We start from the raw sequence: 461373 nt of genomic DNA, 5'->3' as shown, positions 1-461373 counted from the left end.
CCTTGAGGTAGTCCATCTCGTAGAGGTGCTCGCGCCAGCGGCGGTCGAGCACCTGCAGCACGACACGGCGCTCGAGCTCGCGCAGCGCCTGCTCGCCGAGGGCCTTCTCGCGGTTCTCGTACGCGATACGGGCGTCGGAGATGATCTCGCGCTTCAGGCCCTCGGGCGTGATGCGGCCCTTGTTGCCCCCGGCCTCGGCCACGACCTCGTCGATCGTGACGCTTACGGGGTACATGGTCTTCAGCTCGGTCCACAGGGCGTCGAAGTCCCACGACTCGGTGTGGCCCGAACCGGTGTGGTCGTCGATGACGGCGGTGATCGCGTCCTCGATGAAGTGCTGGACGCGGTCGGCGATGTCGTCGCCCTGCAGCATGTGCCGACGGTCGGCGTAGATCGCCTCGCGCTGACGGTTCAGCACGTCGTCGTACTTCAGGACGTTCTTGCGCATCTCGGCGTTGCGCGACTCGACCTGCGACTGCGCGCTCTTGATCGCGCGCGAGACCAGGCCGGACTCGATCGCGACGTCGTCGGGGAAGTTCGTGCGCGCGAGGATCGCCTCGGCGGCGCCCGACTGGAACAGACGCATCAGGTCGTCGGTCAGCGACAGGTAGAAGCGACTCTCACCGGGGTCGCCCTGACGGCCCGAACGACCGCGCAGCTGGTTGTCGATGCGGCGCGACTCGTGGCGCTCGGTACCCAGCACATACAGCCCGCCGGCCTCGACGACCTTCGCGGCCTCTTCGGCCACGGTGTCGCGCATGCTCTGGTAGACGGTGTCCCACTCCGACTCGTAGGCCTCGGGGGTATCGACGGGATCGAGGTTCTTCGCCTTCATCTCCTGCACGGCGAGGAACTCGGCGTTACCGCCGAGCATGATGTCGGTACCGCGGCCGGCCATGTTGGTGGCGACGGTGACGGCACCCAGACGACCCGCGCGCGCGACGATCTCCGCCTCGCGAGCGTGGTTCTTGGCGTTGAGAACCTCGTGGCGCACGCCCTTCTTGGCCAGCAGGCGCGAGAGGTACTCGCTCTTCTCGACGCTCGTGGTGCCGACGAGGACCGGCTGGCCCTTCTCGTGGCGCTCGACGATGTCTTCGACGACCTGCGCGAACTTCGCCGTCTCGTTCTTGTAGACGAGGTCGGACTGATCCTTGCGGATCATCGGCTTGTTGGTCGGGATCGGCACCACGCCGAGCTTGTAGGTCGACATGAACTCGGCCGCCTCGGTCTCGGCGGTACCGGTCATACCGGCGAGCTTGTCGTAGAGGCGGAAGTAGTTCTGCAGCGTGACGGTGGCGAGCGTCTGGTTCTCGGCCTTGACCGGGACGCCCTCCTTGGCCTCGATCGCCTGGTGGATGCCCTCGTTGTAGCGGCGACCCACGAGGATGCGACCGGTGTGCTCGTCGACGATCATGACCTCGTCGTTCATGACGACGTAGTCGGTGTCGCGCTTGAACAGCGCGATCGCCTTGATCGAGTTGTTGAGGAACGAGATCAGCGGGGTGTTAGCCGACTCGTACAGGTTGTCGATGCCGAGGTAGTCCTCGACCTTCTCGATACCGGGCTCGAGCACGCCGATCGTGCGCTTCTTCTCGTCGACCTCGTAGTCGACGCCCGCTTCGAGGGTACGGGCGAGCTTGGCGAACTCGGCGAACCAGCGGTTGGCTTCACCGGATGCCGGGCCCGAGATGATCAGCGGGGTGCGGGCCTCGTCGATGAGGATCGAGTCGACCTCGTCGACGATCGCGTAGAAGTGACCGCGCTGCACGAGGTCTTCCTTGCGCCACGCCATGTTGTCGCGGAGGTAGTCGAAGCCGAACTCGTTGTTCGTGCCGTAGCTGATGTCTGCCTCATACTGCTCACGCCGCACCTCGGGGGTCTGACCTGCGACGACCGTTCCCGTCGTCATGCCCAGGGCGCGGTAGACGCGACCCATGAGCTCGGACTGATAGCTCGCGAGGAAGTCGTTGACCGTGATGACGTGGACGCCCTGGCCCGCGATGGCGTTGAGGTAGGCCGGGAGAGCGGCGGTCAGGGTCTTGCCCTCACCGGTCTTCATCTCGGCGATGTTGCCCAGGTGAAGGGCCGCGCCGCCCATGATCTGCACGTCGTAGGGGCGCTGTCCGAGCGTGCGCTTGGCGGCCTCTCGGACGGCCGCGAACGCCTCGGGCATGAGCTGGTCGAGCGTCTCACCGGCTTCGTAGCGGGCGCGCAGTTCGACCGTCTCGTTGCGCAGCTCGTCGTCGGTGAGCTGCTCGTAGTCCTCTTCAAGCGCTCCGGTCGCTTTCACGACCCCCTGCAGTCGGCGCAGGATGCGGCCCTCGCCGGCGCGCAGCAGTTTCTCGAGCGGATTGGCCACGAAGCATCTCCATCTGTCGGGTGCGGCGCCCGCGTGGACGCCGGCCTGCGAACAGGCATACATCGCCCATGCTATCCGTGTTACCCGTTCGTGACCTGCGAGCGAGCCACAATCCGATCGCGCGGCAGCGCGCCCGCAGCGAACACACGGCGACGGCGGGGAGGGCGACGCCTAGGATCGAGCCATGGCCGGTTTCTGGGGCAAGAGGAAGCGCGAAGAACAGGACGCGGCGGATGCCGATCTGGCACGCCGAGCGGAGCTTGCGATCGTCGCGGCCGACGAGCGTGTCCGCCTGACCTCGGACGAGCTCGACTTCGCCCGCGCCGAGCTCGGCGACAAGGCGACGGAAGACCTCGCGGCGGCTCTCGATTCCGTGCGAACCCACCTCGCCGAGGCGTTCCAGCTGCATCAGCTCAACCACGACGAGATCCCCGACACGAAAGAAGAGCTGCGCACGCGCAATGCGCGCATCGTCCAGCTCTCGCAATGGGCCGAGGACCTGCTCGAGGAGCGCACCCAGGTTCTGCAGCCCAAGATCGACGCCGTGCGCCGCGCCCCCGAGACGCTGGCTCGCGTGCGAGCCGACCGTGAGCGGCTGGCGCAGCGCATCCCCAACGCCCGGGAGGTCGTCGACAGGCTCTCCCGCCGGTACAGCGACTCCGCCCTGGCGCAGATCGGCGGCAACCCCGAAGAGATCGAGCAGCTCCTCGACTTCGCCGTGCACACCGCCGCCGTATCGGAACGTCGACGCGAGGCGGGCCAGCGCGAGCAGGCCTCCGTCGCCCTCGAGGCCGCCACCGAGGCCGCTCGTCGAGCCGAATCGCTCCTGGATGCCGTGGACACCTTCGAGATCGAGGCCCTCCGCGCCGAGTCCACCCTCGCCGCCGTGGTCGACGACTCGCGCAACGACCTCATCGAGGCGCGTCTGGGAGCGCAGACCCCCGCCGTCACCCAGGCGATGGCCGCGCTTCAGCAGGCGCTCACGGCCCTCCCCGCCTCGGGAACCCGCAGCGACCCCTTCCAGGCTCTGTCGTCGCTGCGGCAGGCCAACGCGGATCTCGACCTCGCCCGCGAGCGGGCGGCCCGCCCCGTCCCCTCCCAGGATCAGGTGGAGCACGCCATCGACGATGCCGACCGCCAGATCGCCGTCGCGCGCGGCCTCATCACCGGGCATCGGGGCTGGATCGGAGCCGATGCTCGCACGCGCTTCGTCGAGGCCGAGCGGCTGCGCGCGGGTCTGCCGCTGGGCCCCGTGCCCGAGGACCAGCGTGAGACGGCGCTCGCCACCGCACGACGCGCCGGGGCACTGGCATCCGAGGCCCTGCAGATCGCCCAGCGCGACATCGAGCAATCCCGCCCGAACGACTGGGGCAATGACGGCCGGGGAGGCGGTTACGGTCGGGGAGGCGGCATGGGCGGCGGCAACATGGTCGGCGGCATGCTCGGCGGTCTCGTCATCGGCTCTCTGCTCGGCGACATCTTCGACGGCTGAGCGCGGGCGTCTGCGCCCGCGGCATCGCCCGCACGACAAAGCCCCCGGTCCGAGGACCGGGGGCTTCGTGGCGTTCTCAGGTCAGGATGCGACCTCGACGGCGGGTGCCGCCTGGGTCGCGAGGGCGATCACACCGTAGTCCCAGCCCTTGCGTCGGTAGACGACACTCGGGTGGTCGGTGCGGGCGTCGATGAAGAGGAAGAAGTCGTGGCCGACGAGCTCCATGCGGTCGACGGCGTCTTCGACCGTCATCCACTCGGGACCGAACTCCTTCTGGCGGATGACGACGGGCGAGTAGTCCTCTTCTTCGGCCCCGGCCTCTTGCACGGGGATCGAACCGGTCGCGACGGCGCGCAGCACCTCGACGGAGGCGGGCTCGACGTCGATACCCGAGAGCTCGCCGGTGCCCTTCTCGAACTTCGCACCGCGGGGGTGGTTGCGGGCGTCGATGCGCTTGTCCTTGGCGCGACGCACCTGTTCGGAGATCTTGTCGACCGCGAGATCGAGGGCCGCGAACTTGTCGGTGTCGGTCGCCTCCGCACGAACGACCGGGCCCTTGCCGTCGAGCGTGAGCTCGACCGTGTCGTCCTCCAGACGACCGTTGCGATAGGAGCGATGAGTCACCTTGACCTCGAGCGCCTGAGCGCGAGGCGCGAGGTGCTCGATGCGGCTGACCTTCTCTTCGACGACCGAGCGAAAACGGTCGGTGATACCGACTCCCACTCCGACGATGTTGGTGTCCATCAGTGACCTCCTTGTTCCGGGTTCCGCCCGGTCTAAGGGCGGAACATCCGTCGCCTTCAGTCATCCCCACGCTAGTAGTCCGACACCGCCGTGTCACGTCTCAATCACCCGGGATTCACCTTCGAAGCTCCTTCGACGCGGCGTGTCCGCCAGCGCCAGGGCGACGACCTCGTCGGCTCCCGCGGCACGGAGGGCGCGCGCCGCCTCGGCCAAGGTCGCCCCCGTGGTGACGACGTCGTCGAGGACCACGACCGTGCCGCCCGCGATCGGTCGGCTCACGAACGCTCCCCCGACGTTCTCTCGTCGCGCGCGGCGTCCGAGACCCCTCTGGTCGTCGGTGGCACGGGCCACCCGCAGCAGCCGCTCGTGCCTCCACCCCGCGCGGCGCATCAGCACGTCGAGCGGTCGGAACCCGCGACGGCGGAATGCCGCGCGCGTGCCCGGGACGGTGGTGAGGACGGCACCGGCGGACACCGAGAGGCGCAGCAGCTCATCGAGCGCCGGGGCGAGGTCGCGGGCGAGAGAGGTGCGGCCCTCCTCCTTGATCGCGCGGATGACGCGGGCCGCCACGCCCTCGAAGACGAGGACGCTCGTCACGGACAGGCCCGGCTGAATGGGGCGCCGGATCCGCCTGGCGTTCAGGGCGTCACGGCATCCGCGACACAGGTCCGAATCGACGACGCCGCAGCCCGCGCAGGAGACGGGCAACCAGAACGTCAGGGCATCGCGGAAGGAGCGGGTGAGCGCAGCGTGAAGCGACATGCGCCCAGGGTGCCCGGGGCCCGCCGCCGCGCGCACGCGCCGAAGCCCTACTCGGGGAGAACGCCCCGCAGACCCCGGGTGGGGAGGAGCCCTAGGAGGTGGTGCCCTGCTGGGCGGCGAGCACGCGGATGTCGGTGGCCACCAGCGTCCACGAGCTTCCGCGCCGGCTGTACAGGCGACCGGCGTTGTCGAGCACGCGCACGCTCGTGCTCCCCGCGGCGAGGGTGGTGGCGCCGTCGGGAGCCGCGGCCTCGGTTCCTCGCCCGCCGACGTTGAGCTCGCGCAGGCGGCCGGCGCCGTCGACGTCGGCGAGGACTCCCACCGTGGTGTCGTCGAGCCAGGCCAGCTCGAAAGCGCCCTGCTGAGAGAACGACAGCACGTGCGGGACGCCGAGGTCGACCGCGCCGCCCTCGCGCTCGATGCCGGCGACCCACACCTCGCGCGTACCCGAGACCGTGACGATCGCCGCCACCCGCGTCCCGTCGCGCGAGATCTGCATCGCGCTGATCTCGGAGGCGTCGGGCCAGGCGTTGCCGACGTTGCGCGGAACGCCCTCGGCGGAGATGGCACGCAGCTGCGTCGGCGCGGAGCTGGGCACGCTCCAGATCGCACCCTCGGCGTCGATCGTGGGGGCGATCAACCCGGGGCGGTCGTCCAGCAGGAACGTGCGTCCGTCGGCCAGCGCACTCGCCACGCTCCCCTGCTGCGTCCGGACGGCCGCGAGGCTCCGGTCGGCCTCGAGCTCGACCGAGGCCGGCGCGAGCGACTCGATCGCATCGGACAGCCCGCCGAGGGTTTCGACCGTGTCTCCGGCGAGCGCACCGAACACGCCGGCGGTGGTGAGCACCGCGGGAGAAGGATCGACCCGGGTGACGCGCACCGACACCTCGGAGGCGGGTACCGGGGTACCCTCCACCGTCATCTGGACCTCGCTGATACCGGCCGTGACCAGACTCTTGGACAATTGCGTCTGCATCCGGTCGAGCGTCGTGCGATCCAGACTCAGCGCGGTGCGCGGCAACTGCACCTGGGCGACGCCGCTCGAGGACAGCGTCACCGAACGGCCCACGAGGGAGAGCTCGTCGGGGAACGCCGTCTTGACCGCACCGGCGAGCCACGCGCTGGGCTGGCCGTCGACGAGGGCCGTCGCCACGCGGCTGGCCACGAGCGCCCGGGGGAACCAGCGGACGTCGGGCACGATGAAGCTCCACGTGGGATCGAAGTACGCGATGGATGCCGACTGGTAGACGGTCGGGAACACCTCCTCGTACAGTACGACCCCGTCGGGAGCCGAGGTGATGCGCCACTGGTCGTCGATGCGCGCGAGGGTGAACGACAGCGACTCCGCGGTGCCCGAGGCCGTCGGGGCGTAGGCGCCGTCGGCATCCACTCCCGCCACCGTGGTGAGCGAGACGGTGACGCCGGTGCCGACGGCGTTCGCGACGGCGCGGCGATCGGCGAGGCGGTCGATGGTGACGCGGGCGCGGGGGTCCCACTGCGTCCCGGACGCCAGGAAGAGCTTCGCCGTGGCCCAGTCGTCGGCGGGGCCGGAACCGGCGCGCAGGAACCCCTCCACGATCTCAGCGGGAGAGGCGTCGTCCTGCGGTCCGTCGGGGACGAAGGCGAAGGCCTGGGTGTCGTCGACCTGCGGGCCGCGCCCGGGATTGACGTAGCCGGAGGTCGGCAGACCCGTGCACGCGGTCAGCGCGAGCACCAGGGCGAGGCTGACGAGGGCGAGGGCGCGTCTCATGTCGTCTTCCTCACTCCGGGCCGGGTCGAGATGGGCTGCGTCAGGCCCAGGGCTTCGAGGGCTCCGCCCTGTTCGTCGTCGGGCACGAGGGGCAGGGGCGAACTGCTGACCGGCTGACCGGCTCGCGGCAGCGTGAGCACGAAGTTCGAGCCGCGTCCGGGCTCGGACCACACCGACAGGGTACCGCCGTGCAGCTTGGCGTCGCCGAGGGCGATCGACAGACCGAGGCCGGTACCGCCGATGGTGCGCACTCGCGAGGGGTCGGCGCGCCAGAAGCGGTCGAAGACGCGCTCCACGTCGTCGGGCAGCATGCCCAGGCCGAAGTCGCGGACGCCGAGGGCAACGGCATCCCGATCACTGTCGACCGACACCACGATCGGGCGCCCCTCGCCGTGCTCGATCGCATTGCCGAGAAGGTTGCGGACGATCCGGCGGACGCGTCGGGCGTCCATGTCGACCGGCGTGTAGCCGCCCGGGGCGACGAGGCGCACGTCGGAGCCGTGCCCCTCTGCGAGCTGCTGCATCGAGAGGATGACGTCTTCGGCCAGATGGGCCAGACTCGTCGCCTCGAGCTCGAGCTGGACGGAGCCGGCGTCGTAGCGGCTGATCTCGAGCAGGTCGGTGAGGAGCACCTCGAATCGCTGCACCTGCGCGTGCAGCAGCTCCGCGGCGCGACCGGTCGCGGGATCGAACTCCTCGCGCTGGTCGTTGATCATGTCGGCGGCGAGCTTGATCGTCGTGAGGGGTGTGCGCAGCTCGTGCGACACGTCGGAGACGAAGCGCTGCTGCACGAGCGAGAGGTCGGCGAGTTCTTTGATCTGCGACTCGATGCTGTCGGCCATCGCGTTGAACGAGCGGTTCAGGGTGGCGAGCTCGTCCTCGCCGCGCACCGGGAGCCGTACGCCGAGATCGCCCGCCGCGAACTTGGCGCTGGTCTCGGCGGCATCCGCGATCGGTGTGGTCACGGATCTCAGGACGAACCACGCGATCGCACCGATCAGCAGCACGAGCACGAGGCCCACCACCCACAGCAGCACCTGCACGAAGGCGAGAGTCTGCGAGGCGCTCGTGAGGTCGTACCCCATGTAGAGCTCGTACGAGTCGACCCCGTCCTCCGCGGGGAAGCGCAGTTGATGACCGACCAGGATGCCGGGCACCTCGCGGCCGTCGTCGGCGGGGAGCGCCACGGACTGCCACCACTGCAGATCGGGGCTCGACTGCACCTGGGTGCGCAGGGCGTCGGTGACCATGCCGGACTCGAAAGCCGGGGAGATGAACGGCTGCGGAGCCAGCGGGGAGGGCGGTCCGATGCGGTAGAGGGCGATGAGATCGCTCGAGGACTGCTGCGACAGACGCGTCGCGATGCCGTTCATGAGGGTCTGCGCCGCGGCCGGATCGGTCGAGTCGACGGCGGCGTCGAGGGTCGCCTGGGCTGCGGCGGTGGCGCGCTGGGCCTCGAGCAGCACCTGATCCTTGCGGGCCGTGAACAACTCGTTCTGGATCACGAGCGCCATGGCGACGCAGGTGACGAGGATGGTCACGGCGGTGAGCGTCACCGTCAGCACGATCGTGCGGAAGCGGAGCGAGCGACGCCACAGCGTCGCCAGACGATCGCGCACCACGCGCCAATCGCGCCATCCCCGTACCCGCTGCCGCGGGAGGGTGCGCACCGCGCCCGTCATGAGGGGCTCAGGCCACCGCGCCGGCGCGGTAGCCCACGCCGCGCACGGTTGTCACGATGCGCGGGTTGTCGGGATCGGCTTCGATCTTCGCGCGCAGACGCTGGACGTGCACGTTCACCAGGCGGGTGTCGGCCTTGTAGTGGTAGCCCCATACCTGCTCGAGGAGCATCTCTCGGGAGAAGACCTGCTGGGGCTTCTCGGCGAGGGCGACGAGGAGCTCGAATTCGAGAGGGGTCAGGGCGATGGGGGCATCGCCGCGGCGGACCTCGTGCGCGGCGACGTCGACGACGAGGTCGCCGATGCGCAGCGTCTCATCGACCGGAGCCTGCACGGGGCGCAGGCGCGTGCGGATGCGGGCGACGAGCTCCTTCGGGTTGAAGGGCTTCATGATGTAGTCGTCGGCGCCCGACTCGAGCCCCTTGACCACATCGGCCGTGTCGGTGCGCGCAGTGAGCATGATGATCGGCACGCCGGACTCCGCGCGAACGCGCGTGCAGATCTCGATGCCGTCGACGCCCGGGAGCATGAGGTCGAGCAGGATGAGGTCGGGGCGCTCGGTGCGCCAGGCGTCCACCGCTTGCGCACCGTCGGCGCAGAACACCGTGTCGAATCCTTCGGTGCGCAGCACGATGCCGATCATCTCGGCCAGCGCGGTGTCGTCATCGACAACCAGGATCCGTGAAGTCATTCGGGTGTACGTCTTCCGTCTCGAAACCCGCTCGGGGACGGGCACTACGCCCCGGGTAGGGGCACGTCCCATCGAGAGTAGTCGACCTGCCTGCACGACAGGCGTGCGTGTCGGGGGTGTGTGACACGATGAGGTCACCGCCATGTGACCAGGAGGGGCCCCACATGACCGCGTACCCGGCTTGGACTCCGGCATCACGCCCGGGGATCGTTCCGCTGCACCCCTTCGGGTTCGGCACGATCCTGGGCCGATCGTTCGTCGCTCTCCGGCACAATCCGAAGGTGCTGCTGGGCTTCGCCCTCGCGGTGCAAGCCGTGGCGTACATCATCGTGACAGCGGCGATCGCCGGGGTGGCCATCGCCAGCTTCTCCCGGCTCGACACCGTTGCATACGGCAGCGACGACTACGACGCGATCCTCGCGGGCTCGGTCGCCCTCACCGCCGTCGCGGCTCTCGTGCTCGGCATCCTCTCCGGGGTGCTGGGGGTCGTCGTGCAGGGCATCGTCGTCGCCGAGGTCGCGCACGCGGTGGTCGCCGAGAAGCCGTCCCTTCGGGCCGTCTGGGCGCGGGTGCGCCCGGTGTTCTGGCGCCTGGTCGGCTACAGCGCACTCACGGTCGGCGCGGTGGTGATCCTCGTCGGGGTGCTCGCGGGGATCGTGGCGTTGCTGGTCATCGCCGCGACCTGGGTCGGCGCCCTCGTCGGCGTGCTGTTCTTCCTCGCGCTCATCCCGCTCTATCTCTGGTTGACGCCCAAGCTGTTCCTCGTCCCCTCCGTCATCATCCTCGAGCGGGCACCCGTCTTCCGCTCGATCGCACGGTCGTGGCAGTTGACCCGTGGGCGCTTCTGGTCGACGCTCGGCGTCGTCGTGGTCATCTCCTTCGCCTTCGGCGTCGTCGCTCAGATCATCTCGCTTCCCCTCAGCCTCCTCGCCGGCTTCGTGCCGTCGATCGTCGCCCCCACCGGCGAGAGCGGCGCCGGCGCCGTCGTCGGCGTCATCGTCCTGCAGGTCGTCGGGCAGTTCGGCATCCTGCTCGTGCAGTGCGTCGCTCTCGTGGTGCAGTCCACGTCCGCCGTGCTCGTCTACGTCGACGCCCGCATGCGCGTCGAGGGCCTCGACCACGACCTCCAGTCGTACGTCGAGGCGCGCGATTCCGGCACCACCGAGCTGAGCGACCCGTATCTCGTGGGCGTCGGCCGCATCGTCGAGCGCCCTGCCCCGGTGCCCTACGGGGCTCCCCCGGCGTTCGCGGGCTACGGGCCGCCGTCGGGGAACCCCGGGTACGTCGCACCGGCGGGGTACGGCGCCCCCGCGGCGGGAGGGTACGGTGCGGTGCCGCAGGGCTCCGTGACCCCCCAGCAGCAGCCCGCGCCGGGCTACGGCCCCCCGCCCCCCGCGGCCGCATCGGCGACCCCGCCGTATGCCGCGCCCACCGCCGCCCCCGCCCCGCACACGTTCCCCGCCCCCACGGCACCCGCGGTGTCGCAGGAGTCCCCCGCGGCACCGCCCGCGCCTCCCGCTCCGGACCGGGCGCAGACGACGTGGGCCGCCCCCGGCTCGAACGGCGACGCGTGATCCTCACGGCCATGGCAGCGGTCGCGCCGCTGCTTCCCGACCCCGACCAGGCCCGGGAGTGGGCCGAGCAGGAGCTCAGCGACCCCACCTATCAGGCCGCCGAGCCGAACCTGGTCGACCGTATCTCCCAGGCCGTCGGCAAGTTCCTCGAAGATCTGCTGCGCGTCCCCGAGAACGGCGGGTGGGGCCCGTCGGCTCTCGTCGTACTGGGCATCATCGTGGTCGCGCTGATCGTCGTCGCCCTGTTGATCTGGGGCCGACCGCGCCTGTCGACACGCGCCTCGGAACCGGCTCGCGCGCTGTTCGACCACGACGACGGCCGATCCGCCGAGGAACTCCGCACCGATGCGGCGGCCGCGGCCGACCGCGGGGCCTGGGACGACGCGATCGTGCTGCGGTTCCGCGCCTTCGCACGCGGCCTCACCCAACGCGGGCTCGTCGACCCGCCTCCCGGCGCCACGGCCCGCGCGTTCGCCCGCGAGACGGCGACAGCGCTGCCCGGGCTCATCCCGCTGCTCGATCCGGCCACGACGACGTTCGACGACATCCGATACCTGCGCCGCCCCGGCACCGAAGAGCGCTACCGGCTGGTCGCCGATCTCGACGCCGCCGCCGTTCGCGCGCGCGCTGTACCGGTGGCTCCCCGATGAGCGCCGAGACGGCCTCGGCGGCCCCGGTCCGCTCCCGCCGGAAGTCCGCCCTCGGGTGGGTCGCTCTCGCCGGGGGCCTCCTGCTCGCCGCGCTGGTGGGCGGCACCCTCGTCTACGGCGGGTACACGCAGCGAGCGATCCTCGATCCCGAGTCGGCCGGTTCGGACGGCACCCGCGCGGTCGTGCGCGTCCTCGAGCAGCACGGTGTCTCGGTCACGATCGCTCGAGACCGGGCCGCCGCCGAACGCGCACTCACGGGCGGTGACGCCACCCTCGTCCTGCGCGACGCGCCGATGCTGTCGGACGACGCCCTGCGCGATCTCACCGGCCGCGCGCGCCATGTCGTCCTCGTCGAGCCGCGATCCCGAGCGCTCGACGTGCTCCTCGACGGTTCCTCGCTCGGCGGATTCTCCCCCGACCTGTCCGCGAGCCCCGAGTGCGGTGTCCCCGCGGCCGCGAACGCCGGAGCGGCTCATGTGGGAGAACTCCTCCGCCCCGCGGACGGGGTCGAGGGGTGCTACCCCGTCGACGGCGAGTTCGGACTCCTGCAGTCCGAGGGTGTCGATGGACGAACGGTCACCGCCCTCGACGGGCTCTCGGTTCTCACCAATTCGTCCCTCCCCGTCGACGGCAACGCCGCTCTCGCCCTCGGCGTGCTCGGCCAGACCGACACCCTCGTCTGGTACGTTCCCTCGCTCTCCGACGCCGATCAGGGAACGGCCGCCCCCACCCTCGGCGATCTCACCCCCGCGTGGGTGACGCCGGCCATGCTGCTTCTTCTGACCGCGGCTCTCACCGCCGCGATCTGGCGCGGTCGCCGGTTCGGGCCGCTCGTCGCCGAGCGCCTGCCGGTCACGGTCCGCGCCGCCGAGACCACCGAGGGCCGTGCGCGCCTGTACGCCTCATCGAAAGACGCCGCACACGCCCTCGACGAGCTCCGTCGCGCCGCCCGCTCGCGTGTGGGGCGTCTGCTGGGGCTCACCGCCCGCACCTCACCGCACGACATCGCCGACGCCGTCGCACAGCGACTGGACGCGGACCGCGCGCGCGTGCGCGGCATCCTCGTCGACGACATCCCCCGCACCGACCGCGAACTCGTCGCGGCGGCCGACCGCCTCCGCGATCTCGAAGAGAGCGTGCGCGCCGCCGTCCGAACCGAAGGGACCACACGATGACCGACAGCCCCGAGACCACCGCAGCCGCGGCCTCCGTCGCGCCGAGCGACGACCACGCGCAGCTGCGCGATGCGATGCACCGCGTGCGCCTCGAGGTCGGCAAAGCCGTCGTCGGCCAGGACGGCACGATCACCGGCCTGCTCATCGCGCTGCTCTCCCGCGGCCATGTGCTGCTCGAGGGCGTCCCCGGCGTCGCCAAGACGCTGCTGGTGAGGTCGTTCAGTCGCGCGCTCGGACTCGACACCCGGCGCGTGCAGTTCACCCCCGATCTCATGCCCGGAGACGTCACCGGCTCCCTCGTCTACGACGCCCGCGCCGGCAACTTCGAGTTCCGCGCCGGTCCCGTGTTCACCCACGTGCTCCTGGCCGACGAGATCAACCGCACGCCCCCGAAGACCCAGGCGGCGCTGCTCGAGGCCATGGAGGAGCGCCAGGTCTCGTCCGACGGCGAGAGCCGCGCGCTGCCCGATCCCTTCCTCGTCGCCGCGACGCAGAACCCCATCGAGCACGAGGGCACGTACACGCTGCCCGAGGCGCAGCTCGACCGCTTCCTCCTGAAGCTCGTCGTCGACCTGCCCGGTCGCGACGCCGAGGTCGACGTGCTGCGTCGTCACGCCTCGGGCTTCGATCCCCGTCGCCTCGACGACGCCGGTGTCGCGGCGGTCGTCACGGCACCGCAGATCCTCGCGGCGCAGCGCGCAGCGGCATCGGTCTCGGTCGACGACGACCTGCTCGGCTACGTCGTCGACCTCGCGCGCGCGACCCGGCAGAGTCCCTCGGTGCTGGTCGGGGTCAGCCCACGCGCCTCCACGGGCCTGCTGGCCGCGGCCAAGGCGTGGGCCTGGCTGAGCGGCTACCCCGCCATCACCCCCGACCACGTGCAGACCATGCTCGTCCCGGTGTGGCGCCACCGCATTCGCCTCCGTCCCGAAGCCGAGATCGAGGGCGTCTCGGTGGATTCCATCCTCAGCTCCGTCCTGCAGCAGACCCGCGTTCCCATCTGATGTTCGTCACCGGCCGTCTCGCCCTGCTCGTCACGCTCGGCGTCGTCCCCCTCGTGCTCCTGAGCACGGCGGGGCTCTCGGCGTGGGCGGTCGCCGGCGGGTGGGTGCTGCTGTGCCTCATGCTGGCGATCGTCGACACGGTGCTCGCCGCCGACCCTCGACGGGTCGAGATCACCCGCACGCACCCCGAGCGGGCACTGCGCGACGAACCCGTATCCGGTGAGCTACGCGTGCGGAACCTCGGCACCCGTCTGCTCCGTGCCCGCGTCCGCGACGCGTGGCAGCCCACGGCCGGAGCGCCCGCGGAACGTCTGCGGCTCGTGGTCCCGCCCGGCGAGCGGCACGCCGCGCCTCTCCCCCTACGCCCCCGCCGCCGCGGCGAACTGCGCAGCGCCTTCGTCGTCGTTCGCGCGGCGGGCCCGCTGGGACTGGCCGGGCGCCAGGGCGTCGTGGACGCTCCCGGCCGGATCCGCGTACTCCCCCCGTTCACCTCGCGACGGCACCTCCCCTCGCGCCTGGCCCGGCTCCGCGAGCTCGACGGCAACACGAGCCTGCAGGTGCGCGGCCAGGGCACCGAGTTCGACAGCCTCCGCGAATACGTGCGCGGAGACGACGTGCGCTCGATCGACTGGCGCGCCACCGCCCGCGCGGGAACGACGATGCTGCGCACCTGGCGCCCGGAGCGCGACCGCCACGTCGTCGTCGTGATCGACACCGGGCGCACGGCCGCCGCTCGCGTGGGCGACGGCGTGCGCCTCGACGCGGCGATGGAGGCGGCGTTGCTGCTGTCGGTGCTGGCGACGCGCGCGGGCGACCACGTGCACCTGCTGATGTTCGACCGTCTGCCCCGAGCTCGCGTCACCCGCGTCGACGGCACCTCGCTCCTGCCCGCCCTGGTGGATGCCATGGCGCCCGTCGATCCGCAGTTGATCGACACCGACTGGGATGCCGCTTTCGCGCACGTGCGCGGCTTCGCGGTGCGTCCGGCTCTCGTCGTGCTGCTCACGGCGGCCGACGACCCCGAGGCCGCCCGCGCGTTCCTCGCCTCGCTTCCCGCGGTCGCCTCCCGCTCGCGCCTTCTGGTGGCCACCGCCACCGACGGACCCGGCGACACCCCCGTCCACCGGGACGCGTCCGACGTGTACGCCGCCGCCGCCGTCGAGCGCGCCCGGCACGACGCCGAGCGGGTTGCCGCGGCGATCGTGCGCGCGGGAGGCGATGCGGTGTCGGCGTCGGCCGACGATCTGCCCCCGCTCGTGGCCGACCGCTACCTCGCCCTGAAAGCGGCCGGTCGGCTCTAGCACACCCACCCCTCATGCAGCCTGCGACATATCTCGCGGCTTATCCTGGGGGGTACCCTTCCAGCCGTCGATGCGTCCCCTCCGCGCCCGGCTGCGCCGTCTACGCACAGGATGCGGGAGATCTCTTGCCAGGTAACGCCACCACGCACTTCGACGATGTGGCCCTCGTTTCGGTGGCGAGCGTCTTGCCCAGCCGCGTCACGACGTCCGACGACATCGAGGAGCGCCTCGCCCCGGCCCTGCAGCGCCTCAAGCTCAAGCCGGGCCTGCTCCGCCGCGTCGCGGGCGTCAACGAGCGCCGCAACTGGGCCGAGGGCGAGTCCTCCGACGAAGCCACGATCGCCGCGGGCAAGCAGGCACTCGCCGAGGCAGGCGTCGACCCGAGCGAGATCGGGCTCATCATCAACACGTCGGTGACGCGAAAGCATCTCGAACCCTCGGTCGCCGTGCGGCTGCACCACGGTCTGGGCCTGCCGAGCTCCGCGATCAACTTCGACGTCGCCAACGCCTGCCTCGGCTTCATCAACGGCATGAGCCTGGCCGCCGGCATGATCCAGTCGGGCCAGGTCAAGTACGCCCTGATCGTCAACGGCGAGGATGCCGACGAGATCCAGGTCAACACCATCAACCGCCTCGTGCGCGAGGACCTCGACCGCGATGCCTTCATGCAGGAGTTCGCCTCCCTCACCCTGGGCTCGGGAGCCGCCGCCGCCGTCCTCGGCCGGGCGAGCGATCACCCCGAGGGCCACCGCATCGTGGGTGGCGTCACGCGCGCCGCGACCCAGTTCTACGACCTCTGCGTCGGCAGCGTCGACGGCATGTTCACCGACGCCAAGGCGCTGCTCAAAGGCGGCCTCGACCTCGTCGTGTCGGCGTGGAAAGAGGCGAAGGGCGAGTTCTCCTGGACGGGCATGGATCGCTACATCACGCACCAGGTCTCGTCGGTCCACACCTCGGCGATCGTCCGCGCCGCCAAGCTCGACCGCGACCGCGTGCCGGTGACCTACCCGAGCCTGGGCAATGTCGGTCCTGCCTCCATCCCGATCACCCTCGCCGCCGAGCAGAAGACGCTGCGCCGAGGTGATCGCGTCCTGCTGATGGGAGTGGGCTCCGGCCTGAACACCGGAATGCTGGAGCTGGCCTGGTGAGCTTCCCGCGCGTCACGGGACCGCAGGCCACTCTTCCCCCCGCGGGCCTGCCCGGGCTCGACCCGGCCCTGTCGCGCCTCGTGAGCGTCGACGGCGTCCTCGCCGACGCCGGCGCCACGCGCCTGTGGCACGTGCTCGACACCGGCGACGCCCTCGTCGAGCGCGGCCTCGAGCCGATCGGCACGATCGTCGCCGTGCACGGCAATCCCACGTGGTCGTACCTCTGGCGCGCCCTCGTGAACGCCTCTCTCGCGCGGGCCGACGCCGGAGCGGCCGTCTGGCGCGTGATGGCCGTCGACCAGCTCGAAATGGGTTTCTCCGAGCGCTCCTCGCTGCGGCGCACCCTGGCCCAGCGCATCGCCGACCTCGACGCTCTCGTCGAGGGCCTCGGCATCCGAGGTCCCATCGTGACCATCGGCCATGACTGGGGCGGGCCCGTCTCGCTCGGCTGGGCCGTCGAGCACCGCGACCGCCTCGCGGCCGTCATCGCCCTCAACACCGCCGTGCACCACCCCGACGGCGCCTCTCTTCCCTTCGCCCTCCGCGTCGCCACGGCTCGCGGCATGCTCGCGGCCGCCACCACGGGCACCACGGCGTTCCTCGACACCACCCTCGCGCTGGCCGAGCTCGACCCGGCCGTGAAGGCCGCGTTCCGCGCGCCGTACGCGACCGTCGCGCGCCGCCGAGGGATCGGCGGCTTCGTCGCAGACATCCCCGCGACCCCCGAGCACGAGAGCACTCCGGCCCTGCACCGCATGTCGTCGGGGCTGCGTGAGCTCGCCGTGCCCGCCCTGCTGCTGCGGGGCCCCAAGGACCCGGTCTTCGGCGAGGACCACCTCGACGACCTCACCGATCGTCTCCCGCACGCCGACGTGCACCGCTTCGAGGGCGCCGGGCACCTCATCGCCGAGGAGCGCCCCTACGCCGACGTCGTTCTCGACTGGCTCGACGAGAAGGTCGTGGATGCCGTCACGCCCGCGACCCGTTCGCGTCGCTCGGCCGCCGCGAAGCGCGCAGCCGCCGCGCCCGCGCCCGCCCCTTCCGACTCGCCGGAGGCCCCGTCGGGTCACCTGTGGGACGCCCTCGATGCCCGCCGCGACGACGACGGCACCGCCGTCATCGACATGACCACCGCCCGCGACGGGGAGCCGCTCCGCGTGAGCTGGCGCCAGCTGTCCGCCCGCGTCGACGAGCTCGCCGCGGGGCTCGACGCCTTCGGCGTGCGCGCGGGCGACCGCGTCTCGCTCCTCGTGCAGCCAGGCCCCACCCTGACCGCCGCCCTGTACGCCTGCCTGCGCATCGGCGCCGTCGTCGTCGTGGCCGATCGGGGTCTCGGCATCCGGGGTCTCTCCCGCGCCGTACGCGGGGCGGTCCCCGACGTCGTGATCGGTGAGGTCGCGGGGCTCGCGGCCGCGCGCGCGCTCGCCTGGCCCGGTCGCCGCATCTCGGCCGCGTCTCTTCCGGCGGTCACCTCCCGCGCGCTCGGCGTCGAGGCGAGCTTGTCCGACCTCGCTCGGGCCGGGCGCGGTCGTGCCGTTCCCCCTCCCCCCGCCCCCGAGGCCGAGGCTGCGGTGCTGTTCACCTCCGGCTCGACGGGACCGGCCAAGGGCGTCGTCTACACGCACGCCCAGCTCACCGCGCTGCGCGACACCCTCGCGGCGCACTTCGGCGTGACCGCCGAGACGGGTCTCGTCACCGGCTTCGCCCCCTTCGCGCTCCTCGGCCCGGCGCTGGGCACGCGCTCCGCGACGCCCGACATGGACGTCTCGGCTCCGCGCACCCTGACGGCGGCCGCCGTCGCCGCGGCCGTCCACGCCTCGGACGCGCGGATCGTGTTCCTGTCTCCCGCGGCGGTGTCGAACGTCGTCGCGACCGCGTCGGCCCTCACCGCCGACGACCGCGCCGCTCTCGAGGGTGTCGAGACGTTCCTGTCGACCGGAGCCCCCGTGGGCGTCGATCTTCTCCGCCGCGCGCAGGCGCTCATGCCGAACGCGACGGCCCACACCCCCTACGGCATGACCGAGTGCCTGCTCGTCGCCGACATCACTCTGCCCGAGATCGAACAGGCGCGAGGCGACCGCGGCGTGTGCGTCGGTCGCCCGCTCGGAAGCGGCCAGGTGCGCATCTCGGCGATCGACGCCGACGGCCGCGCCTCCGGCGCACCGTCGACGCAGCCGCGGGTCACCGGCGAGGTCGTCATCTCGGCGCCCCACCTCAAGCGCGGATACTTCCGCCTGTACCTCACCGACCGCGAAGCGCAGCGTGGACTCCCCGAGCGCTGGCACCGCACCGGAGACGTCGGACACCTCGACGCCGAGGGCAGGCTCTGGATCGAGGGGCGATTGCCCCACGTCATCACCACCGCCGACGGCCCCGTCACTCCCGTGGGAATCGAGCAGGACGTCGAGACGGTGCCCGCCGTCGAACGCGCCGCTGCCGTCGGCGTGGGCCCGGTGGGCGGCCAGGTCGTCGTCGCGGTGGTCGAGGCGGGCGCCCGTCGCCCGGGGTTGGCATCCCCCGATCTGACCGATCAGGTGCGTGCGGCCACCGCCCAGCGCCTCGCCGCCGTGCTCGTGGTCCCCACGCTTCCGACCGACATCCGCCACAACTCCAAGATCGACCGCGCGCGCGTGGCCCGCTGGGCGGAGCGCGTGCTGGCCGGAGAGAAGCCGACGGCGCCGTGAGGGTCCTCGCCACCGGGTCGTCCGGCTTCCTCGGCCGGGCCGTCGTGCGCTCTCTGCAGGAGGCGGGGCACGAGGTGCGCACCCTGCAGCGTCGCCGGTCGGGCGTCGACGGCGCCGACGACCGGCTCGGGTCGGTCACGGATCCGGATGCCGTGGCGTCCGCCCTCGAGGGGGTCGACGGGATCGTTCATCTCGCGGCGAAGGTCTCTCTCGCCGGCGACCCGGCGCAGTTCCACGCCGTCAACGTCGAGGGCACCCGCATTCTGCTCGATGCCGCCGAGGCGGCCGGCGTGACGCGCGTCGTGCACGTCTCGTCGCCGTCGGTCGCGCACGCCGGCCACGCCCTCGCGGGTGTGGGGGCCGAGCCCGCCGATCCGGATGCCGCGCGCGGCGAATACGCCCGCACGAAAGCCGAGGCCGAAGTGCTCGCGCTCTCCCGCGCCGGCGGCGACACCGCTCTGGTCGCGATCCGCCCCCACATCGTGTGGGGCCCGGGCGACACCCAGCTCATCGAGCGCGTCGTCGCCCGCGCGCGTCGGGGCACCCTGCCCCTGCTGGACGGCGGGACGGCTCTCATCGACTCCACGTTCGTCGACAACGCGGCATCCGGGATCGTGGCCGCCCTGCACCGCGTCGACGAGGTCAGCGGGCGCGCGTACGTGTTGACGAACGGCGAACCGCGGCCGGTCGGCGACCTGCTCGCCGGGATCTGCCGGGCGTCGGGCGTCACCCCGCCGCGCTTCAGCGTGCCCGCGGGGGTGGCGAAGGCCGCGGGATCGCTGATCGAGCGGGTGTGGGCCGTGCGCCCGGGCCAGGACGAGCCGCCCATGACGCGTTTCCTCGCCGAGCAGCTCTCCACCGCGCATTGGTTCGATCAGACCGCGATCCGCCGCGACCTGCGCTGGGCGCCGTCGGTGTCGATCGACGAGGGTCTGCGCCGCCTGTCTCGCGCCTGAGCCGCGCCGCCCCCGCGCGTGTCCGCCTCCGTGCGGGGAAACGCGCCGGAGCCTGCGCCAAGTGGGACACGGGTCTTCTACGTCGCTCGCCCCGAAGGTGCGTGAGTCGGAGCTCGGTCCGGCACGGGGTGGGACACGGCGCACGGGACACGGCGCGCGACGCGGGCGGGCACGAGAGAACCGCCCAGGACGCAACGAGCGACGGAAGGCCCGCCCCACGAGGGGACGGGCCTTCCGGTTGCCGCGGGTTACCGAGCCGCAGCGTTCGCCGAACTCAGACCAGGTCGAACCGGTCGAGCTCGGTGACCTTGCGCCACGCGGCGACGAAGTCGCGCACGAACTTCTCCTTGGCGTCGTCCGAGGCGTAGACCTCGGCGAGCGCGCGCAGCTCGGAGTTCGACGAGAACACGAGGTCGACGCGCGTGCCGATCCCGACCTTCTCACCCGATCCGTCCTTCGTGCCCTCGAAGGCGTGCTTGCCGCTGTCGAGCGGCTTCCACGTCGTGCCGAGGTCGAGAAGGTTCGCGAACACGTCGTTCGTCAGGGCACCGGGGGTGTCGGTGAACACGCCCCAGTCGCTGCCGTCCCAGTTCGCGCCGATCGCGCGGAGGCCGCCGACGAGCACGGTCATCTCGGGAGCCGTCAGCGTGAGCAGGTTCGCCTTGTCCAGCAGCAGGAACTCCGCGGGAAGCCGCGCCTCGCGCGAGGCGTAGTTGCGGAAGCCGTCGGCGATCGGCTCGAGCCAGCGGAACGACTCGATCTCGGTCTGCTCCTGCGTGGCGTCGGTGCGGCCGGGGGTGAAGGGCACCTCGACCTCGACGCCGCCGGCGAGGGCGGCCTGCTCGACACCGGCGTTGCCCGCGAGCACGAGCAGATCGGCGATCGAGACCTTCTTGTCGCCCTGCGCGTCGAAGGCGCCCTTGATCTTCTCGAGCACGTCGAGCACGGATGCCAGCTGCTCGGGGTTGTTGACCGTCCAGCTCTTCTGCGGCTCGAGGCGGATGCGCGCCCCGTTCACGCCGCCGCGCTTGTCGCTGCCCCGGAAAGTCGAGGCGGCGGCCCACGTCGTGGTGACGAGCTGCTGCACCGACAGGCCGCTGTCGAGGATCTGCTTCTTCAGCGCTGCGGCGTCGGCGGCGTCGATCAGAGGGTGATCGACGGCGGGCACGGGGTCCTGCCACACGAGCACCTCGGAGGGGACCTCGGAGCCGAGGTAGCGCTCACGCGGGCCCATGTCGCGGTGGGTCAGCTTGAACCACGCGCGGGCGAAGGCGTCCTGGAACGCGGCCGGGTCCTCGGCGAAACGGCGCGAGATCTTCTCGTACGCCGGGTCGACGCGAAGCGCCAGGTCGCTGGTGAGCATGCGGGGCTCGCGGCGACCGTCGGAGTGCGCCTCGGGGACGAGGCCTTCGCCTCCGCCGTTGACCGGACGCCACTGGTGCGCGCCCGCGGGGCTCTGGAACAGCTCCCACTCGTAGGCGAACAGGATGTGGAAGAACTCGTTGTCCCAGCGGGTGGGGTGATACGTCCACGTGACCTCGAGGCCGCTGGTGATGGTGTCGTCACCCTTGCCCGTGCCGTGGCTGTTCTTCCAGCCCAGGCCCTGGTCGTTGATGTCGGCGGCCTCGGGGTTCACGCCCACGTGCGAGTCGCTCGCGGCACCGTGCGTCTTGCCGAAGGTGTGACCACCGGCGATGAGCGCGACGGTCTCCTCGTCGTTCATGGCCATGCGCCCGAACGTCTCGCGGATGTCGTTGGCCGACAGCTGCGGGTCGGGGTTGCCGTTGGGTCCCTCGGGGTTGACGTAGATCAGACCCATCTGGACCGCGGCCAGGGGCTTCTCGAGCTCGCGGTTGCCCGTGTAACGCTCGTCGCCGAGCCACGTGGTCTCGGGGCCCCAGTACACGTCGTCGTCGGGCTCCCACACGTCGGTGCGGCCACCGGCGAAGCCGAAGGTCGGGAACCCCATGTCCTCGAGCGCGACGTTGCCGGCGAGGATCATCAGGTCGGCCCACGAGATGGACTGGCCGTACTTCTTCTTCACGGGCCAGAGCAGTCGGCGGGCCTTGTCGAGGTTGACGTTGTCGGGCCAGCTGTTCAGCGGGGCGAAGCGCTGCATGCCCGCGCCCGAGCCGCCGCGACCGTCGGTCACGCGGTAGGTGCCGGCGCTGTGCCAGGCCATGCGGATCATGAGCGGGCCGTAGTGGCCGAAGTCGGCGGGCCACCAGTCCTGCGAGGTCGTCATGACCGCTTTGAGGTCCTGCTTGACGGCGTCGAGGTCGAGCGCCTCGAACGCCGCGCGATAGTCGAAGCCCTCGTCCAGCGGGTCGCGCAGCGCGTTGTTCTTCGCGAGGATCTTGACGTTCAGGGTCTCGGGCCACCACACGCGGTTGGCGGATCCCTGGGTGGGGTGGGGCAGGGCGCCGGCGGGCTCGCTGTCGGCGGGGGCTTCGCCCACGGGCAGTCGGTTGTCGTCGGGGGCGGCTCCATCGTGGAAGACGGGGCACCCGTTCAGAGCGTCGCTCATCGGGATCCTCTCGGTTTTTCGGCTTCGGACTTCGCTCGGCAATCGGAGCACACGCCCCAGAACGTCACTTCAGCGGTCTCTATGAGAAAGCCGCTGCCCTCCGGCATGTGCAAGCACGGCGCCGCGCCGACGACGCAGTCCACGTCGTCGATCCGGCCGCACCCGGTGCACACCACGTGGTGGTGGTTGTCGCCCACGCGCAACTCGAACGTGCCGGCGTGGCCGGCGGGTTCGATGCGACGCGCGAGACCCGCGTCGGCGAAATCGCCGAGCGCGTTGTACACCGATTGCTTGCTCGTTCCGGGGAGCGTGCCGACGATGCCGTCGTAGACGGCGTCGGCGGTGGCGTGCGGCCGGGCGCGAAGGGCTTCGAGGACGGCGACCCGCGTCGCCGTCACCCGCAGACCCGCTCCGCGGATGAGGGCATCCGCGGGGGCTTCCGGTCGATTGTCGAGCATGCGTTCATCGTACCTAGTTTTGAGTGAATCAAAAATGACACGCCGGGGAACGATCGGGAACGCTCACCTCCCGGGCCGAACGACACGGCATCCGGATGCCGTCATCCCGCCGTCAGCGTGGGGGTCCCGGCCTCGTACTCGGTGAGGTCGCCCGTCTCGCCCGCGCGGACCGCGCGTCGACCGACCCAGAGCATGTAGAAGAGGAAGACGCCGAGGGCGAGAGCGCCGATCGCGATCTTGATCTGCCACGGCCACTCGCGCGGGGTGACGAACCCCTCGACGAGACCGGACAGGGCCAGGGCGAAGACGAGCCCCACGGCGACGGTGGCCAGCGACCGACCCGCTGCGGCGAGCGCCGCCGCCCGCGAACGCCGCCCGGGGGCGACCCAGGCCCAGAAGATCTGCAGGCCCGCCGCGCCCGCGACGAAGATCGCGGTGAGCTCGAGCAGGCCGTGGGGAAGGATGAACTGGAAGAACAGGTCGCCGCGGTCGAACGAGAACATGATCGCCGCCGAGGTCCCCACCCCGACGGCGTTCTGCATCATGACCGCGAGGGGCCAGAGTCCGGTGACGCCGAACAGCACGCACTGCGCCGCGATCCAGGCGTTGTTCGTCCAGACGGACCCTGCGAAGATCGCATTCGGGTTCTCGCGGTAGTAGTTCACGAACTGCTCGTCGGCGTAGTTCTGCAGCTGGCTCTTCTCCCCCAGGGCCGCGACGGCGGCCGGGTCGCTCGAGATCCACAGGGCGACGAGGCTCGAGACCACGAGGAAGCCGACGGTGACAGCCAGGGTGCTCCAGCGCACGCGATACAACGCCGCCGGAAGCTGCAGGACGAAGAAGCGCGGCAGCTGCTTCAGCACGTTGTCGCGGACGCCGGTGAGGCGCAGGCGCGTGCGCGCGAGCAGGATCGAGACGTAGTCGCCTTCGGGCGTGCGTCCGGCGGAGGTCTTGATGTCGGCCAGGTCGGCCGACGCCGCACGATAGCGGGTCACCAGCTCGTCCACGTCGGGACCGCTGAGGCGCTTGCGACGACCCAGCTCGTCGAGCCGCGCCCACTCCTCGCGCCGGGCGGCCGTGAGGGCATCGAGGTCCATGTGGTCAACTGTACGCATGGCTTCGTCGACGACCCCCTCTCCCGCGGTCGCCCTCGTGCACACGGGTGCGGACGAGACGCTCACCGGAGAGGCCGTCGCCCTCGACGTCCAACCCGTCGGCTTCTTCCTGCGGGCGCTCGGAACGCTCATCGACTTCCTCATCGGGGCGGTACTGCTGATCGGCGGAGCGCTGCTGCTGACGACGATGGTCGCGGCGGGAACCCTTCCGGAGGCCGCCGTCCGCATCGGCGTGATCTCGCTGCTCGTGCTCGTGACCGTCGTGATCCCCACCACGGTGGAGACGCTCTCTCGCGGCAGGAGCCTCGGTCGCCTCGCCGTGGGAGCCCGGATCGTACGCACCGACGGCGGGGCCGCCGGCTTCCGTCAGGCCCTCATCCGATCCCTGACCGGTGTTCTCGAGCTGTGGTTCACCCTCGGCGCGATCGCCGCGGTCGTCGGGATGTTCACCCCGCGCGCTCAGCGACTGGGCGACCTGCTCGCCGGCACGGCGAGCGAGCGCACCCGCACGCGCCGCCTCCCTCCCCCCGCGCCGGGCCTGCCGCCGGGCTGGGAGTCCTGGGCCGAGATCGCCGACGTCTCGCGGCTTCCCGACCGCCTCGCCGCCCGCGTGGCGCAGTTCGTGCGCGGCGCCGACGCCCTCGAGCCCGCCGCTCGCACCCGGGTCGCAGCGTCCCTCGCCGAAGCCGTGCGCCCCTTCGTCTCGCCGATTCCCCCGTCGGATGCCGAAGGGCTCGTCCGCGCCGTGTCGTCGGTGCGACGGGACCGCGAGTACCGCGCGCTGCTGCGTGAGAACGAGCGCGCCGCCGCCCTGACCGAGCGCGCGTGACTCCCTCGGGCGAGAGCGCCGCGCCTCAGGTGCGAAGCGTCTCGTGCCGCACGACCACCCAGCCCTTAGGAACCGACAGCCGATCGGCGTGGATCGCGCAGAGGTCGTGCGCGTGAGGGTCGCCCGCGGGACCGAGGGGGCCGAGGGCCGCCATCTGGTCGCCGTAATCGTAGGTGAGAGTGCTCATCGCCTCGCGGGCGCATCCCACTTTCGAGCAGAGTCTGTCGCGCATCGCGGATCAGCCTAGCCAGCCCCTCCGACACGGCCCCGACGCCGCGCCGGGGTCCCGGATGCCGGCCCCCCGGCGCGACCGGAGCCTCGAGCGCAGTCGCGCCGGGCACGGGCGCGAGCGGGCCGCTGCCTCGAACGTAGGATGGGCCCATGATGCGTCGTCGATCCCGGGAAGCGCGGCCGGTGGCCCGCCCCTCGCGACACGGTCGTCACGGCCGCGAGAACCGCAGCCCCGTCGTCCGACCGCCGCTGCCCCCCATCGACACCCGCGTCGAGCGCTTCGACATCGCGGTCGGTGCGGCCGCGGAGTTCCTCCGTTCGGCATGGACCGATCTGCGCGAAGTCTCGTTCGAGATTGGGATCATGCCGCCCGCCGCCGCCGACGGCATCCCTCGATGGACGGTCCTGCGCGAAGAGAAGCGCATCGTCCTGTACCGAGTGCCCATCGAGCGCCTGGGACACCCCCACCACGACGACGACCTGCACCGCCGCATGATGATCGAGGGCGCGGTCTTCCGCGCCGCCGCCGAGTACCTCGATCGCGACCCGTGGGACCTGGGCCCCGAGCGGTTCCGCTTCTTCTGACCCGCCCCCGGCGTCGGGACCGCTAGGGCAGGATCGTGAGCGCCGAAGCCGCGGCATCCGCCGGCCACAGCGGGTACGAGGCCAGCGCTCCCGCCCCGGCGTACGACACCGCCGCGCGCACGGGAGAATCGGCCTCGAGCCGGTAGACGCCCGCGGCGACCGGCACGGCCACGCTGGCTCCGGCGGCGACGGTCGTGGTGACGGGCGCGCCTGCGCCTGCGGGGGTGAGCGTGACGGTCGTGTCGCTCGCGGCGCCGGCGATCACCAGGTTCGCGCCCACGCCCGCGGCGACCGCGATCGTGCTGGGGGCCGAGATCTCGGGAGCGGGGACGTACCAGGCGAAGTCCGCTCCCTCGCCGAAGCCGGTCGTCGACCAGGTGGCGCCCACGATGGGAGCCGTGGCCGTCACGTCCACCGTGTAGGAACCGGCGGCGAGCCCCGACAGGTTCAGCGAGGTCGGAAGGCCCGACGTGAGGGGGACGTCGGTGGGCGCGGGTGCGCTGACCGCGGGGTCGTTCGGCACCACTGTCACCGTCGCGGTGGCGTCGGATCCCGGCGACAGCAGACGCAGCACCGTGCCCGCCTGACTGGCGTCGGTGGCGAGCACCTGCACCCCCGGCATGACCAGATGCGCGTCCGCCTGAGCGAGCGGCGCGACCTGGTCGGCGCCGCCGGGAAGGAGCAGGCGCGTCAGCGTGGCCTGGAGCGAGGCGTGAACCGGTGCACCCGACGAGACGACGCGCACGACCGGACTCTCCTCCCCGAGGAGGAGTCCCGCGAGAGGGACCACGCGGCGTCCGCCCGCGGGAACCACGAGATTCTGACCGCTCGGCGGGCTCGACACGCCCTGCGCCCCGTAGACCGACAGCTGGACGGTCGCGGGGACGTCGCCGGGATTCGCCAGCACGACGAGGTCGTTCGCCCCCGTGGTGGAGGCACCCCCGACCAGCCACGACTCCGCGAGAGGGGGTCGGCAGGCGGATGCCGCGAACCCAATCAGGTCGCTCGCGGCGGCCGTGGCGGACCCGGCGGCGGCCAACGGCGTCTGAAGGCGATCGCGAGGCGCGGCACGCAGGGCCTCGGCGTCGCCGGAGGAGTCGGCCGTCGCCCCGTTCAGGGCTGTCGTGGTCGCGTCCGCGTCGGCGGGGCCGCTGACGACCTGCTGGGCGGCCGCCGCGCTCAGGGAGCCCGCGGAGTCGGCGCTGCGCCCGAGTGCCAGTAGAGGACCGTCGCACGCGAGGAGGGTGTCTCCGGGGGTCGGGGTGGCCTGCACACGCACCGGCGTTGCGGAGTACTGCGGCCAGGGAGCCGCGATTCCCACGACCGTGCCGATGACGGCGGCGGTGGCCACGGCCGCACCGGCGATGACGCGGGCGCTCGTGGCGGCGACACGGAGCAGACGACGCTCGCTCATCGGGCTCCTCCCGGGTTCGGGCCCACGATGCGGGGCGTGCGGCGTGCGACCCGTCGGGACGCTGCGGTCGGCACGGCGAGCAGGAGGGCGATCAGGACGACGGCGAGGGAGCCGAAGGCCACCAGACGCTGCAGGGTGAGGCGGTGCTCGTCGAGCGGCGGGCGCGGGGTGACGGCGGTGTTCACGCGCCAGAGGTCGCCGCGCGAGGTCGCTCCCACCGGGTCGAGCAGGTCGCGCTGGTCGAGGGAGGTGGCCGCTCCCAGTCGCGTTCCGCGGATCACGTCGTCCTCGCCGGCCGGAGCCGATTCGAGCAGCACGAACGAGATGCCGCGCTCCGCGAGGCGCGAGACGACGTCGTCGGCCGAGGGGGTCACGAGGTCCGCCGCGAGGGCGGCGAGCTCGACGTCCTGGTCGTCGACCGTCGTGCGCGTGGCCTCGACGGTGCTCTGACCCGAGAGGGTGGCGCTACCGCCCCACACGACCTGCACACGCAGACCGTCGGCACGGGGGTCGAGGACGATCGTGCCGATGTCGAGCGACCCGCGCCCCTCGGCGGCGACGAACGCCGGGAGGGTCGAGACGGGCCCGTTCGTGAGCACCGAGCGCCCGCTGTCGGTCCCGGCCGTCTGGGCGGTGAGAGCGGGGGCGACCGAGACGGTGAGGGCCGCGAGCGCGAGCAGGGCACCGACCGGCCGGAGGACGTGCACGCGAGCGGGGATCCCGGCGTCGAGGGTGATGACGGCCGCACCGACCAGACCGATCCACGCGAGGCTCAAGCCCGCCCCCGGCCACAGGGGCACGGCAACCGAGTGATCGAACGACACGGCGATGCCGACGGCGGCGAAAGCGGTGGCGAGCCCCACCACGGTGAGGACGATGAGGGCGGATGCCGTGATCCACCGCGGGGTGAGGACCGCGAGAACGGCCAGAGCCGCGAGGGGCGCGACGAGCAGGCCGACCCACCACACCGGTCCCCCGGTCAGGCTCGCCCACCCGCCCGGGTCGGAGGTGGGGAAGCCCGCCGCGAGCAGTGCGCGACCGAGCGGCGTGGCGGAGGCCTCGGCTCCCGCATAGGCGATGCCGGGGTCGGCGAGCAGGCCCCAGGGGTTGCCCGCGCGCACCTGCGTCCACACGAGCGGGGCGAACACGACGATCGAGGGGACGAGCAGCCAGACGACCCGAGCGATGCCGCGACCGGCCACGAGGGCGACGACCACGAGCGCCGCCGACCACAGCACCACGACGGCCGGAGCCAGCGAGGGCGCCGACGCGAGGACGGCGACGAGCAGGAGGGATGCCGCTCCCGCCGGGGCCCACGACCGGTGGGCGACGCTCGCGGCGTAGAAGAGCCAGGGCAGCAGCAGGTGCACGAGCACGCCGGCCGGCCGGCCCTCGACGAGAGCGGCGAGGAAGGTCGGGGCCAGGGCCCAGGCGAATCCGGCGACGATGCGCAGCATCGACGACTCCGTCACCCGGGTCGCCGCGAACCACCCGCCGAGGACGGCGAGGGGCGGGGCGAGCACCCACAGCACGACGAAGGCGCGCGACGGCTCCCCCGGCGAGAGCGAGCCGATGACCGCGACGAGGGCCGAGAACGGATCCGCCGGCCCGATGGCATCGAGCCCGAGGGGGCGCGCCCCCCAGGCGGCGTCCTGCCAGAGCTGGGCGACGTTCTGTCGCAGCGGCGCCAGAGCGCCCCCGCCCAGGACGGGCCACGCGAGCAGCGGGGCGAACAAGGCGGCCGAGACCGCGAGGGCACCGAGAACCGCCCAGGCACCCCCGCCGACGAAGAAGCGCAGTTCCGAGCGCACCGGGGCATCGGGGTCGGCGACATCGCTCTCCCATCGCAGGCGCATCTCGGCGCGCGTGACGCGCAGGGGCGCGAGCCGCGACCACCCCACCTTCCGCGAAGAGCGGATGCGGCCCCGGGCGCGGGCGACGGCGGCGGGCCGGACCATGACGAGCAGCGTCGCCCCCCACTCGGGCAGGACTCGGTAGGGGACTTTCGTCACCAGGTGCAGGATCGTGCGCCACAGGGCGAGCGGCAGCAGCGAGAGCCAGTGCAGGGCGACCGCGGGGGCGGGGGCGTAGACGAGTCGGCGGTGCAGCTGGGCCGTGCGCGTCGCGAAGGCGCGGCGGCGAGCGCGACGTCGACCGCGGGCCATGGCGGCCACCCCGTCTCCTGCGACGGCGACGCGGGCGGAGGGCACGAGCGAGACGAGATGACCGGCGAGGCGGGCGCGCACGCCGAGATCGAGTCCCTCGTCGGCACCGCCGAGGGCGGGGTCGAGACCGCCGAGCACCGTCCAGGCGTCTCGTCGCACGAGCAGCCCCCGCACGTCGGCGCCGAGCACGTCGGCATCCCCGTCGCGTTGTCCCTGGTCGAGCTCGCCGGCGGCGAGTTCGACGGTGCCGCCGTAGCGGTTCATGCTCACGCCCAGCGAGAGGATCGCGTCGCGGTCGTCCCACGCCACGAGCTTGGGGGCCGCGACCACGAGGGGCGGGGAGAGTTCGAGGGCGCCCGCGAGACGTACGAGCGCGTCGGGGTCGGGAGCGGTGTCCTGCGCGAGCAGCCAGACGGCGTCGCCGGTCAGGCGGGGCGTGGCAAGCGCCGTGGCCGCGGCGAACGAGGTGCCGGCCGGGGCCGTGATGACGCCCTCCGCGCCGGAGGATGCGGCGAGATCGCGCAGTGCGGCGTCGGCGCCGCACAAGACGATGGTGAGCGCATCGACGGGGCGGGTCTGCGCGGCGAGAGCCGCCAGAGTGCGCTCCAGATGGTTCGCTGCAGGAGTGCGTCCTTCGGGACGCACGACGAGGATGGCGTGAACACGGTCGGGCATGACGCGGATCAGCCTAGGTGCGCGCTCCCGCGATCACGAACGCCGCGCCGTCGGCTGCCGGATCACTCAGGGAGTGGACCGTGGAAGACGGGGTCAGGCGCGCCGCTTGAGCTTGCGGCGCTCGCGCTCGCTGAGGCCACCCCAGATACCGAAGCGCTCGTCGTTCTGGAGCGCGTACTCGAGGCATTCGGACTTCACGTCGCAGGAGGTGCAGATGCGCTTGGCATCGCGCGTCGAACCGCCCTTTTCGGGGAAGAAGGCCTCGGGGTCGGTCTGCGAGCAAAGAGCATCGGTCTGCCAGGCGAGAGTGTTCTCTTCGGTGGAGTCGATGTCGCGACGGACTCCGGGGACACCGAGGTCCACCGGGTCGACGAACCAGTTCTCCGGGACACCGGACCGGTACTGCGATGTCGCCATATCGTCCTCCGCCTCGCTCACGCCCCCATGACGCGATTCCGCGCAGTCATAATTACACCCGTGTCATTCCGCTGAGTCAAGTCGCGGATCGTAAACCCTCAAGGGCGAGATGAACCTTCACCGGCAGCCCCGGCGTGTCGCGGACGTCAGGCGCCCGGCATGGCCACGAAGACCTCGCCGCCGCCGTCCGATGCGAGAGGAGACTCGTCGGGGGTGATGAGCGCGGCCTCGCCGGGACGCACGGTGATGTTCTCTCCCGAGGCTCCGGTGAGCACGGTCTCCCCCGCCACGCCGAGCGCGATCGCGATGCCACGCAGCTCCAGGCTGCCCGCACCGCCCGCCTCGAGGTGACCGAGCGCGAAGTCGGCGATCCCCGGCGCAAAGATCTCGGCGTCCTCCCCCGACGCGGTCGGACGGAGCAACGGAGGCTCGGCCGGACGGAAGTCGACGAGACCGAGCAGTTCCTCGACATCGATGTGCTTGGGGGTCAGCCCCCCGCGCAGCACGTTGTCGCTCGCGGCCATGATCTCGACGCCGAGACCGGCGACGTAGGCGTGCAGCACGCCGGCCGGTACGAAGATCGCTTCGCCGCGTCGCAGCTCGACAAGATTCATCATCAGGGCGACCACGATGCCGGGGTCGGCGGGGTAGGCGGAGTGCAGCGACCGCGTCAGGGCCAGTTCGGCGGCGAACCCGGGCGCCTCGACAGAGGCCGCGGCATCCACGATCTCTTCGATCTCGGCTCGCTCGGCTCCCCCGAGCAGCCAGCCGATCGCCGAGCGCAGAGCGTCGTCACCCGCGAGGTGGGCGCGCAAGGCCCGCACCGCGGGAGCGTCGCCGAGGGCATCCACGAGCGAACGCGTGCGCTCCAGATCGCGCAGCCCCGCCAGGGCGGTGAAGGTGTCGCTGAGGGCGACGATCACCTCGGGCTTGTGGTTGTCGTCCTTGTAGTTGCGCTCGCCCGCGTCGCGCGGGACGCCGGCCTCCTCTTCGCGAGCGAAACCCCGGGCCGCCTGCTCTTTCGAGGGGTGCACCTGGATCGACAGCGGCGCGCCGGCCGCGAGCAGCTTGAGCAGGTAGGGCAGCTTCCCGGGTACGCCCCGCTCGGACGCGGCGGCGGGCAGCCACTCGTCGAGCGTGCGACCCGAGCCGTCGCGCACCTCGGCCGGTGAGCCCGGGTGGTCGCCGAACCACACCTCGGCCTCGGGCGCCCCGGTGGGGTCGCGGCCCTCGAGGTCGGCGATGAGGGTCGGGCTGCCCCAGGCGTAGTCGCGGGGGGTGTTCGAGATGGCGATCAGCACGGCGTCAGCATAATGCGCCCACCCGACGACGACGGATGCCGACCGCTACCCTGAACACACCATGGCAATGCACACGAGTCACCCGGTGTCGGCGCTGCCGTCGGCGCCCGCGCGCGAGACGACGGGGCATCTGCTGCTGCGGGCGTGGTGCGTGTTCCTCCTCGTCCTCGCCCTGGGCGGCGTGGGTCTCGTGAACGCCGTGGGCCCGGTCGCCACCGCCGTCGTCGTCGCGGCGACCGCCGTCGTGTCCGTCGTCGTCTGGGTCGTCGTGCGCCCGCCCCTCGCCGTCCGGCGTCTGCCGTGGATCGCGGCGGGCTACCTCGTCTGGTCGACGGCGTCGGTGCTGTGGAGCGCCTGGCCCGCGGCATCGGTGCTGACACTGCTTCTGTTGTGGGTCACGACTCTCCACGCGCTGTTCGTGGGGGCTGTGCTCACCTGGAGAGACGTCGTGCGCGCGATCGCGTCGGCGGCGAAGTGGGTCGTCGGGCTCTCGGCGCTGTTCGAGCTCGCGGTGTCGGTGATCGTGCGGGGTCCACTGCTGCCGGGGTTCGTCGTTGCGACCGAGCCCGTGGTCGCCCCCTGGTCTCGCGGCGCCCTGCTCACGGGCGGCCGGATCCAGGGCATCTTCGGCGACGCCGACCTGCTGGCCGCGGTGATGCTCGTCGCGGTCATCGTCTTTGGCGTGCGACTGGCCGTCGGTGCGCCGCGCCGCGCACTGCTGGTGGTGTGGATCGTCGTCGCCGGCTTCCTCTTCGTACGCGCGCAGTCGATCACGGGGGTCATCGCCGCGGCCTTCGTCGCGCTCGTGCTCGGCACGGTGCTGGTCATGCGCACCGCGCGCCGCCCCGGCGAGCGCACGCGCTGGTACCTCCTGTACGCGGCGATCGGCCTCGGCGGCGGCGCGACGCTGTGGTTCGGGCGCGACACGATCTTCGGCGTGCTGGGCCGCGGTGCCGACCTCATCGGCCGCGAGGGGATCTGGGCCGACGTGCTGGCCCGGGCGGATCGGCATCCGCTCATCGGGTGGGGTTTCTCCACGCCGTGGGTCACCTCGGAACCGCTCCTCGGCGGGTGGATCGTCGACCGCGGGCAGCCGGTCACCCAGGCGCACGGCATGTGGCTCGACACCTACCTGCAACTCGGCGCCGTGGGGGTGGCGCTGCTGGCGCTCGTGTACCTCGCGTACCTGTGGCGCTCGTGGTTCTTCGCGGTCGACCGGCCGCGCTGGGATCTGCGGGACGATCGTCCGCACTCCCCTCTCACCCTGTTGCCGACCCTCGTCGGCGCGCTGCTCGTCGTGCAGGGGCTCACCGACTCCGGCCCCCTGCTGCTCTGGGGCTGGATGTTCGTGATCCTCTTCGGCGCGAAGATCAAGCAGACCCCGCTCGTGGGCGTCGGCCCGAGCGAGCAGAGCATCTCGATCGAGCGCGGCGAGCTGCAACGACCGATGCCCTGAGCCGCGCGGCGGGGGCGTCGAACGCTCAGGGTGACGGGACCCGGGCCCGGTAGACTGCCCGCTGGCCGTCCGCGGCCGCGGCTCCTCGACCGAAAGATCTCTTCGTGACGTACACCCTGCAGAACGCCGTGCTGCCGCTCGACCGCGACCCCGACCTCCTCCCGTTGTACGTCGACCCCGAGACGTGGTCGACCATCGACGAAGAGCCGGTACGGGTCACCAACGTCGCCCAGCTCAGCAACATCCTCGACCGCCACCGCGCCCGCATCGTCGCGGGCCGTCGCGTCTCGTTCGGCACCTACTTCAACGCCTTCCCCGCCTCGTACTGGCAGCACTGGACGGGCGTCCGCCAGGTACGCCTGACCGTGCGCACCTCGGGGGATGCCACGGTGCTCGTGTACCGCTCGAACGGCGGCGGCACGAAGCAGCGCATCGAGACGCGCGAGGTGCGCGGCGACGCCGTCGCGACCTCGTTCGACCTCGTGCTCGATCAGTACAGCGACGGTGGCTGGATCTGGTTCGACGTCGCCGCCGACCGCGCGGACGTGATGTTCGAGGGTGCCGACTGGACCACCGAGCAAGAGCCCGTCCGCGCCGGCAAGGCGAGCATCGGCGTCACGACCTACAACAAGCCCGACTACTGCGTCGAGACGCTCAACGCCCTCGCCGACGCCCCCGACGTGCTCGACGTCGTCGACCGGGTGTTCATCATCGACCAGGGCACCGACCTGGTCGAAGCGCAAGACGGCTACCCGGCGGTCGCCGCCCGCCTCGGCGACACCCTCCAGGTGCTGCGCCAGCCCAACCTCGGCGGCTCCGGCGGCTTCGCCCGCGCCATGGTCGAGACCCTCGCCCGAGAAGGCAGCGATTTCGTGCAGCTGCTCGACGACGACGTGCGCATCGAGCCGGAGTCGATCCGCCGCTCGGTGGTGTTCGGTCGATACGCCTCGGTGCCGACGATCGTCGGCGCCCACATGTTCGACCTGCTCGACCGTCCCAAGCTCCACGCCTGGGCAGAGGTCGTCGACGACGCCCCCTTCATGTGGCGCGCCCTGTTCCAGGAGCGCCTCCCCCACGACTTCAGCGTCGCCAACCTGCGCCAGAGCCCCCTGCTGCACATGCGCCTCGACGCCGACTACAACGGCTGGTGGATGTGCCTCATCCCCACCAGCATCCTGCGTGAGATCGGCCTGTCGCTGCCCGCCTTCATCAAGTGGGACGACGCCGAGTTCTGCGTCCGGGCTCGGGATGCCGGCTATCCCACGGTCTCCATGCCCGGTGTCGCGCTCTGGCACGTCTCGTGGCTGGGCAAGGACGACTCGATCGACTGGCAGGCGTACTTCCACGCCCGCAATCGCATCGTCGCCGCGCTCCTGCACTCGCGCTCAGCGCAGGGCGGGACCCTCATCCGGCACAGTCGACGCGTCGACCTCAAGCACCTCATGATGATGCAGTACTACCCGGTCGAGTTGCGTCACCGCGCCCTGCGCGACGTGCTCTCCGGCCCTGACCACATGCGTGCGAATCTCGCCACGGCCATGCCCGACGCCCGCACGGTGGCGAAGAAGCACCCCGAGACCGTCGTGCACAAGGATTCCGGCGTGCCCCTGCGCTCGCGCCGCGGACGCCAGGTGTTCAAGCGCCTGAAGAAGCACGAGTTCGACAGCCCGACGGGTCTGGACCTGCGCACCTTCACCGCGCGCACGCTCGTGTCGCACTGGTTCCACACCCCCAAGCCCGAGAACGTCAGCCAGCCCGAGGTCGAGTTCGGCAAGGGCGATGCGCACTGGTGGCGCGTCCCGCTCTACGACAGTGCCCTCGTGAGCGCCGCAGACGGCTCCGGCAAGAACATCTACACGCGCGATCGCGCCCTGTTCCGTCGGATGCTCGTCGACAGTTGGAAGCTGCACCGCCGCCTCCAGCGCGAGTGGCCCCGCCTGTCCCGTCAGTACCGCAGCGCCCTGCCCGACCTCGTCTCCGAGGCCAATTGGCGCGCGACCTTCGAGGAGCGTCCGTGACCACGGCCCCGTTCGACCCGAAGACCGCGACCATCGTCGTCGTCACCTACAACCGCACGCACCTGCTGACGCGGCTCCTCGAGAGCATCGAACGCATGGACCCGGCGCCCGGTCACCTCGTCGTGATCGACAACGCCTCGACGGACGACACCACCGCGGTGGTCGAGTCGTTCCGCGATCGCCTGCCCACCGAGCTGGTCTACCGGCGGCTCGAGACCAACACCGGCGGCTCGGGCGGGTTCAGCGAGGGGATGCGCACGGCCTACGAGCTCGGATCCGAATGGATCTGGCTCATGGACGACGATGTCGAGGTGGTCACCGACGGGCTCGCTCGCATGGGGCACTGGACGCCCCGTTTTCGCAGCATCCAGGGCCGGCGCTACGACTACGACGGCAGCGAGTTCTACTGGCAGTACCGCGTGGCCGAGTCGATGGCGATCCCGATCCCCTTCGCCCCCGCCGCCTTCGACGACTCCGGGTTCAAGCCGATGAACTCGGGCTGCTTCGAGGGCATGTTCATCCACCGCGACATCGTGGCGAAGATCGGCTTGCCCGATCCGCGCTTCTTCATCTACTGGGACGACCAGTTGTACGGCTGGCTGGCCTCGCGCCAGACGCCCTCGGTGATCGTCAACGAGTTCGTGCTGCGTCGCACCCGCGAGATCAAGCAGTGGGACATGGGTATCCGGCACATGAACGCGTCGAGCGACGCGTACCGGTACTACATCATGCGCAATCGCGCCTACCTGCAGAAGTACTACCGCGCGCTCGGCGTCTACCGCACCCTGCCCTTCACGCTCGGGACGACGCTCACTTTCGTGAAGGAACTCATCCGCCTCGTCGTGGTCGAACGCAAGATCACCGGCACGAGCCACCTGTTCCGTGGGCTCCGCGACGGCCGACGCATCCTGCGTGACTCTTCGTGGAAGCCGATGCCGCCGCTGGAGCCCGCTCTCACGAACTGAGGCGCCACGCTGCCGGGCGCGGGGTATGCCCCGCGCCCGCGGCGTACGCCGGGAAGATGGCGGCGGCCTCGCTCGTTCCCGCTATGGAGCGGGGTTTAGGCGGCGAGTTCGTCTTCGAGGGGTTCGACGATGCGGGCGATCTTGGCGGCGCGGCTCTTCTTGGGGGCGTAGACCACGAGGGCGTGGAATACGAAGCGCACGATGAACGCGGCGATCAGGGTGAGCGCGGCGGCGAGGACGCTCTGGATGTGCGCTTGGCTGACGAGTACCCAGATGACGGGGATGCGCACGATGGCTTCGATGCCGTTGAACGTGAACGACTTGATGAAGCGGTGGCGCATGAGACCGGACTCGGCGCGCATGTCGGCGAACACGAGGTATTCCAGTGCGAGGAAGTTCGCCACGATCGTCACGAGGCTCGCGATGACGGCGGCGACGAGGTACTGCACGCCGACCATCTGCAGTGCCCACATGATGGCGAGGTTCGCGAGCGCGCCGATACCGCCGACCACCGCGAACGCGGACATGCGTCCGAAGCGGAGCATGGTGAGCTGGGTGAGGAACCGCATGCCCTGGCTGAAAGAGGCCTTCGACTCGCCCGCGAAGCGGGCAGCGAACGAGAACGGCACCTCGGCGACACGCATCTGTTTGCGGGCGAGGATCTCGAGCAGGATCTTGAACCCGCGCGGGTGCAGCGTCTCGATATCGAGCGATCGGCGATCGACGAGGAAGAACCCGGTCATCGGGTCGGAGCAGTTACTCAGCTTGCGGGGGAACATCGCCTTGGTCAACAGCGTCGACGCGCGCGACACGGTCGTGCGGACCGCGTTAGCGAGACCGTCGGAGGTGCCACCGGCGATGTAGCGGGAGGCGACCACGACATCGACGTCGCCGACCTCGGCGCGGGCGAGGAGTTCGGCGACGACCTCCGGCGGGTGCTGCAAGTCACCGTCCATCACGACGCAGCGATCGGATGCCGCCGCGCGAATGCCTTCGACCACGGCACCACCCAGACCGCCCTTCGGGTCGTCACGGTGGATGAGCCGCACCGGGATCTCGGATGCCGCAGCGACCGCGCGGATGATGTCAGGGGTGTCGTCGGTGGAGTCGTCGACGAAGATGACCTCCACGGCGCGATCCTGCAGCGCGTGCGTCGTTCGTCGGACGAGCTCTGCGACGTTCGGACCCTCGTTGAAGGTCGGAACAATGACGGAAAGGTCCATTGAGTACTCGCGATCTGGAGGCGTTTTCCGTTTCATCGTAGGGGACGGCAGCTGAGAGAACCGTGCCCGCTCAGCACGCGCCGCGGAAAGCAGTCTCAACCGCTCGTTCGACGGGGCACGCGACGGAACCTCGAAACACGCTCACCCCAGGGCTGGTTCGAGCTGCTCCGCAAGGGACGGCCCGAGCGTTCGCGCGTACAGACCCGTGAGGTGGTTGTCGTCGCGGAACACCGCGACGTTGCCGATCACTCCGACGCACAGGTCGTCGGGGCAGATCCATGGCGTCAGATCCACCAGATGCATACCCGGCGCGTCGAGCTCGACCGCGGGGTTGCTGTCCGCGAGGGAGTCAGAGCGCGGCACCGCGCAGGTGACCGGGTCCTCGGACTCGATGACACAGCTGTACATGTCGAAGGCGAACCGCGGGTTATCGCGCACCCCGACGACGGGGATGCCGGCTTCGCCCATGCGATCGAGGAATCGCTCGATGCCTGGACGCAGTCTCTCGTCATCCTCCCCTGCCTCGGAGCGGGTGATCACGGTCAGGACCGTGTCGGGGGCGACGCGTTCGACCAGGCCGATGGCCGCCTCACGCCAGTCGTCGCACTGGTCATCCATGCCGGGCTCGTCCAATCCCATCGAGCAGCCGCCCTTGATGAGCGCCACGACGCCCCAGCCGTTCTCCTTCGCGACCGGAAGCAGGGCACCGGTGATCTGCTGAGCGTGCGAATCGCCGATCACCGCGATCGTTCGCTCCGCCCGCGCCACGCGGGGCGTCTCGAAGCACGTGCCGACGAGGATGTCCGCATCCGGCGTCCACTCCCGCTCGCACGCCGCGTCGAGGTGGACCCATTCGTCTTCGATCATGGTCGGCAGCGGCAAGAGCTGTGCGTCCGGGTGCGGCACGGCGAGAGCCGGGTCGCGCAGCACCGCGGCTCCGGGATTGAGCAGGGCCGCTCGAGCATCGCTAGCCCGCTGCTCGGCCCAGGTCGACACCTGCCACGCCCCCAACGGCATCGTCACGAGTGTGGCAGAGCCCGCGAGCACCGCGACGGGGATGAGGTGCGACGCCTCGCCGCGCCGCCAGGCGCGGACGGGACGGTCGACGGCCCAGGTCAGCCCGCGCGCGAGAACGAGGGACACCGCGATGACCCCGGCCCCGCCCACCGCACCCGCGTCGGTCCGGCCGCTCACGACGAGGAACGTGACGAGGACAGGCCAGTGCACGAGGTAGAGCGCATAAGCATCCCTGCCGATGGCCCGGAGCGGGCGGGATGCGAGCAGACGCGCGGGTCCGGCGCCGGCGACGTCGCCCGATCCCGACACGATGATCGCCGCCGCGCACAGAACGGGCCACAGGGCGAGGAAGCCCGGGAATCCCCCCTGCACATCGAGCACGGCGCCGAGCACGAGCAAACCCACGAGCCCAGCCCAGCCCGCGACCGCACGCGCGACCACACCGAGCCGGACGTACGGGAGCCCGACGACCAGCAGGGAACCGGCGGCGAACTCCCACAGCCGCGCGCCGGTGTCGAAGTATGCCAGCTGCTGCTCGGTGGCGGTGCGCACGACGGAGTACGCCAACGAGGCCGCGAAGACCGCGCCGAAGAGCACCGCGACGACCCGATCGGGCGAGAACCCGCACCGCCGCACGATGACCTGACACAGCGCCAGCAGCGCGATCCACAGGACGAACGCCTGCCCCTGGACCGACATCGACCAGAAGTGCTGCAAGGGGCTGGGAACACCGGTGCGGGCGTAATAGTCGACGGCATCCCTCGCCAGGACCACGTTCTGCACGTAAGCCAACGATGCCCACGTCTGCTCCCACACCGATCGCCACGCCGTCGACGGATACAACATCCGCACCAGGATCAGGATGCCGACCAGGGTCACGGCCGCGGCCGGCAGCAGTCGACGGAACATCCCCAGCAGGTGCGCGACGGGTCGTACGGGGGTGGGCCCCGTCATCCGTCGGACGAAAACGCGCGTGAGAAAGAACGCGGACAGCATCAGGAAGACATCGACGCCACCGGAGACCCGGCCGAACCACACGTGGTATGTCACGACCAGCAGGATGGCGATCGCGCGCAGCCCGTCGATGTCCGGCCGGTACGCCCATCGCGCGCGCTCGCTCCCGTCCGGGCGCGCCGAGAGCGAGGGCGACCCGAGGGTCAGAGTCACAGCGGGGTCACGCGAGCTGGTTGTTCCACATCGACAGTGCGGAGCCGATGGCCATGTGCATGTCGAGGTACTGGTACGTGCCGAGACGACCGCCGAAGTACACGTCGGCTTCGCCCTTAGCGAGCTCACGGTACGCGAGGAGACCCGAGCGGTCGTCGGCGGTGTTGACCGGGTAGTACGGCTCGTCGGCGCGCGTGGCGAAACGCGAGTACTCCCGCACCACGACCGTCTTGTCGGTCGGGTAGCGGTCGGCGCGCTCGGGGTGGAAGTGCTTGAACTCGTGGATGCGCGTGTACGGCACGTCCGCATCGGCGTAGTTCATCACGCTGGTGCCCTGGAAGTCGCCGATCGGCAGCACCTCCTGCTCGAAGTCGAGCGTGCGCCACGACAGCTCGCCCTCGGCGTAGTCGAAGTAGCGGTCCACGGGCCCGGTGTAGACCACGGGCACCTGGCCGACGGTCGCCTTCTTGTTCAGCGGCTGCGACTCGTCGAAGTAGTCCGTCGAGAGCTTCACCTCGATGTTCGGGTGATCGGCCATGCGCTCCAGCCACGCGGTGTAGCCGTCGACGGGCAGACCCTCCCACGTGTCGTTGAAGTACCGGTTGTCGTACGTGTACCGCACGGGCAGACGCGAGATCACCTCGGCCGGCAGGTCCTTCGGATCGGTCTGCCACTGCTTCGCGGTGTAGTCACGGATGAAGGCCTCGTACAGCGGGCGACCGATGAGCCCGATCCCGCGCTCCTCGAGGTTCGTGGCATCCTTCGGGTCGAACTCCCCCGCGAGCTCGTGCACGAGAGCACGCGCCTGATCCGGCGTATAGGCGGCCTGGAAGAACTGGTTGATCGTGCCGAGGTTGATCGGCAGCGGGAAGACGACGTTCTTATGCGTCGTGTACACGCGGTGCACGTAGCTGGTGAAGTTGGTGAAGCGGTTGACGTACTCCCACACCGTGGGGTTCGACGTGTGGAAGAGGTGGGCGCCGTAGCGGTGCACCTCGATGCCCGTCTCGGGCTCGTCCTCCGAGTACGCATTGCCGCCGATGTGGTGACGACGGTCGATGACGGTCACCTTGCGACCCGCGGCGGCCGCGCGCTCCGCGATGGTGAGACCGAAGAAGCCCGAGCCGACGATGAGGAGATCCATGAAGTGAAGCGTCTTTCGTGTCGACGGATGCACGAGGGTCTGGCTCGTGCCGTCCCAGTCTAAGCGGGCACCCCGCCGCCGCCTTCAGGGGCGGGTCAGCAAGCGTCGGTTAGCATGACTGACTGTCGTCGAGCGAGAAATGGGAGTGCATGAGCGATTCCTGGTCGGTGATCGTGGTGCCGTTGATCGTCTCGATCCTCGCTCTCAGCGTCCCCGGATTCCTCGTTCTCGCGGCCGGATGGGGCGTCCGCCGACTGCCGATCCTGGCCCTCTCCCCCGTCGTCTCGATCGCGATCCTCGCCGTCTCGGCGACGGTCGCGCCGATCGTCGGACTCCGCTGGTCACCGATCCCCGTCGTGATCCTCGCCCTCGTTGCCGCGGTCGCGGCTTTCGCCCTGCGCAAGTGGGTCGGGGCGGAGCCCGACCAGCCGACGCCGCCGCGGACCTTCCTCTGGGGCGGGCTCTCTCTCGGGCTCGCCGCGATCGTGATCGCCCTGCAGCTGGCGTGGGTCTTCGGGGGGCCGTCGCACATCTCGCAGACGTTCGACGCGATCGTCCACCTCAACACCGTCGCTTTCGCCGTCGACAGCGGCAACGCCTCGGCCTTCCACATCGGACTGACCTCCGACATCGGCTTCTACCCGAACGGGTGGCACACCGTCTCGGCCCTCGCGGCCGAAGTGACGGGCGCAGCGATCCCGGTCGCCGTGAACGCCGCGAACATCGCCCTGGCCGCGGTCGCGTGGCCGCTCTCCGTCGTGGCGCTCACGACCGCGCTGCTGTCGGATCGCGCAGCCGTGGTGGTCAGCTCCGCCGCACTGTCGACCGGGTTCGGCGCCTTCCCGTTGCTGCTGATGTTCTTCGGCGTGCTCTACCCCAACGCCATGGGGTACGCGGTGCTCCCGGGCGGTGTCGCGATCATCGTGCTCCTTCTCCGCTCTAGCGGCATCGCGGACGGCGTGCGCACCGCCGTCCTCCTCCTCGTCGCCTCCGCCGGCGTGGGGCTGGCCCATCCCAACGCCTTCCTCGGGATGGTGGCGATCGGGGCGGCGATCGCGGTGGTCGAACTCCTCACCCGGGCGGTGCGGCATCCCTCCCGTCGTCGGTGGATCTCGACCGCGGCGACCCTGCTCGCGATCCTGCTGGTTCTGGCCGTGCTCTGGCGCGTCATGCGCACGAACGCCGAGATGTCGGTCTGGGCACCATGGCAAGGCACGGCACAGGCGCTCGGCGAGGCGTTGTTGCTCTCTCCGCACGGCTACACGATCACCCTCACGATCTCGGTCCTGGTCGCCGTCGGCCTCCTCTCCGTCATCCGCCGCCCCCGCCTGCTCGTGGTCGCCGCCCCGATGGCCGTCGGCGTCGTGCTGTTCGTCGTCGTCTCCGGCACCGCGGCCGGCAACGCGCTGCGCGATTTCCTGACCAACCCCTGGTACAACGACTCCTACCGGCTCGCGGCGCTCCTCCCCGCCGTCGGCATCCCCGTCGCCGTGCTCGGCGCGGTCACGATCGTCGACGCGATCGCGCGCTTCCTCAACCGCGCCCGTGCCGCACGGGCGCTGCGCATCGCGTTCGCCGCCGTCGGCGTCCTCGCGATCTTCTCGGTCGGAGTCAGCCCCAACATCCTGCGCACCGCCGCGGATGCGCGCGGCGCCTACGCCCTCAACACCACCTCGCCCCTCTTGACGTCCGACGAGGAGGAGCTGCTCGAGCGACTGCCCGAGACGACTCCGGCCGACGCGCTGATCGCCGGCAGCCCCTGGACGGGTGCGTCCCTCGCCTACGCCATCGGTGATCGCCAGGTACTCCGCAAGCACGCCTTCGGAAACATCGGCCCCGACGAGGCCTACCTCGGCAACCGCTTGAAGATGATCGATACCGATCCCCTCGTATGCCAGGCGGTTGATCGTCTCGGCGTCGATTACGTCCTCGATTTCGGGGCGCAGAACGTCTGGAACAACCCCGGCGTGGGCCTGGATCGGCAGGGCCTGTACAATCTGACGCCCTCCGCGCACCTCGTGCTGGTCGATTCGCAGGGCCCGAGCGCCCGTCTGTTCCGCATCGAGGGATGCTGACATGCCGCGCGCCACGACGGTCGCCGTCGCCTACGACTGCCTGTTCCCGTACTCGACCGGGGGCGGCGAGCGCCAGTACCGCGCCTTCGCCGACGAGCTGGGCCGCGCGGGCCTCGATGTCGATTACCTCACCGCCGTGCAGTGGGACGGACCGACCCCGGCGGAGGATCGCTTCCGGATCGTCCCGGTGACCGGTCGCCTCTCGCTGTACTCGCCGGACGGGGTCCGTCGCATCCCGGCGGCCCTCCGGTACGCGGCGGGACTGCTCGGCGCGCTCGTTCGTCGCCGGAAACAGTACGCGGCGGTCATCGTCAGCGGCCTCCCGATCTTCAACGTCTTCGCCGCGCGGCTCGCGCTGCTGGGCTCGGGGACGCGGATCGTCGTGGACTACCTCGAGGTCTGGCACCGGCGCCAGTGGGTCGAGTACTCGGGTCTCGTCACCGGCACGATCGCCTGGGTCCTGCAGCGGGCGGCGATCGCCCTCACCCCGCTCGCCACGTGCCACTCGCAGCTGTCCGCCACACGACTGCGCCGGGAAGGCCTGCGACGACCACCGCTGGTCAGCCCCGGTCTCATCGACGGCGCCGCCGACGTCTCGTCCCCCTCCCCCGCCGCGACCCCGCCCTACGTCCTGTACGTCGGCCGTCACATCCCCGACAAGCGCGTCGAGGTGCTCCCGGCGGCCGTGGCCGTCGCACGCGAGAGCATTCCCGACCTCCGTCTCGTCGTTCTCGGCACCGGACCGAGCTCCGACGCGGTCCGCGCCGAGGTACGCCGCGTCGGGGGCGAGAACTGGACCGACTTCCCCGGCTTCGTCTCGGATGCCGAGCTCGACACGCTCCTGCATGGAGCGCTGGCCCTGGCCAACCCGTCGCGCCGCGAGGGATACGGCCTCGTCGTCGTGGAGGCCAATGCGCACGGCACGCCCGTCGTTCTCGTCGCCGATGAGGGGAACGCCGCCACCGAACTGATCGACGCCGGCGTCAACGGCGTCGTCTCGCCCAGCACCCGCCCGACCGACCTCGCCCGCGCGTTCCGCGACATCGCCGACGGCGGTGAGACCCTGCGCCGTTCCGCCCGCGCCTGGTACGACGCGGCCCTGACTACTCGCACCATCCGCCGAACCGTGGAAGGGATCGCTGCTGCTCTGCAGCTGCCGGTCCCCAGCCCGGTGAAGACGAAAGAAGACTCGCCGTGACCACTCCCGCTCCGACCGACGTCGAGCTGACCATCCTCATGCCGTGCCTCAACGAGGCCGAGACACTCGAGGTCTGCATCCGCAAGGCGCAAGGCTTCCTCCAGCGCAGCGGCATCAGCGGCGAGGTCCTCATCTCCGACAACGGCAGCACCGACGGGTCGCAGGCGATCGCCGAGCGCCTGGGCGCTCGCGTCTCGCACGCACCGCGCCGCGGATATGGCGCCGCACTCATCAACGGCATCGACACTGCGCGCGGTCGCTACGTGATCATGGCGGATGCCGACGACAGCTACGACTTCGAGAACCTCGAGCCCTTCGTCGAGCGCCTGCGCGCCGGCGCAGATCTCGTCATGGGCAACCGCTTCCGCGGCGGGATCGCCCCGGGTGCCATGCCGCCGCTGCACAAGTACCTGGGCAACCCGGTCCTCTCGTTCATCGGGGAGCTGTTCTTCCGTCCCGGCATCCGGGACTTCCACTGCGGCCTCCGCGGCTTCAACCGCGCCCGTATCCGCGCCCTCGACCTGCAGACGACGGGTATGGAGTTCGCCTCCGAGATGGTCGTGCGAGCATCGCTGGCGCGCTACCGCATCGAGGAGGTGCCGACCACCCTGAAGAAGGACGGCCGCTCCCGCCCGCCGCACCTGCGCAGCTGGCACGACGGCTGGCGCCACCTGCGGTTCCTGCTGCTGTTCGCCCCCCGCTGGCTCTTCGTGTACCCGGGGCTCGTGGCGTTCTTCCTCGGCGCGGTCGCGGTCGGCGTCCTCGCTTTCGGCGGCATCACCATCGCCGGGGTCGGATTCGACGTCACGACGATGGTCTACGCCAGCGCGCTGTGCGTCATCGGGTTCCAATCGCTGCTGTTCTTCTGGCTCACGAAGCTTTATGCGACCCAAGAGGGCTTCCTGCCCACGAGCGAGAGGTACCGGCGCATCGTGGCGAAGTGGTCGGCCGAGCGCGGGCTGCTGATCGGTGTGGGACTGTTCGTCCTCGGCATCGTCATCGGCATCGTGCAAGTCGCGCTGTGGGGCAACCTCGACTTCGGCCAGCAGAACGCCGCCCAGGCCGTGCGCATCGCGGTGCCGAGCGCGCTGCTGATCATCCTGGGCTTCCAGACCGCGATGATGAGCTTCTTCTCCGGCGTGCTCACCACGCCGCGGCGTGAGCAGCGCCCCGAAGCCGTCATCGAGAGCTAGGACGCGTCATCGCCGCCTCCGCGCCCGACGGCCGGGCCACGCGTCGGCGGTTGCTGGGCTTCACCGTCCTGCCCGCCCTCGCCGCCGTCTCGCCCCTCGTCGTCCTTCCCTTCCTCGCTCGCACCACCGGGCCGGAGGGATGGGCGAGTGCTCTGGCCGGTGAGGCGGTGGGCACCTTCGCGGCGATCGCGCTGGCTTTCGGGTGGACGACCGTCGGCCCGGCGATGGTCTCCGTGGCATCCGATGTCCGACGCGGCGAGCTGTATCGCGAGGCGCTCACCGTCCGGTCTCTGACCGCCCTCATCGCGCTTCCGATCATGGCGGTGGTCTGCGCTCTCGTCGCCTCCGACGGACACGCGCTGCTCGCCGTCCTGATGGGTCTGCAGGGCGCGCTCATCGCGATGTCGTACACGTGGTTCGCGGTGGGTCTCGGCGACCCGTGGTCGATCGCCCTGTACGACGCGGTTCCCCGCGTGGTCGCGGCCATCCTCGTGGCCGGTGCCATCGGTTTCCTCGGCGCCCCGGTCGAGCTGTACCCCCTCTCCGGCATCGCGGTCACGGTGATCGGCACGGCGCTGTACACCGTGCGGATCCTGCGGCGCTTCCCGGCGGCCTGGCCGTCACGTCGCGGCATCCCGGCCCTGTTCCGCCTCACGGGGCACGTCGCCGTGAACGAGGGCGCTCTCGGCCTGTACTCGTCGGTGCCCGTCCCCCTCGTCACAGCCGTCACCCCGGAGGACGCCGCGGGCTACGCCTCGGGCGACAAGATGGTCAAGCTCGGCCAGTTCCTCCCCATCACCCTCGCCAATGCCCTGCAGTACTGGACCGCGGAGGTCACCGGAGAGGCGCGCGCGCATCGCCTGCGCCGCGCACTCGGACTCCACATCGGGATGGGGCTGCTCGGCTGGGTCGCCCTGGGGTCGCTGGGGTCGTTCGTCAGCCTGCTGCTCTTCGGCGAACAGGCCGCCGCCCCCCTCGGCATCGTCATCGTGCTCGGCTTCTCGTTCGCCTGCTACTCGACCCGCACGTCGATGATCCGCCACTTCCTCTTCCCCGCGAACGCCACGTCCACCGTCATGGTCGCGACGCTCGTCGCCAGCGCCGTCGGTCTCCCCGTGATGATCGCCCTGACCTTCGTCGTCGGTCCACTCGGTACCGCCATCGGGTACGCGCTGACCGAGGCGATCTCCACCGCGTGGATGATCCGTCGCACGCGGCGCTCCTACGTGGAGCTCGTCGCCGCCCCGGCGGCCCACGCCGCCACCCCGGGCGTCGACGACCCCGACGATAGGATCGTTCCGTGACCCGCGTGCTCGTCGATCTGCTGTTCTTCACCGGCAAGCAGGGCGGCACCGAGACCGTGGCGCGCCAGATCTACTCGCGTCTCGCGAATCGTCCCGGCTGGGAATTCGTCGGCTACGCCAGCAGCGAGCTGGCGGCCGCCGGCGCCGACTGGTTCCCGGGCCGGCTCATCGATTCGGGGCTGCAGTGCGACAAGCGCCCGCAATGGGCCTGGGGCGAGCTCTTCGGCGTGTCCCGCGCGGCTCGATCGGTGGATGCCGACCTCATCCATGCGCCCGCAAACTTCGGGCCGCGGCGTCCCTCCGCACCGATGGTGCTGACGCTCCACGACGTCTTGGCCTTCAAGCGCCCGGAGTTCCTCCCCAGCAAGCTCGGCGTCATCCCCACCAAGCTCCTCATCGGCGGCGCCGCGCGCGCGGCATCCCACATCGTCACAGTGTCAGAAGCCGCCCGCGCCGACATCCTCGAGGTGACCGGACGCTCTGCCGCCGACGTCACCGTCGTGCACCCCGGTGGGTCGGGTGTTCGCGACGACGTGAGCACGCAGCCCCGGTCGGGCCTGTTCAGCCTCGGCAACCGGATGCCGCACAAGAACTTCCCGCGCCTGCTCGAGGCGCTCGCACTCATCCCCGAGGCGTCGCGGCCCGTCCTGACCATCTCCGGCAGCCACGGCGACGATCCGCTCCGAGCGGTGGCCGCCGACCTCGGCATCGAGAAGTGGGTCGACCTGCGCGGGTGGCTGACAAACGACGAGGTCGAGAACCTCTACCGCTCGTCGGCGGCCGTCGTCTTCCCCACGCTGTTCGAGGGCTTCGGCCTGCCGGTGCTCGAAGGCATGGAGCGCGGCTGCCCCGTCATCTGCTCCGACATCCCCGTCCTGCGCGAGGTCGGCGCGGACGCGGTCCGCTACTTCGATCCCACCGACCCGGCGGCGATCGCCGCGCAGATCGAACGGACCCTCGCCGACCCGGCCGCCCTCGAAGAGATGAGCGCGGACGGGCTCGAGCGTGCTCAGAAGTTCACGTGGGATGCCGCGGCGGAGGGTCTGCTCGAAGTGTTCGAGCGGACCGCGCGCTGACCGGAGGGCCGCAACGCAGAAAACTCCAGGCCTGCCATGGCAGGATGATTCCGTGAAAGGCATCATCCTCGCCGGCGGTTCTGGGACTCGGCTCTACCCCATCACCCGCGGAATCTCCAAGCAGCTGATCCCCGTCTACGACAAGCCGATGGTCTACTACCCGCTGACCACGCTGATGCTCGCCGGTATCCGAGAGATCCTCGTGATCACCACTCCGCACGACGCAGAGCAGTTCGAGCGGCTGCTGGGCGACGGCTCCCAGTGGGGCGTGACCATCTCCTTCGCGCAGCAGCCCGAGCCCGCGGGCCTCGCACAGGCCTTCACGATCGGTGCCGACTTCATCGGCAACGACAAAGTGGCACTGGTTCTGGGAGACAACCTGCTCTACGGCCCAGGCCTCGGCTCCCAGCTCAAGCGATTCGCCGATGTCGACGGCGGTGCGGTGTTCGCCTATTGGGTCGCCGACCCCACGTCCTACGGTGTGGTGGAGTTCGACGCCGACGGCAAGGCTGTCTCGCTCGAAGAGAAGCCGTCCTCCCCGCGCAGCAACTATGCCGTGCCGGGGCTGTACTTCTTCGACAACGACGTCGTCGAGATCGCGCGCCACCTCGAGCCGAGTCCTCGCGGCGAGTACGAGATCACCGACATCAACCGTGAGTACCTTTCGCAGGGTCGTCTATCTGTAGAAGTGCTGCCCCGCGGAACCGCCTGGCTCGACACAGGGACGTTCGACCAGATGACAGACGCGGCGGACTTCGTGCGAACCATGGAGCGCCGTACCGGCTTGCGCATCGGAATGCCCGAAGAGGTCGCCTGGCGCGAGGGCTTCATCGATGACGCAAGCCTGCGCGAGCGGGCAGCCGGGCTGATGAAGTCAGGTTATGGCGCCTACCTCCTCGAGATCCTCGGGCGGGGACGTTGATGTCACACCTTCTTGTCACCGGCGGCGCCGGGTTCATCGGTTCGAATTTCGTGCACCACGTGGTCGCAACGACCGACCACCGGGTCACCGTCCTGGACGCACTCACCTATGCCGGTAACCGTGCCTCCCTGGCCGGGCTCCCTGAAGACCGGGTGCGCCTTGTGCACGGCGACATCACAGACGCACCTCTCGTGGACGAACTCTTCGCCGAGGTCGACGCGGTCGTGCATTACGCGGCCGAGTCGCACAACGACAACAGCCTCCACGACCCGCGGCCGTTCCTCGACACCAACATCATCGGCACGTATACCCTGCTGGAAGCTGCTCGCAAGCACACCCGCCGCTTCCACCACATCTCCACTGACGAGGTGTACGGCGATCTCGAATTGGACGACCCGGCGCGCTTCACAGAATCGACTCCCTACAATCCGTCGTCGCCGTACTCCTCGACGAAGGCGGGCAGCGACCTGCTCGTCCGTGCATGGGTCCGGTCCTTCGGTGTCCAGGCGACGATCTCGAACTGCTCGAACAACTACGGCCCCTTCCAGCACGTCGAGAAGTTCATCCCACGGCAGATCACGAATGTCATCCGCGGCATCCGTCCGAAGCTCTACGGAGCGGGAGAGAACGTCCGAGACTGGATCCACGCCGACGACCACTCCTCCGCCGTGCTGACCATTCTCGAGCGTGGCACCATCGGCGAGACGTACCTGATCGGTGCAGACGGCGAACGGAACAACAAAGAGGTAGTGGAGCTCATTCTTGAGCTCATGGGTCAGGAGCGGGACGCGTATGATCACGTCACCGATCGCGCCGGCCACGACCTGCGATACGCCATCGACTCGACGAAGTTGCGTTCGGAGCTCGGCTGGTCACCGTCCTACGGTGATTTCGAATCCGGCCTTCGCGCCACCATCGGCTGGTACGTGGAAAACGAGAATTGGTGGGCGGCCGCGAAGGATAAGACTGAGGCGTTCTACGCTGCCAAGGGTCAGTAACCTCGCCCGCTAAACCCGAGTCCTCGTGCCCGCGAGGAGCGTTCAGCGACGCTCACCTCATCGTCATCCCCGCATCGACCGAGCGAGAGAGCAGCGGGCTGATCGTCGAGCCGACGCTCGCGGTCGGCTCCGGGCGCACGTTCTGGTGGTCGCGAACGGCAGCCCCGAGCGCACTGGTGACCGATCGGATGAATCGTCACGACGAGAGTGCGCACGTCCTCCATCGAACCGGGAGGAACGGTGCTGGGGCCGCCCACTCACCCGGTTTCGACGCACCCAGCGTCTGCGACCCCTCAGCGGAGTGGGGGGACATCTCCCTCGATCACGGCGAGAAGACAGGTCACCCCGAGGCGCTGGTCGTGGAGGGTCGCTCGCCGAGCATCCGTCGATACGCGCGACGGAACACGGGTTTCTCGCTGGTGCTGGTGCTGGTGCTCCCTGACATCAGCGTCTTCCGACCGACAGAGACGTCCGCACGAAGGAACGCGAAGAAGAAGTAGGCGAGCATTCCTGCGCGCAGGAGGACGCCGATGCTCAATAGCGTCTCAAGCCCTATCCACTGGGAGCTGTCCGGCATGAGGGCGAGTCGTCGGAAGTAGCCGAAGAAGAGCGCGAGGTCGGCAGCGAAATACACGAGAACCCATCGCACGGGAACGCGCAGCAAGACGAAGAAGGGGATGAGCCAGAGGATGTATTGGGGAGAGTTGACCTTGTTCAGCAGCATGTACGCCGCGAGCATCGCCCCCGACACCTGAAGCCAGGGGAACACCCCGAAGCGACGAGCGCTGCGCCATCCGAGCGTGACGGCCGCCGCGAGGCCGATGGCCGTCGCCACTGCAGCGATCGTCGTCGTCGTGGAGGTGCGGTCAGCCACGTCGAACCCGAGGAGATGCGGAACCCACCACCAGATAGCCATCGTGTTGTCGTCGAGACGTCGGGCACTCTGGAACTGGAAGGATGCGAGCCACCCCTCCGTCTGCCAGATCGCGAAGGGAAGGTTGGCGAGCAGCAAAACTCCTCCGGCCGTGGCCAGAACTCCGATCGAGTGCCACCATCGTGCGCGCAGTCGCCCCTCCGCATGAAGCGCGAATCCGAGCCACAGAGCGAGAGGCAAGGCGAACATCAGGGGGTAGAGCTTGAGTCCCGCGCCCACGCCCAGGGCGATCGCGCCCAGATATGCGCGCACGACCGGGGCGATACGACTTCCGGGCCACAAGACGATCGCGATGGCAACCACAGTGGCGAGGGACGGCAGCATGTCGACGTTGTAGGCGCTGTAGACGAGCACGGCCGGCGCGAACGACCACAGCCAGACTCGGTGTCCGCTAAGGCGGTGAAGGAGGAAGGCGATGATTCCGGCCGCTACCGCCAGCGTGACCCCTGCGCTCAGCACGAACCCGCGGTCAGTGCTTGCGGGCAAACCGACCGCCCACAGGAAAAGTCCCGAGAGGGTCGGGTACTCCACCACTCCCCCGGTCAGTCCACCGTCGGGAGTGAACGTCCCCTGGTAGGGGAAGACATGAGCCCCGAGATTGCGCGCGGCCCATAGCGCTCGCTGGTCGCTGTAGCAGAGCAGAGTGCCGTAACGAGAGAACTCCAGTTCCGTCGCCCCTCCAGCGCCGAAAGTGGGGCCGGTGCACAAGCTCTTCCACAGCGCACTCAGCAGACCGGACGCCGTGGCGACAAGAGTGGCAGCGACGGCTCCGAGAGAGAGCACACGTCGCCGTGCGACATCGTTCCTGATCGGCGAGCTAGAAGTCACAGGGATCCGTTCGTGGTCACGTGGGGGTTTCGTCGAGACTATCGGCGCGCCGACTCCGAGCCGTTCCGCCCCAGAGCGGCGACCCGCGCGCGAGCCAGAGCCCGCCGCTGGGGTCTCCTCACCGTCTCTGCAGTGAGAGGACCTGCGCACAGGTCAGGTCGACCGATCTGTTCGGCGCGACAGGCAGGGTAACCGTGTCGTCTGGATCGCGTGTCGCGCAGCCTTCCGCGGCGGCAATGACAGCCGGCGACCATCTTTCGACCTGGTTGCGGATGGAGATCGCCGTGGTGGACCCCTGAGCCAGGACCACGAGCACTGCGACGCAGGCCGCCCACACCAGCGCCCGCACGACGAGATACCGCCCCCACCGCTTGTGCAAGACCGCTAGCGCGATTACGACGACTGCTACCAGCATCATGCCCGAAGCGACGCCGTACCGGATGTTGATGGCTAGCCGGATACCGAGATCAGCGAGCGGCTCAGCCGCATAGTCGAACCAGAAACCGCTATTCGCCCACGCGCTCCCGGTGTACGTCGCCGCGGAGCCGAGCAGCAGGGTGACGGCGAGCAGTCGTTGTTCCCCCGTCCCGAAGGCGAGGACGACCACCGTCGCCACGGCCACAGGCACGAGAATCATCACCGCTGCCGTCATGCCCGAATCGATCGCCCACTGTCTGATGGTCTGGGGATCGCCGGTGACGATCGGCATGACGGTGTTGATCATCCATCCCATCACCGTCGAAGGGATGCTGAGCGGGCCCTCGCCGGTCGTTCGCTGGACGAAAACCGACGTGAGGAGCTGCGCGCTGGAAGCGATGAGGAACGCAGCGAAGATCGGCAACTTGCGCCTGTCGGCTTTCCGGAAGCCGAACAGGAGAAGAAACACGAAGAAAACAGATTGGATCTCCGTGAGCACGGCGACCAGAGTGACGACCGCCCACCCGACGCTCGTGCTCCACCGACGCGGCCGGTAGAGAAGAAGCCAGGGCGTGAGCCACATGGCATAAGTGTGGATGTCAGCGAGATTCCCGATGGTCTCCTGGGTTGCGAGCGGCAGCAGTACGGTGATGCCGGCGAGACCGATCCGCGCGGGGAGCCAGGGAACGAGATCTCTCGCGAGCCAATACACCGCGGCCGCGACGGCACCCGTGAGCACCGAGCAGATTGCGAAGATCAGAACGGGGTAGGCCGCGAGATCGAAGAACGGGAAGATGAGAGCGACGACGGCCCGCGGAACGAAGTGTTGGTATCCCGCGTAGCCCTCGAAGAGCACACTCCAGGGTCCACGTTCAATCGCTTGAATGAGGAAGATGTTGGCGTCTTCGGCCCACACTCGGTCGCGGTGGTCTGCGGGCACGCGAACCCAGGTGACGATTGCTCCCGCGACCAGAAGGCCGAGCGCCAGCGCGTACTCGTATCGAGCAACCATCGGGCGACGCTCATCGGCTGCCTGAATGTCGGGGGCTTCCTTCGACACGGCGGTCATGAGACGTCCCGGCGACGTAGGTCCTCCAGCATGGGGTGCTGTTTATCCTTCTCGGACAGCTCGGCTTCGTCGAGAGGTACGGGCCAGTCGATCGCCACCTCGGGGTCCGCGAGGTTCAGGAAGACGTACTCGTCCACCGCAGCGGCGCTCCAGTGCGCGTTCACCAAGTAGGTATAGGCGGTATTCGGCTCAAGCGTCTGATAGGAGTTCCCCACCCCGCTCGGTACGAAGATCGCCGTGGACGCGTTGAGTTCAGCCGTGACGACACGACCGAATGATTCGCCGGGCCTTAGGTCTACCCAGGCACCGAAGACGGAGCCGAACGCGACCGAGATGAACTTGTCCCAGGGCTCGGCGTGGATGCCCCGCGTCGTGCCGACCGTGTCGTTGAACGACACGTTGTTCTGAACCGGACCGAAATCGGGCACGCCGATCGCCGACATCTTCTCCCGCTGCCAGTTCTCTTTGAACCACCCGCGGTTGTCTCCGTGGACGGGAAGGTCGACGAGGAGGAGGCCGGGAATGCTGGTCTCGCGCGCCGCGAGGGTCTTGCCGTATTCGAGGGACACGCCAGTCACTTTATCCGAGCGATCGCGCCGTTTCCGGTGGGTGCGACTGCATGATGGACTGGATCCGCCGGGCGTCTCCCCATACACCCGGAGAGTCATAAGGCCGGTCCGGGAAGGCACCGTACTCGAGCCGGATATCGAGGTCGTGGTCGCTGATGAAGGCTTCCACCTGCTCTGCGAGGCTGATGGGTCGACCTGTGGCGCAGTTGATGATCCCGACCTCGCCGGGGGTGATCGCGGCCGCGGCGATCTGCCGGGCCAACTCATCGACGTGGATGAAGTCGAAGAGGTTGCGACCGCTCGTGAACGGGAAGGTCGCGCTCCCCTCGTCTGCAGCGGTCAGAAGGCGACCGAAGATGGAATTGCTCCGCCGGTCGTCCCCGTAGATGTAGAAGCAACGCAGCCACGCGAACTCCACCCTGTCCGTGAGGGTGAGCAGGGCGGAGCGACGCAGCGCGTCTTTCGCGATGCCGTAGAGGCTGCGAGGCGCCGAAGGAGTGTCCTCCTCGATCGGACCTTCCCAGTAGCCGATCTCGTGCATGGTTCCCAGCGCGACCACGCGGGGCACGCCCGCCTGGGCTGCGGCCGTCAACACATCAAGGTGACGACCGACGTATCGCAGGTGGGAGGGTGCATTGTGCACGAACCCGTCCTGCCAGGCGAGGTGGATGAAGGCGACGGTGTCCGCGGCGACGGTCGCCGAGATGTCCGTCCCTTCGACCAGGAGGTCGGCCTCCACGATGCGGGCTCGCGGGTCGAGGTCGGCGGTTCCGCTTTTGCCCGGTCGCACGACGGCCACTGGCTCGTACCCGAGATCAGCCACGGCGGAAACGACGTGGCGACCGATGTAACCGCCGGCCCCGGTGATTGTCACGGTGCCGCGCGTACGGAGATCTCCCATAGTGCGGCAAGTATATTCGTAGGGTGCACCCCCTCCGACCCCATCAGGCGCGCCCTCTGTGAGCGCGCAGGAACGCTTCGAGCGACTCGCAACCCTCCCCATGCGCTCGTTCACCCCCGAACGGCGCGGCGTGACGTCGATGTGGAAACAGGTTTCCGAGGTCATCGACCATCGGCAACTTCTCTGGCTCCTCACGCGGCGTGATCTTCAGGTCCGCTACCGAGGGAGCGTCCTGGGGTTCCTGTGGACCTTGATCAAGCCGCTCATCCTGCTCGCCACGTATTACGTCATCCTCGGACAGGTGCTGGGGGCCGCGCGAGGAATAGAGAACTTCGGAATCTACGTGTTCTCTGGCCTCACCATCTACATGTTGTTCTCGGAGAGCCTCGGGGCCGCAGCCGGCTCGATCGTCGGCAACGGAGGACTGGTCAAAAAGATCTACTTGCCGCGGGAGATCTTTCCCTTGGCAGCTATCGGCGGCGCCATCTTCATGTTCTCGATGCAGCTCCTCGTGCTCGTGGGGGCGGTCGTCATCGGAGGCGAGTGGCCTCCCGCGCAGGGGTTGCTCTACTTCTTCCCGTCGGTGCTGCTCATCCTCGTATACGTAACGGGCATCGGACTCCTGCTGTCCGCCCTCAACGTCTACCTGCGCGACGTGCAGTACATCACCGAGATCCTTCTCACGCTCATGATGTGGGGCTCGCCCATCGTCTACTCGTGGCAGATGGTGCGCGGAGTCCTGGACCGTTTCCAGCTGCCTGCCTGGCTCCTCGAGGTCTATACGAACAACCCGCTCACTCTGGCGGTTCTCGGCTTCCACCGGTCCCTATGGTCGGGTGGCACGGAAGCTGACTACCCCACCGACCTGGCGCTGCGCATGGGAATCGCCGGCGTCATCGGCGTGATCTTCCTCCTCTGTGCGCACTGGGCCTTCCAACGCATGCAGAGTAATTTGGCGCAGGAGCTGTAATGACACACACGGTTGAGCCTCCCGAGGTGGTCCGCGTAGAGGACGTTCACAAAACCTTCGTCGTTCGCAAGGACAACTCGCTGAAGGACCGAGCTGTCGCGTTCGGCAAGCACCGGCAGCACCGTCAGAACTTCACAGCCATCAATGGCGTCTCTCTGAGCATCTACGCTGGTACCACGGTCGGGCTCCTCGGGGCGAACGGCTCAGGGAAGAGCACTCTGCTGAAGATGATCGGTGGAATCCTGTCCCCGGATGACGGAACAGTGGCCACCCGCGGTCGACTCGCCGCCTTGCTCGAGCTCGGCGCGGGGTTCCACCCGGAACTGAGCGGTCGCGAGAACGTCTACCTCAATGCGGCCATTCTGGGTCTCACCCGCGCTGAGACGGACGAGCGCTACGACGAGATCGTGCGGTTCTCGGGCATCGGGGAATTCATCGACAACGAGGTCAAGTTCTACTCTTCGGGCATGTACATGCGCCTCGCCTTCGCGGTCGCGGTCCACACCGATCCTGACATCCTCCTCGTCGACGAGGTCCTCGCCGTCGGTGATGAGGCGTTCCAGCGCAAGTGCATGGATAAGATCCGCTCGTTCCAGCGAGAAGGACGCACGATCATCCTCGTGAGTCACTCCGCCGGTCAAATTGCCGAGCTGTGCGACACGACTTTCGTCCTGCACAACGGCGAGGTCGTCCACGAGGGCGACGTCCGAGAGGGGCTCGCGGTCATGCGGGACATCATGGAAGGACGCCGCATCGGCGAGTCGGTCGAGGAGGAGCGCGCGCAACGTTCGCAGGCTCCCGCCGAGCGCGCTCTCACGGTGACTCGTATCGAGACACTCACGACCGATGGACGCGCGTCCGCCGCGTTCTTCCCAGGCGAGCCGATGATCCTGCGTATCCACGTCAGGGCGAGTGCACCGCTCGCCGAGTGGACGACGGGCTTCAGCATCGACAACTCGACGGGGCAAATGGTCCTTGCCTCGAACACGGACCGCCTCGACGCAGTGCTGCCCCCGATCGAGCCGGGCGAGCACTTCATGGATTACCGCATCGATGCCCTTCACTTGGGGCCCGGTGAATTTTTCATCAATGCCAACACATCTCCGACCATCGATGTCGACACCCATGTTCTGTGGCAGGGCGCCCGCTTCCGCATGAAGGGCGGCGAGGGGAACCTCGGCGTCGTCGATGCCCAGATCGGTGTCGCCGCCCCGCGCGTCTGACAAGAGAAGGAGGGCGCCCCCGGTCAGTACCGAGGGCGCCCTCCTTTTCGATTTACCGGGTCAACGCGGCAGGAAGGAAACGTTGCCTGCGCGATCCGATCGCGCGACCCCGCGCTGGAACTGCTGAATGCACCCGTCGGCCGTGCACGATTGGCTTGCACTCGGCCACCCCAGCCAGGTGTTCTCGGCCCCGTAGTGGTACCACATGTTGAGGATCGGACCGTATGCCGTGTAGATCGACGAGCCGGTGCGCTGCTGAGTGATGACGCCCGTCTGATAGTGCTGCACCCAGCCGCCACCGCTGGTATCGGTGTACCGCAGATCATTCAGGGCGACTCCGTACCCATTGAGGCCGCCGGCCGCAGACCACGCCCCACCCAATCCGCCGAAAATGGAGTGCGTCCCCCACGTCTCCGACGTCGTCAGCGTCGCTCCCGCGAAATCCTGCCCGCATCCAGAGGCAACGCAACGCTGCTGCGACTTCGGCCAGCCGAGCCATCCCTTCTCCTGAGAGGAGGCGTTCCATATGGTGAGCTGCGGGCCGGTCGGCACCAGCATCATCCCGTAGGAACTCTGGGCCAGGATGCCGCCCGTGTATGCCTGCACCCATCCGCCGCCCGCGATGTTCGACGTGCGCAGATCCGTTGTGGCGGGGCCCATCTTGGAGAGTCCGCCCCGAGCGTCCCACTCGGAGATGAAGCCGCCGAGGATGACCTTCGCCCCGGTCGCGTTGCTCCAGGTGATGACGCCCCCGGCGAAGCGTTGAGCGCAACCGGAATTCGAGCACTGATACCCCGACGTCGGCCATCCGAGCCAATTCTCGCCACCGCCGTTTGCCTGCCACGCCTCGAGGACGGGACCGTACGGAACCACGAAGATACCGGCGGGGTTCTGGACGAGGACACCCGCCTCGAAGTTCTGAATCCAAGCGGGCTGGCTGCCGGCCGTCCGATACGCGACATCGTTCAATGCCGCTCCGAGAGGACTGGTCAGGCCACCCTGCGACTTCCAGTAGTCATTCAACCCACCCCAGATGACGTGACCACCCCAGGCTGTAGTCGAGGTGATCGTGGCGCCCACAAACGACTGCACGCACCGGCTGGCGGGAGAACACGTCGACTCGGCATTCGGCCAGCTGACCCCGCTGGCTGGACCTCCGTTGCGCAGGTACTCATCCAGGATCGGCCCGTTGAATACGAAGGCGGTCCCGCCGTAGTAGCTGCCGTAGACGACACCCTTCTCAAAACGCTGGTACCACCCCTGACCGTTCGCATCCACGAAGACGGGGTACGAGGTCGGCTTGCCCATCTCGCCGCCAGCTCCGCCACGAGAGTTCCAGTAATCGACGAAACCCGGGTGAGGCGCATAAGAACGTGTGTCGCCGAACCAGTCCGTATAGATACGCCAGAAGTTGCGGTTGCCGTAAGCCGAGCACGCGTCGCCCGTCCCGTAGAGGTTGTTCAGAGCTGCCGCGTTCGGGGTGTAGGGCGTGTATATGTACAGTCCGGCGGTTGCCTGGTTGTTGATGAAAACACTGCGAGTGCCGCAGGATGAGTCGGGGTTATAGAGGATGTTGTTCCACCGCTCAGCCCGGTAGCCGAAACTGTCGGGGTTGAGACGGTAGACCTCGAACTGTCGAGCCGAGTAGTAGACCTGATAGAAGAACCCACGGGTGCCCGGGTCGCAGGGCGCGGTGTCGGGGCAACCCTGCCCCATTGCCGCAGAGTACTGATAGCTGGACGGAGCGGTCGAGGTGACCAGCGACTGCTCCTTCTCGAGCAGGACGAGCAGCGCGCGCTGGTTGATTCCGCACGATCGAGCGACCTTATCGATGATCTGCGCGGCGGTCTCAGATGCCGACCCCGAGTAGCCATTGCAGTACCGGTCGCTGGGCCGATTATCCGTCGACTGGGAATAGTCCTTCAGACAGGTATACCCCGAGCGGCACGACCGTACCTTCCCATTCAGGAAGTTCTGCACGTCGGACGCATTCATGTCATTCGACGAGTAGAAGATCGAGTCGTCGATGATGTAGCCGGGGTCCCAGTCCGAGGCGTCGGCAGCCTGAGCTTGCGGCGCGACGACCGGAGCCAACGCGGGAGCGAGGACGACGAGCAGACCTGCGACCAGCGAGACAACGACGAGAAGCGCCGCGGGTCGCCGAGAGATATGGGTCACGGGACGCTCACCGTCGAGGCGGGCGACGCGCCCGAATGGGCGGCCGACGAATACGTCAGGACGGCAGTCCAGTCTCCCGGGGCCAGCTCACTCGTCGGAACGGTGAGAAGGCTGCAGAAAGTGCTTTCACGGCCAGTGGCCGTGTCGCCCTCCACAGTGCGCGTGACCGACCCGCGCGTGAGGGTCAACGTGCACGACCCCCCCTCCTCCACGACCTCGGGAAGCATCCCCGAAGCCTCGATCTTGTCGCCGACCACGTCAAGGGTGATGAACACGACGCTCGTGCCCGTCCCGCCGTCCGTGCCGATGGACGCCGACGGCTCGGGAACCGGAGTCGCGGAGTCCGTCGGCTCGGCTGTCGGTCCAGTGGTGGGCGAGACGCTCGACGTCTCGGAGGGTTCCGGGCTGGGCGAACCTGTGCTGACCGCACCGGGCACGGCCGTCGCACACCCCGCCAGGACAACTGCGGCGAGCATCACTCCACTGTATGAGGCGATGTTGCGGGTGAGGACGGACGATCTCGACATGACATCAGGCTAATATCCCGCTCCCTGCGCGGGCGTATTGATCAGATGACGCTCCGCGAGTTGCACGATGACGACATCAGGATGATATTGCTCGACGTACTGACGGTAGGACTCCGGGTCGTCGAAGCCCGCGCGGTATCTGTGCCACATCTGCCACGTCGGAGAGTAACTCTGCTGCCAGAGAGGCGAAAGCCCGCCGCCCATCGAGTCTCGGAAAATTAGAGCGGACTTGCCTGTCCACGGTGCGGGCACCGTGGTCTTGATGGGGAGCGTGCCGGCATCCGTGGTACTCGAACCGGGGACCACCTGGGCAACCCCGTCAGCGCCCGTCCTGGTGACGTCCTGAAGCGGTTCAGCGTAGATCGGTGCGGACCAGTCCGCGCCGGGGCTGACCACCCCATACGACGCCCATTCGTTGAAGTCACCGATGACCTCCGACCCTTGGATCGATGGCGTGCGCAGGGGCGGGCCGTCGGGGTAGGCGGTATTCACGCACGTAGCGATCCTGTCCCAGCTGGAGTATGCACCGAAGTCTGTCCAGTGACTGTTGTCCCAGCTGAACAGGTGAACGTCCGGCGTCTTCTGCGCGATGAGATCTGCTCGTAGGTCGATCAGAGGCAGATCGCCCGCTCCGGCCACCACTTGGTCGAGAGCGGTCGCCCCACGTATCTGCTGCATCCATTCCGGCAGTTCCTCCGGGTAGACGCTCGACGTGGATGGCGTAACGATGACGTAGAACTCAACGCCGTCCTTTGCGAGGCCGTCGCGCACCGCACGGAAGTGCGCGATCCAACGGTCGACCTCGGGCTGCGTCAGGTAAGTGCGTCCCACGGCCTGAGAAGCGTATTGGTCCACCTGGTCGCTCCAGAACGTCCAGCCATCGGGGCCGGTGAGATAAGGCTGCGCGACGTCGGTCGCGTGATCCATCCACACGGACTCACGGGCTGCGGCGTCCTCCCCACCAAGGGGACCGGTCGTACGCGGGCATCGCGGGGCGACACGCACCCGCAATCGGATCATCGTCGCCCGCCGTGGGGCTGACGGCTGCCGGCTGGTTGACCCGCCGCTCGATGTCGGCCTTGGTGACCGCGCCGATAACGAGCGCCGCCGCCGAAAGGAGGACGAGGAGCACGAAAGGGAGATATGTGAGACGACGCCACCAGCGTGGTCCGGGGGACAATGCCTGCCCCGGGGGGAGCCGCGTCGTGCCCGAGGTCACCGGGCGGGCCTCTCGGTGATCACCGCGTGCGCGCGCAGACGGGAAACCGCGCGGCGGATGCGATCCGCTCCGCGCCCCTCCCGCCAACGCACGTACCACCGGGGCGTCCAGTTCTTCAACGACATCGCAGGTTTCTCAATCAGGTGCCAGCTCAGCACGGCGTACAGATGCACACCGATGATGACGACCACGTGGTAGATCACGAGGCCGTGCTTTTGGAGCCCGAAGTACGTGGCGAACACCATCAGCGGCCAGCCAATGATGTAGATCCCATATGAGAAATCGCCATATCGATCCCACCGAGTGATCGGCACGCGCACCGCGAACCACATGATGAAATACGCGAACGCGTACTGCCCGAGAACGAGCCATCCGCCCTTCGCGTACGTCGCGAAGGCGATCGCAAGGCAAGCGACGGCCATCCGGTCGTCAATAGGAATGCGATCCATCCAGAGACAGAAGATGATGCCCCACGCGAACGGCGCGAGCAGGAGCAGGGCCCGGAAGTCGGACAGGATGGGCAGAGCGGTGGGGAGATTGCCGAGGCCCAGTCCAAGCCATTGCAGCATCGCAAGAGCGATGATGCCGGATGCCACCAGGGTACCGACCAATCGGTTCGCCAAAGCGCCAAACACCCCGAGCGCTCCCACCAGCAGGTAGGCACCGAACTCGAACGCAAGCGTCCATGCCGAGCCGTTCCAGTCGCTGATCCCGTGCGCATACTGCGGAATGGACTTACCCATGCCCGCGATGTTCAGCTGGTGGAGAATCAGCGTGAAGTTGTTCACGAAGTAGGTCAGGGGGGAATCTGAGGTTGCGTTCCAGAAGCCGTCCCATGTCCCCTTCTCGCGGTACCACGCGATGGGCGCCAGCACGAAGGCAGTGGTCAGCAGGGCGAGGAACCATCCCGGATATATGCGCAAGATGCGGTGCCAGAAGAACCGCGGCGTCGTGGAGCGCCCCATCTTGCTCCGGGTGATGAGGAACCCGGAGAGGAAGAAGAAGCCGCATACGGCGACCCCGCCAAGCGACTGTTCATCGCTCCACTGGGTTCCGAGATCCTTCCCACCATAGAAGCCCGCGATAGGACCGGCATGGGAGAAGATGACCGCGAATGCGAGGAACCACCGCAGGAAACCGATCGAATTCCTGCGCGGGTCGAAGGCCGCCGCGAGCGTCGTCACAGCAGTTCCATGTCGTCGACGGCGGCCTCGACGGGCTCGTCGACGACTCGACGGCGGGGGCGCCACCAGGTGCGCGGGTGCATCAGACGCCACGCAAGCCGATAGACGCCGCGGACGGGACGGTACATCGTGCGCAGGGAGGGAATGGCCCGCGGGTGGCTCAGGCGGGTGTACGCCTTGACGTAACCCACGGGGCCGCCGCCGAGGAAGTCCCCCGCGGCGTCCAGGAGACCCACCTGGTCGATGGGGTAGCCGGGGACGAATTTGCTCATACGGTCGATCTTGTATTCGAGCGACGTGTGGCTGATCGCCGCGTACCTCGTCGTCGCGACCGTCTTCGTGTGGAAGCCGAGTTCCGCGGCCGCGTAAGTGAACATGCGCTCCTGAACGTGTCCGATGCTGCCGTCGAAGTGCGCCTTGGGGTGCGGGTAGTCCTTGTACGTCCACTCGACGTCGGAGAGGATCGACAGCGCCTCCGGACGGAACGCGAACATGCACCCGTAGGGCGCGAGCGGGGACGGGTCGTCGAAGGGAACCCGGATGCCGAGTTTCTTCGCCAGCTCGGCGGCGGGCTCCTTGTTCGCGAACCACCCGCGCCCGAGGGTGGGATATCCGATGTGGATGGTCGGTGCGTACACGATTCCGAGTCCCGGCTCTTTTTGAAAGAGGGCGACGAGATTAGCGGCGTACCCGGGAGAGTTCAAAAGATTCATTAGCTGGTGCCGGCGGAAGAAGTTTCCGGCATTGAGATTCTCCTGAACCGTCTTCTTCGAGTGCACCTTGAACAGCAGATCGTAATCTCGCGAGACCAAGACGTCACGGCATCCGACGAAGAAGGCACCCATATCGCGTCCGCGATTAGATGGCAGCACACGGATGTCGACATTCCCGATTCGGGGGTCACCCTCCGCTTCCACGATGTCCCGGATCACCCGGGCGTTCTCCTCGCTCGTGGTCGTGATGAACAGGTCGTAGGCGCTCGGCAGATTCGATGCGTAGCCGAGCAGCTCGCGCGTGAGATCCGTGTAGAACACGTGCATGATCACCGCGATACGCAGCGGTCGCTCGGTGTCGTAGGAAATGTCGACGTCGGGCATGATCTCGAGCATCGAAGCGTTGGTGTTGAGCACCTTCGGTTGTGAGCTGCGGGACATGTTGTTCCAGATCATGCTCACCGGATAGCCGAGCTGTTCCGCGCGCTCGACATAGCGACGCGCGAGGATGGCGTGGCGATCGAGCAGGAGCGGATCATGGAAGAAGGGTCGGCGTTTCAGAGCCGGACATCCATCGTCGAGCAAAGCCTCGGCATCGAAGAAGGCAGGATGCCAGGTGGAGTAGTTCCGCTGTGGAAAGGCCACCTCGTAGCGGAATCCGAGCTGGGCGAAGTGATGGGTGAAGCGAGACTCATGGTGCAGGATCGAATCGGTGTAGGACACGATCGGGGGCATCGTCCGCCAGTACTCGCGCCACTCGTCGCTGAGGAACATGCTGCGACGCACAGCGATCCAATGTGACTGGATGTGCGAATGCAGAACGTCCTTCTGCGTGAACGGATTGGGACGAAGCTTGCCATGCTCGGTCATGCCCCAGTAATCCAGCTCAAGAGCGTTCATGCGTTCGAAGACCGGCTCGAACGGGTTGACGGGTCCGAACCAGGTGTAGTTCATGAGGATGAGTTCGTCGTACGCGGCGAGCTTGTCCTCGCCGAACTCCGCGAGAGCCTCTTTATAGCCCCAGACATCGAAGCCGACGTTCTCCCGCTGCCAGATCGTGTCGGCGACGCCCTCGAGCCGCTCCCGTCCCCCGTCGGTGAGCTTGCCGTTGACGACGACGAAGATGTGCTCCGCGTGGCGTCGAAGCCGTTCGAGCTTGTAGAGCACGTAATCGTCGACGAGACCGCGGGCATCCCACAGCAAATAGAAGATGATGCGTCGCCCCTCGGGCGGGAAAGACGTGCGCTCTCGATGTGTCACTGCGTCGATACTCCGTTCTGGCGTTTGTCCCGGTCAGGCCCGGACAAACGCCCGATGAAGTCTACCCGGCTCTATGACGCAGACCTGGCTCGTCCGCCGAGAGGACGCTGCGGGCTGCTTCGTCCAGCACCGCTGCACGAGCATCGAACGAATGGTCCCGTCGTATGCGCTCGCTCGCACGAGCGAGCGCATCTGCATCCGCGAAGATCGTGTCGGGATCCGCTTGCAGCAGGCTTACCAGATGCTCCGCGTCGCGGTATGTCACCACGGCCCCCTCGAAGACGGCGTCGATGCCCTCGACCTCTTCGGAGATCACCCGTCCTCCCACCGCAACCACGTCGAAAGGCCGCATAGCGATGAAGCCGTGCCGGCGCATCTCAGGCCACTGATCGTTGAGCACGATTGACGCGGACTCGTATCTTTCGGCGAGTTGCTCGTGCGGAAGAGACCGCGCGACAATCGCTGACTGCGAGATGAATGGACGCCAGTCAGGTCCGTAGACACGGACGGGGATACCCGCCGCGAGCGGTACGACCACGCTCGGGCGGGCGATGCCGCGCGCCGTGCCGACGAACACGATCTCATCGGTGCGGCGCACCCCCCGCGGATGGAAAAGATCGGTGTCGGTGCATTCGAGGAGCGACTCGACGGCAACCCCCCACCGGGCAGTCGACGCGCGCGACCAGCTTTCGGAAGCGGCGAACACACGATCGAAGGCGACGACCTCGTTTCGCGTCACGGCATCGGGGTGGCTGATGATCCAGAGCAGGTTCACCCCGGCCCTCGCCCGCGATCGGGGCGGGTCGATTCGATAGGGGCCGCGCACGACGACATTGACGTCGTCGAGGTAACTCGTCGGACGATCACGCGCGTCGAAAGCGTCCACTACGACCATGTGACCGCGCCGGCGCAGGGCGGCCGCCAGGCCGCGCGCGAAGTGAGCGTCGCCCCAGACTGCCCCTTGTCGACCGGCTGGCGCGCAGATTTTGATAGCCCACCGCTGTGCCTCAGCATGCGGAGCGCGCCAGCGGAGCCGAGGTGCGTCGCGAGTCTTCCCCCCGTCGGGCCACGACTCCACGTCGAAACCCGCGGCATCGATGATCGGCTCCACCAGCGCACGGTGTATGGCCGGGTGTGTGAGCCCCACCTGGTCGCGGCGGTAGGCGAGCTGAGGTTCCTCCAGCAGAGGACGGAGACGTGTCAACACTCGGCGAGGGGTGCGAGGAGGGAGCCGCCGGGACAGCTCCGTGGCTGAGATCGTGGGATACGTCAACGCCACCGCGAGCGCATCCAGCGGACAAGCGAGCGTTCTGCCGTGGAGGAGGGGAACCTCGAGGACGTCATCCAGCGTGTCGATGTCGTCGACAGGATGCGCCTCCAGAACTCCCCATGGCCGTCGACCACCGACGTCAGCCGCGCCGAGACCCGCGACCGTTCCGTCCTGAGCACGATGGGCGGGGATGACGGCCGCCCCCTCTCGAGCGGCGGCCTCAAGGTCTCGAATGTCGGCGATCGAAAACTCCGCACGTGCATCCAGGACTACCGCAACACCGGACGTCCTCCCTTCAACCGCGTCGGAGATCACGGCGCCCCATACAGCCCGGCAACGGTGGCCGCGAAGTGTCAACTCAGGGAAAATTCCCGCGAGCAGATGCGCGCTGATCCATTGAGACGCGTCCACACCGACGAGAGGAACGACGATCTCCGCCGTGTCGGCGAGGTCGAGAAGTTGCACGAGCTTGCGCGCATATCGCCGGTCGTGCGCTTGCAGGGGCCGCACGATGACGGTCGACGACATTGCGCCTTTCCCTGCTCTCGCTCGCGTCCGGGGCCTGCGCCACGTGCGCGCGGCGACGATGGCGCGCCGACGAAATTCTGAAACGGTCATGGTGACTGAGCGCCCGGCCACGGTGACTTCGACGTCAGCACCCATGTCAGACCACAGGTGCTCTAGTCCCGGGGAACCCACGCGGCGGCTGAGGTCCACCGCGTCCCACCATGGGTGGACCTGAACGGTGTGCCGCTCGCTGACCAGGTAGGCGTAAAGGGCAGGAACGCGGAGGACTTCGGGAAGATCGGCCCCCGCAATGAGGTCGTCAAAAAGCGGGTTCAGACTCATTCCACGTCGAAATCCCCGAATGACGTAGTGGGCGATCGCAATTCCCCGTGGGAGACGTGCCAAACCCAATTGCGCCCCGTAGAACTCCGAGTCGACGAGCGCGGACCCATGGATCGCCCGACCCCACCACAGACGATCGGCTGCACGAACCACCGGTCCCAAGATCCGAGAGCCGCGCAGCGCGCGAACGATCACTCTCAACCGGTCCGGCATGAATCGATTCTATGCAACGGCATCAAGCGCGCAGAAACGAGCGACGTAGGCGCCGAAGCCGCGATAGCAACGGCTGATGCCCGTCGATCTCCCGCCGCACGTCGTCGCGGATCTCGTCGCGCAGACGCTCGTTCGCCTCGGTCAGGCGTCGATCGATGTGCGCGATGAGCTCCGCCTGCAGCGAGGCGAGGTACAGCGGCAGACCGTCGCCTTCGCGCCGCACCCACTCGGTGAGTGCGCGATCGCGCACACGGGCGTCGTCGACGGCGTGCTCGGCCGTCAGCGCGAACATGCTGTTGGCGTCGAGGCCGGTGGCATCCGGTCTCTGCGTCCAAAAGGCGAGCGCCTCCCCCGGGAGGAACCCGATGTCGCCGCGGCGGAGGAAGCGCAGGTACAGGTCCCAGTCCTCGACGGCGTCGAGCGTCTCGTCGTACCAGCCGACCTCGGCGTGCACCGCGCGCCGGTACAGCACCGAGATGGGCACGGCGCGGTTGACGCTCAGCATGTCGGTGAGCGAGATCCGCTGCATCCCGGCCCAGAAGGGGGCTCGACCGACCTCGATCCACGAGGCGCCCCGCTGTTCCTCGTACACGATCTCCGTGGGCACGGCGACGGCCAGGGCCTCCGGGTTCTCGTGGAGCCACGCGGAGGTGCGGGCGAGGAACTCCGGATGCCAGCGGTCGTCGTCGTCATGCAGCACGACGTACTCAGTGTCCAGGGCACGGACCCCGACGTTCGCGGCGACGCAGCGGCCGCCCTCGCCCGCAGCGATATGCCGCACGCGCACGTCGGCCAGACCGGCTTCCGCCACGATGCCGTCGACCTCCGCCGGGTCTCCCCCGTCGTTGACGATCACGACGCCGTACTCGACGAACGTCTGCGCCGCGATGTCGGCGAGAGCCCGACGCAGGAAACCGGGCCGGTGCCGGGTACGGACGACGATCCCGACGCGCGCGCTCATGCTGTCGAGCATAGGGGCGCCCGCCTCACAGCTCCGCGTGCAGCGCCCACACCCGCTCGGCCGACGCTCTCCACGCGAAGCCCTTGGCGCGGTCGCCGGCCAGGACCCGCAGTCGCTCGGCGTCCTCGCCCAGGGCACGCTCGAGGGCGGCACCGAGCTGGTCGGAGGTCGCGAACGCGGCGGCGTCGGCGAGCACTTCGTGCAGCACCGGGGTGTCGACGGCGGCGATGGGGACACCCACCGCGAGGGCGTCGACCGCCCGCCACGGCCAGTCGACCCGGGGGCTCGCGGCGACGAAGGCCGCGGCGTGCGAGAGGACCGCTGCGCGATCCCAGCGGTCGAGGGAGCCGCGGGCGTGGATCCGCGTCTCGGCGAGGCCCGCGGCCGAGGCGATGTCGATGACGGCCGGCTCCTCCCCCTCGGGGACGTCGAGGACGACGACGTCGCCCTCCCAGCCGGACGCGACCACGGCCGCGAAAGCCGCGCCGAGGCCGTCGGAGGCCGCGCTCCCTCCGGCGGCGGCGACGAAGGTCTGAGGCAGATCGAGGGCGCGGAGCCGCCCCACCGCATCCGACGGGACGCGCAGCCCCGCTGCCGGAGCCCCGTTGATCACACGGACTTTCTTCACCAGCTTGGCCTTCGCGACCTCTGCGAGGCGCTCGGCCATGGCGTGCGTGGGGACGATCACCGCGTCGGCGTGCTTTCCCACTCGCGACAGCAACGCTCGAGCGGCGAGGACCTCGGCCTTGGGCAGCTCCTCGGGGGTCTCCCACGCCCGCAGGTCCCACACCGTCACCACGATCTGGTGCGTCTCGTTGACGCGGTCGTGACGCACGAGCGGCGCCAGCGGGGTCGGCGAGTGGATGAGTCCCTTGCCGATGCCCGGAGCCACCCCCAGCTGCCAGGATGCCGCGAGCTCGCGCCGACGCATCGACAGACGCGTCTCGGAGCTGAGACCGGCGATGGCATCGTCTTCGGGGATGCCCGGCGACGGGACGATGGCCCCGACATCGCAGCCGCGCGGGGCGGTGGCGATGAGGGCCTCGGTCAGTGAGGCCGAGGCTTCGGCGAGGTCGCGGGAGGTCGGGGCGACGAGCTGATCCAGCACGACGCGCAGGGTCACGGTCACGAGGAGGGCGCCTCCGTCTCGGTCGGCGGGTGCAGCTTGTCGTGCACCATCTGCTGCACCTGGGCGTAGTCGGGGTCGAACTCGTCGACGCCGCCCGCCGGGGTGAGCTCGAGGGTGCCGACCGGCTGGTCTTTGGCCTTGCGCGCCAGGTTCACCAGGGTCGGGGCGATGAGGCCCTGCGGCAGGTCGGTCTCGACGATGTTGGTGCCCGCGGTGGCGACGTCTTGGAAGTGCGTGAGCACGTTCTGCGGCGTGGTCTGCGCGAGGATCGCCTCCTGCAGCTCGCGCTGACGACGCATGCGGTCGAAGTCGCTCGTCGTGTAGCGCGAGCGAGCGTACCACTGCGCGGTGTCGCCGTCCATGTGCTGCTGACCGGGCTCTACCCAGCCGAAGGCCCAGTCGTCGACGGGCTGGCCGTCGTAGGCGGGGCCACCCTTCGGCAGGCGCTCCTTGACGTCGATGTCGACGCCGCCGAGCGCGTCGACCAGGTCGGCGAAGCCCTTCATGTCGATGAGCACGTAGTACGGGATCTGGATGCCCATGATCCCCTCGGCGGCATCCTTCGTCGCTTCGATGCCGGGCTCGGATCCCTGAGAAACGGCGTTCGGGTAGAGCGTGTTGCCGTCCTGGCACACCTCGACCTCGGTGCGGAGCTGATTGATGCCGCTCCCCCAGCCGCAGGTCGCGTTGGCATAGCCGGTGTGGCCGTTCGGGTACTTGTCCTGCATCGGTCCCGGCGCGAAGGGGAAGTGCGGCATGTCGCGCGGGATGCCGGTGATGGTGGTCGCTCCGGTGTCGGCGTTGATCGAGACGACCGAGATGCTGTCGAAGCGCATCGAGTCCCGCCCCTCACCGGAGTCGGCGCCGAGAAGGAGGATGTTGTAGTACCCGTCCGACGGCGGCACGACGGGGGCGGACTGCGCGAACAACTCCGAGAAGGTGTCTCGGGTCGTGCCCGCGGTCTGCGCGGCCCACGCCGCGCCCGAGCCCGAGAGCACGAGGAGCGCGACGGAGACGAACGCCACGCCCACGCGCGAGAACGCGCGCAGACGGACCAGTCGGACCAGTCGGAGGGTGTCGATCGTGAGCACGACCCACAGCACGATGTAGGCGACGAGGACGATCTGCACGAGTGTCAGTGGGAGGGGGCGGAACCACGACAGGAAGTCGGGGATGAACGATCCGGTTGCCAGGGCGAACAGTCCGCTGGGCATGAGCAGCGCACCGAGTCCCGCGAGCACGAGGATGGTCCACATCAGCAGGGTCGCTGCGAGGCCGAACCGCCCCAGCCGCCTGTTGCCGGCGAGCACCTGGGCGGAGCCCGGGAGCAGGAAGTTCAACGCGACGAGCCACCAGCCGCGGCGCGTCATGACGGCCGTCGAGGTGGCGTCGGGGTTGCGCAGGGGACGCTGCTCGACGACGTGCGCCTGGGATCGTGGACGAGCGGCCGCGAGCGTCATAGGGAGTCCTTCAGACGTCGGTTCTTCTCTTCGACCTGCGCTTCGAGGTCGCGCGCGTAGGCCTCGACGCGCTCGGCGAGGGCGGCGTCGGCGCTGCCGAGGATCCGCGCGGCGAGGAGACCGGCGTTCTTGGCCCCGTTGATCGAGACGGTCGCCACGGGAATGCCCGCGGGCATCTGCACGATCGACAGCAGCGAGTCGAGGCCGTCGAGCGTCGCCAGCTGCACGGGGACGCCGACGACGGGGAGGGCGGTGACGGATGCCAGCATGCCCGGCAGGTGCGCGGCTCCCCCGGCCCCCGCGATGATGGCGCGCAGCCCGCGCCCCCGCGCCTCGCGGCCGTAGCGGATGAGCTTGTCGGGTGTGCGGTGCGCCGAGACCACCTCGACCTCGTGCGGGATGCCGAACTCGGTCAGCACTTCGCTGGCGGCGTTCATCACGCGCCAGTCGGAGTCGGAGCCCATGACGACGCCGACCACGGGCGTCTCGGAAGAATGCAGCGGCCGGGTCACCGGTCCAGGGTAGGTGGACTCGCTGGAAGATCTCGGAACGGCGCGCTCAGTCGAAGAACGCGGCGGCCGCGCGACCCTCGTAGACGACGTCGTCGAGGTCCTCGCCGATGACGTTGACGTGACCGACCTTGCGGCCCGGACGCGGGGCTTTGCCGTAGGTGTGGATCTTCGCGGCGGGGTGCGCGGCCATCGCCGCGGAGAACCGCTCGTCGAGGGTGCCTTCGGCAGGCCCACCCAGGACGTTGATCATCACCGACCAGGGTGCCACGGCATCCGTCGATCCGAGGGGCAGATCGAGGACCGCGCGCAGGTGCTGCTCGAACTGGCTCGTGACCGCTCCGTCCTGCGTCCAGTGACCGCTGTTGTGGGGGCGCATGGCGAGTTCGTTGATGAGGATGCGCTCGTCGCTCGTCTCGAAGAGCTCGACGGCGAGCATGCCCGTGACACCGAGCCCCTCGGCGACGGCGACGCCGATCTCGGCGGCCACGCGCTGCACGCGGGCGTCGGCGCGAGGAGCCGGGGCGACGACCTCGGCGCACACGCCGTCGCGCTGCACGGTCTCGACCACGGGGTAGGCGCGCACCTCGCCCGAGGGACGACGTGCCACCTGCTGGGCGAGTTCGCGCGTGAAATCGACGAGCTCCTCGACCAGGAGCGAGCCGCCGTTGCCGTCCTCGGCGAGGGCGGCGAACCAGTCGTCGGCTTCGGTCGCGGCCGACACGACCCGCACGCCCTTGCCGTCGTATCCGCCCCGCGGCGTCTTCACGACGGCGCGGCCGCCGTGGGCGTCGAGGAAGTCCTGCAGCTCGGATGCCGCGGACACCGCCGCCCAGTCGGGCTGCGGGAGCCCCAGCTCGGCCATCTTGGCGCGCATGACCAGCTTGTCCTGCGCGACCCCGAGGGGTGCCGGCCCCGGGTGGACGCTGACACCGGCGTCGACGAGGGCGGCGAGCACATCTTGCGGCACGTGCTCGTGGTCGAAGGTGATCACGTCGACGTCGCGGGCGAAAGCCAGCACGGTGTCGGCGTCGCGGTAGTCGCCGACCGCTGTCGCGGCGAGCGCGGCCGACATGCCCTCGCTCTCGGCGAGGACGCGGATCTCGGCCCCGAGCTCCACAGCGGGCGCGATCATCATCCGCGCCAGCTGTCCGCCACCGACCACTCCGACTCGCAGCGCCATGCCGCTCCTTCCGTCGGCATCCATTCTGTCTGGCCGCCCGCGGGGACGCGAGCCGGACGGATGCCGACACGGCTCCCGCGACGAAACTGCCTGCCGGCGACGGTTGGGGCTCTGAGGGGCGAGGCTCGGCTCAGACGCCGCCGACGGCCCCCGAGCCGAAGGTCTGCGCGTCGCGGTGGGCGAGGATCTGGTTGACCTCGACCTGGTCGACCAGCGTCTCGTGCACCAGAGCCGCGTGCGGGATGTTCTTCAGCCGCAGCACCGGCTCGACGCCGTTCGAGAGCGAGAGGGTCCCGGCTCCCCACATCCGTTGCAGGATGCCGCGGCGCATCTGGATCGCGTATCCGCGTACGTGTGAGATCTCGCGACGGTTCGCTCCGAACGGTCCCGAGCGCTCGATCACGCGGCGCGTCGTGATGGTCCACGTGTGCGACAGCCACACGAGGTACGGAATCACGGTGAGCAGCAGCACGAGCAGGCCCGCCGCCGTCAGCAGCATCCAGTTCTCGTAGGGGGCGGGAAGGTTGTCGTAGTAGTAGGCCGTGGCCCCGGCGACCCCGATCAGCACGAGGGCCGACCAGAACAGCCGCCGCGCGTGCGAGCGCAGGCGCGCGATGCGCAACTCGGGCGCAGCCGTGCCCGGCGCCGGCGTGCGCGGGCGCCCGATCGAGTTCGACGGCTGGGTCACGGTCTCATTCTGCGAGACGGAGGCGCCCGTGTGCCGCCGCCACGCGGAGTGCCGCGCCGTCAGCGCACGTGGACGACGTCGCCGGCCGAGACGACGGTCTCGATGGTGCCGGCTTCGACGACGAGCCGTCCGTCGCGGTCCAGACGCGCGGCGGTGCCCTGGAGCGTCGACCCGTCGGGCAGGGCGACGGTGACCTCTCGTCCAACGGTGGCGCAGAGCTTCTCGATCTCGTGGTGGACGCGCTCGACGTCGTCGTGCACGAGACGGGCCAGGGTCTTGCCGAGATCCTCGAGGTAGTCGGCGAGCAGTCGGTCGTCGTCGCACTCCGCACCGATCGCGGCGAACGAGGTCGCGGTCGTCACCGGAAGATCGGTCCGGCCCATCCGGGTGTTGACGCCCGCCCCCACCACGACGGTGTCGGGTGCCCCGGGGACGACCTCGGCCAGGATGCCGCAGATCTTGCCCCCGTCGACGAGCACGTCGTTGGGCCACTTCAACTCGGCCGTCCCCCCGTGGCCGGTGAGCTGGGCGCGAACGGCGCGGGTCATGGCCGCACCGGCCGCGAGCGGGATCCACCCGCGCTGCTCCGCCGGGATCATCGTCGCATCGACGACGACCGAGACGGCGAGGGCGGTTCCGGCCGGGGCCGTCCAGGTTCGGTCGAGGCGCCCGCGCCCGGCGCGCTGGTCGTCGGTGACGAGGAGCGACAGGTGCGGCCAGCCGCCGGGGTCGGCCGCGACCGCGGCGATCACGTCGGCGTTCGTGGAGTCGGTCGTCTCGACGACCTGCACGCGGGGGCTGTGGGCGGCGGCTTGCGGGTATCCAGCGGCGGGGATCGGCATGAGCACACCCTAGGGAACGGCCGGGTTCCCGGCATCCGCTTGCGTTCTCCTTCGCGGCGCGACAGGGCGGGGCATAGGCGGATGCCACAGCACCCCGCGCATTCGCTTGTGCGCACCCTCCAACGCGGGCGGCGATGCGGTCGCTAGGGTGGAAAGCGTGACCGACCAGCCCGATCTCTTCACCACCGCCGGCAAGATCGCGGACCTCCGCAGCAGGTTCCAGGAGGCGGTCGTCGATGCCGAAGCCGCCGCTCGAGACAAGCAGCACGCGAAGGGCAAGCTCACCGCCCGCGAGCGCCTCGAGATGCTGGTCGACCCCGGCTCCTTCGTCGAGCTCGACGAGTACGTGCGCCACCGCACCACCGCCTTCGGCATGGACAAGTCCCGCCCCTACGGCGACTCCGTCGTCACCGGCACGGGCACGATCCACGGTCGGACGGTCGCGGTCTACGCGCAGGACTTCTCCACCTTCGGCGGCTCTCTCGGCGAGGTCGCCGGCGACAAGATCATCAAGGTGATGGAGCTGGCCCTGCGAAGCGGCATCCCCATCATCGGCATCCTGGACTCGGGCGGCGCCCGCATCCAAGAGGGCGTCGTGGCGCTCGGCAAGTACGGCGAGATCTTCCGGCTGAACACCGCGGCCTCCGGCGTCATCCCGCAGATCTCGATCATCATGGGCCCGGCCGCCGGTGGCGCGGTCTACTCCCCCGCCCTCACCGACTTCGTCATCATGGTCGACAAGACCAGCCAGATGTTCGTCACCGGCCCCGACGTGATCAAGACCGTCACCGGCGAAGACGTCGGCATGGAAGAACTCGGCGGCGCCCACACCCACAACACCCGCTCGGGCGTCGCGCATTACCTGGCCGACGACGAGGACGACGCGATCGACTACGCCCGCGGCCTCATCAGCTACCTCCCCGACAACAACCTCGCCGAGATCCCGGTCTACGACACCCCGTTCGAGTTCGAGACGACGGATGCCGATCGCTCGCTGAACACGGTCATCCCCGACTCCCCGAACCAGCCGTACGACATCCACACCGTCATCGACGGCATCGTGGATGCCGCCGAATTCCTCGAGGTGCAGCCGCTGTTCGCGCCGAACATCGTGATCGGCTTCGGTCGCATCGAGGGGCGCACGGTCGGCATCATCGCCAACCAGCCCTCGCAGATGGCCGGCACGTTGAACATCGACGCGGGCGAGAAGGCCAGCCGCTTCGTGCGTTTCTGCGACGCGTTCTCGGTGCCCATCGTGACCCTCGTCGACGTGCCCGGCTATCTCCCGGGCACCGATCAGGAGTGGACCGGCGTCATCCGCCGCGGCGCCAAGCTGCTGTACGCCTACGCCGAGGCCACCGTGCCCCTGGTCACCGTGATCCTGCGCAAGGCCTACGGCGGCGCGTACATCGTCATGGGCTCGAAGCAGCTCGGTGCCGACATCAACCTCGCGTGGCCGACCGCCGAGATCGCCGTCATGGGCGGCCAGGGCGCGGTGAACATCCTCTACCGCGGCGAGATCAAGCGCGCAGAGGAGGCCGGCGAAGACGTCGCCGCCGTGCGCACGCGCCTCGCGAACGAGTACACCTACAACGTGGCATCCCCGTTCCTGGCCGCCGAGCGCGGCGAGCTCGACGGGATCATCGAGCCGGCGCAGACGCGCGTGTCGATCGCCAAGGCGCTTCGGGCCCTGCGCAACAAGCGCGCGAGCCTGCCCGCGAAGAAGCACGGGAACATCCCGCTGTGAGCGACGCCCCCCGTACCGACGACCCCCGCCCGTTCGTGGCGGAGGTCGTGCGCGGCACGCCCACCGAGGAGGAGCTGGCCGCGGCGATCGTCGTGGTCAGCGACGCGTACGTCCGCGAGGTGGCCGACGCCACCGTCCCCGACGACACTCCGCGCTCGCGCTGGGAGTTGTCGGCGCGGGGCCTGCGCGCCCCGCTGAACCGCACCGCGGGATGGCACGGTTTCACCGGCTGACACCTGTTCGAACTGTCCCCCGAAATACCTACAGACGGGCGGGAGACACTGCCGAATACTGGAGGAGCTGGAACGCATCACGCGTTCGGTCGGACCGCTCACTCGAGCCGGATTCGGCCGTGCGGACGGTTTTCGGGTAACCGTTCGCCCGGGTGAGGGGCTGGCGCATTCGCCGCCCCTCACCCTCATCCTCTTCCCCCGCGGAGGGCATGGCGGCGCCGACGGACCCCCCTCACGTCGCCGCCGCCGGCCGCGCGCGGTGCGAGTTCGACGTGTGCGGCGCGGGGTCTTCTCGGATCAGCGAACGGCACCCCTCGGGTCGCCGTCAGCGCGGGCGACGGATCTCTCGCCAGAGGTCGACCTGATCGTCGTCTCCCCCGGCGCTGTCGCCGGCGGAGCGCCCCACGATCGTCACGGCGATCTCGTGGTGCGGCGACGTGCGGATGATCACCCGCTCCGACGACGCCTCGCGGAGGATCTCGGCCAGCTCGGCACGGATGCCGTTCAGGGCGCCGACACCGAGCCCCTCCAGACCCCCCTCGTCGAAGAGGCTGACCGCGGAGCCGCGGCGCCTCGCGGCGTCGATCTCGGCGCGGACGCCGTCGTCGAGGAGCCGGTTTCCGCGCAGTTCATCGCGCAGGCTCGCCTCGGCGTGCCGGGCCGCCTGTTTGTCCGCGGCACGCAGATTGCCGCCGTTCTCGATGGTGCGGGCGAGGATCGGACCCGCCGCCTGCAGGGCCCGCTGCACGTGCAGCCGACGCTCGCGCTGACGACCGCTCTGCGAAGCCTGCCAGGCGGATGCCGCCTGCTGGAGCTCCGCGAGGTGCTCGGCGTCGCGGGCCGCGCGATCGAGGGCGATGGTCACGAGCTGCGCCGCCGTGACCCAGACGATCGAGCCCACGAGGCCCAGGCTGAGCGCCTGGAGCGGCCCGAGCCAGAAGGACGTCGAGACGGTCAGGACCAGCGTGCCGACCCAGGCGACGATCGGACGGCGCCGCACCATGACGATGGTCATGAGCGCACCGACGCCGCCGATCACCCAGGTGACGAACGGCTGCGTGCGACCGGCCTCGGTGACGGCGAGGAACGGCGCGTTCGAGACGATCACCGCGACGAAGAGGGCGAGGGTGACGCCCCACGCGGGGAGCCGCGCCCGCGTCGCCGACGACGACTGCCCCCGCCTGTCGCGGGCACCGATCGCGAAGATCCACAACCACGTCACGGGGAGGTAGATCACCAGCGCCGCAACGATCAGCCATCCGCGCACGACGGTCTCGGGCGAGGTCCAGATGAGGCCGCGCGCGGCGAGATAGGCGGTGAAGGCCAGGCCGATGACCGAGAGGATGGAGCGGACGGTCACCAGCGGTCACCGCTCTCCCACTCGAGGGTCACGGTCGTTCCGCCTGCGTGGGAGTCGATCTCGCTGCGACCGCCGACGGCGGCGAGCCGCGCGTCGATCGAGCCGCGGATGCCGAGCCGATCGGCCGGGATCGAAGCGATGTCGAAACCGGGTCCGGTATCGCGCACCCGCACCGAGACGCTCCCCGGCGAGGCATAGCCGGTCAATTGCACGGTGAGGCCCTGCGCGTCGGCGTGCTGTACCGCGTTCGCGACCGCCTGCATCGCCGCGAGGACGAGCGCGCGCGCGATGCGGCCCGGCACGTACGGCGTGCCCTCGTCGACGTGACGGACCACGGTCAGATCGACCCCGAGGTCCCGAGCGGACGCCTCGATGTCCTCGGCCAGACGCAGCGCGGAGACGGGCTCGTCGCTGCCCTCCAGAGAGTCCTTCTCGGCGTTGGCCAGTCGCGTCAGCGCCTCGCGGGCCATGCTGACCGCCAGCGTGCGCTCACGGGGGGTGGTCGCGCGGTCGGCCGCCAGCAGGGCCCCCAGCACGCTGTCGTGCATGAGGGCGGCCACGGCGACGCGCTCGTGCTCCGTCGCGGCGGTGGCGGCCGCTGCGGCGTAGCTGGTCACCGCCGAGGCGCGAGCCTGATCCACGTTCGCGGCGATGGAGCGGTACATCCAGCCGAGCGTCACCAGGACGCTGCCCAGGATGAGCGCGAACGAGACGTCCAGGGCGATCGGGACGAAGAACTCGCTGCGTCCGCCGGCCTGCAGCAGGCGGACCACGCCGAACAGAAGCGGCGCCGCGACCGTCCATACGACCTGCAACGACAGGGGGAAAGCGACCACGGTCGCGACGGTGGCGACGTTGACCAGGTAGAAGATCCACGGGTTCTCGGTGGGGACGGGCGTGGGTCCCCCGGCCGTGGCAACCGGCCAGAGCGTCAGCGCGAGCATGAAGACGACCGCGAACACGCCCGAGAACACCCGCGCGAAGCGCCCCACGGTGCACGCGGCGATCATGGCCACCAGCGGGACGAAGACCGAGAGCACGAGCGGAATGTGCCACCCGGCGGCCTCGTCTCCGGGCCCGAACGCCGCGACGAAGGCCTGGAGCCCCAGCACGAGCGAGCCCGGCCCCACGATGAGGGTGATGACGCGCTCGATGCGCGTCTGCGTGAACGCCCCCTGCTCCGCCTGCCCCTCGCGCGTGTGCGGGATGCGTCCCCACGCCTCGTCGAGCACGGACCGATGGTTCTCAGCCATGGAGTGGAGCGTCATCGGGTGCGTCCTGCAGGATGCCGTCTTCCATGGCCCGTCGCAGCAGATCGACCTTGGTCGGTGCCGGACGCCCCACCTCGACGTACTTCACGCGGACGCGGGTGATGTTCTCCTTGGCGGTGGAGTACGCAACGCCCAGTCGATCGGCGACCGCCTTCAGCGGCAAACCGGCGGCGTACAGACGCAGGACCTCTCGCTCGCGGGTCGAGAGCTGCGCGTCGGCGAACTCGCGATCGCCCTCGACGGCGCTGGCCCACTCGACGTTGTCGAGCACCTCTCCGCGGGCCACGGTGCTGATGGCGCCGAGCACCTCGTGCGTCGGCGACGACTTGCTGACGATCCCTGCGGCTCCGGCGGCGAGCGCCTCGCGCACCGCCGCAGCGCGGTCGGCGACGCTGTGGATGATGACGCTCGAGCCGTCGCGGACGACACGGTCGACGTTCTCCGAGACGGTCGTGCCGTCTCCGAGCGTCAGATCGAGCACGACGACGTCGGCGGGGGTGGCCGCGGCGGCCTGCCTCCACGAGAGGTACGAGGCGACGTTCGCGCCCGAGAAGACGACCTCGGTGGCTTCGGTGCGCGCGAGAGCGGCCTCCAGCCCGAGTCGGACCGATTCGTGGTCATCGATCAAGGCGACGCGCGTCATCCCCACATCGTATCGGCGCGGGGGCAGGCGGGGCGGGAGCGTTCTCGCGGTCCGGCGCGTCAGCGGCGCAGGACCGTGACAGCTTCGACGTGATGCGAGTTCGGGAACAGGTCCACACCCCGGATGCCACGCTCCGCCCGATAACCGAGCTCCGCGAACAGCGCCAGATCACGGGCGAGGGCGACGGGATCGCACGCGACGTAGACGACCGCCGAGGGAGAGAGCGCGGCGATGCCCTCCACCGCCGCGCGGCCGGCACCCGCACGCGGCGGATCCAGCAGCACGACGCCGCGCTCCAGGCGCGCGCGCTCGCGCTCCGACGCACCGGCGGCGAGGGTCTTCACGTAGCGGTCGACCCGCGCGGTCTCGGCGCGCGCGCCGACCCACTCGGCGAGGTTCTCTCCGGCGTGCTCCGTCGCACGGGGGTCGGACTCCACGCTGACCACGCGCGTGGACGCCCCGCCCAGCTCGGCGAGGGATGCGGCGAAGAGCCCGACCCCGCCGTAGAGGTCGAGGTGCATCGCCTCGGGGTCGAGCTCGCCCACCGAGGCGTGCAGTTCCGTCTTCACGAGAGAGGTCAGGGTGTGCGCGGCGAGGCGGTGCACCTGCCAGAAACCCCCGGCATCGACCCGGAAGACGCGCTCGCCCACGATCTCTTCGACGACCTCGGGTGCGGCGCTCGAGCGCTCGCCGTCGGGACGGGGAAGCACGCGGACGCGTCCGTCGGTCGGCTGGACGAGGTCGATGCGCCCGGGCCGTGCTCCCGCGCGGACCTCGGCGGCCGCGCGGGCGATCGCCTCGGTCGCGAGGGGGAGGTCGGGGGTCTCGACGACGTGGTGCGAGCGTGCGGCGTACGCGCCGACGCGACCTTCGTCGTCGACGTGGAGGCTCACGCGCGTGCGCCATCCGGTTCCATCGGCGGTCTCGGGGCGATCCGCATCTCCGGCGGGACGCAGATCGATCGGCAGCTCGAGGCGGCCGACGCGCTCCATCGCCTCGCGCACGACGCGCTCCTTCAGCACGCGCTGATGCGACAGGTCGATGTGGCCGAACTCGGCACCGCCCACGCGCTCCGCGGGATCGACGTCGATGCCGGCCGAACGCCACACGTGCGGACGACGCTCGGCAGCGGCATCCACGACTTCGACGGCCTCGGCGCGCCAGAACGCCTTCTTGCGCGTGTCGGTGAGCCGCGCGCGGACGCGCTCGCCCGGCAGCGTGTCGGATACGAAGACGACGCGCCCCTCGTGCCGCCCGACGAACACACCGCCGTGGGCGATACCGGTGATGTCGAGTTCGATGAGGTCGCCGTCGTGCATGCTCCGAGCCTGTCACATGCGGCCGGGAGAGCACCCGGCGGTCGGGCGAGACAGCGCGCCGAGGCCGCCGAAAAGGGCTCGCGCCCGCGCCGACGGGGTCGCGAGCCGGCGCGAACCGCCGACGCCGAGCGCGCTCGTGGGTAGCGTTGTCGTATGCGCGTGTGCCTGGCATCCACCTCTCCCGCCCGCCTGATGCTGCTGCGGCAGGCGGGGATCGAGCCCGAAGCGCGCGCACCGCAGGTCGACGAGGAGGCCGTGGTCGCCGAGGTCGAGGCCGCCGAGGGGCGACGTCTTCCCGCGACGGAGCACGTCCTGCTGCTCGCGCGCCGCAAGGCCGAGGACGTCGCCCGGCGACTGCACGCCGAGGAGCCCGACTTCGACGGGTTCGTCATCGGCGGCGACTCCATGTTCGCGCTCGGCGACGAGATCCTCGGCAAGCCCTACACTCCCGAGGCGGCGACCGCACGCTGGCTCGACATGCGCGGGCGCACCGGCGTGCTGCACTCCGGCCACAGCGTGTTCCGCCTCTCCCCCGGCAGCGAGCCGCGTGAGGCACACGCCGTGGCGGAGGCGTCGGTGACCTTCGCCGACGACGTCGACGAGGACGAGATCGCCGCCTACGTCGCCAGCGGCGAGCCTCTGCTCGTGGCGGGGGCCTTCACGGTCGACAGCCTCGGCGGCGCCTTCATCGAGCGCGTCGAGGGCGACCCCTCCACGGTGGTCGGGATGTCGCTGTCAACCATTCGTCGTCTCGTGCGGGAACTCGGCGGTTCGTGGACCGCGCTGTGGAACCGTTCGTAGACTCCCCCACACGTTTTTCGGCGTTTCTTGTCGAGGAGGGTCAAAAAGCAGGGGTGCCCCCTCGCTAGGCTGGGAGGATGCCGAAGATCGCCAAGGTCCTTGTCGCCAACCGCGGCGAGATCGCCGTCCGAGTCATCCGCGCCGCCCGTGATTCGGGGAAGGCCTCCGTCGCCGTCTACGCCGATCAGGACCGTGACGCTCTGCACACCCGCCTCGCCGACGAGGCGTACGCCCTGGACGGGGCGACGAGTGCCGACACCTACCTGTCGATCGAGAAGATCCTCTCGGTCGCCCGCCGCTCCGGCGCCGACGCCGTCCACCCCGGCTACGGCTTCCTCGCCGAGAACGCCGACTTCGCCCGCGCCGTGATCGGCGCCGGCCTCGTGTGGATCGGCCCCTCCCCCGATGCCATCGAGGCCCTCGGCGACAAGGTCACGGCGCGTCACGTCGCCGAGAAGGTCGGCGCACCGCTGGCCCCCGGAACCCCCGGCCCCGTCTCGGGTGCCGACGAGGTCATCGCCTTCGCCGAGCAGGTGGGCCTGCCCATCGCCATCAAGGCCGCATACGGCGGCGGCGGCCGCGGGCTCAAGGTCGCCCGCGAGCTCGACGAGGTCGCCGAGATGTTCGAGTCGGCCACGCGCGAGGCGGTCGCCGCCTTCGGTCGCGGCGAGTGCTTCGTTGAGAAGTACCTCGACAAGCCGCGGCACGTCGAGACCCAGTGCCTCGCGGATGCCGCCGGCAACGTCGTCGTCGTCTCGACCCGCGACTGCTCGCTACAGCGCCGTCACCAGAAGCTGGTGGAGGAGGCCCCGGCCCCCTTCCTCAGCGACGAGCAGAACGCGGTGCTGTACTCGGCATCCAAGGCCATCCTGAAAGAGGTCGGCTACGTCGGCGCGGGCACCTGCGAGTTCCTCATCGGCGCGGACGGCACCATCTCGTTCCTCGAGGTCAACACGCGCCTGCAGGTCGAGCACCCCGTGTCCGAGGAGGTCACCGGGATCGATCTGGTGCGCGAGCAGTTCCGCATCGCCGAGGGCGAGGAGCTCGGCTACGACGACCCCGCGCCGACCGGCCACTCGATCGAGTTCCGCATCAACGGCGAGGACCCGGGCCGCGGGTTCCTGCCTCAGCCCGGCCCCATCCACGTCTTCAAGACGTTCGGCGGTCCCGGCATCCGTCTCGACTCCGGCGTGACCGCCGGCGACAGCGTCTCGGGCGCCTTCGACTCTCTGCTGGCGAAGATCATCGTCACCGGTCGCGACCGCGCCGAGGCCCTCGAGCGCGCCCGCCGCGCCCTCGACGAGTTCGAGGTCGCCGGCATGCCGACCGTGATCCCCTTCCACCGCAAGGTCGTTCGCGACCCCGCCTTCACCGCTGAGGACGGCGAGTTCGGCGTCTTTACGCGCTGGATCGAGACCGAGTTCGTCAACGACATTCCCGCGTGGGACGGCGAGCTCGAAGCTCCCGCCGCCGCACCCGGCCGCCACACCGTGGTCGTCGAGGTCGGTGGCAAGCGCCTCGAGGTGAGCCTGCCCGACCGCATCACCGCTGCCGCTCCCCAGGTGGGCCGCCCGGCCGTCGCTCCCCCCACGCGCCGCTCGCACGGGGCGTCGCCCACCGCCGGAGCCACCGGAGACGCGGTCAAGTCGCCCATGCAGGCCACGATCGTCAAGGTCGCCGTCGAGGAGGGCCAGCAGGTCGTCAAGGGCGACCTGGTCGTCGTGCTCGAGGCGATGAAGATGGAGCAGCCGATCCAGGCCCACAAGGACGGCACGGTCGCGGGCATCGACGCCGCCCCCGGCACCACCGTCTCGGCCGGTCACCAGTTGCTGCTGATCAGCTGACGTCGCGCTCCGATCGACCGGCGCCGCGCTCCCTCGGGGGCGCGGCGCCGTCGTTCGTCTCCGGCGTCGTCCCCCGTCGCCCCACCTCACGCAGAAACGCTCTCCGCGCGCAGAAACACGAGCACAACACGTTTCCGTGCCCAGAAAGCGTTTATGCGTCAGCCAAACCCCTCGGGACGGCCACCGGGCGACGGATGCCGCAAGCCCACAGCCTCCGCGCTCAGTCGTCGCCGGGGCCTCTCCCCCACGCATAAACGCGATCCCCACGCAGAAACACGAGCACAACGCGTTTCCGTGCGCAGGAAGCGTTTATGCGTCGCCCCCCCGGGACGACCACCCGGCGACGGATACCGCTAGCCCACAGCCTCCGCGCTCAGTCGTCGCCGGGGCCTCTCCCTCACGCAGAAACGCTTTCCCCACGCAGAAACACGAGCACAACCCGTTTCCGCACGCAGGAAGCGTTTATGCGTCGCCCAGAACCCGCGGGACGACCACCCGACGACGGATGCCGCTAGCCCACAGCATCCGCGCTCAGTCGTCGCCGGGGCCTCTCCCCCACGCAGAAACGCGATCCCCACGCAGAAACACGAGCACAATGCGTTTCCGTGCGCAGGAAGCGTTTATGCGTCAGCCAGAGCCCGCGGGACGACCACCCGACGACGGATGCCGTAAGCCCACGGCATCCGCACCGCTCAGTCCTCGCCGGGGTCGTCGCGGTCGACGATGTGCATGGCGCGGGCGGCGTCGGTGATGCTCGACGTGAGCGAGGGGTACACGGCGAACACGCGCGCGACCTGGTCCACGGTCAGGCGGCGCTCGACGGCGATCGCGATCGGGTAGATGAGCTCCGACGCCTTGGGGCCGACGATCACGCCGCCCATCACGGTGCCGCTGCCCTCGCGGGCGATGAGCTTGACGAAGCCGTCGGTGATGCCCTGCATCTTGGCGCGGGGGTTCGCCGAGAGCGGGAGCTTGCGTACCTTGCCGGCGATGCGCCCCTCGATGACGTCCTGCTCGCTGAAGCCGACCGTGGCGATCTCGGGCGCGGTGAAGATGTTCGCGGTGATGCGGCGGGTCTCGAGCGGGATGACGACATCGCCCAGCGCGTGGAAGATGGCCTGACGGCCCTGCATCGAGGCGACGGATGCCAGGGGGTAGAAGTTCGTGCAGTCGCCGGCGGCGTAGATGTTGGGCACCGAGGTGCGGGCGACGCGGTTGACGCGGATGTGCCCCGACGGGGTCATCTGCACGCCCGCCTGCTCGAGACCGAGGCCGGCGGTGTTGGGGATCGAGCCGACCGCCATGAGACAGTGGCTGCCCTCGATCGTGCGTCCGTCGGCGAGGGTGACGACCACCCCGTCGCCGGTGTTCACGACCGAATCGGCCCGCGCCTTCGACAGCAGCGTCATGCCGCCGCGCTGGAAGACGCGTTCGAGGACGGCCGCGGCATCCTGATCCTCACCGGGGAGCACCTGGTCGCGGCTCGAGACGAGCGTGACCTTCGCGCCGAGGTTCATGTAGGCCGAGGCGAACTCCGCACCCGTCACGCCCGAGCCGACCACGATCAGGTGGGAGGGCACCGACTTCATGTTGTACAGCTGCGTCCACGTGAGGATGCGCTCGCCGTCGGGCTGGGCCGAGGGGAGCTCCCGGGGCGAGGCACCGACCGAGACGACGAGGGTCTCGGCCTCGATGCGATCGAAGTCCGTGCCGCCGGCCTCGGTCGAGACGACCACGGCGCCGTTGCCGTCGAGCCGGCCGTGGCCGGAGATGATGCGCACGCCCGCCTCGAGGAGCGAGGAGCGCATGTCGTCGGACTGCTGACGGGCGAGGGACAGCAGACGCTGGTTGACGGCGGCGAGGTTGATCGCGACCTCGGGGGTCAGGGGCTTGCCCCGGTCGTCCTTGGCGAACAGCTGCACGCCGAGGCTGCTGGCGTTGCGGATGGCGACGGCCGCATCGGCGGTGGCGATGAGGGTCTTGGAGGGCACGACGTCGGTGATGACGGCCGAGCCGCCCACGCCGGCGCGCTCGACGAGGGTGACGTCGGCACCGAGCTGGGCCGCCGACAGAGCGGCCTCGTACCCGCCGGGGCCGCCGCCCACGATCGCGACGGACTGCTTGCGCTCGAAGCTCTGCACCATGGCATCCATTCTGTCAGCGCCGGGTGGGTGCCGATGCGCCACTCGGCCCGCCCGGCCCGCCCGCCCGGCCCGCCCGACACGATCGACACGGTTGCCTGCCGTCTGGCCCGCGGGCCCCGCAGTTTCTAGAGTGGGGGAATGTCCAACAGCACTTCTCACCCGCTCGATGACCCGGCGGTCGACCCGTTCGAGGTCGCCACGGCCGCAGCGGCCGACATCGCCCGTCTCTCGGGCGTCGAGCACCACGACATCGCCGTGACCCTCGGGTCGGGCTGGGGCCGCGCCGCCGAACTCATCGGCGAAGAGACGGCGTCGTTCCCGGCCACCGAGGTCACCGGCTTCAGCAAGCCCGCTCTCGAGGGGCACGTCGGCACGCTCCGCAGCGTCCGCACCCCGGGCGGTAAGAACGTGCTCGTCATCGGCGCGCGCACGCACTACTACGAGGGCCACGGCGTCCGACGGGTCGTGCACAGCGTGCGCACGGCCGCGGCGACGGGCGCGACCACGATGATCCTCACCAACGGGGCCGGCGGCATCCGCGAGACGTGGAAGCCCGGTCAACCCGTGCTCATCAGCGACCACATCAACCTCACCGCCGACTCGCCGCTCGAGGGCGCGACCTTCGTCGACCTCACCGACCTGTACTCCAAGCGCCTGCGCGCGATCGCGCGCGAGATCGACCCCACGCTCGACGAGGGCGTCTACACGCAGTTCCGAGGGCCCCACTACGAGACCCCCGCCGAGGTGCAGATGGCCAAGGCCATCGGCGGCCACATCGTCGGGATGTCCACGGCCCTCGAGGCCATCGCGGCACGCCAGGCGGGCATGGAGATCCTCGGCTTCTCGCTCATCACGAACCTGGCCGCCGGCATCCAGCAGACCCCGCTCAGCCACGCCGAGGTGCTCGAAGCCGGCCGCGAGGCCGAGCCGGTCATCTCGGCGCTGCTGGCCCGCGTGATCGGCTCGCTGTGAGCGAGTACCTGTCCGCCGCCCGCGCCTGGCTCGCGCAGGACCCGGATGCCGTGACCCGTGACGAGCTGACACAGCTCATCGCACGCGTCGAGGGCGGGGATGCCGAGGCGACCGCCGACCTCGAGGACCGCTTCGCGACCCGTCTGGCCTTCGGCACCGCCGGGCTGCGCGGCACTCTCGGGGCGGGATCGAACCGCATGAACCGTGTGCTCGTGGCCCAGGCCGCCGCGGGCTTCGCCGCGTACCTGAACGAGCGCTCGTCCGGCGAGGCGCCGACCGTCGTGGTCGGCTACGACGGTCGGCGCAACTCCGACGTGTTCGCGCGCGACTCGGTCGAGATCTTCGCCGGGGCGGGCCTGAATGCGATCCTGCTGCCCCGACTGCTGCCCACTCCCGTACTCGCCTTCGCGGTGCGGCACCTGGGCGCCGATGCCGGCGTGATGGTCACCGCCAGCCATAACCCGCCGGACGACAACGGGTACAAGGTCTACCTCGGCGGCGACGACCAGGGCGCTCAGATCGTGTCGCCGGCCGACGCCGAGATCGCCGCCCACATCCAGCGCATCGCCGACGCCGGTGACGTCACGGTGCTACCGCGCTCGGTCGGGTACGCCAACGCCCCCGAGTCCGTCGTCGAGGCGTACATCGCGTCCACCGCCGAGGTGGCCCCGGCGCCCGCGGGAGCCTCGGGACTGCGCTGGGCGTACACCGCGATGCACGGCGTGGGATGGGAGACCTTCTCGCGCGTGCTGACGCAGGCCGGATACCCCGCGCCGGTGCTCGTCGAGGCGCAGATCCACCCCGACGGACGCTTCCCGACGGTGGCCTTCCCCAATCCCGAGGAACCCGGCGCGATGGACCTCGCGTTCGAGACGGCGCGGGTGTCCGACGCCGAGCTGGTCATCGCGAACGATCCGGATGCCGACCGCCTCGCCGTCGCGATCCCGGATGCCGAGACCGAGGGCGGATGGCGCCGGTTGAGCGGCAACGAGATCGGTCTGCTGTTGGGCTGGCGTGCGGCGCGCGCCGCGGCCTCGGCCGGAACGGGCGGCACTCTGGCCTGCTCTCTCGTCTCGTCGCCCGGTCTGCAGGCGGTGGCCGAGCACTACGGTCTCGACTTCCGCGCGACGCTCACCGGGTTCAAGTGGATCTCGCGTGCACCGGGGATCGTCTTCGGCTTCGAGGAGGCGCTGGGCTACCTCGTGAACCCCGACGTCGTCCGCGACAAGGACGGGATCTCCGCCGCGATCGCACTGCTGGGCATGGCCGCCGACGCCCGAGCCCAGGGCCGGACCGTCGCGGACCTGCTCCGTGAGTTCCGGGAGACGTTCGAGGCCTTTGCGAGCGACCAGATCTCGATCCGGGTCACCGATGTGAGCGAGATCGCCGGGATCATGGCATCCCTGCGTGCTCATCCGCCCGTCGCGGTCGGCGAGGTCGGCGTGAGCCGCATCGACGATCTGCTCCTCGGGGTGGACGGGCTGCCGCCCGGCGACGTGCTGCGCCTGTGGCTCGAGGACGGCTCGCGCCTGATCGTTCGCCCCAGCGGCACCGAGCCGAAGCTCAAGCTGTACCTCGATGTACACGCGGGTTCGGCCAAGAAGGCCAATCGTCGTCTGACGGCGCTGCGCGCCGGCGCCGAGGAGTTGCTCGTCGCCGCACGTAGCTGACGAGCGTCGTCCCGCGTCCGGATCACGGACGCGGGACGACGACGTCGGTCGGCGTGCGCCCCGTAGGCGCCGTCGACTCAGCGGCTGCCGGCCGCCAGTGAGGCGGGCACGGACGAGAACCTCTCGTAACGCCCCATCCCCAGTCGTGTTCGCGCGTGGTGCAGGTGGGATTCAACGGTTCGGACCGACAGACTCAGGCGAGCGGCGATCTCGGCGTTCGAGAACCCCGACGCGGCGAACTGGACGACCTCCCTCTCGCGCGCGGTCAACACTTCCAAGCGCGCCACGTCGCGTCCGGTCATCGTTCGCAACTCGTCCACGAAGGCGTGCAGCGAGGCGATGTCGAGCTGCTGGGTGAGGAGCTCGGCACGCTCGAGAACCTCCTCGGCCGGGACTCCGCTCTGCAACTGGAAGCGCAGGAGCACGGGCACGAGGATCGGCATCGTCCGCTGGGCTTGTTCGAGCACCCGTTCCGCTCGCGCAGCGGCCGCGAGCGGCCGACGACTCGCGGCGTCGAACAGCGCGCACACGGTGTCGCGAACGGCACCGAACCCCCCACGACCCCAGTCCTCGGAGACGGCGTCGATACGCTCGATGGCGGCGGCGGCGTGCACGAGATCGCCGTTGACGACGAGCGCCGCCGCGCGGACGACCTCGCACCAGATGCGTACCGGCTCCGTGGGGCTCCCGTCGATGAGTCCCAGGCTCAGCAGGGCGTCCGCAGGTCGACCCCGGATGACCTGGATCGACGCGTCCGTGAGAGCGAGCAGCGCCACATCGTCTTGCCGGTCCTCCCACCGTGCGACCAGCAGGCGACGCCGCGTGGCCCTCTGGACCAGGTCCAGATCCTCTCCGAGCATCATCAGGGCGAAGGCGTGCAGCCGGAAGACCGTGAAGTTGGACTCCACATCCATCCCGTGCGTCTGATGCCGTCGGTGCAGGAGCTCGTGCACTCTCGCGCTGTCGCCGCGCGAGGCCTCGAAGGCCGCCTGACACGCCTCGGTCAGACTGACCGTCTCCTCGTCCGCGTGGGGGTCCAGCATGGTCAGGTCGTCCGGAAGATCGGGGGCCGACCCGCTGGACAACGACAGGGCGTTGACCGAGCACTCCAGCCGAAGCCGCCATGCCTCGTCGTCAGGGGCCCAGTCGGCCAAGGTCCGCAGCCGCTCCAGGGCCGCGTCGATCCCCGTGCAGGTGGCGAACAGGACGCTCACGTGCACGTGGAGAGCCCCCTCGCGCTCCTCCTTCGTCGTGGGAACGGGGTAGTGATCCAGCAGACGTTCGGCCTCGGAGTACTCCCCGAGAGCGACGCGGGCGAGGATGAGCGCGGAGAACGCGGTCGCATCGGGCTTCGCCTCGAGCACTCTTTCCGCGACGGGCAGGGCCTCACAGGGCGAACTCGACCGCGCGAGCGCAAGCGCTGCCCGCGGAAGAATCCGGGCGAGGGCCTTCTCGAGCGACGCGTCGCCCGCGGCGTCGGCCCACCGCGCGCAGAACTTCTCCTCCCCCGGCGTCAGACGCGACGAGTGCCGGGAGAGAAGGAGCAATTCTCGCGCCAGCGCTCGCCGCTCGTCGTCGAAATTGCCGAGATCGCTCGAATCGGTCACCATCCGCGCGATCACACCGCTCACGGCGGAGGTACTGGGATCCGCCCCCGCCGACAGCAGGCCGCCGTCGTGCAGCCGCGCAAGGACGTCAGAGGCAACGATCGACCCGAGATGCCCGTTGGGCACGGGCCCGAGCTCGGCCAGGGCCGCGAGGATCCGTCGCTCACGAGCGTCCAGGGGAGCAAGCATCTTCATCGCGGATGCCACGACCGCCCCCGGGAGAGCGTCAGTCTGGGGATCGATCGGGAGAAGCGCATGAAGACGCCCGCGGGCCGCCGCCGCCTCGACGATCTCGCGCACGAGGGCCGGGCTCCCCCCGCTGAGGTGGTGCAGCGCCATGTGCCAGGCGTCGTCCGCGCGATCGGCCCCGTAGCGGGCCGTGCGCAAGGCATCGCCGAGATCCGCCGTCTCGCGCAGAGACAGCGGCGGCAAGGGTATGGCGAGGGCCTCGGACTGATCGAACATCGGGCGCAGTGTCTCCCATCGCTCCGCACTCGCCGACGCCACGACATGACGAGGCGACATGGCGGCCAGGAAGACGGTCGGCGTCGTGCGGAAGGCGTCGATGAGCGGGGCCAGCACCGGGTACGGGAGCAGGTCCAGGTCGTCGACGACGAGAGGGATGTCGTGGGCGAGCGCGTCGATCAGAGCGGCGACATCGTCCTCCCCCGTCACCGGATGCCGGTCCGTCGTGCGGGGACCGCACCGTGTCACGCCGTTCGGACGACGTTCCAGGAAAACCGTGGGCCGGGCCAGATCCCTCACGACCGACGTCAGGAGCGTTGAGCGCCCGCTCCGGCTGGGGCCTGTCACGAACACGCTCCGATTCCGGCTGAAGGCGGCTACCGCCAGGGCTCGTTCCACCGAGCGCCCTACGAATGTTCGAGCACCACTCATTGTTTGCAACCCCCTTGTACTAGGGGTACGCGAGGCGGCACCCCCCTCCGTTCCTACACCGAATTCCGCGCGTCTCCCTGGTCACTGAGAGGCATCAGTGTTTGCGCAGCCATACCGAGCACCACGCTGAGAGCCCCCTCCGGAACGTTACGTGTGCCACACCGATGTGCCGATCTCTGCGAGCCCCTAGCGTCACCACGACCCGCATGACCCGACCCGATCGCGGGCTCCACGGCGCGCGGATTGACCAGGAAGAAGACACCATGACCACCGGATCATCAACGTCCTACGGCCGGGTGCGGCGCACGACGCGGACCGCAGGTGCGGTCGCCATCGCCGCCGCTCTGCTCATCCCGGCGACCAGCGCCCAAGCTGCAGCCGTCGTCTCACAGGGCACCGGGCGGCTCGTCGAGACGTCCCTGCTCGGGACGAACGTGCTCGACAACGCCCTCGCCTTGAGGGGAGCGCAGGCGGTCAACCCCGATGCCAGCGGCGACGTCACCACCGACCAGCCGCTCGACGCCTCGGCGATCGCGGGCCTCGTCGGCCTGTCGGCGGGATCGACGAACCTCTTCGGCGACAACGGGATCATCCAGCTCGGCGCTGTCGGCCAGTACGCCCAGGCGCGCGACGACGGCAGTTCTTCCGCGTTCTCCGGTGCCGTCTCGGCTGCCCCCAGCCTCATCGGCGCGGGCACGGTCACGCCCTCGAACGTCGGCTCGCCGTCCGCGAACCAGTCGGCGACCTTCCGGCTGGGATCGTCGTCGGCGCCCGTCGGGCTGAAAGTCGATCTGGGTGTACTGGCCGCCTCCGCCCAGCAAGCCGCCGACGGCACGCAGACCGGTCAGTACGTCCTCTCCGACGCCGGTTTCGTGGTCGACGGCACGATCGTCTCCGGTGTGCTCGGCATCATCAACCCGGCGCTGAACACGCTGATCGCGCTCGCGAACACCAGCGGTGCGGGACTGACGAATCCGTTCTCGTCGGGCACGGTCCAGCTGACGCTCGACGACCTGACCTCGGCCGCCGGTGTCTCCAGCGTCAACGCTCTGCCGCCGGGCACCGACCTGCTCTCGTACGTCCCGCAGGCCGTGGCGAACAAGATCGTCAGCCAGGTCGACGGTGTGCTGAACGCGGCGAGCGCCCTCGCCACGAACCTGCGGTCGAACATCTTCACCGCGGCTGCGGGCATCGCCCTGCAAGCGGCCGTCGACACCGCGAAGGCGACGATCGTGCCGGCGCTGAACGGGATCAGCAGCACCGTCGTCACCCCGCTCAGCAATGCGCTGACGCAACTGGCACAGATGCAGGTCAACGTGCAGTCGACCGGTTCGGACGGTTCGTTCACGCAGACCGCGCTGCGTCTGGGCCTCGGTCCCTCCGGGTCGGTGGCCAGCGTGAACCTCGCGAACGCGACGGTCGGTCCCAACGCCGGACAGCTCGCCGTTCCGGTCGCCGGGCCCGAGTCGTCAGCCCTGGCCGGCGGGTTCATCGGCGTCGGTGCGATCGTTCTGGCCGGGATCGCGTTGCGTCGTCGTGCCCGTGCGGCATCCATCCGGGGCTGACGCGATGTACCGCAACGGCGCGATGGGCGGAGGGGCCGCGATCCTTGCGGTCACCGGCTCGACGGCCCCGACGGCGACGCTCGTCGTCGTCGGGGCCGGCGCGGCCCTGCTCGGCGCACTCCTGGCGTGGCGCTCGGCGTGGCTGCGCGGTCACGGCGACGAGGCGGCGGCATCCGGAGAGGCCCGACGAAACTCGTGAACCCTCTCGACATCCTCTTCTCGCTCTCGTTCGTGTTCCTGGTGATGTTCCTGACCTACACGACGCTCATCGTCGTCCCGTTCGCTCGTCGGAGGCGCGCTCGCGGCGGCGACCGTCGGGAGTTCGAGTGGCACGCCTTCATCCCCTGCCGGGATGAGGCGACCGTGATCGCGGAGACGCTGACGAGGATGCGGGAGCGGTTCCCCGACGTGCACGTGTGGATCATCGATGACGCGAGCACGGACGGCACCGGGGACATCGTCTCGACCGTCGCCGCCGGCGACTGCTTCGTGCACGCGGTGATCCGCCGCCTCCCCGACGCTCGCACCGGCAAAGGGGCGGCCCTCAACGCCGCCTACGCGCAGCTGATGCACTGGCGGGCGTCCCGGGGCGAGGGCGGTGTCGAAGACGATCGCACCATCGTGATCGTCCTCGACGCCGATGGATCCCTCGCCCCGAACGCCCTCCGTCAGGCGTCGGGCCCCACCGCCTTCGGCTCAGCCGACGTCGGTGCCGTGCAGGTCGCGGTGCGGATGAGCAACAGAGACGACCCCGCACCCCTGGGGGGACGGGGTCGTCTCGCTCAGGCGTGGGCTCGCTACCTCGTGAGGATGCAGGACATCGAGTTCCGCACCACGATCGCGGCGATGCAGGTCCTGCGGATGCGCACGGTCTCGGTCGGTCTCGGCGGAAACGGGCAGTTCACCCGTCTGAGTGCCCTCCGTGCGGCCTCGTCGGCGAAGGGGGAACCGTGGGGCGATGCGCTGCTCGAGGACTACGAGGTGGGGCTGCGGATCATGCTCGCCGGATATCGGACGGTGTACGTCCACGACACGTGGGTCTCACAGGAAGCACTCCCCTCGGCGCGTCGACTGCTCACGCAGCGCACGCGATGGTGCCAGGGCGGACTGCAGTGCGCACGGTACCTCCCGCGCATCTTCTCGTCACGTCATTTCACCAATGCCGGCGCCCTCGAGGCGGCGTACTTCCTCGCGATCCCCTATATCCAGCTCGCCGGATCGGTGCTGTGGCCCAGCGTGGCCGTGGCGATGCTCGTTTCGGGGGCCCTCGCGCCCGGTGGCATCCTCAGCTGGGTCTCGTCGTCCACGTGGATCCTGCCGCTGTGGGTGCTCACCGGCATCCTGCCGTTCTCGCTCTGGCCGCTCGTGTACGTGCTGCGCGAGGAGCGACACCCGCTCTGGCGTGCGGCGGTGTGGGGGCTGGGCTACTGGCTGTACATGTACCAGAGCTACGTCTGCGTGATCCGCGCGTTCGGCCGCATGCTGACGGGGCGGCGCGGGTGGACGAAGACACGCCGCAACGCCGAGGCCGGACGCCTTCTGCTGGCGGTCGAGTCGTGAGCGTCGCCGCGGCCGTCTCCCTCCCCCGCGCGGGTCGGGCCCATCGCACGCTACTGGTGGCGCTTCTGCTCGCGATCGCGGCACTGTTGGTCATCGCGGAAGCCGACACGCGTCGGGCCGAGGCACAGCTCGCGCGCGCCGTCGTCGCCGCGCTCACCCCCGGTCGCGCGGTCGCGTCGGGCTCGATCGTGTACTTCGGCATCGGCACCCCCGAGGTCGCGGGACTCTCGATCACGGCTCTGTGCTCGACGACCGTCCTCGTCGTTCCGTTGGTCCTCCTGGCCGCCGCCGTGCTGGGGGTGACGCGCGCACGCTCCGCGCGGGTCGTTCTGGGTCTCGCCGTCGGCGTGGCCGTCGCCGTGGCCAGCAACATGATCCGTTTCGGCTCCGCCGCGTGGGCGTACAGCGGATACGGGCGCGAGGGCTTCGACCTCGTGCATCGCTACCTCGGCTCGCTCTTCGTCATCGCCGGCTTCATCGCCGCGATCCTTCTCGTATTGCGCATCGCCCTGCGCGAGTCCCCGCGGCGAGGCGTTGCGGATCCCGACGTCGGACGACGAGGTCGCGCACGCGCCGGGGGCGCCTCGCACCCCGTCCGACGAGACGGCTCCACGACCACGTCGACGGCCAGAAGTGCCACGCCCCCCGCCGATCACCCCGATGTTGCGGCACCCCTTCGCCGCGACCGACGCCGCACCGGTACCGGACCGGGCAGAAAGAACCGCCGATGAGTCGTCCCTGGATCGATGTCGTGTACGGCACCCGCCCGGAGGCGGTGAAGTGCGCGCCGCTGGTCGCGGAACTCCGGCGACGCAGTTCCGCGCGCACGACCGTGACCGTCACCGGTCAGCACCGGCAGATGGCCGACGAGGTCAACGCGTCGTTCGGTATCGCGCCCGACGTCGACCTCGATGTCTTTCGGAGCGGGGCATCGCTCGCCGAGACATCGTCCGCGATCTTCGCCGCCCTCGCGCACCGCTGGGCGGAGGCGGCCCCGGATGCCGTCGTCGTGCAGGGAGACACCGCCAGTGCCGCGCTCGCCGCCGTCGCGGCGTACTACGCGGGGTCGCGCGTGATCCACCTGGAGGCCGGGCTGCGATCGGGCGATCTGCGCTCGCCCTTCCCCGAGGAAGGCAACCGCCGGCTGATCGCGCCACTGGCCTCGCTTCATCTCGCACCGACCGACAGCGCGGCCGCCAACCTCCGCGCCGAGGGGGTCGCCCCCGACGACATCGTGGTCACGGGCAACACCGGTATCGATGCCCTCCGCTGGCAGAGGACGCATCCGCAGCGTTTCGACGATCCCGCGATGGAGGAGATCGCGAACGGGTGGGAAAGGATCGTGCTCGTCACGGTCCACCGGCGCGAGTCGTGGGACGGCCCGCTCGCGCGCGTCGTGGCCGCGGTGGCCGAGACGGTCACCGCCCGCTCCGGCGTCGTGGCCATCCTGCCGATGCACCCGAACCCGCGCGTACGCCGCGAGGTCCTCTCGGCTGTGGGCGACACCGATCGCGTGATCCTGTGCGAACCTCTGCCCTACGCCCAGTTCGGTCGCCTGCTCGCCCGCGCTCATTGCGTGGTCACGGACTCGGGCGGGGTGCAGGAGGAGGCTCCCGCGCTCGGCGTGCCCGCCCTGGTCGTGCGGGACACCACCGAGCGCGGAGAGGGGGTCGAGGCCGGAGCCGCGCGGCTCATCGGCACACGCCGGGAGGTGGTCGCCGCCCAACTTGCCACCCTGCTCGACGACCCCGCCGCACACGCCCGTATGTCTCGTGCCCGGGAGCTCTACGGCGATGGCCGGGCAGCCCCGCGCGCGGCCGACGCGATCGAGCGCCTGCTCGGTGTCGCACGCTCCGATGCCCTGGCGGGTTGACGCTCGCGGGAGCGCCCCGCGATCGCGGACGAGCTCTCCCCGCCCGCGAGCGCATCGCGTCCGCCGACCGGCGGAGTCCGAGCCCCGGCCGGCCGCGCGGGGTCAGCCGTCGATCACGGCGACCAGTTCGTCCAGGAACGCCGCGAAGTCCGTGCCGCGGCGAACGATGCGCTGCACGCTGTCGCGCTCGCTGAAGACCTCGACGAACTGCTCGAACACCGTCTGGAACGCCTCGCGGTCGGTCTCGCTGAAAGCCACGAGCGCCACCACCTGCACGCGGCCCTCGCCCCAGGCGATCGAGGGGTCGGCGATGCCGATCGCGATGCGGGTCTGGGTCGCGGTCATGCCCATCGCGTGCGGAACGGCGAGAGCGTCGGTGAACGCCGTGGACGAGATCGCCTCGCGCTCCACCGCCCGGGCCACGTACGCGTCGTCGATCACGTTCTGCTCGACCAGCATGCCGCCGAGACGCCGGATGACGCCCGCCTCGCCCTCGGCGGCATCCACCCCCCGCACGAAAGCCTCGGGCGCGAAGTACCGTTCGAGCTCGGCCCGGAGACGGGCGAGGCGGCGACCGCGGCGGATACGCCCGGCCGCGGCCTGCACCCGCTCGACGTCGGCGTCGGTGAGGAACGGCTGGATACGTACGAACCGGTCCCCCGGCCGTGGCGGATCGATGGTCGTGAGCACGAGGTCGGTCTCGATCGAGTCCCACGCCGGGTCGATGCGGGTCTCGACGCCGACGACCTCGATGGCCTGACCGAGCGAGCGGTCGACGCTCGAACGCAGCAGCTCGTGCAGTTCGTAGTACCCCGGGCACACGATCGTCGCCGTCAGCAGCTGATCGGCCCGACGACTGCGCTCCAGTCGCCCGCCGACGTGCATCGCGATGTAGGCGATCTCGTCGTCGAGGATCGGGATGCCGAGACCGTCCTGCAGCCCCTTCGCGATGTACACCGCGACCTCGAAGATCATCGGGTACGTCGACTTCAGCGACCGCGTCAGCGGGTTGCGCGACCACGCCTGCTCACGCGATCGGTGCAGCAGGTTCTGCACGTGCAGCGCCAGGCGCAGGATGAAGTCGTCGTGCGCGATGTCGACGAGGAACTCGGATGCCGCATTCTCGACGACCCGCCGCACGGCCGTCTCCACCGAGGGATCCAGACGAGCACGCACGCCGTCACCGCCCGAGGATCCCGGGGCGACGATGCGCGTCAGCACCAGGGTCGCGAGATGCCGCAGATCGCCCGAGCCGAGCTGGACGCCGATGTGCTTCAGGGTGAGCCGGTCGAGCACGTCGACCACGGCGGCCGCCGCGTCCGAGGAGTCGCCGCCCGGCGAGCCGAGGGCGCGGTCGCGAGTGGTGCGGTCGGCGGCGATCGCGATATGCATCACGACGTCGCCGATGCCGATCTCGTTGACGTAGTAGCCCAGCGCCCCGAGTTCCGCGACGAGCTCGGCTTTGAACGGCCCGAAGGCGCGCGCCCCGACCGACTGCTCGCCGAGCGTGCGGCGCAGGGCGTCGAGGTCGAAGAGCCCGGCGTCCATCTCGTCGTGGGCGAGCTTCGACAGCAGGCGGCGCTGGGCGACCTCGGTTCCGCGCAGGCGAGCGGTGGATGCCGAGCGCTCGAGGGTGAGCTCGGTTCCGCCGAGCAGTCCCCGGACCCGGGACAGGTCGGCCTCGAGGGTCGCCGCGCTGACGTGCAGGGCGTCCGCCGTGTCGTAGACGTCGATCCCCTCGGCGGAATCCAGCAATCGGCGCACGAGGGTGTGGAGGCGGTCGCGGGGGGTGCCGGCATCCGTTCCGGTGAGGGCACGAAGGGCAGCGGCCGCCGCCGTCCCCGCGCGATAGCCCAGCGGACCGGACTCGATCGCCGCGCCGCCCGGGACGCGTGCGTTGATCGCCGTGACGTAGGAGCGGATGCTGCGCGGGGTCACCCCGAGCGCGTCGGCGAGCGATGCCGCGGTTGACCATTCCCCGTCCCGCAGCAACAGGGCCAGCAGGCGGTCTTGGCGAGCTTTCGTCGTCACGATCCGTCCTCCGCGCCGCACCGGTGAGCGGCGATTCATCCATCCTTTCACGCCCTCCCGCACCGGGCGCAGGAGCGCGCACGCTCGAAGCGGAAAGGTCACGGCATCCGCGTTCCGGGGGGTGGGAAACGAACCTGGTTGTCCGCTGTGAGCGGGGTGCGGACAATCGAGAGGAAGAAAGGCCGGTCGATGAAGATCCTCGTGGTGTGTGGAGCGGGTGCGTCGAGCACGTTCGTCGCGCAACGCGTCCGTCGCGCTGCCCACGAGAAGGGCCTGGACTACTCCGCGTCGGCGGGGACCTCGCAGTCGCTGCCGATCGACCTGGACGCGGCCGACATCGTGCTGGTGGGTCCGCACCTGGCCCTCGAGCTCGAGGCCATCCGCCTCCAGGCCGCGCCCCGCGGCGTGAGCGTGGTGCTGCTTCCCGACGATGTCTTCACCGACCACAGCGGCACCCGAACCCTCGCCCTGGTCGAGGACGCCCTGCGATCCCGCCAGCCCGCGGACACGATCTGAAAAACGACGGAGAGGACACCATGCCCCACTTGACCCGCACCGTCCGCATCGGATCGTCGCACGGCCTGCACGCGCGCCCCGCGAAGCTCTTCGCCCAGGCGGCGAAGGACTCCGGTATCCCCGTGACCCTCGCCAAAGACGCCGGCAAGCCCATCAACGCCGCGAGCATCCTCGGGATCATCGCGCTCGGGCTCGAGCAGGGCGACTACGTGACCCTCACCGCCGACGGCGACACCGCCGAAGCGACGTTGGAGCGCCTCGCGGAGCTTCTGACCACCGACCACGACGCCGAGTAAAGGAAACACAGCACCATGACGGAACTCCGTGGAGTCGGAATCGGACTGGGCGTCGCCCAGGGACCCATCGCGCGCATGGCAGAGCCCCTGCCCGCCCCGAAGGACGCGAAGAGCGAGCTCTCGGTCGAGAAGACGAGACCGCGCGCGTGCGCGAGGCCATCGGCGCCGTCGCCCGTGAGCTCGAAGCCCGCGGCGCCCAGGCCGGGGGAGCTGCGCGCGACGTGCTCGAGGCGCAGGCGATGATCGCCGAAGACCCCACGCTCGAGGCCGAGGTCGACAGCCGTCTGGCGGCCGGGAAGACCGGCGAGTTCGCCGTGCACGATGCCTTCGCCTCCTTCCGCGAGCAGCTCGTGGCCCTCGGCGGCTATCTGGGTGAGCGTGCCGCCGACCTCGACGACGTCGCCCAGCGGGTCATCGCGCGTCTGCGCGGGGTCGCAGCTCCCGGCATCCCGGATCCGGGCCACCCCTTCGTGCTGGTCGCCAAGGATCTGGCGCCCGCCGACACCGCCCTGCTCGATCTCGAGAAGGTGCTCGCCCTGATCACGACCGAGGGCGGTCCCACCTCGCACACGGCGATCCTGGCCCGAGAGAAGTCGATCGTCGCCGTCGTCGGCGCGGCCGGCGCGAAAGACCTCGTCGACGGGCAGTCCGTCATCGTGGACGCCGCCGCAGGCGTCGTCACCGTCGATCCCACCGACGACGACCTCGCCCGCGCGCAGAACCGCGCCGACGCCCGCAGGACCGCGGCATCCGCCCCCATCACCGACGGCGCCCTCTCCGACGGCACGAAGGTCCCCCTGCTCGCGAACCTCGGCAAGCCCGGCGGCGCGGCCGAGGCCGTCGAGCTCGGCGCCGAGGGCGTGGGTCTGTTCCGCACCGAGTTCCTCTTCCTCAGCTCGAGCTCCGCGCCCACCGTCGAGGAGCAGCGCGCCGCCTACATCGAACTGCTCAGCGCTTTCCCCGGCAAGAAGGTCGTCGTGCGTGTGCTCGACGCTGGCGCCGACAAGCCGCTGCCCTTCCTCAACGACGCGCACGAAGAGAACCCGGCGCTGGGCCTGCGGGGCCTGCGCGCCCTCCGCGCGAGCGAGGACATCCTGCGCGAGCAGCTCACCGCCCTGGCGGAAGCGGATGCCGCGACCCGGGCTTCCGAGGCGGGCCCGGCCGACCTCTGGGTCATGGCGCCGATGGTCTCGACCGTCGAGGAGACCCGTTACTTCACCGCACTGGCGAAGGACTACGGCCTGAAGACCACCGGTGTGATGGTCGAGGTGCCCTCGTCGGCGCTGCTGGCCGACCGGATCCTGCAGATCGCGGATTTCGCCTCGATCGGCACCAACGACCTGACGCAGTACACGCTCGCCGCGGACCGCCTGCTCGGCTCGGTCGCGTCGTTCCAGGACCCGTGGCACCCGGCCGTGCTGCGCCTCATCCGCGAGGTCGGGGCCGCCGGTCGCGCTCACGACAAGCCCGTCGGCATCTGCGGCGAGGCGGCGGCCGACCCGCTGCTCGCTGTCGTGCTGGTCGGTCTCGGCGCCACCACGCTGTCGATGGCTCCCACGGCCCTCGCCGACGTGCGCGCCACCTTGCTCACCCACTCTCTCGACGATGCCCGTCGCATCGCCGAGGCCGCCCTGGCCGCGGATGACGCGGCCTCTGCCCGAGAGGCCGCCCAGGCAGCCTCCGCCCACTCGGCGGCGTAAGCCGCCCCCCACCGCGGCTCCCGCCGTGCAGCCAGTCAAGGAGACACAGCAATGACGACGACGTCACCCACCAAGAAGCCGGGAGGGGCTCGGATCGCGGTTCAGCGATTCGGCACGTTCCTCTCCGGCATGATCATGCCGAACATCGCGGCATTCATCGCATGGGGTTTCATCACCATGCTCTTCATCCCCGCCGGCTTCTTCGGTGCCAAGAGCCCCTTCGGCTGGCACTGGGCTCCGGTCGCCGAGATCCTCGGCGGCGGCGGCGACGCCGCGACCATCAACTGGCCGGGCGCCATGACCGCGCTGACCGCGAACGCGGACGGCGGCACCTACCAGGGCTACGTCGGCCTGGTCAGCGTCATGATCACGTACCTGCTGCCGCTGCTCATCGCCAACACCGGTGGGCGCATCGTCTACGGCGCGCGCGGTGGCGTGGTCGCCACGATCGCGGTGATGGGCGTCATCGTCGGCACCAACATCCCGATGTTCCTCGGCGCGATGATCATGGGCCCGCTCGCGGCCTGGGTCACCAAGCAGATGGACAAGCTGTGGGACGGCAAGATCCGCCCCGGCTTCGAGATGCTCGTGAACAACTTCTCCGCCGGCATCCTCGGCATGATCCTCGCGATCGTCGGCTTCTTCGCCTTCGGCCCGGTCTTCCTCGGCATCAGCGCGGTCCTCGGCAGCATCGTCGCGTTCCTCGTGCAGTTCAACCTGCTCCCGGTGCTGTCGATCATCGTCGAGCCGGCCAAGGTGCTGTTCCTCAACAACGCGATCAACCACGGTGTCTTCACCCCTCTCGGCATCGAGCAGGCGGCGGAGTCGGGCAAGTCGATCCTGTTCCTCATCGAGGCGAACCCCGGCCCCGGCCTGGGTCTGCTGCTCGCCTTCACCTTCTTCGGTGTCGGCGCGGCGAAGGCGTCGGCCCCCGGCGCGATCATCATCCAGTTCCTCGGCGGCATCCACGAGATCTATTTCCCGTACGCCCTCGCGAAGCCCATGACGATCCTCGCGCTGATCGCCGGTGGCGCCTCGGGTGTCGCGACGAACATGATCTTCCAGGGCGGCCTGGCCTTCCCTGCCGCTCCCGGCAGCATCATCGCCGTCACCGTCGCCGCCATCGGCGCCGGTCCCGCCAACCTCCTCGTGGTCTACCTGTCGGTCGTCGTGGCCGCCGCGGTGACCTTCCTGGTGGCCGGCGTCATCCTCCGCGCCTCGCGCAAGCGCGACCAGGAGGCCGAGGGCGACAGCTTCGCCGCCGCGATCGACCAGACCGCGGCCAACAAGGGCAAGGAGTCCTCGGCCCTCGGCGCCCTCCGCACCCGTGCCGCCGGCACGACCGGCTCGGGCACGACCGAGGCGGCCGACCGCGATGTCGACGCCGCCCTCGGCGGCGCCGCGGGAACTGTGGCGACCAAGCAGCTGAACAACATCGTGTTCGCCTGCGACGCCGGCATGGGCTCCTCGGCCATGGGCGCCAGCGTCCTGCGCAACAAGATCAAGAAGGCCGGCATCGACGGCGTCACGGTCACCAACCAGGCGATCGCGAACCTCGACGGCTCCGCCGACCTGGTCATCACGCAGAACCAGCTCACCGACCGCGCCAAGGCGCAGTCGCCCGACTCGCTCCACGTGTCGGTCGACAACTTCATGAACTCGCCGAAGTACGACGAGGTCGTGGAGATGGTGCGCGCTCAGCACGAGGCCAAGTAATCCCCTAGCACGCCAGGGGTCGGTGCGTCAGCCCGACCCCTGGCGTCTTCCCGTCCGGCCCGCGTTTTGCGAGGCTGGACAGCACGACGAGAAAGGCGAGAACCATGTCAGACGTCCTCCGCAGTGAATCCGTCCGCATCCACCCCGGCAGCGCCACCCGCGAGGAGGCGATGAAGGAAGCCGCCGACCTGCTCCAGGCCACCGGTGCCGTCACCGCCGAGTACTTCGACGCCATGCAGCAGCGCGAGGTGACCGTGTCGACGTACATGGGCAACGAGCTCGCGATCCCCCACGGCACCAACGAGACCAAGCAGGCCATCCTCACCTCGGGCCTGTCGGTCGTCCGCTACGACGGCGGCGTGGACTGGGGCGGAGAGCCCGTCACGTTCGTGATCGGCATCGCCGGCAAGGGCGACGAGCACCTCGAGATCCTGTCGCAGATCGCCATCCTCTTCTCCGAGGAGGACGACGTCGCGCGTCTGAAGGCCGCCTCTTCCCCCGAGGAGCTCTTCGAGGCCCTCTCCGGATCCGTCAACGCATGAAGGCCGTCCACTTCGGCGCCGGCAACATCGGCCGCGGCTTCGTCGGCCTGCTCCTACACGAGGGCGGCTACGAGCTGGTCTTCTCGGATGTGTCGGCCGCTCTGGTCGAGGCCATCAACTCGGCGTCGTCGTACACCGTCCACGAGGTGGGCGAGGGCGGCGTCGACAAAGAGGTGACGGGCTTCCGCGCGATCGACAGTTCCGTGGACGCCGAGGCGCTCGTCGACGAGATCGCGACCGCCGACGTGGTGACCACCGCCGTCGGCCCCACCATCTTGAAGTTCGTGGCCCCGCACATCGTGGCGGGTCTCGCCCTGCGCGATCCGGCGCTCCCCCCGCTGCAGATCATGGCGTGCGAGAACGCGATCGGCGCGACCGATCAGCTGCGCGAGCACGTGGTCGAGCTCGCGGGCGAGTCGTGGGATGCCTTGGCATCCCGCGCCGTCTTCGCCAACACCGCGGTCGACCGGATCGTCCCGGCGCAGTCCGGTGGCGGTGTCGATGTCACCGTCGAGCCGTTCTACGAGTGGGCGATCGAGCGTCTGCCGTTCGGCGACACTCCGCCGAGCATCCCCGGCGCGCACTTCGTCGACGACCTCGAGCCCTACATCGAGCGCAAGCTCTTCACGGTCAACACCGGGCACGCCACCACGGCGTACTTCGGCGCGCAGGCCGGGATCGACCGCATCTCGGACGCTCTGTCGAACCCCGAGATCGCGGCCAAGGTCGAGGCGGCCCTCGAGGAGACCAGCGCTCTGCTCGTCGAGAAGCACGAGCTCGACGCCGACGTGCAGGGTGAGTACCGCGCGACCATCCTGCGCCGGTTCCGCAACGCCGCCCTCCCCGACACCGTGTGGCGGGTGGGCCGCCAGCCCCTGCGCAAACTCTCGCGACACGAGCGCTTCGTGGGCCCGGCGGCCGAAGCCGTCGACCGGGGTCTTCCCGTCGACGCGCTGGTGGCCGCGATGGCCGCGGCTCTCGAGTTCTCGGATGCCGAGGACGCCCAGGCCGTCGACCTGCAGCGGATGCTGCGCGAGCTCGACGCCGAGGCGTTCACCGCCGAGGTCACCGGCCTCGACGTCGAGCACCCGTTGTACGCGCGCATCGTCGAGATCGTGTCGGCCCGCAAGGCTGCCCTTCCCGCCTGACACCCGCTACGCTCCGAACCTCCGCCGATGTGACGCCCCGCGCGCCACATCGGCGGAGGCGTTTCGGCGGGGGGGGTCCCGCGCCCTCGACGCCGACCGGCGAGGATACGCTCGAGAGGTGACCCCCAGCGAGACCCCCGCCGATCCCCCTCCCGCGCGCGCTCCTCGCCGTCGCCGGCGATGGCTGCGGTGGACTCTCGGCGGGTTGGGCGCTCTCGTCGTGCTGCTGGTCGTCGGCATCCTGGTCTACACCCAGGTGGGAGTGATGGGCGCCGAACCCGGCCCGCTCGCCGAGGCCCGGGCGAACCCGGCTCTGACGATCACCGATGACGGTGCGGGCATCGTCCTCTCCCCCGCGACGGGGGCGACCGGGCAGGGGCTGGTCTTCATCCCGGGCGCGAAGGTCGAGGCGGAGGGGTACATCGCCACCTTCGCGGACACGGTCGTCGACGACGGTGTGACCGTGGTGATCACGCGCCCCTGGCTCAACCTGGCCTTCTTCGATCCCCGTCCCCTGTCGACGTTCACCGACCTCGCGCCGGACGTGTCGACCTGGGCTGTCGGCGGTCATTCCCTCGGCGGCGTCCGCGCCTGCCAGCTCGCCGGCGACGTCGACGCTCTCGTGCTCTTCGCCTCGTACTGCGCGAACGACCTCTCGGCATCCGGCCTTCCCGTCCTCAGCCTCTCGGGATCCGAAGACGGCCTGTCCACCCCGCAGAAGATCGCGGATGCCAAGGGCGAGCTGCCCGCGACCGCCACCTTCGTCGAGATCCCCGGCGCCTCGCACGCCTCGTTCGGCTCCTACGGTCCGCAACCCGGCGATGGCACCCCCACGGCCGACCCCGCCGAGGTCGACCGGGTGATCGCCGAGCAGCTCGCGGGCTTCCTGCCGCGGCCCTGACGCCGCCCGCGGTCGCGCGGACGGCCACGCGAGCGAAACTCCTGAGAACCTCGCCGCTCAGGCACCATCGCCGCCGAGGCACGGCGCGTGCAGCGCGGAAGGTCAGGAGTTCGGCACGGGCGAGCTCGGTGCCGCCCGTTCCTCCCCGGCACCCGTCATCCACAGCTCGGGCGCTCGCCAAACGAAGACGGCGATCAGATCGGCCAGGGTGTCCGGGTGACGTCCCTCGTTCCCCTTTCCGAAGAGAACCAGGAGACGGTGTGGACGACGCGCGAACTCCTGGCCGCCGGATGGTCGCGGCGCGCTCTCGCTCGCGCTGTCGCAGACGGCAGCCTTGCGCGTGTGCGGCAGGGGCGGTTCGTCGCGGCCGGAACGCACGGCGACATCGTCGCGGCTGCGCGTCTGGGCGGGCGGCTGGACTGCATCAGCCTGTTGGCCATGCGCGGGGTGTTCGTCCATCATCATTCGCACCGCCACGTGCAGCAGGACCCGTTGGCGAGCCGTCGACCTCCGGCACCCCGCGACGTCGTCTACCACTGGCGTGCATCGTCGGCACCACGCGATCGTGCCGCAGTCGATGTCGTCGAGGCGCTCGCCCAGGCGATCCGATGCCAACCGCCGCGGTCCGCTGTCGCCACCCTCGACAACGCCTGGCACCTCGGGCTTGTCGATGAAGCAGACATCGCCGAAGTCTTCGCGCGCGTCCCCCATCGCTTCCGGGCCCTGCGTCCACTGCTGGATTCGCGTGCGGAAGCGGGGACCGAGTCGCTGGTTCGTCTGCTTCTGCGTCAGCTGGGCTGCCGCGTCGAGCTGCAGGTCCGTATCGATGGCGTGGGCCGTGTCGACCTGCTCGTCGACGGATGGCTCATCGTCGAGTGCGACAGCGAGCAGTTCCACGGCTCCTGGCCAGTCCATAAGAAGGACCGGCGCCGCGACATGGCCGCTCTGGAACGCGGCTACGCCACGCTGCGACTGCTAGCCGAAGACATCCTGTATCACCCGGACCGTGTCCGCGCCGCTCTCGAGCGCATCTTGCTGCACGGCGCTCCGGGCCGCACTCCTGAGTCTTCGACCCCACAGCGCCGCGACCGGCCCACGTGACGGCGTGCGGGCGCACAAGTCCAGGAGTTTCGCACGCCACACGCCCGGGCACGCCGTCCCTCCGTCTCACGCTCGGCTCCCCCGCCCGCAGCGCGGACGGCGACCCCGACCGCACCGAACTCCTGAGAAACGGTGCGATCGCGCCTGGGCAGGGCACTGCGCCGCCGCGTCATGCGCACATCTCAGGAGTTTCGCACGCCGCGCGCCCCTCCCCGCCGCTCCCGGAAACGACGACGGCGCCCACCGAAACCGGTGAGCGCCGCCCGCACCGCGTCAGCGGTGGAACCCCTCCGAGATGATCTCGATGAGCTCCTCGCGTTCCTCGACCGGCAGGAAGGCCCCCGCCGCCGCGTTCAGCTGGAACGCCTCGAGGTCGTCGAGGTCGTACTCGAACGCCTGCGCGAGCAGACCCAGCTCGCGCGTGAGCGTGGTGGCGCTCATGAGGCGGTTGTCGACGTTCACCGTGACCGAGAAGTCGAGCTGGTACAGCAGGTCGAACGGGTGGGCGTCCATCGTGTCGCCCCAGGCCGTGACGGCCCCGCTCTGCAGGTTCGACGTGGGCGACAGCTCGAGCGTGATCTCGCGATCGCGTACCCAGCGGGCGAGGTCACCGAAAGTGACCTGCACCTCTTCGCCCTCGCGCGAGACGACATCGAGGTCGTTGGCGATGCGCACGCCGTGACCGAGACGCAGCGCCCGTCCGTCGAGGAGAGCGGAGCGGATCGATGCCAGTCCCGCCCCCTCTCCCGCGTGCACGGTGGTGGGGAAGAACTGCTCGGCCAGGTAGTCGAACGCCTCGCGATGCCGCTGCGGCAGGAACCCGTCCTCCGGTCCGGCGAGGTCGAAGCCGACCACACCGCGCCCGCGCCACGAGACCGCGAGCTCGGCGATGTCGCGCGCGTTGTCGTTGTGCCGGAGGGCCGTCAGCAGCTGTCCGACGCGGATGTCGCGGCCGCGTGCGTCGGCGGCATCTTCGCCCTGCTCGATGCCTTCCTGCACGGCGTCCACGACGTCGTCGAGGCTGAGACCGCGGGTGAGGTGCTGCTCGGGGGCCCACCGCACCTCGCCGTAGACGACGCCGTCGGCCGCGAGGTCTTCGACGAACTCCTTGGCCGTGCGTACGAGGCCCTCACGGGTCTGCATGACGCCGACGGTCACCGAGAACTTCTCGAGGTAATCCTCCAGCGAGCCTCCGTCGAGGTGGTCCGAGAACCACCCTTCGAGGCCCTTCGCGTCGTCGGCGGGCAGGTCGAGCCCGATCTCGTCAGCCAGCTCGAGCACCGTCTGCGGGCGCAGCCCGCCGTCGAGGTGGTCGTGCAGCGAGACCTTCGGCAGATCGGCGATCTTCGTCCGGCCGATGCGGAATTCTTCGGATGCCACGGTTTCCCTCTTTCCGGATGCCATCACGCGGTGATGCGCTCGCGAACGATGGGCGATGCCGCGGGGGCGGTGTCGCCGATCTCGAGGGCGCCCTCGACGGCGCCGAGCGCACGCTCGAAGCGCGACTCGTCGTCCGCGGACAGGGTGAACAGCGGCTGACCGGCGGTCACGGACTGCCCGACGGTGACGTGCAGGTCGATTCCCGCGGCGTGCACGACGGCGTCCTCGGCCCGTGCGCGACCCGCGCCCAGGCGCCAGGCGCCGATGCCGAACGGCAGAGCCTCGACGCGCGTGACGACGCCCGCACGCTCGGCCACGACCGTGTGCGTCTCACGCGGCTCGGGGAGAGCGGCATCCGGATCTCCGTCCTGCGCGCGGATCATGCGGTTCCAGACGTCCATCGCACGGCCGTCCTTCAGCGCTTCCTCGACGTCGGCGTCGGGCCTGCCCGCCAGCGTGAGCATCTCACGGGCCAGTGCCACCGTCAGCTCGACGACGTCGGCGGGTCCTCCCCCGGCGAGCACCTCCACCGACTCGCGCACCTCGTTGGCATTGCCGATGGCCAGGCCCAACGGGGTGTTCATGTCGGTCAGCAGGGCGGTGGTGTTCACTCCCGAGTCGGTGCCGAGCGCGACCATCGTCTCGGCGAGCTCGCGCGCGCGGTCGATGTCCTGCATGAAGGCGCCGGAGCCGAACTTCACGTCGAGAACGAGTGAGTCGGTGCCCTCGGCGATCTTCTTCGACATGATGCTCGAGGCGATCAGCGGGATCGCCTCGACGGTACCGGTGACGTCGCGGAGCGCGTAGAGCTTCTTGTCGGCGGGGGCCAGGCCCGTGCCGGCGGCGCAGATGACCGCGCCCACGTCGCGCAGCTGCGCCATGATCTCGTCGTTCGACAGCGCTGCACGCCAGCCGGGGATGGACTCGAGCTTGTCGAGCGTCCCGCCGGTGTGGCCGAGTCCACGGCCCGAGAGCTGCGGTACCGCGACGCCGAAGGCGGCGACCAGCGGGGCGAGCGGAAGGGTGATCTTGTCGCCTACGCCGCCGGTCGAGTGCTTGTCGACGGTGACCTTGCCGAGCGAGCCGAAGTCCATGCGCTCACCCGAGGCGATCATCGCGTCGGTGAGCACGCGGATCTGGTCGCGACCGAGGCCGTTCAACAGCACCGCCATGGTGAACGCCGACATCTGCGCGTCCATGACGTAGCCGCGCGTGTACGCGTCGACCAGCCAGCGGATCTCGCCCTCGGTGATGGCGCGTCCGTCGCGCTGCGCACGGATGATGTCGACGGCGTCGTACTGCTCGGCGCTCATCGTGCCGCCTCCTCGAGGTCGCGGGGCCCGAAGGCGTCGGGGAGCACCTCGTCGATGGTCCGGATGCCGCTGACGGTCTCGAGCAGCATGCCCGGGATCGCGTGCTCGAACAGCAGCTGTCGGCAGCGTCCGCACGGCATGAGCGTGCGGCCCTCACCGTCGACGCAGACGAAGGCCACGAGCTGGCCGCCCCCGCTCATGTGCAGGTCGGATACGAGTCCGCACTCGGCGCACAACGTCACGCCGTACGAGGCGTTCTCGACGTTGCACCCCGAGACGATGCGCCCGTCGGCGACGAGCGCCGCGGCGCCCACCTTGAAGCGCGAGTAGGGCGCGTAGGCGCGGTGCATGGCATCCGTGGCGGCCGAACGAAGTTCGTCCCAGTCGATGTCGGTCATCGTGGAGTGGTGGATCCTCTCGTGAAGGGAAGGGGGTCAGCCCTTGATGTAGGGCTTTCCGGCGGCTGCGGGCCCCCGGATCTGGCCGGCGAAACCCGCCACCGCGATGATCGTCACGATGTAGGGCAGCATGAGCATGAACTCGCTGGGGATGGGCGTGCGCAGCACCGTGAGCAGGTTCTGCAGGTTCGTCGCGAAGCCGAACAGCAGTGCCGCGAGCGTCGCGCGGATCGGGTCCCAGCGACCGAAGATGACGGCGGCGAGGGCGATGAAGCCCAGGCCCGCGGTCATCTCCTTGGTGAACTGACCCACCGACACGAGGGTGAAGTACGCGCCGCCGATACCGGCGATCGCACCGGCGAGCGAGACGTTCCAGAAGCGGCTCGAGTTGACCTTGATTCCGACGGTGTCGGCGGCCTGGGGGTGCTCGCCCACGGCACGCAGGCGAAGACCCCAGCGGGTGCGGTACAGGCCCCACGCGACCACGGCGACGACGGCGTACATCAGGTAGACGATGAAGGTCTGGTTGAACAGCACCGGTCCGATGATCGGGATGTCGCCCAGCAGGGGGATCTCGATGCGGGGGAAGCGCTCCGGGCGGTTCAGCACGTCCTCGTTCGGCACGAGCAGCGCGCCGTAGAGGAAGCCCGTGAGACCGGTGACGAGCACGTTGAGCACGACACCGACGATCACCTGGTCGACGAGGTACTTGATCGAGAACGCCGCGAGCACGAAGGCCACGAGGACGCCGCCGATCATGGCCGCGACGAGCCCCAGGAAGGGGTTGCGGGTGAGGGATGCCACCAGAGCCGCGCTGAACGCGCCGAAGAGGAACTGTCCCTCGATGGCGACGTTCACGACGCCGACCCGCTCGCCGATCACGCCGCCCAGCGCGCCGAAGATCAGCGGGACGGAGAGCGAGAGCGCTCCGAACAGCAGGCCGGTGACCGGCACGAGGCCGTCGGCCGCGGCCCACACGAGGAAGGCGAAGACGGCCAGGGCGCCGAAGGCGATCGGCAGCCACAGCGGGGTGCGGCGGTAGCTCACGGCATCCCAGACCGACCAGGCGGTCAGGAGCACGAGCAGCACGAGCACGCCCCAGCTCGTGGCCGCGGTGGGCACCGCGACGCTGCCGAGGTCGATGTCGGAGGCCGGGTCGCCCAGGCGGAAGGTGCTCTGCCCGTCGCGCGGGACGAGGGCGAACAGCAGAGCGAGCAGCACCGTCACGACCGTCAGGCTCACCGCCAGCTTGATGTGGCGCACGCGCACCGTGGTCAGCTGGATCGCGTCATCCGCGAGATGCGTCGCGGTCATGCCGCCACCGCCTTCTTGGCCGCCTTGGCCCGGTCTTTGGCCGCGCGCTCGGCCTCGCTCTTGGGGAGGAAGAAGATTGTGCGCACCAGCGGCGGGGCCGCGATGAACAGCACGATGAGGGCCTGCACGACCAGCACGATGTCGACGGGGATGCCCTGCGAGGCCTGCATCGTGAACGAGCCCGACTTGAGGGCGCCGAACAGGATGCCGGCCGCGAACACGCCCCACGGGCGGCTGCGGCCGAGGAGGGCCACGGTGATGGCGTCGAAACCGATGCCGGAGTCGATGAGACCGTCGAAGCCCGTGGTCACCGCCCCCTGGATCTGGTTCATACCCGCGAGACCCGCCAGGCCTCCGGCGAACAGCATCGCGTAGACGTACATGCGGGGTACCGAGATTCCGGCCGCGCGGGCCGCGTGCGGGTTCTCGCCCACGGCGCGCAGGCGGAAGCCGAGGCTCGAGCGCTCCATGAGCCACCAGACGAAGACCGTCGCCGCGATCACGAAGACGAAGCCGAGGTCGAGCAGCGGGAACTGCGGACCGAACAGTTCGGGGAACTGGGCGTTCGCGGGAGTCGCCGACGAGATCGGCTGGTCGCCCGCGGGGCGCTGCAGCAGACCGGGGGTGCGCACCATCCACGTCACCAGGTAGTAGGCGACGTAGTTGAGCATGATCGTGAGGATCACCTCGTGCGCGCCGGTGCGCGCCTTGAGCAGACCGACGATGCCGCCCCAGAGCGCTCCGCCCGCGATACCCACGATGAGCGTCAGCGGCAGCTGGATGATCATCGGCAGGTCGAGGTTGAAGGTGACGAGACCGGCGAAGGCGCAGGCGATGAGGATCTGGCCGCGTCCGCCGATGTTGAACAGACCCACGCGGAAGGCGAGAGCGACGCCCAGACCGGCCGCGATCAGCGGAGCCGCGAACCCGAGGGTGTTCGTGAGCGGGCGGATCTGCGCACCGAAGTCGGAGACGCGGGAGTTGAACACCGCGCCGCGGAACAGCGCCTCGTAGCCGCCGTAGACGGAGTTCCAGATCGCACCCAGCATGTCGCCGGGACGCGCGAAGAAGTAGCCCGAGGTTTCGCGCACCTGGTCGTTGGTGGCCGCCATCAGGATGCCGCCGACGATCATCGCCGCGACGACGGCGAGGAGCGTGGTGATCCACGACGAGCGCAGCAACTCGGTGAGGAACTGGTTCGTGCGCGGCGGCGCGGGCGTCTCGGCGGGGGTGTGGCCGGTCAGCGGCCCCGATGCGGTCGGCAGCTGCTCGGGCGGCAGACCTGCGTCTCCGGTCGGGCCCGTGCTCGGGATGTGGCCGCTCACGCTGTCTCCTCCGCGGGCTGCTCGCCCGCCATCATGAGCCCGAGGATCTCGCGCGGGGTGTTCCCCGGCACGATGCCCACGATGCCGCCGCGGTACATCACCGCGATGCGGTCGCCGAGGGCGGCGATCTCGTCGAGCTCCGTCGACACGACGATCACGGGCACGCCCGCATCGCGCGCGGCGACGATCTGCTTGTGGATGAATTCGATCGAGCCGACGTCGACGCCGCGGGTGGGCTGAGCGGCGACGAACAGCTTCAGCGGGCGGCTCATCTCGCGGGCGATGACCACCTTCTGCTGGTTGCCGCCCGACAGCGTGCCGACCGGGGTGGATGCCGACTGGGTGCGGATGTCGTACTCGGCGATGCGCTCGCGGGCGAAAGCGGTGAGCGCGGCGCGCTTGATCGTGCCGCCGGAGACGAAGGCGGAGTCGGATGAACGGTCGAGGATGAGGTTCTCGGCGACGGAGAAGCCTCCGACCAGGCCGTCCTCTTTTCGGTCCTCGGGGACGAAGCCGACGCCCGCGTCGAGGATGGCGCGCACGCTCTTTCCGACCAATTCGGTGCCGTCGAGGTCGACGGTGCCGGTCACCCCCTCGGCGAGCCCCACGATGGCCTCGACGAGCTCCGTCTGACCGTTGCCCTGCACACCCGCGATCGCGACGATCTCGCCGGGACGCACGTCGAGATCGACGTCGTCGACGACCACCGCTCCCTCGGGCGTGACCACGCGCAGGTTGCGGATGGACAGGCCCCCGGATGCCGCGGCCTTCGGGGCGTCCTTGACCACGGTGAGCTCGACCGCGCGGCCGACCATGAGCGAGGCGAGCTCGCCGTTGCTGGCAGTGGGTTCGGCTTCGCCGACGATCTTGCCCAGGCGAACGACGGTGATGCGGTCGGCGACCTCGCGCACCTCGCGGAGCTTGTGGGTGATGAAGACGATCGAGGTTCCCTCGTCGCGCAGCTGCCGCATGATGCCCATGAGCTCATCGGTCTCCTGCGGGGTGAGCACGGCCGTGGGCTCGTCGAACACGAGCACCTTGGCATCCCGAGACAGAGCCTTGATGATCTCTACGCGCTGCTGCACGCCGACGGGCAGGTCGCCGACCAGAGCGTCGGGGTCGACCTCGAAGCCGAAGCGCTGCGCGACGTCGCGCACGTGCTTGCGGGCGGCGTTCAGATCGAGCGCGCCCAGGGCCTTGGTGCTCTCGTGGCCGAGCATGACGTTCTCGGCGACGGTGAAGACGGGGATGAGCATGAAGTGCTGGTGCACCATGCCGATTCCCGCGGCCATGGCATCGCCGGGGCCGCGGAAGCGCTGGACGACGTCGTCCAGCAGGATCTCGCCCTCGTCGGCCTGATACAGGCCGTAGAGGACGTTCATGAGTGTGGATTTACCGGCACCGTTCTCTCCGAGGAGAGCGTGGATCTCGCCAGGCTGGACGACCAGATCGATGTGGTCGTTCGCAACCAGGGACCCGAACCGCTTGGTGATGCCGCGGAGCTCGAGCTTCATGCTGTGCACCCTATTCGAAGACGTTAAGAAGACGGAAAGAAACCGCGGTCGCTCGGACTCCTGGTCCGAGTGACCGCGGTTGGTTCTCTGGGGCTCACGGCCGCGGCCGCTCGAACTCCTGGTCCGAGCGACCGCGGCGCGAGAGGTGGTGCTTACGGGGAGCTGGGCGAGGTGACCTTCAGCGAGCCGGAGACGATCTGCTCGCGCAGAGCGGACAGCTCATCGGCCAGACCGGCCGGCAGGGTGAACTTCGAGTTGAAGTCCGCCAGGCCGACGCCGTCGTTCTCGAGCGTGCCGACGTAAGGGGTCGCGTCGAAGTCGCCCTTCGCAGCCTGCGTCACCGAGTCGTACACGGCGGTGTCGATGCGCTTGAGGATCGAGGTCAGCACCAGATCCGACACGTTCGGGTCGGCCTTGGCGAGGTCGGAGTCGACGCCGAGCATGACGCTCTTCGAGCCGCTGTCGCGGATCGCGTCGGCAGCGCTGCTGTAGATCGGGCCACCCACGGGCAGGAGCACGTCGACGCCCTGGTCGAGCAGACCCTGCGCGGCCTGCTTGGCTGCGTCGTTGGCCGCGAAGCCGCCGGTGAACGAGCCGTTCTGCGCGGCGACGTCCCACCCGAAGGTCTGGACGCTGGCGCCCTTGTCCTCGTCGTACTTCTTCACGCCGTCGACGAAGCCGTCCATGAAGATGGTGACGGGCGGGATCGGGATGCCACCGACGGTGCCGACCTTGTTGACGCCGTTCTCCGCGGAGTACGCGGCGGCGGCGTATCCACCGAGGTAGGCGGCCTGGACGGTGTCGAACAGCAGAGGCTTGATGTTCGGGGCGTCGGTCTTGCCGTCGTTGTCGGTGTCGGCGCGGTCGTCGATGATCGCGTACTGGAGGTTGGGGTTCGCCTTGGCCGAGGCCACGGTGTCGGCGCTGAGCTTGAAGCCCACCGCGACGATGAACGTGCAGCCCTCGGCCACGAGGTTCTCGAGGTTCGGGGCGTAGTCGTTCGCCGAGCTGGACTCGACCTCGATGGCCTTGACGCCGAGCTCGCTCGCGGCCTTGTCGATGCCTTCCTTGGCCGACTGGTTGAACGAACGGTCGTTCCAGCCGCCGTCATCCGAGATGATGCAGGGGGTGAAGCCCTCGACGAGGTCTCCCCCGGCGGCAGCGGTCGAGCCGTTGCTCTCGGGCGCGGCGCCGCAACCGGCGAGCAGCACGGCGGCGCCGATCATGGCGAGGCCGCTGACGACGGCCTTCTTCGTGGTCTTCACGAATGGTCCTCCAAGACGGATGCCCCCAACGGGTTTGAGGGACGATCCCGTCACGTTACCCACTGTGTCGCCGCGCTTGCGCACCGGGAGCCCCCGCGCGCGGCAATGGTTACAAAGACGCAATCTCGCGTCATCCCCCCGCCACACGACCCGCGAAAAAGAGAGACCGGATACCACGAGGCGTGGCATCCGGTCTCAGAATGTTGCGGGTACGCGGTGCTAGAGGACGTCGCCCCGGCCCGTCAGCTTCAGCGCGTCGACGACGCCCTTCACGCGCTGGGCGTTCTCGCTGGTGGTCACGAGCAGGGCGTCGGGGGTGTCGACCACGACGATGTCGCGCACGCCGATGAGGCTGATCACGCGCTTCGTCTGCGAGACGACGATGCCACTGGAGGCATCGGAGAGGACGCGCGCGTCTTCGCCGAGGATGGCGAGTTCGTTCCGACCGCCCGACGAGTTGAGCTTGGACAGGCTCGCGAAATCGCCCACGTCGTCCCAGTCGAAGTGCCCGGGGATGACCGCAAGGCGGCCCTTCTCCGCGGCGGGCTCGGCGACGGAATAGTCGATGGCGATCTTCTTCAGCCCCGGCCAGATGCGGTCGACGGCGGGGCCGCGACGATCGCGGTCGTCCCACGCCTCGGCGAGCTCGAGCAGACCCGCGTGGAGTTCGGGCTCGTTGACGGCGAGCTCGGCGAGCAGGACGTCGGCGCGGGTGATGAACATGCCCGCGTTCCAGAGGTAGGCCCGGTCGGCGAAGTACTCCTTCGCCGTGTCGAGGTCGGGCTTCTCGACGAAGCGCTCGACCAGGTAGGCCTCGGGGGCGCCGTCGACGATGAGCTCGCCGGCCTGCTTGATGTAGCCGAATCCGACGGACGGCTCGGCGGGCTGGATGCCGATCGTGCAGATGTATCCCTCGCGCGCGACCGCGACGGCCTGGCGCACGGCGAACTCGAACTGGCGGGTCTGCCGGATGACGTGATCGGCCGCGAACGAGCCGATGATGACGTCGGGCTCACGACGGACGAGGATGGCCGCGGCGAGGCCGATCGCGGCCGAGGAGTCGCGCGGCTCGGACTCGAGGAAGACGTTGTGGTCGGGCACACCCGGAAGCTCGCGCTCGACGGCGGCACGGTGGGCACGGCCGGTGACGACCGCGATGCGACCCTCGCCCGAGAGCGGGGCGAGCCGGTCCCAGGTGTCGCGCAGCAGCGTCTGCCCCGACCCGGTCAGGTCGTGCAGGAACTTGGGCGCGTCGGCGCGCGAGAGGGGCCAGAGGCGGCTGCCGATCCCTCCGGCGGGGATCACGGCGTAGAAGTCGTCGATAGCGGGGTCTGCCATGGCTCCGACCCTAGCGGTCGCACCTGCGAGCGCACGGAGGCTCCGCACGGGCCGGCGCCGACGCGAGCGGCATCCGCAGATATCTCGATATCGAGAGAGTCTTAGGCGGCCCTAATCCCCGCCGTTCATAGGCCGGACGTAGTATTCAGTGGCGCCCGTGTGACGCTGGGAGCCCGTGCGGGCCCCACACCGTGTTCGATCAGGGAGGACGACCGTGTCAGCACCAGCACGTGCCACGCCGTCGGTGAAAGAGACCACCTCGAAGAGGCCCCGCGGCACTCTCTACCGGGGCCGCGAAGGCATGTGGTCGTGGGTTCTGCACCGCATCACCGGTGTCGCCATCTTCTTCTTCCTCCTGGTGCACATCCTCGACACGGCGCTCATCCGGGTCTCCCCCGAGGCCTACGACGCTGTCATCGGAACCTACAAGAACCCGATCATGGGTCTCGGCGAGGTGGCCCTGGTCGGCGCGATCGCTTACCACGCGTTCAACGGCCTGCGCATCATCCTCGTCGACTTCTGGCCCTGGGCCACGCGCCACCAGCGCCAGCTGTGGTGGGGCGTGCTCGGCCTCTGGGTCGTCACCATGCTCGGCTTCACGCCGCGCCACCTCATCAACGTCTTCAGCGCCGTCACCGGGAGCCACTGATGTCCGTCGCCCAAGAAGCCGCCACGATCCCCGCGCCCCGCACGCCCAGCGTGCGGAAGAAGGGCTCCAACCTCGAGAAGTGGGGCTGGATCTACATGCGCGCCTCCGGCGTGCTGCTGATCGTCCTGATCTTCGGCCACCTCTTCGTCAACCTCATGACCGGCGAGGGCATCCATCAGATCGACTTCGCCTTCGTCGCGGGCAAGCTCGCTTCGCCGTTCTGGCAGTGGTGGGACGTCCTCATGCTGTGGCTGGCCCTCATCCACGGCGCCAACGGCATGCGCACGATCGTCAACGACTACGTCGGCAACGCCACCGTCCGCAAGATCCTCATCGGGTCGCTGTGGACGTCGGCCGGGTTCCTCATCCTGCTCGGCACGCTCGTCGTCTTCACCTTCGACCCCTGCCTCGGTGTGACCGAGAGCAGCTCCCTGTGGGACGTGTGCCAGTCGGCCTGAGCCGGCGGCATCCCTTCTTCCCCTGACAGCAGAGGTATTGCACACGTGAGCACTCAGACCGCTTCGGACTCGATCGTCAAGGACGGCGTCCACTACCACCAGTTCGACGTCGTGATCGTCGGCGCCGGCGGCGCCGGCATGCGCGCGGCCATCGAGGCCGGCCCGGGGGCGAAGACAGCCGTCATCTCGAAGCTGTACCCCACCCGCTCGCACACCGGCGCGGCGCAGGGCGGCATGGCCGCGGCGCTCGCCAACGTCGAAGAGGACTCGTGGGAGTGGCACACCTTCGACACCATCAAGGGCGGCGACTACCTCGTCGACCAAGACGCCGCGGAGATCCTCGCCAAAGAGGCCATCGACGCCGTCATCGACCTCGAGAACATGGGCCTGCCCTTCAACCGCACCCCCGAGGGCAAGATCGACCAGCGTCGCTTCGGCGGTCACACGGCCGATCACGGCAAGACCCCCGTGCGCCGCGCGTGCTACGCCGCCGACCGCACGGGCCACATGATCCTGCAGACGCTGTTCCAGAACTGCGTCAAGCTCGGCATCAACTTCTTCAACGAGTTCTACGTGCTCGACCTCGTCACGGTGAAAGATGCCGCGGGCAAGACGCAGGTCGCCGGCGTCGTGGCCTACGACCTGGCCACCGGTGAGCTGCACGTCTTCCAGTCCAAGGCCGTGATCTTCGCGACCGGCGGCTTCGGAAAGATCTTCAAGACCACCTCCAACGCCCACACCCTCACCGGTGACGGCGTGGGCATCGTGTGGCGCAAGGGCCTGCCACTCGAGGACATGGAGTTCTTCCAGTTCCACCCGACCGGCCTCGCCGGTCTCGGCATCCTGCTGACCGAAGGTGCCCGCGGCGAAGGCGCGATCCTGCGCAACGCGAGCGGTGAGCGCTTCATGGAGCGCTACGCCCCGACCATCAAGGACCTCGCGCCGCGTGACATCGTCGCCCGCTGCATGGTGCAGGAAGTGGCCGAGGGCCGCGGCGCCGGCCCCCACCGCGACTACGTGCTGCTGGACTGCACGCACCTGGGTGCCGAGGTCCTCGAGACCAAGCTCCCCGACATCACCGAGTTCGCCCGCACCTACCTGGGTGTCGACCCGGTCGTCGAGCCGGTCCCGGTCATGCCGACCGCGCACTACGCGATGGGCGGCATCCCCACCAACATCAAGGCAGAGGTGCTGGCCGACAACGACACCGTCGTCCCCGGCCTCTACGCCGCCGGCGAGTGCGCGTGCGTCTCGGTGCACGGCTCGAACCGTCTCGGCACCAACTCGCTGCTCGACATCAACGTCTTCGGCAAGCGCGCCGGCCGCAACGCGGTCGAGTACGTCAAGACCGCCGATTTCGTGCCGCTCCCCGAAGACCCGGCCGCCGAGGTGCGCGGCCTGATCGAGGGCCTGCGAAGCAACTCGGGCACAGAGCGCATCGCCGTGCTCCGCAAGACGCTGCAGGACGAGATGGACAAGGGTGCGCAGGTCTTCCGCACGCACGAGTCCCTCGCGCACGTGATGGACGTCATCGCCGACCTGCGCGAGCGCTACAAGAACATCCACGTCGACGACAAGGGCAAGCGCTTCAACACCGACCTGCTCGAGGCCGTCGAGCTCGGCTTCCTGCTCGACCTCGCCGAGGTCGTCGTGTACTCGGCGCAGAACCGCGAAGAGAGCCGCGGCGGTCACATGCGCGACGACTTCCCGACGCGCGACGACGAGAACTACATGCAGCACACCATGGCGTACCTGTCGGGCGACCCCCACTCGTCGCACCCGGCCGATCACATCGAACTCGGTTGGAAGCCCGTGGTGTTCACCAAGAACGAGGCCGGGGAGCTGCGCTACCCGCCCCTGGAGAGGAAGTACTGAGATGGCATCCACCGTCATCGAGCAGGTCGACACCTCGGACGAGGTCGCCGAGACCCCCGAAGACACGGGGATCCAGTCGTTCCTCGTCACCTTCAACATCCGCCGCTTCGACCCCGAGGTCGACGACGAGCCCCGCTGGGTCGACTACGACGTGGAGCTGTACTCCACCGACCGCGTGCTCGACGCGCTGCACAAGATCAAGTGGGAGGTCGACGGCTCGCTGTCGTTCCGCCGCTCGTGCGCGCACGGCATCTGCGGCTCCGACGCGATGCGCATCAACGGTCGCAACCGCCTCGCCTGCAAGACGCTGATCAAGGATCTCGACATCTCGCAGCCGATCTACGTCGAGGCGATCAAGGGCCTGCCCCTCGAGAAGGACCTCATCGTCGACATGGAGCCGTTCTTCGCCTCCTACCGCGAGGTGCAGCCCTTCCTGATCTCGAACTCGAAGCCCGAGCCCGGCAAGGAGCGCGTGCAGTCGATCGTCGACCGTGAGGTCTTCGACGACACCACCAAGTGCATCCTGTGCGCCGCGTGCACCTCGTCGTGCCCCGTGTTCTGGACGGACGGCCAGTACTTCGGCCCCGCCGCGATCGTCAACGCGCACCGCTTCATCTTCGACTCGCGCGACGACGCCGGAGATGTGCGCCTCGACATCCTCAACGACAAAGAGGGCGTGTGGCGTTGCCGCACGACCTTCAACTGCACCGAGGCCTGCCCCCGCGGCATCGAGGTCACCAAGGCCATCGCCGAGGTCAAGCAGGCCGTCCTCCGCGGCGGTCGCTGACTCTCATTCCCTCGAACGGCGGGTGCGCTCCGGCGCCCCGCCGTTCGGCGTTCTCGGGGCCGCACACGGATCGCGGATGCCGTGGCCTGTCCGCGGAGCGGGAGTCGCGGCATCCATTCATTAGGCTTTCACAGTGACCGAGAACCGCCACGACCCGCGGCCGCTGCCCGCGGTGCGCGACGACGACGCCTCGCTGCGCGAGCGGCTCGAGGCGGCGCAGACCGCCGTTCGGGAACGCCTCGACGAGCCCATCGCCCGTGCGGCGAAGATCGCGCAGTGGTTCCCGATCCGGGTGTGGCGGCACTTCTTGCAGCACAACGGATTCCTGCTCGCGGCGGGCATGAGCTACCAGGGCCTGTTCGCCGTGTTCTCGGCCCTGTACCTGGCGTTCGCGGGTGTCGGGATCTGGCTGGGCGGAAGCAAGACCGCGATCGACGGTCTCATCCACATCGTCAACAGCTACATCCCCGGGATCATCAGCAAGAACGGTCTCGTCGATCGCGAGCAGGTGGAGGCCGTCGCGCAGGAGAGCGGGCGGCTTCTGACCATCACCGGCATCGTGGCCGTCGTCGTGGTCGTGTGGACGGCGATCGGCTTCGTGACCTTCACCCGACGCGCGGTACGCGACACCTTCGGACTCCCCTTCGACCTGCGCAACTACGTGCTGTTGAAGGCCCGTGATCTCGTCGCCTCGCTCCTGTTCGGGATCGCCCTGCTGGTGGGGGCTCTGCTGGGTTCGATCACCACCGGCGCCGTCGACCTGGTGTTCGGTCTCATCGGGTGGGACCGCGAGACCCTCGGCTGGTCGGCGGGCGCGCGGATCGTCTCGCTCGTGGTGGCTTTCGGCGTCAACACCGTGGCCCTCGCTTCGCTCTTCCGCTTCCTCACGGGCACCACGCTGACCTGGCGTCGCACGTGGCCGGGCGCGATCGTCGGTGCCACGGGCATGGTCGTGCTGCAGGTCGCCGCGGGCTTCCTCTTCGTCTACACGCCGTCGAACCCCTTGCTGGCCACCTTCGCCGTGCTCATCGGGTTCCTGTTGTGGTTCCGCTTCATCGGGATCGTGATCCTCGTCTCGGCCGCCTGGATCGCCGTCGCCGCGAGCGACCGCGACGTTCCCCTGCGCTCCCCCGAGGACCGGCTCGCGATGGAACAGGCGGCTCTCGTCATCGCCGCCCAGGTCGGGGTGCGCGAGGCCGAGAAGGACCTCGCGCTGTCGCGCTGGCCGTGGCGCTGGAGCGCGAGGCGAAAGCTCGACGCAGCGGAGAAGCAGCTGGCACGCGCACGGGCCGACGTCCCCGCGCCGCGCCGCGTGTCGCTCATCCCCGACTGAGCGGGGCTCGCGTCCTCCCCCGCGCGATCTCGATGTCGGAGGCCTTCGTTAGGCTCGGAGGGTGGCCCGTTCCGTACGTATCGTCTCCGTCAACGTCAATGGCATCCGTGCCGCCGTCCGCAAGGGCATGACCGAGTGGCTCGACGCCTCGGGCGCCGACATCGTGGCTCTGCAAGAGGTGCGCGCGACCGCCGATCAGCTGGCCGAGGCCCTGCCCGGGTGGGAGATCGTCAACGACGAGGCCCTGCAGAAGGGCCGCGCGGGCGTCGCCATCATCAGCCGCCTGCCCGGCGTCGAGACCCGAACGCACCTCGGTCCCGAGCCGCTCGATGCCTCCGGCCGGTGGATCGAGACCGACTTCGACATCGACGGCGAGACCGTCACGATCGTCAGCGCCTACGTGCACAGCGGCGAGGTCGACACCCCCAAGCAGGACGCCAAGTGGTTGTTCCTCGATGCGATGGAGCGCCGCCTCCCCGAGCTCAAGGCCGAGCGAGAGCTGGCCCTGGTGGTGGGCGACCTCAACGTCGGTCATCGCGAGCTCGACATCAAGAACTGGCGGGGCAACCGCAAGAACGCCGGCTTCCTCCCCCGCGAGCGCGCGTACCTCGACCGCTTCTTCGGGCCCGAGGGCGAGACGGTCGAGGGCGTCGACGGCTCGACCGGCACGGGCCTGGGCTGGATCGATGTGGGCCGCGGCGCGGTCGGCGAAGTCGACGGGCCCTACACGTTCTGGTCGATGCGCGGCAAAGCATTCGACACCGACAGCGGCTGGCGCATCGACTACCACGTCGCCACGCCATCCCTCGCCGCGCGGGTGACGTCGTACACGGTCGAGCGTGCCCCCTCGTACGACACCCGGTGGAGCGACCACGCACCGGTGATCGTGGACTACACGCTCGGGGGCTGACGGCAGCTCGCGGACGCCGGGGGGGGCCGGCATCCGCTCGCCTGCCCGTCCTCTTGCCGTCGGCCCACCGGGGCGGATCGACCGGGGGCGGAGGGGCTGCCGCCTCGGCACCTAGGATCGAGGGGTGACCCAGCAGCGCCTCTACTCCGGAATGCAGCCCTCCCGCCGACAGCCTCCAGATCGGCAACTACATCGGGGCCCTGCTGCAGTGGCGCGACCTCCAAGACGAGTACGACGCCTTCTTCTCGGTCGTCGACCTGCACGCCCTGACGCAGCCCGGCGATCCCGCCGAACGCCGCGAGAAGACCCGTCGCACCGCCGCCCAGTACATTGCCGCCGGTATCGAGCCCTCTCGCTCGACCCTGTACGTGCAGTCGCACGTGCCGGCGCACGCCGAACTGCAGTGGGTGCTGTCGACCCTCACCGGTTTCGGCGAGGCCGGGCGGATGACGCAGTTCAAGGACAAGTCGGCGCGCTACGGCACGGATGCCACCAACGTCGGCCTCTTCACCTATCCGGTGCTGATGGCCGCCGACATCCTGCTGTACCAGACCGACGTCGTGCCCGTCGGCGACGACCAGAAGCAGCACATCGAGCTCACGCGCGACCTCGCCGAGCGCTTCAACCAGCGCTTCGGCGAGACCTTCACGGTTCCGAAGCCCGTCATCCGGCGCGAGACCGCCCGCATCTACGACCTGCAGAACCCGACGTCGAAGATGTCGAAATCGGCCGAGTCCGACGCGGGCGTGCTGTGGCTGCTCGACGACCCCAAGGTCAGCGCGAAGAAGATCATGCGCGCGGTCACCGACTCCGAGGGCGCGGTGCGCTTCGACCGCGACGAGAAGCCGGGCGTCTCGAACCTGCTGGTGATCTACTCGGCCCTGACGGGTCGCGACGTCACCTCGATCGAGGACGAGTACGCCGGGCGCGGGTACGGCGATTTCAAGAAGGGCCTGGCCGAGGTCGTCGTGAACGAGTTCGAGCCCGTGCGCACCCGAGCCCTCGAGCTCCTCGACGACCCCGCCGAGCTCGACCGCGTGCTGGCCGTGAACGCCGGCAAGGCCGCCTCGGTCGCCGAGAAGACCCTCACGGATGTGTACGACCGGATCGGTCTGCTGCGCCGCGGCTGACCCATCCCCTCCGACGCCCGCACGCCCTCCCGGGTCGTGCGGGCGTCGTCGTTCCCGTGTCCGGGTCCCTTGGCGTGTGGCAGGGGAATCGGATCGGTGCACCAGAATCGGACCCCGGGCTCGTCGGCATCCGGTTCTGGCGCGCCGATCCGGTCCTGCGAGGCGCAGGCTCCACGCCCGCCGGTAGCGTGGCCGAATGGAACCGGAGACCCTGCGCACGTCCCGCCTCGAGCTGTCCACGCCCCGCGCCGGCGATGTCGCCGCCATTCACGAAGAGTGCCAGGATGCCGCGATCCAGCGCTTCACGACCGTTCCGTCTCCCTATTTGCTCGCCGATGCCGAAGCGTTCGTCGAGCTCGCCCACCGGTGGTGGGCCGAGGGTTCGGAGGCGACCTGGGCGATCCGGCTCGACGAACGCCTGGTCGGGATGGTGGGCCTGGCCAAGCTGCCGAGCGGCGCCCCGGAGATCGGGTACTGGGTGTCGTCGAGCGTGCGCGGGCGCGGCGTCGCAACAGAGGCGGCACGAGCGGTGATCGATTGGGCCTTCTCCCCCGCGCGTCCGGCACTGGCGCGCGTCGAGTGGCGCGCGGCCGTCGGCAACCTCGGATCGGCGCGCGTCGCGCGGTCTCTCGGCTTCCGCTACGAGGGGCTGCTGCGCCAGGCGCACGTCAATTCGCTCGGTCGCTCGGACCTGTGGGTGGCCGGCCTGCTGCGCGACGACGACCGCCGACCCGTGAGCTGGCCGGTGGGCTGAGCCCCTTCCGGGACACCGGCGCAAGGCCCGACCCGATCTCGGAGGGCGGTGGCACCATGTATTCATGCCGGAGATGCCAGAGGTCGAAGGGCTCGTCGAGTTCCTACGGGGGCGACTCGCGGGGCTGCGTTTCGAGAGAGCGACCGTGTCGGCGATCAACGCCCTCAAGACGTACGACCCGCCCCTGACCGATCTGGTCGGCGCCCAGGTGACGGCCGTCGAGCGGCACGGCAAGTACGTCGACGTGGCGACCGACGGCGGCATCCACCTCGTCTTCCATCTCGCCAAGGCGGGCTGGCTGCGGTGGTACGACGCACTGCCGACGACCCTCATCAAACCCGGCAAGACTCCGATCGCGCTGCGCGTCGGCTTCGACGACGGATCGGGCTTCGACCTCACCGAGGCGGGGACGAAGAAGTCGCTGGCGGTCTACGCCGTGACCGATCCGGCCGAGGTACCGGGCATCGCCCGTCTCGGCCCCGACCCGCTCGACGACGATTTCGGTCGCGCCGAGTTCGGCGCGCTGCTCACGGGGCGCCGCACGCAGATCAAGGGAGTGCTGCGCGACCAGTCGATCATCGCGGGGGTCGGAAACGCCTACTCCGACGAGATCCTGCATGCCGCCAAGATGTCGCCGTACGCGTTGGCAGCGAATCTCACCGACGACGAGGTCGATCGCCTGTTCGAGGCAATGACGACCACTCTCGCCGAGGCGATCACCGCGGCCACCGGCAAGCCGCCCGCCGAGCTGAAAGACGCGAAGCGCCGCGGCATGCGCGTGCACGGCCGCCGAGGTGAGGCGTGCCCGGTGTGCGGCGACGAGGTGCGCAGCGTGTTCTTCGCCGACAACTCCCTCGAGTACTGCTCCACCTGTCAGACCGGCGGCAAGCTCTTGGCCGACCGGCGCTTGTCGCGGTTGCTCAAGTAGCTAGGGGCATTGACCGTCGACTGCTCGAAACGTCGCCGTATGACCGGGAATGAAACCGCCGAGGGCACGTTGAGTAGGATCAGAAGTGCAAAAACGTGCTCCGGGGTCGGTGAGAATCCGAACCGGCGGTGACAGTCCGCGAACCCTGCCGCTCACGCGGGAGGGCCGATCCGGTGGAATTCCGGGACCGACGGTGATGCGAGGGTCAGCTCTCGCTAGTCCGGATAGGAGGCAGCACGGATGGCGCGACGCGCCTTCCCGCTGGCCCTGCCCCGATTCCGCGGGAAGGACAAGGAAATGGCATCCGCCGTCGAGATCGACGCCATGCGGCGAGCGCTGCAGCTCGCCCGGCGCGGGCCGCGCGGGCTGAATCCCCAGGTGGGTGCCGTGATCCTCTCCCCCGCCGGAGAGATCCTCGCCGAGGGTTACCACCGAGGAGCCGGCACCGCGCACGCCGAGGTCGACGCCCTCTCGCGGTTGTCGCCGGATGCCGCGCGCGGCGCCACCGCCGTCGTCACCCTCGAGCCCTGCAATCACACCGGTCGCACCGGACCCTGTGCACTCGCGCTCATCGAGGCCGGCATCGGCCGCGTCGTCTACGCCCTGGACGACCCGACCGACGCCGCGTCGGGTGGGGCAGACCGACTGCGCGCAGCCGGGGTCGACGTCGAGAGCGGGGCGGAGCGCGAGGCGGCCGAAGCGCTCGTGCACGACTGGGCCGTCCTCAAGCGCACCGGTCGCCCGCACGTCACCGTCAAGTGGGCGCAAAGCCTCGACGGTCGCGCCGCCGCCGACGACGGCTCGAGCCAGTGGATCACCGGTCCCGCCGCGCGTCGCGACGTGCACGCCCGACGCGCCCGGGCCGATGCGATCGTCGCCGGTACGGGAACCGTGCGAGCCGACGATCCGGCACTGACCGCGCGCGCCGATGACGGCTCCCTGCTCGAGACCCAGCCCGTGCCCGTGGTCGTCGGTCGCAGCGAGACGGCCCCGGATGCCGCCGTCCGCCGCCACCCGCGCACGCCCCTGTTCTACGACTCGCACGACCTGGCCGCCGTGCTCGCCGACCTGGGCGAGAAGGGGATCCAGCGGGTGTTCGTGGAAGGCGGGCCGACGCTTGCAAGCGCCGTCGTCCGCGCCGGTCTCGCCGACGAACTGCTGGTCTACCTCGCCCCCGTGCTGTTGGGCGGCTCGCGCCTCGCCCTCGGCGACGTGGGGGTGCCCACCATCGCTGACGCCCGTCGGCTGGCCGTGGCATCCGTCCAGAACCTCGGCGACGATCTGCTGATCGTCGCCCACCCCAGCTCGGATCGAGAGGGAGAATCCTGATGTTCACCGGAATCGTGGAAGAGATCGGTGCCGTCACCGCCGTCGAACCCTCGGGAGACGGCGTGCGGCTGACGTTGCGCGCCCCCCTCTCGGTATCGGATGCCGGCCACGGCGATTCGATCTCGGTCAGCGGCGTGTGCCTCACGGTCGTCGAACAGGGCGAGGACTGGTTCACCGCCGACGTCATGAAGCAGACCCTCGACATGTCGACCCTCGCCGATGTCGCTCCAGGGCGCCCGGTGAATCTCGAGCGGGCCACCGCGGCCCACGGTCGCCTGGGCGGTCACATCGTGCAGGGGCACATCGACGGCACCGGCGTGGTGCGCGACGTGCGGCCCGGAGCCCAGTGGAGCGTCGTGCGGGTCGGCATCCCGGCCCACCTCGCTCCCCTCGTAGTCGACAAGGGGTCCATCGCGATCGACGGTGTCTCGCTCACGGTGAGCGCCGTCAGCGAGGCCGACGAGGTCGAGCCCTGGCTCGAGGTGTCTCTCATTCCCGAGACCCTCGAGGCGACGACGCTCGGCCGCGCCGAGGCCGGCACCCCCGTCAACCTCGAGACCGACATCCTCGCGCGCCACGTCCAGCGCATGCTCGCCTTCCGTACGACAGAGAATCCCGCGGCGACCGCCGCACAGACCGAGAGGGGCTCCCGATGAGCCTGTCCACCATCCCCGAGGCCCTCGAGGCCCTTCGTCAGGGTCGCCCGATCCTGGTCGCCGACGACGAGAACCGCGAGAACGAGGGAGACGTCATCCTCTCTGCGCAGCTGGCCACCCCCGAGGCCCTCGCCTGGACCGTGCGGTGGTCGAGCGGGTACGTGTGCGCGCCCATGCCGGCCGAGTGGGCCGACCGTCTCGACCTGCCGCCCATGGTCGAGGTCAACCAGGATGCCCGCGGCACCGCGTACACGGTGAGCGTCGACGCCGCGACCGGTGTGACCACCGGCATCAGCGCTGCCGACCGCGCACGCACACTGAACGTGCTGGCCGACCCCGAATCGGTCCCGACGAGCGTCATCCGCCCGGGTCACGTCCTGCCGCTGCGCGCCGTCGACGGCGGCGTCCGCGAACGCGCCGGTCACACCGAGGCCGCGGTCGACCTCATGCGCCTCGCGGGCCTGGAGCCCGTCGGCGCGATCGCCGAGGTCGTGGCCGAGGACGGCAGCATGATGCGCCTGCCCGGGCTCTTCGAGCTCGGCGAGCGCGACGGCATCCCGGTCATCACGATCGAGCAGCTCATCGGTTACCTGAACGACACCGATCCGCTGCCGGCGACCGCCCCCGCGCGACGCCGCGTGAGCCTGCGCGCCGAGTCGAACGTCCCCACCTCGCACGGCACGTTCCGCTTCCTCGCCTACAAGGACCGCATCACCGGCACCGACCACCTCGCGGTGGTCTCGGGCGACCTCACCGAGAAGGCTCCACTGGTGCGCGTGCACTCGGAGTGCCTCACGGGCGAGGCGTTCGGCTCGCTCAAGTGCGAGTGCGGTCCCCAGCTCGAGGCGGCGCTCGACACGATCGACCGCGACGGCGGCATCGTCATCTACATGCGCGGTCACGAGGGTCGCGGCATCGGCCTCATCAACAAGCTGCGCGCGTACAACCTGCAGGAGCGCGGCCTCGACACCGTCGACGCCAACCTCGCTCTGGGCCTGCCCGCCGATGCGCGCGACTATGCCGCGGCCGCTGGCATCCTGTCGGACCTCGGGGTCGACAAGGTGCGCCTGCTGACCAACAACACCGACAAGGTCGCGCAGCTGCGCGGCTTCGGTCTGGACGTCGTCGAGCAGGTTCCGCTGCTCGTGGGCGTGGGACCCAACAACCACCAGTACCTCGAGACGAAGCGCGACCGCATGGGCCACGTCATCGCCGAGGACGACCTGCGCGACGCCCTCGCGCACATGAAGGAAGAGAGCGCCTGATGGCTGGCAGTGGAGCACCCGAGACCGGCGGCATCGATGCGTCGGGCCTGAACGTCGTCGTGATCGCCGGCACCTGGCACGAGGTCATCACCGACGGGCTGATCGCCGGAGCGAAGCGGGTGCTGGATGCCACGGGCGCGATGTACCGCGTCGTGCGGGTGCCCGGTTCGTTCGAGCTGCCCGTGGCCGCTCGCGCGGCCTTCGAGGGCGGGGCGGATGCCGTGGTCGCCCTCGGCGTGATCATCCGGGGCGGAACGCCGCACTTCGAGTTCGTCTCGTCTGCGGCGACCGACGGCCTCACGCGCGTGGCGATCGACGCGGGCAAGCCCGTCGGCTTCGGGGTGCTGACCCTCGACGACGAGCAGCAGGGTCTCGACCGCGCGGGCCTGGCCGGCTCGAAGGAGGACAAGGGCGAGGAGGCGGCCGACGCCGCCGTCCGCACCGCCCTCGTGCTGCGCGACCTGCGCGGCTGACGCGCGGCGGCGGCGGCCGCCCCTTGTTTCATTCACCGATGTTTTGCCTTTTTGTTTTCTGGACGCCGTTCAAAAAACGAGGCATGCGTCTTAACTTCTCCTCGTCAGTGTTCGCCGGCGACCCGAGCACGACCCGGGCACCGACGGACTCATCGCCCACGAAGGAGAAGAAACCATGGTGGAACTGAGTCGACGCGGTCTGATCCTGGGGGGCGCAGCGAGCATCGCCGGCGCTGCTGCCCTCCCGCTCTTCGGACCGCCTCTCGCGGCCAACGCCGCCGCGGAATACCTGGAATGCACGTTCTCGGGATTGCCGGGCGGCGACACCCTCACCTTCACCAACTACGGCGTCGACCGGGTCATGGCGACCTGGACCCGCGACGGCCAGATCCTCGAGCAGAACCGTCTCGATTGGAAAGGCGACGGCACCGACCTCCGGTGGTGGAACCGCGATCCGCACCAGGGGCGCGTCCTGCCGTCGTACCCGATCGACCCGCAGACCGGGATCTTCAGCGAGGCCCGCGGCGACGAGCAGTACCGGATCAACGTCAACGGCTTCGGCATCATCGTCATGCGGGGCGCCGGACAGATCGTGCGCTTCCAGGTCGTCGGCAACAACGGACGCCACCACTACGGCGAGGCTCCCCGCAACGGCTCGCCCGCCGCGGTCTCACGCCTGCTCGACACATTCATCGATCAGACCCACACGCTGAACAACCAGTTCACCGCCTACCAGACCGCCGTGCGCCAATACGTGGGGATCGGCATGGCGTCGCTGGCGACCGGCATCGCACTGCTGGTGGTCAACGGCGCGAACCCGGTCGCGGCGATCGCCTTCGTCGCCACCGTGACCGCGGTCGGCATCAACGGCATCGCCAACATCCGCAACGCCCAGAACGCCTACATGGGCACGTACAACAACATGATCACGACGTTCAACCGGATCACCGAGGCGCTCGGGTTCGGGGCCGTCGACATCCCCTACTTCAACATCGGCGCCGTCACCTGGAACAACGCCGCGCAGCAGCGCCGGCCGTCGCCCAGCTACGTGCTCTTCCCCGCTTCGGGGTCGAACGGCTGAGACGCTTCGGCGCGTCGATGGCGCGTCGCCTCGGCGGCGCGCCATCGCGCCGCGCGGACGGGGCGGGAACCACGGCCGCAGCCCCCGGATGCCATGGCGCTGAGGGCGGCCTTGCTGGCGACGGCACCGCGGTTTCTCTAGCGTGACGGACATGGAGATCCTGCGCAGCGTCGTCGTCCTCGTCCACCTCGTCGGCTTCGCCATCCTCTTCGGTGCCTGGGTCGTCGAGGCCGTGGCCCGCCGCGTACGCGTGACGCCGGTGATGAACTACGCGCTCGTCATCTCCCTGGTCACCGGTCTCGCCCTCTCCGCGCCGTGGGGCCTCGACCATGACCTCAACTACGCCAAGATCGGCATCAAGCTGGTCGTGCTGATCGTGATCGGCGCACTGCTGGGCATCGGATCGGCCCGTCGGAAGCGCACGGGCACGCTTTCCCCCGCGATCTTCTGGCCCATCGGCATCCTGACGCTGCTCAACGCCGGTCTCGCGGTCGTCTGGCACTGACGAGACCGGCGTCCGGCGTCCGCTCAGCGCGCGCATAGACTGGAGGGTCTAGACGCCCCTCACTCGGGGACGTTCCCGGTGCTCCTTCGCGCACCCGCTCACACACACCCCCGTGATCGCGGCGCGCCACCGCTGCGCCCCATCCCGGACGCGATTGATCGACCTTCTCGTCAGGCAGTCATGACCACCTCCTCCCCCTCCACCCGATCGGCCTCAGCACCCGCGAACCCCCGTTCGCGCGTCATCACCGCGAGCCTCATCGGCACCACGATCGAGTTCTACGACTTCTACGCGTACGCCACCGCCGCGGTCCTCGTCTTCCCGATCCTCTTCTTCCCGACCGGCAACGAGACCACCTCGCTGCTGCTGTCGTTCAGCGTCTTCGGCGCCGCCATGGTCGCGCGCCCCCTCGGCGCGATCGTCTTCGGTCACTTCGGAGACCGCTTCGGCCGCAAGGCCACCCTCGTGGCCTCTCTGCTCACGATGGGTGTCGCCACCTTCCTGATCGGCTGCCTGCCCACCTTCAACGAGATCGGCGTGTGGGCCGCCGTGCTGCTGCTGATCATGCGTCTCGCGCAGGGCTTCGCGCTCGGCGGCGAATGGTCGGGCGCGGCCCTCGTCGCGACCGAGAACGCCCCGAAGGGCAAGCGCGCCCTGTTCGGCACGTTCCCCCAGCTGGGCGCCCCGATCGGCTTCATCATCGCCAACACGGTGTTCCTCGTCATCAACTTCGCGCTGCCGCACCCCGACGGCACGGCGCAGCGGTCGGTGGAGTTCCTCACCTGGGGCTGGCGCGTGCCGTTCCTGTTCTCGGCCGTGATGGTCATCGTGGGCCTCTACGTGCGCCTCAAGCTCGTCGAGAGCGAGTCGTTCGCCAAGGCCGAGAAGAGCGGCGCGATCCGCAAGTTCCCGCTCGGCGAGGTCATCCGCCGCAATTGGAAGCAGCTGATCCTCGGCACCTTCATCATGCTGGCCACCTACGTGCTCTTCTACCTGATGACGAGCTTCACCCTGTCGTACGGCACCAAGCCCACCGCCGAGGGGCGCGGCCGCCGCGGCTGAGAAGGCCGGCACCGCGTTCAACGCCGCCACATACGTTCCCGGCCTCGGCTTCGGCTACACCGATTTCGTCATCATGCAGATCATCGGTGTCGTGTTCTTCGGTGTCTTCACGATGCTCTCCGGCCCGGTGGCCGACGCGATCGGTCGCAAGCGACTGCTGATCGGCGTGACGATCGGCATCATCGTGTTCGGTCTGCTGTTCTCGGTGTTCCTCCTGCCCGCCGCCGATGCGAAGTTCACCGGCGCCCTCGTGCAGGCGTTCCTCGTGTTCGGCTTCCTGCTCATGGGTGCGACGTTCGGCCCGATGGGCGCGGTCCTGCCGGAGCTGTTCCCGACCAACACCCGTTACACCGGCTCGGCCATCTCGTACAACGTCTCGTCGATCCTCGGCGCGGCCCTCGCGCCGATCGTCGCCGTGGCGCTGTGGGCGGCCGGAGACGGCAACCCGTGGCTGGTGGGCCTGTACCTCTCGGCCATGGGCGTGCTGACCCTGGTCGCGCTCGTGCTCTCGCCCGAGACGAAGGACGTCGACTACGACGACAACATCGCCGCCGGAGCGACCGCGCCGTAACGCGTCCGCCCTCGACACACCGGATGCCACGGGGCCTGTGCCTCGTGGCATCCGGCGTTCTGCTCATCGCCGAGAAAGGCGACCGACGGGGTCGGTGGCGCGAGGTACGGTCGAAGCAACCCCATTTTCTTCCCGAGGTGAGCATGTCCGTTCCCGCTCCCGCGCGCGGTCGGCGCGGTCGCCGTGTGCCCGAGGGCCCGCGCGCGTCGTTCCGTCAGCTGCTGCCCTTCCTTCTCGAGCACAAGCGCACGCTCGCCGTCGTCGGGGTGCTCAGCGTCCTCGGCGCCGCCGCCACCCTCGCGCAGCCCCTGCTCGTGGGCCAGGTCATCTCCCGCGTGCAGAACGCCGTCCCGCTCGGAGCCCTCGTGTGGCTGCTGGTCGTGTTCGTCGTGCTCTCGTCGGTCATCTCGGGCTTCCAGCACTATCTGCTGCAGCGCACGGGCACCGCGGTCGTCTTCTCGAGCCGGCGCCGGCTCATCGGACGCATCCTGCGCCTGCCCATCAGCGAGTTCGACGCCCGTCGGACGGGCGACCTCGTCTCGCGGGTCGGAACCGACACGACCCTTCTGTACGCGGTGCTCACGCAGGGATTCGCGGATGCCGTGGGCAACGCCCTCATCCTCGTCGGCGCGGTCATCGCGATGGCGTTCATCGACCCGCTGCTTCTTGTGCTCATCGTGGTGGTCGTGGGCGCCTCGCTCGCGGTGGTCGTGCTGCTGAGCACACGCATCCGCGCGGCCTCCGCCGTCCAGCAGGCCAAGGTCGGCGAGCTGTCGTCGGGAGTCGAGCGGGCGGTGGGCTCGATCCGCACCATCCGCGCGTCGGGAGCCACCGATCGCGAGATCGCCGCCGTCACCGAGGACGCCACCGCCGCCTATGCGGCGGGGGTGCGCATCGCGCGCGTCTCGGCGCTGATCGTGCCGATCGCCTTCGTCGCCCTGCAGGTGTCGCTGTTGGTCGTGCTCGGCGTCGGCGGGTACCGCGTGGCATCCGGGGCCATCGACGTCGCCTCTCTCGTCACGTTCGTGATCTTCCTGTTCCTGCTCGTGCAGCCGCTCGCCTCGGCGATCGGTGCGATCACCTCGGTGAACCAGGCTCTCGGCGCGCTCGGTCGTATCCAGGAGGTGCTCGACCTCCCCCTCGAAGACGACGACGACCGGCCCTCGACGGCCACCCCGGTGCCGCATGCCGCCGCCCTCGAGTTCCGCGACGTGCACTTCCGCTACCCCGATCACGTCGTGAAGGCGCGAGAGGCCGCCGCGCAGGAAGCGCGCTCGGTGCTCGCCGAGGTGCACCTGGATGCGGGCGATGCGGAGCCGGAGAGCGACCACGAGGTGCTGCGCGGGGTGTCGTTCACCGTCCCGCCAGGGGCGCGCGTGGCGCTCGTCGGCCCCTCGGGCGCGGGGAAGAGCACGATCCTCTCCCTCGTCGAGCGCTTCTACGACCCGACGAGCGGGGCGATCCTCGTCGACGGGACCGACGCCCGCGATCTCGCGCGCGCAGACCTGCGCGCCCGCTTCGGCTACGTCGAGCAGGACGCCCCGACCCTCGCCGGCACGATTGCCGACAACCTCCGCCTCGCCTCGCCCGACGCCACGGATGCCGAGTGCGAGCGGGTCCTTCGCGCGGTGAACCTGGGCGACGTGCTCGAGCGCAACACCCTCGGCATCGACGCCCCCGTGGGCGAGGACGGCGTCATGCTCTCCGGTGGAGAGCGTCAGCGCCTCGCAATCGCGCGCGCCCTGCTGGCCGCTCCCCCGGTGCTCCTGCTCGACGAGTCGACCTCGTCGCTCGACGGCGTCAACGAGCAGCGCATGCGCGAGGCGATCGACGCGGTCGCGACCGACCGCACGCTGCTCGTCATCGCGCACCGTCTGTCGACCGTCGTCGACAGCGATCTCATCGTCGTGCTCGAGAACGGCCGGGTGGTGGGCCAGGGCACGCACAGCGAGCTGGTGGCATCCACTCCGCTGTATCGCAACCTCGCGAAGCATCAGCTGCTGGTCTGAACGACGGCTCAGTCGCGCACGACCTGATTGAGAGCGGCCCAGCCGAGCGCCGGCGACGACGGGGCGACGCTCTCCGGAGCGCTGAACATCGTCGACGCCCAGTCGTGCGCGACGCTGTAGGCGGCCTCGGCGATCGCCGAGCCCGCGCTGACGCGACTTGCTCCGGCACGGGCAAGCTCGCCGATCGACAACGTCCCGGGCCCGAACGCGACGTTGACCGGCAGCGTCGTCGCCCCCACGAGGGCACGGACGGTCGCTGCCGACAACGCGCCGAGGACGAAGATGCCGCTCGCCCCCGCGTTCGCGTAGACGGCCGCACGCGACAGCGTCTCCGCCATCCAGTCGTCGCCTCCGGGCTCTCCCAGGCGGTGTGTGTCGATGCGGGCGTTGATGAAGAGCGGTATTCCGGCGTTCTCCGCAGCGGCGCGGGCCGCGCTGATGCGTTGCTCCTGCTGCGCCGTCGGCATAAGAGAATCCTCGATGTTCACGCCCGAGACGCCCATCTCAAGGACGGAGGAGATGGTGGCGGCGACGTCGCTCGCCGTCTCACCGTAGCCACGCTCGATGTCGACGCTGACCGGGACGTTCACCGCTGCCACGATCCGCCTTAGGGAGTCGATCGCCCCGTCGCCGGTCAGCTCGTTCCCGTCTCGTTGGCCCCGCGACCACGCGACACCGGCGCTGGTCGTGGCGATCGCCCGCGCCCCGGCAGCGAGGACCACTCGTGCCGATGCAGCATCCCAGACGTTGGGCAAGACGATCGGCACGCCGGGCACGTGCATCGCGTGGAATTCCTGGGTGCGCTCGAGGTGCGTGGTCATCTCACAATCTCAGCACACCCCTTCATCACTCCTCGGACGATCGAATCCGCGCACGAATCCCGGTCTGTCATCCAGCCGAGCGGTGATCTGAGAGAGGGGATCGACATTCGATGCGTCCCCTCCACCATCGAAGCCGGTGTCCCCCATCGAGAACGGGGGGCGTCGATACGAGGGCTCGCCCCGTCCGCACGAAACGGGCGGGGCGAGCGAGCCGGTCTCAGGACCGCTGCAGGCGGTACCGCAGGGCGGCGAGCTCGGCGCGCAGGGCGGCCGGCAGGTGCGCACCGAAGGTGTCGTAGAACTGTTCCGTCAGGTCGGCCTCGGCGAGCCACGAGGCGCGGTCGATCGAGAACAGCTCTTCGAGATCCGCAGCGGGAAGGTCCAGACCCGACAGCTCGAGGTCCTCGATCTTCGGGAGGCGTCCGATCGGGCTGTCGACGGCGTCGACCTGGCCGTCGACGCGACGGATGATCCAGTCGATCACGCGGGCGTTGTCGCCGAATCCGGGCCAGAGGAAGCGTCCGTCGTCGCCCTTGCGGAACCAGTTGACCTGGAAGATGCGCGGTGCGCGGTCGAAGCGCAGCTTCTGGCCGACCTTCAGCCAGTGGCCGAAGTAGTCGCCCATGTTGTACCCGCAGAAGGGCAGCATCGCGAACGGGTCGCGGCGGAGCTCGCCGACCGTGCCCTCCTGCGCCGCCGTCTTCTCGCTCGACACGGTCGAGCCGATGAACACGCCGTGCGACCAGTCGGTGGCCTCGACCACCAACGGCACGTTGGTGGCGCGGCGACCGCCGAACAGGATCACATCGAGCGGTACACCCTCGGGGGCCTCCCAGTCCTCGGCGATCTGCGGGCACTGCGCAGCCCCCACGGTGAAGCGCGAGTTGGGGTGCGCGGCGGGACGGCCCGACGCGGGGGTCCAGGGCTTTCCCTCCCAGTCGATGAGGTGCGGGGGTGCCTCGTCGGTCAGGCCCTCCCACCAGACGTCGCCGTCGGGGCGGAGAGCGACGTTCGTGAAGATCGTGTTGCCCCAGAGCGTCTCGATCGCGGTGACGTTGGTCGACTCGCCGGTGCCGGGCGCGACGCCGAAGAAGCCGGCCTCAGGGTTGATGGCCCACAGGCGCCCGTCCTCGCCGGGGCGGATCCACGTGATGTCGTCGCCGAGGGTCTCGACGCGCCAGCCGGGAATCGTCGGCCGCAGCATCGCGAGGTTCGTCTTGCCGCAGGCCGAGGGGAACGCGGCGGCCACGTGGTACGCCTTGCCGGCCGGGTCGATCACGCGGATGAGCAGCATGTGCTCGGCGAGCCAGCCCTCGTCGCGGCCGATGACCGAGGCGATGCGCAGGGCGAAGCACTTCTTCGCGAGGATCGCGTTGCCGCCGTAACCCGAGCCGAACGACCAGACTTCGAGGGTGTCGGGGAAGTGCACGATGTACTTCTCGTCGTTGCAGGGCCAGGCGACGTCGTCCTCGCCGGGGGCGAGCGGCGCCCCGACCGAGTGCACGGTCTTGACCCAGGGCGCTCCGTTCGCGATCTGCTGGGTGACCGAGGTGCCGACGCGGGTCATGACACCGATGGATGCCACCGCGTAGGCGCTGTCGGTGATCTGCACGCCGATGTGGCTGAGGGGCCCGCCCACCGCGCCCATCGAGAAGGGGACGACGTACATCGTGCGCCCGCGCATCGAGCCCTCGAAGACGCCGTCGAGGGTCTCGCGGATCTCGGCGGGTGCGATCCAGTTGTTCGTGGGACCGGCGTCTTCCTCGCTATTCGAGGCGATGTAGGTGCGCGACTCGAGACGGGCGACGTCGCCGGGGTGCGAGCGGGCGAGGTACGAGCCGGGGCGCCATTCGGGGTTCAGCTTGATGAGCTTGCCCTCGTCGACCATCTCGCGAAGGAGCGCATCGTTCTCGGCCGCCGAGCCGTCGACCCAGTGGATACGGTCGGGCTGGGTGAGGGCGGCCACCTGGTCGACCCAGGCGATGAGGGCGGCCAGACCGGGGCCCTCGACGGCGGGGCGAGCGCCATGGCCGGCGCGGTGCGCGTGGTCGACGCGTGCGGTGGGCGCTGCGGTGCGCGGGGTGGAGTGGAAGATGTCGGCGAGTGCCATGTCGTTCTCCTCGATTGAGAGCGAAATCGGTGGTCTTCCTCCATGTTGGGCGCCTGCTTCGGTTCTTTCCGAGAAAATGCATGTTAAGAATCGCATATTTTTCGATATGGTCAAGGAATGGCATCGTCGTTCGAGCTCACGACCCTCGGTCACCGCATCCGGCACCACCGTCTCGCCCGCGGCTACACCCTCGACGAGCTCGGCGCGCTGGTCGGGGTCGCCGGCAGCCAGCTGAGCCTCATCGAGAACGGCAAGCGCGAGCCCAAGCTGTCACTCCTGCAGGAGATCGCCCGCGCCACCGAGACCGAGGTCACCGACCTGCTCTCGCGCGAACCCCCGAATCGCCGTGCCGCTCTCGAGATCGAGCTCGAACGCGCCCAGACCAGTCCGTTCTTCCGGCAGCTCGGCATCCCTCCCGTCAAGGTCACCAAGGGAACGAGCGACGACACGATCGAAGCCGTGCTGGGTCTGCACCGCGAGCTCCAGCGGCGCGAGCGCGAGACGATCGCGAGCCCCGAAGAAGCCCGCCGCGCCAACACCGAGCTGCGCCTGCGCATGCGCGAGATGTCGAACCACCTGCCCGAGATCGAACGACTCGCGGAGAAGCAGCTCAAAGCCGCCGGGCACTCGACGGGCGCCCTCACCCACCGCACGGTCAGCATCATGGCGGAACAGCTCGGCTTCGAGCTCATCTACGTCAGCGACCTGCCGCACTCGGCCCGCTCGGTCACCGACCTCGAGAACGGGCGCATCTATCTGCCGCCGGCCTCGATCCCCGGGGGACACGGACTGCGCTCGATGGCGCTGCAGGCGATGGCGCACCGACTGCTCGGACACCGCCCGCCCACCGACTACGCCGACTTCCTCCAGCAGCGGCTCGAGATCAACTACTACGCCGCGTGCTGCCTCATGCCCGAGACGAGCGCGGTCGCCTTCCTCACCCAGGCGAAGAAGGATCGCAACCTCGCCGTCGAGGACTTCCGCGACGCGTTCGGGGTGACCCACGAAGCCGCGGCCATGCGCATGACGAACCTGATGACGGTGCACCTCGGCATCCGCCTGCACTTCATGCGCGTGGACGGCGACGGCGCCATCTCGCGCGCGTACGAGAACGACGACCTGCCGCTTCCGACGGACGTCACCGGTTCGGTCGAAGGCCAGATCGTCTGCAAGAAGTTCTCGGCGCGGTCGGCGTTCGACGAGCACAACCGCACCACCGAGCACTACCAGTACACCGACACCCCCGCCGGAACCTACTGGTGCTCGACCCAGACGGGCAGCACCTCGAGCGGCGACTTCTCGATCACCGTGGGCGTGCCGTTCGACGACGCCCGGTGGTTCCGTGGACGGGAGACCCCCACACGCGGGGTCTCCCGCTGCCCCGACGAGTCGTGCTGCCGCCGCCCCGACACCGAGGCCGCGGAGCGCTGGTCGGGCAAGGCGTGGCCGAGTGCCCGCGTGCACCAATACATGTTCTCGCCGCTCCCCCGCGGCATGTTCCCGGGCGTCGACGACGCCGAGGTGTTCGCTTTCCTGGATCGGCACGCGAACGGCTGATTACCGTTCGGGGGTCCGGCTGAGCCAAACTCCTGACGAACAGGGCTGGACCGCCGCAGATCACCCCACACCGCACTCCACTCCCCGGAGACTCAGGAGTCTCGGGCGGTCGAGGGGACGAGAACGACGGATGCCGCGACCCCAGCCCTCGCGGGGCGCCGGGATCGCGGCATCCGGTGTCGTCAGGCGTAGGGGTTCGCCGTCAGCGTGTACTTCGTCTGCAGGTACTCGTGGATGCCCTCGTCGCCGCCCTCGCGACCGAGGCCGGACTGCTTCCAGCCGCCGAAGGGGGCGGCGGCGTTGGAGACGACGCCGACGTTGAGGCCCATCATCCCCGTCTCGAGCTTGTCGATCATGCGCTGGCCGCGAGCAAGCGACTCGGTGAAGACGTACGAGACCAGGCCGTACTCGGTGTCGTTGGCGAGGCGCACGGCGTCGTCCTCGTCGTCGAAGGGGACGATCGCGAGGACCGGTCCGAAGATCTCCTCACGCAGGATGTCGCTGCCGGGCTGCACGTCCGCCACGACGGTCGGCTCGAAGAAGGTGCCGGGGCCGTCGACGGGCGCGCCGCCGGTGGTGACGGTGGCTCCGCGCTCGACGGCATCCCCCACGAGGGTCTTGGCCTTGTCGACGGCGCGGTCGTCGATGAGGGGGCCGATCTGCACGCCCTCCTCGGTGCCGCGGCCGATCCTCATCGCCCGCACGCGCTCGGTGACCCGCGCGGTGAACTCCTCGACGATCGAGCGCTGCACGATGAAGCGGTTTGCGGCGGTGCACGCCTGGCCGATGTTGCGGAACTTCGCGAGCATCGCGCCCTCGACCGCCTTGTCGAGGTCGGCGTCGTCGAACACGACGAAGGGCGCGTTGCCGCCGAGCTCCATCGAGGTGCGCAGCACACCGGGTGCGGCCTGCTGCAGCAGCTTCACGCCGACCGGGGTCGAGCCGGTGAACGACAGCTTGCGCAGCCGCGGGTCGGAGATGATGCGCTCGGAGACGGGGCCGGTGTTCGTGGTCGTGACCACGTTGACGACACCGGCGGGCAGCCCCGCGTCTTGCAGGATCTGCGCGAAGAACAGCGTCGTGAGCGGGGTGAGGGTGGCCGGCTTGATGACGACCGTGCACCCGGCGGCGAGCGCGGGCGCGATCTTGCGGGTGGCCATCGCGAGGGGGAAGTTCCACGGGGTGATCAGGTAGCAGGGCCCCACGGGGTGCTGCGTCACGATCATGCGACCGGTGCCCTCGGGGTTCGCGCCGTAGCGACCCTGGGTGTGCGCGGTGACCTCGCTGAACCAGCGGAGGAACTCCCCTCCGTAGCCGACCTCGCCGCGCGCCTCGGCGAGGGGCTTGCCCATCTCGAGCGTCATCAGCAGCGCGACGTCTTCCTTGCGCTCCTGCAGCAGGTCGAAGGCGCGGCGCAGGATCTCGGCACGCTCACGAGCCGGGGTCGCCGCCCACGACGGGAACGCCTCGGCCGCGGCATCCATCGCGGCGACACCGTCGTCGACGCTCGCGTCGGCGATCTCGCGGATGACCTCGCCGGTGGCGGGGTCGTTGACCGCGACGGTCTTGCCCCCTTCGGCTGCGCGCCACTCGCCGTTGATCAGCAGACCGGTGGGCACGGATGCCAGCAGCTCGCTCTCGCGCGAATCAGTCATGAATCCTCCTGGATCGGGGCGGGGGTATACCGCCCATTCTTCTCAGCCCGCGGGTGCGTGCCGATATACCTGGCGTACAAGGGGGTGGTCGCGGTCGCCGTCACGGCGAGTCCGTGCGCTGTATGGATGTTCGTTTCGTGGGCGCACGGCCGGCGGGCCGGCGTTACACGCACGCATAAACGCTTCGCGCACGCGGAAACGCGAGGTGCACGCGTTTCTGCGCGGGGATCGCGTTTCCGCGTGCGGTGGGGCGGATGTCTCACGACGCCGGGCTCCGGCATCCGGGCGGCTTCGGCATCCGGGCGCCGCGGCATTCGGGCTCCGGCATCCGGGCGGCTTCGGCATCCGGGCGACGCGGCATTCGGGCTCCGGCATCCGAGCGGCTTCGGCATCCGGGCACCGCCGGGGTCACGCAGAAACGCTTCCCGCACGCGGAAACGCGAGGTGCTCGCGTTTCTGCGCGGGGATCGCGTTTCTGCGTGGGTGGGGCGGATGCCTCACGACGCCGGGCTGCGGCATCCGGGCGACTCCGGCATCCGCGCTCCGGCATCCGAGCGCTTCGGCATCCGCGCACCGCCGGGGCCACGCAAAAACGCTTCCCGCACACGGAAACGCGACGTGCTCGCGTTTCTGCGCGGGGATCGCGTTTCTGCGTGGGGCGGGGCGGATGCCGGGCCGGGGCGTCAGCGCGATGCCGCGGCCATCGGCGCCGCCATCGCGCCCGCCAGGAAGCGCTCCAGCCCCGCCGCATCGTCCAGCGCGAGCACCTGCGCGACGTACTGGTCGGGGCGCACGAGCACCACGGCCCCCGCAGCGCCGATGCCCCGCTCGGCGAAGACGTCGCTGGTCGTCCAGGCCGAGGGCGCGGCGGCGAAGACCTTCTCGAGGTCGGTGAGACCCAGCGGCCCCGACCGGGGGCGAAACAGCGAGGGGACCTCGACCACGTCCTCCCAACGCCCCGGGAACACGACCTTGACGTCGAAGACCGCGTCGGGGTCGGCCCCTCCGGGGGTGAATCGCTCGACCACGGCCCGCGCGGCCTCGGCCCACTCCCGCAGCGCCGAGCCCTCGGCATCCGCGAAGGCATACAGACGCCACCGCCCGTCGGCTTTCGCGTGGTGGCCCAGGTGCACGGCGTTGCCGTCGCACACCCGCACGACCTCGACGCTGTGGAAGCGCTTTCCGACGGGGAATCCGGATGCCAGCTCCTGGGCCGCGTCGGCGGCGACGATCCGCGACGAGGCGTAGTGCGTACCGAAGCCCGAGGGGAACTCCGCGGTGGCGAGGTAGTAGGTCGCGAGCTCGTCGGGGTCGGTGATCTCGCCGGGCTTGCGGGCCATGAGCGAGGACCACTCGCGGTCGAAGTCGATGAGCTGCTGAGCGACGGGGCGGCGCTCGGCGTCGTAGGTGCGCAGCAACTCGGTGGGGGCGAGACCGGTGAGAACGTGACCCAGCTTCCAGCCGAGGTTGAAGCCGTCCTGCATCGAGACGTTCATGCCCTGGCCGGCCTTCGCGCTGTGTGTGTGGCAGGCGTCGCCCGTCAGGAAAACCCGCGGGTTCTGCAGGTCGTCGACGAACTGGTCGGTCACCCGGTGGCCCACCTCGTAGACGCTGCTCCACGCGACCTGCTTCACATCGATCGAGTACGGGTGCAGGATCTCGTTCGCCCGCCGGATGACCTCGTCGATCGGCGTCTGGCGCACGCGGTGGTCGTCGTCCTCGGCGACCTCGCCGAGGTCGATGTACATGCGGCTGAGGTAGCCGCCCTCGCGCGGGATGTGCAGAATGTTGCCGGCCGCGGCGTTGATCGCGCACTTGATGCGCCAGTCGGGGAAGTCGGTCTCGACGAGGACGTCCATCACGCCCCAGGCGTGGCGGGAGGCCGCGCCGACGTGCGTGCGGCCGATCGCCTGACGGACGCCGCTGCGCGCGCCGTCGCACCCGGCGACGTACTTCGCCCGAACCGTGCGCTCCCCCTCGTCCGTGCGCACGCGCACCTCGACGTGGTCGCCCTGCACCTCGAGGCCGAGGAACTCCACGCCGTAGTCGGGAACGATGCGCGCGGGGCCCTGAGCCGCCGCCTCGGCGAAGTAGTCGAGCACGCGCGCCTGGTTGACGATGAGGTGCGGGAACTCGCTGATCTTGTAGCCGTAGTCCTCGGTGCGACTGGTGCGGACGATGCGCTCGGGATTCTCGGGGTCGGGCGCCCAGAAGTTCATCCAGCCGATGTTGTAGGCCTCGGCGGTGATGCGGTCGGCGAACCCGAACGCCTGGAAGGTCTCGACGCTGCGCGGCTGGATGCCGTCGGCCTGGCCGAGAGCCAGTCGCCCCTCGCGCTTCTCGATCAGGCGGGTCGTGAGCTGCGGGAACTGCGACATCTGGGCCGCGAGCAGCATTCCGGCGGGACCGGAGCCCACGATGAGCACGTCGACCTCGTCGGGGAGGCGGTCGGGCCGATCGATGCCGGTCCCGGCGGCATTCTGCACGCGCGGGTCACCCGAGACGTAACCGTGGTGGTGGAACTGCACTGTTTCTCCTGACGTCGATGTCGGGGTTGCTCACGGAACCGTCGTGTTCTATATTCGAACGCGACGTTCCGGTATCGAACGAGAGGTTAGTCGAGCCATGTCATCGCGGCAAGACGCAACGCCCGCTTCGCAGACGCTCAGCCGCGGCATCCGCCTGCTCGAAGAACTCGCCGACGCCCGCACCCCGCTGACGATCGACGACCTGGCCACCCGCGTCGGGCTTCACCGCTCCGTGGCCTATCGACTCCTGCGCACGCTCGAAGCCCATGGACTCGTGACGAGGGATGCCGCGGGCGCGGTGCGCCTGGGAACGGGCCTGGCGGCTCTCGCCGCGGGGGTCGCCGCCGACCTGCAGGCCGAGGCCCTGCCCGAGCTCACGGCCGCGGCGAACGAGCTGGGCATGACGTGCTTCCTCGTCGTGCTCGACCACGACGAGTGCGTGACCCTCACGAGCGTCGAACCACGTCACGCGACGACGACCGTCGCGCAGCGGCCGGGGACGCGGCATCCGGTCACCCGAGGGGCCCCGGGGCGGGCGATCCTCGCGCTGCTGCCTCCGCGCCGCTGGCCCGACGCCGTCGACGCCCGACTGGCGGCCGAGGTCGCCGATGCCGCCGAGCGCGGCTGGGCGACCAGCCACGACGAGGTGATCCCGACCCTGCGTGCCGTCGCCGTGCCCCTCAGCGTGCAGGGCCGCGAGCCCGCCGCCGTCGCCGCGGTGCACGTGGCGACAGACCGCGACGACGGGGAGATCGCCGCGCGACTGCAGGCGGCGGCCGAGGCCATCCGCCGCGCGCTCTGAGACATCAGCCCGTCAGGCCGGTCCCGCACGAGGAACAGAAGCGCGCACCCGCGGGATTCTCGGAGCCGCACCCACCGCACGACGCGACCACCGCGAGCGGCGAGCCGCACTCACCGCAGAACTTGCCGCCGTGGGACTGGGCGCCGCACGCACCGCAGCGCGGGCGGGCCTGCGTCTTGAGATCGGCACCACCGAGCAGGTCGACGGTTTCGAGCCGCTCCTGCACCTGGCGGCGTCGCGCCTCGGCCTGCAGCTGAGCGAGCTCTTCCGTGGCGTTCGGCGAGCAGCGCACGCACTGGCCCACCCCGTCGTTCCAGCAGCCGTCGCCGCAGACCCAGTCGCTGCAGCCCCGACACTGGTGGAACCGCGGCGCGATCTCCGCCGTCGCGGCGCGGAGAGCCTCGTCCTTCGCCGGCGAGTTGGTGCCGCGGTCGAGGAACCGGTCGGCCATCGACGCGAACTGCGACACCGGGCCACCGAAGAGGTTTCCGATACCGCGGGCGAGCTTCTGTCCCGCGGCCCGCGGGTCGGGTCGGAACGCCGAGCGATAGCCGTTGCCGCAGCGTTCGCAGCGGAACTCGAACTGGAACCCGTCCATGTTGGACAGGTCGGTGAAGTTGTCGGTGAACGGGACGAGGTCGCTCATGTCACTCCTGGTCGAGGCGAGGGGCGCCATCGGCGCCGTGGGGGGATTCGGGCCGCGGCCCGAAGACGAGGTCGACGAGAGGTCCGAAGTCGTATCGATCGCCGAAGTCGGGAGCCTGCATGAGGAGCAGGTTGTTTATCAGCATTCCGCGGCCCATGAAGGCCCACAGATCGAGGTCGGAGGCGCCGGCCTCGCGCAGCGTGCGATAGACCTCGTCGAACTGTCGACGCGACTCGACACCGATCTCGGGCTCCGCCGTCGCGGCCGAGAACGCGTGCGCCCAGACGAGAACCGCGTCCGGTCGCGACAGGACGAGCGAGCGGTACGCACCGCCCAAGCGGTCCGGGTCGAAGCCCTCGCCCGTCGCTTCGCGGAAGACACGCGTGATCTCCGCTCCGGCGTGCGCGTGCGTGCGCACGAACAGCTCGAGCTTCGACCCGAAGGTGCGGATGACGTAGGGCTGCGACACCCCCATCTCGCTCGCGACCTGAGCGGTCGAGGTGCCGAAGTACCCGCGAGCGGCGAAGGCCCGGACGGATGCCGTGAGCAGCTCGTCGTCGCGCGCGGTACGGCGGCGGGGGCTCGGCATCCGTTCTCCTTCCGGGAGGTTATCGCTTGATAATACTGGGGGACGCCGCCCGCGCCAGCGGATCCTTCCGCGGTGACGGGAGCGGTCGCCCCGCGCCCCTATACTCGATCCCGTCAGGCGCACGGGGCCGTGCGTCGCTGCTCGAAAAAAGGGCACGTAGCGGAGGACCCGCGAGACACATACGGCAACCATCCGTCCCGTCTCGAAAGGCTTCCTCTGCCATGCCCACCGTCTCCGCGCACGTCGCGCACACCCTCGCCCGCCACATCGACACCGTCTTCGGCGTCATGGGCAACGGCAACGCCTACTTCCTCGATGCTCTCGGGCGCGAGACCTCGTCGCGCTTCGTCGCCGTGCGCCATGAGGCCGCGGGAGTCGTCGCCGCCGACGCGCATTACCGCGCGTGCGGGCGCCTGGCCGCCGCCACGGCCACGTACGGCGCGGGCTTCACCAACACGCTCACGGCGTTGGCCGAGGCCGTGCAGGCGCGCACCCCTCTCGTGCTGATCGTCGGCGACGAGCCGACCTCGGGCCCGCGCCCCTGGGGCGTCGACCAGATCGCCCTCGCCGCCGCCGTCGGCGCGCGCACCTATACGGTCGGTCACCGCGACGCCGCGGCCACGATCGTCATCGCGATCGAGCACGCCCTGACCTATCGCCTGCCCGTCGTGCTCGGCATCCCCTACGACGTCGCGACCCGCGAGGCGGGACCGGTCCCGGATGCCGACGCCCCCGGCGCCGCGCCCCAGGTCACTCCCGAGCACCCCCCGCTCGGCGCCTACGCCGACGCGGTCATCGATCAGATCGTCGACGCGTTGGCATCGGCCGAGCGCCCCCTGCTGCTCGGCGGTCGCGGGGCGTGGCTCGCCGGCGCGGGAGCGGCCCTCGACGGCCTGGCCGAGACCGCCGGGGCGCTGACCACCACGAGCGCCCTGGGCCGCGGCCTGTTCTCGGACCCCGAGCGCGACCTCGGTGTCGCCGGCGGCTTCGGCGCCCCCGGTGCGATGGAGCTCGTGCGCGAGGCCGACGTCGCCGTCGTCCTCGGCGCGGGCCTGAACCAGTTCACGATGCGCTTCGGTGAGCTCTTCGCCCCCGGCACGCGCGTCTTCCAGGTCGATCTCGCGCCGACCGCGACGCACGCGAACATCGGCGGATACGTGCGGGGGGATGCCGCCGACGTGGCGACCGAGATCACGCGACGCCTGCACCAGCGCGGTGCGACCGGCTCGACCTGGGGCCGGGGCCTCGACCTCGCCGCGGCCCGCCGACAGCCCGAGGGCCAGGGCACGGGCCCCGACGGACGCCTCGACCCGCGCACCGCCGCCGCCCGCATCGCGGAACTCCTGCCCGAGGACCGGGTGATCGTCTCGGACGGCGGGCACTTCCTCGGCTGGTCGAACATGTACTGGCCGGTGGCCTCGCCCGACCGCATGATCATGGTCGGAACGGCGTATCAGTCGATCGGCCTGGGCTTCCCGAGCGTCCCCGGCGCCGCGGTCGCCCGCCCCGACTCGACGATCGTGCTCACCACCGGCGACGGCGGCGGGCTCATGGCCCTCGCCGATCTCGAGACCGCGGTCCGGGTCGCGGGCGGCCGCGGCATCGCGGTGGTCTGGAACGACGCGCAGTACGGCGCCGAGGTCCTCAACTACGGGGTGAAGGGCCTGCATCCCGACCCCATGCTGATCCCCCAGGTCGACTTCGCCGCGGTCGCGCGCGGGTTCGGCGCCGAGGGTGTGGTCGTCGAGTCGGTCGGCGACCTCGAGGCCCTGGCATCCTGGGTCGCTCGCCCGGCCTCCGAGCGGGGCTTCCTGCTGCTGGACCTCCGCGTGAGCGCGGCGGTCGTGGCGCCGTACTGGGAAGAGATCGCGGCGCGCTGAGCGCGCGGGTACGGGCCTCCGGACAATCCGGCGCGTCCGGGGACTACCGGACCGCGAGAAGCCGGGGCGGGCACCCGCCCCGACGCGTACCCAACTCCTGAACATCTCGGGCTGCGAGGTCCGGAGAACGGCTGCCTGAGCCGCGGCGGCCCGGATCTCAGGAGTTCGGTACGCCCGCAGAACCCGGGAGCCGGGCACCTCCCCCATGCCGAAGGCCCCGCCGCACCGGAGCGCGACGGGGCCGAACCGGACGGACTCAGACCTTCGAGAGCCCCCGCACCGGACTGACCGCCTGCTCGGCCTCGTGGTCGGGGCCCAGCGGGATGCCGCTGCGATCGCGGAGCACCAGCGTGGCGATCGCGCCGAGCACCACCATGCCCGCGAGGTACCAGGTCACCGACGCGGTCGACCCCGTCTCGCGCACCAGCGCCTCGGCGATCGTCGGGGCGAACGCACCGCCCAGGATCGCGCCGAGCGCGTACGAGATCGACACCCCCGAGAAGCGGATGGATGCCGGGAACAGCTCGGCGTAGAGCGCCGCCTGGGGCCCGTAGGTGAGGCCGAGGCCCACGGTCAGCACCACGAGCCCCAGGGTCAGCAGGCCGATGCTCGCGGTGTTGACCAGGGGGAACAGCAGGAAGACACCGACCAACAGCGCCGCCCACCCGATGAGGTAGGTGGTGCGACGACCGATGACGTCACCGATCCATCCGCCGATCCAGGTGAAGACGAGCCACGACACGGCCGAGATGGTGACGGCTCCCAGCACGTCGGCCGTCGCCAGGCCCACGGGCCCGTCGGGGTTCGTGGCGTAGCGCTGGATGTAGCCGCCCGTGGTCATGTACCCCACGGCGTTGTTGCCTGCGAAGACGAGCGCGGCGATCAGCACGAGCAGCGCGTGCTTGCGGAACAGCTGCACGATCGGCATCCGCGTCTTCTCTTTGCGCTCGGCCAGCTCGAGGAAGACCGGGCTCTCCTCGACCTTCCGGCGCACGTAGTACCCGATGAGGATCAGCACGAACGACAGCAGGAACGGCACGCGCCAGCCCCACGCGAAGAAGGCGTCGCCGGGGGCGATGACCGCCATGAGTGCGAGCATGCCGCTCGCCAGCAGCAAACCCAGGGGAACGCCGAGCTGTGGAGCGGCGCCGAAGAGGCTGCGCTTGGCCTTGGGGGCGTGCTCGACGGCCATGAGCACCGCGCCGCCCCACTCGCCTCCGGCCGAGACGCCCTGCAGCACACGCAGCAGGATCAGCAGCACGGGGGCCGCGACGCCGATGACGTCGAAGGTCGGAAGCACTCCGATCAGGGTCGTCGAGGCGCCCATGAGGATCAGCGTGATCATCAGCACCACCCGACGGCCGTACTTGTCGCCGAGGTGGCCGGCGAGGAACGCGCCGAGGGGGCGGAAGAGGAAGCTCAGCCCCACGGTGAGGAACGACAGGATCTGTGCGACCCCGGGTCCGGCCGGGGCGAAGAAGAGCTGGCCGAAGACCAGACCCGCCGCCGAGGCGTAGAGGAAGAAGTCGTACCACTCGACGGTGGTTCCGACGACGGTGGCGAAGACCACGCGGCGGCGATCGCCGGAGGTCGAGATGGTGCCGGTCGGCGTGAAACCGTCCGAGGGGCGAGGAGATGCGGTGGACATGGGTGGGCTCCTTTGACGTCATCGTCGAGACCGCGACGTCGCTGTCGAGAGGGGGGCGGGGCCGTGCTTGCCCCCGCCTTTCGGATCATATACGATTTCGAATACGACGCAAGGGAGCATCCATGACCGACAGCACCGACCCCCGGTTCACCGCCCTCGGCGGTCGCCCGGGCAAGATCGTGGCCGTCCACCTCTCGTACGCCTCGCGCGCCGATCAGCGCGGCCGTCGCCCGGCCGCCCCGTCGTACTTCTTCAAGCCGTCGAGCTCGCTCGCTCCCTCCGGGGCCGAGATCGTGCGCCCCGCGGGCACCGAGCTCTTGGCGTTCGAGGGAGAGATCGCGCTCGTCATCGGCGAGCCCGCACGGTGGGTGACTCCGGATGCCGCGTGGTCGCGCGTGGCATCCGTCACCGCCGCCAACGACTTCGGTCTCTACGACCTCCGCGCGAACGACAAGGGGTCGAACGTGCGCTCGAAGGGCGGCGACGGCTACACGCCGCTCGGCCCCGCGCTCATCGATGCCCGCGACGTCGACCCCGAGAACCTGCGGTTGCGCACCTGGGTCGACGGAGAGCTCGTTCAAGACGACTCGACCGCGGGCCTCATCTTCCCCCTCGCCCGGATCGTCGCCGACCTCTCGCAGCACTTCACGCTCGAGACCGGAGACGTCGTCCTCACCGGCACCCCCGCGGGATCCTCGGTCGTCACGCCGGGCCAGGTCGTCGAGGTGCAGGTCGATGCCGGAGCCCTCTCGACAGGAAAGCTCCGCACCACGGTGGTCCAGGGCGACCGGGCCTTCGACGCCGCGATCGGCTCGCTGCCCGCGGCGGACGACACCCAGCGCACCGAGGCGTGGGGGTCGCCGGAGGCCGCGGCCGCAGCGAGATCAGGCGATGCCGGCGAAACAGGCGGCGAGGCGGCGGACGAGCCCGTTTCCGTGGCGTCCCCCGTCCTCGCGACCGGATCCGGCCCTCTCTCCCCCGCCCTGCGCGACAAGCTCTCGCGCGTCCCCGTCGCCGCCCTCAGCGGGCAGCTGCGCAAGCGCGGCCTGAACGACGTGACCATCGACGGGGTGCACCCGCTGGCCCCGGGCAGCCGCTTCGTGGGCACGGCCCGGACCCTGCGGTTCGTCCCGCACCGCGAAGACCTCTTCGCGGCCCACGGCGGCGGCCAGAACGCGCAGAAGCGCGCCTTCGACGCGGTCGAGGCGGGCGAGGTCATCGTCATCGAGGCGCGCGGTGAGACCGGATCCGGGACGCTCGGAGACATCCTCGCCCTCCGCGCGCACGCCCGCGGCGCCGCAGCGATCGTCACCGACGGGGGCGTCCGCGACGCCGAGGCCGTGGCCGCCGTCGGAATCCCCGTCTTCGCCGCGGGCCCCCACCCCGCCGTTCTCGGAAGGCGCCACGTGCCGTGGGAGACCGACGTGGCCGTCGGCTGCGGCGGCACCACCGTCGAGCCCGGCGACATCCTCGTGGGCGACGGCGACGGGGTCATCGTCATCCCGCCCGCCCTGGCCGACGAGGTGGCCGACGCCGCCCTCGCACAGGAAGAGGAAGATGCCTGGATCGCCCGCCAGGTGGCATCCGGTCATCCCGTCGAGGGCCTCTTCCCGATGAACGCCTCCTGGCGCGCCCGCTTCGACAGCGAGAAGAACGCCTGATGGATGCCAGCACCTCGGCTCGCACGCAGAGCAAGTCGCAGCAGGCGTACCGGTGGATCAAAGACCGCATCGCCTCTCAGGAGTTCACCCCCGGCTACCGGCTCGTCCTGGGCTCGATCGCCGGAGAACTCGACATGAGCGTCGTGCCGGTGCGCGAAGCGATCCGTCAGCTCGAGGCCGAGGGGCTCGTCATGTTCGAGCGCAACGTCGGCGCCCGCGTCTCGATGGTCGACGACACCGCCTACCGCTTCAGCATGCAGGCGCTCAGCCTGCTCGAGGGCGCGGCGACCGCGCTGTCGGCCCGCGCGCTGACCACCGACGACGTGCGACGCGCACGCCAGGTCAACGAGCTCATGGTCGAGACGCTCGAGCACTTCGATCCGCGGTCCTTCACCGCGCTGAACCAGGAGTTCCACGCGATCCTGTTCACCAAGTGCGCCAACCCGCGCATGCTCGAGCTCGTGCAGGCCGAGTGGGCGCGCCTCGGCCACCTGCGCGACTCCACCTTCAGCTTCGTGCCCGGTCGCGCCGCCGAGTCCGTGCGCGAGCACGAGAACATCCTCGTGCTGATCGAGAACGGCGCCCCGCTCGCCGAGATCGAGAAGGTCTCGCGACGCCATCGCTCGGCGACTCTCGACGCCTACATGATCCACGAGCACCCCGACCAGGTGCTCGGCCTGCCCGCTTTCTGATTCCGGATGCCATCGCCATCCGCCCCCTCCGAAGAAGGAGCATCAATGACCCGCCGTATCCCCGCCGAGCTGCCCGAGCGCATCCAGCACTACATCGGCGGCCGGTTCGTCGACTCCGTCGACGGCGACACGTTCGACGTGCTCGACCCGGTGACCAACCAGACCTACGTCTCGGCCGCCGCCGGCAAGAAAGCCGACATCGACCTCGCGGTCGCCGCCGCCCGCACGGCCTTCGCCGAGGGCCCCTGGCCGCGCATGCTCCCCCGCGAGCGTTCGCGCGTGCTGCATCGCATCGCCGACCTCGTCGAATCGCGCGACGAGCGTCTCGCGGAGCTCGAGTCGTTCGACTCGGGGCTCCCGATCACGCAGGCGCTCGGCCAGGCCCGCCGCGCGGCCGAGAACTTCCGCTTCTTCGCCGACCTGATCGTGGCGCAGACCGACGACGCCTTCAAGGTGCCCGGACGCCAGCTCAACTACGTCAATCGCAAGCCGATCGGCGTCGCCGGCCTCATCACGCCGTGGAACACCCCCTTCATGCTCGAGTCGTGGAAGCTCGGTCCCGCCCTGGCCACCGGCAACACCGTGGTGCTCAAGCCCGCGGAGTTCACGCCCCTGTCGGCGTCGCTGTGGGCGGGCATCTTCGAGGAGGCGGGGCTTCCCGAGGGCGTGTTCAACCTCGTCAACGGCCTCGGCGAAGACGCCGGCGATGCCCTGGTGAAGCACCCCGACGTGCCGCTCATCTCGTTCACGGGCGAGAGCAGCACGGGCCAGCTGATCTTCGCCAACGCCGCCCCGTTCCTCAAGGGTCTGTCGATGGAGCTCGGGGGCAAGAGCCCGGCGATCGTCTTCGCGGATGCCGACCTGGATGCCGCGATCGACGCGACCATCTTCGGCGTGTTCTCGCTCAACGGCGAGCGCTGCACCGCGGGGAGCCGCATCCTCGTCGAGCGCTCGGTGTACGACGTCTTCGTCGAGCGCTACGCCGCGCAGGCCGACCGCGTGAAGGTCGGTTATCCCGACGACCCCGCGACCGAGGTCGGGGCGCTCGTGCACCCCGAGCACTACGAGAAGGTCATGTCGTACGTCGAGCTCGGCAAGAGCGAGGGACGTCTCGTCGCCGGCGGCGGCCGGCCGCAGGAGTTCGCGGAGGGCAACTTCGTGCGGCCCACGGTGTTCGCCGACGTCGCGCCCGACGCGCGCATCTTCCAGGAGGAGATTTTCGGCCCCGTCGTCGCGATCACGCCCTTCGACACCGACGAAGAAGCCCTCGCTCTGGCGAATAACACGAAGTACGGCCTGGCCGCCTACGTCTGGACCAACGACCTGAAGCGCGCGCACCTGTTCGCCCAGAACGTCGAGGCGGGCATGGTGTGGCTGAACTCCAACAACGTCCGCGACCTGCGCACCCCGTTCGGCGGGGTGAAGGCCTCGGGCCTCGGACACGAGGGCGGCTACCGCTCGATCGACTTCTACACCGACCAGCAGGCGGTGCACATCACCCTCGGGCCCGCCCACAACCCCACCTTCGGCAAGGCTCCGAGCCCGGCCCACTGAGCGAGACCCCGACCCGCGCACGCAGACGCAGACACACACGCAAGGACGCGACCCCATGACGAAGCACACCGAAGAAGAGAAGACCTCCTCCGGGTTCTGGGTGACCCAGGAGGCCCCGATCGCCTCGGACGATCCCATCCCCACCCCCACGTCTCCCGCACCCGACATCCTGCGCTGCGCGTACATGGAGCTCGTGGTCACCGATCTCGCGGCATCCCGGGTCTTCTACGTCGACGTGCTGGGACTGCACGTCACCGCAGAGGACGATGAGGCGATCTACCTCCGCTCCACCGAGGAGTTCATCCACCACAACCTCGTGCTGCGTCAGGGCGACGTGGCCGCGGTCGCCGCGTTCTCGTATCGCGTGCGGTCGGCGGAAGATCTCGACAAGGCGGTGGCGTTCTACGAGGAGCTCGGCTGCGACGTCCGCCGCGAGCCGGGCGGGTTCACCGAGGGCATCGGCGATTCGGTGCGCGTGGTCGACCCCCTCGGATTCCCCTACGAGTTCTTCTTCGACACCGAGCACCAGGAGCGCCTCTCGTGGCGCTACGACCTGCACTCCCCCGGTGAGCTCGTCCGCCTCGACCACTTCAACCAGATCACGCCCGACGTCCCCCGCGCGGTGAACTTCATGCAGTCGCTGGGCTTCCGCGTGACCGAGGACATCCAAGACGAGGAGGGCACGGTCTACGCCGCATGGATGCGCCGCAAGCCCACCGTGCACGACACCGCCATGACCGGCGGCGACGGCCCCCGCATGCACCACGTCTGCTTCGCGACGCACGAGAAGCACAACATCCTCGCCATCTGCGACAAGCTCGGCGCGCTCCGCCGCTCGGATGCCATCGAGCGCGGTCCCGGCCGCCACGGCGTCTCGAACGCGTTCTACCTGTACCTGCGCGACCCCGACGGGCACCGCGTCGAGATCTACACGCAGGACTACTACACCGGCGACCCCGACAACCCGGTCATCACGTGGGACGTGCACGACAATCAGCGCCGCGACTGGTGGGGCAACCCGGTGGTCCCCAGCTGGTACACCGACGGCTCGCTCGTGCTCGACCTCGACGGCAACCCCCAGCCGGTCCGCGCGCGCGAACACTCCAGCGAGATGGCCGTCACCATCGGCGCCGACGGTTTCAGCTACACCCGCGCGCCGGAGGAATCGGCATCCGCCCCCTCCGCCGAGTTCAAGCTCGGCAACCAGCTCTGACATGCTCACCGACGCACAGATCGACGCCATCGCGGCCGAGCTCGCCGAGGCCGACCGCACGCACGCGGTCATTCCGCGCATCACGGCGAGGTACCCGGATGCCACCGTCGACGACTCGTACCGGATCCAGGGCCGCTGGCGCGATACGCAGCTCGCCGCGGGTCGCACCCTCGTGGGGCGCAAAATCGGGCTGACGTCGAAGGCCATGCAGCAGGCGACCGGCATCACCGAGCCCGACTACGGCGTGATGTTCGACGACACCGTGTACCGCTCGGGGGCCGAGATCCCCGTGGATCACTTCTCGAACGTGCGTATCGAGGTCGAACTCGCCTTCGTGCTGAAGAAGCCGCTCGAGGGCCCCGACTGCACACTCGACGACGCACTGGCCGCGATCGACTACGCCGTGCCGGCCCTCGAGGTGCTCAACTCGCACATCGAGCTCGAGGGCCGCACGATCGTCGACACCATCAGTGACAACGCGGCCTACGGCGCCATGGTGCTCGGCGAGGTGCACAGGCGCCCCGACGAGATCGACCTGCGGTGGGTGCCGGGCGTGCTCAGCCGCAACGGCGAGATCGAGCAGACCGGGGTCGCGGCCGGCGTCCTCGGCCATCCCGCTACCGGCGTCGCCTGGCTCGCGAACAAGTTCGCCCAGCACGGCGCGCGCCTGGAGGCGGGCGAGATCATCCTGGCAGGATCGTTCACGCGCCCGATGTGGGTGTCGCGGGGCGACGACGTCCTCTGCGACTACGGACCGATGGGAACGATCTCGTGCCGCTTCGTCTGACCCCGACGTTCCGCGCCGCGCTCGCGGCGTCCGATCGACCTCTCGCGGGGATGTGGGTGTGCTCGGGCAGCACCGTCAGCGCCGAGATCGCCGCGGGCTCGGGCCTGGACTGGCTGCTGATCGACATGGAGCACTCCGCGACCTCGCTCGAAACCGTGCTCGCGCTGTTGCAGGTGAGCGCCGCGTACCCGGTGACCCCCGTCGTCCGCGTGCCGTGGAACGACCCGGTCGTCATCAAACAGGTGCTCGACCTCGGCGCGCAGAGCCTCATCGTCCCGATGGTGTCCTCGGCCGACGAGGCCCGCGCCGCGGTCGCCGCCACTCGCTATCCGCCCGCCGGGGTTCGCGGGGTCGGGAGCGCCTTGGCCCGCAGCGCGCGCTGGAACCGGATCGACGGATACCTCGCCGACGCCGCCGAGCACGTCTCGCTCACCGTGCAGATCGAGACGACCGACGGCGTCGCCGCCGCGGCAGATATCGCCGCCGTCGAGGGGGTGGATGCCGTCTTCGTCGGCCCCTCCGACCTCTCGGCATCCATGGGTCTTCTCGGACAGCAGACGCACCCCGACGTGGTCGCCGCCGTGCACGCCGTGTTCGCCGCGGCCCGGGATGCCGGAACCCCGGTCGGCGTGAACGCGTTCGACCCCGCGGTGGCCGAGGCCTACCTCGACGCGGGCGCCGACTTCGTCGCCGTCGGGGCGGACGTCGCCCTGCTCGCGCGGGCTTCCGAGGCGCTCGCTACGCGGTTCGTCACCGCGCGGGCGGCCTCGGGCGAGCGCGACAGTTACTGACGGCTCCCCCGCGCGAGGCTAGGGAACGCGAGACGCACCCAGCGCCACGAGTTCCGCCCGGGTCGCGACCCCGGCTTTGCGCAGCAGGTTGGACACGTGGAACTTCACGGTGTTCTCGCTGATCCCCAACTGCGTCGCGATGGCGCGGTTGCGCGAGCCGACGATGACGAGCGTGAGCACTTCTCGCTCTCGCGGGCTCAGATCCACCGCGTCGTCGAGGAACTCGGGGCGCGCCGGCGGGTCGAGAGGAAGCCGCACCGACACCTCCGAGCCCCACCCGGGCGTCGAGGCGACGTCGAAGGCCCCGTTCAGCGCGCTCACCCGTTCGACGATCGGGCGCAGCGAATCGTCGTGCGCGGTCAGCCGCCCCTCGCCGTCGTCGCGGATACCGATCAGCAGGTTCAGGCCGTCGCAATCCCACTGGATGCGCACGCGGTGCGGCGCTCCACGGTCGAGCAGGGCCAGTACCGCGCTGCGGACGATCGCGCGCGCTTCGTGCGCGACCTCACCGGGAAGGGCGCGCCCGGTGGTCGGCGGCTCGACGAACTGCACGTCGAGGTCGCCGTGGCGCACGAGCGGACGCAGGTCGCTGCGTAGGCGCGCGAAGGCACCGGTGACCGGCTCGAGCAGAACGCCGTGCTGCTGGTCGGTCGAGGTGCGCAGCACCACCAGAGCCGCGGCCGCGGTCTCGGTGGCGAGGGTCCGGGCCGCGCGGTCGTCGAGGCGCGATGAGCGCAGGACCGCGAGCACGGACTCGAGCGTGACCGCGTGCCGATCGGCCTGTTCGGCGACGATGCGTTCGTGCTCGGTGACGAGCGCGCGGGATGCCGGGGAGGCGAGGGCGGGTACGGACGTCACGTGCTCAACCTAGACCACGGCGTGCACCTACCCATTCGGGTAGGTGGCCCCCTGCGGTCGACCGGCCCGTGCGGCGTCCGCACCGGCGCAGCATGGGGTCATGATGTCCCGCGACGACGCCACCGTCGAGTCCTCCCTCTCGCGCATCGCCGGGGAGCTGGCATCCGTCGTCGACCGCCTCGTCTCGGAGCCCGGCGACCTCGACGACGTGCTCGACGTGCTCACCGAGGTCGATCGTGTCTTCGTCCTCGGCGCGGGGCGCTCGGGCCTCGCGCTGCGCATGACGGCGATGCGCCTGATGCACCTCGGCCTCGAGGTGCACGTCGTCGGCGAGACCACGACACCCGCGATCGGCGCGAAGGACGCCCTGCTGACCGCCAGCGGCTCGGGCACCACCGGAGGCATCGTCCGCGCGGCAGAGACCGCGGCCGATGTCGGCGCCCGCGTCGTCGCGATCACCACCGCGCCCGACTCGCCGCTGGGGCGCGCCGCCGACGCCCTCGTCACCGTTCCCGCCGCCGCCAAGCTCGACCGCTCCGAGGCCGCCTCGACCCAGTACGCGGGCAGCCTCTTCGAGCAGGCCGTCGTGCTCGTGGGAGACGCGATCTTCGACGCCCTCTGGCACCGCTCGGGCCTCTCGGCCGATGAGATCTGGCCGCGCCACGCCAACCTCGAATGACCCACCCCGCAGAGAAGAAGGACCCCCTCATGAAACTGCAGTTCGCCATGGACACCCTGTCCACCGAAGCCGCCCTCGACCTCGCCGCCGCCGCGGCGCCGCACGTCGACATCCTCGAGCTCGGCACCCCGCTCATCAAGAGCGAGGGCCTCTCCGCCATCACCGCGATCAAGCGCGCGCACCCCGACAAGATCGTCTTCGCCGACCTCAAGACGATGGATGCCGGCGAGCTCGAGGCCGACATCGCCTTCAGCGCCGGTGCCGACCTCGTCACCGTCCTCGGCTCGGCCGGCGACAGCACGATCGCCGGCGCCGTCAAGGCCGCCAAGAAGCACGGCAAGGGCGTGGTCGTCGATCTGATCGGCGTCGCCGACAAGCCCGCCCGCGCCAAGGAGGTCGTGGCCCTCGGCGCCGAGTTCGTCGAGATGCACGCCGGCCTCGACGAGCAGGCCGAGGAAGGCTTCACCTTCAGCACGCTGCTGCGCGACGGCGAGGCGGCCGGTGTGCCGTTCTCCGTCGCCGGAGGCGTCAACACCTCGAGCATCGCCGACGTGCAGAAGTCGGGCGCCCAGGTCGCCGTCGCCGGGAGCGCGATCTACAGCGCCCCCGACGTGGGTGCCGCGGCGGCCGCGCTGCGCGCCGCGATCGTCTGATCGCAGGGCCTCAACGAGAGAGGGACCGGGCCGAAACGGCCCGGTCCCTCTCTGACGTGGAGAGGATCACTCCTCGTCGTCGTCCTCGTCGTCGTCACCGATGATCTCGATGTCCTCGACCTCGAGCTCGGGGGTGAGCTGCACGTGCACGAGGGCGTCGGGGAACGAGGTCTGCCCGGCGAACACGACGATGATCGCGTCGGCGAAGACGCCCACGCCGATCGCCTCGAGGTCGGTGCGCAGGTCCACATCGGTGTCGAGCTCGTCGTCGTCGAGGGCGTCCTCGATGTCGCTCGAGATCTCCTCGACGATCGCGCGCCAGCGCTCCTCGCCGACCGAGAGCACGTCCTTCAGGTTGCTCATGATCGCGTCGAGATCGGGCTCTTCGTCTTCGTCGAGCTCGGGGTCGAGGTCGACCTCCACCTCGACGCCGGCGGCATCCAGGTGTCCGGAACCGATGACGCTGTCTTCGTCGATCTGGGCGTCTTCGAGCAGGCCGCTCTCGGTGACGCGGCGGAGGAGGTCGTTCAGCACAGACTCAGTCATGAGAAAACCTTGCCACGTCGGTCGCGCTCGCGCCTCCCCATTGCGTGCGACGCTCCGTCTGTTCAACCGGCGGCATGCCGCGGTTCACCATCAGACGGCGGTGGCGCGCTCCGCGGCCTCGACGACGTTGGTCATCAGCAGGGCGACCGTCATGGGGCCGACTCCGCCCGGGTTGGGCGAGACGAAGCCGGCGACCTCGGCGACGTCGGGGTGCACGTCGCCGTACACGCGCGACTTGCCGGTCTCGGGGTCGGTCTCGCGCGTGACGCCCACGTCGAGCACCGCGGCGCCGGGTTTGACGTCGGCGGCGCGCACGATGTGCTTCACGCCCGCGGCGGCGACGATGACGTCGGCCTCGCGCAGGTGCTTGGCGAGGTCGGCGGTGCCGGTGTGGGTCAGGGTTACGGTGGCGTTGATCTCACGGCGCGTGAGCAGCAGGCCGATCGAGCGACCGATGGTGACACCTCGACCCACGACGACGACCTCTTTGCCCTTCAGGTCGTAGTCGTTGCGCAGCAACAGCTCGATGACCCCGCGCGGCGTGCACGGAAGCGGCGTGAGGATCGGCGCGTTGACGTTGAGCACGAGACGCCCGAGGTTGGTGGGGTGCAGGCCGTCGGCATCCTTCGCCGGGTCGATCCGCTCCAGAATCGCGTCGGTGTCGAGGTGCTTCGGCAGCGGCAGCTGCACGATGTAGCCGTGGCAGGCGGGATCGGCGTTGAGGCGGTCGATGACGGCCTCGACCTCTCGCTGCGTCGCCTCGGCGGGCAGCTCCACCTGGATCGAGTTCATGCCGATCGCCTCGGACTGCTTGTGCTTCATGCCGACGTACAGCTGCGAGGCGGGATCCGCGCCCACGAGCACGGTGGCGATGCCGGGCACGATGCCTCGCTCGCGCAGAGCGGCGACACGCTCGGCCAGCTCCGCCTTGATCGCCGCCGACGCGGCCTTTCCGTCGAGAATCGTCGCCGTCATGGCATCCCTCTTCCTGGTTATCGATCGGGGTCGTGCGGGTGAGGTGCCGCACGCATAAACGCTGTCTGGTCGCAGAAACGCGCTCTCCTCGCGTTTATGTGCGCGAATCGCGTTTCTGCGTGGGGTGGGGCGGGCGGGCGGGCAGCGATCCGGCGCCGCAGGGACGCCGCGGCGGGTGCCCGGACCGGGGCCATCCGCTGTCACGCATAAACGCTATCCAGTCGCAGAAACGCGTTCTCCCCGCGTTTTCGTGCGCGGATCGCGTTTATGCGTGGAGTGCACGGGCCGGGCTCGGCGCCCCGGGGCGACCGGACGGGGCGGATGCCGAGACCCGGCGCGGACGCGGGGACCGGGCACCGAGACCCCGCGCGGGCGCGGGGGCCGGGCACCGAGACCCGGCGCGGACGCGGGTACCGGGCACCGAGACCCCGCGCGGACGCGGGGACCGGGTACCGGGACGGGGCCGCACGCGCGACGCCCGCCCCGGCCGGGCTCACTGCTGCAGGTCGGGGTAGAGCGGGAAGGCGTCGGCCAGCTTCGCGACGCGTGCGCGCAGGGCCTCGACGTCGGCGCCGGGGATCAACGCGAGCGCGATGATGTCGGCCACCTCGGTGAACTCGGCGTCGCCGAAGCCGCGGGTCGCGAGCGCCGGGGTCCCGATGCGCAGGCCCGACGTCACCATCGGCGGGCGCGGGTCGTTCGGCACGGCGTTGCGGTTCACGGTGATGTGGATGTCGTGCAGCAGGTCTTCGGCCTGCTTGCCGTCGATCTCGGCTTCGCGCAGGTCCACGAGCACGAGGTGCACGTCGGTGCCGCCCGAGCGCACGGCGATGCCGGCGTTCTTGACGTCGTCCTGGGTGAGGCGGTCGGCGAGGATCGAGGCACCGCGCAGGGTGCGCTCCTGGCGCTCCTTGAACTCCGGCGTGAGAGCCAGCTTGAACGCCGTCGCCTTGGCGGCGATGACGTGCATGAGCGGGCCGCCCTGCTGGCCCGGGAAGACCGCGGTGTTGATCTTCTTCGCGAGGGCCTCGTCGTTGGTGAGGATGAGGCCCGAACGGGGGCCGCCGATCGTCTTGTGCACGGTGGTCGAGACGACGTGCGCGTGCGGGATCGGCGAGGGGTGCACGCCCGCGGCGACGAGACCGGCGAAGTGCGCCATGTCGACCCACAGCAGCGCGCCCACCTCGTCGGCGATCGCGCGGAAGGCGGCGAAGTCGAGCTGACGGGGGTATGCCGACCAGCCGGCGATGATGACCTTCGGCTTGTGCTCGACGGCGAGGCGGCGCACCTCGTCCATGTCGATGATCGAGGTCTCGGGGTCGACGCCGTAGGCGACGATGTCGTACAGACGACCCGAGAAGTTGATCTTCATGCCGTGGGTCAGGTGACCGCCCTGGTCGAGGGCGAGACCGAGCAGCGTGTCGCCGGGGCGGGCGATCGCGTGCAGCACGGCGGCATTGGCCGACGCACCGGAGTGCGGCTGGACGTTGGCGAACTCGGCGCCGAACAGGGTCTTCGCCCGCTCGATCGCGAGCGACTCGGCGACGTCGACCTCTTCGCAACCGCCGTAGTACCGGCGACCGGGGTAGCCCTCGGCGTACTTGTTGGTCAGCACCGAGCCCTGCGACTGCAGCACCGAGACGGGAACGAAGTTCTCGGACGCGATCATCTCGAGGAAGCCGCGCTGGCGGTTGAGCTCGCGCTCGAGGACCTCGGCGATCTCGGGGTCGACCTCCGAGAGAGGGGCGTTGAAGTACGGATCGGTCATGCGATCTCCTTGACGATGGTTCCGGATGCCGCGGGCTCGGCGAGCCCGCGTAGATACCGCACCGACCCAGGCGTGCGGTCGAATACCGTCAAGCGGTCGCTCCCCGGTGGTTCCCCACCTCAACGCCAGTCGCGACGGTGCCACTTTAGCGGGTAAACCCGCCGCCGCCCCACGCATCTCGGCATCCACCGTTCCTCCACAGGGGGATCTCGGAGCGCGCGGTCCACTCGACGCCGAGGCATCGCGGATGCCGGGCTCCGAGGCCCGCGTAAAATGGCGGAGTGACCGACTCCAGCAACGTCCGCGCCCAGGCGCCTCTCGCTCCCGGCATGCGCCCCCGGCCGTCGGCGTTGGAGATCGGCAGTGTCATCTGCGGCCTGTTCGCCTTCGTGACCCTCGCCATCTGGGGCTTTCTGGCGTGGCCGTTCCCGTGGAACATCGTCGCCGGCATCGGCGCCCCGGCTCTGGCGATCCTGGTGTGGGCGCTGTTCGTCTCACCGCGGGCCGTGCTCGCCGTGCACCCCTTCGTGCGCGCGCTCGTCGAGCTGTTCGTCTACGCCGCCGCCACCGTCGCCTGGTGGAGCATGGGTCAAGCCTGGATCGGCCTGGTCTTCGCGATCGTCGCCGTCGTCCTCGGCGCGCTGAACGGGCGACGGCGCCTGGCATGACCGCCGAGGTCGTCGCGCTGCTCCGGGCCGAGCTCGGCGCGCGCGTCGACACGGACCCCGCCGCCCTCGAGGCGGCCCGCGCCGACAAGTCGGGCCACGCCGCCGAGGGCCTGCCCCTCGCCGTCGTGCACGCGGCATCCGTCGCCGATGTCCAGGCGGTGATGCGGATCGCCACCGCCACCCGCACCCCCGTCGTCCCCCGCGGGGCCGGCACGGGTCTCGCCGGCGGAGCGAACACCGGCGGTGGCGAGATCAGCCTCTCGGTGCGCGGTATGGACCGTGTGCTCGAGGTCCGCCCCGACGACCTCCTGGCCGTGGTCGAACCCGGCATCCTGAACGCCGAGCTCAACACGCGACTGGAACCGCACGGCGTGTGGTGGGCACCCGATCCGGCGAGCCGCGAGATCTCGACCGTCGGCGGCAACATCGCCACCGGCGCCGGCGGACTCCTGTGCGCGAAGTACGGCGTCGTGCGCGATGCGGTGCTCGGCGTCGACGTCGTCCTCGCCGACGGACGCCTCATGCGTTTCGGTCACCGCAGCGTCAAGGGCGTGACCGGCCTCGACCTCACCTCGCTCGTCATCGGCTCGGAGGGGACCCTCGGGGTCGTCGTGGGCGCCACCCTCAAGCTCCGCCGCCTCGTCGAGGGCGAACGCGTCACTCTCACCGCGCTGTTCGACGGTGTCCGCGCCGCCGCCGTCGCGTCCGCCGCGGTCACGGCCTCGGGAGTGCAGCCCGCGATCATGGAGTTGATGGATGCCACCAGCCTCGCCGCCGCGCATCGCCTGCTGTCCCTGCCCGCTCCTCCCGAGGGCGCCGCGCAGCTGACCATCCAGACCGACGGCCCGGTCGCCGCCGACGAGGCGGCCGAGATCGCCGAGGTTCTCCGCGAAGCGGGCGGCGCCGTCGCCGTGGCGGCGGACGCCGCCGAGGGCGAGGCGCTCCTGGCCGTCCGCCGCGCCATGCACCCCGCGATGGAGACGCTCGGCACCACCCTCATCGAAGACGTCTCGGTGCCGCGCAGCGCTCTGCCCGACATGTTCGACGAGATCGCGCGGATCGAACGGCAGTTCGGTCTGGTCATTCCCACGGTCGCGCACGCCGGCGACGGTAACCTGCACCCGAACTTCGTGTTCGAGGGTCCCGAGGTGCCGCCGGTGGTGTGGGAGGCGGCCGAGGAACTGTTCCGCGCCGCACTCGCGCTCGGCGGAACCCTCACCGGCGAGCATGGGATCGGCGTGCTGAAGCGCCGCTGGTTGATCGACGAGCTCGGCGACGACCAGTGGGCCCTGCAGCGCGACATCGCGCGAGTGTTCGACCCGCTCGGCATCCTGAACCCGGGGAAGGTCTTCAGCGTCTGACCTCCGCCTGGTGCGCAGGCGACGTGATCAGACCGTGATATTGCTCAAGGCGTATCCGCAAGATCCGCTCGTAGCATAAGAAGACTGACTATCGGGGGGTTTGACTCATGACCGACGGCGCACCTGGCACCGACGGCGCAACCTACGCCTGGGCACCGCCCGAGCCGACGAAGCGCAAGAACCGTTCCGGCCTGTGGATCGGCATCCCCGCCGGTGCGACGGCCGTGGCTCTCATCGCCGCCTCCCTCGTGCTGATCGCGCCGGGTGCCTCGGTCGCGGGTGTGCAGATCGGTGGTCTCACCGCCGGTGCCGCGGCCCAGGCCATCTCGAACCGCCTCGCCGAGACCACGGTCACCGTCGACTCCCCCGCCGGCGCCGTCACCGTCACCGGTGCCGACCTCGGCGCGACCGTCGACGCGGCGGCCCTCGCCGACAAGGCCTTCTCCGACAACCCGATGTGGAAGCCCGCTTCGTGGTTCCCCGAGGGCACCGGGGTGCAGGTGCAGGTGAATGCCGACCAAGCCGCGACCGCACTGAAGAACCGCGCGCCCGGCACCTACCGCGCCCCCGTCGACGCGACCATCGCGTACGACGCCGGCTCGCAGGCGTACGTGACCACTCCCGCCGAAGCGGGAGAGGGCATCGACGTCGCCGCCGTGATCTCGGCGCTGCAGTCGGCTTTCGACGCCGGCCAGCCCGCCACCACCGTCGACGCCACCCTCGTCCCCGTCGATGCCCCCGTATCGACCGACGAAGCGAACGCCGCCGTGGCCACGCTCAACGGCATCCTCGACTCGGCCGGCTTCTACGTCGGCGAAGAGCGCACCGTCCCCGTCGACCGCGCGACCGCCGCATCGTGGCTCACCGTCACCCCCGACGGCAAGGGCGACTTCGCCATCTCGGCCGACGCCGCCGCGATCCAGTCCGCCGTCGCCGGCCTGCCCGGTGCGGTCGACCGCGCCCCCGTCAACGCCGACGTCATCGTCGACACCGGCGGAGAGGTCATCAAGGCGCTCACCGAGGGCCAGACCGGTCGCACGCTCGGCGACACCAGCGGTGTGGCCGCGGCCTTCGCGAAACAGCTCGCCGAGGGCAACGGGCGTTACGCCCTCCCCGTCACCGAGACGCCCTTCGACACCACCAAGACCGAGCGCCGGATCGACGTCAACCTGAGCACGCAGACCACTACGCTCTGGCAGAACGGCCAGGTGTACCGTACGTACACGATCTCGTCGGGCGCGGGCGACCACGCCACCCACACCGGAAACTTCCGCATCGGCTGGAAGACCGCGATGCAGGACATGGGCTGCGTTCCCGGCTACGACTACTGCACCAAGGACGTCCCCTGGGTGGCGTACTTCAACGGTGACGAGGGCTTCCACGGCACCTACTGGCACAACAACTTCGGGACACCGATGAGCCACGGCTGCATCAACATGACGATCCCGCAGGCCAAGGAGCTGTACGACTGGGCCTACCGCGGTACCGAGGTCTCGGTCCACTACTGAGCCCGGGTCTTCGAGGGGGTGGATGCCATCGGCATCCGCCCCCTCTTCCGTTTCCGTGGCCCTTGCCGGCGTCTCGCGGAGCGTGGGCAGCCGTGAAGTGCTGTTCGGGCTCTCGTCCGGTCTCCTCCGTAAACGCGAAAGGGGCGGATGCCATCGGCATCCGCCCCTTTCGCGTTCCGGCTCAGCGCAGGGCGTCGACCACCGCGTTCAGCGTGGCCGAGGGGCGCATGACCTTCTCGACGAGCTCCGTGTTCGGGCGGTAGTACCCGCCGATCTCGGCGTGGTGTCCCTGGACGGCCTTCAGCTCGGCGACGATCGTCTGCTCCGAGGCTTCCAGCTTCTCGGCGACCGGGGCGAAGACCTCGGCGAGGGCGGCGTCCGTCGACTGCTTCGCCAGCTCCTGCGCCCAGTACAGGGCGAGGTAGAAGTGGCTTCCGCGGTTGTCGATCGTGCCGAGGGCACGGCCGGGCGACTTGTCGTTCTCGAGGAACGTGCCGGTCGCCGCGTCCAGCGTCTGCGCGAGCACGCGCGCGCGCTCGTTGCCCGTCGTGTCGGCGAGGTGTTCGAGCGAGGCCGCGAGTGCGAAGAACTCGCCCAGCGAGTCCCAGCGGAGGTAGTCCTCTTGCACGAGCTGCTGCACGTGCTTCGGGGCCGAACCGCCCGCACCGGTCTCGAACAGGCCGCCGCCCGCGAGCAGCGGGACGATCGAGAGCATCTTGGCGCTCGTGCCCACCTCGAGGATCGGGAACAGGTCGGTCAGGTAGTCGCGCAGCACGTTGCCGGTGACCGAGATCGTGTCCTCGCCGCGGCGGATGCGCTCGAGCGAGTACGTCGTGGCCGCAGCGGGGGCGAGGATCTCGATCGTGAGGCCCTCGGTGTCGTGGTCGGCGAGGTACTCGTTGACCTTGGCGATGAGGTTGCGGTCGTGCGCGCGGGTCTCGTCGAGCCAGAACACGGCCGGAACCCCGGTCGCGCGCGCGCGGGTGACGGCGAGCTTCACCCAGTCGCGGACGGCGACGTCTTTGGTCTGGGTCGCGCGCCAGATGTCACCGGTGTTCACCTCGTGCTCGAGCAGCACGTCGCCGTTCGAGGCGACGACCTGCACGCGACCGGGCGCGGGGATCTCGAACGTCTTGTCGTGGCTGCCGTACTCCTCGGCCGCCTGGGCCATGAGGCCGACGTTCGGAACCGACCCGATGGTGGCCGGATCCAGCGGGCCGTTGGCGATGACGTCCTCGATCGTCGCCTGGTACACCCCGGCGTACGAGGAGTCGGGGATGACGGCGAGGGTGTCGTCCTCTCCCCCGTCGGCGCCCCACAGCTTGCCGCCGTTGCGGATCAGCGCCGGCATGGAGGCGTCGACGATCACGTCGCTCGGCACGTGCAGGTTGGTGATGCCCTTGTCGCTGTTGACGTACGACAGGCGGGGGCCGGATGCCAGCGCATCGCGGATCTCGGAGGCGATGGCGTCGCCGCCCTCGACGTTCGACAGACCCGAGAGGATCGAGCCGAGACCGTCATTGGGGGTGAGGCCCGCGGCGGCGAGAGCATCGCCGTGGCGGTCGAACACGTCGGCGAAGAACGCCTTGACGACGTGACCGAAGATGATCGGGTCGCTGACCTTCATCATCGTGGCCTTGAGGTGCACGGAGTAGAGCACGTCGTCGGACTTCGCTTCGGCCAACGTGTCGGCGAGGAAAGCGTCGAGGGCCGCGGCCGAGAGGAAGGTGGCATCCACGATCTCGCCCTGGAGGACCTTCAGGCCCTCTTTGAGCGTCTTGGTGGCGCCGTCGGCCGCCACGTGCTGGATCGTGAGCACGTCATCGTCAGCCAGGACGACCGACTTCTCGTTCGAGCGGAAGTCGTCGTGACCGAGGGTCGCGACGCGCGTCTTCGAACCCTCACCGAACGCCTTGTTGCGGTGCGGGTGCTTCTTCGCGTAGTTCTTCACCGCGAGGGGGGCGCGGCGGTCGCTGTTGCCCTCGCGCAGCACGGGGTTCACGGCCGAACCCTTGATGCGGTCGTAACGGGCCCGCACGTCCTTGTCTTCGACGCTCGAGGCCTCGTCCGGGTAGTCCGGGATGTCGTAGCCCTGGGACTGGAGCTCGGCGATCGCGGCCTTGAGCTGAGGAATGGATGCCGAGATGTTCGGCAGCTTGATGATGTTCGCCTCGGGGAGCGTGGCGAGTCCGCCGAGCTCGGCGAGAGCGTCGCCGACCTGCTGCTCGGGGGTCAGACGCTGCGGGAAGGCCGCGAGGATGCGGCCGGCGAGCGAGATGTCGCGGGTCTCGACGTCGACACCCGCCTGCTTCGTGACGGCCTGCACGATGGGCAGGAACGACGCGGTGGCAAGTGCCGGCGCCTCGTCGGTGTACGTGTAGATGATGGTGGAATCGGGCACGTCAGATCTCTCCGTAGAGGCGGCCAGGGTTGTGTTTCAGCCTATCGCACGTGGGCAAAGTCTCTTGATATCGAGATAGTTCACGGATGATCCCCACCCCGCGGGAAGCCGCATCTCAGGCGCGGATGCCGTGTTCTCGAGCGGTCTTCGGGTGCGCCAGGGTGTCACGGGTGAGATCCGCAACGCGCATCCATCCGGGCCCGTCGACGCGGATACCGCCGGCGACGAGGGCGTCGATCGCGGCGTCCACTTCCCGCGGGCGCAGCGAGGGGGCAGGAGGCTCCCTCGACGCATGCGGGGGCATGAGCTCTTGGGGGCGCGGTGGCGGCGCGCTAGCCTGGGCCCATGGCTGACCTGCGTCTCGTCGAACTGTCCGCCGCCACGATCGTGGCGGTGAACACCCTCTCGCTCAAGCCCGGGCAGGAGCAGTTCCTCGCTCCGGTCAGCTACGGCATCGCCGCGACCGTCAGCAACCCGCAGACCTCGTGGCAGCGCGTCGTGCTCGACGCCGACGAGGTCGTGGGCTTCGTCAGCGCCAACTTCGACCCCGAAGCACCCGAGGAGCACTTCCGCTCCGTGCTGTGGCGCATCAACGTCGACGCCGACGAGCAGGGCCGCGGCGTCGGCAGCTTCGCCATCGCCGCCGTGCTCGAAGAGGCCCGCGGTCGCGGAATGGGTCACGTCGACGTCATCTACGAGCCCGGTGTCGGCGGACCCGAGGCTTTCTTCCAGCGCGTGGGCTTCGAGCCCGTCGGCGAGACGGAGTACGGCGAGATCGTCGCCCGCGTGAACGTCTGACGGCGGTCGCACCCGCTTTTGTGCGCGGCGCCACCCTTGCCGCGCGAGCGACCCCGGTGGTGGCACGCAGAACCGGAGAATCGCACCGCGATCGGATCGGCGGGGACGCGGCATCGGATGTCGGCGCGGTTCTCCGCTCACGGTCAGCACGTCTGAATCGCCGGCTCAGCCGACGGAACAGACGGCAGAAGCACCGGATGCCACGCCCCCGAGGGAACGTGGCATCCGGTGTGCGGAGTCAGACCAGAGACTCCCGCCATGCCGCGTGAAGCTGGGCGAACTTGCCCGTGCCGGCGATGAGGGCGTTGGGAGTGTCGTCCTCGATGATGCGGCCGTGCTCCATGACCAGGACGCGGTCGGCGATCGCCACCGTGGACAGGCGATGAGCGATGATGATGGCCGTGCGGTCAGCGAGAAGCGTCTGCAGGGCGTTCTGGATCTGACGCTCGCTGGGGATGTCGAGCGAGGCGGTGGCCTCGTCGAGGATCAGCACGGCCGGGTCGGCGAGGAACGCGCGCGCGAACGAGATCAGCTGACGCTGACCCGCCGAGACGCGGCCACCGCGCTTGTTCACGTCGGTGTCATAACCGTCGGGCAGCTTCGAGATGAAGGCGTCGGCGCCCACAGCGCGGGCGGCGGCGCGGATCTCGTCCATCGTGGCGTCGGGCTTGCCGAGCGCGATGTTGTCAGCGACCGTCCCGCTGAACAGGTACGCCTCCTGTGTGACCATCACGATCGCTCGGCGGAGATCCTTCGGGTGCAGGCGACGCAGGTCGACGTCATCGAGGGTCACCGAACCCTTCGTCGGGTCGTAGAAGCGCGAGATGAGCTTGGCGAGCGTCGTCTTGCCGGCGCCGGTGGTCCCGACCAGGGCGATCGTCTGCCCCGCGGGGATGTCGAGCGTGAACTCCGGCAGGATGACGCGGCCCTCGGTGTAACCGAAGGTGACCTCGTCGAAGCGGACGTGCCCGCGGGCACTCCACAGGTCTACGGGGTCGATCGGGTCGGGAACCGTCGGCTCCTCCTCGAGTACGCCCGACACCTTCTCGAGCGCCGCCGTGGCGGACTGATAGGAGTTCAGGAAGAACGCGACCTCCTGCAGCGGCGAGAAGAAGTTGCGCACGTAGAGGACCGCCGCCGTGAGCACACCGATCTCGAGCGGCCCCGCGATCACTCGTCCACCGCCCCACAGCAGCACGACCGCCACCGAGACCGCCGCCACCGCCATGATGCCCGGCTCGAACGTTCCGAAGAGTCTGATGGAGCGCATGTTGACGTCGCGATAGTCGGCCGCGAGCTTGCCGAACTCCTGGTCGTTACGGGGTTCTTTTCGGAACGCCTTGACGGCGCGGATGCCGGTCATGGACTCGACGAACTTCACGATCACCTGCGCGCTGATGACGCGCGACTCACGGTAGATGACCTGCGAGCGCGAGTAGAACCACCGCATGAGCAGGTACATCGGGATGCCCATGACGGTCAGGATCAGGCCCGACTGCCAGTCGATGAGGAACAGAGCGCCGAGGGTGAAAAGTCCGTAGAGGACACCCGAGACCAGCTCGTTCAGACCGCCGTCGAGCAGCTCGCGGATGGTGTCGAGATCACTCGTCTGACGCGAGATGATGCGGCCCGACGTGTACGACTCGTGGAACTCGAGGCTGAGCTTCTGCGTGTGCAGGAAGATGCGCTTGCGGAGGTCGAGCATGACGGCCTGCGTCAGACGCGCAGCGACGACGACGTACCACCCGATCAGGACGGCGCCGCCGATCCCCGCGAGCAGGTACACGCCGACGACGCCGATGGTCGGCATCCAATCCGATCGCTCGATGACGGCCGGCAGGGCGTTGTCGATGCCGAACGCGATGAGGGCGGGACCGGCGACGCGGAGCGCCGTCGATACGACGAGCACGGCGCCGGCGAGGACGAGCTGCCAGCGCAGGGGCGAGACGAGCGAACCGAGAAGGCGCAGCGAACGCTGGCGGATGGAGCGGCTCTCGTCGCGCGTGTAGTCGGAGCGGTCCTCGCCGCTGGTCCCGGAGACGGTGGCGGTGCTCATCGGGTCGCCTCCTTTCCGGCGAAGGAATCATCGTCGATGACGGGGATCGCCCCCGTTCGCGCTTCGCGCTCAGCCTCTTCGAGGCTCGAGATCACGTAGCGGTAGTGATCGCTCTGCCGGAGCAGGTCGGAGTGCGTGCCGACTGCGGTGATACGCCCCTCCTCCAGAAGGGCGACGCGGTCGGCGAGGGTGACCGTCGAGGGCCGGTGGGCCACGATCAGGGCGGTCGTCTCGCTGAGCACCTCGCGAAGGGCATCCTCGACGAGCGCCTCGGTGTCGACGTCGAGCGCCGAGAGAGGGTCGTCGAGAACGAGCACGGCCGGGCGGGCGGCGACGGCACGCGCAAGGGCGAGACGCTGACGCTGGCCACCGGAGAGGCTGAGCCCTTCCTCCCCGATGACGGTGTCGAGGCCGTCGGGCAGGTCGTACACGAAGTGGGCCTGGGCCACCTGCAGCGCCTCGCGCAGGATCTCTTCGGCCTCGTCGGACCCAGACGTGAGGTCCTCCCTACCAAGCAGCACGTTGTCGCGCACGGTCTGCGAGAACAGCGTGGCGTCTTCGAATGCCATGCCCACGTGCCGGCGCAGCTCCGCGAGGGTGAGATCGCGCACATCGACACCGTCGATCAGCACGCGACCGCCGGTGACGTCGTAGAGGCGGCCGGGAAGCGTCGTGAGCGTGGTCTTGCCCGAGCCGGTCAGACCGACGAGGGCCATGGTCTCGCCCGGGTGCAGCACCAGGTCGACGCCGTCGAGCAGGTCGCGCTCCGTGTCCGCGGCATCCTGGTAACGGAAGTGGGCGCTCTCGAACGCCAGCTCTCCGCGAGGCTGCGCGATGGTGCGCGGGTTCTCAGGGTCGACGATCGTGTTCTGCTCGTCGAACACCTCGAAGATGCGATCGGTCGCCGTCCGCGCGTCGAGCAGGAAAGAGAAGAGAAAGCCGATCGATTCCATCGGCCAGCGCAGCACGGTCGCCATAGCGAAGAACGCGACGAGTTCGGGCACCTGCAGCTGCCCCAGCTGGGTCAGCACGATTCCGGCGCCCAGGCAGACCGCGAAGGCGATGTCGGGAAGCAGCACAAGCCAGAACCAGATCCACCCGACCGCGCGGGCCTTGTCGATCTCGGTCTCGCGCAGCGACTCTGCCTGACGGGTGAACTTCTTCAGGGCATGTGCGCCGCGGCCGAAGGCCTTGAGGACGCGGATGCCGTGAACGCTCTCTTCCACGGAGGTGGCGAGGTCGCCCGCCTGGTCCTGGCTCTGCCGCGTGAGCGCGCCATAGCGCTTCTCGAACCGGAACCCGACGTAGATCACCGGGGCGGAGGTGACGAGGAAGAGCGCGCCGAGCACCCAGTGCCAGCGGAACAGCAGTACGGCGCCGATGGCGATCGTGAGCATGTTGACGACGAGCAGGATGACGCCGAAGGCCAGCCAACGACGGAGCATGCTGATGTCCTGCATCATGCGCGAGAGCAGCTGGCCGGACTGCCACCGGTCGTGGAAGGCGACCGGCAGGCGCTGCAGGCGCGAGTAGAACGACTGGCGCAGGTCGTACTCGACCTTGGTTGCGGGCGCGAGGACGAACCAGCGCCGCAGCCACACCATCGCGGCTTCGGCGAGGCCGAGACCGAGCACGGCGAGGGAACCCCACACCAGGGCGGTGGGGTCGAGGGAGGCGATGGGGCCGGCGACGATCTGCTCGAGCACCAGGGGGATGGCGAGCGCCAGAAGGCTGGCGATGAGCGCGGTGACGGCACCGGCGATGAGGCGCGGGAGTACCGGGCGCGCGATGGGCAGAAGCCGCGCGAGCGCGCGCGGCGTCGAAAGACGGGGCGGATGAGCGGAGGGAGTCATGATCCTCGTGGGGTCGAAGCGGGCGCCGGGATCGGGCGCAGAAAGGGGTGCCGGAGGCGCGACGAAAATCGTCAGTCGGGGCGAAGCGGTGCGTCGAAACGCGAACGCGGAGCCCTAGAGGCGTCGGCCGGGTCGTGAGACGGCGGAGGGCGCGACGACGGCCGGGGCGACGAAGGCGTCGGTCTGGTCCATGGCATCCTCCTTGTTCGATGAAGCTTCCGCGGGGGGACGGCAGCCCTCCAGAATATGTCTGAGAGAACGCTGGAAGCAAGAGTCTCTTCCCCAATTCCCGCCGGTCAGGTCGCCGATTCGCGCGACAGCAGACTCTGCTTCACTCGCGTTCCCCATGCGAAACCCCCCATGGATCCATCCGCGCGCAGGACGCGATGACAGGGAACGAAGAGCGCTACCGCGTTCCGCGCGCAGATGGACGCGGCCGCCCGCACAGCCGTCGGAGACCCGAGCGCTGTGGCGAAGCCCGTGTAGGTGAGGGGCGTCCCGGGGGTGATGGCGCGCAGCGCCTCCCACCCGGCCAGTTGCAGGCGCGTCCCCCGCTGAGAGACGACGACGGAGTCGATCGCACCGATATCGCCCGCGTAGTACGCACGAACAGCATCAGCGGCCGTCGTCGTGCCCCGACGGACGTCGGCTGGACGCTGATCCGGTCGGAGCCGCGCGAGAACGGCGTCGGTGTCATCGGTCCACCCCGACACGATCACCCGGTCGGCCTCATCGGCAAGGATCGCGAACGCACCGTCGGGGGTATCGACGAACTGGAGGGTGGCGGCGGTCATGCGGGGTTCTCGCTCTCTGTGACGGAATCGGGTGAGGGGGTCAGGACGACGTCGGCGCGCATGCCCGAGGCTCGCCGACGGGTGGGGGACGCCGCGACTGCGGCCGCCGTCTCGGCCGGTGCGCGCCAGGACTGGGTCACCGGAGCGGCATACCAGTAGTGCGCCATCGCGTAGCTGCGCCAGGGCGCAGATCGCTCCGACCACGCGGTGAAGCCCGCCGGATCGGAGGGGAGCCCGAGGGCTGCCGCACCGGCGCGGGCCGCGACGTCGCCGGGAAGCAGGACATCGGGATCGCCAAGCACGCGCATGCGCACGTAATCGGCTGTCCACGGGCCGATCCCTCGCATCGCCAGCAGCCGCTCGCGCTGCTCCGCGCCGTCGTCGCCGGCGCCGAGCTCGAGGCGGCCGTCGGCCAGCGCTGCCGCCGCCTCGACGATGGCCCGCATGCGCGCCGCGGGCCCGCGAAGGACCTCGAGCCCGTGCCCGGCGATCACCGCCGGCGTGGGGAAGAGAGCGAGCGGCCTCGGGCCGATGGCGGTGGGTTCGCCGAGTTCGGCCGTCAGCCGGCCCTGCATGGTCCGGGCCGACGCCACGCTGATCTGCTGCCCGATCATGGCCCGCAACAGCATCTCGTGGGCGTCGACCGCACCGGGAACCCGCACACCGGGGATCGCCGCCACGGCGGGGGCGAGCTCGGGATGCCGGGCGAGAGCCTCGTCGATCGCGAGGGGATCGGCGTCGAGATCGAACAGTCGGCGAACGCGGGCGATGAGCGTGCCGAGGTCGGCCAAGGCCGACAACCGCGCGCGCAATCGGAGCCGACCGTCGTCGGCGAGGCGCACCTCGAACCACGCCGGGCCGCCCGGGAGGCGAGCGACACGCGCGAACGAGCGGTCGCCGCCCTCCTCGACGCCCGGAATCGCATGAGCCCTCATCCACCCGAAAAGGCCGACGGTGTCGATCGGCCCTCGCACCGGCAGGGCGAGGTCGATCTCGCCCGCCGCGGCTTCAACCCCCGAGGTGTGGGAGCGTCGCGCACGGAGATCGCGCGGCGGCATCCCGAACACCTCGCCGATGGTCTCGGTGAACTGACGGATGCTCGAGAACCCGGAGGAGAACGCCACGTCGGCCGAGGGGAGGTCGGTCCCCACCAGCAACGCCCGTGCGGTGTGCGCGCGCTGCGCGCGGGCGAGCGCGAGAGGCCCGGCCCCGAGCTCGGCGGTGAGGAGCCGGGTGAGGTGCCGCGACGAATAGCCGAGGCGCCGCGCGAGCCCCGGAACCCCCTCGCGGTCGACGACGCCGTCGGCGATGAGGCGCATGGCCCGCGCGGCCACGTCTTGGCGGACGTCCCACAGGGGAGAGCCGGGAGCGGCCTCGGGCAGACACCTCTTGCAGGCGCGATAGCCCGCCTCGTGCGCCGCGGCGGAGGTGGCGTAGAAGGTGACGTTCTCTTCCTTCGGCGTGCGCGCAGGGCAACTCGGACGGCAATAGATGCGCGTCGAACGCACCGCCGTGACGAACTGCCCGTCGAAGCGGCGGTCGCGCGACTGGATCACGCGATAGCGCTCGGCGAAGCCCGCGGGCTCGGAGACGGAAGTGGTCATGGCATCCACCCTGCCATCGACCTCCGACATCGACTGGCGGAAATCGGACACGGCCGTACGGGCCGGCTCGACCGTCCCCTCCCGGTCGTCGGGCCTGGGCGCAACCCCCGTGCGATGTCGGAGGTCGTGGGTAGCGTGAGGAACATGAGCGAACGCGAATACGACCTCATCGTCATCGGCGCCGGCCCCGTCGGCGAGAACGTGGCCGACCGCGCCGTGCAGGCCGGTCTCACCGCCGCCATCGTCGAATCCGAGCTCGTCGGCGGCGAGTGCTCGTACTGGGCGTGCATGCCCTCGAAGGCTCTCCTGCGCAGCGCCGCAGCCCTGCGCGCCGCCCGCGACGTCGACGGCGCGAAGCAGGCCGTCACCGGCGACCTCGATGTCGACGCGGTGCTCCGCCGTCGCGACACCATGACCAGCGACTACAACGACTCCGGTCAGGTCGAGTGGCTGCAGGGCGCGGGCATCGACCTCGTGCGCGGCCACGGCCGCCTGACCGGCGAGAAGCGCGTACGCGTCACCGCCAAAGACGGCGCGACGACCGACCTCCTCGCCCGGCATGCGGTCGCCGTCTGCACCGGCTCCGCTGCACTCCTCCCCGATATCCCGGGTCTCGCCGACATCGCGCCGTGGACCAGCCGCGAGGCCACCGCCGTGCAGCGAGTCCCCGGTTCTCTCGCGATCATCGGCGGCGGCGTCGTGGGCGCCGAAATGGCAACCGCGTTCCAGAGCCTCGGCACCACCGTCACCCTCATCGCCCGCTCGGGCCTTCTCGGGGGCAACGAGCCGTTCGCCGGCGAGCTCGTCGCATCCTCGCTCCGCGACCGCGGCGTCACGATCAAAGAGGGAGCGGATGCCACGTCCGCCCGCCGCGACGACGACGGGCGCGCGGTGCTCGAGCTGTCCGACGGCACCACCGTCACCGCCGACGAGGTTCTCGTCGCCGTCGGTCGTACTCCGCGCACCGGCGATCTCGGTCTGGATGCCGTGGGCCTCGACGCCGACACCTGGCTCGACGTCGACGACACCCTCCTCGTCCGCGGTTTCGACTGGCTCTACGCCGTAGGCGACGTCAACCACCGCGCCCTGCTCACCCATCAGGGCAAGTACCAGGCCCGGGCTGCGGGCGACGTGATCGCCGCTCGGGCGAAAGGCGACGAGGTCGACGACGCTCCCTGGGGCGCGCACGTCGCCACCGCCGACCACGACGCGGTCCCCCAGGTGACGTTCACCGACCCCGAGGTGGCATCCGTCGGTCTCACCGCACAGAAAGCGGAGCAGAAGGGCCTGAACGTGAAGGTGCTCGACTACGACCTCGCAAGCATCGCCGGGTCGAGCGAGCAGTCCGACGCCTACGTCGGCAAGGCCCGTGCGATCGTCGATCTCGACCGGGGTGTTCTCATCGGCGCCACCTTCGTCGGGCCCGATATCGCCGAACTGCTGCACTCCGCCACGGTTGCGATCGTCGGCGAGGTGCCGGTGAAGCGTCTGTGGCACGCGGTTCCCTCGTACCCGACCGTCAGCGAGGTCTGGTTGCGCCTGCTCGAGACGCTCGGGCGCGACTCCGCCTGAGACCGGGGCCCGCGCGAGCGCCGAGAAACGCTCGGCCCCGCCCCCGCTCGAAGCGAGACTCCACCGTGCGCCGAGAAGCGCGCGAACGAAACGGGCTCGCTGCGTCACGGTGTCCCACTCGGCGCGGTGTTGTTGGCGGCGGTTTCGTCCTCCACGCCCGCGCCCGCACGGCGTAAGGTCGCCTCATGCCCCGCATCGTCGCCCTCCTTCGCGGCGTCGGCGGACCGACGGCACTGAAGATGCCCGCGCTGCGTGAGGTGTTGGCATCCGAGGGTCTGGGTGAGGTCGAAACGCTGCAAGTCGCCGGCAACATCGTGCTCGACGACGGCGGGCGCTCCCCCGGCGAGATTGCGGGCGTGATCCGCGGTGCCGTGCGCACGGCGTTCGGCTTCGACCTCCCGGTCATCGCGCGCACCCACGCCGAACTCGCGGATGCGCACGCCCGGAATCCGTTCGCCGGCGCGGCCGAAGGTCGGTGGGTTCAGACCGTGTTCCTCGCGGAACCTCCGGCCCCGGAGAAAAAGATCGTCGTCCCGGCGGATTACCCCGAAGAGGCGTTGCTGGATGGTCGCGAGGTGTTCGTGCGGTATCCCGAAGGAATCGGCGGCTCGAAGCTGCAGGCAGCCTGGTTCGAGAAACGCCTCGGTGTGACGGGCACCGCGCGCAACGCGAACACGGTGGCCAAGCTCGTCGCACTGAGCGCCTGACCGCGGCCGCGCACCCGACCGCAGGCGCGAGCCCCGCTCGGGGCGCACTCCGCCGTTCGGGGCGCACTCCGCCGTTCGGCGAATGACGTCCACCACCGCCGCGAAACGCGCCCCACAGCGCACACCGCGCAACCTCGACCACGCATAAACGCCATGCGCACGCAGAAACACGAGCACCACACGTTTCTGCGCGCGCACCGCGTTTCTACCCCGCACACGCACCGACACCCGCCCCGCCCCCCGCACACGCGACGACGCCGCCGCAGCCGAAGCTGCGACGGCGTCGAACGCACCAAGCGGTCTCAGTGGAAGAAGTGGCGCTCCCCGGTGAAGAACATGGTTACACCGGCGGCGCGCGCGGCGTCGATGACCTCGGCATCCCGAACCGAACCGCCGGGCTGGATGATGGCCGAGATGCCCGCGTCGATCAGCACCTGGGGGCCGTCGGCGAAGGGGAAGAACGCATCGGATGCCGCGATGGAGCCGCGCGCACGGTCACCGGCGCGCTCCACCGCGAGGCGGCACGAGTCGACGCGGTTGACCTGGCCCATGCCGATGCCGACGGTGGCCGACCCCTGGGCGAGCACGATCGCGTTCGACTTCACCGCGCGGCACGACTTCCAGGCGAAGATGAGGCTCTCCATGTCTTCGTCCGCGGGACGCTCACCCGAGACGAGCTCCCAGTCCTTCGCGACCGACTCGATGTCGTCGGGGAAGCGGTCCGCGTCCTGCAGGAGAAGTCCGCCCGAGACGAGGCGCACGTCCATGCGCTCCTGCTGCCAGTCGGCGGGCAGGCGCAGCACGCGCAGGTTCTTCTTGAGCTTGAACACCTCGAGCGCCTCGGGCTCGAAATCGGGGGCGATGACGACCTCGGTGAAGATGTCGCGCAGGTTCTCTGCCATCTTGAGCGTGACCGTGCGGTTCGCGGCGATCACGCCGCCGAACGCCGACACGGGGTCGCACTCGTGCGCGCGCAGGTGCGCCGAGGCGATCGGGTCGAGGGCGTTGGGGGCCGCGACCGCGATGCCGCAGGGGTTCGCGTGCTTGATGATCGCCACGGCCGGCTTGACCATGTCGAAAGCGGCGCGCAGCGCCGCGTCGGCGTCGACGTAGTTGTTGTACGACATCTCTTTGCCCTGCAGCTGCGTGGCCTGGGCGATGCCGTGGCCGCCGACGCGCGTGTAGATCGCGGCGCGCTGGTGCGAGTTCTCGCCGTAGCGCAACGTCGACAGACGCTCGGCCTGGATCGTCAGGTGCGCGGGCAGATCGATGTCGTCGGCGAGGGTGCCCTCGGCGAACCACGTCGACACGGCGGTGTCGTAGGCGGCGGTGTGCGAGAACGCGCGGGCCGCGAGCTCGCGGCGCTGCGCGAGGGTCGTGCCACCCTCACCCTGCAGCGCGTCGATGATGGCGGGGTACGACTCGGGCGAGACGACGATGGCGACGTTCGCGTGGTTCTTCGCCGACGCGCGCACCATGGCGGGGCCGCCGATGTCGATCTGCTCCACCACGTCGTCGCCCTGGGCACCGGATGCCACGGTCTCGACGAACGGGTAGAGGTTGACGACCACGAGCTCGAAGGGGCGGATCTCCAGCTCCTCGAGCTGCGCCTCGTGCGAGGCCAGGCGCAGGTCGGCGAGCAGTCCCGCGTGCACGCTCGGGTGCAGGGTCTTCACGCGCCCGTCGAGCGACTCGGGGAAGCCCGTGACGGCCGCGACGTCGGTGACGTCGTACCCGGCGTCGCGCAGCAGAGTCGCCGAGCCCCCGGTCGAGACGATCTCGACACCGGCGGCGGCGAGCGCTGCGCCGAGGTCGAGCAGACCGGTCTTGTCGCTCACCGACACCAGCGCGCGGCGGATCGGGACGACGTCGCGGGGGCGGTAGTCAGCGGGGTCGTGGCGGGGTCCGGCCATGGCGTTCGGCTCCTGTGTCTCGAGTCGGGTTCGGATGCACGACGGGCCGACGCCCGTCGGGCGGGTCAGGCGGTTCGGGATGCCGTGGCGGCGAGGTCGAGCTCGCCCTCGGCGATACGGCGCACGACGTCGATGAGCAGACGTCGTTCGACGGGTTTGATGCGTTCGTGCAGGGAGTCCTCGTCGTCGCCCGGCAGCACCGGGATGCGCTCCTGCGCGAGGATCGGGCCGGTGTCGACGCCGGAGTCGACGACGATCACGCTCGCTCCGGTCTGCTCGACGCCCGCGGCGAGCGCGTCGCGCACCCCGTGTGCGCCGGGGAACTCGGGCAGGTACGCGGGGTGGGTGTTGATGATGCGGGGCTCCCACGCGGCGACGAGGTCGGCGGGCAGCAGGCGCATCATGCCGCTGAGCACGACGAGGTCGGGGTTCCACACGGCGAGCTGCGCCCCGAGTTCGGCGCCCCACTCCTCTCGCGACGCGAATGCGCTGAAGGGGACGAGGAAGGTCGGGATGCCGAAGTGCTCGGCGTGGGCGAAGCCGTCGGCCTCGCGATCGGCACCGACCGCGATCACGCGCGCCGGAAAGCCGGGGGCCGAGGCCGCCTCGAGCAGGGCGCGGAGGTTCGAGCCGGTGCCGGAGATGAGGACGGCGACCGTGAGCACGCGCTCAGTCTACGCAGGTGCGTCCGCGCGCGCGGGCCCTCGAGAGCAGCCGGGGACCGCCGGCTCGAAGCCGGCCGTACCGGCCGAGCGGGTCGGGCCCGGGCCGAACGCCCCGGGTCGGCCGGCCCGATCGCGTGACGGTCAGCGCCTGTCGTCGGGCTCGCCGCCGTGCTCCGACCAGGCGGCGCGGATGCGCGCACGCACCTCGTCGTCGCTGAGTTCGTCGGGTGCGCCCCCGCTCGCGCCCGCCACGGGGCTCTCGGAGACGGGCGGCGAAGAGACGGGCGGCGAAGACAAGGGCGACGCTGAAGAAGGGGATGATCCCCGAGCGCTCCCCCGTACCCCCAGCGCGGTGTCGGTCGCCACGGCATCCGGATCGCGGTACGAGCTCGGCCAGACGTCGTGCGAGATGCCCGCGCCGGCGGGCGAGCCGGTCGGGGTCGGGCCGGTCCAGTACTCGTCGCGGTCGAAGGGCGTGTGCTCGCGCGCGGAGAACGAGAAGCCCCGGTCGTCGCGCTCCTCGTACCGGTCGTCGCTCTCGTACCCGCCGAAGCGCGGGCTGAGCAGCAGGATCGCGAGCCCCACCAGCACCTCGAGGCCGAGCGTCAGGGCGAGCGGGCCCGGCTGCGGGCCCGTATCGGCGAGGCGGCCGGGACCGATCGACCCCGACGAGACCACGGCGGCGAGCGCACCCATACCGCCGGTGAGTGCCGCTACCGCGACGGCCAGGACCAGCCGGGGTCCCAGCGGCTCGGGGCCGGTGGTCGATGGCATCCGGGATCGCAGGATCCACCCCGTCAACGCGCCCACGGCGATCGGCAGCAGCACGAGCAGCAGCAGCCACGACGAGGTCGAATCGGGCACCGCGCCCAGCACCGGGATGCCGGGGAGCGCACCGACCTGCGTCGCGGCCGGGGTGACCGCGGTGTCGGCACCGAGGGCGAAGCCCGGCCCGGCGGCGAACGACGTGGCCCAGAGCACGAGCGTGGGGAGGTAGAAGAGCTGACCGAGGGCGATGACGGTCGCGCCGATACCGTCGGCGTTACTGGCCTGGTACAGCCCGATCACCTGCGAAGCGCGGGCGATGAGACCCGCCAGCACGACCACCGCGCCCACCGAGACGAGTCCCAGAGTGGTGATCGCCAGTCCCCGCAGCGCGAGCGCGGGAACGGGCGCCCAGGCGCTCGGCATCCGCTCGATCCATCCGCGCACGGCATCGACCGGCCCGTCGTCGCCCACGCGCCAGGCGCCCACGACGGCGCCGATGAGCGAGGGCACGAGGAAGATCAGCGTCGGCAGCAGGATGGAGAGCCAGGTTTCGGATGCCACGAGCGAAGCCTGTGAGGTGAGCGCGATGCCCGCCGAGAGAGCCGCGAAGACCAACGAGCCCGAGAGCCACCCGGTGAGACCGGCGCCCGCCTCTGCGGCGCGAGAGCCGGAACGAGCGGCGAAGAGGCCGGTGAAGGCCGCGAAGGCCAGGGGGGCGAGAGACAGCGTGAAAGTCGCGAACGTCGGGTCGATGCCGGTCGCGGCGAGGTAGGCGTCGGGCAGGGTGATGGTCACCGGCACGAGGTGGCCGAGGTGCCAAATCGCGGCCGACGCGGGCCACAGAGCGCTCCAGTCGGGGTTGCCGACGCCGAACACCCACAGCAGCGTGAGCGGTGCGAGCACGACGGCGATGCCACCGGCGGTCGCCAGGACGGCGTCGAGGGCGGCGAGGAGAGCGATGAGGAGGCGATGCATGGGCGAGAGGAACCCTACCCGCGCCGCCTCAGCCCGCCCCTCAGGCGCGGCGGCGAGCGCCCGAGACGAGCCTGCGCAACGCGGTGAGCCAGGCGCGCGAGGCCGTGTCGGGCTCGGCGGGCGCGTCCGCCGGCGCGTCCGAGGAGCGCGGATCTGCCCCGGCGGCCCCGGCGACCGGGGCGACGCGCGCACCGCGCCATCGCTCCCACACCACCGCCGCCAGGCGCGGGTCCGCACCGATCGGGGCGGTGGTCAGGTCGGCCTGCGCCTTCTCGATCACGCGCGAGAAGTGCCCCGGTGCGAGGACGTAGCTCGCGGCGACGGTGCGTCGGCCGTCCGCGCGTGCTGCGGCCACGGCATCCGGGATGCGGGGATCGGATGCCGCGGCGTAGGCCGTCACGACGGGGCCGGTGACACCGGCATCCGCCATCAGCTCCGCCATGCGTTCGACGTCCATCACGGCGCCCGGGCGGGTGGAGCCGGCCGCGGCGAGCACGACGGTGTCGTCGGGACCCGCCCCGGCGGCGCGGACGCGGTCGGCGAGGATCTCGGCCAGCACCGGGTGGGGCCCGAGAGCGGGGGCGACGGGCAGTCCGTCGGCGGCCTCCACCAGGTCGACCTCGGTGTGGTAGCCGGTCGACAGCAACAGGGGCACGATCACGATGTCGTCCGTGCGCTCGCGAGCTTCGGCCACGACGTCGGTGACGGAGGGACCGTGCACGTCGACGTACGCCTCGAGCACGTCGACGCCGGCGGGAGCGGTGGCGCGCAGCACCTCGAGCAGTTCGCGCACGACGACGCGGCCCTCTTCGAACCTCGTGCCGTGGGCGCAGGCGATCAGTACGGCGGTCATGCGTCCTCCTCGTCGATCACGTCGAGCCGGTATCCGCGTTTGTAGACGGTGCGGATCAGGTCGAGCCCGCCGAGCGCGTCGCGGGTGCGGGCCACGGCGACCTCGACGGCGTGCCCGCTCGCCTCCGAGCTCGACAGCGCGGCGATCAGATCGGCGCGCGAGACCACCGCCCCCGGCGCGCGCCCGAGCGCGCGCAGGATCTCGACGCCGGTGCGCGGCAGGGGTGTGAACTCCCCGTCGAGCACGATCCCCGATGAGCGGATGCCGAGGCGCCCGACCGTCGTGGGGATCAGCGCCGCGTCGGCTCCGCCGTAGTGCGTCACCACGGCGCGCACGAGCGCCCCGAGCCGCCCGCGGTCGGGGATGAGCGGGGTGATGCCCGCCTCGACGAGGGGACCGGCCGTGATCGGCCCGACGGCCGCGACGAGGACGTGCCCGCGGGCGGCTCGGGAGGCCACTCCGTCGAGCGCCTCGGCCCGTTCGGCCGCGAGGATCCACTCGCGCGCAGCGGGAGCGGAGGTGAAGAGCACCGCGTCGATCTCTCCGCGTGCGACCTGCTGGGTAGACGCGGCGACGACCTCGGGATCGGGCGGCGGCCCCCAGCGGTAGATCGTGAGGCTGGTCACGCGGGCTCCGGCCGCTTCGAACGCCTCGTCGAGGCCATCGGCCCCCGAGCCGTGGTGCTGCACCGCGATGTGCAGTCCGTCGATCCCCTCGGCCACGAGGAAGTCGCGCAGCTCGGCGGCCGTCTCGCTCTCGGCGACCCAGTCGGCCTCGAAACCGGCCTGCTGGATCGCGCCGCGCGCCTTCGGGCCACGGGCGACGATCCGTGCGCCGTCGAGCACGGGAGCGAGCGCATCGTGCAGGCCCGCCTCGTCGGCTGTCTCCATCCACGCGCGGAACCCCACACCCGTCGTCGCCACGACGACGTCGGGCGGGTCGGCGACGAGCGAGCGCGTCTGCGCGATCAGCTCGTCGTCGTCGACATGCGGGATGATCGTGAGCGCCGGCGCGACGCGCACGCGCGCCCCGTGTCGCTCGAGCGCGGCCGACAGCTCCCCCGACCGTCGGTCGACGGGGAGCAGCACGGTGCACCCCTGGAGCACCGTGCTGATCGTCCGCGCGGGTGTCGTCACCCGATGCCCTCCGGGTGCGCCGCGACCCGGACCGGAGCGTGAGCGGGCTGGAGCGATACCGCAGCCGCTGCGGGCGACGCGGCCGGCAGCAGAAGATCGGCCCGGGCGACCTCGCCGAACACCAGCACCGCGGGATTCGCGAGGCGGTGGGTCTCGGCATCCTGGATCGCCGTACCGAGCGTGGTGCGGATCGTGCGCTGAGCGGGTGTGTGGCCGTTCTCGACGAACGCGACGGGGCGCGTCTCGGGAGCGCCGGCGGCGCGGGCCGCGGCCACGAACCGCGGCAGGGCGCTCACGCCCATCAGCGCGACGACCGTGGCGCTGTCGTCGCGCAGGGCGGCGAGGGTCGCATCGCTCGGGGTTTCCTGACCGTTCACGACATGCAGGGTACCGGCGACGCCGCGGTGCGTCACGGGCACTCCCGCGGCCGAGGGCACGGCGATCGCGCTCGAGATGCCGGGAACGACCTCGACCGCGATGCCGGCCTCGCGGCACGCGATGACCTCCTCACCGCCGCGGCCGTACACGAACGGATCGCCGCCCTTGAGTCGCACGACCCGCAGGCCCTTCGCCGCTCGATCGACGAGGAGGGCGTTGATCTCGTGCTGCGGCACCGGGTGATGCTGCGGGCGCTTGCCGACGTCGATCAGCTCGACGTCGTCGCCGAGCTCGGCGAGCACGCCGGTGGGTCCGAGCCGGTCGTGCACGACGACGTCGGCCTCGGCCAGCAGAGCGCGGGCGCGCACCGTCAGCAGGTCGACCGGGCCGGGACCGCCGCCGACGAGCGCCACGCTCCCCACGAGCGGGCGGCGTCGGCGGCGGAGCGGAAGGGCGCCTTCGGCGAGGCGCTGCGCGATCGCGTCGCGCACGGCGACGCTGCGGCGAGGGTCGGCACCGGCGGTGGAGACCACGCCCACCATGACGTCGCCGCTCGTGGTCTCGGCGGCCAGGCGCGCGGTGCCCTTGCCGCCGTGACCCGCGTTGACGCACCAGACGCGGCGGGCTTCGGCCGCCGCGACGACGGCGGTGTCGACGGATGCCGCCCCCGTGGCCGTGTGGCACAACCAGGCCTCGTCGAGATCGGTGTCGGCGAATCCTCTGTCGATCCACTCGATCTCACCCGCGGCGGCGAGCGCGGCGAGCCCCGGCGTCGCGACGGGGGCGATCACCCGTACCCGGGCGCCGGCGGCGCGCAGCCGCGCGATGCGCTTCTCGGCGACGGAGCCGCCGCCCACGCACACGACGAGCTTGTCGGTGAGGTCGAGGCCTGCGAGAGCGATCATCGGGGGTCCCCTTCGAGCTTCACGAATACATCCCCTTCGGCGACCGCGACCGGGTGCACGGCCACCGCCAGCGGGTCCTTGCCCTGCGTGTCGAGACAGGTTCCCGTGCGCAGGTCGAACACCTGCTTGTACATGGGCGAGGCGACGGTGGGCACTCCCCCGCGGTCGCCGACGATCCCGCGCGAGAGCACCGCCGCCCCGCTGAACGGATCGATCTGGTCGGTCGCGAAGATCCTGCCGTCGAACGTCCGGAACAGCGCGACCTGCCGGTCACCGAGAAGCGCCGCGGCCCCGCGCTCCACGAGCAGATCGTCGACGCGGCAGACACGGATCCACCCGTTGCCCGGCGCCGACGCCGAGCCCGTCGTCGCGGCCGGGGTCCCGGCGTCCGGAGTCGTCTCCATCAGAGTCATGACCGCACCGCCAGCGTCGTTCCGCCGATGAGCACCGCGCCCGACGCGCGTTCTTCGGCCGTGGCGGGTCGGGCCTGACCGCGCTCGGCGACGTAGGCAAGAGAGGGGTCGACCTTGTCGGGAGCATTGACGAAGCTCTGGAAGCGCTTGAGCTTCTCGGGGTCGGCGAGGGTGGCGGCCCACTCGTCTTCGTAGGCGTCGATGTGGGATGCCATGGCCCGGTCGAGGTCGTCGGCGATGCCGAGGGTGTCGTCGAACACGACGCCCTTCAGCGCCTCGAGACCGCCCTCGTACTCCGCCGCCCACGGGGCCGTGCGCTGCAGCCGGTCGGCGGTGCGGATGTAGAACATGAGGAATCGGTCGATCGCCCGCAGCAGCCCGTCGTCGTCGAGCCCCTCGGCGAAGAGCACCGCGTGACGCGGGGTGAACCCGCCGTTGCCGCCGACGTACATGTTCCAGCCGGCCTCGGTCGCGATCACCCCGATGTCCTTGCCGCGCGCCTCGGCGCACTCGCGGGCGCAGCCCGACACCCCGAACTTGATCTTGTGCGGCGAGCGCAGCCCGCGGTAGCGCAGCTCGAGCTGCACGGCCATGCCCACCGAGTCCTGCACGCCGTAGCGGCACCAGGTCGACCCGACGCACGACTTCACCGTGCGCAGCGACTTGCCGTACGCGTGGCCCGACTCGAACCCGGCGTCGACGAGGCGCTTCCAGATGTCGGGAAGCTGGTCGAGGCGAGCGCCGAACATGTCGATGCGCTGCCCGCCGGTGATCTTCGTGTAGAGCCCGAAGTCGCGGGCGACCTCGCCGATCACGACCAGGCCTTCGGGCGTGATCTCGCCGCCCGGAATGCGCGGGACGACGCTGTAACTGCCGTCGCGCTGGATGTTGGCCATCACGTGGTCGTTGGTGTCCTGCATCGTCGCCAGCTCGCCGTCGAGCACGTGCCCCGAGTACAGGCTCGCGAGGATGCTCGCCAGAGCCGGCTTGCAGATGTCGCAGCCGCGCCCGGTGCCGAAACGCTCGACGATCGAGGTGAAGGTGCGCAGCCCCGAGATCCGGACCGCATCGAACAGCTGCGCCCGGGTGAACGAGAAGTGCTCGCACAGCCCGTTCGAGACTTCCTTTCCGGATGCCGCCAGCTCAGTCGCCACGAGCTTCTTCACGAGCGTGAAGCACGAGCCGCACGCCGCCCCGGCCTTGGTGCACGCCTTGACCTCGGCGGCATCCGCGCACTGGTGCTCGGTGACGGCCTCGCGCACGGTTCCGGCGGTGACGCCGTTGCACGAGCACACGATCGCGTCGGCGGGCAGGTCGCCCTGCGGAGCCGGGGCGAGGCCTTCGGGCATGAGGTAGGCCGCCGGATCGCCGCCGAGCGCTCGACCGACGAGCGGGCGCAGCGCGGTGTACGCCGAGGCGTCGCCGACCAGGATGCCGCCGAGCAGCGTCTGCGCGTCGTCGCTCAGCACGAGCTTCTTGTAGACGCCCGACACCGGGTCGGCGTAGGTGACGTCGAGCGCGTTCGGCGTCTCGGCGAATGCGTCGCCGAAGCTCGCGACCTCGACGCCCGAGAGCTTGAGCTTGGCCGAGGTGTCGAAGCCGGGGAAGGCGGCCGCGCCGCCCAGCAGGCGGGTCGCGGCGACCTCGGCCATCGCGTGCTACCCGGGGGCGACCAGACCGATGCACTGCCCGTCGAAGCTCGCGACCTCGCCGATCGCCATGATCGCGGGGTCCGAGGTGTCGCAGCCCTCGTCGATCACGACCCCGCCGCGGGCGTCGACGCGCAGCTCGGCCGCACGGGCGAGCTCGTCGCGGGGCCGCACGCCGACCGTGAAGACCACGATGTCGACGCCCTCCCACGTGCCGTCGCGCAGCTCGAGGCCGCATACGGCGCCGGTCTTGTCGGCATCCACCCGGGTCGTCACCGAGCTCGTGCGCACCTCGATGCCGCGCGCTTCGATGAGCCGCTGCAGGGTGCGCGCCCCGCCCAGGTCGAGCTGGGCAGACATCAGGCGCTCGTTCGACTGCAGCACGAACGGCGAGACGCCCTCGGCCTGCAGCGCCCCCGCGGCCTCGAGCCCGAGGAGACCGCCGCCGACGACCGCGCCGCGCAGGGGCCGTCCGAGCTGGGCCGAGCGCTTCGCGACCCAGGCGCGCATGCCGGCGACGTCGTCGAGCGTGCGGTAGACGAAGCACCCCTGGTGGTCGAAGCCGTCCAGGGCCAGGCGGGCGGCGAACGAGCCGGTCGCCAGCACGAGACGGTCGTACGCGTGCGTCGAGCCGCCCGCCGTGGTGACGGTGCGTGCCGCGCGGTCGATCTTCGTGACGCGCGCGTCGGTCTTCACCCGCACCCGCTCGTGATCGAGAACCGCGGGGTCGAGGGCGAGGTCGTCGGGGGTCTTTCCGCTGAAGATGCCGGTGAGACCGACGCGGTCGTACGGCCCGCGGGCTTCATCGCCCAGCACCATGACGGACCAGCGGCCCTCTGTGTCACGGCTGGTGAGGCTCTCGACGAAGCGGTGGGCCACCATTCCCGCACCCACGACCACGACGGACCCGGATGGGGCGGGGTGGAGCATGCCGTCACAGTACGCGGCGGAGTTTGCCGCGGCGTCAGCGGCGTGTTTCGTTCCGGTTGCGGGGTTCGAGCGGGCCATGCCCCGACGCTAGGCAGCCGAGGTTTCCCCCGCCCTCGCGCCCGCGTTACCCCCGGCGAACGTTTCTCTCACGCGGGCGCGGGGGTGGTGTGAGCTTTCGCCCGCGGCATCCGTCTCCGACTCTCCCGCGCCCGTGCGGCGAGCGTCGTTCCGCTCCCCCGCTGAATGTCCAAAACACCCGGACGAATTTTCGCGACGTCCGGGTGTTTTGGACACTCGATGCCGGTCGACCGGGTGGCGACGGGCGCCACGGACCGGTGTCAGTCGACCGGCTCGAGCACGAACAGCTCGATACGCCGGTCGGTCTTCTTCTGGTACTCGTCGTAGTCGGGCCAGACCTCGGTCGCGTAGCCCCACCACTCCTCGCGCTCGGCGCCCTCGGCCTGGTGCGCCTCGTACTCCTTCTTCACGTCGCCGTCCTGCAGGGCCACGCGGGGGTTCTTCACCAGGTTGTAGAACCACGCGGGGTGCTCGGGAGCCCCACCCTTGGATGCCACGACCGCGTACTTTCCGTCGTGCTCGACGCGCATGAGGGCGGTCTTGCGCAGCCCGCCGGTTTTGGCCCCGACGGTGGTGAGGACGATGATGGGTACGCCCCGCATGTCGGCGGACTCCTTGCCCCCCGTGGCTTCGAAGGTTTCCGCCTGCTGACGGGCCCATTCGCTGGTGCTGGGTAGATACTCGCCTGAGAGTGACATAGCTCACACGATACGTCGGCGTCTTCCCCTCCGGTCTAGCCCCCCCCCCTTTTTCCTGGAGCCTTCATGAGCGCTTCCGCTCCCGAGACCACGGCCGTCCCCGAACCGAAGAACGGCCTCGACCGCTTCTTCGAGATCACCGCCCGCGGCTCGACCGTCGGCGGAGAGATCCGCGGCGGCGTCGTCACCTTCGTCACGATGGCGTACATCGTCATCCTGAACCCGATCATCCTCTCGGGCACCCCCGACGTCGCCGGCAACGCTCTCGGCTTCTCGCAGGTCGCCGCCGTCACGGCGCTCACCGCGGGTGTCATGACGATGTTGTTCGGTCTGGTCACGCGCCTGCCGTTCGCGTTCGCCGCGGGCCTCGGGATCAACTCGTTCCTCGCGGTCGGCATCGTCGGGCAGGTCACGTGGCCCGAGGCGATGGGCCTCGTCGTCATCAACGGCCTCATCATCGTGCTGCTGGCCGTCACGGGCCTTCGCCGCATGATCTTCGACGCCGTGCCCCTCGCCTTGAAGACCGCGATCACGGTCGGTATCGGCCTGTTCATCGCCTTCATCGGCTTCGTCGACAGTGGCCTGGTCACCTCGACCGGGCTCAGCTCGCCCCCGGTCGGCCTCGGTGTCGGCGGCTCGATCACGACGATCCCCACCGCGCTGTTCGTGCTGACCCTCGTCATCACCGCCGTGCTGCTGGTGCGCAAGGTCAAAGCCGCGCTGCTGATCGGTCTGCTCTCGGGCACGGTGATCGCGGTCATCGTCCAGGCCGTCACGGGCCTCGGCGCCAAGGCCGATGGCAACCCCGGCGGCTGGGGCCTGAGCGTTCCGACGCTCCCCGCGCAGTGGGTGAGCCTCCCCGACCTGTCGCTGGTCGGCCAAGTCGACCTGGTCGGCTCTTTCGGTCGCATCGGCGTGCTCGCGGCCCTCATGCTCGTCTTCACCCTCGTCTTCACGAATTTCTTCGACGCGATGGGCACGATGACCGGCCTCTCCCGCGAGGCGGGCCTCGCCGCCCCCGACGGCACCTTCCCGCGACTGCGCTCGGCGCTGGTGATCGAGGGCATCGGCGCGGTGGCGGGCGGCGCGACCTCGTCGTCGTCGAACACCGTGTTCATCGAGTCGGGCTCCGGCATCGGCGAGGGCGCCCGCACCGGGCTCGCCAACGTCGTCACCGGCGCGCTGTTCCTGCTCGCGATGTTCTTCACCCCGCTGACGAGCATCGTCCCCACCGAGATCGCCGCCGCGGCCCTGGTCATCGTCGGTGCGCTGATGATGGCGCAGATCCGCCACGTCGACCTCAGCGGACATGTCGGTGCTCATCCCCGTCTTCCTCACCGTCACCGTGATGCCCCTGACGTACTCGATCGCCAACGGCATCGGCGCGGGCTTCGTCAGCTGGGTGCTGATCCAGTCACTGTCGGGTCGCGCGCGTCGCATCAGCCCGCTGCTGTGGATCGTCGCCGCCGGCTTCGTGGTCTTCTTCGCCCGCGGTCCGGTCGAGGCCCTGCTCGGCTGACGCCTGTGCGATCGAGGGGCCCGGATGCCACGGCATCCGGGCCCCTTCTCTGTCGCGGTGCTCGACACGGCGCGCAACTTCTCTGTCGCGGTGCTCCGCACGGCGCGCAATGCGGCCCTGGCGGCGCCGCCCGGCTGTCAGATCACGTGACCTCGCGCGGCAAGCCCAGGCCCGGCCGCCGAGATCACGTGACCTCGCGCGGCAAGCCCAGGCCCGGCCGACGAGATCACGTGATCGGGGCGAGCGCACACGCCGGGGCGTGTGTTCTCGGCGGAGTCACGTGATCTCGCGCCCCGTCGTCGCGCGCACGCAACCCAGCCGCGCGCGAGGCCAGCCGCACCCCGCAGCCGCACCCCGCCCCCGCCGGACATGCGAAAGGGCCCGGATGCCATGGCATCCGGGCCCCGAAGAGAGTGCTGCTTACAGGCTCTCGATGATCTCGCGCATCAGGGCGGCGGCCTCGGACGGCGTCTTGCCGACCTTGACTCCGGCGGCCTCGAGGGCCTCCTTCTTCGCCTGGGCGGTACCGGCGGAGCCGGAGACGATGGCGCCGGCGTGGCCCATGGTCTTGCCCTCGGGAGCGGTGAAGCCCGCGACGTAGCCGACGACCGGCTTGGTGACGTTCGCCTTGATGAAGTCGGCGGCGCGCTCTTCGGCGTCTCCACCGATCTCACCGATCATGACGATGGCCTTGGTCTCGGGGTCGGCCTCGAACGCCGCGAGGGCGTCGATGTGCGTGGTGCCGATGACGGGGTCGCCACCGATGCCGATGGCGGTCGAGAAGCCGAGGTCGCGCAGCTCGAACATCATCTGGTACGTCAGGGTGCCCGACTTCGACACGAGGCCGATGGGGCCCTTGCCGGTGATGTTCGCGGGCGTGATGCCCACGAGCGCCTCGCCGGGCGTGATGATGCCGGGGCAGTTCGGGCCGATGATGCGGGTCTTCTCGCCCTTGGCCTTCGAGTACGCCCACGCCTCGGCGGTGTCGCCGACGGGCACACCCTCGGTGATCACGACGAGGAGGGGGATCTCGGCGTCGATGGCCTCGACCATCGCGTCCTTCGTGAAGGCCGGGGGCACGAACGCGATCGACACGTCGGCGCCGGTCTCGCGGATGGCCTCTTCGACCGAGGCGAAGACGGGGAGCTCGACGTCGTTGCCGGACGCGTCCTTGTGCGAGACCGTGGTGCCGGCCTTGCGGGCGTTCACGCCACCGACGACCTGGGTGCCGGCCTTGAGCATGAGGGCGGTGTGCTTGGTGCCCTCACCGCCGGTGATGCCCTGGACGATGACCTTGGAGTCCTTGTTGAGGTAGATCGACATGTTTCTGTCCCTATCCCTTACGCGTTGGCCAGTTCGGCGGCCTTGTCGGCGCCCTCGTCCATACCGGCGGCGAGGGTGACGAGCGGGTGGTTGGCGGCGGCGAGGATCTGACGACCCTCTTCGACCTGGTTGCCGTCGAGGCGGACGACGAGCGGCTTGGTCGCGGCGTCGCCGAGGATCTCGAGCGCCTTGACGATGCCCTCGGCCACGGCGACGCACGAGGTGATGCCGCCGAAGACGTTGACGAAGACGCTCTTGACCTGCTCGTCGCCGAGGATGACGTCGAGGCCGGCGGCCATGACCGTCGCCGAGGCGCCGCCGCCGATGTCGAGGAAGTTGGCGGGCTTGACGCCGTTGTGCTTCTCACCGGCGTAGGCGACGACGTCGAGGGTCGACATGACCAGACCCGCCCCGTTGCCGATGATGCCGACCTGGCCGTCGAGCTTGACGTAGTTGAGGTCGTGCTGCTTGGCCTTGGCCTCGAGCGGGTCGGCCGCGTCCTTGTCTTCCAGCGCCTCGTGGTCGGGGTGGCGGAAGCCGGCGTTCTCGTCGAGCGAGACCTTGCCGTCGAGGGCGATGATGTCGCCGTCTTCGCTCTGGATGAGCGGGTTCACCTCGACGAGGGTGGCGTCCTCGCCCTTGTAGACGTTGAAGAGCTTGACGAAGACGTCGGCGACCTTGGGGGCCAGCTCGTCGTCGAACTTCGCGGCCTTGGCGATCTCGAGGGCCTTCTCGGGCGTGATGCCCTCGATCGGGTCGACCTCGATGCGCGCGAGCGCCTCGGGACGCTCGACGGCGAGCTCTTCGATCTCCATGCCGCCCTCGACGCTCGAGAGCGAGAGGTAGGAGCGGTTGGCACGGTCGAGCAGCACCGAGAAGTAGAACTCCTTGGCGATGCGGGCGCCCGCTGCGACCATGACGCGCTTGACGACGTGGCCCTTGATGTCGAGGCCGAGGATGGCCTGGGCCGCCTCGAACGCCTCGTCGGGGGTCTTCGCGACCTTCACGCCGCCGGCCTTGCCGCGGCCTCCGGTCTTGACCTGAGCCTTGACGACGACAACGCCACCGAGCTTCTCAGCGGCCGCCTTCGCCTCCTCAGGGGTGTCGGCGATGATGCCGGCGAGTACCGGCACCTCGTACTTTTCGAACAGGTCACGTGCCTGGTACTCGTAGAGATCCACGGACAATCCTTCGCTGGGCGATCGGTGGTGGGAGGAGGCGAACTCTCTCGATATCAAGAGATCTTCGCCAGTCGACAACCCTACTAGACGGGGCTGAAGACCCCCGACCGGCGAAGAGAGGCATGCGCCTAGTCTGGCGATGACCCCCGACATTCGCCTCGCCGTCAGGAGCCCCCATGCCCTCTGCCGTCACCCTCATCCGCGCCGCCGCCCTGTCGGACGCCGCCGAGTACGCCTACGCCGCCACCGCTCCGGCCGACGCCCGCCTGATCTTCCTCGCCGGCTCGTGCCCGTTGGACGCCGACGGCTCGACCGCCGGCGTCGGCGACTACGCCGCGCAGGCCGCGAGCTGCATCGAGAACATGACGGTCGCGCTGCGCGCAGCCGGCGCGGAGCTCACCGACGTGATCAGCACCCGCGTGCTGGCGGCATCCACCCGTCAGGCCGATCTCGTCACCGCGTGGGAGGTCGTGCGCGACGCCTTCGGCGACCACGACGTGCCGAGCACGCTGATGGGCGTCACCGTCCTCGGCTACGACGATCAGCTGGTCGAGATCGAGGCGGTCGCCGCGGTCGTCGACTGACCGCGAGGCTCACCCCACGACCGCGAACCGCTCCAACACCACCGACGTGTCGTCGTCGACGACGAAGGCACTCCCGAGCTCTTCACGCATGGCATCCGAGGTCCAGAACCGCACGTGACCGCGGCGCCAATCCGAGACGGACGCGTACCCCTCGCCCTCGTCGAGCGCATGGGCGAGCGAGACGTCCCGCAGAGCGACGATCTCTACCCCGGTCGTCTCGATGACGCACACCGGCTCACCGGCCGAGTCGACCACGGCGCCCCGATCCCCGACCGCCGGCAACGGCTCCCCCGCGACGAGATACTCCCGCACGAGCGAGCTGGTCGCCGTCTTCTCCCCCGCGCGGATCGCCGCGACGATCCGGTCGCGTCCCGCCCCGGGGAACATGAACTCGATCGGGGGCAGGTCGCCGGTCATACCGGCATCCGCTTCTCGAACCGGAACATGCGGTCGGGGCCGGGGTGATCCCCCTCGCTCCCGGCCTGGGGGCGGTGCCCCGGGTGGAAGAACTCCACGATCTGGAAGCCGCAGCGGTTGACGTAGAAGTGGATGTTGCGCTGGTCGAAGTACGGCGTCTCGGTCTCCCACACCTCGGTATCGGCGTAGCGCGCCTCGATCGCCCGCCACGCGGACGCACCGATCCCGCCACCGTGGTGACCGGCGTCGATGAAGAAGAGTTCGAGGCTGCGGCGCCCGTCATCCGGTGCGGTCACGGCGGCCCCGCCGATGACCAGGTCGTCGCGCACGATCTGAAGGGTCTCGGTGCCGGGTGCGTCCAGCACCCTGTCCATCTCGTCCGCCTGGGGAATCGGCTGCTCCCCCGGCTTCAGCCCGGCATCGCGCAAGCCCGCCGCGAAGGCTGTCTCCATCCGCGTCAGCCACGCGGGGCGATCGGCCGCCTCGAGCTCCACCAAGCGAACCTCGCCCATCAGATCCATCCTCTCTCGCGCGAGTGCGTCGTCGCACGGCTCCGCCCCGCGCGTCCACGCTGTCGACCACCGACGATACGGGGTCGCATGCCGCTGCCGTCACGGCGCGGCTGCCCCTTCGGCTCTGCGCCGGAAGGTCACGCCCCACCCATCCATCGTGTCGGAAGCGCGTTCTGCTGGCCCGCCGAGCCGACGCTGCGCCCGCGCGAAGACGAGGCAGAAGCCATCGTCGCCTCCGCGCGAAACCCGCGCTGGTTCGACGGTCGTCGACTAGATCCAGCCCCGCTCGCGCGCATGGATCGTCGCCTGCTGCCGGCTCGCCAGCCCGAGCTTGCCCAGCACCGACGAAACGTGGTTGCGCACCGTCCCCGCCGACAGATGGAGGGATGCCGCGATCTCGGCCACCGTCTGCCCTCGCGCTCCCGCGCGCAGCACGTCGAGCTCCCGGTCGGTGAGCGGACTCCGCTCGTCGCTCAGCGCGTCGGCCGCGACCTCGGGGTCGACGTACCGGCGCCCCGCCGCGACCTCGCGGATCACCGCCGCCACGTCATCCGCCGGCCGCGACTTCGGCAAGAAGCCGCTGACTCCCGCACCCAGGGCCCGTCGGAGCACCCCCGGGCGCGCGTGCCGCGTGACGATCACGCAGCGCGAGGGCACGCTCCGCAGGATCTTCGCGGCCGTGTCGACGCCGTCGAGCACGGGCATCTCGAGGTCGAGCAGGCAGACGTCCGGCCTCAGCCGCTGCGCCTCGGTCACGGCGCTCTCGCCGTCGCGGCATTCGGCGACGACCTCGAGGTCGTCCTCCAACCGCAAGAGAGCTGCGAGCGCGGTACGGATCATGTCTTCGTCGTCGGCGATGAGTACGCGGATCACGCCGTCACCTCCTCGGGCACGCGAACGGTGATGCGGAATCGGTCGCCGAGGCGGGTGGCATCCATCGTCCCTCCCACCGGGCCCACGCGCTCGGCGATCCCCGACAGTCCCGCCCCATCGCCGACCGGAAACGCGGTACCCCGCAAGTCGTTCTCGACGACCAGCACCCACGATCCCTCGTGACGGGAAAGGGAGAGGGATGCCGAGACCCCGCCGCCGTGTTTCAGCACATTCGTCGTGGTCTCGCGGACCACCGGCCCGAGCACGTCGGCGGGCGCGCGTCCGGCCTCGGTATCCACCAGCAGGTCGACGGTCAGGCCCGCGGCGCGCAGCAGATCGGCGGCGTTGGCGAGTTCGTCGGGCAGGGGCACGCCGCGGAATCGCGAGGCCAGATCGCGCGTGCCGCGCCGCGCCTCGTCGACGCTCACGCGAGCCGCGCGGACCTGTTCGGCAGCGGCATCCGGATCCCGCCCCATCATCTTCTCGGCGAGTTCGAGTTGCAGCGCGATGACCTGCAGGTGGTGGCCCTGCAGATCGTGAAGGTCGCCAGCGAGACGTAAGCGCTCTTGCGCTGCGGCAAGGCGCCCCTCGGCGCGGCGGGCGCGGTCGAGCTCGCGCACGATGTCCCACCACCAGAGCGAGGTTGCCGTCAGCGGCGCGAGCATCGTGACGAACAGCGGCAGTGCGAAGGTCAGCGAGACGTAGCCCTCGGGGTTGAGGCGCGTCGCCTCGATCACCCACGAAGCGACCACCACGACGAGCATGAGAGCGACGAGCCGCCCCCGGATGCCGCCCCGCCACCTCACCGTGCACAGCGCCTGCGCGACGAGAGCCACGGCGACGAGCAGCGACCCGGCCCCGACACCGAACAGCACCGCCGACGCGATCCCCAGAAGCACGGGCGTCCAGACCAGCCGCTTTGCGGAGTCGTCTGCGTCGTCGAACGGCTCGCGCCGGTAGTGGATGAGAAGGAGGACTCCGGATGCCACGGAGCCTGCCGTCCCGACCAGGGCGAGGACGACGTCGAGCGGCGTCCCCCGCATCACCACGACGAACGCCCAGAGGAAGACCGCGATGACATGCAGGAACATCACCGACGCGGCCGTGTACCACCAGGTGACGCGGACGTCGCGGGCGTACGTGGCCGCGGGGCTACGGACAGGTGCGGGAGCGCTCACCCCCGCCACAGTACGGGCATGACATTCGTCACGGGCGGGGCCGGGATTCGTCCCCCGGTGCGCGCCCGCGCGCGTCAGCGGTAACTGTCGGGGAGCTCCGGCGGCACGCGATCGCGGTTCTGAGCCGTCTCGATCGAGGACGACTCCTGCTTCAGGTGCATCGAGGTCGAGGGCGTCCAGCCGTAGAACGCCGACTCGACCGCGCCCGCATCGATGACGGGGCGAATCGCCTGGCGCACCGCGTCCTTCCGCCGACCCGAGCGGCGCCGACCGAGCGCGACGCCGAGACGCACGAGCAGTCCCACCGCGATGACCGCCCAGAAGAGGTATTCGATCCAGACCAGGCCATAGGGCATGGGTCCTCCTTCGGATCGGCCGCGGCCTTCCGCGGGGCTTGAGACGATACGCGACGCGCGCGGCGCCGGAAACCCTGACATTCATCACGGGTGGGCCGTTGCATCCTCACGCTCGGTCGTGACACCACGACACTGCCGAGAGAACTCGCACGCCGATGGGATGGAACCACCGCGGTAGACGCCGCGCCCTCATCACCTAGGAGTCCCCGTGTCGAACCCCGTCTCCGACCTCGTCCTCGGCTTCCAGGGTCTCGTCGCCGACGTGCCCGACCTCGTCCAACCGCTCATCGTCGCCCTCGCCGGGGCCGTGCCGTTCATCGAGGGCGAGGGTGCTGCGGCGATCGGCATCCTGGGTGGCATTCATCCGGTCGTCGCCGCATGTGCCGCCGCGATCGGCAACTTCCTCTGCGTGGCCGTCGTGGTGCTCGCGTCGTCGCGCGTGCGCACCGCCGTGACCGGCCGCCGCGGGGCGGTCGTGAAGCCCCCGACGGCCCGGCGCGAGAAGTTCGAGAAGGCGTACCACCGCTACGGGACCCCCGGGGTGAGCCTGCTCGGTCCCCTGCTGTTGCCGACGCAGTTCACCGCCGCCGCGCTGACGTCGACCGGTGTGCCTCCGCTGCGCGTGATCGCCTGGCAGGCCGCCGCGATCGTGCTGTGGACGACGGTGGTGACGCTGATCATCACGGGGGTGATCCGAGCGGTGGCGTGAGGAGTGCACCGGACCGGGATGCCGCGGCTGGACGCCAGAACTTCGTTCTTCACCCGGTCAGCGAGGTCATAGCGAAGACCTCGGCCCGCGCAACCTTCGTCCGGGGCCCGCATGCCTGGATAGAGGAGACCCCGCCCGCATGTGAGAGGACACCATCCCGATGCCAGAGCAGACCGTCACCCTGACCCTCGGACAGCCGATCTACGCGCAAGCCCTCTACTACACGGCCATGTTCTCGCAGAAGCCGTTCCGCGAAGCACTGCTGGTCTACCGCCACGGTGGGACGTACACAATCCTCTCCCCCGGCGAAGATCATCACGGCTGTTGGGTGTCGGCCACGGCCCCACTCGATCCGCCACGTTACGTGGCGTTCATGTCGTGGCCGTCGGCCGACTGGAACCACGACATCGCCGCGCACACCCTGACGTTCGCGCCCGATACGGGGGCATTCACGCAGGAGTTGCGGCTGCCCGGCGAGGCGGTTCCGCGGGCTCAGCACGGGTTCGCCGTCGCGGTTCCCTCTGCCGACTCGATCGACCCGAGTGCCGGGTGGGAGGCCCTCCGGGAGCAGCACGAGGCGAGCTTCCGTGCCCTGCACGATCTCGCTGGCGTGCAGCGGTCCGGCAGCCGACACGACCGCACCTGACGCGGAGCTGGGCGGTCGGCGCCCGTCTCGTCGTCCTCGACCTCACACGCTGACCGCGCCGTTCTGATCGCCGCAAGAAGGCGCATGAGAGCAGACGTCGCGCGAGGCCCGGACAGCTAGTCTCGACACATGACCTGCGCCGCTCGTCCCACCTACACCGAGATCCACGAGTGGGTCACCGAGTACGAGAAGCACGACCGTGTCGCGCACGCCACCGTGCACGTCCTCCGTCAGGACGACCCCGAGCACCTCGAATCCGGCATGGTCGCGATCCACCTCAACCACGGGCCCGCGTCGATCTCGCTGAACGTCGACTGCGAGCGGAAGTGGACGGCATCCCTCTCCGAACGCTCCGGCGAGTTCCCGCTCTCGGGCAGCCACCTCATCGCCCTCGGCGAAGAACTCTTCACGACCGGCAAGCTCTGCGAGTACCTCCAGTCGCGCACCGACGGCGCGGTCAGCACGGCTCCTGCCGAATTGTCGTGAAGACCGATGGCAGCGAGCCGGTCGATATCGAACCCGGCATCTACGAGCACTTCAAGGGCCAGCGCTACGAGGTGTTCGGTACCGCGAAGCATTCGGAGACCGAGGAGGTTTTCGTCTCCTACCGCACGCTCTATGGCGATCACTCGTACTGGGTGCGCCCGATCGAGATGTTCACCGAGCACGTGGAACGCGACGACTACTCGGGCCCGCGGTTCCGGCGGGTCGGCCCGTCGAGCTGACGCGACGCGAACCCGCCATCGATCACGGCGGAGCGTTTATTCAAGGCTCCCTCGGCCGAACCACTCCCGTGCGAGAGTGACGGCGTGAAACTGTATTCCGACTTCGCCGTGCAGCGCGCGCGTCAGGTGACCGCCGACATCATCGCGCTCGCGCTCATCGCGCTGAGCGTCGTCACGGGGATCGCCGTCTTCTCGGCCGTCGACCAGCTCGCGCAGTTCGGCCGCCAGCTGCAGACCACCGGCGTGGATTTCCGCACGTCGATGACCGACGCCGGCACCCGCCTCGGAGGAGTCCCCTTCATCGGCGAGGGCATCAGCAGCCCGTTCACCACGGCGAGCTCCGCGGGCGACACTCTCGCGGCCGTCGGGCAGACGCAGCAAGATCTTGTCCGGCAGGCGGCCATCGCCCTCGGTGTGGGAGTAGCGGCCCTGCCGATCCTCATCGTTCTGCTGGTCTGGCTCGTCCCGCGCCTGCGCTTCGTCTCGCGCGCGACGCGCACCCGCGCTCTGATGCGCGCAGGGCTCACGACCGACCTTCTGGCACTCCGGGCACTCACCCATCAGAAAGTGGGCGCGGTGACCAAGGTCGATCCCGACGCGGTGAGCGCCTGGCGCCGAGGCGACCCCGTCGTCATGCAACGCCTCGCCGGGCTGGAGCTGAAGTCGGTCGGCATCCGGGCGCGTTGACGTCAGGGGGAGAGTGGCCGAGAAATCCCGCCAGACGCCATGCTTACTTCTCCATCGCTAATAGGACGTGAAACCCGTCCGGGTCGGCGAAGGCGAGAGCATTCGTCCGCCAGTAGGGGTTCGACGGCGACACCTCTCGTCCCGCGAGACGAGCCGCGATCCGCTGGCGTTCGAGGTCATCGTCGAAATACAGAACGAGTATCGTCTCGGCATCCGGCATCGGCGCCGAATGACCGCCGCCGGTGGTGAACTCCAGATGCGCGCCCGTTCCGGGAAGGTCGAGAAACACCCCGTCGTATCCCGCGTGATCGCGAAAGCCGCCGAGTACGCGGAGCCCGACCCCGTCGCGATAGAACCGGACGATTTCCTCGAGTCGGTCAGTATGACGCGCGAAACGAACCTTCATTCGAACCATGTTCGCAGCAGAGACGCATCGACGCGCCACCGCATTCTCGCCGACATGATCAACTCGCCCAGAGCCCTGTCGCACGGCGACCTGTCGCGCGTACCATCGCCGGTACGCCGGAGTCCCTCCGCGGCATCCGGTCCCTTCGTCACAACGAGCACTCGGGAGTAGCAATGGACACGATGGCCATGATGAAGTCGATGGACATGGGCGAGATGACCATGGACATGGATGCCATGCAGGAATGCATGCAGTCCCTGAACGCGTGCGCGATGGCCGCGGCGATGTGCGCCGGCAGCGACATGATGCACGGCGCCGAGATGGCCACGTGCTGCGCCATGTGCTCGAACATGGTCGAGATGGCTCAGGCGACGATGCACATGATGATGCGTCCGGCCGGAATGAACATGGACGTGATGAGCGCCATGATGACCGCCTGCATGACCATGGGCAAGGCCTGCGCCGCCGAGTGCCGCGCGCACGGCGACATGGACGAGATGTGCCGCTACTGCGCGATGGCCTGCGACGACATGGTCATGAAGTGCGAGGCCATGATGGCCTCGATGACCGCCTGAGTTCTCCTCTCGAACTACTCGGCGCGCGCGGTCGTGACGACCGTCGCCGCGCTGAGCAGTTCTGCGACCGGGTGGTACGCCACCGGCTCCCCCGACGTGATGTCGACCGCCGGACCGATGACACGAAGCCGTACCGTCGCGCCGCTCAGCAGTGCAACGGTCACGGTCGCGCCGTCGACGCCGGCCACGAGGCCGTCCGACCAGGCGGCGGGGTTCGAGGCTGCCATGCAGCGCTGGATCGGGTGGACTGTCGACGAGATCGTGCGGGACATGGCTTCACCTGCCTTCGAGGGGTTTCGGTGAGACGAAGCTACGGGATGCCGGCAGTCCAGGAGCGGGGAGCGTAGCGGGGCGTAACACCTCGCCGTGCGGTTCGTCGCGAGACAGCGAGAAGACGGGCCGCACATCCTCGAGGCGGTGCTCGACGGTGTTACGCCTCAACCCTCGACGCGGGGAGCGGCCGCCGCCATCTGATGCCTCAGCCCGTCGAGGACGGCGCGGACATTGACGCCGTCGCGGCGCGCAGAACGCACGGTCGCAGCGATCTCACGAAAGGCGGTCTCGTCGACGAGGCGCACCGCGACGGTGCCGGCAGGAAGGCTCCCCCGCCCGAGGCGCGGGAGAGCGGCGATGGCCAGCCCCTGCTCGACGAAAGCGAGGAGGGACTGAAACTCCGCTGCCTCGTAGACGGTCCCGGAGCCTCGGTCGAGTCCCGTTGTCGAGTCGAGCCACCGTCGGTAGGGATCGTCGTCGGGGGTCACCGCCCAGTTCTCATCGACGAGGTCGAGCCATCTCAGGCTGGTGCGGCCGGCGAGCGGGTGGTCACGCGCGAGGATGATGTCGACGGCATCGTGTCCGAGGACGATCCGGTCCAGGCCAGGGTCGGTGCGACTGGCCGATGCGTCGCCCCACGACTTCACGATGGCCACATCAGCGAGACCGAGACGCACGTGCCGGAGCCCCTCCGCGGGCTCGCACTCGACCGGCTCGATGCGAAGAGCAGGGTGAGCGTCACGCAGAGCGGAGATGAGGGGCAAGACCAGCCCCCTCAGCGCCGTCGGGAAAGCCGCGATGCGCAGCAGCCCGGAAGGGCGAGCGGATGCCGCGACCTCGGCCAGATCGTCCAGTCGCAGCACGGCGGGTCGACCCTCGTCGACGAGCCGGCGAGCGAGCTCGGTGAGGACGACGCCGCGCCCCACCCTCTCCAGCAGCGGCGCGCCGACGGAGTGCTCCAGGCGTTGCACGCGCTGGGTCACGTTCGACGGGGTGTAGTGCAGGAGCCCGGCCGCTGCGGTCACCGACCCGGCGTCCGCCACCGCGATCAGGGCGCGAAGCCCCTGCACATCGATCATTCACCGATCCTAAATCCTGGGCACGACGAATACTCGATTGTGCTTCAGGGTCATCGCCGCGAGCATCGAGGGGTGACCCAGACGACGCTCCTCGCCACCGGCATCCCCTCGCCCCGCAACCCGCGCACACGCGCGAGTGTGCTGTTGGCGCTCGCGATGGCCGGGTGGGGAACGATCGGGCTTTTCAGCATTCAGGCGGGCACCGACGCGATCACGACCACCGCGTGGCGCTGCGTGTTCGCGGCGGCAACACTGCTGGTGCTGTCGCTCGCGACGCGGTCGTTCCGCACGTCCGTGTGGACGCGGCGCGCGGTCGCGTTGACCGTTCTCGGTGGTCTCGCACTGGTGGCGAACTGGGCGTTCCTCTTCTTCTCGTTCAGCCAGACGACGATCACCATCACCACAGTCGCGTATCACCTGGAGCCGTTCTTCCTCGTCGCACTCGGCGCCCTCGCCGCCCGCAAAGCCCCACGGCGTCGCGACATGGCGTGGCTTCTCGTGGCCTTCTGCGGACTCCTGCTCGCGACGCAGTTCGTCGGGCTCGACGGCATCCAACCGCTCGACACGGCCCAGCTGCTCGGCGTCGGCGCCGCGCTCGCAGCCGGAGCCCTCTACGCCGTCGCCACCTTCGCCGCACAGCACACCCGCGGCATCCGCCCCTACCCGATGACGCTCATCCAGTGCGTGGTGGGGGCCGCGATCCTGCTGCCGTTCGCGCGAGCGCTGGACTGGAGCGACCCCTCGTGGGGGTGGATCGCGGTGATGGGCATCGTGCACACCGGCCTGCTGTACTCGATCCTCTACAGCACCGCCCGCGTGCTCTCGACCATCACTATCGCGGCCCTGTCGTTCGTGAACCCGGCGGTGGCCGTGCTCGTCGACGTGATGGTCTACGGGCACCTGCCCGATGCCCTGCAACTGCTCGGCATCGCGATCATCACCGGCGCGACGTTGGCGATGACGGTCCGCAATCGCTGATGGGCCGGCCCTCAGCGGGACGCCGGAGGAGGGTCGTCACCGTGGCGGAGTCCCCCCTCTATGCGGGCGAGCAGGGCAGCCGCCGCCTGCACTCCGGCTTCATCGCCGCCGAGCGCCTCTCGCAGGCGGTCGGCCCAATACGCATGAAGCTTCTGCACGCTTTTCTCCGCGAGAGCGGTGGGATGCAGACGCGTCACTCGAGCGTCATCCGGGGCGGTCTGACGCTCGATCAGGCCCTTCGCAACCAGCGAGCGCAGCGCGACGCTGCAGTTGCTGCGCTGCAACGCCGTCGCTTTGGCGACGGCGCTCGGGGAGGCGCCGGGATTGTGGTGCACCCATCTCATGACCAGGGCTTCCGTGCCGGTGAGCGGCACGATGTCGGGCGCCTGAGGCCCCTTCGGATCGATCTCGCGCGCGACGCGCATCACGACGTCGGCGAACTCGGCGAGAGCACCGTCAGAGACCGAGGGGGGCACGGCTCGACTGTAACAGCGCGCCATTCAGTTATGCTTTCATAACTATGACGATCGACACCGGTTCCCTCCGTACTCCGGCTGCGCCCTCTTCCCCTCACCCAAAGGGCATCACGACGCCGCTTCTGCTGGTGCTCGGGCTCCTGAGCGCCGTCGCCCCTTTCGCCACCGACCTCTACCTGCCGGCGTTCCCGCAGATGACCGTCGAGCTGGCGACTTCGGCCACGACCGTGCAACTCACACTGACGGCGTTCCTCATCGGCGTGACCGCCGGGCAGCTCGTCTTCGGCCCGCTCTCCGACCGCTTCGGCCGCGTCCCGCCCCTCGTCGTCGGTGCCGCTCTCTGCGTGCTCGCGAGCGCCGTCGCGGTATTCGCCCCCAACGTCGCCGTCCTCGTCGCCGCGCGTCTGTTCCAGGGCCTCGGCGGGGCCGCGGGAATGGTCATCGGTCGCGCAGTCATCTCCGACCTGGCGACCGGCAAGGCCGCCGCGCGCGCCTTCTCGCTCATGATGATCGTCGGCGGCGTCGCCCCGGTCGTGGCCCCGCTCCTCGGGGGCCTGCTCACCGGACCGATCGGCTGGCGCGGCCTGCTGGCGATCGTTCTGGGACTATCGGTGGCCATGCTCGTCGCCGTGCTCGCGGTGGTGCGCGAGACGCATCTGCGCGCCCGCCGCGACATGCTGCGCGCCGAGCGGGTGGCATCCGGGTCTCCCCTTCGCGCATTGCGGTCGCGGACCTTCATCGGCTACACGGCGGTGTTCGCCTTCGGTTTCGCGGTGATGATGGCGTACATCTCGGCGTCACCGTTCCTGTACCAGAACATGCTCGGGCTCGACACGGTCGGATACGGAGTGATGTTCGGCCTGAACGCGCTCGCGCTGGTGTTCGTGAGCGCGCTGTCACCGAAGCTCACCGCCACCCGCTCGGTGGAGAGCGTCCTGACCCTCGGCATCGCGAGCGTGACCGCGTCGACCATCGCCTTTGCCCTTCTCGTCTTCTCCGGAGCGCCGGCGTTCTGGCTCGCGGTGCCGCTCTTCACCGCCGTCGGGTCGCTGGGCCTGGTGTTCGGCAACGCGACCGCGCTGGCGCTCGGCGCCGTGCCCCGCATCGCCGGCAGCGCCTCAGCGGTGCTGGGAGCCGCGCAGTTCGGGCTGGCTGCGGTGGTCTCGCCGCTGGTCAGCCTGGGCGGCGAGGGCACCGCCGCTCCTCTGGCGGTCGTCATGCTCGCGTCTGCGGCCATCGCCATCGTCGTTCTCGCGGTCACGCGCCGCGCGGAGGGCACGGCGAGGACGCACACCACCGAGGATCACTGACACCGCGCGGCCGCGGCGGTCGGAGGAAGCCGTCCCGCGATCCGCGACTTGACTGTGAGCGCACTCGAACTTCTACGCTGACCGGGTGGGCAGCGATGACGTCGGCCTGACGGTCGCGCAGATGGCCCGGACCACCGGAGTGAGCGCGCACACCCTGCGCTACTACGAACGTGTGGGGCTTCTGCGGCCCGTGGTCCGGACCGCAGGGAAGCAACGTCGGTATCGCGACTCCGACGTGGAGTGGGTGGCGTTCCTGCTCCGCCTGCGGCAGACCGGGATGCCGATCGCGCAGATGCGCGAGTACGCCGACCTGCGTCATCGGGGAGACGCCACCAAGCGGAGTCGCCTCGACCTGCTCGAGGCGCATCAGCTGGCCCTGCGTGACCGCATCGCCGAGCTCCGCGCGCACGAGCGCGCCCTGAGCGACAAGATCAGCGTCTACCGCCAAGCCCTCCCCGTGCTCGACCAAGACGAAGAAGAACGGCAGGAGCCATGACCGAGAAGACAGCCCGCCAGCAGCAGTTCGCCCACGGCAAGGATGTTCTGGATGCCGTCGACGGTGAGGCCGGCGCGAAGGTCATCGAGGCGCTCGAAGATGTGTCTCCGGAACTGGCCCACCAGGTCGTCGCGTGGGCCTTCGGCGAGATGTACGCGCGCCCCGAACTGCCGCCGCGCGATCGACAGCTCGTCACCCTCAGCATCCTGACCGCCCTCGGCGGATGCGAGCCGCAGCTCGACGTGCACGTGAACGCGGCGCTCAACGTCGGACTCACGCCGACCGAGATCACCGAGGCGATGCTCCACGCGGCCGTGTACTGCGGTTTCCCCCGCGCACTCAACGCCACATTCGCGGCGAAGAAGGTGTTCGCGGAGCGCGGCCTGCTGCCCGTGGCCTGAAGCGGGGCGTACCACCGCGCGCATGAACGAACGGCTCGCCTATTCGCGGCCGTGCGGGCGGATGCCGGCGGTCGCAGCCGCCCGCTTCCGCGCGAACTGCGGCCGGACGCTCGGCGGCATCCATCACGAGCCCGCCTCGGCGTCGTACGCGCTCCTCGCCTCGAGGACGGTCTGCATGTTCTGCTCCGCCCAGATCTTGAGCCCCCTGACGACGGCGAAGAACGAGTGCCCCGTGGGGCTGAGGGAGTACCGGACGGTGACGGGAACCGTGGGCTCCACGTCTCGGTCGATCAGACCGTCGCGTTCGAGGGTGCGCAGGGTCTGCGTGAGCATCTTCTGACTCACTCCGGCGATGTGTCGCCGCAGCTCCGAGTAGCGCGCAGGGCCCTCGGCGAGAGCCGAGAGCACGAGCACCACCCACTTGTCCCCGAGCGTCGACAGCAAGTGCCGACTCGGGCACGTGGCGAGATACGCGTCGTACTCGATACGGGCGTGCGTGCGCTTCTCGGCCGCGGTCAGTGTCGCCAAGAGTCCTCCCTGGGGTACCTACGCACTCTTGGGTGCCTTCTTTCTGAAAGAGAGCATACGCGCCCACAATGACGGTCGGTCCGATCGCGTCGATCGGACGTCAGACCGCTCGGAAGGAAACAGCAATGCGCACAGCGATCGTCACCACCCCGGGATCCGCCGAGGCCATCGGGATCGTCTACCGACCCGACCCCATCCCCGAGCCGAGCGAGGTCGTGATCGCGGTCGGGGCGGCCACGGTGAACCCCGTCGACCTTCAGACCCGCGCAGGCGTCTACCACTCGCTCGGGTGGGTCTCTCGTGCGGAGGTCGGACTGGGGTGGGATGCCGTGGGCACCGTCATCGAGAAGGGAGGCGAGGTCGACGGCATCCGCGTCGGCGACCGTGTGGCCGTTATCATCGGGGGCGTCGATCGCGGCTTCGGTGCGCACGCGGAGCGCGTGTCGGTCCCGGCGCGAGACGTCGCCCGAGTGCCCGCCGACCTGAGCTCGGCGCACGCCGCGACCGTTCCCTTGAATGCGACCACGGCATCCGCGGGTCTCGACCTTCTGGGCGAGGCGCAGGGTCGCTCACTGCTGGTGACGGGCGCCGCGGGCGCCGTCGGCGGCTTCGCGCTCGAACTCGCCCGCGAACGCGGCTTCTCGGTCACCGGACTCGCCCGGGCCGACGATGCCGGGTTCGTGACCGCGACCGGTGCTGACTTCGTCGCCGATCTTGCCGACGCGGCCGCCTTTGACGCGGCCTTCGATGCCGCGGCGATCGGCGATGCGGTCGTGGCGAGCGTGCGAGACCGGGGCGCCTACGTCGGCGTGATCCCGGTCGCGGTGCCCGCGTCCGATCGCGGCATCTCCGTTCAGGCCGTCATGGCAGGACCAGACGGAGCCCTCCTCGGACGGCTGCTCTCGGCGGCGGCGAAGGGCACGATCACCCCGCGCGTGCACGCGATGCTCCCCCTCGAACGTGCCGCGGACGCGCATCAACAGTTCGGAAGCGGCGGAGTCCGCGGACGGATCGTGCTGCCCCCCTGAGCACGGGCGGGACGGGGGCGTGAGGCGCGTCGCCCGTCCCGCGCGTGCCTCACGTGATCCGCGTCATAGGTCTCCGCGCTCACCCTCATCGACGACGCAGGATCCGTGCCCACCGTCGAGCGCTCGACTCTGGACGGGCGAGGTCATTCCGGTGCCGACCCGTGCTTGCTCAGCGGCCGGCGCCGTCACTCTGCGGGCGACGGAAGTCGGCGGGGAGGTCACGCGGTCTCTGCTCGACATCCTCACCCGTCTGCGCAGACCCGTGGGCGGCCGGCAGGTCCAGCGATGACGTGGGCGTCCAGCCGTAGATCGACGATTGCACCGCCGCGGCGTCCATAGGCTCCCAAATGCAACTGACGCTCGGTAGTGAGCGGCCTCTATCGGCGGTACTCCTGTGGCTCGGCCTGGTCGAGGATCGCAGAGGTGAGATCCTGGACCGCGGCCTGCCACGCCGCAACTGCGAGCACGATGACCGTTCGATGCAGGGAAACCTCTTGGATTCGTCGCCCGCGTCCTCCGCATCCGTGCGTTTAATGGATGGCGATGAGGTTGTCGCAGTGCGTCATCGCGCGACCGTAATTGTCTACCGCTTGCTGCAGGCGCATGGACCTCGATCTGATGCTGAGCAGATCCTGCTCGCGACGACGAGCGCCTGCACGGCAGTCGGCTAGTTCTCACATACGTTGGTGATAGTCAACTTCAAGGGAGAGACTGCGTGCCCGGAATCCACGAGATCCTCAACGAGCTTCGTTCTGTCGCGTATGACGAGCGCGACAAAGGCGGTCGCTTCGAGAAGCTGATGCAGGCGTATCTGAAGACGGAGCCGCAGTACTACGAGCTGTACGACGAGGTGTGGCTCTGGAGCGAGTACCCGCACCGGAACGGTCGCACCGACACGGGTATCGACCTGGTGGCGCGTGCGCGCGCCACGGGGGAGCACACGGCTATTCAGTGCAAGTTCTTCGATCCGTCCACGCATGTCACCAAGCCGATGCTCGACTCGTTCCTCTCGGCGTCGGGAAAGTTCACTGTGGACTACGTCCCCGAGTTCACGTCGCGACTTGTGATCTCCACCTCGGACTCGTGGGGGAGGAACGCGGAAGAGGCGGTAGAGAACCAGAACCCGCCCGTCTCACGCCTCCGTGTGCAGGACCTCGACGACTCGTCGATCGACTGGTCGCAGTTCTCGCTGCAGCGCCCCGGTGAGCTGACGAAGAAGCCGCAGAAGAAGCCCTTCCCCCATCAGGAGAAGGCGATCACAAACGTAACCAACGGGTTCGAGACCGCTGATCGCGGCAAGCTGATCATGGCCTGCGGCACGGGCAAGACGTACACCTCGCTCAACATCGTAGAGCGGATGGTGCCTGCCGGGGGAACGATCCTCTTCCTGGTGCCGTCCATCGCGCTGCTCTCGCAGACGCTGAAGGAGTGGACCATGGAGGCATCGCGCCCGCTGCGCTCCTTCGCGGTGTGCTCGGACGTGTCGGTCGGCAAGCGCAAGGATGAAGAAGACACCCCCGTTGTGGACCTGGCGTACCCCGCGACGACGAAGCCGGAGCGGCTGGTGGCGAAGTACAACGTCGCCCCCGACGACCCTGCCACGGTGACTGTGGTGTTCTCGACCTACCAGAGCATCGATGTGGTCGCGCAGGCCCAGCGAGACGGGCTCCCCGAGTTCGATGTCATCGTCTGCGACGAGGCCCACCGCACCACCGGTGTGACCCTCGCAGGCGCAGAAGAATCGACATTCGTCCGCGTCCACAACCAGGACTACATTCGGGGCAAGAAGCGGCTCTACATGACCGCCACCCCGAAGATCTACGCCGACTCCTCACGTAGCAAGGCCGAAGAGGCGGGCGCGGTCCTCACCGACATGAACGACGCCTCGCTCTTCGGTGAGGAGTTCCATCGTCTTGGCTTCGGTGAGGCCGTCAATATCGGCAGACTCACCGACTACAAGGTTCTCGTGCTCGCTGTGGACGAGAGTTACGTCTCCAAGAGATTCCAGCGGCTGCTTGCCGACGAAGACAACGAGCTGACCCTCGACGACGCCGCGAAGATCGTGGGCTGCTGGAACGGTCTGTCCAAGCGTGCCCTCACTCAGGACGAGTTCAAGCTCGACCCTGAACCTATGAAGCGCGCCGTCGCGTTCGCGCGGAACATCGTGGAGTCAAAGAAGATTTCGCAGCTGTTCGAGCAGGTCGTCTCTCGCGAGATCGAGCTGATCGATTCGGAAGAAAAGGACTCTCAGAACCTTGTTGCCGTCGAGGCTGAACACGTCGATGGCACCTACAACGTCCTGCTTCGCAACGAGAAGCTCGACTGGCTGAAGGAGGATCCAGGCGACGGCAACGCCCGTCTCCTGACGAATGCACGCTGCCTCTCCGAGGGCGTCGATGTCCCCTCGCTCGACGCCGTGATGTTCCTTAACCCCCGCGACTCCGTCGTGGACGTGATCCAGTCCGTCGGCCGTGTGATGCGGAAGCTGGATGGGAAGAAGTACGGCTACGTGATCCTTCCAATCGGTGTGCCCGCCGACGTGGACCCCGCGACGGCACTTTCCGACAACAAGAAGTACCGGGTGGTCTGGCAGGTGCTGCAGGCGCTCCGGGCGCACGACGAGCGTTTTGATGCCGAGATCAACAAGATCGATCTCACAAAGAAGACCGACAAGCTTCGAGTCGGCGTCATTGGCAAGAAGGGCACCTCGAAGGCGCGTGAAGATGCCACGACGGGCACCGATCACGGCGCTGTCATGCTCGACTTTCCAGAGCTGGACCAGTGGCGTGAAGCCATTTTGGCCAAGATCGTGGAACGCGTCGGGGAGAAGCGCTACTGGGAGACCTGGGCGAAGGATGTCGTCGGCATCGCCGAGGACCACATCGCCCGCATTACGGCCCTCGTGGAGGGGTCGGACGCCACGCTCCGCGTCGAGTTCCAGCGGTTCATGAAGGGTCTACAAGACAACCTCAATCCGTTCATCGGTGAGCGGGACGCCATCGAGATGCTCTCGCAGCACCTCATCACCAAACCCGTCTTCGACGCCCTCTTCGAGGGCTACTCCTTCTCCGACCACAACCCGGTCTCGCTCGTCATGCAGAGCATGATCGACGCCCTTGAAGGCCAGAATCTGGAGAAGGAGACCGAACGTCTGTCGAAATTCTACGACTCGGTACGCACCCGCGCGGAAGGGATAACAGACGCCTCGGCCAAGCAGACCATCGTCAAGGAGCTGTACGAGAAGTTCTTCCGCACTGCTTTCAGCGGCACCAGCGACAGACTCGGTATCGTCTACACGCCCAACGAGATCGTGGACTTCATCATCCACTCAGTGGACGACGCGCTGAAGGCCGAGTTCGGCGCGTCGATATCTGACGAGGGTGTTCACGTCCTCGACCCGTTTACAGGAACGGGAACGTTTATCGTACGGCTCCTGCAGTCCGGTCTGATCAAGCCGGAGGATCTTGCCCGGAAGTATCGCTATGAACTACATGCAAACGAGATAGTCCTGCTCGCGTATTACGTCGCAGCCATCAACATCGAGGAGACGTACCACGACCTCCTGGGCGGCGGCTACGAGCCGTTCAAAGGCATCGTCCTCACCGACACGTTCCAGCTGAACGAAGCCGATGACCAGATGGACGGCCACGGCGTCTTCCCCGAGAACAACGAACGAGTCGAAGCACAGAAGGCCCTTGACATCCGAGTTATCTTGGGTAACCCTCCCTATTCATCTGGTCAAGACTCAGCCAACGACGACAATGCAAACCTCGCGTACCCGACTTTGGACTCCAGGATCTCCGCGACCTATGCAGCACGCTCCACGGCGAAGCTCACGCGCGCGCTATATGACTCGTACATCCGAGCGATCCGCTGGGCGTCTGACCGTGTCGGCGACAACGGGATTGTGGCCTTCGTCTCAAATGGCGGATTCATCGACGCAAACTCGGCGGACGGGCTTCGCAAGACTCTTGTAGATGAATTCAGCAGCATCTACATCTTCAACCTGCGCGGTAACCAGCGCACTGCAGGCGAACAGTCGCGGAGGGAAGGCGGCAAGGTCTTCGGCAGTGGCAGCCGCGCAACCGTCGCTATCTACCTCCTGATCAAGAACCCGTCCGCGCCCACCCTGGGTAAGGTCTTCTATCGCGACATAGGCGACTACCTCAGCAGAGAGGAGAAGCTCGCTATCGTGCAGAATGCTCGGTCGCACTCCTCAGTTGAGTGGGAGGAGATCCTCCCAAATGATGCGGGCGACTGGCTCAACCAGCGAAGTGAGGCGTTTGAAGCGCTGCCCGCCATCGGAGCGCGGTCAGGCTCAGATGTGACCTTCTTCGCAAGGTACTCGCGTGGACTCGCAACTGGGCGCGATCCCTGGGTTTATGGCTACTCACGCCATGCCGTTGAGACTCAGGTGAAGGCTCTAGTGCAGATGTATCAGAGTCAACTCCGGGAAAAGACCGATGCCGAGCGCGCAGGTCGACCATGGCAGCGGAACAACAATCCGCGCCAGATGAACTGGGGAGGCGATACCGTCCAACATCTGGAGCGCGGACGGAAGTACGAGTTCCGTGCCTCGAAGATTGCACGGGCGATCTATCGGCCCTTCAACGTCGAGTACGCGTATTTCGACTCCGACCTGAACCATCGCACCTACCAGTTGCCTGAAATGTTTGGGAACGGGATCGATAACATCGGCATCTTCGTGACAGCGCCGGGTGAAGCTGGCCCGTTTTCTTGCGTCGCAGTAAGTGCAGTCCCGGACCTTCATGTAATCGCCACTGGCCAGGTGTTCCCCAGGTATACCTACGAGGAGCGCGTGGCCGACGACAGTCTCTTCGCTGCGCTTGACGACAGCGATGGCCCGGTCCGCCGCATCGACAACGTCACTAACGAGATCCTCGCTGACTACCAGAAGTCTTTCGGACCAGAGGTGACGAAGGACGACATCTTCTTCTACGTCTACGGTGTCCTGCACAGCCCCGATTACCGGGATCAGTTCGCCGCAGACCTCAAGAAGATGCTTCCCCGTATCCCAAAGTCGAGCGCCTTCGCCGAGTTCACCGACGCGGGTAGGAGGCTGGCCGAGTTGCACCTGAATTACGAGACCGTGGAGCCGTACCCGCTCGCCGAGGCGATGACCCCCGGCGCGAGCCTGCGCGTGGAAAAGATGCGCTACCTGAAGCGTGGTCGCGAAGCCGACAAGACGACCATCGTCTACAACTCCGGCATCACCGTCTCGGGCATCCCCGAGCAGGCACAAGAGTATATGCTCGGTTCACGGTCGGCGCTGGACTGGATCATGGAGCGCTACCAGATTAAGACGGACAAGTCGTCTGGCATTGTGAACGACCCCAACGACTGGGCCGCGGAGCAGGGCAACCCTCGCTACATCCTCGACCTCATCGCGAGGATCGTCACCGTGAGTGTGGAAACCGTCAAACTCGTGAACGCACTGCCTGCGCTCGACATCATCGAGTAGGTGAGTCAGGGATGCTCCGAGCGATATCACTCGATTCCGCATTCAGGGCGCTGGCGACCCAGCCCTTCGCAGGCGCAAATCCAACGTGTGTTCTGGGTAAGAGGACGGTGATCTACGGCCGGAACGGCAGCGGGAAGACCACCTTCTCTGAGGTTCTGAGGCTAGCCGCGCATGACGGTGAGGCCGAGGGTTCGGTCGTGACCGCCGCGATCCGTATGGACGGTGCGAACTCTTCTGTTCGGCTTGACGGACCCAACTTCCCATGGCGTGTGTTCGTGTACAACCGACATTATGTCCAGGACTCCCTCGCGTTATTCCTTGATGGCTCCGGTGAGTCGCCTACGATTTTGAAGATCGGCGCGGCGAACGTCGAGGCTGCCGCAGAACTTTCCGCTACGAGATCACATCTCGATGTACTCCGAAGGCGTGGGGAGGCTCTAAGCGCAACTCGAAGAACTCTGGAGCGCGAACGTGCCGCGCTGGAACGTCAGGTCAAGGGCGACATCATCGCAGCGCTGAGCGCGAGCGACCTCGCCCGATATAACACGACCACTTTCCAAGTCACCAGAGCACGGACGCTACTCGCAGATGCGTCCCTCTTGGCGCTGACAGACGAATATCTGGCGCGGGAAGTGGCTGCCGCATCCGCCGCCATCCTGTCTCCAGTCGATAAGCTCCGGCCCTGGCCCGCGTTGGCCAGCGATCTGAAGCGAACGATCAATGACGAATTGCTGGGCCTGCCAGTTGAATCAGAAGTGCTTCCTCACCTTAACGAGGACCGTCTCCTATCGACCTGGGCGGAGTCAGGCCTTCAACTCCACCAGGCCGGAGACACATGCAAGTTCTGCAACGCGGGGACGGTCACGGCTGAAGTCCTCGAGTCGTACCATCGCCATTTCAGTGAGGCTCTGAACAACCTCCGCACCCGCCTTCAGAAGGCGGTGGAGTACTTGGACGAGAGATCGAGCAAGATAACCCAGTGGAAGGCGGCGCTACCGGAATCACTCGCATTTGTCAGCGACGTCCGTGCACGCTATGACCTGGCGAAGGAGGCTGCACTCCAGACAAGCGACGAGATTCTCTCCCAGATGAAGCTCGCAAGGGAACGCATCGGCGCGCGGCTCGCTGACCCACTTGTCCCGCTCCCGGTGGAACAGCGACTCCACGATGATTTCACAGCCCTCGATACCGTGGAGCTTGATCTAGCCATCCAGGAGAATCGTGATGCCTGCGGCGAGCAGAGCGACCGCAAGGCACTGGCTCAGAAGGCTGTCGAAGAGCATTACTCAGCTGCGGAAGGGCCGACGTATCGCCGCATACTCGACCGTCTGAGGCGCATAGATAGAGCTGAGGCGGCTATCGAGCGCCGACGATCTGCACTCAGGTTCTCGGTTACACGGTTAGAGCAGTCGCAGGACGATACCTCCCGGATGGCGATCGAGATTGATGCCGACGTTCGTAACCACTTTGGACATAAGCATCTGCGGATTGAAGTCTCAGACGACGGCAAGGGATACGTGGTGCTTCGAGACTCAACGCCCGCAACCAGGCTCAGCGAAGGTGAGCGGAATGCCATCGCATTCGCCTATTTCCTACGGACATTGGACGCTGACGGCGTTGACCCAACGAAGTCCATCGTCGTGATTGACGATCCCGTAACGAGCATGGATAAGGAGTCGCTGTTCGCTGGTTTCGCACTCGCCGAAGAACGCACGAAGAACTTCGCCCAAGTGATTGTTCTCACCCATGACTACGAGTACTTCCGCTTGCAGCTCCGTCAGCGCAAGAATGCGCGCAACACCTCGACCCAGCGGATTCGCGAGGGCAACGCGAACGAAATCGCCTTCCCTGGCGTCGCTGTCTTGGAGATGGTAGCCACGCTTAGCCGCACCAGCGGGCAGCGCACGAGTAGCCTCCGCCCAATGCCCGGCAGCCTCATCCGGCACCCAAGCGAATATCACTACCTCTTCTTCACAATCGGGCAGTCAGTCCTATCAAATGCTCGTGACACGCTTCCACTGATGGGGAATGCGGCGCGCCGACTACTTGAAGGTTTCATTTCCTTTCGGGCACCGAACTTTGATGACTTTCAGCAGAAGGTCGATGCGATCCAGAGAGCGGAGAACCTGGACCCGGTACTTACACGCCGCATCGTGAAGTTCTTGCACGGTATGTCGCACCGCGAGGAACCGCGTCCAACCTCGGCGCTCGATTTTCCGTCCATCGAGCAGGAACTTTGCGCGTCGCTCGAATTCATGTATCTAGCGGATCATAAGCACTTCAAAGACATGTGCAAGGCGGTGGAAATAGATTATCTGAGCTTGGTCGAAGCGCTCCAATCCGTGAGCGACTCGGAGTAGCCTTCTCGTCCGACGGGTAGTGGCCCTAGGATGCTGCTAGGTAGCGCCAGTCGCCAGCCGTCCTTGTGCGGACTGATGCTGCCGGAACGATTTCCTCTTGTCTTCGCCATGTTGCTCTCCCGAGTGTCATACGGAGAGGCGGTGCCTGCGAGCAGGGTGAACCCACTGGCCATCTGTTGGCCACGGCGCGTCACGCCTCCTTGGGAGGCAGATGACCCGTGAGACAAGAGACCAGTCGGGAGTATGGAACTCGGCGTGGAGGGGATGACGGGAATTGAAACCGCGTAATCAGTTTGGAAGACTGACGCACGGCCACCCAGACCTTCTCGCGCATGTAACGCCCACGTAAACTCCCCCTCTCCCCCACCCCCACCGCGGGTGAGACAACCGTTACCTCCCCGCCCCTCCCGACGCGGTCGCGGGTAACGCCCCCTCCCTACGCTGGCGGCACGCCCCACCCATGCGGGGCGCTGCACCTCCCCACATCGCCCAACGGAGGACCCCCGTGACCGTCACCGACCCGCGCCCCGAAACCACCACGGCGCCACCCGCAGCAGCCGAAGCAGAGCTCAAACACCGCCCCGGCCGCTGGATCGACAACTGGAACCCCGAGAACGCCGCGCAGTGGGCCAAGGAGGGCAAGGCCATCGCCTCCCGCAACCTGCGGTGGTCGATTTTCGCCGAGTTCCTCGGCTTCGTCGTCTGGCAGCTGTGGTCGGTCGTCGTCGTTTCGCTGCCCGCCGCGGGCTTCCAGCTGTCGACGGGTGAGATCTTCTGGCTCATCTCCATGCCGAGCCTCGTCGGCGCGACGCTGCGCATCCCCTACACGTTCATGGTTCCGCGCTTCGGCGGCCGCAACTGGACGATCGTCTCGGCCGGCCTCCTGCTCATCCCGAGCATCGGCCTCGCCATCGCGGTCAGCAACCCCGCGACCCCGTTCGGCCTGCTGCTCCTCATCGCCGCGTTCGCCGGCTTCGGTGGCGGCAACTTCGCAAGCTCCATGGCGAACATCACGTTCTTCTACCCGGCCGCGCAGAAGGGCTACGCGCTCGGGCTCAACGCCGCCGGCGGCAACCTCGGCGCCTCGGTCGCACAGTTCGTCGTCCCCATCGTCATCACGGTCGGTGCCGCCGCCACCCTCAATCTGCCGCTCGCGGGTCTCATCTGGGTGCCGCTCATCATCGTCGCCATGGTCGGCGCCTACCTCCGCATGGACAACCTCTCCAGCGCGAAGGCCGACATCACGGCATCCCTCGCCGCTCTGAAAGAGCCGCACCTGTGGATCATGGCCGTGCTCTACATCGGCACGTTCGGCTCGTTCATCGGCTTCGCCGGTGTCTTCCCGAAGCTGCTCGCCGACACATTCCCCGACTTCAAGGGCTTCGCGATCGGCACGGCCACCGTCACACTCGCGTTCCTGGGTGCGCTCGTCGGCTCGCTCGCCCGACCCTACGGCGGCAAGCTCGCCGACCGCTTCGGCGGCACCGTCATCACGATGGGCGCATTCACGGTGATGGGTCTCGGCATCCTGGGCGTCATCCTCACCCTGCCGATGCAGAACTTCGCGATCTTCCTGCTGTGCTTCCTGGTGCTGTTCGCCGCCGCCGGCATGGGCAACGGCTCGACCTACCGCATGATCCCGACCATCTTCGCCCTGCGCTCCAACAGCGGCATCGGCGCGCAGCGCAAGGCCGCCGCGGCCCTTGGCCTCATCTCGGCGATCGGCGCGTACGGCGGGTTCTTCATTCCGCAGCTGCTCGGCTTCTCGAAGACCACGTTCGGCTCGTACACCCCGGCCCTCGGCTGGTTCGCCCTCGCGTACGTCGCCTTCCTCGCCCTCACCGCGGGCGTGTACCTGCGCATGTCGAAGAAGAGCGGAACCCGCATCTGATGTCCCTGAGCTCCGCCGACACCCACTGCCCCTACTGCGCGCTGCAGTGCGCCATGACCGTGACCCACGAGGGGTCCACCACGGTCGCCGGCCGCGACTTCCCCACGAACCGGGGCGGGCTCTGCGCGAAGGGCTGGACGTCGGCGGAGCTTCTGGCATCCCCCCACAGACTCCGGATGCCGCTGCTCCGGCAACCCGACGGCACCCTCGCCCAGACCACCTGGGATGAAGCTCTGGACGCCGTCGCAGCAGCATTCCGCGACACGAAGGCCACCCACGGACCCGACGCCAACGCCATCTTCGGCGGCGGCGGACTCACCAACGAGAAGGCGTACCAGCTCGGCAAGTTCGCCCGCGTCGCGCTCGGCACCTCGCGCATCGATTACAACGGCCGGTTCTGCATGTCGTCGGCGGCAGCGGCATCCAATCGCGCGTTCGGCATGGACCGGGGGCTGCCCTTCCCCGTCACCGACCTCGACGACGCCTCGACGATCCTGCTGCTCGGCTCGAACGTCGCCGCGACCATGCCGCCTTTCCTCGCGCACCTCGCCGGGGCCCGCGCCGTGGGAGGCCTGATCGTCGTCGACCCGCGCCGCTCGGCCACCGCGCTCCTCACCCAAGACGGCGCCGGCACCCACCTGCAGCCCGCACCCGGAACCGACCTGCCCCTGCTGCTCGGCCTCACGCACATCGCCTTCGCCGAGGGTCTCGCCGACCGTGCCTATGGTGAGGAGCGCACGACAGGCTTCGACGCGGTGCGGCGATCCGTCTCCGCGTGGTGGCCGGAGCGAACGGCATCCACCACCGGGGTTCCCGTCGCCGAGCTGCGGGCCACCGTGCGGCGCCTCGCCGCGGGACGCGCATACATCCTCACCGGACGCGGAGTCGAGCAGCACGTCGACGGCACCGCCACCGCGACCGCCGCGATCAACCTCGCGCTCGTGCTGGGCCTGGTCGGCCGCGAGGGCTCGGGCTACGGCACCCTCACCGGCCAGGGCAACGGCCAGGGCGGACGCGAGCACGGCCAGAAGGCCGACCAGCTGCCCGGTTACCGCTCCATCCGCGACCCCGAGGCGCGCCGGCACGTCGCCGAAGTGTGGGGCATCGAGCCGGACGAGATCCCGGATGCCGGCATCCCCGCCACCGCCCTGCTCGCCGAACTCGGTGGGCCGGTGAAGACGCTGCTGGTCGCGGGCTCGAACGTCGTCGTCTCGGCGCCCGACGTCGACGCGCTGCGGGAGCGGCTCCAGGCCCTCGACACCCTCATCGTGTGCGATTTCTTCCTCAGCGAGACCGCGGAGCTCGCCGACATCGTGCTGCCCGCGCTGCAGTGGGCCGAGGAGGAGGGCACGATGACCTCGCTCGAGGGCCGGGTCATCCGCCGTCGTCAGGCCCTGCCCGGCCCCGAGGGGGCCCGCAGCGAGCTGTGGATCATGTCGGAGCTCGCGCGGCGCCTGGGCGCGGCATCCACCTGGTCGATCGACCCGGCCGGGGTGTTCGACGAGCTTGCCCGCGCGTCGGAGGGTGGGGTCGCCGACTACTCCGGCCTCTCGCACGCCCTGCTCGACACGGGGATCGAGGCGTACTGGCCGTACCGCACCGAGAGCACGCCGCGGCCCTTCACGCAGCGCTTCGCCCACGCCGACGGTCGGGCTCGTCTCGTGCCGGTGGATGCCACTCCCCCGGCGCCGACCGACCGCGGCGGCGAGCTGACCCTCACCACCGGCCGCTACCTGCAGCAGTACCAGTCGGGCACCCAGACCCGCCGCGTCGCCGAGCTGAACGGCGCCCGCCCCGAGGCGCGGCTCGAGATCCACCCCGCGACGGCGTCGCGCCTCGGCATCCGCGAGGGCGCGCTGGTCGCCGTGTCGAACGAGCGGGGCGAGGTACGGGCACGGGCGACGGTGACCACCGACATCCGCCACGACACCGTCTTCCTGCCGTTCCACTACGCCGGCGACGAGTGCGCCAACCGCCTCACCGAAGCCGTCGTCGACCCGACCTCGGCCATGCCCGAGTTCAAGCGCACGCGGGTGCGGGTGCAGGCGATCCCGGATGCCACGCCCCCTCACGCCACGGCCTCGCCGGTCGTCGTGGCGGAGCACCCGGGTGTGGGGCCCGCGCTCGTCGGGGTCGCGAGAGGTGCGGCGCCGAGCACTACGCCGTCGGGCGCCCCGTCGCTGAGCACAGCGTCGTCACGCACACCGTCGTCGCGCACAGCGTCGTCGCGCACACCGACGTCACGCACACCGTCGTCGCGCACACCGTCGTCGCGCACCGAGGAGGAGACCCGTGTCTGAGCGTGTGGTGCTGGTGGGCTACGGCCCCGTCGGGGCGCGGCTGGTCGAGGGGCTCCTGCCCGCGGTGCGAGAGGGGCGGATCGACCTGACCGTCGTCGGCGCCGAGCCGCACGACGTGTACAACCGCGTGCTGCTCGCCGAGTACGCTGTCGGCCGCACCGACCGCGACGGGCTCGACATGGGCGACCGCCGCGTCGCTGAAGAAGCGGGAGTGCGCTTCGCGCTCGGGACGACGGTGGTCGGCGTCGACCGCGACCTCGGGGTGGTGCGCCTGCATGACGGCATCCGTGTTCCCTACGACCGGCTCGTGCTCGCCACCGGGGCCCGGGCGAACGTGCCGACGCTCGCCGGGCTCGAGCGGACGCAGCGGCACCGATCCGCGCGGCCGGCCGACCCTTCTGCTCTCGATCAGGGCACTGCGCCGCTCCCCCGCGGTGTCGTGGCCCTGCGCGACCTCGCCGACGCCGAGCACGTGCGCGCGGCGGTCTCGGCCGGTCAGCGCATCGTCGTGCTCGGCGCGGGAGTGCTCGGCATGGAACTCGCCCTCGCCGCCGCCGAAGCGGGGGCCGAGGTGGTCGTGGCGTACCACTCCGCCGCGCCGATGAACCGGACGCTGGATGAGAACGGCGGACGCGTGCTCGCCGCCGCGGCGAGCGCCGTGGGCGTCGAGATGATGCACCACGCGCGCGCCGAGAGCATCGTGCAGCGCTACGACGACCACGGTCAGGCCTGGTTCGACGGACTCGTGTGCGCCGACGGCAAGGTGCTCGCGGGCGACCTGCTGGTGTTGTCGTGCGGCGTCGGGGCACGGGCGGAGCTCGCATCACTCTGCGGTCTCGCCACCTCGGCCGGCGTGCTCGTCGACGCGGCGTCGCGCTCGTGGACCGACCCGAACGTCTTCGCCATCGGCGACTGCGCGCACGTCGCCGACCCCGCCGGAGCCGGTGCCGACGGCCGCGTGCCGGGCGGTCCGAGCGGACTCGTCGGACCCGGCTGGCGGCAGGCCGACAGGCTCGCGGCGTTGCTGTCTTCCGGAGTCGAGGGACCTGTCGCCGTCGAACGCCCCGGCGTCGTCATGCTCAAGGCCGAGGGAATCGACGTCGTCGCCGGCGGCGCGGTCGACGCCGACCCCTTCGCACACGCTCCCGGATGCCACGGCTCCCAGGTCACGCTCTGGGCCGACCCCGCGCGCGGCGCGTACGTGAAGCTCGTCACCGTCGAGGGCGTGCTGATCGGCTTCGTCGCGGTCGGGATGCCGCGGACCGGGGCCGAGCTGACCCTGCTGTTCGAGCGGGGCTCGGAGCTGCCCGCCGACCGCTCGTCGCTCCTGCGCCTCGACGCACCGGACGCCAGGATGGCAGTGGTGGCCGACCCCTTCGCCGCCGACGCAACGGTGTGCTGGTGCAACGGCGTGAGCGCCGGGGCGATCCGCGAGGCGGCCGCGGCGGGCGAACCCACGGTCGCGTGCGTGAAGTCCGCGACCCGCGCCGGCACCGGCTGCGGCGGCTGCGTGGGGCGGATCACCGAGCTGCTGGCCCGCGAGTCCGTGCCGGCGTGAGGCCGCGGCCACCACGTCCGGCGGCCTCGGCGGCGGCGGGTCACGGCGGCGGCCGGGCCGAACTCCTGAGAAACCGCGTGACCACCCCCTCTGAACGCGTCCGCGGCCACCGGCATCCTGAATCTCAGGAGTTCGGCCCGCCGCGACGCGCGCACCACCTCCCCAGACGCGGGTAGGAATTCTGGCCTCGGCGCGCCGCCCCGCCGCCTGCCGACACCGGACCCGGCTGAGGCGAGGCGAAGCCGCCGGGCCAAACTCCTGAGAAACCGGGCGATCACCCCGCCCTGCGCGCGTTCACGGCCACCGGCATCCCGAATTTCAGGAGTTTCGCCCGCTGCCACGCGCGATACCGTCCCGAAACGCGACGGCAGTACAGTCCACGCATGCCTCCGATCGAGAACCTCGTGGCCTTCGTCGCCGCATCGGTCGTCATCATCGTCATCCCGGGTCCGAGCGTGCTCTTCGTGATCGGACGATCCATCGCGCTCGGCCGCCGCGCGGGGGTGCTCAGTGTCGTCGGAAACGCGCTGGGCACCGTGCCCGCCGTCATCGCGGTGGCCTTCGGCGTCGGGGCGATCGTCGCGTCGTCGATCGTCGCGTTCACGGTGCTCAAGATCGTCGGGGCGATCTACCTCGTGTGGCTCGGCATCCAGGCCATCCGTCATCGCCACGCTCACGTCGCCGGGGCGAGCCGCGCGCCGTCGTCGTCGTGGACCCTGCTGCGTCAGGGTTTCGTCGTCGGTCTGACCAACCCCAAGACGATCGCGTTCTTCGTCGCGGTGCTGCCGCAGTTCGTCGACCCGCACGCGGGGGCGGTGTGGCTGCAACTGCTCGTTCTCGGCCTGATGTTCCAGATCATGGCGCTCACCTGCGACAGCGTGTGGGCCCTGGCCGCCGGCACCGCCCGCGAGTGGTTTGCCCGTTCACCCAAGCGCATCTCGACCCTGTCGGGCACGGGCGGTGTCATGATGATCGGCCTCGGCGGCGCGCTCGCGCTGTCGGGCGCGAAGAGTTGACCGGCCCGAAGAGCTGACTCGGGCGGTCGTCCAGGTGGCGGCCGTCGACGTGGCGGCCGTCGAGACGGCAACTCGCTGACAACTCCGCGTCAGCCTGCAACCGGTTTGTCAGCGAGATGTAGTCTCGGCGCGGCCGCCGAGCCGAGCCCCGCCAGGCCCGACGACCTCAGCGCACGCCCAGATCCGCGGATGCCGCGCCCTCGAGCCGCGTGCCGTCCGAGGCGTAGCGCGAGCCGTCGACGGGGCTGTCCCACGAGCGCTCCGCGTCGTTCCAGGTGAGCGGGGCCGGGGCCACCACCGCGCGCGTCTGTCCCTCGATCGTCGACACCGCCGCGGTCCGCAGCCCCTGCCGCGACACCACCCCGGCTCCCTCGGCCGGTCGCTTGACCGGTGCGGGCGCCGCCGCGGCGAAGGCGCCCGCTGCCACGCCCACCCGACGTGCGGCTTCGCCGACGCCCCGGCCGAGGTCGGCGGGAACCGTCATGCGCGTGCCGATCGTGCGCATCCACTGCGGCCGGTCGCTGCGCGAGACGCCGCGGATCTCGTCGGTCAACCGCATCGCGGCGGCGGGGGCGTTGGTCAGGCCCCACCCGGCGTATCCGGTGGCGAAGCGGAGGCGTCCGAGGCCCCTCGGCATCCCTCCGACGAAGGGCACGAGGTTGTGCGACTGGTAGTCCTGGCCCGACCAGCGGGCGATCTCCGCGCCCACCGGGAGCGTGCGGCGTGCCCAGGCGGCGAGCCCCTCGGCGAGCGCGACCTCCGAGGGCGCCGAGCCGACCGGATGCCGTGCCCCGGTCACCAGCAGAACGCCGCGCCCGAACGACGACGGTGCCGCCACGATGCTGCGCCCGTCGGCGCCGACCTCGCTCCACATGCCGCCGGGGGCCTCGGCATCCCCCGCCATCTCGAAGGCGATCGCCCAAGAACGCAGCGCCCGGGTCTTCAGGTCGTACAGACCGCGGCGGGCGATGGGCGTACCGGTGGCGAGAACGACGGTGTCGCCGAAGATCGTGCCGTGATCGGTGTCGGCGCGACCGGCGGGCAGAGCGTGCACGTCGGTCACGCGGACGCCCGTGTGCAGCGTCGCCCCGGCCGCCAGGGCCGCCTCGGCGAGGGAGCGCAAGAGTGCGACGGGGTCGAGGGCGAGCTGGTCGTCGAGGGCCAGGGCACGCACAGCGGTGCGGCCGCCGAGGTCTGCGGGGCCGTCTTCGCGGATGGGCAGCCCGGCCTCGCGCGCCGCATCGCGTACCGCGTCGAGAGCGGTATCGCTGGCAAGACCCCGCCCGAAGGTGAAGGCGGTGCGCCGATCGGCAGCGGCGCCGGCGCGCTCGGCGAGCCACTCCTGCCCCGCGCGGTTCGCGTCGACATACGCCTTCACGAGTCCGGCCGGATGGTGGGCGCGGAGCGCCGCGAGGGTCGTCCCCTGCAGAACGGATGCCATACCCACCGACGCCCCGGTCGCCCCCTGCCCCACGCGGCCTGCGTCGACCACCGCGACATCGACCCCCGCCTCGGCGAGCATCACGGCGGTCGAGAGGCCGGTGATCCCGGCGCCGACGATGACCACGTCGTGCCGGGTGTCGGGTTCGAACGGCGTCCCGTCGACGGGCGTCTGGTCGCGGTGCCACAGGGAGGAGGTCATGCGTTCATCCCATCGCGGGCGCGAGGGTCTCGGTATGCGGTTGCCACCGTCGCCCCGATCATCTACGCGACGCCCGCGTAACCCGACGCCGCACGCGGGCGGCCCGCGGATAGGCTCGGGGCGTGACCGACAGCGCCGCCCCCTCGAGCCGCACCGCCGTCGTGTCCGCGGCTATCGACCTCTTCGTCGAGCACGGCTACGACCAGACCTCGGTCGAGCAAATCGCGCAGGCGGCCGGGGTGTCGCGATCGACGTTCTTCCGGCAGTTCGGCGGCAAAGAAGACGTCGTGTTCGCCGACCACGAGGTGCTTCTCGCCGAGACGCGCGCGTATCTCGCCCAGGCGCACGACGATCCGTGGGCGGCCGTGTGCGAGGCGTCGGTGCGCGTGTTCCGGCACTTCGCCGCCGACCCCGAGGTCGCCCGACGCCGCTACGCCATCGTGCGGCAGATCCCGGGCCTTCGCGACCGCGAGATCGTCACGGTGTTCCGCTACGAACGCCTCTTCGACGAGTACCTGCGCGAAGCGCTCCCCGGTCTCGACCCCCTGGATGCCGTCGGCTTCGCGGCCTCGGTCACGGCGGTGCACAATCACGTGCTGCGCCGATTGATGCGGGGGGCTCGGGTGCCGGCATCCATTCTCCGTCGCGCTCTCGACGACGTGCTGCGCCGCTACGGCGTGCACCCCGACGGCGATGACGCGGCCGGCGACGACCTGATCGTCGCGGCGTTCCCCCGTCGCATGCCCGCCGCGGAAGTCACGCGGCGCCTGCGCGGGGCGCTGGGCGACTGACGCGCGGGCTTCGCGGGGGCCGTCCCTCGCGTGCCCGCCCGCCCGCCCGCCCCACCCGTTGAGTGTCCAAAACACCCGGACGTTGCGAAAAATCGTCTGGGTGTCGTGGACACTCAATGTCCAATCACGCACCGCCATCGCGGGGCGAGGCCCCTGCGTTGAGTGTCCAAAACACCCGGACATTCTGAAAAACCTTCCGGGTGTCGTGGGCACTCAACGTCCAATCACGCACCGCCATCGCGGGGCTCGACGTCGAATGACGCACCGCCATCGCGGGGCGAGGCCCCTGCGTTGAGTGTCCAAAACACCCGGACATTTTGAAAAATCGTCCGGGTGTCGTGGACACTCGACGTCGAAGCGGGCCCGGTCATCGCGGGGCGCGCGACACGGCGCCGCGCGCACCCGGGCGCGCATCCGAGCATCCGCCCGAGCGTTCGCCGCGAGTCTCTCCCGGCGCGTGACACCCAGTATCAACATGCGCGATACTGGGACCCATGACCATCGACGCCGATGCCCGCGCGCTCCCCGGAGAGCGCGTCGCCCGCTACGACCTGCTGGGCCGCCGCGACACCGACTACTACGCGGTGTTCGCCGACATCCCCGACGCCGATCGCGCGATCTGGGACACCGCCAAGGCTTTCGCCGACGAGGTCGGCACGCGCATGCAGGGCGAATGGGATGCCGCGAGCTACCCGATCGACCTCGTCCGGCGCATGGGCGAGCTCCAGCTGTTCACCGACGGCATCGAGCACGACGAGCTGCCCTACACCTCGCCGCTGGCCGCGGGCCTGGTCAACATGGAGATCTCGCGCCACGACGGCTCGCTCGCCACGGCCCTCGCCGTGCAGGGCGGACTCGCGCTGCGGACGCTCGCGCTCTACGGCTCGCCCGAGCAGCAGCAGCGCTGGCTGAAGCCCCTCGCCGACGGCACCGTGCTCGGCGCCTTCGCCCTGACCGAGCCCGACCACGGCTCCGACTCCGTCTCTCTCGAGACCACCGCCACCCGTACCGACGAGGGCTGGTCGCTCAGCGGAACGAAGAAGTGGATCGGCAACGGCGCCTCCGGCGGCATCACCTTCGTCTGGGCGCGCGTCGAGAACGAGGGCGGCGACGACCACGGCAACGTGCGCTGCTTCCTCGTCGAGCAGGACACCCCGGGCTACACGGGCACCGTCATCACCGGAAAGGTGTCGCTGCGCGGCATCCACCAGGCTCACATCGCGATGGACGAGGTGCGTCTTCCCGCGGATGCCGTGCTGCCCGGCACACGCACCTTCAAAGACGCATCGGTGGTTCTGTTCGCCACGCGATCGGGCGTCGCCTGGTCGGCGCTCGGCCACGCGACCGCCTGCTACGAGATCGCCCGGACATATGCCACCGAACGCATGCAGTTCGGCAAGCCCCTCGCCAAGTTCCAGATGGTGCAGGAGCGGCTCGCGCAGATGCTCGACGAACTCACCGCGATGCAGCTCTACTGCCGCCGCCTGGCCGACCTCGAGTCCAGCGGAGGCCTGCGTCCCACCCAGGCGTCGCTCGCGAAGTATCACAACACCCGGGCGGCCCGCCGGGTCGCCGCGATCGCTCGCGACCTGCTGGGCGGCAACGGCATCCTGCTCGAGAACGGCGTCATGCAGCACATGGCCGACATCGAGGCCATCCACACGTACGAGGGCACCGAGAGCGTCCAGGCCCTCCTGCTCGGCCGCGACATCACCGGAATGAGCGCGTTCGTCTGAGCCCGGATGCCGGCACCCCGGCGCCCGCGCGTCGAGGGGGCTAGGCGGACTCCACCGCCTCTGCGGCGGGAACCGGGCTCGTGACGGAGCGCGTCGGCAACACCACCGTCACCGTCGTCCCCAGCCCGGGGGCGCTCTCTATCGCGATCTCACCGCCGTGGGCGTCGACGATCTTCTTCACGATGGACATGCCGACGCCGATTCCCTGGATGGCGTCGTCTCGCACGACCTGAGCCCGATAGAAGCGGTCGAACACGCGCCGCCGGACGTCGGCGGTCATCCCGATCCCGGTATCGGCCACCGAGATCGACAGTTCCTCGTCGCTTCGCCGCCGCGCGCTGACCGTGACAAGTCCCCCGCGCCCGGTGAACTTCGTCGCGTTGCCCACGAGATTCTCGACCACCTGCGCCAAACGGGTCGGATCCGCCTCGATGAGAAGATCGGCGGACACGTCGGTCCGCAACTCGATACCGGCGCGCCCGGCCAACACGGTGAACGGTTCGACCGCACGCCCGATGATGGATGCGACGTCGACCTCCCGGACGTCGAGCTGCACCTGCGAATCGGCGACCGTCAGCAATTCGCTGACACGATCGAGCAAGGTGTCGGTGCTGCGCAGGATCGTCGCCAGCCACGAGTCGATCCCGAGCCTCTTCGCGTCTTCCCCGAGGACGTCGACGATCTCTTCCGTGTAGCCGATGATCGATGTGAGCGGAGTACGCAGCTCATGCGACACCGTCGTCAAGAACTCCTCGCGCACCTCGATCGCCTCTACCAGCTCGGTCACGTCGTATGCGGCGATCACCGTGCCGAGGAGGGTGCCGTCTTCTCGGTGCACGCGGCGCGACGATGCCATGATGGCGATCTGGCTGCCCGGGCGGCCGAGCCATTCGATGTGATTCGCGATGATCTCGCCCCGCAGGGCACGCGGAATGATTTGGCGCTCGAGCGGAATCCTCGTCTTCCTGTCGGCCATCAATGCGTCGGGTCCTGCATACGGGGGAACGTCGAGACGGAATCCGACGACATCGACCATCTTCGCGGCGGTCGCATTGGCGAGCACGAGCTCGTTTCGCGCGTTGTAGTACGCCACGGCTCCGCTGACGGTGTCGAACACAGAACGCAGGAGCAATTCCGCCTCGTGCGACTGCTCCAAAGCGGTGCGAAGCCTCGCCGTCGCTTCCTCCGACATTCGACGCCGCATTTCGAAGTTCCGCGAACCCAGATGGATCGCGACCGATAACCCGGTCGCGATGAAGGGGAGGGTCAGAACATTCACGAGCGCGAGGAGAGTCGTCACGGGTCGTCCGCCGAGAAGAAAGGGAAGACCGGCGATGACGATGCCGGACACGAGGATCAGCGCGAGTCCGGGCCACCCGAACCGGTACGCGATCCACGCGAAGGGGACGAGGGACAGCAGTCCCACGGACGGCAGGTACGGCAGGAGGGCGGTGCGCACGAAGGCGATGCTGACGATGTCGAGCACGGGGATGACGACGATCCACCCCGTGTGCATCCACGTCTGCCGAGGCGAGAGGAACAGGGCCGAGGCAACCGCCACCACCACCAAGCCCAGCCACAACTCCGCCGATCGTTCGAGTTCGGGAACGGCGATGAGCATTGCGACCGAGAGCAGCGTGACCCCGAGCAAGAAGGGCAATTGCAGACGCACGAACAACTGACGAGGAAGAAGGGGCGTCCAAATTGATCGATCGGGCATGCCGCCCCCTTCCGCGCGCCACAGGACGGCGCTACCTCGTGCGATTTTGCCAGCATCTGGGATGAGGTTCTTTGCGCCCGACCATCACGGTACTTTCCGGGCAAGATATCTCATATGGGAGCTTCGGTTGTGGTTGTGGACGACGACGATGACATCGCCGATCTGTTGCTGATGGGTCTCGACCGAGCAGATATCTCAGCCGTTCGGGCGAGCAACGGGGAGGAAGGCGTCGACGCCGTGCTGCGCGAACGGCCGCGCGTCGTTCTTCTCGATTGGATGATGCCCGTCATGGACGGCATCCGAGCGTGCGAGAAGATCCGGGCGACGTGCGGTATCGAGCAGCCCCGCATCCTCATGCTCACCGCCCGCGCGCAGTCGGAAGATCAGTGCCGAGCGCGCGAGTCGGGCGTCGACGCGGTCATCTCGAAACCTTTCCGACCGCGGGCGGTCGTCGCCCAGGTTCGGGAGATCCTCGAGGGTTGACCGGGGACTCCGGCGGAGCCGCGTCGCCGCGCCCTAATCCGCCTCGACACCCGGCGCAAGACACACCGGCCATGTCGGAGGTCCCCACTACCGTGTGAGCATGGGCCTGTTCTCCCGCCACCCCGCGCCGCACGACACCGTCCGTTCCGTCCCCCCGGCGGCACAGACGCCATCGAAGAGCCTGTGGTCCGACGGCTTCGGGCGTCTCGCCATCCGCGCCGTGCAGATCATCATCGTCGTGGTGCTGGTGACCGGGCTCATCTGGGGCATTCGTCAGGTCACGCTGGTGATCATCCCGCTGGTCCTCGCCCTCATCTTCGCGTCGGCTTTCGGGCCGGTCACGATGTGGATGAGGCGAAAGGGCGTGCCCGCCATCTTGGCGACGCTGCTGACGCTGCTCGCGGTCGTCGTCGTTCTCGGAGCGCTCGGCTGGCTGGTGGCGAACGCCGTCATCAATCAGTGGGACTACCTCAGCTCGCAGGCCACGCAGGGCTTCGAGCAGGCACAGGACTGGTATCACACGCTCCCCTTCGCCATCTCGCCCGACCAGGTGAATCAGGCGCTGCAGGGGGTCCAGAGCTTCGTCACGAGCTCGGAGTTCGGCACCGGAGCCCTCGCCGGGGTCAGCGCTGTCGCATCGTTCGTCACCGGCTTCGTGCTCATGGTCGTCATCCTGTTCTTCTTCCTCAAGGACGGCCCCCGCATGTGGGAGTTCGTGCTGCGCCCCTTCCGCGGCAGCGACTACGAGCGCGCACGCCGGATCGGAGACAAGACCGTCACCGTCCTGGGCTCGTACGTCCGCGGCACGGCCTCCGTCGCCGCCGTCGACGCGATCGGTATCGGCATCGGGCTGGCGATCCTGCAGGTGCCCCTCGCCCTCCCCCTGGCGGTCCTTGTCTTCCTTCTCGCTTTCATCCCGATCGTCGGCGCCGTCACCGCCGGCATCTTGGCCGCTCTCGTCGCCCTGGTCACCAACGGGCCGATCGTCGCCCTGATCGTGGTCGGCATCGTGGTGCTGGTCAACCAGCTCGAGGGCAATTTCCTGCAGCCGGTTCTCATGGGTCGCTCGATGAAGCTGCACTCCTTCGTCGTCCTGGTGGTGCTCGCCGGTGGCACCGCGATCGGCGGCATCCTGGGCACGCTCCTGGCCGTCCCGCTGACCGCCGTGGTCTGGGGCGTGATCAGCGTCTGGAACGGCGATGACAAGCCGGCCGAGTGGGCGCGCCGCAAGAAGCGTCGCAACCCCGTTCCGCTCGCCGGGGGCGAGAGCGAGGACTGACGCCGTGGGCTATGACATCCCCGCACCGATGCTGGCGAAGTCGGTGCCCCAGGTGCCCGAGCACGCCAAGGTCGCGGGCGGGTTCAGCTACGAGCCCAAGTGGGACGGCTTCCGCGCGCTGGTGTCGTGGGACGGCACCGACGTCGAGATCGGCAGTCGCGGGGCGAAGCCCCTCACCCGGTACTTCCCCGAGCTGGTCGCGGCGTTCGCCGAGATCCTGCCCGAGCCGTGCCTCATCGACGGAGAGGTTGTGGTCGCCCGCGGCGAGGCCGGCGCGCAACGCCTCGACTGGGAGGCCCTGTCGCAGCGCATCCACCCCGCGGCCTCGCGCGTGGCCCTGCTGTCCGAAGAGACGCCGGCGATGTTCATCGCGTTCGACCTGCTCGCCCGCGGCGACCGCGACCTGCAGAACGAGCCGTTCTCGGAGCGCCGCGCGCAGCTCGAAGACCTGTTGGGCACCGTGCCGCACCCCGTTCACGTCACCCGCACGACCGACGACCCCGACCTCGCGCGCCGGTGGCTCGCCGAGTTCGAGGGCGCGGGCCTCGACGGCGTGATCGCCAAGCCGCTCGCCCAGCCCTACGCCCCGAACAAGCGCACGATGTTCAAGATCAAGCACGCCCGCACGGCAGACGTCGTGGCCCTCGGCTACCGCATCCACAAGTCGGGCGAGGGCGTGGGTTCGCTCCTCGTCGGTCTGTACGACGACGAGGGTCGCCTGCACGGCGTCGGCGGTGTCTCGGCATGGACCGACAAGAAACGTCGCGAGCTCATCGACGAACTCGCCCCGCTCGTCGAGCGAGATGCCGATGGCGCCGCCGTCGTCGGCGAGACCGACCGCTCACGCTTCTCGGCGTCGAAAGACGTGTCGTTCGTCCGGCTGCGCCCCGAGCTCGTGCTCGAGGTGCGTTACGACCAGCTCGAGGGCATGCGCTTCCGCCACACCGTGCAGTTCGACCGCTGGCGTCCCGACCGCGACGCCCGCTCCTGCACGTTCACGCAGCTCGAGACGGTGTCGTCGTACGACCTGGGCGACGTGCTGGACTGAGTCCGGCGACTCCCGCACTGTCGCTCAGTCGGTGGGAGCGGCATCCCTTTCCCGCTCGGCCCGCCGTGCGATCACGACGACCCCCGCAGCCGCAGCGGCGAACATCGCCGCGAGAATGGCCCACCCGCCCGTGCCGAGATCGATCGCCGTGAGCGTCACCACGGCGGGGGCGATCATCGCGCCGACCGCGTATCCGGTGCCGTAGACGCCCTGGTAGCTGCCCATACGCTCCTGCGGGGCGAGGTCGAAGCTGAGGCTCCATCCTGCGGCGCTCGAGGTGATCTCGGCAAGGGAGTGCACGACGGCCGCGGCCAGCAGCACCACGATCACCGCTGCCACCGGGCCCCACCCCTCGCCGCCGATCCAGCCGGCGCCCGCCCAGAGCGCGCACGCCGCGACCATGAGCCACCCTGACCTGCTCATCGCGCGTCCGGCCCCGGCGAAGGTGCCGGTCCCGCGACTCATCCGCACCTGCAGCAGCACCACGACGACCGTGTTGACGAGCAGCAGTGGGCTGACGACCACGTCGGGGGCGATCGTGTGCGCGACGACCCACAGCGGCACACCGATCTCGAACACACCGAACTGGATGCCGAACACTCCCATGAGAGCGGTGAGCCACAGGAACCGCGGGTCCCGATAGGGACTCCGGCCTGCCTCGACGGGGGCGTCCGGCGCGGGTTCGGCGGTGGAGACGTCGATGCGAGCCGGGTCGAGTCCGGCCACGAGCAGCGCGGACAGCAGGAAGAACGATCCCGAGACGGTCATCGTCACGTGGAAGGCGAACGGCGTGCCGAGGGCGAGCGGGATCGCCGCGACCGCGGTGCCGATCCCGATCCCGACGTTGGTCACGGTCCGCATGGCGGCACGGATGCGCACGCGGTCGTCTCCGCGGAACGCCCGCCCGACCACGGACGAGCGCACGCTCCCACCGCCCTGCTGTGCGAGCAGCACGAGCGAGGCGACGATCACGAGCGAAGCAAGATCCCTCACGAAGAGGTAGCCGATGAGCGCCGCGCCCTGAACGACGTGCAGCACGATCAGCATCATCCGTGCGCTGAAGCGGTCCGAGAGGTGACCGAAGGCGAGCGAGCTGGCCACGCCGACCGCCCCGGCGATGGTCAAGCCGATACCGACCGTCACGGGCTCGAGTCCCACGATGAGCGTGAGATACAGCGTCGTCAGAGTGAAGAACGCGCCGCGTCCGAGGGTGTCGACCAGCGTGATCGTGAGCAGGCGGCGCAGGGTCTTGTCCGTCTGCACGAGAACTTTCAGGGGGGCGGCGGGGATCGTGCTGGTCACCCCTCCATTGATCCAGTCGGCGGAGAGGCGTTCAATCGATGTAGCGTGGGGCTTCATGATCCGGTACGAGCTGGAGGCCGCCGACATCTCGGCAATCCGTTTCGGTATCTCGCCGCTGTCGGAGCTGGGCCTCGGACTCCGCGCCCTGTCGCAGCCGGAGGGGTACCCGCTGCAGGCTCCGTGGCTCCGGCAGATCGCAGACGTGCGCCCGCTCCTGGATCTCGAGGTGCTGCTCGCGCTGATTAATGACCGCAAGTGGACGGCCGACTTCGTCAACCCGCGGCCCGCCTCCCCTCTTACGTCGTTCGACGACGAACTGGCGGAGCTCGGCCGCATCTCGCGGGCGCGCTTGCACACCGATCTCGAGCGGGTGCACGGGGAGGTGCCGACGGTTTTCCGCGGGCGCCACGATCTCGTCGTCGCTCGTCTGCAGCGAGCGCTCGCGACCACGTGGGACCTCTGCTTCGCGCCGCACTGGGCGCGCATGAGCGCGGTCCTGCGCTCCGACATCGCCTACCGTGGGCGCGTCGCCGCGCAATCCGGCATGGGTACGGTCCTCAACGGCCTGTCGGATGCCGCGCGCTACGACGGACGACACCTCGACGTGCGGTTGTGGAACCCCGAGGTTCGCCGCCGACCGGTCCTCGGCGAAGGCCTCACCCTCGTCCCGTCGATCTTCACCGTCCGGGTGTCCACGCCGATCGACGACGACCTCCCTCCCACGGTGATGTACCCCGCGCGCGGGCAGGGGGCGATGTGGTCCACCAGCGCGCAGCCCGCACCCGACGCCGTCGTCGACCTGCTCGGTCGCACGCGCGCGACACTTCTCGTGGCGCTGGGTGAGCCGGCATCCTCCACCGATCTCGCCCTGCAGCTCGGTGTCTCGACCTCCGCGATCAACCAGCACCTGCGCGTGATGGAACGCGCGGGGCTCTTGAACCGCACGCGATACGGACGCGCCGTGCTCTACTACCGCAGCGCCGCGGGCGACGCGCTGAACCCCTAAGCGTCTGGGGCCTTCGCCCGCGAGGGCTGCACGCGCGGCGGCTCACCCGGCATCTTCGGGAACTCGGGCGGGAACGGCAGCTCGCCCAGCCCGGCGTCGAGGTCGCGCTGCCACCATTCCAGCAGCGTGTCGATGCGTCCGGGCTTCTCGCTGAACCCCGCCCACGGATCCCCGACCGTGTCCAACCGCTCGGGAATCGAGCGCACGGTGAACGCGAGCGGGTCGAGGCCGTCGAGCTCGTCCCACGACACCGGAGTCGACACGGTCGCGGTGGGCAGAGCCCGGGGCGAGTACGCCCCCGCCATCGTCCGGTCGCGGTTGGCCTGGTTGAAGTCGACGAAGATGCGCTGACCCCGCTCTTCCTTCCACCAGCTCGTGGTCACGGCATCCGGCATCCGTCGCTCCAGTTCGCGCGCGGCGGCGATGACCCCGTGCCGGACGTCGAGGAACTCGTGCGTCGGCTCGATCGGGCAGAACACGTGCAGGCCGCGGTTGCCGCTGGTCTTGATCCAGGCCTCGAGGCCCGCTTCGCGAAGGACCGTACGCAGTTCGTGCGCCGCGCTGACCGCCTCGGCGATACCCGTTCCCGGCTGCGGATCGAGGTCGATACGCAACTCGACGGGGTGGTCGGCGTCGCTCGCGAGAGAGGCCCAGGGGTGGAACACGATCGTGTTCATCTGCGCGGCCCACACCGCCGACGCGATCTCGCCGAGGAAGAGCTGCGGATGCCGGCGCCCGCTGTTGTACGTCACAGTGACGGCCTCGACGAAGTCGGGCGCCCCCTTCGGCGGGTTCTTCGAGAAGAAGGCCTCGCCTCCCACCCCGTCGGGAAAACGCTCGAGCGACACCGGCCGATGCCCGTTCGCCGCGATGAAGGGGTCGGCGACGGCGATGAGGTACTCCGCCAACTCGCGCTTGGTGATCCCCACCTCGGGCCACAGCACGCGATCGGGGTTCGAAATGCCCACCTCCCGATCGCCGTCGGGGCCCGGCACGGTCAGCGTGATGCGGGGGGATGCCATGTCCCGACGCTAGTGCGCGGGCGACGGTCGTGTCTGCCGGGTTGCGCGAGAGGGCGGAAGCCGTGGTACCCCGGAGACGTCTTCGAGCAGAGCGGGCGCCGCCTCGCTGTCCAGCCCGAGTCTTGGCATCCGGCAGCCGTTTACGCTCGGACCATGACCTCCGCAGCCGCCCGGACCGCCCTCGACATCGCCGACTGGCGCCGACGCGTCTTCGCGCTGTACGACGCGGTGCGCGAAGCCGACGACCCCGAAGACGCCCACGAGCTGTGGCGCATCGAGCGCGACGCGCTGTTCGCCGATCATCCGGCCACGCCGTTGCTCCCCGAGCAGCGCGACGGCTTCGTCGGTCTGCCGCTCGCGCCCTACGACGCCGCGTGGCGCTTCGAGGTTCCCCTGCTCGACGCCGACGAGGCCTCGTTCGTGGCCACGACCGGCACCGACGGCGAGGTCGGCTTCGAACGCATCGGTCGTGTCGAACTGCCCGAGACCGGATCCCTCGACGTGTGGCGGCTGACGTCGTACGGCGGCGGGCTGTTCGTGCCGGTTCGGGATGCCGCGGCCGGCCGCCCCGGGGGCACCTACGGCGGCGGGCGTTATCTGCTCGACACCATCAAGGGCGCCGATCTCGGCCGGGGCGCCGCGCCCGACACCCTCGTCATCGACTTCAACTTCGCATACAACCCCTCGTGCGCGTACGACCCGATGTGGGCCTGCCCGCTGGCCCCGGCCGGCAACGTGCTCCCGGTGGCGGTGCCGGTCGGCGAGCTGTACGGGGTCTGACACGAACGACGGCGGGCCGCCCCGAGAGGGAGCGGCCCGCCGTCTTGTCGTCGAGTCAGGCGGTGGGCTCGGAGCCCTCTTCCGCCAGAGCGATCACCGGAGCGAGCTCGTCGCGGTCGATGCGGATCCACGGGCCGGCAGGATCGATCAGGATGCCGGTCAGTGCGGCGTCGCCGGCCAGAGCCTTCGCGAGCTGTGTGCGCTGGATGGGCAGCGGCTGGTCACCGCGGCCGAGGGCGAGAAGTTCGAGCGGGTGCGTGAAGACCTCGAGGAAACGTTCGCCCGTGGCTGACCGCGACTCGGCGACGCCGATCGGACCGCCCTCCTCGGAGCGGTTCACGCCGATCCACAGGGGAGCCTCGGCGACGATCGCGTCGACGATCTTCGACGCGGTGGAGTCATCGCGCGTCTCGCACAGGGCAGTCTTGATGCGCAGTTCGGGGTCGACCTCGGCGACCATGCGCTCGAGGAGAGCCTTGGGCAGCACGGCGCGGTTCGGCTGGGAGGCGGGGTCGAGGATGATGCCCGCGTAGGGACCGGCGAGCACGTGACGCAGCAGCGCCATGACGGGCTGGCCCATCGCAGACGTATCGCGGTCGCCGTCGGCATCGACGCTGGCACGCAGGGCGAGTCCGCCGCTGTAGGCGAGGACGAGCTGCTCGTCACCGTTGTTCGCGACGGCGAGCGGGAGGTCCTTGCCCTCGGCGAGGAGCGCTCGGGCGTCGCCCTTCACGCGGAGGAAGACGTGCCCCTGCAGCAACTGCCGCGCGATGTTGAGCAGCTGAGCGGGCTCGGGCTGCCCGTCGACCTCGGCGAGGGCATTGCCGAGCAGGACGTTGTCGCGAAGGCCCGGCACCGTCTCGGGTGCCTCGGGGGCCTCCATCGCGCCGGGCTGGCGTGCCGAGGGACGAGCTGCCACGGGCGGAGCCGACGAGGGCTCGGGAGTGTCGGGGCCGGCGCCCACCCCGCGGAACGACGACATCGAGATGCCCACGGTCGGGGCGGCTTCGGCCGGAACCTCCGCGGCCGGAGCGGCATCGCTCGGGCCCGCGGGATCGACGGGCTGTTCGCCCGGCTCGATCGCGGTGTCGGGCCGGTCGGCCGATACGTCGTCGGAGTCGGACTTCTTGCGGCGCGAGAAGAGAGCCATTGCGCAAGCCTATCCGGGCGGTCCGCGGGCCGGGCCCGGCGGGGTGCCGCGAACGGCGTCCGCGCCCCGGTCGAGGCCGCGACCGCATGGCGTTCCTGCGCGGGACGGCGCCTGCGGGCACCGATAAACACGATCAGCGCCGATAAACGCGAGGAGCACGCGTTTCCGCGCGTGGATCGCGTTTCTGCGTGGGATGGATTAGCGCGAGCGCCACGCCGCCGCGCTCGCGCTGGCACCCCCACCCGCGCACGCGCACGGCACGCGCACGCGCCGCCGTACTCACGCCCGCCGCACCCGCGCCCGCGCCTCCGCGCACCCACGCACGCCGCACCCGCGAACGCGCACGGCACGCGCCCGGCTTACACCCGCGGCCCCCCGCCCGCGCACGCGCACACGCCCGTGGCACCACACGCCGGGCACGGCACGCCGGCTGCCCGGGCCAGGAGCCCGCGAACCGCCTCGCGACGCGTTCTACAGCTTGGTGATGGGCGCGATCTTGACGAGCAGCTTCTTCGGCCCGACCGTGTCGAAGCGCACGTGCGCCACGCGCTTGGCGCCTTCGCCGGTCACGGCGTCTACACGGCCCTCGCCGAAGTCGTCGTGACGGATGCGGTCGCCCGACGCGAGCTGCATGTCGCCGTTGTCACGGACCTTCGCCGGGATGCGGTTGGGGAACTTGCTCGGGTCGGCCGGCGCGCGCTTGGGCAGCGGCACGAGGTCGTCGCCGTAGCGGTTACCCGCGCTCCCGGCCTGGCCGGGCCGTCGTCCGCGGGCGTTGAGCGCACGCGACTGCGAGCCCCCGCGGCCGTTGACGTCGCCGGGCGACTGCCGCCAGTCGATGAGGTCGGCGGGGATCTCCTGTAGGAACCGGCTGGGCATCGCGACCGTGACCTCGCCGAACTGCGCGCGGGTCATCGCGAGCGAGAGGTGCAGACGCTTGCGGGCGCGGGTGATGCCGACGTAGAACAGCCGGCGTTCCTCCTGCGGCCCGCCCGGCTCGTTCGCCGAGATGCGGTGCGGGAGCAGGTCTTCTTCGACGCCGGTGAGGAACACCGCGTCGTACTCGAGGCCCTTCGCCGTGTGCAAGGTCATGAGCGACACCGAGCCTGACGCGTCGTCGAGGTCGTCGGCATCGGCCACGAGGGTGACCTCGGTGAGAAAGTCGATGATCGTGCCCTCGGGGTTGTTGCGCGCGAACTCCCGCGTCACCGCGACGAGCTCGTCGAGGTTCTCGAGACGCGCCTCGTCCTGCGGGTCTTTGCTCGCGCGCAGGGCATCGAAGTACCCGCTCTTGTTCAGCAGCAGCGTGAGACCCTCGGTGACCGAGGTGGAGGGAGCGAGCTCTCCGGATGCCGGGAGCATGACCGCCGTGGCCTCGGTCAGCACCGCGTCGAGCTGGTCGATGGCCTTCTGCAGCTTGGGGCCGACGCCGATCTGGGCCGAGTTGGCCAGGGCATCGCGGAAGGTGATCCCGTGCTCTGCGGCGTAGCGGGCGATGGCCGTCTCGGTGACGTCGCCGATACCGCGGCGCGGCCGGTTGAGGATGCGCCGGAGGGCCATCGAGTCGGCGGGATTGGCCACGGCGACGAGGTATGCGAGGGCGTCTTTGATCTCGGCGCGCTCGTAGAACTTGGTGCCGCCCATGATCTTGTAGGGCACGGCCGAGCGGATGAAGATCTCTTCGAGCGCACGCGACTGCGAGTTGGTGCGGTAGAACACCGCGACGCCAGAGTAGTCGACGCCCTTCTTGTGGAGTGCCTCGATCTCGTCGGCGACGAACTGCGCCTCATCGTGCTGCGAGTAGCCGGTGAAGCCGATGATCGGATCGCCCGCGCCGACGTCGGTCCAGAGCTTCTTGTCTTTGCGGTCGAAGTTGTTTGAGATCACCGCGTTGGCCGCGGAGAGGATGTTCTGCGTGGAGCGGTAGTTCTGCTCGAGCAGTACGACCTTGGCGCCCGGGTAGTCGCGCTCGAACTCGCTGATGTTGCGGATGTCGGCGCCGCGGAACGCGTAGATCGACTGGTCGGAGTCACCGACGACGGTGAGGGATGCGGCGTCTTCGCCCGCCGGCTCGGCGTCGAAGATCATCATGCCGCCCGACGAGAACGGCTCGGCGTCGGCGCCGGGAGGCCGTGTCAGCTCGTGGATGAGCGCGTATTGCGCGTGGTTGGTGTCCTGGTACTCGTCGACCAGGATGTGCCGGAACCGCTTGCGGTACCGGTCGGCCACCTGCGGGAACGCCCGGAACAGGTAGACGGTCTGGGCGATGAGGTCGTCGAAATCGAAGGCGTTGGCGCGCTGCAGCTCGCGCTGGTACGAGCCGAAGATCTCGACGAACACGCGCTCGGCCGGGTCGCTCATGTTCGCGGATCGCGCGTAGGACTCGGCATCCGCCAGCTCGTTCTTCAGCTTGGAGATGCGGCTCTGGGTACCAGCCGGGGTGAGGCCGAACGAGTCGCCCTCGTGCTCTTTGACGAGACGCTTGATGAGGGCACGCGAGTCGCCGGAGTCGTAGATGGTGAACGACTTGGTGAAACCGAACTGCTCGGCCTCGCGGCGGAGAATGCGCACGCAGGCGGAGTGGAACGTCGAGATCCACATGCCGTCGGCCTTCTGACCGATGAGCTGGTGCACGCGCTCGCGCATCTCGCCCGCGGCCTTGTTCGTGAAGGTGATCGCGAGGATCTGGCTGGGATACGCCTCGCGCGTGCGCAGCAGCGAGGCGATGCGCCGCGTGAGCACGCTCGTCTTACCGGAGCCCGCGCCCGCGACGATGAGCAGCGCCTGGCCGCGATAGGTCACGGCCTCGCGCTGCGGACCGTTCAGCCCCTCGAGGAGGTCGGCGTCGGGTCGGGATGCCGACGGTCCGGGACCGTCGACGATGAGGGGCGTGGAGGCGTCGGTCATGGCGGGGTCAAGTCTAGGCGGGGCCCCCGACATCGGCCCCGTCGGGGCTCAGCTCCGCGCCTCCCCCGCCGCACCCGACGACAACAGCGACTGCGCGCGCGAGAAGTGCTCGGCATCCACCGTCACGTCCCAGCGCTCGGCCTCGAAGCCCTGCACCGACGAGAAGTCGCGGCGTCCGCCCGTGAACGCGTGCCCGGCAAAACCGAAGACGGCACCCCAGACGGCTCCGAGCACGAGGCCCAGCAAGACGAAACCGAGGAAGCCGTTGACGCTGAGCAGACCGATCAGCACGCCGATCATCAGGCCGAACCAGGCCCCCGACGCGGCTCCGAGCCCGGCCGCGCGACCGCGCGTGAGGCGGCCCGTCACCTGCTCGACGATCCGCACGCCGGTTCCGACGATCGCGGTGTGCTCGACGGGGAAGCCCGCGTCGGACAACCGGTCGACGGCGGCTTGTGCCCCGGTGTAGTCGGTGAAGCTCGACAGGACGCGGCGTTCGGGCGTGGCCCGGGTGATGTCGGACATGGCGGTTCCTTCCCTCGGTGGCCCCACGCTAACGGCGCCTCCCGCTCGCCGCGGGGCGGTTGCGCGTCGGGGGAGCCCGGGTTAGGGGCCAAGAGTCAAACCCGCACGCCATTCAGGCGACACCTGGATGATGGAGGCATGCGCCTGATCCTCAACGTCCTCTGGCTCGTCCTCTCGGGCTTCTGGCTCTTCCTCGGCTACCTCGCCGCGGGGGTCGTGCTGTGCATCTTCATCGTCACGATCCCCTGGGGCATCGCGTCGTTCCGCATCGGCCTGTACGCCCTGTGGCCGTTTGGTCGTGAGATCGTGGCGAAGAGGTCGGCGGGAGTCGGCTCGTTCCTCGGCAACGTCGTCTGGGTGATCCTCGCCGGATGGTGGCTGGCCCTGGGCCACGTCTTCACCGGACTGCTGCTGTGCGTCACGATCATCGGCATCCCGCTCGGGATCGCGAACTTCAAACTGGTCCCGGTGTCGCTCATGCCGCTGGGCAAAGAGGTGCGTGAGATCGGTCGCGGCGGGCCGTTCGACCAGACCCTGGGACGCTGACGCTCAGCGCCCGTACACGCGGCGCGGCAGAGCGAGCAGGATGCCGACCACCAGCGCGACCCCGCCGATCACGGCCGTGGTCGTCATGATCTCGAGGGGAAACGCCCCTTCGCGTGCTCCGCTGAAGCGCGCGAGATCCCAGGGAAGCACTCCGATCTGCTCGTTCCAGGAGCGGAGCGCGTCGTGCGCCCCCATCACCGCGATGGTCGCCGCGGGCAGGGCGTAACCGACGCCCATCCCGGCGAGGGCGACGCCCGCAGCACGACGGCGGCCGAGCTGCGCCGAAAGCGACCACCCGGCCACGACGAACACCCACGCCACCAGCGCGAAGGCGACCGCGAGGTAGAGGATGCGCACCCACGGCTGCGCCCAGATCGTCGGCCAGACGCCGTCCGGCCCCGACAGCGACACGGCCGACAGCGCGACCACGCACCGCAGTACGAGGGCCCCGCCCACCGCCGCGATGATCGGCCAGGGCGAGCGGCGCCCGAGCAGCAGACGCACCGTGGCGGCGAACACGAGCCACCCGGCGACGGCGATGAGGATGCCCCACAGCCCGTCGCGCGGCGTCTGGACGACCCGCGTCATCACGAGGAGCGCGCCCGGCACCAGGACCATGAGCCAACGGTCCAGCGGCAGCAGGCCGAGGCTCGACTCCCGCGACCGCCACGGCCGGGTGGAGGCGATCCACGACGCGCGCGCGGCAGCGGCGCCGGGTCGTCGAACCAGACGCGTGCGCGCGGCGATCGCACCGATCAGCAGCCAGACCACGCCGAAGACCAGCAGCACGCGCGCGACCCATTCCGCCGTCGGGTCGACCGTCACCTGCTCGCGCGTGAACGGATCCACCAGCACGGCCAGAACCGTGCCGACGGCGAGGAGGATCACGGCGACGCTGAGGGCCAGGATGCCTCGCCCCGCCGTCGTCGCCATGCACCCACGTTACCCGCCCGTTCCTGGGCTTCCGCCCGGCCGGCGGCGGACATCGGAGCGGGTGAATTCGAGCGTGGGCCGGGGTGACGGCATCCGTTCCGCTCGAGCATCGCCGTCCCGCGGAGTCCACCGCCGACACGCCGTCCCTCGACCCCGGGAACCGGCGTGTCCCGCCCCAACTCCGCCGGACGGTCCCGGATGCCGGGAACCCGCCGCCCCGCCCGACCGAAACACCCGCAGCCCGACACCGCCCCCGACCGACCGTCACGCGGAGTCCACCGCCGACACGCCGTCCCCCAGCCACGGCAACCGGCGCGTCCCGCCCCGACTCCGCCGGACGGTCCCGGATGCCGGGAACCCACCGCCCCACCCGGCCGAAACACCCGCAGCCCGACACCGCCCCCGCCCGACCCTCCCGCGGAGTCCACCGCCGACACGCCGTCCCCCAGCCACGGCAACCGGCGTGTCCCGCCCTGACTCCGCCGGACGGTCCCGGATGCCGCGGACCCGCCGCCCCGCCCGGCCGAAACACCCGCCGCCCGACACCGCCCCCGACCGACCGTCCCGCGGAGTCCACCACCGACACGCCGTCCCCCAGCCACGGCAACCGGCGCGTCCCGCCCCGACTCCGCCGGACGGTCCCGGATGCCGGGGCCCTCCGCCCCGGGCTCACCCCCTGTCGTGCAGGGTGACGTGGTAGCCGTCGGGGTCGGCGAAGGTGAAGGTGCGGCCGAACGGTCCGTCGATCGGGGCCATGACGATCCGGTGCCCGTCGGCGGCGAGGGCGTCGTGCATCTGCTGCACCTCGGTGGCGTGGAGCCAGACGGCGACGCCGACGCCCGGCTGGTCCACGCCGGTGAGGTCGGTGCCGGGCGCGAGGTCGCGCAGAGCGAAGGCGATCGGTGCGGTGTCGAAGACGACGGCGTGAGGAGGGCCGGTGGGCGAACGGCGCAAGCCGAGGTACTTCTGGTAGAAGGCGTGGGAGGCGGCGAGGTCGCGCACCTGCAGAGAGATGAAGTCGGGTCCGGTGGCGGGCATGGCATGCTCCTTGCGTGTCAGTTATCTGACACAGAGCGTATGTCAGAATACTGACATGGCGCAAGAGGCAATCGACTTGGACACCTCGCTCGGCTACCTCCTGAAAGAAGCGGCGAGCGCTCTGCGCGCAGCAATGGAAGACGTGCTACGCCCACTCGGAATGACGATCACGCACTACTCCTGCCTCGAGCTGCTCGCCCAGCGGCCCGGCCTGTCGAACTCCGACCTCGCGCGCGGCGCTTTCGTCACACGACAGTCGATGAACGTGCTGCTGCAGAGCCTCGAGCGCGACGGCATCGTCGAGCGACCGGACACCGCCCCTGTCGGCAAGGCGCTCCCCACCCGCCTCACCGAGAAGGGCCGACGCACCCTCGCTGCGGCGAGCGCCGCCGTCCGGTCCGTCGAGAAGCGCATGCTGAGCGGGATGACGGATGCCGAACAGGCCGCCGCCCTGCACGCGTTGCGATCGATGATCACGGCGCTCCGTGACTGAGACGTACGACGACGCGCAGATTGTGTAACAATCCATGCATGCTTCCCGCCCTCGCGATCCTCGCCGCGGCGCTGTGTTTCTCCACCACGGGCACGGCGCAGGCCCTCGCGGGCGTCGACGCCTCGCCGCTCGCGGTCGGGGCGGCACGGATCGTGGTGGGTGGTGGCATCCTGGGCCTTCTCGCCCTGACGCAACGCGCGCCCGTGCGGCCGCACCGCGGCTCTCGAACGTCGACGTCGGCACTCATCGCCATCGGAGCGGTCGGAGTGCTCGCCTACCAGCCCCTGTTCTTCCTCGGCACGCGCGAGAACGGTGTCGCAATCGGCACGGTCGTCGCCCTCGGCTCGGCGCCCATCGCCACCGGGATCGCGGATGCCGTGCGCCTGCGCCGCGCCCCGTCACCGCGCTGGATGCTGGCGACCGCCGTCGCCCTGCTCGGGGTCGTTCTCGTGTCGGGCATGACCGGCGGCGCGACCGCGCTCGCCCCGGCGGGCCTACTCGCCTCGGCGGGCGCGGGAATGTCGTACGCCCTCTATACGGTGTGCGGCAAAGCGTTGATCGAGAGGGGGTGGAATTCCACGCGCGTCATGGGGGCGGTATTCGGCGTCGCCGCCGTGGCGAGCCTGCCCGTGCTCCTGCTCGCCGGAGCGTCATGGCTCCTCACCCCGAACGGTCTTGCCCTCGCCCTGTGGCTCGGGGTGGTGACGACGGCGATCGCGTACCTGCTGTTCGGGTGGGGCCTGGCGCGCTTGAGCGCCGTCACCGTGTCGACGCTGACGCTGGCCGAACCCCTCGCCGCCACCCTGCTCGGCCTCTTCGTGCTGCGCGAGCAGCTCACGCTGGTCAGCGGCATCGGCCTGGCCCTCATCGCGGTGGGCCTCGCCGTGGTGTCGGCTCCGTCTCGTCGTGGTGAGGAGGTTCCGGATGCCGCGGCACGGGCCTGACGCGAACGAAGGCGCTGCGGCCGGGGCGGGCCGCACCCCGCCGGGAGAGGCCGAGCGCATCGCCGCGGATGCCGCGGCACTCACGACCGCAGCCGCGCGCCGATCTTCGCCGTCCGTCCCCGGCCCCCGCACCGCCGACGCGGTCGCCGCCGCCGTGCGCTCCGAGATCCTGTCGGGCGAACTCGCGCCCGGCACCCCGCTGCGGGAAGAGGATCTCAGCGCGGCTCACGGCGTCTCGCGGCACACCGCGCGCACCGCTCTCGCCACGCTGACCGCCGAGCGACTCACCACCGCCGAACCGTACCGCGGAGTCCGCGTGTCCCTTCTCGACGACGACGCCCTGATCGCCCTGCAGCAGTTGCGATGCGCCCTCGAGACCGAGGCCCTGCGGATCGTGCGCGATCGCGGCATCCGCCCCTCCGCCGCCGGCGCCGCGCTCGATGACCTGGCCGTGGCCGAGGCCGCGGGCGACTGGCCCGCCACCCTCGATGCCCACGCTCGCGTGCATCTCGCACTCGTGGACGCGTCCGGCTCTTCGCGCATCGCCGAGGAGTACCGCCGCCTCGACGGCGAGATGCGGCTGCTGCTCACGCACGTGCGGCCGGCGTACGCACCGGGGGCACTGACGGAGGAGCACCGCGCGTACGTCGAGGAGGCGTTGCGAGACCCGGAGCGGGTGGTCCGCGCGCACCTCGAGCACTCGACGCGGGCGATCATCGACGGGCGCGCCGGTCGCTGACGAGCGCCCCGAGCGCCATACGACGACACATCGCGTCACGCCGCGCAACGCCTCTTCGCCCTTCCTGCACCCCGGGTTAGCGTGGGGACACATCGCGGCGATCCGGGCGGTCCCGGGCCTCGGCTCATAACCGAAGGCGTGGCGGGTTCGACTCCCGCCGTCGCGTCTACGCCTCAGTTGAGACCGCGTCGGCGCCGGCACGCGGAGCCGGCCGGCGCTTCCGCACCTCGCGCAACACGATCTGCTCCGGGCACACCGTCGACAGGAAATCGCCGACCGACAGCGCCAGCCGTTCGCCGACGAGCGAGTACAGGATGCGGTTCGCGTCACGCCGCTCCGAGATGAGACCGGCTTGGCGTAGCACGCCGAGGTGCCGCGAGATGGTCGGCCCGCTCGCGTCGAACCGCGCCGCGATCTCACCCGCGGCCATCTCACCGTTCTTGAGATCTTGCAGGATCTGGCGCCGCGTGGGGTGCGCGAGAGCCGCGAAGATGTCGGATGCCGTGTCGGTCACGGAACCCAATCTAGCACTGTAGCTAAATTGCGTGTAGCTTCTTCGCTAAATAGCGAAGGATGACTCATGACCGAGCAGACGAACACGCGGGTCCGAAAGAACCCCGCATCCCGCCTCCCGCCGATGGCCGCGACGATCGCCCAACGCGTGCTCGTCAACTACCGCGTCGACCCCGACGTCGCCGGGTCTCTGCTACCTCAGGGCTTGCGCCCCCAACTCGTCGCCGGCAGCGCGGTCGCGGGCGTCTGCCTGATCCAGCTCACGGCTTTACGCCCCACATGGTTCACCCCCGCGGTCGGACACCGCAGCCGAAATGCCGCGCACCGCATCGCGGTCGAGTGGAACACCGCAGACGGCCCGCGAACCGGCGTGTACATTCCCCGCCGTCACAGCTCCTCGCGCCTCGTCCGACTCGTCGGCGGTCGCGTCTTCCCCGGAACGCACGCCCCGGCGAGCGTCGACTTCCGCACCACCGCCGACGACCTCGCGGTCAGCGTCGACGCCGACGACCTGCGCGTGCGCGTCACGGCTCGCCGGGGTCCCGGCATCCCGTTCCACAGCCGCCTCTTCGAAACGCTCGAAGACTCGTCGGCCTTCTTTCAAAAGGATGCCGTGGGGTGGTCCCCCACGCGCTCCGGCCCGCTCGAGGGCCTCCGGCTCGACACCGACGCGTGGCGCGTCGAGCCGCTCGCCGTCGCCGACCTCTCGTCGACCTTCTTCGAGACCCTGCCCGCCGGCGCCGCCGAGTTCGATCACGCCCTGCTCATGCACTACGTCCCGACTCGATGGAGCAGCGTTTCCGAACCCGCACCGGCCCCGTGACTGCTGCCAGACTGGACGCATGACCTCCCCCGAGCCCCAGGACGTACCCGTCGGCAGCGAGGGCATCCGCCTCGGCCAGTTCATGAAGTTCGCCAGCATCCTCGACTCCGGCGGAGACGTGAAAGAGGCGATCATCGACGGCTACGTCGAGGTCAACGGTGAGGTCGACCGCCGCCGCGGCCGCCAGCTTCAGGTCGGCGACGTCGTGACCTTCGAGGGGCGTTCGTTCCGCGTGCAGGCCTGAGCCGCACCGCGACGCGAAAGGCCCGCCACCCCGAAAGGGGAAGCGGGCCTCGAAGCACCCTGCGCTCGTGACACAGGATGCCGCTCGAGCTCAGTGCTCGTCGTAGTGATCGGCGTGCAGCGCGTGACGGTGTCCGTCGTGCACGTAGTCGGCGTGGCCGTCGTGCTCGACCTTCTCGTGACCGCAGTCATCGCCGTGGGCGTGCTCGTCGACGGTGTGCTCGGCCTTCGACTCGTGCTCGTCGTAGTGGTCGCCGTGGAGGGCGTGGTGATGGGTCCCGTGCACGTAGTCGACGTGGTCGCCGTGCTCGATCTTCTGGTGGCCGCAGTCGTCGCCGTGCGCGTGCTCGTCGACGGTGTGCTCGGCGTGGGTCTCAGCGATGCTCATTGTTCGTTCCCCTGGTCGTTCGGTTCCTGGACGTGGGCGATCGCATCGAGCACGACATGAGCGACGTGCTGGTCGGCGAGGGCATAGCGGATCTCTTTGCCCTCGCGTTCCGAGCTGACGAGCCCCGACTGCCGCAGGGTCCGCAGGTGCTGTGACACCAGCGGCTGCGAGAGTCCGGCGCGCTCGGCGAGCGCGCCGACCGTGAGCGGTTCGCGGCTCAGCAGCCAGACGAGCGCCAGACGCGACTCGTTGCCGAGAACCTTGAACAGCTCGGCGGCCTCGTCGAGCCCCGCGATCTTGTCCACGACACCTAGACCACCACACACATGCACGGATTGCAATGTGTTCACCTATCTGGGAACGGTTCTCGTTTCCGTTATCGCAGCGACCCGGCGATCACCCCTGTCGACCCTTGAAGCGCGGGTTGAGCTTGTTGATCACGAACACCTTGCCGCGCCGACGCACGACCTGCGCACCGGGCTGTTTCTTGAGGGACTTGATCGACGCTCGGACCTTCATGGCATCCTCCTTGTTGATAAGCGTTATCAATAACAAGCTAGAGTGTCCCCACTCCCCTGACAAATGAGAGGTGGATGCCATGCCCCGCACGATCGCCATCATGGGCGTGTGCGCCCCCGAGCGCCGGACCTACTCGGAACGGACCGCCGTCGCCCTGTCGCGGCCCCTTCATCTGCTGCGGTACGCCGACCTCCGCGTGCCTCACGCGCTCCCGCTCCCCCGGCCGCGCGCGGACGACACCGCGTCCGTGGTCGATCTCGGCACCGACGTCGACCTCATCCACTCGATCGCGGCACGCGGCGGACCCGAGGTCGAGGCGGTGTGCGTCGTCGACGCCCGCCACATGATCGGCGACCTTCTCGACGACGCCCCCCTGTCGGCAGCCGCGAATCACGGTGACACCCGCGGTGACGTCGGCGCGCGGGCGCGTCAGGCCGCCCTCGCGCTGGAGCTCGCGACCCGCATCGTCTGGGTGAACTGGGAGCAGGTGCCGACCCCGGCGCTGGCGGTGCAGATGGCACTGGCCTCGCACCTGAACCCGACAGCGGTCGTCCGGCTGTCGCGCGACCCGGTGAGCGACCTGCACTCGGCCGCGACGCACGAGGGCGAGATCCTGGAGCGCGCCGGATGGGTGCACGCCCTCAACGGCGAACACGACCCCTACATGCGCGACAACCGCGTGATGACGCTCCGCTACGAGCAGCTGCGGCCGTTCCACCCCGCGCGCCTCTCGGCGGCACTCGACCGGCTGGACGCGGGCGCTGCCGGACGCCTGGTGCGCTCGGCGGGCTTCTGCCGCCTGGCGTCTCGCCCCGGCATCCTGGCTCGGTGGGAGCACGTGGGCTCCGCGATGTGGATCGAGCCGCTCGGCACCGACGACGGCCGCATGGGCATGGGCCAGGAGATCGTCTTCACCGGACTCGATCTGTCGGCACCGAAGCTCGCGCACGTCCTCGACCACGCGGCCCTCACCGACGACGAGCTCGCCGCCGGGCCCTCGGCGTGGCTGGCGTTCGATGACCCCCTGCCTGCCTGGCCCGCGGTGGATTCGTCGATCCCGGATGCCACCGACTGACCGTGTCAAGCCGGTCGCCCGCACCGCACCGGAGGAGGAGCGTGAGCGCATGAGCACTCCTGACATCCCCTCCCGCCACTCCGACGACGCTCGCGCCGACTCGGCCGCCCCCACCGACGCCGTGACCGACGAGGTCCGCGAAGACGCCGCCGAAGCCGAGGAGCACGTGAGCCTCGACGACCACACCGGCGACGCCCTCGACGGCGACGACGCTCCCGCCGCCGACCCCGGGTTCCCGGCGGCCGAAGGACACGCCTGAGTCTCGCAACGAACCGGCGGGGCGCCCATCCTGATCCAGGAGGGTGCCCCTCGCCCGTTTGCGCGCGCACGGCCACCGTGAGCGATGACCGGCGGCACGCCCGGCGGGCGACGGCGGCCGACGGGCCGCGCTAGGCGATGCGCGTCCCCGGCGGCAGCCTCTTCGCGGGCGTGCGCGTGCGGGCGACGCCCCATGCGAGCAGACCACTCGCCAGCAGCAACTGGACGAACAGCCCGACGAACCAGCTCGGCGCGGTGCCCGCGACTCGCTGCTCGGTGCTCGGGTAGGCATCGACGTTCCACCCGCGGGATTGAGCACATCCGTCGAACGACGTGGTCGCTTCGGGAGCGATCTGCGCCAGACGGACGCCGGAGGCGATCTGCGAGAACAGGTCGGTCGGGTAGCCGTCGACGTACGTCGGCGGAGTCGCGTCGGCGAGGATCACGAAGGGGTTCGCCGCGAGGATCCACCACACGCGATCGAAACGCGGCTGCTCGGAGAGGGTGCGGGACTCGACGCACGGCAACTGGTCGTAACTCGGGCAGTCGGTCGAGCGCACCGGGGCGCCGGGGTCGCACCCGGCAGGGATGGCGTTCCAATCGACCTCGCGGCTGATCGTCGTCGTCTGGGTGCGCAGAGCCGCACCCCCGAGTCCGAAGGCGATCAGCGTCCCCACCGTCAACGCCGCCACCAACAGATACGTCGACGCGACGGAGAAGATCGGCCGGGCGATCACCGCGCTCAGCCCCACCCCGATCGCTGCGACGATGCCGACCTCGATGATCAGGATGCCGAGCGAGGTCACGATCGCACCGGGGTTGAGCGCTCCGGCGAGGGTCGCAACGACCAGGAACGGCAGCGCCACCACGAGGAATGCCAGTCCCGAGATCCACGCGGCGAGGAACTTGCCGATCACGATCTCGATCGTCGTGACGAGAGTGACCTGGACGGGGGCGAGGGTCGCCGCATCCCGATCGCCGTTCACCGCGCTGCCGCTCAGGGTCGGTGAGACCAGCAGCGTGAGCAGCAGCACGAGCATGATGACGAGCGAGAAGAACCATTCGCTGCCGCCCGTCGTGAGCGAGAACGCGGCGAACGAGAGGCTCAGCAGGGCGATGAGGATGACCGCGAAGATCCCGAGCAGCACGTACCAACCGACGGAACGCACGCGCTGACGCAGCTCGATACCGATGATCGTGCGAAGGCGATGCAGGTTCACGAGGCGCTCCCGTCGTCGGTACGGTCGGCGGGCGGCTGCCAGGAGCCGGGTGGTGCGGGATCGACCACCGGTGTGGAAGCGCCCTCGGGTACGGACGGCGATGCGTCGGCCCGCAGATCGAGGAACGCGTGCTCGAGATCGCCGACGGCCGGGGCGAACTCGACGATCGGCAGCCCCGCGCTCACGAGCGAACGCAGACCCGCGACGGCGCCCGCCTCGTCGACGAAAGGCACGAGCACGTCACGCCGGTCGACGCGCACCTCGCCGGTCGTGCGCCCGAGGGCGGCCGCGACGTCGTCGCGCACGGCGTCCGGGGAGCGGGCGACGTCGGCGGGGACCCGCACCCGCCACACCCGCACGCGGGTCGCCGCGGCCGCGACGCGGTCGGTGCTGACGGTGCGCCCGTCGACCAGGAAGACGGCGTCGTCGACGACCTCTTCGAGCTCCGCGAGCACGTGGCTCGAGATGAGGATGGTGCGCCCCTCGGCCGCCAGCCGCCGCAGCAGCACGCGCAATGCGATGCGCGCTTGAGGGTCGAGGCCGGAGGCGGGCTCGTCGAGCAGCAGCACCCGGGGGTCGTGCACCAGAGCACGCGCCAACGCCAGTCGCTGCTTCTGCCCTCGTGACAGAACCCGGGCGGGAGAGGCGGCGAGCGCGCCGAGGTCGACGAGCTCCAGCAGGTGGTCGGCCCGGGCCCGTGCGTCCTCGCGCGAGAGGTCGTAGAGCTGCGCGGTCGCCACCAGCACCTCGCGCGAGGTGAGGCTCGGCCAGGCGCCGAGGGAATCCGGCATCCATCCGAGAAGACGACGCGCGCCGGCGGGGTCGGACACGGGGTCGATTCCGCCGATGCGCATCTCGCCCTCGTCGGGTCGCAGAAGCGACGCGAGCATGAGCATGAGCGTTGTCTTGCCCGAACCGTTGGGCCCGACGAGTCCGGTGACCCGGCCGGGCAGGGCCGTGAACGTCACCTGCTGTACGGCGTGCACCGCTCCGAAGGAACGTTTGACTCCCGCGACGTCGATACCGGCATCCATAGCCTCACCATAGAGGGAGCCTCCGACACCGCCGAGGGCTCTCGTCGTCGAGCGGCCGTCACGCGCCGACGATGGCGAGGTTCACCAGGGCTTTTCGCTCGGTCGCCGCCCGCGCGTGTCCTCGATGCGCTTCAGGATGCCGCGAGCGCCCGCCCCAGGGCATCGCCCGACGCCCACGCGGTGCGGACGGCGGCGCTGTCGCCCCACGCGTCCCCGCAGGCGGAGAGCCCCGGCGAGCGGAAGAACGGTTGCCCGGTCGTTTCGACCGGCCGGGCGAAGGTCCAGCGATGCGCGTGCGTCGACACCGGCTCGACATCGATGCCGAGCAGCCGCCGGGTCGCCGCGAGCACCGGGGCGATGGCCGCCTCGGGATCGTCGAGGTGCTGTCGGGCGCGATCGGCCGTGGTGTGGACGACGAGCACGGCAGCGTCGTCCCCGCGGCGGTCGCCGTCGTCGGCGAGGAACGACACGTCGGCGTCGCCGTCGGCGAAGGCGCCGTGCAGGTCGGCATCCCACTGCCGCTGATCCCACCGCAGGACGACGGCGATCACCGGATCCCACTCCTGGGCGCCGCCGGGCGCCTCACCGGTCAGTCGCGCCGCCTGCGGGGCCGGCATCGCCAGGACGACCTCGCCCGCATCCTCACCGTCGACCCGGAAGGGCCCCGCGTTTTCGACGACACGCTCCGACGAGACCTCGAGCCCCTCGGCGAGGTCGAGAGCGAGCGAGCGCAACCCGGCGGGAGCGGCCCACCGCATCGGTCCGGGCTTGGGCGTGCACCCGCCATCGGGGTCGATCACCTGGAACGTGTCGGTCCACGGCCGCGCGAGCCCGCGCTCCTCCCAGTCGGCGACGACGTGGGCGAAGCCGTCAGCCTCGCCGACCACGAAGTACGACGCCCCGAGATCCACGGGCCGCCCGTCGATCGTGCGGCTCGACAAACGTCCGCCCACCCGGCGCCCGCGATCGAGCACGCTCACCGCGCGACCGGCCTCGTGAACCGCCCGCGCGCACGCGAGACCCGAGATCCCGCCGCCGATCACCGTCACATCCATCGTCATGCGGCCATCCTGTCGGCTGCGTGCGCGCCGGGCGTCGGGGTTGCGCAGGGCGAACTCCTGAGAATCGCCGCCTCGACGCGGTCCAGCGACCGAAACGACCGACACGCGGGTCGAAACTCAGGAGTTTCGTCCCGCCCCGAAGAACTCGACGCCCAGATCGGGATGATCCACGAACACCCCGTCGAGTCCGGCGTCGCGCAACACGGTCCACTCGCGTCGCCAGTCGCCGAACGCGGCGTCGCCGCCCGGCCCCCGATAGGCGGGCAGCAGAAAGGCGTTCTCGGGGCGGCACGTCCACGTGAAGACCCGCAGGCCCCGATCCTGCGCCTCGCGCACGAACCGCGCCGGTCCTCGCGCGACGCCGCGCTCATCGGGCGCGAGCACCGAGCGTTTGTCGGGGCTGATCCCCTGCACCTCGCCGGCGAGAACATCGAGACCCGCCGCAGTCAGCATCGAGGCGTACGAGGCGGCGTCCGCCCCGTCGCGCTCCCGCAGATCCCACGGCGCCCCCTGCGCGTCGATGAGCTGCACGAGCGGGATCCGGATGCCGCGCTCTCGCAGCCGCGCCAGGACCAGGGGCTCGAACGACTCGATGACGAGCGCGTCCTCGGCATCCCGCCATCCCGCCGCGCGCAGCTCGGCGTCGACGAGCTCGGCCAGGTCGAACCCGAGTCGGGCGAAGAACGCCGCGTGCTTGATCTCGAGCACCACGCCCACCCCGCCCTGCCCGGCGAGGTCGAGGACGTCGCGAAGGCGCAGCAGCGGTTCGGTGTCGTCGTGGGCCGCGCTGGCGGGGCGGAGGGCGGGAATCCGCTCACGGCAGTGCAGGGTCCGCAGCTCCTCCCACGTGAAGTCCTCGACGAACCAGCCGGTCAGCCGCTCCCCGTCGACGATCTTCGACGTGCGCCGCTCGGCGAACTCCGGTCGCGTCGATACGTCCGTGGTGCCTGAGATCTCGTTCTCGTGCCGCACGACCAGCACGCCGTCGCTCGAGGGGACGACGTCGGGCTCGACAGCATCCACCCCCTCCGCGATCGCCCGCAGATACGAGCCGCGGGAGTGCTCGGGCAGATATCCGGGGGCACCGCGATGACCGATGACGACAGGCACCTCGACACGCTAGCGAGACCGGGTGACGAGCGGGTGCGCTCAAAGCAGAATCCCAGTCAGCACAAGGAATCTGCCGCCCTGCTCGGCTAGTGTTGTCTGACAGCACGGTGCTGTGATCACCATCTTTGGAGTGTGAGTTCCCGTGGCCCTCAACAACCCGGCATTCAACAACCCGGCGTTCCAGGACCCTCGAGCCGGTGGCGCGAATACGCGCTACAGCCCGCCCCCGGCCGTCGATCCCGCCGCCGCCGCCTCGATCGAAGGCGCGTACGCCGCCCCGTCGGCGAGCGCCGTCGACACCGGCCGCATGACGGTCGAAGACACCGTCATGAAGACGCTCGCCCTGTTCGGCATCCTCGTCGTCACGGCCGTCGTCGGCTGGATCTGGTCGATGGCCGGCGTCAGCGCCGCCAACCCGAACCCCAGCGCTGCGCCGATGATCGTCGGTGGCCTCGTCGGCTTCGTGCTGGCGATGGTCGCAACGTTCAAGAAGAAGCCCTCCGTCCCCGTCTTCATCGCCTACGCGGCGTTCGAAGGCCTGTTCGTCGGTGGCATCTCGGCGTTCTTCGAGTTCATCTTCCCGGGCATCGTCCTGCAGGCGACCCTCGGCACCCTGTCCGTCGTCGGTGTGACCCTCGCCCTGTTCGCGAGCGGCAAGATCCGCGCCTCGGCCCGCGCCACCAAGATCTTCATGATCGCCATGGTCGGCTACATGGTCTTCGCCCTGCTCAACCTGGGCCTGATGCTGTTCAACGTCCCCATCGCGGGCGGTGCCTTCGGCCTGTACAGCATGAAGATCGCGGGTATCCCGCTCGGTCTGGTCATCGGCGTCTTCGTGGTCATCATGGCCGCGTACTCGCTGGTGCTCGACTTCGACCAGATCCAGCGCGGCGTCCGTAACGGTGCCGCCCGCGTCTACGGCTGGGTCGGCGCCTTCGGCATCATGGTCACCGTCGTGTGGCTGTACGTCGAGATCCTGCGCATGATCGCGATCCTCCGCGGCAACAACTGACGTCGCGTTCTCGCGAGAAGGGCCGTCCCGTTTCGGGGCGGCCCTTCGTCGTGGGGTGCCGGCATCCGGGATCATTCCTCCCGTGCTGGGGCCCCCACGCCGCGCCTGCCCGCCTCCGCGCGCCTGCCCCCCGCCCCGCCTGCACCCCACCCGCCTGCACCCCACCGTTGAGTGTCCAAAACACGCGGACGTCTCGAGAAATGACCCGGGTTTCCTGGACACTCAACAACCCCGCGACCACCCGGCATCCCGCCGCAAGGGGTGCCGCCCGCCGACGCCCCGGCGCTAGCCTCGCGCCATGAGCCCCGCGAAGACGCCGCCCGAGATCCTCGACATCGACGGCCACGAGGTGCGCGTCACGAGCCCCGACCGCGTCGTCTTCACCGAGCCGGGCCTCACCAAGCTCGACCTCGTGCGCTATTACCTCTCGGTCGCCGAGGGCGCCCTCCGCGGGGCCGGCGGCCGGCCGATGGTGCTCAAGCGGTTCTCGAAGGGCCTCGACCAGGAGCCGTTCTTCCAGAAGCGCGTCCCCGAGAACCACCCCGCCTTCATCGACACCGCCACCCTGCACTACGCCTCCGGCACCTCCGCCGAAGAGACGGTGATCCGGGATGCCGCGGGACTGGCGTGGGTCGTGAACCTCGGCTGCCTCGACCTCAATCCGCATCCCGTGCGCGCCGAAGACCTCGATCACCCCGACGAGCTTCGCGTCGACCTCGACCCGATGCCGGGCGTCGACTGGTCGCAGATCGTCGATGTCGCCTTCATCGCCCGCGAGGTGCTCGAAGACCACGGTCTCGTCGGATGGCCGAAGACCTCCGGCTCGCGCGGGCTGCACATCCTCGTGCGTATCCGCCCCGAGTGGGATTACACCGACGTGCGCCTGGCCGCCGAGACCCTCGCCCGAGAGGTCGAGAACCGCGCACCCGGTCTCGCGACCGCCCGGTGGTGGAAAGAGGAGCGCGGTGAGAGCGTCTTCGTCGACTTCAATCAGAACGCCAAGGACCGCACGGTCGCCTCGGCGTACTCGATCCGCGCGCTGCCCGACGCCCGCGTGTCGACGCCGCTCACCTGGGACGAGGTGCGCGACCGCCGTCCCGAGGAGTTCACCGTCCTCACCGTGCCCGAGCGCTTCCGCGCGATCGGCGATCCGCACGCGGGGATCGACGACGCCGCGGGTTCGCTCGATGGACTCCTCGCTCTCGCGAGAGAGCTCGGACCCGCCGAGAAGCCGCCGCGCGGCTCCGACGGTTCCGGCCGCCGCACCTCGACCATGCCGCTCATCGAGGTCGCGCGAACGAAGACGAAGCCCGAGGCGATGGAATCCCTCGAGATCTGGAAACAGCGGCATCCCGAAGCGGCCGCTGGGCTCCACCCCGCCGACGTCCTCGTCGACGGCATGCGCGGGTCGAGTTCGCTCTGGTACCGCGTCCGCGTGAACCTGCAGCACGTTCCGGATGCCGCACGCCCGGCGCAAGAAGCCCTGATCGCCGACTACGACCCCTGGGCCGGCCGCTCGGCATCCTGACCCCGCGCACGCGAGCCCTCCTGCCCCCGCAGGAGCGACGCATCCTGGCCCCGCGTGAGCGACGCGACGAGATGGTTCCGTCCGTAACGGTAGGCCTCGTCGAGATCGCCGCCGAGGCGGAACGCGCCCGCGAGCTCCACCGTGACGAACCCGGTGGCCCAGGCCGTCAGCAGGCGGGCGGCGTCGAGCGCGTGCCCCTCCCCCACGGCCGACGTCGTCGTACGCAGCACCGGCGCGCTCATGGCCGCGAGGCGCTCATCGCCGCCGCGGCCGTCCGAGCGCCTCTCGGGCTACGTCGGCGAGCGTGCGCATCGCACGCGTCGGGCTCACGGCATCCGCCGCCTCTCGCGCCTCGTCCGCGAGGCCCTCTCGCAACGGGTCGTCGGTGAGCACCCGGCGCAGAGCGTCGACGAGGGCGTCGTCATCACCGTCGGGCACCAGGATGCCGCCACCCGAGGCGAGCATGTCGCGCGGGCCGTAGCGGATGTCCCAGGCGACCACGGGCGTTCCGTGCGCGAGGGCCTCGGCGAGGGCCAGCCCCTGCCCCTCGAAGGCGGAGGTCGTGAGGTACACCGCCGCTCGGTCGAGCACGGCGCCCGGATCGGTGGTGAGCCCCGGCAGCGAGACGGCGTGCCGCAGTCCGCGCTCCGCGACGAGGGCCTCGAGCGTCTTCCGCTGCGCCCCCTCTCCCCACAGCTCGAGTCGGGCGTTCGGCACATCTTCGAGCACGCGGGCGAAGGCCTCGATCGCGCGGTCGAGACGCTTTCCCGGGGCGAGCCGCCCCAAGACCACGACGAGGCCGCGCTGCCGCTGCGACGCCGGCACGACGGCATCCGGAGCCTTCACGCCGTGCGGCGCGACCACGTCGTTCGCCCCGGCACCGAAGCGCGCCCGCACGTCGTCGCGCTGGTAGGCGGTCGGCCAGAGCACGGCGTCGAAGCGCGGCGCGATGTCGAACCAGCGCGTCCACAGCGGGTTGAGGTCGGAGTCGGCTTGGAAGGGTGGCTCGAGGTGGATCGTGTGCACCGCGTGCACGATCCGCACGTCGTCATCGCCCCAGCCCGCGATGAGCTCGCCGAGCTGCCGCGACTCGCAGATGACGACGACCGGCCGGTCGTTGTCGACACGGAGCCGGTCGGCCAGGTGCGTCAGCCACGCGCGGTACAGCGCCCCGAATCCGTCGATCACGCCGACGGGTCCGCCCGCGGCATCCCGGATCACGATCGGCGCGGTCGCGAGGTGCCAGTCGGGGTCGATGACCACGGGGAGCTCGACCGCTCCCCCGGCCACGAGGCGGTACTCCAGCGCCGGATCGGCGTCCCCCGCGTGCGCCGCCTCGCGCAACCACGCCGCGGCTCCCCCCTCGGCGTCGACGGCCTCGTCGAAGAGGTTGCGGAAGATCCCGGATGCCGAGGCCGCCCCCCGCTCGACGAAGGTCGCGCGCTGCGCAGAGTGAGCGTCGGCGTCACCCGGGTCGACGGTCAGCAGGAGGGGGTCCGCGCCGGCCAGGGCCATCTGCCGCGCCCGCGCGAGGGTGGCGATCGTGTACCCGCCGTCGAGGTCGGGTATCAGCCGGCTCGACAGGATGAGGTACCACGCGTCGGGGAAGTCGCCGGAAGTCACGCCCCCATCCTCCCCCACCCGCCGCGTCACCCGCGGCACGCCGGAGGCGCGGCAGCCCTGTCCTTCTTTCCGCCGGAAGCGGCGGAGCGCACGCCCAGCCGCGAACGCGAGGACACGTGACACGCCCTCCCGAGTCGATCGGGCCAGGGTCCCGGTTTTGCATACCCTTCGCGGACAGACGGAGCGCCGCCGACGCAGGACGGCGAAGGGGCACCGTCTTCGGGTCGATCGGGGTAGGGGCCCCGCTCTCGACCCGAAGGCGGTGCCCCGGAGCCGGCCGACGACGTCGGCGCGGGAGCGGGCTAGACGCTCACTCCCATTCGATCGTCCCCGGCGGCTTCGACGTCACGTCGAGAACCACGCGGTTGACGTCGCGCACCTCGTTGGTGATGCGGTTCGAGATCTTCGACAGCACGTCGTAGGGCAGGCGCGTCCAGTCGGCGGTCATCGCGTCTTCGCTCGAGACCGGGCGCAGCACGATGGGGTGCCCGTAGGTGCGGCCGTCGCCCTGGACGCCCACCGAGCGCACGTCGGCGAGCAGCACGACGGGGCACTGCCAGATCTCGTTGTCGAGACCGGCTTTGGTCAGCTCGGCGCGGGCGATGGCGTCGGCCTCACGCAGGATCTCGAGACGGTCAGCGGTGACCTCACCCACGATGCGGATGCCAAGGCCGGGCCCCGGAAAGGGCTGACGGCCGACGATGGCTTCGGGCAGGCCCAGCTCGCGTCCGATGGCGCGCACCTCGTCCTTGAAGAGGGTGCGCAGCGGCTCGACGAGCTCGAACTGCAGGTCCTCGGGCAGACCGCCGACGTTGTGGTGGCTCTTGATGTTCGCGGTACCGGCTCCGCCACCCGACTCGACGACGTCGGGGTAGAGCGTTCCCTGCACGAGGAAGCGCACCTGCTCGCCCTCGGCCTTGGCCTCGGCGACGAGGTCGGCCTGCACCTTCTCGAAGGCGCGGATGAACTCGCGGCCGATGATCTTGCGCTTCTGCTCCGGGTCGCTGACCCCGGCGAGGGCGTTCAGGAACGTCTCACGCGCGTCGACGGTGATGAGCTTCACACCGGTGGAGGCGACGTAGTCGTTCTCGACCTGCTCGCGCTCGCCCTGACGGAGCAGACCGTGGTCGACGAACACGGCGATGAGCTGGTCGCCGACGGCCTCGTGAACGAGGGCGGTCGACACGGCGGAGTCGACGCCGCCGGACAGCGCCGAGATGACGCGGCTGCTCCCGACCTGCTGGCGGATGCGCTCCACCTGCTCCGCGATGACGTTGCCGCTGTTCCAGTCGGCGGGGAGCCCTGCGGCCTTGTGAAGGAAGTTCTCGAGCACGTGCTGACCGTGGTCGGAGTGCTTGACCTCGGGATGCCACTGCACGCCGTACATGCGGCGCGCGTCGTTCGCGAACGCGGCGACGGGAGTGTGCGCGGTGCGGGCGAGCACCTCGAAGCCCTCGGGAGCGCGCGAGACCTGGTCGCCGTGGCTCATCCACACGTTCTGCTCGGCGGGCTGCCCCTCGAGCAGCGTGCCCTCGGTGACGACCGTGGCATCCGTCGCCCCGTACTCGCGGAGGCCGGTGTTCGCCACCTCTCCGCCGAGCGCCTTGGCCATCACCTGGAAGCCGTAGCAGATGCCGAGGGTCGGGACGTCGAGATCGAAGACGCCGGAGTCGAGGCTCGGGGCTCCCTCTTCGTACACGGACGAGGGACCACCCGACAGGATGATGCCCACGGGATTCTTCGCCGCGATCTCTTGCGCCGACGCGGTGTGCGGCACGATCTCGCTGTAGACACCGGCCTCGCGGACGCGGCGGGCGATCAGCTGCGCGTACTGGGCGCCGAAGTCGACGACGAGGACAGGGCGCTGGGACGTTTCGGTCTGTTCGGTCACCGGTTGCCTTCCGGGGCGGGAACGGGAGCGGCGGCCTTCGCGGCCTCACGCTCGGCGAGATAGGCGCGCACGCGACGGGCGGTGCGCACCTCGAGGATGAAGGAGAGGAACGGCACCACGCCACCGAGGGCGAGGAAGACGAACCGGCGGAACGGCCACCGCATGAGGCTCCACACGCGGAAGCACGAGATGAGGTAGACGACGTAGAACCAGCCGTGGACCACCAGGATCGCCAGCGAGACGTTCACGCCGTCGCCGGTGGACAGGATCGAACACCCGTTGCCGCCCGGAACGAAGAGCGAGAACCACTGGCAGTCGGGGCCGGGCACGGCATCCGCGAACCACAGGAAGCCACCGGATCCGCCGAGGAACAGCTCCACGTGAATGGGCGTGTACTTCAGGATCATCTCGGCGACGAGCAGAAGCAGGCCAACACCCGTGATGATCGAGCAGATCTGGTAGAACTTCAGGGCTCCGCGGATCGCCGGGAAAGAGGCGAGCTTCGGGGCGCGGGGCATGGAGGCCAGTCTAGTCGCGGGATTCCGCGGCGCCCGCCGCGAGGGCCTCGGACTGTTCGTCCTCGAGATCTTCCACTTCTTTCTCCCAGGCGTCGCGCGCGAGGCGATACCAGAGGTACAGCGCGAAGCCGGCGAAGATGGCCCACTCGGCCGCGTAGAAGATGTTGAGCCAGTTGACGCGCGAGCGCTCATCGGGCGCGGGCGATGCGATCGCGTCGAGCGGGCCGACCGCCGTCTGCGACGCGATGTACTGCCGGTAGACATCGAGACCCTGCGTGTCGTGCCAGCGGCCCAGAAGCATGGCCGGCGACATCTTCACGAGCGTCAGAGGATCGGCGTCGGCGGGAGGAATGGACGCCCCCTCGTCGGAGATGAGACGGCCGGTGACCTCCACCACCGCGGTGGGATCGGCCTCGGCCTCGGCGCGCAGCTCATCGGCGGCCGCATCGGCCTGATCGCGGCTGCTCGTCCACCCGGTGGCGACGGCGATCGACGTCGGCTGAGCCGCGCCGGCGACGCGCAACTGCCCGGTCACCCAGTAGCCCTGGACGTCGTCGTTGTACCGCGACGAGACGACGATGAAGTCGGATGCCACCCAGGTGCCGCTCGTCTCGACCCGCTGTCCCACGAGGGGCTCGGCCAGGTAGTCGCCCGGCTGGACGACGTCGGCGAGCGGTCGCACGATCTCGGTCTGACCCGGCTCGGGGGGTGCGGTGTCGACCGCGCGCCCCAACTGCCACTGCCCCAGCCACGCCAGCGCGCCCGCCACGATGAGCGAGAACGCCAGCAGCGCGATCCAGCGCGGCCGCAGCATGACCTCCCGCAGCGTCGGCGGAAAGATCTGCGGCGGAGCCGGCTCGGTCGTGGGGGTGGAGGTCATGGGGCTCCGGGATCAGTGCCCGTAAGGGGCGACGACGACCTCGACGCGCTGGAATTCCTTGAGGTCGGAGTACCCGGTGGTCGCCATCGACTTCTTGAGGGCGCCGATGAGGTTGGCCGTGCCGTCGGCGACCGGAGCGGGGCCGTAGAGGACCTGCTCGAGCGGACCGACGCGGTCGACCTCGACACGACGACCGCGGGGAAGCTTGGGGTGGTGCGCTTCGGGACCCCAGTGGAAGCCGCGGCCGGGGGCATCGGTCGCGCGGGCGAGCGCGACTCCGAGCATGACCGCGTCGGCGCCCATGGCGAGCGCCTTGACGATGTCACCCGAGGTGCCCACCCCGCCGTCGGCGATCACGTGCACGTAGCGTCCGCCCGACTCGTCGAGGTAGTCGCGGCGAGCGCCGGCGACGTCGGCCACCGCGGTGGCCATCGGGGCGTGCAGTCCGAGGGTGGCGCGCGTGGTCGAAGCCGCTCCCCCGCCGAACCCGACGAGCACGCCCGCGGCACCGGTGCGCATGAGGTGCAGAGCGGCCGTGTAGGTGGCCGCCCCGCCCACGATCACGGGGACATCGAGGTCGTAGATGAACTTCTTGAGGTTGAGCGGCTCGGCGACCTTCGACACGTGCTCCGCCGACACCGTGGTGCCTCGGATCACGAACAGGTCGACGCCCGCGGCGACCACGGTCTCGTACAGGTCCTGCGTGCGCTGCGGCGTGAGGGCGCCCGCGACCGTGACGCCCGCGGCCCGCACCTCGGCGAGGCGATCGCGCACGAGCTCGGGCTTGATGGGCTCGGCGTAGAGCTCTTGCATGCGACGCGTGGCATCGGCATCCGCGAGCGTGGCGATCTCGGCCAGCAAGGGCTCGGGGTCGTCGTAGCGCGTCCACAGCCCCTCGAGATCGAGCACGCCGAGTCCGCCGAGGCGGCCCAGCTCGATCGCCGTGCGGGGGCTGACCACGGAATCCATGGGGGCACCGAGCACGGGGATCTCGAAGGGGAACGCGTCGATGGTCCACGCGGTCGAGACGTCTTCGGGGTTGCGCGTGCGCCGCGACGGCACGACGGCGATGTCGTCGAAGGTGTACGCGCGGCGGGCGCGCTTGGCGCGGCCGAGATCGATCTCCATGGTCACCCCCTCAGCCTACCCGCGCCCTCCGACATCCCCGTCGGGATCGTCCACCGACGAATGTCGGCCACCCAGCGCGCGTGACAGCGGACCGTCGACGATGTACAGCAGGAACGCCCAAGAGCCCAGCCACGGGCTGAGCGCGACGACACCCGCACCGACGACGACGGCGGTGAGACCGGCCCGCCCGGCGGCGCGCGTCTCGACAGCGGAGAGGTCGGCCACGGCGCCCGACCGCGCCGCCCACAGCCATTGCAGCCAGCTAAAGAACAACGACACCAAGAACACCCCGGGCAGCACGAGTTGTCCGAGTCTCAGGTTCTCGCCGCCGTAGTTGACGGATGCCGCGAACGGCACCAGCACGACGAACAACAACCGCAACGTGTTCAACCACATGCCCAGGGTGTCCACCCGCACGATGTGCTCGAACTGTTCGACGTGCGTCATCCACAAGCGGCAGAGCACCAGGAACGCGATGACGAACGTCGCGAGCGTCGGGGCGAGCTCGGCCAGCGCGGTACCGAGCGCGGCGTCGGAATCCAGCGCCCCCACGGGGTGGTCGGTGAGCCCGAGAACGAGCAGGGTCGCGGCGATCGCGAACACGCCGTCGGTGAAGGCCTCCGTCCGGCGCGCCGAGACCGAAGCTCGCGGGTGACTTCTGCGTCCGATCATGCCGTCAGCGTAACGGCGGGCGATCGGGCCCACCTCGTGACGCCCTCCCGGGTCGCAGAAGGGCCGGGCACTCGTGCACCCGGCCCTTCGCTGCGACACTTACTTCTTGTAGTTCGGCGCCTCGACCACGATCTGGACGTCGTGCGGGTGCGATTCCTTCAGACCCGCCGACGTGATGCGGACGAACCTGCCCTTGGACTTGAGCTCCTCGACGGTGCGTGCACCGACGTAGAACATCGACTGGCGAAGGCCCCCGATGAGCTGGTACGCCACCGCGGCGACCGGCCCGCGGTACGGGACCTGACCCTCGATGCCCTCGGGGATGAGCTTGTCGTCGCTGGGCACATCGGCCTGGAAGTAGCGGTCCTTCGAGTACGAGGTCTTCTTGCCGCGCGTCTGCAGAGCGCCGAGCGAGCCCATCCCGCGGTACTGCTTGAACTGCTTGCCGCCCTGAAACACGATCTCGCCCGGCGACTCGTCGGTACCGGCGAGGAGCGAGCCGAGCATGACGGTGTCGGCGCCCGCCACGAGGGCCTTGGCGATGTCGCCCGAGTACTGCAGGCCGCCGTCGGCGATCACGGGCACGCCCGCGGGGATCGCCGCCTTCGCGGCCTCGTAGATCGCGGTGACCTGCGGCACGCCGACGCCCGCGACCACGCGCGTGGTGCAGATCGAGCCCGGACCGACGCCGACCTTGACGGCATCCACTCCCGCGTCGATGAGCGCCTGGGCGCCCTCGCGGGTCGCGACGTTGCCACCGATGACGTCGATGTGATCGAACGAGGAGTCGGCCTTGAGACGGCTCACGATGTCGATGACCCCGGCCGACTGCCCGTTCGCCGTGTCGACGACGAGGACGTCGACGCCCGCGTCGCGCAGGGCCTCGGCGCGCTGCCACGCGTCACCGAAGAAACCGATGGCAGCTCCCACGCGCAGTCGCCCCTGGTCGTCCTTGGTGGCGAGGGGGTACTTCTCGCTCTTGTCGAAGTCCTTGATCGTGATGAGGCCGGCGAGCTTGCCGTCGTCGTCGACAAGGGGGAGCTTCTCGACGCGGTGCTTCGCGAACGTCGCGATGACGTCGTTGGCGTGGATGCCGACGTGCCCGGTGATCAGGCCGTCCTTCGTCATGACGTCCTTGACCTTGGTCGTCTGGCGCTCGAAGCCCGAGACGAAGCGCATGTCGCGGTTCGTGATGATGCCGACCAGAACGCCGTCGAGATCGACCACCGGCAGACCCGAGATGCGGTACTGCGCGCACATCGCGTCGACCTCGGCCACCGTGGCATCCGGATTCGTGGTGATCGGGTTCGAGACCATGCCCGACTCGCTGCGCTTGACCTGGTCGACGATGCCGGCCTGGTCCTCGATCGAGAGATTGCGGTGGACGATGCCGATACCGCCCTGACGCGCGATGGCGATCGCCATGCGCGCCTCGGTGACGGTGTCCATCGCGCTCGAGAGCAGGGGCGTGGCCACCGTGATTCGGCGGCTCAGACGCGACGACGTGTCGGCCTCGCTCGGGATGACGTCTGTGTGGCCGGGAAGCAGCAACACGTCGTCGTAAGTCAGTCCGATGAAACCGAACGGGTCGTGCTGCTCCATGAATCCTCCTGCGCGCGCGGCGCCTGCTCGAAAAGGGACGTCGTCGGCCGGGGCGCGTGCGGCGCGCTCCGCCTGAAAGTGTAAGCGCCGTAGGGACCTCTTTTCTTCCCCGCTCGCGCGATATACCCCACATCACACGCCCGCCACTACCCCCGTTGCGCAGGGGTGAAGACGCCCCGAATGCGCAACGCACAGCGAATACATCGCGTCCGGGTATCGTTCTCGCATCGACTGCTGCGATGGAAACAACGCGGCAATAATCCCGGACTACGGTGTCCGGGCGGCGACGGTCCACGTCGTCGAACGACCAGGAGGTTTCGTGACCACTCGGCAAGCATCTCCACGGATGCCTCGCCGTCGACGCTCGATCCTGACGCTGCTGTCAGGACTCTTCGCTGCCGCTCTGGTGCTCGGGTTCGCCCCCGCATCGACGGCAGCCGTCAACGACGAGGATCTTCCCTATTCCATCACGGTGAACGTACGCTCCGAGGGAGAGCCCGTCGCTCAGGCGAAGGTCACCGCCACCGACGGTTCCTTCACGGGCGAGGCCACGACAGACGAGCGCGGTCGCGCGACGATCAAGGTCCCCACCAAAGAGGGGTCCTGGACAGTGGACCTGGATCGCAACTCCCTCCCCTCGGGCGTGACTGTTCCGGACGGCCAGGAGTTCGAGCGGCAGGTGCAGTTCGGTAGCTCCAGCACCGTCTCGAGCAACTTCACCCTCGGCGCCGCGGAACGCCAGACGGTCGGTTTCATGGACCAGCTGCTCTCGCGCACCGTGAACGGCCTGAACTTCGGCCTCATGCTCGCCCTCGCCGCGATCGGACTCTCGCTCGTGTTCGGCACGACGGGCCTGTCGAACTTCGCCCACGGCGAGATGGTGACCTTCGGCGCCATCGCCGCGTTGTTCCTGAGCGCGGGCACCGGATGGTCGATCTGGATCGCGATCCCCCTCGCGGTTGTCCTCTCGGGGGTCTTCGGCCTCGCGATGGATGCCGGGATCTGGAGGCCCCTTCGAAGGAAGGGCCTCGGCATCGTCCAGCTCATGATCGTCTCGATCGGTCTGTCACTGGCGCTGCGCTACGTCTTCCAGATCTTCATCGGTGGTGGGACGCAGCAGCTCCCGGGGGCCTCGAGCGACATCATCCCGGGTCTCGGGTCGATCCGCATCAGCGTCACCGACCTCACGAGCATGGGCATCTCGATCGTCGTCATCGCGGCCTTCGCCTGGTTCCTGACCCGCACGCGACTCGGCCGGGCCACCCGCGCCGTGTCGGACAACCCCTCGCTCGCCGCCGCCAGCGGCATCGACGTCGACAACGTCGTGCGCATGGTCTGGATCCTGTCGTCGGCGCTGGCCGGCCTCGCGGGTGTCCTGTGGGCCTACTTCCGCCCCGGCATCCGCTGGGACATGGGTTCCGGCATCCTGCTGCTCATGTTCGCCGCCGTCGTGCTCGGCGGACTCGGTACCGCGTTCGGAGCTCTCATCGGCTCCATCGTGGTCGGCCTCCTCGTCGAGGTGTCCACCCTGTGGATCCCCTCCGACATGAAGTATGTGGGCGCCCTCGTCGTGCTCATCGTCATCCTCCTCTTCCGACCGCAGGGCATCCTCGGTCGCCGAGAGCGAATCGGGTAGGTAAACCATGGACTTCCTGCAGATCCTCTCGAACACGGCCTCGCAGATCCTCGCGCCTGCCACGTTCGGTTACGCCCTTGCGGCCATCGGCCTGTCGATGCACTTCGGCTTCGCCGGCCTTCTCAACATGGGCGTCGCCGGCTTCATGGCCATCGGCGCCTACGGCTTCGCGATCTCGATCCTGACGTTCGGCCTTGCGTGGCCGCTCGCCGCTGTGATCGGTTTCGCAGCGGCCGTCGTGTTCGCGCTCATCATGGGCATCCCGACGCTTCGACTGCGAGGCGACTACCTCGCCATCGTCACGATCGCGGCCGCCGAGATCCTCCGACTGGTGTTCCTCACCTCGACCTTCCGTGGCGTCACGGGCTCGGCCGACGGTCTGTTCAACTTCCAGTCGGGCTGGCGCGGCGAGAACAACCCGCTCCCCGCGGGCGATTATGGCTTCGGCCCGTGGACTTATAACGCCAACCGCTGGTACGTCATCCTCATCGGACTCGTGGCGGTCGCGGTCGCCGTCCTCCTCGTCTGGATGCTCATGCGCAGCCCCTGGGGCCGCGTCATCCGCGGCATCCGGGAAGACGAGGACGCCGTGCGCGCGCTCGGCAAGAACGTCTTCGCCTTCAAGATGCAGGCGCTCGTCATCGGCGGCGTGATCATCGCGGCGGGCGGCATCATCACCGCGATGGACACGAACGTGAACCCGAACGTGTACGTCACCTCGCAGACGTTCTTCGTCTACACGGCGTTGCTCCTCGGCGGGGCGGCGACGATCTTCGGCCCGGTGCTCGGCGCCGTGCTGTTCTGGGTCGTGCGCGCGTTCCTGTCGAACCTGCTGCCGGCGCTGTCCTCGATCGGGCTGCTGCCGTTCCTCACCGCCGACCAGTCCCAGATGCTCGTCTTCGTCATCGTCGGCGTCGCGCTCATGCTGCTCGTGATCTTCCGCCCCCAGGGCATCCTGGGCAGCAAGAAGGAGATGACCTTTGTCCGATGAGTCCACGCCGGTCGTGCCCAGCGCTCCCGCGCAGAGGGTGAAGGCGACCGGACTGCACAAGGGCGAGATCGCCCCCGGCGTAGCCAAAGTCGATCCGATCATCGTCGCCGACAACGTCCGTCGCGACTTCGGCGGCAACACCGCCGTCGATGTGAAGCACCTCGAGATCCCGCGCAACGCCATCACGGCGCTGATCGGGCCCAACGGTGCGGGCAAGACGACGCTGTTCAACCTGCTCACGGGCTTCGACAAGCCCAACAGCGGCCAGTGGTCGTTCGACGGTCGGAACCTCGCCGGCATCCCCGCGTTCAAGGCGGCCCGGATGGGCCAGGTCCGGACGTTCCAGCTCACCAAGGCGCTGGGCCTTCTGACCGTGCTCGAGAACATGAAGCTGGGTGCCACGAAGCAGAAGGGCGAGAGCCTGCTCTCGAGCATCCTCCCCTTCGTCTGGCGCAAGCAGGAGACCGCCAACGACGAGAAGGCGCGCGATCTGCTGAAGCGGTTCAAGCTCGACTCCAAGGAGACGGATTTCGCCGCATCGCTCTCGGGCGGCCAGCGCAAGCTCCTCGAGATGGCGCGAGCGCTCATGAGCGATCCGACGCTGGTCATGCTCGACGAGCCGATGGCCGGGGTCAACCCCGCGCTGACGCAGTCGTTGCTCGACCACATCCTCGACCTCAAGGACCTCGGTATGACCGTGCTGTTCGTCGAGCACGACATGCACATGGTCCGCCACATCGCCGACTGGGTCGTCGTGATGGCCGAGGGCAAGATCGTCGCCGAGGGGCCGCCCGACACCGTCATGAAGGACCAGGCCGTGATCGACGCGTACCTCGGCGCCCACCAGGACGTCGACCTGGGTGTTGTCACCGGCCGCCACGAGGGCACGGTCGACTCGGCCGCCGCCGCCGGGCTGCTCGAAACCGCGCAGCAGGTCGACGCCGCGATCGACAACGAGTCGTCGCACGAGAAGGAGGACGGTCGATGACCGCCAACGTTGTCGAGCTCCGCGACGTGCACGCCGGGTACCTTCCGGGCGTGAACATCCTCAACGGCGCCAACCTGACCGCTGCTCCCGGCGAGCTCATCGGCATCATCGGCCCCAACGGCGCCGGAAAGTCGACGATGCTCAAGGCGATCTTCGGCCAGGTGAAGGTACGCTCGGGGTCCGTTCTGCTGCAGGGCGAAGAGATCACGGGCCTGCGGGCTAACAAGCTCGTCGCCAAGGGCGTCGGGTTCGTCCCGCAGACGAACAACGTGTTCCCCAGCCTGACGATCGCGGAGAACCTTCAGATGGGCCTGTATCAGCGACCGAAGGGGTTCAACGAGCGCGTCGACTTCGTCACGAGCATCTTCCCCGACCTCGCCAAGCGCCTGAAGCAGCGCGCCGGCTCGCTGTCGGGCGGTGAGCGCCAGATGGTCGCCATGGGACGCGCGCTCATGATGGACCCGAAGGTACTGCTGCTCGACGAGCCGTCGGCCGGCCTGTCTCCGGTTCGTCAGGACGAGGCGTTCATCCGCGTATCCGAGATCAACAAGGCCGGGGTGACCTGCATCATGGTGGAGCAGAACGCCCGCCGCTGCCTGCAGATCTGCGACCGCGGCTACGTGCTCGACCAGGGTCGCGACGCCTACACGGGAACCGGTCGCGAGCTCATGGACGACCCGGCTGTGATCGGTCTGTACCTGGGCACGCTCGGCACCTGAGCCGAGCCCCCGCCGGAAGGCCCGAGTCCCCCAGGGGCTCGGGCCTTCCGCTTTGCCGCCGAGGTGCGCCCGCCCGGCTTCCCCGCCCTAACCGCTTCGAAGGTGACGACGTGCCCTTCTCGGAGGCCAGTGTGCGCCGTCGTCGGGACGCTCGTTGCAGCGGAGGCGATGTCCCGCCCGGGCGAGGCGGGAGAACGGATGCCACGGACCCGAGGCTTCTCATTCGCTCTACGGTCCGCGCCGACTAGCTGGGCCCCTCCGACGCCGCCTCGTGCTGACGTGCGCCTGCCACGAGGCCGCGGTCAGAGCCTGTGGACGCCTCACCGTCCGGGCCTTTTCGAATGCGGACGAACGCACCCCACCCGGAACCTTCGCGGCCAATCGTTCGAGGTGCGCGCCGCCCGCAGGGAGCTGAAGGTGCGCGGATGCCGTGGCCGCGCCGCGGAACGGTCTCCCCCCCCCGTACGGGAAAGGGCCCCGGGACCGAAGTCCCGGGGCCCTTCACGGGGAACCGATCAACCGGCGCGGAGCCAGCTGTAGTTGTTGTCGTCGCCGTACTCGAAGACACCGATCGTGGCCTGCGTCGGGTCGCCCACGTCGTTGAACGTGATCGGGCCCGAGACGCCGTCGTAGTCGGCCTCGCCGCCGCCGATGATGATGTCGGCGCACGCGGCGTAGGTGGTGCACTTCGTGCCACCGCCCGTACCGCCCGAGACCGCCTGCATGTTGGCAGCCACGTCGGGACCGGCCGCCGAGCCCGCCTTCAGCGCCGCGAGGGCGAGGAGGATGACCGAGTCGTACGACTCGGGGGCATAGGTGAAGTCATCGAGCTTGGGGTTGCCCTTACCGGTCCAGAACGACTCCAGCGTGCTGCGGAAAGTCGCCGTCGAGTCGGGATCGACGCTCGGATAGGTCCCCTTGGCGCCGGTGAGGGTGCCGTTCGGGAACTGCGTACCGAAGTTCTTCAGGTTGCCGTCGACGAAGAACAGCTTGTCCTTCGCGAAGCTGGCGGTCAGGTCGGGGATGATCGTCGAGACCTCGTCGAACGTGATCAGGGCGATCGCATCGGGCTTCTGGGCCAGGACGTCCTCGATCTGCGCCGAGAAGTTCGTGTCACCGGTGTTGTAGAGGCTGGTGGCCACGACGGATCCGCCGGCACCCTCGAACGCCTTTTTGGTGAAGCACGCGAGACCGGTGCCGTACGAGTCGTTCAGCACGATCATGCCGAGGGTCTCGTTGCCCTCGGAGGCGATCAGGTTGCCGAGGACCTCGCCCTGGAGCACGTCCGAGGGAGCAGTCCGCCAGTACAGGCCCTTGTCGTTGTACCCGGTGAAGGCAGCCGAGGTGTTGGCAGGCGAGATCTGCACGGCGTTCGCCGCGATGACCTGGTCGATGAACTGCAGCGAGGTTCCCGACGATGCGGCACCGACGATCGCCGTCGCACCCGCACCCAGCAGGCGCGGGATCTCGGTCTCGTAGGCCTTGTTGTCGGTGTCACCCGAGTCGCCCTGGAGAAGGTTGATGTTCACGCCCTTGGCTGCGGCGTTGACATCGGCGGCCGCGAGCTCGGTGCCGGCGATCTCGGGCGGGCCGAGGAAGGCGAGGTTACCGGTGACGGGCAGCGCCGTGCCGATGTTGTACGTGAGGTCTTTGGCGGGGCCGGTCGAAGTCGACGAGTACTCGGGCGTGTACGAGGCGGGTTCGGCGGCGTTGCAGTCGATCGGGAAGTCGCCTCCACCGGCGGCGTTGCCGGAGTCGGACGGAGTGCTGGTACCGGTACAACCGGCGAGGACGAGCGCGGTGACGCCGACCACGGCGAAACCGCCGATGACCTTCGCCGCACGCGAACGGGAGAGGACACTCATATGGGTGCTCCTTGGTGAGTTGGAACCGCGCGGATAACCCGCTCGGATTGTGACAAACCTAATGGCGCACTTGTAGCCGCGATGTTGCAATGTGTTAACGGTCGATTACGCGACCTAATCGTTACTTTTGCGCGGCAATTCCGAGCCGCGAAACGAAAGAAACAGGTCAAACGGGCTCGGACACGTCCACCGCAGCCCGGCGATGACGCCGCGAGGCGACGACGGAGTCGACGCTGAGGATCACGAGCGCCGCCCACACGAGTGCGAACCCGATCCACCGTTCGAGGGTCATGGGTTCGTGCAGCACCCATACGCCGATCCCGAACTGGATGATGGGCGCGACGAACTGCAGCAGGCCGATGACGGTGAGCGGTACGCGCCGTGCCCCCGAGGCGAACAGCAGGAGGGGGACGGCGGTGACGGCTCCCGCGAGCAGGAGCAGAACGGTGTGCAGTGCTCCCGCCGTGCCCAGGGTGATGCCGGTGAGGTTCGCGACGAACACCAGCTGGATCGCCGCGACCGGGAGCAGCCACAGCGACTCGAGGGTCAGCCCGCTCACGGCATCCACCGCCGGTCCGATCTGCTTCTTCACCAGACCGTAGAAGCCGAACGAGAAGGCGAGGGTCAGGGCGATCCAGGGGAAAGCCCCATAGCCGATGACGATGACCGCGACCGCGACGACCGCCAGGCCGATGGCGATCCACGGCACGACGCGCAGCCGCTCACGGAGCACGATCACCCCGAGCAGCACCGTCACGATGGGGTTGATGAAGTAGCCGAGGCTCGTCTCGATGACGTGGTTCGTCAAAGCGCCGTAGAGGTAGGTCTGCCAGTTGATGTAGATGAGCACGCCCGCCAACGCGGTGAGCCCCATGAGCCGCGGCTGCCGCACGATCGCGAGGAACGGCCGCCACGTGCGCAGCACCGTCAACAGCAGCAGGCAGAACACGAACGCGAGGATGATCCGCAAGGCGACCACCTCGAACGGGCCGGTGGGCTTGAGCTGCAGGAAGTAGAGGGGGAGGACGCCCCAGAGCAGGTACGCGCCGAGCGCGTACAGCGCCCCGCGGGTGCTCCCGCCGGTCGGAGCGGGAGGAGCTGGGGTCACCGCTTCAGCCTAGGGGTCCCCTCGACGACTCGGAGCGCCGACCGTCGCGTCTTTCCTGCCACATCGGACTCCGTCGGCGGGCACGAAGAAGGCCCCGGATGCCGTGGCATCCGGGGCCTTCGAACGATCTCACTCGATCAGCGGACGACGACCGCCAGGACGTCGCGAGCCGAGAGCACGAGGTACTCGTCGGCGCCGAACTTGACCTCGGTGCCGCCGTACTTGCTGTAGAGCACGCGGTCGCCGACGGCGACGTCGAGGGGGACACGGTTGCCGTTGTCGTCGATGCGGCCGGGGCCGACGGCGACGACTTCGCCCTCCTGCGGCTTCTCCTTGGCGGTGTCGGGGATGACGAGACCACTCGCAGTGGTCTGCTCAGCCTCGACCTGCTTGATGACGATGCGGTCCTCGAGCGGCTTGATGGAAACCGACACGGTCTACCTCTTCTTTCTCGTTACAGAAGACTTGTCAGCACTCACGCGGGGAGAGTGCTAATTCGAGTGTAGAGAAGCGCTGGCACTCACGCAACGCGAGTGCCAGCAAGAACCCCCGCCTAGGCTGAATCAGTGGATACCAGCGAGCTGACCGCCCTGCTCACGCCCGAGGGCCTGCGCCTCCTCGACGAGGTGGGCACCCTCGATTCGGTCGATGAGGTCGCCCGGTCGGTGTCGCGCCTGCGGGCCGCCGGCCACTCCCCCGATCTCGTGTCGGCCGTCGTCGGCCAAGCACGCCTGCGGGCGCGCGCGACGGCGAAGTTCGGACCCTTCGCCGACCGCATGCTCTTCACGCGCGCAGGCCTCGAGCAGGCCACCCGCCTCTCGATCGCCGCCCGTCACGCCGGCCGCTTCCGCGCCGCGGGGATCGACAGCGTGGCGGACCTCGGGTGCGGGATCGGCGGTGACGCCCTCGGGATGGCGGGCCTCGGCATCCGGGTCCACGCCGTCGACGCCGACGAGGTGACCGCCGCCATCGCCGCCTACAACCTCGCCCCCTTCGGCGACGCGGCGACGGTGCGGCACGCGCGCGCCGAAGACGTGGACCTGGGCGCGACGGATGCCGTGTGGCTCGACCCCGCGCGACGCACCGCCGGTCATGCCGAGACGCGACAGGTGTCGTCGGCCGAGTGGTCGCCCTCGCTCGAGTGGGTCTTCGAACAGTTGAGGAAGACGCCGGGCGGCGTGAAGCTCGGGCCGGGCTTCGACCGCTCGCAGATCCCCGACGAGTTCGAGGCGCAGTGGATCAGCGCCGACGGTTCGACGATCGAGCTCGTGCTCTGGGCCGGCGCTCTCGCCCGCGAGGGCGTTCGCCGCGCGGCACTCGTCGTGCGCGCCGACGACGCGTGGGAGCTCACCGCCCCGGGCGACAGCCCCGACGTCGAGGAGCGCGAGCTCGGCGAGTTCGTGCACGAACCCGACGGGGCCGTCATCCGCGCGCGTCTCATCGGCGAGGTCGGTCGAGCCCTGGATGCCGGCATGCTCGCTCCCGGCATCGCCTACCTCACCTCGGATGCGGCGTTGACGAGCCCGTTCGTGTCGTCGTTCCGGGTGCGCGAGCAGCTGCCCGCCGACCCGAAGAAACTCGCGCAGGCGTTGCGCGCGCGGGGCATCGGCACGCTGGAGATCAAGAAGCGCGGCGTCGACGTCGACCCGGCGGTGCTGCGGAAGAAGCTCGCTCTGCGCGGGGATTCCTCAGCCACGCTCATCCTCACGCGCGTGGGGTCGAAGCGTCTCGCGCTGCTGGCCGACCGCGTCTGACGGCTCGGCTCACCCGACGGCGAGCTGCGAGAAGCCCCAGACCAGCCAGCCGACGCTGAACGCGACGGAGAGCAGCGCGAGCGCCAGGGCCCACACGGCGACCCGGCGGCTGTCGTGGGCCCGCCGGAGCGAGACCATCGCGAGAGTCGAGCCGATCACACCGACCGGAAGCAGCCAGCCGGTGAACAACGCGGCCGCCAGTGCGATGACCGCCACGCCGAGGGCCCAGGGCGCGACGGACGGCGGCTTCGGAGGGACGGGCGGCGCATACGGGATCAGGTGATCGCCGAACGCCGCCATCTCGAGCTGGGCGGTGGGTAGACGGTTGTCGTCGTCCACCTCGGGGGCGACGATCTCTGACCCCGCGGCGCGGACGCCGGCGGGCAGGGGCGGCACGGGGGGAAGGTCGACTGCGGGGCCGGCCTCTTCCTTGCGTGCGCGGCGGGTGGGCGGCGGCGTGTCGGTCACAGCGTCGTTCCTGCGCGTGGCGCCGGGGCGTCGGCATCCGGATCCTCCGCCACCTGGATCTCGGTGACGGGCAGCGTCGAGTCCGCTCCGAAGGCGAGGGTCGAGGGGCGGCGACCCGACGAGATGAGTTCCGCGGCGAGAGCGGCGATCATCGCGCCGTTGTCGGTGCACAGGCGCAGTGGCGGGATGCGCACGGTCACACCGGCGGCCGCGGCCCGCTCGAGGGCGACATCACGTAGGCGCTTGTTGGCGATGACGCCTCCGCCCAGCAGCAGGCGGGGAACGCCGTGACGCTCGCAGGCGTCGAGGGCCTTGGTCACGAGCACGTCGACGACGGCCTCTCGGAACGAGGCGGCCACGTCGGCGACCGGGACGAGCTCGCCCGCGGCCTCGTGCTGTTCGACCCACCGAGCCACGGCCGTCTTCAGGCCCGAGAACGAGAAGTCGTAGCGGTGGGATGCCATGTCGGAGGCCCGCGAGAGCCCGCGCGGGAATCGGATCGCGGTGGGGTCACCCGAGGCGGCGACCCGATCGATCTCCGGGCCGCCGGGGTACGGCAGCTTCAGCAGGCGCGCGACCTTGTCGAAGGCCTCGCCCGCTGCGTCGTCCATCGTCTCGCCGAGGAGCTCGACATCGCTCGTCAGGTCGCGGACCAGCAGGAGCGAGGTGTGCCCACCGCTGACGAGAAGGGCGACGGTGGGGTACTCGAGTTCTCCCGCGTCGGCGTCGAGGATGTCCGCGGCGATGTGCCCGACCAGGTGGTTGACGGCGTAGAGAGGCTTGTCGAGGGCGACGGCGAGCCCCTTGGCGGCGCCCACCCCGACCATCAGGGCCCCCGCGAGACCGGGACCGCTCGTCACGGCCACGGCGTCGAGGTCGCCGAGGGTGACGCCGGCCTCGGCGAGCGCCGCGTCGATCGAAGGCTGCAGCGCCTCGAGGTGGGCGCGCGCGGCGACTTCGGGCACCACCCCGCCGTAGCGGGCGTGCTCGTCCATGCTCGAGGCGATCGTGTTGCTGAGCAGCTGTCGGCCGCGGACGATGCCGATGCCCGTCTCGTCGCAACTGGTCTCGATACCGAGTACGAGGGGCGCGTTCATCAGCACCAGCCCTTTCCGGAGGCGGTCGGTGGCGTGGATTCGGACGAGGGCAGGGGAATCGAATCTCCCGGCGCCTCCGATCCGATTCCGTGAGACCGGTCCGGTCCTTCGAGACCGGATGCCGGGATGCCCGCGGTCTCCGCCCGCCGCCCGGCCCACCCGCGCAGATCGAGCTGCATGACGATCGCGTCGACGTCGTCGGGTTGGTAGTACCGGGGGCGGCGACCGACCTCGGCGAAGCCCTCGGAGAGATACAGCTTCTGCGCGACGGGGTTGTCGGCGCGGACTTCGAGGAACACGTCGTGCACCTCGCGGCGAACGGCCTCCTCCAGCAGAGCCGTCAGCAGAGCCCGGCCCCGCCCCCGGCCGCGCGCGGCCTCGGAGATGGTGATCGTCTGGATGTCGGCATCCCGGGCCCCGCGCACCGCGCGAAGCCCCGCGTAGCCGACGAGTCGACCCGCCTCTTCGACGACGACGTACCAGCCGTGCGGTGAGGCGAGTTCTTCGCGCATCACCGCCGGGCTCCACGCATCCGTCGGGAACGAGGCGCGCTCGAGCGCCATGATGCCGTCGAGATCGGCGACGGTCGCGGTGCGGGTCGCCATCAGCTCACCCGCTTGGGCGCGTGCGCGGCGACCACATCGGGGCTGCGCAGGTAGAGGGGCTCGGAGTCCGCGAGCGTGCGGCCGGCGTCGAGGGCTCGCGCCGCGGCGAGCGCGATCATCGCGGCCGACACGGTGGTGGCGTCGTATCGACGGGCGCCTGCGGCAACCAGCCGGGCGTCGAGGTCGTCGCGAGGGCTCAGCTGCGCGTCCGACACCCGCACGGGAAGACCGTCGTCGTCGATGCCCTCGTAGACGCTGTAGGCGAACTCCCTGCGCCGCGCGTCGGTGACGACGGCGAAGCGACCGGTGTCGGTCCCCGTCAACGCGTCAGCGAGGAGGAGACCGAGGGCGATGCCGTCGTGGCTCGGCACGGGGACGGCGGGGATGCCGCGGCCGAGGGCGTACACGCGAGCGGTGGCGATACCCACCCGCAGCCCGGTGAAGGGACCGGGGCCCATGCCGACAGCGACGTGCGTGGGGGCGGGGGCTGCGACCGTGGCCCGGCGCAGGAGATCGCCGATCACCTCGGCGTGGCCGAGCGGGTTGGAGCTCTGCTCGTCGGCGAGCACCTCTCCGTCGCGGGCGATCGCGGCGACGGCGGTGCCGAGGGAGGTGTCGATGCCGAGAATCACGCGTCCAGCGTATCCGGCCGCTCCTCGGCGGCATCCGAACTCCCCCTCCGCTCCGAAGAGGGGGCATGGATCATGACGACCTCGGCCTCCGCCGCGTCGTCGTCCCCACCGGGGCGGCGCCGATCGTGGTGCACGCGGGTCGGCGGTCGGGGAGCCCCGTCGCCACGATCCTGCTGCACGGCGCGGCCGGGTCGTGGCGCACGTGGCGTCCGATGATCGCGGCGAGCGACCAGCTCCGCCTCCCCCTGTCGGACATCGTCGCGGTCGATCTGCCGGGCTGGGGCGAGACGCCGGGGCCGGTGCCGGAGCCGGCCGAGATCGCGGTGGCGGTAGCCGGCGTCGCCCGCGCACTCGGCTACCCGAGATGGCGCGTCGTCGGGCACTCGCTCGGGGGCGTGATCGCTCTCGACGTCGCCGCCCGCTTCCCCCGTGAGACCGTCGCGGTCGGGGTGGTCTCCCCCAGCGGCGCCGGTGCGCGCGCCGTCGCCCAACGGCCGTTCCGTCAGGCTCCGAGGCTGCCGTGGTTGGCGGGGATGGTTCTCGCCATGCGGGTGTTGCGCGGTCTCGGCCCCCTCGCCCGCCCGCTGCTGCGCCTGCTGCGTCGCACGGGAGCGTTGCACAGCCTCTCTCGCCCGCTCTTTCGGCATCCGGAGAGCGTCGACCGGTCGGTGACCGACGATCTCGCCGACGAGATCCGTCCCTCGGCCTTCCTATCCGCGGCCCACCTCTCTCGCGCGCACGACGATGGCGTGTGGCGACGCATCTCGTGCCCGGTACGCTCCGTCCGGGGTGCGGGCGATGTCTTCGTCGCCGAGCGCGACGCCCACCAGTGGGAGCGACTGATGCGCGACTACGACGACCGTGTTCTGGAAGAGAGCGGGCACTTCGCCCACGTCGAGCAACCGGTCGAGACCCTGCGCGCGCTGCGCGAGGTATGGGCTGCGGACCGCGCCCCGGCATCGCGCGGAAGAGGGGGAAGATCCGGCGGCGCCTCTGCGCGTCGAGCGGGGTTCAGGGCAGACGCGAGATCGTGACCCGCCGCGGGGCGTCGGCGTCGAGCTCGACGGTGTGCACGGCGATCTCGCCGCAGGCGTTGTCGACCCCGCGTCCCCCGACCTGACGGTCGATCTCGATCTCCCACCACGTGTCGGCGAGGTACTCCGCGACGCCGCGGCCCCACTCCACGATCACCGCAGAACCCGCGACGTCGATGTCGAGATCATCGAGCTCGACCGCGGCCCCCAGTCGATAGGCGTCGACGTGCACGAGAGGGGTGCCCCCGACCAACGAGGGATGGGTGCGGGCGATCACGAAGGTGGGGCTCTGGACGGGACCCCGGATGCCGAGCCCCTCGCCGATTCCCCGGGTCAGGGTCGTCTTGCCGGCGCCCGAGAGGCCCGGTCAGCACGACCACGTCGCCCGGGGCGAGTGCGCGGCCGATCTGCCGGCCCAGCTCCTCCATGTCGCTCGGACTCTCGATCACCCGCTCGCCGAGCAGTGCGTCGGGAACACTCACGCGCGGACCTCCCGTCGGGGCACGCGAACGCCCACGCGCGTGACGATCTCGTAGTCGATGGTGTCGGCGGCATCCGCCCAGTCCCGCGCCGAAGGCACGCCCAGGGTCGGGTCCCCGAAGAGGACGACCTCGTCACCCACCGCGACCGGGTGGTCGCCCACGTCGACGATGAACTGGTCCATCGCGATGCGTCCGGCCACGGTGAACCGGCGGCCGTTGATCGAGACCGGCCCCCGACCCGAAGCCTGCCGGGGCACGCCGTCGGCGTAGCCGAGGGGGACCAGCGCGAGCGTCGTCTCGCGGTCGGTGCGGTAGTCGTATCCGTAGGACACCCCCGTGCCCGCAGGAACCCGCCGGACGGCCGCGACCGCGCCGCGCAGGGTCATGGCCGGGCGCAGGCCCAAGTCGGCCGACGAGCGATGCTCGAACGGGGAGATGCCGTACAGACCGATGCCGATCCGCACGCACCCGAGCCGGGTCTCGGGTAGTGCGATGGCCGCGTTCGTGGCCGCGATGTGCCGCAGCGGCGGATTCAGCCCCACGGACGCCGCGAGCACCACTCCTTCTTCGAACCGGGCGAGAGCGGCGCGATCGTCGGCCTCGCTCGTGTTCGACAGGTGCGAGAACAGCCCGACCACGCGCAGCCGGCCGATGCGCTCGAGACGCGCGGCCTCGGAGAACACCATGCGCCATTCGGCGGGGGCGATGCCGTTTCGAGACAGCCCGGTCTCGATCTTGAGGTGCACGGTCGCGGGTCGCTCACCGTGAGCGGCCTCGGCCGCGCGGAGCAGCTGGTCGATGTCGGAGATACCGAGCTCGATCTCTTCGCGCACGGCCTCGACGAACGATGCGCCCGGAGCGTGCAGCCAGGCGAAGAGCGGGGCGGTGATGCCGGCGCGGCGCAGAGCCAGCGCCTCGTCGATGTCGGACACGCCGATGCGCGTCGCCCCTCCGCGAAGCGCGGCAACGGCTGTGCGGTGAGCCCCGTGCCCGTACCCGGCGGCCTTGACGACCGCGATGATCTCCGACCCCGTCAACGCGCGCAGATGACGGACGTTCTCGGTGATCGCATCGACGTCGATCATCGCTTCGCGCAGCACTCCCGGTGCCATCATCATGCGTCGTCCTCTCGAGTGGGCGGATTCACGGATGCCGGGGCCTCGGCGCCCGCACGGGATTCGGCGATGACATACGCCGTCGCCAGCCCCGCGTCGTGCGACATCGACAAATGCAGGGCCGTGATCCCCCGGCGGGCGACCGTGGCGGCCGTCTCGCCGCTGAGCGAGAAGACCGGACGTCCCGACGCCTCCGAGGTGACCTCGATGTCGATCCAGTGCACGCCGTCGGATCCGCCCAGCGCCTTGATCAGGGCTTCTTTCGCCGCGTACCGCGCCGCCAGGGAGCGGGGCTTGAGCGTGCGCTCGGTCGCCGAGAACAGGCGGGGAATCAGCCGAGGGGTACGCCGCAGATGCTCCTCGAACCGCGGAACGTCGACAAGGTCGACGCCGATACCGACGATCACGTGCGCTCCCCTCTCGACTTCCCTCTTATTCTGCCGGTGCCCGCGGACACCGAGACGACGAAGGGGCCGGATGCCACGGCATCCGGCCCCTTCGATGCGGTGTCTATTCGACCGTCACCGACTTGGCGAGGTTGCGCGGCTGGTCCACGTCGAGCCCCTTCGCCTCGGCCAGGCCCATCGCGAAGATGTGCAGCGGCACGACGGCCAGGAGCGGCTCGAACATCGGCGCCGCCAACGGGATGCGCAGCACCTCGTCGGCCGCGGGGAGCACGGCGACGTCTCCCTCTTCGGCGATCGCGATGACACGGGCACCGCGGGCACGGATCTCCTCGATGTTCGAGACGACCTTCTTGTGCATCTCGCCCGAGCCGCGAGGGCTGGGAACGACGACGAAGACCGGCTGACCGGGCTCGATGAGCGCGATCGGGCCGTGCTTGAGCTCACCGGCGGCGAAGCCCTCGGCGTGGATGTAGGCGAGCTCTTTGAGCTTGAGCGCTCCTTCGAGCGCGATCGGGTAACCGACATTGCGGCCGAGGAACAGCACCGATCGGGTGTCGGCCATCCAGTGCGCGAGCTGCTCGATCCGGGCCTGCTCGGTCTCGAGCACGCGCGCGATCTTGCCGGGCACCGCCTCGAGCTCGGTCACGGCCTCGACGGCGACGACCGGATCGACCGCACCGCGGACGCGGCCGACGTGCAGGGCGAGCAGGTAGAGGGCGGTGATCTGCGCGACGAATGCCTTCGTCGAGGCGACGGCGACCTCGGGACCCGCGTGCGTGTAGACGATCGCGTCGGATTCGCGCGGGATCGTCGCCCCCTGGGTGTTGCAGATCGACAGGGTCTTGGCACCGCGCGAACGCGCGTACTTGACAGCCATCAGGGTGTCCATGGTCTCGCCCGACTGACTGATCGAGACGACCAGCGTGCGGGGGGTGAGCACGGGGTTGCGGTAGCGGAACTCGTGCGCCAGCTCGACGTCGACGGGGACACGGGTCCAGGTCTCGAGGGCGTACTTGCCGACCATGCCCGCGTACGCCGCCGTGCCGCACGCGATGACGAGGATACGGTCGATGTCGGCGAGGAAGTCGTCCATGCCGTCGAGCTCGGGGATCTCGACCCGGCCCTCGTGGATGCGACCGCGGATGGTGTTGGCGACGGCCTCGGGCTCCTCCGAGACCTCCTTGGCCATGAACGATGACCAGCCGCCCTTCTCCGCGGCCGAGGCGTCCCAGGTGACCTCGAAAGCCTCGACCTCGACGGGGGCGCCCGAGAAGTCCGTGACCTCGACACCCTCGGGGGTGATGGCCACGATCTCGTCCTGGCCGATGGCCAGCGCGTTGCGCGTGTGCTCGACGAAGGCGGCGACGTCGGAGCCGAGGAAGTTCTCTCCCTCGCCCAGACCGATCACGAGCGGCGAGTTGCGGCGGGCACCGACGACCAGGCCCGGGTGATCCTCGTGCATCGCGAGGAGCGTGTACGCCCCCTCGAGTCGCGACACGACCGAGCGGAACGCCTGCACCAGGTCTTTGGTGCGCGCGTACTCGCGACCGATCATGACCGCGGCGACCTCGGTGTCGGTCTCGCTGCGGAACGCGAAGCCGTCGCCGACGAGCTCGCTCTTGAGCTCGGCGAAGTTCTCGATGATGCCGTTGTGGATCACGGCGAGCTTGTCGTCGTCAGCCAGGTGCGGGTGGGCGTTCGCGTCGGTGGGTCCACCGTGCGTAGCCCAGCGGGTGTGACCGATGCCGGTGGTGCCGTTCGGCATGGGCGTGGACTCGAGGTCGTCACGCAGCACGGCGAGCTTTCCCGCGCGCTTGCGCATGTCGAGCCGCCCGTCGCCGTCGATCACGGCGATCCCGGCGGAGTCGTACCCCCGGTACTCCAGACGCGACAGACCCGCCAGAAGGATGTCCTGGCTCTGCCGAGGACCCACGTACCCGATGATTCCGCACATGGATTCGAGTCTACGTGGCGGGGCTGAGCAAACCCCTCCGCGGCCACTCGGGAGCCGGGCCCGAGCGATTTCGGAGCCGCACGGCGGAGACCGGGTCGCTCCCGGGCCGGCCCGTTCAGAGCTTGCGGAGCAGCACGGTCTCGACCGTGTGGTCGGCACCCTTCTGAAGCACGAGCTTCGCGCGATGGCGCGTGGGCAGCACGTTCTCTTCGAGGTTCGGCAGGTTGATCTCGCGCCAGTATCCGAGCGCACGCTCGACGGCCTCTTCGTCGCTGATGTCGGCGAAGACCTTGAAGAACGAGGTCGGATTGGTGAAGGCGTTGTCGCGCAGCGCGAGGAAGCGGTCGACGTACCAGCGTTCGATGTGCGCCGCATCGGCATCGACGTAGATCGAGAAGTCGAACAGATCGCTGACGGCCACCTCGTTCGGCGACGGCGGCGGCTGGAGCACGTTCAGCCCCTCGACGATGACGACGTCGGGTCGATGAACCGTGACGTGCGCGTCGGGCATGATGTCGTATCGCACGTGGGAGTAGAACGGAGCCCGCGCCTCCTCCGCACCCGACTTCACCTCGCTGAGGAACTCCACGAGCGCCCGCCGGTCGTACGACTCCGGGAAGCCCTTGCGGTCCATGAGACCGCGCCGTTCCAACTCAGCGTTCGAATAGAGGAATCCGTCGGTGGTCACCAGCTCCACCCGAGGGGTGTCGGGCCAGCGGCTCATCAGCTCGCGCAGCAGACGCGCGATGGTCGACTTGCCCACCGCCACAGACCCGGCGACTCCGATCACGAAGGGAGTCGTGGCATCCGGCTCCCCCAGGAAGGTGCTCGTGTCGGCACCGAGCCGACGGGTGGCCCGCGCGTACAGGCTCAACAGACGACTCAACGGCAGGTAGACCTCGGCGACCTCGCGGGGGTCCAGCCGGTCTCCGATGCCGCGCAACTGCACGATCTCGTTCTCGGTCAGCGGCTGCTCCAGCCCACCGGCCATGCGAGCCCAGTCGTCGCGGTCGATCTGACGGTAGGGGCTCAGCGACGGCGCGGGAGCTGCGGTCTCGGTCTCGGCGGCGGACACCCGCTCATGCTACCCGGGGCGTCACCCTCCCCCGCCGACCCCGGCCGTCTCTCCGCGGCCACTACGCTCGGGTCGTGCGCCTGGGAGTCCTCGACATCGGTTCGAACACCGTCCACCTGCTCGTCGCGAACGCCCGGGCGGGAGGACGACCGACCGCCACCACCTCGCACCGCTCCGTGCTCCGGCTGATGCGCTACCTGCTGCCCGACGGGTCCATCTCGCAGGAGGGCGTGCGGGGACTGGTGGATGCCGTGACCGCCGCGCGCGATCGCGCCCGCGCCGAGCGGGTCGACGAGCTCCTCGCCACGGCCACCTCCGCGGTGCGCGACGCGACCAACGGAGAAGAGGTCATCGCCCTCATCGAAGAAGCGCTCGGACAGCCCCTCCAGGTTCTGGGCGGGGAGACCGAGGCCCGCTTCACCTACCTCGCGGTGAGGCGCTGGTTCGGCTGGTCGGCGGGGCAGATCCTGCTGTTCGACATCGGCGGCGGCTCCCTCGAGATCGCGGGCGGCGCCGACGAGCTCCCCGATCTCGCCGAGTCCGTGCCGCTCGGCGCGGGACGCTCCACGGTGCAGTTCCTCCCCCACGACCCTCCCAGCGGCGAGGAGATCGACGCGCTGCGTCAGCACGCGGCATCCGTCCTCGCCCCCGTCGCCGAGCGCTTCGCCGCCCTCCCGCGCCCCGACCACGTGGTGGGGTCGTCCAAGGCCATCCGATCGCTCGCGAAGCTGGCGGGCTATCCCGTCCCCGGCTGGTCGGGCATCGACCGCATGGTGCTGCCTCGCAGAGAGCTGAAGGACTGGATCCCGCGGCTCGCTCGCATCCCCGCCGACGCACGCGAGGCCCTGCCGGGCATCACCGCCGACCGCACGTTCCAGATCGTGGCCGCCGCGGTCGTCGTCGAGCGCGCCATGAAAGCGCTCGACGTCGAGGAGCTCGAGGTCTCACCCTGGGCGCTGCGCGAGGGCGTCCTGCTGCGCTACATCGAGTCGCTCGAGTACTGATCACCGCGGCATCCGTTCGACAGGACCTCCGCGGACGTCAGCGCCGATCGAGGACGGGGCGGGCGTGCTCGACGCACGTCGGCCCCGTTCTCCGGGGTCAGAGGGCGAGGCGCTCCCGCACGACCTCGGCCAGCCGATCGGCGTGTGCGCGGGCGTCCTCTTCGGAGGCCGCTTCGACCATCACTCGCACGAGCTGCTCGGTGCCCGACGCGCGCAGCAGCACACGACCGGAGTCGCCGAGCTCGGCCGTCGACGCGGCCACGGCTCGCTGGACGCCCTCGTCGCTCACGCCGTCGCGATCCACGCCGCGCACGTTCACCAGCACCTGTGGGTAGACGGTCATGATCGAGGCGAGCTCAGCCAGCGTCTTGTCCTGACGGGCCATCTCGGCCACGAGGTGCAGACCGGTCAGGAGGCCGTCACCGGTGGTGGCGAACTCGCTCATGATCACGTGTCCGGACTGCTCGCCGCCGAGGGAGTAGCCGCCCTCGTTCATTGCTTCGAGCACGTAGCGGTCACCCACGCCGGTCTGCAGAACCCGGATGCCGTGGGCCTGCATCGCACGGTGGAGTCCCAGGTTGCTCATGACCGTCGCCACGAGCGTGTCATCGGCGAGCGCCCCGCGCTCCTTCATCGCGACCGCGAGGATCGCCATGATCTGATCGCCGTCGACGATCTTGCCCTGCGCGTCGACGGCGAGGCAGCGGTCGGCGTCACCGTCGTGGGCGATGCCGACGTCGGCGCCCAGACGTACGACGGCCTCGGCGAGCACGTCGAGGTGCGTCGAGCCCACGCCGTCGTTAATGTTCAAGCCGTCGGGCTCGGCTCCGATGACCGTCACCTGGGCGCCCGCGTCCTTGAAGGTCTCGGGCGACACGCCCGCCGCCGCGCCGTGGGCGCAGTCGAGGACGACGTGGATGCCGTCGAGACGGTGCGGCAGAGACCCGAGAAGGTGCAGCACGTAGCGGTCCTCGGCGTCGGCGAAACGACGAATGCGCCCGACTCCCGCACCGGTGGGCTGCAGCCGCTCGCCTTCGAGGGCACTCTCGATGCGCTGCTCGACGATGTCGGGCAGCTTGGTTCCGCCACGGGCGAAGATCTTGATGCCGTTGTCAGGGGCCGGGTTGTGCGACGCCGACACCATCACGCCGAAGTCGGCGTCATGGTCGGCGATGAGGAACGCCGTGGCTGGGGTGGGGATGACGCCGGCGTCGAGAACGTCGACACCGGAGGAGGCCAGGCCTGCGGCGACCGCGGCCGAGAGGAACTCCCCCGAGACACGCGGGTCGCGGGCGACGACGGCCGTGAGGCGACGGCCCTCGGCCTTGCGCGCTTCCGCAGAACGGCCCTGGCCCAGGACGACAGCAGTCGCCTGGGCCAGGTGCAGCGCGAGTTCGGCGGTGAGGAGGCCGTTGGCCAGCCCCCGCACCCCGTCCGTGCCGAAGAGAGGCATACGGAGGATCGAACTCAGCGCTTGGAGTACTGAGGCGCCTTGCGGGCCTTCTTGAGACCGGCCTTCTTGCGCTCCTTGACGCGAGCGTCACGCGAGAGGAAGCCGGCCTTCTTGAGGGTCGGGCGGTTGTTCTCGGCGTCGATCTCGTTGAGCGCGCGAGCGATGCCCAGGCGCAGCGCGCCGGCCTGACCCGAGGGGCCACCACCGGAGATGCGCGCGATCACGTCGTACGAGCCGGCGAGCTCGAGCACCGTGAACGGGTCGTTGATCAGCTGCTGGTGCAGCTTGTTCGGGAAGTAGTCCTCGATCGTGCGGCCGTTGACCGTGATCGTCCCCGAGCCGGGAACGAGACGCACGCGGGCGATTGCCTGCTTGCGACGGCCCACGGCTGCGCCGGGAACCGAGAGCACGGGGCGCTCGGTGGCGACGACCGACTGCTCGGCCGGCGTCTCGGTGCTGTAGTTGCTGGAGTCGATGTTCGACACTGTTTCGTCCTTATCCGGCGGCGCTTACTGGGCGACCTGGTCGAAGGTGTATGCCGTGGGCTGCTGAGCACCGTGGGGGTGCTCGGCGCCGCGGTAGACCTTGAGCTTCTTGAGCTGCGCCGCGCCGAGGCTGTTCTTGGGCAGCATGCCGCGGATGGCCTTCTCGACCGCGCGGACAGGGTTCTTCTCGAGGAGTTCGTCGTAGGTGACGGACTTCAGTCCGCCCGGGAAGCCCGAGTGGCGGTAGGCCTTCTTCTGCGTGAGCTTCTGGCCCGTGAGCGCGACCTTTTCGGCGTTGATCACGATGACGAAGTCACCAGAGTCGATGTGGTTGGCGAAGGTCGCCTTGTGCTTGCCGCGGAGGAGGACCGCCGCGTGCGAGGCCAGACGGCCGAGAACGACGTCGGTGGCGTCGATAACGACCCACTCGCGCGTGACCTCAGCGGCCTTGGGGGTGAAAGTGCGCGTCACAGTAGTGCTGCTTTCTTGATCGAACGGAGGAGTTCGTGAATCCCGCTCCGGTGGTCCGTTACCCCGCCGATGGCGGGAGAACAGGGCCGGTGGAGGGCTCACGTTCGGGCGACCCGCTCGCAGAGAGGCGGGCACCAAAGATCGAGACTACGCCATTCGGATGCCATGACCAAACGCTGCCGCCTCCGCCCGGCGGGAATCGCGCCCCTCACTCCGCCCCGGCACGGGACTCCTCCTGCGCCCTCACGCGCAGATGCCCCGCCACCGATCGGGTGGCGGGGCATCTCGGCATCCGTCGCGTCCTCCGCGGGTGCGGGCGAGAGTGGGGACGCGCGCGGCGGCGGGGTCAGCGCTTCAGGAAGTCGATCAGCACGCGGTTGAACTCGTCCGCGTGGCTGACGTTGACGCCGTGGGGCGCTCCGGCGACCACGTGCAGCTCGCTGCCGGCGATCGCCTCGTGGGTGCGCTTGCCCGACCCCTCGAAGGGCACGGTTCCGTCGCTGTCACCGTGGATGACGAGGGCCGGCACCGTCACGTTCGGCAGGTCTTCGCGGAAGTCCGTCGTCGCGAAGGCCTCCATCGACTTCAGGGCGGCGTGGTGGTCGGCCTGGTTGGCCAGCCGCTCGGCCTCGGCGCGCTCGGCCTCCGGGACGGCGAGAGTGCCGTCGACGGAGAAGAAGTCGGTGGTGAACTGGTGATAGAACGCCTTCTCGTCGCCCTTCAGACCCTGCTTCATCCCGTCCGCGGTCGCGTCGTCGAGCGGACCCTCGGGGTTGTCGTCGGTCTGGGCAAGGTACGGCGGAACCGCGGCCGCGAAGACGACGCTGTGCACACGGTCGGATCCGTGACGGGTCAGGTAGCGGGCGACCTCACCACCGCCCATCGAGAAGCCGACGAGCGTGACATCGCGCAGGTCGAGAGCCTCGAGCACAGCCTCCAGGTCGTTGCTGAAGGTGTCGTAGTCGTAGCCGGTGTGCGGCTTGTCGCTGCGCCCGAAACCGCGACGGTCATAGGTCACGACGCGGTAGCCTGCGGCTTCGAGGGCGGGCACCTGGTGAGCCCAGGACTCACCCGAGAGGGGCCAGCCGTGGATGAGGACGACGGCGCGGCCCGTGCCGCCGGTGTCGTCGACGTGGAGGTCGATGTCGGTCAGAAGTCCGTGGTGTGCGGTGATCTCGCTCATGGCAGCCATGGTTCGAGTCGAAGCTGGACGCAAGGGAGCGGTTGACGCACCGCGGCCGGCTTGGTATTGACCGCGACGGCAGCGTCGGCTGGCAGAACCGCGCACTCGGCGCAACCCCGAACGAACACCGAAGCGAGACGGGGCGCCCTCACTACACTCGGTGCATGAGCCACGCCTCCGACGGTCACAGTCCTGGCGCCCGGGTGACCCCGGGCGATGTCCTCCCCCCTCGTCACGGCGGTGCCCCGGTGAACGATCTCGCGCTCAACATCGTGCTGGTCGTGGTCTTCGTTCTGGTCGGCGGCGTCTTCGCTGCGACCGAGATGGCCCTGGTCACTCTTCGCGAGAGTCAGGTGAACGCCCTCGCAGCCCGCGGACGGCGTGGCCAGAAGGTCGCCGACCTCGCCCGCAACCCCAACACGTTCCTCTCCGCCGTGCAGATCGGGGTGACGGTGGCCGGGTTCGCCTCCGCAGCGTACGGCGCGTCATCGATCGCCCCGTCCGTCACCCCCCTCTTCACCAACCTCGGCCTCGACCAGGGCGCCGCAGCTACGATCGCCACGATCACGTTGACCCTCGTCATCGCGTATCTGTCGCTCGTGCTCGGCGAACTGGTCCCCAAGCGCCTCGCCATCCAGCGCAACGCCGCGTTCGCCTACGCCGTCGCCCCGGTGCTGAACGGCTTCGCGAAGCTCATGCGGCCGGTGATCTGGCTGCTGTCGATCTCGACCAACGTGCTCGTCCGCCTCCTCGGAGGCGATCCGAACAAGACCGGCGAGGAACTGACCGACGAAGAGTTGCGCGACATCGTCTCGAGCCACGAAGGGCTCCCCGCCGACGAGCGCCGCATCCTCGACGACGTCCTCTCGCTCCGGGACCGCCACGTCAGCGAGGTCATGCGCCCTCGACCCGAGGTCGTGACCCTCGACGCCGGCGGCACGATCGCCGACGCCTACGAGCAGGTCCGCGATCTGCCCTTCTCGCGCTATCCCGTGGCGGAGCAGACCATCGACGACGTCGTCGGCTTCGTCCACGTGCGCGACCTCACCGACGACCCGGAGCGTGCCCTGAGCGCGGTCATGCGTGAGATCCGCTACATCCCGTCCACCGCCCGCGTCCTGCCGACGCTCACCGCGATGCGCGCCGAGGGCAGCCACATCGCCGTCGTCGTCGACGAGTACGGCGGCACCGACGGGATCGTGACCCTCGAAGACCTCGTCGAGGAGGTCGTGGGAGAGATCTTCGACGAGTACGACACGGATGCCGAGCAGCCCCTGTCGGAGGGAGAGCACGGGACCGTCGAGGGACGCCTGAACCTCCAGGACTTCGAGGAGGCGACGGGTGTCGCACTGGCGCGCGGAGCCTCCGACACCGTCGGCGGGTTCGTGGTCGAACGTCTGGGTCGCCTCGCCCACGTCGGCGATGTCGTCGAGGTGGACGGCGCGACGCTACAGGTGAGCGCGGTCGACCGACGTCGCGTAGCGGAGCTGCTGGTGACCCGGCATCCCGTCGATGCAACCGGTGACGGCGGCGAGCGCACCGATCGAGCATGATCATCCCGGCGTGAGCCGACGGCACGAACCCGTCGGCTCACGCGCAAAGGGCGATCAGGCGCGGTCGCCACTGAGGGGATCGCTCGGTGCACCGAGCTCGAGATGGTGCCCGCCATGCGCCTCCTGTTGCGATGTCTCGCGGCCGAGCGTCCGGGCCTGACCTCCTCGACCCACCCGAACGATTGCGGGCAATTTGGTTGCGCACAACCAAGTTGTGTGCAATAGTGCCCTCATGCCCGCCGTCGATCAGCTCGTGTGCTTCGCGCTCTACGCCGCCAACCGCACGACGACGCAGGCCTACCGCGCACTCCTCGAACCGTGGAACCTCACCTACCCGCAGTACATCGCCCTGGTCACCCTGTGGAGCGACGGAGAGCAGACCGTCGGCAGCCTCGGCGAGGCGCTGCAGCTCGACTCCGGCACGCTCTCCCCGATGCTCGCCCGCATGGAGAACGCCGGGTACCTCACCCGTACGCGCCGCACCGATGACGAACGCGTGGTGACCGTGTCGCTGACCGAGCGAGGCAACGCCCTGCGCACCGAGCTGGCCCACGTCCCGCGCTGCATCGCCGCGGGCTCCGGCCTCACCGACGCCAGCAGCGCCCGTGAACTGATCGATGCGCTGCATCGACTCACCGACGCCATGAAAGACCTGCGCGATCACCCCGATGACGTGCGCGACGCCGACGCGGCGCGCCACCCGGCCTGACGACCGCACCCCCACCGTCCCTAGAAAGGAACACCATGGACGTTCTCTACACCGCCGAAGCCGTCTCCACCGGCCAGGGCCGCCTCGGCCACGTGACCGCCGGCACGTACATCGACCTCGACGTCGCTCCCCCCAAGGAGCTCGGCGGCTCCGGCGCCGGCACCAACCCCGAGCAGTTGTTCGCCGCCGGGTACGCCGCATGCTTCCACGGCGCCCTGCACTCCGTCGCCCGCGCGCACAAGGTCAAGATCGAGGACTCCTCGGTCGGCGGCCGCGTCCACATCGGCCCCAACGGCCAGGGCGGCTACCAGCTGGCCGTGCTGCTCGAGGTCGTTCTGCCCGGTATCGAGAGCGATCTCGCCCAGCAGCTCGCCGACGAGGCCCACCAGGTCTGCCCCTACTCGAACGCGACGCGCGGCAACATCGAGGTCACCGTCACCGTCTCGGAGGACTGACCTCTCCTGAACCCCGGGGCGAGGCGCTGAGCCCCACGTATCGCGCCTCGTCCCGGCCTGCCGCCCCTCACCCCGGGGCGGCTTCGTCGTCTCGGCGTACAGTGACTGTCGTGATCCGGGTGATTGTCGTCGACGATGAGGCGCTCGTCCGTTCCGGCTTCGCCTTCATCCTCAACGCGGCGGACGACATCGAGGTGGTCGCCGCGGTCGGCGGACCCGACGCTCTCGCCGCCATCCGCACCCTCCATCCCGACGTCGTCCTCCTCGACATCCGGATGCCGGAGCTCAGCGGCCTCGACATCCTCGCCGCACTGCGAGACGACGCGGATCGGCCCGTGGTCGGCATCCTGACGACATTCGCGGCCGACGAGTCCATCACCCGGGCCCTGCGAGACGGCGCTTCCGGCTTCCTCGTGAAGGACACCGATCCCGCCTGCCTCGCGGCGATGGTGCGCTCTCTCGCCGCGGGTGGAGTCGTCCTGTCGCCGGAGGTCTCCCGCGCTCTGGTCGACGGTTACGCGGGAAGACCCGACCTCGACGCCGCGCGTCGTGTCGCTCTGCTGACCGACCGCGAGCGCGACGTCCTCGAGTGGCTCCCCACCGGCGACTCGAACGCCGACATCGGTCGTCGGCTGCACCTGAGCTCCGCGACGGTCAAAGACCACGTCAGCTCGATCCTGGGCAAGCTGTCGGTGTCGTCGCGGGTCGAGGCCGCCCTGATCGCGGAACGGGCCAGCTCTCCGGCTGAACGACGCTGACGCGAGCAGGGACGGCTCAGATCAACCGGAGCTCGCCCTCCGTCATGCCGTACGAGCGACGCAGCCACTGCCCGAAGCCCGGTTGGGCGAGGCAGGCCGCTGCGGTGTCGCACGTGACCACGGGGTCCTGCGCCGCATAGGTCGCGTAGACCTCGACCTTCGCATCGAGGACCTCCCCCTCGACGTTGATCGGCTCGTGCTGCGAGGGATAACCGATGTAGTAGGTGACGGCCCCCGGCGCGATCCCGACGACCGGCGCCACCGCTCGAACCAATGATCCGACGCACGAGTGGTCGGGGTGGTCCCCCCGCGCGAACGCGCTCTCGTGCGGGATGTTCGTCGTGACGTGGTCGGGGCGTGCGGCGTGGATCAGCTCCGCGACGGTCTCCGAAAGACGGCGTGCATCGAGCGTCGGACCGTCGTCGATCGGAGCGAGGGCGGGCACCGTGCCGTTGATGAGCTGGGTGAGACCGGCCTCGCCCGTCGTCGCGAAGCCCTTCCCGCTGAGGTTGCCGTCCGGCAGACGGAGAACGGTGATCGACAGACGAGGATCGTCTGCGGGCACGAAACGCGTGACCCGCGCGCCGCTTCGAAGCGTCAGCTGGGTGGTGTCCCACGGTTGGGTGCTGCCGCGCATCTCGTCGTACGCGGCTCGGATGCCCGCCTCGCGCTGTTGCGCATAAGCGAGGCCCCGGCCGGCGTCGCCCGCGGTTACGAAGATGGTGCGCAGCGTCGCCCCCGAGCCGATGATCCCCGCGAGGTGGGGGTTGGCGAAGATGATGTCGTCGTCGGCGTGGGCCCAGACCGCCACGGTCGTGTCGTCGCCGGGCTCCTCGAAGGCGGGAGAGACGGGACGCGGCGAAGCATCGGGCACCGGCACGATGGGACTGAGCTTGACCCAGGTCCCCTCCGGAGGCGCCGAGCGCCGGATCTCGCGATAGACGAGAGCTCCGCCCCCGAGCACGGCGAGTCCGCCGACGGCGACGCCACCGAACACCAGCGCTCTCCGGGATATCCCGGACCGACGCGGCGTTGCCGATTCACCGGGTGCCCGATCGGCACCCGAAGGCTCGTCGATGTCACTCACGGCGACTCCGTCCTGTACTTCGCCCCCCGGCGACGGATTGCGGGTTTCCCCTCGCCCTCGGGCGCCCTCCGACGTTATCGCGGCGGTCGGTCTTTACGAACTCGAAACCCCGCAGCCCCGCCACCCGGCGGGGTAGGGCGAACCCCTTCGGCGGATCACGTTCCCACGTCACCGACAGGCACATCGGCGTCACGCACCAGACGCATCGGCGATGCTCAGCGCGCACCTAACGAAGGTGACAACACTCCCCCTATGCAGACGTCCACACCGCCGCGGTCACTGTCGCCCGTAGCCCTGCGCATCCGCGCCGTCCTGAACGAGTGGGATCCGATCGGAGTCCATCACATCGGTCAAGGATGGCCCGACGACGAATACGACGACCTGATCCTGCCCATCCTCGAAGCCCTCGACGCACGCCCCTCCGTCGACGAGTTGGCCGCTGAACTGCGCACCGTCGTCGAGAACGACTACGGCCTCCCCGCTCCCGAGGGCTGCCGGGAGACCGCGCGCTCCCTCCTCCACCTCCGACCGATAAACCCCGGCGCGGTCGGATGCAAGCCCTGCCGTTCGGTCACCCCGCCGTCATAACGTCCCCTCCATGGCAGATCTCTCCCGCCCGCAGACGCCCGATCCGTACCCCCTCCTTCCGTCCGTCCCATCATTCGACGTGGTCAGCGATGACGTCACCGATGGACAACCGCTCGCGGACGACCAGGTCGCCGACAAGGGCAACACCTCGCCCCAGCTCAGCTGGTCGAACGTCCCCGAAGGAACCAAGTCGTTCGTGATCACGGGCTTCGACCCCGACGCCCCCACCCCGAGCGGCTTCTGGCACTGGGTACTCGTCGACGTCCCGGCGGACGTGCGCGAGCTGGCATCCGGGGCCGCCTCGGGCGACCTCCCGGGCCACGCCTTCCACGTCCGCAACGACGGCGGCGAGGCAGGCTTCCTCGGAGCCGCTCCCCCGCAGGGCGACCAACCCCACCGCTACTTCTTCGTCGTGCACGCCGTGAGCGAGGAATCGCTCGGCGTCGACGCCGATGCCACCCCGGCCGTCGTCTCGTTCAACCTGGCGTTCAAAACGCTCGGTCGGGCGATCCTCCACGGCACCTACCGGCACTGAGGTTCGGATCATGACCGAGCGCGGCGAGGGCTTCGACAAGGACCAGACCATCACCGGGGTCGAGGAGCGCCTTCAGGCGCGCTTCCCCGATGCGGAACCGGGAGTGGTGCACGAAGAGGCCGTCGTCGCGGTCGACAAGTACGCCGACGCGCCCGTGAAGGACTTCGTCGACATCATCGCCGAGCGCGACGCACGAGCCGCGGTCGAGGATTCGCTCTCGAGCGAGTCCTGAGCCCGCGGCGAGCGCCGGAGCGGCTCAGCCCATCTGGAGTTCGGCTTCGGTCTTGGGGTAGGACCTCTGGAGCCACTCGCCGAACTTGCGGGTCTTCAGACACGCGTCGCGATCGGCGCAGCGGATCACCTGATCCTGTTGCGTGTAGATGCGGTACGTGTCGACCTTGGTATCGAGCACCGCCCCGTCCAGGTTCCGAGGCAGGTCCTCGGAGGGGTACCCCACGAAGTACCGGATGCCGGGGCCCACGGCCGCGTCCGACGTCAGCGTGTCACGGACGAGAGTGCCGACGGCCGAATGATCGGGGTGGTCGCCGGGGGCGAAAGCGCTGCCCCGGGGGATATGGGTGAGGGTGCTCTGCGGAGCGAACGCGGAAGCCAGTTCCCGGATCGAAGCCGCGAGCTGATCCCGCGTCACCGCCGCTCCCCCGTCGACCGGGGCGAGCGAGGCCTCGGTTCCGTCGTAGAGCTTGCTGAGGGTCGCATGCGCGGTCGCATCGAACCCGGCGCCCGTGATGTTGCCGTCCGGCAGCCGCAGATAGAGCACCGACAGACGCGCGTCGTCCCTCGGCGTCAGCCGCCGCAGGTGCACGCCGGTACCGAGGGCGATCTCCGTGGCATCCCACTCGCCGTCCTTGCCGCGCATGGCGTTGTACGCACGCAGGATGCCGAGCTCCCGTGCCCGCACGTAGTCCATTCCCTTCCCCGCGTCTCCCGCCGTGACGAACACGGTGCGCACGCACCGGCCGGCGGCGATCGCATCCGAGATGGTGGGGTTGGCGAAGATGATGTCATCGTCGGGATGCGCCCAGATCGTCATCAGCGTCGACGACCCCTCGCATCCCTGGGCGGCCGGCGAGATCGGCGGCGCCGGGGGCGGGGTGGGTGTCGCCGACGTCGACGGCGACGGGGCGGGGGAAGAGGTCGTCTCGGGAGCCGGTGCGGGCGACGAGGTCGCCGCCGGCTCGGGCCGAAGCAGCGCGAACGCGAAGACACCGGCGACGGCGGTCACCACGAGAGCGGCGATCGCGATCGCCGCGATCAGACCGGCCTGCACCCGGAGAGGGCGACGCGGCGGCGACGCGGTGCGGGGCATCGGAACCTTTCGTGCGGGCGGCAGTGGCGACCCCGCCGTGCGGCACGATCTCGCGGCAGCCGATCACGGCTGATCCGCGCCCGAGTGTAGGGGAACGCCCACCGCCCGACCAACCTGTCGTCGGCCGATACGAGCCCGAACCACGAACGTTCACGTTTCCCGCGTATGACAAGAGAAACAGGGTGAGTTGACGGGTGAATTTTGCCTGTTACTGTTCGCGGGAGAGTCCCCGCGCACGCGGGGGATGGGGAGAGGGGCACACATGGCGACATCTGGCCTACGCCCCGGCGCGTCGCCCTCTGACGCCGACCCGGACGGAACCGCCCCCGCACTCGACCAGAACCCCGCGGAGGAGTCCGTGTCGACCATGACATCGGTGCCCTCCGCGGCCTCGACGCCTCCCGCGCACGTTCGCGACCCCTGGCGCGGACGATACCGACGCAACCTCGTGCTCACCGACTTCGCCGCCCTCGTCTGGGTCGTCTACGGCACCCAGCTCCTCTGGTTCGGGCTGGGGAATGCGCAGCTCGCCGCGGGGCGTGACAGCCGCATCAGCGACCTGTCGTACTGGGCCTTCTCCGCGATCCTCATCGTCACCTGGATGTGGGCCCTCGCCTTCGTCGATTCGCGCAGCGACCGCGCTATCGGCACGGGTTCCACGGAGTACGTGCGCATCGCCGACGCCAGCTTCCGGCTGTTCGGAACCATCGCCATCATCGCCTTCCTGACGCAGATCGATGTCGCGCGGGGCTACCTGCTGGTGAGCCTGCCGCTCGGCATCCTGGTCCTCTGTTTCACCCGCTGGATGTGGCGGCAGTGGCTCGTCGTCCAACGCTCCCGTGGTCGGTACTCCGCGCACGTGCTCCTGGTCGGGTCGCTCCCCTCCGTGACGCAACTCGCCCGGGAGTTCGCCCGCAGCCCCAGCGCGGGATACCGCGTCGTCGGTGCCTGCGTGCCGAACGGACGGATCGCCGACACCATCCCCGGCTCGGTGGTCCCGATCATGGGACATGTCGGCGACGTGACGCGCGCACTGCACGCGACGGGGGCCGACACGGTCGCGATCACCAGCGCGGACGAGCTCCCCGCCGAGAAGGTGAAGGAGATCTCGTGGAGCCTGGAGGCCGGTCGTCAGCATCTCGTCCTCGCCCCGAGCATCGTCGACATCGCCGGCCCGCGCCTGCACACCAGACCCGTCGCCGGCCTGCCCCTCATCCACGTCGAGACGCCGAAGTTCTCGAGGGGGCAGAGCTTCCTGAAGAGGTCCGTCGACCTCGTGGCTGCGAGCATCGGACTGGTGCTCCTCAGCCCGGTCCTGCTGTTCCTGACCGTCGCGGTGCGGCTGTCGAGCGAGGGTCCGGTCCTCTTCCGCCAGATTCGCGTCGGCTTTCGCGGGCGGGAGTTCACCATGTTCAAGTTCCGGTCGATGGTCGTCAACGCCGAGGAGCTGCGCGCACAGCTCACCGCCCAGCAGCGTGATTCCGGCAACGAGGTGCTGTTCAAGATGAAGAACGATCCGCGGGTCACGCCCATCGGGCGCGTGATGCGGAAATTCAGCCTCGACGAGCTCCCCCAGCTCTTCAATGTGATCGGCGGCTCGATGTCGCTGGTCGGACCGCGTCCCCCCCTGCCGTCAGAGGTGGCGGTCTACGCCGACCACGTCCACAGACGTTTCCTCGCCAAGCCCGGTATCACCGGCCTCTGGCAGGTCAGCGGGCGATCATCCCTCTCCTGGGAGGATTCGGTACGACTCGATCTGTCGTACGTGGAGAACTGGACGCTTCTGGGCGATTTCGTCATTCTCGGCAAGACGGCTCGCGCAGCGCTCGCTCCCGGCGAGACCGCTGCGTGACGCAGTCTGCGCCGCCCGTTCCGGCCCTGCTCCTATCGCCGTCGGTTCTCTCCGCGGAAATCTGAAAGGCTCTCATCGTGCGTCTGTCTGTCATAGGTTGCGGATACTTGGGAGCCGTCCACGCGGCGGCGATGGCGTCGATCGGCCACGATGTGGTGGGAATCGACGTCGACGAGCGGAAGATCGAGACGCTGTCGAGGGGCGAAGCGCCGTTCTTCGAGCCCGGGCTGCAGGAGATCCTCACTGAGGGCATCGCCTCGGGCCGGTTATCCTTCACGACCGACATGTCGGCTGCGCAAGGGGCGGCGGTGCACTTCATCGGCGTCGGCACGCCGCAGCAATCCGGCGGACATGCGGCAGATCTGACCTACGTCGACGCGGCCGTCGACGCGCTCGCTCCCTTCCTCTCTCCGGGTGATGTGGTCGCCGGCAAGTCGACCGTCCCGGTCGGCACCGCCGCTCGTCTGGCACCGCGGGTGGCCGAGCGCGGCGCGGTGCTGGTGTGGAACCCGGAGTTCCTGCGGGAAGGGTGGGCGGTTCAAGACACCGTCGACCCCGATCGGTTGGTCGCCGGCGTCCCCTCGAGCGACGGGTCCCCCACCGACGAAGGCGAGCGCACCGCCGAGATCCTCCGCGAGGTCTACCACCCGTCCATCGCCAAGGGCACGCCCTTCATCGTCACCGACTACGCGACGGCCGAACTGGTGAAGGTCGCCGCGAACGCGTTCCTCGCCACCAAGATCAGCTTCATCAACGCCATGGCCGAGATCGCCGAGGTGACGGGCGCCGATGTGACCACCCTGGCCGACGCGCTCGGTCACGACGTCCGAATCGGGCGCCGCTTCCTCGGCGCGGGCATCGGTTTCGGGGGCGGGTGCCTCCCGAAGGACATCCGAGCCTTCTCGGCGCGCGCCGAGGAGCTCGGACGCGGAGCTTCCGTCGCTTTCCTCCGCGAGGTCGACGCCATCAACCTCCGCCGCCGGGACCGCGCTGTCGAGCTCGCCACCAGCGCGCTGGGGGGCAGCGTCTTCGGTGCGAAGATCGCCGTCCTGGGAGCCGCCTTCAAACCGCACAGCGACGACATCCGGGACTCCCCGGCGCTCGACGTCGCCGTCCGACTGCACGGCCTGGGGGCACGGGTCACCCTGACGGACCCCGCGGCGATCGACAACGCCCGCCGTATGCACCCGCAACTCACCTACGATGCAGACCTCGACGCCACCCTTCGGGACGCGGACGCGGTCATCGTCGTGACCGAGTGGGACGAGTACCGTCGGCGCCTCAGCCCCGAACACGCGTCCTCGTTGGCGCGCGGCCGCATCGTGATCGACGGTCGCAACTGCCTCGATCCGGTGGCGTGGCGCGCCGCGGGATGGACCTATCACGGCATGGGTCGCCCCTGACGAGGCAGAGGGGCCGGCGCCGCTCGTACGAGACCGCCCCTCGCCGCTGATCCCGACTCTTCGGCGATCACTCGTGACGAAACCCCCGTGCGGCACGTCTTCGTCGTGACGGATCTCGCGCCGCGGCCCCCGGCCGCCGAACCCGCGAGATCCTGATCGACAAGGAGGATGCCATGCGCAACAAGCTCATCGTGATCGGTGCCGTCGCCCTGCTCGCCTACGTGATCGGCACCCGCAGCCCGCGCGTCCAGGTCAAGAGTCGCGAATCGGTGGGCCACCAGGTGGTGCGTCTGTGGAACGATCCACGCGCCCGCAACCGCCGCCACAAGGCCGCGAAGAAGGCGGCCGGCGCCGCTGAGAAGCGCGCCCGGAGGACGCTGCGCGATCTGCGGAAGTAGCCCCGGACGCGACCGGGCACGGCCACTGCGGAGGTCGGACCGGGCAGGGGCCTCCTCGCGCCCGCTCGGTCTGTGCCGCCGTGCGGCGGCGTGTGGACCCGAGCGGGGTCGTCGCTGCGATGGCCGTTGCGGCCCACCACTCATCGCCTCTGTCGGAGCCGCCCTTCGGCAGCGCCTGCCGTCGTTCATCCGCGCCGGAGCGTCTGTGGACAACCGGCCGTTGCCTCACGTGCGCATGTATAAATAGGCATGCTTGCGATAACACTCCGCCTCACTCCTGCAAACGACCTCGACGACCTCCTCGCAGGGTTCGCACCACCATGCCGGTCGTGCGGGGGCACCGTCGAGCCCCTCCAGCGGGGACGCGCAGCCTGGTGGCACTGTCATCGATGCGGCCTCGCTCGAATCGACTGAGCCGCACCCGGCTACGCTGACCACGTGATGGCCAGCATCCTGATCTCGATCACCGCCGTCGTCTCGGCGGTACTCGTCGGGTTCGTCGCGCGTCGGGTCCTCGGGACCGCGGTCGGTTGGCCGCGGAGCATCGTCGTGGGACTCCTGGTCTTCCTCCTGGGAGTGCCGTCGGCGGGGTGGACCCTGCGGCAGACGGGCTTGCCCGATGCCTCGGCATCCATTCCCTCCGAAGACGTGTGGATCTGGGCGGGATTGATCACGCTCTCGCTCGCGTGGGTCTTCGCCCTTGGGGTCGCCGCCCTCGTGGCGAGCGAGGCGATCTTCCCGACCCGTCCGCTGCCCAACCCGATCGATGTGGTCCGGGCCGCGCTCCGCCAGCGCAAGCGGACCCGACGGTATCTGGAGATCCTCGCGATCGCCTCGCGCCACGGCGTCGGTTGGCTCTTCCACGGCGGCCGCGCCCGCGTGGAGGAGCAGCTCAGCACCTCCGAGGAACGTGCCCGCGCCATCGTGGCGACCCTGAACGACGCCGGCGTCAGCTTCGTCAAGCTGGGCCAGGTGCTGTCCACCCGACGAGACCTCGTGCCGGAGCCGTACCTGAGCGCCCTCGCCTCCCTGCAGACGAATGCGACGACCCTCCCCTGGGATACCGTGCGATCGGTCATCGAAGCAGACCTGGGGCGATCCATCGACTCCGTGTTCGCCGAGGTCGATCCCCTCCCCCTCGCCGCAGCCTCGGTCGCACAGGTGCACCGGGCCCGACTGCTCGACGGCACGGCCGTGGTCGTCAAAGTGCAGCGACCCGCGGCTCGCGCGCAAGTGGAGGCGGATGCCGACATCATCGGGCGTCTCGCTCATCGAGCCGAGGCGCGCACGCGCGTCGGTCGCGACCTCCGAATCGAGTCCGTCGCCCGCGGATTCACCGCCACTCTTCTCGAAGAGCTCGACTATCGCATCGAGGCACGCAACACCCAGATGATCGGATCGACCCTCGAACTGATCGATCGCGCGGAGCCCGACCGACGAGGCCTCATCACCGTCCCGGACATCTTCTCCGAGGCCTCCGGCCAGCGAGTGCTCACGATGGGGCTCGTCGACGGAACAGCTCTGAGCGACTCGGCGGCTCGAATCGCCCTCCTCGACCCCGCCCAGCGCGATCGCCTCGCGGAGACACTGATGGCGACGGTCCTCGAGCAGATCCTGGTCTACGGGGTCTTCCACGCCGACCTGCACCCGGGCAACGTCGTGCTGAAGACCGACGGCACCCTCGGCCTCATCGATTTCGGCGCCGTCGGCATCATCGAGCGCAGCCGACGCCAGCACATGACGGCTTTCCTTCTCGCCGCTCTCAGCGAGAACGATGTCGCGGCCACCGACGCGCTCCTGCTCATCGTCGATGCGCCCGAAGACGTGGATCTGGAGGCCTTCCGGCACGACATCGGCGTCGTCCTGACCACGGAGCATCTGCGCACGACCGGTCACGGCTCGATCTTCACCCGAATGGTCGACGTGATCCGCCAGCATCACATCGCTCTGCCGGGCGAGCTGGCGTCCGCCTTCCGCAGTTTCGCCACTCTCGAGGGCTGTCTCCGGGTCATCGTCGACGAGTTCGACATGGTCGGCCGAGCGCTTCCCCTCATGCCGACCCTGCTGCGCCGGACGGTGTCGGTCAAACGCATGGCCACCGACGCCCAGGCCCAGGCGGTCATCGCCCTCGCTCGTCTCGAACAGATACCGCGCCGCCTCGATGCGCTGCTCACCGGGGTTGAGAAGGGCTCCATCGGCATCACCCTTCGCAGCGCCGACGGAGAGGACGTCAGCGGCATCCTCGGTCGGGCCACGGGCGAGATCGCCTCCACCCTGGTCTCGATCGCAGCGGTGGTCATCGCCGTGGTCCTGGTGATCGCGGGGGGAGGCCCCGTCCTCGGGGGATCCATCACGTTGTTCGCGGTGCTCGGCGCGGTGGTCGGGCTCTTCGGCTTCCTCGGTCTCCTTCGTATCGTGCGCAGAACGTTCGGCCGCCGCGGCTGAGGCCGGCGCACCCGGGGGCACTCTCTCGGAACGGGCGGCGCGTGTCTACAGTGTTCCGTGCCCGCCGATCGATCGCCTTCCCGTCGCCGCTACATCGCGACGACGATGACGGCCGTCTATCTCGCCGCCCTGGGCGTCATCCTGCTCTGGCCCGACCACCTCGACCGCAAGGCGGGCGCCGCCTACGCCGTCCTCTACGAGCTCTTCCCCGGGGCGACCCCCCGAACCATGGACTTCGGTCTCAACGTCGTCCTGTTCGTCCCTTTCGGCGTCGTCCTGGGGGTGGCCCTCAGAGGACACCCATGGCGGCTCATCGGTATCGCCTGCGCCGTCCCGCTTCTCGTCGAGATCTTCCAAGGGGTCTTCCTCCCCGGGCGTACGAGCAGCGCTGTCGATGTGGTCGCCAACGCGCTGGGTGCTCTCATCGGGGCGGCCGCGATGGCTCTGGGGCGGAGACTGCTCATCGACCGACGCACTCGACCACGTCGCTGAGTTCACCGGGGTCAGTCGATGTCCTGCTCCGGTACGAGGAGGCCGCTGATCTCGGCGTCGCTCCGGACACCGGCCACGAGCGCGCGGGCGGCGTGCACCGGGACGGACACGGATACGCCGAACCCCGGTCTCGACGATGACCCACGTCTCGACGTCTGCGGCTCGCCGCAGCAGGCCGATCTCCACCTCGGTGGCGACGCCGACGCCGTGCACCATGGAGTCGCGCACGCGAGCGCTGACCCCGATACCCGCGCTGCGGTGGTCTTCATCGTCGGGATGAACGGTTGCGCCGTGCTCGGTGACGCACCAGGCGAAAACACACCCCCGGGCGTCTCGGATCTGTTCGTTTCGCCGTGCAGTCATGCGTGACACCTCTCTGTCGGGGCCGCCGCTGTCGGCGACCCTGAAACCGGTGGGCACGAACGCATTACATCGCGAACCTCCGACACCGCCCTCACCGACCGGGAGGGAGACCCTTCGGCGGGGTGGGGATCAGGTCGCGAAGCGGGATGCCGAGCACGTCCGAAAGCGCGACGAGGGTCCGAAGGCGCGGATTCGCGGCGGTGCCGGGATTGGACTCGCCCTTCTCGAGCTTCCGATAGGTGAAGGTCGCGAGGCCCGCCGCGTGGGCGACCTGCTCCTGGGACATTCGCTTCTCGGCGCGGGCGCGGATCATTCGCACGCCCAACTCGCGGGCGAACTCTGTCCAGGGGTCGGGCGCGTCGTTCATGAGACCAGCTTGATCGGCGGTCAACGCTCACATGAACATGTTTACATGCCTCCCGTCGTCACGCGAGGCTCTCCGTGGCGGCGACCCGAACGGGTGGCACGCCGGCGCAGCCGGGTGAGGTGGCGGGTGAGCATCGGGGCGTCGGGGGTTCGCTGTCTCGGGGCGTGCGCGCGGACGACACGCGACGGCATGCGGCTTTCGCCGGTTTCACCCGACACCGCACGACCAGGCGCCGGGGCCGGGCACCCGACCGAGGCACAAGAGTCCGCCGCCCATCGGGCTCCCGTCCGCGGAACAGGGCTCCCGGAGAGCCCTCCGGGCGGCGAACGGGGAGCGCTCAGCGCTGTGCATCTCACTCACCGAGTCGCCTGAACCCCGACCGCGGCTCACCCCCCTGAGGGCGCCGTCTTCGCGTCCCGGACATCGACGCCCCTCGGCGGGGTCGCGGGTGCCGACGCCCGGTGAGCGCGTCCGCCCACACCCCCGATCCGCCGGCGAGATCCACACTCGCCTGCTTCCGGGAAGGACGGAGAGCGACGTGGAGAGGGTGATGCGGAAGGGGTGAGAAGGGGATGACGCGGGGGGTGAAAGAGGTCACATTCGCCACCTCGTCGCGCGCATCACCCCCAGGATCGTCTCGACGAGGCGTCGCTTCGCCACGTCGACCGCCCACCCACCCGAAGGGGCGGCGGTCCTTCCCCACATGGAGGTTCGAATGTTGATCGACGCGGATGCCGCTCCCACCGGCGCACGAGCCGCCCGCCGCACGAGCCGGTTCTGGGCGCCACGCCCTGAGGCACTGGACCGCCTCGAAGCGGCCTTGGGCAGTGACGTCGTCCTGCTTCGCGGTCCGGCCGGCGTCGGGAAGACGTCGCTTCTGCGTCAGTTCGCGGCCACGCTCGACGCAGACCCAGAGCGCGGCGTCCAATCCATCGACGGCAGCCTCACCTCACCGGAGGCCCTCCCCCGCATCGTCGAAGCCTTCGCGGACGGGCCCGCCTCCCATGTCCTGCTGATCGACAATCACGTCGAGGGACTCGGGCTCTCGACCGATCACCTCCTCCACCTCCTGCGTGCCGACAGCAGCCTTCGAATCGTGGTCGCCACCCGTCAGCCGACCGGCCTCGAGAGCCCGCTCATCGCTCTCGAGTTCGATGTGCAGGTGCTGCCCGCGTGCGACTTGCTCATGACCCGCGACGAGGTGGCATCCGTCCTGGCCCTGAACGGGGTCGAATCGACCGAGATTGCCGTCGACGAGCTGGTGGCGCTCACCCACGGGTGGCCCGCCCTCGTCCAGCTGGCGAGCGCACGACTGCGTTTGGAGGGCCTCCCCCTGCGCACGCGAGCCGAAGCCGCCGCCGCGGCGGCGTATGCGGGCACCACCTTCACCCACGACATGGAAGAGCGTCTGGCCATGCCGGTGACAGACGACGTCCGCTTGCTGGCGGTCGCCCCGTACATCACCGAGTCGCTCGCGGACGCCCTGGGCCTCGACTCGACGACGGCTACGACGCGTGATCTCCTCGACCACCTCCAGAGCGCGGGCTTCGTCTGGCCCAGCGCGACGCGCGTTCTCCTGGCCGAGCCGGTTCGCGAGCGCTGGCTGGAGGAGATCTCCGCTCGGCAGCCTGCGCTCGTGTCCGCGGCGAGGCTGCGTCTGCTCGACCATCTCATGTCGGGAGGGGAGCCGCTCCTCGCGGCCCAGCTCGCGGCAGACGCGCGGCAGTGGACGACCCTGGCCCGCGTCCTTCGACGGTCGGGGCCGGAGATCTGGGCACGCAACGCCGACGGCTTCTCGCGCATGCTCGGCCAGCTCAGGTCCAACTCTTCGGTCTCGCCGGTCGTCGTCGACGCACTGCTCGCGCTCGACCCCGATACCGCAGCGTCCCCGGAGACCCCGTCGCTCGCCGCCTCCGTCCTCAGTGACCTTCCCGATGCCAAGAGCGTCGCCGTGGGGGATGCCGAGGCCCTCATCATCCGCGCAAGCCTGCACCGCGCCGCGGGGCGGTTCGCTCTCGCCGGCGAAGCGTCCGGCATGCTGTCCGACGCCCTCCGCGGAGCGCAGGACCTCGATCCCGAGACGGCGGCGGAGGGGTGGTATCAGGTCGCGATGACCTTCCTCGCGATGGGCAGACTGCGGGACGCGAGCATGTCCATGACGCTCTCCGATCGAGTCGCGCCGCCCGCCCACAGGGTCCGTGCTCGCGGAGCGCTGGCCGTCATCGCCCTCCTCGAGGGCGACGTCCGCACGGCGCGCTCCATCGTGGAGGAGAACAGCATAGACAGCTGGGGGGCCTCGCCCTGGGGAGAAGGGCTCCGGCTGGCATCCGCGTGGGTTCTGCTCGAAGCCGGAGAAGCCGGAGAAGCCCGCGCCCTTCTCGACGCTCTGCCCGCGACCTCCGCGGCCCGGGAATTGTGGCCCTTCGCTGCCTCGACCCACATCCTGTCGTGCCTGCTGTCGGGCGCAGCTTCCGACGCACTCGGGCTCTTCCGCACCTGGATGGCACGAGCCCGAAGCACCCCGCCATCGCACTATCAGTCGGTGCAGATCCTCATGACGCGGGCGAAAGTGCTGATCGCGCTCCGGCAGGCACGAGAGGCGCTCGCGCTGTTCGAGGGCCCTTTCGCGCTCTCCTCTCTCACCGCTCCCGCTATCGCCCTGTCGCAGCTGTACGCCGGGCGATCACACGAGGCGTTCGTCATGAGCGTCAAGTGGGGGCTCCACCACGAGCCCTCCCCGCGGGCTGCTCTCGAAAGCTTGGTCGTGAGCGTCGTGGCCGACGTGCGACTGAACGGCGTCAGCTCACACCGCTCCACCGTTCAACGCGCCGAGGCTTTGAGCATCCGGCATGACCTGTGGAGCCCATGGAGCGCTGTCGCGCCCGAGGACCGCGCACGGGTCACCAAGATCCTCTCGTCTTCGTCACGCGAGCAAATCGAGGCGAGGACGTCGTTGTTCGCGTCCTCGGTCAGCGTGCCTCGTCTGACCAAGCGCGAGCAGGTGGTGTTGAGCCAGCTCACTCCGACCTCGACGATCGCCGACATCGCACGTGCGCTCGTCGTGTCGCCGAATACCGTCAAGACGCAGCTGCAGAGTCTCTATCGCAAGCTCGAGGTGTCGGACCGCTCGAGTGCGATTCGCGCCGCACACGCCTGGGGGCTCATCGAGAACGACCTGGACGCGTGACGGTGCGGTCTCGCCGCCGTCGGCGTGACCGCCCCATCATCAGGCGCGCGGCAGCGAGCAGCACGACGACGACCAGGATGCCGGGAACCGACAGCGGCACGCCCGCTCCCCGAAGGACGGCGAGGATGACGACGAAAGCGGCCACGGGCGCCAGCCAGGCGAGGACGCGGAGCAATCGTCGGAGGGTCACGGCTCCCACGCTAATGCGTCACACGTCGGGCATCTTCGCGCGGGCTCGTCGTTCGTCGGCGGCGACCTGCAGACCGAACACCCCGAACCACGCGATGGCCAAGGTGGCGGCGGTGAACTCGAGGTTCCCACCGAGCGTCGTGTCGCCCCGGGAGAGAGCGATCATCGCGCCACTGAACGATGTCAGACCGACAGCGACGAGCGTGACGACGGAAGCCGCGCGCATCCAGGGGCGCCGCCGGATGGCGGCGACCTGCCCCATCGCGACGATCGCCAGGACGAACCCGAGGACCGCGAAGGAGATGTGGATCAGATCCTGAGGGAGGGCTCCCTCCGTGAAGGGAATGGGGCATCCGGGCGAGCAGGTGACGACAGATGCCACCCCGAAGCACAACCCGCACACGAGCAGCGTCGTGGCGACGGGCCACCCGACGACGTATCCCCCGCCCCGAAGCGCCAGGGACCGGTCGACGAGGACGGCGGCGATCGCGAGCAGGAGAAGAGCCGTGTTGAACAGGGGCGCGGTCGGCATCGACGTGGCGCCGAGCTGGCTGACGTACTGCACGCTCGGCTCCCCCAAGCGACAGACCCAGATGAGCACCGCGCTGAGAAAAGCCGCAATACCCCCGGCCGTCGCCAAGCGGGCGACGGGTGAGGTTCGCGTCCGGGCTACCCGCGTGACGGGCCGCTCGACTGTCTCGGTCATCGGCTCCTCCTCCAGCGGGCTCGGCCACACTATCGTCTCGCCCTCGCTGCACCCGGCATCGGGGTGATCTGTGGGCCTGCGGGGGTGATATCCGGCTGCTGAAGCCGACGATCAGCGTCAATGGGGATGATGCTGTTCTGTGCGGGCAGAGAACAGCCTCACGTGCGTGCCGGGGGGCCGCACTGTTCGACGCTGGTTCTCTGCCCGCGCCTCATCGCATCGCATCGCGTGTCCGTCACGGGGAAGACCACACGCCTCTTCCGCGTGACCAGTAGAGCGGACAAGCGGGGCGGCACCATTGCTCACCCACCGCCTCTGCGCGATGCTCAATCGCCGCGACGCCGACGGCGTCCTCGCGAGATGACGAAGACCGCGCCGACGACGATGACGGCCGCCGCCAGGAGCGGGATCAAGACGAAGGCGAACCGCCCCGCCTCGGCTTCCGGGGCGGGCTCCTCCTGTACCGCGCCCGCGACAAGGGACTCACCCGAGCTGATCGAGAAGCTGATTCCACGCGCCGTCGGGCTCGCCGTGCTGTCCTCGTGGAGCGACGCGGTGCCGCTGTCGCGGACGACCTGCGTCGGAACCACGGCATCGGCAGGCCCCGCGGGAAGGAGGAACAGCGCAGCGATGAGGGCGGTGGCGGACAGCGCGGTGGTGATGGAGCGCACGGACGGATCCCTTCGTCGGAGCCGCTACGGTAACCAGCGACGGCCCCTCCCGAGCGGTGGTAGACGCGGCCGCCCGCAACCGGTATGACCTTCGCAGCCACTCCGCGCATAGGCTGTCGACAAGCCCGCAACCGGAGGAAGGGGTGCGATGGACTCGCGGTCTCCACGCCCGATCGGGTTCGCGCTGTGCGTCGTCGCGGTGATGGTGCTGGCCGCCCCGACGCTCGTCCTTTCCGCCGATTCCCCGACCGAGCCCAAGCTCGTCTTCGCCGCCGCCGGAGCGATCATCTTCGCTCTCGCCGTTCTACGGATTCGTCGAGAGCCCGCCGCGCGGGCCCCGGAGGCGCGTTCGGACGACGACGTCAGCGATCGCTGAGAGCGGCGATCTCTTCAGGGCTGAGGATCGAGATCGGTTCGGTGGTACATCCCACGTCGGAAGGGTCTTCACATCTGCTCCTGCGACGGATTCGAGGGCGTGAGCCGAGAGCTGAGGGCTCGGAGTACCCGAGACCAGGACACGGTGCAGGATGCGCGCCGAGACGGGGCGGACTCGCCCAACGCCGACCGAGCGGTGGCCGCGTCGGCGTACGTGCCGACGTATCGCGCGTGACCGTCGAACACGAAGAACGCCTCGGGCGAGCGGCGATCCACGTAGCCGGCGAAGTCCCCGTCCCGCCGGGCGACCGAGAGGTCGTCGTCGAGCCGCGACCAGACGATCGCCCCGACGAGGGGACGGGGCGCGGACAGGATCACGCCGCGCGGATGAGGGAGCGCGTCGGTTTCGACGTCGCAGCCGTCCGCACCGGAGCGGACGTCGCGGCGGGCTCGTCGAGAGCGATGTCGAGGCTGAGACCGCGCGACGAGTTGGCGTCGTTGGCCATGCGCTTCAGCAGGTTCTGATCGAGCGCCTCGGGCTGTTCCGAATCGAAGACGAAGCGCAGGGGAATCGACGGCTGCAGCCAGATGGTCGAACGACCGGTCGGCTCGTCCTGTCCGTGGACCCACGACAGGGTGAAGCTCTCTCCCCGGCGGAGCTTGGTCGCGACGACGACCTTGACGTGCGCCAACATGCGGTCGTCGATGCTGATCGGCTCGGTTGTCGTGCCGTAGTAAAGCTTCGCCATGATGTACCCCTCTGATCGTTGCTCGCAATTTAACTTACTAGGTAGACTAGCGAATAGGCAAGCGAGATATTAGGAGCCCGATGTCGATCGAGAAGACGGCACCTCCGTCGTACTGGTACAGCGACAGCACCGACGATGAGCGTGGAGCGCGGGTCATGGAGGCGATGCGGGCCTATCGTTCGGCCGAGATGGCGATGCGCCGGCGCACGCAGGGCTCGATGGCCATGGGAGAGAACGAGCTGCTCGTGCTTCGGTTCCTGACCAGGGCCACCTCCTCCGGCCGCGATGTCACTCCGGTCGATCTGGCGCGTCACCTCGGTGTCTCCACGGCCTCCGTGACCGCCCTCCTGGACCGACTCGAGCGATCCGGGCATCTGGAGCGCCGCCCGCACCCCTCCGACCGGCGGAAGGTTCTCGTCTCCACCACCTCCCACGCCGATGAGGAGATGCGGGACACCCTCGCCTCCATGCACGACCGCATGATGCAGGCCACTCGCGGTATGACCGAGAGCGAGACCGTGGCGGTCACCGCTTTTCTTCAGCGCATGCGATGCGCCGTCGCCGACGTGTGCGACACGGCGGGCCCCTCGTGCTGTGCGCTGATCGCGGAGCGGGCGGACGCTCCCATCGTCCGTTCCGCCGGGGACATCGCTCCCCCGAACGCCGCCTGACGGGCGGTCACTCCGCGACGCGGATCACCTCGGCGATCACACGCGGGTCGGCGACCACGCGGAAGTGCCCGCCGCCGGCGAGCACGACATTGCGGGCACCGGCGAGCTCGCTTCCCTCGGGGATATGCGGGTCGAACGGACCGAACACCGAGATGATGCGCGTATTCACCGCGGCCGACGCGGCGAGCGCCTTCATCGTCGCGTCGCCCGAGGCGAAGGCACGCAGCGAAGGCGTCGGCATGAGGCGGCTGTACCGAGACCCGCCGAACGGAGTGGCGACCGCGACCATCGCACGCACGCGCTCACCGGCAGGGCTGAAGGCCATGACGTGCTTGCCGATGAGTCCGCCCTTGCTGTGCGCGACGAGCACCACGTCATTCAGACCCCGAGAGAGCAGCAGGGCGGCAACCCGTCCGGCGGATTCCGCGATCGGTCGCCGGTTGCCGCCGAGTTCCGTCACGACGTGCACGGGGTGGCCGCGTTCGTGCAGGGCCCGCGCGAGCGGCTCGAGGAAGCGCCAGGTCTCGTAGATGCCCGGGAGCAGGACGACCGGCGTGCCTTCGCCCTCGGCGAGGAGGTCCGCGGCGTCGCGGCCGAGAAGAGCCCGCGCCTGGGCGCGAATCGCGTAGACGTAGTCGCGCGCCCACCACCCCGCGTCGCGCAGAACGGTACGGACCCGCTGCGGCACGGTGGTCACGGCGTCCTTCGACATTCCTTCATCGTGCCGCGCCGACGCGCGCGGGCCGGGCGGGTTGCCGCACACATCGAGCCGTGCGATGCAACCCCGGGATCAGCGAATCGGGGTCGACCGTACCGTGTGGCCATGGACATCTCAGACATCCGCTGGAACGAGCCCGCCCGCCAGAAGATCCTCGACGACGCCGACGCCGTGCTGCGCGAGGCCGTCGTCGCGATCGCCCGTGACAGCGACGGGATCTCGTCGGACGAGGCGTTCGCGCAGATCAATGCGCGCATCAAGGATCGCTTCATCGACTACGAGCCCGGCCCGGACATCCGTACGTACGCGGACGCCATCGCGGCGGGCGAGATCCCCACGGGCTCCTGAGCCGCGGACGCGAGGAGACCCCGTGCGCATGCACGGGGCCTCCTTCGCATTACCTGAGAGGACGCTCGGCACCGTCGGCAGCGGCGTAGCCTTCCGGTACCCGGCCCCGGCATCGCCGGCGCGGACGACGTCGATCTCGGCGTCTCCGACGACTCCCGCCCGTCGAGCCCGCCCCCCACACGGGGCTCCGGACGGGAGTCGTCGTCCGGGTCAGCTGTCTTCGCCGTAGCCGCGGATGCTGCGGATGTCGTCTTCGAGCTCTCGCTGCGCGGGGTCGTCGTCCTCGTGGACTGCGGCGTCGGCGGCACGCTGCTGCTGCGCGCCCGCCTTCTTCTCTTCCACGCCCGCGTCGGTCGCGCCGTCCATGACGGGGGCGTCCTGCGTCTCTTCGCGATCGGTCATCGTGGTCCTCCTCGAACAGGTCGTTTCCGGCATCCTGCGGCCTCGAGGGCGTCAGCGGCCGGGGCTTGCGCTCCCCCGGCCGCGGATGCTCACTACCCGTGGTGTCCCGGATGGCGACGCTCGAGCGCCGAGCCTTCGACGTCGACGTTCGGCACGATGCGATCGAGCCACTTGGGCAGCCACCAGGCGGCGCCGCCCAGCACGTGCATGATCGCGGGCATCAGCAGCATGCGAACGATGAACGCGTCGAAGAGCACTCCGAGGCCGAGCCCCAGACCGAACGATTTGATGATGACGGCCTCCGAGGTGATGAAGCCCGAGAACACCGAGATCATGATGATCGCCGCAGCGATCACCACGGTGCGGCCCGCCCGGAAGCCCTGCGCCACGGCCAGCCGCGGAGCGGCGCCGTGCGCCCAGGCCTCACGCATGCCGGTGGTCAGGAACAGCTGGTAATCCATCGCCAGGCCGAACAGGATGCCGACCAGGATCACCGGCAGGAAGCTCAGGATCGGTCCGGGGTTGTGTACCCCGAACAAACCGCCGAGCCATCCCCACTGGAAGACCGCGGTGACTGCTCCGTACGTCGCGAACAGGGACAGCACGAAGCCGAGGGTGGCGATCAGCGGTACGAGCAGAGAGCGGAAGACCATGACCATGATGAGGAACGACAGACCGACGACGACCACGAGGTAGATCGGCAGAACGTCCGCCAACCCCTCGGAGATGTCGATGTTGATGGCCGCCGCGCCCGCGACGCCGAGGTCGATGTCTCCGTCGACCGGGGGGAGCGAACGCAGGTCGCGCACCAGCCGATCGGTGGACACCGCGTTCGGTCCCTCGGCGGGGATGACCTGGAACGCGGCGAGCGTGCGGTCCTCGGACACCGCGACGGGTGCCACCGCCACCACGTCGTCCTGAGAGAAGAGCTCGCGGGCCACGTCGAGCTGCAGGCCCTGGACGTCGGCCTCGGCGGTACCGGCGGGGAGCGCGGCCGTCACGAGAAGCGGGGCGTTGGATCCGGCGCCGAAAGCCTCCTCGCTCCAGGTGAAGGCTTTGTACCCGGTGGAATCCTCGGCTTCGCTACCGCCGTCGGGCAACCCCAGGCGCATCGAGAGAGCGGGGATGGCGATCACGAGAAGCACCACCGTCGCCACGAGCATCGTCACGGTGGCGCGCACCGTCGACATCGGGCGTACGGCCCGCCCGTTCGTCGCGACCGGGCCGGTCTCGGCTCGGGCGGCGCGGCGCGGGTGCTCGACGGCGCCGGATGCGGCGGTCGCGCGAGCGCGCGCCTTGCGGCTGAGGATGCGCATGCCAGCGAGCCCGAGCAGGGCGGGGGTCAGCGAGACGGCGATCAGCACCGCGACCAGGACGCTCACGGCCCCCGCGGTTCCCATCAGACCGAGGAACGGGATGCCGGTGATGTTCAGCGCCAGCAACGCGACGATGACCGTGGACCCGGCGAAGACGACGGCGTTGCCCGCCGTCCCGTTGGCGAGCCCGATCGATTCGCGGACATCCGCGCCCGCCAGGAGCTGCCTGCGGTGGCGGTAGAGGATGAAGAGCGCGTAGTCGATGCCGACCGCGAGGCCCAGCATCACCCCGAGGAAAGGCGTGACGGATGCCATCTGAATGACACCCGAGAACGACAACGTCGCCATGGCGCCGATGGCGACGCCGATGATCGCCGTGGCGATCGGGAAGGATGCCGCGAGCAACGACCCCAGCACGACGACGAGGACGATGCCGGCGATGGCCACGCCCACGATCTCGCCCACCCCGAAGATCTCGGGCACCCCCTGGGAGATCTCGGTGTTGAACGCCACGTCCACGCCGGGGACCGCCTTCGCGGTGAAATGCTCCACGACCGCTTCCTTTCGACGCCTCGGTGAGCTCGAGACGCGGCTTGTCGAACGAGACGTTGACGATCGCCGTCGAGCCGTCCTCCGATACCAGCCGGATGGCATCCGCGAAGCTCAGCAGCTCGGAGCCGTCATCGAGCTGGGTCTGCTGAGCGTCGATCTGGGCGAGGCCTTCGGTCAGCTGCGCCTGCTGCTGCTCGAGAGCGGAGCGCTGCTGGTCGATCTGCTGCTGCTGCGCCTCGAGGGCGGACAGCTGCCTCTGCTTCTGGGCAGCGGGCAGCGGCGCGGCCTCCACCTGCGCCTTCCCCTGGTCGAGCTGCTGCTGGCCGGCCTCGAGCTGAGCCCTGCCGGCGTCGAGCTGCTGCTGGCCCGATTGCGCCTGGCCTCGAGCCGCATCGAGTTCCTGCCGGCCGTCGGCGACCTGCTGACGCTGGTCCTCGAGCTGCTGCTGCGCGCTGAACGGGTCGGTGACGCGAGCCACGTCGGGCAGGTCGCTCGCCGAGGACACCAGGGCCGAGATCGCGGTCCGCTGGTCGTCGGTGAGACTCGAGCCGTCATCGGTGCGGAAGACCACGGCCCCGGAGGCGCCGGAGAAGTCGGGAAGCTCGCCCTGAAGTTCGGAGATCACGTCTCCGGATGCCGTTCCCGGAATGTCGAAACTCGAGCTGAGCCCCTTGTACCCGACGAGGAAGCCGCCCACGACGACGCCGAGGATCACGGCCCAGGCGACGATCACCGTCCACGCGCGGCGCGCCGCGAACGTTCCGAGGCGGTGCAGCAGTTCAGCCATGGGGATGTTCCTCTCGTGCGGTGCACGCGAGGGAGCACCGTCGGCTCCGACAAGTCCGGGCAAAGATAACACGCACCGTCTCGTCTCGTTTTGCCCCGCGATCGATCAGAATGTGTGTCATGACCCTTCCGCGCAGTGGACCCGTCCGCAGCGAGGCGGCACGCCTGGCGATCCTCGACGCGGCCGTCGCACTGTTCGTCGAGCGCGGCTACGACCACCTCACGATCGAGGGCATCGCTCGACGTGCGGGCGTGGGCAAACAGACCATCTACCGGTGGTGGGCGAGCAAGGGCGACGTCATCGCCGAGGCCATCCTCGAGGGGCGCATCCTCGGCGGTCAGCGAGAGCTGCCCGACACGGGCGACCCCCGAACCGATCTCGCCGCCTGGCTGACGGACCTCTTCACCCTGCGAGCGAGTCCCGACGGAGAAGGGTTGCTGCGATCTCTGGTGGCCGCCGCGGCGGGCAGCGCCGAGACCGGTCGACGGCTCCGGACCGAGATCCTCGCCGCCCCGCTCACCGAAAGCCTCTCGCGGGCGATGGGCGGCGTCACCGGCCCCCGACTGCACGCCGCCGCCGACGCCCTGCTCGGAGCCGTGATCCTGCGGGCCCTGAGCCGCGAGGAGTTCGACGCAGAAGACATGCTCACCCTCGTCGACGCCATCGTGGGCAGCGCTCCCCCGCACTGAGAGATCGGCCGGGTCGCGGCATCCGGATACCACAACGGCGAAGCCGACGTCCAGACCGGGCGCGCACAGTCGCATGACGTACAATCGTGTTCAGCAAGGGGAGTACTCCCACCGCGACGTTCTCGTCAATACGGATCACGCCATCGTGAGCCCGGGACGTCGGCCCGTTTCCCGGGTGGAGGAGACCTTGGTGTCTTGTCGCACACCTACTCACCCTTGGAGGTCGCCATGGGCGTCACCCCTTTGATATGGATCATCACGATCGCGATCACCATCGCGTTCTTCGTGTTCGAATTCTTCGCCCACGTCCGCAAGCCCCACGAGCCCTCGATCGCCGAGTCGGCCCGCTGGTCGGCTTTCTACATCGGCCTGGCCCTGCTGTTCGGCGTCGGGATCGGCGTGTTCTCCGGATGGACCTACGGCGGGGAGTACTTCGCCGGGTACCTGACCGAGAAGGCCCTCTCGATCGACAACCTCTTCGTGTTCCTGATCATCATGACGGGGTTCGCGGTGCCGAAGATCTACCAGCAGAAGGTGCTGATGATCGGCATCGTCATCGCGCTGATCATGCGCGGCGCGTTCATCGCGGTGGGCGCGGCGCTGATCGAGAACTTCTCCTGGATCTTCTACATCTTCGGTGCACTGCTGCTCTTCCTCGCCTACCGCCAGGCCTTCTCGCACGGCGAGAGCGACCCCGCCAACGGCAAGTTCATGCGCTTCGTCCGTCGCATCCTCCCCGTGAGCGAGGAGTACAACGACGACAAGCTGACCGTCCGCAAGAACGGAAAGCGCTTCGTCACCCCGATGCTGCTGGTCATCATCGCGATCGGCTTCATCGACCTCGTCTTCGCCGTCGACTCGATTCCGGCCATCTACGGCCTGACGAACGAGGCATACATCGTCTTCACCGCCAACGCCTTCGCACTCATGGGGCTGCGCCAGCTGTACTTCCTCATCGGCGGCCTGCTGGAGCGTCTCGTCTACCTCGCACAGGGCCTCGCCGTCATCCTGGCGTTCATCGGCGTGAAACTCGTCTTCCACGCTCTCCACGTCAACGAGCTGCCCTTCGTCAACGGCGGGCAACCGCTGCTGTGGGTTCCGGAGATCCCCATCTGGTTCTCGTTGCTGTTCATCGCGGGAACGGTGGCCGTGGCGACGTTCCTCAGCCTCCGCAAGACCCGCAACGACGACAAGAAGAAGGATCGCGAGACCTTCGACGGCGAGAAGGTCATCCACGCCCCCGAGGACTGACGTCCGAACGAAGGGCCCGCGGCGACGGCCGCGGGCCCTTCGTCGTTCCTGCCGCATCCCCGCGGTGAGCGCAACCCCGGCGATCGGCGGGCACCGCCGCTCTACCGTGGCCGACATGACGCGATTCGGCTACACCCTCATGACCGAGCAGAGCGGCCCCAAAGCCCTCGTCGACTACGCCGTCGGCGCGGAACGCGCCGGCTACGACTTCCTCGTCTCGAGCGACCACTACTCCCCGTGGCTGACCAGCCAGGGCCACGCACCTTACGCCTGGACCGTGCTCGGAGCGGTCGCGCAGGCCACCAGCGATGTCGAGTTGATGACCTACGTCACCTGCCCGACGGTCCGGTATCACCCTGCCGTCGTCGCTCAGAAGGCCGCCACCCTGCAGCTGCTGTCCGACGGCCGCTTCACGCTGGGGCTCGGCTCGGGCGAGAACCTGAACGAGCACGTGGTGGGCGAGGGATGGCCGGCCGTCCACGCGCGGCAGGACATGCTCGTCGAGGCGATCGAGATCATCCGTGCTCTGCACACCGGGGATCTGGTCACCTACGACGGCGACTACTTCCGCGTCGACTCGGCTCGCGTGTGGGACGCCCCCGAGGGTGGCGTCCCGATCGGTGTCGCCGTCTCCGGCGAGCACTCGATCGCGCGCTTCGCCCCTCTCGGCGACCACCTCATCACCACCGAGCCCGACGGCGAGCTGATCCAGGGCTGGGACGAGCACCACGAGGGCGCGTCTCGCAAGATCGGTCAGATCCCCATCAGCTGGGACCCTGACAAGGAGACCGCGATCGCCCGCGCCCACGACCAGTTCCGATGGTTCGCGGGCGGGTGGGCCGTGAATGCCGATCTGCCCACGCCGGCCGGCTTCGCGGGCGCGTCGCAGTTCGTCCGGCCGGAAGATGTGGCCGAGTCCATCGCGTGCGGTCCCGACCTCGACGAGCTCGCCGAGAGCGTGCGTCCCTTCATCGACGCGGGCTTCACCGACATCGCCATCGTTCAGGTGGGTGACGCGCAGCAACAGCGTTTCGTCGACGAGATCGCCGCGCCCCTGCTCGAGAAGCTTCGAGCTCTCTGATGGTTCGGGGTGCGCTCCACGCGCACCCCGAACTCACCGACGGCCGACGTATCCCGCCTCGGCGACCCACCGTTCGAGCTTCCACACGGGAAGACGGAAGATCCGCGCGACGGTGACGACCGAGTGGCCGGCCTCGGCGGCGGCAGCCACCGCGAACTCGCGGAGCGAATCGAAATCACGCCCCGCGAGGATCCCCTCACGCAGATCCGAGAATGTGCGAGGTTCCCGCGGTGCGGCGGCAGTGCTCGGCGCGACGAGCACGTAGCGGGGACTCCCCTTCCCGCCCTGGTGGGACGCGGAATCGTGAACCCCCGAAGCTGCGACTGACGGGGCCGGAGGCTGATCGGTATCCGATGCGTGCACGACGGTGGCGTCCGCTTCCGCGACCCACGGCGCCGGCGGAAGCGGGCCTCCCCCGATCTTCTGGGTCGACGGGATCGGTGCCGCCTCGGGCGCGCTCGGCTGCGCGAGACCGACCAGCTCCGGCATATCGGCACCGGCCCTCGCTGTGGTCCATGAAGCGGCGGGGAGTTCGTCGCCCCACACCACCTCGCTCGGAACCACGTAGGGGCTCGGCGCGGGGACTTCGGAAGAGGCGGACATCCATGGCGCGGGCGGAAGCTCCCCGCCCCACGTCACCTCGTGCGACACGTCAGGACGGCTCGACTCATCGCGATCGAAGCCGCCTCGCGCGGTCTCGCCGAAAAGCTCCGAGAGTTCGATCTCGAAGGCCTCCGCGAGGGCCACGAGGGTCGCAAGCGATGCCGTCGAGCGCCCGGACTCGATCGCGCGTACGCGGGATTCCGAGATCCCCGCCTCGAACGACAGGGCGACGACGCTGAGATCGCGCTCGCGCCGCAGTTCGCGCACGCGATCGGCGAGCGCGTTCAGCACAGCATCGAGGCGGACGTCGGTGGTCACGTGGGTCATCGCTCCCCCGCGGGACGATCTAACGAGGTGTACGGCCCCCGTTCGGCGATCTGCGCGCCCCGAATGCTCGTTCCCTCGACGAGATACTGACGGCGGACCGGGGGACGTGCGTCCCCCGCGCCGAGCGCTTCTGCCGACACCGTTCTCCCCCTCGGACGTAGATACGTCGACTCGTGTCCGGGGGAGACACTGAACACTATCGCGTCCGGCGCTCGCCCGACGGCCCGACCTGCCGAATAAGGTGGGCGCATGCGCCGCCCCTCGTTCTTCGCCGGGGTCATCACCGGGGTCGTGGCCATCTCCTCCTGCTCGGCTGAGGTCCCCTCCGTCCCGCCCTCCGCCGCTCTCCCACCCCGAGCCGCGATCGACTACCAGCTGGGCGGCCCCTACGACCCGCCGGATTCCGTACAGATCGTGGTTCGCGACCGCACCGCGCAGCCGGCCGAGGGGGCGTACTCCATCTGTTACGTCAACGCCTTCCAAACACAGCCTGGCGAGCAGAGCGACTGGCCCGCGAGCACCACGCTGTCTCGCAGCGGTGCACCGGTCATCGACCCCGCCTGGCCCGACGAGGTCATCCTCGACACCTCGACCGCCGACAAGCGCGCCCTCATCGCCCAGACCGTCGCTCCGTGGATCCGAGGGTGCGCGGCATCCGGATTCCGCGCGGTCGAATTCGACAACCTCGACACCTTCACGCGCACCGACGGCGCGATGAGCTTCGACGACAACGCGGCTCTCGCTCGAGTGCTCGTCGACCTCGCGCACTCCTCGGGTCTGGCCGCGGGTCAGAAGAACGCCGCGGAGTTCGCGGCCGCGCTGAAAGACGCGGCGGGCTTTGACTTCGCCGTCGCCGAGGAATGCGCCGCTTTCGCGGAGTGCGACGCCTACACCGGGGTGTACGGCGACCAGGTCATCGATATCGAGTACGCCGATCGACTCCCGCGAACCTTCGCCGACGTGTGCGCGGATGCCGCGACCCCGGCTTCGACGGTCCTGCGCGATCGGAAGCTCTCGACGCCGACGGATCCCGACTACGTCTTCGCCGCGTGCGCGGATCGGTCGGGCTGACCGGCGGCTCTCGCACGCCGGTCAGCCGCTCTCACACGCCGTCGCGCAGGTCGCGGAAGAACGTGTCGACGTGTGTGCGCAGCGCCTCCACCCGGCGGTCGCGAGCCGCAGCCGCATCGTGACCGAGGTAGGCCGGTGGATCCAGACGCCGCGCGTTGCGGGAGCATTCGAACCGCGCGCACACCAGGGTGCCGACGGTGTTCCCCGCGCGTCCGGCCTTGCCCGCCCGACGCGCGGAGAAGAACACGACGTCGTTCGGCAGCGTGACATCGGAACACCATGAGCACTGCGGTCGCGTGCGTGTGGGCTGCTCGGTCTGCCGAAGTTGCAGGCCGACGGGGCTTCCGTCGATCTCGGCGATCACGAAGCCGAGCAGCGGGGTCTTGGCGTCGCGCCAACCGAAGTAGTCGAGACGGTCCCACGCGATGGCGTCGAGGTCGGCGGGAACGACGATCGAGCTGCGTTCGCGGAGCGAGACGTTCACGAAGCTGGATCGAATGGCGGAAGAAGAGAGAGCGTGCATGGGACGTCCAGTCGATGGGCCGCGGCGCGCGCGGCGGCGCGGCGACGAACGCGCGATCGGATCGCGCGGCGATGCGCCCGTCACGAAGAGGACGAGCGAGGAGGGCGCTCACCCGGCAGAGCGGGGCACCCGCGCCGGTCACCCGGCGAGGAAGACGGCCTGGACAGCGCCTGTGCCGTCGGCGCTCCACACGCCGACGACCCCCTCACGCCCGGAGGGCATCGACGAGGTGATGGGGGACATGGCCCCAGGATACGCCGATCAGGCGCGAAACGCTGCCGAACCGAGCACACGCTCGACGGCCATCTCGAGGACGACGCGGTCGGGGTTGGGGCGCGGCTGGCGGTAGCGCGCCGCGTACAGCTCGACCGCGTGCGCCACGGCATCCGGATCATCGCTCACCCGAGCAGCGCCCTCGAAGCTGATCCATTGCGCGCCGTCGACAGAGCAGATCGAGGCGCGGCCGCTGCGCTCGGCATTGACGAACTTCTGCGTCCCGCGCGATCCGATCACCCGGACGACACCGTCGTCGTAGGTGAACCCGACGGGCACCGCGTGCACGCGACCCGAGCGCCCCACGGTCGACAGGGTGGCCAGGTGGTACTCGCGGAGGAAAGAGAGGGCGTCGTCGGTCAGCACTGTTCCAGGGTGCCACGTCCGACGAGGTCGGTGACCGTCTTGTCGGCGGCATCCCATCGTCGAATCCCGACGGCCCGACCCGAGATGTCTCTCCCGCCGTTGTCCGCGAGGACACCCAGCGCCTCGCCTATGCGCTCCAGCGGAACCCGCCGAGCCAGGGTGACATGCGCGGTCCACGCGCCCGGCACCGTGTGGTCGACGTCGGCACCGGGTCCGGCGAGCTCGTGGATGCGGGTGTGCAGAGCCAGCAGCGCCGGCGAGGGTACGACCGTGCGAGCGATGACACGATGCCGTCCCGCACCGAAGAGCACCGGGGCACCGAGTACGAGCGAGAGGGGGAAGATCTCTTGCAGGACGGCAGCGTCGAACGGTGCCAGTGCGGATCGGACGAGCAACGTCACGTGGGGCCGGTTGCTCTCTCCCCGATGCCGCGCCTGGCTCGGCAGATCCGCGGCGAGCAGGGCATCCCACTCCGCGCGGACGGCGGCGTCGGTCTCGTCATCGAAGACGAGTTCGAGGCTGACGACGTCCGTCATCGAGGAGTCACCGGGTCGACCACCACGCGGCCGCCACGAGCAGCGGCTGGAAGAACAGCCGCCCGAAGCGCTTCTTGTCGGTGTCGAGCCCGAACGCCGAGCGTCCCTTACGCCATTGATCGATGTTGCCGGGGAAGATCGCCACGAAGAAGGCCGCGAGCGCAGCACCGATGTGGCGCCGCTCTTTGGGAAGGACCAGCAGCGACAGTCCGAATGCGGCCTCCACGACCCCGGATGCCACGACCACGGCGTCGCGATCGAGAGGACCTTTCTCCACGAGAGCGTCGGGCACCTGCGCCTGGAAGTCCCGACGCGCGAAGGTCAGGTGTGAGACACCGGCGAACACCATCGCCAGGGCGAGAGCCCAGCGCACAACAGATTTCATGGACTCACCGTAGGGTGCCCGTCTGTCGCACAGGTCGGGCTTGACGGCACCCGCGACGGACGTCCCGCCCGGCCATCGCCGACCGCTACGACACACGTCCCGATTGCGCAACCCCAGGCCTCCCACGTCGCGCGGCGATTGACTGTCACCCAGACGAAGGAGGTGCACCGCGACCATGACCGACCCCGCGACCCGCGAGAGCCGGGAGCAGGATCTGGACGCCCTCCTCGTCCGCGCGGCGATGGGCGACTGCGACGCTTTCGTGGAGTTCTACGACGCGACGGCACCGCGGATCTATGCGGTGCTGTTGTCGCTGACGGGTGTCGCGGGGACCGCTGACACTCTGCTCGAGGGGATCTACGTCGAAGCGTGGGAACGCATGCGAGGGCGAACCGCTCCCCCGTGCCCGGGCTTCGAGTGGGTGTCGTCGATCGCCCACCGGCACGCGCGAGCGCACCGCTGAGATCTCGACGATTCAGCGCGCGTCGGAGATGACGGCCTCGGTGATGTCGTCGAGCTCGAGAGTCAGGCCTCCGGAAGAGTTCGCGGAATTCGCGAGCGAGTGGAGGAGCACCGGGTCGAGAACCTCGGCTTCCGCGGAGGCGAAGACGAATCGCAGCGGAATGGACGGCTGTATCCACAGGGTGCTCCGGCCGGTCGGTTCACCGGAGGGATGCCGCCATGACATCGTGAAGCTCTCCCCGCGCCGCAGCTTGGTCGCGACGACGACTTTGATGTGCGCGAGGATGCGGTCGGGCATGCGGATCGGACTCGCGGAAGACCCGTAGAACAGTGAGCCCATCGGTCTCTCCTTCCCGGGTGCGTCCTGCCGGAAATGATACGAGATCACGACTGTCGTGCATATGAACTGAGAAAGAAGTCTCGACGCGACCCCAGATTGTTGGACTCGAGCCGGAATAAGCCGGTCGGCTGGAATCTCGGCAACCTAACTAGAATGCTCAGACGGGGCCCAACCCCGAGGAGACCTATGACGCTCGAGACCGAACACGATCACGCGAAGACGGCAGCGCGCGCGGTAGAACGGCTCCGCTTGGCGGAAGCGCGGCTTGCTCGTCGCCGGCAGTCCGATTGCGGCCCCAGCGAGAACGCCCGCGCGGCGATGAGGCTCATCCTGGAACGCGCGGATGCCGGGGGGAGCCTGACTCCGACCGAGATCGCGCAGTCCTTGGGCATCTCCACAGCATCGGTGACAGGAATGCTCGACCGCCTGCGCGCGGGCGGCCTCGTCGACTTCGTCGCCAACCCGTCGGACCGCCGGAGCAAGTTCGTCGTCCCGTTCGATCGCGACACAGACCCGGATGCGATCGACCCTGTGACAGCCCGCGTCCGCGAGTTCGCCCTGGGACTGCCCAGCGACACCGCCGACCAGATCGCCGCATTCCTCGACCGTGTCCGAGAGGTCGTCGACGCCGAATGCGCCTGAGTCGGCTCAGCCCGACGACGTCAGGACGGACTCGGGGTCGGGCTCGGCCGTGACGCTGAGTCCTTGCGGGGAGCTGGCTTCGTCCATGAGGTCCTCGATCCACCGACGATTCAGCTGCGGCGCACGACTGCCGTAGAAGTGAAAGACGAGCGGGATGGACGGAGAGATCCAGAGCGTACGCGTGCCACTGCCGTCGCCCATCGGGAAGTGGAACATGAACGACTCGCCTCTGCGCAGCTTGTTCATGAAGACCATGCGAAGGTGGGAGAGCGTCCGATCTTCGATATCGAACGAATGACCCGCGGTGTTGTAAACCAGTTTTCCCACGAAGTGAGTCTATATCGCTTCACCCGATTAACTACCTCGACCCCGGCGGGTGCCACCTCGACTAGAGTTCCGAACGTGGCGAGATCATCTCGGCCGAAGCGGCCCCGACGACGGCTCCCCCGCGCGCTTCTCGTCGCTGGCGCAGTCGTCGCGATCGTGGCGGTCATCGCGGGAATCGGCGTCGTCGGAAGCCTGGTGACCACTCTCTTCCAGACCCTGTCGGCGAAACCACCGGCCGTCGACACCCGGATCGTCGCACCGAACGAGTCCAAGGCCGCCCAGGCTGCTCGCTCGGGCGGCGGCGACGCCGACGAGGTGGCCGCCGCGCAGTGGCTCTCCTTGCAGCCCACCACCTACTGGCTCACCCCCGAGATCGACCCCGTCGACGAGGTGTGGGATCGCATCGCACACCTCGCAGCGGAGGCTCGCGATCAGAAGGCGTCGCTCTCGGTAGCGGTCTACGGGCTGCCCGACCGCGACTGCGGAAACCACTCGGCCGGAGGCCTCGACCCCTCGTCGTACACGCAATGGACGAAACGCATCGGCGATGCCCTGCGCAACGCGTCGGACCTCCAGAAGATCGTGGTGCTCGAGCCCGACAGCATCGCTTTGTCCTCCTCGTGCGGGTCCGTCAGCGATCGCGCCGGGTACTTGCAGCAAGCTGTCGAGAACATCCGTGGCACCAACACGTGGGTCTACATCGACGGCGGCCACTCCGCCTGGCACCCTGCCGCTGAAATGGCGGGGCTCATCCGGGCGATGGGGATTCTGCCCGAAGTGCGCGGCGTCGCCCTGAACGTCTCGAACTACCAGGACACCGCCGCCGAGTTCGCCTACGCGCACGCCCTGTCCGATCTTCTCGGAGGCACTCACGCCGTGATCGACACCTCGCGCAACGGCGCAGGACCGGCGGGCTCGGAATGGTGCAATCCCTCCGACCGCCTGGTCGGCAGCCCGGGCGGCTCGTACGGCGACGACGTCGTCGACACCAACCTATGGATCAAGCCTGCGGGCGAGAGCGACGGCGAGTGCAACGGCGGTCCCGCCGCGGGCGTGTGGTGGCCTGCCGCGGCAGCGGAACTGACACGCGAACAGCGCTGAGCTCCGAGTCGACCGCGTCGCAGCCGCGATGTGTGCCAAAATTGCGCTCGTCGCGCTGCGACGCCGCGACTCGGGGAAGAACGCGGGCACGGTCCCGTGCGAAGCCGGAAGAGTGGGTGACATGAGCGACAGCACCGAGATGCTGAAAACAGCCGTGATCGTGGAAGACGATCCCGATATCCGCCACCTGCTTGTCGAAGTGCTCGAGTCTGCGGGGTTCTCGACCGTCTCCGTCGGCAACGGCATCGACGGGGTTCGCGCTGTCATCGCGTATCAGCCGCTGATCACCACGCTGGACGTCAACATGCCGGGCATCGACGGCTTCGAAGCCGCGCGTCGGATTCGTCAGAAGAGCGACACCTACATCATCATGCTCACCGGTCTCGAAGAAGAGGCCGACGTCGTGCTCGGCCTCGGCGCCGGCGCCGACGAGTACGTCGTGAAGCCGTTCCGCCCCCGCGAGCTCCGCGCGCGCATCGAAGCGCTGCTCCGCCGCCCCCGCGCCGGGGAGTCCGCCGCTTCCTCGGCCCCCCGCCAAGACAGCGTGGGCCCGTCCTTCCCCGCCGGGCGCCCCGAGGCACCCGTCGCACCGCAGGCGGCGAGCGCTCCTTCCACGGCGGCCGTCATCGTGCCGTCCTCCCAGGGCCCGGAGCCGCGCGAGGCGGCGCCGGGTGGCGAGATCGTCCCCCGCTCGGCGGCCGGAGAACTCACGCCCACCGGTGGCGCCTGGGTGGCTCACCGAGATCTGCTGCTCGATCCCGACAGCCGCCTCGTGCGGGTCGGCGGGGAGGAGCTGGAACTCACCCGCACGGAGTTTGACCTGCTCGCGACCCTGATGGAGTCCAAGCGGCGGGTGCGCAGCAAGGCCGACCTCACTCTGGTCCTGCGCGGCGAGTCGTACGTGACGAGCTACTTCGTCGGAGAAGCCGACAAGCGGGCGATCGAAGCGCACATGACAAACCTGCGCCGCAAGCTCGGCGACAACCCGGCCAACCCGCGTTACATCGAAACGGTACGTGGGGTGGGCTATCGCCTCACCTCGGAGTTGCTCTCCACTCCCTGACGCCCCGCACACATGACGGATGCCTCGACCCTCCCCAGGGCCGAGGCATCCGTGTTTCTGATGCGTTCGGGCGTATCAGATCTTGCGTCCGTCAGACCTTGAAGCCGTGGTGGCGACGGACGAGCTTGGAGAACATGAGGAGCGTCTGAAGAACAGTCACGACGCCGACGATGGGCCAACCGATCCACAGGATCGACGACTGCACCATGGGGCCGACCATGACCCAGATCACCGCGAGGGCGATGGCGACGGCGATGAGCACGACCATCGGCGTCCAGTGTCCGAGTCCCCCACCGCGCTCGGCCTTGGCCTGCATCGCCCAGTTGTCGACCTTCTTGCGCGAGAGGAATCGGGTCCACGAGCGGACGAAGTGACTGATACGGATCCACATGAAGATCTCCGCGGGGAAGAACAGCACCGCGAACAGGACGTCTGTGCGGTCGACGTTCTTCATCGTGCGGGCGATGCGGAGGTTCAGCAGCATGGCGATCACCGGCGGGATAAGCCACAGCGGCGAGAAGACGAAGGCGTGGATCGTCAGCGACCCGGCGAGAAGGGTCAGGAAGGCCACGCGGACGAAGAGGTTCGTGAGCATGCCGAAGTTCTCGAACCAACGCAGACGGAGATTCGGGTGGAACGGTTGCCCCTTAGTGTCGCCGCGCTGTCCGGGCCACATCAGCTCGATGGCGCCATAGGTCCACTTCACCTGCTGGGCGTCGTAACCGGAGAGCGTGGTCATGCCGCCCACATCGGCGCGAGCGTACGGGCTGATCTTGGTCAAGTAGCCCGCGCTCTTGATCTGCAGGGACAGCAGGGAGTCCTCGACCTCGGAGTCCTTCACCCACGGGGTGCTCTGGTGGTTCTGTTTCATCGCGTCGCGCAGGGCATTGGTGGAGAAGATCGAGAACTGACCGCCGAGCACCGCCATGTTGCGACCGCGCAGCATGTTCTGCAGGTTGAACGCCGCGAACTGCGTGCGCTGGCCGGCGGTGAGGAACCGGGCGACGAGGCCCTTGATGGGCTTGTCGTCGATCGTGTAGATCGCAGAGATACCGCCGATGCGGGAGTCGGAGATCGCCTCGGTCTCGAGGTACTCGACGGCCTTGCTGTCGGCGATGGTGTCTCCGTCGACGCCGAGGAGATAGTCGTACCCCTCGACGAGGGAGTACCCGTAGTTGAGCGCGCCGACCTTCTTGTCGGGGTTCTTACCGATGTCGTGGACGAAGACCTCGGTGAACTGCTCCCCGAGCTCGGTGCTCAGCTCGTGCGGGCCGCTGTACTCCGAAGCGATCTTCACCGTGGCGTCGGAGGTGTTGTTGACGACCACGTGGATGACGTCCGGCACGCGGGTCTGAGCGAGCAACGCCTCGATGACGTCGGCGATCGACTCTTCCTCGTTGTAGGCGGGGATGACGCAACCGATCGTGGAACGGTGCACCGACGTGTTCTCGAGCACCGCGGCGAAGTCATCGGCGAAGCCGTGCTCGCCGGCGGCTCCCAGCGCGCCCGGGTGCATATCGAAGTCCCGGGCGTGGGGGGTGAAGCTGCGCGCATCGGTCATGGCGGTGTCTTCCTGTCGGTTCTCGCGGCGTATCGGCCGAGTTCCACTCTGGTAGGTTCGCCGCAAGACGACCGCTGCACACGACCACCGTCCCCGCAAGATTTCCGCAAGATTGCGACGGGCACCTGAAGGAGACGACCGTCCGTGATCGTCCTCGCTCTGCTGGCATCCATCGCCGCCGCGGGCGTCGCCCTCACCATGCTGTTCCTGGCGCACGGGCGACCCGAGGACGACCGCGGCGGACCACGCGCGGACATGGTCCGGTACTTCGGCATGGCGGCCATCGCCGCTTTACTGTGCGGAGCGCTGAACGTGATGGAGACCGCGTGGGACTCCGTGGCAGCCGCGGCCGCCGGGAACGCGACCAACGTCATGGCGGTCGGTCTTCTCTGGGCGGGCGCGCGACGACTGAACGGTCGGCGCGCGATCGGCGCGATCAGCACCGGCGCCGGTGGCATCCTGCTCTTGGGCTTGACCTTCCTCGTGCCCCTCGACGATGCAACCCTCCTGAAGACGGCCGGCCTCGTCGTGTTCTCGGCTCTCGGTGCGCTCGAGTGCGCTCGCTCTCCCGTGGGGCGACTGAGCGGAGCTCGTCTGCTCTCCTGGACCCTGAGCCTGTACGCGCTCTACAACCTCGCCCGCCTGGCCGCCGCCGCCGTCTCCGGTATGGCGCCGCTGCTGCGTCAGGGCCCCGTCTCCCCCGAGACCACGGCTGCGGTCAGCGCGATCGCGATCGCGCTGGTCTCGGTCGGCGCCGTATGGATCGGCCGTCAGCTCGACGACGACCCCGCTCCCGGCACCCGTGCGCACGACCGTGGAACTCTGCGTCGCGAGACCGCCCGACTCCTCGTCGAGCACCCCGGTGTGCGGGCGACCCTCGTGCGCGTTCCCGAGATCAATCTGATCCGCGCTGCCCACAGCAGCGAGCGCGGCGAAACGATGCTGCGCACCGTGTCGGACGCCGCCGCCGACGTCGTACCCGATGTCGTGACCGGGATGCCCACCCGCGACACGGTCTTCCTCGTCCACCCCGCCGCGACAACTGCGGCAGAGGTCGAGGAGTCTTTGCGACGCGCATTCGCGCGACGCATGCCCTCGATCGACTACGACGACGTCCCCGACCTCGTCTTCGAGCACTACCTTCTGAGGGACGTCGACGATCTCTCGTGGCTCATGGAGAGCCGCCGGGCGCGGCCTCGCCTGCGGCAGCCGAGAGCCGACTGAGGCGGGTCAGCCCTGGTCGGTCGACGTGCCCCAGCCCGGAGCGCGCCCGGTCGAGCTCGATGTGCCCGTGCTGGTGCCGCTCGAGGACTGTCCCTCGTCCGCGAAGATCGCGATGGGGAGGTACTGGTACACGGTCTGCTGGCTGAAGGAGGAGTCCGTGTTCGCGGCGCCCTCGACAGCCACGTTCAGTGCGAACTCCAGCGTGATGCCGTACGTGTCTGCCGGGAGCTGGCGGATGGACGTCGTCGGCACCAGGAGTCCGCCCTGGAAGCTGTTGAGGAGAAGCCCCCGGTCCGAACGCAGGGTGTCCGAAGGGACCAGCGTTCGCGGATCGGCGCTGAACTGGAACGGGTTCGAGACCTGGCCGCCGGTCTGAGCGGTCTGCGAGGTGATGGAGATGGACGACACGTAGACGCGCCGCTTCTGCGCGAGGACCGCCCTCTCGTCGACGCGATCGTCGACGATGTTGACGGCGAAACCGAGCTGCTTCTCGTTCGTCGCGGTCCACTCCATCGTGCGCTTGGGGTCGACCGCCCAGACATCGAGGCGCAGCTCGAGGCCGTCGGCGACCTCCGAGGTCAGCCGCACCGACCCGTCGTAGGTGAACTGGGAGTCGAAAGGCTTGGTCCCCGCCGAGGCCTGCGGCGCGGGCGTCGCCACGACGACGGACTGGTTGCTCCCCGCCTGCCCGGGGAACGCACCGAGCACATCGGTGATCTGGCTGCAACCGGACAGGACGGTCGGCAGGGCGAGGGCGAGGGCGACGGTCGCGGCTGCTGCGCGCACACGACGGCGAGAGGGCATGCTCACAGGTGTCTCCTGAGGAAGGGCGCGGAACGCGCGGGAGGTCGATGATCGACCATCACACTGCGGGATGCAGGCCTCAGGGGGAGTCTGACCGGACGGCGTGATCGGGACCACGCGGGGCGAGCAGAGACAGGATGGCGCGCAGAAGACTACACCACTCTCTATACACTCGGAGAATGGCATCCATGAGGAGCGTTCCTCCGGCGATTCCTTCGGAGGGCATCCCCGACGACGACGCGACCAACCCGGGCAGCCGCACCCGGTCGATTTGGCTTCTTCAGCTCGTTCTGGGGGCGAGCGTCGTCATCACGGTCCTGCTGGTCCAGGCTCTCGAGCCGTCCCTGTTCTCCCTGTGGCCGTTCTCCTCCGGCGTGGGCGTCATCATCGCCCTGACGGCGATAGCGATCGTCGTGCCCTGGCAGAAGATCCCCCGGTCCGTGGTCGCGGCCGTTCCGTTCGGCGACATCCTCGGCATCGGTCTTCTGAGCTTCGGCACCGATCTGCGCTTCGGTTTCTTCTGGGTCTTTCCCATCATCTGGATCGCCACCCACTTCACCCTCGTGTACCTCATCTCCGCGCTCAGCACGGTCGGCATGATCATCGTGGTGGACGCCACGGTGAACGCCTCCGGCCCGGTGACAGCGCTCAGACTGATCGTCGTTCTGCTCTCCCTGACGTTCATCGGCATCACCTCCTTCCTCTCAGCGCGGCAGACGAGGGCGTTCAAGCAATTGCTGCGGCGCCAGGCCAGCCGACTCCAGGGGACCCTCCAGCGCGTGTCGGGCCAGGAACGCCGGGTGTCGCAGATGCTGAACGGGCTCGACACCGGCATCGCCCGCCTGTCCGTGGACGGCGAAGTGCTGGCGCTGAACGATACGTATGTCGCCCTGTACGGGGTCGAACGCGACGAACCGCAGCGTCCGGGGGCGGCGGTCGAATACGCGACGCTCCGCGGAGAGCCCCTCCCCGAGGCCGAGCGTCCCTTCGCGCGGGCATCGCGCGGAGAGCAGTTCGACGACGAGCGCGTCTGGCTCTTCGATCCCCACGGCGAATGGCACGCGCTCTCGGCATCGACACGCCGACTCGTCTCCTCCGACGAGCCCGAGAGCACGCTGCTCATCGTCCACGACATCACCGCGCTGATCGAGTCCGAACGTGCGCGCGAGCGCCTCGCGGCGACGGTGTCTCATGAGTTGCGTAACCCGCTGACCGCCATCATCGGCCACGCCGATCTCGCCCTCGACGACCCCGACCTCTCGCCCAAGGTGCGAGAGCAGCTCGAGGTGATCGCCGGCGCCGGCGAGCGCATGCAGAAGCTCATCTCCGAGATCCTCGCCACCTCGAGGGGGGTGTTCCGCGAATCCTCCTCCCCCGGCGCCGCCGATGCCAGCCGCATCATCGCCTCGTCGCTGGCGTCTTTCCGCCCGGCCGCGGCGGCACGCCGCGTGAGCGTGGTGGACGACCTGCCCGACACCGCAGAGGTGGTCGGGGACGCATTCCGCCTTCGGCAGGCGTTCGACAACATCCTGAGCAACGCGATCAAGTACACGCCCGCGGGAGGAACGATCCGCATCTCCGGCGAACTCTCACCAGACGACGTCGCCCTCCACTTCGCCGACACCGGCATCGGCATCCATCCCGACGACCTCGAGCGGGTCTTCGACCCGTACTTCCGCGCGCAGTCGGTGCGAGAGAGCCCCACCCCCGGCACCGGACTCGGCATGGGCATCATCCGGAGCATCGTCGAGGAACAGGGAGGTTCTCTCTTCCTCGAGAGCGAGTTGGGTGCCGGCACGACGGTGACGGTCATCCTCCCCTCCCGCGTCGAGGCTGGAACACCGTGATGCCGTCCGATGTCCTGACGAACCTGGGTTTGGCTCAGGCCACGGTCGCCACTCTCGGCAGCCTGATGATCATCGGTCTGGGATTTCTGCACCGCCCCTCCCGCTCCGCCCTTCTGTGGTCCCTGGCGTTCGTTCTGGCGATGTCGAGCACCTGGGTCTCGGTGACGGGCGGGATCATGAACGATGAGACCATCCGCCGCGCGGGTCTCGGCCTCATGCTCGGCGCACCCGCACTGATCTGGTCGGGTTTCCGCGCGCGACGCGGTGCACCTGCCTTTTCCTGGGTGGGCGCAGTCCAAGCGGTGACGACCGCCGCCGTCTTCGTGCTCATGGACGAGATCAGCGCCTACGGCCTCGCGTTCCGCTTGGCTTTCCTCGGGTCATCCGTGTTCGCCGGGCTCACCGTGTGGGAGCTGCGACGGGCGGCCGACCGTCTCGAGAGGCTCGCCCTGCCTTTGACGGTGGTCTCGTCCGCCTTCGTCGCACTCGGTATCGGCACGCTCGTGTCGGGGCTCGCCGCGCCCACGACCCTGGGCGACCTCGAGCTGCCTCGAGTGCTCAACGGGCTCGGAATGCTCATCTTCCTGGTGTGCGCGACCGTATCCCTTTTGTACTTCACGTCAGTATCGCCCAGCGGGCGTCGCGCGGCATCGAGTTGGCCGCATTTCATCGTCACCGCGTCAGACCGTCTGGCTCGAGCCCGCCGCGCACGGGAAGAGTCGTGGGCAGTGCTGACGGTTCGGCTCGACGACCCCGCTCAGCTGCGCAGCGCCGCTGGCGAAAGCGGTTGGCTACGTCTCGTGAGTCAGTTCGAGGCCCTCGTCGCCGACACTTTCCCTGCCGAGGCGGACCTCGGCCGGGAGATCCGAGGACGAGTGGTCGTCGTCGTCTCACGCCCCGACTCGGTGTTGCGCGAGCACGTGCGTACCCTTCTTCGACAGATCACGGAGCTCGATGTCTCCTCCTGCGTCGACATCCAGCTCTCGGCGAGCATCGGGTGGGTGCCGGCGGAGACAGCCGACTACGACCTCGCTGCGCTCATCGTCGATGCGGATGCCGCGGCCGGTGAGGCCACCCGTCAGGGCGGCGATCGCTGGGAGCGCGTCCGACCCTGATCAACCGCCGGCGCCCCCGCCGGCGATCGCGACGGTCAGTGTGTCACTCGCCGTCTGCTTCGCGAACTCGTTGGAGGTCGGGGTGGTCTGCACGAGGAACTCGAACGTGAACTGCAAGGTGACGAACGTCGCCTCCGCGGGCACCTCGCCGACGTTGAAGGTCTGCGAGTAGCTGTAGGGCGACAGAACGAGGTAGCCGGGCGCATCCGTCTGATCACTCTGCGGGGCGAGCGCCGAGAAGGACTGCGACGCGTTCCCCGGAACAGCTGTCATCGTGGCGCGCTGGAGATACACCTTCTGCCCGTCGTTGGGCGTCACCGTCGTCTCCATCGACAGGTTCACGGGTTTGAGAGCCGTCGCCGTCCAACGATCCATCGACAGGGTCGACCAGTAGTTCACCGTTGCGGCCACCGAGCCGGCCGTCAGCGCACGCTGCGTGGATCCACTCGACAGGTCGTTACGGACAGGCTGCGGCGCGGCCGTCACCGTCGCCGACGGCGAGGGCGACTCCGGGGACTCACCGCCGCCCTGGGCCCACGGAGGCGCTCCACACCCGGTGAGACCGAGGAGGGCCGACACCGCCACGGCAACGCCGATCACTGCCCTGCCGCGACGCCCTGCGAGCACCATGAATCCTCCCCCGGATCGTTTCCCCCAGTGTAGGTGGCCGGAGGATGAGGGCGGTCGGTCTCCCCCGCGGTCTCTCCGTATGCAACACCACGGGCCGACGGGTCGATCGGCGAACGACGGACGAAGGGAGCATCCTGACGGCCTTGGCGGGCGGAGCGCACGGGCGCACCGGCCCTCAGACGGCCCCGGACCCGCGTCCCTGCGTCACGTCGGCGGTGATGAGGATCGGTAGGTGGTCGCTGAGTCCCTGAGGCAGTGTCTTGATGTGCGCGATGTCGAACCCGATGGACGTCGCGAAATCGTAATGTCCTCGGAAGAACCGGTAGCGCGTGTAGGTGCGGGTATCGCTGAGCGTCAGCTCGTAGCCCTGATCACGGACCTTCTGACCGAGGTTCTCCTTGAAGACCGGGTAGTTGTAGTCCCCGACCATGAGCGCGGGAAGACCCGGTCCGAGGTTCTGCAGCTCCGACAGCGCGGTGCGGATCTGGTGTCGGCGCAGAGAGTTGAGCGCCGTCAGTGGCGCGGCGTGGAACGATGCCACGATGACGTCGCGTCCGTGGTCGATGTCGCGCAGCCGCACGCCGAGCATGCGCTCCTCCGCGGGCTTGAGCACACGGTCGTGCAGAGACTTCTTCAAACCGATCGCACGGACGTCCTCGGCCCGGAACGTGTTCTCCCGGTAGTAGAGGGCCAGGCCGAGACGGTTGCGCTGCGTCGCCTCCGCCAAACGGAGCCCGCCGATGTGATCCGGGATGTCCGTACTGTCGCATTCCTGCAGGCAGAGAACATCGGCCTCGTGATTCTCTACGAGGGCGACGAGCTCACCGGCGGCCCGGTGCTTGTTGAGGTTGTACGAGATGACCTTCATGGCGATGTCAGCATACGTCCGCCCGCAGCAGCATCACCGAGGGGTTGCACATGGTTCTCCCGACGAGATCAGGGAGCCGTATCCTCGGCATCGCGACGGTTCCGCGTCTGCTCCGCGCGAGCGGCGAGCAGCTCGTCCGCGGGATAACCCACTTCGGCGAGAACCAGGCCCCGCGCGGCCAGGACCTTCGTCTCCGGAATCCGCATGCGCGCCTCCCGGATCGCGACCACGTCGTCGATCCCGATGCGCCCTTCCCCCACCGCGACACACGCACCCACGAGAGCGCGCACCATGCTGTGACAGAAGGCATCGGCCCGGACGTTCGCCACCAGCACCCCGGTGTCGTCCCGACGCCAGTCGTATTCGAGAAGCGTCCGAATGGTCGTCGCGCCCTCGCGGGCCTTGCAGTAGGCGGCGAAATCGTGGAGGCCGATGAGGCGTGAGGCCGCGGCATCCATCGCCTGCCCATCGAGGATGCTTCGAACGTACGTCGTCCGCTGCCTTTCGAGCGGGTCGTATCCCGCCGTGGCATCGGCGAGACGATAGCTGTACCGCCGCCAGGCGGCCGAGAACCGTGCATCGAATCCGGCGGGGGCGAGCGAGGTCCGTAAGACCGTCACGTCGGCGTACCCGCCCAGGATGCCGCGAAGACGACCCGCGAGGGCCGCGACCGCGTCGAGTTCGTCGTTGTCCCGACGGCGCCGCGGCAGACGGGCCGCCTGCTCCTCATCGAGGTCGAGATGGGCGACCTGGCCCGTAGCGTGCACTCCCGCATCGGTCCGCCCGGCGACGACGAGTCGCGGATCGCCTCCGACGACGCGAGCAAGAGCGCTTTCCAGCTCTCCCTGCACTGTCCGTAGCCCTGGTTGACGGGCCCACCCGCGGAAATGCGAGCCGTCGTAGGCGATGTCGAGTCGGATGCGCACGGGTCAAGCCTAAGAGAGCGCGCACAGCGAAGACGACGAAGCCCCCACCCGAGTCGGGTGGGGGCTTCGTGCGAGCGAGAAGGCTCAGGCCTTGGCGTCGTCCTGGACGGCGTCGTCGGCTGCAGCCTCGGCGGCGGCGCCTTCCTCGGGCGACTCGGCGCCGGCGGCGGCGGCCTCGTCCGTGGAGGTCTCCTCGGCGGCCGGCGCAGCCACGGCGGCGGGAGCCGCAGCAGCCTTGTTGGACGCCTTCTTCGCGACGGGCTCGAGGACGAGCTCGATCACGGCCATGGGAGCGTTGTCGCCCTTGCGGTTGCCGACCTTGGTGATGCGGGTGTACCCGCCGTCACGCTCGGCCACCAGCGGCGCGATCTCGGTGAAGAGGGTGTGCACGACCTCTTTGTCGCCGATGACGCTCAGCACGCGACGACGCGCGTGGAGGTCGCCGCGCTTGGCGAAGGTGATGAGGCGCTCGGCGAGCGGACGCAGGCGCTTGGCCTTGGTCTCGGTCGTCTTGATGGACTTGTGCGTGTAAAGAGCTGCCGCGAGGTTCGCGAGAAGCAGACGCTCGTGGGCCGGGCCGCCTCCGAGGCGGGGACCCTTCGTGGGCTTAGGCATGTCGTATTACTCCAGGAGAGGTTCGGTCGGGTCCGACAGGGTCAGACGGTTTCTTCGTCGTAGCCGCTGTAGAACTGGGCGCCGTCGAAGCCGGGCACCGAGTCCTTGAGCGACAGGCCGAGGGAGGTGAGCTTGTCGCGCACCTCGTCGACCGACTTCTGACCGAAGTTGCGGATGTTCATCAACTGCGTCTCGGAAAGGGCGACCAGCTCCGAAACGGTGTTGATGCCCTCGCGCTTGAGGCAGTTGTACGAGCGGACCGACAGATCGAGATCCTCGATCGGCATCGACAGCTCGTTGGAGAGGACGGTCTCGACCGGCGCGGGGCCGATCTCGATGCCCTCGGCCTCGACGTTCAGCTCACGGGCGAGGCCGAAGAGCTCGACGAGGGTGCGACCGGCGGAGGCCACGGCGTCGCGCGGGGCGATCGAGGCCTTCGACTCGACGTCGAGGACGAGCTTGTCGAAGTCGGTACGCTCACCGGCACGGGTGGCGTCGACGCGGTAGCTGACCTTGAGCACGGGCGAGTAGATCGAGTCGATCGGGATCTGACCGGCTTCGGCGTACTCGTTGCGGTTCTGGGTCGCCGAGACGTAGCCGCGGCCACGCTCGATGGTGAGCTCGAGCTCGAACTTCGCCGTGTCGTTCAGCGTGGCGATGACCAGCTCGGGGTTGTGCACCTCGACACCCGCGGGAGCGGAGATGTCGGCGGCGGTGACCTCACCGGCGCCGGTCTTGCGCAGGTACGCCGTGATGGGCTCGTCGCGCTCGCTCGAGACGACCAGCTGCTTGATGTTCAGGATGATCTCGGTGACGTCTTCCTTCACGCCCGGGATCGTGCTGAACTCGTGCAGGACGCCGTCGATGCGGATGCTCGTGACGGCCGCGCCGGGGATCGACGACAGGAGGCTGCGACGCAGCGCGTTGCCGATCGTGTAACCGAAGCCGGGCTCCAGCGGCTCGATGACGAAACGGCTGCGGAACTCCCCGATCTTCTCCTCGGTCAGAGTGGGACGCTGTGCGATGAGCACTATGTGTTCCTTTCGATCACGTGCCCGCTATATGACACGTGTAATGGGGTGAGGTGTTGAGTTGTACTCGCGGGATGCCGTGAGCCCCGACGATGGCGTCGAGGGTGCGTCGCGGCATCCGGAAGTCTGAGGTCGCGCGTGAGCGCGGCGTTCCCGGGGAGTGGCGAGCACTCCCCGGGAACGGATCGCGTCAGACGCGGCGACGCTTGGGCGGACGGCAGCCGTTGTGGGCCTGGGGCGTCACGTCCTGGATCGAACCGACCTCGAGGCCGGCCGCGGTCAGCGAACGGATCGCGGTCTCACGACCCGAACCCGGACCCTTCACGAAGACGTCGACCTTCTTGACGCCGTGCTCCTGTGCCTGGCGAGCGGCCGACTCCGCGGCCATGCCTGCGGCGTACGGCGTCGACTTGCGCGAGCCCTTGAACCCGACACCGCCGGACGAAGCCCAGCTGATGACGGCACCCGAGGGGTCGGTGATCGAAACGATGGTGTTGTTGAACGTCGACTTGATGTGGGCCTGACCCACAGCGATGTTCTTCTTCTCTTTGCGACGCGGCTTGCGCGCGGCGGACTTGGCCTGTGCCATGTGCGGTTCTCCTGAATCCTGCGCCGGCGGAGGCCTAGCGCGCCTTCTTCTTGCCGGCGACCGTGCGCTTGGGGCCCTTGCGGGTACGCGCGTTCGTCTTCGTGCGCTGGCCGCGCACGGGGAGGCCGCGGCGGTGGCGCAGGCCCTCGTAGGAACCGATCTCGACCTTGCGGCGGATGTCGGCGGCGACCTCGCGACGGAGGTCACCCTCCACCTTGTAGGTGCCTTCGATGTGGTCGCGCAGAGCGACCAACTGGTCGTCGGTGAGGTCCTTGACGCGGATGTCCTGGCTGATGTCCGTTGCGTTCAGGATCTCGACGGAGCGGGTGCGACCCACGCCGTAGATGTAAGTAAGTGCGATCACCACGCGCTTATCGCGCGGGATGTCGACGCCGGCAAGACGTGCCATGCGGCTCTCCTCAGAGTGTGTTGGAGGTGTGGAGCAGGACCGGTGCTCGGGCCTCCGACCCGAGGTGTCCCCCGACCGCGCGAGCGGATGGGATCTGATCCTGCCGTTGTGTATTCAGTTGAAAAGGTGTCGAGCTGGAAGCTCAGCCCTGGCGCTGCTTGTGGCGCGGGTTGCTCTTGCAGATCACCATTACGCGCCCGTGACGACGGATCACCTTGCAGTGGTCGCAGATGGGCTTGACGGAGGGGTTGACCTTCATGATGTTCCTGATTTCGCTGTCTTCGACTCGCGGTTGCGGTCGTTACTTCTCGGCCGGACTCAGCGGTAGCGGTAGACGATACGACCACGAGTGAGGTCGTAGGGGCTCAGTTCGACGACGACGCGGTCCTCCGGGATGATGCGGATGTAGTTCTGCCGCATCTTGCCCGAGATGGTTGCGAGCACTTTGTGCCCGTTCGTCAGCTCGACACGGAACATCGCGTTGGGCAGTGCTTCGGACACCGTGCCCTCGATCTCGATGACACCGTCTTTCTTCGCCATAAACTCGCTCACGCTCAGTTGCAGACCGGCCGGTCTGCGGTGGATGGGGGTTCGATACGTCGACACGCCAATGAAGGCGCAACGCACCAAAGATCAAGCATACGTGGTAATGCCCGACCCGGCAACTCGCCGGGAGCCGCGTCAGCCGTTGAGGCGCGCGACGATGTCCTTCTGCGGGTCACCCGAGAGGTCGGTCTGGTTCTGCAGGACGGTGCCGTTCACCGCGATCGTCGGGGTGGCCACGCTCGTCGCGTTCGGCTGCAACGGGGTCTTCTGCGTCATCGCGGTCACGAACTTCGTGTAGGTGCCCGACGTGATGCACGAGGACACGGCATCCGATGCCCCGGCCGACGTGGCGATGGAGGCGAGGGTGGTGTCGTCGAGTCCCGCGGTGTTCTCCTTGGGCTGCTGCGCATACAGCGCCTTCACGAAGGCGGGGATGTTCGCGGAGTCGTCCACCGCGACGCAGTAGGCGGCATTGGCCGCACGTGTCGAGTACTGAGTGCCCTGGGACAGCCGGTCGAGGATCGCGATCGGGTGGATCTTCAGCGTGATGGTGCTGTCGTCGACGAGCTGCTGCAGGGTCGGGCCGTAGGCCTGCTCGAACGAATTGCACACGGGACACATGAAGTCGATGTAGGTGTCGACGGTCTTGTCTCCGGTACCGACGGAGATCGCCCCGGTCTCGGTGTTGACGGCCGAAGCCTGCGGCAGCGTACCCGGCGAGGTGGCCTGGCTGTTGGCGAACCACACCACTCCCCCGACGATCAGAACCACCACCAGCGCGGCAGCGGTCACCCCGATCGCGAACCAGTTCGTGGTCTTGCGCGCAGCGGCCATCATCATCAGTCGATCTCCTTCGGCACCACACCGAAAGGCGCCAGTTTCTCGGCACCGCCATCGTGCGCGGTGAGGACCCAGATGCCTCCATCATGCACGGCGACACTATGTTCCCAGTGGGAGCCGGCTGTGCCGTCCACCGTCGAAACGGTCCACCCGTCGTCCTCGGTGAACGTCTCTTGGTCACCGATGACGACCATCGGCTCGATCGCCACGGCCAGGCCAGGGCGCACCTCGGGGCCGCGATCGGCGACGGCATAGTTGAAGATGCTCGGCGATTCGTGCATCTTCCGGCCGATGCCATGACCCACATAATCGCGAAGGATGCCGTAGCCCCCCTCGGGGGCGTTGTCCTCGATGTACTGCTCGATGGCGGCGCCGACCTCGGAGAGATGGCTCGCCCGACTGAGCGCGGCGATGCCGGCCCAGAGCGACCCCTCGGTCACCTCCGAGAGTCTCCTGCGCGGAGCCACGAGCGCCTCGGGAGCCTCACCTGGCACGATGACCGTGAAAGCGGAGTCGCCGTTCCACCCCTGGAACTCGGCTCCCGCGTCGACCGAGAGGATGTCTCCCGCCTGCAGCGGGCGGTCATTCGGGATGCCGTGAACCACCTGCTCGTTCACCGAGGCGCAGATCGTGTGTCGATAGCCGCGAACCATCTGGAAGTTGGACTTCGCCCCCCGCGCCGCGATCGACGCGGACGCGGCCGCGTCGAGTTCGAGCGTCGTCACGCCGGGCGCAATGAGCGATCGCACGGCAGCCAGAGCATCCGCGGTGATCAGACCGGGTTCGATCATCGACCGCAGCTGTGCGGGCTTCTTGTAGATCGAGGAGCGCAGCCCCACGTCAGGTGGCCGGGGTCGCGCCGAGACCGCGCGCTTCGAGCGCGGCGAAGATCCGGGCCGTGACCTCGTCGAGGCTGCCGACGCCGTCGATCTCATCGACGATCCCGCGCGTGCCGTAGACATCGAGGATGGGAGCCGTCTCACGCTCGTAGATGCCCAGGCGGGTGGCGATGGCCTCTTCGGTGTCGTCGGCGCGCCCCTGCTCGGCGGCGCGCGCGGTCAGCCGCGCCAGAGACTCCTCACGCGGCACGACGAGTGCGATCACGGCATCGAGCGACTCGTCGCGCCCCTCCAGGAACTCGTCGAGGTGCAGCACCTGAGCGAGGTTTCGGGGGTACCCGTCGAGCAGGAAGCCCTCTGCAGCGTCCGCCTGCGCGAGGCGATCGCGGACGACAGCGCTGGTCAGTTCGTCGGGGACGAGATCTCCGGCGTCGATGATCGACTTCACCTGGAGGCCGAGCTCCGTGCCGTCCTTGACGTTGGCGCGGAACACGTCGCCGGTCGAGACGACCGGGATGCCGAAGGCTTCGCCGACACGGACGCCCTGCGTCCCCTTGCCCGAGCCCTGTGGGCCGACGATCAGAAGGCGAGCGGTCATCGCAGCAGCCCTTCGTAGTGACGCTGCTGAAGCTGCGCGTCGATTTGCTTCACCGTCTCGAGACCGACACCGACGATGATGAGGATCGACGCTCCACCGAACGGGAAGTTCTGGTTCGCGCCCACGGTGGCCAGGGCCACGAGAGGAAGCAGCGCGATCAGACCCAGGTAGATCGAGCCCGGGAGCGTGATGCGCGTGAGCACGTAGTCGAGGTACTCGGCAGTCGGGCGGCCGGCGCGGATACCGGGGATGAATCCGCCGTACTTCTTCATGTTGTCCGCCACGTCGACCGGGTTGAACGTGATCGCGACGTAAAAGTACGCGAACCCGATGATCAGCAGGAAGTAGACGAGCATGTAGAGCGGGTGGTCCCCGCGAGTGAGGTACTGCGAGATCCACGTGACCCAGGCGGCCGGCTCCTGGCCAGCCTGAGGCTGATTGAACTGCGCGATGAGCGCCGGGATGTACAGAAGCGACGAGGCGAAGATCACGGGGACGACGCCGGCCATGTTGACCTTGATCGGAATGTAGGTGTTGGTGCCGCCGTACGTGCGGCGACCGACCATCCGTTTGGCGTACTGCACCGGGATCCGTCGCTGAGACTGCTCGACGAACACCACGAGGGCGACGATCACGATGCTGACGGCGAGCACGAGGAGGAAGACCTCGACACCGCGGGCGTTGAGGATCGAGATCATGGCGCCGGGGAAGGTGGCGGCGATCGAGGTGAAGATCAGGATCGACATGCCGTTGCCGACGCCGCGCTCGGTGACGAGCTCGGCGAACCACATGACCAGGCCCGTACCGGCAGTCATCGTGATGATCATGAGCAGCTGGGCCCACCAGATGTCGTTCGTCAGGAGCTGCTGGCACTCGGGCACTCCGGCCGAGCCGAAGAGCTGACCCGAACGGGCAACCGTGACAAGCGTCGTCGACTGCAGGAGCGCAAGCGCGATCGTGAGGTAACGGGTGTACTGCGTGAGCTTGGCCTGCCCCGCCTGGCCCTCTTTGTACAGGGTCTCGAAGTGCGGGATCACCACGCGCAGCAGCTGCACGATGATGGTCGCCGTGATGTACGGCATGACGCCCAGGGCGAAGATCGACAGCTGCAGAAGCGCGCCACCGGAGAAAAGGTTGACCAGGGACAGCAGGCCCTCGGTACCACCCGACTGGTTCAGACACTGCTGAACGTTCGGGAAGTCGACGAACGGTGTCGGCACGTGGGCACCCAGCCGGTAAATGGCGATGATGCCCAGCGTGAAGGCGATCTTCCGCCTCAGGTCGGGCGTGCGGAAAACCCGCGCTATGGCGCTGAACAAGGGGATTCCTCCAGAACGATCTCGGCACGCGACAGGGCGCACACCAAATCAGACTAACCCAGAAGGGGCCGACGGCCGTAAGGCCGCCGGCCCCTCAAGGGTCGGGCGTCAGTTGACGGAGCCGCCAGCGGCGACGATCTTCTGCTCAGCGGAGCCGGAGACCTTGTCGACCGAGACGGTCAGCGCGACCGAGATGTCGCCGGTGCCGAGCACCTTGACCTTCTCGTTCTTGCGGACAGCGCCCTTGGCCACCAGGTCGGCGACGGTCACGTCGCCACCCTGCGGGTAGAGCTCGCCGAGCTTGTCCAGGTTCACGACCTGGTACTCGACGCGGAACGGGTTCTTGAAGCCACGGAGCTTCGGGGTGCGCATGTGCAGAGGCATCTGCCCACCCTCGAAGCCCACACGGACCTGGTAACGAGCCTTCGTTCCCTTGGTACCGCGACCGGCCGTCTTACCCTTGGAACCCTCACCGCGACCGACACGGGTCTTTGCGGTACGAGCTCCCGGGACGGGACGCAGGTGGTGGACCTTGAGCACGCCGGGGCGCGCCGCGGGCGCTTCGTTCTTCTCGGCCGTCTTACGGGCCGATGCCTTCTTCGGGGCGTCGACCGTAGCGGTCTCGTCCTTCTTGGCAGCCATTAGTCGATCTCCTCAACCTTGACGAGGTGGGCGACGGTCTTGACGTAACCGCGCGTCTGCGCGTCGTCGGGACGGACGACCGAGTCGCCGATCCGCTTGAGACCGAGCGAACGCAGCGTGTCGCGCTGGTTCTGCTTCTCGCTCACCTTGGACTTGATCTGCGTGACCTTCAGACGCTCGGCCATCAGGCACCTACCTTCTGAGCAGCGGCCTCGGCGCGCACGAGGCGGGCCGGAGCTACCTGGTCGAACTCCAGGCCACGGCGAGCAGCCACGGCGCGGGGCTCTTCGAGCGACTTCAGCGCCTCGACGGTCGCGTGCACGATGTTGATCGTGTTCGACGAGCCGAGCGACTTCGAGAGGACATCGTGGATGCCGGCGCACTCGAGGACGGCGCGGACGGGACCACCGGCGATAACACCGGTACCGGCGGCGGCGGGGCGCAGGAGCACCACACCGGCAGCGGCCTCGCCCTGGACGGGGTGAGGGATGGTCGAGCCCGAGCGGGGGACGCGGAAGAAGTTGCGCTTGGCCTCTTCGACACCCTTCGAGATGGCGAGGGGGACTTCGCGGGCCTTGCCGTAACCGACACCCACGACGCCGTTGCCATCGCCCACGACGACGAGCGCCGTGAAGCTGAAGCGACGGCCACCCTTGACCACCTTCGATACGCGGTTGATCGTCACGACGCGCTCGAGGAACTGGCTCTCGTTGCGGTCGCGCGAACCACGGTCGCGCTGGTTGGTGTTGCGCTCGCGACCACCGCGACGCGGCTCGCGCTCACGCTCGGCGGGGGCCTGAGCCGCAGCCGCACCCTCAGCCGGTGCAGTCTGCTCGGTCACTTCGGTCTCCTTGTTGTCACTCACAGGTTCAGCCCTCCTTCGCGAGCTCCGTCGGCGATCGCGGCGACACGACCGGCGTAACGGTTACCGCCGCGGTCGAACACGACGTCGGACACACCAGCGGCCTTGGCACGCTCGGCGACGAGCTCGCCGACCTTGCGGGCCTTGGCGGTCTTGTCACCGTCGAAGCCGCGCAGGTCGGTCTCGAGGGTGGAGGCGGAGGCCACGGTGTGGCCCTTGCTGTCGTCCACGACCTGGACGAACACGTGGCGGGCGGAACGCGTAACCACGAGGCGGGGGCGCAGCTCGGTACCGACGATCTTCTTGCGAAGACGCAGGTGGCGACGCGAGCGGGCGACGGACTTTGTCTTGACAGCCATGGCTACTTACCACTCTTTCCGGCCTTGCGGCGCACGACCTCGCCCGCATACCGCACACCCTTGCCCTTGTAGGGCTCGGGCTTGCGGATCTTGCGGATGTTGGCGGCGGCCTCGCCGACGGCCTGCTTGTCGATGCCGCTCACGGTGAGCTTGTTGTTGCCTTCGACCGTGAGGGTGATCCCTGCGGGCGGATCGATGAGAACGGGGTGCGAGAAGCCGAGGGCGAACTCGACCGAGCTGCCCTTCTGCGCCACGCGGTAACCCGTACCGACGACCTCTAGGCCCTTGGTGTAGCCCTGGGTGACACCGATGATGTTGTTGTTGATGAGCGTGCGGGTCAGGCCGTGGAGCGACCGCGACTCGCGCTCGTCGTCGGGGCGGGTGACGAGAACCTGGTTCTCCTCGACCGACACCTCGAGAGGCTGTGCCACGGTGAGCGCGAGCTCGCCCTTGGGGCCCTTGACGGAGACCTCCCGGCCGTTCACCGAAACGGTGACGCCGGCGGGGATGTCGATGGGAAGACGTCCAATACGCGACATGTCAGATCACCACACGTAGGCGAGGACTTCCCCGCCGACGCCCTTCTGCTCGGCCTGACGGTCGGTGAGGAGACCGGAGGAGGTGGACAGGATGGCAACGCCGAGGCCACCGAGGACCGTGGGGACCTCGGTCGACTTCGCGTAAACGCGGAGGCCGGGCTTCGACACGCGCTTGATGCCGGCGATCGACCGCTCGCGGTTCGGGCCGTACTTCAGCGTCATGTTGAGGGTCTGGCCGACACGAGCGTCTTCGACGTTCCAGTCGGCGATGTAACCCTCCTGCTTGAGGATGGCGGCGATGTTCGTCTTGAGCTTCGAGCTCGGCATCGACACGGAGTCGTGGTGCGCCGAGTTCGCGTTGCGCAGACGGGTCAGCATGTCTGCGACCGGGTCTGTCATCGTCATGTGTTGCTTCTTTCGGTCATGAGGTTTCGGCTGCCGTTACGCGACAGTCGACCTTCGATGAAGGGCCCCCGGAAACCCCGGGGGCCCTGGGGATCAGGCCTGCGCGTCAGCCGACTGGAACGGGAAGCCGAGCTGACGCAGCAGCGAGCGGCCCTCGTCGTCGGACTTGGCGGTGGTGACGATGGTGATGTCGAAACCACGCACGCGGTCGATGCGGTCCTGGTCGATCTCGTGGAACACGGACTGCTCCTGGAGACCGAAGGTGTAGTTGCCGTTGCCGTCGAACTGCTTGGCCGACAGCCCGCGGAAGTCGCGGATGCGGGGCAGAGCGAGGTTGACGAGGCGGTCGACGAACTCCCACGCACGGTCACCACGAAGGGTGACGTGCGCACCGATGGCCTGGCCCTCACGCAGCTTGAACTGCGCGATGGACTTGCGGGCCTTGGTGACGATGGGCTTCTGACCGGTGATCTTGGTGAGGTCGTCGACCGCACCATCGATCACCTTGCTGTCGCGAGCTGCCTCGCCGACACCGGTGTTCACGACCACCTTGACCAGACCGGGGATCTGCATGACGTTCTCGTAGCCGAACTCGTCCTGCAGCGCCTTCTTGATCTCGGCGTTGTACTTCTGCTTGAGGCGGGGCTGGATCTTGCCAGCCGCCGCGGCAGTCGAGGTGCTCATGTTCAGAGGTCCTTGCCTGACTTCTTCGCGAAGCGCACGCGGACGGTGCGCTTGACGCCGTCCTTCACCTGCTCCTCGACACGGTGGCCGACACGCGTCGGCTTCTTGGTCGAGGGGTCGACGATCGCGACGTTGGAGATGTGGATCGGGGCCTCGAAGGTCTCGATGCCACCCGTCTTGGTTCCGCGCTGGGACTGGCCCACGCGGTTGTGCTTGGTGACGTAGTTCACGCCCTCGACGATGACGCGGTTCTGCTCGGTGAGGACCTCGAGGACCTTACCCTGCTTGCCGCGGTCGCCGCCACGCTCGGGCTTGGCGCCCGAGATGACCTGAACCAGGTCGCCCTTTTTGATTTTCGCCATGATCAGATGACCTCCGGGGCGAGCGAGACGATCTTCATGAACTTCTTGTCGCGAAGCTCACGACCGACCGGCCCGAAGATGCGGGTGCCGCGGGGCTCCCCGTCATTCTTCAGGATCACGGCGGCGTTCTCGTCGAACTTGATGTAAGAGCCGTCGGGACGGCGGGTCTGCTTCACGACACGGACGACGACGGCCTTGACCACGTCGCCCTTCTTGACGTTTCCACCCGGGATCGCGTCCTTGACCGTGGCGACGATGACGTCGCCCAGGCCGGCGTAACGACGGTTGGAGCCGCCGAGCACGCGGATGGTGAGCAGCTCCTTGGCGCCGGTGTTGTCGGCGACCTTCAGCCGGGATTCGTTCTGAATCACTTTTTACTCCTTGGATTCCAAGTAAGCCGCGAGGCTTACTTGGCCTTCTCGAGGATCTCGACCAGGCGCCAGCGCTTGGTGGCGCTGAGCGGACGGGTCTCGTTGATGACGACGAGGTCGCCGATGCCCGCCGAGTTGGACTCGTCGTGCGCCTTGACCTTCGAGGTGCGGCGGATGACCTTGCCGTAGAGCGGGTGCTTCACGCGGTCCTCGACCTCGACGACGATGGTCTTGTCCATCTTGTCGCTGACGACGTAGCCACGACGCGCCTTGCGGTAACCGCGGGCGTTCTCGTCGCGAACGTCGTTCTCGGCGTGCTCGTGACCGGCGACCTGCGCCTCGGCCTTCTTCGCGGTAGCCATTACTCCGCCTCTTCCTTCGCGGCGTCGTCAGCGGATTCCGCCTTCTTCGCCTTGCTCTTCTTCGCCTTCGTCGCCTCGACCGGGGCCGGGGTGGCGCGGATGCCGAGCTCGCGCTCACGGATCACGGTGTACAGACGCGCGATGTCGCGCTTGACTGCACGGATGCGACCGTGGCTCTCGAGCTGGCCGGTGGCCGACTGGAAGCGCAGGTTGAACAGCTCTTCCTTGGCCTTACGCAGCTCCTCGACGAGGCGCTGGTCTTCGAACGTATCGAGCTCGCTCGGGGCGAGCTGCTTGGTGCCGATCGCCATTACGCGTCGCCCTCCTCGCGCTTGATGATGCGTGCCTTCAGGGGCAGCTTGTGAATTGCTCGGGTCAGGGCCTCACGAGCGAGCTGCTCGTCGACACCCGCGACCTCGAAGAGGACGCGGCCCGGCTTGACGTTGGCGACCCACCACTCGGGGGAACCCTTACCCGAACCCATGCGGGTTTCGGCGGGCTTCTTGGTGAGAGGACGGTCGGGGTAGATGTTGATCCACACCTTTCCGCCACGCTTGATGTGACGCGTCATGGCGATGCGAGCGGACTCGATCTGACGGTTGGTCACGTAAGCGGGGGTCAGCGCCTGGATCCCGAACTCACCGAACGACACCTGGGTGCCACCGGTGGCCTGGCCCGAACGGCCGGGGTGGTGCTGCTTGCGGTACTTGACCTTGCGGGGGATGAGCATTACGCCGACGCTCCTTCTGCCACGGGGGCCTCGTTGCGAGGGCTACGACGACGGTCGCCACCGCGGTCGTCACGACCGCGCGACTTGGGCGCGTTGGCCTGCTCGCGGGCGAGCTCCTTGTTGGTGAGGTCGCCCTTGTAGATCCAGACCTTCACGCCGATGCGGCCGAAGGTGGTCTTCGCCTCGTAGAAGCCGTAGTCGATGTTCGCGCGAAGGGTGTGCAGGGGCACACGGCCTTCGCGGTAGAACTCCGAGCGGCTCATCTCGGCGCCGCCGAGGCGGCCCGACACCTGGATGCGGACACCCTTGGCGCCGGCACGCTGCGCGCCCTGCAGGCCCTTGCGCATCGCGCGGCGGAAAGCCACGCGAGCGGTGAGCTGCTCGGCGACACCCTGAGCGACGAGCTGAGCATCGGCCTCGGGGTTCTTCACCTCGAGGATGTTCAGCTGGATCTGCTTTCCGGTGAGCTTCTCGAGGTCGGCACGGATGCGCTCGGCCTCGGCGCCGCGGCGACCGATCACGATGCCCGGGCGGGCGGTGTGGATGTCGACGCGGACACGGTCACGCGTGCGCTCGATCTCGATGTTGCTGACACCGGCGCGGTCAAGCGAGGTGGTCAGCAGGCGACGGATCTTGATGTCCTCGGCGAGGTAGTCGGCGTAACGCTGACCAGCCTTCGTCGAGTCCGAGAACCACCGCGACACGTGGTCGGTCGTGATGCCGAGGCGGAAGCCGTACGGGTTGACTTTCTGTCCCATTACTTGCTCGCCTTCTTGTTGGCGCGAGCCGGGGCCGCCTCAGCGGTCTCGGGCGTCGCGAGCACGACCGTGATGTGGCTCGTGCGCTTCTTGATCTGGAAGGCGCGACCCTGAGCGCGGGGCTGGAAACGCTTGAGCGTCGTGCCCTCGTCGACGTACGCGTTCTTCACGTACAGGTCGGCGTCATCCAGGTACTCGTTCGTCTTGTCAGCCGTGACGCGAGCGTTCGCGATGGCCGAGGCGACGAGCTTGTAGATCGGCTCGCTCGCGCCCTGCGGCGCGAACTTCAGGATCGCGAGGGCCTCTTCGGCCTGCTTGCCCTTGATGAGGGCGACGACGCGACGAGCCTTCTGAGGGGTCACGCGGATGTGTCGCACACGTGCGATGGACTCCACCATTTCTCTCTCCTCCTCGGTCGCCTTAGCGGCGACGGCCCTTCTTGTCGTCCTTCACGTGGCCGCGGAAGGTGCGGGTGGGCGAGAACTCGCCCAGCTTGTGGCCGACCATGGTCTCGGTCACGAACACGGGGATGTGCTTGCGTCCGTCGTGCACGGCGATGGTGTGTCCCAGCATGGCGGGGATGATCATCGAACGGCGCGACCAGGTCTTGATGACGTTCTTCGAACCGGCTTCGTTCTGCGAGACGACCTTGCGAAGCAGGTGCTCGTCGACGAAGGGGCCCTTCTTAAGGCTGCGAGGCATCTTCCTCTACTCCTACTTGCGCTTCTTGCCGGCGGTGCGACGGCGGACGATGAGCTTGTCGCTCTCCTTGTTCGCGTGGCGGGTGCGGCCTTCGGCCTTACCCCACGGCGAAACAGGGTGACGACCACCGGAGGTCTTACCCTCACCACCACCGTGCGGGTGGTCTACCGGGTTCATGGCGACACCACGCACGGTCGGGCGGACACCCTTCCAGCGCATACGGCCGGCCTTGCCCCAGTTGATGTTCGACTGCTCGGCGTTGCCGACCTCGCCGATCGTCGCGCGGCAGCGCACGTCGACGTTGCGGATCTCACCCGAGGGCAGACGAAGCTGCGCGTAGGGGCCGTCCTTCGCGACCAGACGCACGGATGCGCCGGCCGAACGGGCCATCTTCGCACCTCCTCCGGGACGCAGCTCGATCGCGTGGATCACGGTACCGGTGGGGATGTTGCGCAGCGGCAGGTTGTTACCGGGCTTGATGTCAGCGCCGGCTCCCGACTCCACGACGTCACCCTGCGACAGCTTCGCCGGGGCGAGGATGTAGCGCTTCTCGCCGTCCGCGTAGTGCAGCAGCGCGATGCGCGCGGTGCGGTTGGGGTCGTACTCGATGTGAGCGACCTTGGCGTCGATGCCGTCCTTGTCGTTACGACGGAAGTCGATCAGACGGTACTGACGCTTGTGTCCACCACCGATGTGACGCGTGGTGATGCGGCCCTGGTTGTTGCGGCCACCGGTCTTCGACAGCGGGCGCAGCAGCGACTTCTCAGGCGTCGATCGGGTGATCTCGGCGAAGTCGGCCACCGACGAGCCGCGGCGACCGGGGGTCGTGGGCTTGTACTTGCGAATAGCCATTGTTCTTGTCCTCTATCCCGACCGTCAGCCGACAGACGTGAAGATGTCGATGGTGCCCGACTTCAGCGAGACGATGGCGCGCTTGGTGTCCTTGCGCTTGCCGATGCCGAAGCGGGTGCGACGGGCCTTGCCCACGCGGTTGATCGTGTTGACCGAAGCGACCTTGACGCCGAAGATCTTCTCGATCGCGAGCTTGATCTCGGTCTTCGACGAGCGGGGGTCCACCAGGAAGGTGTACTTGCCCTCGTCGATGAGCGAGTAGCTCTTCTCGGAGACGACCGGCTTCAGGATGATGTCGCGCGGGTCCTTGTTGACGGTGGTCATGCCGAGACCTCCTCGGTGGCGCCCGACTTCGACGCGACGAAGGCGTCGTAGGCGGCCTTGGTGAAGACGATGTCGTCGGAGACGATCACGTCGTAGGTGTTCAGCTGGCCGACGGTCAGCACGTGGACGTACGCGAGGTTGCGCACGCTCTTGATCGTGAGCTCGTCATCGCGGTCGATGACCACGAGCACGTTCTTGACGGCCCCGAAGGCCTTCAGCGCGGCCGCAGCGGCCTTGGTCGAGGGGGCACCCTCGATGGCGAAGCTGTCGACGATGTGCAGACGCTGTCCGCGAGCACGGTCGCTGAGCGCGCCCAGAAGGGCGGCAGCGATCATCTTCTTGGGGGTGCGCTGGCTGTAGTCGCGGGGCTTGGGACCGTGGACGATGCCACCACCGGTCATGTGCGGCGCGCGGATCGAGCCCTGACGGGCGTTACCCGTGCCCTTCTGCTTGAAGGGCTTGCGGCCGGCACCCGAGACCTCGCCACGACGCTTGGTCGAGTGCGTGCCCTGGCGAGCCGCGGCGCGCTGCGCCACGACGACCTGGTGGATAAGCGGGATGTTCGTCTTGACGTCGAAGAGCGCGGCGGGCAGCTCGACAGAGCCGGCCTTGTTGCCGTCGGCCTTCACGACGTCGAGCGCGAGAGTCGAGTCAGCCATGATCAGGCACCCTTCACTGCGTTGCGGACGTAGACGATGCGGCCACGGGCACCGGGGACGGCGCCCTTGACGAGCATGAGTCCCTTCTCGGCGTCGACGGCGTGCACCGTGAGGTTGAGGACGGTCACGCGCTCGCCACCCATACGGCCGGCCATGCGCATGCCCTTGAAGACGCGGCTCGGAGTCGACGACGCGCCGATGGAGCCGGGCTTGCGGTGGTTGCGGTGCGAACCGTGCGAAGCGGACACACCCTTGAAGTTGTGACGCTTCATGACACCGGCGGTGCCCTTGCCCTTGCTGGTGCCGACGACGTCGACCAGCTGACCGGCTTCGAACAGACCGTCGACGGTGAGCTCCTGGCCCAGCGCGTAGTCTGCGGCGTCAGCCGTGCGCACCTCGGTGAGGTGGCGGCGGGGGGTGACACCCGCGGCGTCGAAGTGCGCCGTGAGGGGCTTGTTCACCTTGCGGGGGTCGATCTGGCCGTAGCCGATCTGAACGGCGTTGTAGCCGTCCTTCTCGAGCGAACGCAGCTGGGTCACGACGTTCGGCGCGACCTCGATGACGGTGACGGGAACGAGCTTGCCGTTCTCGTCCCACACCTGGGTCATGCCGAGCTTGGTGCCGAGGAGGCCCTTGGAGATCTTGGAGTTGATGTCAGCCATGTCGAACCTCAGAGCTTGATCTCGATGTTGACATCGGCAGGAAGGTCGAGGCGCATCAGCGAGTCGACGGCCTTGGGCGTCGGGTCGATGATGTCGATGAGGCGCTTGTGGGTGCGCATCTCGAAGTGCTCGCGGCTGTCCTTGTACTTGTGGGGCGACCGGATGACGCACACGACGTTCTTCTCGGTCGGCAGGGGAACCGGGCCCACCACGGTGGCGCCGGCACGGGTCACGGTGTCGACGATCTTGCGGGCCGACGAGTCGAGCCCAGCGTGGTCGTACGACTTCAGGCGAATGCGGATCTTCTGTCCCGCCATTGTCTGCTCTCTCTCTTTCTCGCGTCTTACCCGACCTGGGGCATTGGACGCACGGTGGCGCTATCGCGCCCTGGCACTTCCCCTCGCTCGCGCGAGGGATGCTGCACCCTGTTCAGCTGTCAAACCGGAAGACTCGGCATCCGGCCCGCCCCTCGCACGCACGCGCACGAATCCCACAAGGGGATGAAGGGGTTTCGGTGTGTGTTCTGCTGCCCGCGGCCCAGGACCCTGCGCTCTCGCGCCGCCTGTGCACTGCCCTGACAGTGATCCTGGCGCACGCCAAGCGCGCACCGGAATGTGGAACTGGATTAGTCTACGTACGCCCCGGGCATGTCGCAAACCCGGGCGTGTCGCGCGCGGCTGATCCTCAGTAAAACCCCCGCCGACAGCAGCGGCGCCGCCCCCGAAACAGGGAGCGGCGCCGATGACTTCGCCTCTGGTCACGCGTTCCCGATGTGCTTGTCCACGTTCGCGCGCGTCTCGTCGACCTTCGCGTGATGTTCCGCCGGAACGATCTTCTTGATCGCGTCGGCCGCTCCGTCGAGCACCTTGTCGCTGACCTCTTCGGCCTTCTCGCTCTTGAGCGCCTCTTCGATCTTGTCGCGGTTCTCGTCGAGGAGCTTCTTGCCCTTGGCGATGATGTCGTCCACTCCCATGTGCGTCTCCTTCGCAGACTCGGTCGGCTGGCACGCCGACCCCGGTTCGATTCTGACCGCGGGGTAGCGGCAACCGAAACCCCCGCGGGCGTCGGGTGCGACTGGTGTAGAGCACATCCGGGAACGACAAAGGCCGGGCCCGAAGGCCCGGCCTGTGCCGAGTGAAGTCTGGAAGGACTTACTTGAGGATCTTGGTGACGGTACCGGCACCGACGGTGCGGCCACCCTCACGGATCGCGTAGCCGAGGCCCTCTTCCATGGCGATCGGCTGGATGAGCTCGACCGACATCTCCGTGGTGTCACCGGGCATGACCATCTCGGTGCCCTCGGGCAGCGTGATGACGCCGGTCACGTCGGTGGTGCGGAAGTAGAACTGCGGGCGGTAGTTCGTGAAGAACGGGTTGTGGCGGCCGCCCTCTTCCTTGGACAGGATGTACGCCGTGCCCTCGAAGTTGGTGTGCGGGGTGACCGAACCGGGCTTGACGACGACCTGGCCGCGCTCGACGTCGTCACGCTTGGTGCCGCGAAGGAGCAGACCGCAGTTCTCGCCGGCCCAGGCCTCGTCGAGCTGCTTGTGGAACATCTCGATACCGGTGACCGTGGTCTTCTGCGTCGGGCGGATGCCGACGATCTCGACCTCGGAGTTGATCGCGAGGGTACCGCGCTCGGCGCGGCCGGTGACGACCGTGCCACGACCGGTGATCGTGAAGACGTCCTCGATGGGCATGAGGAAGGGCTTGTCCTTGTCACGCACCGGGTCGGGGATCGACTCGTCGACGGCTTCCATGAGCTCGACGATGGCGTTGACCCACTGCTCGTCGCCCTCGAGAGCCTTCAGGCCCGAGACGCGAACGACGGGGGCGTTGTCGCCGTCGAAGTCCTGCGACGACAGCAGCTCGCGAACCTCGAGCTCGACGAGCTCCAGGATCTCCTCGTCGTCGACCATGTCGCTCTTGTTCAGCGCGACGAGCAGGTAGGGAACGCCGACCTGCTTGGCGAGCAGAACGTGCTCACGGGTCTGAGCCATCGGACCGTCGGTGGCGGCGACCACGAGGATCGCGCCGTCCATCTGAGCGGCACCGGTGATCATGTTCTTGATGTAGTCGGCGTGACCGGGCGCGTCGACGTGAGCGTAGTGACGCTTCGGGGTCTCGTACTCGACGTGCGAGATGTTGATCGTAATACCGCGCTGACGCTCTTCCGGCGCCGAGTCGATCGACGCGAAGTCACGCTGAACGTTGGTGGCCGACGGGAACTTGTCGGCGAGCACCTTCGAGATGGCAGCGGTGAGCGTGGTCTTGCCGTGGTCGACGTGACCGATCGTTCCGATGTTCACGTGCGGCTTGGTCCGCTCGAACTTGGCCTTAGCCACTGGGTCCTCCTCAGGACGTTGGTTGCGAGGTCTCGGGCACTGGATTGCGACCGGTTCTTCGCGGGGATGGTTCTCAGATTACTAGAGAGTCGGTATTCAGTTTGAGCGGATGCCGGGAACCTGAGCAGAACCCGGGGTTCCCGGCATCCGTGAGAGCGGTTTTACTCGCCCTTGTTCTTCTGGATGATCTCGTCGGCGACAGCCTTCGGGACATCGGCGTAGCTGTCGAACTCCATGGAGTAGACGGCACGGCCAGAGGTCTTCGAGCGCAGGTCGCCGATGTAGCCGAACATCTCGGACAGCGGCACGTTGGCCCGGACGACCTTGACGCCGGCGGCGTCTTCCATCGACTGGATCTGGCCACGACGCGAGTTCAGGTCGCCGATGACGTCGCCCATGTACTCCTCGGGAGTACGGACCTCGACGGCCATGATCGGCTCGAGGATCGTGGGGTTCGCCTTGCGGACGGCCTCTTTGAAGCCCATCGAGCCGGCGATCTTGAACGCCATTTCGGACGAGTCGACGTCGTGCGAAGCACCGTCGAGAAGGATCGCCTTGACGCCCACCATGGGGTAGCCGGCGAGCACGCCGACGTTCATGGCGTCCTGGAAGCCCTGGTCGGTCGGCGAGATGTACTCGCGCGGGATGCGACCACCGGTGACCTTGTTCTCGAACTCGTAGGTCTTGTCGGCCGTGACCTCGAGAGGCTCGATCGCGAACTGGATCTTCGCGAACTGACCCGAACCACCGGTCTGCTTCTTGTGGGTGTAGTCGTGACGCTCGACCGACTTGCGGATGGTCTCGCGGTACGCCACCTGGGGCTTTCCGACGTTGGCCTCGACCTTGAACTCGCGCTTCATGCGGTCGACCAGGATGTCGAGGTGGAGCTCGCCCATGCCCTTGATGACGGTCTGACCGGTCTCGGAGTTCTGCTCGACGCGGAACGTCGGGTCCTCTTCGGCGAGCTTCTGGATGGCGACACCCAGCTTCTCCTGGTCGGCCTTGGTCTTGGGCTCGATGGCGACCTCGATGACCGGCTCCGGGAACGTCATCGATTCGAGGACGACCTGGTTCTGCGGGTCGCAGAGGGTGTCACCGGTGGTGGTGTCCTTCAGACCGATGACCGCGTAGATGTGGCCAGCGGTGACGGAGTCGACCGGCATCTCCTTGTTGGCGTGCATCTGGAAGATCTTCCCGATGCGCTCCTTCTTGCCCTTGGTCGCGTTGACGACCTGAGCACCGGAGTCGAGGTGACCCGAGTACACGCGGATGTACGTGAGGCGACCGAAGAACGGGTGCGTCACGATCTTGAACGCGAGAGCCGCGAAGGGCTCCTCACGGTCGGCGTGGCGCTCGATGACGATCTCTTCGTCCTTGGGGTCGTGCGCCTCGATGGCGGGCACGTCCAGGGGCGAGGGCAGGTAGTCCACGACCGCGTCGAGCATGGGCTGCACGCCGCGGTTCTTGAACGCCGAACCGCAGAGCACCGGGTAGAGCTCCGAGTTGATCGTCATCTTGCGGATGGCGCCCTTGATCTCGGCGACCGTGAGCTCCTCGCCGCCGAAGAACTTCTCGAGGAGGGCGTCGTCGGACTCGGCGACGGTCTCCAGGAGCTGCTGGCGGTACTCGGCGGCCTTGTCGGCGAGGTCGGCCGGGATCTCCTGGATCTCGTACTTCGCGCCCATGGTCACGTCACCCTTGGCGTCGCCGGGCCAGACCAGTGCGCGCATCTCGACCAGGTCGATGACGCCGACGAAGTCGTTCTCGGCACCGATGGGCAGCTGGATGACCAGCGGCTTCGCCTTCAGGCGGTTGACGATGGTGTCGACCGTGAAGTAGAAGTCGGCGCCCAGCTTGTCCATCTTGTTGACGAAGCAGATGCGGGGGACGTCGTACTTGTCAGCCTGACGCCACACCGTCTCGGACTGGGGCTCGACGCCCTCCTTGCCGTCGAAGACGGCGACCGCGCCGTCGAGCACGCGCAGCGAGCGCTCGACCTCGACCGTGAAGTCGACGTGGCCGGGGGTGTCGATGATGTTGATCTGGTTCTTGTCCCAGAAGCAGGTCACAGCAGCGGAGGTGATCGTAATGCCACGCTCCTGCTCCTGCTCCATCCAGTCGGTCGTAGCCGCACCATCGTGCGTCTCGCCGATCTTGTGGTTGACGCCCGTGTAGAACAGGATGCGCTCGGTCGTCGTGGTCTTGCCGGCATCGATGTGGGCCATGATGCCGATGTTGCGGACCTTATGAAGGTCGGTGAGCACGTCTTGTGCCACGGGTGTCTTCCTTACCTGTTGGGAGGTTGATGCCGGGCCCATCGGAGGGTCCGCGACCGGGGTCGGTCACGGGCCCTCCGCGGGTTTTACCAGCGGTAGTGCGCGAAGGCGCGGTTCGACTCGGCCATCTTGTGGGTGTCCTCGCGGCGCTTGACCGCGGCACCGAGGCCGTTCGAGGCGTCGAGGATCTCGTTCTGCAGACGCTCGGTCATCGTCTTCTCACGACGACCCTTGGCGTAGCTCACGAGCCAGCGCAGCGCGAGGGTGTTCGCGCGGTGCGGCTTGACCTCGACGGGAACCTGGTAGGTCGAGCCACCGACGCGGCGGCTCTTGACCTCGAGGGTGGGACGGACGTTGTCGAGCGCCTTCTTCAGCGTGGCGACGGCGTCCTGGCTGTTCTTCGCCTCGACACCCTTGAGGGCGTCGTAGACGATCGACTCGGCGATGGACTTCTTGCCGTCGACGAGGATCTTGTTGACCAGCTGGGTGACGACGGGAGCGCCGTAAACCGGGTCGTTGACGACGGGACGCTTCGGGGCAGGACCCTTACGAGGCATGTTTCTCAGCCCTTCTTCGCGCCGTAGCGGCTACGAGCCTGCTTACGGTTCTTGACAGCCTGGGTGTCGAGCGCACCGCGGACGATCTTGTAACGGACACCGGGGAGGTCCTTGACGCGACCACCGCGGACGAGCACGAGCGAGTGCTCCTGCAGGTTGTGGCCCTCGCCGGGGATGTAGGCGGTGACCTCGGTGCCGTTGCGCAGCTTGACGCGGGCGACCTTGCGCATCGCCGAGTTCGGCTTCTTGGGGGTCGTGGTGTACACGCGAGTGCACACGCCGGCCTGCTGGGGGTTCGACTTCAGCGCGGGAGCCTTGGTCTTCGAGACCTTCGGCGAGCGGCCCTTGCGAACCAACTGCTGAATGGTTGGCACGTTCTCTCCTTGATTGGCTGGGCGTTCCTCGCGGTGGCGCCCAGGGTGCTGCACGGTGACAGCGTCGTGTCTCCCCCGTCATGTCGCTCATCTTGCGATTCGTGACGTGTCGGGCTCACGTGTGATCCACCGCGCGACAGAATGATCTAGCGCGATTCGTGGTGGATATGCCGTGGGGGCGACCTGTTCGCAGGCCGATCCCTGAGATGGTGCGAGCGTTGATCCGAGCGACTCACCCGAGGGCACGACGCACGGCGCGCGTGAACGCACACCCGGTCAATGATACGCGTTCCCCGGGACGCGGGCAAACGTGTGCGGGACCGGTCACTGGGAGTCTCCCGGATGCCGCGTTCGTCATCCGAGCAGCAGCAGCGCTGCCCCGATGGCTGACGCGACGAGCACGACGACGATCACCGCCGCGAGCAGGATCACGCGGGCCGCGCCCCGGCGCGCCCGGGGGCGGACGGCCGCGGCGTCCTCGGATGACGGAGCGCGGACGACGCGAGCACGCTCGACGCGTGCGGGCCCCTCGTGACGGGCACCGTACGACTCGCGGCTCAGGGCGTCGGGGACGCGTGCTTGCCGGACGGCTCCCTCTCCGACGGGGCCGTCTGCGGCCTCGGCGACTTCTCGGCGACGGCGGCGGGAACCCGATGCCGTGTCGTCGTCTGGCACCGGGACGGGCCGTGCGCGCGTGGCCTCGTCGACGGCGGGTTCCGCCGAAGGCCGGCGGCGGGTGGTCTCGTCGACCTCGGTGCCCCCTCCCCCGCCCGCGGGACGTCGACGGGTCTCTTCGTCAGGGGCGGAGGTGGCGAGCGAGCTGGTCGGAACGGGGGGCGCCGCGCTCCGAGGAGCGGTCGTACCCACCTCCTCGTCGACGAAGACGTCTGCCACCGGTGTCCCCGCGGGCATCGGGCGGGGGGAGAGGGCACCGTCGTGAGGCGTGTCGATGCGCGAGATCACGGTCTCGTCGTCGGAGACGTCGACCCGGGAAAGCAACGTGTCGTCCTCCGGCACGATACGACGCGAGATCACCGTCTCGTCCGCGGGAGCCTCGGCCCGCGAGCGCAGCGTGTCGTCCTCCGGCACGATACGACGCGAGATCACCGTCTCGTCCGCGGGAGCCTCGGCCCCGGAGCGCAGCGTGTCGTCCTCCGGCACGATACGACGCGAGATCACCGTCTCGTCCGCGGGAGCGTCGGTCCCGGAGACGGTCTCGTCGTCCGCAGCGTCCCGGCGCGTCAGGATCGTCTCATCATCGACCTCGTCGTCCTCGACGGCGGGCGGCGTCGGCCAGGCCCGCAGGCGACCCGCCCAGAGGGTCACCTCGTCGGGATCCTCGGCGCGGTCGTACGGGCCGCTCACGCGTCGCTCCGCGAGAGGCGCACCTCCGCGTCACCGAGGAAGAAGCGCTCACCGGCTTCGATCTCCTCGCCGGGAGGCGCCTCGACCTCGGTGCCCATGAGCGTGGCGAACAGCACGCCGTTCGTGGAGTGCAGGTCGGTGACGTACCAGGTGTCACCGCGAAGCTCGAGTCGCGCGTGGGTCTTCGAGACCGTTCGCGTCTCGTCCGAGATCGGGACGAGCTGCGCGTCGGGGTACGCGGAGTCGGGGCCCGGGCGACGACCCAGGATGACGACAGCAGAGGTGAGGTCGATCGGCGTCCCGCTCGGAGGCACGAGCGCCCACGGAATGCGTTTGCGCCGCGTGACGACGGTTCGGTCGAGAGCGTCGAAGTCCTCATCGGCCGCGACCGAGGGGACCTCGGGCTGCGTGTAGAGCGCGGACACCGAGGTGCGGGCGGAGCGCGGGGAGCCGGCATCCGGGGCCTCCGCCACGGCGGAGACCGCCTCGGACAACTCGGGGAACTCGTCGATGGTCGCTGCCACCGAGGGATGGGGAGCCGGAACGGCGTCGGGCGCGGGCCGGGTGAGGGGCACATCCGCTATGGGTGCGGGACCGGCATCAGCCGTCGTGCGACGCGGTGGGTTCGCCCAGGGCGCGACGACGTCGGAATCCTCCTCGGCGTCCTCGGCGGGCAGCTCGGAGGACGCCCGCGCCTCGGGGACCGCAGGGGGCGCCACGGGAGGCGCCCAGATCGGCGCGGGAGCCGCCGCGGAGGGCGCATCGAGAACGTGGGGGCGCGGGGGCTCCGACGCAGCGGGCGCAGCGGGACGGTGGTCGTCCTCGGGGGACCCGTCGCGGAGGGCGTCGAGCACGGCGAAGACCGAGGTGGCCGGAGCGACATCCCGTGACTCGGCGCGATGCTCTTCGTCGGCCCGAGCCCGCTCGGGGGCGGGAGGCGGGACGTGCGCCGGAGGAGCCCAGTCGCTCGACGAGGGCACGGCGTCCGCGAGGGAGGGGGAGGGCGCGGCGAAGGGGACGGCGACCGGCGCGGACACGGGCGCGAGCGGTGGAAGGGGGGCGGCGGCATCCGGAGACGAGTGCTCGGGAACCTGCTCGGGTGTCCATCCGCCGATCAGCGGCACATAGGGACCCTCGTAGTCCTTGCCGCGTCGGACGGGCGCGGAGTTCTCGTCGGGGAGTGCGGTGCGGCGTTCCCCGTGCCAGCGCGCGGAGCCGAAGCCCAGGATGCTCGCCCACACGACCGGGAAGAGGGCGCCCACGACGGTGAGACCGGCCCCGACACCGAAGCCGGTGTTGATGCGGTGGACCGCGACGATGAACACCGCGACGAAGGCGACGAAGCCGAAGATCGGAACGAAGTTCAGCAGGACCAGCCACGGTGAGAACCCGCCGGCTTTGAGCACGGTCGCCACGTTCAGGACCGGAACCCAGGCCTTCCAGGCGGGTTCGCCGATCTTGCGGAAGAGCGCCGCGAGGGCGATCGCGAGCCAGATGTACAGCACGACGACGAGAGCGAACGAGGTCGCCCCGAGAACCACCATGGTCGAATCGGTCATGTCGTGTCGCGGTCCACCAGGGCGGTGGAGCGCTTCCCCCTCTCGTCGCGGTGCGGCGACCCCCGCCGCGAGGGGCGTGGGGCGAGGAACCGCAGGAACGATCTCAACGATACGGCCGCGCGCAGGCGCCGCCAGAAACCCCGCTGACGGGCCAGCGCGCGTCGTTCTTCGTCGACGATGCTCCAGAAGGCCCCGACCTCGTCGGGGTCGACGTCCTCGGACGAGAACACCGCGCGGTCCGCTCCATCCGCCAGGACGGTCCCGGAGGCAGTGGCGAAGGCCTCGGCCACCTCGCGTCGGGTCGGTGCGCGCGGAACGGTGCGTCCCGCGTCGATCCCCGCATCGACGTACTCGTCCCAGCCTCCGGCGATCGCCGAACGGGGATCCGGATCCCGGCGACGTCCACGGCGGCGGAGAGCCTTGGCGATCACGACGGCGAAGAAGGGGCCGAAGAGGACGAGCAGGATCAGCAGCGAGATGCCCGCGATACGCAGGCTCGCCCACAGCCAAGCCAGGTCTACGCCGTCGTCGACGCGCGGATCGTCGTTGGTGGAGTTGTCCTCCTGCACCGGCTCGGGAGGCACGACCTCCTCGACGGTATCGGGGCGGACCTCGGTGACGTTCTCGGGATCCTGCTGCTGGGTGACCTCGAGGCTCGGCGACTGCTCCCACTGGGGGGTCACATCGACGGGCGCCCACCGCCCGTCGGAACCCTGAACCTCCGTCCACGCCGTCAGGTCGCGTGCCCGGCACTCCCCCGACTCGCACGTGGCGAGGTTCGGATCGCTGGAGACCAGCCGCGTCCCCACCACGACGCGGGCGGGGAAGCCCAGCTCGTGAGCGATCAGGGCCGTGGCGACGGCGAACTGCTCGTCGTCGCCGACGGCCGCGACGAAGTTGCCCGAGGCGGCGGCACGGGGGTCGTCCTCTCTCTCGAGCAATCGCTCGAACATGCGGTCGATGCGCGCCAGCGAGTGACCGGAGGCACTGGGTTGCAGCTGGTAGCCCGACAGGGCGGAGGCCCACTTCGGCGTCGGCCCTCCCTCCGGCGCCAGGCTGTGGCTGAGGTATCCGCGCTGGCGGAGCATCTGAACGAGGCTCTGGAGCGCCGCCCCGTCGTTGCCGGTCGCGTGCTCCTGAACCCAGCGGCGAAGGTTGTCGCCGCCCGCGATCCCGTCGCCCGCACCGGGCGGGGTCATCGAGGCGAGGTCGACGGGGGCGGGCTCGACGGCGTCGAGCCGGTAGCGGTCACCCGCGACGAGTCCGCCGTCGGCGGTCTGCACTCCCGCGTCAGCGTCGGAGCTGTAGTAGAAGCGGTCGGCGAGGACGCCACGACGGTCCCCCTCGAACGTCGCCGAAGCGAGGCTGCCGGCCGTCGGCATCCAGATGCCCCCCAGATCGACGATCTCGATGTCCGCCTCGACGGGGCGTCCCTCCCCCGCATCCCGCGTCGACGGCAGGCGCACGAAGCCTGCACCCTCGTCACCCGACGCGCGAAAGATCTCGCCGTCGTAGGTGTCGAGGGTGGCGATCCGGATGCGATCGGGCTCGGCACCCGTACCGCCGACCCGGAAGAGCACCTCGTCTGATCGCGCGTCGGAGAACATCGAGCGGTACTGCGAGAGCGGGCTCACGGCCTCGGCGATCAGCCGCTCGGGCCCTGCCGCCGATCGGAGCACCTGACGGTCGGCGTTCCGAGCAGCCGCGGGCACAACGGCGACGGTGACGGCCACGGCGACGAGGAGCATCGCCGCGCCGAGCACCAGCCTGCGGCGATCCGCCCGCGAACGGCCCGGCGCGACGGGAACGGCCGAGACGTCGCTCGCCCGGCGCAGGGCGCGTCCGCGTTCGTCCTGCGCGCGCCACGCCAACCACAGCACCGCTGTCAGGAGAGCGCCGATGCCGATGGCGGTCTCTGCGGGGGCCGGGAGGTCGACCGGCCCGATCGACAGGGGCGCGCTCGTCGACGCGCGTCCGAAGAACAGCCCGAAGCCGGTCATGCCGAGACCGCCGACGACCGCGAACGGCGCCCAGCGATCGCCCCGGATGGCGAGAGCGGCGGTGACGGCCGTGCCGACGAGGAAGATCACGAGCGCGGGGATCAGCAGGTTGCGGTAGGCCCCGACCGGCAGATCGACGGTGACGAGGTCTTTCCACGCGACGACGACCCCGGCGAAGGACTCCCCGAGCCCGCGCAGGACGTCGAGGGGAGACGTCAGACGCGACGGAACGGCGAGCGGTACCGCCAAGACGGTGAAGGCCCCCAGCAGACTCGCGGCGAGGGTCCAGCCGCTCCATCGGCGCCACGACACGACGCCGACGACGGCACCCGCGACCACGACCGAGACGATCACGAGCAGAAGGAAAGACCACGACGCGTAGACCGGCCACGCGGCAATGGTGGCGAGGACGACGGACACCGCCGTGTAAATGGCGGCGGCCGCGTACCGCGGCAGGTTGGTCTCGCGGCGACGGGCTGTCGCGCGCGAGCTCCGACGATCGCTCATGAGGTCGCTCCCCGGACCAGGAGACCCGAGAGGTCGTCGAGGGTGCCGATCGTCAGCACCGTCAGTCCCGCGATGTTCTGCATCCTCGGGTGGGCGCGCTCGTCGCAGATGACGGCGGCGACCGCGGTGTCGGCGGGGAAGGCGAGGGCAGCCTGACGCAGGCGTGGTGAGAGGGACGGTCGCGCCGACGACCACGAACGCGATCGAGAGACGTTCGTTCGCCTCGGATGCCAGACGGCAGACGTCTTCGACGGGCATCGTGTTCTCGTGTCGATCGATGGCGCTGAAGCCGTCGAGCATCGTGCGCGGTGCGACGACCGGGATGTGACGGATAGCGCGCAGGCGCCCCTTGACGACCCGCGGGATCTCCGACCCCGTGACGATGTCGATATCGCGCGCGTCACGGACGGCGCGCAGACCGAGCGAGGCTGCGGCCGAGACGGCGAGCTCGTACTCGTCGGCATCCGTGTACTCCTGTGTCGCCGCGGCGAGTACGACGGCCATGCGCGAGCGTCGGGATTCCTCGTACTGCCGGACCATGAGTCGACCCGTCTTGGCCGTCGACTTCCAATGCACCTGCCGGCGCGAGTCGCCGGGGACGTACTCGCGGATCGCGTGGAAGGACATGTCCGCATCGACGAGGCGGCGGGTGGCATTGCCCTCGAGGTCGCGGACGAGACCGGCGCTCGTGGAGGGGAGCCCCACCGTGCGAGGGTGCACGAAGAGATCGTGGACGTCGTCGAAGGCGTGCTCGCGCCGGAGGAGCCCCACCGGGTCGCTGCGCACCGTCGTCACGGGGCCGACGCGGACGACGCCGCGCGGTAGCGGCGGGATCTCGAGCGGCTCGGCGGAGCTCTGCCCGGGGCGGAGGAACGGCACACCGAACTCCACGAGGCCACGACCCACGGGGATGTCGAGGCGACCGGGCAGGGCGGGTCGCGAACTCTCGTTGCGCACGACGATCTCGCCCGTGACGCCGTTGCCCGCCGTCACGCGCTCGTGATCGAGCGCCAGGTCGACCTCGTACGCCCGAGCACCGAAGAGGAAGGGCACGCTCATGACCAGCAGCAGCAGGGCCGCGCTTCCGGCGACCATCCACTCGACCCACCCGAACAGCACCCCGAAGAGCAGGCCGATGGTGGCGGCGACCACGACCACCGCTCCCGCGGGGCGTACCGTTCTGCCGGCCCATCTCACGGCGGCGGAGATGGCCTCGGTCGTGACACGCCACCATTCGGCGACCTGGACCACCGCGCGCACGATGCGACGTTGTCGACGCACCGCGGTCGAGGTGACGGAGGTGCGCGAACCGGTCGCCATGGTGCCCGCGGAGGTCCGCGTGAGACGCGACTCGGTCAGATTCAGATCGGGCACGGCTCACCCCCCGAGCGGGGCGCGGCGGCCACGGGACGAAGCATCGTCAGGCGCTCTCGCGCTGCGAGGGCGGCTGGGTGTCGAGCAGGACCTGGCCGATGACGGCCTCCTGGGTGACACCGTCGAACTCGGCCTCGGGGTGCAGGATGAGGCGATGCGCCAGCACGGCGACGGCGAGAGCCTTGACGTCGTCGGGCGTCGCGTAGGTGCGCCCCTGCGACGCCGCGCGAGCGCGGGTGGCTCGCGTGAGGGCGAGAGCCCCGCGGATGCTCACACCGAGGCGGACCTCATCGGCCGTGCGGGTGGCATCCACGAGACGGGCGATGTAGTCGAGGACGAGGGCGTCCACGTAGACGGATGCCGCGAGGTCGGCCATCCCGACGAGGGCCTGAGGCGTGATGATCGCACGCAGTTCCGCCGTGGCCACCGGCGCTCCGTCGAGGATCCGGACGGTCGCCGCGTGGTCGGGGTAGCCGAGGGAGGTGCGCAGCAGGAAGCGGTCGAGCTGAGCCTCGGGGAGACGGTAGGTGCCGGCCTGCTCGACGGGGTTCTGCGTGGCCAGCACGAGGAAGGGCACACCGACCTCTCGCGAGACGCCGTCGATGGTGACCTTGCCCTCTTCCATGACCTCGAGCAGAGCCGACTGCGTCTTCGGGCTCGCACGGTTGATCTCGTCGGCGAGGACGATGTTGGCGAAGATCGGGCCGGTGTGGAACTCGAAGGTTCCCGTCTTCTGGTCGTACACGGTGATGCCCGTGATGTCGCCCGGAAGCAGATCGGGGGTGAACTGGATGCGCGTGTTGGTGCCCTGGACGGACGACGCGACGGCGCGGGCGAGCGAGGTCTTGCCGGTACCCGGGACGTCCTCGAGCAGGACGTGGCCGTCGCTGAGCATGGCGGTGAGCACCAGTTCGACCACGTGCCGCTTGCCGAGGACGGCGCGCTCGACGTTGTCGGCGATCTGCGAGAAGGTCTGGGAGAACCAGGTGGCCTGCTCCTGGGTGATCGTCATGTCGGAATCCTTCGGTGGGCGAGAGCGGGAAAGGGGCTGCCGGGAGGGCTCAGGACGAGGGGTTCGTTGTCGGGGTGCCGGGCTTGCACTCGCCGCCGAAGTCGTCGGACGCGGAGTCGAGGTTCCACCCCTGAGCGGACCAGTCGACGGTGACGCGGATGCGATCGACACGGGTGGCACCCACCGGAACGGCCGTTGCTGCTGCGCCTTCGGCTCGCGGCAACTGCGCGTTGTTCTTGTCGAAGTAGCGCGCGTTGTCGTAGTTGAAGGTGACCTTGGCTTTGTCGTTGCTCGACGAGCCACTGGCGCTGAGCGTCTTGCCACCCTCGCAGCTCGCGACCTTCCACGAGGCCAGGACCTGGTAGGGGGCGCTTCCGCTCGCAGGTGTCACGGGGGCGTACTCCGACTGAGTCCCCCAGAGGTCGTGCTGGAAGTAGACCTGGATCCTGGGGTCGCTGTCGAAGATCGAAGGGTTCGGCCAGTTGACGTACTTGACGCTGTTGTACCGCGGGGGCGGATTGCCTTCGTTGATACGGTCGACGCGCCAGCGTGCGGTGTTGTCGCCACCGATGTCGGCCCTCGACCCGACGCGGAAGGTGTAGCCCTTGGGGGCCGCCTTGCTCTGCTCGGCGTTGATCTGCTTGTCCTGGCTCACCGATCCGTAGGCGCGGCCGTTGAACCACGACTCGGCGCACATGGTGAACGTGTAGGTCTCGCCGTCGCCGAGGGTCGTGAACTTCTGGGTGTCGCCGCCGCTACGCGGGACGCAGGGAAGACCCTTCTGGACGATGTTGAAGCGCACCTCGGAATCGGTGCCGTTCTGCTGCGCGGTCGCACGGGCATCCACGGTCGACGTGCCGTTGCCGTTCGACGTCGAGGTCAGCGTGAGGTTCGGATTGGTCGGTGCACCGACGCCGTGCGCGGTGCCGGTGTACACGTTCCCGGCCGTCGCACCGCCGAGCCCCGGAGGCACGGTGAAGCGGGAGATCGGCGTGACGGTGACCTGCGTCGCCGCATTCGAGCCGACGCGGAACCGCGCCACCTGCACGACGTCCTGGTTGCGTCCGACGCTCACCTGGATCTTGTCGCCCGCGGCGCTGGCGATCTCGAGCGTGCCGGTCTCAGCGCTGTCGACATCCTTGATGACGAGGTCGGCGAGGTTTCCCTCTCCCCCGGTCTGCGTGGGCGTGAAATCCATTCCCTTCGGGGCGTTCGGGGGTCGGTACGCCCATCCGGTCGTACGCACGGCCATCTTGGATTCGCCGACGCTGTTCACCGCGTTCACGACGTATTCGCGCTGCTCGCCGTTGGGCGCCGCGATGGGCGGGCAGCTGCCATCGGCGCCGCACTGGCCCACGACAGCGCCGTTGTAGCGCACCGTGAAGCCCGAGATGGCGGGATAGGCGCGTCGCGCCTCGCCGGGGTCGACGCGGAGCGTGACCGAGCCGTCGGCGTACGCCGTCTGGCGCACGCTCCCCGGCGGGCGCGGGAATCCGAGCAGGTCGAGCACGACGCGCGCGTCGCGCGTCGAGGCCGTCGTGCGGCCCTGCGCGTCGCGGAGCGTGACGCTCGCGCTACAGGTGGCACCGGGAGCATCGTCGCTCCACGAAGCCACCACGCTCGAGGTCGAGGCCACGCCGAAGGTGACGCCGGCGCACGCCGCGGTCGGTCGCACGTCGACGACCTCGAGGGGCGTGCGCGGCAGCGGGTTGACCTCGCCGCTGGTTCCGATCACATCGATCGAACAGCTGGTTCCGCTGGCTTGAGAACACTGCCTCGAGGTCGTCCCACCCTGCGGCAGGGTCGACGGGGCCGCGCCCACACGCAGCACGAGTCGCGCCGGAGCGACCGCGTTGTGGCTGGTGACCGAGATGATCGCGGCGTTCTCGGTGCCCGGCACCGAACGGTCGTTACCGGTGACCGTGACGATCGACCCGTCCAGCGAGACGCTGAAGGCAGATCCGCCGTAATCGAGGGCGTAGCGGATGCCGTTCCAATCCTCGCGCCCGAGCTGCCAGCTGGTCATGTTGCGCAGATCGAACGTGGCGGTCTCACCCGGGCCGACCGTCAGGGCGGCGGGCTTGAGCTCGGGCTGCGGATCGCGGGCGACGATGCCGATGGGAACGGAGACCACCGTCCACTCCTCGGTGCCCGCGATGCGCACCGGCACCTGGCACGCGTCGGTGTAGGGGGATCCGGCCCCGGCGTCGTAACGAACGGTCGTCCCCGACACCGAGCACCGGCCCTCGGCGCGGACGCCCGTCGCGGACACGTCGGTCCCCACCTCGAGGGTGGCTCGGCGCGGGAGGGCGACGAGGTTCGCCATGTCGAAGTCGACCGACGCCAACTCATCGACGCGCTGCGCTGCGCCCGGGCGCAACGAGAGGCTGAGATCGTCGTCTCCGGGGACACGCAGGAAGGCGTACGTGGTCACGTCGGTGTCGCCCACGCGGCCGGTGACGGCGAACGGGATGACACGACGAGTGGCGGGCAGGGTGCCCGAGATCTGCCGGCCGCTCAGAGTGACGTCGGTGGGCTGGCCCCACAGCGACACGCCGAGGTCGGCGACCTCTCCGCCGGACCACGTGGCTTTACCCGCGAGCACGTCGATACCGGTCGTGAAATCGTCACGGTTCTCAACGGTCAGCACGGTGTCGGTGACGACCGGGTAGTCGGGGACGTTCTCGCGCACGACCTTGACGACGATGAGTCCGCGGCCCGTGTTACCCGAGTCGGATGCCACGTCGTAGAGGAACGACATCGTTCCCGGCTGTTCGCCGGCTTCGATCACCACGCCGGTGTCGGACACCGAGTCGATGTAGCCCTTCAAGCGCGCGTACTCGGGGTTGTCGCTTTCGTCCACGAGCTTCTCAGGCAGGTCGGGACGTACACCGGTGAGGGTGAGGCGGCCCTGCGTGGGATCGATGTCGTTTGCCAAGGGGCTCACACGGATCGTGCGATCGACGCCGGCCTGGACCTGCACGTAGTCGGTGAAGGTGATGGGGCTGGGGTTCGCCTCGGCGTCCAGCACACCGATACGAACGGTGCCCTCGCCCGTCGCGCCCGAGGAATCGGACACGCGGTAACGGAACGAGACCTGGCCGCGGTCACCGGGCACCGACGAGTACAGGATGCTGGAGCCGTCGGCGGAGATGGATGCCGTACCCCTGTTCGGCTGCGCGACGATCCTGTCGAGCGTGACGGCGTCGCCGTCGGGGTCGACCCCGAACCCGTGGAAGTCGATCGAGGTGGTGCCGCCGCTGAGAACCCGTCCCTCGAGGGTGTCGGGCAGCGGCGCGCGGTTGGCCTCTCCGCCCAGGACGGTGATGTGCACCGTCGCTTCATCCCACAGGGCAGGAGTACCCGTCGTGTAGACGCGGTACGTCACTTCGTACGAGCCCGCCGTGGTGGGGGCGAGGTAGCGGAGCACACCCCCGGAGGTGAAGGCGAGGGCATCGCTCGCCGGTTGGGTCTGCACGCTCGAAGGATCGAGGGTCGGGCGTCCCCCCGCGGGCGAGATGTCGTTGTCCAGGACGGGGATGTCGATCTGAGCTCCGACGCGGACCGTGACGTTGTCGTCCACCGCGATCGGGGCGATCTCGGGCGCGGGCGGCAGAAGGTACACCGTCGCCTCGCCGGCCACGCGCGAACCCTCGTCGTCCGTCCCGTCGCTCACCGTGTAGGCGACGGTTCCGAGCAGCCCGGCCGAGCCGTCGGCGGTGCTTCCCGACACGCGCAGGTCGTTCTGTCCCACGGTGTCCACCGTGAGCGAGGCGCCCTCTTGAGCGTTCGCCGCCACGTCGCTGAGCAGCAGCACACGGCCGGTCGGGTTGGACACGGCGCTGAAGACGTCGAGCGTCGCGTCTTCCTGCGGCCGGACGAAGGCCACCACCGGCGAGGTCGCGAGCTGGGCGGGAGCGTCGGCGGGGAGAAGCGTGATGCGCGCCGTGCCCGTCGCGTCGCGGCCACCGCCGTTGACCGTGAAGTCGACGCGATACACGCCGGGCTGGTTCGCCGCGAAGTCGAAGGTGGTGGTGCCGCCGACGGCCGTCGCCGTGGCCGCCGCGTCGTCGAGGACGCGCACCGAGGTGAGGCTGACGTTTCCGGCCGTGCCCGTCACGTGCGGGCCCACATCGACCGCGACGGTGGATCCGACGGTGTCGATCCTCGCGAACGACTGCACCGCGAGCGTGGGGTCGGGTGCCACCCGGATCACGAGGGGTTTCGTCGTCACCGCGCCCTGGGTGTCGGCGACCGTGACGTCGAGCTGGATGTTCTGCTCGCCGCCGGAGCCGTCGTCGGCGTGCTGGTAGACCACGTCACCGCCGGGCGTCGCGGCGACCGTGCCGACGCCGCCGGGGTTGTCGACCGAGAGCAGCAGCAGCGGGTCGCCGTCGGGGTCCACCCAGCCGGGGAGCACGGGGACCGTGATCGTGCCGCCGCGGGCGACCTCAGGGGTCGGCCACGGCTGCAGGCACTTGTCGACGCCGCACCAGACGGGCGCCGCGTTGGACTGCGAAGGCGAGACCGTGAGCGTCACCGTGGCCGGCGCGGAATTGAGCCCGTCGGCGGCGGTGCCGTCGGTCACGGCGTACGAGAACGTCGCACTGCCGGTCGCGCCCGGAGCGACACGCACCGCGAGACGCTGACCGGAATCGGTGACGGTGAGGCTGCCGAAACCCGGATCCAGGCCGGTGACGCTCTCGGAGATGATGCTGAGGACGTCCTCGTTGGGGTCGTGATCGTTCAGAAGGACGGGCAGCGTCGTGAGCCGACCGGGCCGGACCCCGAACGCGTCGGGCTCGGCGATGGGCGGCTTGGGGTCGAGCACCACGCTGAGCTTCTCGTCGCTTTGGACAGCCGTCTGCTCGGTGCGATCGTCGAGCGACCAGTTCTGGCTCGAAGCGACGAGCGCACCGTCGGGAACAGTCCACACCCAGCCCGTGCGCGTCTCGTTGAGGATCACCGCGTGATCGGTGGCCACGAAGACCGGTCGACGCTGGTCGGGCATGGTCGCCCCGCCGTAATCGAGATTCGTCTCGCCCTGGTCGGAGCGCCAGAGGGTTCCGCGCGCATCACCGGGAAGGAGCCAAGCGGCGTAGGCGACCCCCTGATGCGAGAGGGGGCGCGCGGGCTGACCGAGCACGTTGCCGCCGCCGCCGACCTCGCGCCTCGGCTCGGAGCCGTCGGCAGGGATGCTCCAGAGCGACTGGTCGTCCGCCACGTATACCGCGCGCGCGTCGGCGTCGGCGTCGGCCACCACGAGCTGGTCCGCCGCCTCGATGGTGACGGGATCCTCTCCGCGAACCCACACGCGTCCGGCCTCGGCATCGACGAGGACCCAGGTGTCTCCGGCGGCGGACAGCACGGGTGCGGCCACGTCCGCGTCGAGGGCGTCCCGCCCCCGCAGTTCGTCTGCCTCGATGTCGTAACGAATGACGGAGCCGTCGGCGGACGAGTACGCGAAGAGCATGCCGCGGGCATCGAGGGCGATGGCATCCGCGGTGTACGAGGGGGCGTTCTCGTCCTGCGAGGTGTCGAAGGGGTCGAGCTCGGTGGGCTTCTGCCCCGCCTGGCTCAGTCGGCTCGCGAACAGGGTGCCCGTGTCGGTGCGATAGACCGCGTAGTCGCCCGCCGTGGCCACGGAGGTCGTGCCCGGCGGCGTGTCGGGGGCGGCCTCGAGCTGGTCCTCGGAGAGATCGACGGGCTGCGCCTCGTTGATGCGGGTGAGCTTGCTGAAGCTGTCCGTGAAGAGATAGGCGCCGTCACCGCTCTGCGCGACCTGGCTGGGGTTGCCGGCGGTGCGCACCGTGTCGAGCTCGCCGACGGTGGTGTTCACGCGTGCGTAGCGCTGACCGTCGCCGGTCTGCAGTGCCCACACCGACGTGTCGACCTCGGGGGTCTGCTGGGCGTCGAGCCCGGGCCACACGATGCTCGCGGTGATGACCAATGCCCCTGCGGCCAGGGTCGAGGCCAGACCCACGATGGTCCTGCGCTTCACCGGAGCACCCCCGTCGCGAACAGCGCCGCCACGACGACGGCTCCGGCGGTCACGAGGGTGGCCGACGCCAGTATCCACGGCAGTGCCCTGGATCCGCTCGAGACCGGCGTGGCGATGTCGGTGTCTTCGTCTCGGACGTAGCCCGCCATGCCGGACGTTCCACGGAGCTTGCGCGCCCCCTCGCGCTCGATGCGCGACCGCGCAGGACCGCGAAGGGTTCCGTCGGAGAAATCGACCGACCGAGCGGCCGGCGCCCACTCCGCGGCGGGCACCTCGAGCGGCGTCGCGGGCAGGCCGCTCTCGACCTGCACCGCTTGAACGGCCTCGCCGAACTCGCGCGCGCTGGCGTAACGGTCGGCCGGGTTGCGCGACATCGACTTCGCGAGCACCGCCTGCAGCGAGGCCGGGACATCGCTGCGGGAGATGTCGGTGTACGTGGCGCGCGCGATCCGGCGGCGCAACTGCTCGCGCGAGTTCTGCCCCTTCTCGCGTCGCTCGAACGGGCTCTGTCCCGCGAGCAGCGAGTAGATCGTGGCGCCCAGGCTCCACACCTCGCTCGACACGGTACCCGCGGTCTGTTCGGCGACGACCTCGGGCGCACTCCACGGCACCGACATGGCGAGCATCTCGTCTGCTCCCTGTCGCACGAGGGAGGAGGAGATCCCGAAGTCGGCGAGCACCGGCGCCCCGAACGTCGTCACGAGGATGTTGCTGGGCTTCACGTCACGGTGGATGAGCCCGGCGTGGTGAGCCGACTCGAGGGCTCCCGACATGCGGACGCCGATCGACAGCACTTCGGCGACGGGGATGCGCTCGACGCGGTATCGCTGCGCGAGGGACCCCGGGCAGAACTCCATGACGATGTACGGTCGGCCATCGGCCGAGATCCCGGCCTGGTAGACGGTGACGATGGACGGGTGCGCCGACAGGTGCGCGAGAACGTCGGCCTCGGCGTTGAACATGCGCAACAGGTCGGCGTCGCGCACGTCGCTCGGGAGCACCTTGACCGCGACGTCACGACGCGGCATGTCCTGCCCGTACAGGAAGACATCGGCGAACCCGCCCGACCCCAAGGGCCGTATGTACGCCAGGCCCGGAAGAATGGGCGGCGAAGACGGCAGACGCTGCGGCATCGAGCCCCCTCCCCCGTGAGATTGTTCCGCGACTCGATAAGCGGACAACCCGTTGATGCTAACAAAAGCGCGGCACCTCGCCGTGCCCGTGTGGACAGAGCTTCAGGATGCCGGCGGCTCCGCGTCGCGCGGATCGAACGGCGCATCGAGGGATCGGGTGAGATCGTCGAGCAACGCGGCGATCTGCGGCTCCACGAACTCGGCCACCGCCGCCTGTATGCGCAGCCGGTGGTGGAGCAGGATCGTACAGACCTCGCGCCCGATCATGTTCGCGTAATCGTCGGCGAGACCGACCTCTTGGCGCAGGGCTGCCTTCGCGGCATCCGAGAGGGGAGGGAGTGCGGGGAGGGCGGCGTCTTCTTCTGCGGCGAGGCCCGACAGCGTGAAGAGGAACGGGGAGCCGGGCTCGGGGTCGGGGTCCAACGGCATCCCGTCGAACTCGGGTTCCAGGCCCTCCGCGGGACGGTAAGAGCGCCTCCGGTTTCGCTCAGCCTGCTGGTCGAGCTCGGCCTGGAGCATGGGGAGGTTGCGGGAGGTGTAGTCGGCGACGGCGTGATCGACGATGGTCTTCACGCGCGTCGACAGTCCGTGCTGCACGCCGTGCGGAACGTCGGACCCCAGACCCGCGGCCGACAGGACCGGGGAACCGAAGCACCGACGGCACGGGGCGACTCGGCCACGATGGTTCGCGGGCTCCCACCGGGGCAGCCAACGCAGCCAGGCGTCCACCGCCTGACCGACCTGGCTCTCGAGCGACCGCTCCACGCCCCTACGCTAGCCCGACACGCCCGGGAACACGCGGATGCCCACGGACCCGCGCGTCACAATCGCGTCAAAGGTCGTCGGCGTCGTCTTCCCAGCGCCATCGCGGGCCGTTCGTCCGCGCCCGGACGAGCAGGATTCCGAACAGAGCCGCGAGCAACGCCGCGACGGCGACGACCGGACCCGGGAACCCGAGGGCGACACTGCCGGCCGCAGCGACACCGCGAGCCGGGTCGGCGCCGCTGACGAGGGCGCCGACGACGATTCCGAGCACCTCGCCCAGATAGGCGGAAATCGCGCAGGGGACGGCGATGAGGTAGCCGGGCGGATCGGCGCGAAGGCCCCAGCGCAGCGTCGCGGCGAAGGCCCCCAGAGCCAGGAGCTGACCGACCACGCCCGGGATGGCTCCGAGACCTCGGACGGGGATGACGTCGGCGTCGACGATCAGACTCGCCACCCCGAGACCCCCGATCGAGAGGGCGATGAAGACGACGGCCGCGAAGACGACAGCGACCGGCGGGGAAACCCCCGCCGGTCGCTGTTCGTTCGTCATGGACCCCGGTTCAGCGCTGCGAGAGCTGAGGACCGGCCTCCAGCGTGCGCTCGTACTCGCGCTGGGCCTCGGCGTTGATCTCGCTGACGCGCCGACCGCGCGCCGACACCCAGGATCCGAACCAGATGGTGAGTTCACGACCGAGGACGAAAGCCACGATCGCCAGGGGCGCGAGGACGTTGTTCTGCAGCAGATCGAAGGACTCACGGGCGGTGATCATCCAGAACGGGGCGGCGAAGAGGACACCGAGCAGATGCCCGGCCCACGCCACCACGCCGACGACGAGGCCCCAGACCACCCAGTGACCCCAGCGGCCTCGATTGATGAGCGCACCGAGGAACCAGAAACCGAGGTAGAAAGCCACGGTCGGAACCCACAGACCCCAGGTCGTGAGGGCCGAGAGAGCCGCCTGGCCGAGGTCGGCGGACGCGAGCCTGCCGGTGAGCAGCGCCAGACCGAGGGTGGCGGCCAGGTAGAGCGCCGCGAAGACGAGGGCGGCGAGAAGGCCGATCGCGCCAGCCGCACCGCGGTTGTTCCGCGGACGAGGGGCTTCGGGGGCCTGGACGAAGATGGGCTGCGCACCGCCCACGACGCGAGTGGGCTCGTCGGTCACGGGCGTTGCCGTCGCCGCAGCGGCGGCGCCGGCACCGGCGGCCGCGGGGTATGCCGTGGTGTGCGCGTCGTCGTAGCGCGCGGTCGCGGCACCGTCGTCGGCTCGAGCGTCATCGTGACGCACGTCGTCGCGAGCCGGCTCCGCGGACGCGGCGTACGCGGCCCACCGGGCGTCCTCGTCGTCGAGGTCGACGGATCCGTTGGACGCCGAGGAGTCCTGGGGTGCCACGGGAGACGCGTCGTGCACGACCGGGGCGGTGTGCTCGCTCCGGGGCGTCTGCGACGTCCCGGATTCGTGCTCGCGCGCGTCGCGCTCGTCCCATGCGGCCTCGGCGGCGGCGGGGTCGACGGCGTCGCGGCGAGCGGCCTCGGCGTCGGCGAGGCCCTCGTGGGCTCGGCCGACGACATCCTGCGCTTCGTCCTTCGGCTCGACGACGGGGTCGCCGTACGAGTCCTTCGGTTCAGCGACGGGGTCGCCGTACGACTTGTTGTCGCTCATGGGGTCTCCTCACGCGGTGCTTGCGGCGCAAGGCTAACCCGGGTATGGCGCAGCATCGCGCAGGCGTGCCGCCGGATGTCTTTCTCGACCGTGTCGGTGGTGCGGCTTAGGGTGTTCCCATGCCCCGTCGTCTGCTCCGTCCGGCCGCAGCCGCGGCTTTCGCCGGCGCCGTGCTCCTCACTCTGACGGCCTGCGCCCCCTCCGAGGAGCAAGCCGCCCCCCGCGCCGTCGACGTCCGTCGCGACCGAGAGCCCGACTCCGATCCCCACGATCACGCAGACGGCGCCCGCGGTACGTATTCCCGCCGACTGCCGCGCGATGCTCTCCGCCGATGTCCTGTCCCAGCTGGGCACCACGCCGCTGAACGACCCTTCGCTCGGGGCGTCGGGGGTGCAGTCGGACGGGTCGCTGATCTGCATCTGGCGCGATCCCGCCGCCGACACCACAGGACTCGTCACCCACATCTCGCGTATGGACCGCGGACCCGCCCTCGACATGCTCAACGGCCTGGTCGACACGCAGGGCTTCAGTTGCTACACCCCCGATGCGGGCACCCGCTGCGAGAAGACCTGGATCAATCCGACCTACCCGGTCAACGACGGGCGCACGCTGTACTGGCGCGACGGCGTGCTGATCGACACCCAGTACTCCAACCTGGCTCCCACCGGGTACACCGGGAGCATCATCGCCTCCGTGTTCGGCGGCTGAGCGCGAGTCGTCTCGGACCGCGTCACTCGCCGAAGAAGGCGTGGGATGCCACGATCGCGGCGTAGTCGTCCGGCATCCATCCCGAGAGTGTCGACGACACCCAGCGGTCCGCTCGCAGGTCGTGGACCTCGAGGAGCTCGCCGGCCGCCCTCTCGCAGTGGGTCGTGTCGGCCACGACGGAGCACGCGAAGCCTTGGGCGGCGAGCTTGGTGGTGACGGCCGCGGCGCCCTCGGGGGTGACGGTGGAAACGGTCGTCTCGATGAAGCGACCGGCTTCCCCTCGCCAGTGACACGTGACGACGACCGTCGGACCCGCTGCAGCCACGGCTTCGGGCGTCGAGGCGGGGGCCGTGTGCCGTTGCGACAGCAACGCCTGCGGCGACCACACCAACGACGACCACAACGGCTGGGAGTACAGGTGGCGGCAGTCGGCGGCCGGGGTGGGCGGAGGCGTATCGGCGACGACGTGCCTCCCGGTCGCGGCCCGCAGCGTGTCGCCCACGAAACCCACGGCCAGCGGCACACCGGGAGCGGCGATGATCGCCAGGGCAGCCACGGCGGCCGCGCACAGCAGACCCGCCGGCCAAGCCAGCCACAGACTGCGTCCCCCGATGCGGGCCATGCGTTCCTCCACGACAACGGTAGGCGCACCGACGCCTTCGACCCGTTACCCGACACGCCGCGAGCACGACGAAGGCCCCCGGCGCGAGCCGGGGGCCTTCGAGGAACGGGATGCCGCACCGGGGCGTGGCATCCGTCGATCATGTCTCGGGAGAGCGAGCGGGCCCGCTCCCCCGAGGCACGATCAGTTGTACGTACCGGGCGTGAAGTCGTCCGTCGAGAAGCTGTCGAAGTCGACGTAGCTCAGGTCGGCGTCGCTGTACGCGCCGTCCGAGGCGAAGATGCGGTTGGGGTACCGCTCGCTCTTGGCCTCTTCCGTCGCCTCGACCGTGACGTTGCGGTACTTCGCAAGTCCGGTTCCGGCGGGGATGAGCTTTCCGATGATGACGTTCTCTTTGAGGCCGACGAGCGGGTCGCTCTTGCCCTCCATGGCCGCCTGCGTCAGGACGCGGGTGGTCTCCTGGAACGACGCGGCCGACAGCCACGACTCCGTCGCGAGCGACGCCTTCGTGATACCCATCAGCTCGGGACGACCCGACGCGGGACGCTTGCCCTCGCCGACAGCCTCGCGGTTGATGGCCTGGTAGCGCTTGAAGTCCACCAGCTCACCCGGGAGCAGATCGGTGTCGGCGTGGTCGACGACGGTGACCTTGCGGAGCATCTGTCGGACGATGACCTCGATGTGCTTGTCGTGGATCGGCACACCCTGCGAGCGGTACACGCCCTGGACGCCGTTGACGAGGTACTTCTGCACCTCGCGGGCACCCTGCACGCGCATGACCTCCTTGGGGTCGAGCGTTCCGACGAGGATCGGCTGACCGACCACGACGTGCTGCCCGTCCTCGACCAGGAGCGTGGCGCGCTTCAGGACGGGGTAGACCACCGGCTCGTCGCCGTTGTCGGGCGTGAGGATGACCTTCTTGGCCTTGTCGGTCTCGTCGATCGTGATGCGGCCGTCGGCCTCGGCGATCGGCGACGCACCCTTGGGGGTACGGGCCTCGAACAGCTCCTGCACGCGGGGAAGACCCTGCGTGATGTCGTCTGCCGAAGCGGAACCACCGGTGTGGAAGGTACGCATCGTCAGCTGGGTACCGGGCTCACCGATCGACTGGGCCGCGATGATGCCGACGGCCTCTCCGATGTCGACGATCTTGCCGGTGGCGAGCGAACGGCCGTAGCACTTCGCGCAGACGCCGACGGCCGAGTCGCACGTCAGGACGGAGCGGACCTTGATGGTCTCGACGCCACCCTCGACCAGCTTGTCGATGAGCACGTCGCCCACGTCGTCGCCGGCCTCGGCCAGCACGGTGCCCTGCGCGTCGACGACCGCCGTGGCGAGCGTACGAGCGAACACCGAGTTCTCGACGTTGGCGTCCTTGACCAGCGAACCGGTCGAGCCTGCCGCGGCGATCGGGAGCTCGAGGCCCTTCGACGTGCCGCAGTCCTCCTCGCGGATGATGACATCCTGCGAGACGTCGACGAGACGACGCGTCAGGTACCCCGAGTCGGCCGTACGGAGGGCCGTGTCGGCCAGACCCTTACGGGCACCGTGCGTCGCGATGAAGTACTCGGCGACCGACAGACCCTCGCGGTACGAGGAGATGATCGGACGCGGGATGATCTCACCCTTGGGGTTGTTCACCAGGCCTCGCATACCCGCGATGTTGCGGATCTGCAGCCAGTTACCACGGGCGCCCGACGAGACCATGCGGTTGATGGTGTTGTCGGCGGGGAAGTTGTCCCGCATCGCCTTCTGGACCTCGTCGGTGGCCTCGGTCCAGATCTTGATGAGCTCCTGACGACGCTCGGCGTCGGTGGTGAGACCCTTCTCGTACTGGCCCTGCACCTTCGCGGCCTGCTTCTCGTAGCCGGCCACGATCTCCGCCTTGTTCGGCGGGGTGAGGATGTCGCTCAGCGCCACGGTGACACCCGAACGGGTGGCCCAGTAGAAGCCGGCGTCCTTGATCCGGTCGAGCGATGCCGCGACCTCGACCTTGGGGTACTCCTCGGCCAGCTTGTTGACGATCTGCGACAGCTTGCCCTTGTCGGCCTGTTCGCGGACGAACGGGTAGCCCTTGGGGAGCGTGTCGTTGAAGATCGCCTGACCGAGCGAGGCGTCGACGAGACCGTGCTTGTCGTAGCCCTCGGGCGCCTGGCCCTCGAGGAACGTCAGGCCGGGGATGCGGATGCGCGCCTTGGCCTGCAGGTCGAGGGTGCCCTCGTCCTTGGCCAGGATCGCCTCGCCCACGGAACCGAACGCGCGGCCCTCGCCCACGGCACCCTCCTTGAGGGTGGTGAGGTGGTGGAGGCCGATGATCATGTCCTGCGAGGGCAGGGTGACCGGGCGGCCGTCCGACGGCTTGAGGATGTTGTTCGAGGCGAGCATGAGCACGCGCGCCTCGGCCTGAGCCTCGACCGACAGGGGCAGGTGGACGGCCATCTGGTCACCGTCGAAGTCGGCGTTGAACGCCGCGCAGACGAGCGGGTGCAGCTGGATGGCCTTGCCCTCGACGAGCTGGGGCTCGAACGCCTGGATGCCGAGACGGTGCAGGGTGGGTGCACGGTTCAGCAGCACGGGGCGCTCGCGGATGATCTCCTCGAGCACGTCCCAGACCTCGGGACGGTAGCGCTCGACCGCGCGCTTGGCGGCCTTGATGTTCTGCGAGTGACCGAGGTCGATCAGACGCTTGATCACGAACGGCTTGAACAGCTCGAGAGCCATCTGCTTGGGCAGACCGCACTGGTGGAGCTTGAGCTGGGGTCCGACGATGATGACGGAACGGCCCGAGTAGTCCACGCGCTTTCCGAGCAGGTTCTGGCGGAAGCGACCCTGCTTTCCCTTGAGCATGTCGCTCAGGGACTTCAGGGCGCGGTTGCCGGTACCGGTGACGGGGCGACCACGGCGGCCGTTGTCGAACAGCGCGTCGACGGCCTCCTGCAGCATGCGCTTCTCGTTGTTGACGATGATCTCGGGAGCACCGAGGTCGATCAGGCGACGGAGGCGGTTGTTGCGGTTGATCACGCGACGGTAGAGGTCGTTCAGGTCGGAGGTCGCGAAGCGGCCACCGTCGAGCTGGACCATCGGACGCAGCTCCGGCGGGATCACCGGGACGACGTCCAGCACCATCGAGGCCGGGCTCATGCCGGTCTGCAGGAACGAGTTGACGACCTTCAGGCGCTTGATCGCGCGGATCTTGCGCTGGCCCTTGCCCTCGGAGATCTGCAGGTGGAGGCTGTCGGCCTCGGCCTGCAGGTCGAAGGCCTCGAGACGACGCTTGATCGACTCCGCACCCATGTGGGCCTCGAAGTACTGACCGAAGCGGTCCTGGAGCTCGTGGAACACATCGTCCTCGGGCTTCAGGGCGCCGACCTCGAGCGTGCGGAAGTCCTCCCACACGCGCTCGAGCTTGGCGATCTGCTCGTCGGCGTTCTTACGCGCCGACGTCATCTCCTTCTCGGCGGCGTCCTTGACCTTCTTCTTCTGGTCGGCCTTGGCGCCCTCCGCCTCGAGGGCGGCGAGCTCCTCCTCGAGCTTGGCGAGGCGAGCGGCGATGCGGGCATCGCGGCGGTCGCCGAGCGTCTTCAGCTCGAGACGGATGTTGTTCTCCTGGGTGGCCAGGTCGCGGTGACGAGCGTCTTCGTCGACCGAGATGACCATGTAGGCGGCGAAGTAGATGACCTTCTCGAGGTCCTTCGGCGCCATGTCCAGCAGGTAGCCGAGGCGCGAGGGCACGCCCTTGAAGTACCAGATGTGCGTGACGGGCGCGGCGAGCTCGATGTGGCCCATGCGCTCGCGACGGACCGAGCTCTTGGTGACCTCGACGCCGCAGCGCTCGCAGACGATGCCCTTGAAGCGCACACGCTTGTACTTTCCGCAGGCGCACTCCCAGTCGCGGGAGGGTCCGAAGATCTGCTCGCCGAAGAGGCCGTCCTTCTCGGGCTTCAGCGTGCGGTAGTTGATCGTCTCGGGCTTCTTGACCTCACCGAAGGACCAACGACGGATGTCGTCGGCGGTGGCCAGACCGATACGGATCTGATCGAAAGTGGTTGATTCGAGCACTGGTTCTCCTGTGTCGGAATTCTCTGAAATCTGAGCTGGGTCGCTGAGCTGGAAGCTCAGATCTCGTCGATCGACGAGGACTCGAAGCGGCTGGAGATGTTGATGCCGAGCTCTTCCGCGGCGCGGAAGGCGTCGTCATCCGTGTCGCGGAGGTTGACCGCGGTGCCGTCGGCCGAGAGGACCTCGACGTTCAGGCAGAGCGACTGCATCTCCTTCATGAGCACCTTGAACGACTCGGGGATGCCGGGCTCCTGGATGTTCTCGCCCTTGACGATCGCCTCGTAGACCTTCACGCGGCCGAGGATGTCGTCGGACTTGATCGTCAGGAGCTCCTGGAGCGCGTACGCGGCGCCGTAGGCCTCGAGGGCCCACACCTCCATCTCACCGAAGCGCTGACCACCGAACTGAGCCTTACCACCGAGCGGCTGCTGGGTGATCATCGAGTACGGGCCCGTCGAACGCGCGTGGATCTTGTCGTCGACGAGGTGGTGCAGCTTCAGGATGTACATGTAACCGACCGAGATGGGCGCCGGGAACGGCTCGCCGGAGCGACCGTCGAACAGCAGCGTCTTACCCGTGGAGTCGACCAGACGGTCGCCGTCGCGGTTCGGGATCGTCGAGTCGAGCAGACCCGCGATCTCGGCCTCGAACGCGCCGTCGAACACCGGGGTGGCGACCTTCGTGCCGGGGGCGGCCTCGCGGGCGACCTCGGGGAGGTTGGCCGCCCACTCGGGGGTGCCCTCGACCTTCCAGCCCTGCTGGGCGATCCAGCCGAGGTGGAGCTCCAGGACCTGACCGAAGTTCATTCGACCGGGGATGCCGAGCGGGTTCAGGATGATGTCGACCGGCGTGCCGTCGGACAGGAAGGGCATGTCCTCGATCGGAAGGATCTTGGCGATGACACCCTTGTTGCCGTGGCGGCCGGCGAGCTTGTCACCCTCGGTGATCTTGCGCTTCTGGGCGATGTAGACCACGACGCGGCGGTTGACGCCCGAGCCGAGCTCGTCGTCGCCGTCCTCGGCGTTGAACTCCTTGACGGCGATGATCGTGCCCTGCTCGCCGTGGGGCACCTTCAGCGAGGTGTCACGGACTTCGCGGCTCTTCTCGTTGAAGATAGCGCGCAGCAGGCGCTCCTCGGCGCTCAGCTCGGTCTCGCCCTTGGGCGTGACCTTGCCGACGAGGATGTCGCCGGGGCGAACCTCGGCGCCGATGCGGATGATGCCGCGGTCGTCGAGGTCCTTCAGCAGGTCGGGGCTGACGTTGGGGAGGTCACGGGTGATCTCCTCCTTGCCGAGCTTGGTGTCGCGCGCGTCGACCTCGTACTCCTCGATGTGGATCGACGACAGCGTGTCGTCCTTCACGAGGTCCTGGCTGAGGATGATCGCGTCCTCGAAGTTGTGGCCTTCCCACGTCATGAACGCCACGAGGAGGTTCTTGCCGAGGGCGAGCTCGCCGTTCTCGGTCGCGGGACCGTCGGCGATGACCTCGCCGGCCTCGATGCGCTCGCCGGCCGAGACGACCACGCGCTGGTTGTACGAGGTGCCCTGGTTCGAACGGTCGAACTTGCGCAGGAAGTAGTCCTGCGTGCCGCCCTCGTCGAGCTGGATCGTCACGACGTCGGCCGAGACCTCCAGGACGACACCGGACTTCTCGGCGGTGACGACGTCACCGGCGTCGATGGCCGCGAAGCCCTCCATACCGGTACCGACGACGGGCGACTCGCTACGGACGAGCGGGACGGCCTGACGCTGCATGTTCGCACCCATGAGGGCGCGGTTGGCGTCGTCGTGCTCGAGGAACGGGATGAGGGAGGTCGCCACCGACACCATCTGGCGCGGCGAGACGTCCATGTAGCCGATCTCGTCGTTCGGGAACAGGTCGACCTCGCCACCCTGACCACGGCGGGCCAGGATGCGGTCCTCCACGAAGTGGCCGTCGGCCTGGAGGGCGACACCGGCCTGAGCGACGATGTGGTCGCTCTCTTCGCTGGCGGTGAGGTAGTCGATCTGGTCGGTCACGCGGCCGTCGACGACGCGACGGTAGGGCGTCTCGATGAAACCGAACGCGTTGATGCGCGCGAACGAGGCGAGCGAACCGATCAGGCCGATGTTCGGGCCTTCCGGCGTCTCGATCGGGCACATGCGACCGTAGTGCGAGGGGTGGACGTCACGGACCTCGACGCCGGCACGCTCACGCGACAGACCACCGGGGCCCAGAGCCGACAGACGACGCTTGTGGGTCAGACCCGCGAGCGGGTTGTTCTGGTCCATGAACTGCGACAGCTGGCTCGTTCCGAAGAACTCCTTGATCGCGGCGACGACGGGGCGCACGTTGATCAGGGTCTGCGGCGTGATCGCCTCGATGTCCTGCGTGGTCATGCGCTCGCGGACGACGCGCTCCATGCGGGAGAGACCGGTGCGGACCTGGTTCTGGATGAGCTCGCCGACGGCGCGGATGCGACGGTTGCCGAAGTTGTCGATGTCGTCGGTGTCGAGACGGATCTCGGCAGCCTGGCCGCCACGGACTCCGTCGAAGGTGACGTCGCCGCGGTGCAGGCGGACGAGGTACTTGATCGTGGCGACGATGTCGTCGACGGTCAGCACAGAGTCGCTCAGCGGCTTGTCGAGACCGAGCTTCTGGTTGATCTTGTAGCGACCCACCTTGGCGAGGTCGTAGCGCTTGGAGTTGAAGTAGAAGTTGTCGAGCAGCGCGCGGGCGGCCTCGGCGGCGACCTGCTCGCCCGGACGGAGCTTGCGGTAGATGTCGCGGAGGGCGTCTTCCTTGGTGAGGATCGTGTCCTTGGACAGCGTCTCTTCGATGGAGTCGAAGCCGGAGAACTCCGCGAGGATGTCCTCGCTGGTCAGGCCGAGAGCCTTGAGGAAGACGGTGACCGACTGCTTGCGCTTGCGGTCGATGCGCACGCCGACCTGGTCGCGCTTGTCGATCTCGAACTCGAGCCAGGCGCCGCGCGAGGGGATGACGCGCGCCGACACGATGTCCTTGTCGGAGGTCTTGTCGGGCGTCTTGTCGAAGTAGACACCGGGCGAACGGACGAGCTGCGACACGACGACACGCTCGGTGCCGTTGATGATGAACGTGCCCTTGTTGGTCTGGAGCGGGAAGTCGCCCATGAAGACCGTCTGGGTCTTGATCTCACCGGTCTGGTGGTTCATGAACTCGGCCTCGACGTACAGCGGGGCGGCGTAGGTCTTGCCGCGCTCCTTGCACTCCTCGATCGAGTACTTCTCGGGCTCGAGGTACGGGTTCGTGAACGAGAGCTGCATCGTCTCGCTCAGGTCCTCGATCGGCGAGATCTCCTCGAAGATCTCCTCGAGTCCGCTGATCTCGGGGACGTCGGTGCGACCGGCGGCCTGAGCCTCGGCGACGCGCGCCTTCCATGCTTCGTTACCGACGAGCCAGTCGAACGACTCGGTCTGCAGCGCGAGCAGATCGGGAACGGTCAGCTTGTCGGAGATCTTCGCGAACGAGAGGCGAGATGCGCCGCGTCCGCTCTTCGGGGTGGTGGTGGTGGATGCGTTGCTCGCAGCAGCCAAGGGAATAACCTCCAGAAGCCCGGGCGAGGGGCTCGTGATTCCTTGTCGTCAGGTGGAGTGCGTTCCTGCCCCGATAACCTGCACGTCGCACACCGCGGTGAAGCGGGGACGGGCAAGCTCAGCCGACCACCATATGAGGGCAGGGGGAATCGAGGAGCGCAAAGTCCAAGCATACGCGCGAGGACTCGCCGTGTCCAGTCCAATTCTTGACGCGTTCTCGGACCTGCGGTATAAACGCGTGCGCTCGTCGCGGATCCCCGTTCCCGCTCTCGTCAGACCCGCCGGAATCGCACCCGGTCTCCCGGCCTCGCCTGCGCCAACGCCTCGGTGCCGGCCTCGGTCGCCACCGCGATCACCGGATACCCGCCGGTCACCGGACCGTCGGCGAGAAGCACCACCGGCCGCCCGTGCGGGGGGACCTGGAGGGCGCCCGGGCGCATGCCCTCGCTCGCGAGCTCACCGGGATGAACGCGCTCGAGGGCGGGGCCGTCGAGACGGATCCCGACACGGTCGAGGTCGGAAGAGACGGTCCAGATCTGCGTGACGAGCGTCGTGAGAGCCTCGGGTGCGAACCAATCGGCGCGCGGACCCTCGCCGAGAGGGACCTCGATCAGCGAGGGCGGCACGGTCCAGGGAAAGACGTCGACGGGGGGAATGGCGGATGCCGGCACCCCGGCGCGGACGAGGTCACCGGCGCGGAGCGGGGCGGGGCCGAGGCCCGCGAGCGAATCGTGAGCGCGCGAGCCCATCGCCGCGTGCCCCTCCACGCCGCCGCGGACGGCCAGGTAGCTGCGCAGACCCGCCCGCGCGACCCCGATCGACAGCTCGCTTCCGGCGCGCACGAGGACAGGTGCGTACAGGTCCACCGCCCGCTCGTCGACCCGCACCTCGGTGAGCGCCCCGGTGACGCCGACCCAGGTGTCGGCCTCGGCGCGGGCGCGGAAGCCTCCGAGCAGGATCTCGAGCCCCGCCGCCCCCTCGTCATTGCCGACCAGCCGGTTGGCGACGCGCAAGGCTTGGCGATCCAGCGCCCCCGAGCGCGCGACCCCGAGGGCGGCGAGACGGGGGCGCCCCAGGTCCTGCACGGTGGTGCCGACGCCGGCGTCGACGACGCGGAGCGCGGGCACCCCGCAGCTCGCGGGCGCAGGCGCCATGCCGACGCGGGCGCTCATGCCCGTCCCGGCCGCCGAGCCGGACCGACTCGACCCCACGACCCGCGGGCGCTCCGGCACGAACCGCACGCGGGCGCGCGGCGGGAGCAGCGCCGGGTGGGCGGCATCCGGATCGAAGAGAACCGCATCGGTCGAGGCGATCAGGCGCCAGCCGCCCGGGGTCTGTCGGGGATAGGCGCCCGTGAAGCCGGCGGCGAGCCCGACCGCGCCCGCGGGGACCCGCGTCCGGGGCCGATCGAGGCGGGGCACGTCGAAGGGCCAGTCCGCGCTGACGAGATAGGCGAAGCCCGGCGAGAAGCCTGTGAAAGCGACCGACCATTCCGCTGCCGCGTGGCGGGAGACGAGGTCGGAGACCGGGATGCCGAGGAGCGCGGCCGTGTCGTCGAGATCGGCGCCGTCGTAGCGGAGGGGCACGTCCACGACGGGTCCGGGTTCGGGCTCCGCGGCGTGCGCCGAGGCGGTCGAGCGAATCCACGCGCGAACGGCCGCCGGAGGGATGCGCGCGGGATCGAAGCACACGAGGACGGTGCGCGCGGCGGGGACGAGGTCGTCGATTCCGGCCGGCGGGTCCGCGGCGAGCGCCGCGTGCAGGCGGACGGCGGCGGCGAGGTCGGCGACCTCGGCGAGAACGGCCCGCTCCCCCATCGGTCGCAGGACGATCACCGCACCCGGCGGAGTCACCACGGAGCGCGCACCTCGATGCCGGCTCCGTCGAGCGCCGAGCGCACCGCGCGGGCCATCGCGACGGCGGTCGGCGTGTCGCCGTGCAGACACAACGAGGCGGCGTCGACGCACACGCGCGCTCCGTCGACGGCTTCGACCTCGCCGTCGCGGACGAGCCGCACGGCGCGGTCGGCGGCGGCGGCGGGGTCATGGACGAGGTCACCCGGCTCGCCGCGGGGCACGAGAGCACCGTGCGCGGTGTACCCGCGGTCGAGGAACGCCTCGTGCACGAAGGGAAGACCCGCGGATGCCGCGGCCTCGGCGATCGCACCGGCCAGACCGAGGATCGGCAGAGCGCGTCCGAGCCGAGCGGAGTGGTCCGCCACCGCCGCCGCGACCGCCCCGGCCTGCCGGGGGTCGGCGGTGACGGCGTGATAGAGCGCCCCGTGCGGCTTCACGTAGCGCAGGTCGGCACCGGCCGCGGCCAGAGCGGACAGCTGAGCCGCCACGATCGCGCGGAGCTCGGCGGGCTCGATCGAGCGGGCGACCCGACCGAAGTTCTCGCGGTCGTCGTACGAGGGGTGTGCGCCGACGGCGACCCCGTATCTCGCCGCCGTCTCGACAGAGGCGCGCATCGACACGGCATCCCCCGCGTGCCCGCCGCAGGCGACGTTGGCGCTGGAGACCACCGCGAACATGGCGTCGTCGTCGGCCGTCGCAATCCCGTCGACGGTCTCGCCCAGGTCGGCATTGAGGTCCACCCGCATGCGGCCACGGTACCGCCGCCCGGAGGGCCTAGCGTGGGGGCATGGCCCGCATGCGCATCGAACCCGACGACGCCCCCACCGCGCGGCTGTCGGACGGCTCTCTCGCGCGCGTCTCGCCGTCGGGGTTCGTCTCGGGGTGGGAGCTGGTCGTCGACGGCACCCCCCAGTCGCACGTCGACCTCGACGATCCGACGCACCTGCACTTCGAGTACGTGGCCCGCATGGGCGCCGTGATCGATCGACTCCGGATGCCGGGGCAGCCGCTCACCGCGGTCCACCTCGGCGCGGGCGCGCTCACCCTGCCGCGCTACGTCGAGGCGACCCGACCGGGCTCGCGTCAGCAGGTCATCGAGCTCGAACCCGCGCTATGGGATCTCGTGCGCGAGAACCTGCCGCTGCCGCGCGGTGCCTCGGTGCGCGTGCGCATCGGCGACGCGCGGGCGGGGCTGTCGAGGCTGCCCGCCGGACTCACCGGCGCCGTCGACCTGCTGGTGAGCGACGTGTACTCCGGCGCCCAGACCCCGGCCCATCTGACCACGGTGGAGTTCTACCGCGAGGCGGCGGCGCTGCTGGCGGCGGACGGGGTGCTGTTGGTCAATGTGTCCGACGGTCCGGGGCTGGCCTTCGCCCGCCGTCAGGTCGCCACCATCCGCGACGTGCTGCCCGAGGTCATCGTCCTCGCCGAGGTGCAGGTGCTCAAGGGGCGCAGGTTCGGCAACCTCGTGGTCGCCGCCTCCGCCGCCCCGCTGCCGGTCGAATGGCTCCCGCGTCTCATGGCGGCCGGGCCCCACCCGGCCAAAGTCGCCCAGGGCGCCGAGATCGAGGAGTTCATGCGCGGGTCCCGAACGGCCACCGACGCCGATGCGACCGCGTCGCCGAAGCCCTCGGCATCCCTCTTCGAGAGATGATCCTCGCGTCTTCGCTCCCCGACCGCGTGGCGCTGCGGCGCTCGACGCCCGGGCGACGCAGACTGGAGGTCCTGCCGGAACGAGAGGAGCGATGGTGAGCTACATCCACGGGTACGACCCCGATACCTTGCGAGAGGTCACCGACTCCCGCGAGTGCGCGGAGCGGCTCGAGGAGATCGGTTCCCAGCGCAGCCTCCACGCCCTGCTCGAGCGGGTCTGGCTCCTGAAGGTGCTCGATCGATTCGACGAGGCGCTCGCCATCTCGGAGCAGTCGGTGCGCGTCGCCCGAATGGCCGGAACCCGTCGCGATCTGCTGCGCGCGCGCATCCTGCACGCCACGATCATGCAGTGCCGCGGGGCCTACGCCGCCGCCGAGCAGGAACTCACCATGTGCGCCGAAGAGGCCGAGGGCCAGGGCTGGGCGAGCATCGCCGCCTTCGCGCTCCAGCACCGCGGCAAGGTGCATTACGACGAAGGCGACTTCGACGCCGCCCGCCGCGACTTCAAGCAGGCACTGTTCCTGCGTCAGAACGCCGGCGCCACCGACGCGCAACTTGAATCGACCCTGCTCGCGATCGACGCCGCGGAGCGTCGGCGCACGCGCGAGGTCGTCGCGAGCTGAGTGTCGTCGGTCCCACCTAGGCTTCCGCTCATGTCCGACCTGCAGCGCGTCCGCATCTGGGCAGAGGCGCTGATCGCCCTGCACCTCGACGACTCGTGGACGTTCGCCTTCGACAACGCCAAGCGGCGCGCGGGCCTGTGCGACTACGGCCGTAAGCGCATCAGCGTCTCGCGGTACCTCTCGGCACGCTACGACGACGACACCAACCACCAGACGCTGCTGCACGAGGTCGCGCACGCCGTCGCGGGAGCGGCGGCCGGGCACGGTCCGGTGTGGAAGCGCACCGCGCGCGGGCTCGGCTACGTCGGCGGCACGACGCACGCCGGCGAGACCGCGAACGAACTCGCGCCCTGGGTGGGCACGTGCCCGGCGGGGCACGTCGCCTACCGTCATCGCCGCGCGACCCGCCCCACCTCGTGCGCGAAGTGCGCTCCGTCGTTCGATCCGCGATTCGCGCTGTCGTGGGTGCATCGCGACATCAGCCGCGCGACGCGGCTGGCGGCGTCGCTGCCCCGCTAGAGGGGCTCAGGCGGCGACGATGATCCCGTCTCGGAGGACGGGGACGACGGATGCCGCATCGCGTGCGGCCGCGGCCAGCACCGCCTCTCGCGCCCCTTCGGCCCCGAGGACGCGGCCTGTCCCACTGGCCGTCAGCAGGTGCCGTACGGCGCCCCCGAGGGCGCGGAACCCCTCTCCCGCCACCGCGGCGTCGGGAGAGCCGTGGTCGATGCCCAGGTCGCCGAGCGCGGCGACGACGGCACCCGCCCCCAGCAGGTCCTCGACCGCGAAGCGGAGGCTGTCGGCGTCTGGGGAGCCGGCGGCGATGACCGAGATGCTGGTGCGCTCCCCTCGGGCGCGCTGCACCTCGAGCACGTGGGCCGCGACGGCGGCCGCGTTGCGCAGTCCGCCGATGACGACGTGGGCGCCCTCGTTCGCGGCGGCGAGCGCGAGCTGCGCGGCCGGATCGCCCTCGAGGAGATGGGACCCGCCGTTCTCGGTCGCGGCCAGTGCGCGCATCGACAGTCCCAGCGTCTGCACGACGATCACGACGTGGGACGGGGCGAGGCGATCCAGCCCCGCGCGTCCCCAATCCAGACGCACCTGGTAGTCGGACTGCGCGAGGGCGGGAGAAGACGGCATCCCTCGATCGTAAAACGCCCGGAACGGACTCCCCGCGTCAAGCCGTGCCCGCCGATCACCGGGATCGGGCACGATCGACTCATGCGCATCCTGCTGAAGTTCGTCATCGACTGCGACCCGGATGCCGCCTGGCGCGCCCTGCACTCCCCGCGCGCGGTGGCGGAGTTGTACGGCCCCCTCCTCGACGTCGAGGCCCTCGGCGAGATGCCGACCTCGTTCGAGTCCGGCGACGACGTGCCCGTGCAGATGAGCGTCGCGGGCCTGCTGCCGGTCGGGCGTCAGCTCATCTCGGTCGCCGACCGTGAGACCAGCGACGCGCACGGGCGCGTGCGCGTGTTCCGCGATTGGGGTGTTCCGCTGACCGGGCCGCTCTCGGTGCTCGACGTCTGGGACCACCAGATGGCGGTGTCGGAGGCTCCGGGAGAGCCCGGCCGCACGCTCTGGCGAGAGCGTCTCACGATCGGCGGGGCCGCGGCTCCCGCGCTGTGGCCGGCGCTGTGGGCGACGTGGCAGTGGCGGGCGGCGCGCATCAAGTCACTCGCCCCCACCTGGGCGCACGACCCCGAGAACGACGCCGACTGACCCGGGATCGCCTCAGGCGAGGCCGTGGCGATAGGCGAAGACGACCAGCTGCACGCGATCGCGCAGGGCGAGCTTGGTGAGGATGCGGCTGATGTGCGTCTTGACCGTGGCCTCGGACAGGAACTCGCGCTCGGCGATCTCGGCGTTGCTGAGTCCCGCCGCCGCGAGTGCGAAGATCTCGCGTTCTCGATCGGTGAGCGCCCCGTAGGCGGCCGGCACCGGCTCCCCGCCCCCGCCGTCGGCGATGTGGGCGAAGAGCTCTCTCGTGGCCTCGGCGGCGATGACGGCGGAACCCGCGTGGACCGTCCGCACCGCGGACAACAAGAACTCCGGCTCGGAGTCCTTGAGCAGGAACCCGCTCGCCCCGCCCTGGATGGCCCGAGCCGCGGCCTCGTCGAGGTCGAAGGTCGTCAGCACCACCACGCGCGGAGCGTCGGGCTCGCGCAGGATCTCGGCGGTGGCCGCGAGCCCGTCCAGGACCGGCATCCGCACGTCCATGAGCACCAGGTCGGGGCGCGTCGCTCGCACGACCTCGATGCCCTCGCGTCCGTCGGAGGCCTCCCCCACCACCTCGAGGTCGGGCTGGGAGTCGATCACCATGCGGATACCGGCACGGAACAGGGCTTGATCGTCGACGAGGACGATGCGGACGGGGGCGGTCACGATGACGGCTCCTCTCGCGGTTCGGGGGTGGCTCGGCATCCGCTCTGCCGCGGCGAACGGCCGCTCACAGCGCAGCACCGATCGGCAGGGTGGCTCGGACGACGAACTCGCCATACTCCGGTCCGGCCGTCAGGTGGCCGCCGACGAGCTGCGCGCGTTCGCGCATGCCGATGAGACCGTGACCGCCGGGCGCGGAGCTGGAAAGGACGGGGACGGATGCCGTGGCCCGGGCGTTGCGCACCGAGACCACGACGCGGTCGGGCCACCACGCCAGGTGGACGCGCACGCGCGGGTCGACACCGTGGCGCAGGGCGTTCGTGAGCGCCTCCTGCATGATGCGGTACACCGCGAGCTGGATGGCCGCGGGGGGCTCGCCGGGAGGGAGCGGATCGACCCCGACCTGGACGTCGACGCCCGCGGCACGCATCCGCTGGAAGAGGACTTCCAGATCGGCGAGGGTGGGCTGCGGCCCCTCGGCCTGAGAGTGCCGGAGCTGGGTGAGAAGGAGCCGAACGTCGGCGAGCGCCGCCCGCGCGGTCGACGAGATCGTCGTGAGCGCCTCGGAGGTGGCCCGGGGATCCGAGGCCGCGGCGTAGCGGGCCCCGTCGGCTTGGGCGATGACCACTGCCAGGGAGTGGGCGACGACGTCGTGCATGTCGCGGGCGATGCGGACGCGCTCCTGCTCCGCGATCGTCTCGGCCTCGGCCGCGCGCTGGGCGCGACTGTTCGCCGCGGCCCGCATCGCCGTGCGCACGAGCGCGCCCGAGACCCAGGCCAGCATGAGGGCGAAGCCCGCGGCGAGGAAGAGGGCGATGACCGCGAACCAGTCGTTGCCGTTGGGCGGAGCCTGCAGACCGCGGCCCACGAGGTAGATCGGCACCACGGCCGCGCCGACGATCGCCGAACCGAACCCGAACCAGAACACGCGCCGCGTCCCGTACGCGCCCGTCGTGTACAGCACGGCGAAGATCGCGAGGTCTGACGGGGACGGCTGCCGGCCGAAGCCCATCTGCACGAGGGCGGCTGCCCACGCGACGCACAGGGCGAGTCCCGGGTGCAGGCGCCGCAGACCCACCGAGCTCGCGAAGGCGAGTGCGACGAAGAGCGCGGCGACGCTGTCGACCGGGGTGGCACTCGCGACGAGCTCGATGGCGATCGCCACCAGGAAGAAGATCACGGCGATGCCGAGGTCGGTGACCAACTGGTAGCGGGTGAGCGGGCGGAGAGCGAACATCACCGCCACGCTACGCGGGCGGCCGTGGTCACGGCATCCGTCCCGGGGTGTATCTGTGTCGGCCGTCGGGAGGAGCCTCGAGGCGAGGGCGGATCAGGCCGGGAAGTCGGCCGGCTCGATCGGACGCGCCTCGAAGAAGGTCTGCAGCACGACGGTCGTGCGGGTGTTCACCTGGGCCGCGGCGCGGATGTCGCGGATGAGCGCCTCGAGGTCGCGCGGCGTCGGCACGCGGACGAAGAGCATGTACGCCGCCTCGCCCGCGATGGAGTGGCAGGCCTCGATCGGCGTCAGGTGGGCGAGCAGCTCGGGAGCGTTGTCGGGCTGCGCGGGGTCGAGCGGCGTGATCTCGACGAAGGCCGCGAGCGGCCGCCCCAGCGCCTCGGCATCGAGGATCGGGCGGTAGCCCTTCACGATCCCTCGAGCTTCGAGCCGGCGCAGCCGCGACTGGACGGCCGAGACCGAGAGGCCGACGCGCTCCGACAGGTGCGACAGCGTGGCGCGCGCGTCGAGTGAGATCTCGCGGACGATCGCTGCGTCGACGGAGTCCTCGAGGCGAGGAGCGCGGGAGGAGGCCTCGGTCATGCGGTCGACAGTATCAGCGGCGGCGAGTCCCCCTCTGGCGGGATCCGTAATTTTTCCGTTAGCATCCACATTCAGCAGGAATATTTACAGCATCGAATGGAGGATGCCATGACCACCGCCGCGCCTACCCGTGCCGCCGACGATCTGATCGCCGGACACGGCGTCGATACGGTCGAGCAGACCCCCGCCTGGGCGAAGCTCAAGGGCGCCGCCACCGCACTGCAGGCGCTGCAGGCCAAGGACGGCTCCATCGAGGACATCGTCGCGGCGACCCCCCTGCTCGACGACCTGACCGCGGCGATCGAGGCGCTCGCGCCCCTCTTCCCGCACGACGCGGCCTACCTCGCGGCATCCGTCACGGACTTCCGCCGCTGGCGAGACGAGGGGCTCGGGGTTCCCGACTTCCTCGACTCCCTGGTCGCCTTTCACCCGCAGGAGCACCGCGTCGACGGCATCCGTCACCTCGTGCTCTTCCCGATGTACACGCAGAACGGCTCGAGTGAACGGCACGTCGAGGCGGTGATCGTCGAGGCGATCTGGCCGGAGTTCATCGCGCGGCTCGAGACCGAGTACACCAACCGCCTCTTCGTCTCGCTGCGGCTGGTCGACTTCACCTCGGGCTACGACACCAACTCGGCCGTGCTCTTTCCCGAGACCGTCGCGATGCGCGAGGTTCCCGCGTTCACGTGGGGCGCGATCTTCCAGGACCGCGAGGCCGCACGCTACCGTCGCGTGACCCGCGCCGCCGCGGACATCACGAAACTCCGACTCCCGGACGCCGCCGCGCGTCTGCTCGACGATCAGGACCTCGCCGAGCGGACGTTCGTGATGTGGGATCTCATCCATGACCGCACGCACATGCGCGGCGACCTGCCGTTCGACCCCTTCATGATCAAGCAGCGGATGCCGTTCTTCCTCTACTCGCTCGAAGAACTGCGCTGCGACCTCACCGCGTTTCGCGAGTGCGTGTCGCTGCAGGCGCGCCTGGTCGCCCGGGACGACCTCGACGACGCCGAGGCAGCGATGCTCGAGCACGCCGAGCTTGTGCAGTACGCCGTGATCTTCGACCGCATCTTCCGCTTCGCCATCACCGGCTCTCGCGTGCGCAACTACGACGGTCTCGGCGGGCAGCTGCTGTTCGCCTGGCTGCATCAGCGACGCGTGCTGCACTGGACCGACACCTCGCTCGCCTTCGACTGGGACGAGGTACCCGCCGCGGTCATCGCCCTCGCGGATGCGATCGACGAACTGTACTGGCGCTCGATCGACCGCCCCAAGGTCGCCCACTGGCTCGCCGCCTACGACCTCGTGCGCTCGGTCGTCACACCCCACCCCGCTTCGGTGTGGGCACGAGGCCTGCCCGATGAGGTGCTCGCGGGATTGCCCAAGGGCTACACCGATGCGGTGCTCGACGACGAGTTCCCCCTGTCGATGTTCTTCGAGGCGCTGGAGAAGAAGATGCGTCCCGTCATCGCATCGACCGAGGGAATTCGCGGAACGGACTGAACACCCGGATGAGCGAGGTGACAGCCGACCCCGCGGTCGAGCCGCGGGAGCGGGTACGCGGGCGACTCGTTCTGCTCGCGGGCGGAACGAGTGCAGCCGGCCGCGCCTGTGCTCGCGTTCTCGGCGAGGCGGGAGCGCGGGTCGTGGTCGTGGGTTCGAACGCCGCCCGCCTGCGCGAGGCCGCCGAGTCCGCGCCCGCGGCGGCGACGGAGCTGTGCGACCTGACCGACCCGGCCGCCGTGTCGGCTCTGCGCGACCGCGTGCACGCCGCCCACGGGACCGTCGACGGCGTGATCCACCTCGTCGGCGGCTGGCGCGGTGGAGGGGGGCTCGCCGGACAGAGCGACGAGGACCTCGCCGTTCTGCTGCGGTCGTTCACGGCTCTGCGTAACGTCAGCCGCGTCTTCGACGACGACCTGCGCACCTCGGATGCCGGGCGGCTCGCCATCGTCTCGTCGACCGCCGTCGTACGCCCCCTCGCCGGAGGCGCGAACTACGCCGCGGTGAAAGCGGCGAGCGAGGCGTGGACGCGGGCCGTCGCACAGGGGTACGCGAAGTCCGCGCGCGATACGGGGCGGGAGCTGTCGGCCGCGGGCGTGATCTTCCGCGTGCGCAGCCTCGGCGGACTCGAAGAAGCCCTGGCATCCGCCGTCGTTGCGCTGTGGGACGACGAAGCCGCGGCGTGGAACGACGTCGTCGTCGACATTGACACGGGCGGTTAGCTCGACCCCACCCCGGCGTGGACCTCAGCCGTGCGGTACTGCCGCGAGAGCGTGCGGTACGAGCGCGTGAGGAACGCCATCGCAGCCGCGATCACCATCACGACGCCGGAGACGGCGAAGACCAGCGCGATGCCGCGCGAATCTCCCTCGCCGAGCAGCCAGCCCCACGTCGAGCGCCCACTCTCACCGTCCATGTAAGGGATGATCAGGAACTGCGCGATCGGCGCGATGAGGAACGACGTCACGGGTGCCGCGGCCGATTCGAACGCCGCGGCGAAGCCGAAGACGCGCCCCTGGGTCTCGAAGGGCACCACCTTTTGAATGACCGTCTGCTCGGCCGCCTCGACCGGCGGGATGAGGGCCATGTAGACCCAGATGCCGAGCGCGTACAGCCACCACCACTCGCGGAGAGTGAACAGCGCGCCGAGCGCGCCCATCGCCATGACGATCCAGAGCATGGTGCGGATGGGGTTCTTGCCGAGGCCGAACTTCGCGACGAGACCGCCGCCGATGATGAAGCCGGTCGCGGTGATCCCGAGGACGATCCCCCAGACCTTCACATCGAACATCTCGAGACCGTAGGGGTCCATGAGCGCCATGTAGACGCCGCCGATGAGGTTGTTGAACGTCGAGAAGACGATGAGGGCGAAGAGCCCCGGCGCGAGACGCACCGCTCGGATCGCCCCGCGCAGATCGACGATCGGACCGGGGCGCTGCCCGGCGGCGGGGCGCTCCTCGGGGATGCGGATGGTCAACAGGTGCGCGAGAGCGAGGGCGGTGAGCACGAGCGAGATGGCCAGCGTCCACCCCATGCCGAGAAAGCCCACCGAGAGGCCACTGAAGACGCTGGTCACGACGAAGGCGAGCCCCTGCACCGTGCCGACGAGCCCGTTCGCGTTGGCGTGACGCTCGACGGGCACGAGAAGCGTCACGGTCGTCGACAGCGCGATGTTGCGAAGGTTCTCGATCACGGCCCCGGCGAGGATGACGCCCGCGAACAGCCAGAACCACGGCCCGCCGAGGTCGAGGAGCACGGCCTCGGGGAATGCCAGCCAGAGCGCCCCCGCCAGCAGGAACGCCACGAGCGTCACGAACCCGGAGACCACCATGACCCGGTGCTTGCGGTGACGATCGACGAGCGAGCCGAACACCATCGCGAACACGGCGAGCAAGAGCATGTACGCACCGCCGACGATGCCGGTAGCGAGCACCGAACGGGTTTCGAGATACACCCAGAACGTGAGAGCGAACCAGAGGAAGCTCGTCGTCACGTTGGCCGCAGCCGTGTTGACGAGCACCGCGAGGAAGGTGCCGCGCCGGGCGGACGCGGCAGCGGCGGGCGGTGCAGCAGAGGCCGGGCTCTCGGACATAGCGCCACGGTAGACCGGGGGTCCGACATTGACCAGGGTCTGGTCGATCGACGGCACGCCCCCCCCCCGGGTGCGGTCGAGTTCACGGCTGCGTCAGTCGATGAGGCTGCGGATGTCCGCCGCCGTCAGGCGGGTGCCCCCGCCGAAGGTCTCACCCTCACCCCCGTCGAGCACGCGGGAGAACAGCTCCGCTTTCGTCTCGCGCAAAGTGACGACCTTCTGTTCGATGGTGTCGGCGGCCACGAGACGGTAGACGATCACCGGGCGCGTCTGGCCGATGCGGTGCGCACGGTCGATGGCCTGGTCTTCGACCGCGGGGTTCCACCACGGGTCGAGCAGCACGACGTAGTCGGCCTCGACGAGATTGAGGCCGACCCCTCCCGCCTTGAGCGAGATGAAGAACGCCGGGTCGTCGCCCTCGCGGAAGCGGTCGATCTCAGCCTGCCGGTGCGTGGTGGCACCGTCGAGGTAGCCGGTTGGAAGGCCCGCCTCGGTGCACCTCTCGCGAGCGGCGCGCAGGAACCGCGTGAACTGGCTCAGGACGAGGACGCGGTGTCCCTCGGCGGCGGCCTCGGTCACCAGTTCGACCAGAGCGTCGAGCTTGGCGGAGGGCGCCTCTCCCTCGTCGACGAGCGCCGGGTCGAGGGCGAGCTGACGCAGCATGGTCAACGACCGGAAGATCGCGAAGCGATTGCCTTCGGCATCGTCGAGCAGACCGAGGAGACGTTGACGTTCTCGATGGAAGCGCCGGTCGTACAGCTTGCGATGCGTCGGATGCAGGGTGACCTCGACCACGGTCTCCTGCTTCGAGGGCAGCTCGGCGGCGACTCGTTCTTTCGTGCGCCGCAGAAGGAACGGGCGGATGCGACGACGAAGAAGGTCGAGCCGGGCGCTGTCGGAGTGCTTCTCGATGGGGGTGCGGTACATGGCGGTGAACGACTCGCGGGTCCCCAAGAGCCCCGGGGCGACCAGCGACATCAGAGCCCAGAGTTCGAGGAGGTTGTTCTCCATGGGGGTGCCCGTGATGACGAGGGTGAACGGCACCGAGAGGGCCCGAGCGGCGCGGTAGCCGCGCGACGAGGGATTCTTGATCTGCTGTGCCTCGTCGAGCACGAGACCCGACCACTCGAGCTCGGCGTACTGCTCCTGCTCCAGACGGAACAGCGCGTAGCTGGTCACCACGACATGCGCGCCGGCCGCTTGCTCGGCGATGAGGGTCGAACGGCGCGCCTGCGTAGCGGTGATGGTTTGCACCCTGAGCCCCGGTGCGAACGCGGCGCACTCGCGCGCCCAGTTGCCGACCACACTCGTCGGCGCCACGATCAGGAACGGTGCCATCTCGGGATCGGATTCGCGCGCGACCTCCATCATCGCGATTGCCTGCACCGTCTTGCCGAGCCCCATGTCGTCGGCGAGCACTCCCCCGAGTCCCTGCGTGCGAAGGAAGTGCAACCAGTCCAGACCCGTGCGCTGATAGTCGCGCAGAGTGGCCCGCAGTCCCGTGGGAGGCGCCACGGGGGCGATGGCGGCCTCGTCCGTGAGGCCGCGGACGCGCAGCCACCACTCGGCCTCTTGCGCCGCGAGCAGTCCCAGTTCGGAGAGGTCGTCCCACAGACCGACGTTGTAGCGGTTGAGCTTCATCTGGCCGTCCGGGCGATCGGCGAGAGTTCGCGCCTCGTCGATGACGGCTCGCAGGCGGTCGAAGGCGGGGGTGTCCAAACGCACATAGGACCCGTCTGCGAGGAAGAGCGCGCGGTCGCCGACGACGAGCGCGGTGTAGAGATCGGAGAAGTCGACCTCGGCGTCACCCACCGTCACGCGCGCGTGCAGGTCGAACCAGTCGCTGCCGTCGTCGTCTCCGGTGCGCAGCTCGACGGAGGCCGGCTCGGCAGCCGCACGGTAGGGCGCAGCCCCATCGGCCACGGTCACCCGGACGTCTTCGAGAGCCCGCAGGCGCGGCATCGCCTCGACGACGAAGATCGCCGCCTCCGCGGGAGCCCATATGCGCGGCGGAGTGGTGCCCGAGGGAAACGGCTGTGGCAGCTCGAGACGCAGCTCCGACGCGATGGCCGACACAGCCTCCCAGGTAGACGCCTCGTACGCCTCGTCACGTCGGCCGTTGGTCGACGACCGGTCCCACCGTACGGCGACGGACGCGCGACCGGCCCGATGGTCGACGGCGACCTCGAGGACGGGACGGGGCGGGGGCGGCACATCGATCGTGCCCCTGGGAGAGACCACGGGCGCCTCGAGCTGCAAGCGCGGAAGGTAGTCGCGGAAGAAGGCGTCCGAGCCCCCGTCGACCGCGAGCGCGGCCGTGCGCGCCAGCAACCCGCGGAGGGCGCCCGCCGCCGGGGTCGAGAGACGCGCCAGGGTGAATCGCTCGTCGTCACCGTCACGATCCGCGACGAAGGCCACCGCCACGGCGGGGTCGCCCACCACCCACGACGGCGAGGAGGCGACCTCGTCATCGAGGCCCTCGACGATCCCGCGGACGTGTAGGGCCGAGCCGCGACGGTCGACGGCGACCGCGGCGGTCCTTTCCCCCTCGAGGATCTGCACCGGGTGATGCACGCCGGAAGCGGCCACGAGCGGTACACCGGCCGCGATGACAGCCTCGAGCTGCATCCAGAGCGAGTGCGGCGGAACGGCGGAGAGCGGCATCCACTCATCGGAGAGGTATGCGCCGTTGCCCGAGCGGCCGAGGCGGCCCAGACTGTCGAGCGCGGCACGCGCGCGCGGGTCGGCGGACAGCAGGGACAGGCCCGACCACCCCGCGCGCCCCTTGATCCAGGTGCCGCGCGAGCCTCGCATACCGGGGCGGGCGGTGAGCGTCAGGGCGGTGGTGCGGCCGTGACCCCCACCGCGACGGATGGCGAGGAAGAGACACAGATCGACCGGGGGTTCGTCGGGGAACCGTGCGTCGACCGTCAGCAGTTCATCGAGGGTGCGCTGCCACTCGGGGCGCGGGGGCCGACCCGCCGAGATCATGCGGTCGAAGAGCAGGACAGCCGCGGCGCAGGAATGCTCGCACTCGGGGCCGCGGCCGCACGAGCACCAGCCTGAGACGCGCGTGAAATCGGTGGGCACGCGCAGTTCGAGATGCTCGTACCCCGCCGCGCCGAACGACTGCGCCGAGACGACGAGTACTCCGTCGAACGTCTTGACGTCGCCGACCTCGACGGAGCCGTAGATCAGGAGCCGATCGGCGCGCGTCATGGCCGCCGGAGAGAAGATCTCACCGGCGATGCTGAGCGCCTCAGGGTCCATGTGCATGACGCCATTCTCCCCGGCCCCACCGACACTCGGGGGCCGGACGGGGGCGGAGTGGGGACAACGCGCCGAGATCTGCCGCCGGGGAGGAGGCGTCGAGTCGGCCGGTCGTTACGCTGGAAGAGTGACCACCCTCCACGACTCCTCGGTGCGCGGTTTCGCCTCCGACAACTACTCCGGAATCCACCCCGACGTGCTGGCCGCGATCGCCGCTGCCAACGACGGCCACCAGGTCGCCTACGGCGAAGACGTCTACACCGCCCGCCTCCAGGACCTGTTCGTCTCGCTTCTCGGCGAGGGTGTCGAGACCTATCCGGTCTTCAACGGCACGGGCGCCAACGTCGTCGGGCTGCAGTCGATGCTCCCCCGTTGGGGCGCCGTGATCTCGGCATCCACCGCTCACATCAACGTCGATGAGGGCGGGGCGCCCGAACGGGTCGGCGGGATCAAGCTGCTCACCGTGCCCACCGATGACGGAAAGCTCACCCCCGAGCTCGTCGACCGCGAGGCCTGGGGATGGGGCGACGAGCACCGCGCGCAGCCGCTCGTGGTCTCGATCACCCAGTCGACGGAGCTGGGGACCCTCTACAGCGTCGAGGAGATCCGCGAACTCGCGGCCCACGCCCACGGGCACGGCATGCGCCTGCACATGGACGGTGCGCGCATCGCGAACGCCGCCGCCGCCCTCGATGTGCCCCTTCGCGCCTTCACCCGCGATGCGGGTGTCGACGTGTTGAGCTTCGGCGGCACCAAGAACGGCGCCATGATCGGCGAGGCCATCGTCGTGCTCGATCCCGAGGCGTCCACGGGCCTGACCTACCTCCGCAAACTCGACATGCAGCTCTCGAGCAAGATGCGCTTCGTGTCGGCGCAACTCGTCGCCCTACTCGAGAACGACCTCTGGTTGCACAACGCCCGCCATTCGAATGCCATGGCGCAGCGCCTTCGCGCCGGCATCGAGGCGGGTCTCGCCGACGGGTCGATCCAGGGTGTCGAGTTCACGCAGCCCACCCAGGCGAACGGCGTCTTCGCAACTCTCCCCGCCGGTGTCGCCGATCGGCTCCGCCAGAGCTTCCGTTTCTACGATTGGGACGAACTTCGTCGCGAGGTGCGATGGATGTGCTCGTTCGACACGACCGAGACCGACATCGACTCGTTCGTCGCCGCGATCGCGCGAGAGACGACCGCCTGACGCCTCACGGACCGAGTGGGCCGCGGCACTCACAGGAGGAGCCGCGGCCCGCTGCGGCCGTCAGGCCCCGGCGAGCCAGTCGCGGTAGGCGTCGAACGTCGACTCGCGGCCGAGGAACCTCTCGACGAGCTCCCGCGCATCCCGTGTGCCGCCGGGCTCGAGGATCTCCCGGCGGTACCGGGCGGCCGTTTCGACGTCGAACAGGTCGTCGCCGAAGGCCGAGAGCAGATCTCTCGCGATCACCAGACTCCACTGGTAGGTGTAGTAACAAGCGCCGTAGCCGGTGAGGTGGCCGAATCCGGCGTAGGAGTGCGACCCGTCGAGCGGCGTGATGGGACTCGCGGCCCGGTAGTACCCGTCGACAGCGGTGGCGAGATCGTCGGGCCGGTCGACGTGCAGGCGGTACGACGTCGTGGCGTGGCCCAGCTGACGCGTGACCTCGAGACCCCGCCCGAAGGCGTCGGCGGTGCGCATGCGGGCGACGAGATCGGCGGGGATCGGCTCGCCCGCGTCGTTCACGGCGAAGGCCGCGAGGGCCTCGGCATCCCACGCCCACTCCTCGAGCAGCTGGCTCGGGGCCTCGACGAAGTCCCACTCGGTCGCCACTCCCGTCCAACGCGCCCAGGTCTGGTGACCGCCGAGGATGTCGTGCACGAGGTGACCGAACTCGTGGAAGAACGTCACGACCTCGTCGTGCTCGAGGAGTCCCCGCGAGAAGTTGCAGAGCAGGACCGATTCGGGAAGCGACCGGCCGACGATGCCCGGGGCGAGGCCGAAGCACGCCGCGTGGTTGTACTTCCCGTCGCGCGGATGAAGGTCGAGGTGGATGCGTCCGAGGCGGTCCTCGCCCCGGACGACGTCGTAGGTGCGGACGTCATCGTGCCACGAGGGTGCCTCGACCGGCACGTAGCGCACGGCGAGCAGGCGAGCGGTGGTGTTCAACACGCCCTCGAGCACGCGATCGAAGCGGAAGTACGACCGGACGAGCTGCGCATCGACGTCGTACTCCTCGCGTTTGAGAGCGCCGAGGATGTACCAGAAGTCGGCGATCGTCACCGCGTCGGCCTCGGAGTCGTCGCGACGCAGGCGCTCGAGAACGCGCTCGTATTCGCCCGCCGCCGCCGGTGCGACCGCTTCGGCCACGCGATCGAGGAAGGCGCGCACCGCCGCGCTCGAACCGATCATGCGCGTCTCGGTCTCGTAGTCCGCCCAGTCGCCGTACCCCAGCAGCGCGGCCCGCTCCGCACGCACCGCCAGCAGCTCGGCGAGGACGGCTTCGTTCACGGGCCAGGCGAGATCGTTGTACGCGCTCATCATCGCGTGACGCACGGACCGATCGCGGGCATATTCCCGGACCGGCATGAGGTCGGTGTACTCGGTGGTCAGCGTGATCATCCCCTCCTCGTCGGCGGGACGCTCGGCGAGGAAGTCGGCGGGTAGGCCCTCGAGCGAATCCGCCGAGACGCGGACCTCCCGTCGGCCCTCGCGGATGTTGCGAGAGAAGGTCAGCGAGAGCTCGGTGTCGCGATCGGTGAGCTCGCGGACGCGGGCGCGATCGGCATCGGGAAGGTCGACGCCGCCGCGGCGGAAGTCTCGGCGCACCTGATCGAGGAAGCGCTGCTCGTCGCGGGAGAGTCCGGACGGCTCGGCATCCGCGAAGACCCGCCACAGAGCGCGGTCGAGGAGCCGGCGGGACTGCACCGCATCGACGGCCTGCGCCTGCTTCTCGGCGGCGTCGCGAACCTCGGCATCCGGGTGCGATTCACTGACGAGGTGCGAGGGCGCCGCCGCCTCGGCGAGTGCGATGTCCGCCTCGTTCCAGAGGGAGAGACGGTCGCTGATCGACAGGTCGCTCTCGGCCACCAGACGAGCGTCGATCGCGGCCACACGCGCCAGGCGTTCGGACGGACGTTCACCGGCGAAGGCCTTCCAGCCGTCGAGATCGCGAGGGAGGGAGAGGGGTTCCAGGGGAGGATGCGCCATGCATCGACCCTAGGCAGGGCCGCCGACACCGGCAACGGCGCGGCGGATGAATTCGCCGTGGATCCGGCCGGGGACGTCGGTCAGCGCAGAGCGCCCACCGACGCCAGCGCCTGACGGATGAGGGTGCCGCGGCCGCCCTCCATCTCGTCGGAGAGGGCATCGGATGCCGCTTCCTCGGGCGACAGCCACGTCACCTCGAGCGCGTCCTGACGCGGCTCGCAGGTACCGGTCACCGGGACCACGAAGGCGAGGGCGACGGCGTGCTGACGGTCGTCGTGGAAGGCGCTGACCCCGGGGAGGGGGAAGTACTCGGCGACCGTGAACGGCGTCGGCGAGGGCGGCAGCAGCGGGAAGGCCATGGGACCGAGGTCGTTCTCGAGGTGGCGGAACAGCGCGTCGCGCACGGTCTCGCCGTAGCGGACGCGACCCGAGACGAGCGTGCGGGTCATCTCGCCGAGGGGCGTGGCACGCAGCAGGATGCCGACCTGGGTCACCGCCCCCATCCCGTCGGTGCGAACGGGCAGAGCCTCGACGTAGAGCATCGGCAGACGACGTCGCGCCTCGGCCAGTTCGACCTCGCTCAGCCACCCGGGGTTGGGGTTGGGGCCTCCCTGCGCTCCTGAGAAGGACGCCGAGAGCGGCTCGCGCTCATCGCCGTTGTCGCCGGGTTCGGGATCGGGAGTGCGCACGGGCATGCTCCCTGTATATCAACCGTCCGCCCCGGATGCCGCGTGTCCCGCGCGCCGGTATCGTTCCGATCTCGATGTCGGAGGCCTTTGCGACAATGGCGGCATGAACGCTCAGCCGTCCCTCGATCCGACCGTCGTGCGGTGGTCCGTGCCTCCCGCCGAACGCGCCGGACGGCCCGTCCTGGTGCTGCTGCACGGCTACGGCTCCGACGAGCACGACCTTTTCGCACTGGTGCCGCACCTTCCCGAGGCCTTCGTCGTCGCGAGCGTGCGGGCCCCGCTGGCTCCGCCTTGGCCGACGCCGGGCGCCTCGTGGTACCCGATCGAGGGTCTCGACGGTCGAGACCCCGAAGCGATCACCCTCGCCGCCCACGCCGTCCTCGCCTGGGCCCGCGAGGCCGTCGGTGAAGAGCCCGTCGGGCTGCTGGGCTTCTCGCAGGGCGGCGCGGTCGCGCTCCAGACCCTGCGCGTCGATCCGGACGCCGTGTCGTTCGCCGTCGTCCTCGCGGGCTACGCGGCGGGCGGCGAGCTCCCCGGCGATGCCCTCCTCGCGAATCGTCGCCCGCCGGTGTTCTGGGGCCGAGGCGCCGCAGACGATGTCATTCCTGCGGCTCTGGTCGATGTGACGGCGCAATGGCTTCCCGTGCACAGCGAGCTGAGCGGTCGGGTCTATCCGGGGTTGACGCACTCCATCTCGCAGGACGAGCTCGACGACGTCCGGGCCTTCCTCGACGCCCGTCTGGCCGATCGCGGTACGACCGCGAGCGGCTGAGCCGGCGCGCGACGACGGCCTGCCGCCGTTCGTTCCCGCGCCCGATGCTGAGGATTCAGCGATCTTCGCCTGGACGGCACCGGCGGTTCCGCGGCGGGCGAACGTCAACCCCGACCCGATGTCGGAGGTCCGGGAGAAGATGTCGACATGGCCGACGTGCTGGAGAGATTCGGTCCTGCGACGCAGGACTGGTTCCGTGGCGCCTTCTCGGCGCCGACCAACGCGCAGAAGGGCGCGTGGGAATCCGTGTCGTCGGGGCGGAACGCCCTCGTCGTCGCGCCTACCGGTTCGGGCAAGACGCTGTCGGCGTTCCTCTTCGCGATCGATCGGGTGTTCCGCGAGAAGGGCCCCGAGACCCCGGATGCCGCTCCCTCGCCGCGCGGCAAGCGTTCGACGCCGAAGGTCCCCAAGGCGGTCCCGACAGACACCCGCATCCTCTACATCTCCCCGTTGAAGGCGCTCGGCGTCGATGTCGAGCGCAACCTCCGCTCGCCTCTCGTCGGTATCGGCCAGTCCGCTCGCCGCCTCGGCATCGAGGTGCCCTCGGTGACCGTCGGCGTGCGCTCGGGCGACACGAGTTCGAGCGATCGTCGCAAGCTCGTGACAGCTCCGCCCGACATCCTCATCACGACGCCCGAGTCGCTGTATCTCATGCTCACGAGCCAGGCGGCAGAAACCCTGCGCGGTGTGCACACCGTCATCATCGACGAGGTGCACGCGGTCGCGGCGACCAAGCGGGGCGCTCACCTCGCCGTGAGTCTGGAGCGCCTCGACGCCCTGCTCGACAAGCCCGCCCAGCGCATCGGACTGTCTGCGACGGTACGACCCATCGACGAGGTGGCCCGTTTCCTCGGCGGAGCACAGCCCGTCGATATCGTCGCCCCCAAGGCCACGAAGGCGTTCGACCTCTCGGTCGTCGTGCCCGTCGACGACATGCTCAACCCACCGCCTCCTCCGGGCTCCCCCGCCCCCGACGACGCCAGCGACGCAGAGTGGTTCTCCGATCGTCCCGAGGCCACCGAGGTCTCGGGCTCGGTCTGGCCGCACGTCGAAGAGGCCATCGTCGACCGCATCCTCGAACGCCGCTCGACCATCGTGTTCGCCAACTCGCGCCGCTTGGCCGAGCGCCTGACGGGGCGTCTGAACGAGATCTACGCCGAGCGGCAGGGCATCGACGTGCCCGAACCGACCGTGCCCGCCGCCACGATGGCGCAAGCGGGTTCCTCGGCGGGTGTCGCGGCCATCCTCGCGAAGGCCCATCACGGCTCCGTGTCGAAAGAGCAGCGCGCGCAGGTCGAAGACGAGCTCAAATCCGGCACCCTGCGCTGCGTCGTCGCCACGAGCAGCCTCGAGCTCGGTATCGACATGGGCGCCGTCGACCTCGTCATCCAGGTGGAGTCGCCACCCAGTGCGGCATCCGGTCTGCAGCGTGTCGGCCGTGCCGGCCACCAGGTCGGCGAGGTCAGCCGGGCCGCCCTCTTCCCCAAGCACCGCAGCGACGTCCTGCACACCGCTGTCGTGACCGAGCGCATGCTGGCGGGGCGCATCGAGGCCATCTCGGTGCCGCAGAACCCGCTCGACATCCTCGCGCAGCAGACGGTGGCCGCCTCGGCCCTGGGCTCCATCGACGTCGAGGAGTGGTTTGAGACGGTCAAGCGCAGCGCGCCCTTCCGCTCTCTCCCCCGCTCCGCGTACGAGGCCACCCTCGACCTCCTGGCCGGGCGGTACCCCTCCGACGAGTTCGCCGAACTGCGCCCCCGCCTCGTCTGGGACCGCGACGCCGGCACCCTCACCGGGCGCCCGGGCGCACAGCGCGTGGCCGTGACCAGCGGCGGGACCATTCCCGACCGCGGTCTGTTCGGTGTCTTCGTCGCGGGAGAATCGCAGAACGCGCGCGTCGGAGAACTCGACGAAGAGATGGTCTACGAATCCCGCGTCAACGACGTCTTCACGCTCGGCACCACGAGCTGGCGCATCGTCGAGATCACGCACGACCGTGTCAATGTGCTCCCCGCTTTCGGCCAGCCCGGCAAGCTGCCGTTCTGGCACGGCGACGGCATCGGTCGCCCCGCCGAGCTGGGCGAAGCGCTCGGCAAGTTCTCGCGCGACATCGCCGCGGCCGACCGCGGCAAGGCCGAGGAGCGCCTTCGCGAGTCGGGACTGGACGACAACGCGATCACCAACCTGCTCGCGTACCTGGCCGAGCAACGCGAGGCGACCGGGAGCCTCCCCACCGATCGCACGCTGACCGTCGAGCGCAGCCGCGACGAGGTCGGCGACTGGCGCATCATCCTGCACTCGCCGTACGGCATGCAGGTGCACGCGCCGTGGGCGCTCGCGGTCAACGCACGCATCCGCGAGCGCCTCGGTGTCGAGGGGGCGGCGGTCGCCAGCGATGACGGCATCATCGCCCGGGTCCCGGATGCCGCGGCGGAGCCGCCCGGGGCCGATCTCTTCGTCTTCGAGCCCGACGAGCTCGAACAGATCGTCACCGACGAGGTGGGCGGATCCGCTCTGTTCGCCTCGCGCTTCCGCGAATGCGCCGCTCGAGCGTTGCTCCTGCCCCGGCTGAATCCGAACCGCCGCTCCCCGCTCTGGCAGCAGCGCCAGCGTTCCGCGCAGTTGCTCGAGGTGGCCAAGAGGCACCCGGCGTTCCCGATCATCCTCGAGACGCTGCGCGAAGTACTGCAAGACGTCTACGACCTTCCGGCTCTCCTCCGCCTCACGCGACAGATCGGAGAGCGCAAGATCCGCCTCGTCGAGATCACGACGTCGCAGCCCTCCCCGTACGCGCGCGATCTGCTCTTCGGTTACGTCGGCGCCTTCATGTACGAGGGCGACTCCCCTCTCGCGGAGCGACGTGCGGCGGCGCTCTCGGTCGACCCGGCGCTCCTGAGCGAGCTGCTCGGCAAGGTCGAGATGCGCGAGCTTCTCGACCCCGACGTCATCGCCCAGTTCGAGCGCGAAGCTCAGCGCCTCGATCCCGATCGCCGAGTCCGCGGCGCCGAGGGAGTGGCCGACCTGCTGCGTATCCTCGGCCCCCTCGACGCGGCCGAGGTGGCTGCGCGAGTCGACACCGAGGGCGACGCACTGGCCGAGGCCGAGCAGCACCTCGCCACCCTCGTCGACGACCGGCGGGCGATCCGCGTGACGATCGCCGGAGTCTCGCGCACGGCCGGGATCGAAGACGCCGGTCGCCTCCGCGATGCCCTGGGCGCGGCGCTGCCCGTCGGCATCCCCAACGCGTTCCTCGAGCCTTTCCCCGATCCCCTGGGCGATCTCGTCGCCCGCTTCGCGCGCACGCACGCGCCCTTCACGACGGATGCCGTCGCCGAACGCCTGGGCGTGGGCGTAGCGGTTGCGCGGCTCACACTGCAGCGCCTCGAGTCTCAGGGGCGCCTCGCCAGTGGGTTCTTCCTTCCCGAGGCGTCGGGCGGTGTCCGCGGCGACGAGACCGAGTGGTGCGACGTCGAGGTGCTGCGACGCCTGCGTATGCGATCGCTGGCAGCCATCCGCGGCAGCGTCGAGCCGGTCCCTCCGGCCGCGTACGCCCGGTTCCTGCCCGTATGGCAGCACCTGGGTCGCCCCCTCGAGGGCGTCGACGGGGTGCTCGCCGTGATCGAGCAGCTCGCGGGCGTCCCCATTCCGGCGAGCGCGTGGGAGTCGCTCATCCTGCCCTCGCGCGTGGCGGACTACTCCCCCGCCCTACTGGACGAGCTCACCGCCACCGGAGAGGTGGTCTGGTCGGGCCACGGCACCCTGCCCGGTCGCGACGGGTGGATCGCCCTGCACCCGGCCGAGGCGGCGCCGTTCACCCTGCAAGACCCCGAGGACGCCGACGATCCCGCGCCCGATTCGCTCGAGGCGCGCCTGCTCTCGGCCCTGGAGAGCGGGGGTGCGTACTTCGCCACCCAGCTGAGACAGCTCGTCGGCGCCGAGAACGAGCAGTCCGTCAACGACGCCCTCTGGGCGCTCACCTGGGCCGGCCGGGTGACGAACGACACCTTCGCCCCGGTCCGCACGCTGCTCAGCGGTGGGGGCCAGTCGCACCGCGTCGCGCGCCGCGCACCACGCGCACGTATGTACCGCGGCGCGACCATGCCGCGGGCCACCTCCGCGCCGCGTCCGCCGTCCCTGGGCGGTCGGTGGTCGCTCCTCCCCGAGCGCGAGGAGGACCCTGCCGCCCGCGCCACGGCCTCGGCGAGCCTCCTGCTCGATCGGTACGGGGTGGTGACGCGCGGCGCCGTGCAGTCCGAGGGCGTGCCCGGCGGCTTCGCTCAGGTGTACCGCATCCTCGCCGGCTTCGAAGAGGCCGGACACTGCCGTCGCGGGTACGTGATCGAGAAGCTCGGCGCCGCGCAGTTCGCAGCCTCGGCCACGGTCGATCGGCTGCGCGAGTTCGCCGCGGTCGCCGATCCCCCGCCCTTGCGCACCCTGACGCTCGCCGCCACCGATCCCGCCAACCCGTACGGTGCGGCCCTCGGCTGGCCCGCGATCGAAGGGGTCACGCACCGGCCGGGCCGTAAGGCCGGAGGTCTCGTCGTACTCGTCGACGGTGAGCTCGTGCTCTACCTCGAACGCGGCGGTCGCAGCGCGCTCGCTTTCACCGACGACGAAGCGGTGCTGCAGGCGGCGGCCCGACACCTCGCCGAGACCGCGAAGAAGAGGCGTCTCGAAACCCTCACCGTCGAACAGGTCAACGGGGAGTTCGTCTACGGCACCGCGGTCGGCCGAGCCCTGCGCGAGGGCGGATTCGTCGAATCACCCAAGGGCCTGACGTTGCGCAAACTCACCGCCGGCGACACCCTGCGCGAGGCCGCCCGTGCCTGAGGGCGATACCGTCTACCGCGCCGCGGCGAAGCTGTCGGCGGCCCTCGCCGGCAAGGTGGTCACACGGTTCGACATCCGTGTGCCGGGGAGCGCCACCGCCGACCTGCGCGGTGAGACCGTGCACGAGGTCGCCGCTCGCGGCAAGCACCTGCTGCACAGGATCGGCGGCTTCACACTGCACTCGCACCTGAAGATGGAGGGCCGATGGGACCTCTACCGCCCGGGCGAGCGCTGGCGACGACAGGCGTTCAAGGCGCGGGCGATCGTCGGCGTCGCGGGTGCAGACGCCGTCGGTTTCGACCTCGCGATGGTCGAAGTCCTGCGCACGAGCGACGAGCACACCGTGGTCGGACACCTCGGCCCCGATCTGCTCGCCGACGACTGGGATGAGGCCGAAGCGGTCCGCCGCGTCGCCGCCGACGACAGAGCTGCACACGTCGCGCTGCTCGACCAGCGCAACGTCGCCGGCTTCGGCAACGTGTACGCGAACGAGCTGCTCTTCGTCCGAGGCATCGCGCCGACAACCCCCGCCACGGAGATCGACGTGCAGGCGACCATCGCGCTCGGCGAGCGCATGATCCGCGCCAACCTGCCGCGCCCCGAGCGCACCTTCACCGGCGACAGCCGGCCCGGGCGTCGCTTCTGGGTCTACGGTCGCGAGGGCGCCCCCTGTCGCCGCTGCGGAACCCCGATCCGTGCGACCTCGCTCGGCGCCTCCGCGACGAGCGAGCGCAACGTCTATTGGTGCCCCACCTGTCAGCCCGGCTGAGACGGGCCGCCGCGGCGTCCGCCTCCCGGGCTGCGGCGCATCCCGGCCGACCGGGTCCACACCGCACCCGGATCGACCCGCCGCGCAGCACACGAGAGGGCGCCGCGCAGAACCGACTCTTTCCGCGCCCCGTGTCAAGCCGCCCGGCGCCCTTCGTCCGGCGTGCGAAAACAGGGGGACAACTCCACGCCGCGCTCCGCGCTTCGCGCTTTCCTCGACATCGAGGAAACCGATGACGGTATCGGCGACGAAGAAGCATTCGAGGGAATGAACGTCATTCCCGGCCCGTTGTGATACATGTCGGCTCAACCCGATGGCCGACCGGAGGGGATCGTGGGAAAGAACTACATCGACATCGAAAACGACCACGGCGAGACGCTGCGTTACCGCAAGCACGTCAATGGTCGCGGACTCGTCGCGCACGGCGCGAAGGTCCACCCGTCGGCGCTGGTCGAGAACGGCGCCTACGTCGAACCCGGCGTGCAGATCGCCGCGGGTGTTCGTGTCGGCCGCGGTGCCTGGATCGAGTCAGACGCCGTGATCGGCCCGGAGGCCCACATCGAGCCGCACGCGCACATCTGCGCGGGAGCGGTGATCGGCGCGGGCGCTCACATCGGCGTCCGCACGCAGGTCGGCCACAACGCTCGCATCGCGATGGGGTCGCTCATCGGCGACGACGAGATCATCAACGACGGCGAAGCCGTGGCGACGGATCGACGAGGACTGCGGCTGGCAGCCTGACGAGGTCGTGCCCACCGCGGCATCCATGACCCGCACGACTCGACTGAGCGTGCGGGTTTTCGCTTGTCCGGGCTCTGGCAGTCTCAGGCGAAGATCGCCAGGACCAGCCCGATCAGGGGCAGGGTTCCCTGGATACTGGCCGGGCGCAGGTACTTCGCACCCGAGGTGACCAGGACGAGTGCCGCGGCGAGCATCGACCCCAGCGAGAAGATCAGCAGCGTGCGGCCGACGGCATCGCCGACCCCGTTCACCGTCCAGAACACGATGCCGACGACCGCTCCGATCGCGAGGAACAGGTTATAGAAGCCCTGGTTGTAGGCCATGGGCCGCGTGGCATCCGCCGTCTGCTGGTCGGCGATCCCGAAGACCTTCCACGTCTTCGGCCGCGTCCAGCGCACGCTCTCGAGCACGAAGATGTAGACGTGAAGCAGGGCCGCGAGTCCCGCGAAGACAAGCGCCAGGATGCCGATCATGCCTTCCACGTTAGTGCCGCGGCTAGCCTGGAGCCATGGCGAAAGGCAACGGGTCCCGCGGGCGCAGCGGCGCACCTCGACGCAGCGGGGCAGCGAAGCCCGCCGCGGCAGGGCGTTCACGCGCGGCGAAGCCGAAGGCGAAGGCCGAGCGACCGGCCCCGCCGCCGCGCGAGGAACCGCGGGACTTCGTGCTCGGCGCGATTCCCGGAGCAACCCCCGGCAAGTGGATCGGGCTGTGGCGCGAACGGATGCCGCACGTCGCTCTCGAGCTGCGTGAGATCTCCGTCGCCACCCAGCTCGAAGCACTCGACGAGGTCGACGCGGCGCTCATCCGCCTTCCCGTCGAGGAGTCAGACGACGTGAACGTGATTCCCCTCTACGAGGAGGAACCCGTCGTGGTCATGTCCGCTGACTCCGACCTGACCGCGGCCGACGAGCTCGAGATCGCCGATCTGCGGGGCGAGGTCGTCATCGCGGCCGCCGACGACGTCTTGCACCTGTCGATCCCGGACGCCGTCGCCCCGGCGTTCGCACCCCCGGCCGACACCGCCGAAGCCATCGCGACGGTGGCTGCGGGCGTCGGCGTCGTGATCGTGCCGATGTCCCTTGCTCGCGCTCATCAGCGCCGCGACGTCGAGTACCGCATCCTGCGGGACGGTCCGCGATCCCGGGTCGCTCTCGCGTGGCTCCGCGAGCGCACGACCCCCGATGTCGAGACGTTCGTGGGCGTCGTGCGCGGTCGAACCGCGCGGTCCTCGCGCTGACCGGGCGTTGGTGCACCCACGTTTCGCTCCGTGTCACCCCCTGACGGTGCGGAAAGTCGCCCGCGTAGAATCTCCGGGTGACCGCTTCCCTGCTCTACGTCTGCGTTCGCCCGCAGCGTGAGGCAGCCGTGGCCGAGTGGGCCTCGTTCCGCGACGGTCTCGGCGTGCGAGACGACGACCTCGTGCACCACGACCTCGTTCGCGAGCCGCTGCCGGCGGACCTCGACCGGTACGCCGCGATCGTCGTCGGCGGCAGCCCTTTCAACGTCACCGACCCCGGCAAGACCGACGAGCAGCGCCGCCTCGAGCGCGACCTCGAACGCTTGGCGGGCGCGGCCATCGAGGGCCGCACGAACGCGCTGTTCACGTGCTTCGGCATCGGTGTCGTCACGCGTCTGCTCGGGGGCAGGGTGAGTTTGCTGCACCCCGAGGGCACGGGCCCCACCGACATCGTGCTCACCGAGGCGGGTCGCGACGACGAGCTGTTCGGCATCCTGAATCCCCGCTTCGAGGCGCTGACCGCGCACAAGGAAGGCACGGCGATCGTCCCCCCGGGCGCGACGCTGCTCGCCGAGAACGACGCGTGCCCCGTGCAGGCCTATCGCGCCGGGTCCGGACTGTGGGCCACGCAGTTCCACCCCGAGCCCACGACCGAGGCGTTCGTCGCGCGCATGGTCGTCTACCGCGACGCGGGGTACTTCGATGCCGACGCGTTCGACGAGGTCTCGGCACACGTGCGCACCGCGTCGGTCGAGCAGCCCACGCGCCTTCTGCGCTCCTTCGCCGCCCGATCCGTCGCGGCCTGAGCCGCGCCCGTCGGCGTCGGCACCCCCGACTCGGGTCTGCCCGGGGGGATCACCAGCCGTCAGAAGTCAACCCCGACTGCCATATTTACCTAGCTTTTCTAGTGTTCTAGGTATGAACGCAGCAACGCAATGGCGGGGAAGCGACCTCGCACGTCAGATCGTCGTCCTTTCCACGGTGTCGTTCATGCTGATCGCCGCAGTGATCGGGGCGGGCGCCTTCGGCAACTCGGCCGTGCAGGATCAGCAGGGCGGCGCCCTCAACACCGACGGCTCCTACCTCGCCCCGGCGGGTCCGGCCTTCTCGATCTGGTCGGTCATCTACCTCGGCCTGATCGCGTATGCGATCTGGCAGGCTCTCCCCGGCCAGCGCACCAATGCGCGCCAGCGCGCGCTCGGCTGGCTGATCGCCCTCACCATGAGCCTCAACGGCCTGTGGCTGGTCGCGGCCCGCTTCGGCACGCTGCTGCTCACGGTCGTCGTGATCGTCCTCTTGCTCGCGGCTCTCTGCTGGACGTTCCGCGTCGCCGTGGCGACGCGCGAACCGCGCGACGGCGTCGTCGATTCCGTCCTCATCGACGGGGTCACGGGCCTCCACCTCGGCTGGGTCACCCTCGCCACCGTCGCCAACGCCGCCGCCTGGCTCACGACCATCGTGCCGGCGGAGTGGGAGAGCGCGGCGGATGCCATCGGTATCGCCGTCCTGATCGTGGTCGCTCTCATCGGTCTTTCGATCGCGTGGCGCAGCGCGTGGCGCGTCACACCCGCGCTCGCCCTGGCCTGGGGGCTCAGCTGGCTGGCCGTCGAGCGCTTCAGCGGCGAGCCGCAGAGCGCGCCGATCGGTGTGACCGCGATCATCGTGGCCGCGATCGTGCTCGTGCCGCCGGCGATCGTCAGCGTGCTGCGCCTCATCCGCCCGAGCGTCGACTGACCGCCTAGGCCCTCGGCATCCGTCCCGCAAGAGGGGCGGGTGCCGAAGGTTCCGGGAGTTCAATCGGGGCGTGGACTCCCTCCCCTTCGCCCTGCTCGTCGCCCTCTTCGTCGCAGCCGCCACCGTGGTGTGGGTGGCGGGGATCCACCTGTCCAAGGCCACCGACGTCCTGGACGCGCGTCTGCACCTGGGGAGCGCGCTGGGTGGTCTGATCGTGCTGGCCGTGGCGACCAATCTCCCCGAGATCGCCATCACCGTGTCGGCCGCGGTCTCGGGAAACCTCGAGCTCATCTTCCGCCCGCAGCGGCGGATCATCGGGATGGGCGTGGACTCGTTCGTCGTCCTCGCCCTCTACACGCTGGGTATCGCCGGCCTGTTCGCGGTCTCGGGCTAGCGCGCCGGGCTGCTAGGACCGGCCGAGATCGATCTGCCGCTGGATCTCGTCGCGCGCGCGGCCGAGTTCGCTGTCGGGAAGGTGCCGCGGAGCACCCCACCCTCCGCCGGAGCGTCGGACCGCGGCGAGGACCACCACACACGCAGCGATCATCACGAAACCAGTGGTCGACAGGACAGCGACGAGTCCGGCATCCATGATCTGCTCCTTCGTGAGGTGCACTCCACGCTCCCACCCGCGGCGAGAGCCGTCAACCCCACGCGCAAGGCGTGAACGACGAACGGCCCCGCCCCTTACGAGGTCGGGACCGTTCGTCAGGACGTCAGAGTGCGGGGCCGACGATCGCGCTCGCCCCGGCCGGCACCGTCACCTCGGAGCCATCGAGCACGACGCCCTCCGCCGTCGCCAGCAGCACACGAGCACCGGATGCCACGGACGCCGAGGCCGCGGCATCCGAGAGGTTGACGATCACGACGAGGTCGCGGCGACGTAGTTCGTAGACCCGGCCGCCGTCGGCCTCCCTGGCCGCCGCGGACAGCCCCTCGCGCGACGGGTCGGTCAACTCGGGGCGCTCGCGCCGCAGCTTCGCGAGCTCGCGGTACAGGCCGAGCAGCTGGGCGTGATCGCCCTCGCCCGCCTCGTCCCAGTCGAGCCGGGAGTTCTCGAACGTCGAGGGATCCTGCGGGTCGGGGACGGTGGATTCGTCCCAACCCATCTTCTCGAACTCGGCGATGCGCCCCTCGGCGGTGGCCTTGCCGAGCTCGGGCTCGGGGTGAGAGGTGAAGAACTGCCAGGGCGTCGTCGCGCCCCACTCCTCGCCCATGAAGAGCATCGGAGTGCCCGGGGCGGTGAGCGTGAGCACGGCGGCGGCGGCCAGGCGGTCGTAGCCGAGCGTCTGCGACAGACGGTCGCCGGCGGCCCGGTTGCCGATCTGGTCGTGATCCTGCGCGAAGGTGACGAGGCGCCAGTTCGGAACGTCCTCGGGAATGGGCTTGCCGTGCTTCTCCTCGCGGAACGTCGAGTACGTGCCGTCGTGGAAGAAGCCGCCCTCGCTGACCTTTCGGAAGGCCTCGACGTCGGCGAAGTCCTCGTAGTAGCCGATCGTCTCGCCGGTCAGGGCGACGTGCACCGTGTGGTGCCAGTCGTCCGACCACTGCGCGGTCAGGCCGTATCCGCCGGCTTCGCGCGGGAGGATCAGCTTCGGGTCGTTCATGTCGCTCTCGGCGATGGTGGTGAGCGGGATGCCGCGGTGCGCCGACAGGGCGTCGGTGCGTTCGGCGATCTCCTGCAGCACGTGGGGATCGCGATGGTCGAGCAGAGCGTGCACGGCATCGAGGCGCAGGCCGTCGACGTGGTAGTCGCTCATCCACATCAGTGCGTTCTCGACGATGTACGCGCGGACAGCGTCTTCATCGAGATTGATCGAGTCGCCCCAGGTGTTGCGGCTGCCTTCGCGGAGGTACTCGCCGAACTCGGGCAGGTAGTTGCCCGAGGGACCGAGGTGGTTGTAGACGACGTCCTGGATGACGGCGAGTCCGGCCGCATGGGCCGCATCGACGAAACGCTGGTACGCCTCGGGTCCGCCGTAGGCCTCGTGCACGGTGTACCAGAGCACCCCGTCGTAGCCCCAGTTCCACGTACCGTTGAAGCCGTTCACCGGCAGCAGCTCGACGTGGGACACCCCCAGATCGACGAGGTGATCGAGGCGGCCGATCGCGGCATCCAGTGTTCCTTCGGGGGTGAAGGTTCCGAGGTGCAGCTCATAGATCAGGCCGCCCGCGAGCTGCTTGCCCGTCCACGCGGCGTCGTTCCAGGCGTACACCGAGGGGTCGAACCACGCCGACGCCTCGTGCACGCCGCCGGGCTGACGTCGCGAGCGCGGGTCGGGGCGGAGGTCGTCGCCGTCGCCGAGGACGAAGCCGTACCGCTCGCCGTCGGCGAGGTCGACCGAGGCCGTCCACCAGCCGTCTTTCGCGGATGCCATCTCGACGTCTTCGACGACACTGTCGCCGCTGTCGTCGAGCCGGCGCAGCCGCACCCGCTCTGCCTTGGGTGCCCAGACGTCGATGCTCATGTGGGGTGTTCCTTCGCGTGAGGTGCCGAGGTTTTTCGCTGAGGGAGGGCGTGAGGCGTCGAATCCCGGCGCCTCACGCGATCGGGGGTCAGAAGATCAGCAGGGCCACCGGGTAGACCGCCAGCAGGTCGGCCAGGGGCACGGCGCCGCCGGCGAACGAGCGTCCGGTCAGCACGTCGACGACCGGGGTGTCCGGCAGCAGCACCACCGTGTCGCGCCAGCCTCCCGCAGCCGCCAGGCCGTGCGGCAGACGGGTCGCGACCGCGAACACACCGCCACGATCGAAGGCGACGACGTGGTCAGCCGCCACGCCCACTGCCTCCAGCGGGCGATAGATCTCGAGCGGGTGCTCACGGCGAAGACGCAGCGCGCGCGACGTCACGAGGAGCTTGGCCGCTCCCGTGGCATCCACGGCCGGGGCCGCAGCTCCGGGGGCGTCGATCGCGGCGAGAAGCCGGCGACGCTCCGCGAAGTCGACCGCGCGACGGTTGTCGGGATCGACGAGCGACTGCTCCCACAGCTCCGAGCCCTGGTAGACGTCGGGGACGCCCGGGCCCATGATCTGCAGCAGCTTCGCCGAGAGACCGTTCGACCATCCCGCGGGCGAGATCTGGTCGACGAAGGCGCGCACGCGCTCGGCTGCGGGGCCGGTGGCCGCGTCGACGACCGCGTGCATGCGCTCCTCGAAGGCCTCGTCCTGCTCCCACCAGCCGGTGACCTCGGACGCCTCGCGCGCAGCCTTCTCGGCGTACGCGTGCAGACGTTCGCGGTACACCTTCAACCCTTCGGGGGTGGATGCCGAGGCGGGCCACGCTCCCACGATCGCCTGCCACAGCAGTGCGTCGAAGGGGCCGTGACCGGTCGAGGCGATCCCGCGGAACTCCTCGAGTCGTTCGGCCCAGGTCTCGGGGATCTCGGCCAGCACCGCGATGCGGGCACGCGTGTCCTCGCCGCGCTTGGTGTCGTGCGTCGACAGCGTGGTCATGGCGGTGGGCCACGACGCGTGACGCAGCGCCTGCGCGGTGTGGAAGCCCGCGACGTCGAGGGAGAACTCCCCCGGGTCGCCACCCACCTCGGTGAGCGAGCCCAGCCGGGTGTAACGGTAGAACGCGGTGTCCTCGACGCCCTTGGCCATGACGGGACCGGTCGTCTGCTGGAAGCGCCACGCGACCACGAGGCTCGTGTCGGCGAGCACCGGGACGAGCTTCTCGATCACGTCGCCCAGTTCGGGACGACGCACTTCGGCTTCGCCCGCGGCGGCGTCGAGGTGCGTGCGACCGGCGGGGAGATACGAGCGGTACACCGGGAAGCACGCGAGGATCTCGGCCAGCGCGTCCTGCAGCGCATCGGCCCCGAACTCCTCGCGCAGCTCCGACGGAAGACCGCGCACCAGGCGACGGATCTCCGACACCTGGATCGAGTCGGCGATCTTGCGCTTGGTGTCGTGGATGAGGTCGTGCCAGCCGGTGAGCGGCTCGAGATCGCTGTCGGTGCGCAGGCGCGCGTCGAGGGCATCGAGCGCCGCCTCCCCCGCCGGGTCGGTCAGCACACGGTCGATCGCGGCGAGAGCGTCGTAACCGGTGGTCCCGGCGGTCTTCCACCACGACGGCAACGCCTCGCCGTGTTCGAGGATCTTCTCGCCGAGCACGTAGCCGACCTCGCCCTCGCCGGCCTCTTCGAGCGCGACGGCGAGCTGATCGAAGTACCCGCCCGGATCGACGAGACCGTCGGGGTGGTCCACGCGCAGACCGTCGGCGAGGCCCTCGCGCACCCAGCGCAGGATCTCGGCGTGGGTCGCCCGGAACACCTCCGGCACCTCGACGCGCACGCCCGCGAGGGTCGTCACGGCGAAGAAGCGGCGGTAGTTCAGGTCGGCCGCTTCGTCCTGCCAGTAGCGCAGTTCGAAGTTCTGCGCGTCCAGCAGAGCTCGGATGTCCGAAGTACCGGTACCGGGGGCCACCGGGAAGGCATGGTCGTAGTAGCGGACCAGCCCGTCGGGAGCATCGTCGGCCGGCGTCGGGTCGTATGAGATCTCGTCGATGACCGCGTCGAGATGGTCGCCGAGCACGGGCACGCGCACCTTGCCGTCACCGAATTCCCAGTCGATGTCGAACGCGCTCGCGTGCGCCGACGCCCGCCCCTGTCGCAGCACGTCCCACCACCACGCGTTGCTGCGTGGTTCCGAGACGCCCATGTGGTTGGGCACGATGTCGATCAGGATGCCGAGCTCCGCCGCGCGCGCTGCCGCGGCGAAGCGGTCGAGCCCCTCGGCGCCCCCGCGTGCGGGGTCGACGCGCTCGACGTCGACCACGTCGTAGCCGTGGTCGGAACCGGGCGTGGCCTCGAGGATCGGCGACAGGTACGCCCACGAGACCCCGAGGTCACGGAGGTATCCCGTGACCTCGGCGGCGTCGTCGAGGGTGAACGCTTCGCGGATCTGCAGGCGATAGGTCGAAAGCGGATGCCGCATCTCGCTCACAGCTCCGGCTTGGGCGCCTGACCGGGCAGGTCGTCGGTGCCGACCACCGGGATCTGCGCGGTGAGGGAGGCGGCGACCGAGTGGTCGACCTCGGGCTCGGGCAGGTGGTGCTCACGCAGGACCATGAGCGACTTCGGCTCGAGCGGCAGCGTCTCACCGGGGCTCAGCGGCTCGGTGTTCGCGCGCTCGCCGGCGGTGTCGACGTAGGCGTCCCACTTCGGCGCGTACTCGAAGTCGGGCAGGCGGAAGTCGACCTTGTCGTCACCGGCGTTGAACAGCACGAGGAAGTGGTCGTCGCTGATCGACTCGCCACGACGATCGCGCTCGCGGATTCCCTGGCCGTTGAGGAAGACGCCCACCGCGAGGCCGAAGCCGTTGTCCCAGTCCTCGGGCTGCATGAGCGAGCCGTCGGGACGCAGCCACACCACGTCGGGAATGGGAGCGCCCTCCTCCATCTTCACGGGGCGACCGTCGAAGAACCGGCTGCGGCGGAAGGTGGGGTGCTGCTTGCGCAGTCGCGCGAGGGCGGCCGTGAACTCGATGAGCGGGGTGTCGATGTTCGTCCAGTCCACCCACGTGATCTCGTTGTCCTGCGCGTAGCCGTTGTTGTTGCCGCCCTGCGTGCGACCGAGTTCGTCGCCGTGCAGCAGCATCGGCACGCCCTGGCTGAGCAGCAGCGTCGCGATGAAGTTGCGCTGCTGCTGCGCCCGACGCTTCAGGACGTCCTGATCGTCGGTCGGCCCCTCGACGCCCATGTTGCTGGAGCGGTTGTGCGATTCGCCGTCGTTGTTGTCTTCGCCGTTGGCGTCGTTGTGCTTCTCGTTGTACGACACGAGGTCGCGCAGCGTGAAGCCGTCGTGCGCGGTGACGAAGTTGATGGATGCCACCGGGAAACGTCCCGAGTGCTCGTACAGGTCGGCCGAACCGGTCAGCCGCGAGGCGAACTCGCCCAGGGCCTGCGGCTCGCCGCGCCAGAAGTCGCGCACGGTGTCGCGGTACTTGCCGTTCCACTCGGTCCACTGGGGCGGGAAGTTGCCGACCTGGTAGCCGCCGGGACCGACGTCCCACGGTTCGGCGATGAGCTTGACCTGCGAGACGATCGGGTCCTGCTGCACGAGCTCGAAGAAGGTCGCGAGCTTGTCGACCTCGTAGAACTCGCGGGCGAGGGTGGATGCCATGGTCGAAGCGGAATCCGTCGACGTGCATCTCGAGCACCCAGTAACGCAGCGAATCCATGATCAGCTGCAGCGTGTGGGGGTTGCCCACGTTCATGCTGTTGCCGGTGCCGGTGTAGTCGGTGTAGTAGCGCTTGTCGTCGTCTTCGAGGCGGTAGTACGCCTCGTTGTCGATGCCGCGCATCGACAGGGTCGGGCCCATGTGGTTGCCCTCGGCGGTGTGGTTGTAGACCACGTCGAGGATGACCTCGATGCCGGCGGCGTGCAGAGCCTTGACCATGGCCTTGAACTCCTGCACCTGCTGACCGTGGTCGCCGGTCGAGGAGTAGGTGTTCTGCGGGGCGAGGAACGCGATGGTGTTGTAGCCCCAGTAGTTCGACAGCCCCTTCTCTTCGAGGGTGGAGTCGTTGACGAACTGGTGCACCGGCATGAGCTCGATCGCGGTGATGCCGAGCTTCTGGAGGTGCTCGATGACGGCGGGGTGGGCGATGCCGGCGTACGTGCCACGCAACTCCTCGGGTACGTCGGGGTGCAGCTGGGTGAGGCCGCGCACGTGGGCCTCGTAGATGAACGACTCGGCGTAGGGGATCTTCGGCTGGCGGTCGCCCGACCAGTCGAAGAACGGGTTGATGACGACGCCCTTCATCATGTGGGCGGCGGAGTCCTCGTCGTTGAACGAGTCGGGGTCGCCGAACTCGTAGCTGAAGACCGCCTGCCCCCAGTCGACCTGGCCCTCGACGGCCTTCGCGTACGGGTCGAGGAGCAGCTTCGCGGGGTTGAAGCGCTTGCCGTTCGCGGGGTCGTACTCCCCGTGCACGCGGTAGCCGTAGCGCTGCCCCGGCTGGATGTTGGGGAGGTAGGCGTGCCAGACGAACGCGTCGACGTCGATCAGCTCGAAGCACGTCTCCGTTCCGTCTTCCTCGAAGAGGCAGAGCTCGACCTTCTCTGCTCCTTCACTGAACAGGGCGAAGTTCGTCCCGTTACCGTCGTAAGTGGCCCCGAGGGGATAACTGGATCCTGGCCATACCTGCTGCACGTCGCTCACGATAGACCAGCGTTGTTTCCGCGAACGGCCGCGATGACGCCTGTTGACAGGCGGTCTACCCCCGACTAAGGGCGCAGGTGCCTACGCCCGCTCCGGCGGATGCCGCAGAAGCTCGATGCGCTCGTCGAGGTACCGCCCCAGCGGCATAAATCCTCCGGCTGCGCTCCATCGCACGAGCGGCTCTCCGTCGCGGACGGATACGGGCGTCGACGATGGCCCGACCGCTGCAGGGTCGATGACCTCCCACCCGATGTGCACGCTCTCGCCCTCCGGCACCCCACCTCTCGCCGCGGCGGCCGAGAGCTCGGCGCGGCGGCGCTGCGACTCCGCGGCGAATCCGCGTCGGACCTCCGGGCGCGAGCGCACGATGTCGCCCGTCGCGAGAAGCGCGTCGTCGGTCAACAGGAGGACCCCCAGGTGCCAGGCCGTGCCGCGCGGCGAGACACGGGCGGCACGCGGGATACCGAGCAGGCGGCGCCCCTCCTGCAGCTCGCCGAGTCGCTCGCGCGGGGCGCCGGCCAGGCGTGCGCGAGCGTCGTCGAGGATCGTGGAGAGGGAGGAAGCGCTCATCGATCGGACCCTTCGTGACGTGCGGCTTCGGCGCGCTGGACGGCCTCGATCGCGGCCCGCACGGCATCAAGAGCGCGGATCTGCGCGTTCGTGCGCTGGGTCAGTACGTCCTCCGCTTCGGCGGCGTCCCTCTCGGCGCGTTCCAGATCGGCGCGAAGGCCCTCCACACGCTCGCGGGCGCGCGTCGCTCGCTCGGTCGCCGAGTCGACACGCCGGTCGGCAGCGGCGTTCTCGCGGTCGGCGTCGGCCTTCGCACGCTCCGCTTCGCGCACGGCCCGTTCCGCCGCCTTGCGCGCTCGACGGGAGGCGAGATCGTCCCGGGTGGGAGCGGGCCGCGGGAGCTCGCCCGGGACGGAACCGGCCACCGCTTCGCCGAGCGCCCCGTCCCGCAGTTCGGCGAGGTCGATCGCCGACACCAGACGCCCCGTGAGCACGGCGGCCGCCGCCGTGGCATCGACGACCGCGGCGTTGACGGTCTTCTCGACGGCATCCGACATCGCCCCGCTCAGCGGGCTCCCCGCCTCGGCGGCGAGCTCTCCCGCCCGACGAGCGAGGGCGACGACCAGGTGCCGGCGCTGACGCCCCAGTCTCCCGAGCTCGGCGGCATCCAGATCCTCCTGCGCCTCGTGAAGGGCGCGCGAGAGTTCCACGGCCTCGCCGAGCTGGCCGTCGCGCACGAGCAGGTTGACGGCCCAGGCGGCGACGGTGGGCTTGCGCAGCTTCGCCACCCTGCGCCCGACGGCCCCGCCTTCGGCGGCAGCGCGTTCGTTACGCGCGGCGGTGAAACGCGAGGGCGGGAGGCTGAGGAGTTCGGCGGCGACCTCGTCCACTCGGGAGTCGTCGTCGCTCATCGCTCCATTGTGTCGCGCGCGTCAGAGCGAGACCACTCCGGGGTGCGCACCGCGGATCTCGCGGTGGAGCCGCTCCATGCGGGTGTCGAGCTCGGCGGCGGTGTCGGCGGCGTTCTTGAGCTCGGCGAGCAGATCGTCGGGGACGAGGCGGTCGTACTTGTAGTAGATCTTGTGCTCGAGGCTCGCCCAGAAGTCCATGGCGATCGTGCGGAACTGCACCTCAACGGGCACGTCGACGCGACCGGTCGACAAGAAGACCGGTACCTCCACGATCACGTGCAGGCTCTTGTAACCGTTCGCCTTCGGCTGGGCGATGTAGTCCTTGACGTCGCGCACGGTGATGTCGTCTTGGCGGGTCAGCAGGTTCGAGAGCCGATAGGCGTCGTCGATGAAGCTGCACGTGACCCGGATGCCGGCGATGTCGGTGATCGAGGCACGGATGGAGTCGAAGTCGGTCTCGATGCCCTTGCGGCGGACCTTGTCGACCAGGCTGTCCGGCGACTTGACCCGGCTCGAGACGTGCTCGATCGGGTTGTAGGCGTGCATCTCTTGAAACTCTTCGCGCAGGATAGAGATCTTCGTCTCGACCTCGGCGAGCCCGAAGCGGTACTCCATCAGGAACCGCTGGAACTCGTCGCGCATCGCTCGCAGGGCCGCACTCGAGACGGTGATCTGCTGTTCGTCCAGCGGGTCCGACATGCGCACGAACGTAACGGACACGACTACGAGGCCGCTGAGAGCCTCACGCCCGGGGTGGTTCCGCCGAGGCGCGCGGGACCAGCTCGCCGTCGATGACGTCGATGCCGATCAAGCCCTGGAACACATCCGGAAGGTCATCCGGGTCGTTCCCCGATTCAGGATGCCGAGGCGTGGGGGGATTGGTCACGGCGCCCTCCTTCCGTGCTCTTTCCTCACTGTGGCAGGCGAACCCGCCACGCCCGGCGGTCTTGACACCTGGCATCCCGCCGCGTATCCGCGACACGCTCTGGCGTATCGTGGGCCGCATGGGGACCATTCACTACGGCGGCAGCGGCACGACCGTGCACATCGAGGACCGCGCCCTGGCTCACCTGAAAGTCGTCATCTCGACCAAGCTCCGCCGCGGCGAGAGCTTCACGTTGTCGTGGCGACACCGCGACGACGAAGAGCGCGGCCGCAGCACGCTCTGGCTGCACCCGGCGATTCCGCTGCGTTTCGTCTTCGACGACAGCGAACCCACCACGCTCAGCCGGGAGTGGATCGAACGACTGGCCGACTCCGCAAACTCGTCGGGCGGGATCATGCTCGTACCCGAGGACATCAGCCCGACTGCCGAGTCCGAGAAGAGCTGACGCTCACCCCTCTTCGACGAGGGCGTCCTCGCTCGGCTCGGGCGTGATCGCCAGACCGTTCGGGCCGGATGCCGCGAGCATGAGGTCTTCGACCCAGACCCGGTTGATGCGCGGCTGACGGCTGCCGTAGAAGTGGAACTGGATCGGCACAGAGGGGTGCATCCAGAAGCTGCGCCGACCGCTGCCGTCGCCGACCTCGACGTCGAACATGAACGACTCGGAACGCCGAAGCTTGTTCATCACGACGATGCGCAGGTGTGCGAGCGTACGGTCGTCGATGTCGACCGCGTTGGCAACGGTGTCGTAGATGAATCTACCCATGCCGTCGAGCCTATCCGAGGAACGCACGTCGAGCCGCTTTCCGGGATGCCACGTCGCGTCGCGCGAATCAACCCCGGTGGGCGGCTCGTTCGGGCACGACTAGCGTGCCGGTGTGGGAACGCTTTACTACGGCGACGTCGCGTCGCCGATCGAGATCGAGGATCGCGCCCTGGCGCACGTCAAGGTGGTCATCGCGACCAAGCTCCGCCGCGGCGAGAGCTTCACCTTGTCGTGGACGCACGGACCCGGCCAGGAGGTGGGGCGCAGCACCGTGTGGCTGCATCCTTCGATTCCGCTGCGCTTCGTCTTCGACGAGCCGGAGCCGGCTCTGTTGAGCCGAGCGTGGATCGAGGCGCTCGCGACGTCGGCGAACTCGTCGGGTGGGCTGCTGCTCGTCGACGAACCGGACTCGTCCGGCTCCTAGATCAGACGACCGTCTGGTCGAGGATCTCGCGCGCACCCTCTTCGACCGCGGTGGGTACCACGAGGGGACGCCCAGCCGAGAAGGCCTCCCACTCGCGGAGGACGATCGCCTCGACGTGGGTCGGATCCTCGAGCGGGTAATCCGCCCGCAGGCGGGCCACCACAGCTCGGAACGAGGCGACCTCGACCCCGTCGACTTCGCGCAGGTTCTCAGCGTGGGCGCCGGCCGCTGCGGGCGCGACGACCGCCGCGTCGCTCACCGGATCGTGCATGGCTCCATGGTTTCACGCCGCGAATGCGCCGCCTAATGTTTCGGCGATAAGTAGGCGGACTACCTACCTAGCGACGCCCGTCAGCGACCGGGCTCGGCCTCGACCGGGTGCGGGTCGACCTGATCGACGGCATCCTGGAGCCGGCCGAGGCACGCGATCACGGCCGCGCTGTCTTCGGGGCTCATGTCGACGACCGCCGCCATCATGCGGGCGTGCATCGACCCGAGAGTCGCGCGCACCTCTTCGTCGCTCACTTCGGTCGCGACGATGAAGATGCTCCGCCGATCGGTGGGGTGAGGGACACGGGTGACGTGGCCCGTCTTCTCGAGGCGGTCGACGATCGCCGTCGTCGAGGCCGTCGAGACCCCGAGGTATCGGGTCAGCTCGCTCGGAGATACCTGCCGGCCCTGCCCCGCCGCCTTGATGAGGTAGCGCAGCACCAGGAGCTCGTTCTCGCCCATCGACATCGACTCGCGCGTTCGACGACGCATGGCGACCTCGGCAGCGCGATAGACGCGAAAGGCCTGGAGGACGTCGACGGCTCGGCGACGACGATCCTCATCGCTCGCGCCGTACCAGTAGCGCGACTCGGACCCTGTTTCCACCTGGGCATCTTATGCCAGGCTCCGCGATCAGCCCCCTGCCGATGCATCGAATGGACGGGTACCATCGAAGTACAACGGTCGACTACTTTATCGGCCTCAAAGACACTAGCTCATCGAGAGAACCGAGGAGGACAGATGAATGACGCGACGACCGCCGACGACGTGGTCAGAGCTCTCAACGACCTCACCGACTCCGGCGTTGCATCCGAGCGGCAGGCTCTTCACTCCCTCGGTATCGGTCCGAACGACGCCAAGGTTCTGCGGTTCCTCCTGCAGCGCTCCCCCGAAGACGAACCCGTGACCCCGCGGATCCTCGCATCGATGCTGGGCATCTCGTCCGCGGCCACGACCGCGCTCATCGATCGACTCGCGGATGCCGGATGGGTCGAACGCGAGCCGTACCCGGGCGACCGCCGGTCCATCGTGGTGCGCGAGACGATCGACGCCGATTCCCCCGCCCGACGCATCCTGTCGGTGCGGAGCACATCGGCGGCGGCGGCCGCCGAACGGCTGGGACCCGCGGAGCGACGCATCGTCGCCGACTTCCTCGACGACATCGCCCGCGGTGAGCGTCAGGACATCGACGGCATCTCGGCACACGAAGAGGCGTCCCGCGCGTCCTGACGAGGGGACGGCGGGACGCCTCGAAAATCACTCGGTGGCGCGACCGGTCTCGTTCTGCAGTCGGTCGATCTGCTCCGATGCCTCGGCCTTCGTCAGGTCGGCGGGGATCTCTTCGCCGGCTTCGCGAGCGAGCGTGTCGAGGTAGCTGCGCTGGGGAGCGGTCATCGGCTCGTCGCCGGTCACCCAGTCGGACGGATCTTTCTCGGCGGGGTTGTCGCCCTCGCGGACGGCACCCAGGGTCTCTTCTTCACGGGAGGTATCGCTCATGCAGGAAGGCTAAGCGGGGCTCCCGACACCGGGACCGGGATTGACAGGTCACCCAGGCGGGTAGGGCATCCTGGGGCGGTGCCCGAAAAACCGCGTCCCGCCGACGTCGACGTCCAGACGTATCGCCGTGGCCCGTCGCGCACGCGCGTGACGCGCGTGCCCACGACCGCGGACACCGGGCGCTCCTTCGTGCTCGTCGCCGGCATCGGAGTCGCGTCGACGTACTTCGAGTTCCTCGCGCCCCTGCTGGCCGAGGAGGGCGAGGTGTACGCGCTCGACCTCCCCGGGTTCGGCGGGGTCCCGGCATCCGGAGAATCCCCCACCGCCGCCTACTTCGCCGATCAGGTCGAGGGGGTGCTCGATCACTACGGCCTGGACGACCCCGTCCTGATCGGGCATTCGATGGGGACGCAGGTGGTCACCGAGGTCCTCGCGCGCCGCCCCGGCCTCTCGCACGCGGTGCTGGTGAGCCCCGTCGTCGACGAGGCGGAGTCCACCGCGATCGTGCAGGGAGTGCGATTCGTCCAGTCGACCGTGCGCGAGTCGATCCACATCGCGCTGCTCGCCGTGTCGGCCTATCTGCTGTGCGGGTTCCTCTACTTCTTCGAGGCGCTGCCGCACATGCTGCGCTACCGCATCTCGGACCGCATCGGCGCGGGACGAGCGACGCTGCTGCTCATCCGGGGCGAGCACGACCGCCCCTCGCCCCGTCGCCTGCACTCGAGACTCGTCGCCCGCGCGCACAGGGCTCGGCGGTGGGAGATCGAGGGCGCCGCTCACTGCGTCGTGAATAGCCACGCCGTCGGGGTCGCTCGGCTCGTGCTGCGGCACATCGACGACGACCTGGCGCCGAAGGGGCGGATGCCGGCGTCGGAGGCGGCGGTGCCTCCCGCCGCTCACGCCGACCTGAGCATGGTGCTGGGAGCCGTGGCGAGCCGCCTCGCGGAATGGATCAGCGCGGCCCGTCACGACGAGGACGGGGTCGAGCGCGCGAAGGCCCGCCATGCGCGCGTCCTCTGGGACGCCTACCGCCCCGGGCGCTGAGTCCTAACCCGGCGACCCGAGCGGGGCAACCCCCACGACGGCTCGGTCGCCGACATCGAGCATGGGAGCGTGTCGACTCGCCCGCGCACCCGCCGCTCATGACCGTCCCCGCCGCCCTCGACCCCCGCCGATGGTGGTCCGACGCGATCACGACCGACCGCCTGCTGCTCGCCGCCAAGACCGCTGCGGCGGCGGCGCTGGCCTGGTACCTCGCCCCTCTCGTCCCCCTCGCGCAAAGCGAGTACTCGTACTACGCGCCGCTCGGAGTGCTGGTGAGCATGTACCCGACCGTCGCGCGCTCCGCCTCGAGCGGGGTCCAGGCCGTGGTCGGTCTGGCACTCGGAATCGGCCTGGGCCTGGCGAGCCTCGCCGTCGTCGGCACGGGCCTGCCCCGCATCGTCGCGGTGGCCGCCGTGATCCTGATCGGGGTGCTGCTCGCGGGGGTGCGCGCCCTCGGCGTCGGGCGCGACTGGGTGGCCATCGCGGGACTCTTCGTGCTGCTGCTGGGCGGCGCCGACCCCGACGGGTACTCCGTGTCGTACCTGGTCACGATGGCGTTCGGTGTGGTGGTGGGCGTCGTGGTGAATCTGCTCGTCGTTCCGCCGCTCCGGGTGAAGAAGGCCGACGACCGACTGAGTCGCCTTCGCGACGCCCTCGGCGAGGCGCTCGGGGCGATGTCGACCTCGCTCGCGGGCCGCTCCTTCGACCCCGAGGCCGCCGACCGGGCCGCCTCCGCGCTGGAGGACACCCTCGTCGAGGTCCGCGAAGAGGTCGACCTGGCCGATGAGAGCCGTCGTTACAACCCGCGCGGCCGTCGGCTGAAGACACCGCGCGACCTCGATCGACGCCGTCTGGACGCCTTGACCGGCACCGCGGATGCCACCCGTGAACTGGCCGCGGCACTGGCACGACTCACCGTGGGTCCCGACGTCGACACCCGTCTTCCTGCCGAGGTGCGCCGCACCCTCGCCGACGCGATCGACGCGGTCTCGCCCCTGGTCACGACGCCACCCGAACCCGAGGCCGACGCGGGCAGCCTGCGCGCGGCGGAGAAGTCCCTCACGCGCTACACCGAGAGCCTGCGCGCCCTCGACGCGCACGAGGAGCCCCTCGACGCGTGGGAGGCCGCCGTCAGCCTCCGCCGCGTGATCGCGGCGTGCGGGCCGTTCTCGGACCCGGATGCCGACACCGCGGCGCGTTGAGAGATCCGGGGCCGCGCCAGCTCAGCCCGGCGCTCCGCCCACGGCGTCGAGGGCGCGATCCAGAGCGGCCGCGGTCGCGTGCCGCGCAGCGGCCGGGACGGCCGCCAGGAAGCCGCCGACGAACGTGTCCCCCAGGCCGATCGTCGTGGGATCGGCGGTGTCGACGAGGTACGCCGGCACGCCGACCGCCTTTCCGCTCCGCTGCAGGGCAGCGACCACCGCCGCTCCCCCGGGATGGCGCGCGAATCTCGCGGTGGCATCGAGGTCGGCTGCCGTGCACGCGTCGCCGAGCCGGTAGCGCGTCGCCGCGGTGCGCACGGCGCTCTCGAGTCCCGTTTCGTGCCGCGCCGCCGAGGGACCGACGGCGAGCGCCCAGTACTTCGTGTGCACGACCAGCGCCCGTGCCGGAATGAGCCCGTGCGCCTCGGCGAGGGCCGCCGCGACGTCGTCCGGCGAGAGCAGATCGACGGAGCGCCCCAGGTACTCCTGCAGTTCGTCCTCGTTCATGCCGTACACGTCGATGCGCTCGAGCAGTCGCCTCCGTACGCGGGCGGAGAGCTCGCGCTGGTAGAACCCCGCGTCTTCGTAGTACACGAGGGCATCGGCGGGAAGACGGCGCATCGCGCTCACCAGGTCGTCGAGCCGGGCCTCGAGCAGATCGGCATCCTGCATGGTGTTGAAACCCGAGACGAGGAAGGCCGCAGCCGACTCGAGAGCGTCGCCGAGTCGGTCGGCGATCGCCATCTCGCGGTTGGGCGCGTCATTGGCGAAGATCAGGCGATTGGAGGCCGTGGCCGTCACCGCTCCGTCGACCACGCGCACGGTCGTGCCCTCGGGGTACTGCACGATGAGGTGCGGGTCGAGGGTGTCACGCGTCGCCGACGAGACGATCCTCATCGACGACGGCAGAAGTCGCCGGACATTGTCGTCGATGCTGACGAGGTGCTGCACCGTCGGGATGCCGATGCGATCGAGCGCGATCCCGGCCCGCACCCCCGTGCCGCCCAGGGTGACGTTCTTGTCGAAGTGCGCCGCGAAGCGCTCCACGATCTCCGACGAGAGCACGAAGCGCTCGCCTCCCCCGCCGGTGGCGAGGAAGGCGAGCACCGTCACGATGAGCGCGCGCTCGTCGATGATGGGCGTCGTGGTGGTCAACTCGTCGAGCCGGATGCCGTGCTCCGCCGCGAGGGCGGTGAGCACCTCGGCATCCCACCGGATCTCGTAGTCGACGGTTCCGCCGAGCCCGAGGACGAGGTCTTCCCCCATGGCGCCGGTCTCCTTCGATCAGTACAGGTCGGCCTTGCCGGCGGCGCCGAACAGGTCGATCTTCTCAGCGGCGATGACCTTCATCGCCGCGATGCACTCGGGCTGGATGGCGTTGGGCTCGCGCAGGCGACGGTCGGTGCCGAGCACCTCGCGCATGCGGTCGTGGTAGGCCACCTTGATGTCGCTGGAGATGTTGATCTTGTTCACGCCCAGCTCCACCGCCCGGCTCAGCTCGCCGTCGGGGTTGCTCGACCCGCCGTGCAGCACGAGCGGGATGCCGACCGCCGCCTTGATCTGCTCGAGCAGGTCGTGGCGCAGCTCGGGGTTCTTCTCGGCCGGGTAGAGCCCGTGCGAGGTGCCGATGGCGATGGCGAGGCTGTCGACCCCGGTCTGCTCGACGAAGCGCACGGCGTCGTCGACGTTGGTGTAGATGATCTCGGCGGCACCGGACTCGCCGTAGCTGTCGTTCGCGCCGATTGTTCCGAGCTCGCCCTCGACTTGCACGCCGACCGCGTGGGCGGCTTCGACGACCTTGCGGGTCAGGGCGACGTTCTGCTCGAAGGGCTCGAGCGAGGCGTCGATCATGACCGAGGTGAAGCCGGCCTGGATGGCCTGGACGATCTGCTCGTACGTTCCGCCGTGGTCCCAGTGGATGGCGACGGGCACGCTCGAGCGGTGCGCGCGAGCGTGCATCGCGGGGATGAGGTCGGTGGTGATGTGCGAGACCTCGTCGGGGTGGATGGCGATGATGACCGGAGCGTTCTTCTCCTCGCTGATGTCCATGATCCCGGTGAACATCGCCCAATCGCTGATGTTGAAAGCCGGGATGGCGAAGCTGTGGGCGTTCGCTACGTCGAGGATGGACTTGCCGGTGTAGAGCACGGATTTCTCCTTGTTCGGGGTTGGGTGTGCGGAGGTCAGCTCTTCACCGAGCCGGCCGTGAGGCCGCTGATGAAGAAGCGTTGGAAGAAGAGGAAGAGCAGCAGCACGGGGATCGAGCCGAGGATGCTCATCGCCATGATCTGGTTCCACTCGTAGGAGTGCTGGCCCATGAGCAGCTGGATGCCGATCGGCACGGTGCGCATGTCGATGGTGCGCGTGAGGGTGAGGGCGAAGAGGAACTCGTTCCACGCGATCATGAACGTGTAGATCCCCACCGAGACGATCCCGGGGATCGAGATGGGCACGAGCACCCGCCAGAGGGCGGTGAACGAGCCCGCGCCGTCGACTCGGACGGCCTCGTCGAGTTCCTTCGGCAGGGTGTTGAAGTACCCGGTCATCATGATGATCGCGTAGGGCAGCGTGAACACCATGTACGTGAAGATGAGGCCCGGATAGGTGTTGTAGAGGCCGAGCCCCACCATCAGACCGAAGTACGGGATCAGCAGCGTGATCGGCGGGACCGCCTGGACGCTGACGATGATGACGTTGACGACGCGCTTGCCGCGGAACTCGAATCGGCTGAAGGCGTACGCCGCCTGGATCGCGACGAGCAGCGTCAGGATCGTCACCGCCCCCGCCACGACATAGCTGTTGATGAAGAAGCGCACCGTCTCGGGGTTGGTGAAGATCGAGATGTACGCGTCGAGCGAGAAGGTGTCGGTGATGAGGCGCGGGGGGAGCTCGAAGATCTGCGTGTTCGACTTGAACGAGCTCGAGAGCATCCACAGCACGGGACCGGCGGCGAAGACCGCGCCGATCAACAGGCCGATGAGCACGCCGGTCTTGGCGAGCCGGCGGCGCGCGATCGCGCTGGTGGCGCGCGGGCGCGCGGTCGTGGTCGAGGCCATGGTCAGTCCCTCGCCTTCTGGTGGCGGACGTAGAGCACCGCGATGATCATCGACATCACCAGGACCAGCACCGCCGAGGTGGAGGCCATCGAGAAGTCGTACTTCGCGAATGCGAGCTTGTAGGTGAAGGTGCTGAGCATCTCGGTGACGTCGATGGGACCGCCGCCCGTGGTCAGCCAGATGAGGGCGAACTGCTGCGACGTCCAGATGAGGTCGAGCAACAGCAGGCTCACGATGATGGGACGCAGCTGGGGGACGGTGACGTTCCAGAAGCGCTGCACGGGGCTGGCACCGTCGACGGTCGCGGCCTCGTAGAGGTCGCTCGGAATCCCCTGGAGACCGGCGAGCAGGCTCACCATGAAGAACGGGTAGCCGGCCCAGATGTTGATGAAGGTGACCGTCCCCAGCGCCAGTTGCGGCGAGGCGAGCCACTCGATGTTCGTGTGGAGCAGGAAGTTGACGATGCCGTTCGGGGCGAGCAGCATGCGCCACAGCACGGCGATGACGGCGACCGTGAAAAGCCACGGGAGCACGTAGAGCCCGCGGAAGATCGCCCGGGGGACCGCGCCGATGAGCCGGCTGTTGAGCAGGAGGGCGAACGAGAGTCCGAGCACGAGGTGCGCGGCGACGCTCGTGAGGGTGAAGAAGAGGGTGTTGCCCGTCGCCTTCCAAAAGCCGGAGTCGGTGAGGATCGCGATGTAGTTGTCGAGACCCACGACCTCGGGGCTCTTGTTGAGGATGACGTTGTCCTGGAACGAGTACCCGATCACCATGACGATCGGGACGATCATCAGGACGAACAACAGGATCAGCGTCGGAGACAGGAACGCGTAGGCCTCGCCGGCCTTGCGCAGCTGCCGGGTGCGGCGGGAGGCGGGTCGTCCGGTGACGATCACCTCGGTGTCGGGGGGTGTGAGAGTGCGCATGGTCATGATGTGCGGCTTTCGCTGAGCGGGATGCCGCACCGCGAGCGGTGGCGGTGCGGCATCCCGGTTCGGGGTCGGATCAGAACTCCGACGTCCATTCGTCCTGCGTCTTGGTGAGCGCGTCGCTCATCGACTGCTGTCCGTCGAGAGCCGACTGGAACTGGGTGCCGAACTGTCGCATGAGCTCCTCGGCGACGGGCAGACCCGTGAACTCGTTCGCCGGGTAGCCCTTCTTGTAGATGTCGAACGCCGTCTTGAACAGCTCGTCGTCCGCGACGAAGGTCGGCACGCTCTCGGTGTTGCCGGGGAACGCCTTGGCCATCGTCGACAGCTCGCTGTTGACGTCCTTGCCCATCAGGAACTGCACGAGCTTGAAGGCGGCATCCTTGTGCTGCGAGTTCTCGGCCACGCCGATGCCCCACGAGGCGTAGGGGATGCCGCGCTCTCCGGTGAAGCCGTCTTCGGCCGGGATCGCCGAGATCGAGAACTTCAGGTCGGGGTTCGACTGTCGGATCAGATTGATGTGGGCCAGCGAGTCGATCATCATGCCGACACGTCCGTTGGTGAACTCCTCGACCTTGTCCTGCTCCTTCATCGTGAAGGATCCGGGAGCGATGACCCCGTCCTCCCAGAGCTGCTGGATGTAGTCGGTGGCCGAGGTCACGGCCTTGTTCGTCAGGTCGGGCTTGCCGTCCTTCAGCATCGACCCGCCCGAGGCCCACACCCATGACATGACGTCGTTCTGCACGCCGTTGGGGGCTTCGAGCGAGAGCGGGAGGACCCACCCCGACACGTCTCCGCCGAGGGCCTTGATCTTCTTCGCCGCGTCGGCGAACTCCGTGCGAGTCGACGGCGGAGAGCTGACACCGGCCTGCGAGAGCAGCCCGTCGTTGGTGAACATGGGGTAGACGAAGTTGACCACGGGGATCATGTAGGTGCTGCCGTCGACCTTGATCTGGCTGGCGAGCTGGCTGTCGTCGTAGCCGGAGTCGCTCATCAGCTTCGACAGATCGGCGATCACGCCCTGCTTGGCGAAGTCGCTGACCCACGCACCGTCGAGACCGACGACGTCGGGCATGGTGCCGGATGCCGCCCCGGCGAAGAGCTGCTCCTTCGTAGAGGCGTAGGGCCCGCTGACGAGGTCGACCTTGATACCGGGGTTCTCCTTCTCGAACTCGTCCATGAGTCCGCGGAACGCTCCGTCGCCGAGCTCCGGCTCCCACCACTGGGCGAACTCGATCGTGACGTTCCCGTCCGACGACGCTCCCGAATCGTCCGACGAGCACCCCGCCATCGCCAGGAGGGTCGTGGCCGCTGCCGCGGCACCGACGAGCTTGATGGCGTTCCGACGCCGGCGCCCGCTGTTGTCCATCATTTCTCCTCGTTGAGATCTGCCGCATTTCGCGCTGTTCTGCGCGTTCTTGCGTCTTTCAGCACGAGTATGCGCCCCTTTGCAAGAAGCCGCAAGAGCTCGATGCAGATCCGTGATAATTCCGGCAGGAGACCGCGTCAATGTCCGCAAACAACGGGCTTGGAGTGCTGTTCTCTGCCGTTTTCGCACAAATTCTGCGGACCGACATGCCGCTCTGTGCTAGAGATGACGGCATGGACGCATCCACCGCCACGGTCAAGCGACGGCTCCCCGCGGGCCGCAAAGCCGAGCTGGCCGCCTACGTCGCCGAGTCGGGCCAGGTGACCGTCGTCGACCTCGCCTCGCACTTCGGCGTCTCGATCGACACGGTCCGCCGCGACCTCGACCAGCTCGATCGCGAAGGGATCGTCGTGCGCACACACGGCGGTGCCGTCAGTGCGATGTCGGTCCCCGGCCGCGACCGCGGCCTCGACGTACGCCTGCAGATGCAGATCTCCGAGAAGGAGCGCATCGCCGCGCTCGCCGCCGACCTCATCGAGGACGGATCCGTCCTCATGCTCAACGCCGGCACCACGACGCTGGCGGTCGCCCGAGCCCTGCGCAATCACCGGAACCTCACGATCGCGACGAACAACCTGCGTATCCCCGCCGAGATCTCCCCCAGCGTGTTCCGCGATCTCTACATCTTCGGCGGCGCGGTCCGCACCATCACCCAGGCCACGACCGGCCCGGTGACCCTGGCGATGAACTCGCACACCCCCGAGGTCGACATCCGCTGCGACTACGCCCTCATCGCGGTCGGCGCGGTCGACGGCTCCGGCTTCTCGACCAGCAACCTCGGCGACGCGACCATGATGAGCGAGATGATCCAGCGCGCGGATCGCACCGCGATCCTGGCCGACTCCTCGAAGCTCGACCGACGCTTGTTCGCCCAGGTGGGCCCCCTCGAGAAGGCCGACTACCTCATCACCGACGCCGAGCCGTCACCCGAGCTGTCCGCCGCCCTCGCCGAGGCCGGCGTGACCGTCGTCACTGCCTGATCAGCGCGCTCACATCCGGGCGTACCGGGCCCGGGCGAAGCAGAAGAGCCCGTACACGACGAGCCCCGCGCCCACGAGCCACAGGACGACCTGCCCGAACGGCAGGCTCGCGAGCGAGCGCAGCGCCGAGTCGATGCCGCCGGCCGCGTTCGGATCGTGCAAGAAGGCCGCGACGATGAAGAGGATGCCGGCGACGCCCACCGCGATCCCCTTGGCGACATAACCGATCATTCCGAAGGTCCGGATGCCACGCCCCGCCGTCCCGCCCGGGCTCGACAGGTTCTTCATGAAGGCCTTGGTGACACCGCGCACGACGAAGGCGACGCCGATCACCGCCACCGCCAGACCGACGACGACCAGGAGGACGATGCCCCCGGGCATGGCGAGAAGCTGCGCACTGAGAGTGCGCGACGACTGCGAGGAGTCCGAGTGTCCGCCCGAGACGATCGTGAAGCCGGTGACGGCGATCGCCCCGTACGCGACGGCCGTTCCCACGTATTTCGCGCGGTGCGCCCAGCGCTTCTTCTCGTCGGGGTCGCGCTCGGCGACGGCATCCACGACCTGCCAGACGGCAAGCGCCACGAGCCCGACGACGACGGCCCAGAGCAGCACCTTGCCCGCCGGAGCCTCGGCCACCTGTTGCAGGGCTCCGCTCTGGTCGGCGCTGTCGCCGCCGCTCCCGGTCGCAGGAGACACCGCGATCACCCCGATCAAGAGGTGCAGAAGCCCGAGGACCACGTAGCCGACGCGTGCGGCGACGCGGAAGGCGGTCGAATCCTGGGCTTTGTCGGCGGCGGCGGAGGCGCTGGTCATCCGGGAACCCTAGCGCTCAGCCGGACGCTGCCACCAGACGTTGCGCGCGGCGCACGCGCCACACCTCGACCAGCGCCCAGACGAGGGTGGCCACCGCCACTCCCTCCAGGAAACCCGCCGTGACGTCGCTGAGCCAGTGCGCGTGCAGGTAGGTGCGGCTCCACATCATCAGCAGCACCCAGACGGCGCCTGCCGCCCAGATCCACCCGCGGCGGAGGATCAGCGCGAGCGTCACCGCGATCGTCGTCGCGACGGCGGTGTGGCCCGAGGGGAACGAGGTCGCCTGGGTCTCGGCCAGCGAATCCATCGGTCGGGCTCGCGCGATGACAGCGGCGAGGGGCGCGCCGATGAGCACGACCAGGGCGATGGATGCCGCGACGTTCAGCGCATCCCACGGGCGCTTGACCAGGACGAAGACGACGGCGGTCGTGATGCCGATGACGATCATTCCGATCGTGCCGCCCACGATGGCGGGGATCCACGCGACGATGACCGCGACCGGGTCGGCGAGCGCGGCCATCGTGTCGTCCCACCACTGGTCGAACGCCAGCGGTGCTCCCCCGTCGAGATCGACGGCCAGTCGCAGCGCCACGAAGAGCACGGTCGCGACGATGCCCACGACCAGGGCGACCGGACGGCGCGCGTCGGACCTCGGCCGGTCGGGGAGGATCGCGGGCTCGTCCGTGGTGGCATCCATTCCGGAATCGTCCCAGGTCGGGATCCCCTCGGGCCAGGACTTGCCCTGCGCCCGAATGCGGGTTCGGCGTCAGCGGGGCCGAGCGGAGGCGATCAGCATGTCGAGCCCGAGCTCGAAGGCGCGGGTGGCCACGGGGTCCTCCGGGTCTTCGTCGGCGAGGGTGTCGAAAGCCGCCGAGAAGCGCGGGAACGCCTCTTCCTGGCCCGTGGGGTCGAACACCACGGAGGGCCCCGACATGTCGAGGACGCTGCCGAGGATGAAGGACTCGAAGGCGGTCAGCAGCGGGATGACATCGCGCAGCGTCCACCCGGCGGCCTCGGCGGCCGCCGCGAAGTCCTCGTACTGCGCGAGGAGGACGGGGGCCGACGCGCGCTCCGTCATCAGCAGCGGCACGACGCGGGCATGCCGGGCGAACGCGCGACGGTACGAGCGTCCCCAGGCGCGGAGCGCGTCTTCCCAGGGCAGCTCCCGCAGCGGCTGCGAATCGATGGGCGCCGACACGAGGGCGCGGACGTCCTCGACCATGGCTGCGCGGTTAGGGGACGTGGTTGTACAAAGACGCGGGGTTGACCCCGAGGCGTGCGGCGACGCGACGGATGCTCGCCCCGTCGGGTCCGTGACGGTCGACCAGGGCGAGGGCGGTTCGCGCGATCAGATCGCGGCTGAGCAGCGGCGTGTGCGGTCTGGCGATGGCGGCCTCCCGGGTCGGTGCGAGCCTGCGGGCGCGGGCTCCGAGTCCACTCTCGCACACATAAAACAAACGGTGTATGTTTACCGCCATGACCACCGAGGACTTCACCGTCGTCGAAGCCGACGTCGCTCGCCTGCGCGCCGCCCTCGACTCCGGAACCGTCACGAGCGTCGAGCTCGTGGCCCGCTACCTCAACCGCATCGCGGCCTACGACCGGGCCGGCATCCGCCTCAACGCCGTGCCCGTCCTGAACCCGCGCGCGTTCGCGCAAGCCCGCGATGCCGACCAGCGCCGAGCCCGGGGCGAGACACTCGGCCCGCTCGACGGCATCCCGTTCACCGCGAAGGACAGCTACCGCGTCACCGGATTGACCGTGGCCTCGGGGTCGCCCGCCTTCGCCGACCTGGTGGCGGGCGACGACGCCTTCGCGATCGAGCGACTGCGCGCGAGCGGGGCGGTGTTCCTCGGACTGACGAACATGCCCCCGATGGCCGCGGGCGGCATGCAGCGCGGCGTCTACGGCCGCGCCGAGTCGCCCTACAACGCCGATTTTCTGCCGTCGGCGTTCGGGTCGGGCTCTTCCAACGGGTCGGGCACCGCCACTGCGGCCAGCTTCGCCGCCTTCGGCCTCGGCGAAGAGACGTGGTCGTCGGGCCGCGCCCCCGCCTCGCACAACGCGCTCGTCGCGTACACCCCGTCGCGCGGGGTGATCTCGGTGCGGGGGAACTGGCCGCTCGTACCGACCATGGACGTCGTCGTGCCGCACACCCGCTCGATGGACGACCTGCGCGTCGTGCTCGACGCGATCGTGGCCGACGATCCGGTGACCGAGGGAGACCTCTGGCGCTCGCAGCCCTGGATCGCCCTGCCGCGTCCCTCCGAGGTGCGCCCCGCGTCGTTCAGCGAGCTCGAGCCGCTGCCGCTCGCGGGGCTGCGCCTCGCCGTCCCGCGCATCTACATCAACGGCGACCCCGACAACGAGTCACCGATCGTCACACGAGACAGCGTCATGCGACTCTGGGGCGATCTGCGCACCGACCTCGAAGCCGCGGGCGCCGAGGTGGTCGAGACCGACTTCCCGGTGGTCGACCGGTACGAGAAACTGCACCCCGGCGACGAGGACTTCCTCGACCGCGGCTTCGTCACCCGGGAGTTCCTCGACGCCGAGGTGGGAGACCTCGCCGTGTGGGCCATGGACGCCTTCCTCCGCCAGAACGGCGATCCGGGGCTGAATCGTCTCGCCGACGTCGACGCGGCGCGCATCTTCCCCCACCCTGCGGGAGCCCTCCCCGACCGCTACGGCATCTGGCACTACGACATCTCTTACGACATCGGCGACTACGTGGCACGGGCCCGGGAGTGGGAGCCCGACTGGCGCGAGGTGGCGAGCCTCGAAGCGGGCCTGCGCGGCCTCGAGCACACCCGCCGCGTCGACTTCGAGGAGTGGATGCAAGAGGGCGGCTTCGACGCCGTCATCTTCCCCACGCAGTCCGACGTGGGCCCCGCGGACGCCGATGTCGCCCCCGGCTCGGCTGACATCGCATGGCGTAACGGCGTCTGGGTGTCCAACGGCAACCTCGTCCCCCGCCATCTCGGCATCCCGACCGTGACCGTGCCGATGGGCACGATGGACGACACCGGGATGCCGGTCGGCCTGACCATCGCCGGTCCCGCGTACAGCGACTCGCGGCTCATCCGGCTGGGATCGGCCGTCACCGCTCTCGGCGAGCGCCGCACGACGCCCCCGCGCACGCCGGCGCTGCCCGACGAGGCCGTCTTCACCACGACGCGACCGGTCGCCGCGGGAGGCCTGCGGGTCGTCGTCGATGCGGTCGAGACCGAGACGGACGGCGACGAGACCGTGGTGCGCTTCAGCGCCACCGTGACGGGCGGATCGGCTCGCGACACCGCCGCCTACGTCGACGGCGCCCGCGTCGAGGCGAACCTGGACGGAAGCCGCCTCCGCGGCACCGCCCGCGTCTCTGCCGCGGCGCACGCGAGCGCCGCGAGCCCCTGGATCGCCCCCTACGGCCCCCTTGTCGTCGTGGTCGTCCGCGACGAGGACGGCGCCGTCGCCGGCGACCTCGCCACCACCGCCGCCTCCCCGCTCTGACACCGCACCCAGAAGGAACACCACATGTGGCGCATGCCCGCAGAATCCGCCCCGCACGAGCGCACCTGGATGGCGTTTCCCCGCGAAGGCATCACCCTCGGGGAGGGCGCGGAATTCCGTGAGCAGGGCTACCGGGCCTGGACCGACGTCGCGCACGCCGTGCGGCAGTTCGAGCCGGTGACGATGGTCGTCGACCCCACCGAGGTGGCTCGGGCCCGACGCATGCTCTCCGCCGACATCGAGATCGTCGAAGCCCCGCTCGACGAGTTCTGGATGCGCGACGTGGGGCCCACCTTCGTCGTCGACCCCGACCACCCGGGTGTCCTCGGCGCCGTCGACTGGATCTTCAACGGGTGGGGCGCACCCGACTGGGCCGAATGGCAGAAGTCCGCCGTCATCGCCCGCGTCGTCGCCGAGCACGCGGGAGCCGAGCGCATCGACTCTCTCCTCGTCGCCGAGGGCGGCGGGCTCCACGTCGACGGCACGGGCACGGTCCTTCTCACCGAGACCGTGCAGCTCGACCCGCGCCGCAACCCCTTCGCCGACCGTGCCCGCGTCGAGGCCGAGATGGCCCGGACGATCGGCGCGACGGATGCCATCTGGCTCTCGCGTGGCCTGACCCGCGACTACGACGACCTCGGCACCAACGGGCACGTCGACATCGTCGCCACCTTCGCCGCGCCCGACCATGTTCTCCTCCACGAGCAGACGGATGCCTCCCACCCCGACTTCGAGGTGTCACGTCTCGTGCGACGCGAACTCGAGACCGCGTTCGCCGAGCGGGGCCGCAGCGTCACCCTCACCGGCATCCCGGCCCCCTCCGCGCTTCGCGACGACGAGGGGTGGCTCGACTGGAGCTACATCAACCACCTCGTCACCAACGACGGCGTCGTGCTCTGCGGCTTCGGCGACGACGCGTCCGACGCGCGCGCTCGCGAGATCATCGCCGACGCCTATCCGGGCCGGCGGGTGGTCACGGTCGACTCGCGCCCCATCTTCGACCGCGGGGGCGGCATCCACTGCATCACGCAGCAGCAGCCGCGGGTGTGATCCGCCCGAGCGCGCGTGAGCGGTCCTCAGCTGCGCGAAGAGCCACCGCGGCGCGCTCTGCGCAGCGGTGAGAGGGCGATGACCAGCGCGGCGAGCACGAACAGCCCCGCGCCGATCCCGAGCGTCACCGGAAGGCCGAGCGAGGTCATGAGCACGCCCGCCAGCAATGCGCCGACGAAGAAGGCACTGCGGTTCACGGTGCGGGGGCTGCCGATGGGCAGGACTACCGAGCGGCGACATCCCCCTCGGGGATGCGGAACTCGTCCACGGTGCCCCGGTGTCCGCAGCCGCCTCGATCTTGGTGGCACTGAATGGGCTCGTCTCCGCGGAACCCGTCCGGCGGGTCGCCGATGCGGCCGGGCGCGTGGTCGGTGATCGACCGCGCGGATCCGGAGATGTCGAGGTCGCCGTCGAGCACCACGCTGACGGTGATCTGGACCGCGAACGCCCTCTCGTTCGAGCAACGCGGGCAGCGGACGCCGGCGAGGCGCTCCGTGCTCTCTCCCGCGGCGCTCTCCGCCTCGGCTGCGGCGATGGCGTCGGATTCGCCCTCGGGCTTTCGATACACCGTGAGCTCGTCCGCGCAGTCGTAGGTGAATCGGGTGATCTGCCCCGAGGGATGCCGCTCGGAGATGCGGCGCGTCCACGGGCTCTCGGCATCGATCCCGACGACCTCGGAATCGGTACCGGCCACCACATCCCCCGTTCGGAGGTCGAACACCGGAAGAGTCACGACGGGGTAGGTGCGGTACTCGTGGGCGGCGGGGACGGTCATGCTGCAGCTCCGATCGGAACGGGGGCGTGGACGTCGCGGGTCAGCGGCTTCGCGCACCATCGGGGTGGCCGGAAGGGTCCACCCCGACTATCGGGTCATCGGCACGACTGCGTAACGAGCCGTCGGCGACCTGAGCCGGTGGGGCGCGCGGGGCACAGCGGTTGCATTCGGCTGCTCCACGCGCGCCGCTAGTCCTCGGGGTCCACCCGCTCCGGGACCACCGACCACATGTATCGCGCGCGCCGCAGATCGCCTTCCTCGGAGCGATCGGCGCTCAACGCCTCGAACTCGTCGAACACCTCCTGAACGCGCTCCTGCAGAAGGCCGACTTCGTCAGGACTCAGGAGGAGCTGACCGGTCGCCATCACCATGTAGACGATGTCGGCGTCCGGTGCGCGGACCGACCGAGCCGCCCAGCAGCTCCTCCATCCGCTGCCGCACCGGCATCAGACGGGAGTCGATCAGCACCATCCGCTGCACCGCGTCGGACTCGACACTGGCCACGAGCGAGTAGCTCGGAGCAGCGGGCACCCACGGCCGCTCGCGCGCATCCGTCGACTCACCGCGGCGGATGAGGCCCGTCGACTCCACCGCGCGGAGGTGATAGCTCATCGCGCTGGGCGTCAGACCCACGAGGTCAGCGAGTTCGGTGGCGGTGGCCGGCCCCTGTCGACGGTAGAGCTCGTCGACCGCCACCAGGCGAAGCGGGTTGGCCATGGCCCGCACCGCGCGAGGGTCGGAGATGATGAGGGTCTGACCGGCCATGAGACCACAGTCTGCCGCCTCGGCGAGCGCCGCGCACCCCGAGGGGGGCGCGACGCTCGCGACAGAGAGGCTCACTCTGGGCGACGGCGGCGCCGGACCAGGACCGCGCCTGTCCCGACCGCGGCGGCAGCGACGGCGGCGAGCAGCGCGAGCGCTGAACCGTCCAGACCCGTGGATGCCAGGCCCGGGCGCGACGTGCTCTGACCGGAGGCGTGGGTCGCCCCGTCCGTCGGCGACGGTGCAGAAGGAATCGGCGCTGACGCAGACGGCTCCGGCGTCGGGGCGCCCGCCGCGGTGGGCGTCACGATCTCGGCGCGCGCGTCACCGTCACCGAGCAGGTGCAGCACGAGCACCCGGGGCAGCGTGTCGCCCGTCCGGCTGACCGTGAGCGAGCCGGGCTCATCGGCGAACAGCGCGGTCCCGGTGTCGCCGAACGCCATCTCCGGCGCGTAGGCGTCGATCGTGGCCGCCGACGTCTGGTCGACGAGCGCGCTGCGGTATCCGCCGTCGAACGCCGGGTTGTAGAACGAGCGCGTCTGCGCCAGGTACCGGATGGTCGTCTGCGTCGTTCCCGCCGTGTAGCCGAGAGCTTTCAACGATGTCGACATCGTCACCACGCTGTTGTCGTAGACGTTGGTGCCCTGGTCCCCGAACAGGCCGTTCACCGGACGCTCCTCGACCACATTGCCCGTGACGGCATCCACGGTCATGGCGACGGGCATGTCGCCGTCGGCGCCGGGCTGCACCTGCACGACGAAGTCGGCCCGCGTATCGCCATTCAAGTCGAGCTGCACCATGGGCCACGTGAGGGGAGACAAGCGCGCCCACTCCCCGTCCATCTGCACGCCGAAGGTGAGGACGCCTTGCGTCGGATCAGCCAGCAAAGGAGCCGTCGACGACGCGCCCACCGCGAGGATGTCGGCGCTCTCGAGGGTGCGCTGTGCCGAGGTCGCGGGGAAGGTGTCGTCGGGGTCGGTCGCACCGAGGATCAGGGGCACCATGACCGACCGGTAGCGCTCGGTCCCCTGCCCCTGGTCGAGCCCGCGTCCGGTGATCGCGAGTGTGCCCGCCGATCCGTCGAAGGTCACACCCGCGGTCCGGGTCTCGGAGTACGGACGCGGTGCCGCGTACACCGAGAGACGCACGGGGAAGGTGCCCCTCGGACCGGTGGCCTCGACGACGCCGGACGCATCGGCGAGGTACTGCCGCGGGGCGCCGCCCGTCTGAGCGGACATGGTGGGATCGAGGGTGCGGCGAAGGGCGCCGGGGTCGGCGATCCGCAGCGTCAGCGTCACGGCGACGCTCCCGCCCGCGGGGACCGTCACGGTCGAGGGACTCACGTCGTACGCGACGCCCGGCGTCTCGGTGCGCGGGGAGTAGCGCAGGTCGAGGGTCGTGGCATCCGTCCCATCGTTGCCGACGCTGACCGTGCGGGTGAGGACGACCGGCTCGGTTCCGACGTCGACCACGCCGAACGAGGCGCTGAGCAGCTCTCCGTTCTCTTCCGATCGGAGGCTCACACCGCTCTCGACGGCCGCGAGCGCATCGACGCGACCCGTGCCCACGCGCGCGGGTCCGTACGCGCGCGGGTCGGCGCCCGCCGTGACGATGTCGTGGGCGGCGGTGTTCATCACCTGCTGCTTGACGCGCTCGGCCGACCAATCGGGGTGCTCTTGGACGACGAGCGCCGCCACACCGGCCGTGTGCGGTGAGGCCATCGACGTGCCGCTCATCACCTCGCGGCCGGACCCCGTGCCGTTGCCTGCGGACACGATCGAGACGCCCGGCGCCGAGACGTCCGGCTTGAGGACGTCGTCGATGGATCCGTGGGTTCCCCGGGAGGTGAAGGATGCCGCGGTGTCCACGCGGGACGAGTCGAACACCTCGACCGTGCGACGCAGGTCGGAACGCAGCTCGATGGTCAGGCGGTCCTGTTCCATCGCCGGTCGCAGCGCGTCGGTGTCGGAACGGGTGAGCTGGGCACCGGGGATGTCGGTGTTCCCGGCGATTCCGTTCTCGAACGAGTCGGCCTGACTGGTGAGCACGACGCCCACTGCTCCGGCATCCGTGGCGTTGGTGAAGCGCACGGCGGACCCGCAGGCCACGTCGGCGTCATCCCACTCGAGCCAGACGATCTGACCCGCCACCCGCTGCCGATCGACGGCGCTGAAGGCACGGCATCCGTCGGCGTTATCGGGGTCGGTCAGTGCGGTGACGTGCGCCGTCACGTCGAAGGCCCACGAGTACTGCTGCGCGTATTGCACGCGGATCTGTTGCGCGGGATTCTGGGCCGGGTCTCCGATGACGGCACGCGCGGCGTCGGCGAGGCCGTACCCGCTTGCGGAGGCGGCGACGGTGAGCGCGCCCATCGCGGTGCCGGGGCTGCCGCCGACATCGACGACGTCGCCCGAGTTCCCTGCCGCGACGACGGGGAGCACGCCCGCATCGACCAGCACCTCCAGCTTGGCGTTGTCGGGATCGTCGATCGCGCCGTAGTTCGTGCCCAGCGAGAGGTTGACGACGTCGATCTCGGTTCCGGATGCCACCTTCTCCGCGATCCACTCCAGAGCCGCCCCGGTGAGAGACGTGCTTCCTCCGCCGTCGCCGAAGACCTTCAGGGCGATGAGACCCGCCTCCGGCGCCGATCCCGGGCCGATGGAGAACGACGAGCGCACGCTCTCGGACGACAGCGAGGAGTAGTCACCCTGAAAGGTTCGGGAGTCGCGGTCGACGCCGAAGCCGACGGCGGTTCCCGCCACATGCGTGCCGTGGTTGCCGCCGGGGCCGTCGATCGGGTTCGCGTCGGGCACGGGAACCGGGTCGTAGCCGGGGGTACCGGTAGCGCCGTTGTAGCTCGCGCCGGCGAAGTCCCACCCGCCGAGATACTTGTTCGCGTCGTACCACTCCGGTCTCGGGGCGTCGGTAGAGGCGAGGGCCCGCGCGTAGACGTCGGTGGTCCCCGGACCGCCGAAATCGGCGTGCGTGTAGTCCACGCCGGTATCGACGACCGCGACGGTCACGCCCTTTCCGGTGCGCCCCGTCTGCTGCCAGGCGTCGACGGCGCGGGTGAGGGCGTCGGACGCCGCGTTGGCCGGATCGGTGCCGACCGCGGGGAACTCGATGGACTGCGGGACGATGCGGGAGATCTTCTCGACGTCGGGCCGCTCCGCGAGCTGACGCAGGGTGTCGACCTCGGCGCTCACCGCGACGCCCGGCACCGAGTACGTCGAGGTGTAGAGCACGGTGGCATCCGGATCGATGTCGGCCAGATCGCTCGCGACCTCGTCGGTGACCGCGGCGTTGCGCTCCGCGGTGTCGTCGGCGGCGACCCGCGCGGACGTCTCGGAGCCGCCCGCCTCCTCGGTCTTCGTGCGCGCTTCGAGGGCACTGTCGCCCCGCGTCTGCACGAAGACGTCGACGGGTCCGTCGGCCGACAGGATCGAGTCGGGGAGGGCGACCGTGCTGCCGGGGCTGGCCGGGGCGAGAGCGATCTCGTCGAGACCGGCCGGCGCGGCACTGACTGGGGCCGCGGCGCCGAACGAGAGAGTCGTCGCGAGGATGCCGACTCCGGCGAGGGCACAAGCGCGCGAGCGCGCTGAACGTGGAGGGATCATCGTGTTCTTCCTGAACTCAGAGGGCGGGGACGCCGGGGACGGGGAGCGCCGGCGAGAGCATGTCGTCGTCGAAGGGGCCGGGCGCGGGGGTCGCCGTCGGTGACGGCGTCGGTGACGGGGCCGAGGGCGTCTCGGGGCGAGGCTGCGGCAGCGCGGGCGCCTCGGTGACCGGCGCGAGACGCGTCTCGGACGCTGCCGGGGGCGGGGTCGTGGCCATCGGGGCCGGCGTCGTCGTCTCGGACGCAGCCGCTGATGCGGTCACCTGCAGAGGAAGCAGCAGGTTGTACCCGATGACTCCCCCACCGGCCTCCACCCACACCGTGTACCCACCGGGAGCGATGACCTCGAGGGTCACGAGACGGAGAGACAAGCGCCCATCGTCGCCGACCGTGGCGTACGCGTCGGCCCCGGCGGTGAGCGGCTGTCGATTCCACCCGGCATCCCGCAACGAGACCCGGAACGAGGTACCGGGTGCGATGCGGCTCCCGGAGACGACGACGCCCTCGGCGGCGAGCGCGTCGGCCGCGACCGTCGCCGGTGCCAGCGCGATGTCGGAACCGGGGAGCGTAGGGCTCCCCGTGACGCGGAAACGGCCGACCGCGTAGTCACCGGTGGTCGTCGATCGCGCCGTGAGGGTGTACTCCCCCTCCGGAACGGACTTCGGGCTCGTGATCGCGTTGTCTTGGTGTCCTTCTCCGTTCGTACGAGATACGCCCAGCGGAGCGTTGTAGCCGCGCGAGGTCGTCAGCATCAGTTCGTACGTGTCGAATGGGAGGAATCCGTCCACCGCGAACCGCAGGCCCGGGTCGACCGAGAAGTCCGCGACCGAGATCTCGCCGACGGCGGGGGTCAGCGTCTTGTCTCGAACGCGCTCAGCACCCGCGGTCACCGTGAACGACCCCCCGCCTGCAAGCGCTCCGTCGAAAGACTGGAAGCTCAGCAGCCACGTGCCCACTTGAGCGTTCACGCTGGCCATCTGCAGTTCGTAAGAGAACTCGCCGTTCTCGTCGGAGTGCAGACCTTCGTCCTCACCGACGGCGATCATGCTGGTGTCGGGCATGCCGAGGTTGAAGAACACCTTCGTCATCGGGGGGAACCCGCTGGCGTGGATGACGACCGGACTGTCGAGGAAGGCGTCCTGGCTGATGGTCGACGGGTCGCTCGAGACGCTCAGACTCGGGTGGGCATTCGCCGTCACGCGCAACAGCGCCGAACCCGCCTCCCCCGTCGACGACGCCACGGTGATCTGAGCGAGACCGGCCTCGGGGTGCGTGTTCTCGGGGTCGACGTCGAGCGTCCGCACGCGCGTGACGATGGTGCCCTCGGCGTCGGCCGTGAGCGGCGCCCAGTGCTTGGCGTCGCCCGACGCGAACGTGATCCCCACGCGCACGGTGGAGCCGGGCGTCAGCCCGTGCGCGGTGACCTCGACACCGTACGCCCACAACCAGTACTGCTCGGTCTCGTCCTGATCGAGCGACACGGGGATGTCGGACACACCGTCGGGCGCGGCCGCGATGACGCGAGCGCCATCGATCGCGACATCTCCATCCCGCTCGGCGAGGGTGAACGACTCGGACCGGTCGAGATCCCACAGCGACGCGCTCACCGCGGACGCATCGGGACGAGCGTCGGCAGACGGCGGGTTCTGTGCGGCGGTGACCGTGCCGGCGACGCTGCCGACCAGTGCCACAGCGACGAGCGCGGCGGCGGCGGCGATCCAAGTTTTCTTCATGAGGGCCTCACGTGAGGGGACGGAATGCCCTTAGTGAAGCACGATGTGAAGGATTTTTTCAGATATTTTTTTCCTCGCGGCGCATTGTTTACACGCCCGACATAAGTGGGAATGACCTGACGTGACCCCCCGGCGACGGAGAGACCGAATCGCGGCCCATCTTGGTACGCCGTCTCCTCGAGCCGGTTGCCGCAGTGTCACCGCGCATAGTCGACCGAATAAAAAGAAGGCCCCGAATCCCGCATTTCTGCGGGAGTCGGGGCCTGCCCTGAGGTTCGAGAATCAGGAGGACGGCGCCAGTTGAGCGTCGGTCCGTTGCTGCAGGTATGCGCACAGCTGACCGGCCGCTCCGACTTCGGCGCCGAGGGCGATGAGGTCGAGCGATGTGCCGGTGAGATCGTTGGGCCGCTCGGTGAGGGTGGCCGCCCACCGCATGCTCTCGTCGAGCTGCAGGTACACGGCGGCGGGCGCGTGCCGCAGATGGACGAGGACGATGAAGGCGTCGGCGTTCTCCTCGTCGTCCTGGGGCAGGACGAGCGGATCACCGAGCGCGGGGACACCCGTCGCCACGAAGCGCGCGACCCACTCGGCGACAGTCGTCTGCGAGGGGCGCTGCGGGGCGGTCATACTCTGTCCGAATCGAGAAGGAGCCCCTGGAGCCCGACGGCCGCGTGCACCATCTGCGCCTCGATACGAAGGTGCGAGAGCATCCGACCTTCGATCCCGGAGAGGTGTCGCTTCTGGTAGACGACTCGGCCCATTTGCTCTCCTGGCGGGGTGGTTTTCGAAGGGTGGCGTGGCGCCGCTCCCCCGGCGGACAGGCTGCGCACCGCCTCTCGAGGATACCGCGACACCGGTGGCCGACGGCGGGCCATGAGGCACGTCTCGGCGCGCCCGGAGGCGCCGGTTCGGCCCCTTGCATCCCGTGGATGACGAGGTCAACGTGTCGACGCACCGCGGCACTGACACGGTCCACACCCGCGCGCCGGTGCTTCCTGCAAAGCGGGCGCGGCCATTGCTCCGTGGACCGGCAGCGCGAGCCCCTTCACACACGGACGCGTGCGCTTCTCGTCCGAGTGCCGTGGAGCTCTCAGCGCTCGGCGTCCTCCGAGCATGGGAGGTCGGGGCCGCCCGGGCTGACGGGACGAGTAGGGCGGCCGCGGATGTCAGATCGAGGAACGCAGCAGTACCGAACGCGGTAAAAGGCGACAGCGTGATCCAAGCGCCGCGCGACTTGATGGCCGTGTTCAGGTATCTCACGAGAACAAGCCCCGTAAAAAGAACCACCGCCGCGTCCGTGCCGGCGAACAGCAGCCTCGGCAAGCGCACCGTGTGGTGTGTCGAGTGGCGCGAGCATCCTGACGCCGTGACCCGCCTCGCGGCGATCGCGGACGTCTGGGGGGAAATGACCGGCGCCGAGAACGCCGACTTGCACACGTTCCTGCGCGACGTGCTCGACCACCACATGCCGCGGCTGGTCGACCCCGAGAGTGGAGCGTTCGCCATGTGCAGCCACGGCCACCAGACCCCCGAGCCGATCACGACCGTGAAACGCGGTCAGGGCGCCCCGTCTACCGCTCCGCGGTAGGTGCCTGATCTCGGTCGACGCTCATCGTGACGCTCACGGCCTCCTTGTCGGCGCTGTCCGCAGAGTGCCGAGGCGTCCCGGATCTAGGAAAAAGATAGAGACCATCACTACGACCATTCCGGCGCCAGCCAGAAGGCCCTGCGGCGACTGAAGGAAGAGGGTGATGTAACCAAGCCCTGGCACGTGAGCGACGTATAGTCCGGCTGTCGTAACCGTGTACGGCTCGGGGTCGGGCTGAGCGTTCGCGTCACCTTTGAGTTCGAGTGTTGTACCGCCTGCTGCGGATTGAATGTTTACAACCCGGTGCGTTACCAGGCCCAGGTTCCGGGGTCGCTCTACCGTGACGATGTCCCCTACGGAGACGTCGCTTGCGGGCACGGGCCTGACGAACACGGCGGACCCAACGGAGAGCTCCGGTTCCATCGACCCGGATATAACGACGACGGGTCGAATACCCAAGATGAGCGCAACCGCGAACGCGACGATGCAACCGGCGCCGAGAACAGCCGCCGCGGTAAGAAACCCGGACCGCAACAACGCATATGCCCTGAGCCATTTATCGGCCGACGAAGCTCTCCTGCTCCGCCTGGTCTCGACCTTGGCCTCGGAGCTAGGGCTTGACCGATGCTGCATTGAACTTCACCGCCAAGGCTGATTGGCCACCATTGAGCGCCTCAGTTCCAGGTCCGTCGACGTAGGTGATTGTAAGGGTGAGGTCGCGAGCCGATTCTGGCTGGGCGGCGACGTAGTTGTCGCCTTCGGCGAGGGGAGCTTGTTGCCGTGCAGAAAGAACCCCGACTTGGCCTCGCGCATCTGCCCATGAAACATTTTCGAAGACGACGTCTCCGTCCACAGCTGCGGTGAACCGAAGGTGCGAGGTTATATTGGGAATGCTTGGCGAGACAGAGCCGTCCGTGTTGCGGAGGACGACCTGAAAAGTGGTGTCTGCCCCCAGCGATTCGGTGTTATTGAACACGGGGATGGTCGTTGTCACGGACCGGCCGGGAACGAGCGTTTCCGCCTCGGGCACGACCCAGTCGTAGCCTGACGCGTTGTCGGCCTGCTCCACTCTCCCCGAGGGCAGAACCACGCCGATGTCGAAACGTCCCTGATAGCCAATCCCGGCGGCGCCGAGGTTCAGGCTGGCGAAGTCGTTGTAGGAGGCCATTGTCACGCCTGCCGCTGTGACTCCCAGTCCAAGCGTGAGGGCACCAGCGGCGACGAGTACGCCAGGACCGTAGCGCCGAGGGGGCGAAAACTGTTTCATGAATCTCATCTCGATGCGAACGACAGGTCCCAGCTGATCTGTCGATTGGCTGTTTGGGTTCCAACGGGCAGGCCGATAGCCCCCTGAGGGTTGTACCCGCGCCCCCAATAGGTTCCGTTCTGGCGTTGCCACAGGTAGTACCCCTGACCTGCGGCGAATTGTGAGACGTTGGTGTCCACGACAACAGGGAGGACGGGTAGTTGTCCGTAATCGTCACTGGCGCCGTATCCCCATAGGGTCCCGTCCGGAGTGACGAAAGTTGCGCCGGTATAGCCGAACTGCATGGACGAAATGTTCGACAAGCTCGGGATTATTGCGGGGCTGGTCGGCAGGCCGCGTCCAGTTCGCGAGGCGTTACTGCCCCAGCTGAGCACATTCCCGTTTGACAAGGTCGCTGCTCCCATCCCGATGCCACCGTCGACCGCCGTGATGTACGAGGCGCCGGATGCGACGTTCTTCTTCATCCACGGGGACAGCGCGGTAACGAGGGCGGCGTTCGTGGACTGAGCTGTGCCGGGGGGGAGGCTGTTGGAGCCAGCGCCACCCCAGTAGTACACATCGCCGTTCTCGAGGATGGTGAAAAAGTTCGTGTACGCACCTTTGAGGTAGACCGGCCGGTTTCCGGCTACCGAAGGGTCCGGAAGGCCGGCGACTTTAGATGCGCCGGGGCCTGAGTTCCCCCCGTACCCGACAGGTTCACCCCAATTCCAGATGGATCCGTCTGCGCGAATGCCGGCGCCAGCGTTTTCTGTGGAAGAGATTGACAAGATCTGATCGAGCACTGGACCGGTCCCCGTCCATGCGGTGCCGATACGTATTTGGCGGGGGTTGTCGTTTGGTTTTGATGCGTCGGTGCCATCCCGCTGTGGATAAAGGCCCCAACCGTAAACCGTGCCATCTGCAGCGAGAGCGTTCGCGTTGTAAATACCAGAGGCGATCTGCTTGATCTGGCCGCCGGGCAGCGGAACCTGTTGAGGAGCGCGCTGACCTCCGGGGTTCCCCGCTCCACCGTTGATGGCCAGGCCTGTGAGCCCCCACACGTATACGTTTCCGTTGTTGCCGAGCGCGATTCCGGTGTCGACCATACGTGAGTTTCGGGCGAGGCCTGGCTGGAATGGTGCGACGGCCTGGACCGACAACGAGTCGGTGCGGGCGTAGGTGGAGTCCACATATGCGGAGGTCGTGACGCCGACGCTGGCAACGATGGCTGCGGCTCCCAGTACGCCTACTGTCGCCACCGTGAGACGTGTTTTCATTCGCAGAGAAGAGGTCATTGGTTTCTCTTTCTGCGGGCAATCAGAATGATTGCACCGCAAAGCACCAGGGGGACTCCAAGGAGGAGAAGGAGGCCAGTAGTGAGGTTGCTGCCGGTGATCGCAAGCTGTGAGGGCGCGGCGGTGGTACTTTCCGCGTGGAAGGTGAGTATGAGGTTGCCGCTCGCGTTCTGGTAGCGATTGTCTGCGGATGCCGGCAGAGTCACCGAGCCTTCGAGCGCGTAATTGCTCCTCCCCGCGAGGTTTGGGAGAGTGATGCTGGAACCGAGCACGTTGGCGACGGGCCCGGAGAACACCACCGTTCCGTTGCGGGGGTCTTTCAGGTCTAGTTGCAGTGGCGTTGGGCCGTCGAATAGTTGTGCCGATTCTCCTGTGACAGACAGGGTGAGCGGCACGGTTTGGTCGGTCACGCTTCTGACTGACATTTCCCATGCCCGGGATTGTCCGGGGCCGGGTGCGTCGAGGGCGATCACGCTGGGATCCGCTTCGATCAGCCGCCCTGCGGCGGCCGCGGCGCCGACTGGCGTGAGAACCATGATGAGGGCGAGTGCGAATGCGGCTGCTTTCGGGAATCTCATCGGCTTGTTCCCTTCGCGCTAGCGCCGATTTGCGTGGTCTTCCCCAGGGAAGCCACGCCTGTTCCGGGAGCGATGAGGATGTCGTACCTGACGTCGACGCCGTCACCAGGAGCGACGTTTGGGGCGGTGACGGCAGCAGCATTTAGTTGGTCCGCCGTGGCTCCGGTAACGGCGGGAGTGCTCGATCCGTTGATGTACATGGTGAACCGCAGGTTGTGGAACAGATCGCCTTCCCCGGTGTCGTCGGGGTCGAACACCTGAAGGAGAAGGTCACCGGGGACACCGGGATTGCGGTTCTCAAAGCGCACGTCGAGACGTACGGGCGAGCTTTCGGAAAGTGCGGTTCCGGTGGTGAGGGGCAGGACTACGGCCGCGGTTGGAGTAGCGGCGTCTTGCAGGGTTCCTGAGGCATCTTTGACGGCAATGTCGAAGCGGTTGGGGTTTCCGACACCGGAACCGGGTGTCCCCGTTCCGAAGTTCAGGGTTGCGTGGTCGGTGAAGGCCGCGGATGTGGCGGCGACGCCGAGTGCGCAAAGGATTCCGAGACTGAGGATCACTCGACGCCGGCCGCTCCGGGTGGTGGGGATTCTGGTCATGGTGTCACCCCGGAGAAGTTGAATTGAACGTCCGTGGAGGCCATTTGCCACCGGTTGTCTGCATCGGGTGACATTTCGATACGGACGTCGAGCACGCGGATGCCTCCTGCTGGAAGGGCTGCGTTCCACGCGAAAGGAGAAAGCTGGGTTGCGGGGACGTGGTCAAAGATGACCGTGTCCCCGTCCTTGACTGTGAAAATGAGTTGCTCGAACAGCTCCTGGAAGTTGCCCGTCTGAGGGTCAGTGACGTCGCCGCGAGCCTGAGGATCGAGGATGCTGAGTTCGATGAGGCCTGCGAGCCGTGGCGAGTTGTTCCTCACCGCGATCCGCCCAGAGATGCTTGACCCCGGGGACATCACGTTGGTTTGGCCGGGCCCGATAAGCAGACGGTAGGCGTCGGGGTTTCCCTGCTGCCAGGAGTCTGCCGTGGGCTCCCACGTCGAGGCCTCACTTGAGTAGTTTCCTGCCACGTCGAGGTCGAAACGGTTCTGAGAGCTGTCCATCTGCACCAGAACGGTTGCGCTGTCGCTGAGGGCCGCGGCCGTGACCGTGAGGCCTGCCATGCCCAGTGCTCCGAGGCTTAGAACTAGCCTCATTTGGCCTGTCATACGTGTCTTCATTTGCGCCTTCTGAGCCGTTGAGAGGAGGGGTCGCCCGGGCGAGGTGGTTGATTCCCACGAGTTCGGGGGAGAGCGCCGTGGTGGTGTTACCTCGTAGGTGCGGACGGCCCCTCGTTGGTGCGGTGCCCGGCCCAGAGCCGTGGGCCGGGCACCGCGGTCTGTGGTTACGGCTTGACGGAAGTACCGTCGAAGTGGGCCTGGACGTAGGAGACCTGACCCTGGAGGGCGTTGTTTGCGGCTTCGCTGCCCTGGTCGGGAAGGGAGATCGAAACGTTCAGAGTGCCCGTGGCGCCGGTGGCGTAGACGCCGAGGTCGAGGTTGTCGACGGCGGCCTGGGTGACGTTCGTCACCAGGGCAGTTCCATTCAGCGAAACCGTGTAGCGCAGTGCAGTAGCAATCTCCGCGCCGGAGGTGCGACCAGGGCGGTCCTGCAGGCTGAAGGCCATATCGGCGCTCAGTGCGGGCGACTCGTTACGGAAGGGGATGTCGACAGAGACAGTGTCGCCGGGCGTGAGCAGGTCAGCACCGGGGACGTTGATGTTGACACCTTCTGCGGTGTTTGCTTCCTGCCAGGTCCCGGGGACGGGGTTGCCGTTCGCGTCGGTGCCGACGACCTGGATGTTGAAGCGGTTGTTGCCGCCCACGCCGGAATCGTTGGTGCCGTTGCCCAGGTTCAGGTTGGCGAAGTCGGTGAACGCTGCGGCGGTCGTCAGCGCGCCGGCGGCGAGGAGCGTTCCGACGGCGAGGACGGCGCGCTTCTTGCCGCGCGAAAGCTGTGTGGTGTTCATGCGGTTTCCCTACTTTTGGCACGCCGAAGCGCGCGTGATGAATGAGGCCCGTGAGCGTCGAGTTCCCGCTCCGGGTGCCATCTGTGTGTGCTGCCGACAGCAGCTTTGTCACACCGTTTGAGGAAAAATTTTTCCGATGGCCCGATTACTCGCAGGGCGGTTTGCGCAACACGGGCGCGGAACGTCTGAGGCGTGAACCGGCCAACAGCGCCACCGCGCCACCGAGCGCTGTCAAAGCAAGCACGGCGCCGTCCGTTCCGGTCGCCGCGAGCTCATCCGGTCGATCCGTCGTGTCCCCGACTGCGATCCCGGAGGGTGCTGTGTCCGCCACCCAGAAAATTGTCCCGAGTGTCACATTTGCGTGCTGATCTGTGTCCGTGACACCACGAGTGACGTCGTGATGAATTGCCAACGTCTCGCCCGGGTTGATCGGCCCGAGATATGTGATTCCTGATCGGCGTGTTTCGACGTGAGGAAGGGTTACCTGTCCGGCGCCCCATCGCATGGTCAGTGCCAGTGAGGGTGGAGCGCTGTCGGCGGACGACACGTCCTGCATCCAGGTGCTCGCGAAGAGGTAGCGGGTCCCCTCAGACGCCGATGTCACCTCTGCCGCCCATTGGATCGTCTCACCCGGTGCGGGGAGGGGGACCGCCGAGGGTGCTTGAGCAGCAAGCGTCCCCGTTGGTGGTGCCGACGCTCCCGGCGTCATGGGAACGGGTTCGGGACGGGGCGCGGGTTCGGGGACACCGGAGAGGGCAACCGCGCCAAGGGCGACCGCCGTAAGAAGACCCGCCAATGTGGCCAGCAGGCGCCGCGGAGAAGTTTTCGATTGCGCGTTTGCCGAGGGGGCGTCTCCGACGATGGTTAGGCCTGTTCCGATGCCCCCCAGCACGATGGCGAGTACGAGTGTCGCACCACCGCGGCCCAGGTCTTGGCGGATTGTGCTCACCAGCGGGGGGCATGAAGGGCAGTTGATGACGTGTGCGTCATAGGCACGGCGCGCCCGAGCTCCAGCGGTGCCCATGATCACCCGGGCAAGAGCGGGAACATCAAACCCGCATGACGGCGGTGTAGCCGAGAGGAGTTCCGCGACATACGCCACGCGTAGGTCTCTCCTGGCGCGAGAAAGCAGAGTCGTGGCATTCGTAACCGAGATCCCCTCCGCCTCGGCAATCTCGCGCGCAGAGGATCCCTTAACAGTTGCGGCGAAGAGGTACCGCTGCTGCATGGAACTCAGCGCAGCAAACGCTCTCGCAGCAGTTTGACGCAACTGACCGTCCTCCACCCGCAACAGCTCAGCGGAATCGACCGGGACATCGAGTTCGTCGTCGGAAACGGTCAATGTCCGCCGCTGCTCCGCAAGCGCCTGAGCGTGCAGGTTCCGCGCCATCGCGTGCAAGTAGGCGCGCCTATTCTCAATCTGAGAAAGCCGCTCTTCGTCGAACGAAAGAAAAAGCGCAAATGCAGCCGACGTGACGTCGTCAGCGTCCGAGCTCGAGGCACCATTGCGCCGCAGATTTCGCCGAATTTCGTCAGAGAGCGTGACGTAGGTCTGGGTGAGCCAGTTGGAAAGTTCAGTGCGACTGTCAACCATGGCATGCGCCTACGGAACCACGGGGGAACACGGCGCCCCGCTGGAGCAGCGAATGAGCACGTTCGTACCGCACGTCTTTCTCCTCAGGTTGACTGAAGGTCTGGCGTCACCCTCAACCTACCTGAACCCCCCTGCGCTAACGCAAATCTTCCTCAACCTGAACGGCGCGAAACAAAGCGGGTGACATGGAGGGATGGAGCTGCGTGAATTGCGCATCGAGCTGCTGCGCCACAGCGGCTGCCTGCCGGAGCAGGGCCAACCCTCCCTCAGTGAGCAAGAGGTTCGCTGACGCTCCCGGACGGTGCGGTTCGGCGACCACCAAGCCGCGTTGCTTAAGGCCTGCAACGATGGAATGTGCACTTTGGACGGACACGCCGTGTGACCGCCCGACGTCGCTTATGGACAGGCCTGGCGACTCCCACAGATCGCACAGAACGGCAAATTGACGGGGTGTCAGCTCGAGGGGCGTCAGATCGGACGCAAATCGGCGTTTCCACTCCCGTCCGAGGCTCAAAAGCGCCAGTGTCGGGCTCGAGCGCAGCGCGCCGAGAATATGGTCGGGCATCAATAAATTCTACGCGCCATGGGACCGGTCCCAGGTGGCTACGAAGGCTGTGTTCTGTCGACCCGCCTTGCTGATCGAAAGCTCCATGTCGTCGCAACGGGTCGCTATCCAAAGTGGGCTTTGAGGTCACATCAGCATCGAACCGTGGTCTAGCGGGGCTGGCACACTGATCACTCGTAGTCGGGCAACTTGAACGCGTCGGCGGGGGGACGAAACAGCCCCGCGGTCAGACGCCGCCCGACGCGTGACGCTGCCGCTCGCATCACGCCATGAAAGATTGCTCTTCCGGCGAGAGAACGGGGGTTCGCAAGTCGCGGGGTCCCTGGTGGGAGATCTTGTGCCCGCGTGACGAACGGGCGGAGGATTTCTTCATAGCGCTGTAAAGCTGTCTCAATATCTATGCTGCGCCCGAGTTCACCGGCTAGGACGTAGGCACCTACGAGCGAGAGGGTCGTACCCATGCCGCTGAGTGGAGATGCGCAGTAGGCGGCGTCGCCGACAAGCGCGACCCTGCCGTGGTGCCATGTGTCGAGGTGCACCTGACCGACTCGATCGAGATACAGCTCATCTGCGTGCGCCATCTCGCGCAGCACGCGCGGAGCCTGCCACCCGGCATCGGCGAATCGCTCGCGCAGCGCGGCGCGCACACGACTCGGGTCGTCGTCTGTGGCAGCGCCCTCGTCGCCACGGGTCGGGTAGGAAAGCGTGGCGCGGATTGTGCCGAGGTTGTCGGGGCGCAGGGTGATGCTCCGCCCACCGGTGGCGGAATACCACCGCCACCAGTCGGTGTCGTCGGGCGTCCGGGGAATTGTCAGGTATGCCGTTGACATGTTCTTCGAGACAACCGGATCGGTGCCAGGAAAGATTAGTCGACGTGTACGAGAACGCATTCCCTCGGCGATCACGACGAGGTCGAACCGCTCTTCAGTTCCGTCGTCGAACGTGACCTGTATGTTGGTGCGACGCTCGTCGAGCGAGCGGATCGTGGTGCCGAAGCGGTAGGCGACGTGATCTTTGGTGAGGTCGAACAGAACTCGTGACAGTTCGCCGCGGAGAATCTCGAGCTCTGCCGTCGCCCCACCGGTGTCATCGCGCCCTGCTGGGAAGCTCGCTACGGCCTGTCCGCGCGTCCCGATGAACTGTGTTCCTACCTCGTGGGTGTTCCGCGCCCGGATTTCTTCCTCCACCCCCATGCGGCGCGCGACCTCACGGCCGGCGCCGCGGATGTCGATGTTCTGCCCGCCCGTGCGGAGCTCGGGTGCCCGCTCGACGACAGTGACTTCCCACCCCGAGCGGTTCATCCAATAGGCCAGTGCGGGCCCCGCGATGCTTGCGCCGCTGATGAGGATGCGTCGGAGCGCGGTCATCATGCCACCCCTGTCGTAGTCGTCGTAAACGCGGATGGCTCGCTTGCTGTCCGCTCCGTATGGTTTGAGGTGTTGGAGCCCGCTGGGCGCGACGGGATTAGGTAGGTGGCAATGACGCCAACGACTAGGAACCCGGCGGCAAGGAAGGCGCCGAACGCCACGGCATCCGTCATCGACTGGCGTGCCAGGTCGGCGACGTAGTCGAGGCCCGGAACTTGACCGATCGGCTCGATCGCCGCACCGGCGCTGTCGGTCACCGCATCTGCGAAGCCTTTCGCGTCGGAAGGGGCCAGTCCGCTGGCTTCGAGTTTGCCCTGGAGCGTAGTGCCCAGGGACGAGAAGAAGACGGTCGTGAGTGCCGCGATCCCGAGCGCCGAGCCGAGCTGGCGGAAGGTGCTCTGGATGCCCGAACTCTGGCCGCCACCGTCGGTGGGCACGTCGGCGAGCACGACGTTGGTGACCTGTGCGGTCGCGAAGCCGACGCCCACCCCGTAGAAGAAGAGAATGACCGCGATCAGCAGCCACGACGCGTCGGTGAGAGCGGCGACAAGGCCGAGGCCTGCGAGACCGAGCACCTCGAGGATCAGCCCGAGTCTCACGAAGGTCAGCGCACTGACGCGGTTCGAGAAGGGGAAGCTGATGCCGCTGGCAACGAAGCTACCGATTGCGATTGGAACGAGCGCGAGGCCTGCTTGCAGGGGCGAGTAGCCGAGGGTGAACTGCAGCCAGAGGGGAAGCACCGCGATGATGCCGAATTCGCCGAGCCCGATGATGAGGGTGGCGATGTTGCCGTTGCGGAATGACGCGATCGAGAACAGCCGCGTGTCCATGAGCGGCTGGTGGCGGCTGTCTGAGCGGCTGAGCCGCACCTGCCGCCACACGAACAGGGCGAGCACCAGCACCGCGGCGACGAGTGCGACAAAGGCGGGCGATAGACCGGAATCCCAGCGCCAGCCGAACAGGTCGGACGCGCTCTTACTGACGACCCATCCATAAACACGGCCCTCGACGACCCCGAAGGCGAGCAGGCCGAGCCCGATGACAGAGAGGGCGGCGCCGAGACCGTCGACACCGCCGCGCGAGCGAGCGGGCTGGGAGAGGAACAGTGCACCGATGACGACAATCACGATCGTCAACGGGATATTAAGGCCGAACGCCCACCGCCACGAGACGTGCTCGGACAGCCAGCCGCCGAGCACGGGTCCGAGCGCCGTGGCGGCGCCGATCGTCGAACCCCAGACAGCGAAAGCTTTGCCGCGCGCCGCACCCGTGAACATCGCATTCAGCAACGCGAGCGAGGTCGGCAATACCGCAGCGGCTCCGATGCCCTGTAGAAAGCGGGCGAGGATCAAGATCTCGCCCGTGGGAGCGAGGCCCGCGAGCAGACTTGTGAGGCCGAAGACGACGACGCCGACAAGGAAGACGGTCTTCGCGCCGCGGAGGTCGGAGATACGTCCTACGACCAACAACAGTGCGGCGAAGACGATCGCATACGACTCTTGGATCCACTGCGCTTGGCTTGAGTCGATGTTCAGATCGTTGATCACCGAGGGGGTGATGACGTTGACGATTGTGGTGTCGACGACGATCAGGGCGACACCCAAGGCTACGGCAACCAGACCGACCCAGCGGCGTGCATTCTCGGACAGAGCCATCGTGCATCTCCTTAGATCATTTCATAGTCAAATGATTTGATAGCAGAATAGCTTGATGAAGTGATAATCTGCAAGTCCGACCACGGCGCACCAGGATGGGAGGCCACCGTGGGTGACCACGACACTTCTCGCGACCTAGACCCTGTTCCCGTCCCGGTCACAGAGGCACTCCGCGCCTACGGCGAGACCTACACACGGGTCGCTCGGGCCTTCGCCTCTCACGCCGGGCTGCACTCCACCGATGCGACGGCGATGATCGAAATCCTCAGCGCCGAAGAACTCGGCACACCGCTCTCGCCGGCGAAGCTAAGCGATCAGATCGGTCTCAGTTTTGGCGCCACCTCGACCTTGCTGAACCGACTCGAAGCGGTCGGCCACGTCACCCGCAGCCGCATACAGACGGATCGCCGCGGTCGTGAACCTGCACTCGACGCCAGAGGTGCAACGACTCGCGGATGATTTCTTCGAGCCGCTCGGGCGACGCCTCGACTCGATTCTCGCCGCGCACTCTCCTGCGTTCCTTGCTGAATTCTCAGCGCTGCTGATCGAGTTGCAACAGGCCACCGATGACCACATCTCGGAAAGTCCAGATAGCTAGATCCCGCTGCCCCACCTGTCGTAGTCACGAGGCCGGCAATCTGACGTTTCGTAAGGACTCTTATCCGGCCCGACGGCGGCGCTCCACTCGCCGAGCAGACGCAGGAAACGGAGCCTGACGTATCCATCGATTCTCGTCGGAAACGGAGCGGTTCCCTGCCGATACTCGACGTTATGTCAGAAGCGCGACATAGGAACCGTTCGTCTGCTCATCCGGAGGTCCGAAAAACCCGAAACCGCCTACAGCGCACCCGTCGTCCGCCCTCCGCACGAGGTACATGGCGAAGGGGTCATCAGTCGGTTCCGCGGCAGCGAGAGACGTCAACGGGCCCAGCTCATCCGCGAAGGGATACTCGCGGTGCCAGTTGTCACCGGGCTGTTCCTGCCGAGCGACGATGCGCCGGGCGAGGTCCGGGGAGATTGGCTCCAATGTAAGGCGTGAATTGGCCTGACTTTCGTTCCGTTCTTCAAGCAAGGATGGAAGACGATGAACAGGAAGTACTCGCCGGAGATGCGTGAGCGGGCGTTGCGGATGCTCGCGAAGACACGGCCGTCGCACGCGACGTTGATGAGTGCCGCGCGGCATGTGGCGGGGCTGTTGGGGATGAGTCCGGAAACGTTGCGGTTATGGCACCGTCAAGCGGAGGTGGATGCGGGCGCTAAGCGTGGGGTCACGACCGAGGCAGCGCAGCGCATCAAGCAGCTCAAGAAGGAGGTTTCGGAGTTGCGGAAGGCGAATGAGATTCTCAAGGCTGCGAGCGTGTTTTTCGCGAAGGAGCTCGACCGCCCCTGACCGTGATGGTCCGGTTCATCAACGAGTATCAGGATCGTTTCGGGGTCGAGCTCATCTGCCGGGTGTTGCGCCCGGCGGTTCAGGGCTTCCTCACCGCGCGCGGGTATCGCGCCGCAGTCGGGCGTGGCCCGTCGGCCCGGCAACTGGGGGACGAACTCCTCGTCCCGGAAGTGGCCAGGTCGCATGCGGAGAACTACGGCGTCTACGGGCGACGGAAGATGCATGCGCTGATGCGCCGGCAAGGGTGGGACATCGGTCGGGACCAGACCGAACGCCTCATGCGCCTCGCCGGAGTTCGCGGCGTCCGCACGTCCAAGCGCGTGTTCACCACCCGCCCGGACAAGACGATCGCGCTGCCGGTGATCTCGTGAACCGTCGATTCACCGCACCAGCGCCGCGGCGACTCTGGGTCTGCGACGTAACTTACGTCGCGACGTGGTCCGGGTTCGCATACGTTGCGTCGCCGAGGCGATCAACAACCTCTACAAGACCGAGCTCATCTGTCAGCGCGGCCCCTGGCGGACGGTCGAACAGGTCGAACCTGCGACCCCGGAATGGGTGCGGTGGTGGAACAACCAGCGGCTCCATGGCGAGCTCGACATGCGCACCCCAGTCGAGGTCGAAACCGCGTACTACGCTGACCAAGAATCAGGCCAACCGGCACCTGCCGGACAAGGCTCCCGATAGGAACGAAAGTCAGGCCGATTCACAACTATCTTTCGCCGGGACGATTTCAACGCGTGAGGTGACCACGACCCTGCGGGCCGCGTGCCAGGACAACCTCCGCGAGGAAGGTATCCGTTTGGTGTGCTGACCGTCCCCTCCCGATCTTCGCTGGCTGAGGATCTTCGGTCGAATCTGACAGCGTCCCGTCGTAACTGAGTCGACATTCCGTCTTCCATGTTCGATGGGGCCCGGAGACGGAGCCCCCGAGGAGGACAAATGACAGCGAACGTTTCCCCGACGAGATGGCCCGACCCTCATGATCGTGTTGATCAATTCGTGAGGGGGCGACTTCTGCGTTGGTACCCCCGGCAATGGCGTCGACGACACGGTGAGATCCTCGTCTCCACGCTTCTCGACGTCGCCCACGAGGAGAACCGTGCGGCCACGAGTCGGGCAGAGACCCGGGACGCCGCCGTACACGGTACGGCCGCGCGCCTCGACCGCCGCTTCGTGGCGCTGTCGGCTTTCTCCGCCGCGGCGCTCTCCGTCGTGGCCGGCGTGCTAGCTACGATGAGCTCCGCCCCCGGCATCCTGGGTCTCCTTCCGAGCACGGTCACTCCCCCGCTCGCGTCATGGTCGCTCGTCGCCGTGCTATGACTGCGCGGCCTCTTGTCCGACGGCCCCGCCCTCGCCGTCGTCATTGCGAGCTCTATCGCCTGGACGCTGAACGGTCTGACCGCCATGTCATGGTCCCTTGGTTCGATGCGGCGGACGCCGGGCTTGCCGCTCCCCGGCTCGCGGAAGCTTGAACACCGCTCTTCGCTGCGGCGGCCGGGGCAGGCGGAGTGAGCATCGCGGTGATCGTCGAGCCGATCCTCCGCCGCGCCCGGCTGCCGCTCATCGGACGCGTCGTCATCGGCGGAATGGGAGAAGCGATGCTCGCTCCGCTGATCAGCCTCGCCACCCTCAGTCCGGTGACGACCGGTGCCGGTGCGCTGGCCGCGACCGTCCTCGCGATGAAGGGGCGCTCCGTGGCGCCGTCGTCGCCACCGCCCCTCACGCTCGTCACCGACCCCCGGGCGCGCGCGTGGACGCCGGGCGCCCCGTCCGCTCGCCGTCGTGGCCGCCCTGGGAGGGGTTCTCGGGGCGGTGTACGCCTTAAGTGGCCAGTCGTGGTCGCCGGGCGCCCTCGACGGCACGATGGCCATGGCCCACGGCATCACCATCCTCGCCCTGGTGGCCGTGCCCCCGCTCGCGGCCCTCGACGTATCGGCGCCAGCACGGACCCGCTTTTCCGCGGTCGGCCCCGCCGCCGTCGCCGCGCTGGGGTGCGGCATCCTCGCCGTCGCCTACATCGGCGCCCCGGACGCTGCTGCGATGTGGCCGCTGATGCAGCTCTCGGCCGCGACGATCGGAGCGGCGATCGCGTGGTGGCTCGTTCCGCGTGTCGGGTTCTCCTGGCCGACGGCCGTCACCGTCGGTTTCGTGACGGGTCTGGTCTACGCGGCGTTCCTCGGTGTGATGATCGGTCCCCTCCTGACGTTCCGGCCTGGACCGCGTCAGCGGCGATGACCGCGTCGTGGATGCCCGCGGTGACCAACGACTGCACCTCGAGCGCGGCGGTGAAGCCTTGTGCGATCCAACAGCTGACATACAGCTCGCGCACTTCCTGCGTGGGATACTCCTCGAAGCCGGGCGGGTGCTCCCCCACGGCGATGACGCCGGCGAGCTGAACGAGCACAGTGCCGGGGCGCGCAGGTTCCCAGTGAGAGGCTCCTGGCCGACGGCCCACCTCAGCGCTCATTCCCCGTGACGCCTCGAACAAGTATCGCGTACCGCCAGCTGCCGATGGACGATCGGCGCGGAACTTCTCCGTGTTGGGTGGGAAGGCTTCTCCCCCATTGAACTCTTCGGCGAGGCGCTGCAGTTCGCGGACGATGGCGCCTTCGGCGACAACCTTCAGGAATGAGTACCCGCCGGCCACACCGGCAGTGCGGGCGAGGCCGGGGGGGGGGACATCCCTGATTCACGCGGCGGAGGAATTCGTGCCGAGGACATGGCCACAGGCTAGCTAGGGCTGAGTTGGCCCGGTGCGCGCGAGTGGCCACCCCACCGCCACTGCGGCTGGTCTGAACTTTCCACCGGCGACCAACAGGACAGTGGCCCCAGCCCCGGTGGGCGGTCTTCGCGATCCAGTTACCGCAGCGTTACCGCTGATGGTCGACAGTGCAAAACAAAAGCCCCGAATCCCTGCGTTTCCGGGAGACTCGGGGCCTTCGTAGTGGCGGTGACGGTGGGATTTGAACCCACGGTAGGGGTGAACCTACACAACATTTCGAGTGTTGCACCTTCGGCCGCTCGGACACGTCACCGCCGAATAGCTTACGACAGAAGACCCGATGCCGCGAATCGGCGGCCAGCACCAGTCACCGCGGCTTCCGCTCGACGCGTGCCGAACTCCTGAGAACTGACCCCGCAGGCGAGGGGCCCGACCCCGCGGGGGCGACGGACCCCGGAACCTCCGGGTCCCGGCGCGGCGCGCACCGCGCCGCACCACCCGAGAACTCAGGAGTTACGCACACCCCTCCGCACGTACCGCGACCCCACGCATCCGTTCATCCACCGTCGAACGACCGCGGTGGAGGCCGCCGTCCCCCGCTGCCAGGATCGAGCCATGAGCGTGATCGAGAACTCGAAGCTGACGGTCGTAGGAGCAGGAAGCGTGGGCGCGAGCGTCGCGTACGCCGCCCTCATCCGCGGGTCGGCGCGGCACGTCGCGCTCTACGACATCGCGGCCGAGAAGGTCGAGGCCGAGGTGCTCGACCTTGCCCACGGCACGCAGTTCACCGGGTCGAGCGACATCACGGGCGGCAGCGACGTGTCGGTGGCCGAGGGCTCTCACGTGGTCGTCGTCACCGCGGGTGCGAAGCAGAACCCGGGCCAGACCCGCACCGAGCTCGCAGCGACGAACGCCGCGATCGTCCGCGACATGATGCCCAAGCTCCTCGAGGTCGCGCCGAACGCGATCTACGTGATCGTGACGAACCCGTGCGACGTGCTGACGGTCCTGGCGCAAGAGGCGACCGGCCTCCCCAGCCGGCGCATCTTCGCCTCGGGCACCGTGCTCGACACCTCGCGCCTGCGCTGGAAACTGGCTCAGCGCGCCGGCGTCGCCACCTCGAGCGTGCACGCCTGGATCGTCGGCGAGCACGGCGACACCGAGTTCCCCCTGTGGTCGACCGCCACGATCGGTTCGGTGCCGATCACCGAGTTCGAGCTTCCCGACGGCACGCGTTTCGATCGCGAGCAGTTGGATGCCATCGCCGTCGACGTGCGCGACGCCGCCTACAAGGTCATCAAGGGCAAGGGCGCGACGAACTACGCCATCGGCCTGTCGAGCGCCCGGATCGTCGAGGCGATCCTGCGCGATGAGCACGCGGTCCTGCCGGTCAGCACGGTGCTGCAGGACTTCCGCGGCATCGACGGCATGGCGCTGTCGGTCCCCTCGATCGTGTCTGCCCGCGGCGCCGTGCCCCTGACGGGCACCCCGTTCTCCGACGCCGAGCTGACGCTGCTGCGCCGCTCCGCCCACGCGCTGACGACGGTCACGGAGTCGCTCCGCGACTGAGCAGATCCCGGATGCCGGGACCCCGACGCGGCGATGTCGGAGCTCCCACGTAGCCTGAGCACATGGCATCCCGACGTCCCGCTGCAGCCCCCGCCCCGTACCGGTGCACCGAGTGCGGGTGGACGACGCTGAAGTGGGTCGGCCGCTGCGGCGAGTGCCAGTCGTGGGGCACGGTGGTCGAGGCCGCCGAGCAGACCGGAATCGTTCGATCGATCGTGCCCGTCGCGCCCGGGGCCGCCCGCGCTGCCCGCCGCATCACCGAGATCGACACGCAGGACGCCCCGCGCCGCACGAGCGGAGTGGGCGAGTTCGACCGCGTGCTGGGCGGCGGCATCGTGCCCGGTGCCGCGATCCTGCTGAGCGGCGAGCCCGGCGTCGGCAAGTCCACCCTGCTCCTCGAGGTCGCCGCCCAGAGCGCACGCGCGGGCCGACGCGTGCTCTACGCCAGCGGTGAGGAGTCCGCGGCGCAGGTGCGCCTTCGCGCCGAGCGCACCGGCGCCCTGCACGACGAGCTCTTCCTCGCGGCCGAGACCGACCTCGCCACGATCCTCGGCCACATCGACCAGGTCGAGCCGGGGCTGCTCATCGTCGACTCCGTGCAGACGGTGTCGTCGGCACACAGCGACGGCGCGGCGGGCCAGCCGGCGCAGGTGCGAGAGGTGGCATCCGCTCTCATTCGCGTCGCGAAGGAGCGAGGGCTGCCCGTGATCCTCGTCGGACACGTGACCAAGGACGGCTCGATCGCGGGTCCGCGAATCCTCGAACACCTGGTCGACGTCGTCTGCCACTTCGAGGGCGACCGGCAGACCTCGCTCCGCTTCGTGCGGGCCCTCAAGAACCGCTTCGGCCCGACCGACGAGGTCGGCTGCTTCGATATGACTGGCACCGGCATCGCCGAGGTCGCCGACCCGAGCGCGCTGTTCCTCGGTCACGGCGAGCCCGAGCCCGGCACGTGCGTCACCATCGCGATGGAGGGCCGTCGCGCCCTCCCCGTCGAGATCCAGGCACTCGCCGTGCGACAGACCGCCCCGAACCCTCGGCGTATCGTCAACGGCGTCGATTCTTCGCGGGTCGCCATGGTGCTGGCGGTCCTCGAGAGCCGCATGGGTCTGACGCTCTCCGACCGCGATGTCTACGTCTCCACCGTCGGCGGAGTGCGCCTGGTCGAACCGGCCGCCGACCTCGCGATCGCGATCGCCGTGGCCAACGCCGTCAAGAACCGCAAGGTCTCGAAACGCCTCGCCGCAATCGGCGAGCTCACCCTCACCGGCGAGATCCGCAACGTCACGCAGGCCGCGCAGCGCGCATCCGAAGCAAAGCGCCTCGGGTACCACACGGTGCTCGACTCCTCATCCCGCAAGCTCGCTCAAGCCCTCAACGAGCTGCAGGTGCGCGGGGCACCGCGCGACGACAGCGAACCGGGGTTCTGACGCGGGGCAGCATCGGCCTGCACGATCGAGTACCAGGGTTCTGACGCGGAGCCGCCTCGGCCTGCACGATCGAGCTGCTGCACCCTGTCGTCCCGGTCGCGATGGAACGACCGGCGTGATCGACGTACCCGGCGCGTTCAGCGAGCGTCGATCGCCCCGGCGCATCCCATACGCACACGGCACACGGGTCGCGTTCGCGCAGAGGCGGCGTGATCAGCGACCGGGAGGTGCGGAGCGACGGCGGCGGTGCGGCGAGGTCATTCCCAGCACCGCGGGGATGACTAGTCCGGCGGCGCACACGGCACCGGCGATCAGGTACTCCATGGCTCCGAGTCTTGCACGCGTTCTTCACCCGCGCGAGTTGCGCCCCTCACCCCGGGCCGTTTCGCCCCGCGCCAGCGCCTCATCCGTCGTTCGAGTGTCCAAAACACCCGGACGAAATTCGAAACACTCCGGGTGTTTTGGACACTCGACGACAGACCAGACCTCCCCCCGCAGCGTGGGCAGTGTGAGCCCGCGCGTGGGGGCGTCTCAGGCGTCGAGCGCGGCGATCAGGTCGGCCGGCGACGCCTGGATCGGATGGGGTCCCGCGATGTCGATGAACACCGTGGTGATGGCATCCTGATGCGTTCCGAGGAACGTCCGCAGCCACTGCGACGACTGCAGAGCCACGTGGGGAGGCAGGCTCTCGGGCTTGTGCGCCGCATCGCTGAAGAGCAGCAGCGCGAGCTGCCCCGTGTTCGGATCGCGGTAGGTCCACACCTCGCCGACGCTGAGCGGGTTGTCGGCGTCGCCCGGGGTCATCAGCGGCACGACCGTCGGTCCGTGACGCAGGGCGAAGGCGATCGCCGCCATGTCCTGGGTCTGCAGGGCATCGGTGAGCGCGGTGTTCTTGAAGTCCACGTCGAGCTTTTTCCCCTTGCGCTTCTTGCCCGCTGCCATCCTCCGAGCCTATCCGCGCGGCGCCGCGCACGCCCGCGCGACGCCTGACGACGAGAGAATCCCCGACCGGAGGATCGAACCCCCGCGCCGCATCGTGCGCCCGCGGAATCTTCGCCGCTCGGGACCGCCGCCCCGCCTCGCGACCTCGCGCCCCGCCGGGCGACCTTCCACCCGCGGCGCGCGCTGCGCCCCGCGATCTGCACCCCCGCACCGCACTCCGCGAGAGCCCTACGCCAAGAACCCCCGCAGCAGCGCCTCGGATCCCGCGAGATGATCGCGCATGGCCGCGTGGGCGGCATCCGGCCTCCCGGCGAGGATCGCCGAGACCACCGCGGCGTGCTGCGAGGTGGAGTGCTCGATGTTGCGCGGCAGCAGGGGGAACGTGTCGAGCCAGGCGTTCACGCGCGCGCGGTTGTCGGCCACGAGGGGAACGAGAGACGGGATGCCGGCGAACTCCGCGATCGTCAGGTGCAGGAGCGTGTCGAGCCGGCGGTAGTCCTCCCCGTCGGCGAGCGCGGCCGCTTCGTGCCGTGCCCACAGCACGTCACGCTCCTCCGCCGACAGCGACCGTGCGGCCGCCGCCCACGCCGCCCCGGGTTCGAGGACGCCCCGCAGCGCGATGACGTCGGAGAGCTCGGCGGCCGACACGACCGCCGGCTGCGAGGGCCGGGGCACGGGGTCGACGACGAAGGTGCCGCCGTAGCGACCGCGTCGCGTCTCGAGCCACCCGGCATCCGACAGCTCCTTGAGTGCCTCGCGGACGGTGTCGCGACTCACCCCGTACAGCGCGGCGAGCTCGCGCTCCGCGGGAAGCGACTCCCCCGGTGCGACGAGCCCGAGCCGCACGGTCTGCACGATGCGCGCCGTGGTGTCCTCGAGCGCGTTGCCGCTGCGCACGGGACGGTACACGGCCCGGCGCAGGTCGTCGAGCGGCGCGTCTGTCACTCCCTCAGCCTGTCACGTCACCGGTTCACAGGGGCGTGACGTAGGCGTTGGTGATACCCCCGTCGACCACGAACGCCGTCGCGGTGATGAAGGACGCGTCATCGGATGCCAGGAACGCCACGCTCGCGGCCATCTCCTCCGGCTCTGCGAAGCGGCCCATCGGCACGTGCACGAGTCGACGCTGCGCACGCTCGGGGTCTTTCGCGAACAGCTCCTGGAGCAGGGGGGTGTTCACCGGTCCGGGGCAGAGGGCGTTCACGCGGATACCCTGACGCGCGAACTGCACGCCGAGTTCGCGGGTCATCGCGAGCACGCCGCCCTTCGACGCCGTGTACGAGATCTGCGAGGTGGCCGACCCCAGCAGCGCCACGAACGACGCCGTGTTGATGATCGAACCCCTGCCCGCGGGCACCATGTGCCGCAGCGCCGCCCGCGAGCAGAGGTACACGCTCTTGAGGTTGACGTCTTGCACCCGGTCCCACGCGGGCAGCTCGGTCGTCTCGATCGAGTCGTCGTCGGCGGGCGAGATGCCGGCGTTGTTGAAGGCGATGTCGACGCTGCCGAGGTCAGCGGCCACGCCGTCGAAGAGGGCGTTCACCGATGCTTCGTCAGCGACGTTCACCTGCCGGAAGACACCGCCCACCTCGGTGGCGGCGGCCGTGCCGGTGGTCTCGTCGAGATCGGCGATCACAACGCGGGCCCCCTCGGCGGCGAAGCGGCGAGCGGTGGCGAGGCCGATCCCGCTGGCCCCTCCGGTGATGATGGCGACGCGGTCGCGCAGACGCTGGGTGAGGTCGATGGTCATGGGTGGTGGTTCCTTTCGAGCAGTACCGCGTCCCACGTGCGGCCGCCCGAGGGCGGCCTCGACAGCACGAAGTGGGACGTCACGTGAGAGAGAGGGGCATGGAGGTCGTCAGTCGGTGGCGTAGAACACGTTCTTCACCTCGGTGAAGTGCTCGGCGGCATCCGGTCCGAGCTCGCGACCGAGGCCCGAGGCCTTCATGCCGCCGAAGGGAGTGGCGTACCGCACCGACGAGTGCGAGTTCACCGAGAGCACGCCGCTGCGCACGCCGCGCGAGACCCGGATGCCGCGCCCCAGGCTCTCGGTCCAGATCGAGCCCGCGAGACCGTAGGCGGTGTCGTTGGCGAGACGGATGGCATCCGCTTCGTCGTCGAAGGGCAGCACGGCCAGCACGGGTCCGAAGACTTCGTCGCGCGCGATGCGGTCGCCGGGCTGCGCGAGCACGACGGCCGGCGCGAACCAGAAGCCCTCGCCCTCGGGGGCCGCACCACGGAAGGCGACATCGGCCCCGTCGAGGAAGCCCTGCACGGTGGAGCGGTGGGATGCCGAGATGAGCGGCCCCATCTGGGTGTCTTCGCTCGTGGGGTCGCCGACCCTCCAGGCCGCGACGGCGGGTTCGAGCATCTCGAGGAAGCGGTCGAAGACGCGGCGCTCCACGAGCAGACGGCTGCGCGCGCAGCAATCCTGCCCGGCGTTGTCGAACACCGATCCGGGGACGCCCGCGGCGGCCTTCTCCAGGTCGGCGTCGGCGAAGACGATGTTCGCGCTCTTGCCACCGAGCTCGAGAGTCACGGGCTTGAGCATCCGCGCGCAGCCCGCGGCGACCTCGGTGCCGACCTCGGTAGAGCCGGTGAAGACGACCTTGGGCACGTCGGGGTGCGAGACGAAGCGTTGGCCCACGACCGAGCCCGAGCCGACGATCACCTGGAACAGTCCTTCCGGCAGTCCGGCTTCGAGAGCGAGTTCGCCCAGGCGGATCGCGGTGAGCGGGGTCAGCTCGGCGGGCTTGAGCACGACGGCGTTGCCCGCGGCGAGCGCCGGGGCGAAGCCCCACGCCGCGATCGTCATGGGGAAGTTCCACGGCACGATGATCCCGACCACGCCGTAGGGCTCGTGGTAGGTCACATCGAGTCCGCCGGCGACCGGGATCTGCGAGCCGATCAGGCGTTCCGGCGCCCCGGCGTAGTAGTTGAGCACCTGCGCGACGTGCTGCGCCTCCCAGCGGGCCGAGCCGATCGGGTGGCCCGAGTTCTTCACCTCGAGCGCCGCGAGCTCCTCGACGTGCGCCTCGATGACCCGTGCGAAGGCCCTCAGCGCGTCGGCACGGGCGACGGGAGCGAGGGCTGCCCACGCGCCCTGGGCTCGCACGGCGGCCGCGACCGCGGCATCCACCTCGTCGATCTCTGCGCGTTCGAGCGTGGTGATGGGCGACCCGGTCGAGGGGTCGATGACGGTGAAGGTGCTCATGCGGGGACTCCCTGGTGCGCGGAGGAGGTGGGGGCGGAGGCGGACGATGCGGGCACGGCCGGTTCGGCCTCTGCTCGGGACGCACGGTGGGCCGCCGCCGCGGCGACGAGACCGAGGAACAGCCGCCGGTCCTCGGCGTTCTCCTCGGGATGCCACTGCACGGCGACGAGGTAGTCGTCGCCCTCGGTCTCGACGGCTTGCACGAGACCGTCGTCGGTGCGAGCGGTCACGCGAAGCCCGTCGCCGACCCGGTCGACGCCCTGGTGGTGGTAGCTGTGGACGGTGAGGGGGCCGGCTCCGACGAGACCGGCAAGCCGGGTCTCGGCATCCACCTCCACGGTGTTCTCGGCGAACACGCCCCCGCCGATCCGGTACCTCTCTGTGCCGAGCGCTTCGGGCAGATGCTGGTGCAGGGTGCCGCCCATCGCGACATTGATGAGCTGCAGACCGCGGCAGATCCCGAAGACGGGGATGCCGCGCTCTCGTGCCCCCGCGAGCAGCGCGATCTCCCACGCGTCCCGGTCGGCACGAGCGGGGTCGGTGAGCGGGTGACGCTCCGCCCCGTACAGCTCGGGCTGCACGTCGAGGCCGCCCGTGAGGATCAGCCCGTCGAGCCCGTCGAGCACCGTCGCCGCGGCCTGCTCGGGTCGCGGTTGGGGCGGCAACAGCACGGCGGTGGCGCCCGAGCCCGTCACGGCATCGAAGTACTGCTGCGGGAGGAACGACGCACGGACGTCCCACACGCCCTGTTTCGCGCGCTCGAGGTAGGTCGTGAGTCCGACCACGGGCGTACGGGTCGGATCAGAGACGCTCGAAACCACGCACCCGCTCCCAGTCCGTCACGGCGGCGTCGTAGGCCTCGACCTCGATACGCGCCTGGTTCAGATAGTGCTCGACGACCTCGTCGCCGAAGGCCGCGCGGGCGATCGTGGACTCCGAGAAGAGATGGGCCGCCTCGCGGAGCGTCGTCGGCAGGGTGTCGACACCGGCCGCGTAGGCGTTGCCGGTGAGCGGGGCGGGCAGTTCGAGCTCGTTCTCGATGCCGTGCAGGCCTCCCGCGATGATCGCCGAGATCGCCAGGTACGGGTTCACGTCACCCCCGGGCACGCGGTTCTCGACGCGCAGCGACGACCCGTGGCCCACCACGCGCAGCGCGCAGGTGCGGTTGTCGACGCCCCACGCCACCCCGGTGGGCGCGAAGGAGCCCTTCGCGTAGCGCTTGTACGAGTTGATCGTGGGGGCGTACAGCAGCGTGAACTCGCGGAGAGTGCTCAGGATGCCGGCGATCCAGTGCCCCATCAGGGGGCTGAACCCGTGCTCCCCGTCGCCCGCCATCACCGCCGCACCGTCATCGCCGCGCACGGAGAGGTGGATGTGGCAGCTGTTGCCCTCGCGCTCGTTGAACTTGGCCATGAAGGTCAGCGACTTGCCGTGTCGGTCGGCGATCTCTTTCGCGCCGTTCTTGTACAGGGTGTGGTTGTCGGCGGTCTCGAGCGCCTCGG

424 protein-coding genes, 2 tRNA genes, 10 pseudogenes and 1 riboswitch (2 of these 437 cut by a window edge) are annotated in these 461373 nt (G+C 69.3%); of the genes and pseudogenes, 181 read left to right on the top strand and 255 right to left on the bottom strand.

Features of this window, described 5'->3' with window-relative positions; translation table 11 throughout:
* Positions 1–2359: the 5' portion of a preprotein translocase subunit SecA gene (gene secA, locus QE416_RS09465; protein ID WP_307315595.1), read on the bottom strand. The gene continues 437 nt to the left of window position 1, outside the view; only the first 2359 of its 2796 coding nucleotides appear in the window; its start codon is at positions 2357–2359; its stop codon lies off the left edge, out of view.
* Between the two features lie 184 nt (positions 2360–2543).
* On the opposite strand from secA, the gene QE416_RS09460 reads away from it, so the two are divergent.
* Positions 2544–3851, top strand: a complete 1308-nt coding sequence (locus QE416_RS09460) for a hypothetical protein (protein ID WP_267786401.1) — start codon at positions 2544–2546, stop codon at positions 3849–3851.
* Between the two features lie 81 nt (positions 3852–3932).
* Here QE416_RS09460 and hpf read toward each other — a convergent pair whose 3' ends face one another.
* The 5 genes from hpf to mtrA form a co-directional block, all read right to left on the bottom strand.
* Positions 3933–4595, bottom strand: coding sequence for a ribosome hibernation-promoting factor, HPF/YfiA family (gene hpf, locus QE416_RS09455; RefSeq protein WP_210072082.1), 663 nt, complete (start codon positions 4593–4595; stop codon positions 3933–3935).
* A 93-nt stretch (positions 4596–4688) separates the two neighbouring features.
* Positions 4689–5357, bottom strand: coding sequence for a ComF family protein (locus QE416_RS09450; protein ID WP_307315592.1), 669 nt, complete (start codon positions 5355–5357; stop codon positions 4689–4691).
* A 91-nt stretch (positions 5358–5448) separates the two neighbouring features.
* Positions 5449–7107 (bottom strand): GerMN domain-containing protein, encoded by a 1659-nt coding sequence (locus QE416_RS09445; RefSeq protein WP_267786399.1) that lies wholly within the window; start codon positions 7105–7107, stop codon positions 5449–5451.
* Positions 7104–8789, bottom strand: coding sequence for an MtrAB system histidine kinase MtrB (mtrB, locus tag QE416_RS09440; protein ID WP_307315590.1), 1686 nt, complete (start codon positions 8787–8789; stop codon positions 7104–7106). The genes QE416_RS09445 and mtrB overlap by 4 nt, the downstream gene beginning before the upstream one ends.
* A 7-nt stretch (positions 8790–8796) precedes the next feature.
* The gene (gene mtrA, locus QE416_RS09435) at positions 8797–9477 is read right to left on the bottom strand and encodes an MtrAB system response regulator MtrA (RefSeq protein WP_136586990.1); all 681 of its coding nucleotides are present in this window, start codon (positions 9475–9477) and stop codon (positions 8797–8799) included.
* A 164-nt stretch (positions 9478–9641) separates the two neighbouring features.
* Here mtrA and QE416_RS09430 point away from each other — a divergent pair, with 164 nt between their 5' ends.
* From QE416_RS09430 to QE416_RS09395, 8 genes are all read left to right on the top strand, one after another.
* On the top strand, positions 9642–11051 hold the full coding sequence (locus tag QE416_RS09430; protein ID WP_307315588.1) for a glycerophosphoryl diester phosphodiesterase membrane domain-containing protein: 1410 nt from the start codon (positions 9642–9644) through the stop codon (positions 11049–11051).
* 11 nt (positions 11052–11062) lie between these two features.
* On the top strand, positions 11063–11701 hold the full coding sequence (locus QE416_RS09425) for a DUF4129 domain-containing protein (protein WP_307315586.1): 639 nt from the start codon (positions 11063–11065) through the stop codon (positions 11699–11701).
* Positions 11698–12876: a DUF4350 domain-containing protein gene (locus QE416_RS09420; protein WP_307315585.1), complete on the top strand. Its 1179-nt coding sequence runs from the start codon at positions 11698–11700 to the stop codon at positions 12874–12876. Before QE416_RS09425 ends, QE416_RS09420 begins: the two co-directional genes overlap by 4 nt.
* A complete protein-coding gene (locus tag QE416_RS09415; protein ID WP_373458846.1) occupies positions 12873–13880 on the top strand; it encodes an AAA family ATPase in 1008 nt (335 codons plus the stop codon). The genes QE416_RS09420 and QE416_RS09415 overlap by 4 nt, the downstream gene beginning before the upstream one ends.
* Positions 13880–15181 (top strand): DUF58 domain-containing protein, encoded by a 1302-nt coding sequence (locus tag QE416_RS09410; protein ID WP_307315584.1) that lies wholly within the window; start codon positions 13880–13882, stop codon positions 15179–15181. The genes QE416_RS09415 and QE416_RS09410 overlap by 1 nt, the downstream gene beginning before the upstream one ends.
* Positions 15182–15306: 125 nt before the next feature.
* The gene (locus tag QE416_RS09405; protein WP_210072091.1) at positions 15307–16329 is read left to right on the top strand and encodes a 3-oxoacyl-ACP synthase III; all 1023 of its coding nucleotides are present in this window, start codon (positions 15307–15309) and stop codon (positions 16327–16329) included.
* Positions 16326–19013, top strand: coding sequence for an alpha/beta fold hydrolase (locus tag QE416_RS09400; protein ID WP_307315580.1), 2688 nt, complete (start codon positions 16326–16328; stop codon positions 19011–19013). Before QE416_RS09405 ends, QE416_RS09400 begins: the two co-directional genes overlap by 4 nt.
* Entirely contained in the window at positions 19010–19969 is a 960-nt protein-coding gene (locus QE416_RS09395; protein WP_307315578.1) for an NAD(P)-dependent oxidoreductase, read from the top strand. Before QE416_RS09400 ends, QE416_RS09395 begins: the two co-directional genes overlap by 4 nt.
* A gap of 274 nt (positions 19970–20243) precedes the next feature.
* Here the strand turns inward: QE416_RS09395 and katG are convergent, their stop codons facing one another.
* The 3 genes from katG to QE416_RS09380 form a co-directional block, all read right to left on the bottom strand.
* Entirely contained in the window at positions 20244–22496 is a 2253-nt protein-coding gene (gene katG / locus QE416_RS09390) for a catalase/peroxidase HPI (protein WP_307315576.1), read from the bottom strand.
* On the bottom strand, positions 22493–22954 hold the full coding sequence (locus tag QE416_RS09385) for a Fur family transcriptional regulator (protein WP_210072095.1): 462 nt from the start codon (positions 22952–22954) through the stop codon (positions 22493–22495). Before QE416_RS09385 ends, katG begins: the two co-directional genes overlap by 4 nt.
* Before the next feature lie 101 nt (positions 22955–23055).
* Positions 23056–24051 (bottom strand): stage II sporulation protein M, encoded by a 996-nt coding sequence (locus QE416_RS09380; RefSeq protein ID WP_267786388.1) that lies wholly within the window; start codon positions 24049–24051, stop codon positions 23056–23058.
* A 16-nt stretch (positions 24052–24067) separates the two neighbouring features.
* On the opposite strand from QE416_RS09380, the gene QE416_RS09375 reads away from it, so the two are divergent.
* Positions 24068–24898 carry an RDD family protein gene (locus QE416_RS09375; protein ID WP_267786387.1) on the top strand — a complete coding sequence of 277 codons (831 nt, stop codon included), beginning with the start codon at positions 24068–24070 and terminating at the stop codon, positions 24896–24898.
* A gap of 25 nt (positions 24899–24923) precedes the next feature.
* Here QE416_RS09375 and QE416_RS09370 read toward each other — a convergent pair whose 3' ends face one another.
* Positions 24924–25130 carry a DUF3499 family protein gene (locus QE416_RS09370; protein ID WP_103206488.1) on the bottom strand — a complete coding sequence of 69 codons (207 nt, stop codon included), beginning with the start codon at positions 25128–25130 and terminating at the stop codon, positions 24924–24926.
* 152 nt (positions 25131–25282) lie between these two features.
* Between QE416_RS09370 and QE416_RS09365 the strand changes: the two genes are divergently transcribed.
* Entirely contained in the window at positions 25283–25714 is a 432-nt protein-coding gene (locus QE416_RS09365; RefSeq protein WP_373458878.1) for a hypothetical protein, read from the top strand.
* A 22-nt stretch (positions 25715–25736) separates the two neighbouring features.
* Here QE416_RS09365 and QE416_RS09360 read toward each other — a convergent pair whose 3' ends face one another.
* The 4 genes from QE416_RS09360 to manA all read right to left on the bottom strand — a co-directional run bounded on the left by QE416_RS09360 (position 25737) and on the right by manA (position 31686).
* On the bottom strand, positions 25737–27128 hold the full coding sequence (locus QE416_RS09360; RefSeq protein WP_307315568.1) for a DUF5719 family protein: 1392 nt from the start codon (positions 27126–27128) through the stop codon (positions 25737–25739).
* A complete protein-coding gene (locus tag QE416_RS09355) occupies positions 27125–29968 on the bottom strand; it encodes a glycosyltransferase (protein WP_307315565.1) in 2844 nt (947 codons plus the stop codon). Before QE416_RS09355 ends, QE416_RS09360 begins: the two co-directional genes overlap by 4 nt.
* 93 nt (positions 29969–30061) lie before the next feature.
* Positions 30062–30385 carry a WhiB family transcriptional regulator gene (locus tag QE416_RS09350; RefSeq protein WP_074694106.1) on the bottom strand — a complete coding sequence of 108 codons (324 nt, stop codon included), beginning with the start codon at positions 30383–30385 and terminating at the stop codon, positions 30062–30064.
* A 146-nt stretch (positions 30386–30531) separates the two neighbouring features.
* Entirely contained in the window at positions 30532–31686 is a 1155-nt protein-coding gene (manA, locus tag QE416_RS09345) for a mannose-6-phosphate isomerase, class I (RefSeq protein WP_307315561.1), read from the bottom strand.
* A gap of 61 nt (positions 31687–31747) precedes the next feature.
* Here manA and QE416_RS09340 point away from each other — a divergent pair, with 61 nt between their 5' ends.
* From QE416_RS09340 to QE416_RS09330, 3 genes are all read left to right on the top strand, one after another.
* Positions 31748–33142 (top strand): O-antigen ligase, encoded by a 1395-nt coding sequence (locus QE416_RS09340; RefSeq protein ID WP_307315560.1) that lies wholly within the window; start codon positions 31748–31750, stop codon positions 33140–33142.
* Between the two features lie 104 nt (positions 33143–33246).
* Positions 33247–35160 carry a glycosyltransferase gene (locus tag QE416_RS09335; protein ID WP_307315558.1) on the top strand — a complete coding sequence of 638 codons (1914 nt, stop codon included), beginning with the start codon at positions 33247–33249 and terminating at the stop codon, positions 35158–35160.
* Entirely contained in the window at positions 35157–36125 is a 969-nt protein-coding gene (locus QE416_RS09330; RefSeq protein ID WP_307315555.1) for a glycosyltransferase family 2 protein, read from the top strand. Before QE416_RS09335 ends, QE416_RS09330 begins: the two co-directional genes overlap by 4 nt.
* Positions 36126–36220: 95 nt before the next feature.
* On the opposite strand, the gene QE416_RS09325 is transcribed toward QE416_RS09330, so the two are convergent.
* The 3 genes from QE416_RS09325 to glf form a co-directional block, all read right to left on the bottom strand.
* The gene (locus tag QE416_RS09325) at positions 36221–37348 is read right to left on the bottom strand and encodes a glycosyltransferase family 2 protein (protein WP_307315552.1); all 1128 of its coding nucleotides are present in this window, start codon (positions 37346–37348) and stop codon (positions 36221–36223) included.
* A gap of 141 nt (positions 37349–37489) precedes the next feature.
* Positions 37490–39532: an acyltransferase family protein gene (locus tag QE416_RS09320; protein ID WP_307315550.1), complete on the bottom strand. Its 2043-nt coding sequence runs from the start codon at positions 39530–39532 to the stop codon at positions 37490–37492.
* Positions 39533–39539: 7 nt separating this feature from the next.
* The gene (glf, locus tag QE416_RS09315) at positions 39540–40676 is read right to left on the bottom strand and encodes a UDP-galactopyranose mutase (RefSeq protein ID WP_307315548.1); all 1137 of its coding nucleotides are present in this window, start codon (positions 40674–40676) and stop codon (positions 39540–39542) included.
* 149 nt (positions 40677–40825) lie between these two features.
* Here glf and QE416_RS09310 point away from each other — a divergent pair, with 149 nt between their 5' ends.
* The 7 genes from QE416_RS09310 to rfbB are packed head-to-tail and all read left to right on the top strand — an operon-like array spanning position 40826 to position 49442.
* A complete protein-coding gene (locus QE416_RS09310; RefSeq protein ID WP_307315547.1) occupies positions 40826–42751 on the top strand; it encodes a DUF6541 family protein in 1926 nt (641 codons plus the stop codon).
* A gap of 1 nt (position 42752) precedes the next feature.
* Positions 42753–43949 (top strand): glycosyltransferase family 4 protein, encoded by a 1197-nt coding sequence (locus QE416_RS09305; protein WP_307315545.1) that lies wholly within the window; start codon positions 42753–42755, stop codon positions 43947–43949.
* Positions 43946–45142, top strand: a complete 1197-nt coding sequence (locus QE416_RS09300) for a glycosyltransferase family 2 protein (protein WP_307315542.1) — start codon at positions 43946–43948, stop codon at positions 45140–45142. The genes QE416_RS09305 and QE416_RS09300 overlap by 4 nt, the downstream gene beginning before the upstream one ends.
* 50 nt (positions 45143–45192) lie before the next feature.
* Positions 45193–46446 (top strand): lipopolysaccharide biosynthesis protein, encoded by a 1254-nt coding sequence (locus tag QE416_RS09295; RefSeq protein WP_307315540.1) that lies wholly within the window; start codon positions 45193–45195, stop codon positions 46444–46446.
* Positions 46443–47522: a glycosyltransferase family 1 protein gene (locus QE416_RS09290; RefSeq protein WP_307315538.1), complete on the top strand. Its 1080-nt coding sequence runs from the start codon at positions 46443–46445 to the stop codon at positions 47520–47522. Before QE416_RS09295 ends, QE416_RS09290 begins: the two co-directional genes overlap by 4 nt.
* 52 nt (positions 47523–47574) lie before the next feature.
* Positions 47575–48444, top strand: coding sequence for a glucose-1-phosphate thymidylyltransferase RfbA (gene rfbA / locus QE416_RS09285; RefSeq protein WP_307315537.1), 870 nt, complete (start codon positions 47575–47577; stop codon positions 48442–48444).
* On the top strand, positions 48444–49442 hold the full coding sequence (gene rfbB / locus QE416_RS09280) for a dTDP-glucose 4,6-dehydratase (protein WP_307315535.1): 999 nt from the start codon (positions 48444–48446) through the stop codon (positions 49440–49442). Before rfbA ends, rfbB begins: the two co-directional genes overlap by 1 nt.
* A 340-nt stretch (positions 49443–49782) precedes the next feature.
* On the opposite strand, the gene QE416_RS09275 is transcribed toward rfbB, so the two are convergent.
* From QE416_RS09275 to QE416_RS09260, 4 genes and pseudogenes are all read right to left on the bottom strand, one after another.
* Positions 49783–51159 (bottom strand): hypothetical protein, encoded by a 1377-nt coding sequence (locus QE416_RS09275; RefSeq protein WP_307315533.1) that lies wholly within the window; start codon positions 51157–51159, stop codon positions 49783–49785.
* Between the two features lie 163 nt (positions 51160–51322).
* Positions 51323–52681, bottom strand: coding sequence for a hypothetical protein (locus QE416_RS09270; protein WP_307315531.1), 1359 nt, complete (start codon positions 52679–52681; stop codon positions 51323–51325).
* Positions 52682–52707: 26 nt separating this feature from the next.
* Positions 52708–53259: pseudogene (locus QE416_RS09265) on the bottom strand (dTDP-4-dehydrorhamnose 3,5-epimerase family protein); the annotation flags it as partial.
* Between the two features lie 10 nt (positions 53260–53269).
* Entirely contained in the window at positions 53270–54160 is an 891-nt protein-coding gene (locus QE416_RS09260) for an NAD(P)-dependent oxidoreductase (RefSeq protein ID WP_307315528.1), read from the bottom strand.
* 58 nt (positions 54161–54218) lie between these two features.
* On the opposite strand from QE416_RS09260, the gene QE416_RS09255 reads away from it, so the two are divergent.
* Positions 54219–55130 carry an ABC transporter permease gene (locus QE416_RS09255; protein WP_307315526.1) on the top strand — a complete coding sequence of 304 codons (912 nt, stop codon included), beginning with the start codon at positions 54219–54221 and terminating at the stop codon, positions 55128–55130.
* Positions 55130–56353, top strand: a complete 1224-nt coding sequence (locus QE416_RS09250; RefSeq protein ID WP_307315524.1) for an ABC transporter ATP-binding protein — start codon at positions 55130–55132, stop codon at positions 56351–56353. Before QE416_RS09255 ends, QE416_RS09250 begins: the two co-directional genes overlap by 1 nt.
* A 60-nt stretch (positions 56354–56413) precedes the next feature.
* Here the strand turns inward: QE416_RS09250 and QE416_RS09245 are convergent, their stop codons facing one another.
* Entirely contained in the window at positions 56414–58531 is a 2118-nt protein-coding gene (locus QE416_RS09245) for an LGFP repeat-containing protein (protein ID WP_307315521.1), read from the bottom strand.
* 162 nt (positions 58532–58693) lie between these two features.
* Between QE416_RS09245 and QE416_RS09240 the strand changes: the two genes are divergently transcribed.
* Positions 58694–59071, top strand: a complete 378-nt coding sequence (locus QE416_RS09240; protein WP_307315517.1) for a hypothetical protein — start codon at positions 58694–58696, stop codon at positions 59069–59071.
* Here the strand turns inward: QE416_RS09240 and QE416_RS09235 are convergent.
* The 12 genes from QE416_RS09235 to QE416_RS09180 all read right to left on the bottom strand — a co-directional run bounded on the left by QE416_RS09235 (position 59068) and on the right by QE416_RS09180 (position 72538).
* The gene (locus QE416_RS09235; protein ID WP_307315514.1) at positions 59068–59985 is read right to left on the bottom strand and encodes a hypothetical protein; all 918 of its coding nucleotides are present in this window, start codon (positions 59983–59985) and stop codon (positions 59068–59070) included. The genes QE416_RS09240 and QE416_RS09235 overlap by 4 nt on opposite strands.
* A gap of 10 nt (positions 59986–59995) precedes the next feature.
* Entirely contained in the window at positions 59996–60190 is a 195-nt protein-coding gene (locus QE416_RS09230; RefSeq protein ID WP_307315512.1) for a hypothetical protein, read from the bottom strand.
* An 83-nt stretch (positions 60191–60273) separates the two neighbouring features.
* Positions 60274–61461, bottom strand: coding sequence for an acyltransferase (locus tag QE416_RS09225; protein WP_307315510.1), 1188 nt, complete (start codon positions 61459–61461; stop codon positions 60274–60276).
* Positions 61458–63434, bottom strand: coding sequence for a rhamnan synthesis F family protein (locus QE416_RS09220; protein WP_307315507.1), 1977 nt, complete (start codon positions 63432–63434; stop codon positions 61458–61460). The genes QE416_RS09225 and QE416_RS09220 overlap by 4 nt, the downstream gene beginning before the upstream one ends.
* Positions 63435–63495: 61 nt before the next feature.
* The gene (locus QE416_RS09215) at positions 63496–65766 is read right to left on the bottom strand and encodes a glycosyltransferase (RefSeq protein ID WP_307315505.1); all 2271 of its coding nucleotides are present in this window, start codon (positions 65764–65766) and stop codon (positions 63496–63498) included.
* Between the two features lie 22 nt (positions 65767–65788).
* Entirely contained in the window at positions 65789–66727 is a 939-nt protein-coding gene (locus QE416_RS09210; protein WP_307315503.1) for a glycosyltransferase family A protein, read from the bottom strand.
* A 25-nt stretch (positions 66728–66752) separates the two neighbouring features.
* Positions 66753–67856 carry a glycosyl transferase gene (locus QE416_RS09205; protein ID WP_307315501.1) on the bottom strand — a complete coding sequence of 368 codons (1104 nt, stop codon included), beginning with the start codon at positions 67854–67856 and terminating at the stop codon, positions 66753–66755.
* Positions 67853–69316, bottom strand: coding sequence for an LCP family protein (locus tag QE416_RS09200; RefSeq protein WP_307315498.1), 1464 nt, complete (start codon positions 69314–69316; stop codon positions 67853–67855). The genes QE416_RS09205 and QE416_RS09200 overlap by 4 nt, the downstream gene beginning before the upstream one ends.
* Positions 69313–69780 carry a 5-(carboxyamino)imidazole ribonucleotide mutase gene (gene purE / locus QE416_RS09195; RefSeq protein ID WP_307317903.1) on the bottom strand — a complete coding sequence of 156 codons (468 nt, stop codon included), beginning with the start codon at positions 69778–69780 and terminating at the stop codon, positions 69313–69315. Before purE ends, QE416_RS09200 begins: the two co-directional genes overlap by 4 nt.
* A 94-nt stretch (positions 69781–69874) precedes the next feature.
* Entirely contained in the window at positions 69875–71008 is a 1134-nt protein-coding gene (locus QE416_RS09190) for a 5-(carboxyamino)imidazole ribonucleotide synthase (protein ID WP_307315495.1), read from the bottom strand.
* 130 nt (positions 71009–71138) lie between these two features.
* Positions 71139–71696 carry a PH domain-containing protein gene (locus QE416_RS09185; protein ID WP_267786346.1) on the bottom strand — a complete coding sequence of 186 codons (558 nt, stop codon included), beginning with the start codon at positions 71694–71696 and terminating at the stop codon, positions 71139–71141.
* 59 nt (positions 71697–71755) lie between these two features.
* Positions 71756–72538, bottom strand: coding sequence for a biotin--[acetyl-CoA-carboxylase] ligase (locus tag QE416_RS09180; RefSeq protein WP_307315493.1), 783 nt, complete (start codon positions 72536–72538; stop codon positions 71756–71758).
* Positions 72539–72695: 157 nt separating this feature from the next.
* Between QE416_RS09180 and QE416_RS09175 the strand changes: the two genes are divergently transcribed.
* Entirely contained in the window at positions 72696–74285 is a 1590-nt protein-coding gene (locus QE416_RS09175; RefSeq protein ID WP_373458845.1) for an acyl-CoA carboxylase subunit beta, read from the top strand.
* Positions 74282–74518: an acyl-CoA carboxylase subunit epsilon gene (locus QE416_RS09170; protein WP_210072129.1), complete on the top strand. Its 237-nt coding sequence runs from the start codon at positions 74282–74284 to the stop codon at positions 74516–74518. The genes QE416_RS09175 and QE416_RS09170 overlap by 4 nt, the downstream gene beginning before the upstream one ends.
* A 325-nt stretch (positions 74519–74843) precedes the next feature.
* Here the strand turns inward: QE416_RS09170 and QE416_RS09165 are convergent, their stop codons facing one another.
* The 4 genes from QE416_RS09165 to QE416_RS09150 are packed head-to-tail and all read right to left on the bottom strand — an operon-like array spanning position 74844 to position 79111.
* On the bottom strand, positions 74844–75878 hold the full coding sequence (locus tag QE416_RS09165) for a hypothetical protein (RefSeq protein WP_307315490.1): 1035 nt from the start codon (positions 75876–75878) through the stop codon (positions 74844–74846).
* Entirely contained in the window at positions 75875–77131 is a 1257-nt protein-coding gene (locus QE416_RS09160; RefSeq protein ID WP_307315488.1) for a sensor histidine kinase, read from the bottom strand. Before QE416_RS09160 ends, QE416_RS09165 begins: the two co-directional genes overlap by 4 nt.
* Positions 77124–77792, bottom strand: coding sequence for a response regulator transcription factor (locus tag QE416_RS09155; RefSeq protein WP_210072132.1), 669 nt, complete (start codon positions 77790–77792; stop codon positions 77124–77126). Before QE416_RS09155 ends, QE416_RS09160 begins: the two co-directional genes overlap by 8 nt.
* Before the next feature lie 59 nt (positions 77793–77851).
* Positions 77852–79111, bottom strand: a complete 1260-nt coding sequence (locus QE416_RS09150) for a class I SAM-dependent RNA methyltransferase (protein ID WP_307315484.1) — start codon at positions 79109–79111, stop codon at positions 77852–77854.
* Between the two features lie 153 nt (positions 79112–79264).
* Between QE416_RS09150 and QE416_RS09145 the strand changes: the two genes are divergently transcribed.
* Positions 79265–79912 (top strand): nucleoside triphosphate pyrophosphatase, encoded by a 648-nt coding sequence (locus QE416_RS09145; RefSeq protein WP_210072134.1) that lies wholly within the window; start codon positions 79265–79267, stop codon positions 79910–79912.
* A 77-nt stretch (positions 79913–79989) separates the two neighbouring features.
* Entirely contained in the window at positions 79990–81756 is a 1767-nt protein-coding gene (locus tag QE416_RS09140; RefSeq protein ID WP_307315481.1) for a biotin carboxylase N-terminal domain-containing protein, read from the top strand.
* Between the two features lie 692 nt (positions 81757–82448).
* On the opposite strand, the gene QE416_RS09135 is transcribed toward QE416_RS09140, so the two are convergent.
* Positions 82449–83909, bottom strand: coding sequence for an NAD(P)H-quinone dehydrogenase (locus QE416_RS09135; RefSeq protein WP_307315478.1), 1461 nt, complete (start codon positions 83907–83909; stop codon positions 82449–82451).
* A 129-nt stretch (positions 83910–84038) separates the two neighbouring features.
* On the opposite strand from QE416_RS09135, the gene QE416_RS09130 reads away from it, so the two are divergent.
* Complete coding sequence (locus QE416_RS09130) at positions 84039–84872, top strand: purine-nucleoside phosphorylase (RefSeq protein ID WP_307315476.1); 834 nt, start codon at positions 84039–84041, stop codon at positions 84870–84872.
* On the top strand, positions 84869–86542 hold the full coding sequence (locus QE416_RS09125) for a phospho-sugar mutase (protein ID WP_307315473.1): 1674 nt from the start codon (positions 84869–84871) through the stop codon (positions 86540–86542). The genes QE416_RS09130 and QE416_RS09125 overlap by 4 nt, the downstream gene beginning before the upstream one ends.
* Before the next feature lie 77 nt (positions 86543–86619).
* On the opposite strand, the gene QE416_RS09120 is transcribed toward QE416_RS09125, so the two are convergent.
* Positions 86620–88824 carry a LuxR family transcriptional regulator gene (locus QE416_RS09120; protein ID WP_267786335.1) on the bottom strand — a complete coding sequence of 735 codons (2205 nt, stop codon included), beginning with the start codon at positions 88822–88824 and terminating at the stop codon, positions 86620–86622.
* A 485-nt stretch (positions 88825–89309) separates the two neighbouring features.
* Between QE416_RS09120 and QE416_RS09115 the strand changes: the two genes are divergently transcribed.
* From QE416_RS09115 to wecB, 5 genes are read left to right on the top strand one after another with little or no spacing between them, the layout of a single operon-like run.
* Complete coding sequence (locus QE416_RS09115; protein ID WP_307315468.1) at positions 89310–90611, top strand: choice-of-anchor G family protein; 1302 nt, start codon at positions 89310–89312, stop codon at positions 90609–90611.
* A gap of 4 nt (positions 90612–90615) precedes the next feature.
* Positions 90616–90810: a hypothetical protein gene (locus QE416_RS09110; protein ID WP_116238539.1), complete on the top strand. Its 195-nt coding sequence runs from the start codon at positions 90616–90618 to the stop codon at positions 90808–90810.
* The gene (locus tag QE416_RS09105) at positions 90807–92171 is read left to right on the top strand and encodes a glycosyltransferase (protein ID WP_267786332.1); all 1365 of its coding nucleotides are present in this window, start codon (positions 90807–90809) and stop codon (positions 92169–92171) included. The genes QE416_RS09110 and QE416_RS09105 overlap by 4 nt, the downstream gene beginning before the upstream one ends.
* A complete protein-coding gene (xrtS, locus tag QE416_RS09100) occupies positions 92168–92902 on the top strand; it encodes an exosortase S (protein ID WP_373458844.1) in 735 nt (244 codons plus the stop codon). The genes QE416_RS09105 and xrtS overlap by 4 nt, the downstream gene beginning before the upstream one ends.
* Positions 92899–94044 carry a non-hydrolyzing UDP-N-acetylglucosamine 2-epimerase gene (wecB, locus tag QE416_RS09095; protein ID WP_307315461.1) on the top strand — a complete coding sequence of 382 codons (1146 nt, stop codon included), beginning with the start codon at positions 92899–92901 and terminating at the stop codon, positions 94042–94044. Before xrtS ends, wecB begins: the two co-directional genes overlap by 4 nt.
* A 102-nt stretch (positions 94045–94146) precedes the next feature.
* Here wecB and QE416_RS09090 read toward each other — a convergent pair whose 3' ends face one another.
* Positions 94147–96114 (bottom strand): transcription antiterminator, encoded by a 1968-nt coding sequence (locus tag QE416_RS09090; protein ID WP_307315458.1) that lies wholly within the window; start codon positions 96112–96114, stop codon positions 94147–94149.
* Between the two features lie 150 nt (positions 96115–96264).
* Between QE416_RS09090 and QE416_RS09085 the strand changes: the two genes are divergently transcribed.
* From QE416_RS09085 to QE416_RS09050, 8 genes are all read left to right on the top strand, one after another.
* Complete coding sequence (locus QE416_RS09085; RefSeq protein ID WP_307315455.1) at positions 96265–96591, top strand: PTS sugar transporter subunit IIB; 327 nt, start codon at positions 96265–96267, stop codon at positions 96589–96591.
* Positions 96592–96611: 20 nt separating this feature from the next.
* Positions 96612–96887, top strand: a complete 276-nt coding sequence (locus QE416_RS09080) for an HPr family phosphocarrier protein (RefSeq protein ID WP_210072145.1) — start codon at positions 96612–96614, stop codon at positions 96885–96887.
* Between the two features lie 146 nt (positions 96888–97033).
* On the top strand, positions 97034–98587 hold the full coding sequence (ptsP, locus tag QE416_RS09075) for a phosphoenolpyruvate--protein phosphotransferase (RefSeq protein WP_373458843.1): 1554 nt from the start codon (positions 97034–97036) through the stop codon (positions 98585–98587).
* Between the two features lie 51 nt (positions 98588–98638).
* Complete coding sequence (locus tag QE416_RS09070) at positions 98639–100303, top strand: PTS mannitol transporter subunit IICB (RefSeq protein ID WP_267786325.1); 1665 nt, start codon at positions 98639–98641, stop codon at positions 100301–100303.
* 104 nt (positions 100304–100407) lie between these two features.
* Positions 100408–100845, top strand: a complete 438-nt coding sequence (locus tag QE416_RS09065; protein WP_267786324.1) for a PTS sugar transporter subunit IIA — start codon at positions 100408–100410, stop codon at positions 100843–100845.
* The gene (locus QE416_RS09060) at positions 100842–101993 is read left to right on the top strand and encodes a mannitol-1-phosphate 5-dehydrogenase (protein ID WP_267786323.1); all 1152 of its coding nucleotides are present in this window, start codon (positions 100842–100844) and stop codon (positions 101991–101993) included. The genes QE416_RS09065 and QE416_RS09060 overlap by 4 nt, the downstream gene beginning before the upstream one ends.
* 118 nt (positions 101994–102111) lie before the next feature.
* Complete coding sequence (locus QE416_RS09055) at positions 102112–102894, top strand: alpha/beta hydrolase (RefSeq protein ID WP_267786321.1); 783 nt, start codon at positions 102112–102114, stop codon at positions 102892–102894.
* A gap of 216 nt (positions 102895–103110) precedes the next feature.
* A complete protein-coding gene (locus QE416_RS09050) occupies positions 103111–103995 on the top strand; it encodes a type IV toxin-antitoxin system AbiEi family antitoxin domain-containing protein (RefSeq protein ID WP_307315448.1) in 885 nt (294 codons plus the stop codon).
* Positions 103996–104268: 273 nt separating this feature from the next.
* On the opposite strand, the gene QE416_RS09045 is transcribed toward QE416_RS09050, so the two are convergent.
* The 8 genes from QE416_RS09045 to QE416_RS09010 form a co-directional block, all read right to left on the bottom strand.
* A complete protein-coding gene (locus tag QE416_RS09045; RefSeq protein ID WP_307315447.1) occupies positions 104269–105399 on the bottom strand; it encodes an adenosine deaminase in 1131 nt (376 codons plus the stop codon).
* On the bottom strand, positions 105399–106688 hold the full coding sequence (locus QE416_RS09040) for a thymidine phosphorylase (RefSeq protein ID WP_210072152.1): 1290 nt from the start codon (positions 106686–106688) through the stop codon (positions 105399–105401). The genes QE416_RS09045 and QE416_RS09040 overlap by 1 nt, the downstream gene beginning before the upstream one ends.
* Complete coding sequence (locus QE416_RS09035; protein ID WP_013583709.1) at positions 106685–107086, bottom strand: cytidine deaminase; 402 nt, start codon at positions 107084–107086, stop codon at positions 106685–106687. The genes QE416_RS09040 and QE416_RS09035 overlap by 4 nt, the downstream gene beginning before the upstream one ends.
* Before the next feature lie 36 nt (positions 107087–107122).
* Entirely contained in the window at positions 107123–108400 is a 1278-nt protein-coding gene (locus QE416_RS09030; RefSeq protein WP_210072153.1) for an ABC transporter permease, read from the bottom strand.
* On the bottom strand, positions 108397–109725 hold the full coding sequence (locus QE416_RS09025) for an ABC transporter permease (protein ID WP_307315438.1): 1329 nt from the start codon (positions 109723–109725) through the stop codon (positions 108397–108399). Before QE416_RS09025 ends, QE416_RS09030 begins: the two co-directional genes overlap by 4 nt.
* Positions 109722–111239 (bottom strand): ABC transporter ATP-binding protein, encoded by a 1518-nt coding sequence (locus QE416_RS09020; protein ID WP_307315435.1) that lies wholly within the window; start codon positions 111237–111239, stop codon positions 109722–109724. Before QE416_RS09020 ends, QE416_RS09025 begins: the two co-directional genes overlap by 4 nt.
* A 152-nt stretch (positions 111240–111391) precedes the next feature.
* Positions 111392–112465, bottom strand: coding sequence for a BMP family protein (locus QE416_RS09015; protein WP_210072686.1), 1074 nt, complete (start codon positions 112463–112465; stop codon positions 111392–111394).
* A 258-nt stretch (positions 112466–112723) separates the two neighbouring features.
* Positions 112724–113842, bottom strand: coding sequence for a mannose-1-phosphate guanylyltransferase (locus QE416_RS09010; RefSeq protein WP_103206556.1), 1119 nt, complete (start codon positions 113840–113842; stop codon positions 112724–112726).
* A 214-nt stretch (positions 113843–114056) separates the two neighbouring features.
* Between QE416_RS09010 and sdhC the strand changes: the two genes are divergently transcribed.
* From sdhC to QE416_RS08925, 17 genes and pseudogenes are all read left to right on the top strand, one after another.
* Positions 114057–114491: a succinate dehydrogenase, cytochrome b556 subunit gene (gene sdhC / locus QE416_RS09005; protein ID WP_013583715.1), complete on the top strand. Its 435-nt coding sequence runs from the start codon at positions 114057–114059 to the stop codon at positions 114489–114491.
* Positions 114491–114949 carry a succinate dehydrogenase hydrophobic membrane anchor subunit gene (locus QE416_RS09000; protein WP_210072155.1) on the top strand — a complete coding sequence of 153 codons (459 nt, stop codon included), beginning with the start codon at positions 114491–114493 and terminating at the stop codon, positions 114947–114949. The genes sdhC and QE416_RS09000 overlap by 1 nt, the downstream gene beginning before the upstream one ends.
* A gap of 45 nt (positions 114950–114994) precedes the next feature.
* A complete protein-coding gene (sdhA, locus tag QE416_RS08995; protein ID WP_210072156.1) occupies positions 114995–116824 on the top strand; it encodes a succinate dehydrogenase flavoprotein subunit in 1830 nt (609 codons plus the stop codon).
* A gap of 1 nt (position 116825) precedes the next feature.
* Complete coding sequence (locus QE416_RS08990) at positions 116826–117611, top strand: succinate dehydrogenase iron-sulfur subunit (RefSeq protein ID WP_103206559.1); 786 nt, start codon at positions 116826–116828, stop codon at positions 117609–117611.
* 133 nt (positions 117612–117744) lie between these two features.
* Positions 117745–118944 (top strand): YihY/virulence factor BrkB family protein, encoded by a 1200-nt coding sequence (locus QE416_RS08985; protein ID WP_267786313.1) that lies wholly within the window; start codon positions 117745–117747, stop codon positions 118942–118944.
* A 61-nt stretch (positions 118945–119005) separates the two neighbouring features.
* Positions 119006–119854 (top strand): exodeoxyribonuclease III, encoded by an 849-nt coding sequence (locus QE416_RS08980; RefSeq protein ID WP_307315428.1) that lies wholly within the window; start codon positions 119006–119008, stop codon positions 119852–119854.
* A 124-nt stretch (positions 119855–119978) separates the two neighbouring features.
* A pseudogene (trpS, locus tag QE416_RS08975) lies at positions 119979–120984 on the top strand (tryptophan--tRNA ligase).
* Between the two features lie 196 nt (positions 120985–121180).
* Positions 121181–121738, top strand: coding sequence for a GNAT family N-acetyltransferase (locus tag QE416_RS08970; RefSeq protein WP_307315425.1), 558 nt, complete (start codon positions 121181–121183; stop codon positions 121736–121738).
* 64 nt (positions 121739–121802) lie between these two features.
* Positions 121803–122666 carry an Fpg/Nei family DNA glycosylase gene (locus QE416_RS08965; RefSeq protein ID WP_307315422.1) on the top strand — a complete coding sequence of 288 codons (864 nt, stop codon included), beginning with the start codon at positions 121803–121805 and terminating at the stop codon, positions 122664–122666.
* 297 nt (positions 122667–122963) lie between these two features.
* Positions 122964–123995, top strand: coding sequence for a bifunctional diaminohydroxyphosphoribosylaminopyrimidine deaminase/5-amino-6-(5-phosphoribosylamino)uracil reductase RibD (gene ribD / locus QE416_RS08960; protein WP_210072163.1), 1032 nt, complete (start codon positions 122964–122966; stop codon positions 123993–123995).
* Positions 123995–124651, top strand: coding sequence for a riboflavin synthase (locus tag QE416_RS08955; protein WP_210072164.1), 657 nt, complete (start codon positions 123995–123997; stop codon positions 124649–124651). The genes ribD and QE416_RS08955 overlap by 1 nt, the downstream gene beginning before the upstream one ends.
* Positions 124648–125916 carry a GTP cyclohydrolase II gene (gene ribA / locus QE416_RS08950; RefSeq protein ID WP_210072165.1) on the top strand — a complete coding sequence of 423 codons (1269 nt, stop codon included), beginning with the start codon at positions 124648–124650 and terminating at the stop codon, positions 125914–125916. Before QE416_RS08955 ends, ribA begins: the two co-directional genes overlap by 4 nt.
* Entirely contained in the window at positions 125916–126389 is a 474-nt protein-coding gene (gene ribH / locus QE416_RS08945; protein ID WP_307315417.1) for a 6,7-dimethyl-8-ribityllumazine synthase, read from the top strand. Before ribA ends, ribH begins: the two co-directional genes overlap by 1 nt.
* A gap of 175 nt (positions 126390–126564) precedes the next feature.
* A complete protein-coding gene (locus QE416_RS08940) occupies positions 126565–127470 on the top strand; it encodes a hypothetical protein (protein WP_210072167.1) in 906 nt (301 codons plus the stop codon).
* Positions 127471–127621: 151 nt separating this feature from the next.
* Positions 127622–127975, top strand: a complete 354-nt coding sequence (locus QE416_RS08935; RefSeq protein ID WP_307315415.1) for a Fe-S protein — start codon at positions 127622–127624, stop codon at positions 127973–127975.
* A 180-nt stretch (positions 127976–128155) separates the two neighbouring features.
* A pseudogene (locus QE416_RS08930) lies at positions 128156–129608 on the top strand (MFS transporter).
* A gap of 143 nt (positions 129609–129751) precedes the next feature.
* The gene (locus QE416_RS08925; protein ID WP_307317899.1) at positions 129752–131617 is read left to right on the top strand and encodes an ABC transporter ATP-binding protein; all 1866 of its coding nucleotides are present in this window, start codon (positions 129752–129754) and stop codon (positions 131615–131617) included.
* Between the two features lie 8 nt (positions 131618–131625).
* Here the strand turns inward: QE416_RS08925 and QE416_RS08920 are convergent, their stop codons facing one another.
* Both QE416_RS08920 and QE416_RS08915 read right to left on the bottom strand, forming a co-directional pair.
* Entirely contained in the window at positions 131626–132438 is an 813-nt protein-coding gene (locus QE416_RS08920; RefSeq protein WP_307315414.1) for an isocitrate lyase/phosphoenolpyruvate mutase family protein, read from the bottom strand.
* 217 nt (positions 132439–132655) lie between these two features.
* Positions 132656–134548, bottom strand: a complete 1893-nt coding sequence (locus tag QE416_RS08915) for a phosphoenolpyruvate carboxykinase (GTP) (protein WP_307315413.1) — start codon at positions 134546–134548, stop codon at positions 132656–132658.
* A 117-nt stretch (positions 134549–134665) separates the two neighbouring features.
* On the opposite strand from QE416_RS08915, the gene QE416_RS08910 reads away from it, so the two are divergent.
* The gene (locus QE416_RS08910) at positions 134666–136105 is read left to right on the top strand and encodes an XRE family transcriptional regulator (protein WP_307315411.1); all 1440 of its coding nucleotides are present in this window, start codon (positions 134666–134668) and stop codon (positions 136103–136105) included.
* Positions 136106–136287: 182 nt separating this feature from the next.
* On the opposite strand, the gene QE416_RS08905 is transcribed toward QE416_RS08910, so the two are convergent.
* Positions 136288–137760: an NAD-dependent succinate-semialdehyde dehydrogenase gene (locus tag QE416_RS08905; RefSeq protein WP_267786299.1), complete on the bottom strand. Its 1473-nt coding sequence runs from the start codon at positions 137758–137760 to the stop codon at positions 136288–136290.
* Positions 137761–138443: 683 nt separating this feature from the next.
* Positions 138444–140288 (bottom strand): FAD-dependent monooxygenase, encoded by a 1845-nt coding sequence (locus tag QE416_RS08900; RefSeq protein ID WP_307315408.1) that lies wholly within the window; start codon positions 140286–140288, stop codon positions 138444–138446.
* Between the two features lie 97 nt (positions 140289–140385).
* On the opposite strand from QE416_RS08900, the gene QE416_RS08895 reads away from it, so the two are divergent.
* Complete coding sequence (locus QE416_RS08895) at positions 140386–141090, top strand: IclR family transcriptional regulator (protein WP_307315406.1); 705 nt, start codon at positions 140386–140388, stop codon at positions 141088–141090.
* A 4-nt stretch (positions 141091–141094) separates the two neighbouring features.
* On the opposite strand, the gene QE416_RS08890 is transcribed toward QE416_RS08895, so the two are convergent.
* Both QE416_RS08890 and QE416_RS08885 read right to left on the bottom strand, forming a co-directional pair.
* Complete coding sequence (locus QE416_RS08890) at positions 141095–141736, bottom strand: zinc ribbon domain-containing protein (RefSeq protein WP_103206579.1); 642 nt, start codon at positions 141734–141736, stop codon at positions 141095–141097.
* Between the two features lies 1 nt (position 141737).
* Positions 141738–142325, bottom strand: a complete 588-nt coding sequence (locus QE416_RS08885) for a TetR/AcrR family transcriptional regulator (RefSeq protein ID WP_307315404.1) — start codon at positions 142323–142325, stop codon at positions 141738–141740.
* A gap of 221 nt (positions 142326–142546) precedes the next feature.
* Between QE416_RS08885 and QE416_RS08880 the strand changes: the two genes are divergently transcribed.
* Complete coding sequence (locus tag QE416_RS08880; protein WP_307315401.1) at positions 142547–144205, top strand: thiamine pyrophosphate-binding protein; 1659 nt, start codon at positions 142547–142549, stop codon at positions 144203–144205.
* A 256-nt stretch (positions 144206–144461) separates the two neighbouring features.
* Here QE416_RS08880 and QE416_RS08875 read toward each other — a convergent pair whose 3' ends face one another.
* Positions 144462–145853, bottom strand: coding sequence for an MFS transporter (locus QE416_RS08875; protein ID WP_267786293.1), 1392 nt, complete (start codon positions 145851–145853; stop codon positions 144462–144464).
* Positions 145854–145975: 122 nt separating this feature from the next.
* Here QE416_RS08875 and QE416_RS08870 point away from each other — a divergent pair, with 122 nt between their 5' ends.
* From QE416_RS08870 to QE416_RS08845, 6 genes are read left to right on the top strand one after another with little or no spacing between them, the layout of a single operon-like run.
* Entirely contained in the window at positions 145976–147514 is a 1539-nt protein-coding gene (locus tag QE416_RS08870; protein WP_307315400.1) for a fumarylacetoacetate hydrolase family protein, read from the top strand.
* On the top strand, positions 147514–148206 hold the full coding sequence (locus QE416_RS08865; protein ID WP_307315397.1) for a GntR family transcriptional regulator: 693 nt from the start codon (positions 147514–147516) through the stop codon (positions 148204–148206). The genes QE416_RS08870 and QE416_RS08865 overlap by 1 nt, the downstream gene beginning before the upstream one ends.
* 45 nt (positions 148207–148251) lie before the next feature.
* A complete protein-coding gene (gene hpaE, locus QE416_RS08860; protein WP_267786290.1) occupies positions 148252–149760 on the top strand; it encodes a 5-carboxymethyl-2-hydroxymuconate semialdehyde dehydrogenase in 1509 nt (502 codons plus the stop codon).
* Positions 149761–149815: 55 nt separating this feature from the next.
* Positions 149816–150973: a 3,4-dihydroxyphenylacetate 2,3-dioxygenase gene (gene hpaD, locus QE416_RS08855; protein ID WP_307315394.1), complete on the top strand. Its 1158-nt coding sequence runs from the start codon at positions 149816–149818 to the stop codon at positions 150971–150973.
* Position 150974: 1 nt separating this feature from the next.
* On the top strand, positions 150975–151760 hold the full coding sequence (locus QE416_RS08850; RefSeq protein WP_307315391.1) for a fumarylacetoacetate hydrolase family protein: 786 nt from the start codon (positions 150975–150977) through the stop codon (positions 151758–151760).
* The gene (locus QE416_RS08845; protein ID WP_307315389.1) at positions 151745–152551 is read left to right on the top strand and encodes an HpcH/HpaI aldolase/citrate lyase family protein; all 807 of its coding nucleotides are present in this window, start codon (positions 151745–151747) and stop codon (positions 152549–152551) included. Before QE416_RS08850 ends, QE416_RS08845 begins: the two co-directional genes overlap by 16 nt.
* Before the next feature lie 18 nt (positions 152552–152569).
* Here QE416_RS08845 and QE416_RS08840 read toward each other — a convergent pair whose 3' ends face one another.
* Entirely contained in the window at positions 152570–153409 is an 840-nt protein-coding gene (locus QE416_RS08840) for a LuxR C-terminal-related transcriptional regulator (RefSeq protein ID WP_210072194.1), read from the bottom strand.
* Positions 153410–153509: 100 nt separating this feature from the next.
* On the opposite strand from QE416_RS08840, the gene hxlB reads away from it, so the two are divergent.
* Entirely contained in the window at positions 153510–154088 is a 579-nt protein-coding gene (hxlB, locus tag QE416_RS08835; protein WP_307315386.1) for a 6-phospho-3-hexuloisomerase, read from the top strand.
* 29 nt (positions 154089–154117) lie between these two features.
* Positions 154118–154741 (top strand): 3-hexulose-6-phosphate synthase, encoded by a 624-nt coding sequence (gene hxlA / locus QE416_RS08830; RefSeq protein ID WP_210072196.1) that lies wholly within the window; start codon positions 154118–154120, stop codon positions 154739–154741.
* A gap of 66 nt (positions 154742–154807) precedes the next feature.
* Here the strand turns inward: hxlA and QE416_RS08825 are convergent, their stop codons facing one another.
* The 3 genes from QE416_RS08825 to glyA all read right to left on the bottom strand — a co-directional run bounded on the left by QE416_RS08825 (position 154808) and on the right by glyA (position 158030).
* Complete coding sequence (locus QE416_RS08825) at positions 154808–155287, bottom strand: cytochrome C5 (protein ID WP_307315382.1); 480 nt, start codon at positions 155285–155287, stop codon at positions 154808–154810.
* A 90-nt stretch (positions 155288–155377) separates the two neighbouring features.
* Entirely contained in the window at positions 155378–156262 is an 885-nt protein-coding gene (locus QE416_RS08820; protein WP_210072198.1) for a bifunctional methylenetetrahydrofolate dehydrogenase/methenyltetrahydrofolate cyclohydrolase, read from the bottom strand.
* A 493-nt stretch (positions 156263–156755) separates the two neighbouring features.
* Complete coding sequence (gene glyA, locus QE416_RS08815; protein WP_210072199.1) at positions 156756–158030, bottom strand: serine hydroxymethyltransferase; 1275 nt, start codon at positions 158028–158030, stop codon at positions 156756–156758.
* A gap of 57 nt (positions 158031–158087) precedes the next feature.
* Positions 158088–158173: riboswitch (ZMP/ZTP riboswitch) on the bottom strand.
* A gap of 138 nt (positions 158174–158311) precedes the next feature.
* On the opposite strand from glyA, the gene QE416_RS08810 reads away from it, so the two are divergent.
* The 3 genes from QE416_RS08810 (at position 158312) to QE416_RS08800 (ending at position 161567) form a co-directional block, all read left to right on the top strand.
* Positions 158312–158698 (top strand): YrdB family protein, encoded by a 387-nt coding sequence (locus QE416_RS08810; protein WP_307315376.1) that lies wholly within the window; start codon positions 158312–158314, stop codon positions 158696–158698.
* Positions 158695–160059: an FAD-binding oxidoreductase gene (locus QE416_RS08805; protein ID WP_307315373.1), complete on the top strand. Its 1365-nt coding sequence runs from the start codon at positions 158695–158697 to the stop codon at positions 160057–160059. The genes QE416_RS08810 and QE416_RS08805 overlap by 4 nt, the downstream gene beginning before the upstream one ends.
* 107 nt (positions 160060–160166) lie before the next feature.
* Positions 160167–161567, top strand: a complete 1401-nt coding sequence (locus QE416_RS08800) for a L,D-transpeptidase family protein (protein ID WP_307315370.1) — start codon at positions 160167–160169, stop codon at positions 161565–161567.
* 181 nt (positions 161568–161748) lie between these two features.
* Here QE416_RS08800 and QE416_RS08795 read toward each other — a convergent pair whose 3' ends face one another.
* Together QE416_RS08795 and QE416_RS08790 are read right to left on the bottom strand one after the other, a co-directional pair.
* Positions 161749–163968, bottom strand: coding sequence for an NADP-dependent isocitrate dehydrogenase (locus QE416_RS08795; RefSeq protein ID WP_307315367.1), 2220 nt, complete (start codon positions 163966–163968; stop codon positions 161749–161751).
* Positions 163969–164083: 115 nt separating this feature from the next.
* Positions 164084–164218 carry a hypothetical protein gene (locus tag QE416_RS08790; RefSeq protein ID WP_307315364.1) on the bottom strand — a complete coding sequence of 45 codons (135 nt, stop codon included), beginning with the start codon at positions 164216–164218 and terminating at the stop codon, positions 164084–164086.
* Between the two features lie 95 nt (positions 164219–164313).
* Between QE416_RS08790 and QE416_RS08785 the strand changes: the two genes are divergently transcribed.
* Positions 164314–164766: an N-acetyltransferase gene (locus QE416_RS08785; protein ID WP_307315362.1), complete on the top strand. Its 453-nt coding sequence runs from the start codon at positions 164314–164316 to the stop codon at positions 164764–164766.
* Between the two features lie 238 nt (positions 164767–165004).
* Here the strand turns inward: QE416_RS08785 and QE416_RS08780 are convergent, their stop codons facing one another.
* From QE416_RS08780 to QE416_RS08765, 4 genes are all read right to left on the bottom strand, one after another.
* Complete coding sequence (locus tag QE416_RS08780; protein WP_307315361.1) at positions 165005–166822, bottom strand: ABC transporter ATP-binding protein; 1818 nt, start codon at positions 166820–166822, stop codon at positions 165005–165007.
* A complete protein-coding gene (locus tag QE416_RS08775) occupies positions 166819–168675 on the bottom strand; it encodes an ABC transporter ATP-binding protein (protein ID WP_307315359.1) in 1857 nt (618 codons plus the stop codon). Before QE416_RS08775 ends, QE416_RS08780 begins: the two co-directional genes overlap by 4 nt.
* Positions 168676–168971: 296 nt before the next feature.
* The gene (locus QE416_RS08770) at positions 168972–169469 is read right to left on the bottom strand and encodes a methylated-DNA--[protein]-cysteine S-methyltransferase (protein ID WP_307315356.1); all 498 of its coding nucleotides are present in this window, start codon (positions 169467–169469) and stop codon (positions 168972–168974) included.
* Positions 169466–171073, bottom strand: a complete 1608-nt coding sequence (locus QE416_RS08765; protein ID WP_307315355.1) for an AlkA N-terminal domain-containing protein — start codon at positions 171071–171073, stop codon at positions 169466–169468. Before QE416_RS08765 ends, QE416_RS08770 begins: the two co-directional genes overlap by 4 nt.
* Before the next feature lie 144 nt (positions 171074–171217).
* On the opposite strand from QE416_RS08765, the gene QE416_RS08760 reads away from it, so the two are divergent.
* Together QE416_RS08760 and QE416_RS08755 are read left to right on the top strand one after the other, a co-directional pair.
* Entirely contained in the window at positions 171218–172645 is a 1428-nt protein-coding gene (locus QE416_RS08760; RefSeq protein ID WP_307315353.1) for an NAD(P)/FAD-dependent oxidoreductase, read from the top strand.
* Positions 172646–172830: 185 nt separating this feature from the next.
* Positions 172831–173352 (top strand): DUF1697 domain-containing protein, encoded by a 522-nt coding sequence (locus tag QE416_RS08755; protein WP_267786273.1) that lies wholly within the window; start codon positions 172831–172833, stop codon positions 173350–173352.
* A 302-nt stretch (positions 173353–173654) separates the two neighbouring features.
* On the opposite strand, the gene purH is transcribed toward QE416_RS08755, so the two are convergent.
* From purH to QE416_RS08710, 9 genes and pseudogenes are all read right to left on the bottom strand, one after another.
* A complete protein-coding gene (gene purH / locus QE416_RS08750) occupies positions 173655–175265 on the bottom strand; it encodes a bifunctional phosphoribosylaminoimidazolecarboxamide formyltransferase/IMP cyclohydrolase (protein ID WP_307315349.1) in 1611 nt (536 codons plus the stop codon).
* A 65-nt stretch (positions 175266–175330) separates the two neighbouring features.
* A complete protein-coding gene (gene purN / locus QE416_RS08745; protein WP_307315347.1) occupies positions 175331–175930 on the bottom strand; it encodes a phosphoribosylglycinamide formyltransferase in 600 nt (199 codons plus the stop codon).
* Positions 175931–176071: 141 nt separating this feature from the next.
* Complete coding sequence (locus tag QE416_RS08740) at positions 176072–177673, bottom strand: DUF6350 family protein (RefSeq protein ID WP_307315345.1); 1602 nt, start codon at positions 177671–177673, stop codon at positions 176072–176074.
* A 40-nt stretch (positions 177674–177713) separates the two neighbouring features.
* The gene (locus tag QE416_RS08735; RefSeq protein ID WP_307315342.1) at positions 177714–178526 is read right to left on the bottom strand and encodes a sirohydrochlorin chelatase; all 813 of its coding nucleotides are present in this window, start codon (positions 178524–178526) and stop codon (positions 177714–177716) included.
* A complete protein-coding gene (locus tag QE416_RS08730) occupies positions 178523–179662 on the bottom strand; it encodes a uroporphyrinogen-III synthase (RefSeq protein WP_307315340.1) in 1140 nt (379 codons plus the stop codon). Before QE416_RS08730 ends, QE416_RS08735 begins: the two co-directional genes overlap by 4 nt.
* A complete protein-coding gene (gene cobA, locus QE416_RS08725; RefSeq protein ID WP_307315339.1) occupies positions 179659–180945 on the bottom strand; it encodes a uroporphyrinogen-III C-methyltransferase in 1287 nt (428 codons plus the stop codon). The genes QE416_RS08730 and cobA overlap by 4 nt, the downstream gene beginning before the upstream one ends.
* Positions 180942–181358, bottom strand: a complete 417-nt coding sequence (nirD, locus tag QE416_RS08720) for a nitrite reductase small subunit NirD (protein WP_307315337.1) — start codon at positions 181356–181358, stop codon at positions 180942–180944. The genes cobA and nirD overlap by 4 nt, the downstream gene beginning before the upstream one ends.
* Positions 181355–183937, bottom strand: a pseudogene (gene nirB, locus QE416_RS08715) (nitrite reductase large subunit NirB). Before nirB ends, nirD begins: the two are co-directional and overlap by 4 nt.
* A 338-nt stretch (positions 183938–184275) precedes the next feature.
* Positions 184276–184713 carry a nitroreductase family deazaflavin-dependent oxidoreductase gene (locus tag QE416_RS08710; protein ID WP_210072217.1) on the bottom strand — a complete coding sequence of 146 codons (438 nt, stop codon included), beginning with the start codon at positions 184711–184713 and terminating at the stop codon, positions 184276–184278.
* Between the two features lie 66 nt (positions 184714–184779).
* On the opposite strand from QE416_RS08710, the pseudogene QE416_RS08705 reads away from it, so the two are divergent.
* A pseudogene (locus QE416_RS08705) lies at positions 184780–186232 on the top strand (NCS2 family permease).
* A 420-nt stretch (positions 186233–186652) separates the two neighbouring features.
* Here the strand turns inward: QE416_RS08705 and sucD are convergent.
* Positions 186653–187555 (bottom strand): succinate--CoA ligase subunit alpha, encoded by a 903-nt coding sequence (sucD, locus tag QE416_RS08700; protein WP_056226628.1) that lies wholly within the window; start codon positions 187553–187555, stop codon positions 186653–186655.
* A gap of 17 nt (positions 187556–187572) precedes the next feature.
* Entirely contained in the window at positions 187573–188736 is a 1164-nt protein-coding gene (gene sucC / locus QE416_RS08695) for an ADP-forming succinate--CoA ligase subunit beta (RefSeq protein ID WP_210072220.1), read from the bottom strand.
* 176 nt (positions 188737–188912) lie between these two features.
* Here sucC and QE416_RS08690 point away from each other — a divergent pair, with 176 nt between their 5' ends.
* Positions 188913–189320: a RidA family protein gene (locus QE416_RS08690; RefSeq protein WP_307315333.1), complete on the top strand. Its 408-nt coding sequence runs from the start codon at positions 188913–188915 to the stop codon at positions 189318–189320.
* Positions 189321–189329: 9 nt separating this feature from the next.
* Here QE416_RS08690 and QE416_RS08685 read toward each other — a convergent pair whose 3' ends face one another.
* From QE416_RS08685 to QE416_RS08665, 5 genes are all read right to left on the bottom strand, one after another.
* Positions 189330–189737: an ASCH domain-containing protein gene (locus QE416_RS08685; RefSeq protein WP_307315332.1), complete on the bottom strand. Its 408-nt coding sequence runs from the start codon at positions 189735–189737 to the stop codon at positions 189330–189332.
* A complete protein-coding gene (locus tag QE416_RS08680) occupies positions 189734–190249 on the bottom strand; it encodes a GNAT family N-acetyltransferase (protein ID WP_267786258.1) in 516 nt (171 codons plus the stop codon). The genes QE416_RS08685 and QE416_RS08680 overlap by 4 nt, the downstream gene beginning before the upstream one ends.
* A gap of 270 nt (positions 190250–190519) precedes the next feature.
* Positions 190520–191122 carry a DNA-binding response regulator gene (locus QE416_RS08675; RefSeq protein ID WP_307315331.1) on the bottom strand — a complete coding sequence of 201 codons (603 nt, stop codon included), beginning with the start codon at positions 191120–191122 and terminating at the stop codon, positions 190520–190522.
* Positions 191119–192300 carry a sensor histidine kinase gene (locus QE416_RS08670; protein WP_307315328.1) on the bottom strand — a complete coding sequence of 394 codons (1182 nt, stop codon included), beginning with the start codon at positions 192298–192300 and terminating at the stop codon, positions 191119–191121. The genes QE416_RS08675 and QE416_RS08670 overlap by 4 nt, the downstream gene beginning before the upstream one ends.
* Positions 192301–192374: 74 nt before the next feature.
* Positions 192375–192656: a hypothetical protein gene (locus QE416_RS08665; RefSeq protein ID WP_267786253.1), complete on the bottom strand. Its 282-nt coding sequence runs from the start codon at positions 192654–192656 to the stop codon at positions 192375–192377.
* Between the two features lie 208 nt (positions 192657–192864).
* Between QE416_RS08665 and QE416_RS08660 the strand changes: the two genes are divergently transcribed.
* From QE416_RS08660 to QE416_RS08640, 5 genes are all read left to right on the top strand, one after another.
* Complete coding sequence (locus QE416_RS08660) at positions 192865–193365, top strand: small multidrug efflux protein (protein WP_307315325.1); 501 nt, start codon at positions 192865–192867, stop codon at positions 193363–193365.
* 160 nt (positions 193366–193525) lie between these two features.
* Complete coding sequence (locus tag QE416_RS08655; RefSeq protein ID WP_307315323.1) at positions 193526–194011, top strand: hypothetical protein; 486 nt, start codon at positions 193526–193528, stop codon at positions 194009–194011.
* Positions 194012–194140: 129 nt separating this feature from the next.
* Positions 194141–194497, top strand: a complete 357-nt coding sequence (locus tag QE416_RS08650; protein ID WP_210072228.1) for a hypothetical protein — start codon at positions 194141–194143, stop codon at positions 194495–194497.
* A complete protein-coding gene (locus tag QE416_RS08645; RefSeq protein ID WP_307315318.1) occupies positions 194494–194736 on the top strand; it encodes a DUF1653 domain-containing protein in 243 nt (80 codons plus the stop codon). Before QE416_RS08650 ends, QE416_RS08645 begins: the two co-directional genes overlap by 4 nt.
* Before the next feature lie 84 nt (positions 194737–194820).
* On the top strand, positions 194821–195423 hold the full coding sequence (locus QE416_RS08640) for a hypothetical protein (RefSeq protein WP_307315315.1): 603 nt from the start codon (positions 194821–194823) through the stop codon (positions 195421–195423).
* Positions 195424–195466: 43 nt separating this feature from the next.
* On the opposite strand, the gene QE416_RS08635 is transcribed toward QE416_RS08640, so the two are convergent.
* Positions 195467–195838 carry a VOC family protein gene (locus tag QE416_RS08635; RefSeq protein ID WP_210072230.1) on the bottom strand — a complete coding sequence of 124 codons (372 nt, stop codon included), beginning with the start codon at positions 195836–195838 and terminating at the stop codon, positions 195467–195469.
* A gap of 173 nt (positions 195839–196011) precedes the next feature.
* Here QE416_RS08635 and QE416_RS08630 point away from each other — a divergent pair, with 173 nt between their 5' ends.
* Positions 196012–196404, top strand: a complete 393-nt coding sequence (locus QE416_RS08630; RefSeq protein ID WP_295824610.1) for an aldehyde dehydrogenase — start codon at positions 196012–196014, stop codon at positions 196402–196404.
* A gap of 14 nt (positions 196405–196418) precedes the next feature.
* On the opposite strand, the gene QE416_RS08625 is transcribed toward QE416_RS08630, so the two are convergent.
* Both QE416_RS08625 and QE416_RS08620 read right to left on the bottom strand, forming a co-directional pair.
* Positions 196419–196676: a nuclease gene (locus tag QE416_RS08625; RefSeq protein ID WP_307315309.1), complete on the bottom strand. Its 258-nt coding sequence runs from the start codon at positions 196674–196676 to the stop codon at positions 196419–196421.
* A gap of 165 nt (positions 196677–196841) precedes the next feature.
* Positions 196842–197756 (bottom strand): LysR family transcriptional regulator, encoded by a 915-nt coding sequence (locus QE416_RS08620; protein ID WP_307315307.1) that lies wholly within the window; start codon positions 197754–197756, stop codon positions 196842–196844.
* A 72-nt stretch (positions 197757–197828) separates the two neighbouring features.
* On the opposite strand from QE416_RS08620, the gene QE416_RS08615 reads away from it, so the two are divergent.
* Positions 197829–198734, top strand: a complete 906-nt coding sequence (locus QE416_RS08615; protein ID WP_307315304.1) for a DMT family transporter — start codon at positions 197829–197831, stop codon at positions 198732–198734.
* A gap of 11 nt (positions 198735–198745) precedes the next feature.
* Here QE416_RS08615 and QE416_RS08610 read toward each other — a convergent pair whose 3' ends face one another.
* Entirely contained in the window at positions 198746–199210 is a 465-nt protein-coding gene (locus tag QE416_RS08610; protein WP_307315302.1) for a MarR family winged helix-turn-helix transcriptional regulator, read from the bottom strand.
* A 44-nt stretch (positions 199211–199254) separates the two neighbouring features.
* On the opposite strand from QE416_RS08610, the gene QE416_RS08605 reads away from it, so the two are divergent.
* The 3 genes from QE416_RS08605 to QE416_RS08595 all read left to right on the top strand — a co-directional run bounded on the left by QE416_RS08605 (position 199255) and on the right by QE416_RS08595 (position 201417).
* Complete coding sequence (locus QE416_RS08605) at positions 199255–200520, top strand: multidrug effflux MFS transporter (RefSeq protein WP_307315299.1); 1266 nt, start codon at positions 199255–199257, stop codon at positions 200518–200520.
* 85 nt (positions 200521–200605) lie between these two features.
* On the top strand, positions 200606–201016 hold the full coding sequence (locus QE416_RS08600) for a MerR family transcriptional regulator (protein WP_307315297.1): 411 nt from the start codon (positions 200606–200608) through the stop codon (positions 201014–201016).
* On the top strand, positions 201013–201417 hold the full coding sequence (locus tag QE416_RS08595; protein ID WP_307315294.1) for a carboxymuconolactone decarboxylase family protein: 405 nt from the start codon (positions 201013–201015) through the stop codon (positions 201415–201417). The genes QE416_RS08600 and QE416_RS08595 overlap by 4 nt, the downstream gene beginning before the upstream one ends.
* A 123-nt stretch (positions 201418–201540) precedes the next feature.
* On the opposite strand, the gene QE416_RS08590 is transcribed toward QE416_RS08595, so the two are convergent.
* Entirely contained in the window at positions 201541–201945 is a 405-nt protein-coding gene (locus QE416_RS08590) for a helix-turn-helix domain-containing protein (RefSeq protein ID WP_307315292.1), read from the bottom strand.
* Positions 201946–202070: 125 nt separating this feature from the next.
* Here QE416_RS08590 and QE416_RS08585 point away from each other — a divergent pair, with 125 nt between their 5' ends.
* The 8 genes from QE416_RS08585 (at position 202071) to QE416_RS08550 (ending at position 217580) form a co-directional block, all read left to right on the top strand.
* Complete coding sequence (locus tag QE416_RS08585; protein WP_307315289.1) at positions 202071–202973, top strand: alcohol dehydrogenase catalytic domain-containing protein; 903 nt, start codon at positions 202071–202073, stop codon at positions 202971–202973.
* 347 nt (positions 202974–203320) lie between these two features.
* Positions 203321–203644 (top strand): hypothetical protein, encoded by a 324-nt coding sequence (locus QE416_RS08580; RefSeq protein WP_307315286.1) that lies wholly within the window; start codon positions 203321–203323, stop codon positions 203642–203644.
* Positions 203645–203688: 44 nt separating this feature from the next.
* Positions 203689–208455: a type ISP restriction/modification enzyme gene (locus QE416_RS08575; RefSeq protein ID WP_307315285.1), complete on the top strand. Its 4767-nt coding sequence runs from the start codon at positions 203689–203691 to the stop codon at positions 208453–208455.
* A gap of 11 nt (positions 208456–208466) precedes the next feature.
* The gene (locus QE416_RS08570; protein WP_307315282.1) at positions 208467–210815 is read left to right on the top strand and encodes an AAA family ATPase; all 2349 of its coding nucleotides are present in this window, start codon (positions 208467–208469) and stop codon (positions 210813–210815) included.
* 460 nt (positions 210816–211275) lie between these two features.
* Positions 211276–212706, top strand: a complete 1431-nt coding sequence (locus tag QE416_RS08565; RefSeq protein WP_373458842.1) for an MFS transporter — start codon at positions 211276–211278, stop codon at positions 212704–212706.
* Positions 212706–215006, top strand: a complete 2301-nt coding sequence (locus QE416_RS08560; protein ID WP_307315276.1) for a molybdopterin oxidoreductase family protein — start codon at positions 212706–212708, stop codon at positions 215004–215006. The genes QE416_RS08565 and QE416_RS08560 overlap by 1 nt, the downstream gene beginning before the upstream one ends.
* Positions 214999–216564, top strand: coding sequence for an FAD-dependent oxidoreductase (locus QE416_RS08555; protein ID WP_307315274.1), 1566 nt, complete (start codon positions 214999–215001; stop codon positions 216562–216564). The genes QE416_RS08560 and QE416_RS08555 overlap by 8 nt, the downstream gene beginning before the upstream one ends.
* A gap of 383 nt (positions 216565–216947) precedes the next feature.
* Positions 216948–217580, top strand: coding sequence for a LysE family translocator (locus QE416_RS08550; protein ID WP_267786227.1), 633 nt, complete (start codon positions 216948–216950; stop codon positions 217578–217580).
* A gap of 166 nt (positions 217581–217746) precedes the next feature.
* On the opposite strand, the gene QE416_RS08545 is transcribed toward QE416_RS08550, so the two are convergent.
* Complete coding sequence (locus QE416_RS08545; protein ID WP_307315270.1) at positions 217747–219222, bottom strand: FAD-dependent oxidoreductase; 1476 nt, start codon at positions 219220–219222, stop codon at positions 217747–217749.
* A gap of 122 nt (positions 219223–219344) precedes the next feature.
* On the opposite strand from QE416_RS08545, the gene QE416_RS08540 reads away from it, so the two are divergent.
* Together QE416_RS08540 and QE416_RS08535 are read left to right on the top strand one after the other, a co-directional pair.
* A complete protein-coding gene (locus QE416_RS08540) occupies positions 219345–220013 on the top strand; it encodes a TetR/AcrR family transcriptional regulator (RefSeq protein ID WP_307315268.1) in 669 nt (222 codons plus the stop codon).
* A gap of 494 nt (positions 220014–220507) precedes the next feature.
* Complete coding sequence (locus QE416_RS08535) at positions 220508–221749, top strand: acyl-CoA dehydrogenase family protein (protein WP_307315265.1); 1242 nt, start codon at positions 220508–220510, stop codon at positions 221747–221749.
* Between the two features lie 40 nt (positions 221750–221789).
* On the opposite strand, the gene QE416_RS08530 is transcribed toward QE416_RS08535, so the two are convergent.
* A complete protein-coding gene (locus QE416_RS08530; protein WP_307315262.1) occupies positions 221790–223469 on the bottom strand; it encodes a cell wall metabolism sensor histidine kinase WalK in 1680 nt (559 codons plus the stop codon).
* 135 nt (positions 223470–223604) lie between these two features.
* On the opposite strand from QE416_RS08530, the gene QE416_RS08525 reads away from it, so the two are divergent.
* From QE416_RS08525 to QE416_RS08515, 3 genes are all read left to right on the top strand, one after another.
* Complete coding sequence (locus QE416_RS08525) at positions 223605–223952, top strand: response regulator (RefSeq protein ID WP_267786222.1); 348 nt, start codon at positions 223605–223607, stop codon at positions 223950–223952.
* Positions 223953–224052: 100 nt separating this feature from the next.
* Positions 224053–225231: an AI-2E family transporter gene (locus QE416_RS08520; RefSeq protein WP_307315256.1), complete on the top strand. Its 1179-nt coding sequence runs from the start codon at positions 224053–224055 to the stop codon at positions 225229–225231.
* A gap of 4 nt (positions 225232–225235) precedes the next feature.
* Positions 225236–226279 (top strand): ATP-dependent DNA ligase, encoded by a 1044-nt coding sequence (locus tag QE416_RS08515; protein ID WP_267786219.1) that lies wholly within the window; start codon positions 225236–225238, stop codon positions 226277–226279.
* 24 nt (positions 226280–226303) lie between these two features.
* Here QE416_RS08515 and QE416_RS08510 read toward each other — a convergent pair whose 3' ends face one another.
* Positions 226304–227581, bottom strand: coding sequence for an MFS transporter (locus QE416_RS08510; protein ID WP_307315252.1), 1278 nt, complete (start codon positions 227579–227581; stop codon positions 226304–226306).
* 55 nt (positions 227582–227636) lie between these two features.
* Here QE416_RS08510 and QE416_RS08505 point away from each other — a divergent pair, with 55 nt between their 5' ends.
* On the top strand, positions 227637–228587 hold the full coding sequence (locus QE416_RS08505) for a helix-turn-helix domain-containing protein (protein WP_267786216.1): 951 nt from the start codon (positions 227637–227639) through the stop codon (positions 228585–228587).
* Here the strand turns inward: QE416_RS08505 and ligD (QE416_RS08500) are convergent.
* On the bottom strand, positions 228584–229609 hold the full coding sequence (gene ligD, locus QE416_RS08500; protein WP_307315249.1) for a non-homologous end-joining DNA ligase: 1026 nt from the start codon (positions 229607–229609) through the stop codon (positions 228584–228586). The genes QE416_RS08505 and ligD (QE416_RS08500) overlap by 4 nt on opposite strands.
* A gap of 153 nt (positions 229610–229762) precedes the next feature.
* On the opposite strand from ligD (QE416_RS08500), the gene QE416_RS08495 reads away from it, so the two are divergent.
* On the top strand, positions 229763–230389 hold the full coding sequence (locus tag QE416_RS08495) for a DUF1684 domain-containing protein (protein ID WP_267786214.1): 627 nt from the start codon (positions 229763–229765) through the stop codon (positions 230387–230389).
* 55 nt (positions 230390–230444) lie between these two features.
* Here the strand turns inward: QE416_RS08495 and QE416_RS08490 are convergent, their stop codons facing one another.
* The 3 genes from QE416_RS08490 to QE416_RS08480 all read right to left on the bottom strand — a co-directional run bounded on the left by QE416_RS08490 (position 230445) and on the right by QE416_RS08480 (position 234971).
* Positions 230445–231539, bottom strand: a complete 1095-nt coding sequence (locus QE416_RS08490; RefSeq protein WP_307315246.1) for an SseB family protein — start codon at positions 231537–231539, stop codon at positions 230445–230447.
* Between the two features lie 471 nt (positions 231540–232010).
* Entirely contained in the window at positions 232011–234446 is a 2436-nt protein-coding gene (locus QE416_RS08485) for an ATP-dependent helicase (RefSeq protein ID WP_210072253.1), read from the bottom strand.
* A gap of 48 nt (positions 234447–234494) precedes the next feature.
* Positions 234495–234971 carry a general stress protein gene (locus tag QE416_RS08480; protein ID WP_307315242.1) on the bottom strand — a complete coding sequence of 159 codons (477 nt, stop codon included), beginning with the start codon at positions 234969–234971 and terminating at the stop codon, positions 234495–234497.
* A 138-nt stretch (positions 234972–235109) separates the two neighbouring features.
* On the opposite strand from QE416_RS08480, the gene QE416_RS08475 reads away from it, so the two are divergent.
* Positions 235110–235517, top strand: coding sequence for a YccF domain-containing protein (locus QE416_RS08475; protein ID WP_210072255.1), 408 nt, complete (start codon positions 235110–235112; stop codon positions 235515–235517).
* Positions 235518–235520: 3 nt separating this feature from the next.
* On the opposite strand, the gene QE416_RS08470 is transcribed toward QE416_RS08475, so the two are convergent.
* Both QE416_RS08470 and QE416_RS08465 read right to left on the bottom strand, forming a co-directional pair.
* The gene (locus QE416_RS08470) at positions 235521–236450 is read right to left on the bottom strand and encodes a hypothetical protein (protein ID WP_307315239.1); all 930 of its coding nucleotides are present in this window, start codon (positions 236448–236450) and stop codon (positions 235521–235523) included.
* 669 nt (positions 236451–237119) lie between these two features.
* Positions 237120–237488, bottom strand: coding sequence for a VOC family protein (locus QE416_RS08465; protein ID WP_267786209.1), 369 nt, complete (start codon positions 237486–237488; stop codon positions 237120–237122).
* Between the two features lie 55 nt (positions 237489–237543).
* Here QE416_RS08465 and QE416_RS08460 point away from each other — a divergent pair, with 55 nt between their 5' ends.
* From QE416_RS08460 to QE416_RS08445, 4 genes are all read left to right on the top strand, one after another.
* Positions 237544–237981: a MarR family winged helix-turn-helix transcriptional regulator gene (locus tag QE416_RS08460; RefSeq protein ID WP_267786207.1), complete on the top strand. Its 438-nt coding sequence runs from the start codon at positions 237544–237546 to the stop codon at positions 237979–237981.
* A 38-nt stretch (positions 237982–238019) separates the two neighbouring features.
* Complete coding sequence (locus QE416_RS08455; RefSeq protein ID WP_267786206.1) at positions 238020–238925, top strand: DMT family transporter; 906 nt, start codon at positions 238020–238022, stop codon at positions 238923–238925.
* Positions 238906–239664 carry a GntR family transcriptional regulator gene (locus QE416_RS08450; RefSeq protein WP_307315236.1) on the top strand — a complete coding sequence of 253 codons (759 nt, stop codon included), beginning with the start codon at positions 238906–238908 and terminating at the stop codon, positions 239662–239664. Before QE416_RS08455 ends, QE416_RS08450 begins: the two co-directional genes overlap by 20 nt.
* Before the next feature lie 93 nt (positions 239665–239757).
* Positions 239758–239830: transfer RNA gene (locus QE416_RS08445), tRNA-Met, on the top strand.
* Here QE416_RS08445 and QE416_RS08440 read toward each other — a convergent pair.
* Positions 239831–240178: a metalloregulator ArsR/SmtB family transcription factor gene (locus tag QE416_RS08440; protein WP_307317896.1), complete on the bottom strand. Its 348-nt coding sequence runs from the start codon at positions 240176–240178 to the stop codon at positions 239831–239833.
* 66 nt (positions 240179–240244) lie between these two features.
* On the opposite strand from QE416_RS08440, the gene QE416_RS08435 reads away from it, so the two are divergent.
* Positions 240245–241000, top strand: a complete 756-nt coding sequence (locus QE416_RS08435) for a DUF2071 domain-containing protein (RefSeq protein ID WP_307315234.1) — start codon at positions 240245–240247, stop codon at positions 240998–241000.
* A 19-nt stretch (positions 241001–241019) separates the two neighbouring features.
* Positions 241020–241244, top strand: coding sequence for an RNA-binding S4 domain-containing protein (locus tag QE416_RS08430; protein ID WP_210072263.1), 225 nt, complete (start codon positions 241020–241022; stop codon positions 241242–241244).
* A gap of 90 nt (positions 241245–241334) precedes the next feature.
* On the opposite strand, the gene QE416_RS08425 is transcribed toward QE416_RS08430, so the two are convergent.
* From QE416_RS08425 to ykgO, 3 genes are all read right to left on the bottom strand, one after another.
* Positions 241335–241631: a hypothetical protein gene (locus QE416_RS08425; RefSeq protein WP_267786196.1), complete on the bottom strand. Its 297-nt coding sequence runs from the start codon at positions 241629–241631 to the stop codon at positions 241335–241337.
* Positions 241628–241936 (bottom strand): helix-turn-helix transcriptional regulator, encoded by a 309-nt coding sequence (locus QE416_RS08420; RefSeq protein WP_267786195.1) that lies wholly within the window; start codon positions 241934–241936, stop codon positions 241628–241630. The genes QE416_RS08425 and QE416_RS08420 overlap by 4 nt, the downstream gene beginning before the upstream one ends.
* A gap of 91 nt (positions 241937–242027) precedes the next feature.
* On the bottom strand, positions 242028–242150 hold the full coding sequence (ykgO, locus tag QE416_RS08415; protein ID WP_056226526.1) for a type B 50S ribosomal protein L36: 123 nt from the start codon (positions 242148–242150) through the stop codon (positions 242028–242030).
* A gap of 79 nt (positions 242151–242229) precedes the next feature.
* Here ykgO and QE416_RS08410 point away from each other — a divergent pair, with 79 nt between their 5' ends.
* Both QE416_RS08410 and QE416_RS08405 read left to right on the top strand, forming a co-directional pair.
* Entirely contained in the window at positions 242230–243225 is a 996-nt protein-coding gene (locus QE416_RS08410) for a GTP-binding protein (RefSeq protein ID WP_307315226.1), read from the top strand.
* Positions 243226–243274: 49 nt separating this feature from the next.
* Positions 243275–243484 carry a hypothetical protein gene (locus QE416_RS08405; RefSeq protein ID WP_210072266.1) on the top strand — a complete coding sequence of 70 codons (210 nt, stop codon included), beginning with the start codon at positions 243275–243277 and terminating at the stop codon, positions 243482–243484.
* Positions 243485–243614: 130 nt separating this feature from the next.
* On the opposite strand, the gene QE416_RS08400 is transcribed toward QE416_RS08405, so the two are convergent.
* The 4 genes from QE416_RS08400 to QE416_RS08385 all read right to left on the bottom strand — a co-directional run bounded on the left by QE416_RS08400 (position 243615) and on the right by QE416_RS08385 (position 247908).
* On the bottom strand, positions 243615–244703 hold the full coding sequence (locus QE416_RS08400) for an ABC transporter permease (protein ID WP_307315224.1): 1089 nt from the start codon (positions 244701–244703) through the stop codon (positions 243615–243617).
* Positions 244700–245737 carry an ABC transporter ATP-binding protein gene (locus QE416_RS08395; protein WP_307315222.1) on the bottom strand — a complete coding sequence of 346 codons (1038 nt, stop codon included), beginning with the start codon at positions 245735–245737 and terminating at the stop codon, positions 244700–244702. Before QE416_RS08395 ends, QE416_RS08400 begins: the two co-directional genes overlap by 4 nt.
* 131 nt (positions 245738–245868) lie before the next feature.
* Complete coding sequence (locus QE416_RS08390) at positions 245869–246798, bottom strand: NAD(P)/FAD-dependent oxidoreductase (RefSeq protein WP_307315220.1); 930 nt, start codon at positions 246796–246798, stop codon at positions 245869–245871.
* Positions 246799–246915: 117 nt separating this feature from the next.
* Positions 246916–247908 carry a glycerophosphodiester phosphodiesterase family protein gene (locus QE416_RS08385; protein WP_307315218.1) on the bottom strand — a complete coding sequence of 331 codons (993 nt, stop codon included), beginning with the start codon at positions 247906–247908 and terminating at the stop codon, positions 246916–246918.
* A gap of 142 nt (positions 247909–248050) precedes the next feature.
* Between QE416_RS08385 and QE416_RS08380 the strand changes: the two genes are divergently transcribed.
* Positions 248051–248920: a Bax inhibitor-1/YccA family protein gene (locus QE416_RS08380; protein ID WP_307315215.1), complete on the top strand. Its 870-nt coding sequence runs from the start codon at positions 248051–248053 to the stop codon at positions 248918–248920.
* A 298-nt stretch (positions 248921–249218) separates the two neighbouring features.
* The gene (gene ligD, locus QE416_RS08375) at positions 249219–250448 is read left to right on the top strand and encodes a non-homologous end-joining DNA ligase (RefSeq protein ID WP_307315211.1); all 1230 of its coding nucleotides are present in this window, start codon (positions 249219–249221) and stop codon (positions 250446–250448) included.
* On the opposite strand, the pseudogene QE416_RS08370 reads toward ligD (QE416_RS08375), so the two are convergent.
* The 8 genes and pseudogenes from QE416_RS08370 to guaB form a co-directional block, all read right to left on the bottom strand.
* Positions 250415–250693 (bottom strand): annotated as a pseudogene (locus tag QE416_RS08370) (TetR-like C-terminal domain-containing protein); the annotation flags it as partial. The gene ligD (QE416_RS08375) and the pseudogene QE416_RS08370 overlap by 34 nt on opposite strands.
* A 10-nt stretch (positions 250694–250703) precedes the next feature.
* Positions 250704–252071, bottom strand: coding sequence for a glycosyltransferase (locus QE416_RS08365; protein WP_307315203.1), 1368 nt, complete (start codon positions 252069–252071; stop codon positions 250704–250706).
* Positions 252072–252381: 310 nt separating this feature from the next.
* Positions 252382–253962, bottom strand: a complete 1581-nt coding sequence (guaA, locus tag QE416_RS08360) for a glutamine-hydrolyzing GMP synthase (RefSeq protein WP_307315200.1) — start codon at positions 253960–253962, stop codon at positions 252382–252384.
* Positions 253959–254480, bottom strand: a complete 522-nt coding sequence (locus tag QE416_RS08355) for a DUF3817 domain-containing protein (RefSeq protein WP_307315197.1) — start codon at positions 254478–254480, stop codon at positions 253959–253961. Before QE416_RS08355 ends, guaA begins: the two co-directional genes overlap by 4 nt.
* Positions 254481–254490: 10 nt before the next feature.
* Complete coding sequence (locus QE416_RS08350; RefSeq protein ID WP_307315195.1) at positions 254491–255360, bottom strand: SURF1 family protein; 870 nt, start codon at positions 255358–255360, stop codon at positions 254491–254493.
* Positions 255361–255372: 12 nt separating this feature from the next.
* A complete protein-coding gene (locus tag QE416_RS08345) occupies positions 255373–256488 on the bottom strand; it encodes a GuaB3 family IMP dehydrogenase-related protein (protein WP_210072698.1) in 1116 nt (371 codons plus the stop codon).
* A gap of 15 nt (positions 256489–256503) precedes the next feature.
* The gene (locus tag QE416_RS08340) at positions 256504–257160 is read right to left on the bottom strand and encodes a TMEM175 family protein (RefSeq protein ID WP_307315193.1); all 657 of its coding nucleotides are present in this window, start codon (positions 257158–257160) and stop codon (positions 256504–256506) included.
* Positions 257161–257259: 99 nt separating this feature from the next.
* Positions 257260–258762: an IMP dehydrogenase gene (guaB, locus tag QE416_RS08335; protein WP_307315192.1), complete on the bottom strand. Its 1503-nt coding sequence runs from the start codon at positions 258760–258762 to the stop codon at positions 257260–257262.
* Positions 258763–259108: 346 nt separating this feature from the next.
* On the opposite strand from guaB, the gene QE416_RS08330 reads away from it, so the two are divergent.
* The 4 genes from QE416_RS08330 to QE416_RS08315 are packed head-to-tail and all read left to right on the top strand — an operon-like array spanning position 259109 to position 263096.
* Positions 259109–260398, top strand: a complete 1290-nt coding sequence (locus QE416_RS08330) for a branched-chain amino acid ABC transporter permease (protein ID WP_210072279.1) — start codon at positions 259109–259111, stop codon at positions 260396–260398.
* 7 nt (positions 260399–260405) lie between these two features.
* A complete protein-coding gene (locus tag QE416_RS08325) occupies positions 260406–261389 on the top strand; it encodes a branched-chain amino acid ABC transporter permease (RefSeq protein WP_307315189.1) in 984 nt (327 codons plus the stop codon).
* Between the two features lie 13 nt (positions 261390–261402).
* Positions 261403–262377: an ABC transporter ATP-binding protein gene (locus QE416_RS08320; RefSeq protein ID WP_307317893.1), complete on the top strand. Its 975-nt coding sequence runs from the start codon at positions 261403–261405 to the stop codon at positions 262375–262377.
* Entirely contained in the window at positions 262374–263096 is a 723-nt protein-coding gene (locus tag QE416_RS08315; RefSeq protein WP_056226465.1) for an ABC transporter ATP-binding protein, read from the top strand. The genes QE416_RS08320 and QE416_RS08315 overlap by 4 nt, the downstream gene beginning before the upstream one ends.
* 515 nt (positions 263097–263611) lie before the next feature.
* On the opposite strand, the gene QE416_RS08310 is transcribed toward QE416_RS08315, so the two are convergent.
* From QE416_RS08310 to groES, 3 genes are all read right to left on the bottom strand, one after another.
* Entirely contained in the window at positions 263612–264961 is a 1350-nt protein-coding gene (locus QE416_RS08310) for an ABC transporter substrate-binding protein (RefSeq protein WP_210072281.1), read from the bottom strand.
* A gap of 166 nt (positions 264962–265127) precedes the next feature.
* Positions 265128–266069 (bottom strand): EamA family transporter RarD, encoded by a 942-nt coding sequence (gene rarD / locus QE416_RS08305; protein WP_307315180.1) that lies wholly within the window; start codon positions 266067–266069, stop codon positions 265128–265130.
* A 137-nt stretch (positions 266070–266206) separates the two neighbouring features.
* Entirely contained in the window at positions 266207–266503 is a 297-nt protein-coding gene (gene groES, locus QE416_RS08300; RefSeq protein WP_039394204.1) for a co-chaperone GroES, read from the bottom strand.
* A gap of 132 nt (positions 266504–266635) precedes the next feature.
* Between groES and QE416_RS08295 the strand changes: the two genes are divergently transcribed.
* Positions 266636–267823: a class I SAM-dependent methyltransferase gene (locus tag QE416_RS08295; RefSeq protein WP_307315167.1), complete on the top strand. Its 1188-nt coding sequence runs from the start codon at positions 266636–266638 to the stop codon at positions 267821–267823.
* A gap of 9 nt (positions 267824–267832) precedes the next feature.
* On the opposite strand, the gene QE416_RS08290 is transcribed toward QE416_RS08295, so the two are convergent.
* The 4 genes from QE416_RS08290 to tsaB are packed head-to-tail and all read right to left on the bottom strand — an operon-like array spanning position 267833 to position 270625.
* A complete protein-coding gene (locus QE416_RS08290; RefSeq protein WP_307315165.1) occupies positions 267833–268291 on the bottom strand; it encodes a hypothetical protein in 459 nt (152 codons plus the stop codon).
* Positions 268288–269388, bottom strand: coding sequence for a tRNA (adenosine(37)-N6)-threonylcarbamoyltransferase complex transferase subunit TsaD (gene tsaD, locus QE416_RS08285; protein ID WP_307315162.1), 1101 nt, complete (start codon positions 269386–269388; stop codon positions 268288–268290). Before tsaD ends, QE416_RS08290 begins: the two co-directional genes overlap by 4 nt.
* The gene (gene rimI, locus QE416_RS08280) at positions 269388–269993 is read right to left on the bottom strand and encodes a ribosomal protein S18-alanine N-acetyltransferase (protein ID WP_307315160.1); all 606 of its coding nucleotides are present in this window, start codon (positions 269991–269993) and stop codon (positions 269388–269390) included. The genes tsaD and rimI overlap by 1 nt, the downstream gene beginning before the upstream one ends.
* Positions 269993–270625 (bottom strand): tRNA (adenosine(37)-N6)-threonylcarbamoyltransferase complex dimerization subunit type 1 TsaB, encoded by a 633-nt coding sequence (tsaB, locus tag QE416_RS08275; protein ID WP_307315157.1) that lies wholly within the window; start codon positions 270623–270625, stop codon positions 269993–269995. The genes rimI and tsaB overlap by 1 nt, the downstream gene beginning before the upstream one ends.
* 65 nt (positions 270626–270690) lie before the next feature.
* Between tsaB and QE416_RS08270 the strand changes: the two genes are divergently transcribed.
* Positions 270691–271659: an alpha/beta fold hydrolase gene (locus QE416_RS08270; protein WP_307315156.1), complete on the top strand. Its 969-nt coding sequence runs from the start codon at positions 270691–270693 to the stop codon at positions 271657–271659.
* Here QE416_RS08270 and tsaE read toward each other — a convergent pair.
* From tsaE to coaA, 5 genes and pseudogenes are all read right to left on the bottom strand, one after another.
* Positions 271637–272087, bottom strand: a pseudogene (gene tsaE, locus QE416_RS08265) (tRNA (adenosine(37)-N6)-threonylcarbamoyltransferase complex ATPase subunit type 1 TsaE). The gene QE416_RS08270 and the pseudogene tsaE overlap by 23 nt on opposite strands.
* Positions 272088–272137: 50 nt before the next feature.
* Positions 272138–273259, bottom strand: coding sequence for an alanine racemase (alr, locus tag QE416_RS08260; protein WP_307315153.1), 1122 nt, complete (start codon positions 273257–273259; stop codon positions 272138–272140).
* Positions 273256–273663: a holo-ACP synthase gene (locus QE416_RS08255; RefSeq protein WP_210072289.1), complete on the bottom strand. Its 408-nt coding sequence runs from the start codon at positions 273661–273663 to the stop codon at positions 273256–273258. Before QE416_RS08255 ends, alr begins: the two co-directional genes overlap by 4 nt.
* 103 nt (positions 273664–273766) lie before the next feature.
* Positions 273767–275617 carry a glutamine--fructose-6-phosphate transaminase (isomerizing) gene (gene glmS / locus QE416_RS08250; protein WP_307315150.1) on the bottom strand — a complete coding sequence of 617 codons (1851 nt, stop codon included), beginning with the start codon at positions 275615–275617 and terminating at the stop codon, positions 273767–273769.
* 115 nt (positions 275618–275732) lie between these two features.
* Complete coding sequence (gene coaA / locus QE416_RS08245; RefSeq protein ID WP_210072291.1) at positions 275733–276692, bottom strand: type I pantothenate kinase; 960 nt, start codon at positions 276690–276692, stop codon at positions 275733–275735.
* Between the two features lie 74 nt (positions 276693–276766).
* Here coaA and QE416_RS08240 point away from each other — a divergent pair, with 74 nt between their 5' ends.
* A complete protein-coding gene (locus QE416_RS08240; protein ID WP_210072292.1) occupies positions 276767–277696 on the top strand; it encodes a Ppx/GppA phosphatase family protein in 930 nt (309 codons plus the stop codon).
* 97 nt (positions 277697–277793) lie between these two features.
* On the opposite strand, the gene glmM is transcribed toward QE416_RS08240, so the two are convergent.
* The 4 genes from glmM to QE416_RS08220 form a co-directional block, all read right to left on the bottom strand.
* The gene (glmM, locus tag QE416_RS08235; RefSeq protein WP_307315145.1) at positions 277794–279149 is read right to left on the bottom strand and encodes a phosphoglucosamine mutase; all 1356 of its coding nucleotides are present in this window, start codon (positions 279147–279149) and stop codon (positions 277794–277796) included.
* 14 nt (positions 279150–279163) lie between these two features.
* Entirely contained in the window at positions 279164–279634 is a 471-nt protein-coding gene (rpsI, locus tag QE416_RS08230) for a 30S ribosomal protein S9 (protein WP_013583923.1), read from the bottom strand.
* 24 nt (positions 279635–279658) lie between these two features.
* Entirely contained in the window at positions 279659–280105 is a 447-nt protein-coding gene (gene rplM, locus QE416_RS08225; RefSeq protein ID WP_094734663.1) for a 50S ribosomal protein L13, read from the bottom strand.
* A gap of 346 nt (positions 280106–280451) precedes the next feature.
* Entirely contained in the window at positions 280452–281288 is an 837-nt protein-coding gene (locus QE416_RS08220) for an alpha/beta fold hydrolase (protein WP_267789374.1), read from the bottom strand.
* Between the two features lie 248 nt (positions 281289–281536).
* Here QE416_RS08220 and QE416_RS08215 point away from each other — a divergent pair, with 248 nt between their 5' ends.
* From QE416_RS08215 to QE416_RS08200, 4 genes are all read left to right on the top strand, one after another.
* The gene (locus QE416_RS08215) at positions 281537–282841 is read left to right on the top strand and encodes a hemolysin family protein (RefSeq protein WP_210072294.1); all 1305 of its coding nucleotides are present in this window, start codon (positions 281537–281539) and stop codon (positions 282839–282841) included.
* 232 nt (positions 282842–283073) lie between these two features.
* Entirely contained in the window at positions 283074–283550 is a 477-nt protein-coding gene (locus QE416_RS08210) for a MarR family winged helix-turn-helix transcriptional regulator (RefSeq protein WP_307315143.1), read from the top strand.
* Positions 283551–283585: 35 nt separating this feature from the next.
* Complete coding sequence (locus tag QE416_RS08205; RefSeq protein ID WP_210072296.1) at positions 283586–284005, top strand: organic hydroperoxide resistance protein; 420 nt, start codon at positions 283586–283588, stop codon at positions 284003–284005.
* A gap of 110 nt (positions 284006–284115) precedes the next feature.
* Positions 284116–284763, top strand: a complete 648-nt coding sequence (locus tag QE416_RS08200; protein WP_210072297.1) for a response regulator transcription factor — start codon at positions 284116–284118, stop codon at positions 284761–284763.
* Between the two features lie 16 nt (positions 284764–284779).
* On the opposite strand, the gene QE416_RS08195 is transcribed toward QE416_RS08200, so the two are convergent.
* On the bottom strand, positions 284780–285760 hold the full coding sequence (locus QE416_RS08195) for a PIG-L family deacetylase (protein ID WP_307315136.1): 981 nt from the start codon (positions 285758–285760) through the stop codon (positions 284780–284782).
* A gap of 342 nt (positions 285761–286102) precedes the next feature.
* Here QE416_RS08195 and QE416_RS08190 point away from each other — a divergent pair, with 342 nt between their 5' ends.
* Genes QE416_RS08190 through QE416_RS08180 form a run of 3 tightly spaced genes read left to right on the top strand, consistent with a single transcriptional unit; the run spans position 286103 to position 287205 of the window.
* On the top strand, positions 286103–286438 hold the full coding sequence (locus tag QE416_RS08190; RefSeq protein ID WP_307315133.1) for a hypothetical protein: 336 nt from the start codon (positions 286103–286105) through the stop codon (positions 286436–286438).
* A 10-nt stretch (positions 286439–286448) separates the two neighbouring features.
* A complete protein-coding gene (locus tag QE416_RS08185) occupies positions 286449–286973 on the top strand; it encodes a YbhB/YbcL family Raf kinase inhibitor-like protein (protein ID WP_210072300.1) in 525 nt (174 codons plus the stop codon).
* A gap of 10 nt (positions 286974–286983) precedes the next feature.
* On the top strand, positions 286984–287205 hold the full coding sequence (locus QE416_RS08180) for a three-helix bundle dimerization domain-containing protein (protein WP_307315130.1): 222 nt from the start codon (positions 286984–286986) through the stop codon (positions 287203–287205).
* Positions 287206–287229: 24 nt separating this feature from the next.
* Here QE416_RS08180 and QE416_RS08175 read toward each other — a convergent pair whose 3' ends face one another.
* Entirely contained in the window at positions 287230–288300 is a 1071-nt protein-coding gene (locus QE416_RS08175) for a PIG-L family deacetylase (protein ID WP_307315128.1), read from the bottom strand.
* A 367-nt stretch (positions 288301–288667) separates the two neighbouring features.
* Here QE416_RS08175 and QE416_RS08170 point away from each other — a divergent pair, with 367 nt between their 5' ends.
* The 5 genes from QE416_RS08170 to QE416_RS08150 all read left to right on the top strand — a co-directional run bounded on the left by QE416_RS08170 (position 288668) and on the right by QE416_RS08150 (position 294890).
* A complete protein-coding gene (locus QE416_RS08170) occupies positions 288668–290152 on the top strand; it encodes a sugar transferase (protein ID WP_307317890.1) in 1485 nt (494 codons plus the stop codon).
* 77 nt (positions 290153–290229) lie between these two features.
* Positions 290230–291555 carry a UDP-glucose/GDP-mannose dehydrogenase family protein gene (locus tag QE416_RS08165; RefSeq protein WP_307315125.1) on the top strand — a complete coding sequence of 442 codons (1326 nt, stop codon included), beginning with the start codon at positions 290230–290232 and terminating at the stop codon, positions 291553–291555.
* Between the two features lie 173 nt (positions 291556–291728).
* Positions 291729–291953: a hypothetical protein gene (locus QE416_RS08160; protein WP_307315123.1), complete on the top strand. Its 225-nt coding sequence runs from the start codon at positions 291729–291731 to the stop codon at positions 291951–291953.
* 441 nt (positions 291954–292394) lie between these two features.
* Positions 292395–294398: an AarF/ABC1/UbiB kinase family protein gene (locus tag QE416_RS08155; protein WP_267786151.1), complete on the top strand. Its 2004-nt coding sequence runs from the start codon at positions 292395–292397 to the stop codon at positions 294396–294398.
* 57 nt (positions 294399–294455) lie between these two features.
* Positions 294456–294890: a VanZ family protein gene (locus QE416_RS08150; RefSeq protein WP_307315120.1), complete on the top strand. Its 435-nt coding sequence runs from the start codon at positions 294456–294458 to the stop codon at positions 294888–294890.
* A gap of 454 nt (positions 294891–295344) precedes the next feature.
* Here the strand turns inward: QE416_RS08150 and QE416_RS08145 are convergent, their stop codons facing one another.
* Positions 295345–295620, bottom strand: coding sequence for a helix-turn-helix transcriptional regulator (locus QE416_RS08145; protein ID WP_210072308.1), 276 nt, complete (start codon positions 295618–295620; stop codon positions 295345–295347).
* Positions 295621–296335: 715 nt separating this feature from the next.
* Between QE416_RS08145 and QE416_RS08140 the strand changes: the two genes are divergently transcribed.
* The gene (locus QE416_RS08140) at positions 296336–298807 is read left to right on the top strand and encodes a LuxR C-terminal-related transcriptional regulator (RefSeq protein WP_307315118.1); all 2472 of its coding nucleotides are present in this window, start codon (positions 296336–296338) and stop codon (positions 298805–298807) included.
* Here the strand turns inward: QE416_RS08140 and QE416_RS08135 are convergent.
* The 3 genes from QE416_RS08135 to QE416_RS08125 all read right to left on the bottom strand — a co-directional run bounded on the left by QE416_RS08135 (position 298782) and on the right by QE416_RS08125 (position 300373).
* Positions 298782–298997, bottom strand: a complete 216-nt coding sequence (locus tag QE416_RS08135) for a hypothetical protein (protein WP_210072309.1) — start codon at positions 298995–298997, stop codon at positions 298782–298784. The genes QE416_RS08140 and QE416_RS08135 overlap by 26 nt on opposite strands.
* Before the next feature lie 18 nt (positions 298998–299015).
* Positions 299016–299702, bottom strand: coding sequence for a DUF998 domain-containing protein (locus tag QE416_RS08130; RefSeq protein ID WP_307315114.1), 687 nt, complete (start codon positions 299700–299702; stop codon positions 299016–299018).
* A 326-nt stretch (positions 299703–300028) separates the two neighbouring features.
* Positions 300029–300373: a hypothetical protein gene (locus tag QE416_RS08125; protein WP_307315111.1), complete on the bottom strand. Its 345-nt coding sequence runs from the start codon at positions 300371–300373 to the stop codon at positions 300029–300031.
* A gap of 148 nt (positions 300374–300521) precedes the next feature.
* Here QE416_RS08125 and QE416_RS08120 point away from each other — a divergent pair, with 148 nt between their 5' ends.
* Positions 300522–300749, top strand: coding sequence for a hypothetical protein (locus tag QE416_RS08120; protein ID WP_307315109.1), 228 nt, complete (start codon positions 300522–300524; stop codon positions 300747–300749).
* A gap of 68 nt (positions 300750–300817) precedes the next feature.
* On the opposite strand, the gene QE416_RS08115 is transcribed toward QE416_RS08120, so the two are convergent.
* Both QE416_RS08115 and QE416_RS08110 read right to left on the bottom strand, forming a co-directional pair.
* Complete coding sequence (locus QE416_RS08115; RefSeq protein ID WP_307315107.1) at positions 300818–301126, bottom strand: hypothetical protein; 309 nt, start codon at positions 301124–301126, stop codon at positions 300818–300820.
* Positions 301123–301497: a hypothetical protein gene (locus tag QE416_RS08110; RefSeq protein ID WP_307315106.1), complete on the bottom strand. Its 375-nt coding sequence runs from the start codon at positions 301495–301497 to the stop codon at positions 301123–301125. Before QE416_RS08110 ends, QE416_RS08115 begins: the two co-directional genes overlap by 4 nt.
* 80 nt (positions 301498–301577) lie before the next feature.
* Here QE416_RS08110 and QE416_RS08105 point away from each other — a divergent pair, with 80 nt between their 5' ends.
* Entirely contained in the window at positions 301578–302168 is a 591-nt protein-coding gene (locus QE416_RS08105) for a MarR family winged helix-turn-helix transcriptional regulator (RefSeq protein WP_210072315.1), read from the top strand.
* Between the two features lie 7 nt (positions 302169–302175).
* On the opposite strand, the gene QE416_RS08100 is transcribed toward QE416_RS08105, so the two are convergent.
* Positions 302176–302880, bottom strand: a complete 705-nt coding sequence (locus tag QE416_RS08100; RefSeq protein ID WP_307315102.1) for a triacylglycerol lipase — start codon at positions 302878–302880, stop codon at positions 302176–302178.
* A 111-nt stretch (positions 302881–302991) separates the two neighbouring features.
* Between QE416_RS08100 and QE416_RS08095 the strand changes: the two genes are divergently transcribed.
* Entirely contained in the window at positions 302992–303234 is a 243-nt protein-coding gene (locus tag QE416_RS08095) for a hypothetical protein (RefSeq protein ID WP_267786142.1), read from the top strand.
* Positions 303235–303444: 210 nt separating this feature from the next.
* Here the strand turns inward: QE416_RS08095 and QE416_RS08090 are convergent, their stop codons facing one another.
* Both QE416_RS08090 and QE416_RS08085 read right to left on the bottom strand, forming a co-directional pair.
* Positions 303445–303636: a hypothetical protein gene (locus tag QE416_RS08090; RefSeq protein ID WP_210072317.1), complete on the bottom strand. Its 192-nt coding sequence runs from the start codon at positions 303634–303636 to the stop codon at positions 303445–303447.
* Between the two features lie 92 nt (positions 303637–303728).
* Positions 303729–305504 carry an MMPL family transporter gene (locus QE416_RS08085; RefSeq protein ID WP_307315097.1) on the bottom strand — a complete coding sequence of 592 codons (1776 nt, stop codon included), beginning with the start codon at positions 305502–305504 and terminating at the stop codon, positions 303729–303731.
* Between QE416_RS08085 and QE416_RS08080 the strand changes: the two genes are divergently transcribed.
* From QE416_RS08080 to QE416_RS08065, 4 genes are all read left to right on the top strand, one after another.
* Positions 305491–306360: a hypothetical protein gene (locus QE416_RS08080; RefSeq protein ID WP_307315095.1), complete on the top strand. Its 870-nt coding sequence runs from the start codon at positions 305491–305493 to the stop codon at positions 306358–306360. The genes QE416_RS08085 and QE416_RS08080 overlap by 14 nt on opposite strands.
* A 50-nt stretch (positions 306361–306410) precedes the next feature.
* The gene (locus QE416_RS08075) at positions 306411–306980 is read left to right on the top strand and encodes a TetR/AcrR family transcriptional regulator (RefSeq protein ID WP_307315092.1); all 570 of its coding nucleotides are present in this window, start codon (positions 306411–306413) and stop codon (positions 306978–306980) included.
* A gap of 228 nt (positions 306981–307208) precedes the next feature.
* Positions 307209–308231, top strand: a complete 1023-nt coding sequence (locus QE416_RS08070; RefSeq protein ID WP_267786139.1) for a TerC family protein — start codon at positions 307209–307211, stop codon at positions 308229–308231.
* A 115-nt stretch (positions 308232–308346) separates the two neighbouring features.
* On the top strand, positions 308347–309312 hold the full coding sequence (locus QE416_RS08065) for an LLM class F420-dependent oxidoreductase (RefSeq protein ID WP_307315089.1): 966 nt from the start codon (positions 308347–308349) through the stop codon (positions 309310–309312).
* 33 nt (positions 309313–309345) lie between these two features.
* Here the strand turns inward: QE416_RS08065 and QE416_RS08060 are convergent, their stop codons facing one another.
* Positions 309346–310233, bottom strand: a complete 888-nt coding sequence (locus QE416_RS08060; protein ID WP_307315086.1) for a helix-turn-helix domain-containing protein — start codon at positions 310231–310233, stop codon at positions 309346–309348.
* A gap of 258 nt (positions 310234–310491) precedes the next feature.
* On the opposite strand from QE416_RS08060, the gene QE416_RS08055 reads away from it, so the two are divergent.
* Positions 310492–311313: an endo alpha-1,4 polygalactosaminidase gene (locus QE416_RS08055; protein WP_307315081.1), complete on the top strand. Its 822-nt coding sequence runs from the start codon at positions 310492–310494 to the stop codon at positions 311311–311313.
* 31 nt (positions 311314–311344) lie between these two features.
* Here the strand turns inward: QE416_RS08055 and QE416_RS08050 are convergent, their stop codons facing one another.
* The 4 genes from QE416_RS08050 to QE416_RS08035 all read right to left on the bottom strand — a co-directional run bounded on the left by QE416_RS08050 (position 311345) and on the right by QE416_RS08035 (position 313396).
* On the bottom strand, positions 311345–311836 hold the full coding sequence (locus QE416_RS08050) for an FBP domain-containing protein (RefSeq protein ID WP_307315078.1): 492 nt from the start codon (positions 311834–311836) through the stop codon (positions 311345–311347).
* Between the two features lie 261 nt (positions 311837–312097).
* Positions 312098–312475, bottom strand: a complete 378-nt coding sequence (locus tag QE416_RS08045) for a PPOX class F420-dependent oxidoreductase (RefSeq protein WP_307315076.1) — start codon at positions 312473–312475, stop codon at positions 312098–312100.
* Entirely contained in the window at positions 312469–313011 is a 543-nt protein-coding gene (locus QE416_RS08040) for a 2'-5' RNA ligase family protein (RefSeq protein WP_307315073.1), read from the bottom strand. Before QE416_RS08040 ends, QE416_RS08045 begins: the two co-directional genes overlap by 7 nt.
* Positions 313012–313018: 7 nt before the next feature.
* Positions 313019–313396 carry a hypothetical protein gene (locus QE416_RS08035; protein ID WP_307315070.1) on the bottom strand — a complete coding sequence of 126 codons (378 nt, stop codon included), beginning with the start codon at positions 313394–313396 and terminating at the stop codon, positions 313019–313021.
* A gap of 175 nt (positions 313397–313571) precedes the next feature.
* On the opposite strand from QE416_RS08035, the gene QE416_RS08030 reads away from it, so the two are divergent.
* A complete protein-coding gene (locus QE416_RS08030; RefSeq protein ID WP_307315067.1) occupies positions 313572–313859 on the top strand; it encodes a hypothetical protein in 288 nt (95 codons plus the stop codon).
* 12 nt (positions 313860–313871) lie between these two features.
* Here the strand turns inward: QE416_RS08030 and QE416_RS08025 are convergent, their stop codons facing one another.
* Positions 313872–314198, bottom strand: coding sequence for a hypothetical protein (locus QE416_RS08025; protein ID WP_307315065.1), 327 nt, complete (start codon positions 314196–314198; stop codon positions 313872–313874).
* 186 nt (positions 314199–314384) lie between these two features.
* On the opposite strand from QE416_RS08025, the gene QE416_RS08020 reads away from it, so the two are divergent.
* On the top strand, positions 314385–314840 hold the full coding sequence (locus QE416_RS08020) for a MarR family transcriptional regulator (RefSeq protein WP_267786131.1): 456 nt from the start codon (positions 314385–314387) through the stop codon (positions 314838–314840).
* Between the two features lie 6 nt (positions 314841–314846).
* Here QE416_RS08020 and QE416_RS08015 read toward each other — a convergent pair whose 3' ends face one another.
* A complete protein-coding gene (locus QE416_RS08015; protein WP_210072331.1) occupies positions 314847–315167 on the bottom strand; it encodes an ATP-dependent DNA ligase in 321 nt (106 codons plus the stop codon).
* A 75-nt stretch (positions 315168–315242) separates the two neighbouring features.
* Between QE416_RS08015 and QE416_RS08010 the strand changes: the two genes are divergently transcribed.
* Positions 315243–316268 carry a glycoside hydrolase family 6 protein gene (locus tag QE416_RS08010; protein ID WP_307315059.1) on the top strand — a complete coding sequence of 342 codons (1026 nt, stop codon included), beginning with the start codon at positions 315243–315245 and terminating at the stop codon, positions 316266–316268.
* Between the two features lie 121 nt (positions 316269–316389).
* Positions 316390–317331 (top strand): response regulator transcription factor, encoded by a 942-nt coding sequence (locus QE416_RS08005; protein ID WP_307315057.1) that lies wholly within the window; start codon positions 316390–316392, stop codon positions 317329–317331.
* A gap of 91 nt (positions 317332–317422) precedes the next feature.
* Here the strand turns inward: QE416_RS08005 and QE416_RS08000 are convergent, their stop codons facing one another.
* Entirely contained in the window at positions 317423–318892 is a 1470-nt protein-coding gene (locus QE416_RS08000; protein WP_307315055.1) for a glycosyltransferase, read from the bottom strand.
* A 144-nt stretch (positions 318893–319036) separates the two neighbouring features.
* Between QE416_RS08000 and QE416_RS07995 the strand changes: the two genes are divergently transcribed.
* The gene (locus tag QE416_RS07995) at positions 319037–320116 is read left to right on the top strand and encodes a hypothetical protein (RefSeq protein ID WP_307315052.1); all 1080 of its coding nucleotides are present in this window, start codon (positions 319037–319039) and stop codon (positions 320114–320116) included.
* A gap of 6 nt (positions 320117–320122) precedes the next feature.
* Here QE416_RS07995 and QE416_RS07990 read toward each other — a convergent pair whose 3' ends face one another.
* On the bottom strand, positions 320123–320920 hold the full coding sequence (locus QE416_RS07990) for a fructose 1,6-bisphosphatase (protein ID WP_307317887.1): 798 nt from the start codon (positions 320918–320920) through the stop codon (positions 320123–320125).
* A gap of 179 nt (positions 320921–321099) precedes the next feature.
* Between QE416_RS07990 and QE416_RS07985 the strand changes: the two genes are divergently transcribed.
* Both QE416_RS07985 and QE416_RS07980 read left to right on the top strand, forming a co-directional pair.
* On the top strand, positions 321100–322767 hold the full coding sequence (locus tag QE416_RS07985) for a cell wall metabolism sensor histidine kinase WalK (protein ID WP_307315049.1): 1668 nt from the start codon (positions 321100–321102) through the stop codon (positions 322765–322767).
* Positions 322767–323882, top strand: a complete 1116-nt coding sequence (locus QE416_RS07980; protein WP_307315046.1) for a hypothetical protein — start codon at positions 322767–322769, stop codon at positions 323880–323882. Before QE416_RS07985 ends, QE416_RS07980 begins: the two co-directional genes overlap by 1 nt.
* Here QE416_RS07980 and QE416_RS07975 read toward each other — a convergent pair whose 3' ends face one another.
* From QE416_RS07975 to QE416_RS07745, 47 genes are all read right to left on the bottom strand, one after another.
* Positions 323883–324512 carry a hypothetical protein gene (locus tag QE416_RS07975; RefSeq protein WP_307315044.1) on the bottom strand — a complete coding sequence of 210 codons (630 nt, stop codon included), beginning with the start codon at positions 324510–324512 and terminating at the stop codon, positions 323883–323885.
* A gap of 175 nt (positions 324513–324687) precedes the next feature.
* Positions 324688–325380: an endonuclease/exonuclease/phosphatase family protein gene (locus QE416_RS07970; protein ID WP_307315041.1), complete on the bottom strand. Its 693-nt coding sequence runs from the start codon at positions 325378–325380 to the stop codon at positions 324688–324690.
* A 68-nt stretch (positions 325381–325448) separates the two neighbouring features.
* Positions 325449–326306, bottom strand: a complete 858-nt coding sequence (gene truA / locus QE416_RS07965) for a tRNA pseudouridine(38-40) synthase TruA (protein ID WP_307315038.1) — start codon at positions 326304–326306, stop codon at positions 325449–325451.
* Positions 326307–326390: 84 nt separating this feature from the next.
* Complete coding sequence (gene rplQ, locus QE416_RS07960) at positions 326391–326921, bottom strand: 50S ribosomal protein L17 (RefSeq protein WP_267786120.1); 531 nt, start codon at positions 326919–326921, stop codon at positions 326391–326393.
* A 41-nt stretch (positions 326922–326962) separates the two neighbouring features.
* Positions 326963–327952: a DNA-directed RNA polymerase subunit alpha gene (locus QE416_RS07955; protein ID WP_056226291.1), complete on the bottom strand. Its 990-nt coding sequence runs from the start codon at positions 327950–327952 to the stop codon at positions 326963–326965.
* Between the two features lie 190 nt (positions 327953–328142).
* A complete protein-coding gene (gene rpsK, locus QE416_RS07950; protein WP_013583990.1) occupies positions 328143–328541 on the bottom strand; it encodes a 30S ribosomal protein S11 in 399 nt (132 codons plus the stop codon).
* 34 nt (positions 328542–328575) lie between these two features.
* Positions 328576–328950 carry a 30S ribosomal protein S13 gene (gene rpsM / locus QE416_RS07945; RefSeq protein ID WP_056226287.1) on the bottom strand — a complete coding sequence of 125 codons (375 nt, stop codon included), beginning with the start codon at positions 328948–328950 and terminating at the stop codon, positions 328576–328578.
* A 142-nt stretch (positions 328951–329092) separates the two neighbouring features.
* Complete coding sequence (gene rpmJ / locus QE416_RS07940) at positions 329093–329209, bottom strand: 50S ribosomal protein L36 (protein WP_005050492.1); 117 nt, start codon at positions 329207–329209, stop codon at positions 329093–329095.
* A 59-nt stretch (positions 329210–329268) separates the two neighbouring features.
* Positions 329269–329490: a translation initiation factor IF-1 gene (infA, locus tag QE416_RS07935; RefSeq protein WP_013583992.1), complete on the bottom strand. Its 222-nt coding sequence runs from the start codon at positions 329488–329490 to the stop codon at positions 329269–329271.
* Between the two features lie 141 nt (positions 329491–329631).
* Positions 329632–330336: a thioredoxin domain-containing protein gene (locus QE416_RS07930; protein ID WP_307315034.1), complete on the bottom strand. Its 705-nt coding sequence runs from the start codon at positions 330334–330336 to the stop codon at positions 329632–329634.
* Positions 330336–331175 carry a type I methionyl aminopeptidase gene (gene map / locus QE416_RS07925; RefSeq protein ID WP_267786111.1) on the bottom strand — a complete coding sequence of 280 codons (840 nt, stop codon included), beginning with the start codon at positions 331173–331175 and terminating at the stop codon, positions 330336–330338. The genes QE416_RS07930 and map overlap by 1 nt, the downstream gene beginning before the upstream one ends.
* A gap of 1 nt (position 331176) precedes the next feature.
* The gene (locus QE416_RS07920) at positions 331177–331773 is read right to left on the bottom strand and encodes an adenylate kinase (protein ID WP_307315030.1); all 597 of its coding nucleotides are present in this window, start codon (positions 331771–331773) and stop codon (positions 331177–331179) included.
* The gene (gene secY / locus QE416_RS07915) at positions 331770–333092 is read right to left on the bottom strand and encodes a preprotein translocase subunit SecY (protein ID WP_094736370.1); all 1323 of its coding nucleotides are present in this window, start codon (positions 333090–333092) and stop codon (positions 331770–331772) included. The genes QE416_RS07920 and secY overlap by 4 nt, the downstream gene beginning before the upstream one ends.
* Before the next feature lie 108 nt (positions 333093–333200).
* Positions 333201–333734, bottom strand: coding sequence for a 50S ribosomal protein L15 (gene rplO, locus QE416_RS07910; RefSeq protein ID WP_103206777.1), 534 nt, complete (start codon positions 333732–333734; stop codon positions 333201–333203).
* The gene (gene rpmD, locus QE416_RS07905) at positions 333734–333919 is read right to left on the bottom strand and encodes a 50S ribosomal protein L30 (protein WP_013583998.1); all 186 of its coding nucleotides are present in this window, start codon (positions 333917–333919) and stop codon (positions 333734–333736) included. The genes rplO and rpmD overlap by 1 nt, the downstream gene beginning before the upstream one ends.
* On the bottom strand, positions 333919–334599 hold the full coding sequence (gene rpsE / locus QE416_RS07900) for a 30S ribosomal protein S5 (protein ID WP_056226274.1): 681 nt from the start codon (positions 334597–334599) through the stop codon (positions 333919–333921). The genes rpmD and rpsE overlap by 1 nt, the downstream gene beginning before the upstream one ends.
* Complete coding sequence (gene rplR, locus QE416_RS07895; protein WP_056226271.1) at positions 334596–334955, bottom strand: 50S ribosomal protein L18; 360 nt, start codon at positions 334953–334955, stop codon at positions 334596–334598. The genes rpsE and rplR overlap by 4 nt, the downstream gene beginning before the upstream one ends.
* Before the next feature lie 2 nt (positions 334956–334957).
* Positions 334958–335494 (bottom strand): 50S ribosomal protein L6, encoded by a 537-nt coding sequence (gene rplF, locus QE416_RS07890; protein WP_058623966.1) that lies wholly within the window; start codon positions 335492–335494, stop codon positions 334958–334960.
* A gap of 6 nt (positions 335495–335500) precedes the next feature.
* A complete protein-coding gene (rpsH, locus tag QE416_RS07885) occupies positions 335501–335899 on the bottom strand; it encodes a 30S ribosomal protein S8 (RefSeq protein ID WP_094736305.1) in 399 nt (132 codons plus the stop codon).
* A 93-nt stretch (positions 335900–335992) separates the two neighbouring features.
* A complete protein-coding gene (gene rplE / locus QE416_RS07880) occupies positions 335993–336583 on the bottom strand; it encodes a 50S ribosomal protein L5 (protein WP_210072344.1) in 591 nt (196 codons plus the stop codon).
* A 2-nt stretch (positions 336584–336585) separates the two neighbouring features.
* Positions 336586–336945: a 50S ribosomal protein L24 gene (rplX, locus tag QE416_RS07875; protein ID WP_058623967.1), complete on the bottom strand. Its 360-nt coding sequence runs from the start codon at positions 336943–336945 to the stop codon at positions 336586–336588.
* 2 nt (positions 336946–336947) lie between these two features.
* Positions 336948–337316, bottom strand: a complete 369-nt coding sequence (gene rplN, locus QE416_RS07870) for a 50S ribosomal protein L14 (protein ID WP_013584005.1) — start codon at positions 337314–337316, stop codon at positions 336948–336950.
* 35 nt (positions 337317–337351) lie between these two features.
* Positions 337352–337678, bottom strand: coding sequence for a 30S ribosomal protein S17 (gene rpsQ, locus QE416_RS07865; protein WP_144829716.1), 327 nt, complete (start codon positions 337676–337678; stop codon positions 337352–337354).
* Positions 337678–337989, bottom strand: coding sequence for a 50S ribosomal protein L29 (gene rpmC, locus QE416_RS07860; protein ID WP_210072345.1), 312 nt, complete (start codon positions 337987–337989; stop codon positions 337678–337680). The genes rpsQ and rpmC overlap by 1 nt, the downstream gene beginning before the upstream one ends.
* Positions 337989–338408 carry a 50S ribosomal protein L16 gene (gene rplP, locus QE416_RS07855; RefSeq protein WP_056226254.1) on the bottom strand — a complete coding sequence of 140 codons (420 nt, stop codon included), beginning with the start codon at positions 338406–338408 and terminating at the stop codon, positions 337989–337991. Before rplP ends, rpmC begins: the two co-directional genes overlap by 1 nt.
* Positions 338408–339166, bottom strand: a complete 759-nt coding sequence (gene rpsC, locus QE416_RS07850; RefSeq protein ID WP_210072346.1) for a 30S ribosomal protein S3 — start codon at positions 339164–339166, stop codon at positions 338408–338410. The genes rplP and rpsC overlap by 1 nt, the downstream gene beginning before the upstream one ends.
* Positions 339166–339564 (bottom strand): 50S ribosomal protein L22, encoded by a 399-nt coding sequence (gene rplV, locus QE416_RS07845; RefSeq protein WP_013584010.1) that lies wholly within the window; start codon positions 339562–339564, stop codon positions 339166–339168. The genes rpsC and rplV overlap by 1 nt, the downstream gene beginning before the upstream one ends.
* Positions 339565–339586: 22 nt before the next feature.
* Positions 339587–339868, bottom strand: coding sequence for a 30S ribosomal protein S19 (gene rpsS, locus QE416_RS07840; RefSeq protein ID WP_013584011.1), 282 nt, complete (start codon positions 339866–339868; stop codon positions 339587–339589).
* Positions 339869–339880: 12 nt separating this feature from the next.
* Complete coding sequence (gene rplB, locus QE416_RS07835) at positions 339881–340720, bottom strand: 50S ribosomal protein L2 (protein WP_013584012.1); 840 nt, start codon at positions 340718–340720, stop codon at positions 339881–339883.
* Positions 340721–340744: 24 nt separating this feature from the next.
* Positions 340745–341044, bottom strand: coding sequence for a 50S ribosomal protein L23 (gene rplW, locus QE416_RS07830; protein ID WP_056226248.1), 300 nt, complete (start codon positions 341042–341044; stop codon positions 340745–340747).
* Positions 341041–341703 carry a 50S ribosomal protein L4 gene (rplD, locus tag QE416_RS07825; RefSeq protein ID WP_115915920.1) on the bottom strand — a complete coding sequence of 221 codons (663 nt, stop codon included), beginning with the start codon at positions 341701–341703 and terminating at the stop codon, positions 341041–341043. The genes rplW and rplD overlap by 4 nt, the downstream gene beginning before the upstream one ends.
* 2 nt (positions 341704–341705) lie before the next feature.
* A complete protein-coding gene (rplC, locus tag QE416_RS07820; protein ID WP_055959336.1) occupies positions 341706–342365 on the bottom strand; it encodes a 50S ribosomal protein L3 in 660 nt (219 codons plus the stop codon).
* An 8-nt stretch (positions 342366–342373) separates the two neighbouring features.
* A complete protein-coding gene (rpsJ, locus tag QE416_RS07815) occupies positions 342374–342682 on the bottom strand; it encodes a 30S ribosomal protein S10 (RefSeq protein WP_013584016.1) in 309 nt (102 codons plus the stop codon).
* A 440-nt stretch (positions 342683–343122) separates the two neighbouring features.
* Positions 343123–343338: a hypothetical protein gene (locus QE416_RS07810; RefSeq protein ID WP_210072347.1), complete on the bottom strand. Its 216-nt coding sequence runs from the start codon at positions 343336–343338 to the stop codon at positions 343123–343125.
* A 178-nt stretch (positions 343339–343516) separates the two neighbouring features.
* Positions 343517–344710, bottom strand: coding sequence for an elongation factor Tu (tuf, locus tag QE416_RS07805; protein ID WP_056226238.1), 1194 nt, complete (start codon positions 344708–344710; stop codon positions 343517–343519).
* A gap of 161 nt (positions 344711–344871) precedes the next feature.
* Complete coding sequence (fusA, locus tag QE416_RS07800; protein WP_210072348.1) at positions 344872–346986, bottom strand: elongation factor G; 2115 nt, start codon at positions 346984–346986, stop codon at positions 344872–344874.
* Between the two features lie 86 nt (positions 346987–347072).
* The gene (gene rpsG, locus QE416_RS07795) at positions 347073–347543 is read right to left on the bottom strand and encodes a 30S ribosomal protein S7 (protein WP_013584050.1); all 471 of its coding nucleotides are present in this window, start codon (positions 347541–347543) and stop codon (positions 347073–347075) included.
* A 5-nt stretch (positions 347544–347548) separates the two neighbouring features.
* A complete protein-coding gene (gene rpsL, locus QE416_RS07790) occupies positions 347549–347917 on the bottom strand; it encodes a 30S ribosomal protein S12 (RefSeq protein WP_013584051.1) in 369 nt (122 codons plus the stop codon).
* Between the two features lie 354 nt (positions 347918–348271).
* The gene (locus QE416_RS07785) at positions 348272–349282 is read right to left on the bottom strand and encodes a hypothetical protein (RefSeq protein ID WP_307315010.1); all 1011 of its coding nucleotides are present in this window, start codon (positions 349280–349282) and stop codon (positions 348272–348274) included.
* Positions 349279–350841 (bottom strand): DUF5684 domain-containing protein, encoded by a 1563-nt coding sequence (locus tag QE416_RS07780; RefSeq protein ID WP_307315008.1) that lies wholly within the window; start codon positions 350839–350841, stop codon positions 349279–349281. Before QE416_RS07780 ends, QE416_RS07785 begins: the two co-directional genes overlap by 4 nt.
* Complete coding sequence (locus tag QE416_RS07775; protein ID WP_307315006.1) at positions 350838–354722, bottom strand: DUF58 domain-containing protein; 3885 nt, start codon at positions 354720–354722, stop codon at positions 350838–350840. The genes QE416_RS07780 and QE416_RS07775 overlap by 4 nt, the downstream gene beginning before the upstream one ends.
* Before the next feature lie 46 nt (positions 354723–354768).
* Positions 354769–355734, bottom strand: a complete 966-nt coding sequence (locus QE416_RS07770; protein WP_103206788.1) for a MoxR family ATPase — start codon at positions 355732–355734, stop codon at positions 354769–354771.
* A gap of 49 nt (positions 355735–355783) precedes the next feature.
* On the bottom strand, positions 355784–361735 hold the full coding sequence (locus tag QE416_RS07765; protein ID WP_307315004.1) for an Ig-like domain-containing protein: 5952 nt from the start codon (positions 361733–361735) through the stop codon (positions 355784–355786).
* Positions 361732–362868 carry a serine/threonine-protein kinase gene (locus QE416_RS07760; RefSeq protein WP_267786091.1) on the bottom strand — a complete coding sequence of 379 codons (1137 nt, stop codon included), beginning with the start codon at positions 362866–362868 and terminating at the stop codon, positions 361732–361734. The genes QE416_RS07765 and QE416_RS07760 overlap by 4 nt, the downstream gene beginning before the upstream one ends.
* A 102-nt stretch (positions 362869–362970) precedes the next feature.
* Positions 362971–363633: a spermidine/putrescine ABC transporter substrate-binding protein gene (locus QE416_RS07755; protein WP_210072354.1), complete on the bottom strand. Its 663-nt coding sequence runs from the start codon at positions 363631–363633 to the stop codon at positions 362971–362973.
* Between the two features lie 67 nt (positions 363634–363700).
* The gene (locus QE416_RS07750; RefSeq protein ID WP_267786090.1) at positions 363701–364183 is read right to left on the bottom strand and encodes a hypothetical protein; all 483 of its coding nucleotides are present in this window, start codon (positions 364181–364183) and stop codon (positions 363701–363703) included.
* 10 nt (positions 364184–364193) lie between these two features.
* Positions 364194–365294 (bottom strand): ABC transporter, encoded by a 1101-nt coding sequence (locus tag QE416_RS07745; RefSeq protein ID WP_267786089.1) that lies wholly within the window; start codon positions 365292–365294, stop codon positions 364194–364196.
* Between the two features lie 318 nt (positions 365295–365612).
* Here QE416_RS07745 and QE416_RS07740 point away from each other — a divergent pair, with 318 nt between their 5' ends.
* Positions 365613–366002, top strand: a complete 390-nt coding sequence (locus QE416_RS07740) for a hypothetical protein (RefSeq protein WP_307315000.1) — start codon at positions 365613–365615, stop codon at positions 366000–366002.
* A 22-nt stretch (positions 366003–366024) separates the two neighbouring features.
* On the opposite strand, the gene QE416_RS07735 is transcribed toward QE416_RS07740, so the two are convergent.
* From QE416_RS07735 to pxpA, 5 genes are all read right to left on the bottom strand, one after another.
* Complete coding sequence (locus QE416_RS07735) at positions 366025–366624, bottom strand: hypothetical protein (RefSeq protein ID WP_307314998.1); 600 nt, start codon at positions 366622–366624, stop codon at positions 366025–366027.
* Between the two features lie 183 nt (positions 366625–366807).
* Positions 366808–370683 (bottom strand): DNA-directed RNA polymerase subunit beta', encoded by a 3876-nt coding sequence (gene rpoC, locus QE416_RS07730; protein ID WP_210072359.1) that lies wholly within the window; start codon positions 370681–370683, stop codon positions 366808–366810.
* A gap of 56 nt (positions 370684–370739) precedes the next feature.
* The gene (locus QE416_RS07725) at positions 370740–374237 is read right to left on the bottom strand and encodes a DNA-directed RNA polymerase subunit beta (protein ID WP_210072360.1); all 3498 of its coding nucleotides are present in this window, start codon (positions 374235–374237) and stop codon (positions 370740–370742) included.
* Positions 374238–374509: 272 nt separating this feature from the next.
* A complete protein-coding gene (locus QE416_RS07720; RefSeq protein WP_307314994.1) occupies positions 374510–376093 on the bottom strand; it encodes a 5-oxoprolinase/urea amidolyase family protein in 1584 nt (527 codons plus the stop codon).
* The gene (gene pxpA, locus QE416_RS07715) at positions 376087–376839 is read right to left on the bottom strand and encodes a 5-oxoprolinase subunit PxpA (RefSeq protein WP_307314991.1); all 753 of its coding nucleotides are present in this window, start codon (positions 376837–376839) and stop codon (positions 376087–376089) included. The genes QE416_RS07720 and pxpA overlap by 7 nt, the downstream gene beginning before the upstream one ends.
* A gap of 41 nt (positions 376840–376880) precedes the next feature.
* Here pxpA and QE416_RS07710 point away from each other — a divergent pair, with 41 nt between their 5' ends.
* The 3 genes from QE416_RS07710 (at position 376881) to QE416_RS07700 (ending at position 378888) form a co-directional block, all read left to right on the top strand.
* Positions 376881–377747: a spermidine synthase gene (locus QE416_RS07710; RefSeq protein WP_267786084.1), complete on the top strand. Its 867-nt coding sequence runs from the start codon at positions 376881–376883 to the stop codon at positions 377745–377747.
* A 94-nt stretch (positions 377748–377841) separates the two neighbouring features.
* The gene (locus QE416_RS07705; protein WP_056228266.1) at positions 377842–378369 is read left to right on the top strand and encodes a hypothetical protein; all 528 of its coding nucleotides are present in this window, start codon (positions 377842–377844) and stop codon (positions 378367–378369) included.
* Positions 378370–378399: 30 nt separating this feature from the next.
* Positions 378400–378888: a SprT-like domain-containing protein gene (locus tag QE416_RS07700; protein WP_210072363.1), complete on the top strand. Its 489-nt coding sequence runs from the start codon at positions 378400–378402 to the stop codon at positions 378886–378888.
* Between the two features lie 6 nt (positions 378889–378894).
* Here the strand turns inward: QE416_RS07700 and QE416_RS07695 are convergent, their stop codons facing one another.
* Positions 378895–379509: a 2-phosphosulfolactate phosphatase gene (locus QE416_RS07695; RefSeq protein WP_267786083.1), complete on the bottom strand. Its 615-nt coding sequence runs from the start codon at positions 379507–379509 to the stop codon at positions 378895–378897.
* Between the two features lie 81 nt (positions 379510–379590).
* Here QE416_RS07695 and QE416_RS07690 point away from each other — a divergent pair, with 81 nt between their 5' ends.
* Complete coding sequence (locus tag QE416_RS07690) at positions 379591–380091, top strand: hypothetical protein (RefSeq protein WP_307314987.1); 501 nt, start codon at positions 379591–379593, stop codon at positions 380089–380091.
* A gap of 12 nt (positions 380092–380103) precedes the next feature.
* Here the strand turns inward: QE416_RS07690 and QE416_RS07685 are convergent, their stop codons facing one another.
* The 3 genes from QE416_RS07685 to QE416_RS07675 form a co-directional block, all read right to left on the bottom strand.
* Complete coding sequence (locus QE416_RS07685) at positions 380104–380793, bottom strand: response regulator transcription factor (RefSeq protein WP_267786081.1); 690 nt, start codon at positions 380791–380793, stop codon at positions 380104–380106.
* Between the two features lie 25 nt (positions 380794–380818).
* Entirely contained in the window at positions 380819–381988 is a 1170-nt protein-coding gene (locus tag QE416_RS07680) for a sensor histidine kinase (protein ID WP_307314984.1), read from the bottom strand.
* Between the two features lie 93 nt (positions 381989–382081).
* The gene (locus QE416_RS07675) at positions 382082–382570 is read right to left on the bottom strand and encodes an Lrp/AsnC family transcriptional regulator (protein WP_210072368.1); all 489 of its coding nucleotides are present in this window, start codon (positions 382568–382570) and stop codon (positions 382082–382084) included.
* A 108-nt stretch (positions 382571–382678) separates the two neighbouring features.
* Between QE416_RS07675 and QE416_RS07670 the strand changes: the two genes are divergently transcribed.
* Positions 382679–384076 carry a DUF6421 family protein gene (locus QE416_RS07670; RefSeq protein ID WP_307314980.1) on the top strand — a complete coding sequence of 466 codons (1398 nt, stop codon included), beginning with the start codon at positions 382679–382681 and terminating at the stop codon, positions 384074–384076.
* An 8-nt stretch (positions 384077–384084) separates the two neighbouring features.
* Complete coding sequence (locus QE416_RS07665) at positions 384085–384798, top strand: SDR family oxidoreductase (protein ID WP_307314977.1); 714 nt, start codon at positions 384085–384087, stop codon at positions 384796–384798.
* Here the strand turns inward: QE416_RS07665 and QE416_RS07660 are convergent.
* Both QE416_RS07660 and QE416_RS07655 read right to left on the bottom strand, forming a co-directional pair.
* The gene (locus QE416_RS07660) at positions 384795–386168 is read right to left on the bottom strand and encodes an MFS transporter (protein WP_267786077.1); all 1374 of its coding nucleotides are present in this window, start codon (positions 386166–386168) and stop codon (positions 384795–384797) included. The genes QE416_RS07665 and QE416_RS07660 overlap by 4 nt on opposite strands.
* Before the next feature lie 93 nt (positions 386169–386261).
* Positions 386262–389444, bottom strand: coding sequence for a DEAD/DEAH box helicase (locus tag QE416_RS07655; RefSeq protein WP_307314974.1), 3183 nt, complete (start codon positions 389442–389444; stop codon positions 386262–386264).
* A gap of 121 nt (positions 389445–389565) precedes the next feature.
* On the opposite strand from QE416_RS07655, the gene QE416_RS07650 reads away from it, so the two are divergent.
* Complete coding sequence (locus QE416_RS07650; RefSeq protein WP_307314973.1) at positions 389566–390633, top strand: low specificity L-threonine aldolase; 1068 nt, start codon at positions 389566–389568, stop codon at positions 390631–390633.
* Between the two features lie 60 nt (positions 390634–390693).
* Here the strand turns inward: QE416_RS07650 and QE416_RS07645 are convergent, their stop codons facing one another.
* Both QE416_RS07645 and QE416_RS07640 read right to left on the bottom strand, forming a co-directional pair.
* A complete protein-coding gene (locus QE416_RS07645) occupies positions 390694–392616 on the bottom strand; it encodes a M3 family metallopeptidase (RefSeq protein ID WP_307314971.1) in 1923 nt (640 codons plus the stop codon).
* An 80-nt stretch (positions 392617–392696) separates the two neighbouring features.
* The gene (locus QE416_RS07640; protein ID WP_056226157.1) at positions 392697–393311 is read right to left on the bottom strand and encodes an NUDIX hydrolase family protein; all 615 of its coding nucleotides are present in this window, start codon (positions 393309–393311) and stop codon (positions 392697–392699) included.
* A gap of 97 nt (positions 393312–393408) precedes the next feature.
* Here QE416_RS07640 and QE416_RS07635 point away from each other — a divergent pair, with 97 nt between their 5' ends.
* The 4 genes from QE416_RS07635 (at position 393409) to QE416_RS07620 (ending at position 400417) form a co-directional block, all read left to right on the top strand.
* Entirely contained in the window at positions 393409–394077 is a 669-nt protein-coding gene (locus QE416_RS07635; protein ID WP_307314966.1) for an alpha/beta hydrolase, read from the top strand.
* 147 nt (positions 394078–394224) lie between these two features.
* Positions 394225–398907: an ATP-dependent helicase gene (locus QE416_RS07630; protein WP_307314965.1), complete on the top strand. Its 4683-nt coding sequence runs from the start codon at positions 394225–394227 to the stop codon at positions 398905–398907.
* Positions 398900–399676 (top strand): DNA-formamidopyrimidine glycosylase family protein, encoded by a 777-nt coding sequence (locus QE416_RS07625; RefSeq protein ID WP_307314963.1) that lies wholly within the window; start codon positions 398900–398902, stop codon positions 399674–399676. Before QE416_RS07630 ends, QE416_RS07625 begins: the two co-directional genes overlap by 8 nt.
* Positions 399677–400009: 333 nt before the next feature.
* Positions 400010–400417 carry a transferase gene (locus tag QE416_RS07620; RefSeq protein WP_103207095.1) on the top strand — a complete coding sequence of 136 codons (408 nt, stop codon included), beginning with the start codon at positions 400010–400012 and terminating at the stop codon, positions 400415–400417.
* A gap of 83 nt (positions 400418–400500) precedes the next feature.
* Here QE416_RS07620 and QE416_RS07615 read toward each other — a convergent pair whose 3' ends face one another.
* Positions 400501–400890 (bottom strand): DUF1304 domain-containing protein, encoded by a 390-nt coding sequence (locus QE416_RS07615; RefSeq protein ID WP_267786068.1) that lies wholly within the window; start codon positions 400888–400890, stop codon positions 400501–400503.
* 35 nt (positions 400891–400925) lie between these two features.
* Between QE416_RS07615 and QE416_RS07610 the strand changes: the two genes are divergently transcribed.
* The 4 genes from QE416_RS07610 to QE416_RS07595 all read left to right on the top strand — a co-directional run bounded on the left by QE416_RS07610 (position 400926) and on the right by QE416_RS07595 (position 403782).
* A complete protein-coding gene (locus tag QE416_RS07610) occupies positions 400926–401654 on the top strand; it encodes a LysR substrate-binding domain-containing protein (RefSeq protein WP_307314959.1) in 729 nt (242 codons plus the stop codon).
* Positions 401655–401731: 77 nt separating this feature from the next.
* Positions 401732–402460, top strand: coding sequence for a GMP synthase (locus tag QE416_RS07605; RefSeq protein WP_210072381.1), 729 nt, complete (start codon positions 401732–401734; stop codon positions 402458–402460).
* A 112-nt stretch (positions 402461–402572) separates the two neighbouring features.
* Complete coding sequence (locus tag QE416_RS07600) at positions 402573–403388, top strand: tryptophan-rich sensory protein (protein WP_307314956.1); 816 nt, start codon at positions 402573–402575, stop codon at positions 403386–403388.
* 70 nt (positions 403389–403458) lie between these two features.
* Positions 403459–403782: a hypothetical protein gene (locus QE416_RS07595; protein ID WP_307314955.1), complete on the top strand. Its 324-nt coding sequence runs from the start codon at positions 403459–403461 to the stop codon at positions 403780–403782.
* A gap of 12 nt (positions 403783–403794) precedes the next feature.
* Here QE416_RS07595 and QE416_RS07590 read toward each other — a convergent pair whose 3' ends face one another.
* The 8 genes and pseudogenes from QE416_RS07590 to QE416_RS07555 all read right to left on the bottom strand — a co-directional run bounded on the left by QE416_RS07590 (position 403795) and on the right by QE416_RS07555 (position 412862).
* The gene (locus tag QE416_RS07590) at positions 403795–404004 is read right to left on the bottom strand and encodes a hypothetical protein (RefSeq protein WP_307314951.1); all 210 of its coding nucleotides are present in this window, start codon (positions 404002–404004) and stop codon (positions 403795–403797) included.
* 100 nt (positions 404005–404104) lie between these two features.
* Complete coding sequence (gene treZ / locus QE416_RS07585) at positions 404105–405856, bottom strand: malto-oligosyltrehalose trehalohydrolase (RefSeq protein WP_373458841.1); 1752 nt, start codon at positions 405854–405856, stop codon at positions 404105–404107.
* Between the two features lie 88 nt (positions 405857–405944).
* The gene (treY, locus tag QE416_RS07580) at positions 405945–408326 is read right to left on the bottom strand and encodes a malto-oligosyltrehalose synthase (RefSeq protein ID WP_307317883.1); all 2382 of its coding nucleotides are present in this window, start codon (positions 408324–408326) and stop codon (positions 405945–405947) included.
* 5 nt (positions 408327–408331) lie between these two features.
* Positions 408332–410546: pseudogene (gene glgX / locus QE416_RS07575) on the bottom strand (glycogen debranching protein GlgX).
* A gap of 90 nt (positions 410547–410636) precedes the next feature.
* Positions 410637–411125 (bottom strand): glutaminase, encoded by a 489-nt coding sequence (locus QE416_RS07570; RefSeq protein WP_210072386.1) that lies wholly within the window; start codon positions 411123–411125, stop codon positions 410637–410639.
* Entirely contained in the window at positions 411122–411976 is an 855-nt protein-coding gene (locus QE416_RS07565; protein ID WP_307314947.1) for a transposase, read from the bottom strand. The genes QE416_RS07570 and QE416_RS07565 overlap by 4 nt, the downstream gene beginning before the upstream one ends.
* A 21-nt stretch (positions 411977–411997) precedes the next feature.
* Positions 411998–412675: a GTP pyrophosphokinase family protein gene (locus tag QE416_RS07560; RefSeq protein ID WP_210072388.1), complete on the bottom strand. Its 678-nt coding sequence runs from the start codon at positions 412673–412675 to the stop codon at positions 411998–412000.
* A gap of 43 nt (positions 412676–412718) precedes the next feature.
* On the bottom strand, positions 412719–412862 hold the full coding sequence (locus tag QE416_RS07555) for a hypothetical protein (RefSeq protein WP_210072389.1): 144 nt from the start codon (positions 412860–412862) through the stop codon (positions 412719–412721).
* Between the two features lie 118 nt (positions 412863–412980).
* Here QE416_RS07555 and QE416_RS07550 point away from each other — a divergent pair, with 118 nt between their 5' ends.
* On the top strand, positions 412981–413307 hold the full coding sequence (locus QE416_RS07550) for a hypothetical protein (protein WP_267786059.1): 327 nt from the start codon (positions 412981–412983) through the stop codon (positions 413305–413307).
* A 3-nt stretch (positions 413308–413310) separates the two neighbouring features.
* On the opposite strand, the gene QE416_RS07545 is transcribed toward QE416_RS07550, so the two are convergent.
* A complete protein-coding gene (locus QE416_RS07545; RefSeq protein WP_056226105.1) occupies positions 413311–413628 on the bottom strand; it encodes a hypothetical protein in 318 nt (105 codons plus the stop codon).
* Positions 413629–413740: 112 nt separating this feature from the next.
* Here QE416_RS07545 and QE416_RS07540 point away from each other — a divergent pair, with 112 nt between their 5' ends.
* Entirely contained in the window at positions 413741–414052 is a 312-nt protein-coding gene (locus tag QE416_RS07540) for a hypothetical protein (RefSeq protein WP_210072391.1), read from the top strand.
* A gap of 1 nt (position 414053) precedes the next feature.
* Here QE416_RS07540 and QE416_RS07535 read toward each other — a convergent pair whose 3' ends face one another.
* Together QE416_RS07535 and QE416_RS07530 are read right to left on the bottom strand one after the other, a co-directional pair.
* Entirely contained in the window at positions 414054–414323 is a 270-nt protein-coding gene (locus tag QE416_RS07535; protein WP_267786055.1) for a three-helix bundle dimerization domain-containing protein, read from the bottom strand.
* An 80-nt stretch (positions 414324–414403) separates the two neighbouring features.
* Complete coding sequence (locus QE416_RS07530) at positions 414404–414928, bottom strand: MarR family winged helix-turn-helix transcriptional regulator (protein WP_210072393.1); 525 nt, start codon at positions 414926–414928, stop codon at positions 414404–414406.
* A 135-nt stretch (positions 414929–415063) separates the two neighbouring features.
* Between QE416_RS07530 and QE416_RS07525 the strand changes: the two genes are divergently transcribed.
* Positions 415064–415552, top strand: coding sequence for a MarR family winged helix-turn-helix transcriptional regulator (locus QE416_RS07525; RefSeq protein WP_210072394.1), 489 nt, complete (start codon positions 415064–415066; stop codon positions 415550–415552).
* Positions 415553–415579: 27 nt separating this feature from the next.
* On the opposite strand, the gene QE416_RS07520 is transcribed toward QE416_RS07525, so the two are convergent.
* Positions 415580–415819 carry a DUF3072 domain-containing protein gene (locus QE416_RS07520; protein ID WP_115915964.1) on the bottom strand — a complete coding sequence of 80 codons (240 nt, stop codon included), beginning with the start codon at positions 415817–415819 and terminating at the stop codon, positions 415580–415582.
* 78 nt (positions 415820–415897) lie between these two features.
* Between QE416_RS07520 and QE416_RS07515 the strand changes: the two genes are divergently transcribed.
* Together QE416_RS07515 and QE416_RS07510 are read left to right on the top strand one after the other, a co-directional pair.
* Positions 415898–416863 (top strand): alpha/beta fold hydrolase, encoded by a 966-nt coding sequence (locus tag QE416_RS07515; RefSeq protein ID WP_267786053.1) that lies wholly within the window; start codon positions 415898–415900, stop codon positions 416861–416863.
* Positions 416864–416961: 98 nt separating this feature from the next.
* Positions 416962–418065, top strand: coding sequence for an FUSC family protein (locus QE416_RS07510; protein ID WP_267786052.1), 1104 nt, complete (start codon positions 416962–416964; stop codon positions 418063–418065).
* A gap of 21 nt (positions 418066–418086) precedes the next feature.
* On the opposite strand, the gene QE416_RS07505 is transcribed toward QE416_RS07510, so the two are convergent.
* The 5 genes from QE416_RS07505 to QE416_RS07485 form a co-directional block, all read right to left on the bottom strand.
* Entirely contained in the window at positions 418087–419331 is a 1245-nt protein-coding gene (locus QE416_RS07505; protein ID WP_307314938.1) for an ADP-dependent glucokinase/phosphofructokinase, read from the bottom strand.
* Between the two features lie 18 nt (positions 419332–419349).
* A complete protein-coding gene (locus tag QE416_RS07500) occupies positions 419350–420213 on the bottom strand; it encodes a ketose-bisphosphate aldolase (RefSeq protein WP_307314934.1) in 864 nt (287 codons plus the stop codon).
* A gap of 35 nt (positions 420214–420248) precedes the next feature.
* Positions 420249–421121 (bottom strand): carbohydrate ABC transporter permease, encoded by an 873-nt coding sequence (locus QE416_RS07495; protein ID WP_307314930.1) that lies wholly within the window; start codon positions 421119–421121, stop codon positions 420249–420251.
* A 2-nt stretch (positions 421122–421123) separates the two neighbouring features.
* On the bottom strand, positions 421124–422053 hold the full coding sequence (locus QE416_RS07490) for a carbohydrate ABC transporter permease (protein ID WP_307314924.1): 930 nt from the start codon (positions 422051–422053) through the stop codon (positions 421124–421126).
* Positions 422054–422126: 73 nt separating this feature from the next.
* Entirely contained in the window at positions 422127–423422 is a 1296-nt protein-coding gene (locus tag QE416_RS07485) for a sugar ABC transporter substrate-binding protein (protein ID WP_307314921.1), read from the bottom strand.
* A gap of 230 nt (positions 423423–423652) precedes the next feature.
* On the opposite strand from QE416_RS07485, the gene QE416_RS07480 reads away from it, so the two are divergent.
* Positions 423653–424459, top strand: a complete 807-nt coding sequence (locus QE416_RS07480; protein WP_307314918.1) for a DeoR/GlpR family DNA-binding transcription regulator — start codon at positions 423653–423655, stop codon at positions 424457–424459.
* A gap of 9 nt (positions 424460–424468) precedes the next feature.
* Here the strand turns inward: QE416_RS07480 and QE416_RS07475 are convergent, their stop codons facing one another.
* The 4 genes from QE416_RS07475 to QE416_RS07460 form a co-directional block, all read right to left on the bottom strand.
* Positions 424469–425272 carry a DUF1206 domain-containing protein gene (locus QE416_RS07475; protein WP_307314914.1) on the bottom strand — a complete coding sequence of 268 codons (804 nt, stop codon included), beginning with the start codon at positions 425270–425272 and terminating at the stop codon, positions 424469–424471.
* A gap of 16 nt (positions 425273–425288) precedes the next feature.
* The gene (locus QE416_RS07470) at positions 425289–425969 is read right to left on the bottom strand and encodes a phosphatase PAP2 family protein (protein WP_307314912.1); all 681 of its coding nucleotides are present in this window, start codon (positions 425967–425969) and stop codon (positions 425289–425291) included.
* 69 nt (positions 425970–426038) lie between these two features.
* Positions 426039–426494: a TetR/AcrR family transcriptional regulator C-terminal domain-containing protein gene (locus QE416_RS07465; RefSeq protein WP_307314910.1), complete on the bottom strand. Its 456-nt coding sequence runs from the start codon at positions 426492–426494 to the stop codon at positions 426039–426041.
* A 10-nt stretch (positions 426495–426504) separates the two neighbouring features.
* The gene (locus QE416_RS07460; protein ID WP_307314907.1) at positions 426505–426720 is read right to left on the bottom strand and encodes a TetR/AcrR family transcriptional regulator; all 216 of its coding nucleotides are present in this window, start codon (positions 426718–426720) and stop codon (positions 426505–426507) included.
* Positions 426721–426748: 28 nt separating this feature from the next.
* Here QE416_RS07460 and QE416_RS07455 point away from each other — a divergent pair.
* Together QE416_RS07455 and QE416_RS07450 are read left to right on the top strand one after the other, a co-directional pair.
* A pseudogene (locus QE416_RS07455) lies at positions 426749–428422 on the top strand (amidase); the annotation flags it as partial.
* 375 nt (positions 428423–428797) lie between these two features.
* On the top strand, positions 428798–429823 hold the full coding sequence (locus QE416_RS07450; protein ID WP_307314904.1) for an agmatine/peptidylarginine deiminase: 1026 nt from the start codon (positions 428798–428800) through the stop codon (positions 429821–429823).
* 26 nt (positions 429824–429849) lie between these two features.
* Here the strand turns inward: QE416_RS07450 and QE416_RS07445 are convergent, their stop codons facing one another.
* From QE416_RS07445 to QE416_RS07415, 7 genes are all read right to left on the bottom strand, one after another.
* Positions 429850–430020 (bottom strand): hypothetical protein, encoded by a 171-nt coding sequence (locus QE416_RS07445; protein WP_307314901.1) that lies wholly within the window; start codon positions 430018–430020, stop codon positions 429850–429852.
* Positions 430021–430046: 26 nt separating this feature from the next.
* Complete coding sequence (locus QE416_RS07440) at positions 430047–430598, bottom strand: hypothetical protein (RefSeq protein ID WP_307314898.1); 552 nt, start codon at positions 430596–430598, stop codon at positions 430047–430049.
* Positions 430599–430786: 188 nt separating this feature from the next.
* Complete coding sequence (locus tag QE416_RS07435; RefSeq protein ID WP_307314897.1) at positions 430787–430969, bottom strand: hypothetical protein; 183 nt, start codon at positions 430967–430969, stop codon at positions 430787–430789.
* A complete protein-coding gene (locus QE416_RS07430; RefSeq protein ID WP_307314892.1) occupies positions 430932–431363 on the bottom strand; it encodes a helix-turn-helix transcriptional regulator in 432 nt (143 codons plus the stop codon). Before QE416_RS07430 ends, QE416_RS07435 begins: the two co-directional genes overlap by 38 nt.
* A gap of 71 nt (positions 431364–431434) precedes the next feature.
* Complete coding sequence (locus QE416_RS07425; protein ID WP_307314889.1) at positions 431435–434977, bottom strand: S8 family serine peptidase; 3543 nt, start codon at positions 434975–434977, stop codon at positions 431435–431437.
* A 16-nt stretch (positions 434978–434993) separates the two neighbouring features.
* Positions 434994–436709 (bottom strand): hypothetical protein, encoded by a 1716-nt coding sequence (locus QE416_RS07420; RefSeq protein WP_307314886.1) that lies wholly within the window; start codon positions 436707–436709, stop codon positions 434994–434996.
* A 282-nt stretch (positions 436710–436991) separates the two neighbouring features.
* Positions 436992–437336, bottom strand: a complete 345-nt coding sequence (locus tag QE416_RS07415) for a hypothetical protein (protein ID WP_307314884.1) — start codon at positions 437334–437336, stop codon at positions 436992–436994.
* Positions 437337–437922: 586 nt separating this feature from the next.
* Here QE416_RS07415 and QE416_RS07410 point away from each other — a divergent pair.
* Positions 437923–438297, top strand: coding sequence for a DUF4913 domain-containing protein (locus QE416_RS07410; protein WP_307314881.1), 375 nt, complete (start codon positions 437923–437925; stop codon positions 438295–438297).
* A gap of 33 nt (positions 438298–438330) precedes the next feature.
* On the opposite strand, the gene QE416_RS16495 is transcribed toward QE416_RS07410, so the two are convergent.
* From QE416_RS16495 to QE416_RS07360, 11 genes are all read right to left on the bottom strand, one after another.
* Positions 438331–438930: a signal peptidase I gene (locus QE416_RS16495; RefSeq protein WP_369357995.1), complete on the bottom strand. Its 600-nt coding sequence runs from the start codon at positions 438928–438930 to the stop codon at positions 438331–438333.
* A complete protein-coding gene (locus QE416_RS07405; protein WP_307314877.1) occupies positions 438908–439465 on the bottom strand; it encodes a hypothetical protein in 558 nt (185 codons plus the stop codon). The genes QE416_RS16495 and QE416_RS07405 overlap by 23 nt, the downstream gene beginning before the upstream one ends.
* A 104-nt stretch (positions 439466–439569) precedes the next feature.
* The gene (locus QE416_RS07400) at positions 439570–440838 is read right to left on the bottom strand and encodes a hypothetical protein (RefSeq protein WP_267789319.1); all 1269 of its coding nucleotides are present in this window, start codon (positions 440836–440838) and stop codon (positions 439570–439572) included.
* Positions 440835–441416 (bottom strand): hypothetical protein, encoded by a 582-nt coding sequence (locus QE416_RS07395; RefSeq protein ID WP_267789318.1) that lies wholly within the window; start codon positions 441414–441416, stop codon positions 440835–440837. The genes QE416_RS07400 and QE416_RS07395 overlap by 4 nt, the downstream gene beginning before the upstream one ends.
* Positions 441413–442012 (bottom strand): hypothetical protein, encoded by a 600-nt coding sequence (locus tag QE416_RS07390; RefSeq protein ID WP_307314873.1) that lies wholly within the window; start codon positions 442010–442012, stop codon positions 441413–441415. Before QE416_RS07390 ends, QE416_RS07395 begins: the two co-directional genes overlap by 4 nt.
* Positions 442009–442632, bottom strand: coding sequence for a hypothetical protein (locus tag QE416_RS07385; RefSeq protein ID WP_307314870.1), 624 nt, complete (start codon positions 442630–442632; stop codon positions 442009–442011). The genes QE416_RS07390 and QE416_RS07385 overlap by 4 nt, the downstream gene beginning before the upstream one ends.
* A 164-nt stretch (positions 442633–442796) precedes the next feature.
* Entirely contained in the window at positions 442797–443420 is a 624-nt protein-coding gene (locus tag QE416_RS07380; protein ID WP_115915803.1) for a hypothetical protein, read from the bottom strand.
* A 145-nt stretch (positions 443421–443565) separates the two neighbouring features.
* Entirely contained in the window at positions 443566–445014 is a 1449-nt protein-coding gene (locus QE416_RS07375) for an RNA polymerase sigma factor (RefSeq protein ID WP_307314867.1), read from the bottom strand.
* 136 nt (positions 445015–445150) lie between these two features.
* Positions 445151–445579: a MarR family transcriptional regulator gene (locus QE416_RS07370; RefSeq protein WP_115915805.1), complete on the bottom strand. Its 429-nt coding sequence runs from the start codon at positions 445577–445579 to the stop codon at positions 445151–445153.
* A 170-nt stretch (positions 445580–445749) separates the two neighbouring features.
* Entirely contained in the window at positions 445750–446949 is a 1200-nt protein-coding gene (locus tag QE416_RS07365) for an FAD-dependent monooxygenase (protein ID WP_307314861.1), read from the bottom strand.
* Positions 446946–448601, bottom strand: coding sequence for a DHA2 family efflux MFS transporter permease subunit (locus QE416_RS07360; RefSeq protein ID WP_307314858.1), 1656 nt, complete (start codon positions 448599–448601; stop codon positions 446946–446948). The genes QE416_RS07365 and QE416_RS07360 overlap by 4 nt, the downstream gene beginning before the upstream one ends.
* Before the next feature lie 108 nt (positions 448602–448709).
* Here QE416_RS07360 and QE416_RS07355 point away from each other — a divergent pair, with 108 nt between their 5' ends.
* From QE416_RS07355 to QE416_RS07340, 4 genes and pseudogenes are all read left to right on the top strand, one after another.
* Positions 448710–449060, top strand: coding sequence for a MarR family winged helix-turn-helix transcriptional regulator (locus tag QE416_RS07355; protein WP_307314855.1), 351 nt, complete (start codon positions 448710–448712; stop codon positions 449058–449060).
* A gap of 625 nt (positions 449061–449685) precedes the next feature.
* Positions 449686–450678 (top strand): annotated as a pseudogene (locus QE416_RS07350) (IS3 family transposase).
* A 315-nt stretch (positions 450679–450993) separates the two neighbouring features.
* Positions 450994–451314 carry a hypothetical protein gene (locus tag QE416_RS07345; RefSeq protein WP_307314853.1) on the top strand — a complete coding sequence of 107 codons (321 nt, stop codon included), beginning with the start codon at positions 450994–450996 and terminating at the stop codon, positions 451312–451314.
* Between the two features lie 462 nt (positions 451315–451776).
* The gene (locus QE416_RS07340; RefSeq protein WP_267789309.1) at positions 451777–452229 is read left to right on the top strand and encodes a hypothetical protein; all 453 of its coding nucleotides are present in this window, start codon (positions 451777–451779) and stop codon (positions 452227–452229) included.
* Between the two features lie 710 nt (positions 452230–452939).
* Here QE416_RS07340 and QE416_RS07335 read toward each other — a convergent pair.
* Positions 452940–453029 (bottom strand) — tRNA-Ser (locus tag QE416_RS07335).
* Positions 453030–453331: 302 nt separating this feature from the next.
* On the opposite strand from QE416_RS07335, the gene QE416_RS07330 reads away from it, so the two are divergent.
* On the top strand, positions 453332–454285 hold the full coding sequence (locus QE416_RS07330; protein ID WP_307314849.1) for an L-lactate dehydrogenase: 954 nt from the start codon (positions 453332–453334) through the stop codon (positions 454283–454285).
* A gap of 62 nt (positions 454286–454347) precedes the next feature.
* Entirely contained in the window at positions 454348–455715 is a 1368-nt protein-coding gene (gene radA, locus QE416_RS07325) for a DNA repair protein RadA (protein WP_210072412.1), read from the top strand.
* Positions 455716–456246: 531 nt separating this feature from the next.
* Here radA and QE416_RS07320 read toward each other — a convergent pair.
* The 6 genes from QE416_RS07320 to QE416_RS07295 form a co-directional block, all read right to left on the bottom strand.
* The gene (locus QE416_RS07320; RefSeq protein ID WP_307314846.1) at positions 456247–456657 is read right to left on the bottom strand and encodes a dehydrogenase; all 411 of its coding nucleotides are present in this window, start codon (positions 456655–456657) and stop codon (positions 456247–456249) included.
* A 228-nt stretch (positions 456658–456885) separates the two neighbouring features.
* Positions 456886–457602, bottom strand: a complete 717-nt coding sequence (locus tag QE416_RS07315; protein ID WP_307314843.1) for a FadR/GntR family transcriptional regulator — start codon at positions 457600–457602, stop codon at positions 456886–456888.
* A 25-nt stretch (positions 457603–457627) separates the two neighbouring features.
* Positions 457628–458407: a 3-oxoacyl-ACP reductase gene (locus QE416_RS07310; RefSeq protein WP_307314838.1), complete on the bottom strand. Its 780-nt coding sequence runs from the start codon at positions 458405–458407 to the stop codon at positions 457628–457630.
* A 108-nt stretch (positions 458408–458515) separates the two neighbouring features.
* Complete coding sequence (locus QE416_RS07305; protein ID WP_307314836.1) at positions 458516–459871, bottom strand: aldehyde dehydrogenase; 1356 nt, start codon at positions 459869–459871, stop codon at positions 458516–458518.
* Complete coding sequence (locus QE416_RS07300; RefSeq protein ID WP_267789305.1) at positions 459868–460692, bottom strand: gamma-glutamyl-gamma-aminobutyrate hydrolase family protein; 825 nt, start codon at positions 460690–460692, stop codon at positions 459868–459870. The genes QE416_RS07305 and QE416_RS07300 overlap by 4 nt, the downstream gene beginning before the upstream one ends.
* Positions 460673–461373, bottom strand: partial view of a glutamine synthetase family protein gene (locus QE416_RS07295; RefSeq protein WP_307314834.1) — the 3' portion only. Its footprint extends 655 nt past the window's final position; 701 of the gene's 1356 nt are visible here — the last part of the coding sequence; the start codon falls outside the window, past its right edge — the gene reads right to left on this strand; it ends in the stop codon at positions 460673–460675. The genes QE416_RS07300 and QE416_RS07295 overlap by 20 nt, the downstream gene beginning before the upstream one ends.

Source organism: Microbacterium sp. SORGH_AS_0421, from assembly GCF_030818635.1.
Classification (GTDB): Bacteria; Actinomycetota; Actinomycetes; order Actinomycetales; family Microbacteriaceae; genus Microbacterium.
The sequence above is the reverse complement of the archived record's forward strand: the minus strand, read 5'-3'. Positions and strand labels throughout refer to the sequence as shown.

What these genes read in the sequence shown, in the direction of transcription:
- rplE (WP_210072344.1), bottom strand. Translation starts at nt 336,583, where the DNA reads ATGAGCACCTCGACTGCCGCGGCGGCTGGCAAGATCCAGCCCCGCCTC.
- QE416_RS08350 (WP_307315195.1), bottom strand. Translation starts at nt 255,360, where the DNA reads ATGACCTCCACCCCCACGACCGAGCCGGCTCCGCCGCAGATCTTTCCG.
- QE416_RS08935 (WP_307315415.1), top strand. Translation starts at nt 127,622, where the DNA reads ATGGAGATCCTGCGCAGCGTCGTCGTCCTCGTCCACCTCGTCGGCTTC.
- QE416_RS09110 (WP_116238539.1), top strand. Translation starts at nt 90,616, where the DNA reads ATGTACCGCAACGGCGCGATGGGCGGAGGGGCCGCGATCCTTGCGGTC.
- QE416_RS08140 (WP_307315118.1), top strand. Translation starts at nt 296,336, where the DNA reads ATGTTGATCGACGCGGATGCCGCTCCCACCGGCGCACGAGCCGCCCGC.
- QE416_RS08905 (WP_267786299.1), bottom strand. Translation starts at nt 137,760, where the DNA reads ATGACTGATTCGCGCGAGAGCGAGCTGCTGGCATCCGTGCCCACCGGT.
- QE416_RS08550 (WP_267786227.1), top strand. Translation starts at nt 216,948, where the DNA reads ATGCCTCCGATCGAGAACCTCGTGGCCTTCGTCGCCGCATCGGTCGTC.
- glmS (WP_307315150.1), bottom strand. Translation starts at nt 275,617, where the DNA reads ATGTGCGGAATCATCGGGTACGTGGGTCCTCGGCAGAGCCAGGACATC.
- QE416_RS07525 (WP_210072394.1), top strand. Translation starts at nt 415,064, where the DNA reads ATGAATGACGCGACGACCGCCGACGACGTGGTCAGAGCTCTCAACGAC.
- QE416_RS09010 (WP_103206556.1), bottom strand. Translation starts at nt 113,842, where the DNA reads ATGGCAGACCCCGCTATCGACGACTTCTACGCCGTGATCCCCGCCGGA.
- QE416_RS08570 (WP_307315282.1), top strand. Translation starts at nt 208,467, where the DNA reads ATGCTCCGAGCGATATCACTCGATTCCGCATTCAGGGCGCTGGCGACC.
- QE416_RS07440 (WP_307314898.1), bottom strand. Translation starts at nt 430,598, where the DNA reads ATGACCGTCCCCGCCGCCCACGAGTACCGCACCTACCCCGTCGTGACT.
- QE416_RS07985 (WP_307315049.1), top strand. Translation starts at nt 321,100, where the DNA reads ATGGCATCCATGAGGAGCGTTCCTCCGGCGATTCCTTCGGAGGGCATC.
- QE416_RS07425 (WP_307314889.1), bottom strand. Translation starts at nt 434,977, where the DNA reads ATGATCCCTCCACGTTCAGCGCGCTCGCGCGCTTGTGCCCTCGCCGGA.
- QE416_RS07670 (WP_307314980.1), top strand. Translation starts at nt 382,679, where the DNA reads ATGACCACCGCCGCGCCTACCCGTGCCGCCGACGATCTGATCGCCGGA.
- QE416_RS09070 (WP_267786325.1), top strand. Translation starts at nt 98,639, where the DNA reads ATGACGACGACGTCACCCACCAAGAAGCCGGGAGGGGCTCGGATCGCG.
- QE416_RS08800 (WP_307315370.1), top strand. Translation starts at nt 160,167, where the DNA reads ATGACCGACGGCGCACCTGGCACCGACGGCGCAACCTACGCCTGGGCA.
- QE416_RS08040 (WP_307315073.1), bottom strand. Translation starts at nt 313,011, where the DNA reads ATGACGGACGTCGTCAGCCTCGAACTCGTCTTCGATGACGAGACCGAC.
- QE416_RS08655 (WP_307315323.1), top strand. Translation starts at nt 193,526, where the DNA reads ATGCCAGAGCAGACCGTCACCCTGACCCTCGGACAGCCGATCTACGCG.
- QE416_RS07450 (WP_307314904.1), top strand. Translation starts at nt 428,798, where the DNA reads ATGTGGCGCATGCCCGCAGAATCCGCCCCGCACGAGCGCACCTGGATG.
- QE416_RS08390 (WP_307315220.1), bottom strand. Translation starts at nt 246,798, where the DNA reads ATGACGATGGATGTGACGGTGATCGGCGGCGGGATCTCGGGTCTCGCG.
- QE416_RS08490 (WP_307315246.1), bottom strand. Translation starts at nt 231,539, where the DNA reads ATGGCTCTCTTCTCGCGCCGCAAGAAGTCCGACTCCGACGACGTATCG.
- QE416_RS08050 (WP_307315078.1), bottom strand. Translation starts at nt 311,836, where the DNA reads ATGCACGCTCTCTCTTCTTCCGCCATTCGATCCAGCTTCGTGAACGTC.
- QE416_RS07645 (WP_307314971.1), bottom strand. Translation starts at nt 392,616, where the DNA reads ATGGCGCATCCTCCCCTGGAACCCCTCTCCCTCCCTCGCGATCTCGAC.
- rpsH (WP_094736305.1), bottom strand. Translation starts at nt 335,899, where the DNA reads ATGACGATGACAGACCCGGTCGCAGACATGCTGACCCGTCTGCGCAAC.
- QE416_RS08310 (WP_210072281.1), bottom strand. Translation starts at nt 264,961, where the DNA reads ATGAGTGTCCTCTCCCGTTCGCGTGCGGCGAAGGTCATCGGCGGTTTC.
- QE416_RS08630 (WP_295824610.1), top strand. Translation starts at nt 196,012, where the DNA reads ATGGCCATGATGAAGTCGATGGACATGGGCGAGATGACCATGGACATG.
- hpaD (WP_307315394.1), top strand. Translation starts at nt 149,816, where the DNA reads ATGACGAAGCACACCGAAGAAGAGAAGACCTCCTCCGGGTTCTGGGTG.
- nirD (WP_307315337.1), bottom strand. Translation starts at nt 181,358, where the DNA reads ATGACTCTGATGGAGACGACTCCGGACGCCGGGACCCCGGCCGCGACG.
- QE416_RS09235 (WP_307315514.1), bottom strand. Translation starts at nt 59,985, where the DNA reads ATGGATCACGCGACCGACGTCGCGCAGCCTTATCTCACCGGCCCCGAT.
- QE416_RS07550 (WP_267786059.1), top strand. Translation starts at nt 412,981, where the DNA reads ATGGGGACCATTCACTACGGCGGCAGCGGCACGACCGTGCACATCGAG.
- rplV (WP_013584010.1), bottom strand. Translation starts at nt 339,564, where the DNA reads ATGGTGGAGTCCATCGCACGTGTGCGACACATCCGCGTGACCCCTCAG.
- rpsQ (WP_144829716.1), bottom strand. Translation starts at nt 337,678, where the DNA reads ATGGCTACCGCGAAGAAGGCCGAGGCGCAGGTCGCCGGTCACGAGCAC.
- QE416_RS08910 (WP_307315411.1), top strand. Translation starts at nt 134,666, where the DNA reads ATGGCATCGTCGTTCGAGCTCACGACCCTCGGTCACCGCATCCGGCAC.
- QE416_RS07480 (WP_307314918.1), top strand. Translation starts at nt 423,653, where the DNA reads ATGGACGCATCCACCGCCACGGTCAAGCGACGGCTCCCCGCGGGCCGC.
- QE416_RS08005 (WP_307315057.1), top strand. Translation starts at nt 316,390, where the DNA reads ATGAGCGACAGCACCGAGATGCTGAAAACAGCCGTGATCGTGGAAGAC.
- rpsG (WP_013584050.1), bottom strand. Translation starts at nt 347,543, where the DNA reads ATGCCTCGTAAGGGTCCTGCCCCGAAGCGTCCCGTCGTCAACGACCCG.
- wecB (WP_307315461.1), top strand. Translation starts at nt 92,899, where the DNA reads ATGAGTCGTCCCTGGATCGATGTCGTGTACGGCACCCGCCCGGAGGCG.
- rimI (WP_307315160.1), bottom strand. Translation starts at nt 269,993, where the DNA reads ATGGCGACCCGCACCGCGACCGTCGCCGATCTCGACGGCATCATGGCG.
- QE416_RS08690 (WP_307315333.1), top strand. Translation starts at nt 188,913, where the DNA reads ATGCCCTCTGCCGTCACCCTCATCCGCGCCGCCGCCCTGTCGGACGCC.
- QE416_RS08625 (WP_307315309.1), bottom strand. Translation starts at nt 196,676, where the DNA reads ATGTCCCGCACGATCTCGTCGACAGTCCACCCGATCCAGCGCTGCATG.
- QE416_RS08770 (WP_307315356.1), bottom strand. Translation starts at nt 169,469, where the DNA reads ATGACCGCCGCCACCCTCCAGTTCGTCGATACCCCCGACGGTGCGTTC.
- QE416_RS09085 (WP_307315455.1), top strand. Translation starts at nt 96,265, where the DNA reads ATGAAGATCCTCGTGGTGTGTGGAGCGGGTGCGTCGAGCACGTTCGTC.
- QE416_RS09250 (WP_307315524.1), top strand. Translation starts at nt 55,130, where the DNA reads ATGACACACACGGTTGAGCCTCCCGAGGTGGTCCGCGTAGAGGACGTT.
- rplD (WP_115915920.1), bottom strand. Translation starts at nt 341,703, where the DNA reads ATGGCTGACTCGACTCTCGCGCTCGACGTCGTGAAGGCCGACGGCAAC.
- QE416_RS07380 (WP_115915803.1), bottom strand. Translation starts at nt 443,420, where the DNA reads ATGAACACCACACAGCTTTCGCGCGGCAAGAAGCGCGCCGTCCTCGCC.
- QE416_RS08180 (WP_307315130.1), top strand. Translation starts at nt 286,984, where the DNA reads ATGACCGAGCGCGGCGAGGGCTTCGACAAGGACCAGACCATCACCGGG.
- QE416_RS09445 (WP_267786399.1), bottom strand. Translation starts at nt 7,107, where the DNA reads ATGAGACGCGCCCTCGCCCTCGTCAGCCTCGCCCTGGTGCTCGCGCTG.
- QE416_RS08020 (WP_267786131.1), top strand. Translation starts at nt 314,385, where the DNA reads ATGACGCTCGAGACCGAACACGATCACGCGAAGACGGCAGCGCGCGCG.
- QE416_RS08925 (WP_307317899.1), top strand. Translation starts at nt 129,752, where the DNA reads ATGTCCGTTCCCGCTCCCGCGCGCGGTCGGCGCGGTCGCCGTGTGCCC.
- QE416_RS09305 (WP_307315545.1), top strand. Translation starts at nt 42,753, where the DNA reads ATGCCGCGCGCCACGACGGTCGCCGTCGCCTACGACTGCCTGTTCCCG.
- QE416_RS08110 (WP_307315106.1), bottom strand. Translation starts at nt 301,497, where the DNA reads ATGGCGAAGCTTTACTACGGCACGACAACCGAGCCGATCAGCATCGAC.
- QE416_RS09145 (WP_210072134.1), top strand. Translation starts at nt 79,265, where the DNA reads ATGCGCGTGTGCCTGGCATCCACCTCTCCCGCCCGCCTGATGCTGCTG.
- mtrB (WP_307315590.1), bottom strand. Translation starts at nt 8,789, where the DNA reads ATGACGGGCGCGGTGCGCACCCTCCCGCGGCAGCGGGTACGGGGATGG.
- QE416_RS07420 (WP_307314886.1), bottom strand. Translation starts at nt 436,709, where the DNA reads ATGAAGAAAACTTGGATCGCCGCCGCCGCCGCGCTCGTCGCTGTGGCA.
- sucD (WP_056226628.1), bottom strand. Translation starts at nt 187,555, where the DNA reads ATGTCGATCTACCTCAACAAGGACTCCAAGGTCATCGTCCAGGGCATC.
- QE416_RS08765 (WP_307315355.1), bottom strand. Translation starts at nt 171,073, where the DNA reads ATGACCACTTCCGTCTCCGAGCCCGCGGGCTTCGCCGAGCGCTATCGC.
- QE416_RS09150 (WP_307315484.1), bottom strand. Translation starts at nt 79,111, where the DNA reads ATGCACGACGGCGACCTCATCGAACTCGACATCACCGGTATCGCCCAC.
- QE416_RS07610 (WP_307314959.1), top strand. Translation starts at nt 400,926, where the DNA reads ATGGCGAAAGGCAACGGGTCCCGCGGGCGCAGCGGCGCACCTCGACGC.
- rplC (WP_055959336.1), bottom strand. Translation starts at nt 342,365, where the DNA reads ATGGCTGACATCAACTCCAAGATCTCCAAGGGCCTCCTCGGCACCAAG.
- QE416_RS07400 (WP_267789319.1), bottom strand. Translation starts at nt 440,838, where the DNA reads ATGACCTCTTCTCTGCGAATGAAAACACGTCTCACGGTGGCGACAGTA.
- QE416_RS08025 (WP_307315065.1), bottom strand. Translation starts at nt 314,198, where the DNA reads ATGGGCTCACTGTTCTACGGGTCTTCCGCGAGTCCGATCCGCATGCCC.
- QE416_RS09410 (WP_307315584.1), top strand. Translation starts at nt 13,880, where the DNA reads ATGTTCGTCACCGGCCGTCTCGCCCTGCTCGTCACGCTCGGCGTCGTC.
- ribA (WP_210072165.1), top strand. Translation starts at nt 124,648, where the DNA reads ATGAGCCTGTCCACCATCCCCGAGGCCCTCGAGGCCCTTCGTCAGGGT.
- QE416_RS07930 (WP_307315034.1), bottom strand. Translation starts at nt 330,336, where the DNA reads ATGATGATGGCCGCTGCGCGCAAGACCACGAACTGGTTCGCGATCGGG.
- QE416_RS08890 (WP_103206579.1), bottom strand. Translation starts at nt 141,736, where the DNA reads ATGAGCGACCTCGTCCCGTTCACCGACAACTTCACCGACCTGTCCAAC.
- QE416_RS07750 (WP_267786090.1), bottom strand. Translation starts at nt 364,183, where the DNA reads ATGACGAACGAACAGCGACCGGCGGGGGTTTCCCCGCCGGTCGCTGTC.
- QE416_RS09155 (WP_210072132.1), bottom strand. Translation starts at nt 77,792, where the DNA reads ATGACGCGCGTCGCCTTGATCGATGACCACGAATCGGTCCGACTCGGG.
- rplB (WP_013584012.1), bottom strand. Translation starts at nt 340,720, where the DNA reads ATGGCTATTCGCAAGTACAAGCCCACGACCCCCGGTCGCCGCGGCTCG.
- QE416_RS07370 (WP_115915805.1), bottom strand. Translation starts at nt 445,579, where the DNA reads ATGCCCGACCATATTCTCGGCGCGCTGCGCTCGAGCCCGACACTGGCG.
- QE416_RS08465 (WP_267786209.1), bottom strand. Translation starts at nt 237,488, where the DNA reads ATGCCCGCCACCGGACCCGACTTCATCTCTCTGCAGGTGCGCGACCTC.
- QE416_RS08145 (WP_210072308.1), bottom strand. Translation starts at nt 295,620, where the DNA reads ATGAACGACGCGCCCGACCCCTGGACAGAGTTCGCCCGCGAGTTGGGC.
- rpmD (WP_013583998.1), bottom strand. Translation starts at nt 333,919, where the DNA reads ATGGCCGAGCGTCTGAAGGTCACGCAGATCAAGTCCAAGGTGAGCGAG.
- QE416_RS07660 (WP_267786077.1), bottom strand. Translation starts at nt 386,168, where the DNA reads ATGTCCGAGAGCCCGGCCTCTGCTGCACCGCCCGCCGCTGCCGCGTCC.
- QE416_RS07695 (WP_267786083.1), bottom strand. Translation starts at nt 379,509, where the DNA reads ATGCCGTCTTCTCCCGCCCTCGCGCAGTCCGACTACCAGGTGCGTCTG.
- QE416_RS08875 (WP_267786293.1), bottom strand. Translation starts at nt 145,853, where the DNA reads ATGTCCACCGCATCTCCTCGCCCCTCGGACGGTTTCACGCCGACCGGC.
- QE416_RS07415 (WP_307314884.1), bottom strand. Translation starts at nt 437,336, where the DNA reads ATGACCGCCCCGCAGCGCCCCTCGCAGACGACTGTCGCCGAGTGGGTC.
- QE416_RS08105 (WP_210072315.1), top strand. Translation starts at nt 301,578, where the DNA reads ATGTCGATCGAGAAGACGGCACCTCCGTCGTACTGGTACAGCGACAGC.
- QE416_RS07520 (WP_115915964.1), bottom strand. Translation starts at nt 415,819, where the DNA reads ATGAGCGATACCTCCCGTGAAGAAGAGACCCTGGGTGCCGTCCGCGAG.
- glf (WP_307315548.1), bottom strand. Translation starts at nt 40,676, where the DNA reads ATGGATCTCCTCATCGTCGGCTCGGGCTTCTTCGGTCTCACCATCGCG.
- rplW (WP_056226248.1), bottom strand. Translation starts at nt 341,044, where the DNA reads ATGACCACCGTCAACAAGGACCCGCGCGACATCATCCTGAAGCCGGTC.
- QE416_RS07770 (WP_103206788.1), bottom strand. Translation starts at nt 355,734, where the DNA reads ATGACGATCACCCAGGAGCAGGCCACCTGGTTCTCCCAGACCTTCTCG.
- QE416_RS07615 (WP_267786068.1), bottom strand. Translation starts at nt 400,890, where the DNA reads ATGATCGGCATCCTGGCGCTTGTCTTCGCGGGACTCGCGGCCCTGCTT.
- QE416_RS07810 (WP_210072347.1), bottom strand. Translation starts at nt 343,338, where the DNA reads ATGGGAGTGGACGACATCATCGCCAAGGGCAAGAAGCTCCTCGACGAG.
- QE416_RS16495 (WP_369357995.1), bottom strand. Translation starts at nt 438,930, where the DNA reads ATGCAGCATCGGTCAAGCCCTAGCTCCGAGGCCAAGGTCGAGACCAGG.
- rplP (WP_056226254.1), bottom strand. Translation starts at nt 338,408, where the DNA reads ATGCTCATCCCCCGCAAGGTCAAGTACCGCAAGCAGCACCACCCCGGC.
- QE416_RS09450 (WP_307315592.1), bottom strand. Translation starts at nt 5,357, where the DNA reads ATGTCGCTTCACGCTGCGCTCACCCGCTCCTTCCGCGATGCCCTGACG.
- QE416_RS09365 (WP_373458878.1), top strand. Translation starts at nt 25,283, where the DNA reads ATGCGTCGTCGATCCCGGGAAGCGCGGCCGGTGGCCCGCCCCTCGCGA.
- QE416_RS08685 (WP_307315332.1), bottom strand. Translation starts at nt 189,737, where the DNA reads ATGACCGGCGACCTGCCCCCGATCGAGTTCATGTTCCCCGGGGCGGGA.
- QE416_RS07745 (WP_267786089.1), bottom strand. Translation starts at nt 365,294, where the DNA reads ATGAGCGACAACAAGTCGTACGGCGACCCCGTCGCTGAACCGAAGGAC.
- infA (WP_013583992.1), bottom strand. Translation starts at nt 329,490, where the DNA reads ATGGCGAAGAAAGACGGTGTCATCGAGATCGAGGGCACGGTGTCCGAA.
- cobA (WP_307315339.1), bottom strand. Translation starts at nt 180,945, where the DNA reads ATGATCGCTCTCGCAGGCCTCGACCTCACCGACAAGCTCGTCGTGTGC.
- glmM (WP_307315145.1), bottom strand. Translation starts at nt 279,149, where the DNA reads ATGCCTCTCTTCGGCACGGACGGGGTGCGGGGGCTGGCCAACGGCCTC.
- QE416_RS09140 (WP_307315481.1), top strand. Translation starts at nt 79,990, where the DNA reads ATGCCGAAGATCGCCAAGGTCCTTGTCGCCAACCGCGGCGAGATCGCC.
- QE416_RS09180 (WP_307315493.1), bottom strand. Translation starts at nt 72,538, where the DNA reads ATGCCGATCCCCGCCGCTGGATACCCGCAAGCCGCCGCCCACAGCCCC.
- QE416_RS08315 (WP_056226465.1), top strand. Translation starts at nt 262,374, where the DNA reads ATGACCGCCAACGTTGTCGAGCTCCGCGACGTGCACGCCGGGTACCTT.
- QE416_RS09030 (WP_210072153.1), bottom strand. Translation starts at nt 108,400, where the DNA reads ATGACCGCGACGCATCTCGCGGATGACGCGATCCAGCTGACCACGGTG.
- QE416_RS08565 (WP_373458842.1), top strand. Translation starts at nt 211,276, where the DNA reads ATGCGGGGCGCTGCACCTCCCCACATCGCCCAACGGAGGACCCCCGTG.
- QE416_RS09000 (WP_210072155.1), top strand. Translation starts at nt 114,491, where the DNA reads ATGTCCGTCGCCCAAGAAGCCGCCACGATCCCCGCGCCCCGCACGCCC.
- QE416_RS08865 (WP_307315397.1), top strand. Translation starts at nt 147,514, where the DNA reads ATGGATGCCAGCACCTCGGCTCGCACGCAGAGCAAGTCGCAGCAGGCG.
- QE416_RS09160 (WP_307315488.1), bottom strand. Translation starts at nt 77,131, where the DNA reads ATGGCTGAGAACCATCGGTCCGTGCTCGACGAGGCGTGGGGACGCATC.
- QE416_RS09190 (WP_307315495.1), bottom strand. Translation starts at nt 71,008, where the DNA reads ATGGCGCTGCGAGTCGGAGTGGTCGGTGGCGGACAGCTGGCGCGGATG.
- QE416_RS08650 (WP_210072228.1), top strand. Translation starts at nt 194,141, where the DNA reads ATGACCTGCGCCGCTCGTCCCACCTACACCGAGATCCACGAGTGGGTC.
- QE416_RS08345 (WP_210072698.1), bottom strand. Translation starts at nt 256,488, where the DNA reads ATGGAGATCGATCTCGGCCGCGCCAAGCGCGCCCGCCGCGCGTACACC.
- rfbB (WP_307315535.1), top strand. Translation starts at nt 48,444, where the DNA reads ATGTCACACCTTCTTGTCACCGGCGGCGCCGGGTTCATCGGTTCGAAT.
- glyA (WP_210072199.1), bottom strand. Translation starts at nt 158,030, where the DNA reads ATGACCGATCCGTACTTCAACGCCCCTCTCTCGGAGGTCGACCCCGAG.
- QE416_RS07360 (WP_307314858.1), bottom strand. Translation starts at nt 448,601, where the DNA reads ATGGCTCTGTCCGAGAATGCACGCCGCTGGGTCGGTCTGGTTGCCGTA.
- QE416_RS08520 (WP_307315256.1), top strand. Translation starts at nt 224,053, where the DNA reads ATGGGCCTGTTCTCCCGCCACCCCGCGCCGCACGACACCGTCCGTTCC.
- hxlB (WP_307315386.1), top strand. Translation starts at nt 153,510, where the DNA reads ATGATGTCCCGCGACGACGCCACCGTCGAGTCCTCCCTCTCGCGCATC.
- QE416_RS07495 (WP_307314930.1), bottom strand. Translation starts at nt 421,121, where the DNA reads ATGGCCTCGACCACGACCGCGCGCCCGCGCGCCACCAGCGCGATCGCG.
- QE416_RS08880 (WP_307315401.1), top strand. Translation starts at nt 142,547, where the DNA reads ATGCCCACCGTCTCCGCGCACGTCGCGCACACCCTCGCCCGCCACATC.
- QE416_RS07470 (WP_307314912.1), bottom strand. Translation starts at nt 425,969, where the DNA reads ATGGATGCCACCACGGACGAGCCCGCGATCCTCCCCGACCGGCCGAGG.
- QE416_RS09060 (WP_267786323.1), top strand. Translation starts at nt 100,842, where the DNA reads ATGAAGGCCGTCCACTTCGGCGCCGGCAACATCGGCCGCGGCTTCGTC.
- QE416_RS08545 (WP_307315270.1), bottom strand. Translation starts at nt 219,222, where the DNA reads ATGACCTCCTCCCTGTGGCACCGCGACCAGACGCCCGTCGACGGGACG.
- QE416_RS08155 (WP_267786151.1), top strand. Translation starts at nt 292,395, where the DNA reads ATGGCCAGCATCCTGATCTCGATCACCGCCGTCGTCTCGGCGGTACTC.
- QE416_RS07635 (WP_307314966.1), top strand. Translation starts at nt 393,409, where the DNA reads ATGAACGCTCAGCCGTCCCTCGATCCGACCGTCGTGCGGTGGTCCGTG.
- QE416_RS07490 (WP_307314924.1), bottom strand. Translation starts at nt 422,053, where the DNA reads ATGACCATGCGCACTCTCACACCCCCCGACACCGAGGTGATCGTCACC.
- QE416_RS08775 (WP_307315359.1), bottom strand. Translation starts at nt 168,675, where the DNA reads ATGACTCCCTCCGCTCATCCGCCCCGTCTTTCGACGCCGCGCGCGCTC.
- QE416_RS07305 (WP_307314836.1), bottom strand. Translation starts at nt 459,871, where the DNA reads ATGAGCACCTTCACCGTCATCGACCCCTCGACCGGGTCGCCCATCACC.
- QE416_RS08460 (WP_267786207.1), top strand. Translation starts at nt 237,544, where the DNA reads ATGGCGCAAGAGGCAATCGACTTGGACACCTCGCTCGGCTACCTCCTG.
- QE416_RS08680 (WP_267786258.1), bottom strand. Translation starts at nt 190,249, where the DNA reads ATGGGCGAGGTTCGCTTGGTGGAGCTCGAGGCGGCCGATCGCCCCGCG.
- QE416_RS09130 (WP_307315476.1), top strand. Translation starts at nt 84,039, where the DNA reads ATGTCCAACAGCACTTCTCACCCGCTCGATGACCCGGCGGTCGACCCG.
- QE416_RS08760 (WP_307315353.1), top strand. Translation starts at nt 171,218, where the DNA reads ATGAGCGAACGCGAATACGACCTCATCGTCATCGGCGCCGGCCCCGTC.
- QE416_RS08035 (WP_307315070.1), bottom strand. Translation starts at nt 313,396, where the DNA reads ATGAAATCTGTTGTGCGCTGGGCTCTCGCCCTGGCGATGGTGTTCGCC.
- QE416_RS08485 (WP_210072253.1), bottom strand. Translation starts at nt 234,446, where the DNA reads ATGACCGACGCCTCCACGCCCCTCATCGTCGACGGTCCCGGACCGTCG.
- mtrA (WP_136586990.1), bottom strand. Translation starts at nt 9,477, where the DNA reads ATGACTTCACGGATCCTGGTTGTCGATGACGACACCGCGCTGGCCGAG.
- QE416_RS08205 (WP_210072296.1), top strand. Translation starts at nt 283,586, where the DNA reads ATGGACGTTCTCTACACCGCCGAAGCCGTCTCCACCGGCCAGGGCCGC.
- QE416_RS08495 (WP_267786214.1), top strand. Translation starts at nt 229,763, where the DNA reads ATGACCTCCGCAGCCGCCCGGACCGCCCTCGACATCGCCGACTGGCGC.
- QE416_RS09325 (WP_307315552.1), bottom strand. Translation starts at nt 37,348, where the DNA reads ATGGACCTTTCCGTCATTGTTCCGACCTTCAACGAGGGTCCGAACGTC.
- QE416_RS09460 (WP_267786401.1), top strand. Translation starts at nt 2,544, where the DNA reads ATGGCCGGTTTCTGGGGCAAGAGGAAGCGCGAAGAACAGGACGCGGCG.
- QE416_RS07405 (WP_307314877.1), bottom strand. Translation starts at nt 439,465, where the DNA reads ATGGCCTCCTACAACGACTTCGCCAGCCTGAACCTCGGCGCCGCCGGG.
- QE416_RS08595 (WP_307315294.1), top strand. Translation starts at nt 201,013, where the DNA reads ATGACCGAGAAGACAGCCCGCCAGCAGCAGTTCGCCCACGGCAAGGAT.
- rplF (WP_058623966.1), bottom strand. Translation starts at nt 335,494, where the DNA reads ATGTCGCGTATTGGACGTCTTCCCATCGACATCCCCGCCGGCGTCACC.
- hpf (WP_210072082.1), bottom strand. Translation starts at nt 4,595, where the DNA reads ATGGACACCAACATCGTCGGAGTGGGAGTCGGTATCACCGACCGTTTT.
- rpsM (WP_056226287.1), bottom strand. Translation starts at nt 328,950, where the DNA reads ATGGCACGTCTTGCCGGCGTCGACATCCCGCGCGATAAGCGCGTGGTG.
- QE416_RS08870 (WP_307315400.1), top strand. Translation starts at nt 145,976, where the DNA reads ATGACCGACAGCACCGACCCCCGGTTCACCGCCCTCGGCGGTCGCCCG.
- treZ (WP_373458841.1), bottom strand. Translation starts at nt 405,856, where the DNA reads ATGAGCATCGACGTCTGGGCACCCAAGGCAGAGCGGGTGCGGCTGCGC.
- QE416_RS07385 (WP_307314870.1), bottom strand. Translation starts at nt 442,632, where the DNA reads ATGAAGACACGTATGACAGGCCAAATGAGGCTAGTTCTAAGCCTCGGA.
- QE416_RS07465 (WP_307314910.1), bottom strand. Translation starts at nt 426,494, where the DNA reads ATGGTCGAGGACGTCCGCGCCCTCGTGTCGGCGCCCATCGATTCGCAG.
- QE416_RS09115 (WP_307315468.1), top strand. Translation starts at nt 89,310, where the DNA reads ATGACCACCGGATCATCAACGTCCTACGGCCGGGTGCGGCGCACGACG.
- QE416_RS09210 (WP_307315503.1), bottom strand. Translation starts at nt 66,727, where the DNA reads ATGAGCGCGCGCGTCGGGATCGTCGTCCGTACCCGGCACCGGCCCGGT.
- QE416_RS08605 (WP_307315299.1), top strand. Translation starts at nt 199,255, where the DNA reads ATGACGATCGACACCGGTTCCCTCCGTACTCCGGCTGCGCCCTCTTCC.
- QE416_RS08210 (WP_307315143.1), top strand. Translation starts at nt 283,074, where the DNA reads ATGCCCGCCGTCGATCAGCTCGTGTGCTTCGCGCTCTACGCCGCCAAC.
- QE416_RS08120 (WP_307315109.1), top strand. Translation starts at nt 300,522, where the DNA reads ATGGACTCGCGGTCTCCACGCCCGATCGGGTTCGCGCTGTGCGTCGTC.
- QE416_RS07395 (WP_267789318.1), bottom strand. Translation starts at nt 441,416, where the DNA reads ATGAGATTCCCGAAAGCAGCCGCATTCGCACTCGCCCTCATCATGGTT.
- purE (WP_307317903.1), bottom strand. Translation starts at nt 69,780, where the DNA reads ATGGGCTCCGACTCCGACTGGCGCGTGATGAACGCCGCCAGCGAAGTG.
- QE416_RS08920 (WP_307315414.1), bottom strand. Translation starts at nt 132,438, where the DNA reads ATGACCACGCACCTCGAGCGCACCCAGGAATTCCACGCGATGCACGTG.
- QE416_RS09090 (WP_307315458.1), bottom strand. Translation starts at nt 96,114, where the DNA reads ATGAATCGCCGCTCACCGGTGCGGCGCGGAGGACGGATCGTGACGACG.
- rpsK (WP_013583990.1), bottom strand. Translation starts at nt 328,541, where the DNA reads ATGGCACAGGCCAAGTCCGCCGCGCGCAAGCCGCGTCGCAAAGAGAAG.
- QE416_RS08480 (WP_307315242.1), bottom strand. Translation starts at nt 234,971, where the DNA reads ATGTCCGACATCACCCGGGCCACGCCCGAACGCCGCGTCCTGTCGAGC.
- QE416_RS09415 (WP_373458846.1), top strand. Translation starts at nt 12,873, where the DNA reads ATGACCGACAGCCCCGAGACCACCGCAGCCGCGGCCTCCGTCGCGCCG.
- rpmJ (WP_005050492.1), bottom strand. Translation starts at nt 329,209, where the DNA reads ATGAAGGTCAACCCCTCCGTCAAGCCCATCTGCGACCACTGCAAGGTG.
- ribH (WP_307315417.1), top strand. Translation starts at nt 125,916, where the DNA reads ATGGCTGGCAGTGGAGCACCCGAGACCGGCGGCATCGATGCGTCGGGC.
- ykgO (WP_056226526.1), bottom strand. Translation starts at nt 242,150, where the DNA reads ATGAAGGTCCGAGCGTCGATCAAGTCCCTCAAGAAACAGCCCGGTGCG.
- QE416_RS08895 (WP_307315406.1), top strand. Translation starts at nt 140,386, where the DNA reads ATGTCATCGCGGCAAGACGCAACGCCCGCTTCGCAGACGCTCAGCCGC.
- QE416_RS09080 (WP_210072145.1), top strand. Translation starts at nt 96,612, where the DNA reads ATGCCCCACTTGACCCGCACCGTCCGCATCGGATCGTCGCACGGCCTG.
- QE416_RS07560 (WP_210072388.1), bottom strand. Translation starts at nt 412,675, where the DNA reads ATGTCGGACCCGCTGGACGAACAGCAGATCACCGTCTCGAGTGCGGCC.
- QE416_RS08710 (WP_210072217.1), bottom strand. Translation starts at nt 184,713, where the DNA reads ATGTCACTCTCAGGCGAGTATCTACCCAGCACCAGCGAATGGGCCCGT.
- QE416_RS07680 (WP_307314984.1), bottom strand. Translation starts at nt 381,988, where the DNA reads ATGTTCGCTCTCCGCCCGCTCACCCGCTACCAGTTGGTCACCGACCTC.
- QE416_RS08970 (WP_307315425.1), top strand. Translation starts at nt 121,181, where the DNA reads ATGGAACCGGAGACCCTGCGCACGTCCCGCCTCGAGCTGTCCACGCCC.
- QE416_RS08395 (WP_307315222.1), bottom strand. Translation starts at nt 245,737, where the DNA reads ATGGATGCCGGTATCGACGTCGCGGGAGTCAAACGTTCCTTCGGAGCG.
- QE416_RS09260 (WP_307315528.1), bottom strand. Translation starts at nt 54,160, where the DNA reads ATGGGAGATCTCCGTACGCGCGGCACCGTGACAATCACCGGGGCCGGC.
- QE416_RS09350 (WP_074694106.1), bottom strand. Translation starts at nt 30,385, where the DNA reads ATGGCGACATCGCAGTACCGGTCCGGTGTCCCGGAGAACTGGTTCGTC.
- katG (WP_307315576.1), bottom strand. Translation starts at nt 22,496, where the DNA reads ATGAGCGACGCTCTGAACGGGTGCCCCGTCTTCCACGATGGAGCCGCC.
- QE416_RS08065 (WP_307315089.1), top strand. Translation starts at nt 308,347, where the DNA reads ATGACGCGATTCGGCTACACCCTCATGACCGAGCAGAGCGGCCCCAAA.
- QE416_RS07390 (WP_307314873.1), bottom strand. Translation starts at nt 442,012, where the DNA reads ATGACCAGAATCCCCACCACCCGGAGCGGCCGGCGTCGAGTGATCCTC.
- QE416_RS09015 (WP_210072686.1), bottom strand. Translation starts at nt 112,465, where the DNA reads ATGATCGGCGCCGCCGTGCTGCTCGCCGGTTGCGGCGCCGCGCCCGAG.
- QE416_RS08330 (WP_210072279.1), top strand. Translation starts at nt 259,109, where the DNA reads ATGCCTCGCCGTCGACGCTCGATCCTGACGCTGCTGTCAGGACTCTTC.
- QE416_RS09065 (WP_267786324.1), top strand. Translation starts at nt 100,408, where the DNA reads ATGTCAGACGTCCTCCGCAGTGAATCCGTCCGCATCCACCCCGGCAGC.
- QE416_RS08405 (WP_210072266.1), top strand. Translation starts at nt 243,275, where the DNA reads ATGAGCACTCCTGACATCCCCTCCCGCCACTCCGACGACGCTCGCGCC.
- QE416_RS07760 (WP_267786091.1), bottom strand. Translation starts at nt 362,868, where the DNA reads ATGCCGCAGCGTCTGCCGTCTTCGCCGCCCATTCTTCCGGGCCTGGCG.
- QE416_RS07990 (WP_307317887.1), bottom strand. Translation starts at nt 320,920, where the DNA reads ATGCCCTCTCGCCGTCGTGTGCGCGCAGCAGCCGCGACCGTCGCCCTC.
- QE416_RS08340 (WP_307315193.1), bottom strand. Translation starts at nt 257,160, where the DNA reads ATGATCGGACGCAGAAGTCACCCGCGAGCTTCGGTCTCGGCGCGCCGG.
- hxlA (WP_210072196.1), top strand. Translation starts at nt 154,118, where the DNA reads ATGAAACTGCAGTTCGCCATGGACACCCTGTCCACCGAAGCCGCCCTC.
- QE416_RS08270 (WP_307315156.1), top strand. Translation starts at nt 270,691, where the DNA reads ATGGATCATGACGACCTCGGCCTCCGCCGCGTCGTCGTCCCCACCGGG.
- QE416_RS07510 (WP_267786052.1), top strand. Translation starts at nt 416,962, where the DNA reads ATGACCGTCCCCGCCGCCCTCGACCCCCGCCGATGGTGGTCCGACGCG.
- QE416_RS07920 (WP_307315030.1), bottom strand. Translation starts at nt 331,773, where the DNA reads ATGACCGCTCGCCTTCTGATCGTCGGCCCACAGGGCTCGGGCAAGGGG.
- QE416_RS08455 (WP_267786206.1), top strand. Translation starts at nt 238,020, where the DNA reads ATGCTTCCCGCCCTCGCGATCCTCGCCGCGGCGCTGTGTTTCTCCACC.
- QE416_RS08805 (WP_307315373.1), top strand. Translation starts at nt 158,695, where the DNA reads ATGACCGCCGAGGTCGTCGCGCTGCTCCGGGCCGAGCTCGGCGCGCGC.
- QE416_RS08185 (WP_210072300.1), top strand. Translation starts at nt 286,449, where the DNA reads ATGGCAGATCTCTCCCGCCCGCAGACGCCCGATCCGTACCCCCTCCTT.
- QE416_RS08355 (WP_307315197.1), bottom strand. Translation starts at nt 254,480, where the DNA reads ATGCCCCGCGCCCCGAAGCTCGCCTCTTTCCCGGCGATCCGCGGAGCC.
- QE416_RS08580 (WP_307315286.1), top strand. Translation starts at nt 203,321, where the DNA reads ATGCAACTGACGCTCGGTAGTGAGCGGCCTCTATCGGCGGTACTCCTG.
- QE416_RS08740 (WP_307315345.1), bottom strand. Translation starts at nt 177,673, where the DNA reads ATGCATCGCCTCCTCATCGCTCTCCTCGCCGCCCTCGACGCCGTCCTG.
- QE416_RS09430 (WP_307315588.1), top strand. Translation starts at nt 9,642, where the DNA reads ATGACCGCGTACCCGGCTTGGACTCCGGCATCACGCCCGGGGATCGTT.
- QE416_RS09425 (WP_307315586.1), top strand. Translation starts at nt 11,063, where the DNA reads ATGGCAGCGGTCGCGCCGCTGCTTCCCGACCCCGACCAGGCCCGGGAG.
- QE416_RS09380 (WP_267786388.1), bottom strand. Translation starts at nt 24,051, where the DNA reads ATGGACCTCGATGCCCTCACGGCCGCCCGGCGCGAGGAGTGGGCGCGG.
- QE416_RS08530 (WP_307315262.1), bottom strand. Translation starts at nt 223,469, where the DNA reads ATGCCCGATCGATCAATTTGGACGCCCCTTCTTCCTCGTCAGTTGTTC.
- QE416_RS07330 (WP_307314849.1), top strand. Translation starts at nt 453,332, where the DNA reads ATGAGCGTGATCGAGAACTCGAAGCTGACGGTCGTAGGAGCAGGAAGC.
- QE416_RS08470 (WP_307315239.1), bottom strand. Translation starts at nt 236,450, where the DNA reads ATGGCGACGACGGCGGGGCGAGGCATCCTGGCCCTCAGCGTCGCCGTG.
- QE416_RS08915 (WP_307315413.1), bottom strand. Translation starts at nt 134,548, where the DNA reads ATGGCACTCGCCGACATCTTCCACTCCACCCCGCGCACCGCAGCGCCC.
- rplO (WP_103206777.1), bottom strand. Translation starts at nt 333,734, where the DNA reads ATGGCTGCCAAGAAGGACGAGACCGCTACGGTCGACGCCCCGAAGAAG.
- QE416_RS08475 (WP_210072255.1), top strand. Translation starts at nt 235,110, where the DNA reads ATGCGCCTGATCCTCAACGTCCTCTGGCTCGTCCTCTCGGGCTTCTGG.
- QE416_RS07600 (WP_307314956.1), top strand. Translation starts at nt 402,573, where the DNA reads ATGAACGCAGCAACGCAATGGCGGGGAAGCGACCTCGCACGTCAGATC.
- QE416_RS07365 (WP_307314861.1), bottom strand. Translation starts at nt 446,949, where the DNA reads ATGATGACCGCGCTCCGACGCATCCTCATCAGCGGCGCAAGCATCGCG.
- QE416_RS09135 (WP_307315478.1), bottom strand. Translation starts at nt 83,909, where the DNA reads ATGGATGCCATGGTGCAGAGCTTCGAGCGCAAGCAGTCCGTCGCGATC.
- alr (WP_307315153.1), bottom strand. Translation starts at nt 273,259, where the DNA reads ATGATGATGGCACCGGGAGTGCTGCGCGAAGCGATGATCGACGTCGAT.
- QE416_RS07740 (WP_307315000.1), top strand. Translation starts at nt 365,613, where the DNA reads ATGCTCTCCGCCGATGTCCTGTCCCAGCTGGGCACCACGCCGCTGAAC.
- QE416_RS09045 (WP_307315447.1), bottom strand. Translation starts at nt 105,399, where the DNA reads ATGGCATCCGGAAAGAGGGAAACCGTGGCATCCGAAGAATTCCGCATC.
- QE416_RS08090 (WP_210072317.1), bottom strand. Translation starts at nt 303,636, where the DNA reads ATGACCGATCGCGAAGAGACGCAGGACGCCCCCGTCATGGACGGCGCG.
- QE416_RS09355 (WP_307315565.1), bottom strand. Translation starts at nt 29,968, where the DNA reads ATGCCCGACCGTGTTCACGCCATCCTCGTCGTGCGTCCCGAAGGACGC.
- QE416_RS08435 (WP_307315234.1), top strand. Translation starts at nt 240,245, where the DNA reads ATGACCGAGCAGACGAACACGCGGGTCCGAAAGAACCCCGCATCCCGC.
- QE416_RS07640 (WP_056226157.1), bottom strand. Translation starts at nt 393,311, where the DNA reads ATGCCCGTGCGCACTCCCGATCCCGAACCCGGCGACAACGGCGATGAG.
- QE416_RS07535 (WP_267786055.1), bottom strand. Translation starts at nt 414,323, where the DNA reads ATGCACGATCCGGTGAGCGACGCGGCGGTCGTCGCGCCCGCAGCGGCC.
- QE416_RS09420 (WP_307315585.1), top strand. Translation starts at nt 11,698, where the DNA reads ATGAGCGCCGAGACGGCCTCGGCGGCCCCGGTCCGCTCCCGCCGGAAG.
- QE416_RS07505 (WP_307314938.1), bottom strand. Translation starts at nt 419,331, where the DNA reads ATGGGGGAAGACCTCGTCCTCGGGCTCGGCGGAACCGTCGACTACGAG.
- QE416_RS07665 (WP_307314977.1), top strand. Translation starts at nt 384,085, where the DNA reads ATGAGCGAGGTGACAGCCGACCCCGCGGTCGAGCCGCGGGAGCGGGTA.
- QE416_RS09375 (WP_267786387.1), top strand. Translation starts at nt 24,068, where the DNA reads ATGGCTTCGTCGACGACCCCCTCTCCCGCGGTCGCCCTCGTGCACACG.
- QE416_RS08735 (WP_307315342.1), bottom strand. Translation starts at nt 178,526, where the DNA reads ATGACCGCCGTACTGATCGCCTGCGCCCACGGCACGAGGTTCGAAGAG.
- QE416_RS07475 (WP_307314914.1), bottom strand. Translation starts at nt 425,272, where the DNA reads ATGACCAGCGCCTCCGCCGCCGCCGACAAAGCCCAGGATTCGACCGCC.
- QE416_RS09340 (WP_307315560.1), top strand. Translation starts at nt 31,748, where the DNA reads ATGGCAATGCACACGAGTCACCCGGTGTCGGCGCTGCCGTCGGCGCCC.
- QE416_RS07430 (WP_307314892.1), bottom strand. Translation starts at nt 431,363, where the DNA reads ATGGCCGGTCAGACCCTCATCATCTCCGACCCTCGCGCGGTGCGGGCC.
- QE416_RS08560 (WP_307315276.1), top strand. Translation starts at nt 212,706, where the DNA reads ATGTCCCTGAGCTCCGCCGACACCCACTGCCCCTACTGCGCGCTGCAG.
- QE416_RS07980 (WP_307315046.1), top strand. Translation starts at nt 322,767, where the DNA reads ATGCCGTCCGATGTCCTGACGAACCTGGGTTTGGCTCAGGCCACGGTC.
- QE416_RS07700 (WP_210072363.1), top strand. Translation starts at nt 378,400, where the DNA reads ATGTCCGACCTGCAGCGCGTCCGCATCTGGGCAGAGGCGCTGATCGCC.
- ligD (WP_307315211.1), top strand. Translation starts at nt 249,219, where the DNA reads ATGAGCCCCGCGAAGACGCCGCCCGAGATCCTCGACATCGACGGCCAC.
- purH (WP_307315349.1), bottom strand. Translation starts at nt 175,265, where the DNA reads ATGGCCGGACCCCGCCACGACCCCGCTGACTACCGCCCCCGCGACGTC.
- QE416_RS07655 (WP_307314974.1), bottom strand. Translation starts at nt 389,444, where the DNA reads ATGCACATGGACCCTGAGGCGCTCAGCATCGCCGGTGAGATCTTCTCT.
- QE416_RS08665 (WP_267786253.1), bottom strand. Translation starts at nt 192,656, where the DNA reads ATGCCCTATGGCCTGGTCTGGATCGAATACCTCTTCTGGGCGGTCATC.
- QE416_RS07975 (WP_307315044.1), bottom strand. Translation starts at nt 324,512, where the DNA reads ATGGTGCTCGCAGGGCGTCGCGGCAGGGCAGTGATCGGCGTTGCCGTG.
- QE416_RS08620 (WP_307315307.1), bottom strand. Translation starts at nt 197,756, where the DNA reads ATGATCGATGTGCAGGGGCTTCGCGCCCTGATCGCGGTGGCGGACGCC.
- rplR (WP_056226271.1), bottom strand. Translation starts at nt 334,955, where the DNA reads ATGGCTGTCAAGACAAAGTCCGTCGCCCGCTCGCGTCGCCACCTGCGT.
- QE416_RS07710 (WP_267786084.1), top strand. Translation starts at nt 376,881, where the DNA reads ATGGCCCGCATGCGCATCGAACCCGACGACGCCCCCACCGCGCGGCTG.
- QE416_RS08780 (WP_307315361.1), bottom strand. Translation starts at nt 166,822, where the DNA reads ATGAGCACCGCCACCGTCTCCGGGACCAGCGGCGAGGACCGCTCCGAC.
- QE416_RS09035 (WP_013583709.1), bottom strand. Translation starts at nt 107,086, where the DNA reads ATGACCGACATCGACTGGGACGAACTTCGTTCGGCCGCCACGGATGCC.
- QE416_RS08825 (WP_307315382.1), bottom strand. Translation starts at nt 155,287, where the DNA reads ATGACTGAGTCTGTGCTGAACGACCTCCTCCGCCGCGTCACCGAGAGC.
- tsaD (WP_307315162.1), bottom strand. Translation starts at nt 269,388, where the DNA reads ATGAACGCGCCCCTCGTACTCGGTATCGAGACCAGTTGCGACGAGACG.
- QE416_RS07545 (WP_056226105.1), bottom strand. Translation starts at nt 413,628, where the DNA reads ATGGGTAGATTCATCTACGACACCGTTGCCAACGCGGTCGACATCGAC.
- QE416_RS08175 (WP_307315128.1), bottom strand. Translation starts at nt 288,300, where the DNA reads ATGCCCCGCACCGCGTCGCCGCCGCGTCGCCCTCTCCGGGTGCAGGCC.
- pxpA (WP_307314991.1), bottom strand. Translation starts at nt 376,839, where the DNA reads ATGCGGGTGGACCTCAATGCCGACCTGGGCGAGACCGTCGACGGGATT.
- QE416_RS08505 (WP_267786216.1), top strand. Translation starts at nt 227,637, where the DNA reads ATGATCCGGTACGAGCTGGAGGCCGCCGACATCTCGGCAATCCGTTTC.
- QE416_RS07375 (WP_307314867.1), bottom strand. Translation starts at nt 445,014, where the DNA reads ATGGTTGACAGTCGCACTGAACTTTCCAACTGGCTCACCCAGACCTAC.
- QE416_RS08965 (WP_307315422.1), top strand. Translation starts at nt 121,803, where the DNA reads ATGCCGGAGATGCCAGAGGTCGAAGGGCTCGTCGAGTTCCTACGGGGG.
- QE416_RS08190 (WP_307315133.1), top strand. Translation starts at nt 286,103, where the DNA reads ATGCAGACGTCCACACCGCCGCGGTCACTGTCGCCCGTAGCCCTGCGC.
- QE416_RS08850 (WP_307315391.1), top strand. Translation starts at nt 150,975, where the DNA reads ATGCTCACCGACGCACAGATCGACGCCATCGCGGCCGAGCTCGCCGAG.
- QE416_RS07310 (WP_307314838.1), bottom strand. Translation starts at nt 458,407, where the DNA reads ATGACCATCGACCTCACCCAGCGTCTGCGCGACCGCGTCGCCATCATC.
- QE416_RS09360 (WP_307315568.1), bottom strand. Translation starts at nt 27,128, where the DNA reads ATGAGCGAGCGTCGTCTGCTCCGTGTCGCCGCCACGAGCGCCCGCGTC.
- QE416_RS09020 (WP_307315435.1), bottom strand. Translation starts at nt 111,239, where the DNA reads ATGAAGCTCGAGCTCCGCGGCATCACCAAGCGGTTCGGGTCCCTGGTT.
- QE416_RS08160 (WP_307315123.1), top strand. Translation starts at nt 291,729, where the DNA reads ATGCGCAACAAGCTCATCGTGATCGGTGCCGTCGCCCTGCTCGCCTAC.
- ligD (WP_307315249.1), bottom strand. Translation starts at nt 229,609, where the DNA reads ATGGCATCCCCCCGCATCACGCTGACCGTGCCGGGCCCCGACGGCGAT.
- QE416_RS08070 (WP_267786139.1), top strand. Translation starts at nt 307,209, where the DNA reads ATGGGCGTCACCCCTTTGATATGGATCATCACGATCGCGATCACCATC.
- QE416_RS07565 (WP_307314947.1), bottom strand. Translation starts at nt 411,976, where the DNA reads ATGAGCGACGACGACTCCCGAGTGGACGAGGTCGCCGCCGAACTCCTC.
- QE416_RS08170 (WP_307317890.1), top strand. Translation starts at nt 288,668, where the DNA reads ATGACATCGGTGCCCTCCGCGGCCTCGACGCCTCCCGCGCACGTTCGC.
- QE416_RS08820 (WP_210072198.1), bottom strand. Translation starts at nt 156,262, where the DNA reads ATGACGGCGACGATTCTCGACGGAAAGGCCGCGTCGGCGGCGATCAAG.
- QE416_RS08095 (WP_267786142.1), top strand. Translation starts at nt 302,992, where the DNA reads ATGGACATCTCAGACATCCGCTGGAACGAGCCCGCCCGCCAGAAGATC.
- QE416_RS09310 (WP_307315547.1), top strand. Translation starts at nt 40,826, where the DNA reads ATGAGCGATTCCTGGTCGGTGATCGTGGTGCCGTTGATCGTCTCGATC.
- QE416_RS08030 (WP_307315067.1), top strand. Translation starts at nt 313,572, where the DNA reads ATGACCGACCCCGCGACCCGCGAGAGCCGGGAGCAGGATCTGGACGCC.
- rpsJ (WP_013584016.1), bottom strand. Translation starts at nt 342,682, where the DNA reads ATGGCGGGACAGAAGATCCGCATTCGCCTGAAGTCGTACGACCACGCT.
- QE416_RS08325 (WP_307315189.1), top strand. Translation starts at nt 260,406, where the DNA reads ATGGACTTCCTGCAGATCCTCTCGAACACGGCCTCGCAGATCCTCGCG.
- QE416_RS07485 (WP_307314921.1), bottom strand. Translation starts at nt 423,422, where the DNA reads ATGATGGACAACAGCGGGCGCCGGCGTCGGAACGCCATCAAGCTCGTC.
- rpsS (WP_013584011.1), bottom strand. Translation starts at nt 339,868, where the DNA reads ATGCCTCGCAGCCTTAAGAAGGGCCCCTTCGTCGACGAGCACCTGCTT.
- QE416_RS08940 (WP_210072167.1), top strand. Translation starts at nt 126,565, where the DNA reads ATGGTGGAACTGAGTCGACGCGGTCTGATCCTGGGGGGCGCAGCGAGC.
- QE416_RS07320 (WP_307314846.1), bottom strand. Translation starts at nt 456,657, where the DNA reads ATGGCAGCGGGCAAGAAGCGCAAGGGGAAAAAGCTCGACGTGGACTTC.
- QE416_RS07435 (WP_307314897.1), bottom strand. Translation starts at nt 430,969, where the DNA reads ATGGTGATGGCGACCGGTCAGCTCCTCCTGAGTCCTGACGAAGTCGGC.
- QE416_RS08130 (WP_307315114.1), bottom strand. Translation starts at nt 299,702, where the DNA reads ATGACCGAGACAGTCGAGCGGCCCGTCACGCGGGTAGCCCGGACGCGA.
- guaB (WP_307315192.1), bottom strand. Translation starts at nt 258,762, where the DNA reads ATGGAGCAGCACGACCCGTTCGGTTTCATCGGACTGACTTACGACGAC.
- QE416_RS08635 (WP_210072230.1), bottom strand. Translation starts at nt 195,838, where the DNA reads ATGGTTCGAATGAAGGTTCGTTTCGCGCGTCATACTGACCGACTCGAG.
- QE416_RS07685 (WP_267786081.1), bottom strand. Translation starts at nt 380,793, where the DNA reads ATGCCGAGCCACCCCCGAACCGCGAGAGGAGCCGTCATCGTGACCGCC.
- QE416_RS07570 (WP_210072386.1), bottom strand. Translation starts at nt 411,125, where the DNA reads ATGAGCGCTTCCTCCCTCTCCACGATCCTCGACGACGCTCGCGCACGC.
- QE416_RS08055 (WP_307315081.1), top strand. Translation starts at nt 310,492, where the DNA reads ATGCGCCGCCCCTCGTTCTTCGCCGGGGTCATCACCGGGGTCGTGGCC.
- QE416_RS09370 (WP_103206488.1), bottom strand. Translation starts at nt 25,130, where the DNA reads ATGCGCGACAGACTCTGCTCGAAAGTGGGATGCGCCCGCGAGGCGATG.
- QE416_RS08955 (WP_210072164.1), top strand. Translation starts at nt 123,995, where the DNA reads ATGTTCACCGGAATCGTGGAAGAGATCGGTGCCGTCACCGCCGTCGAA.
- hpaE (WP_267786290.1), top strand. Translation starts at nt 148,252, where the DNA reads ATGACCCGCCGTATCCCCGCCGAGCTGCCCGAGCGCATCCAGCACTAC.
- QE416_RS08100 (WP_307315102.1), bottom strand. Translation starts at nt 302,880, where the DNA reads ATGTCGAAGGACGCCGTGACCACCGTGCCGCAGCGGGTCCGTACCGTT.
- QE416_RS09385 (WP_210072095.1), bottom strand. Translation starts at nt 22,954, where the DNA reads ATGCTCGACAATCGACCGGAAGCCCCCGCGGATGCCCTCATCCGCGGA.
- QE416_RS08885 (WP_307315404.1), bottom strand. Translation starts at nt 142,325, where the DNA reads ATGCCGAGCCCCCGCCGCCGTACCGCGCGCGACGACGAGCTGCTCACG.
- rplX (WP_058623967.1), bottom strand. Translation starts at nt 336,945, where the DNA reads ATGGCGAAAATCAAAAAGGGCGACCTGGTTCAGGTCATCTCGGGCGCC.
- QE416_RS08410 (WP_307315226.1), top strand. Translation starts at nt 242,230, where the DNA reads ATGCCCCGCACGATCGCCATCATGGGCGTGTGCGCCCCCGAGCGCCGG.
- rpsC (WP_210072346.1), bottom strand. Translation starts at nt 339,166, where the DNA reads ATGGGACAGAAAGTCAACCCGTACGGCTTCCGCCTCGGCATCACGACC.
- QE416_RS07735 (WP_307314998.1), bottom strand. Translation starts at nt 366,624, where the DNA reads ATGGCCCGCATCGGGGGACGCAGTCTGTGGCTGGCTTGGCCGGCGGGT.
- QE416_RS07690 (WP_307314987.1), top strand. Translation starts at nt 379,591, where the DNA reads ATGCGCATCCTGCTGAAGTTCGTCATCGACTGCGACCCGGATGCCGCC.
- radA (WP_210072412.1), top strand. Translation starts at nt 454,348, where the DNA reads ATGGCATCCCGACGTCCCGCTGCAGCCCCCGCCCCGTACCGGTGCACC.
- QE416_RS08425 (WP_267786196.1), bottom strand. Translation starts at nt 241,631, where the DNA reads ATGAGCATCGCTGAGACCCACGCCGAGCACACCGTCGACGAGCACGCG.
- QE416_RS08430 (WP_210072263.1), top strand. Translation starts at nt 241,020, where the DNA reads ATGACCTCCCCCGAGCCCCAGGACGTACCCGTCGGCAGCGAGGGCATC.
- QE416_RS09040 (WP_210072152.1), bottom strand. Translation starts at nt 106,688, where the DNA reads ATGAGCGCCGAGCAGTACGACGCCGTCGACATCATCCGTGCGCAGCGC.
- QE416_RS08535 (WP_307315265.1), top strand. Translation starts at nt 220,508, where the DNA reads ATGACCATCGACGCCGATGCCCGCGCGCTCCCCGGAGAGCGCGTCGCC.
- rplQ (WP_267786120.1), bottom strand. Translation starts at nt 326,921, where the DNA reads ATGCCTAAGCCCACGAAGGGTCCCCGCCTCGGAGGCGGCCCGGCCCAC.
- QE416_RS07675 (WP_210072368.1), bottom strand. Translation starts at nt 382,570, where the DNA reads ATGACCGAGGCCTCCTCCCGCGCTCCTCGCCTCGAGGACTCCGTCGAC.
- QE416_RS07780 (WP_307315008.1), bottom strand. Translation starts at nt 350,841, where the DNA reads ATGACCGATTCGACCATGGTGGTTCTCGGGGCGACCTCGTTCGCTCTC.
- QE416_RS08220 (WP_267789374.1), bottom strand. Translation starts at nt 281,288, where the DNA reads ATGAGCGAGATCACCGCACACCACGGACTTCTGACCGACATCGACCTC.
- QE416_RS08990 (WP_103206559.1), top strand. Translation starts at nt 116,826, where the DNA reads ATGGCATCCACCGTCATCGAGCAGGTCGACACCTCGGACGAGGTCGCC.
- QE416_RS07970 (WP_307315041.1), bottom strand. Translation starts at nt 325,380, where the DNA reads ATGAAGGTCATCTCGTACAACCTCAACAAGCACCGGGCCGCCGGTGAG.
- ribD (WP_210072163.1), top strand. Translation starts at nt 122,964, where the DNA reads ATGGCATCCGCCGTCGAGATCGACGCCATGCGGCGAGCGCTGCAGCTC.
- treY (WP_307317883.1), bottom strand. Translation starts at nt 408,326, where the DNA reads ATGCGGCATCCGCTTTCGACCTATCGCCTGCAGATCCGCGAAGCGTTC.
- QE416_RS08585 (WP_307315289.1), top strand. Translation starts at nt 202,071, where the DNA reads ATGCGCACAGCGATCGTCACCACCCCGGGATCCGCCGAGGCCATCGGG.
- QE416_RS08755 (WP_267786273.1), top strand. Translation starts at nt 172,831, where the DNA reads ATGCCCCGCATCGTCGCCCTCCTTCGCGGCGTCGGCGGACCGACGGCA.
- QE416_RS08075 (WP_307315092.1), top strand. Translation starts at nt 306,411, where the DNA reads ATGACCCTTCCGCGCAGTGGACCCGTCCGCAGCGAGGCGGCACGCCTG.
- rpmC (WP_210072345.1), bottom strand. Translation starts at nt 337,989, where the DNA reads ATGGCGATCGGCACCAAGCAGCTCGCCCCGAGCGAGCTCGATACGTTC.
- QE416_RS09215 (WP_307315505.1), bottom strand. Translation starts at nt 65,766, where the DNA reads ATGCCGGACCGGTTGAGAGTGATCGTTCGCGCGCTGCGCGGCTCTCGG.
- QE416_RS08785 (WP_307315362.1), top strand. Translation starts at nt 164,314, where the DNA reads ATGGCTGACCTGCGTCTCGTCGAACTGTCCGCCGCCACGATCGTGGCG.
- QE416_RS08000 (WP_307315055.1), bottom strand. Translation starts at nt 318,892, where the DNA reads ATGACCGATGCGCGCAGCTTCACCCCCCACGCCCGGGACTTCGATATG.
- QE416_RS09200 (WP_307315498.1), bottom strand. Translation starts at nt 69,316, where the DNA reads ATGACGCTCGCGGCCGCTCGTCCACGATCCCAGGCGCACGTCGTCGAG.
- QE416_RS08450 (WP_307315236.1), top strand. Translation starts at nt 238,906, where the DNA reads ATGCCGCGGCACGGGCCTGACGCGAACGAAGGCGCTGCGGCCGGGGCG.
- QE416_RS07630 (WP_307314965.1), top strand. Translation starts at nt 394,225, where the DNA reads ATGGCCGACGTGCTGGAGAGATTCGGTCCTGCGACGCAGGACTGGTTC.